This window comes from Kitasatospora purpeofusca (assembly GCF_042691725.1).
GTDB classification, from domain to species: Bacteria; Actinomycetota; Actinomycetes; order Streptomycetales; family Streptomycetaceae; genus Kitasatospora; species Kitasatospora purpeofusca_B.
In genome coordinates, this window is sequence record NZ_CP170483.1 from 1 (window position 1) to 457,119 (window position 457,119).

The following is a 457,119-nucleotide window of genomic DNA, read 5'->3' on the forward strand; positions in this document are numbered from 1 at the left end:
CGCGGAGCGGGTCCCTACGGGCCTTCGGCCCTCCGTTCGCGCCTGACCTTCGGTCAGGCGGCGGACCTGCTCCGCGTGTCCGCACCCGGGCTTCGCCCGGTGGGCCCGGCGCTTCGCGCCTTGCCGGCTCCCACTCCGCTTCGCTCCATGAGGCCCGTGGACTGAGGTGGGATCATATAGTTGAGCTGGGTTTTTGGCTGAGCTTACGGCGGGCTGACTGGGAAGCGGAGTGGCGTGCCGGGGGCGCGTGCGGGTCGGCTTCACTCCCGCCAGAGTGGTCTAGGCCACGGTCTAGTCCACTCTGGCGGTCTCACGACGGGTCGGGATGCGCTACCCTCGGAGGGTCTCCAGTGTATCAGTCCACGGGCGTCAGGTGATCCCGCCGGAAGTGGGGTCCGGGCCCCTGCTTTTCAGGCTTTTGCCGGAATTTGTGACCGGGGACTGATATCCTGCCGGATAGTCGCTTCTGTCGCGCATGTTTTCCGGTCGCATCGATTCTCGGGCCGGTCCGTCGAATGTATCAGTAGGGCACTGTCAGCATTTCCCGCGTGGTCCCTGGTGTGGGTCCGGGAATGGGTGAGGGGAGACACGTCTTCGTGAACGTCGTAAAGCCTGGCCTGAAGGCCGCTCAGTCCGCCGCCGGCATCTCGCTGCGCGGGCACCAGGAGGAGGCGCTGGAGGCCATCGTGCGGGCCTGACGCCCCGTCCGGGGTGCTCGGCGCCGAACGGGCTGCGGGTGACGGTGCAGATGGCCACCGGCTCCGGGAAGTCGTACGTCGGTGCTGCGGCAGGCCAGAAGCTGGTGCCCCGGGGCGTGGTCCTGGTCGTGGTGCCGACGCTGGACCTGCTGGTGCAGATGGTCGGCGCCTGGCGGGCGGCCGGGCGTTCCGGGGACATGCACGCCATCTGCTCGCTGGTGGACCGTGAGCTGCCGTTCGGGGTGATGGCGAGCACCGGTCCGCTGGTGATCGGCAGGTGGCTGGAGCACGCCGCGAGGCACCGCCGTCCGACCACCCTGTTCGCCACCTACACCTCGGTCGGGGCGGTGAGGGACGCCTACGAGTACTGGGCGGAGCGCCAGGGCGAGGTGCTGCCGCCGCTCGGGCTGATGGTCTGCGACGAGGCGCACCGCTCCTCCGGCAGTGTCGAGAAGACCTGGACCGTGGTGCACGACCAGGGCGCGATCCCGGCGGAGCGCCGGCTCTACATGACGGCGACGCCGCGGATCTGGGCGCCGCCCAGGCGCCCGGTGAAGAACCGTGAGGGGGCCTGGCAGCCGCTGCCGGAGGAGCTGGCCGTCTCGATGGACGACCAGCGGGTCTACGGGCCGCACGTGTACTCCCTGGGTCTGGCGGAGGCGATCGACAGGAAGTTGTTGGCGCCGTTCGAGATCGTGGTCCTGGAGCTGCGCGACCCGCTCGGCGACCGGGCCGCGGCCGAGGCGCAGGGCGTGCCGTGGGGTCCGGGGGTCGGTGAGGCGGAGGACGGGAGCGAGGACGAGGTGCCGGCCGCGCGGATCGCGGCGATCCAGGCCGGGTTGGTCAAGACCGTGGTCGAGCGGGGGCTGGAGCGGTGCATCACGTTCCACAGCCGCACGATCGAGGCCCGCTACTTCTCCGAGACGCTGAACCAGACGGTCGAGAAGCTGCACTTCGAGAACCCGCAGAAATACCCGCCGGAGTTCTGGGCGCAGTGGCTCTCCGGCGAGCATGAGATCGACTACCGCAAGGAGCTGATCGGGGACTTCGGGAAGGGTGAGGAGGACGACGGGCTGAAGCATCGGATTTTCAGCAACTGCAAGGTCCTGGGCGAAGGCGTCGACATGCCGAACGCTGATTCGGTTCTTCTGCAGGGCCGGGGCAGCATGGTGGATATCGTCCAGGCCATCGGCCGGTCCCTGCGCATGCAGCCCGGTGAAGGAAAGACCGCGAGCCTGATCGTACCGGTCTTCCTCAAGCCGGGAGAGGAGCCCGGAGACATTCTGGAGTCCGATTCCTACGGACCCCTGGTCAAGATCCTGACCGCGCTGCGCAGCCACGACGCCAAGGTGGTCGAGGCCCTCGCGGTGCCACAGAAGTCCGGCAAGCGGACCAAGGGGCGCAGCGCCGAGGCTGCTTCCGGCCCTGGTGAGAGCATGGTCGGTGCGGGCGGGTCGGGGGCGTTCACGTTGCCGGTGCGGTTCCAGTCGCCGGTGGACGAGAACGTGCTCGCGCTGTTCATCGCCTCGCGGGTGCTGGTCGGGGAGACCCAGTTGTGGCGTGAGGGGATCGGTCACGCGCGGCGGTGGTTCGAGGAGACCGGCGGCCTCGACGTCCCCTATTCGGCACTCGTCGGAGAGAACGGGAATTACCCGCTGGGAAAGTGGCTGTCGGACCGGCGAGGGGAGAATGCGAATGGCGAGCTGGCGCCATACCGGGTGGAGATGCTCGACGCGCTCGGCATGATCTGGTCCGTGAGCGATGCCCGCTTCGAGGCCGGCCTCGACTGGGCGCGGGTCTGGGCGAAGGGCCACGGCGGGAGCCTGGCGGCGCCGGCGCGGGCCTCGGTCGGCGGCTACGCCATCGGAACGTGGCTCTCCGAGCTGCGGGCCGCAGCCCAGGTGCCGGCCGGAGAGCAGGGGGCGCTGGCGCCGGAGCGGCGGCGGGCGCTGGAGGAGATCGACCCCTGGTGGTGCCCGGTGTGGCCGGTCACCTGGCAGCGCGCCTACGCCACCGCCCGCATGTGGTGGCTCGACACCGACGGCCAGGCCGACTGGACCCGGCTGCCCTCGGACACGGTGTTCGAGGGCGAGCAGCTCGGCCGCTGGGTGCAGGCGCAGCGGGCCGGCTGGCCCGGCCTGGAAGAGGACCAGCAGGACCTGCTGACGGCGATCGGCATCGAGGCCGACCTCGAGCTGGTGGCCGCGAAGGCCGCCGCCGAGGCGAAGCCGAAGGTGTCCCGCACGGACCGGTTTGCCCAGGGTCTGGCGGCGCTGGCGCAGTTCGTGGCGCGGGAAGGGCACGCGGCCGTCAGGCGCCCGCACAAGGAACCGTTGGAGACCGTGGAGGCCGGTCCTGGCGGTGAGGAGCAGGTGGTGGTGTCGCACTTCGCCCTGGGCACCTGGCTCAACAACCAGAAAGCCCGCCGAGCGAAGCTCACGCCGGGGCAGCTCGCGCAGCTCGCCGAGCACGGCGTGGAGTGGGCGTGACCGACAGCGTGGTCCTGCCAGCAGCTGCGTCCGCCGCAGCGGTGGTGGCCAGGTGAGGGTCTCGTTGACCGCCATCGCGTGCGGTGCGCCCGAGCGGCCCGCACTCCGAGCCGTGCCGCCCAGCTCTGTACGCGGGGGGTTGGAGAAGCTGCCCGGCCGCATCCAGCCTGGCAGAACGGCGCGGGGTCCCACCATCATGCTGGTGGGACCCCGCGCGGTTCCAGAGTGGAGCACCACTCGCTATGCGGTGAGGGCGAGCCAGTTGTGGGACGACGGCCAGCGCCGGGGCTTCATGATCTGCCGGATTCCCAGTAGGTCCGCGCATCGCCCTTCGATGGCGTTGAGGGCCTCGGGCGGTGTGTCGTCGCGAAGGTGCAGCACCCGGACCTTCGCGAAGACGACTCGCTTGGCCGGGTTGTGGTCGTGGCTGTCCAGTCGGCCGAGCAGACCGTCGGAGCGGCTGGCCTGTCCGAGCCACCGGAGCCGGTCGACGGCGTCGGTGATGAGGTAGATCCCGGTGACGATGTCGAGGTCGGCGTACCTCCAGCGGTCTGCCCAGGAAATTGCAGTCCTCAGGTAGGTCTGTTCGAGGTACCTGCCACAGGCCAGCGGGAGTCCTCCGAGCCGCGGAGTCGTCATGGTGGGGCCGATCGGCAGCGCGGTGGTCACGCGTCCTCCCCAGCGGCCTCGGTGATGAGCCTCTCCGTCTGGGACTCATCCACCGTGGCGTGGCCGTACTGCATGTCGTTCACGGTGGAGATCAGGTTGTTCAGGTCCTGCTTGATGTAGCTCAGCGCCTTGGTGATGGCGCCGAACTCGTCGTCCGTGACGTGGGCCAGGGCGAACTGGTTGGCGTTCAGTGCCGCGTCCGCGAGTTCGCGGGCGGCGTTCACCAGGTCGACGACGGCGGTGGGCAGGTGGTTGGTCGCGTTGGAGTAGAAGTGGTCCCGGGCCTTGAGGAAGAGCTCCTGGGGGTGGGGTCCGGGGTGGTCGGGGTGGTCGGGTCGGTCTCGCTGTCGCGCCCCTTCGTCGGCTTACGGCGCTGGGTCACCTTCGGGAACTCGGTGTCAAACCAGTGCTTGGTCGCGGTCGTGCCGTCGATGGGCTTGTTGTCCGTGCCGATCGTGCGCGGGGCGAGGCCCTCGTTGGCTGCGTCGGCGAGCTCCCGCATCAGCGCGACGGTGCGCTCCGGCTGCAGCAGCATCGCCTTGCGGGCGCTGATGGTGCTGCGCCGGATCTTCCGGTCGGCCGTGGTCTCGCCCTGGTCCTCCGGGTCGTTGTCGTGGCCGCCGGCCTGAGCGCCGATCGAACCGCGGTCGGCATCGATGATCTTGTGTTCGGCGAGCCAGTGAATGCCGCGGGTCGTCAGGAAGTCCTCCAGGACGCCGTTATCCGCGAGGCCGGCCTCTAGGGCGTCGCGCCACTCCGGGAGGTCCAAGTGGTTGTGCGTCTTGATGAAGGTGCTGCTCAGCATGCCGTCGAGCACGCGGGGGTTCCAGCGGTACCGGTAGCCCTCGCCGATGACGGAGGAGACCATCCGAAGCCGGTGGGACACGTGGTCCTTGTTGGTGTAGCTGCGCTTCGGCTCGCCCAGGACTCGCCTGACGGCCATCGCCCGGTCGTAGTCCTCGGGGAAGACCGCGGTGAACAGGGCCCGGTCGCGGCGGTCGCGGGTGGTGACTAGGTCCTCGCCGTCGATGCGGTACGGGTCGATGCCTTCGCCCGCGAGCCAAGCGCGCTCCGTCTCGTCGATCCACCCGTTCGCCTTGGCGTCGCGGAGGACGGCGCGCAGGTCGGAGGCAGCCTTCTCGGTGAGGCTGTAGCCCAGCGGCGGACGGCGGTGGTCGGCCCGGTTGGGGTCGAACACGACGTTGTGGAACTCGTCGGGGTTCGCCGTCCCGACGATGATCTGGAGCTGGATCGTGGCGATCTTCTCGGCGTCGCGCGCGATCTGGTGCTGCGGGTGCCGCTCGTCGCCCCAGGCGGCGCGCATCGTGTCCGCGAAGGCCGGCACCCAGACCGCGGGGTCGGCGATGTGGGCCGGGTACTCCTGGTTGGGCGGCAGGTCGAGCTTGGTGCGCTCGACGCCGAACACGATCTCCTTGGCCGACAGCCCGAACAGGCCCAGGCGGGCCCGCGACCGGTTCGCGCCCTTGATCGCGGGCTGGTCCAGCACCCTACGCACCTTGGAGGTACCGTTGTGGTTCTCCTCGATGGTGCGAAGCAGCGGGACGTGCAGGGTGGTCTCGTTCTGGCCGTAGACACGGATGTCGTCGCGCAGCTTGTAGCCGCGGGCACCATCAGCGTCGCTGAGGGCCTGTTCCATGACCCCGATCAGGGAGCTGAGGGTGTTGGCCGCCACCGGCTCGCTGGTCGCCAGGAAGGGCATCGGCTGGCCGAAAGTGTCGGTGCCGGTGGCCAGCCGGGGGAGCATGCGGGTCGGGTCCGGGTTGGGGCGCACCGGGGAGTGGAAGGCGCCACGGATGCGCTCGTTGTACTCGCCGGGGGTTCCGGCGAACCCGTGGGCCATGACGTTCAGGATGCGCAGCTTGGTGCCGGGGTCCTGGGTGATGGCGCTCGGCTTGAGCTTGTAGCTGCCGCCGACGCGGGTGAGGTAGTCCTTCGGGCGCACGATGTACGGCGCGATGGCGTCGGTGATCTCCAGCGGCAAGCCGGTGGCTTCGGCCAGGGCCTCGGAGAACAGCTGGATCCAGCTCTGCTTATCAGCGCCGGGGAACGGGTTCGCAATCACGGTGTCTCCCAAGAGGGACGCAGGTACCGTCCGGACCGAGGCGGACCGGGCGGAGCTGAAGGCCCGGACACCCTTGGAAGCCCTTGGGAGCCGTTCGGTTTCAGCCGCCGCACGCGAAAGCGCGATGTAGACGTCTGAACCCGTCCGATCCTCGGCTATGTGGCGCGGCCGCCTATGCAGCCATTGCGCACTCCCCGACTCGTATGAGCCACTGGAGGTCAAGCAGAGTCCCGGCATCGAGCCGAAAGCTGCCGACCAGGCTACACCTGGGCCCTGATCCAGTGTCAAGGCCCGCTGGGATGCGACCCGCCCGCACCCGGACGGCAGCTCCGCCACATCGCGCAGGTCGTCGGCCGAGCCGGGCGACCCACGGCCAGGCGGCGCTGCACCGATGCTCCGGCTGGCTGCCATCGCCGGGGTAGGGAAGCGTCGGCCTGGCCCGGCTTACCGAACGGGGGGCACCGGCCCCGCCAAGCCCGCGCCTGCGGGTACCGGGGATGCGGCCAAGCGCTCCCGAGGGATGCCCGCTGTGGCGGTCGCGGTCAGGCCGAACTCTGGGATGTCGACCGCGCTCCACACGCCCTGTCGGGCGGCGGTGGTCGCGGCGAGCTGGATCAGCAGGCCCGGGTCCCCGACCTCGGTGACCGCCCCGCGTGGCAAGCCGCCGTCGGGCAGCAGCGGGGCGAGCTCGGCCGCGGATGGGATGGTCGCGGCTTCCCGCTCGCGGGCCCGGGTCGCGGGGGAGGTCGCCCTCCAGCAGGTTCTCCATCCGCACCTACCGGGCTCCGACCGGCCGGTCCCGCGCGCCCGGGGGCAGGCCGCGTGGGCGGGGGCCGGTTACCTGCGCCAGGCGGGTGGGGGCGGGCAGCCTCGCATGTACTCGGTGACGGCCCAGGGGTAGCGGTAGTGGGCGTTGCTGAAGGGCCAGATCGTGCGCTGGTCCTGCGGTTTGGGGGCGGGGCGGCCCGAACGAGAGCGGGGCTTGGGTGGCTGGGGCGGACGCAGTTTGCAGGTGGCGGCGAGGTCGAACAGGTGGGGCAGGTCGTTGCCGGTGAAGGGGGCGTCGAACAGGGGGGTGTCGCCGGCTTCGGCGATGGCGTGTTGGTAGGCGGCGGCGAGGAGCAGGGGGCGTGCCCAGGGCGGCACGGGGTGGGTGAGGCAGCCGAAGCGCAGGCCGTCCGGGTCGTGGAGGGCGATGGTGGCCGCGCCGTCGGCGAGGTCGGTGGGGCGGGCGGTGTGGAGTTGGGCGTCGGACGCGGCGGTGAAGACCGCGGTGGCGAGCTGGGCCGCGAGATGGGGGTGGGCGGTCGCGGTGTGGAGGCGGCGGGCGACTTCGGTGGCGGTGGTGGGGGGCATCTGGGGTGGGTGGAAGCCGCGGTCGTGGGCGAGCGGCGGGGTGCAGCGGCAGCGGCGCTGGGCACCGTCGCCGGAGCAGTAGGTGGTCAGGGCGGGCAGGTTGAGCCAGCGGTCGTGCATCGGGACGGGGCGGGGCGGGCGGCTCCGCGGGAGGTCGCTGTCCTCGGTGCCGGGTAGGCGGGCGGCCGCGTCGGCGAGGCGGTGGTCCACCTGGCGAAGGGCCTGTTCGAGGGTGGGGGTGGGGCGTCGGCGGTGGCAGACCAGGAGCAGGTGGACGCCGGTGCGCTCGCGCAGGGTGATCAGGTCGTGGATGCGGCGGCGGCCGAGCAGGTGGGCGCGCAGCACGGTGAGGTGGGTGATGGGGGTGGCGAGGGTCCAGGCGGCGGTCATCGCCCAGGGCGGGTTAGGGTCGAGCCTGGGGTAGCCGGTGACGGGGACGGGTTTGCCGAGGGCGGCGAGGATGTCGTAGGCGAGGCAGATCGTGGAGTCGGTGCCGACGGTGGGGTGGACGGTGGCCCGGCCGGTGGTGGGGTTGTGGGCGGCCTGGGCGGTGCGGGTGTGGGGCAGGTCGTCGTGGGGGTCGAGGACGACGGTGACCGGCGGCGGGTCGGGGCAGGTCAGCACGGTGCGCCTGCCTGTCGTCGGCCGAGTTTGCTGTAGGCCCAGCGCACGAGGTCCTCGTCGACCTGGGCGCGCCCGGCTTCTTTCATGCCGGCGGCCAGGTGGTGGGTGATCTTCGCCCAGGCCCGGAAGTTGCCGTGGGCGGCTTCGCGGTCGCACAGGGCGATCAGCTCCGGGTCGGCGTCGGCCCAGATCGGGTGGAAGGCCGGAATCGTGTCCAGGACCTCCTCCAACGTCAGGGGGTCGATCTCCTGCCAGCAGTAGACCCTCGACTCACGCATCGGCTCGCTCTGCAGCATCTCGAAGCAGCCGTTGCCGCCGGTGAAGACGATCGTCAGGTCGGTGCCGGTGTCGTCCCACAGGTAGCGCAGGTACTCGAAGCACAGCTTCGACAGCCACTGGGCCTCGTCGCACACCAGCACCCGGGTCTCCTCGAGCGCGCCGCGCAGCATGCGGTCGAACTCGATCGCGTGGGAGGGCGGACGGCCCGGGAGTTCCAGGGCGTAGAACAGTTCGTGGCGCAGGTCGCGGGTGGAGGGGCGGGCTCGGAACTGGATGCGGTGGATGATCTGCGGGGCGAGGTCGCGCAGCGAGGCGTTGACCGCGAACGACTTTCCGTGCCCGGCTCTGCCGTAGATGCAGATCATCGCCCTGGCCTCGATCGCGGCGCGGATGTTCTCCCGTACCGCCAACAGGGCCTTGGTGCCGACCACGTGGGCGCCGCGCAGCCGCATGTAGTGGTCCTCACGCTCGGCAGGCAACCGGCCCAGTCGGTCCGCAGTCGTCACAGGCGTCCTCCCTCGTCTTCTGCTTCTACTTCGTCGGCCCTGTCCACGGCGCCGCCGCTGTCCGGGGCGTGTGCCGTCCCAGGTGTCGGTGAGCCGGCCTCGGTACCGGTGCCGGGTGCTGCCGGGCGGGATCGGCGCAGCGGGCGGGCCCACGAGGTGGGTGCCTCGCGCGGGGGGATGAGGTCCGGCAGCGCCCGCTTCGCCAGAGTGCTCCTGGCCCCGGCGGCCGCGGCGAGTTGCTCCTCGGCCTCGGCTGCGGTCAGCGCCGCCAGCGGCTCGGGCCGGCCCGGCCCGGTGACGGCGCCGTAGCGGCCCAGCCGGCGGCGCTGGCGGTCCGCGGAGGCCAGCGCCCGCACCATCGTGCGCCGCTGGGCGTCCTTGGCCCGGCGCAGCGCGGCCCGCTGGGCCGCGGTGGCGGCGTCAGCGAGGTGCGCCGGCCCGAGGTGGGCGCCGGTGGCGGCGTCGAACACCTCGATCTCGTGGTCGTGGTGGGGACGAACCGCACCCGTACCCGGGTGCCGTCCTTGCCGTGCATCCACGGGCCGACGTAGTAACGCCCCCGCCAGTAGACGCCCTTCGTGGACAGGACCTTGTCGCTTCCCGCGTCCTCGAGGGTGAAGGAGCGCAGCAGGGCGGGCGAGACGTCCTCGATCGGGGTGGGGTCGTCCTGCCACGCCTGGAGCGGTGTGCGGCCGCCGAGCGGCTTCGGGCGGTGCTCGGTGTTCCACCACCGCACCCAGTCCAGGAGCCGTGCGGTGAACTCCGCGAACGGCAGCAGGCCGTCCAGGTCGCCGCGCCGCGGGCGCGGCCCGGTCGTGGCGGCGGGCGCGTGGAGGTAGCCGGGCAGGGCGGCCAGGAACATGTCGACGACGCAGTGGTTGAGGTTCTCCACCGTGCCCTTCAACTCCGGCCTGCGCGGCGGAAGGTCCTGCACCGGGACCGCGAGCGCGCCCAGCGCCCTCGTCACCGTGGCGCACAGGAACTCCTTGCCGCGGTCCACCCGCACCAGTTCCGGCAGCCCTCCGATCGGCCCGTACGGGCCGATCGGCTCGTCCCTCGACAAGGCGATCCGCAGGGCAGCCAGCACCGCGTCCCGGGACGGCTGGTGCGGAGTGACGGCCGCACCCGTGATCGCGTTTTTCGCGCAGTCGATGAACCATGTCACCCACGGGCGCACCGCACGCCCGTCCAGCTCGACCTCGACGGGCAGATGCTTGTGGTCGCCCTCCCAGCACGCGTTGCGCCACTTCACCGGACGGGCCAGATGCACATCGTGCGCGCGCCGGGCCCTCTCCCCCGCCCTTCAGCGCAGCACGCTGCCCCGCGTTCAGATCCCGGCGCACCGCCCGCTGGAGGGTCGCCAACGACGGCACACCCACTCCCCGCCGTCCCCGGCCGACTCCCCGTCCGCTCCCCCGACGACAGAGCCGTCCGCCGACCCACGGGCCTGCGCGACAAGCTCCCTGTGAACCGCCGCCGCATTCCCGCACCACAACGCCAACCGCGTATGGACCTCGTCGGTGACCGTGAACCGCGGCCGGGGCCTGCACGCCGTCCGGCCCTCCTCACGGGCCTCCCGCAGCCAGCGCTGCACCGTCCGCACCGACCGGCCCACCGAGGAAGCCGCAAGTCGAACATGGCCGGGCGTCAGAACACCGCGCTCCTCAAGAGCCAGAAGCCGGAACACCACCTGCTCCCGCACCATCCCTGCCGGACCGCCAGCCCCCGCCTCATCGCTCCCGCCACCGCCGTCCGCCACCCACGCCTCCCGACCCGTCCGACAGCCCCGGCACGACCGAGCCCGTCCCCTGCCCGTCCAGGAAGACAGCGACCGCACCACGATGACGCACCATCAACCAGTACCGCCATTGACCAGCAAAAACACGCCCACACCCCACGACAGAAAACTGCCACACCTCACGACAAACACATGCAGCTTCACACCCCGACGGCCAGGCCGGAGCGCTCTCCGCGCACCGGCGCCGGCAGCTGGAGGAGATCGACCCCTGGTGGTGCCCCACCTGGCCGATCACCTGGCAACGCACCTACGCCGCCGCCCGCCGCTGGTGGCTGGAGGCCGAAGGCCGAAGGCCGCGTCGACTGGGAGCAACTGCCCGAGGATGTCGTCTTCGAAGGCGAGCCCCTCGGCCGGTGGGTGCGGGCGCAGCGGGCTGGCTGGGCCGAGCTCGACCAGGAGCAGCGGGACCTGCTGACCGCGCTCGGCATCGAGGCCGACCAGGAGCTGGTGGCCGCAAGGCAGGCCGCTGCGGCGAAGCCGAAGGCCTCGCGCGCCGACCGGTTCGCCCAGGGCGTCGCCGCGCTCGCCCAGTTCGTCGATCGGGAGCAGCACCTGCGGGTGCCCCGCCCGCACAAGGAACCGCTGGAGGCCGTGGAGGCCGGCCCCGGTGGCGAGGAGCTGGTGGTGGTGTCGCACTTCGCGCTGGGCACCTGGCTCAACAACCAGAAGGCCCGCCGGGCGAAGCTCACGCCGGGACAGCTCGCGCAGCTCGCCGAGCACGGGGTGGAGTGGGCGTAGCGGGCCGTCCTGGCCGGGCTGGCGTCGTTGACCGGCGGCCGGTGCGCCCCGGAACGGCTGGGTGGCGGCGCGGGTACGCGCGGTCGGGCTGTTGTTCTTGCGGTTCCGGGCCGGGTGCGGCGGGATTGGTACCGGTGGTACCGCCGCCTCAGCGGGTGGGGCCGGAGGAGCGGGGCGGGGGAGCACGCCATCGTGATCGGGCGCGGTGCTGCGGGCTGGGGTGCCACCGCCGCGCCAGCACCCACCGGCCAGTGGACGTAGCCGGTCTGGCTCGGCGGTAGTTGCCGCGGCCCGCCTCAGGAGAGTGCCTGGGACACGTTTTCCGGGTCGGTGGCGGGGTTCTACACCAGCTCTGTCACAGCTTGCGGATCTTCTCCATGTATGGACTGAGCTGCCGTTAGAAAACGTTCATGAACGCCTTATCCAGCATCACCACGCCATCCTGGGATCACTGCGGACAAGGGGTTCACCGCCGCTGACCTAGTGGGCTGCCGGGGCATACGTGTCGGGCCCGGCGGTCAGTGCCTTGCCCATCTTCCGGATGCGGACCGTGTCGCTTACCTCGCCGCGCTCGCGCCCGGTAGCGACCTCGACCTGCGCGGCACCACCATCGACGGAACCCTGCTGGCCAGCATCCGCAGCGCCTGCACCGACCGTGCGACCACAAATCCCCGCTTCGGTTGGACCGACTTCACCGAGACCACCTTCACCGGCGACGCCGCCGTCGTGCTCGCAGACGCGGCGCTGGCGGATGCGGCCGCCGTCGGCGGCGTGCACGAGGTGCAGCGGCACGGTGTGTTGCCCGGTGGCGCGAACGCCCTGGAGGACGTCGTCGAGGCGAAGCTGCGCGGCATCGAGGTCCCGCACCCCGCCGGCGCCCTGCCGCCCGCGCCCGGCACCCCCGTCGACCTGATGGCCGCCCTCGAACGCGCCCTCGCCGACGCCGAGCAGCACCACTCGAAGACCACCCGCGCCGTGAAGAACACCTCGACGAAGAGCCCGACCCGAAGCGGCCCGACCGACAAGACGCCGCCGCCGGCGGCCGCGAGGGCCGACTCCGCTTCCGCCCGCCGGGCACGCAGACCCGGCGACGAGAGCGGTCGGCAGAGCAGACCCAGCCGGTAGCGGGAGCACGACCACCCCATTAGATAGAGCACCAGAACATCTTGCCGGCTGGCGAACCGGGCGCCAGGCCACAGGCGGTTGCCCGATTCCACATCACTCAGACGCAATCTGACGCAAAAGACTTGACCGCACCCCCCGGGGCGTACCAAGTTCCTGGCCCTACTTGTGGATGGTCCCGTACAGTAACTAGTGCGCGCTGGATGTCGCTGGATGACGGTGGATGACGCTGGATGTCCGGCGATACGGGCGCGCAGAAGGCCCCACCTTGATGGGCGGCAACCCTGAGGTGAGGCACATCTGCTTCCCTGCAAGCAGCAAACCTGGGCGTTCAGCAGTCGTCTCTGCTGGGCGCCCGCTGCTTTCGGTGCCGCTGGCTGCTAGCCGCGGAGCACTTCGAGCAGCAACCGAGCCGCGTTGACCACCGCGTTGGTGATCGCCCACTTCTCGGCCAGCTTGCTGCACCCTCCGAGCCGGGTCCGGATGTCGGCCGCCTTGCGCGTCCTCAGCCGTTCCTTGCCCTTGCGGGTGCGCGCCATCAGTACCTCGCAATCCGGGTGCGATCCGCACCCATAAGGCCCCGTCAACTGGTGTGCGGGGACAACAAGGAGCGGACCACGGGGCCGTGGTCCGCTGTTGAACCCGAGCCCCTGATGGCGTACTTAGAGGTTACGTGCACGACACTGTCCGGTTCCAACGATCTGGGGCTGTCTTCCACTAAATGTGACGTCAGCCACACTGGTTGCCCCACGCATAGGGTCAGCGGTGTCCGGCGAGTTCCTCCAGCCGGCTGGCGAGCCGGGGGCCGGGGCGGCGGGCGATGCCGTCGAAGTTGGCGGCGTCGGCGGGGTCGGCGTGCACGACCAGGCGCTCGACCTCGTCGACGAGGCCAGCGGCGGGCTGGGCGTTCTCAGCGGGGTACCAGGGCGGCATGACGGCCGTGACCACCTTGAAGTAGCCGGGCAGCGGCGGCACGGCGGGCGCCATGCCTTGGCCGCCCGCGCCGGCCAGGCAGCCTTCGGTGAACCAGTGACTCGCCTCGTCGAGTTCGCCGTGCTCCAGGTGCTGGAGGTAGATGGCGAACGCGGCGGTCCGGTCGCCGGCCCCGGCGGCGATCCTCCACCAGAAGGCGGCCGAGAGTGGGTGCCCGGCCAGATGGAGCAGACAGCCGAAGATCCTGGCGCCTTCGATCTCCAGGTCGGTGTCGGGGTCGAAGACCGTGATCGGGCCGTCGTCGTTGCGGGCGAAGCGGGCCAGCATGGCCAGCGCCTTGGGGCCGGTGAGCGCGGAGCGGGAGAGCGAGTTGAGGCCGAGGCGGGCCCGGTTGTACTCGCGCCACCAGTCGGGTTCCTGGTAGCGGCCCGCCCGATGGCGTGCGACGTCCTCCGCGATGCGCCGCAGCGCGGCACCCAGGCCCGGCCCGCCGGCCGGGCCTGCGGCGGGCGGCGGGTCGGCCTCGCGTTCGGCGAGGATCAGGTCCACCGCCACCGCCCGGTCGCCGGTCGCCACGTAGCCGGCCGACCAGGCGTGGGTGCCGGTCGCGGTGTCGGTGAGGAGTTCGAGGTCGAGGTCGTGGTCGGCGAGCCGGCGCCCGGGACGCGGGGCGTTCCGGTCCGGGGGCCGACGGGTGGCTGGTTCACCGGCGGTCTCCTCTGCTGGTGCGGGTGTCGGTGGGCTTCAGGAGGTTCAGCGGGCGCAGCTCGACGTCGAGCTGGTTCATGGCGCGCCGCAGGTCGCGGTCCGCCGTGCTCGGGTGCGTGCCCAGGAACCAGGCGATGAAGTGGCTGGAGCGGCCGGCCGCTTTCAGGATGACGATGTCGAACTGGCGCTGCGTAAGGACGCTTAGCCGGGCGAGGAGATGGGTCATCGGGTCCCAGTCCTCGGCCTTCTCGCTGCCCAGTGGCTCCAGTCCGCGTAGAGTTCCCATGCCACCACCGGATCGCTCAGGACCACAGGGGGGCATGTGCGCTGCAGATCAGTAGCACGCCGGTCACCACGATGGCCAGAAAGGCAGGCCGGCCCTGCAGAAGGTGGACCACCGGCATCTGATCGAGCATCAAGAATTCCCCAATCTGGGTGTTCAACAGTCGGGCCGCCTTTCAGCCAGGGTTCGTCGGCCGCCCGATGCCGCTGACGACCAGCGGCGCGGATTCCGACGATGCCTCAGGGCCAGGACCAGTAGCCAGCCCGTCCGCTTGTCCGACGGACAACGACGGACAAGACGAAACGGACTCCATGAACGAGAAGACGCTGGCTACAACGGGGCGGCTGCGGAACGCTAGCGGGAGGAGGCGCGCGCCGCTGCCCGGTCTCGATCCCAACACAGCTGCTTTGGTCGCGCTACTGCAGGCATGGGTGAACGAGTCCGGGCTGACGTTGGACGCGATTGCACAGTCCTTCACGCCCGAGCAGTTCGGCGGTCGGCCTGCGCCACGGCGGAGCGCAATTGGTGAGCGTCTGAGAGGGAAGGCTCTCGATCGGGACTTCGTCGGCGCAATCGTCGAGGTGTGCACACCAGACGAGCAGGTACAGGCCCGACGTCTAAAGCAGGCCCTCGCGGTATTGAAGCAGGTCGAGGACGCCCAGACCCCTACCGGCTCTGCCACGTCCGACAGTTCCCACGCCCTACTCGTGCGCAACCAGCAACACACCATCGACGTACAGAACAAATTGATGCAAGCCCAGGATGCGCTGCTTAGAAGCAATCAGGCACTAGCTCAGAGCAATCAACTGGTCTTGATGTTGTTACACATGGTGAACCATCTGAACGAGAAGTACCGCGAACTGCAGCGGGAGTCGGACCGGCTTCGCTTCAGCGCATCGAGCCTCCCCACTCAGGACGACGTTCATCGCAAGCTCGCCACCACATCCAACCTGCTGGAGAAGGCACGTGAGGAACGAGCACGCGCTGAGATCGAACAGCAGGAAGCCCTCCAGCTCAAGGATGTCGCCCTTCGACGCGCCGACGCCCTGCAGCACGAACTTGACCGACTGCGTGGGGAACCGCAAGACGCGAGCCTGCCCACGCCATCGGAGCTCACCTGGTGGGACCCGATCCCTGCCACCCAGGATCCCGAGCTCGACGACATTGCCAGGGCGCTGGCAACAGCAAGCGCCGTCAACGACGAGAACGAGCAGCTCACACAGGAGGCACGCGAGAATCTTGGACTCGAACCCGCCGATGACATGTTGTCCGCGTTGTCCGTCCCCGCGCCGGACAACGCGGACAATCGGATCAACAACCCGGAAGCGGAATCCGGCGCCGCCGAAACCATCGTCGGCCTGGGTGAGCCCAACCTAACGCTGGCGGAACTGGCCGCTTCGGAGGCGGTCTTCGGCCAGACCCCGACCGGCTTCATCCTCTTCGACGACCGGCTCCGCCTCCAGCGCGTCAACAACGCCTTCGCCTCCGGGATGGCCCTCGCCCCCACCGACCTGGAGGGCCTCACCCCGCACGACATCTTCCCTAACACCGAGGCCGACCGGCTCACCGCCGCCCTGCGCAAGGTCCTCGCCAGCGGCGAACCCGTCTTCGACCTGCGCTTCCACGCCGCCGTCCCCAACCGGCTCTGGGCCGTCTCGCTCTACCGCCTCAACGGCGCGGCCGGCCAGCCGATGGGCGTCGCCGGACAGGTCTCCGACGTCACCAGCCGGCACGTGGCCGAACGCGAGGCCGACGGCGTGCGCCGCAACCTCGCCCTGCTCAACGAGGCCAGCGCCCACATCGGCTCCACCCTCGACCTGGAGACCACCGCCAAGGAACTGCTGGACGTCGTCGTCCCGCCGTTCTGCGACCTCGCCACCGTCGACCTCTACACCGCGCTGCTCTCCGGCGAGACCGTCCCCAGCACCGGCCGGCTCGGCGACACCGTGCTCACCGACGACAGCGGCGAACTGCGCCGGGTCGCCGTCTCCAGCGTGGTCGGCGGCGCCTCCTCGGTACTCGGCTCGGTCACCGGCCTGCCCATCGCCGAGGCCGGCGGCACCCTCTGCTACCCGCGCCGCTCCCCGCACGCCCGGGCGCTGCGCACCGGCCGCAGCGTCGTCCCCGAGCCCGGCCCCGACCCGCTGCTGCGCTCCACCCTGATCGTCCCGCTGGTCGCCCGCGACCAGATCCTCGGCCTGGTCCAGCTCTCCCGGGCGATCGGCAGCGAACCCTTCGACGCCCGCGACGTCGCCATCGCCGAGGAACTCGTCGCCCGCGCCGCCGTCTGCATCGACAACGCCCGCCTCTACCGGCGCGAGCACGAGCGCGCGCTGATCCTGCAGCGCAGCCTGCTGCCCCCGGGCAACCCGGTCGCCAGCGGCCTGGAGATCGCCCGGCGCTACCTGCCCAGCAACAACAACACCGAGGTCGGCGGCGACTGGTTCGACGTCATCCCGCTGCCCGGCAACCGCACCGCCCTGGTCATCGGCGACGTCATGGGCCGCGGCCTGCGCGCCGCGACCGTCATGGGCCAGCTGAGGACGGTGCTGAGAACTCTGGCGATGCTTGATCTCAGCCCCAGCGCCGTGCTGACCGCATTGGACGACACTGTGTGTGCCATGGCTGGTGACAGCCCTCAGGACGAGGTGTACCTGGCGACCTGCCTCTATGCCGTGTACGACGCCGTCACCAAGCACTGCATGTTTGCCAACGCCGGCCACCTCCCGCCCGTGCTACTCAGCCCCGGCGAGCCCGCCCGGATGCTGGACGTACCGCCTAACCCACCGCTGGGTGTCGGTGGCGAGCCCTTCGAGGATGTCGAGCTGACCCTCCCGGGCGGCGCCGTGCTCGGCCTTTTCACCGACGGCCTGGTGGAGTCCCGCAAGCACCACATCGACGAGGGGCTGCGCGCCCTACGCACCGCACTCTCCGCCGAGGGCATGGGCCTGGAGCAGCTCTGCGACCACGTGCTCGGCGAGCTCAACCCGCACCACGGCGAGGACGACATCGCCCTGCTGATGGCCAGGACCCGGCCGCCAACCGAGACACCGGCACCACCTCCGACTCAATCCCGTCTCCGGCTCTCCAGGCTCTCTGCAGAGCAACCCGACGGCAGCCGCAGCACGCTGTAGCGGCGCTGAGAATGCCCGGAGCCTCCCCAACCGGAAGGGTGGCTCCCTACATTGGCTTCGGCAACCGTGCGGCTCTCTCCCTTGGTCATCACCAAACCGGCGCCGTCAACAGGCCGAGCGGCTTGCCGGCGTTGGAGGCCGTGCTGGCGGCGGTCGGGATCGAGGCTGACGCCGTGTTGGTGGCCGCGGAGGCCGCGAATGGCGAAGCCGAAGATGTCGAGGTCGGACCGCTTCCAGCAAGGCCTGGGTACGCTCGCCGCCTTCGTCGAGAGGGAGGGGCATGCGCCGGTGCCGAGGTCTCACCGTGAGGACCGGGAAGGGACAGGCTCACCGGCGAGCGGCCTGGGCAGCTCGCCGCCCCGGGTTCGCGGGGCTCCGGGATCGTCTTCGCTGGCGGTCCCGCCATGCCCGCTGGCCAGCCGCTGCCCTCCGCGGTGTGGCGCAGCGGGGCAGGTTCGGCGGGGGACGGGCCTCGCGGGCCGAGTTCAGGGATCCGGCCAGTATGGGCTGGCCCCCGGACGGCTTGGCCTGGTGGAAGCATCACCGGGGCGCCGTGATGGATTCCGCCCGATCACCCACGGGCACCGGTCACGGGCCAGAACGGGACGACACGAAGCCGCCGTCGCCTGGTCGGGTGACACTCCCTGGATTAGGTCCGCGGGTGTCGGGTACGGCAGGCCGGACAACGCGCACTGCGCCTACCTGCTCCACGAACCGGGGGCAGGGTCATCGCGGACAGCCGGTGGTCAGCGCTGGTCAACGTGATCGGTCTTCGTATTCGTCCTCTGTTCGGCTGGTGTGTCCGGGGCCGGGGTGGAGCACTCCGGGGACCATCGGATGGACGTAGTCGAGTTCGATCTTCCCGAAGGTGTCGCTGGGAATCGGTGCGGAGTCGTTGTCGGCAATGATCAGCTGGATCCGGGGGCCGTAGGTCTCGGCGAGCGCTTGGAGACGGTGGTAGATGCGGCGACCGCGTTCTTGGTCGTCGGTGTTGGTGCCCGAGGCCTTGCGTGGGGAGTCAATGATCAGCAGGGAGGGCACCAGAACGTCGTGGTGGGTGATGCCGAACTCCAGCAGGGTGAGGCTGTAGGCAACGTTGATGCACGTCACGATGCCGCCGCCGTCGGCCTGGAGGGTTTCGAACGAGCCGCCGTTGATCAGTGGCAGGTAGGTCGCGGGGTCAATGGTTGCCGACTCGATCCACGGGGCGGGGCGGAGGTCGGCGACCATGCTGTTGAAGTTCCGGCTGAGGTCGGTGACCAGACCTTCTCGTGCAGCAAGTTCGGCGGTTCGGGCCTTTTTGTCGGTGGTGGCGCGGGCTCGGCGTTCCTTGATGTCGCGAACGGCCTGATCAATCGCGCGGGCGCGGGCCCAGTAGTCGCGCAGCTGGCTCACCGCATCGATGCTCGCCCTGAGGGTGGCCGCGCGGGCGCTGGCATCGGCGATGGCCTCGAAGCGCGGGGCCACCATGTCCCGGGTCTGTGCGTCGAGCTGCCGGCGCAAGGTGCGTGCCAGGAAGTCGGCCTGCTGGACGCGCTCCTGCGCGGTCTGGAGGACTTCGGCGTCGGCAGCCAGGACGGCCCGGGCATCTTGGAGCTGTTGCTCCAAGGCGCTGCGGGTCTGCTGGATGGCGGCGGGGTCCACGTCGTCGTCCGCAGGATCGGGCTGCAGGCACACCAGGCAGTGGTCGTCCGGGACCGGTCGTGCGTTGAGCCGCTGCATGCAGCGGGGACAGACGACGAAGTCGAACGGGGAGAGCTTCTCGATCGCGGTGGCGGAGCGCTCCAGGCGAGAGAGGTCGACCTCGATCTGGGCAACGACCGCTTCCCGGGCTTCGAGGAGTTCCTGAGCGGCCAGGACGTCCTGGGCGGCCTGCCTCGCGCTCTCGACCGCCTCACGCAGTTCCTGGCGGAGGACCGCATCGGCTGCGCTGTTCTCCGCCAGTTCGTGGCGCAGTGCCGCGAGGGCGGAGTCGGCACGCTGCAGCATGTCGCGCAGGTTCGCGAGCTCGGCGCGAAGTTCCTCATCGGTGCGCGGGTCGGCCGCGGCCAGGAAGCGCTGAACGTTCTCGTACTCGGCCGTCTTGGCCCTGAGCTGCTCCTTCAGCAGGCCCAGCAGTCGTGCAAGTTCCAGGACGGTGCTGTCGGTGAGCCCGAACATGAGCTTGAACAGGTGAGCACGCGCGGGCTTGAACCAGGTGTCGAGGTGTCCCACGACCTCGCGGTCGATGCCGCGGGCTTCCCGGTAGACGTAGGTGAAGAGGTCGACGAAGGTGAGGTCGCGTGTGGTGGACTTTCCCTCGCGGCTGGTGGGGATGCTCTCGCGGGGGAAGTTCAGCGCTTCCAGGAGCAGGGCGGACAGCGACTCTCTGGGGGCGCCGGCGCGCAGGGGAGAGTACGGCGCAGCGTCAGGATTTCGGGGTCGAGGACGTCGACGTGGTCGGTCTGGTTGTCGTTGATGGTCCGTTTGAGGACCATGTGCTGTTCGCCGACGACTATCTCGGCGCGGACCGAGTGGACGTGGTTGCGGACGGCGGGGGTCAGCATCGCTTTGCCACCGACGGCGTGTTTGAGCAGCATGAGGAGGCTGGACTTGCCGGTGCCGCTGGCGCCGCTGACGACGGTGGCCGGTCCGTCGAAGCGGTAGGTCTTCTCGGTGTCGGCTGTGGTGACGGTGAGGGCGATGAAGCGGAGGTGGACTGCCATCAGATCTCCGTGCGCCAGGGCCTGTCGACCGCATCCGGCAGACGATCGTAGATGAGGGTTTTCAACGCTGTTCCCGACTTGTTGAAGTTCCTTCTCAGGAGGTCGATCCGCTGGGCCACTACGGCCCACTCGTCCGTTGTGGCCAGTGCGGTGGCGGCGATCGCCCCTTGGGCAGTGACGCGGAACTCGGCGCGGTCCGCGCCGGTGTAGGTAATCAGGCCGCGGGCGGCGAGCGATCCGAGGATGCTGTAGTAGCGCTGGTCCCAGGGGCCGTACTTGTAGCGGGTCATGCGGCTCTCGACGGCGAGGCGCTCGGAGGAGGTGGGCTGTGTCCCGTGCGGCCAGTTGATGCCGTCCTCGGCCAGGAGACGGTCGAGCATGGCGGGGTAGCGCAGTAGGAAGTCGAGCTTGGCGAGCTTCGTGAGGCCGTTCAGACCCTTCTTAGTCGCAGTGAACCTGTCGATCAGCAGGAGGATGCGGGCCTCGTGGTAGTGGGCTTCGCGCATTTCCTGGCGCCGGGCGCGGTCTCTGATCCGCGCGACGGCAGCCGCATGGTCGCTGTGGCTCGTCACGACGCTTCCTCCTCGGAGGTGTCGAACGGCTCGGAGAAGTAGAAGTCACAGCGGTCGCAGAGCTCGTAGGCCAAGCCGCGCAGGTGCTGCCCATTGGCCCTGAACGGCAGGGCCGTCGAGAGGTTGGCGGGCACCAGGTACTGGGTGAGCAGCTGATTCATGCGCCGGCCGTACGGGGCACCGTCAGCGGCCTCGCTTTCCGCCTGGTCGCGGCTGGCGAAGGCAGCGTCCACCACTTCCAGGCTCGCGTTCGCCAGCTCGGTAGTGTCGCCGGCCAGACCCGATCGGTGCTGTTCCCAGAGCACGTACCAGGCGGAGCGGAGCCGCTCGGCGTGAGCGGCTTGGTCAGAGGGGATGCCGCCGCGGGCCATCTTCTTGCGCAGGTTCCCCCCGCCCGGAGCGACTACGGGGAGCTGTCCTCGGGAGAAGGTCGGCACGGCGGCGAGGCTGGAGGCGAACTGTTCCAGGACCGTGCTGCGGTACAGGGTGCGGCGAGCGATGCGCTGCTGGACCTGGACGTTGTAGCGGACCCTGCTCGGGTCAGCGATGTAGACGGCGAGCTGTCCGCGGTCGCCCTCGTCGCGGTTGGCCTTGTCGATGCGCTCGACCAAGGCCCGGTAGGTGGCCTCGGTGTCGACGTTCTCGCGCTGCAACGTCGCAATCGCCGGGCGAAGAAGCCTCTGCAGGTTCACATCCGTGATGTCCCCGCGGGACGGCAGCTCGTCGTCGATGTGCAGCACGGCGAAGAAGTCCTTGACCGTGTCGATGAAGCCGACCGGGACGGTGATGTCGACGAGTTTGGAGACCTCGGGGACCTCAGGGATGGTGGCGTACGGCTGCTTCCATCGGATCCTGAGGAAGTACCGGGCAACGGACTCGGCCATGGCGTCCACCCCGGCAATGATCTCCGGATCGGGTCCACACATGGCAGAGAGCGTGGCGGCTCCGGTCTTCCCCGTTGTGAGGCCGGCGTTCGTGGCGAGGCGCAGCCGGACGTTGCGGGCACCGTCGCAGGCCTGCCAGCGATCGAAGAGGTGGGCCAGGCCGCCGTCCTTGCAGATGTCCGCCACGTTCCACGGGTTCCTGCGCTTGGTGCGGTGCTTGACCGAGACGAGCTCGACCGAGCCGTCCACGTACGCGATCACGAAGTCCTCGTGCCACTCGCAGACGATGTAATCGATGTTCTCCTCGGTGAGCATGGCGAGGCACGTCCGGGCGGCTACCTCCGCCTGGTAGCGGTAGTTGCGCAGAGTGTCGGACCCGCTGTCCTCCTTCGGGGCCATCCGGAAGATCGGGTGAACGAACCCTTCATCGTCGTCCTCGTCAGGCTCCTCGGCAGCCTCGGCCACGGCAAGATCAACCACTGCCACCCCCTGTCCCACCCACCGCACGCTCCCGGCCGCAGGGGGGACGGGAGACGGAAGATCCCCAGAAATACCACAGGGCCCACGCAGTCCGTAACCGGTTGATCGCATGCGTTACCGGAACGATCTGTAGACGAGGGAACTACAAGAGGCGGCCAACCGAGACTGCTTACTGCCCCCGCCCGCGGCTGCTGCGATTGAGCACAGCGCCTGGTGATGGACGGGCGCCCATGTCGAGACACCACTGACCCACAACCACCTCGGTCTTGCCCCGCGCGCCTGAGGCAGGCCGTGCGAGCAGGGGCCGGTTACCTGCGCCGGGCGGGTGGGGGCGGGCAGCGGGCCGGCTGGACGGAGCTGGAGGAGGACCAGCGGGACCTGCTGTCGGCGATCGGCATCGAGGAGGACCAAGAGCTGGTGGCCGCGAAGGCTACGGCCGAGGCAAAGCCGAAGGTGTCGAGGGTGGACCACTTCCAGTAGGGCCTGGCTGCCTCGTGACTTCGTCGAGCACGAGGGCCACGCCCTGGTTCCGCGCACCCACAAGGAGGACGGGGTGTCCTCGGGTCCTGGCTGAACAACCAAAAAAGCCCGCCGCGGCAAGCTCTCGACCAAGCAGCTCGGGCGGCTGAAGGCCCTCGGGGTCGGCTGGTAGGACCCGCCCGGCCGGAGCAGAGGTCCGCGCCGGGCCCTGAGAGGGGGCTGGCCGTGCCACATCCCGCCGATGGCCCGCGACCTCCAGGCGTTCAGTGGCAAACGGCAGCATCCGGCGCCCTGCCCCGGCTGGTGCCCTGAGGTTCCCCCGAGGTGCGGAAGGTTGCCGGAGATAGCCTTATGGGTCGTGAGAAGGGAGCCTTTGTGATGGCTACTCAGATGAAGGACCCGCCCGAGTTGCGACGACGTACGTGCTGCGGCTCAGGTAAGGCCAGCCAGAGCCACGGTCAGGGCAGGGTCTCCCCGTACTGAGCCAGGAGCGCCCGCAGTTGGAGAGCCTTGCCATCTCCGCGCCCCTGTAGGCGGCTCTTGTTGTTGCGCTTCCACCTGGCGAGCGCCTTCTCCCGCTCGTCGCCGAGGGTCAGGCTCGGCTGTATGTGCCCTCGTGCCACCCCGAGGTTCGCAAGTTGCTGGAGCATCGAGGTCCACTGGTCTCCGCGCTGGTCCCAGGTCCATCCCGGCAGCGCCTCGAGCTCGGCCTCCTGCGAGGTCAACAGTACATCGCGGCGGGTGCGCCAGGAGTTCAGCCATATGCCGACGGACTGCCCGTTCCACTCCTCGCGCTGCTTGATCGACGAAACGGGCCGGCCGGTGGCGGCACAGAACTGCTGCATCACCGCGACCTTCGCGTCGTGGGCCTCCTGGTGCGGGTCCCAGGACCAGCCTGTTACCTTCCCCATGGCCTCGAGCTGATCACCCGGCAGATCGTCACCACGGGAGATCAGCTCCGCCCGCCGTCGGCGGAGGCTGTTCGCCCACACGGTCGCGTCGCGGCTCGACAGCAGCTGCTCCCGCTCGCGCGGATCCGTCAGTTCGGCCCGCCGCAGGTACCGGTCGTAGCTGGCCCAGAAACCGGCTTCGTGCGCGGTCTGGGACGACCAGGTGGTGATCGTGGCCAGGCGCTCGGCCCGGTCGGCCCGAAGGCGACCGGTGCGCTGCAGCCCTCGCTGCTTGCGGCACCAACGTCCCAGATTTCGCCCGTCGACGCAGACCTCGTCTGTGGGGTAGCAGTCGCCAGCGTCGGCCTCATAGTCCACCAGGACCTCGAACATGGAGTCCCACGCGTCGTTCTGCGCCGAGTACTCCAGTCTCCGTGCCGCCTGCTCGCCGATTCGCTCGCGGATCCACCTCCGCGCCGTCTCCTCCGCCTGCGGAGCATCCAGGGCCCGGTAACGCTCTGCCGCTGCCGGCTCCAGCAGACGGAGGACCACCAAGTGGTCGAGGATGTCAGCCGCGGCGGCCTCCGGCTCGGCGAGGAAGCCGACCTGCACGTCGTAGGTCGGGTCGAGGAGATCGAGCGGGGCCTCCCTGATACGCACCACGGTCCAACCGGCCTCGCGAAGCCGTCGAGACTTCGCACTATCCGTCCTGCACGACTGCTCCGTCCCGTGGAAGTAGGAACCGTCGAACTCGAGGACCAGGCGCAGACCGTCGGCCTCGACCACCATGTCGACCCGCTCGACCCGGTTGGAGTGAACGGCATCGCGGTCGATGTCGATCGGTAGGACCGTACTGAGCTCGGCCTTCAGCCGCAGTTCCTGCACCGATGTCCGGCGCATGCGGCAGGTCGGACAGCCTGTGCCATAGCGCTTACGGAACCCTCCCGTGCGGTTGTTCACCACGGCTTCCCACGGTTCGTGCATGGGGAAGTCCGGTTCGTCCTCGGGAAAGTCCGGGCAGTTCCACCAGACCTTCCGGTTCGACGCGACCGTCAGCTCGTCCGCAGTGATCTTGGACTTCTCGACGTTCAGTGTCGCGGCCAGCTCCGGTTTCACCATCGACAACCGGTTCGCATCCGTGATCCGTACTGTCCCCACAGCCACCGTTCCTTCCACCCGGGTCGCGCCGAGGCCACCGTACGTGCCACCCCCGACACTTGGAGCTCGCTTCCCCCGCGCTGGGAGTTCCGTCGAAGAGGCCAAGCTGTCGCTGCCCCGGCGCTCAGAAGATCGACAACATCGACGCATCGGTCGGATCGACACGGCAGATCGAGGATGTACATTCATGCGTTTTCGCAACGCCGTAGCTGCAACGGTGCTGGCCTACCACCGCTGTCGCCACCGACCCAGACGAACTGGAGTGACGTCGAAGCCAAACCGAGTACAAAACTGGCCAACTCAACCGCTGACTGGCCAACTGAAACACTCAGTCACAGCTTGACGGCAACGGCGCAGCGTCGGGCAGGATCTACAGCTCGATGTCCATCCAGGCGATGCCGTTGAGCTCGACGTCGAGGCCGCGGGCGCGGCGGCCGCCGTCCTTGAAGTACTCCTCGCGCAGGGCGTCGGCGAGGATCCGCTCCTGCTGGGCCTGGGTGGCTCCGGCGTCGCGGGCCTCGTAGAGCCGCTGGGCGACCGAGCCGGGCATCTTCTGCGTGATCATGCGCTCGCGCGGGTCGTCGGTGGAACCTGCGGCCGCGCTGTAGCCGAAGGTCGCCTGGATGTGGAGCATGAAGCCGCGCTGCTCGGCGTCGCGGCGCACCCGCTGCTTCACCCGCGGCTGCCAGGCCGCCCGCACCGCTTGCTCGATCTTCGCGGCGTTGGCCTTCGTCATGGGGATGTCGCCGGTCAGCTCGCCGGCGGCGAGGGCGGTCAGGGCGTGGGCCCAGCGCTGGGCGGTGCGCACCGAGACGCCGGCGGCCTGGGCCAAGCGCTTGGTGTCGTTCTTGGCGACCTTCTCCCACAGGAAGCGCACGCGGGTGTTGAGGTGCACTGGGATGGGGCGGGTGCGCTCGGCGCGCTCCAGGCCCTCGTCGATCTCCCCCACGGGGCATCGGTCCTTCCCTCCGCCCCGGCCGGGGCGGCTCGTGTTCGTGTTCGTGTGGCGGTGGAGTGGGCGGCCCGCCGGGCGGGTGCCGGCGGGCCGCAGAGGGACTACTCGTCGGCGGAGACGACGCCGCCGGTCTTGATGTGCCGGGCCGGGTTCGCGTCGTCGGCCAGCAGCTCGGCGATCTCGGCCATCGGCCGGGAGCCCTCGAACTTCACCATCCCAGGCGAGACCCCGAGGCGCAGCGCGGTGGTGAGGGTTCCGTCGGGTCGGGTGAGGATGTCGAGGGCGCCGGGTCCGGGGGCGGCGAAGACGGCGCAGTCGGAGAGCACCGCGAAGGTGTGCAGGCCAGTGTCGGCGGCCATCTTGCGGAGTTTGCGGTGGAGGTTGACGGTGGCGGTGTCGATGACGAGGGCGCGCATCAGCGGGTCCCAGGTCGGGCGTTCCAGGGCCGCCCAGCGCTCGCCCATCTTGTAGCCGTGGCCGCGGGGGCGTTCGCGCATCTTGCCGATGGTGCCCTTGGCGGTCTGCTTGATCGCGTGCAGCACCGCGAGTTCGGCCGGGTCGCCGGTCGCCTTGAGGTTGGCCATGGCGTCGAGGAACGCGACCGGGTCGGTGTCGGCGAGGGTGAGCGGGACACCGAGCGCGGCCATCGTCTCCAGGTATGCGGCGCGCAGGTGCTTGTGCCAGGGGTCGAGGTAGGGGCCGTGCTCGTACCGCAGCCAGCCTTCCAGCGGCTGCGGGCGGGCGCCGAGCTCCGACGCGTAGGCGACCTTCACTGTGGAGTACCAGGCGGGGACGGTCGGCCGGGAGCCGTCCGCGGTGAACGGCGACGGGAGCAGCGGGTCGGTCTCGACGTGGGAGAGGTCCACCAGCCAGGACCCGGGGGTCTTCGGGTCGAAGACGGGGTTCATCTCGTGGACCGGGCCGGACAGCGGCAGAGTCAGGCGGCCGGCGGCGGCGAGGAACGCCATGTTGATGTCCAGGCCGACCGCGTACGGCGCCGCCTGCTCCTGGTCGGTGAGCGGTCGGTGCCAGTCCCACGCCTCGGTGACCAGTTCACCGCCCGCCTCTCGGTCATGGGCAAGCGGGTGGATGTCCGGGACCTCCGGCGGCGCCGGGTCGAATGCCTCCCTCGGGCGGGAGCCCTCCACCGGCCCGGACGTCCAGCCGGCCTCCGTGCGCACCGCCTTCGTCGGCGGGCGCAGCGCGGTGACCAGTTCCAGGCCGGAGACGGCGGTGGAGCCGCGCGGGGTGAGCACACGGGTGGCGTAGGTGCCGAGCAGGCGGGCCAGGCCGGAAGCGTCCAGGTCGTCGGGGATCTGCCAGCCACCGGACGCGAGGGCGCCCCAGGCGGGGATGCACAGCTGGACGCACACCCGTCTGCCGTCCTCGGGGGTACGGAAGATGCGCGTCCAGGGGCCCAGACCACGCTGGGTCAGCAGCCAGTCGGCCTTCTCCACCTGCTTGACGGCCTTGTGGGTCTTCGGCAACTGGCCGAGGCGCTGGACGAACTCCTTCTTCTCGTCCCGGCCCATCGGCGGCAGGCCGAGCTCCGCGAGCACGGCGTCGGTCAGGACGACCAGGGCATCGGCGTCCTTGCCATGCCGGTGCAGGCGCGGCGAGCCCAGCTTGGTCTGCAGCGCCCACTCCACGACGTCGGTGAGCGTGCGCCCGGCCGGCGCGGTCGCAGCCGGGGTGCCGTCGGCCAGGTAGGCCACCAGCGCCTTGCCCGACGGTGCCACGTCCACCACCGCCAGCGGCCCGGACGGGAAACGCGCGGCCGCGGCAACCTGCCAATCCGACGGCCCCTCAGCCGCCGTCGCCGGCTTCTTCGCCGGAGCCTTCCGGGCCCGCGAAGGCGCCGCTGGGCGCGACGACGGCGTACGCCGCGACACCGCTGTCCCGCTGTTCGTCGAGGCGGGGGCGGCTTGGCGGGGCGCAGCGACCGGGGCGACCGAGGCAGCGGACTCGGCCGAGGCATGCGGGAGGGGAGCGGGCGGCGCCGCGGCAGCGGGAATGGTGCCGGGGCGGCAGAACCCGCCCAGGTGCATCGGGTGGCCCTGCGCGCGGTAGACGGAGGGCTGGCCGCACTGCACGCACGGTCGCGGTGGCGCCATCGCCAGGGAACCGTCCGGGTTCTGGTCCAGCATCGGGACGGCCGGGGCGGTGGGCTGCTCTGGGGCGGGGGCTGTGAACGGCTCCGAAGCGGCGGGTTCCTCCAGGGCGTGCTCGGGGGCGAGTTGGGCGGCGATGCCGTCCAGCAGCCGCGCGTAGGCTGTGCGGGCTTCGCCCTGGGGTTCGCGCTGCCCCGACTCGTAGGCCGAGAACGTGCTGGGGCTGACTCCCAGGGCTGTGGCGGTCTCGGTCTTGGTGAGCCCGTACTCGGTGCGCAGCCGGCGACGCTGCGCGGGGTCGGGCAGCGGCACGGCGCGGCGCGGCCCTGCGCCCAGCAGGGCGCCGATCGCGTCGGGGGTGTCGGTCATCACGCGCTCCTTCGCTGTGGAGGTGAAACGGGCTGTCAGCGCATGCCCTGGCGGATCTCTTCGAGGCGGGTCATCAGCCGTTGATAGCGTTGGGCGGCGGCCTGCGGGGTCTTGAGGCTCTGCTGGTCCTTGATCTGGTTCCAGTCCATGCCGTGGCGCCGGGCTTCCATGATCACCTGGCATTCCAGGTGGTCGAGCTGCTGGCGGAGGTCTTCGAACAGGGCGAGGGCGGCCGCGAGGTCGTCGGTGGCGATGGCGGGCTCGTCGCCGTCTGGGGAGCGCGTGCTGGCGTCCATGACCTTGCTCAGTACCTCGACTCCGTCCCACAGGCGCCTGGCGGGCGCCCATGCGGGCGGGTCCTCCTGCAGGTCGGGGCGCGCCCGTAGGACTGCCAGCTTCTCCAGCGCGGCCTCGTGCCGCCGGGCGGCAGGGGTCGAATCGAGTGTCATGGAGACAGGATGACGTCAGAACAATGAACAAACAAGTTGTTTGTTCATTGAGTTCCTTTGTAAGGTCGCCCGAAACCCCGCCCGCCGTCCCACGGCTCCCTGTTCCAGCACGCTCCCACGTCCTGCCGTCCGGACGGCATCCGCCCCTCACCTCCGGCGGCGTCGATGACGCACCGCCGGGCAGGGAGCCGGCCACCAGGACCTGACCGTGCACCCGCTCGGGCGGCAGCGGTTCCCCGTCAGTGGGCCGGCGTCTTCTGCCGCGGGATCCAGCGCATGTGCAGGGCTTGCAGGGCGTCGAGTTGCCCGCGGGTGAGCTGGGCAACGTCGCGGCGCTGCCGTGAGATCCACTCCCCCAGACGGAAGCGGCGCCCTGCCTGTTCGGCGACGTAGTCGTAGGGAACGTCCAGGTGCTGGTGCTCGCGGCGGAAGGTCCGTGCCGCCCTGAGGCCCTCGGCGAACGCGCGTTCCCCGGGACTGCGGGGGCGTCGCAGCAGCAGGGCCAGCGGGTGGTCGAAGGTCAGAGCTCCCAGGAGATTCCTCTGGTCGGGGTGGAGATCCGGCATGAGGTCGATCTGCTCGTCGAGCCAGTCGGCCAGCGGATCCGCGCTGTTGACGTGCAGGCCGGGGAAGTCGAGCGCACCGGTGCGGGCGGCGGCCAGTGCCCGGACGTAGGTGTGCTGCCACTGCCTGGGCCAGGGCGCGTTCCACCAGGGGTTGATCTCATCGAGGGCGCGCTCGTAGGGGTAGGGCAGGGTGCCGGCGCGGACCTCCTGGCTGCAGCCGGCCAGCCAGCGGCCGATCCGGGTGCCCTGGAAGGATTCGGCGACGAGGGGCGCCAGGTGTCCGTGCTCGCGGGCGTAGTCGCGGGCGACGCGCAGGCGGAACTCGATGCTGTGGCGGGGGTGCTCCCAGCGCATGCCGAGCTCGTCGAGGGCTTCGATGCGGTCCTGGCTGAGCAGTGCGTTGCCGCGCAGGGACCGCTGATGGCCGAGCCACCAGCCGAGGTAGAAACGATCGATGCCACAGTAGCGGCTGGGAACATCCAGGTGCCCGTGCTGGGCGTGGTAGCGCTCGGCGCTGGCCAGTGCGATCGGCCAGACGCTGTGGTGGGGGTCGAGGGCGCTGAGGGTCAGCAGGGGGATCACCTCCCCCACCCGCTCGGGGCGCGCCGCGGGCGGACGGAAGCGGATTTCCCGGTCGAGGCCGTCGAGTTCGAGGTAGTCGATGCGGTGTACGACGTGCTCGTCGTAGACCTTAAGGGCGATCATGACCTGGTACAGGAGGTAGTAGGGGCTCCCTTTCATTCCCTGGCCGGGGTCCTCTCCCGGGGCCAGGTAGACGGGGACGATGATCGTCGCGACCTTGCCCGTGCCGGGGACCTAGCGCAGGGCCCGTCCGACGGCCTGGACGATGTCGATGGTGCTGGACTTGGGGTCGGCGAACAGGATGCTGTCGATGGCGGGGACGTCGACGCCTTCGAGGCACAGCCGCGAGTTGGTGAGCACCGCCCGCCTCAGCGCGGCAAGAACGCCGGCTGTGCCGCAGGAGGCGTGTTCGGCGAACTGCGCGAACGTGGCCCGCCTGTCGAAGCGGTCCTGGAGGGAGGAGACCGTGCCGGTCCACAACTGGCTGTGGGTGTCCTTCGGCATCAGCGCCGCGGTCTCGGGCAGGGACTCGGCGAAGATCTCCGCTGACCTGATGCGCGTGTGGAAGGACAGGGTGCGTCTGAGGTCGTGCTTGTGCATCGCGTAGAGCAGGGCGACCTGGGCCGCTGCCACGCGCAGCCCCTCGGCGTCGGGGGTGATGTCGCTGTTGCGGGCCAGGATGCGGCGCAGGTCCTCGTCGTGGATCTCCATGACGACCAGGCGGTAATCCGCGAGCAGGCCCTGCTCGATCGATTCCGCGAGGGAGATCCGGTAGACGACGGGGCCGTAGAGGCTCATGTCGTCCATGGAGGCCACTTCGCAGGTCAGTTCGCGGTTGTCCTCGGGGTCCGCGACGTTCTTGGGGGTGGCAGTCATGTAGAGGCGGCAGCGCGCGGGGATGACGTGGTTGTCGTGGATGACGGCCCACGCCTTGCTCAGCTTGCCGGCGGCCCGGTGGGCCTCGTCCCCGATGATCAGGCCCCAGGCCGGGAGACGATGCTCCGCATGTCCACGGGCGATCTTGTGCAGCGACTGGTAGGTGGTGAACACGTTGACGGGCCCGTCTGCGCCGTCGATCTGCTCAGCGAGGACGCCGAGATTGCCGGTCCGCGCCATGACATCGGCCAGGGCGGGGTCCTGCGGGTCTTCCGAGCACAGCGCCAGGTACCTTCCGGGGCGTCCTTCCGCGTGCCAGGCGGCCAGGGTCTGCTCCAGCAGCTGCAGCCGCGGCAGGACGGTGAGTACCCGCCCTGCCGGGGCGACCTCGTGGGCGACGTGCAGAGCCATCAGGGTCTTCCCGGTACCGCACGCGGCCTGGAGCGTGAGGCGGGGCGCGCCGGTGGCGAACGCGTTGACGCACATGTCCACCGCTGTGCGCTGGTGGGCGCGCAAATCCGTGAGCAGGTCGTGGTCGAGCGACGTCGTGGCCACAGCTCTCCCGAAAGCAGGTGCGGGCATGGCAACTCCGAGCCTGCGGGCGGGTGGCGTCGCCGCTGTACGGGACCGTGGACGGTTCACCCGATCGTGTGGCGGCCCGGGCGGACCCTGCCCAGGCACGGTACCGGGGCGGGGATGATGGGCGGCTGCGTCATCCGTGTGGAAGGACCGGGGTGCGATGCTCACGGACATGCCGGCGCTGTGGGGGCCCAGCCACCGGCTTCCCCTGCAGGTGCGGCACGTGGCCGACGAGTCGACGGGGTCGTTCGTGAACCGCCTCGCGCACCGCAACGGCCTGGAGCTGGAGGAGTTCCTGGACCGGGTGGGCCACGGCCGCCAGGCAGTCGACCCGCGTCTCACCGAGATGTACGTGAACCGGCCGGGACTGCAGCACCTGGCCATCCTGACGGGACGTCAACCGCACGAATTGCAGCGCGCCCTGTCCGGGCTGGCGAACCGCTACCTGCTGCCCGAGGGCGACGGCACCGCGCGATGGGAGTGGTCGTGGGAGCCTCCCGCAGGGGAGGCGTACGTGGTCCGCGGCTGCGATCTGTGCGCCGCGCAGCGGCTGGTCGACGAGCCGGTGTGGCTGCTGTGGCCGGACCGGTGGCGGGTGTGCCTGCGCCACCGCCGCTGGACGGACTCCTCCCGCAGCGACGATCCGGCACGAGTACGGCTGGACGGCCTGCCCACCGTCGTACGTGCGCACCGTGAGCGGTTGAGGTTGCAGTGGCGGTTCCCCGAGACGGGCGCAGGGCTGTTCGCGGACGCCTTCCAGATCGCGGTGCACTGGTGGACACGCATGCCGTTGGCCGCGCGATGGGTGCTGCGCTCCGAGCGGGCCGGTCTGGCGCCCCGCGACCTGCGGGCGGCGCCGCTGGTGATCTATCCCGAAGCCGTCGACCTGGCCCAGGCGATGGTCCGCTTCGAACGGACCCTCCCCCGCGAGTCCCCGGCTCGTTCGCTGTTCCTGTACGAGGTGGAGTCGATGGCGGCCGCCTGGGAATTGGACGAGCGGTTCGTGATGACACCGGTCCTCGAGTGGCTGACCCGACATCATCGGCCCCCTGTTCCGCAGTCCCCCACGGTGCGGGACCGTCGCTTCGTGCTGCCACTGGGCCATACCCGGGTCGCGGCATCGTCGGGGTCTCTTGAGCAGCGTTCGTGCCTGCCCTGGCAGTTGGGGGCCGCCCCGGGCGAGCTGTAGAAGCCGACTCCGGGTCGGCCTCGGCGCCGAAGGCGACGCATGGTCAAGGCTGGTTCACCCCTTCGGGGGAACCTCCGGTCGAGGACCCGCGCCGGTGTGTCGGGGGTCTCCAGGCTGGTGGCCCAGGCGAGGAGGAGCTGATGACGGATGTGACGGGCTGGCACCTGGATCAGGCCGGCGGACTGACCTGCTCCACACCCGCCGAGCTGGCCCAGGTGCCGCTCGAGGAGCGGCGTCCGCCCACCGATCCGGTGGCCTACCACGGCCGCCAGGGCATCGTCACGCGCTGGTGGTCTGCCACCAACCGCTCGTCCGTAATCTGCGGGTCGCTGCGCCGCACCCGGGTCGCCGTCGAACTGGACTTCGACCCCAGTGTGGTGCGGTTCAGCGGTGAGCCGCTCGAACTGCACTGGCAGACCGGCACAACCAAGCACCGGTGGCGCCCGGACTTCATGGCGCGCACCGCAGACGGGCACCGTGCCGTCGTGGTAGTGCGCCCGGACAAACCGGGCCCGCAGTGGCGGATGCGGCTGTCGGTGCTGCACGAGGTAGCGAAACACGCCGGCTGGCGAGTCCAGGAGCGGCCAGTGCCCCTGGGAATGCGGCGCGCCAACCTTGAATGGGCATCCGGCTACCGGCATCCGCGCCCGGTCTCACACGAGGAGGAACGCGCCCTACTGGCTGCGTTCGGCCAGCCACGGCCGGTGCTGGAGGGCGTCACGGCCAGCGGCCTGCCGCAGCTGTCGGGGCTGGATCTAGCCTGGCAGCTGGTGTGGCGCCAGCATCTGCTCGTCGACTGGGACGTGCCGTTGCTGCCGACCTCACCCACGTGGGCGGCGGGAACGGGGCAGTGACCCGCGAGCTGACCGGCTGGTTCGAGCCCGACCGCGTCCGGCTCGGGGACCATGTTCGTTGGCAGGATGCCCGCTACGAGGTCGTCGCGTTCGCGGGCCCCCAGGTGACCTTGGCGCCGGCAGCAGGCGAGAGCACGCCGGTGACCTGCCTGTACCGGGCCATGGTCGCAGCCGAGGACTTCGCGGTCCTCGACAGCGAAGGCCAGGCGCAGCAGCCCGCAGGGCTGCCGCCGTTGAACGTCCTGCTGCAGGCGGCGTCCAAGGTGGACCGCAAGCAGGCGCTGTGGTGGCACCGGCACATGAAGGAGATCGACACCGGGCTGCGCCCCGGGCACCGCGTGCCGCGCCCCGGATACGATCCCGGCGCGACCACCTTGGCCCAGCGCTACCAGACGAAGTCCGCAGAACTGGCCGCGGCGGACATCCACATCAAGCCCCGAGCCCTGGAGGACAAGCGGCTGACCTGGAAACGCGCGAACGAGAACCCGCTGGTGCTGTTGCTGGACGGCCGCAAGGGCAAGGCCCCGAAGCCCGGAGGACGCACCGATCAGCGTCTGATCGCGCTCATGCACGAGGCGGTGGCCATCCGGGCCAGGGAATCCGGCGCCACGATCGGCAGCTACTACGACACTGTCCAGGAACTGCTCACCGCCCGCTACGCCAAGGAACTCCAAGACCCCGAAGAGCGCAAGCGCCTGACGCTGCCGGAGTCGATCTTCTACAAGCGCATGGACGAACTGGGCCTGTCCGACCAGGTGCGGGGCACCACACGCCAGCGCGCCAGCAAGGCGAGCAAGCCACCACCCCCGTACACGCCATCCTTCGCCCTGCAGCCGGGCGAACTGATGCAGATGGACACCACCCACCTGCACGTCAAGGCCCTCGGGGACGACGGCGAGGTGATCTCCGCGGAGGCGACCGGGCTGATCGACGTCGCCTCCAGGACGGTGGCGGCCATCATGGTCGTTCCCGCGATCCTGGGCGAGGGAGGCCCGGGCGGCCCCCGGATCGGAGGCCGGGCCACCAAATCCATCGACCTGGTCATGACCCTGGCGCAGTGCTTCTCCCCCATCCCCACCCGGCCCGGCTGGTCACCGCTGACGGCGGCCGCCGTCTCGGCCCTGCCCTTCGCCGACCTGCGGGCAGCCGATGCCCGCTTCACCGAAGCCACCGCCGCCAGGCCGGTCATCCACCCGCGCACCATCATCGTGGACCAGGGCAGCCCCTACGTCAGCGAGCACTTCGAAAGCGTCTGCGACTTCCTCGGCATCTCCCTGCGCTACGCCCGCAAAGGAACACCGACCGACAAGCCGCTCGGCGAACGCTTCTTCCCCACCCTCGCCGACCGTTTCAGCCAGTACATCCCCGGCTGGACCGGACGCAGCCACCAGACACGCGGCCGCAGCATCGAACGCCAGCCCCTGCGCACCATCAACGAGTTGCAGGAGTGCGCCGAGGAATGGGTGGCTCTCGAATACCAGCAGACACCCCACGAAGGGCTGCGCAGCCCCGTCCTGCCCGGACGGGTCCTGTCCCCCAACGAGATGTACGCCCACCTGGTGGCGATGACCGGCTACCGGCCCCGCCCGCTGTCCCCCGAGGACAGCCGCCACCTGCTGATCCCGGCCTGGGTGAAGGTCACCGACAAGGGCATCCAGATCGAGAACCGTACCTACCAGAACCCCAAGGGCCGCCTGCGGGCGCTCGCCGGGCTGCCATCCGGGCTCCCGGAGCGAGGCGACAAGTGGCAGGCCGTCTACAACCCCTACCGGCCGGAGGTGGCCTGGCTGCACGACCACCGCGGCAGGGGCGACTGAATCCGCTGCCAGTTCATCCACACGCACCTGCTCACCAACCCCTGGACGCAGTACCTGTGGGAGGAATGCCGGCTCAGGGAGCAGGAAGCGGGCCGCCCGGCCGACGAAGCCTCGCTCGCGGTGGCGCTGCGGGAACGCCGCACCCGCAGCCGCAAGGGCCCTGCCCGGCGGACGGGCCCGCTCATCCCCTTCCAGGGCGGGCCCCTGGACGTCGAGGACGCCACCGGCGAGGACCCGTACGCGAACCTGCCCCGCGTCGACCTGGACACCATCACCGCCTTCCCGTCCCTGCCCGTCCCCGGCCGCGACGTGCCACCCGCACCCGCCGCCGCCCACCATCCGGACGACGCCCCGGCACCGGCGCCCGACCCCTACGCGGGGCTGGCCGACATCGACCTGAGCACGATCACCGCCTTCCCCGACACCTCCATCACCCGCCGCCTGCCAGGCGGCTTGACCAAGCCCGCACCGGCCGCTCCCACCTCACAGCCTCCCCAGGCGAGGGCGAGGCCGCCGCGGAGCCCAACTGCGCGGCCCCGGATCCGCCCGGGTAAGACTCACCCCCCTCCCCCGCCTGCCGCGTCCGTCCTGAGGAAGGCCACGTGAAAGCGACCACCACACGCCGCACCCCGCGCGACGAACACGTCCTGGACCACGCACAGACCGCCCCACTGCGGCTGCGGAACCTGTTCACCCTCGACGACTGGAACCAGTACGTGCGCGAGGAAGTACAGCGCCCAGACCCGGCCACCTGCTCCCCCGCCGGCTTCCCCATCACCGACAACGACGCCCCTCTGATCTACAACAGCCACCTGCGACTCGTCGTCCACCCCGAGTTCGAACAGGCTCTTCTGCGCGCGTCCCTGACATTGGGTGCCAACGAGCACCGTGCGCAGGGCCTGCTCGACATGGTGATCGACGGCCCCGCGGGAACCGGCAAGTCCTTCCTCCTGAGGGCGATCGGACGCGACTACCAGGCCCGGGTGCAGAAGCAGGACATGAGCCGCATCCCGGTCGTACACATCACCGTCCCCCACGACGCCGACGGCAAGATCAACTGGATCTGGGAGATCGCCTGCTTCCTCGGCCTCAACCCGCCGCCCAAGGACCACCAAGCGCTCCTCGACCTGAAGCGCCTGCCGGACCTGACCCACACGGTCACCCACGTCCTGGCACACGCCCGCACCCGCCTGCTCCTCATCGACGACCTCCAGCGCACCACCCCGGACCAACTCGGGCCCGCGCTTCACTACTTCGACTACCTCCGCAGCCGCTACGGGATCACGGCGATCTTCTGCGGCACCGGAGCAGCCAACATCGTCCAGGCCGCCCGCACCAGGATCGACAACCACAACAACGCCGAGACCAACCTCCACGAACGCGTCAAGCAGCAGCGCGCCAAAGCCGGCCTCCCCAAGCCGAAACCGTTGACAGAGCCGATGGAGCCACACCGCAGCGCGCTGCCGGTGACCTGGCTGGACCCGTTGCGCTGCGACGAAGGCAGCCAGGAGACCTGGCTCAGGGTCGTCAAGGGCTTCGAGGACAACCTGTGCCTGCACAACCTCGGCGAGCACGCCCTGACCCAGCACGCGGCCTACCTGCACAAGCGAACCGGCGGCTACCTCAAGCACCTGTCCCACCTCATCTGCCAGGCCGCCGTCAACGCGATGCGGGAGGGCAACGAGAACATCACCCTCGGACGCCTCACCACCATCCGCGTCGGACGCAACGACGACGCCTGACAGCGACGACCCGCGCTCAGCACTGTGTCCGCAGGCCCGTCCTGCCGAAGGCCTCCCCTGCCGCGCTGACGCTCCGGAACGCGGACCGAAAGAGCCACGTCCATCGGCGTGTTCACCAACAATGCCCGCAACGCCGCGGCGAGAACTCTCAGTCGGCTCCGCGATGACACCGACAAATCCGCAACGACAGTCGCGGGACCCGTAAGTACACGCTCACGCAACGCCCCGCGACAGTCGGCCCGCCCCGACTCCACCCCTGGGACCAACATCGCGCTGCGGCTCACCGGGTCAGCCAACCAGCATCACCGCACTCTCCGAAGTCAAGGCCCTGACCTGCGAGAACACAGGAGAACCCACAAGGATTCTCGTGATAGCTCCGTGATTCTCGCCCCACCTCCGGGACTGCGCGTCATCGGATCGACGGCCACGGACACCCTTCAACCAAGCCTGATACCAGCAGTTCAAAAGCTCTCTCAGCACATCGCCCGGTTCTCTCGTTCAATCAACGGGACAGCATGCCAGAGCACTCAGCACCTACGCCGTCAGACCGGGAACCCACAGCGGGCTGCGGCGGGGTCTGAGCAATGGGGCGCACGAGGCCGGCGGCCTGGGCACGGCGCAGCCACTCGGTGGGCTCGACGGTGCCGTGCTGCAACGCCAGCGTCGCCAGGAAGGCGATGTAGACCTCGCGCTTGGGCGGGCGTGGGTCCGTCGTCCCGGCCTCCCAGCGCACGATCGTCTCCCGCCGCGTCTTCAAGGCCTTCGCCAGGTCCTCCTGGGTGTATTGGGCCGCCTTGCGCAGGCGCTCCCGCTCGGCGGGCACCGGCAGGTCGTCCGCCGGCCTCGGCCGCTCCAGCAGCGCGTCGATCGCCGAGAACAGGTCGTCACTCATGGAACACCTCCCCTTTCATCACCCACCCTAGCGTGAAAGTCACTCTTGAATGTAACTTTTCCTAGCACATTCACTCGGCTGGGTGCGGCGGGGGACTGTGACGGAGCACGCTAGTTTGCGAGCGCGGGCGCTGTTGTCGGTGTTCGCTTGTGACTGCCAGTGACTCGTTGGGGAGTCCAGCCAGACGGTGACCATGGATCGTCGCCCGCATGCCTGACGGTCAGACAGCGCGCAGCCGAGGGGCGTCAGGCTGCTCCGGCTCGACCTCTGCAACGGCCATGAGAGGGACGGGGGCCTCGACGCCGGCAGTCTCCTCCGCCCGGCGGTGTCGACTCGAATCCCGCTGCGGCCAGGTGGGTATGCCGGCGCATCTGGAACGCGGCGAACTCGTGGTCTCGATCGTTCTTCTCATCCTGCCCTACCGTCTGCGCGGCACGAGTCCGGCCTTGAAGGCGGTGATCGCCAGGTGGACGCGGTCCCGAGCTTCGAGCTTGGCGAACAGACGCGCGACATGCGTCTTCGCCGTCGCCGCGCTGATCATCAACCGCTCGGCGATCTCGGCGTTCGACAGTCCCTGTCCGACCAGTGCCAGCACCTCGCGCTCCCGGTCGGTGATCCCCGCGATGAGACTGGAGTCCGGTTCGGGGGCCGCGGGGCCGGACGTTCCGGCGAAGTCCGCGATCAGCCGTCGGGTCACGCTCGGCGCGATCAACGCGTCGCCGGCCGCCACCACGCGGATCGCGTCCAGGATCGCGTCCAGGGCCATGCTCTTGAGCAGGAATCCGCTGGCCCCGGCGCGCAGTGCGCCGTAGACGTACTCGTCGTCGTCGAAGGTCGTCAGCACCAGCACCTTGGGCGGGTCCGGCTCGGCGGTGGCCCGCCGGGTCGCCTCGATCCCGTCCATGCCCGGCATCCGGATGTCCATTACCACGACGTCCGGCCGCAGTTCACGCACCAGGCGCACCGCCTCGCGGCCGTCGCCGGCCTGGCCGACCACCTCCAGGTCGTCGGTGTCGCCGATTAGGATCGCGAGCCCGACCAGCATCAGCGGCTGGTCATCGACCAGTAGCACCCGCACGCTCATGCCGGGAGCCTCGCAGCCACCCGGAATCCGCCCTCCGGTCGCCGGCCCGCGCTGAACTGGCCGGACAGCAACGTGACCCGCTCACGCATGCCGAGCAGGCCGAAGCCGCTGCCGCCGGTCGCCGCCGAGGGCCTCGGACGGCCGGGCCCGCCGTTCCCGTCGTCCCCGTCGTCCATCACCTCGATCGTCACTCCGGTCGGCTCGTAACCGACCGCGACCCGGCAGGTCCGCGCACCGGAATGCCGCACCACGTTCGTCACCGACTCCTGGACGATCCGGAACGCCGACAGCTCGATCTCCGGCGGCAGCGGACGCTGCTCGCCCCGCCAGGTCACGTGGACCCGCACCCCGGCGTCGGCCGTGCGTTCGGCGAGCCGCGGGACGTCCGCCAGGCTGGCGCCCGGTGCGAGCGGAGCGGCCCGCGGCGCGGCGTCGTCCGGCTCGGCGCGGCGTAGTGCTCCGAGCATGCGCTGCAGCCCGAGCAGCGTCTCCCGGCTGGTGGTCTCGATGCCGGTCAGCGCCTGCCGCGTCTGCTCGGGTTTGGTCTCCACGACCCGCGCCGCCGCTCCCGACAGCACCGTGATGATCCCGATGCTGTGCGCGACGCTGTCGTGCAGTTCGCGGGCGATCCGCAGCCGCTCGGCCATGACGATGCGGGCAGCGGTCTGCTCGTGCAGGGCTTCGAGGTACTCGCGGCGTTTGCGGTACACCCCGCCGAAGACCCACGCGACCGCGAACACGAACGCGAGCTGCCCGGCCCGCGGGGCCGCGTAGCCGACGGATTCCCTGTGGTAGCCGAGGGTGCGCTCGGCGAACACGGTCGCGACGGCCGCGACGGAGCCGACGGCGGCAGCCGTCGGCCGCCGGGCGGCGAGGTGTCCGGCCAGGACCAGGAGCAGGAGGAGCACGATCCAGGGGTTCGCGCCGAAGAGGTCACCGAGGGCTGCTTCGCCCAGGACCACCGCGAAGACCGCAGCGGGCAGCCGGCGCACCAGCAGGACCGGAAGGGCGAGCACGACGCAGAGACCGATCATCTGGTCGGGCCCGAGGTCGGGGAACCGGAACAGGCCGCCGGAGCGCCGGAGCTGACCGAGCGGCATCGTCCAGAAGAGCATCAGCGAGTAGAAGCCGGCGGCGGCCAGCAGCACGGCCCGCGACGTCAGCCAGGTCACGGGTTTCGATGTCGAGAAACGCTGGAGCAGCTCTTCCATACGGAGATCGTATGGATCGGCGTCGGCTCCGCGCGTCGTCCCGGGGGTGTACGCGGGGTACGCCGCCGGGCCGATGGCCTGGGGGGAGGTGACATCCGCCAGCCGACGCGGTGGATCATGGTCCGTTCCTAGGTTCGTGGCCATGACGAATGAGCCGATGATCGATCTCCAGGCCGCGACGAAGAAATATGATGACGGCCCGCCCGCGCTGGCCGGGGTGACCTTGTCGGTGGCGGCTGGTGAGTGCGTGGCGATCCTCGGCCATTCGGGCAGTGGCAAGTCGACGCTGCTGAACCTGGTCGCGGGTCTGGACAAGCCTTCCAGCGGCACCGTGACCGTCAACGGAACTCGGGTCGACCAGCTCGGCGAGGCCGGTTCGGCGAAGTACCGGCGGGCTTCCATCGGCATGATCTTCCAGTTCTTCAACCTGCTCGACGACCTGACGGTGCTGGACAACGTGATGGTTCCGGCGCAGTTGGCCGGGATGGGCAAGGGCGAGGTGAAGCGGCGGGCGACCGAGTTGCTCGCCTCGCTGGGTATCGACCGGCACGCCAAGGCCTACCCGCAGCGGCTGTCCGGCGGTCAGCGGCAGCGGGTGGCGGTGGCCAGGGCCCTGATGAACCGGCCGGCTTTGCTGCTGGCCGACGAGCCGACCGGCGCGCTGGACTCGCAATCGGCCGAGGACGTGCGCCGGCTGCTGCTGGAGCTGAACGCCGAGGGCCAGACCATCCTGCTGGTGACGCACGACGTCCAGCTGGCCGCTAACACCGCGCGGCGCACGATTGAGCTGGTGGACGGTGCCGTGGCCCGGGACGTGGTCAACGCGGTCAGCGGCGCCACCTCCACCAGCTCGGCGGGAGCGGTCCGATGACGGGGCTCCCAGCGCTGCCGTCCCAGCGCCTGTGCGAGGTTTCCTTCCGGGCCGTGGCCCGTCTTCTGCCGGCGGGAGCGGGCCGATGAGCGCCCTGGGTAAGGTCGTGCGCTCCGGCGTCGGCCGGCGTCGTGTGCAGTCCCTCGTGATGGCCCTGACGACGTTCGCGGCCGTCACCTCCTGTGTGCTCTCGCTCGGTCTGCTGGCCGTCGTGCAGGCTCCGTTCGAGCACGCCTTCAAGGCCCGGAACGGCGCGCACCTGTCGGTCCAGTTCGACGGCTCGAAGGCCACTGCCGCGCAGGCCGCCGCCACCGCGCACGCCGCCGGCGTCACCGAGGCGTCCGGGCCGTACCCGGTCACCGCCGCCCTGAACACGACCTACGGCACGGACTGCACCGCGGACATCGCCCCGGGCATGCCGCTGGCCGGTCGCGCCAACGAGCCGGTCGTCGCCACCACCCGACCCGACCTGGCCGCCACCTCCGGCCTGGACCAGCTGGCCCTGGTCCAGGGCAGGTGGCCGACCACCGCGAACGAGATCGTCCTGTCCTCATGGATCCATAGCTGCCCAGACGGTTCCGTGGTGTTCGACTCGCTGCCGGGCAAGCCCTCGTTCAAGGTCGTCGGCCTGGCGAACTCGCTGACCAAGACCGCGACCGGCTTCCTCACCGGCGACGGCTTCGCGCGGCTGACCGCCGCCGGCGCCAGGACCGACGAGCAGATGCTCTACCGGTTCGCCAAGTCCGGGACCGACGCCGACCTCACCACGGACAAGCAGGCGATCGCCGCCGTCGCGCCGGCCGGCTCAGTCGAGAGCGGACAGTCCTACCTGGCCGTGGAGAAGCAGGTCGTCGGCAGCGCGAAGTCCTTCGTGCCGTTCCTGGTCGTCTTCGGCGTCCTCGGTCTGTTCCTGTCGGTGCTGATCATCGCGATCGTGGTCAGCGGCGCGGTGGTCTCGGGAATCCGGCGCATCGGGATCCTGAAGTCGCTCGGCTTCACCCCCGGGCAGGTGGCCCGCGCCTACGCCGCACAAGCCCTGATCCCAGCGACGATCGGCGTGGTGGGCGGCACGCTGTTCGGCAACGTGCTGGCCGTTCCGGTCCTGGGCAAAGCCAGCAAGGATCTCGGTGCCGCAGACACCGGCCTGCCGGTGTGGGTCAGCCTCGTCGTGCCGATCGGGACCTTGGTCATCGTCGGTGTCACCGCGCTCGTCCCGGCACTTCGGGCCGGCCGGATGCCGGCGGTGCAGACCCTGGTCGTCGGCCGCGCACCCAAGGCCAAGCGCGGCCAAGGCGCGCAGCGCCTGGCGAGCAGGCTGCCGCTGCCCCGGCCGATGTCGCTGGGGCTGGCCCAGCCGTTCGCCAAGCCGGCCCGGGCCGCGCTGGTCGGCGCCGCGGTGCTGTTCGGCGCGGTCGGCGTCACCTTCGCGGTGGGGTTGGAGACCGCGTTCACCAAGTACACGGCCACGGATACCGCCGGCTTCAACGCCGCGTCGATGATCGTGGTGCCCGCCGGCGTGCCCGCCGGCTTCCACTCCCCCGGCGGCGGCCCTGCCAATCCCCACCTGGACTCCACCAAGGTGGCCGCCGCGATCGCTTCGGTCCCGGGCACGAAGGCCGCGTTCGGCTGGGGCAACAGCGGCGCGACCGTGATCGGCGCGCCGAACGGGGACCCTACGATTGTGGACACCACCACCGGCGACCTGTCCTGGACCAATCCGGCTCTGCTGCACGGCCGTTGGTACCAGAACCCCGGTGAAGCCGTGGTCAACGACCACCTGGCCTCGGCGGCCGGGATGCACGTCGGCGACACCGTCACCGTGACGCAGGACGACAAGCGACTGCCGCTGCGGATCGTCGGCATCGACTTCGATGGCAGCAGCAGCGGGGTCGTGATGACCGACAATGCCACGTTCACCGCCGCCGGTCTGACGCCGTACATCACCCAGTTCAACGTCAAGCTGGCCGACAACACCAGCGGCTCGGACTGGTCCCGCTCGGCTGCCCCCGCGCTGACCCCGCTGAACGCCACGGCCACCCCGAACATCACGTACCCGAACTCCACGGTGCTCATCATGAGCGCCCTGGTGGCCACCCTCACGCTGATGATGATCGCGGTCGCCGCGCTCGGCGTGCTGAACACCGTGGTGCAGGACACCCGGGAACGGATCCACGACCTGGGGATCTTCAAGGCCCTCGGGATGACGCCCAAGCAGACCATTGCGATGGTGCTGACCTCGGTGAGCCTCACCGGCCTGGTCGCCGGGCTGATCGGGGTCCCGATCGGGATGGCGGTGGAGAACGCGACGATGACCCAGATGGTGAGCGCGATCGGCAGGAACCTGCCGTCGAGCGTGACCCACGTCTACACCGCCTGGACACTGCTCCCGCTGCTGGCCGGCGGGATCGCGATCGCCCTGCTCGGGGCACTGCTGCCGGCCGGCTGGGCGGCGCGATCCCGGACCGCCACCGCGCTGCGGACCGAGTAGAACCGGTCGCTCGTAGCACTAATGTTTCTCCGCCTTGATCGGCGGTCGGGGCCCGGGGGACCTAGACACACTTCCAGTCAAGGCCCTTGGGCCCTCCTCCGGTGCTTGGGCCAGAGAGCTGGCGTACGCCGCCAGCGCCTTGATGAGCTGGCGGTACCTCTGCGTGGGCGCGTGGGTGGTCAGGGCTTTGATCACGCGGTGTTCCGGTCCGATGGGGTCGGGGCGGCCGAGAGGGGAGAGCGGGGGCCGCATGGCGGGTGCCAGGCGCCATTCGCTGCCGGTGGCCCGGGCCCAGACGACCGCGGACGCGCAGTCGCGCAGGAGCTCGTCCGGGACAGGGTATTTCCCGCGCCGCCCGGGGGCGAAGCCGGACTCCTCCTTGATGGTCTCCCAGTCGGCGGCTCGGAGGTGCCAGGTCGCGGGGCGCCTTCGGCGTTCGTGGTAGTCGATCGGGTGGGGGTCGTCCTCGACGTGCTCGGCGAGGCGTTCGAGGGCCTGGGTAAGGTCCTGACCGTCGCGGAGCTGAGGGAGGCGGCCGAAGGGCAGGAGCCGCTGGGCCGGGTCGATGAGCCAGGCCGAGGGGATGCCGAGGTAGCGAGCGGCCTCGCGCGTCGTGCTGGTCTCGGCAGCTTGGACGAGCTGGATGGCGGTCAGCCGCCGCAGTGCCCGGAGTGTCTGCGCGTAGGCGGAGCGGTCGCGGCCGAGGAGGACGTCGAGCCAGGCTGCGGGGATCTCCTGGGGGATGTTCTCGGCCCGGTAGTCCCGTCGGCCGAGGGGCAGCAGCGACCTGCTGTTCAGCAGATCGGGCAAGGACGTCTGCGGGAGGCGCCGGTTGAGAGCGCGCGTGGCCTCGGTCCTGACCATCGTCGAGCAGGTCGCCAGCTGGTTCCTCCAGGTCTTGCCCCAGCGGGGGTGTCGGCGGTCCGGGATGTGCGCCAGCAGGTCGGCCAGCCGGGCCCGGAAGGCGTCGGGCTCCAGTTGGAGGCAGCGGTCGGCGAGGTGGAGGAGGGCGGCGGTGGCCGGCGGCGGGGCGGGTGCGGCGGCGAAGGAGAAGGCCGCCCGGTTGCTGTAGCCCCTGGCCCGCTCCTCGGGAGTCATGAGCTGTTCCCGCGTGACGAGGAAGTCGTCCAGGGCCGACTCCAACCCGGGCGGCATGTCCGGCTCGGCGCTGTTCGGCCAGGCGGCGAGCGCGACTGCGGCGACCGCCCGCAGGCCGGAGAACGTGCTGACGGCGTCCGAGGGGGCCGCGGCCGGGTCCAGCAGAGCCAGCAGCCTGTCCTGCAGGCCGGCGGTCTCGGCGGTGAGCACGGGTTGCGCCGGATAGTGGCCGGGGTGGTCCAGGCGGAGACCGCAGAGCTCGCGCCGGTGGCGGCCCAGGTTGTTGCGGCACTGGGCGGGATGCAGCTCGCTGTTGGCGGCGGCGGGGACCAGCTGGCGGGGGCCGTCGGGGAAGCCGCCGTGGATCGGCTGCTGGCAGCCCGGACAGGTCTCGCGCAGGAAGACCTGGTGCCGCGGACAGGCGAAGACGATCGGCAGGTGCCAGAGAAGTCTCCAGGCGCCGCCGTGCCGGCGCTGGATCTCGGAGGAGTCGCCGGTGAGGCAGGAGGGGCAGCAGTTGGTGGGGCCGGCCAGGACCCACTGCGGGAAGACCCAGCGCGTTCGTTCCTGGCCGGCGCGGACGGGAGCACCCGCAAGCGGCAGGTAGCGTTTGAGGAGGGGACGGAGCGTCAGCCGCTCGACCTGGTCGTCGCTGAGCTTGGCGATGAGTGCAAACCGCGACAACGGGCCCGGTTCGAGCGACAGCAGGTGCCTGGCCGAGGTGACGGGATAGCCCTCGCGCGGGCTCAGCCCCGTCCGGAAAAACAAGTCGCCGGGGGCGACGTCCAGCCTGTGGCTCAGCCGCAGAAAGAACCCGGCGATGCTCTCCTGCGGCAGCGGGACCAGACTGCGGGGCAGCGGCCGGACGGCGTCCGCCGGGTCAGCCCGCCGCGGTGGCGGCCTGGGAGCCGTGGTCGTCGAAGACCGTGTTGCGGCCGCGTGCCCGGCCCGCCCGTGGCTTCGCCTGCGCCGGTTCGGCAAACTGGTCCTGGGTGGCCGCCGGCCCCACGGGTTCCTCGCGCCCGATGACGATCCCGTCCAGGAGGGCTTCGTCCAGCGTCTCCTTCCCGCTGTCCATGGCCTCCTGGGCTCCGTCGGCGATCAGCCGGCCGAGGATCCCGACGACGCCGCCCGAGCGGCGCATCAGGTACTCGGGCATGTTCCCCGAGGTGAGCATGCCCGTCTTCGACTTCAGCAGTCGCAGGTGGTTCTCGATGCCCTGCAGGTGGTCGGTGAAGTCCTGGATCGCCTGGGGGGTGTCGTAGCGGAAGTGGTCGAGCTCGACCATCTCGAAGCGGCGTTCGGTCTGGGTGACCTCCAGGCCGTGGACGCGGGCGCTCTCCAGCGGCGGCAGCACCCACTGGCGCGTCCGGGCGTCCCGCTTGGCCTCGCGTAGGTAGCAGGCCCAGGCCCGGGATGTTGACCCCGGTCAGGATCAGGGTGACCTGGAAGCCCATCAGAGCGCGGACCAGGTCCAGCACGTCCTGGTCGTCGGCCCGGTGCATGCGGAGCCGGTTGATGTCATCCAGCACCAGGGCGCGGACGCCGTGGTCCCGCAGCGAGTCGGCGACCTGCCGGATCAGCTGCGGCAGCGTCATCTTCCGCCGCTCGGTGCTGAAGAAGTTCAGGATCGACTCGCAGAGGCTCTTGGGTGTCGCGGTGACCGGGATCTGGACGAACGCGATCGGCGCGTGCAGGTCCAAGGTGCCCTCGACACTGGCCGGGTTGAGGTGTTGGTGCAGGTCCAGCCACACGTCCTCGAACGCCGCGCAGACCGAGCTGACCGTGGCGGTCTTCCCGTGGTTGCCCGGACCGCTGACCATGATCCCGGGCAGCGTCGGGGAGTTCTGGTTGAGGGCGTTGCCGTGCAGGCGCCGGTTGATCACCCGGGCGACCTTCGCCGACATCGGCGTCTGCTGCAGCGGCAGGTTCACGTTCGTCAGCCGCCGGAACAGGTCCATGTCGGCGCGCCTTCCGGGCTCCAGCCGCCCCCACTGGGCGGCGGTGATCCGGGGCGGCGGGACGAGCAGGCCGCGGGTGGCCCGGTAGTGCTGCCAGCCCTCGAAGGTGTCGCGGTGCGGGCGCGGCCGCAGGATCAGCTCTGCGATCTCGGCCCGGGTTGGGACGCCGGCCAGCGGGTCCTCGCTCACATGCTCTCCTTCGAGGGACGGTCCTCCGGCAGGTCCGTCACCGGCGGCAGCAGGAACAGGCCCGGGCGGCGCAGGGAGTCGTGCAGCAGCGGCGGCGCGACCGGTTCGCGCCTCGCGGCGGCCTCGCGGCGCCGGCGCCGCGAGGAGTCGACGGCCCGGGTGACCTCGGAGGCCGGCCCGCCCGGCGGCGGGGACGGCTCGGTGGCCTTGGCGCGGTCGGCCGCGGCCTGGCCGGCGCGTTCGCTCTCGCGCGAGCGGGCCGCCCGGTCGCGCTTGCGCTCCCGTTTGGCCCGCTGGGTCGGCCACTGGTCGACCGGTGTGGTCACGCCGAGGAGTTCGACCAGCACCGGCAGGAGTTCCTCGTCCGAGCGCGGGGCGAGCTTGCGGGCCCGAACTTCGGCCAGCAGTGCCGCCGCGCTCTTGTCGGAGAAGGCCGGGACCTCGCCCTCGGGCGGCAGCCCGGTCCACCGGAGGGTGTGCCAGGTGTCGTGGTCGACGGGGTCCTGGAAGAAAGCCTGGCGCCGGTCGCGCCGGTCGCTGTGGACCACCCACTTGCCGGCGTGCTTGCCGCCGCGCTCGGACGGCAGCAGGTAGCGGGGGTCGTCCAGCACCTCGGAGCGGTAGTAGAGCCCTAGGATCTTGACCCCCCGACGCGGATGGATCTTGACGCGGTGCTTGCGCAGGACCTTGTAGTAGGACTGCGGCTCGGGGATCTGCAGCGACCATCCGCCCTGCTGCATCGCTACCACGAACAGGGAGTTGGGGCTGTGGCCCTCCCCAGGTCCCCAGCAGGGCGCGTACTCGCCCAGGATCCGGTTCTGCCAGATTTTCACGATCCAGCTGGCAATCAGGTTCTCCATCTGGGCCAGCGTCAGCACCGCGTCGCGCTCCGGGTCGGCGCCGCGGTCGGCGACGTCGGTGCCGGTGGACCCCAGCAGGTGCTCGAACAGCAGCGTCTTGATGCCGCCGAAGGCACGCTCGACGGCGAACTTGTCGCTGGCCCGCAGCGTGCGGGCGGGCAGGATGGTGCAGCCCAGCTCCCGTTCCGCTTCCACCAGGGCTGGTTCTTGTAGGGGCTGCCGTGATCGGTGGTCACGGTCTCGGGGGAGAAGAAGGGCAGGGCCGCGACCTTGTGGCCGGCGAACTCGGCGATCAGCTCGGCCGGGACGCCGGGGTAGGGCCACTCCATCTCCGCTCCCCAGCCCTCGCACATCGGCAGGGGCAGCATCACGTCCCGCAGCAGCATCGCGACGTCGACCGAGGTGTCCGACCCCAGCGTGAGGCGAAACGCCGGCAACGAGTGCGTGAACATGTCCAGCCCCAGGGTCAGCGTGGCCCCCACGGCCTCCCCAAAGACCGTCTCGCGCAGCATGACCGGCAGCGGCGTGGAGTCCAGCGCCAGGACCTGACCGGGGCGGTGGACCACCACCCGCGTTCCGACGACCGCCTGGGCCGCGGCCTCGGCCGGTGGCGCGGCCGGCCGGTCGTCCCTTGGATTCGGGGGACCGCGTCAAGGAGCGGCAGGAGCTGGGTCACGTCGTGACGGTTGCCGCCGGTCAGGGTGATAGTCAGCGGTGTGCCGCGGCCGTCGGTGATCACATGGTGCTTCGAGCCCGGTCGAGCGCGGTCGACCGGACTCGGTCCCGTTTTGGGTCGCCGCGACGGGCCTGGCGGTGCGAGCCGTCGATCACCGCCCGCGACCAGTCCAGCTCGCCGGCGCGGTGCAACTCGGTGAGGAGTGCCCGGTGCAGCCGGTCCCACACCCCGGCCTGGTGCCAGTCCCGCAGGCGGCGCCAGCAGGTCATGCCCGAGCCGAAGCCGAGTTCCTGCGGCAGCCACTCCCACTGGATGCCTGTGTGCAGCACGAACAGGATCCCCTGCAAACAGCCTCGGTCGTCCAGCGGCGGGCGGCCGATCCTGCGAAGCCGCTGCTGCCGCACCGGCAGCAGCGGCTCAATCCGGCCCCACAGGTCATCCGACACCAACCACGGCGCTCTCTTCCCCACGACCTACTCAACGAGCCGCTGAGCGAACAGTCATGGTCACAACGCCGTTCTGTTAGCTCCCCTTAAGCCTGCTGGAGGCAAAGGAGTACGTCCTGGCCGTCCGAAACGGAGCCGAACCCCCGGAGGAACTGGCGAACCTCACTCAGGAAGAGGAGAGCTGCGCACCTCTGCCTATCGAAACGCTGGCTGGCCCGGCCCAGTAGCAGTCCGGCCAAGGGGCCAGCCCACCAGCCAACCGGTCAAGATCGCTTGGCAAACAGTCAAGAACATCTGACAAGGGACAGACTCCCTGGCCTCTGCCAGGCGATCTTGACCGAATTGGAGGCGTCAGTTCCTGGAGTGCGGCCGGGTTGGCCGACCGCCGGGAAGCCGGTTCGCGCAGTGTGGATCAGTGCCGCTCGAACGCCCTGTCTCGCGGCCACAGGTGCTCGCGTGGCCCCGCCGCCCGCAGGACCACGTCCAGCACCCGTGCCGGGTCTGCCGCGTAGGCGTGCGAGAACCACGCCATGTTGGCCTCCACCACGGCCCAGCGGTGGCCTGGGCGGTACGGGTCGAGCAGCTGCCCGACGTCCACGACGACAGCACTGGGCAGCGTGTGCCCGGCCGCGGCAACCAGCCGGTCGGCGAACTCCGTGATCTGCGTGACGGTGGCCCGGTCCTCATGGTCCGTGCCAAGCGGACGGGGGTCGAGCCGCCCGAACACCGCGTACCGACTCGCCGCGGCGATCCGGCCGTCCAGTAGGAACAGCCGGTACTCGGCCGCGAAGGTCACAACGTCGGACAGCAGCACCGGTGTCGCCGGGTCCAGGGCGCCGGACAGCCGGGAGCCGTCGGTGTAGACATCGGCCGGGAAGGACTTGTCGCGGGGCGGTTTGACGAACGTCGGCCGGTCCATCGCCCATGCATCTGCGACGGTCCCCGCTCGGACCCGGCGGCCGGTGAACTCCTCCGGCAGCTCAGCAAGCCAGCCGTCTGTCGGCTCCAGCAACGCGAATCCGAGCCGGCCGGCCAGCCGCGCACCCGCGACCGGCCCGCCGTACCAGTACGCAGGGCCTGCCAGGCCGGGCTCTTCCGCCGCCCGGACCGGCATTCCTCGAACCGCCGCTTCTACGGCCAGCAGCTCCATCGTCGACGTCCGCCGCCCCGGCATGACCAGCACCCCGCACCCCTCCCGCACTCCGCAAAACCGCCACGCTAGTCCCACCGCACCCACCACCGCAGCCGAGAATCCCCCGCTGCGGCCCCCCGGCCGAACACCCAGCGCGGCCGGCCGTCCTCGACCAGTTCGACGCTGCATCCGCAGCCATCCGAGTCGTCGGCCTGTTCGCCGGGCTCATGCCGGGCTTTGAGCGCTCCTCCAAGGATCTCGGCGACGGCAGCGAGTGTGTCGTGCGGGCCGGACGGCAGGGCGACGGTGGCCGGCAGCGCGGCCAGCTCACCGACCACGGCGTCAGCGTGGGTGGGGGCGACGGACAGCATGTCGTCGGCGGCGGCCTTGATGAGGGTGTGCGCGCGGTCGGCTGAGCCGCCCTCGCCCCGGGCTTCGACCTGGGCGAGGGCGGAGCGCAGGCGCTGGAGGGCGATGCCAGCGGCGTCGACCTGGGCGAACAGTGCTGCGGTAAGGACGGCGGCGGCGCCTGGTCGGGGGTGTCGTCATGCCGAAGGCTCTGCCCACCCGGCCCGGCCGTCCAACCTGGCGGCCCCCCGAACGGACCAGGACCCGATCCGGTGAGAAACGAGCCCGGTCCCGTTCTCACCGGCCTCTGACCTGTGCAGATTCCCGAAACTCACCGGCCGGACTGCGAAACTCGCCGCCGTAGGTCAGCGGGGATGCCCGAACTCCCCGCCGCAGGTCAGCACCCCTGCGACGGGGAGCAGCGGGTCAGGAGCGCCGCCACCGGGAGCGCTTCTCCTCGGCAGCCGCGGCTCGACTGTGGCCTGCTCGCGCGTGGACGGGGTGCGGCGCGTCATCAGGGCTCCCGGGGGAGTCGTACTGCCTCGATCTCGGGGTCGTTCAGCAGCGCTTCGACGAGGGTAGGCGGCCCGGCGACCTTGGTGCCCCACAGGTCGTAGTCGGTGCACAGGACCCACGAGCGGTCCTGTGCCCAGAGGTTGGACGGGCTGAAGTCTGCCACGGGATTGTCGTAGAGGATCGCGGCGTCGCCGAGGCGGCCGGCCTGCACATGAAGGTTGTTGAAGTCGATGTCCGTGAGCATCAGCGGGTTGTAGTAGGCCAGGCAGGGAGTGTCCGCGCCTGCGGGGCTGTGCTCGGTGAGGACGGCGACCAGCCGGTCCCAGGTCTCACGGTCCAGGCTCCCCTCGGTGGGCGGGACGACACCGAGCGGCCAGCTCCCCTCCTTCGTGGCCGAAGGAAGGCAGTGGTAGGAGGGCCGCCGGCCGTCGGGTACGACGGGATCGCCGGTGCGATGGGCGAGTTCCGTCCAGCGCAGCCGGCGCCAGCCGGGGCCGGGGTGCTCGGCACGGCCCAGCCCGCCCCCGGTGGCGACGCCCACCTCGAGGTCGATGCCCGCCAGGGTGGCGGGCTGGACGCTACCGTCCGCCAGGGCCGCCTGTCGGTACTCGTGGTACGACACCTCGGCCGACCCCTGCTCGTGTTCGTACATGGCGTTGAGCACCCAGACGGCGTCGGGCAACGCGGGAGGCATGAACCCCGCCACGCCATCGCCGCACAGCTCCAGCAACCAGTCGGTCGTATCAGACGGCGCGGACGGCCACAGGCCTGACAGCAGGTTCGGTTCCTTGGACATGCGTTCATGATCCCAGTGCCGACCACGGCCCCCACAGGGCTGGACGGCCGCCCGCTCATGGCCGGTGGCACGCACCGCCCCGGTAGCCAGGTGGCGGTCAGGGGCGGGGCCAGAGATCGGGTCCGTTTCGGGTCCGAGGGGCAGCGCAGCCGGGCCCTGACCCACCGGCGGCCGGAAGAACCACGGACTCACGGCCGCGGCTTGGCCCGCGTGATGTACCGCCCGATCCGCCCCGGTCAGACCCCTTGCCCTCCCGATACATCCGTGGCCGGGATCACCCGTGGGCGTGTGGGAGCCGCCGGGCCCGACCGGCGGCGAGGCCCTGATCGAGCGCCAGGCGCAGCAGGGTGAGGGCGTCGGTGGGGTTGGCGGAGAGCAGGGGGACGTTGTCGGCGGCGTCGGCGACCGGGCGGCCGGCAACCAGCGCGATCCAGCTGCCCGCGTCGTCGTAGACCTCGGTCCACCCCGCCAGGTGCCCGCAGTGTTCGAGAGCCTGGGCGTCGAAGCGGCCGGGCCAGGTCAGGCGGACCAGGCCTGCGCCGAGCACGTAGTCACGGTGCGGGCCGCCCAGGCCGCGCAGGGTCGGCGGCGTCGAGCCGGCGGCGGATGCGAGCGCCAGGTCCGGCACCGGCACCCCGTCGGGCGCGGCCGGTGCCGGAACGGGAGCGGAGGGCGCGGTGACCGAGGCCGCAGCGCGGTGACGTCGAGGGCGAGGTCGGCGCTGCGGTAGGTCGGGGGGCGGCTGAAGCGGTCGGCAACGATACGGCCAGGGCGGCCGTCGCCCTGGTGCTGGACGGCGATCCAGCCGCCCAGGCCCCACGGGCCGTCCGGCAGGCGGCAGGTCCAGCCCTTCGGCATGCCGTCGTGCAGCAGCTGCACCCCGGGCGTGGTCCAGGTCGCCAGCTCCCAGCCCGCGCCGAACGTCACCGCCAGGCCGCTATTTCGCACCGGTTCGTTTTCCATGGTCCTCGCCGCGGCCGCCGAGCTGATCGCCCCACACCTGAAGAGCGAGGACCTGGCGACCCGGGAGGCCGCCGCCGTCCACGCCCTCCTGGTCGCCGCCATCGACGGCGCCGCCCCGGGCCGGTAGCTCCCGCCATGAGAAACGGTGTGGGACGACTTCAAGGGTCGTCCCACACCGTTCCGCCAATGTCCCGGATGGACGCGCAGAGCGGATCCCCGGGTCAGCCGGGCGTCCCCGGTGTTGTGGGAGGCATCAGGCAGGGGGTGCTGACCCTGAAGAGCAGCAGCCCTCCGGTCGTGGTCTCGACGGTGACCAGGTACCGGCTCTCCGTCTGAGAGGCGTCGAGGACCGTGTCGACCTTGCCGTTCGTGGTCTCACGGTAGCCGCCGATCTTGAAGCCCTGCTGCTCAAGCATCGTGCGGACCTTGCGGACGGCCTCGGGGTGCTGCTCGACCGGGGCGGAGCTGTAGACCGCGTACGACATCTTGTACCGGCCGTCTTGGGCGACCTCGTCGTTCTTCCCGACGCAGTCGTTGAAGAACGGCTCGGCGCTGCCGGCGTCGAGGGTGACGCCGGCGCTCTGGGCCATGTACTCGGTCATGTGCTGGGCCCAGTCCTGGGCGTCCTGGCGGGCCTTGACGGGCAGCGGCTCGTTGGGGCCGGGCGTGGACATGCATCCTCCGAGGATCAGGGGCAGGCAGAGCGCCAGCGCGGTGACACCGAGGCGCCGCACTCCGACGGTGCGGGCAGCGGGTCGTGGCAGGGGGAACGGCACGATGGAATTCCTTGCGGCTGGAACAGGGGTGAGGACCGGGCAGCCGGCACGTGGCCGGCCCGGCACGGTGATCACAGGGGACGGGGGCTGACGGTTAGCCTGGGAAGCGTTGTCGGCGGCTTCCCGACGATGATGCGGCCCTGGTTGTCGAGGCTCTTGCTGCCGTCGTCCCAGTAGCCGCTGTGCCCGGAGGTGTCGACCTCGAATCTCTGCCCGCCGAACTCGTCGGCTATCGGGTCGTCGCCGAGGGTGAGTCCTGCGACCTTGTCGATATTGTCGTCCGCCGCTCGGCCGGTCCAGAAGTGGTTCGGGTCGATGTGGAGCTGGTCGGCGCGCTCGACAGTCATTCCAGGACTCGCAACCGCGACGATCTCGTCAGCGCCCAGTCCTTCCCCACCCGCGGCGGCCGCACCGACGAGCGTCGTGCCGTAGCTGTGGCCGAACACCGAGAGGTGACCGGGGTGGTCGCCCTGGGCGACCCGGGTGCCTTGGGTGAACTGGCGCAGGGCCTCGGCCCCGTCCTTGGCCCGGGAATCCCAGCCCACGGAGAGGTTCGGTGCTTGCTGGACCGGGACCTCGGGGGCGTCATAGCCGAGCCAGGAGATCACCGACACCTTCTGGTTCGTCCCCTTCGACGCCTGCTTCGCGGCCTCCTGCAGGTCACTGGCGCGCGTGAGCTGGCCCCGTGTGCTGTCGATCGTCGTTCCCGTACCCGGCACCAGGACGGCCGTGTGGTCGGCGGTGTCCGGATTGCCCATGGCGACGATCACCTTGCCGTCGCCACCGTAGGCCTTGGCATCGAGACCGAGCAGGAACAGCCGTTTGTCCTCGACCGCGGTGTCGTGCTGGTCGAGCTGTTCCTTGAGCTTCATCAGCGTCTGCTCGCGAGCGTTGTACTCCCCGGCCGTCATGTCGCTCCCGCGCGGGCTGCCGGCCTTCAGCCCGTCCAGCTGCTGGTCGAGGACGAGCCGGTTGGCCTCGTCCCGTACCGCGGCGGGCAGGCCGTCCAGCTGTCCGATCCGCTCCGGGTACAGCGCGACGTAGGTGCTCTGCTGCTCGGGGGTCAGGGACTTCCACCAGTCCGCGGACGACTTCGGGTCCTTGTTGTCCGGGACGTACGGGTCGGCCAGGCCGAGGTCCTTCGCCACATCCCTCACATCGGCGGCGGTCTCGGCGGCGGAGCCGAACACCCGCGGGCGGGTCAGGATGCTGGCATCGAGCCGGCCGAGGGCGCGATCGCCCTGGTCGCTCGCCTGCTGCGCGTCGGCCAGCGCCTTGTTGATCCGCTCCTGCACGTCCCCCCGCAGCGTGGTCAGCGCCTTGCGCTCAGGGCTGGATGCGGCATCCGGGTCGTTCCGCTCGCCCTCACCCAGCGGCGGCAGGTCCACCGTCCCGTCTGCACCGACGGCCAGACCCTGTTCCTCGGCGCGGTGCACAGCGTTCTTCAGATTGGTCTGCGCCTGGTACATCCGCTCAGCGACCGTGTCCAGAGTGAGCACCACAGCGGCGGACTCGACCCGCAGGATCTCCAGGATCTGCTCGGTCCGGCCCAGGGTGTAGAACGCCTTCTGCGCGTCCGTCCCCTCCCACTTCGCCTGCCTCAGCGGACCGTTCACCTGGCTACGGTGCCTGTTTTCGGCGGACTGCGCCCCGTTGGACAGATCGCGCCACATCCTGGCGGCGTCATGCAAGCCGGTCGGGTCGAATCGCATCAGCAGCTCGAACAGGTTGCCGCTCACTGGCCCGGCCTCTCCCATGCCTCGCCGATCCCCTGCGTCGTCCAGACATTGGCGACGGCGTTCTCGTTGTTCGTGTAGGCCTGCGCCGTGGCGGTGAGGTTGTCGGCCGTCTGCTTGAGGCGGTCACTGACACCCGTCAGCACGGGCGCCCACTCTCCCGCCACCCGGCCAAGCCGTGCCGCCACCGACCAGCCCGCCAGCTGACCGGCGGCCGTCTGACTGGCCGTAACAGCCGCCTGACAGGGCTTCCGAAGATCCTCACCGATCGCCCGCGCCACCCCCGCGGACATGTGGATCTCCCCTGGATTGACCTTGAGATGCCCCACTGCGTTCCCCTCCCGACAGTTCCTCGGTCAGCGGAAAGCCTATTGCGGTGACCAGCCGATTCCTATCCGTATAAATACTCAGCTGAAATGAGACGAAAACAACCAAAACAGCGATATGCCCTTGTGAGCACGGTCGTCGACCGCAAAGACCGCACCGCGGAACTCACCAACCTGACCGCAAACTCCTCGTCGACGCCCACCAGGAAGCCGACGGTCCGCCCGGGCGAGTAGTCTCCGGCGTCCTCGGGCCGCCGCGAAACCCACCGGCGATCATGTTTCCGTTGTCGTGGCGCGAGCCCGTTCCAGGACTGCCCCCTTCTTGAGCCCGCGAGCGTCCGAGCTCTGGTACAGACGGGGCCCCTGAGACACGCTGGCGTCATGAACGGCTACTGAAATGGCGGACCAAAGAGTCCTGGGATTGGTACTCCAGCAGGACTTCTCCATTCCCGCTGGTCAACGGCTTGGGAGTGGGGAGTGCAGCGGGCGGACGATAGGTCAGGGACGGTCTTCATGGGACCGCCCCTCGATCGTGTGCAGCCGTCGTTGAAAGTGGCAGTGACGGGGCAGCCTCCCGCCGTGATCAACGCTTCAGAACCCGCGCCTTGGGACCGTGAACTCGAACAGCTTCTCCTCCGTGTCGGCGCCCACCTCGGCCGTGTGGAGCCGCGCCTCGGATGCGCGACCACGTCCGCGGCCTGCTCGGCCCAGTTGGCCGCAAGAACGGCTGGCCGCTGGCCGAATTCGCCGGCCACTCCACCCCCGACGGCCTCCAGCACCTGCTCGCCGGTGCCCGTTGGGACGCGGACGAGATCCGCGACGAACTCCAGCACTACGTCGCCGAACACCTCGGCGAGGACGACGGGGTCCTGATCATCGACGACACCGGCTTCGTCAAGAAAGGCATCACCTCCGCAGGCGTGCAACGCCAGTACTCCGGCACCGCCGGCCGTACCGAGAACTGCCAGATCGGCGTCGTCGCCGCCTACGCCTCCATCCGCGGCCGGGCCCTGGTGGACCGCGAGCTCTGCCTTCCCAAATCCTGGACCGAGGACCGGGACCGTTGCCGCGCCGAAGATCCCCGACGAGCGGGACTTCCGCACCAAGGGAAGCCTCGCCAGGGCCCTGGTCCTGCGCGCACTCGCCTCCGACCTGCCCATCGCCTGGGTCACCGCGGACTCGGCCTACGGGCAGGAAGGGCGCTTTCGCCGACTGCTGGAGCAGTCCGGCGTCGGCTACGTCCTGGCGGTGCCCAAGTCCCAGTTCAGCGTGGGTTGTCCACGCATCGAATGGCTGTTTGCCCAGGCCCCGGACCAGGCCTGGGAACGGATCTCGCGTGGGGCGGCGCCAAGGTCCCGCGCGTCTACGACTGGGCGACCATCCGGCTGCCCGCCGTGGCGGAGTTCGACTACCAGGACGAAGCCCCTGTGCGCCAGCGGTGGGCGGTGGCCCGCCGCAGCCTGCACAGGCCCGACGAGATCGCCGACTACCTCGCCTGCTCACAACTCGGCACTTCTGTCGAGCAGTTGGTTCGGATCGCCGGGACGCGCTGGGCGATCGAGGAGTGCTTCCAGGCCGCGAAGGACGAGTGCGGCCTGGACCAGTACGAGGTCCGCCGCTACACCGGCTGGATGCGGCACATCACCCTGGCCATGCTCGCCCACGCCTTCCTGCCCGCCATGGCGGCGACCGCGGCATCAAAGGTGGCTGCAGAAACGGTTCCCGCACCCTGGTTGATCTCACCGTGGCAGAGATCCGGCGACTCCTGGCAGGCGGCGGTCCCCGCGGCCCGGGTGCGCCGCGGTGGCCGCTTCGTGATCACGCCCTGAAATGGTCCACCTGGCGCCGACAACGCCAGGCCGTCGCCCGCCACTGCCACTATCAACGCCGGCTGCACACGATCGAGGGGCGGTCCCATGAAGACCTCCCCTGACCTATCGTCCGCCCGCTGCACTCCCCACTCCCAAGCGCGACATCGGGTAGCACCGTGCGCCCGAACCGCTCGTGCGGGCTCCGCGGGCGGGGAAGCAGCTGGCCGATGTCCCGCAGGCCAAGACCTCCTACGAGGAGCACGTGGCCCTGCTCGGCATCGACCATCAGAGCGACGGCGGGACCCGCTGAGCGACTTGGCCGCGTGTCACGGAGGCCGCCTCGCATGCCGCCGGGTTCGGTGCCGGGGCTGGCGCCGTCGCCCGGCCCGGGCGCGCGGGCGACCGTGAGAACGGTACGAGGGCACGCGTGCCGCCGGAGGACGTGCTCGTCGGTGTCGGCGACCAAGGCGTCCCCGATCGCGTGGCGGGCGCGGTTGGTCGGAGCCAGGGTCCTCTCGCCTGGTCACGCCCAGATCGCGTCCTCCTCGTCGCCCGGTCCGCCGCCGTGGAGGCAGTGCGGTCTGCAGGTCGGATCCGAGGACGTCCTCGCGGCCGACGCCAGCGGGGCGGGCGACGGCCATAGCCGCGCGCAGCTCGACCTCGGCGCGGCGGGCGACGGCGTTGACGTCCTGGCGGCCGGCGAGGTCGGCGGATCCGGCGAGGGCCAGGTCCACGCACTCGCCCATCACGGTGCGGATTGAGCGCGCGGCCCAGCACGACCCGCACAGCCCGCCATCCCACTTCACGCCGCAGTCCTCGCACGGCGCCGCACAGCATCGCGTGCCGGTGAAGGTGGGCGTCGACCACGGCACGGCGCTGGTCGGTGGGGAGCTGGGAGATGGCGGCGCGGACCAGGGCTCGGTGGGTGGAGCGGCGGTCGGCGAGCTGCTGCTCGCAGTCCACGCGGGCGGTTCGGGTGTCCAGGCGGGGATCGGCCACCAGCGCGCCGCCCGCCCTGGGCTTGCAACCGATGCTGCAGCCGATCGACCAGTGCCACGTCGACGCCTTCCGGCTGACCCCCGCCCGCACGGGGTCGGTCTGCGCTCAGGTCGGGGCCGTGTTTCAGGAGCGTTCTTCAGTCGCCGACGAAGACGAGGTAGCGGTGTGGCTTGCGTTCGAGTTGATCGGCAAGGGCGAGCACTTCTGCTGCTGCCTCGGCTTCAGGGGCTGGGGCACTGTCGATCAGCACCCTCAGCTCAGGGGCCAGGAGCCGCATCTGTGACCTGTTGAACCAGGTGTCGTCGTAGGGGTCCACGTAGCCGAGGAGCGGCATGGCGAAGGTCTCGGCCTGTCGGCACAGGTCCCCGAGGGCCGGATGGGTGCAGACGGCCAGGATCTCTCCGATGTAGGTCCGGACGTTCACGCTGATCGGCATGCCGCCACCGTAGTGTCGACGCCACGGCCCGGCGACATCATTTGCTCTGCCCACGAGGCCGGGGCAGCCACCAGGCCGAGGCCGTGCTCCGGCAGAACGGAGCAGCCTGTCGGACCCGGCCAGTAGGTTACCGACCATGACCTCCGTGAACGCCACGACCCCCCGCGCCCGGATCAGCCAGCGGACCACCACCGCCTCCGGGCCCCTCTCCAGGGGTGCTCCCCGCAGGTCCCCCGCCCTCCAGGTGATCCCGCTGTGGGCCGCACCTCACGCCGAGGTCCTCCCGGCGACGCCTGGGCACTGAACCGGTGGAACGGCCGCGGCGAGCCGTCACTCCTGCCAGATACCAGGTGAGCCGCAAGGGACCCGGCACCAGTCCTCCCAGCACACAAGTGACGTCCTCCCCGCGCAGGCGGGGGTCAGCCGCGTTCGCAGACCTCTCGAAGTGACAGCATGGTGGGTCCTCCCCGCAAGCGCGGGGGTAAGCCGATGATCGCCAGCCGTCTGCAGGCGAGCAGGGCGCAGCGGGATGACACCGGCGCGGATGGCTTTGTCGTGGTGGGAACGGCGTTCGGCGAGGGCCTGGGCGAGCTGGTTCTCGGGTTCGCGGCGGCTGGGGATAGTCAGTTTCTGGCGGGCGATGGCGGTGGTGACCGGGTTGGTGGCCGGGAGCTGAGCGGGACCGGCCGTGCCCGGTACGGCAGCAGAGCCCAAGTATGGCAGCAGGGCTCGGCCGCGCCTCGCGGTCCGAGCCCTGCCCCGTGCCTCCCTGCGGCGGCGGTGCGTCAGCTCTGTGCGGTGTCGTCGCCCGCTTGCCCGGCGCTTTCAGCTGTGCCTGCCTTCTCGCGCATCTTGCGTACCAGCTCCGCCTTCTGGTCGGCTGCGCCCTGGCGGTCGAGGTTGCGGTGCGGACCGTTGTTCTGTCGTTCGGCGCGGGACAGCTTCTTGCGCTGGCCGCCGCCCATGCCCACGGGGTTGTTGATGTTCTTGCTCACGGTCACGGGTCTCCGGTTAATGATGTGAAGTGATCTACGGATTCATCGGTGGAGGATGGGCGGCGACGTCGAGGGATGTCAGCGGGGCCCGTCACGCTCTCACTCGTAGATCGGCGTCTGGACGAACATGACAATGACGTTACCTGGTTCCGCCGGCCCCGCGTACCAACCTTTTCGCTACCCCGGCGTCGGCCGGGCCTTCGCCGCCTGCCCGGGGCCAGCCGCTTCCTTCCGGGAATCTCAGCACCACCAGGCCCTGCTGGTCGCCACCCGTCCGGACAGGTTCAGATGGGCGTTACTGGGCCGCTGTGGGCATTGTCAGTGGTCGGAGCACACGGACGACACGGAAGAGATCATCTCACTCGTGCCCCGCCGTTGAGGCACGGACGGCATCGGGCCGGGCCGACTCGTCGTCGGTGGGCGGGTGATAGGCGTCCTCGGGTTCCCGCAGGCGGTAGTGCCGACGCAGGGTCTCAGGTTCACGCCGCAGTCCTCGCACGGCGCCGCGCAGCATCGCGTGCCGGTGCAGGTGGGCGTCGACCATGGCACGGCGCTGGTCGGTGGGGCCCTGGGAGATGGCGGCGCGGACCAGGGCCTGGTGGGTGGAGCGGCGGTCGGCGAGCTGCTGCTCGCAGTCCACGCGGGCGGTTCGGGTGTTCAGGCGGGGATCGGCCACCAGCACGCCGCCCGCCTTGGGCTCGCAGCCGATGCTGCAGCCGGTCGACCAGTGCCACGCCGGCGCCTTCCGGCTGACCCCCGCCTGCGCAGGGAGGACTTCAACGCCGTGAGGAACAACTACCCGAATTCCGTTCTCCCCGCAGACGCGGGGGTCAGCCGGCCAGGGTGTCGGCCTCGGTGAGCCGGATCTTGTCCTCCCCGCGCCCGCAGTGGGTGATCCGGTCTTTACGTCGTAAAGGCGAGGTCGTCTCCGTGTTGTTCTCCCCACGAGCGCGGGGGTCAGCCGCGTAGGCAGCGGGCGGGCGGGGCGGTGTGCGCGTATTCCCCGCGCAGGCGGGGGTCAGCCGAAGCGGCTCTGAGCAACATTTCGGGATGACCAAGCGTAAACGGCCCGTGAGCAGGGAGGACTCGGAGGCTACGCTTCCCGTGCTGGTCGACGGCGTCGTCCTTCTGGGGTGAAGGTGAAGCTGGCGGCGAACGGAGCGTCACCCCGGCGGACTGCCAAGAGCAGTGGCCGCTCGCTGCTGGGTGGCCAAGAGCACTCGGTATCCGGGTCGGTGCCGTTCCAAAGGTGAAAGAACAGCATGGGTGCGGAGGGGTCTGTGGTCACGTAGCCGAGCGTCTTCCCGTAGTAGGGGTTGGTGCTGCCGAAGAGCACCGACGGCGTGCCGAAGGCCGAGGTCACGTCGGCCCATACATGGTCCTGACTGGCCCACGAGTCGATCGCAGCAAGCATTGTGGCGTACTCGACTGCGCTCAGCGCCCGGTCCAACCTGAGCCATCCCTGCCGGTGCGCGAACTCCGCGTAGACGGAGGCCGCGCTTGTGCCGTGATCAGTCGCCAGGAAATCCTCGAACGCCCCTGTCACGCCAGTCGGGGACCATGCCTTGCGCCGCTCCAGGGCGCGCTTCTCGTCGTCCCATGCTCCCGGCCGGCGCTCAACGAACAAGAGGTGGTCCAGCATCAGCCGGATGGCGAGCTCGCCTCCCCACATCCCCGGTCGGCGGAGGGCGTCGTTGAGCTGGGTGACGAGGTGGGCGTGGATCTCTTCCGAGGACGCGAGAGGGGCGGTGGCAGGCATACCGCCAGTCTTTCGCACCGCAGTCGGCGAGCCGGGCTCAGGGTGTGAGGAGAATTCGGCGCCGGAGGAGATCGAAGCTGGCGCGCCCATAGCCTTGGCGTTTGAGGAATTTGACCCGGTTTACGTGGCCCTCGACCATGCCACTGGAGTAGGGCAGGGCCAGGCCGACGGTCACGGCGTCGAAGTCCCTTCCACGGATGGGTGGGGGACACACTGCGGTCCCCCCGCGCAGGCGGGGGTCAGCCGCACTAGTTAGGCCCCATTCTTTCGGATGGGCGGGCGGACCAGGTGAACATGCCCGCGATGTGGGGTCCTGCCTGGAAGACGGTGGCGGTCTTCTCGTAGCGGGTGGCCGGGCCTCGCCCGTTGTTCGCGCGGTTGATGCGGCGTTCGATGGTGTTGCGCCTCTTGCAGGCTTCACGGTCGAAGACGGGCGGGCGGGCGGCCGCCGCGGCGGCCCTTGCGCTTGTGGCTGACGATCTGGTCCGAGGCTGCGGGATCACCGCCCGGATCCCGCGCCTGCGCAGGTGCTCGCGGATGGTCCACGAGGAGTGGGCCCGGTCCGCCGGAACCACGACGGGCCGGGTGAGCGGCCGACCGACCGGGACGTCCGCCCGGATGGGGCCCGCTCCTGCCGTGCCCCGGTCCTGCCGGGCCGTCCCGCTCGTCGGGGGGCGAGGGCCTGCTGTTCCCCGGCCGCCTGCCGGGCCGGATCCGCGCTTGTTCACGGTGGCCGCCGTCCGGGCCCGCAGCGGCACGGGCGGGGGGAGGCGACGGTCGGAACGGACCGCTCACTCCGCATTCCTGCCCGAACCGGCGGCCCAGGGGGGCGACCGCCTCGCGGCCGCCGGGGCAGACAAATCGTTTGTTTTCCAGGGGATCCCCACCAAATCGCGGAACGGTCGCGATGCTTCAACTCCTTTGTCTCCAGGCCTGGTTAAGGTCGGTCCAGCCTCACGGGACCAGACGTCGGACGGCCGTCGTGCGGCGCCCCGTGGACCTGCCCGATTGGACCGGTGTGAAGTGAATCGAACGTATCACCGCTCGTTGGACCGTCCGTCGACCACGACCGTCCGGGGCCGGATGGCCTCTGCGGCGAGCGCCGCTGCGGTATTGGCGTGCGTCCTCACCGGCGTCGCCGTCGGCGTGGCCGGCGGCTCGCCGACCGTTGCCGTGGCCGCGATCCCGGCGCCCGCTGTCGACATGGGCCCCGTCCAGCCCGAGGCGCACGCGGGGTCCGGTGCCACCACCAAGGCTCCCAATCCCACCACCAAGGCTCCCAGTCCCACCATCACCAGGCCCGGCACCCCCACTACCTCCAAGCCCACCGTCCTCCCCACCACCCCACGCCCCGCGGCCCCCGCCGAGGTACCCGCACCCGATGCGGAGGCGCCTCTGCCCGCTCCCGCGGTCCGGCCCCTCGCGGCCGGGTGAGCAGCCGGGTTCCGTCCGGGCGAACATGTGCGGAGCCAGGTGACGAGGGCTGCTGCGGTGACGGTGCCGAACCAGGCGTATCCGCGTTCGTCGTGTCGGTTGACGACGGCTCCGGCGTGGTCGGGTAGCCGGGCCACGTTGCCGTGGCCCGGCCCCCTCAGAACCGGGCGTGCCTGTGTCCTCCCCGCGCCCACGGGGGTCAGCCGCCATCGAGTCGGCGGTGACGCGCAGGCGGCGGGTGGTGGGGTCGTAGCCGGCGAGGTGCCAGTGGGCGGCGGCGTCGGGGCCGACGATCGAAGGCCAGTGGTCGCGCAGGCCTGCGCCGGCGGTGCCCAGGGTCCAGCCGTGGGCGGCGACCAGGGCGAGGAACACGTCAGCGATCGGCTCGGGTTCGCGCGGGCCTCGGCGTGCGGCGGTAGCCGGCGGGGCCGCGCGGGCGGTACGGGGGTGAGGGTGGTGCCGTTGGTGCGGGCGGCCTGGCGGGCGGCGCGCAGCGCGGTGCGGGCGAGATAGGCACCGGTGGTCGGGGTCGGGGTCATCGGGCGTTCACCGCCTCGGCATCGGCCAGCGGCGAGCGGGCCAGCCTCGTGAGGGCGTCGGCGCGGTAGGTGTCGAGGGCGTCCCGGACGGTCTCAAGGTCCGACCCGAGGACGTCCTCGCGGCTGGCTGCGGCGGGGCGGGCAGCGGCCATCGCCGCACGGAGCTCGGCCTCGGTGCGGCGGGCGACGGCGTTGACGTCACGGTGGTCGGCGAGATCGGCGGCCCCGGCGAGGGCCAGGTCCACGCACTCGCCCACCACGGTGCGGATGGAGCGCACGGCCCAGCACGATCCGCACAGCCCGCCCGTGTGCTCGGCGCCGCAGTCCTCGCACGGTGCCACGCGCCGGGCCGCTTCGGCGGCCTCGGCCCGCGCCTTCCGCTCGGCCCGGCGCACCTCGGCCTCGGCACGGCGCTGCTCGGCCCGCTCGCGGTCGATCACCTGCTGCTCGGCGCGCAGCATCGCGTGCCGGTGCAGATGGGCGTCGACCGCGGCACGCCGCTGGGCAGGGTCGGCCCGTAGGAGGCCTGGACGGTCAGCGATCGGAGTTGGTGGCGTCCTTACCGCTGGAGCCAGCGAGGCGAGCACGCGGTCATTGCGGCGCGCCGTTGGGCCTCGGCGCGGCGGCCGACGGCGTTCAGTACCGGCCCCGCCGCCGGGGCCTCCCCGGCCGCCGGGCCGAACAGGCCCGACTCGTCGCCGTTCCTGACCCTGCGCACTGCCGTCGTCCTCCTCGCGGCAGCCGTCATCGGTCTGGTCGGCGGCGGGCTGACCTTCCTCGGCGGCACCCCGGCCGCCGCCGCGGTGCTCGCGGGACTGACCGCTGCTGGGACGAGCGTGCGCGGACTGCACGAGTTGATCGGCTGAGCCCCCGGACCGGCCCCAGAAGAGGGAAGGATAATGATCAATCACTTTCCCTCGAAGAACTGTTGCGCTCGGCGACTGGTGAGGGTGTCGGGGTGGTCGGCGCCGAGCACACGGACGCTGTCCTGGACCACGGCATCAAGAAGGCGGGCCGCCTCGGCCCGCTCCCCCGCCGCCCCGAGATTGACAGCGAGATTGAAGCGAGCAGTCAGGGTGTCGGGGTGGTCGGCGCCGAGCACACCGACGCTGTCCCGGACCACGGCGTCAAGAAGGCGGGCCGCCTCGGCCCGCTCCCCCGCCGCCCCGAGATTGACGGCATGGCCGTGGCGGGCGGCCAGGGTGCCCGGGGAGTCGGCGCCCGACGGGGCCGAAGACGCTTGGGTCCCGGCGGTCGAGTCTTTCCCGGCCGAGGGGGTTGTCCGGACTATCCGGGACAACCTCCGTGTGGTCCGGGGCCGCGGCCGGACTGTCGGGCACGGCCTGGTTGGGGTATACGGCCTGTAGTTCGTCGGTGATGCGCTGAAGGGTCTGCTCGTCGGTGTCGTTGACGGACGCTGCCCGGGCGAGGGCCTGGTCGATGTCGTCGGCGACCGGGTCCGCCCCTGCGCCGGTGCTGCCCGCCGTCGTGTGCGTGCTGCCGTCCGCGGCCGCCGATGGGTCAGTGCTGTGATCTCGGGCGCGGAGCCGCTTGAGTGCGTCGGTCAGCTCGTCGACCTGCTGCTGCACCCGGGCCGCGAGGTCCTCGGCCTGCCGCTGCTTGTCCCGCGCGCGGCCCAGTTCCTCCTTCGCGCGACGCTCCTGGTCCAATGCGCGTGTGAGCCGCTGCTGGGTGTCCTCGAGTTCCCGGCGGTCACCGGCCCGACCGAGGAGCCCATCGCGTTCGGAGGACAGGCCCTGCACCCGGCCGACCAGGGTGTTGATCACGGACAGCAGCACCATGACCAGTTGCGTCGAGTGCTTCGCCGTCTCCTGCAGTTCGGCCTGTCGCTCCAGGGCCCGCGTCAGGCGTTCATACGTCTCCACCTGCTGCGCGCGTACCTGTTCGAGTTGACCGGCCAGGGCCGCGGTGCCGTCCTGGTCCGCGTGCCGGTCCTTCGGGTTCCTGGCCTCCGTCAGCAGGCGGCGGCCCTCGGCCTGCAGCCGCGCACACCGCGGCGGATCGGGGGCGGTCACCTTCACCAGCAGGAGCACGAAGCGCTCCGCGGGTGCCGGATCGCCGGACAGGTACTCCCCGACCCTCGTCTTCGAGTAAGGCACCCGCTCCGCGACGGACGTCATCGTCAGCGGGCTCTCGTCGATCCGCGCCCGTAAGAAGAGCGCCAGCGCCTCGGCCTCCGGCGTCCGTGCCCGGATCGGCCCCCACGGCCTGCCCATGTGAACTCCCGCCCCTGACACCGGTCGTGTCCTGGACGTCCCGGGACAACCCCACCGTTGTCCGGACCTTACCTGGGCAAACAACCCCACCGCTTAGGGACTACCGAGAACGCCCGCACGCTGTTCCTGTCCGTCGGCACTCCGCCGCACCGACCCGATCCGGGAACCGCTCCGCAGACCCCGGCACCCGATGGAGGAGAACGTGAACACGCCCACCCCGAACCCCTCGAACCAGTCCGGCCCCACCCCGTTCCTGACGGTCCGCACCGTCGTCGTCCTCCTCACCGCGGCCGTCATCGGCCTGGTCGTCGGCGGGCTGACCTTCCTCGGCGGCGGTCACAGTGCCGCTGCGGCGGTGGCCGGCCTGGTGGCGTTCGGCCCGAGCGTGACGGGGCTGCACAAGCTGATCAGCTGACCCCGACGAGGCCCCAGGAGAGGGAAGGATAATCCCGGCTATCCTTCCCGGCGCCCCCGCACCTGCGGGGGGCAGTCGTTGCACTCGCCGCCGACCGCCCTGCTCGCCGAGTCTTCCCCGCGCAGGCAGGAGTCAGCCGAGCGCCGTCCGGACGCGCGTCATCTGCGACCGGGTCCTCCTCGCCAGTGCGGAGCCAGTCGGACACCAACCTGGTGAACTCCCCCGGCTCTCCCGGCCACGGGCGGGCGGGCCGGCCGCCGGCGAGCGGCACCAGCTCGCCGGCGGCCGCGCCCGCCGTCCGAGCAGGTCCGTACCTCGTCGCCACTGAGAACCCGCCACCCCTTTCCCCGACGGACGAGGCGTCCTCCCCGCAGGCGCGGGGGTCAGCCGGGCTACGCGGCACCGTGGGCCGGGACCGACTGCGTCTGGCGGGTGGTGCGTAGCGGGGGGCGTGGCTGCGGGCGACGGCGAGGGCGGCGCGGTGGCGTTCGCGTTGCTGGCGGTCGTGGTCGTCGGTGTCGGCGGCCGGGGTGTCTTCGAGCGCGGTTCGGCGGTGGTGTTCGGGTTCCCGCAGCCGGTTGTAGTGGCGGGTCAGGATGGCCTCGCGCTGGGCGGCGGCTTCGTCGAGCGCGGCTTGGCGGGCGAGGGCCTGCTCGCGCATCTGGCAGCGTAGTTCCTGGTAGGCGGTGTGGCCGGCGGTCGGGTTACGGGGCCGACGCGGTCGGTACGGGGCCGGGGCGCGGGCTGCTCGTCGACGTCGTGGTCGTGCTGCGGTTTGGGGGCTGGGCCGACGCGGACGTCGATGGCCGCGACGGTGCCGGGCCGCAACTGGTGAAGGGCGGTAAGGATGCGGCGGGTCTGGTAGCGGTGTTGGGCGGCCCAGGCCGGGGAGTCGGCGGTGACGCGCAGGCGGTGGGTGGTGGGTCGTAGCCGGCGAGGTGCCAGTGGGCGGCGGCGTCCGACCCGACGATCGAGGGCCACTGGCCGCCCCAGACCTCCACCGACAGGTCCGCGACCGCCTCCTGGCGGTTGGCCAGCGCGACCGGCCCGGCGCCGGTGACCACCAGGGCGACCGGCGGATACCCGGGCCGGGTGTGACCGAGCCAGGTACGGCGCCACCAGTGCACCATCCGATCGGCCGGCTCCTGGTCGGCCAGCGTCGGGTCGGTGCTCTTCACCTTGGTGCGGAACAGCTCGCGGTAGACGGTGAACTTCGCGGCCACCCGCTCCGGCGACATGGTGGAGCGGTCGACCTCCACCATCAGCACCGGCACCCCGATCTCCGGCGCCCGCCACACCCTGTCCGCGCGCGGTGCTGCGGCCTACCAGTCGGCAGCAGGAACCCGGTCTCGGTCGCCCAGTCGGCGACGGTGCCGACCCCGCCCGGCGCCGTGCCACCGGAGACGAAGGCCAACACGGTCTCGTTGACCGCCATCACGTGCTGCGCGCCGGAGCGGCCCGCGCCCCGGGCCGTTCCGCCCAGGTCGGAGCGGGGCAGGCCGAGCACCTGCCCGGCCTCCTCCAACCCGGCCGCGCCCTCCAGCCGCCACGTCTTCTGCCAGTCCCTGGTATTTGCCATCGGAGGCGACCAGGCCGTGCAGCGCGAGATCGCCAAGCGCCTGCCGAACCACCTTGTTCGACACCGCCCCCGGGCGCAGCAGACGCTGGAGCTGGTCGGCGGTGGCGACCTTGAGGACACCGAACACATCGGCCCGCAGGACGATGGCCGAGCCGTTCGGGCTGGCGGCGCCACGTCGGTACGCGGTCCGGTCCGGCCGGGACGGCTCGGCCGTGCGGGTGGACGCAGTTGCAGACCTGACCGGCGCCCGTACCTTGATGCCCCGTCCGGGGGCGGGCATCAAGGTATCCGCGCCCGGCCCCACCAATGCTTTGACCTGCGGCATTACCGCCGCGCCTTGCCGAACCACCAAGGTATCGGCGCGGCGGCCGGGGCGGCCGTCAAGGAATCGCCCGCCCGCTCCGGGACGGCCATCAAGGTACCGCTGGGAGCCGGACCCCTCCTGGCCACTGCCGACGCTGCCGCCCGGCGCCGACGAAGCCGCCCCCTCGGCCATGCCGTACCGGCCGTGACGCCCAGCCGTGCGGTGCGGTACCTGGGCGGCCACACGGCCGCGGGCGGCCGTCGGCTCGTCGGTGTGCTGGAGGCGGCTGCGGGCGGCCGACGGGGTGTCGGTGCTCGCTCCTACGATCACAGGGTGCCCGATGCCTTCACCGTCCTGTGGACCCACGACGTATGCCGCGCCCTGCGTCGAGCCGGCCGCACTGGTCAGCGGCCGCCGGTCGCCTTCAGCGGCGTCCACACCTCCCTTCCCGCCTGGTCCGGCGCCCAGGCGGGCGATGAGGTGTATGCGGTGCACGTCAGTCAGCGCGTCGTCCATGTGGTGAGTCGGATGCGGATCATCGACCGGGCGCGGGGCACGTGCTGCGGTTCCGCTCCTGCGGGCCGGGGCGAGCCCGCGTTTCCCGGGCACGGAGACTGGTCGATGCTCGGCGCCGACGGCTGCGGCGCCCAGGTGGTCCATGTCGAGGCCACGCCCGTGCGCTTCGATCTGCCTGTCCCCGGCGGCGTCCTCGCCGAACTCTCCTGGCGCAACCGCCAAGGCCGCACCCGCCAGCTGAAGTACGTGGTCGACGGGCTCCTCGAACGCTCGATCAGCCTCCAGGGCTTCTACCGCCTCACCCCTGAATCCGCCGACGAGCTGGCGGGGATCGTGGACGCCGCCGCCGTGTGAGAGCCGGCAGTGTGAGGTACGGGCAGAAGGACACCGGCCGATACGGCTACGCGCCAGCAGATACACGGGACAGCGTCAGCGCTCCGGCCTGGGCAACGCCGTACTCACCTGCGATTTTCCCCTTCACAACCACTGACACGGAGCCGTAGCCCACCGCCGGCACCGGATCCGGACATCACATCAGGTCTGGCGTTGGTGGTGGACGACGGGGTGGAGGTAGCCGGCCAGGGTGTGGGCGGCTTCGGTGGCCCAGGCGTCCAGGCCGCCGGGCAGCGGGCCTTCGGGCAGGGCGCGGCGGGGTGGGGCTTGGCGGTCGTCGGTGCGGGGTGGGGCGCCGTGGGTGGTGGTGTGGGTGACGGCGTTGATGATGATCTCGTTGACGATCATGGCGTGGGGTGCGCCGGTTTCTCCGGCTCCGCGGGCGTGGCCGCCCATCTCGCGGTCGTCGCCGAGGGCCTCGGCGGCGGCGAGGAGGCCTGCCGGGGTGAGGCCGAAGATCTTCTCTCCGGGGCCGCCGCTCCTGCCGCCGAGGGCGGAGCGGGTGCCGGGCTGCGGCCTGGCGCCGGGGGTGCCGATGCTACTGGTGCGGCCGCGCTCTTCGACGAGCTTGTGCTTGATGAGGTCGCGGACGGCTTCGGCCACGTGCTCGGTGCGGTGGTGGTCGCGGTACTCGTCGTCGGCGATGAGGGCGTGGAGCTGCTTGTAGGTGACGACCTTGAGCCCGCCCAGCACCGCGAGGACGTCGGCGCGCAGCGCGGCCGGGCTGCTGTTGGGGTTGCGGGCGGAGCGGCGGAAGTGCACCCGGGTGGGCCGGGCCGGCTGTTCGCCGTCGTGCCGCTCGCTCTGGCCGTGGTCCTGGTCGTGGTCCATGCCCTGCCCCCGCGCTGTCGGTCGTTCGTGGTGGTGATCTTCTCTGCTGTACCGCACACCACCGACACCGGGCCGCCCCACCCACGCGCCCGCCGCTCGTCGCCGGCTCCCGCTGCGCGCCGACCACCGGGAGGCGCCCGGCCGCCCCGACCGGGAAGGGGGAGGGCCACAGCGGCCCTGGAGCGGGTAGGGCAGCACTGGACCCGGCGGTGAACCCGAGCCCGCCCTACCCAACTGCACCACCAACCACCAACCACCAACCACCAACAGCTCAAAGAAGGGAAGCGAGAGGGTTTGTCGGCAAGCTCGGACGCTCGAAATCTTGGGGCTGAGCTGGGGAAATGTCGAAAGCCCGGTGAACGCTTCCCCCGGGGCAGCACCCGGGGACGGCCCCGGGTGCTGCCCCGGGGATCTACGACCCACTCTTTCGCCTCGCCGGGCCCGCACGCGCGCCGTGGCGGCGGCTCAGGCCCTGGTCGGCACGCTGCCCGACGCGGACCACGAGCACGCCTCTTCGCTCAGCTGGCCGGACCGGTGAGCGTCGGCGCCGGCGGGGCGCAGCCGGATGGGCTGTCGGCGCCAACCAGGCGGTGGCGGGGTGACGGCGGCTTCCAGAGAGCGGGTTGGTGCGGTCTCGTTCAAGGGCGCGGTGGGTCTCCCCGGGGGAGGAAATGCCTTGTCAGGGGGGTTGCCCCGGTGACAGGATCGGTACGGTGAATGACGAACTGGCTCAAAACGCCCTCGCCGTGCGTCCCATAACGGACGCCGATGTCCCCGTCGCGGTCGACACTCTCGGCCGGGCCTTCGCCGACTATCCCTTCACCCGGCATGTGATCGCCGCCGACGACCACGAAGCACGGGTCCGGCGCTTTCAGGAGCTCTGCCTCACCCGCATCGCTGTGCCTTACGGCCGCGTGTGGGTCGCCGAGGACGGCCTGGCCGTGGCCGCCTGGACCGTTCCTGATCAGGACCCCTCGCCCGCCTTCGCCGAGATCGGCCCGCTGCTCGGCGAACTCATCGGCGACCGGCAGAGCGCCTTCGATACCGCTGAACAGGATGTGGAGCCGTACCGGCCGCAGGAGCCGGTGTGGTTCCTCAGCACGGTCGGCGTTGCTCCGGAGGTACAGGGGCGCGGCCTGGGCCGTGCGGTGCTGCTTCCCGGTATCGAGGAGGCCGAACGCGCCGGGTGTCCCGCGTTCCTGGAGACTTCCAGCGAGGCCAACGTGCGGTTCTACGAGCGGCTCGGCTTCCGGGTCACGGCCGACGTCCCGTCCTCCGACGGTGGTCCCCGCACCTGGTGTATGCGCAGGGACCCGAGCTGAGAAGCCGGGACTGCCGGTGGCGGCCGCTTGATCGCGGGCTCTGAGCGCCGGTTCAGGCGGCCGGGGTGACGAATCGGGTGGTGGCGGCGTTGGAGCGGGGGTGAGCAGCACTTCCTCTCCCCGCCCGCGGCGCGGCGGCACCGGGTTGGGGCCGGACGTCGGCGGCCGGGCCTTCGCCGTGGTGGGCCGGGCGCCGCGGTCCCCGCTTCCCTGGTCGCAGGAGTCGGTCGACGACGGGCTGCAGAGCGTGCTGGCCGGCCATCAGCGGCTGGTGGCCGCGCGGTGGGAGGCGGCGTTCGAGGACCTGGACGAGGACGCTCTGGGCGAGGTGGCCCAGGAGGCCTGGCAGGACGGGCGGGCCCCGGGCCGGGGCCGTCGACGTCTTCGTGCGGAGCCTGGTGCGGCAGCTGGAGGACTGGAAGCAGGCCGACGCCGCGTTGGAAGGGGCGCTGGAAGCAGGCCGGCGCTCGGGCGGCCGCTGCCGGTGTGGGCGGCCGACGCCCGGGCCGCCGAGCAGGGCCGGCTGTGGGGCGCGCGGCAGGCGCTGCTGGAGGCTGTTGCCCGGCACCACCACGGCGGCCCCGCGCCCTGGTGAGGTCCGGCCACGGTGACCTCGCACCTTGATGGCCGGTCCTAGAGTGACGGAATGTCGCTACGTGCTGAAGTCCGATACAGGCGGGACCGGATCGAGACCCCCGACCATCTCGACTCCCTCGAGGACGTCGACACCCTGATCGACGAGCTTCTCGCGGGCCCGGTGAACGAGAACCTGGCCCAGATCATCCATCTGGACCGGGAGAGGATCGTCCTCAAGAACCCCGGCCGCCCTGGTACGGAAATTCCGGATCACGAGGCCCGCTGGGCGGCGGCCGGGGTGGTCGGCCGGATCCGCGACCAGCTCCGCGAGCGGGTCCGCCGGCGGACGGGCCGGGCGCCGGGGGCGGTCGCCACCGTCATCGACTCGCAGTCGGTGAAGGCCGCCGACACCGTCGGCAAGGACTCGCGCGGCTACGACGGAGCGAAGAAGATCAACGGCCGCAAGCGACACCTGGTGGTCGACACCCATGGCCTGCCGCTGTTCGTCATGGTCACCCCGGCCGACATGACCGACCGCGAGGCCGCGAAGGAGGTCCTGTTCCGGCTCCGCCTGATGCAACCGGAGATCACGATCGTCTGGGCCGACTCCGGCTACGCGGGCCCCAAACTCAGCGGCTGGGCGAAGAAGTACCTGAACCTGACGCTCAGTACCGTCGGCCGGCCGAAGGGCGCGAAGGGCTTCGTGGTGATCAAGCGGCGCTGGGTGGTGGAGAGGTCGATCGCCTTGATCATGAACGCCCGCCGTCACGCCCGGGACTACGAACGCCTCATCCAGCACTCGGAGTCGCTGATCACCTGGGCGGCGATCACCCTCGTGACCAGGCGCATCACCCAGCGGCAGTCGCGCCGGGCCGGCCAGTCCGAGCCCCGGCCCCCGATCGGCCACTGATCGTTCTCAAGCTGCCCATCGGCAGCGCGGCCCGGAGCCACCGAATCACGACCGGACCCACTCTCCCACCGCCCCGGACCGTCCGTCAGCCCGTTCCACCACCGGCGACCACTCCCGCACCGAGACGACCTCGACGGCAGGCAGGCCGAAGTACGGATCGGCCTGCACCAGCGCATCGACCGCAGTCCGGTCGGACACGTCGAAGACCAGCACCGCACCGGACCCGTCGGCCAGGGGACCGGCCGCCAAGAGTCGGCCGTCCGCGGCCAGGGCGGCAAGTGAGTCCCGATGCGCCTGGCGGGCCTCCAACCGGGCAGCGTGCAGGACCGGGTCGACGGAGCTGAAACGCAGTTCAATGATCCACATGCGCGCGATGCTACGACGCGGCGAGCACGGCGGCCGTCTGGCATCACGATGCGGACACCACCCCCCGCTTCGTCGGCCGGGAGCCTCGTCCGTTCTGCTCCGGCCCAGCTCATCAGCGACCTCTGAGCACAGCCATGTTCGAATCCCGACCAGGGCAAATACCTTCAGGGCCTTCGAAAACAGCCACTTATAGATTCCTGCCCGCTTCGGAGGGCGCCCGCCGGCGATGGCCCGTGGTTGTGCGTCCCGGGTCCGGCGGGCGCCCCGGCGGCATCGTAGGTCATCCGACCCAATGCGGCCGGTCAAACCGACACTACGGCGGTTTGACCGGCCGTTTTGATGTCCGAAGACGTGGATCGCCCCTCACTGTGTCGTGAGGGGCGATGGATGTTTTTGCTGTTCAGGTGGAGTGTGCGGGGTGGGGGTGGGGTTCAGTCGCGGGCGTGGCGTCTGGGGGGCGCGTGGTGAGGATTTTTGGGGGTGTCGTGGTTGGTGGGGCGTCGGCGGGCGGGTCGGGTTTCGGTTCGGAGGATGTCGAGTCAGGCGACGAGTTTGCGGTGGTTGGCGTGGGCGAGCTGGAAGCGAGGAGGAGGGCTTGGGCGGCGTGGCCGCCGATGCCGGAGTCAGCAGACGCAGGTGCGCGGGCAGGTCGCGGGTGGGGGTGGTGTCACCAGCACCTGAGGCTGGCGCGGGCACACGCCCGTGGTCCGCGTTCGGGGCCGCTCCCGCCGCGCCGGATCTCGGTGGCCGCCATGTGGGTCGGCGGCCCGATCAACCTGGTCTGGGACAACCTGAACACGCACCTGACCGCCGACATGAAGCGCTGTGCCGTCGAGCACGACTGGCTCACCGCCTTCCAGCCGCCCCCGTATGCGCCCGACCTCATCCCGGCCGAGCGGGTCACTCCTGCGACGCTACCCGATGGCCAATACCGCCTTCACCGACCCGACCACCCCGCCCGTACCCTCCGCCGAGGCCTACGGCACATCAAACTTCGACCCGCCCCGCTCGACGGCCGCCTAACGGGCACTGGCTTATCGTCTACTCCACTGACCCCGCCCTGAAACCTCAGTAGATCAGTGGGGCAGAAGCCGTCTGGCTGCAGGTTCATGAGTGGCAGGCACGCGCGGCGTCCCGGGTCAGGTATCTGTCCTCCTCATCGGCGCCGAGGTTGCGGGCGACGGCCGCGCAGATCGCGCTGATCGCGGTGTCTGGTACGGGGTAGAACCAGAGCCGAATGGCGGCGTCGTAGCCTGCGGTGGCGAGCGTGCCGTCCGGACTGAATGCCATAGCAGAAACGGGGCTGTGGCTGGGGAGGATGGTGACGCCCTTGCCGGTGACGGTGTCCCACAACCGCACGGCGCCCTCGCCCGCGCCGGCGAGGGTATGCCCATCCGGACTGAACGCCAGCCCAGACACGATGTTGACGGAGTCGGTGAGGATGGTGACCGTCTTGTCGGTGGCGATGTTCCACAGCTTCACGGTGTGGTCGTCGATGTTGGTGGCGAGGGTGCGCCCGTCTGGGCTGAACGCCACCGCCCTCACGTAACCGGTGTGGCCGGTGAGAGCGGTAGGAGTGGTGAGGGCTTTGCCGGTGGCGGTGTCCCACAACCGCACATCAACGCCTTCGCTGGTGGTGGCGAGGGTGCGCCCGTCGGGGCTGAATGCCGCCGACCGCACCGGACCGGCGTGGTCGGTGAGGGTGGTGACCATCCTGCCGCTGGCGGTGTCCCAGAATCGCACGGTGCCATCGTCACCGGCGGTGGTGAGGGTGCGCCCGTCCGGACTGAACACCACCGACCGCACCGGACCCGTATGGCCGCTGAGGGTGGCGGTGGTCGAGCCGCTGGCGACATCCCACAACCGCACGGTGCCATCGTCACCGGCAGTGGCGAGGGTGCGCCCGTCCAGGCTGAACACCACCGACGACACCGGACCCGTATGGCCGCTGAGGGTGGCGGTGGTCGAGCCGCTGGCGACATCCCACAACCGCACGGTGCCATCGTCACCGCCGGTGGTGAGGGTGCGCCCGTCCGGACTGAACACCACCGACCGCACGAAACCGGTGTGGCCGGTCAGCGTGGTGGCGCTCCTGATCCTGGCCTCGTCCCACAACCGTACGATGCCCTGCGTGTCGGCGGTGGCGAGGGTGCGCCCGTCCGGGCTGAATGCCACCGACGACACGGCATCGGTGCGGCCAGGAAGGGGGGTGAGGGGCGTGCCGCTGGCGGTGTCCCACAACCGCACGGTGAGGTCGTCACCGGCAGTGGCGAGGGTGCGCCCGTCCGGACTGAACGCCACCGACCGCACCGGACCGGTGTGGCCGGTGAGGGTGGTGACCATCCTGCCGCTGGCGGTGTCCCAGAATCGCACGGTGCCATCGTCACCGGCAGTGGCGAGGGTGCGCCCGTCCAGGCTGAACACCACCGACCGCACCGGACCCGTATGGCCGCTGAGGGTGGCGGTGGTCGAGCCGCTGGCGACATCCCACAACCGCACGGTGCCATCGTCACCGGCAGTGGCGAGGGTGCGCCCGTCCAGGCTGAACACCACCGACCGCACCGGACCCGTATGGCCGCTGAGGGTGGCGGTGGTCGAGCCGCTGGCGACATCCCACAACCGCACGGTGCCATCGTCACCGGCAGTGGCGAGGGTGCGCCCGTCCAGGCTGAACACCACCGACGACACCGGACCCGTATGGCCGCTGAGGGTGGCGGTGGTCGAGCCGCTGGCGACATCCCACAACCGCACGGTGCCATCGTCACCGCCGGTGGTGAGGGTGCGCCCGTCCGGACTGAACGCCACCGACCGCACGTAACCGGTGTGGCCGATGAGGGTGGCGGTGGTCGAGCCGCTGGCGACGTCCCACAAGGACACAGTGGCACCGGCGCCGGCGAGGGTGCGCCCGTCCGGGCTGAACACCACCGAATGCGTAAAGCCGGTGTGGGAGAAGCGGTGGCGCAAGGGGAGATGTGCACCGTCACGGAGGGCGGCGGCGGCTTCCTTCGTGGGGCTGGCGAGGTAGGCGTTGACCGCGAGGAGGGCGGCGAGATCAGGGTCGGCATCGATCAGAGACGCGGACTGGGCGGCGAACTGCCGGGACTCAGCGACCTGCCGGGCGGCCACCGCTTGCTGCCGTTGCCAGAAGGCCACGCCTGCGGCGATCAGGGCGAGAGCGAGAGCGGCGGCCAGGACGATGTTGAGGCGTCGGCTCCGTCGGGCGGCGGCCTGCTGACGGCGGCGTCCGGTGGTGAGGAAGGCATCCAGGCTGGCGGGCATTCCGTGGCGGTGGCTCGCCAGGTCGATGCCTTCGGCGAGGAGGGTTCCGGTGGGCAGGTCCTGGGGGTCGCGGTGTTCCTTCCAGCGGTCGTACTGGTCGCGGGCGCGGCGGAGCCAGTCGTGGAAGCGCTGGTCCTGCTCGACCCATTCGCGCAGGGTCTCCCAGTCGCGGATCAGCGCGTCGTGGACCAGTTCGGCCACTGCGGTTCCCTCCGCGTCCTCCGGCCGCGCGCCTTCGTGGACACGGTCGGTGGTGACGATGCGGTGCCGGGAGAGAACCGCCAGGACCTCGTCCACGGCTCGCCGCGCGTCGGGGGTTTTGTCCTCGGCGGCCATGTCGCGCAGGTCACTGATTGGGAGCTGCTGGCGCGCTGCCGGGATGTTCAAGGACGGGTCGGCGGGGCGGACCAGGCCGGTGAGGATTTTGCGGGCGATGTCCCGTTGCCGGGGGTCGAGTTCGCGCAGGGCAGCGTTGCACCAGTCGGTGAGGGCGCCGATGACGGCGCCGATGCGCTGGTAGGCGTCGTGAGTGAGGCGGCCGTCGTACTCCAGGCGGCGCTCCCACAGCCGGGTGAGGGCGACTTCGAGCAGAGGCAGAACGGTGACGGGCGCGCCGCCGGCGCCGTCGGTACGGGGGTTCAGTTCCAGGACGTTGGCGATGATCTGCTCAGCCAGGCCAGGCTCAAACGTCGTGTCCAGGTCGCGGGCGGGGCCGGTGACGATCGCGTCCAGGTCCGCGGCGCTCAGGGTGGCCGGGACGTTGAGGACACCGCTTGCCCGCTGGGCGGTGTCCAGCAAGTCGGGGGCGAGCGCGGACAGGCGGGAGTAGAAGTCGTCGCGCATCACGAGGACCACGCTCAGGTCCGCGTCGGAGCGGATCGCGGCGGTGATCCGGGCAAGCGCCTGGAGGGCCTCGGGGCCGGCGGAGGGGGCGAGGAGTTCCTCGAACTGGTCGACGACCAGCACGGTGCGGGCGTCAGGGACCCCGGCTGCGTCCCCGTCCTCGCTCCCGGGCAGGCCCGCCTGGCTGAGGGCGCCCGGCAGGTCCGGTCCCGGCCGCGTGAGCACCTGGCGCCAGCGGTCACTGCCCGGCAGCCGCCCGGCGGCCAGCGCGGGCAGCACCCCTGCCTGGACCAGCGAGGACTTCCCCGACCCGGACGGGCCCAGCAGCAGCACCACCCGCCGCCCGCCGGCCAGGCCCGCGAGGACCCGGTTCACCGCGTCCTCGCGGCCCCGAAACCAGCGGGCGTGCTCGGCGGTGAACGGCTCCAGCGCCCGGTACGGCGACACGTCCAACTCGCCGAGCGCAGGCCACACCTCGCGCAGGACGGCGGCCGGGGTGACGTAGGCGATGCCCAGGCCGCGGTCGTGGGCGTCGGGGGCGGTGATCGCGGTGAGCATCCCCACCACCAGGCCCGTCGCCTCGTCCAGGACCGGCCCGCCGCTGAACCCCTGGGTCAGGTCGTTGGCCCCGGTGAGTTGCAGCAGCTCACCGGCGCTGTCGGCGGCCGGCAGCAGGCCGCCGGCCGTGGCGAACCCGAAGTGCCCGCCCGTCGGCGCCTGCACCGGGAACCCGAACGAGCACACCCGGTGCCCCCGCGCACCCGCCGCCGACCCCAGCGACAACGGCGCCACCCCCACCGCACGCTCCAGCCGCACCAGCGCGACGTCCTGCTCGTGAGGATCGCGCCACGCCTCCTCCAGCACCCGCCCGGTGACCTCCGGGACACCGGGCGCGTGCGGGAAGACCAGCGTCACCACCGAACCGGGCCCGTAACCGCCGTCCTCCAGGACGTGCGCGCACGTCACCACCAGGCCGTCGGCGACCAGAAAACCCGCCCCCACCACCAGCCCAGCCCCGTCACGGACCTGCACGACGGCCGCTGGCAGACCGTCGCCCGCACCGGCCCGTAAGGTCCCTCGTCCCACCATCATCCGGTCAGGCCGCCGACTCGTCGCCGGCCTCGGGAGCTTCGGCCCCGGCCGCAGTGGCGCCAGCGTCCTCCTTGCGCCACACCACGCGCACCGTCAGATGGCACTTGGCTTCGGTCTTCGTGATCACCATCCCGGCGGCAGCGGAGAGATCGACCCCGAACTCCACCTGCACCTCGTCCGGCCCCGCCTCCCGCAGCCGGTGCAGCACCGTGCGCGCCAGGCCGGTCACCGGCTCCAGCGCCGACCCCAGACTCTCCGGCAGCTCCCGGACCGTGTCAGCGACCCGCCCCGCCTTCACCGGTCCCGCCGCGGCCTCCTCCGCCTCGACGAGAATCGAACCCCCGCCGTCCAACCGCACCCGCGCCAACTGCTGCCCCACGTCACCCTCCCAAGCGCCGCCCCACGACGGCCACCGCCACACCGTAGTACGTGCACCGGCACACAGCGAAACCGTGAACTGCCCGACAGACAGGGATGATTGGACCATCCCGACCTTCCGCCTGCACAACCGCGCAACCACCACGCCAGGGCACCCGCAACACAGGTGTGGGAAACGATCTCCATGCCACAGGGAAGGGAGCCACTGAACCCCGCACATAGCCCGACGTCACCGGATTCCGTCGGTTGGCCTCGTAGCCGGGCCCGGCACCGTGTTGGCGGCCGCCCGGCCGACGACACGGCGGCGGGCCGAGCGCCGTACGGCGGCCCGCTCCCTCGGTGGGCCGGGTCGCCGTCGTGACCTGGGGTGGAACGGTTCAGCGGGGCGAAAGACGGCACCTTGGCGAGGCGAAACCCGTCGGCCTGCCCGTGACCTCGGCGGCCCGGGCGAGTTCACCGGCCATGACGAACGTGACCGTCCAGGTGGACGAGGTGGACCTCGGAAACGAGGACCAGGAGCAGCGGCACGTGGCGAACGGGCTGCTCGCCGACGCGGGCGAGGCGGGCCGGCCGGCGGCCGGGTGGGTGCGCGGGCTCGCCGGGCGGCAGACGCAGGAGGCGCACCGCACGGTGCTGGGGCGGGCGGCCGACGCCGTCGAGCGGGCCTGCGGGCGGGAGGTCGTGCCGGGCGGCGAGGGCCAGCTGGACGAGGAGCTGGCCTACGACCTCGGCTCCGGTGTCGTCACCGGAAGTCCGCTCGCCGCCGCGCTGCCCGAGCTGGCGGCCGGTGAGCGGGTCGCGCCGGCGGCGGTGTGCGCGCCCGCGGCGGCGATGCCCGGGGTGGTGCTCGGCGATCTGGAGCGCGAGCTGCCCGTGCTGGCCGCCACGATGGACGCCGCCGTCGAGGCCGGCCGGGCCGTCACGCCCGGCGGCCCGGACGTTCAGAGCCCGACACCCTGAAGGACGCCGGCCTCGACGGGGGCCGGGCCGACGGGACGGGCGGCGGGCAGACGCGGGCCTCCAGCCGCTCCAGCTGCTCCGCTCTCTATCAGCGGTCCGCAGCATCGTCGTCGAACCGGTCGCAGAAAATCCTTAGGAGTGGGGTGTTAGATCCGTCGCTGGCCCGACATAGACAGGGCGGGATCCGACATGGGGAGTGGTCTTGGGGGAAGAGGATGCGTTCCGGACTGTCTACGTCCAGCACCACACGGCCGTCTACCGCTATGTCCGTCGCCGGGTGCCCCCGGACGACGCCGCCGATGTGACGGCCGAGGTCTTCACCACGGTGTGGCGGCGCTTCGGTGACCTTCCCCGCGAGAGGGTGCTGCCCTGGCTGTACGGCGTCGCTCGGAACACCGTCGCCAACCACCTCCGCGCGCGGGAGAGCGCGCCGGCGGCGGTGACGGTCGGCGAGTCGGTGACGACGGCCGTGGCGCGCGACGTGGGAGAGCAGGTCGCGGCCCGTGACGCGGTCCGCCGTGCGTGGTCCGTTCTGTCCACGGCCGACCGGGAGGTGCTCGCCCTGATCGGCTGGGAAGCGCTCCCGGTCAGGGACGCCGCCAGGGCCATGGGCTGCAGTAGTGCGGTGTTCTCGATGCGCCTCCTGCGGGCGCGGCAACGGCTGCGGAAGGCCTTGGACGACCTGGAGAACGGTTCCCTGCAGACGAGAGCGGCAGACACGCGGAAGGTGGGGGTGGTGCAGTGAGTACTGCGAGACGGATCAGGGAAATGATGGCATCCAGCGATCCGGCTGCCAGCGAGCTGTCGCCGCCGGGCGAGGCCGAGGCAGCGCTGGAGAGGATTCTTCGCAGTACCGCCCCGGCACCGGCCGAGGTTCGGCCGAGGCCCAACCGGCGGCGCATGGTTGTTGGCTTGGCCAGTGCCGCGGCCTTCTCGGCGGTGGCGTCGGCGCTGCTCGTGCTGCCGGGGGGAAGCGGCCCCGCCGTCGCTGCCACCCCCGCGCTGCTGGCGTACCACCTGACGCCGGAGCAGGCGTCCACCGACGCGAGCACGCAGATCCTGCGGATCGCCCGCACCGCCCGGTCGGCCGACGAGACACCCACGAACCCGCTCGGGCTGCACTGGCAGGAGTGGTCGCTCAACACCAGGGACGACCACGGGAACATCTCCTCCCGCGTTGTCCCGTACGACTACAAGATCCTCGACAGCGCCACAGGCCCTGTCCGCGAACGACGCAGCCTCGGCGGGTCGGACAAAACCCGCACGGACCCCTTCCGCCCCACCCTCCAGGACATCAGCACACCGCAGGACGGCCAGACGCTCAAGGACTGGCTGCGCAGGCGCACCCCTGGCATCGACGGCCCGCTGGGGGCCTCGCAGGCGGTCCACGACCTGCTCGTCGAACGCGCCCTGAGCGCTGGCCAACGCGCCGCGGTACTGGAGCTGATCGCCTCACTGCCGGGCATCGAGGCCACCGGAACCGTGACCGACCGGGCCGGCCGACCGGGCGTCGCCTACTCCGCAACCTCCCGGGAGAGCGGCCTGCCCACCCGCTACACCTTCATCATCGATCCGGCCACCGGCAGCGTACTGGCCCAGGAAGCAACCCTCACCGAGACCGCAGGCATGCTCAACGTCCCTATCCCCTCGGTGATCAGCTACAACGTCTACTTCAACCCCGCCCGCTGAACACCCGGACGTGCCGGGTGGCGGGCGAGGCCATCGCCCGCCACCCGACGAGTGTCCTACTCGCAGGCATAGAAGAACGCAGCCCTGTCGTTCGTGGAGTCGCCGACGTAGGAGGCCATCGAGCTCGGCAGCTCGCGCCAGAGCCCAGCCGCGCCGCCGTCGTACGCGTCTACCTTAAGAGCACCGGTGTTGACCCAGCCCGAGGTCTGGTTCTCGAATCCGTAGCCGGAGAAGTAGACCGGCGCGCTGCAGTGCTCGTAGTTCCACTGCAGCCTCTTGCCGCCGAAGTCGGCGTGCTCGTAGAAGCAGTACCAGCGGTTGTCCGAGGCGCCGGCGTGGCAGTTGTGGCAGTCGACCGCGAGGGAGTCACCGCTCTGCAGTACCTCCTGGATCTGGGCGGGGGTGGCTCCCCGCTGCTTGAGGGCCGCAGGGCTGCTGGCCGGCGCGATGGCGGCGCCCGGGAGCGGGAGGGCCACGATGGGGTCGCCCCCGTTGTACGACACCTCGTTGGCGCTGATCTGGACTCCGCCGCGGGTCGTGGCCAGTTGCTGGTCGATCTCGCTCTGCAGCTTGGTCTTGGCCGTCGACGACAGGGCCTGCACCGCGGGCCGGCTGTCGGCGGCCGCCCAGTAGGCCGCCGATGCCGAGACGGCCCCGGCCGCGTCTGCGGACGTGGAGGCTGCGGCCACCCCGCCCGCAGCCAGGATCAGCGCGACCAGCGCGCTCGATACCTTCTTCATCGGTCCCCCCAAGGAACGATCATGGAATCGGGAAGCGGCTCCCGCACCGGAAGCCGCGTCGATGACTCTAGAGACGACCAGAGACCACCCCGAAGGCTCGAAGCCCAGTTCGAGGAAAATTCCGACCACTTCGAACCCGACCAACAGAAACCAAGCTCCAGGAACGCGAGAAAACCGAATTACACTTCAGGGGAACATGTCGGCATATTTCAATAACTCAACCCAAGGAGTACGAATCTTCTTGAGGTTTTATTCGATCGGGTAAGATTCCAACCCGATTCCGTGGCGGAATCATCCGTAGCAGAGGTCGCGACTCCCCTATCGAACTGTCCGAAAATCTCCACCCCGGAGACTCCAATGTGAAGGGGGTTCACCAGCGAGGCGAACGGACACGCACTCCCGAAATGCCCGGAATGAGACCGGGAACTGATGATGGGAGTCGAGCGACGCGAACGGAAACGGCCGGCCGCTCGACCACGGGGCCGCACTCGACCACCCGGCGGTCCTCGCCCTGCTGAAGCGGTTCGGCTCACCGGCCGCCCTGCGTAAGGCCGGACGCCGCCGCCTTCTCGCCGTTGCCCGGCCCTTGGCCCCGCGCATGTTCGAGCGCCTGGTCGAGGAGATCCTCACCGCGCTCGACGAGCAGACCGTCGTCCCGGGCAGCGAGGCGGCAGCACTGATCGTGCCGAGCCTGGCCGGCTCACTACGAGCCGTCCTCGACCAGCGCAGGCTCCTGGAGGAGCGGATCCAGGAGCTGCTGGACGGCACCCGCTGTCGAAGGTCCTCACCTCCATGCCCGGCATCGGGACCAGGACCGGCGCCCGGGTCCTGATCGACGTCGGCGACGCGAGCGCGTTCCCGACCGCCGCCCACCTCGCCTCCTACGCCGGGCTCGCCCCGGCGACCCGCAGTTCCGGCTCGTCCATACGCGGCGAGCAACCCTCCCGCCGGGGCAACAAGCAGCTGAAACGGGCGTTCTTCCTGGCCGCGTTCGCCTCGCTCAGCAACCCGGCCTCCCGCGCCTACTACGACAAGAAGATCGGCCAGGGGAAGCGACATACCCAGGCACTCCTCTGCCTGGCCAGGCGCCGGGTCGACGTCCTGTTCGCGATGCTTCGCGACGGGACCTTCTACGAGTCCCGGCCGGCCACGGCAGTCAGCTAACGTGCGGACCCACCAGCAGCACTACGCGGTCGGCCGCAGGATCGAACCCTAGAACTGGGTGGAGCGGGTCAGACTCCGGACTCAACGTCACCGGCTTGCCGAGCCGGCGCCCGATCGCCCGCAGCAGACGGCACAGCAGATTGACGCCGTCCTGGCCCCGCAGTTCCCGCAGATCAACATCGAAGTCGATCGAGCTGGCCTCATATGCTCGAAAGATCACCAGGAATCCCGTGGCGGGCCAGACCCTCAACAGTGCGTCGGCGCCCTCGCTGCGGGCCAGTATGTCCGCGGCTCGCGGCAGCCGAGCCACGACGCCGTCCTCGGAGTACTCGCACGACCACCCCTGCGATCGCACCAGATCGAGTACCGCCTGCCAGTCCTCGACCGAGGTGTCTGCGACCCGCGCATCCGGCAGCGACCCCATCAGGTCAGGGTCGAAGAAGTTCCTGACGTCGTCCCACAGCAGATCCGGCATCCCGCCATGCTGCCTGGCCACCCGCCCGAACGCAGCCCGATTTCCTTGACGAACCCCATAGAGACACCCCCCGCCTCCGGACCCGTCGAGCCGCCCCGGCCTTCCCGCCAGCATCCGGCGTGAGGACGGAACCGACAATGCCAGCCGCCGTCTGGTGGTCCGCAACGGCCACCACCGGCCCCGCACTGTCGTCACTGCCGCCGGACCCGTCGAGGTTCGGGCCCCGCGCGTGAACGACCGCCGCGTCGACGAGGCCACCGGTGAACGGCAGCGGTTCTCCTCGAATCAGGCCCGATGGCGGGCGATCACCGGCGCCCACCTGGTGCCCCTCGTCCGAGCGGGAGCCAAATTCGACAGCGGCGTGCTGGTCGAGCGTGACACGGTGGCGGCATGAACCCGCTGACCGTCCAGCGCACTACCCGTCCAGACGGCCAGGTCACCGTGCTGACGGGGCCTCCAGGAGCCGGAAAGAGCACCGTGGCCGCGCTGCTTGCCGATTGCCTCACGCCCAGCGTCCACCTGCACAGCGACGACTTCTGGCACTACATCAAGCAGGGCCGAATCGCGCCCTACCTGCCCGAAGCCCATCAGCAGAACAAGGTGGTGCTGCAGGTGCTGGTCTCGGCGGCTTTCGGCTACGCCAGCGGTGGCTATCAGGTCGTCTGCGACGGCATCGTCGGTCCCTGGTTCATCGACTTGTTCCGCGCCGCGGCCAGGGAGCAGGCCGTGCCGCTGAGCTACGTCATCCTTCGCCCGGACCGGCCCACCACGCTGGAACGGGCAACCGGCCGCACCGGTGATGCACTGACCGACCCCGCGCCGATCCGGTCACTGCACAACCGGTTCAGCAGCCTGGGCATCTACGAGGACCACGTCCTGGATTCCAGCAATCTGACCGCCGAGGCAACCGCCGACGTCGTCCTGCAAGGAATCGCGCAGGGCGCCTACCTCCTCGGCCCAATGGCAACCTGACCGACTCAGGCGGCCCGATCCACAACTCTTGACAATTGCTCGCGACAACCCCCGCGACAGGCTCCGGCACCGCCGCTCACGGGGTGCGGTCCTTCACCGGGCAGAGCTCGGCGTGCCGTACCCGGTCCTCCCACCACCGGTCAGCCGGGGCCGAGAGGCGGGCGGCCATCAGCTCCCGTCGGGTCGGGGCGGGCAGCACCAGCGGCCCCAGCCCCCCGTCTCCCGGTCGCTGACACACTGCGGCCAGCTCCAACACTGAGCCCGCCTTCCCGCCGATCGAGCCCCACCAGCCCCAGCTGGTCGAGGACGCCATGGGCAAGCAGATGCTCGCCCTCCTGTACCAGCTCGACGCCGCCTGCCAAGCCGCCGACGAGCTCGCCCCGGCCGTCGAGGGCCTCTTCCCTCGGCACCCCAACGCGGAGATCCTGCTGTCCTCCCCGGGTCTGGGCATTCAGCTCGCCGCGCGCGTCCTGGCCGAGGCCGGTGACGACCGTGCCCGCTTCGCCGACGCCCGCGGCCTCAAGGCCTACGCCGGAGCTGCCCCGGTCACCCGCGCCTCCGGGAAGAAGAACCACATCGGCCGACGCATGATCAAGAACAACCGTCTCAACCACGTCGGCCACCTCTGGGCCTTCTCCGCCCTGCGCACCTCACCCGGAGCCGGCGCCCACTACCGCACCCGCCGCGAGCACGGAGACTGGCACGCAGCCGCCCAACGCCACCTCTTCAACCGCTTCCTCGGACAGCTCCACCACTGCCTCCAGCACCACGTGCGGTTCGACGAGAACACCGCCTCCCCCACCCCGGCCGTCACCGCAGCCGCAGCCTGACCAGCTGCTTCACCGCGACCCGGAGGTGGTGCTGCACAGCTTCGCCCGTTGACACACCGGTGAGGCAGACTGCCCGTCATGACAACGGCTGATCACGACGTCACGGCCTCCTGGAGCCGCATCGGCACCTGGCTCGCCACGCACACCCGACGAGGCCCGGTGAGACCTGCACCGGATACCGCCCGGCTGGACGCGTTCGAGGCGAACCTCGGCCTGCCCCTGCCCGCAGACCTACGCGCCTGGTGGCTGCTGCCCGACGTCAGCGCGAGCTACTGGATTCCGCAGGTGTTCGCCCCGGTCTCGCTGGACGAGGCCCTGGAGACCCACGAGATCTGGCTGCTGGTTGCCGAGCAGGAAGGCGAGTCGTTCGACGAGAACGGCCAGCCCGAGAGCCGCTACCAGCGGGAGTTCATGCCGATCGCGTTGAGCCCCGGCGGCGACGGGCTGATCGTCGACCTGCGCCCCGGAGACACCCACGGCGCGGTACTCCTCTGGGACCACGAGACCTGGGCGCAGGATATCCCCCAGTGGGCCTCAGTGGCCTCGATGCTCCAAGACATCACCCATGCCTTGGAGACCGGGACACCGGTGCTTCTGAGCCACGCAGCCCTCGGCGGCTCCCAAGAACCCAACACCGCCACCATCGACAATGCACTCGATCTCACCTGGGAACCCACCACTCCAGGCCACTGATCAGACCCATTCCGCTTGAAGCTGTAACCACGTGCGATGTCTGCGGGTTCTACCCGGCTTCCAAGGCTTCCGGAACCGACGGCGGGACGGCCGTCAAGGTACCGGGGACGCCCTCCAAGGTGACCGCCACGGTGGGACTCAGCCTGCCGCTTCGCGTATGGCCGCGGCCGCGGCTGCCGCGACAGCGGGGTCGGCGAGGATCGCGGCCGCCACCGCCTCCGGGGTCAGGGCCGGCGCCTGTACCGGCACCGGTGGGCGCACGCTCTCCCGCAGCCCGGCGATGATCTCGCGCGCACACCCCGAGCTCGCGGGTGTCCTCGTCCAGGTGCCCGGCCATGGCCGGGCCGAGCAACACGGTCACCGCCTCGTCCAGGTGCCCGAGGACTGCCCGGACCTGCTGCGGACAGCGTGGCCGGGCCAGGGCGGGGTACTTGCGGGTCGGCGCGAAGGCCCGGCGCAGCTGGTCGGCGGCCCTGTGCAGGTCCTCCACCGCGTCGTAGAGCACGGCGTCCTGGCTGCTGAGGGCGGGGAGCGCGTAGTAGCCGGCGCCGGCGACGTCCTGGGGGGCTCGCCGTCGACGGCCAGATCGCGCAGGCCGATGATCCGGGCGAGCTGGTCGACGGCCACCACCAGGTCGTCCGCGGCCTCCCGGATGCCCTCGCGCATCCGGCGCAGGGTGCCCAGCCGCTCCTGGATGTCGGTTTCCTTCTCCTCCTTCGCCAGCGCCTGGTCCTCGGCGCCGAGCAGCCGGTGCGCACCGACCAACGCCCCGGCCGCCCGACGCAGCTCCTGCTCCTGCTCCTGCTCCTCCAGTTCCAGCCCTGTGTCCGGTGCCGATGCCGCCATGGCCCCGCTCCCCTTCTGTTCAGACTTCGTCCGCGCGGCAGGTGATCGCACACCCGCGCGCGGTGGCGCGGCGAAGCGCCGCGCCACCGCGTACGACGAGGCCCTGCCCCCATCGACACGGGGGCCGAGCCATACCCGGCCCCGGGCACCCCGCCAGCCGGAGTGCGCTCGGCGGTGGCGGACCCGCGGCTCGAGGCCGAGAAGAGGCCGGCCATCACCGAGCCGCCTGCCGACCCGTCGGCGCGGCCCGCCTCGAGGACCTGGTCGAGCACGGCCCCGCCGCCCCGATCCGGCACCCGCTCAGCACCGAAGGCCGGTGCCCGTGCGGCTGGACGCAGCCGCAGCCCTGACCGGCGTCCGTACGATTCCCTGCCGTGGGCAGGCTGAAGACCTTCGAGTGCCCCGACCGTCTGATCGAGGCGCAGCGCGCGCTGGAGGCCGCGCGGGCCGAGCGCCGGGCGCACCTGGCCGCGCTGCCGGCCTTCAGCGGCGACCTGGCAGCGGCCCGGGAAGGGCTCGCCGAGGAGCTGCTGGCGGAGTCGGCGCGGCTGGAGGAGGCCGAGCGGCAGGCCGCCCACGCCGTGTGGTCCGACGAGTACTGGGCCGGCCTGTCCGGTGAGGACCGGGTCACCGCCCGCAGCCGCCTCCAGCACACCGACGAGCAGGCGGAGGGCTCGGCCGCACAGTCCGGCGCCGGGGGCCGCGCCGCCGCACGTCACGCCTGGTAGGTGGATGGTGTGGCATCGGGTTCACGGGGTCGGCCGTTCCTCCCGGGTGTGGGGAGGAACGGCCGGTGCTGGGCCGGTGTGCGGCCCTGTTGGTGCTGAGGCTGTCAGGCGCAGTTGATGAGGAGCGAGGTGACGGCGGTGCAGGTGCGCGATGCGCTGTCGTTGGCGGGGTTGGGGTCGGTGGGTGTGCTGGTGGTGCGGGTGGCGGTGACGGTGTAGGGGGTGCCGAGGCTGAGGATGGCGACGGGCACGGTGATCTGACGGCTGGTGGTGGCGCCGGGAGCCAGGCTGGTGGTGGTGCAGGTGGCCTTGCCGGTGGTGAGGGTGCAGTCGGGGCTGGTCGCCCCGGTGGGGGTGGGCAGGTCCACGGTGACGGTGGCGGAGGCGAGGGTGCGGGGTCCGTGGTTGGTGAGGGTCACGGTGTAGTCGATGCGGCCGTTGAGTAGGCCGGGGCGGGGGGTGGCGGTCACTTCCACGCCGAGGTCGGCGAGCGGACGGTCGGCGATCGCGATGTCGACGGGGGTTGTGCCCACGGGGATGCCGCTGGTGGTGTGGGTGGTGGTGTCGATCACGGAGACGGTGGCGGAGTTGCCGTTGGCGGTGTAGACGTGGTCACCGTCCGGGGTGACGGCGACGCCTCGGGGGGTGTTTCCGGAGGCGGTGGTCGCGGTCACGGTGTTCGTCGCGGTGTCGATCGTGGCGATGGTGGCGCCCTGGCCGCGGGAGACGTAGACGTGCGCACCGTCCGGGGACGCGGCGACGTCGTACGGGCCGTCGGTGAGGGGGATGCTGGCGGACACGGTGCCGGTGGCCGTGTTGATCACGGCGACGGAGTTGGAGTAGGGGCGGGTGACGTAGGCGCGGCCGCCGTCGGGGGTGAAGGCGACGCCCTGGGGGAATCCGCCGACGTTGATGGTGGCGGTCACGGTGTTCGTCGCGGTGTCGATCACCGATACTGAGCGGGCGTTGTAGTTGGTGACGTAGGCGCGGCTGCCGTCCGGGGAGACGGCCACCTCCTGCGGGGCGCTGCCGACGGTGACGGTGGCGGTGACCGTGTTGGCCGTGGTGTCGATGACGGTCAGTCGCTGGAGGGCGCTGTTGACGACGTAGGCGCGGGTCCCGTCGGGTGAGACGGCGATGCCGTTGGCGCCGTTGCCGACGGGGATGGTCGCGGTGACGGTTCCCGTCGAGGTGTCGGTCACGGTGACGGAGCCGGCGTCCCCGTTGCTCACGTAGAGGCGGGTTCCGTCCGCGGAGGCGGCCACGCCTTTGGGGCCGTCGCCGACCGGGAAGGTGGCCGTGACGGTCTGGGTGGCGGTGTCGATCACGGAGACCGTGTCGTCGCTGTAGTTCGTCACGTAGGCGAGCGGCGCCTCAGCCGTGGTCCGTGCCGCGGGGGCGGAGTACGCGGCGGGGGCCACGGCGGTCAGCGAGGCCACGGCAAGGCCGCAGGAACCGGCGATCGCGAGGAGTCGGCGGCCGGGTCGGCTCCAGGACCGGACCGATGTGGTGGGCAGGCTCATGAGGGGTTCCTCTCGTCGGGCCCGGCGTGGGAGCACATGGCCCGGTGGCCGGCCGGTAGCCCGGGTGGTGGTGTGGACGGTCGGACGGTGGTGCGGCGGGTCACCTGCCGCGCCGAGCGCGGGCCGGAGTCGCGGCCCGTCCGAGGCGCACCCCGGTCCTGGGGGGTCGGGGCCGTGCCGGGACACGGTGTCGGCGAGAGGCGCCGACCCGTCAGGGCCGGTCATGTGCGGCTCGACGGCGTGAGGCTGTCGCGGTCGACGTCGTCCAGGAAGAGAACCGCTCCGGCTCGGAGCGGGTCGGCTCCTCGGCGAACTTCCCGTGCGCCTCGGCTGGCTCGGCCGGGTGGTCGTCGAGGAACCGCTCCTCGGCGTGGAAACCCAGTCGCCAGAGCTTGCCCTGGTGCCGGAGTTGGAGGAAGCCCTGGTACTCGGGGTGGCCGACGGGTCCTGCCCCTCCTGCGGGCGCGGGGAGGGGGCGGGACCGGCGGGCGGGGTCAGGGGGTGGTGAGGCCGAACCAGTACTCGAAGGTGTCGAGGAGGGTGTTGAGCGTGTTAAAGGGGTCGATGGTGCCGCTGGTGACGGTGAGGGAGCCGTCGGCGAGGAGCTGGTCGGGGGTGGCGGCGGCGATGGTGAGCCGGTTGAGGCCGTCGCGGGTGATGTCGTAGACGGCGTCGGCGGTGGCGGCTTCGAGGGTGCCGGGGTACTGGACGAGGACGCCGTTGCGCACGCGCAGGGTGTAGGTGGTGGGGTCCTCCGGGAGGCCGTCGGTGACGGTGAGGCCGATGGTCAGGGCCTGTTCGGCGGCGTTCGGTCCGTTGAGGCGGATGCCGAGGTAGTCGAAGAGCATGTCCAGCGGCATCGCGGCGAGGACCGGCGGGGTGATGATCTGCGGGGAGGGCAGGGCGACGGGGCTGTCCGCCGGGCGGACGCGCAGTTCGTTGGCGGCGGCGAGGTAGAAGTTGCGCCAGGGGCCGCTCTCGGCCTGGTAGCCGAGCTGTTCGAGGATGTCGGCCTGGAGGCCGCGGGCGTCGCTGTTCGTGGGGTCGGCGAAGACCACGTGGGTGAGGAGCTCGGCGGCGAACCGGTAGTCCTGGGCGGTCTTGGCGTTGTCGAAGATCCCCCGGGCGATGTCCACGACCTTGTCCGCGCCGCCGAAGGCGTCGACGTACCGGGCTCCGGCCTCCTCGGGCGGCAGGGTGTGCAGGTGCGCGGCGTTGCCGTCGTACCAGCCGAGGTAGCGCTGGTAGACGGCCTTGGAGTCGTGGTTGACGGTGCCGTAGTAGCCCCGGTTGAACCACTGCCCGGCCAGCGAGTCCGGTACGGCGCCGTCGAGTTCCTCGCCGATCTCCGTCATGGTCCGGCCGTGGTTGGCCAGGCGCAGCGACTGGTCGTGCAGGTAGCGGTACAGGTCGGCCTGCGAGGTCAGGAACGAGCGGACCGTCTGCGGCTCCTCCGCGCTGTTCCAGCGGGGCCAGAAGTGGGAGGCGAACAGGGAGTCGGAGCGGTCGGCGTACCAGTCGGTGGACTGGATCAGGAACTGCGACCAGGCCTTGGCGTCGCGGACCTGGGCGCCGCGCAGGCTGTAGAGGTTGTGGAGGGTGGGGGTGGCGTTCTCGGCCATGCACAGGGAGCGGATGTCGGGGAGGTAGAAGTTGAGTTCGGCCGGGGCCTCGGTGCCGGGGGTGAGCTGGAACTCGATGTTCACCGGTCCGAAGGTGTGGACGACGCCGGGGGCGGCGAGGTCGGAGGTGACCGTGAAGGTCGGGGCGAGCAGTCCCGAGGTGCCCAGGGAGTTGGCCTTGCCGAGGCCGGCGTCCACCTGGCCACGCGCGGAGCGCTCCAGCAGGGAGCCGTACATGAACTGGGCGCGGCGCTGCATGGCGTTGCCCGCGTAGACGTTCTCGCTGACGGCGTGCTCCAGGAAGCCGTCGGGAGCGATGATGTCGACGTCGGCGGGCTGGGTCCGGTCGTCCCACAGGCCCAGCACGCCGCCGTAGTGGTCGAGGTGGGAGTGGGTGAAGATCACCGCGCGGATCACCCGGTCGTCGCCCCGGTGCTCGCGGTAGAGGGCGAGCGCGGCGGCGGCGGTCTCCTCGCTGATGAGGGGGTCGACGACGACGATCTCCCGGGAGGCGCCGGTGGGGTCCTCCAGGAAGGTGATGTTGGACAGGTCCAGACCCCGGACCTGGTAGACGGCGTTCTCGACGACCTCGAACAGGCCCGCGTTCATGTTCAGCACGGCGTTGCGCCACAGGCTCGGGTTGACGGTGTCCGGAGCCTGGCCGGTCAGGAACTGGAACGGTGCCAGCGACCAGGCGGGCACCGGGCCACCGCCCTCCTTCTCCACGGTGAAGTCGGCGGGCAGCGCGGCGACCAGGCCCCGGGCGGCGAACGCGGCCTCCGCGTCGGCATCCGGGTCGGGCACCACGACGGCGGCGTTCAAGTCCCTCGTCAGGGAGGTGGCGGGCTGGGTCTCGGCACGGTCGTGAAGAGCCACGGGCGTTCCACACCTTTCGTCGGCGGACGGGCAGGCCGGTACGGCACACGGAGGGTGAGGGAGTTCGACGTCGCGGCACAACAGACGAACCGGCCTCACCCCCATTGAACACGCTGCGTAGCGGCATGCACACATACGGTACGGGCGTGGTTGTGGTCATCTGTAGCCCTCTTCCGGACAACCCGCCGACGAAACCGGCCACCCACCCCAAGACCCGTGCACCGTCCACCCCTCGCTGGCCGCCCGATCGGCAGCACGCCGGCGAGCCGGCCTTCAGCGGTGATCTGGAGGCAGCCCGGGAAGGGATCGCCGAGGAACTGGCGGCGGAGTCGGCGCGCCAGGCGGAAGCCGAGCGCCAGACCACCCCCGCGGTGTGGGCGGACTCGTTCCGGGCCGGACTGTCGGGCGGGGACCGGGTCGCCGCCCGCAGCCGGCTCCAGCACGTCGGCAAGCCGGCCGAACCCACGGCTGCGTAGTCCGCCGCCGGGCGCCGCGCCGCTGCCCGTCACGCCCGGTAGGGCATCACCGCGGGGGCGGCTTCGTCGGCGCCGGGCGGCAACGTCGGCAGCGGCCAGGAGGGGTCCGGCTCCCAACCCCCGTGTCGTCGCCGCCTGTCACGATGGACACTGCTCCTTGACACCTCAACAGGCCGGCTTGAATGTCTTCCTCGAAGGCTGGTCAAGAAATGGCAAAGCCGCGAGAACGGCGCAGGTCGCGAAGGGTCCTCCCCGCAGGCGCGGGGGTCAGTCGGTGGCCAGCGAATCCGGAACCTGGTTCGACGTGGCTTCGCGGTGCTGCGTGTCCGTCTACGCTGGGCGGCCATGGGCTACGACCTGCACATCACGCGGCGTGAGTACTGGTGGGACGAAGCAGGCGGGGACATCAGTGCGGCGGAGTGGGGGGCGGCGGTAGCCGCAGAGCCAGGCCTCGTGGTGGTCCCGCTGCCTGTAGGCAGCCCGGAGGGGGTCGCCGAGTTCGTCCTGCGGGAGAGCGGGGAGTCGTCTGGCCACCCCTTGTGGTGGCTGGCTGGGCGGATCAAGGCCAAGAACCCGACGGATGAGATGGTCACGGTCATGTGCCGGCTGGCGAAGACGCTGAATGCCCGGGTCCAGGGTGAGGAGGGTGAGCTTTACGACATGTGATGTGTGGCCACGACAAGAGGTCCTGGCCCATGAGGGCCGCAACGTCGGCATCTACCACGATGAGCGGAGTTCCTTGACACCACAACAGGCCAGGCCCGCCGGAAGGCCTCGACGGGCCAGTCTTGGAACAGCAAAGCCGCCGGAAGGAGCAGGTCGCGAAGGGTCCTCCCCGCGCCCGCGGGGGTCAGCCCTGGGCCCTGAGCTGCACGTTCTTCCAGTGGGGGTCCTCCCCGCGCCTGCGGGGGTCAGCCGGCCTCGATGTAGCCGCGGTACTTCCGGCGCGTGCCCTCCCCGCACCCGCGGTGGTCAGCCGTCGCCGAGCTGGAGCGGCGACATGCGGTCCCAGTTCTCCCCGCGAGCGTGGGGGTAGCCCTTGGCCCTGTTTCACTAGCACGTTGAACCCGCGTTCGCGGGTACAGACCGCCCCGCCCTCCTCGGAGAGCGGGGCGGTTCTCTGCGTTCCGGGCCCGGGCGCGCGCCGTCCCGCGTCATCCTGGTGCCTCACGATTCGAGAGGGGCGCATCATGCAGCTCAGGTTCCTCGGCAGTACGAGCAAACACGGCGACTGCCCGACCCTGTACGAGACGGAGACCGGCGACATCGTCGTCCAGGGCGACGAGCTGACCGATCCTGACGGTCTCGCGCAGCTGCTCCACCTCAAGGAGGGCGAGACCGCAGTGGCCATCCCGCGGGCGTTGCTCACCCGGTTCGCACCGAAGGAGTGACCGTGCCCGAGATCATCCCCTTTGCCGAGGCCGCGCCGCGCCTGTTCGAGGCGTTCGAGCACACCGCGTTCCGGCTGGAGATCCGTCGCGGCTACGCCTCCGATCGTGCTGGCGCACGATACCGGGCGTTCCTCACCGGCGTGATGCCAGCCTACGAGCCGGACGTCCCCTGGAACGTCAGCGTCCGGGCCGCCGTCGCGGCCGGGCGCCGGTACGAGCGGGTCCGCATCGTCGACAACCCGCTTACCAACGGACAGAGGTTCCTCCTCGCCTCCGGCCTCGGCAACGTCGAGGCCGGCGAGGACATCCGCAACCTCCGGCGTGCCGACGCCGACCGGCTCGGCCTGCCCGGGTTCGACTTCTGGCTGTTCGACAGCAGGACGCTCGCCCGGTTCCACTTCGATGATGATGATCGGACGCTCGGCGTCGAGGTGATCACGGACCCGGCCGAAGTCCTGGCTGCCTGCCAGGCGCGCGATGCCTCCTGGCACTACGCCTTCCCCACCGCGTCGTTCGCGGTGGGGATAGCGTCCGGGGCGTGAGTACCGACTATCAGCAGGGCCGGGTGGCCCTCGGCGCGCGGCTGCGCGAGCTGCGCACCAAAGCCAGCCTCTCCGGGCGGGCCCTGGCCGGCCAGCTCGGCTGGGTGCAGTCGAAGGTGTCGAAGCTGGAGACAGGCCGGCAGACACCAAGCCCGGCGGACCTGGAGGCCTGGGCCTCGGCGACCGGCAAGCCCGGGGTCGGGGCCGAGCTCCAGGCCCGTCTCCAGGGCTTGGAGCCGCAGTACCGGTCCTGGAGCCGCCAGCTTGTCGGTGGACACCGCGAGCGCCAGGAAGCCGCGGTACTGGAGACCCGACGGACCGACCGGATCCGGGGATTTGAGTCGGCCCGGATTCCGGGCATGCTCCAGACCGCCGAGTACGCCCGCCACATGCTCGCGGCTGGTGCCAAGTTCATCGGCTCACCCCGGGACACGGAAACCGCCGTCCGCACGCGGATACGCCGCCAGGAGGCGCTCTACGAGCCCGGCCGGCGCTGCGGCAGCGCTCTACGTCACCATCGGCCCGGCCGAGGTGATGGCCGGCCAACTGGACCGCCTCGTCGGCCTCCTCGGCCTGGACACCGTCGAGCTCGGCGTCATCCCGCTCAGCGCCCCCGTGCGCCGAACTCCCGCGCACGGGTTCTGGATCTACGACGAGCGCCTCGTGATCGTCGAGACCATCAACGCCGAGCTGTGGCTGGACAGCGCGGCCGACATCACCCTGTACAGCAGGGCCTGGGAGTGGCTCGCCGAAGGCGCCGTGACCGGCCACCAGGCCCACCGACTGATCAGCCGCGCGCGAGCCGCGCTCACCGCCCGCTGAGGATCACCGAGCACGATCCTCGGCGATCCGAGAACATCCCATGAGCTGGAGAGTCAAGCGGCGAGTGCGTGAGCTCAGGGGGACCGGGCGGTCCCCTTCCCATCGGTGGCCTGTCGTTCAGCTCGAACGAATGCCCTAGTCTCGGCGGATGACGCTCTACTTCGACCCGGTGGCCATCCTCGGCAACGACCGCGATGCCTTTCGGGGCCGTTGGGAAGACCGACTGTGGCTCAATGTCCCCGGGCCCATCTACGGCGGGGAGACCGACACCTGCTGGACGGGACGGCTCTCGGCGCCCGCCCACGTCCTCTATGGAGGCGAGTACCTCAGCGAGTACGTCTACCGCCAGCCCCGAACGCCTGCGGACACGGCCATGCTGGTCGAGGCGGCAGACAACGACCCGTTCCTCGGGTACGGCTGTGACGGCGACTCGCGATGGACACCGGAAACGGTCCGGGAGTGGTGGCGTAACCGCAGCCAGGTCGTGCAATACCTGTCCGATCAGCGGAGCAAGTGGGATGAGGGCGATGCCTGGGCAGGCCAGGGCATAGCCGCCGCCGTTCGCGAATTCAAGCTCTACATCGCCGGTGATCTGGCAACTGACCTGCGGATCTACCTCTACTGGCTGGAAGAGCGCCGGTCCCCCACCCCCGTTGACCGGTTGCCCGAGCTGTAGCGTCCTGCGGCGAGTGCGTGGGATCGCTGGGACCAAGCTGTCGCCTCGTCGTACGGCGTGCCGGTCCTGAGACAGCCGTGCAGGATACCGACGAGGCCGGACCACCGGCTCGCGGTGACCTCCAGGCGCAGGTGGGCGCTGGGCCAGGGGCCGGGGGTGAGCAGGACGGTGCCGGTGCGGCGCAGGTGCGCGGCGAGCCGGTCCAGGGCGCGCGGCAGCACGGCGGTCCAGCCCTGAGAACTCGCTGCGCGGCTACGACGCCGGGGCCGTCGACTTCATCGTCAAACCGCTCGACCCCTGGGTCCTGCGTGCCAAGGTCACCGTCCTGACCGGCATGTACCTCAACTACCGCGGCACACCCCGCACCATGTCGGCGCAGCACTCCGAGAACGCCACGCACTGGCCCCTGCCCACTGCCCGACGGCCCCACCAGCCGTCCTGACCGCCCGCCGCGCCCGGCTCGGGAGCGCAGCGCCCGGCCGTCCCTGGATGCCGGTTCGGCGCCGTCGCCCCGGGCGCCCGCAGGGCCGGACGGCGCGGGGAAGCAGGCCGAGGCCAAGCAGCGCGGGCGAGAGCGGTAGCGCGTGCTGGAGCAGGCGCGTCGGGGGGTGCCCCTGTGTGTTTGGTCAAGGTCCAAGACCAGTAGGTTCGTGCGGGCAAGGGCGAGCCGAGCCGTAGGGGTGTGCATGAGTGATTGCCAGGTCACGATCCAGCTCACGAGTGACGAGGCACTGGTACTGTCGCACTGGCTGGAGAAGCTCCAGATGACGGACCTCAGCCGCGTTGTCGACGATCCGGCGGTCTGGGCTCCGATCCATCGGATCACCGGAACGCTCGACAAGGCGCTTCCTGGGCTGTTCGCGCCTGACTATGACCAGCGGCTTGAGGCCGCTCGTCAGCGGCTTCGGCCTGAGGGTTGATCGAGCAATCTGGATTCCTCACCTGGCTGCAGCCGGTTGGGGCTGGTAGAAGGTTCCGTCGGGGAGAATCGCGAACAGGACGTCGGCCCGGCGTCTGGCGGGGCAGAGCAGGGCCTGGGTGTGGTACTTCTCTCGGGCGATCTTCTTGTCGTAGTAGGCCCGCGATGCCAGGTCGCCGATTGCGGTGAACACGGAGAGGAAGAAGGCCCGTTTGAGCTGCTTGTTTCCCCTCCGAGAGGGCTGTTCGCCGCGGATCGAGGAGCCTGAGCTCCGGGTTACCGGAGCGAGACCTGTGCAGGCGGTCTTCCCCGCGCAGGCGGGGGTCAGCCGCCCCAGCACCTGACCGGCCTCTTCCGCCCGAAGTCCTCCCCGCGAGCGCGAGCGCAGGGTCAGCCGAGCCGGTTCACGGCGGCGACGGCGAACCGCGAGTCCTCCCCGTGCAGGCAGGGGTCAGCCAGGGTGACCGCCGTGGCCGCCTCGTACCTCGAGGTTCTCCCCGCGAGCGCGGGGGTGATTCCTTGGCCCGCACAGTCTCCAGGCGCTCCAGGAGCAGGCACCGGGCAGCGGCGCGGGCCTGCTCGGCGGCCTAGTCGGCGTCGGCCAGTGGCGTAAAGGCGAGCCGGGTGAGGGCGTCGGCCCGGTAGGCGTCGATGGCGTCCCGGACGGTCTCAAGGCCGGATCCGAGGACGTCCTCGCGGACGGTGCCGACGCGGCCCGTGCCACCTGCACGGGGAGGACGTCACTGGTCGCTCCGGTGGGGGGCGAGGCCGAGCAGGCCGCAACCGTAGGCCTTGCCCTTGCCGATGCCGGCGGTCAGGCGGGTGCGTAGGAGGTCGGGGTCGGTGATGCGGGCGGTGCCCTCGAACAGGACGCGGTCGTGTTTGATGCGGTTCTGGTCGCTGCGGCGGGTGCCGCGGACGGCGTCGAAGGGTTCGGAGCGCAGGGCGGTGAGTTGCAGGCCGGCAGTGTCGGCCTGGCGGGTCCACCAGTCGTCGGCGGCGGCTCCGCGCAGCGGCACGACCGGACTCAGGTTGTAGAGCTCGCGGGTGGTGCGGCCGGGCTTGCGGATCGGGTTGGCGGCGATGCGGTAGCGCACGGAGAGGCCGGGCCGCATGGCGGTCAGGAGCGGGGCGAGGGACTTGGTGGCGCCGTGGCCGTGGCCGTAGCCGGGGGGCCGGGTGAGGTCGGGCAGCCCGATGGCGAGCGGGCCGGCCTCGCCCTCGAGGCTCACGTACACCACCGGGCGTTCCTCACCGCCCTCGCCGACGAAGCAGAAGGCGTTTCCTGAGCCCGCCCGCGCGAACTGTTCCAGCCGGGCCCCGGCGGCGAGACGGACTCCGTCCTCCAGCTCGTGGTCGGCCGGACTCGTCGCGTCGAGGTCCGCGACGCCGGCAAAGAACGCGACGACCTCCCCATCGGCGCCCAGAAGGCGCAGCAACGCGTCGGGACGGACCGGGTCACTGATGCCGCCAGCTGTTGGAGTCGATCCGTTCACCCCGCAGCCGTGACCGGGGCCTCGGCGCCGGCCGCGCCCCGGGCCAGGAACCGTGGGTGTGCGGTCCTACTGTCCCGTCTCATTCGACCTTTGCCGGTGTCGTGGGTGCTGAGCTGGGCAGATACAACCGAAGGTGAGACGCTGCCGCCGGGCTCGTCTCACTCCTCGTTGCCGCTCGAACGCGGATCGACGGGGCTGTCTCACCTTCGCTCGCCGGTGACGTCGATTCCGGGACCGGCATCGGCCCGCGTCGAAGCTGCCGCGCGGCGGAGGGTGGCTGTCCGGTCGCGGCGCATCCGGCAGGTAGCGAGCTGCTGACCTGCTGAGGTGCCAGGTCGTCTGAGAAGGCCTTGCTCTCCATGTCTCAAGCTGCCTGGATCCTTCGGACCTGCTGGCGCAGTCCACCGGGATCCTGCCCGCCTGCCTCCACCCGAGGGGCATCCCAGCCGGAGGCTGGTGCAGGCGGGTAGATGTGAGCGGCCGCAGAGCGTGTCGGCTGTGCGCTCGCGCGGACCTGTGGCGACGTTTTCCTGAGAGAGCAGAGGCCGGTGCGTGGCCGAGGATCTCCGTGGGCGCCCGAGGGCGTCGCGGGCAGAGCTGTGGAGGCGGTATGCGGAACGGGCGTGTTGGACATCGTCGCGGGTGGTCGCGGACGGCGGCGGTCGGAGCGGTGGTCGCGTTGGCGGGGCCGGTCCTCGGAGCCGCGCCGGCGGGCGCGTCCGAGCCGGACCCCTTCGGCCGGGAAGACCGTATCCTGATCGCCGATCAGTTCAACAACCGCGTGGTCGAGGTGGACCGCGACCACAACGTGCTGTGGCAGTTCGGCGACGGCTCGCCGGTCGCAGGCCCGAACTCCATCGTCGGGACCAACGACGCCGAGCGGGTTGGCGGTGGCCTCACACTGATCGCCGGCACCGGGACACCGGCCGGTGCCGACGATTCCTGCCCGATCGCCACGTTCCCGAACGGCTGTCCGGACAACCGGGTGATCCTGGTCAACCGGGCCGGGAAGATCATCTGGCAGTACGGCCAGGCCGGCGTCACCGGCAGCGGCTTCAACGAGCTAAACACCCCGGTCCAGAACACCGCGCTGCCGAACGGCAACGTCCTGATCACCGACCAGGGCAACGAGCGGGTGATCGAGGTGAACAAGGACCACCAGATCGTCTGGCAGTACGGGCAGACCGGGACGATCGGCTCGGGGTTCGACCAGCTCAACAACCCCAACAGCGCCGAGCTGCTGGAGAACGGCCATATCCTGATCGCCGACGAGAACAACAACCGGGTCATCGAGGTGGACCGGGACCACAACATCGTCTTCCAGTACGGAAGCCCGAGCGACACCACCACCCTGAACGGTGCCGCCTTCGCCAGCCGTCTGCGCAACGGCAACACGCTGATCACGGACTCCAACAACAACCGGATCGTGGAGATCAACGCGCAGAGCCAGGTGGTCTTCACCTACATCACCAACACCCGGCCAGGCAGCATCGACAACCCGCTGCCGACCCGGGCCGTCAGGCTTCGCAACGGCCACACGCTGATCAGCGACCAGTTCAACGACCAGGTCATCGAGATCGACAAGAAGTCGAAGATCGTCTTCGCCCAGGGCTCGATCCAGCAGGACGGCAACGGGTTCAACCAGCTCAACGCTCCCTATGACGCGAAGGTGATCGGCGACTTCACGGGCCTCACACCGCCTGGCGACTTCGCGGAGCACTTCCAGGACGACGACTGCTGAACGACTCCGGATCCCGGATCGGTGAGACGAGTGAGACGCCACCAGGTCCGGTGAGACGGGACAGCTGCGGTCAAACTTCGATGAGACAAACCCTTGCCGGTCAGACTTCGGTGAGACTCGTCAAAGTTCGATGAGACAGGTCCGCCTGTCAGAGGACAGCTGGTCGGTCTCCGGACTCCTTCGCTGTCAATGTCTCAGGTCCCGCGCGATCCGCTGTGACCAGGAGAAACGGGCTGGGACCGTCTCAGCAAAACGGACATACCGGCCCTGCTGGGGCAGACCTGGGGCAGGAGTGTCCCAGGTCTGCCCCAGCTCCCGGGGCGGTCGGCGCCGGCCTGTTGCTGCCGACGGTATCCGCTCGCACCGCGGCCCGTGGGCCGTTCCGGCCCACAACACCCCGCTGGCGCGGGCAGCGCGCCGCCGGTCGCACGGGCGTGCGACCGGCGATGGCCGGATATCCGAATCCTCCGGTCTTCCCGAAGACCTCCTTGCCCTCCAGCGCCGGTGGTACGCCGCCGAGGCCGCCCGGACCGCCGACCCGACCGAGGAGAACCGGTCCGCGCTCACCGCGGTCGGCGCCGAGCTGCACGCCCACCCGCACTGGGCTCAGGCCGGCAACCGCCACGAGGCCCTCATGCGGTTGCAGCAGGACGCCCGGCCGAACCCCGTGCAGGACCCGGCCGCCTGACCCGCCCGCGCCCGGGTTCCGGCGCCCGCCTCGGGGAAGGGGCGGGTACGGGCGAGCGCGAACGGCACCGGGAGCTCGCCGGCCCGGCCTCGCAGGCCGAGGCCCGGCGGCTGACCGGGGAGCTGCGCGCCGCGATCGAGGAGGTCCGCTCCGCCGTCCTGGCCCTGGCGGCGCGGGTGCGCGCCGCGTACCGGGCGCGGGTGTGGACCGCGCCCGGTACGGCGGGTGGGCAGCGTACGCGGGCGCCGAGTTCGGGGCGAGCCGCTCGACCGCCTACCGGCTGCCCGACCTGGCGACCACGGCCGAGGCGATCGAGGACGTCGTCGGCCGCCGCGCCGGCCCAGGAGCTGTCCCACGCGTGGGACACCGGCCTGGTGCTGCCCGTGCGGGCGGTCGTCGAGCTCAAGGGCCGGATCGCGGAGCTCACCGACCTGATCGCCGAGCGCCTGGCCGACGCCCAGGCCGAGGACGGCCGGCCGCCCGAAGGCGCGGTCATCGCCGAGATCGTCGCACGCTCGGTCTCCGATGTCCGCTCCCGGCCCGACGTGCCGGCCGCCGAGCTCGCCGTCTCCAGCGGCCCCGACGGCTGGAACGCCGAAGCGGCTGGCCGTACGCCGCGAGCTCGGCCTGCTCGCCCTTCAGGTCGCCCCCGGCTACCTCTCCGACCGGCAGGCCGAGGAGGCCCTGGACGTCCTCGGCGACTGGATCGGCGGCACCGCCGAGCAACTGTTCGCCGAGCGCCGCTACGCGCTGACCGGGACCCGCGGGCCGTCGAGGGACCGTAGGGGGTGAACGGGATGGCGACCGGGAACGGAAGAACCGCAGGCGGGCCGGACGGGGCGCACCGGCGGCCGTCGGGGTTGGACGACGCGACCGTCGAAGCGCTAGGGGTACTGCCGAAGGCGCTGGAGTACACGGTGCGGGCACGGGGCATCTGCTGGCCTTCCACCAGATGACCGGCGGCGGGGACCGGATGCTCGCCGAAGCGGCGCGCCTGCTGCGCGCGGCCGGCCACCAGGAGCAGGCCGACCTCGTCGAGCGCCGCCTGGTGGGCCGCGACGTCCTGCCGGGCATGTGGACGTATCAGGTCGTCGAGGCCTACGACGACACCTACTACCGCGTTCTCGAACAGGCCGAGGAGCAGGTCCGCCGCGAGGTCGCCGCCGGACGCCGCCACCTGTGGGAAGCCGGGATGCAACAGGCCGCCCGCAACCGTCGACAGCACTGACCAGCAGCGGTCGACCGGTGGAACACCGGCTCTGCCGCCCGGCTGCGGTCCGACTGCGCTGCCGGGCGCTCCGGGGCCATCCAATTCGCTGGCCCGGCGCGCGCCGGGCCGACGTGCTGGCCACCGAGTTCGCTGCCTCCAGCGGCCCCGACGGCTGGAACGCCGAACAGTGGCGCTCCTACGTCATCCAGGGCCGCCTCCGAGCGTGCCATGCTGGAACACCTTCTGGAAGTCGACTTCGACAGTCTCCTAGGGGTCGTATTCAAAGCTGATCAAGTGATGAGGGATCATGGCATTCATGGTGCGTCGTCATGAGCTTTCGGATACCGAGTGGGCTGTGCTGTCGCGGTTCCTGCCCGCTCAGCACCAGCCGGTCGTCCGTGGTCGGACGACCGGCTGGTGCTGAGCGGGATCGTGTGGACGCCGCGGACCGGCACGTCCTGGCGGGACGTGCGGGAGTGATACGGCTCGTGGCAGACCCTGTACACCCGCTTCCGCCGGTGGGCGCTGGACGGCACGTTCTCGAGCATGCTCCACGCGATCCAGGCCGAGAAGGACGCGGCCCGGGACATCGGCTGGCTGGTGTCGGTCGACTTCCCACAGCGCATGCAGACCTCGCGGTCGAAGGCCGGCAGCCGCCCACATTGATCGACCCTCACTCACCGACGGACCACCGTCCGTAACCCACCCACCACCTCCGCCCACCGATGCGGCAGCTCGTCAGCCAACCTGCTCGCGGTCGCCCGTATCCTCCGGCACACGGGAGACACGGGCGACGTGAGCAGACGACACTCGTGCGGACGACGTGGCCCACCACCGATTCTGTCGCAACGGTTCGCCCCACCACCATCTCAGAGAGAAGCTCCACCGTGCGTCGTCCCACCCTCACGGCCACCGCCGCGACCACCGTCATCGCCTTGGCCGTGCTCACCGGCTGCGACGACGGCAGCGCCCACCGGTCCGCTCCGTCAGCCGAACCCACCGCTCAGACTGCCCTCGACCCAGCCAACTTCGACCCAGCGGCGGCCGTGGAGAAAGCGAGCAAGGAGCCGTACGCCGTATCGATCCGAGCGACAAGCGAGCCCATGAACATCACCGTCACCGCCCGACAGAACTTCAACACGGGAATACCCACCGGCCGCCAGGAACGCAAGTCCGGCGACACCACCCGGGAGGTCGTCATCACCGCCGACGCCCAGTACCACCGCATCGACGGTCCTGGCGGCAGCTGGAGGAAGATACCGATCCCGATGCCCTCCATCGCCACGGAGTTCGACCTCACCGGCTACGCCCCGGTGCTGCTCTCCCTGGGCCCGGCCGCCCGCAAGGGCATGGAAACCCGCGATGGTGTCCCCGTCCACCACCTCTCCGGCCACCTGGACCTGGACCACCTCGCCAAGGTCTCAGCCCTGGCCCGCTACGACGCCGAGTCCGACGGCGTCACGGGCATCGACCTCGACCAGTGGATCGACGCACAGGGCCGCACCCGCTACGCCGAGAAGCGCATGGTGGTGGACGGAACCCCGGTCGTCCTCACGATGGCCTTCAGCGACTACGGCCCGCCCGAGACCATTGACCCCCCGACCGTCACCATCGTCTGATTGCATCCGGCGAACGGGCCGTGACTTGCAGTGGCTCGGGTCAGATGTCGTCGGTCGCCGATGCTCCGCATGAACTCCCTTCTCCGCCTTGCAAAGGCACGCACCGCAACGCCCACCCCAGCCCGCCCTCCGGGCGGGCTGGGGTGGGTCTTCGGGGACGAGGGCGGCGATCCGCACGGTCGGCGGCCAGGGCGGCGCCGGGGCGTAGGCGTGCACGACGTTGACGGCCGATCGGCCGGCTCCGGGGTCGCCCTCGGTCCGGGGGGAGTACAGCTCGACCTCGACCTCCAGCGCCGGTGGTACGCCGCCGAGGCCACCGGGGCCGCCGACCCGGCCGAGGAGAACCGCTTAGCGCTCGCCGAGGTCGGCGCCGAGCTGTACGCCCACTCGGCACCCGGCCGGACGGGCGCGGGGTGCACGCGGCCGGGTCCCGGGGAGGCAGGGGGGTGCTCCGCGGGCCCGGCCGGTGGGAGGCCAGCAGCGCCGGGGAGGACGAGGCGCGGCTGCTCTGCCCGGCGGCCCGGTGGTGCTGTGGTGGGGCCGCCGTGCCGGGAATGCTAGACCTACGAATCAGCGGTGACCAGGGGTTTGACCTGCGATCTTTCGGCCGCGAACATGCCATCCGAAGCTCGCGGTCCCGGGCGTCCGCACGTGTACCGCAGCGTGCCCCGACCGGCCGGAAGGGCGTTGACCCGGTCATGAACGATCACACGCTGCGCCCCGCCCCTCCCGCGGCCGCGCCCTGGTGGAACCCCGTCGCCCCGGCCGGCCTGGCCTCGACCGCACCCGCCAGGAAGACTGCCATCCCGGGGCTGGCCTCCTTGGCGCAGCGGGCGACGGCGGCGGGCATCGAGGTGGGGATCGCGGGCGGGTTGATGACGGCGTACCTGGCCGCGCTGTCGGCGTTGTCGCCGGCGTTCGCGGCGATGCAGGTGGTCGCGCTGCTGGCCGACGCGGACATCCGGCGAGCGCTGGCGGGCGGGTACTGGGTGGTGGGCGGCGGGTGGTTGCTCGTGCGGTGGGCCGAGCGCAGGCGTACCGGTCAGGGGCTGGGTGGGCGGCTGGTTGGGGATCGTGCTGGTGGACGAGGACACCGGCGCACCGGTGGGACCGGCGCGGGCCGTCGTGCGTGGTGTTCTGCATGTGCTGGACGCTCTGCTGGCGTTCGCCGGGTTCGTTCGCCCGGTGACCCAGGGTCAGCGTCAGACCTGGGCCGACAGCATCAGCCGCAGCGTGGTCGTGCGGATGGACCTGATCGACCGGATCACCCTGCCCGGCCAGCGGTAGCCAGCGGCGGCCCGCCCGCACCGGGGAGGCCGCGGACGCCATCAGCGGTGCGGGCCGATGAGCAGCACGCTGAGCGCCCCGTCGTCCTGGTCGTCGTGCTCGGGGCTGCCGGTCGTGTCCGGGCCCCAGGTCCAGTGGATCCGCCAGGAGTCGGCTCCGGTCTCGACGTAGGAATCGAAGACGCGGCGGTGGGTGCGCGGGCCGGGGTGGCGGGGGTCGGCGACGAGCTGGTCGAGCGCGCGCCGCACCCGGCGCTGCAGGCAGCGCAGGGTGCGGGCGGCGGCGGGGGCGTGGTGGAGCGGCGGCAACGCGGGTCTCCTTTGGTGCGGGCGTGGGAAAGGGCCCGCCCTCGGTGTGTGGGGGCGGGCCCATCGCTCGGAGACGGCGAGGCTGACGCGGCCGTTCAACGAGTCCTGTTGACGCGCCGGAGACCTGACCGGCATCGTTCCAGTCTGCTCGAACACATAATCAATAGAACGGCACCACAGAGTGATCTCGATCTCGCGTACCAAACGAGCAGCCGTCGCAGCCGGCCTCGCCCTGCCCCTTTCCCTCACCACCACGAGCGTGCGGACCGAGGTCACGGCCACGGCGAGCCCCCACGAGCGGCTGGAGTCCATGACCGGGGTGCTCCTCCTGGAAACGGCGCGAGCCGAATTCCGCAAGGCCGCCTCGGTCACGATGACGGGCTTCGCCCTGAAGGACGGGCGCCGTGCCACCTTCACCGTGTCAGCCGATCGCAAGGGCCGCTGCACGGGTACCACGACCGAGGAGGGGCAGGGCCCCAGCCGGATCGTACGCGTCCGGGACGAGACCTTCGTCAGGATGGACCCTCAGGCGTTCGCCCGCGAGTGGGGCGCCGCGACCGCGTCCAGGTTCGACGGCCGCTGGGTCCGTCTGCCCCCGGGCCGGACACTCGACGATGTCGGCGGGTTCTGCGACCTGACAACGGTCCCCGTCGTCGGCACCGCCGACCCGGCCGAACAGGCACTCTCCGGCGGCGGACTGTCGGTGGGCGGGACGAGGAGCGTGAGCTTCCTCGTCATGAGCCCGGACAACCCGCCGTTCATGGGCTACATCGCCACGCAGGGCCCGCCACGTCCCGTACGCGTGGAGACACAGGCCTACGACTTCCAGGTCGACTTCAGCGCCTACGACATGCCCGTTCCGGTGACTGCTCCACCCGCCGACCAAGTCGTCGACCTCGCGGCCCTGGCGGAACCGACCCCGTAGCCGCGTCCCCGGCACGGGGGCCCCGCCGAACCACCGGGCGGACTCCCCCGTCCTCCTGCCCCCAGTGGCAGCCGGACGGTGCCGCAGGCCGACAGCGGCGGCCGTGTCAGGCGGGCGGGAGCAGGAACTCGCGCAGGGACCGCCGTACCTTGTCCAGGGACTCCTCGAGTTCCTCGGGGTCGTCGTGGCGTAAGGACCAGGTGACGCCCCGCAGTTCACGTCGGACTCCGGCGAGCCTGGTCTCCTCGTGCAAGACCCGGTAGTCACAGGAGTTCCGGGCCGCGTAGGCACTCATCATCTCCTCGGCGAAGTCGCGGCCCAGGTACCAGACGCCGCACAGGTCGACCGCCCGCGGGCCGACCCTCGCCTCGTCCCAGTCCAGGACGCCGGACAGCCTCCCGGAGGTGTGCAGGAGGTTGCCGGGCCAGACATCGCCGTGGATCGGCACGACCTCGGCATCGGCGAGCCACCGCCGATAGGCTGTGGCCCACCGTTCGAACACCTGCCGCTCGCGACCGGCCAGCCGGTCCGCGGTGGCCGCGGCTGTCTCGGCATCGAGGGCATCCATCGCCCGTCCGGCCCCGTCCGCCCCGAGGATGCCCAGCAGTGGTTCGTCGCCGCAGTTGTGCAGCGCCGAGACGAAAGCGGCCAGGTCACCGGTGAACGCCTCACGATCCGCGCGAGCGACACCGTCGTCCACGACAGCGCCCGGCAGCCTCCTGAGAAGCACGGCGCCGAAGGGCAGCAGCGGCCCGGTCGGCAGCATTCCGAGCACCTCGGGGACGGCCAGCGGCAGGGGCGGCAGTCGCCGCAGGACCTCGGCAGTGTGCTTGCTTCTGTCCTTGGCCTCGGCAGTGCGCGGCACCCTGATGAGGACGTCGGCGCCGACCCGGAGCACGACGTTCGAGAAGCCCCAGCCGACGATTTCGACGGGATCTCCGCGCCACGGGAACGGCAGGTCCCGCAGGCTTGATGCGACGGCTTCGAGCGTCGTGTCAGGATCGAGGAGCATGAGCGGTCCTTTGCTGTTCAACGGTGTCGGCGCAGGCCGACGGGTCCGGGAAGCTTCCGAGGTACCGGGCGGCGCCACCCACCTGACCGAAGACCCGGCCGCATACCTCGGCATCGGCACCGAACCAGGGCACTGCGGCGTGGACCGTCCCCGGCGCGGGCCGCACCTCGGCGATCTTGTGCCGAAGCGGCGGTGCCGCGGAAGAAGGCACGGACGCGGTCCCTGCGGGGAAGTCTGCGGGAATCGCCCGCCGGGTGAGGCCGCCCGCGACCAGGCAGCGCACCGCGTCCCCCAGCCGTCCCGGAACCGGCAGCGCGTCGCTGACGATCACCCATCCCGCGTCGCTCATGTCGGACGGATGCCTCGGCCGCCCGTGCAGCCGAGTTGCCCACCGTGATCGGTACGACAACGGCTTCTCAGCTCATCGGATCACCGGGCGCCGGGTCCGCCCAGTGGCCCCGGAACCAGTCCGGGGGCTTCGCCAACCCGTCTGCCTCCTCGACGAGTTCGAGCAGGTCGGCGGGCACCATCTCGGTGCCGTCGGAGCGCAGGTGGGCGGGGAGCGGGAGGTGCTCGGCGAGCATGTGGCCGCGGACCTCGTCCGGGTCCTGCCCGTGCCGGGCGCAGAGCGCCTCCGGCGGCGTGAAGTACCGGTCGACGTAGGCGTCGTCGGCACCGGTCATCGGGTGCTCGCCGTTGACGGCGAGGTAGCGCCGGGCGAGCCGTTGCCTGGGTGTGACCGTCGCCGCCATGGGAGCCTCTCCTCCGGTGCCGGTGTGCGGTGTCCCTGTACCGTTCAGGCTCAGCCGGCCTCGGCCGCCTCCGCGCCCTGCGGGACGCTCCGGGGACCGGGGTCGATGCGCACCACCGGAGTGAGCGCGGCGCCAAGGAACACTACTGCCTGCACCACGGCGGCGCACAGGAAGGGCGTGCGCGTCGGCAACGTGCCGGAGACCAGCCAGCCGCCGATCACCGCGCCGAGCGGGATGGTCGCGTAGGCGGCGGCCCGGCTGCCCGACACCACGCGGCCGATCACCTCGGACGGCACCACCTTCTGCCGGGCGGTGAACCAGCTGACGATCACCAGCGAGGTGGCAATTGCCCTCGATACGCCAGGCGATCAGCACGGCCCACCAGGTGGGCACCAGGGCCAGCAGGAACGCGCACAGGTAGATGGCGGCCAACGGCGGGTCGTCGAGCAACGCGAGCGCGGTGACGGCCAGGGTCAGCACGCCCGAGGTGAGGTCGCACAGGATCATCACCCGGCGCCGGTCGAAGCGGTCCGCGATGACGCCGGCGACCAGCCCGATCACGATGTAGGGGATGAACTCGATGGCGTAGGCGAGGGCGGTCGAGGTGGCCGATCAGTCACCGATACGGGAGACCAGGTATGCGGTGCGCAGCCGGATGTCCGCCGGACTCCCGGTGGGACGGTCCTTGGTCAGCTGTTCGGTGGGCAACGGTGCTCTCCCCTGCGCCTTTCAGGATGACTCGACGGAAATGATGGACGTGATCGGTGGAAATTATCGGCCGGAATGGTCACCGGAAAGGATCGACGGAAACGGCCACAGGGAAGGACACGGGGGAAAGGTCCTGCGGGATCGCGTGGCGGAGTGAGCGGAATCGGTGGATCCAGCGGAGCCGGCGGAAATGCGGAAAGGCCCGCGGGTGGGCGTGCCGAAAGCCTGGCAGGGGCCGCCGCTGCGATTTCCCCGCCAGGCCCCGGCTGGTCGGGGACGTCGGCTCAGAAGGGGAGCCCCCGGTCGTCCCGGCCAGCCAGGCGCTGCCGGCGGAGGGCCAGGCGTCGCCGCAGACCGCCCAGTCGGGGTCGCATCGCCAGGACTCGGCCTCGCGCGCCCGCGGATCGTGGAACATCTGCTCCAGCAGGCGGCCCACCGAGACCGAATCGCAGACCCGCGAGGCGAGCCGGACCATCTCGGAGATCATGTGCGCGGCGGCGACCGCCACCAGTCCGTTGAAGGCAGCGGTGTCCTCGCGATCGATGTTGTCGAGGACGTCCAGCACCATCCGGGAGGTCGGGTCGTCCCGGCGCACCCTGCCCGTACCAGCACTCCATGCACCCGCTGACGCCTGGCACCATGGTGTAGTGGATGGCCCGCTGGGTGTCGACGCCGCCGTTGATCAGCGTGGTGGCGGCCCGGACGCAGCCCTCGTAGAGCCAGTGCGCGACGTGCACCTTGGGGCGGTCGACCCACGGCGATCACGATGCAGCGGTCGTGCACCACGGCGTAGACGTCGTCGGCGGACATCAGCTTGGCCTCGACCGCGTCGATCCACACCCCGCTGTTGAGCCGCCGGGCACGCTCGGCGGCGACGTGAACCTTGGTACGGCAGGCTTCGTAGGTGAGAAGTAGAAGCAGTTGTTGCCGGGTTCTGGCAGCAGTCGGTGATCTCGGGGCATGGAAATGTTGATGAGAGATAGCAGCGCTCTGGGTGTGTGGGAGTGATCCCTTGGCGTGTCAGATTTCGATCCGGCGCTTCCACCAAGGCAGGTCGGACGGCGCAAAGGGGTTGTTGAGGGTCCGCCGGAGCACCTGGTCGTCGAGGGGCGCGAGGGCTGCGCGCAGTTCTCGCCGGGCCTTGGTCCGGAGCGCGTGGAGAGCGAATTCCAGCAGTGTGCGAACGTGATAGCCGCCGCTCCGAAGGTCGGTTTCGTCAGGGCCGTAGTAGGGCGTGAGCCCTTGGCGGGAACGTCTGATCGTGCGGCCCCAGCGGCGGAACGCGTGCGCGACCTCGCCAGCCGGGAGCCCGTGCACGCGTTCAAAAGATCCGATTTGCCTGTTTGTTGAGGCTGACAGTCCCCGGATGACGGCAGGTCGACTGTGTCGGACGCGGTTGACACGTCGCGGGAGTTGATCCCTTATCTCGCCTGGTGAGCGGCGAGGCATGAACACTTCCGGTCAGCAAAACGGTAGGTCAGCTGACGATAGACCGTCCCGTCGGCCACGATCAAGAGACCTTATGGGTCCGCCAACCGCCGCGATCAGCTGGCAGCCTGCCGTTCGGCGCGGGCACGGGCACGGGTGGTAGCGAGACGGTAGGAGTCGGTGCCGGTTTCGATGATGTTGCCACCGAAGGTGAGGCGGTCGACGATCGCTGCGCAGAGTCGGGGATCAGTGAAGGTCTTCGTCCAGCCGCCGAACGACTCGTTGGAGGCAATCGCAGCACTGTTCTTCTCCTCCCTCTCGGTCAGAAACTGGAAGAACAGTTCGGCGCCCCTGCGGTCGAGTTCCATGTATCCCAGTTCGTCGATCTATGCCGATATCCGCATAGGTCGACCTGTGCCGAGACCGCGGCTATGCCGAAGATTGCCACGCCGCGCCCTCGTTCGTGTGAATCCGGGCCTTCGGATCTCTGCATAGTGCCGGGGGTGGGCAGCACCTGACCGCGAGGCAGGGCGCCTTGCGGGAAGGGGGTTCTGATGGCGGGGACACGCAGGAAGGCCGGTGCTCTCGCACCGCATGTCGAGGGCTACAGGTCCTGGCTGACGGCTCGGGGATACACCACGTTGGCCACGCGAAACATGCTCAAGGATCTGGGCCAGGTCGGGGTGTGGCTGTCCAGGCTGGGACTTGAGATCGGCGAGCTCGGCGAGGAGACCGTGAAGCGGTTCCTGAACGACCAGCGGCATGCAGGCCACCGGCGGCTTCCGGGACCGCGCGGGATGCGGCCCCTGCTCGCATATCTGCGCGAGGCCGGGCTTGTCCCGCCGCCCAGGGCCGAAGTGTCGCCCTTGGATGTCGTGTTGGAGGAGTTCCGCGACTGGATGACCGGCGAGCGTGGGCTGTCGCCGACCACCGTCCTGCGTTACGCGAACACCGCCCACCGCTTCCTGGCCGAGCAGGCCATGCCAGGCGGGGTGTTCTCCCCAGCCGGGTTGAGCGGCGCGGACCTCAACGCGTTCCTACTGCGGGAGGCGCGCGGGTCTCGGCCAGCTCGGCCAAGGGGAAGGTCGCCGAACTGCGTTCGCTGATGCGGTTCCTGCACCTGCGGGGGCTGATCCCGATGAAGCTCGGTGCGTCCGTGCCGCCGGTCGGAGGCTGGCGCCTGGCAGCGGTCCCGCCGACGATGTCCGCGGCCGATGTCCAACGGCTCCTGGACTGTTGTCCGCGCGTGGGCGGTGTCGGCGTGCGTGACTACGCCATCCTGACGCTGCTGGCCCGTCTGGGTCTGCGCTCGGTCGAGGTATCGCGGCTGCGACTGGAGGACGTGGACTGGCGCTCGGGGGCGATCGCGATCCGCAGCAAGGGGCGGCGGGAGGGCCGACTGCCCCTGCCGGTGGACGTCGGCGAGGCCCTGGTCGCCTACCTGTCCGAAGCCCGTCCCCAGGTCAGCACCCGTCGCCTGTTCGTCACGGAGCGGGCACCGCGCGGACCGATCCGCGCCGACCTGGTGGGCGACGTGGTGGAACGGGCCTGCAAGCGGGCCGGGCTGCCGACCGTCGGCCCGCACCGGCTCCGGCACGCCCTGGCCGGGGAGATGCTGCGGCAGGGCTCCGGGCTGACGGCGATCAGCCAGGTCCTGCGCCACCAGGACCTGGCCACGACCGCGCTCTACGCGAAGGTCGACTTCACCGCACTCCGCGCGGTCGCCCGCCCCTGGCCCGGGACGGAGGCGGCATGACCGGACTGCGTCACGCACTTGACGACTACCTGCGGCTCCGCCGGTCGCTGGGGCACAAGCTGGCCGAGGCGGCTTGGCTGCTGCCGGACTTCGTCGCCTTCCTGGATGAACGCGGGCAGTCCACGGTGACCGTCGCCGCCGCGCTGGCCTGGCTCCGGGCGCGGGAAGGCGAGGTGGTGACGACCGTGAGCGCGCGGCGGATCACCGCGGTCCGCGGCTTCGCCCGCTATCTCAGTGGCATCGACCCGGCAACCGAGATCCCGCCGCTGGGCCTGCTGCCGCACCGGCAGCGCTGGCGGCAGCCGTTCATCTACTCCGACGCCGACGTCACCGCAGTGATGGGGCAGGCCGACAGGCTCGGCCCGCCCTTGCGAGCGGCCACGTACCGCACCCTGGTCGGGTTGCTCGCCGCCACCGGTATGAGGGTCGGAGAGGCCATCAAGCTCGACCACGACGACATCGACTGGACCGAAGGCGTGCTGCGGATCCGGGAGACCAAGTTCGGCAAATCCCGACTCGTTCCCCTGGACGCCAGCGGCGTCGACGCGCTCCGCCGCTACGACGCCCTCCGCGACCAGGACGCGCCGCGTCCCGCGGACCCGTCGTTCTTCGTCTCGCGCACCCGGAAGCGTCTGATCTGCGCCGTCGTCGCCCCCACGTTCCGACAGATGGTGACCGGTGCCGGCGTCGGGACCAACGCCCCCAAACCGCCCCGGCTGCACGACCCCCGCCACACCTTCGCCGTCGGCACCCTGCTGGCCTGGTATCGCAACGGCGCCGACGTCCAAGCGAGGATCCCGTCCCTTTCCACCTACCTCGGGCATCGGGAGCCGTCCTCGACCTACTGGTACATGTCAGCGGCCCCGGAACTGCTGGCCCTGGCGGCGAACCGCCGCGAAGGCATCGGAAAGGAGGCACGGCCGTGACCTCGATTGCCCCCACCCTCCAGTCGTTCTTCACCGACCGGCTGGTCCGCCAGCGTCAGGCGAGCCCGCGCACCGTCGCCGCCTACCGCGACGCGCTCCGCCTCCTCCTCGGGTTCGTCCACCAGCGCACGGGCACCGCCCCGGAGAGACTGGACTGGACCGACCTGGACGCCGACGCTGCCTCCGCCTTCCTCAACTACCTGGAGGACAAACGCGGCAACAGCGCCCGCACCCGCAACGTCCGGCTGACCGCGATCCGCTCCCTTTTCTCCTACGCCGCCCTGCAGCACCCCGAATACGCCCTCCTGATCCAGCGCGTCCTGGACATCCCGCCCAAACGCTACGACAAGAGGAACGTGACCTTCCTGACGGCCGCAGAAGTCGACGCCTTGCTCGCAGCACGGAACCTGCGGCGCTGGGAGGGACGACGGGACAAAGCAATGCTGGCCCTGGCCGTCCAGACCGGCTTGCGCGTGTCCGAACTCACCAGCCTGGACTGCGACGACGTCACGCTCGGCGAGGGCGCGTCCGTCCGCTGCGAGGGCAAGGGCCGCAAGCACCGCGCCGTCCCCCTGGACCGCACCGTTCAGGACCTGCTGCGGGCCTGGCTGGGTGAACGCTCGGGCAAGCGGGGCGAACCGCTGTTCTGCACCCGGACCGGACGGCGCCTCACCCGCGACGCCGTCGCCCAGCGCCTGGCCATCCATGTCCAGGCTGCCGCCGAAGCCTGCCTGACCCTCTTCGACAAGCGCGTCCACCCCCACGTCCTACGCCACAGTTGCGCAATGTCCCTGCTCCAGGCCGGTGTCGACACCACAGTGATCGCGCACTGGCTCGGCCACGCCGGCGTCCGCTCCACCGACGCCTACGTCCACGCCGACATGACCATCAAGGAGAAGGCACTCTCCCTGACCGCACCAGTCACCGCCCGCCCCGGCCGCTACCAGCCCACCGACAAGGTCCTCGCGCTCCTCGACCGCCTGTGATCGTGAGCCGAGCTGGCAGTGACAGTCCGCTTCGACAGCCTGCGGCGGTAGCTGATGATTCGTTGAAGTTCCTGATCGATGCCGGTCACGGGCAGTTCTATGTCCAAGATCTTGAGCCCTATGACGCGTGGATGGCTGAACACGCAACGGACCCGAACCTCCCGCCAGTCGGCTGGACCGAGGAATCAGTCCACATTCACCGCATCGGGGTGGAACCGCACTCGATCTCCGTCGGCACCGCGCGGGACGACATGGTCGAATCGCTGATTTCCGTCCACGCGTTCGCGCCCATGGTCGAGCCAACGGCTGAGCACATCGTGGAGGTGGACCTGGCTGCCTCGACTGGCCAACTCACCGTCTCCAGCCCAGGGAGTCCACCCGGAGGACGGGCCAAGCATGACCGTCCCCGCAGGGCTGTTGCGAGCCCGGGTCTCTTACATCCCCTCTGACCCACCGCCTGTCGACACCAACGGCGGCCCCGGCGATCACTTTCTCTACCAGATCGACCTCTGGCCCACCGATCAGCCGCGCGCGCTCGCCGTCCTCAAGCAGGGACCGAACCCCTGGGCCGGATAGCCCCCGCCGTCGGCTATGCCGAGCAGAACAGCCGTCAACGCTGCCCGCGATCATGCTCGCCCACATCCTTCTCGGCATAGTCGCGGTCTCGGCATAGGTCGATCTATGCCGATATCCGCATAGGTCGACGACATCGGCATGCTGCCCTGCGGCCAGACCGCTGCCGAGGCGTTCTACCGGGTGATCGACGCCGCCTACGAACGCCGCTCGGTGATCGTGACCTCGAATCTGCACCCCTCGGGATTCGATTCGATCATGCCCAAGACGCTCGCCACCGCCGCGGTCGACCGGCTCTTGCACCACGCCCACATCATCCTGACCGAGGGCTCCAGCCACCGCCTCACCCAGGCCGCCACCGGCAGGGGCGTCATCCCGCTGGCCTGAGGGCCGCACTGTCATCGGTCAGCGCTATCGTCAGCGGCGCATCAGCACCACATCGCTGGAGACCTCATGAGCTGGGACCTGCTTCTGCTGCCCGTCCCCGCCGGGTTCGATTCGGTCGACGACTTCCCGGACGACCTCGCCACCCCGCCGCTCGGATCCCACGAGCAGGTCACGGCCGCTCTACTGGACCAGCTCCCCGGCATCGACTTCTCCGATCCGACCTGGGGACGCCTCGCCGGCCCGGCCTGGTCCATTGAGCTAAGCCTCGGTTCCGAGACCCCTGTCGACTCGATCATGCTCCATGTCCGTGGCGCTGGCGACGACGTCCTCGGAGCCGTGTTCGCGATCGCTGGAGCAGTCGGCTGCCGAGTCATCGACATCTCCGAAGGCGATTTCCTCGCCCCGGACGACCCGAACGGCTGGCACTCGTTCCAGGACTACCGCGACCGCGTCATACGCGACAGCTGACCACGGCCCCACGCGCTGGCGAGCACTCACCCGAACAAGTGACTACTTGTCACACCGGACAGGGAGATCAGCTGTCCGCCGGCAGGGACCTGGAACGTCCACCCAGAAGGATCTCGGCGAGTCCGTTGACACGGGTCCGCTCACCAGTTATGTCCGCTGTCACCAGAGGCCTGCCTGCGACAGAGCAGCGCGCCCTGCCGACGCGCTCGGCGACCCGGGACGAGACCTGAAGAGGCCCCCGCGACCGGGTCACCCGGCGGCGGGGGCCTCTGCGTGCAGGGCGCCAACGAGGCCCTGCCCCCATCGACACGGACCCGAGCCATACCCGGCCCGGGCACCCCGCCAGCCGGACTGCACCCGGCTGTGGCGGACCCGCGGCTCGAGGCCGAGAAGAGGCCGGCCATCACCGAGCCGCCTGCCGACCCGTCGGCGCGGCCCGCCTCGAGGACCTGGTCGAGCACGGCCCCGCCGCCCCGATCCGGCACCCGCTCAGCACCGAAGGCCGGTGCCCGTGCGGCTGGACGAATCGGCCGACGGGCAGGTGGTGTTCGAGGTTCCGTGCGCCTGGTACCACTCGGTCCTCCGGTTGTTCGTTCCCCCCTATCGCTCGGTGCACAGTGGCTGCTCTTCTAGGCGTGCCGGAAGGCTGGCCCGCTCGTCTTCTGTGAACTGCCGGTAGCCGATGATCTTGCACAGCTCGCGCCGCCATGTCCGCGGGTCCAGTGCAAGGGCGCCACCGGAACCTGACGGGCCGACGTAGAGCACCTTGCTGCCATCCAGTGAGAAGTCAACGAACAAGTACGAACGGTTCGAGCTGCTGCCGGGCGCTTCGCCGAACTCGTACGAGTTCTCAGGGGCACGATCCCCGACGCGATAAGTCCGTACAGCGTTGTTGGCCGCGATCAGGAAGCGGCCGTCCCGGTCGATGAACCGCGCGACGAAAGAGGTGTTCGTGTCCTCGGCGATGGCGCGCAGCGGGCCAAGTGTCTTGCGGAGCGGGTCACGTTGCCAGAGCTCGACGAGCCCTCCGCGGCGAAGTAGTGAGAAGTAGCGGTCACTGCTGTCGAACTGCACGGCGAGGGCGTCCTCGGCGGTCCGTATGGTCTGCGTGACGGCGCCCGTGGTGATGTCAATGATGCGGATTTCAGGGTCACCCCACGTGATCGCATACACTTTATTCGGGGCCGGGTACGAACCTACAGAGAGATGTGTCCGGCCTGCGGTGGCGTCTCTGGGCTGCAAGGCTTTCGCATCGAAGTGTGCGAGTTCTCGGCCGGTGCGCGGGTCCCATTGCTGCACTACGGTCCCTGACACGGTGAGGACATTTCCGGCGAAATCGAAAAAGTATTGGAATTCCCACTTACTGGCGTCCCCGGTCGGTGCGGGCTCCAGGATCGACGGGGCATCCATGGTCCGGGGAGGAGGTACGGCAGCGGTGATGACGGCCACCTCCCGTAGGGTGGACGCCTCGCGGACAGCGATCACGTTCTGCCCCTCCTGGCTGGCGAGCAGGCTCCCCTCGTGGTTGAGCTTCAGCCCGCCGGAGAGTCCTGGTACCCAGTAGGGCTCTCGGCGCTGGGCCTCTGCGAGAAGAGCGGGGCTGCCGGTGGTGGGCCGCAACTGGATGGCGGATCCGTCGGCAAGAACACTGATCGTGCGGCTTCCGTCGTTGGTGAGCCGCCGGTCGCCGGCTGAGGGTGCGGCCTCCCCGGGCTGAAGTTCGGTGTAGGTGATCAGGGAGTCCTCCCAGGTGATCTCGAAGACCTTTCCCCCTGCGGACACCAAGTGACCCGATGCGATGGCGTCCGACGGCGACAGTGTGCGGGAGAGCACTGTGCCATGAAGAAGGTCCACCACAGTCAGCTTGTCGAGGAGCCGGAGCCCCATCAGGCTGCCCGTCGCGTTGACCGAACCGACGTCGCACCCGGCCCACTGGTCCGGCTTGAAGTCCTTGTCCTGCTCGCTGTACGGCTCCCCCAGCTGAGCGCCGTCGGAGATCCGGATGAGGCTCACGGCTGTCCTGTTGGCCGCCAGCCGGCGGCACACCACCGCTGCCGTCCGGTCACCGGAGAGCATGATCTGGGGCACGTCGGTCGCACTGGCCACGACGGAACGTGTGGCACCGGTCGTCGGGTCGTAGACGTACAGGCCTTTCGGGTTTTCGGCGTCCCCCCATCCGGAGCGTCTCAGCAGCAGAGTCCGGTTGTCCGGGCTGATCCACAGTTCGATCTCTTCTTTGTCGTGCTCCTCGGGTGTGGGTGTCGAACGCGCGATGGTGTCGCTGTTCAGGTCCCACCAGATCAGGTGGTCCAGCACCCTGGAGACGATCAGGGTCCCGTCCAGGGACATGGTGGGGCTCATGTCCTTGTTCGCGTCGACGGCCGCTCCGGGTGCTTCGGGCAGCCGGTGCAGTTCGCCCATGGGCTGGTCGCTGTCGGCATTCACTGGGAACCAGGCGGCTCTGCCGTTCTCCTCGACGTAGCCGGCTCGCTTGCCGTCCGCCGAGACCAGCGGGAACTTCACCCCGCTGACGGAGGGCACCTGCGTGATCCGGATGTCCCCGGTGACGGCGTGCACGAAGAGCGTCACTCGGCCGCTCTTCGAGGCGGCCAGTATGACGTTGCCGTCGAGGCTCGTCTGGATGTTCCTGACTGTTCCCAGCATTCCGGAGATCATCCGGTTCTTGTTCGAGTGCATCAGGTAGGTCCGCAGCAGTTGGTTGCGGGCTTCCTGTGTCGGTGAGGTCTGATAGGCCGCCAAGGCGAGCATCACCGAGCGGACAGGGTCGGTGGATGCCTCGTCCTGCGAGGCCTGGGTGAGGGCGCGGGAGGTGGCCAGTGCCTCTCGCTCCTGGCTCTGCTGGCGCACGACCGCGAACAGCGTTGCGAGCGTCACGGCCGCCACCACGACAACGGCAATGCCGGACCGGAGTGTCCGCGCCCTGCGGGCCCGGGAACGGCGGTATGCCCGGCCGCGCTCCAGGTAGCCGTGTTCCGCCGCCGTCAGGTCGACGGCGCGCTCGGTCACCCACGCCTGGGCGCCTTCGAGTGTCACTGTCGTCGGCAGGAGCTCGGGGGAGCGCTGTGCCCGCTCCCAGCGGTCGATGTCGTGACGTAGCGACTCCCGCCATTCCAGGAAGGAACGGTCCTCGCCCACCCACGCCGTCAGCTTGTCCCAGCCTCTGATCAGGGCCTCGTGCGCGAGCTCCACTGTCTCGACGCCCTCGGCGCTGCGTCCGGTCACCAGCAGCCGGGTGACGGCGAGTTGCTGGGCGACGCGCCACTCGTGCTCGCCCAGTTCGGCTCGCATTGCCATCCGGCGCGTCGCGGCCGGTGAGCCCGTCGGGACCCGGACGAGCTGGGTGAACAGCCGTCGCGCCGACAACTCGTCCTTCTCCGGGACGTGCTCGTTCCAGGTCTGGTCGGCATGGGCGCTCAGCGCGCCGGTGACTCCGCCGAGGTTCTGGTAGGCCTCGTGGGTCAGCAGGCCGCCGCTCTGTTCCTGCCACAGCAGGTCGAGGGTGAAGCCCAGCAACGGCAGGGCGCCCGGCTCGGTGCCGGTGTCCTCCAGGATGCGGTCCACGAGGGCGGCCTCGTAGCGTATGCCGGGGACTGCCTCGACGGGTGCGGTCACCACCTCACGCAGCCGCTCGGGGCTCAGTGGCCCGAGGGCGTGGAGGCGCCGGCTGAGGGCGGGCCCGAGGCGGGGATGGGCCAGTGCGGTCTCCAGGAAGTCGGCGCGCAACGTGGTCAGGACCCGGACCGCACAGGGGAGGTCGGCAGCGAACAGGACGGCTGCCAGCTCGTCGACGGCTTCGGGGGCGAGCGCGAGCAGTTCCTCGAACTGGTCGACCACCACCAGCAGCTGGCGGCCGTTCCGCAGTTCCAGCAGTCGGGGAACGATGTCGGCGAGCCCGCCCCGTCTCAGGACCTCGGTCAGCCCGGAGAGCCGCACCAGGCGTTGCGTCTCCGACAGTTCGGGTTCCAGCAAGGGCAGCAGTGCGGCCGCGAGGACAGTCAGCGGACTGCTCCCCGAGGTCGGGCGCACGATGACCGCCAGAGCACCCGCCGCCCGCGTACGGGGCACCACTCCTGCCAAGGCCAGCGACGACTTCCCGGACCCGGAGGCCCCCACAAGGGTGACCCACTGCTCGCCGATCAGCGCCTGAGCAAGTTCGTCACTCTCGGCCTGCCGGCCGAAGAAGAACTGGGCATCGGACTCCTGGAATGCCGACAAGCTGCGGAACGGCGACGGCGCCAGCACCAAGCCACGCAGCCTGGGCACGGAATCCATCAGGCCAACAGTCGGGATCAGATAACTGGCCGACAGCTTCCCGGACTCGGCGACGGCCACCATGCCGACCACCCCGCCCAGGCTCTCGTCCCACACCGGGGTACCGCTGAAGCCCCTGGAGACCGGATAGCCGCTTCCCTTCAGGTCGACCTGCAGCAAGCCCTCGCTCTGCCCCGCTCGCAGGACACCGGAGTGCCACACCCCTCCCGGACGTCCGGCCGGGAAGCCGAACGCCCGCACCGGGTGATCCCACACCTCCCCGGCCTCGATCAGCCGGATGGGGACTGCGCCGGACAGCGGGTCATCCAGCCGCAGCACCGCCACATCCCCGCCACCGGGCTCCTGCGGTGGCAGCCAGTCCTCGACACTCGCGCTCACGCCCGTACTGCCCTGCCCTGTCGCGGACAGCAGCGGCAGGTCGACCTGAAGCCGGGCCGAGGCCAGCGGCTCCTGCTCCTGCGGTGTGCCCAGGGCTGCGGACACCACGTGCGCACACGTCAAGGCCAGCTCAGGGGAGATGAGAAATCCCAGGCCCACGGCCTCTCCCCGCGTGTCGCGGATCCGCAACACCGCCGTGTTCAGGGCCTTCGGGCCAATACCGCCGGATGCGTACGACCCCGACGGGGTCACTGCACCGGCTCCGCAAGGGCGCCAGTCCCGTCGGACGGGGGCCGGTGCCAGGTGAGCGAGATCTTGAAGTTGGCCTGGGCCGCCGTGCTGGAAATGATCACATCGGCCTCAGCGGACAACGACAGCCCGAACTCAAGGTTCAGTTCGTCAGGTCCGCGGACCATGCCACGGAAACCGTCGACGAAACTCTGCGCGACCGGCCGAATCCCTGCCACCATCTCCCCCAGAGACCGCGAGGCACGCACCATCACCTGCCCCGGCCGCGCCACCATGACCAGGCCGTCCTCCCCAATCGGCGCGATCTCGACCCTCACCACATCCTGCGCTCCGCCATCCACATCGAGCGGCAGCTCCACCTGATACGCCATCTCTCCCCCTCAGGATTCCCTGGCCCCACCAACGGATTCCGCGTCAGGGCTCCCGCGAGCTTCGCCGAACGCGGACCAACCAGCCACCAGACGGAGCGAACATACAACACCACGGTCAGTGACGAATACAGAACAGGGAAGACCCTCGGCCACCCAAGGCAGAGCTGCGCCACGCCCGGTCCCGGCCGCCCACCGACCGACCCGGCGGGGGACGCGGCAACGGTCCGTCGGTGGCGGTGTCGGGTCAGGTGGCCCGGGCAAGGGCGTCCGCAACGGCCGGGTAGAGGTGGAGCCCGGCCGGGACCGTCACGCGCCTGCGGGCGACCGCATCGCCGACGGTCAGGTGCTCGGGCAACGCTGTCCTCTCCTGGTCAGAGCGGGTTCGTGCCAGGTGGTGCGCACGACCGCGCCGCCAGGGGTCAGGTGCTCGCTGGACCAGGTCCTGCGGAAGCCGGCGGTCGAACGCGACCTCACCGGGGCCGGCAGCCCCGCAGCGCAGGCAGGAACAGTGAGCGTGGCCGGGCGGCGCCGACGATGGCGCCTGGTGAAGGGTGCCGTCATGCCGAAGGCTCTGCCCACTCCACCCCACCCCGCAGCCGAACCCGGCCACCACCCGAACGGGTATCACTGCGGTGAGCGGCGGTGCGGGCTCGTCAGGCCGGGGGCCAGTAGGCGGCGAGCCGACCCGCGAGGTCTGCGGTGACATCGCCGTCCTCCAGGGCCACGGCGATCGGGGCGGGCAGCGGGCCCTCGGACGGCGCGGTGTCCTCGGCACCTGACGTCGGCAGCAGGGCGCCACCGTTGAACCGCTGCCGGACGGCGGCGGCGACGCGGCTGTGGTTGGCAGCACACAGTCGTCGGCGAAGATCTCCCAAGGGTGGTCGTAGCGGCCGCGCCCGTCGTAGTCACCGGCGACCCAGCCGGTGGTCTGCCGCCAGGCGGGCGCGGCCCTGCCGTCCTCGTCCTCGTGTCTGCCGTCGTCGCCCTGGTCGACAAAATCCTCCAGCCGCATCATTCGGCATCCCCCTGTACCTCGACCACGGCGACGGCCGCGACACCCACCCCGGGCTGGGGTGCCGGGGAGCCGTAGGGCGGTGGTTCCTGGTGTTCGCCCGCGCGGGCGGGTCGGCGGGTGGGACAATTCCGGCCACAGGGGGTCTTTCCTACGGGAGTTGGTGAAGAGCGGGGCGGGCGCGGGTGCGTCGACGAGCGTGGTGGGCTGCGGCAAGGCCGTGCGTGGAAGCCGGGACAGCGGCCCCGGCGCGGGCGCAGGCCGCGCGCCAGCACATGAGAGCGGTTGGGAGCCTGCTCCGCGCTGCGAGCCGGCTCCGGGGCCGGCCATGACCCCGTCTGCCGACCCGTCCCGGCGCAGCAGGCCCACCAGGGACGACAACCGCGCCGACACGGGCGGAAGTGTCACTGGGCCCGGCGAGGCCGGAGCGGGCGCTGCCCGTTCCGGTACCGGCGCGACGGGGTAGGGCGACCACACTGGAATCTCGAACCGGGTCGACCACAGCACCGTCCACGGGGACGTATTCCAGGTCGGCCGGGACCTCACCATCAACAACGTCGCACCCGCCGCCGAGGTCCGGTGGCCCGTGCTCGTCGGCCAGGTCCCCAACCTCGCCGGGCACTTCCAGCACCGCCCCGAGACCGAGCCCTGCGGGCCGCGCTCGAAAGCGGCGGGAGGACCGCGGTCCTCGGACAGGTCGTCACCGGCACCGGCGGTGTCGGCAAGACCCAGCTCGCCGCCCACTACACCCACCAGGTCTGGCAGGCATCCCGCACCGCCGCCGGGACGCTTCCGGGGCTCCCCGCGCCCGGACCCGCGAGGCCGAGCGGGCCGCACCCGGCCACAGGTACGGACGGAGCCGGCCCCGGCAGGGCTACCACAGCACCGCCGACCGAGACAGAGACGATGGCGGTGGACCTGGTGGTGTGGGTGAACGCCACCAATCCGCAGGCCGTCACCGCCGCCTACGCCGCCGCCCGCGCCGCCGCACCCGGTCTCCACACCACCGACGCCGACGAAGCCGCGCGCGGCTTCCTCACGTGGCTGTACTCCTCGGGCCGGCGATGGCTCGTCATCCTCGACAACGCCCCCGACCCCGCCGCCCTCACCGGCCTGTGGCCACCGGAAGTACCCGCGGGACGGACCGTGGTCACCACCCGCAGCCGCCACCGCGCCTGGACCACCGACGCCAGCACCCTCCTGCCCATCGACACCTACACCCCGCACAATCCCTCGCCTACCTCCGGGCGGCCCTCGGCCACCCGACCGCGCCCACCTGCGCGACGGAGACCACAACGAGCAACTCGCCGCCCTCGCCGACGACCTCGGACACCTGCCCATCGCGCTCGCGCAGGCCGCCGCCTACCTCACCGACACTGCCCGCACCATCCCCCGCTACCGCGAACTCCTCACCAATCGGGCACGGCACCTCGAGCAGGACCTTCCCGACCACACCGGCTTGCCCGACCAGCAGCAGCGCACCGTCGCCGCCCTCTGGGACATCTCCCTCGAACAGACCAGCCGAAGCCGGCCCGAAGGCCTCGCCCGCCCCTGCTCGAACTCACCACCGTCCTCAACCCTGACCAGATCCCCGACACCGTCCCACCCTGGCCGCCCGCACCTACCTCGCTTGGACCGGAAGGGCGAGGGCCGCCGGGCCCGAGGCCCGCCGCCGGTGGCTGCCACGGCGAGCACGGACGAAAGCGGGCGAGGCCGCCCCGGTCGACGAGGACGACGCGCGGCAGGCCCTGCGCGTCCTGCACCGCCTCAACCTCCTCGACCACACCCCCATGGCCGACACCTCCTCCGGCCGGGAAGACCTCTCAAGCAGCGGCCGGGACAATGCCGGCCCCGGAGCCGTGCGCGTCCACCGCCTCGTCCAGCGCGCCGTGCGCGACAGCGCCCCAGCCCGCGAACGCCGCACCATGCTCCTGCTCGCCGCCGCCTACGCCCTCTTCCACGCCTGGCCAAAGGAAGACCACCACGACCGGGAACTCGCCGCCATCCTTCGCGCCAACACCGATACCCTCACCGCCCTAGGCAGCGACGTCTTCTGGATCTCCGACCGCGCCCACCCGCTCCTCTTCCGCGCCGGCGCCAGCCTCCTGAAGGCCGGGCTCTATGCCACCGCCGTCACCCGCTGGCAGCACCTCACCGCCACCGCCGAACGCGTCCTCGGGCCCCACCACCCCGACACCCTCACCGCCCGCACCGGCCTCGCCTCCTCCTACCAGGATGCCGGACGCACCGACGAAGCCATCCTGATCCTGGAACAGGTGGTCGCCGAAGCAAACACATCCTCGGACCCCACCACCCCGACACCCGGGCGTCTGCCGTGACGCTCCGCGGGTGGCGCACCCACTGACCGCCGAACTGCGCCGGCACCCGAAACTCGCCGGTGACCGGCCGCCCGGGCGGGCAAACTCACCGGCCCGGGAACGAAGCTCACCGCCCTGCCGACCAAACTCACCACCGCAGGTCAGCGGGGTGGCAAAACTCCCCAGCGCAGGTCAGCAACCTGACGTGGCGCAACGGCGAGGGCGGGTCAGGGCGGCGCCACCAGAAGCGGGTGCGCTTCGCCTCGGCGGCCGCGGCTCGGCTGTGGTCTGCTCGCGCGTGGATGGGGTGCGGCGCGTCATCAGGGCTCCCGGGGGAGTCGTACTGCCTCGATCTCGGGGTCGTTCAGCAGCGCTTCGACGAGGGTAGGCGGCCCGGCGACCTTGGTGCCCCACAGGTCGTAGTCGGTGCACAGGACCCACGAGCGGTCCTGTGCCCAGAGGTTGGACGGGCTGAAGTCTGCCACGGGATTGTCGTAGAGGATCGCGGCGTCGCCGAGGCGGCCGGCCTGCACATGAAGGTTGTTGAAGTCGATGTCCGTGAGCATCAGCGGGTTGTAGTAGGCCAGGCAGGGAGTGTCCGCGCCTGCGGGGCTGTGCTCGGTGAGGACGGCGATCAGCCGGTCCCAGGTCTCACGGTCCAGGCTCCCCTCGGTGGGCGGGACGATACCGAGCGGCCAGCTCCCTTCCTTCGTGGCCGAAGGAAGGGAGTGGTAGGAGGGCCGCTGGCCGTCGGGTACGACGGGATCGGCGGTGCGACGGGCGAGTTCCGCCCAGCGCAGCCGGCGCCAGCCGGGGCCGGGGGGCTCGGCACGGCCCAGCCCGCCCCCGGTGGCGACGCCCACCTCGAGGTCGATGCCCGCCAGGGTGGCGGGCTGGACACTCCCGTCCGCCAGGGCCGCCTGTCGGTACTCGTGGTACGACACCTCGGCCGACCCCTGCTCGTGTTCGTACATGGCGTTGAGCACCCAGACGGCGTCGGGCAACGCGGGAGGCATGAACCCCGTCACGCCATCGCCGCACAGCTCCAGCAACCAGTCGGTTGCATCAGACGGCGCGGACGGCCACAGGCCTGACAGCAGGTTCGGTTCCTTGGACATGCGTTCATGATCCCAGTGCCGACCACGGCCCCCACAGGGCTGGACGGCCACCCGCTCATGGCCTGTGGCACGCACCGGCCCCGGCAACCAGGTGGCGGTCAGGGGCGGGGCCAGAGATCGGGTCCGTTCCGGGTCCGAGGGGCAGCGCAGCCGGGCCCTGACCCACCGGCGGCCGGAAGACACCAGGACTCACGGCCGCGAGTCCGACCGGCTTGACCCGCATGATGTCCCGCCCGATTCGCCCCGGTCAGGCCCCTTGTCCTCCCAGTACATCCGTGGCTGGGATCACCCGTGCACCGGAGGGAGCGGCCGGGCCCGACCGGCGGCGAGGCCCTGATCGAGCGCCAGGCGCAGCAGGGTGAGGGCGTCGGCGGGGTTGGCGGACAGCAGGGGTATGCCGTCGGCGACTGGGCGGCCGGCGACCAGGGCGACCCAGGTGCCCTGGTTGTCGTAGGTCTCGGTCCATGACAGCCGAGCTGAGCCGACGCTTCGCCCGGATCTACACCGCCATCGGCGTCCAAGAGCCGCTCGACCAGCACTTCTGCCGCCTTCGCGGACCACGACTCCGGTGACCCATCCTCCGGCGACCGCTGACGGGCGACTTGAGCGTTCGCCCGGTGGTCTCGACGGCGGACCTCCGACCTGCGGGTCAGGCCAAATGACAGGTTTCACAGCGATGGCTGTCGATGGCCGCCAGCAGACCGCGAGCAGCCGCCCGCACGGCAGGATCGCCGTCTCGGATCAGCTGATCCGCCATCCTCCTGCCGCTCAGCACAGCTTGGTGAGCAGCCCGCTGCACCTCGCTCCGGGAAGGATTGCCGTGTTCGAGAACTGCCTTCAGCACCTCGATCACTCCGGTCCGGCGTGTCACGGCCTCGGTCACGGCGAGCTCCCACAGGAAGGGGACCGCGGCGACCGTCGCATCGAAGACAGCCAGCTCAGCAAGCCACAGGCCGAGATCACTCAATGCGCTCTCGCTCGTCCTGGCATCGCCCCAAGCAACCCGTGACAGAGCGCCGGGAACAGCGTCCGCAGGCCCATACGCATGTCCCAGCTCATGCCACCGCACACGGTTCATGCCCTTCAGGATTGTCCCCACCAAGTCCACCCCACCCGCTCCAGACCCAACTGCCCGCGAGTGCAATTCCACCCCATGGGCAGCCGCCACAGCGAGCCCGGCCCCACACGCATCGGTCTGTCCTCGCCCACCGCGATCAAGATCATTTATTGAGAGGCGCCGAGCTCTCTCGCGCTTCGATTCCGTGAAGGCCAACTGAGTTGAGAACAGGATCCGGCGCAATCTCAAACCATCTGGCAGCCCCGCAGGTCAGCGGAGCATCGGCTGCCAACTCAGATTGAACGGGACAGTTGGCGTACGCAACTGGCATCTCGTCGGCACGCGTCTCGACGTGCAGCGACGTCAGAAGTCGCTGCCCACAGATGGCTATACGAGGTCGAACCGTGTGGCCGAGAGGATCAGGAGCCGTTCCATGTCTGATGAGATCACAGCGCGCCCCGTCGCCTGGCCACCTGCCCCGATCACAACCGCGCGGCTCGTGCTCCGCGAGTCCGAGGCCCGGGACCGTACGGCGCTGATCGACCTGTTCGCCTCACCAGAGGTGGGCATCTACGTCGGTGGCGCTCGGCCGCGTGACGAGATCGAGCGCACAATGCCCGAGGTGCCCGGGGGGCACGGTGCGCGAGATCCTGCAGCTAGCTCAGCATCAGTAACCAATCCGTGCAACGGCCCGGTTCCCTCGTCCTGCCACGGAGTCACCCCTTGATCGTCGGCCCGCATGCCTCTGACACACCGGGCGACTGTCTGCCGTGAGTAGGGCCGCCAGCCGTGCCCGGAAGCGGGCCTTCGTCAAGTAGCACAGATAGTTGACGAGGTCCGGGTCGTTCGGCAGTCGCCGTCCCCAGCCGCGGGGTCACGGACCAGCGTGCTGGACAGGTAGTCGCCCTCGGTGACCTGAGTCCACACCAGGATCGACGCAGGTCCGCAGCCCAGAGAGTCAAGGTGCGGAAGAAGCAGGTATGGCCGCGGATGGAAGCCCGACTGGGAACTCCCTCGCCGTGACGGGTGAACAGGGACGGCGTCGTCGGGTATCGTCCCGTCGGCGCTCGGCCTTGCTACCGTGAACGAGGACGGACAATCGGGGGCCCGATGACTAGGGGCTGTCCGATGGGTCGTGTAAGCGGATCGGGGCCGTGACTTAGAAGACATATCATTTGGGCTTGTAGGCTGCTCCCGTGACGATCGTGGAGCGCCTGGTGCCGGACGAGTTGTGGGAGCTGTTCCAGTTGGTGGTGCCGGCGACGCCGACCCGTCCCCAGGGCGGCGGGCGGCGGCGGTACGGGGATCGCGAGGTGCTGGCGGCGATCGTGTTCGTGGCGACGTCGGGGTGCACGTGGGCTCAGCTTCCGCCCTGCTTTGGCCCGTCCGGGCCTACCGCCCATCGGCGCTTCACCGAGTGGAGCAGGGCCAGGGTGTGGGCCAAGCTCCACCGGGTCGTTCTGGAGGAGCTCGGCGCGCGGGGCGAGCTGGACTGGTCGAGGTGCGCGGTCGACTCGGTGAACATGCGGGCCCTGAAAAAGGGGAGCTGACAGGTCCGAATCCTGTCGATCGGGGCAAGTACGGGTCGAAGATCCACCTGCTCACCGAACGCACCGGTTTACCCCTGTCGCTCCCGATCTCCGGGGCCAACCTCCACGACAGCCAGGCCCTGATCCCGCTCGTCGACGCCATCCCGCCGATCCGCTCGCGACACGGCCCGAGGAGGAGCAGGCCCGGCAAACTGCACGGCGACAAAGCCTACGACCACCGGTTCATCCGCTCCTACCTGCGCCGCAGGCAGATCCCGGCCCGTATCGCCCGCCGAGGAATCGAGTCCTCCCAGCGTCTCGGCCGCCACCGCTGGGTGATCGAGCGCACCGTGGCCTGACTGAGCGGATCCCGCCGACTCCACCGCCGCTACGAGGTCAAGGTCGACCACTTCGCCGCCTTCGCCAGCATCGCCGCAGCCGTCATCTGCTGCCGCCGACTCTCCAAATGAGATGCCTTCTAATACTGCAACGGTGCCTACCGTGACGTTCGTCGGATCTGCTCGTTGGGCTGTTCATGGGTGGGGACATATCCGAGGTCGATGCTCGTCGCTGGTCGGACGGACTGGCTCGGCTGCACGAGCGGTTTGCACACCGGTTCGCGCGGAGTGAGTCGCGGGAGTCCGCGCTGGCGTACATGCGAGGTCTGCTGGCGCCACTGGAACGCAAGAACGGCTGGACGGTGGCCGAGGAGGCCGGTCACGGTGGCCCGGACCGGATCCAGCGGCTGCTGAACCGGATCGACTGGGACACGGACGGGGTGCTCGACGACGTACGCGAGTACGTCGTCGAGCACCTGGCCGATCCGGGTGGCGTGCTGATCGTGGACGACACCGGGTTCCTGAAGAAGGGTGTGCGGTCGGCCGGTGTCCAGCGGCAGTACTCCGGCACCGCCGGCCGCACCGAGAACTGCCAGGTCGGCGTCTTCCTCGCCTACTCCGGACGGCTTGGCCGGACCCTGATCGACCGGGCGCTCTACCTGCCGAAGTCTTGGACCGACGACCGCGAGCGCTGCCGGGCCGCAGGAATCGGCGACGAGGTCGAGTTCGCGACCAAGCACCAGATCGCCCGCCGGATGGTCCGCCGGGCGATCGACGACGGGATCCCGTTCCGCTGGGTGACCGCGGACGCCGGCTACGGCAACAGCAAGGGCTGGCGCACCGAGCTCGAACAGGCCGACGTCTTCCACGTCGTGGCCACCACCCGGCACGACACCGTGGTCACTCGCCGGGCCATGGACCACCGGCTCCACGATCTGGTCGCGGGGCTGTCGCGGCAGAAGTGGAAGCGCCGCTCGTGCGGCGAAGGCGCCCACGGCCCGCGGATCTACGACTGGGCCCGCGTCGAGGTCCGTCCCTGGCACCGCCCCGACCGGCGGCACTGGGTGCTCGCCCGCCGCAGCATCACCGACCCGACGAAGGTCGCCTACTACATCGCCTACGCGCCCGCCGATGCCACTCTGAACGAGCTGATCGCCGTCGCGGGCGCCCGCTGGGCGATCGAGGAGTGCTTCCAGAGCGCCAAGGGCCAGTGCGGCCTGGACGACTACCAGATCCGCCGCCACCAGGGCTGGTACCGGCACATCACCCTCACGATGGCCGCCCACGCCTACCTCACCGTCCTGCGGGCCGAGCACCTCGAAAAGGGGACCGGGCAGCTCGAACGCCAGACCTGATCCCACTCACCGTCCCCGAAATCCGCCGGCTGATCACCGGCCTCGCCCAGCCAGTCCGCCGAAGCATCGCCCACGTCCTGCACTGGTCCCGTTGGCGCCGTCGGCGCCAGCACCAGGCCCGGACCAGCCACTACAAGAGACGAGGCCACAGCCCAAGAGCTGAAGCCACGTCACAGAAGGCACCGTTGCAGTACTAAGGACGAGGGCAAGGCGGTCGCGCCCGCTTCGACTCCGGGATTCCAGTTCGACGCAGATGCATGGACGCAGTGGAAGAGCGCGGTCATCCCTGCCCTGCGCCGGCACGTTGAGCTCCAGGCCGTCGTAGGTGTTCGGGACGTACGGGCCGAGGTGGCCGACACGGCGATTACGGCGCTGGTCGCGCTCGCACGGATGCGCCCGGACGCGGCCGAATACTTCGCCGGTCAGATCGCGGAGAAGTCGAGCCGGTTCCTGCCGCAGCAGCCGGCCTTCGATGACGCGGTCTCGGCGGAGCTGCCGTGAACGGCGTCTGGCTCGCTCGGCTCTGTGGTTGCCTGCCGTCAGGGTGATGACACTCCGGGGCAGATCCTGGGCGGCGCGGTGAGACTCTCGGATTGTCGTACCCGCCAGGTTCAATGGAACCGACGAGACGACCGACGGGAGCAGCACGCATGGAGCCAATCTTCTTCTCAAGTCCTGAGGAGTTCCGGGACTGGCTGGAGGAGAACCACGCGACTGCCTCCGAATGCCGGGTGGGCATGTGGAAGAAGGGAACGGGCAAGCCCACCTTGAGTTGGTCGGAGGCGGTCGACCAGGCCCTGTGCTACGGCTGGATCGACGGCCGGCAGAGCCCGATCGACGACTTCTCCTGGACGATCCGGTTCACCCCGCGCAGGCCGCGCAGCAACTGGAGCCAGGTCAACCTCCGCAAGATCGAGGAGCTGACTGCCCAGGGGCTCATGCGGCCGGCCGGCATCGCGTTGTTCGAAGCCCGTGACCGGGACCGCGAGGAGAAGGTCTGGGAGTTCGAGGCGGCGCAGCTGGCTCGTTTCCAAGCCGAGCCGCGGGCGTGGGAGTGGTTCAGCGGGCAGGCGCCGTCCTACCGCAAGTCGGCCATCCACCATGTGATCAGTGCCAAGCGGGACGAGACTCGGGAGAGGCGGTTGGACCAGCTGATCTCCGACAGCCTGGAGGGGGCGCGGCTCAAACCGTTCCGGCGGCCGGGAACCTGAGGGCCCGCTGGAACAGGCCGAGCGCGATCGCGCAGCCGTCCAGCGCGGGACCTGCCGCTCCAGGAACCCGTCGGGCTTGCCCTTTCGGCGCCCAAGCCCACGGCCGGCGATCGACACCGCCGCCCACGAGACGCCAGCCGCCACCGCTAGCCTGCACCGCCCGTCGCGGCCTCGACCCCGAAAGCGCGCCGAGTGCGTGGCGATGCTGGCCCGGCACGAGACGGTCCACCCGCAGCGAGCCAGCCGGGGGGCCCGCCGACTCGTGACCGGGCGTCTGCCGGAACGGACACCCCCACGCTATTGAGCGGAACTGTTCTCGAAGCCCTGCCTCGTCCGCTTCAAGACGGGTGAAGGTCTCCGCTGGAGCGCGGCCGGCCGTATTGTTCGACGAGGGCGTTGCCGATCGAGGCCAGGTGGTCTCGGACCCCCGGAGGGCCGGTCACCTCGACCCATTCGACCAGCCCGGAGAGCTCGCCGGCGAGGATGTACTCATTGGGGCCGCGGATCACGACCTCGATGCGGCCGTCGGTCGTGGAACCTCCCACGTCGAGCCGGTCGCCGAGCGCCATCCGGAGTATGCCTATCCCGTCGGGTGTGCATACCGCCTGAACCTCCAGCGGCGTTCGTTTGCGATCGACCTCTTTGGCGATCTCGTTCCAGCTCTCGGCAAGGTCGAAGTCCCCGGGTCGCTGCACAGGGTCGCCGGTCGGGTCGGCGGACGACACGCGGTCGATCCGGAAGACCCGTCGGCCGGTCTCGGTGTTGGAGACGAGGTACCACACAGGACCTTTGGCGACGATGCCCAGCGGGTGGACGGTTCTCCGGGTTTCGACGCCTTTGCTGTCGACGTAGCCGAGCGACACCTGGACGCCGCGGATCACCGCGTCCTGGAGTTCGTCGAGGAAGCGAGGCGGCCGGTGCTCGATCCGGCTCGCCCCCCATCGCTGCGGGTCTACGACCAGCGACGACGCTGCTGCCTCGGCCTGCACCTGGAAGGGCTTCGGTAGAGCATGGACGAGCTTGCGCAGAGCTGCTTGCATCGCCGGCGTCGCATCCGAGGCCGGACCGACAGCCAGGAACAGGGCGCGGGCCTCACTGGCGGTCAACCCGGACAGGTCGGTACGAGCACCGCCCACGAGGCGCCAGCCGCCGCCTCGGCCCTGCACGGAGTACACGGGCACCCCGGCCATGGCCAGGGCGTCGAGGTCACGGCGGGCGGTGCGCTCGGAGACGTCCAGCTCTCGGGAGACCTCTGCGGCTGTCACCTGCTCGCGCCGTTGGAGCAAGAGGAGTATGGCCACCAGCCGATCGGATCGCATGCTGACAAAACTCTCATAAAAACCGGTCATGGGGTGACCGGTTTAGGTAGCAAGATGGCGACATGACCTCATCGAGGAGGTCGACCGCCAGCGAACGCCCCCGGAGAGGAAATGCAGTGTTCAATCCAGCAGAATTTCCCGAGCCCACCCTCATGCAGGTCAACGGTGTGGAGCTCGAAGTCTTCGAGGCAGGCCGGGAAAACAAGGGAAAGCCCATCGTGCTCTGCCACGGCTGGCCGGAGCACGCCTTCTCCTGGCGTCACCTGATGCCCGTCCTCGCAGCGGCTGGCTACCACGTCATCGCACCGAACCAGCGGGGTTATGGCGACTCATCCCGCCCGGCCGAGGTGACGGACTACGACATCGAACACCTGACGGGTGACCTCGTCGCGCTCCTGGACCACTATGGCTACGAGGACGCCACCTTCGTCGGCCATGACTGGGGTGCGTTCGTCGTCTGGGGACTGACCCTGTTGCACCCCGACCGGGTGAACAAGCTGATCAACCTGAGCCTGCCTTACCAGGAGCGCGGAGAAACGCCGTGGATCGAGGTCATGGGAACCTTCCTCGGCGGCGACTTCTACTTCGTCCACTTCAACCGGCAGCCGGGCGTCGCGGACGCCGTATTCGATGCCAACACCTCCCAGTTCCTCCGCAACCTCTACCGGAAGAACGTGCCCCCCGCACTCCCTGAGCCGGGCATGGCATTTATCAACCTCGCCAAGGCGGAAACACCACTCGGTGAGCCCGTCATGAGCGACAGCGACCTGGCCGTCTACGTCTCCGCGTTCGAGACGTCGGGATTCACGGGCGGCATCAACTGGTACAGGAACCTCGACCGCAACTGGCACAAGCTGGCGGACGCGGACCCGATCATCAAGCAGCCCGCCCTCATGATCTACGGCGACCAGGACTTCGCGATCCCGAGGTTCGAAAAACTGGCAGAGTTCGTGCCCAACGTGGAAGTGGTCGGCCTGGACTGCGGTCACTGGATCCAGGAGGAAATGCCAGAAGAAACCAACCAGGTGATTTCGGAATGGCTGGAACGGCAGGGCTAGTGTCTCGTGATCCGGTTCGTATCACGTGAAGGCCGAATCTTCGCATCACGTCGGTGACAGCCGGACCTGGGGCCAGGTCGCGAGGCCGCCTCGTCATGAGGTGTCGTAGCGGGTCGCTGCCGCGCGATGGAAACGGGCAGAAGGGGATACGTCCAGTGCCTGAGCGTCCCGGTCGCGCGGCTGGCGGCGCCGGATACGGAAAGACCCCCGAGCATCGGCTGATTGGCGGGGGCGTTTCCGTACACCTCTTGGAAAGTGTGATCCCCAGTCTAACGGCGTGCGGGGGACGCTTCCGGGGCCCACGCCACGTGACTGTCAGAAACGCTCCATTCCCGGAGTAAGATCAAGAACGGTCGACGGGAACGGTACGGATCCCGGATTCACTGTCACAACTCGCTCTCACTCAAAAAGTGGAACCAGGCATGTTCTGGGAATGGTTTGTGGCAGCATCTGGGGTCATGACGGACCCTCAAACCGCACTCGCGTCCGAAGCGGACGACATCGAGTCCACCCCTGCCCGCGCTGTCACGCATCGTCAGGCTCACCCTGCCGCTCGCGTTCCGGCGCGGTCGCCGGGACTTACCACACCGGCCGCTTCACGAAGGTGCCCCGGCTCGCGAGACTCCTGCGGATGCCGACCCCGGCCGACAGGAGTCCGGGGCAGCCGTGGCGTCCCGGCACCCCCGTGCCGGCTCCGGTGGACCCGGACACCCCGAGCGCGGACATCCGCATCGGCTACGCCCGCTGCTCGACGCTCACCCAGGAACTCCAGACCCAGCTGGACGCGCTCGCCGCGAAGAGCATCCCCCGGGACAAGATCTTCGCCGAGAAGATCAGCACCCGCGTAGGGGTCCGCCCGAAGTTCGAAGCCGCACTCGCCGCAGCGAGGGAGATCAAGGCGCACGCCCCGCATTGCCGGGTCATCTTCACCGTGTACGAGATGAAGCGCCTCGGGCGCGACGCAGCCGAGCTGACCGCGCTCGCCGACCACCTCGCCGACCACGGCCTGGTCCTGGAGATGCTCGCCGGGCCGCTCGCCGGGATCTACGACCCCACTGGGCACGGCCGGCTGCTTTTCGCGTTCTTCGCCGCGATGGCCGAGACCGAGCGGGAGAACATCCGCGAGTCGACGCTGGAAGGGCTCGACACTGCGGCGCGCAAGGGCAAGCACGGCGGCCGGCCCCCGGTCATCACGGACGACATGCTCCACACCGTCCTGCGCCGCCGCGCGGGCGGCGAGAGCGTCGAGCATATCCAGCCCGACCTGATCATCCCCACCGGCAAGCGCAAGGGACACAACCCCAGCCTGTCCAGCATCTACCGGGCCCTGGCCGAGTACGAGAAGCGGCAGTCATACCCGGAGGCCGTCACCGCGGCACACGCCGACTTCGCCGCCCTCCAGGCCGTCGGCAGCATCCGGGGCCAGACGGCAGGGAGCATGAGCGCATGATCTACGGTATCCACCGCACGAAAGGCGCTCCGGTACTGGGCGCCCGGCCCGGCCAGGACGGCCCCATCGGCCGCCGGCCCGCGCCCGGCGAGGACGACAACACGGACACCGCCATCGAGGAACCAGCCACCACGGATGGGAACGCTCAGGGCTGATAGAGCAGCCGAGCCCTTCTCGCCGAGGGCCTACCGCGTCAGGGCTTCAAGATCATCTGGTGGCGGCTTTGGGGCTCACCTTGGCTGGACCCCTTGCTGATCGAACCGTACCTGCGGCAGGTGACCTGCCAGCAGTTGTTCTTCGCGAACCTCCAGCGGCCCAAGAACGGTGGGCCCCGGGTCGGCAAGGCCGGGCGGCGCGTGCTGAAGCCGCCGGTTCCCGAACCACACCGCGTGATCACCACGCCGACCTCGCCAACCCCTGGCTGGTCCGGGCCCGGCAGGCCGCTCAGGCGCTGGGAGCGTCCCGCGGCTGGAGCCGCTGGATCGCCGGCGATGTGAACCGAGCCCTGGTCATCGTGCTGTCCGGCTTCCGCGAAGGCGAGTCGATCCGATACTCCGAGCTCTTCTCGGCCCTGCGAGTCCGTGGGCTTCCCGTCGTGCGGACCGCCGAAGTCCTCGACCGTCTCGGCTTGTTCGCCGACGACCGGGCCCCGGCCGTCGACCGGTGGCTGGAACGGAAACTCGACGGGATGCCCCCGGGCATCCATCGCGCCGTCGAAGCCTGGGTCCGTACTCTCCTCGACGGTGGCCCCCGGTCTGAGCCCCGCTCGCGGCACACGGCATGGGCCTACCTGGGGGAAGTTCAGCCGGTGCTGCTGGAGTGGTCCAGCCGCTACGACCACCTACGAGAGGTCACCCGGGAAGACATCATCGCGGTCCGGGACGCTGTCACTGGCAAACACCGCGAGAGCCGGGTCGTCGCCCTGCGGTCACTGTTCCAGCACGCGAAGAAGAACGGTCAGATCTTCCGCAACCCCACGATCCGCATCCGCGTCCTCCGCCAGACCGGCGGCGTCCTCCAGGCCCTCGTCCAGGCGGACATCGACGAGGCCGTCGCCACCGCCACCACCGCCACCACCCCGGACCTCCGGCTCATCGTCGCCCTGGCCGCTGTTCACGCGGCACGGCCGAAGATGATCCGCGCCATGCAGTTGGAGGACGTCGACCTGGGCAACCGGCGCATCACCGTCGGCGGCCACGTCCACCCGCTCGATGACCTCACCCGCCGGGCGGTCCTGGACTGGCTCGACCACCGCCGCCAGCCGCTGGCCGAACACGGCCAACCCCCACCTGCTGATTACCCAGAAGACCGCCGTCGAGCTCCGCCCGGCCGGCAACTCTGGACCACCCGTGCCACCCGCAACCTCACCGCCACCCTGGAGCGGCTCCGCGTCGACCGCCAGCTCGAAGAGGCCCTCACCCACGGCGCAGACCCGCTCCACCTCGCGCTCGTCTTCGGCATCGACGAGAAGACCGCCATCCGCTACGCGGACTCCGCCCGGGCCCTCCTGGAACAAGTCGCCGAGAGCGGACCCGCGTCGGATCGTGCTCCAGCACCCTTCGATGGTGTGAGGTGATCCGTGATGAGCATCCTCTGTCTCGGGAGCACAGGAAGGTTGAGATGAACCATTCCTCCTGGGATTTCGTCCTAGTCGTGGCATTCGGTGTCAACACGATCGGCCCGGCTCTGGACGTCTGGCGGCGCGCGCATGGGGATACGCCCACGAGGTTGCTCGCCGCACACACAACGCTAATCGAACAAGCTGCGCAGACAGCGGGAATGACCCTGCTTGGTACTGGGGCAGCAGCAACGATTTGGCTATGGGCACCCATCAACGAGCCCCCTCTGCAGTGGCTGGCGCTCGGCGGGAGCTTTGGGCTTCTCGCCGGGCTGCATGTGTGGAGCGCGAAAAGGCTCGCGCCGCAAGTGTGGACAGCATCCTTCGAAGAAGGTCTTAAAGGTCCTAACAAAGGCGTTGGACATGCCTGTGAGTGATCAGGCAGGTGGCGAGGCCGAGGAAGCCTTCGTGGATGTCGTCGCGCCGTTCCCAGCGGATCCGCAGGCGACGGAAGCCGTGGAGCCAGGCGATAGTGCGCTCGACGACCCAGCGGTGGACGCCAAGTCCTGATCCGTGGGGCACTCCGCGTCGGGCGATCACCGGCTTGATGCCCTGCTTCCACACCAGGCGCCGGTACTTGTCGTGGTCGTAGCCCCGGTCGGCGAGCAGGAGGTCCGGTCTGCGCCGTGGCCGGCCGACGAGGCCGGCCACGGCGGGGACCTTCGCGAGCAGAGGAAGCAGCTGGGTGACGTCGTTGCGGTTGCCGCCGGTCAGCGACACCGCGAGCGGGATGCCCTGCCCGTCGACGAGGACGTGGTGCTTGCTGCCCGGTCGCGCGCGGTCGACCGGGCTCGGTCCACTTTTGGGCGCCGTCGGGCGGCCCGGACGTGGCTGGAGTCGATCACCGCCCTGGACCAGTCGAGCTGTCCGGCCGCCCTCAGCTTTCGCAGCAGGACCAGGTGGAGCCGGTCCCACACGCCAGCCTCGTTCCAGGCCGCGAGTCGCCGCCAGCAGGTCATGCCAGAGCCGAAGCCGAGCTCCTGCGGCAGGTACTCCCACTGGATGCCCGTGTGCAGCACGAACAGGATCCCGCACAAGGCCTGCCGGTCCGGCACCCGAGGGCGCCCCGGCTTGAGCTTCGGCGGCTCCGATGGAAGCAACGGCTCGATCAGTCCCCACAGTTCGTCCGACACGATCCACGGACGAGAGATCCTCTTCCCCACGCACCGACCAACGAGCAGCACGACCTGCAGTCACGCTCGCAGCGGTTTCTGTTAGGACCTTTAAGACCCGCCGGGCCAAGCTCACCCGCGAGCAGCTGGAACAGCTCCCCGCGCTCGGCCTCGACTGGCATTGACCATCCGGCGGGCCCTCGTGCCCGCAGAAGGCTCTCCAGGGCGCCTGTGCCCGCTCTGCCCGCCGTGTACGGCGTGGCCGAGGAACATGGCGGCCGGGCCCTGGCCGGGGCGGCGGGGCGGTCCGGACGGCCTCTCTGGGGGGCCATCCCCGGTACCGCGTCAGCGTGCCGCAGCACTGCGGCTCGGATGGCAGCCAGGCCCGGCCGGAGGACGCGGTGGCGGTATCAGGCGCAGGGACGGCAGGCGCAGGCGCGGCGGGCGGGATTCTCACCGATCGGAGTGTCCGGGGCCGGCTTGGTGACGGGTTCAGTGGACAGGTCGGCGATCGGCCCCGAGACGGTCGGAGCCGTGGGGAGAGCGGCCGGGTCCGGCCCGGGTGGTACGACACCAGCAGGAGCGGGCGCTGCGGCGGGGTGCGGCGGGCCGGGCGCCGGGGGCCTGGGGACGGCGAGGTCCAGTACTGGGTTTTCGAAGTATGAGCCTCAGCCGGCTCCCCGTGGGTGCAAGTACCTGAGACGGCGGGGCTCGCCGCGCCGGCTATGTCCTGGAGCCCTGGAGCGGCCCCGCCCAGCCCTGCCTGTTCGTGGTCAACCGGCAGGTTCCGGTGATGTTGGGTCCTGTGCCCGGTATGGAGAGTTCCTTCTCCGTGGTGTGGAGATCGTTTCCCCGGCTGGTGTCTGCGGGTGCTCCCGGCGTGGTGCTTGTGCGGCTGTTCGGGCATCCGGTCAAGGTGATCCAATCGTCCCTACCTGTTGGGGAGTTCGCGGTTTCGTGGTGTGCGGGTGCGCGTACTACGGTGTGCGCGTTGCCGTCGTGGGGCGGCGTTGAGGGAGGGGTGTCGTGGGGCAGCAGTTGGCTCGGGTGCCGCTGGAGGGCGGGGGTTCGATTCTCGTCGAGGCGGAGGACGGCGCGGCGGGACCGGTGAAGGCGGGCCGGGTCGGTGACGCGGTGCGGGAGCTTCCGGAGAGTCTGGGGTCGGCGCTGGAGCCGGTGACCGGCCTGGCGCGTACGGTGCTGGCGCGGTTGCGGGAGGCGGGGCCGGACGAGGTGCAGGTGGAGTTCGGGGTCGACCTCTCCGCCGCGGCCGGTGTGGTGGTCACGAAGACCGCCGCCAAGTGCCATCTGACGGTGCGTGTGACGTGGCGCAAGGACGAGGGCGGCGGGGCTGCGGCTGCCGCCGCGGCTCGCAGGGCCGGCGCTCCCGAGGGCGAAGAGGAGCCGGAGGCCGACGGTCGCGCGGACGGCGACGGGCCGGAGGCCTGAGGGGATGGCGGTCGGACGGGGGACGGCGGGGGCCGGGGCCTGGGACGGGCTGGCGGCGGCCGTCGCGCAGGTCCGCGACGGGGACGATCTGGTGGTGGGGGCGGGGTTCCTGGTCGCCGACGACCTGCTGGTGACGTGCGCGCACGTCCTGGAGGACGGCGAGTACGGGCCCGGTTCGGCGGTGACGCTGGTGTTCCCGCGTGCGGATGGCGCGCCGATGGTCACGGGGCGGGTGCTGGAGGAGGCGTGGCGCGACCCGGACGAGCGGGACGTCGCGCTGGTGCGTCTGGACCACCCGGTGGGCATTGGGCCGTTGCCGTTGGGGTCGGCGGCAGGTGCGCGCCTGCACCGGGTGCGCTCGTTCGGGTTCCCGGTGCAGGCGCCGCCGGGCGGGCACTACGGGTTCGCCACCGCCGGCGGAATCCTGCCCCCCGCCGATAGGGTCGGTGAACTGCTGCAGCTGACCGACGCCAACGACCTCACCCAGGGGTTCAGCGGCGGGCCGGTCCTGGACGAGACGACCGGTCTGGTGGTGGGGATGCTCACCTCGATCGCACACCACGACAGCCACAACCGCGGCCAGGAAATCGCCTACGTCACTCCCACCTCCGTCCTGCGCGAGGTGTGGCCCGTGCTCGGCGAGCACGACGTGTCGCCCTACCGGGCGCTGGAGCCGTTCACGGCCGAGCACGCCCGCTGGTTCCGGGGCCGCGAGGACGCCGTGCGCCAGGTCGTGGCGGGCCTCGCGGGCGGACGGCGGGTGGTGCTGCTTCTCGGCCCGTCCGGCTCGGGCAAGTCCTCCCTCGTCCAGGCCGGGGTCCTGCCCGCACTGACCGACGGGCGGCTTCCGGGCAGCGACCGCTGGCGCCAGGTCCTCACACGCCCGGGACCGGACCTGCCGGGCGCCCTGGCGCGGGCAGGCCTGTCCGAGGGCGAGCCCGAGGAGGCGGGAGTGGGCGCCAGCGGCGGTGTGGATTCCGGCAGCGGGGAGGCCGATGCGGCCCCTGAATCCCGTGTGGTGCTGGTCGTTGATCAGTTCGAGGAACTCCTCGCGCCCTCCGAAGGGCCTGCGGCCCCAGAGGCGCTGGCCCGGATCACCGCCGCGATCCGTTCCGACGCGCCGCTGAGCGTGGTCCTGGTGATGCGCGACGACTTCTACTCCCGCCTGTCCGCACTCGCCCCGGACCTGCTGGACACCGCGCAGCAGGCAAGAGGTGTCCTCAACGTCCCCGCCACCCTGAGCGCCGCGGACCTGGACGCGATCGTCACCGGCCCCGCCCACGACCTGGGCACGGCCTTCGAACCGGGCCTGGCGGAGCTGATCATCACCGACGTCCTCAAGCTGAGCCCCCGCACCGACGGCACCGGCGGCGCGCCCGTCACCGTGCTGCCCCTGCTCGAAGTCGCCCTCACCCGGCTGTGGGAACGCCGTCTGAAGGACGACGGCCGCCTCACCCACGACGCCTACCAGCGCATCGGAGAAGTCACCGGCGCCCTCACCGACTGGTGCGAGAGCGCCCTGCGCGAACTCGGCCAGGAGCAGCGGGCCATCGCCCGCAGGATCCTCACCGCCCTGGTACGCCCCGCCGACGAAGTACTGGGCATCCCGGCCGCGCGCCAGCAGCTCCCGATCAGTGAACTGCTCGACCTGGCCGCCGACGACGCCACCCTCGACGCGGGGCGGGCCGTGGATGAGGTCCTGGCGGTCCTCTCCCGGCACCGCATCGTCACCACCCACCGGCTCCACGAAGGCACGCGGCCGGAGGACTCGGAAGGGACCGCAGTGGCCGAACTGGTCCACGACGCGCTCATCCGCGACTGGCACACCCTGCGCCAGTGGGTCGAGGAGGACCTGCGCTTCCTCGACTGGCTCCGCCGCGCCCGCGACCAGTACAACCGCTGGCAGAAGCACCACAACCCCCAGGACCTGCCCACCGGTACCCTCCTCGCGGAAGGCACCGAGTTGGCAGGCCACCACCGGCTACCGGGCGACCTTGACGACTTCCTCACCGCCGGCCGCCAACGCCAGCAGGCCGCCGCCCGCCGCAGCCGACGCCTCAACACGATCCTGGCCACCGTCCTCGCCCTCGCGCTGATCGCCACGGGAGTGGCCGTCTGGCGGCAGCAGGTAGCCGTGGCCGCCCAGAAGGACGCTCTGTCCCGGCAGCTCGCCGCCCTGTACGATTCCCAACTCGACGTCAACCCTGAGCTCGCTGGCCTCCTCGCGGTCGCGGCTTACCACGCCAGCCCCACCGCTGAAGCTGCGGCCAGTCTCAGCTCTGCGGCGAACCGGCCCGTGGCCCACCGCCTCGACGGCCATGACGGTCCCGTGTGGTCGGTGGCGTTCAGCCCCGACAGACTCACCCTCGCCAGCGCCAGCATGGACGGTACCGTCCGCCTGTGGGACGCGAAGACAGGCAAACCCCTCCCCACCACCTTCGGTGGCCACACCGGCGGCGCGTGGTCGGTGGCGTTCAGCCCCGACGGAGGCACCCTCGCCACCGCCGGCGCCGACGACACCGTCCGCCTGTGGGACGCGAAGACAGGCAAACCCCTCACCACCCTCAACGGCCACACCGGCAACGTGTGGTCGGTGGCGTTCAGCCCCGACGGAGGCACCCTCGCCACCGCCGGCGACGACAACACCCCCAGCCTGTGGGATGTGGCCACAGGCAAGCCCCTCACACCCTCCCTCACTTTGCACCCCGGCGGCGTCAGGTCGGTGACGTTCAGCCCCGACGGACACACCCTCGTCACTGTGCACACCGTCGGCGCGGACGAAGCCGTCCACTTGTGGGACGCGAAGACGGGCAAGCTCCGCACACCCCTCGCTGGCTACACCGACCGCACGGCCTCGGTGGCGTTCAGCCCTGACGGGCAGATCCTCGCCACCGTTGGCAAGGACCGCGCCGCCCACCTGTGGGATGTGGCCACGGGAACGTCCCTCTACCTCACCACGTTCGTCGGCCACACCGGCACCGTGACGTCCGTGGCGTTCAGCCCCGACGGACACACCCTCGCCACCGCCGGCGAAGACAACACCGTCCGCCTATGGGACTCGGGCTCGGGCAATCTCCTCACAACCCTCACCGGCCACACCAGCGCCGTGACGTCCGTGGCGTTCAGCCCCGACGGACACACCCTCGCCACCGGAAGCTACGACAACACCGTCCGCCTATGGAGCGTGGCCACAGGCAAGCCCCTCACCGGCCACACCAGCGCCGTGAGGTCGGTGGCGTTCAGCCCCGACAGACTCACCCTCGCCACCGGAAGCTACGACAACACCGTCCGCCTATGGGACGCGAAGACAGGCAAACTCCTCACCACCACCACCATCACCGGCCTCACGAGCCTTGTGAACTCGGTAGCGTTCAGCCCCGACGGACTCACGCTCGCCAGCGCCAGCGACGACAACACCGCCCGCCTGTGGGACGCGGGCTCGGGCAAGCTCCTCACAGCCCCCCTCACCGGCCATGACGGTCCCGTGAGGTCGGTGGCGTTCAGCCCCGACAGACTCACCCTCGCCAGCGCCAGCATGGACGGTACCGTCCGCCTGTGGGACGCGAAGACAGGCAAACCCCTCCCCACCACCTTCGGTGGCCACACCGGCGGCGCGTGGTCGGTGGCGTTCAGCCCCGACGGAGGCACCCTCGCCACCGCCGGCGCCGACGACACCGTCCGCCTGTGGGACGCGAAGACAGGCAAACCCCTCACCACCCTCAACGGCCACACCGGCAACGTGTGGTCGGTGGCGTTCAGCCCCGACGGAGGCACCCTCGCCAGCGCCGCCGACGACCGCACCGTCCGCCTGTGGGACGCGAAGACAGGCAAACCCCTCACCACCCTCAACGGCCACACCGGTCCCGTGAACTCGGTAGCGTTCAGCCCCGACGGAGGCACCCTCGCCAGCGCCGCCGACGACCGCACCGTCCGCCTGTGGGACGCGAAGACAGGCAAACTCCTCACCACCACCAACATCACCGGCCTCACGAGCACTGTGAACTCGGTAGCGTTCAGCCCCGACGGACTCACCCTCGCCAGCGCCAGCGACGACAACACCGCCCGTCTGTGGCCCTATGTCCCGCTGGGCGCCGCGACCAGCACCGTCTGCAAGACCGTTTCACGCGACCTCACCAAGGACGAGAAGGCGCGGTACTTCCCCGGCCAGAAGATCGGGCCCGTCTGCCCCTCATAACCCCGACACCCGCCATTCGCCATACCCCGCTGCGGGACAGCACCGCAGAACCAAGCCCAGCGAGGACAGCGGCCACGAGGACGAGCGGTTCCGGGCCGCGCGGCTCTGCCAGGGCCCCTGCGGGCCTGTGCCAGTCGCGGACCCGGCAGCCCACGGACCGGGGAACAGAGCCTCGCGGGCCGGGTCCGAGACCGTTAGAGACAGGTCCCGGGGGTCCACGGCCGGGGCGGTCCCGTACGGTCGACGCCGGTGCGGCAGCGGGAGCATCATGAGGAGTGCGAGCCGGAGAAGTCCGAGGACGGAAGGCGCACGTGTCGCCTGCTCCAGCGGGGTCCTTCCTCCGGGAGCGAGGACCCGCGGTGGGACGACGAGGACCCGCCGGGGGCGTGGGCCTGGACTGGTAGGCCCGCCCCCGACGGGGCCCGGCCGCGCGTCGGTGGGCGGACGGCCGTCGGCGTCGGCCGGGCACGTGCTGCCGACCCCGGGAACACTAGGGGCGGGCGCGTGGCCGCAGGACGTCCCCGGCCCCGGGCCCGCCCCTCCGGTGTCCGGGGGCAAGGCCTTCGCGGGCCGGGCACCCGAGGCCGCCAGGCGGCGGCCTCGGGTGCTCTTCGGGCACGAGGGCGGCGATGCGCACGGTTGGCGGCCAGGGTGGTGCGGGGGCGTAGGCCTGGACGACATCGACGGCCGGGCGGCCGGTGGCGGGGTCGGCTTCGACACGGGTGGAGTACAGCCCGACCCGCCAGCCCGTTCCCGGTGACGGTACGGACCTGGACGGCCGAGGCGCGGCTGGTGTTCGAGTTCGGCGCGCAGTGCCTCCAGGGCGGTGCCGGCGCCGAGGTCCTTGGCGCGCCGGGCGGCGCGGTCGGTGACCACCGCGACAACACCACCGCCAGCGGGGCCGTGCGGGTCGTTCACCCGGTGCCGGTGCGGGCGAGGAGGTCGGCGACGGTCTCGTCGAACGCGTCCGTGGTCTCCCCGTCTGCGGCCAGCGGGACACGGCCCGGTAGGCGGCAACGATCTCCGCGACCGTCGCGAGACCGACGGCGGGGACCTGGTCCACCTCGCCGGACGGCTCCACCGGCACCCGCTGCGGCAGCAGGGCGGCAAGCTCGGCGTCCAGGCGTTCGGCGTCGTCCGGGAAGCCATGGCCGGTGCGCGGGGCGGCGCGTAGTTCCTGGACGGTGGTCATCGGCGCCAGCCAGAGGTGATGGCCTGCGCTGTGTCCGTGTTCGGTGGGCTGGGCGCTCATCCCCACCACCCCACCGTTCCGCGTTCGGGCATCCCATGTCCGAGGAACGCGGCGGGCAGAGCCGTCTCCGCTTCCTCCAGCGGCCTTCCAGGGCCGCCCGCGCCCCGCGCCGCCCCACCCACACGCGGCCGGCACCAGCCGGACGCCGAAGCCGAACCCGACCGACAACGACAACTGCCAACTACCAAGACCAAAGAAGGAGAAGAGAGGGTTGTCGGGGTGGTGAGTTTCACCTTGACGCCCACTCACCACCACCCCTGACCTGCGACTCTTACCGAATGCGGGGCGTAGCGGGCGGGTGGGTCGGCCTCGGGTTGGCGCACCGGTTGTCACCGCCTGTTGTCGGGCCGGTTGGTGCGCCCGTTGTCGGATCGTGATCGCCGGGGCCCTTCGTGGTGAGAAAACCGGTGAGAAGCGTGGGCTTTCCTGCGAGTGTTCCGCCGCCGCCCGGGCGGCGGGCGCCGACCTTCGAGGAGCCCCGTGATGGCTGTGCCGCCTGAGATCGACCACGCCGTGGTCGCCGCGCTGTTCCAGTTCCGGATGGCCACGGCCGAGCAGCTGCGCGTCCTGCACACCCCCGGCGGCGGGCCGGAGCTGATGCGTCGGCGTCTTCGCTGGCTGAAGGAGGAGGGCCTGGTCGAGGACGTCGTTCTCCCGCAGGCCGGGAAGCTGCGGGCCTGGTACCTGACCGGGCTGGGCGCGCGGATCGCCGCCCGCTTCACGGAGCTGGAGGGCGTGGCCTCGCCGCCGCTGCCGCAGGACAAGACCGAAGCAACGGCTGCGGGTGGGGCACATCCTGGCCGTCACCCGCGCCCAGACCGCCTTCGTCGCCGGCGCCCGCACGGCCGGCGACGAGTGCCGGCCGCTGGACTTCCTGCCGGAGGTCTACCACCGCTACGGCGAGGGCCCGGGCGGCGCCGTCATCGCCGACGGCCTGCTGCACTACACGGCCGGATGGCCGGACCGGGCGCTGCACCGGGCGTTCGTCGAGGTCGACCGCGCCACCATGGCCAGCGAGAAGCTCGCCGCCAAGCTGATCGGCTACGCTCGCTTCCGCGAACACCACCCGGTCCCGGCCCATCTGCGGCGCACCTCGCACGCCCTAAGTGTCCTGCCGGCCTGGCAGCAGCACTACGTGGTCTTCCCGCGGCTGCTGTTCGTCCTCGCCGACACCGGAGAGCGGGCCGCCCGGCAGCGCATCCGTGACCTCCAGGCCATCGCCGGCGGCCACCCGCTCGTCGCCCGGATGCTGACGGGTGTGAAGGCCGGCGCGGCCCGCCTGGTCGACCTCGAGGAACACGGTCCGGGCGCCGCCGTGTGGCATTCGCTCGCCGACCACACCCGGCTCCGGTGCGGGGCCTGGGAGCTGTAGGTCCGCCGCGGTTCTCCGGGGTTCCCGGCCCCGGCATCAAGGTATGCGGCCGCTACATCAAGGTGTCCGAGGCGGTCGTCAAGGAATCCACCAAGGTTGGTGGATTCCTTGACGACCGGCCGTTACGTGATCGTTGCGGCCGAGGCGCTGTTCACCAAGGTATCCGCCAAGGTTCGCGGGGTTCCCTACGGCGACCGCGCGCGGCACCGGGCTGCGCGCCGAGCCGAAAGGGGCACATCGCGATGACGTCGTCCAGGACGAGGGCGAGGGCGAGGAGCGGGGCGGAGCCGGACGGCGAGACGCGGGAGGTGGAGATCACCTGGGCGGTGCTCGCCGCGCTGTTCCAGTTCCGCATCGCCACCGCCGAGCAGCTGCGCCGGCTGACCGCGCCGGACGCGGGTGTCGAGAAGATGCGGGCGCGGCTGCGCCGGCTGCGGGCGGAGGGCCTGGCCGCGGAGCTGGTGCTGGTGCTGGTGCTGGTGCTGGTGCTGCCGCAGTCCGGGAGGACCAGGGGCTGGTTCCTGACCGAGCACGGCGTGCGGATCGCCGGCGCCTTCCCCGAGCTGGCGGACATCCCCGCCCCGCGCACCCCCGGGGACGAGACCGCGTTCAAGTACACGGTGTGGCACCAGCTCGCCGTCGTGCGCACCCACCTCACGTTCCTCACCGACGCCCGCGAGCGCGGGGACGCCTACGGGCCGTTCGACTTCGTACCGGAGGTCACCCACCGCTTCGCCGAGGGCAAGGAGGGCACGGTGCGCCCGGACGGCCTGGTCCACTACACCCGCCACACCGACAACGGGCTGGTCAACAACACGGCGTTCGTCGAGCTCGACCGCGGCACGACGGGCGGGATTCGGCTGGCGGCGAAGCTGCACGCCTACGCCCGCTACTGGTCGACCGCGCCGCTGCCCGCCGGGATGCGGGCCGGCACCATCGAGGCCGTGCAGGGCGGGCGCAGGCCGCTGTGGGAGCGCCGCTACATGCGATTCCCTCGGCTGCTGTTCGTCCTCACCGGCACCGGCGACACCGGCTTCGGCAACCGCTGCCGGCAGCTGGAGCTCACCGCCCGCAGCCACCAGGTCGCCAGGATGCTGCAGACCGTCCCGGCCGGGGTCGCCAGCCTGGAGGACCTGGAGACCGACGGCCCGGGCGCCGACAACTGGTGGCCGATCACCGACCTGGACAGCGGCCCCGTCCCCTGGTGGGAACTCGTCGGCACCAAGCCCGACCAGCGCTGACACCCACGCCTACCTTGATGCCCGCCCCGGAAGCTCCCGGGGCGGGCATCAAGGTAGGCGAACCCGGCCCCACCAATGCTTTGACCTGCGAGTTTTACCCGGGCTCCAAGGCTTCCGGGGCCCACATGGGACGGCTTCCAAGGTATCGGGGAAGCCTTCCAAGGTTGGTCATCAAGGTGCCCGGCCGGACGGCGGGGCGACCATCAAGACACCTCACGGCGCCAAGCCGTCAAGTCGGGACAGCGGGCACGAGCGCAATGTTCGATTTCAAGGGCCCTGCCGGTGGTCAGGGAGCGTCCTTGGTATGGCTTCGGGCGAAGTTCCATGGGGCAGGTGCATTGGCGGCCTCGTACTCGTCCGCGATGCCGAAGACGCTCCCGCATCCCGGGCATTCCGCCAGGCCGAACAGGTGCGTCAGGCCCCAGGCGAGCCGTTGCTGGCCATCCCGTACGGCCGACTCGTGCAGCATCCGCCCGGTGCCGGCCAGCTCGTGCGGGGTGGCCGGCCGGAGCGGGACCTGGTGGACGTCTCCCAGGTTCCAGTCCCGGATCGAGGAGTAGCAGCCGTAGTCGCCGACCGCGATCGTCACCGAGGCGTCGCAGTGTGGGCAGGCGACGGTGACGAAGGAATCGGTGAAGTCGTCCAGGGTCTCGAACCACAGGGGCTGGCCGTCGAACGCGAGCATGGCCCGCAGCCGGCCGAGGTAGGCCTTGCGGTCCAGGCCAGGCCTCAGCCGGGCGGCGGCCGTGGCCCGCAGCTCGGCCAGGGTCGGCGCACGGCGGGCGACTTCTTCGTCGACGCCGTGGGGTTGGAGGAGGCCACCCGCTATGGCTCCGGCCAGTTCGAGCGCCCAGTCCCCGATGCCCTCGGTCTTCGCGATGTCTGCCAGCCGCGGCAGTGCGGCGATGCTCGCGGGGGTGATCGTCCCCTGGTGGCACAAGCGTCCCCAGAGCAGGTCGATCGCCTCCTGGTCACGATCGACAGCCCGGTTCAGTAGCCCGGGTATCGCGTGTGCCGGGCCGTAGGCGTCGTGGAGTGTGGACCAGTCGATCATCCGGTGATTCAAGCACGCTGTCGAGCGGCCTCCGCGGGTCGGTGAGTCGCAAGCGATATCACCTACGCCACCGCCAGTGCTGGGGACTGCGGCGCGGGGAACGCGGTGTGTTCGTCGAACAGGCGGCGGTTCTTGAGGCAGTGGTAGAGCTGGCCGAGCATCCGGTTGAACAGGTTGCGCTGGCCGGCGGCGTGCCAGTCACCGTGGTCGTCGCGGCGGCGCCGGTAGTGGGCCTTCGCGCCGGGTGAGGCGGTGATCGCGGAGAACGCCCAGAGATAGCCAGCGTGGTTGAGCCGGTCGTTCTTCACCCAGCGGCGGGTGATGCTGGACTTCTTGCCGGAGGCCCGGGTGACGGGGGAGGCACCGGCGTATGCCTTGAGGCCGCGGGCATCGGCGAAGCGTTGCCGGCCGTCTCCGATCTCGGCCAGAACCCGGGCGCCGAGCTGGGTGCCCAGGCCGGGGAAGCTGCAGATGATCTCGGCGGCCGGGTGCTGCGGGAACACCTCCTCGACGGCTTGGGCGAGGTCCTCGGCGGCGGTGCAGGCGGCCGTGAGCTGGCCCAGGAGGGCGAGCATCTGCCGACCGAGCGCATCCTCGACCAGCGGGGGCTGGTGGGCCCAGCCGGCGCGGAAGACCTCGCGCAGCCGCTCGACCTCCGCGTCGATGCCGCGCTGACGGCCGGCACTCTTGAGGGCCGCGGCGAGCTGCGTGCGGGTCAGCCGCGCGGCCTTCGCCGGGGTGGGGGCGGTCTTGAGGATCTCGCGGGCCTCTGGTCGGCACAGGCCGTTCTTCCACGGCTCGAAGGCGGCGAGGGCAGCCGGGTAGTACTCGCGGAGCAGGGAGCGGAGCTGGTTGGCCATCTGCTGTTTGTTCCAGACGGCGTCCTGCTGGGCGCGGGCGAGGACGGCGACGGCGCGGGCCAGGTCGCTGTCGTCGGGAAGCGGCCGGTGGGCGTGCATGTCGGTGCGCAGGATGTTCGCCAGGACCAGGGCGTCGCCGGGGTCGGACTTCTTGCGGGAGACGGCGTGCCGGTCGCGGTATCGGGCGGCGGCCATCGGGTTGATCGCGAAGACCTTGCGCCGGCCGGTCCGCAGGACCGCGACCAGAAGGCCGCGGGAGGTTTCGATCGCGACAGGGATCGGGGTGTCCTCGGTGTCGCCGTACTCGGCGAGCAGGTCCAGCAGCAGCTTGTAGCCGGCCGCGTCGTCGGTGATGTGCCGCTTGGCCAGCAGCTGTCCGGTGTCGTCGACCAGGGCGACGTCGTGCGTCCGCTCGGCCCAGTCGATGCCGCAGTAGATCAATTTGTTCCCTCCCTAGGGCACGGTGTTTGCGCTGGTCACGAGCACATGCGGGCCACGCAGCGACCTAATTCCGGGACTCGACCACCCGGCCGGTCCGCCACCTCACTAGCCGTTCGTGGCACCAGCGCGCCGCGCGGGCCTCGGTCTGTTGCGGGAGCTCGGGCGGCTCGGGCAATTCGAGAGGTCACCGTGCGGCGGGCTCGCACCACCAACACCAACGAGTGATCAAGAGCTGGGTGTTGACGGTGGTGACGGTCACGGAGACGCCGGACGTCGCCGCTCTTGATGTAGGCCTCAAGGCCCGGAATCCCGTAGGCATCCGCCCGGCGCCCACGCGGCCGCCACCACCACGAACACTGGGGCCGCGCGCCGATCTATCCGAAGGCCTCAACGGCCCGGGTGGCGCGAGGCGTCACGGCCTCGGCATTCGAACGGACTGGCAGCACCCCCCTGGCTCCCCGATCCGCTATCAACGAATTAGGAGTCCCGCCGGGGCCTGGGGCGGGCATCAAGGTACCTGGGACGACCGTCAAGGAATCCGCCCGCCCGCGCCGGGGCGGCCGTCAAGGTGTGCCGGCGGGGCGCGGCCGGACGCGGATCCGGTCGCGCGTACGATTCCGGCCGTGGGCAAGCAGCAGAAGACCTTCGAGTATCCCGACCGTCTGATCAAGGCGCAGCGTGCGCTGGTGGCCGTGCAGCCCGAGCGCCGGGCGCACCTGGCCTCTCTGCCGGCCTTCAGTGGTGACCTGGAGGCGGCCCGGGAGGGTCTCGCCGAGGAGGTGCTGGCGGAGTCGGCAAGGTTGGAGGAGGCCGAGCGGCAGGCCGCCCACCGGGTGTGGGCCGACGCGTACTGGGCCGGGCTGTCGGGCGGGGACCGGGTCGCCGCCCGCAGCCGCCTCCAGCACACCAGACCAGAACGGGCCGACAGCGGGTGGCGGACCATCAGTGCTCGGCGCCTTGACTCAGGAGGTTCTCTTTCGCATCGCACACAGCGGGTCACAGGCGTGGTCCACCGTTCCCGTGCCGTACCCCCAGGTGAAGCCGATGCGGCACTTGCGCTCGGCCGGCGCGACCGGCGAGCAGCCGACCTGCAACTGCGGTCGCCCGGGTCAGCTTCTTGCCCACGGGCAGTTGAGCGTCGCCGGGCTTGGCGATGATCACCGACTCGGCCCCTCTCACGACGGCCCGCCGCACTTGGTCGACCGTTGACCGACCCACCGTGCGGTGCACGACTTTCACTCCTTGTAGGTCGTTGGTGAGGACGACGAGGCGTCCCGGGCTGATCGGCCACCACAGCTGCGAGTTGGAAGAGGACTGGTCGAACGTCCGCCCCGCGTACGCCGAGAGCTGGACAGGCTGGTCGCTGGTGATGAAGCGCTCGCCCGGGTCGTCCCACAGCTCCAGCTGCCGGGTCGAGTTCTCGTCGGCGGCCCGGAAGGCGGTGTCGAACAGCGCGGTCACGTGGCTGGCGGCCGTCAGCGGCGGGACGGTCTGCGCAGCACGTTCCCTCTGCCACGCGTCCATGGCGTCCAGGTGGCGTCTGGCCTGTGGCGTCCGGTTGCGTTGGAGGGCGACCACGACCGCGAGCGACATGAAGTCGCCGAAATCGAGATCGTCGCCCGGCGACCAGGCACGCAGCAGGCGCAGGAGGCGGGCGGCTTCGTCGTCGATGACGGCCAGCATCGCCTCGGCCTGGTTGTGGGCGTCTACGCCGTTCGCGACCCGGTAGAAGTTCTCCTTCACACAGGTGTCCCGCAGGCCCTGCGGCTGGTCGGTGCCCCTTTGGGTGTCCACCACCCGTACCCGCCGACCGTCGGGACTCCACGCCCGGAGGTAGGACTGCGGCACGTAGTGGTGACGGCGCGACACGCAGTCCCTGCGACCGGTTTCCGCCCTGACACGGGCCATGTAGCTGGCGACCGTCGGGACCACGCTCCGGCCTCCGTCGGAGACCGGCACCTTTCCCCAGGGATTGGGGACCGTCCCCACAAGCTCCCACCCCACGGCTGTTTCCTCTCTGCCGCGCCTGATCGGCGCATTTTTCCTGTCCGCGCAATGCACGTGGTGGCCACATGACCAAGGTCAGGGGCGAGCCGGGTTTCCGCCCTTGGTGCTTCGGCCGCCCTGGTTGAGGTAGCTGCGGACGACGGCGTCCTGGCCGCTGTTGGGGCGGAGGTAGACGCGCCGCTGCGCGGCCTCGATCTGTAGGCGGTTGAGGAAGTCGACCGACTCGGGCGGCGCGGTGCCCATGCCGGTGCGGGGCGTCCTGCCGACCAGGAGGTGCCTGGGGCCGAAGGGCAGCACGATGGCGGTGGAGTCGCCGATCGCGACGTTGAAGACGGTGCCGCTCTCGCTCTGCTGGATCGCCAGAGCCGGGGTGTCACTCAGAAGGAACTCGCCGGTGCCGGGCACCAGGATCTCCAGTCCGGCACTGCTGATCATCTCCTTCGCCTTGGCGAAGGTGTGCTCGATCCGCACTCTGAAGTCCGCACCGTTCGCGAAGTTCGCCAGGTTCGGTCCCAGTATCTGGTCCGCCGCCGGGCGGCCAGGCCCTGCGGTCCGGCGAGGTGGAGCCCGCTGCGCTCCAGTACCGCCAGGCGCAGCAGGTCCGACTGGTCGGTGAGTAGGGCGGTGCGGTGCTCTGTGTAAAGGGCCCTGACGACCGCTTCGACGAGCCGGCGGATGCTCCGGCCCAGCGGGGTGGCGGCGATCAGCGCCCCGAGGGTCACGGCGCTCAGCACGGTCCACAGCTCGTCGTTCCGGGAGCGGGACCGGTTCCGCCGACGCAGGCGGACGATGACGATGCGAGGAACGCGCTCGCGCTGATCGTGTACTCCAACAACCCCACCCCGTGTCACACGTCCGAAACTCCCCGCGAGGATGCCAGAAGTCCACCGCCGGCGGGCCGAATCGGGAATAGCCGGCCGGGCCCGCACAGGCCGTTCGGCCTCCCACCATCCGGATGCGGTCAGTCCCCGCAGATCCCCGGAACAAGGCGGCCCGGGCCCGCGCGGCCGGTCCCCCCGCCGGGGGTGCCGTGGGTACGGGCGAGATCGGCGCCGGCCCGGGATGGGGGCATCAGACGTGCACCACCTCGTGGACCGGGGCGGAGGTGGCCGCCGAGCGGATGCGGTCGGCGCGCTCGCGCAGCGCCCGCACGGTCTCCGGGCGTTCGAGGCACAGGTGGTGCGACGTCTGATCCAGCAATCCGAGGGGCGAGGCAGGCCGACAGCGCGCGGGAGGACTCGCCGCAGCGGCGCCCCGGCGGCGGGAACGGGGCGGGCGCGGGCCGGGCCCGAGGCGGTGGCGCGCCCCGGGTCCGCCCGGCGGAATCCGTCACACCGGGGGCGACGGTTTGGCGGGTTCTCATCAAGGCAGTGTCCGGGGCATTGACCCGGGTCCTGCCCGGCGGTTGGCTCGTAGCCAGCCGACCGCCGAGGGGGGCGGGCCGCGCGGCGGTGCCGGGCCGGGCGCACGGTGAGGCGCGAGCAGGGGAGGGAACCCGTCATGACCACCACACCACCAGTCGCACGCACCGCACGTACCGCCCGGGGCCCACGCGCGGCACGGGCCGCCGCGGTGCTGGCCGCCGTCGTCCTCGCCGGGGCCACGGCGGTCGTCCCCGCCCAGGCCGCCCCGGCCGACGCGGCGCAGGCGGAGCCGGCGCACGCCGGGGGGATCTGGGCGCGCACCGCCCGACTCAGCACCGGTATCGGCGGCGCCGAGCCGGACCACGGGAGCCGGGCCACCGGGCTGAGCGCCGGCGGCCGCTGGGCCGTCTTCGACTCCGACGCCACCAACATCGTGCCGGGCGACACCAACGGCACGACCGACGTCTTCGTCCGCGACCTGTGGACCGGCGGCATCGAGCGGATCAGCCTCACCTCCACCGGCGCACAGGCCGACGACTTCTCCTACGAGGGCGAGATCGACGCCCTCGGCCGCTCCGTGGTGTTCACCTCCCGGGCCGGCCTCGTCCCGGAGGACACCAACGGCACGACCGACGTCTACGTCCGCGACCTGTGGACCGGCGGCATCGAGTGGATCACGGCCGGCGGCCCGGCCCAGCTGGAACCCGACCGGTACGCCAACGAGCCGTCGATCAGCGCCGACGGCCGCTACGTGGCCTTCTCCTCGACCCGTGACGACCTGGCACCCGGCGCCGGCCCCTACGGCACGGTCAACATCTACGTCACCGACCGGTGGCAGCACACCACCCGCCTGCTCACCATCGGCACGGACGGCTCACCGGCCAACCGCCACTCCTTCTGGCCGGTGATCAGCGCGGACGGCGGAAGCGTCGGCTTCATCTCCCGCGCCACCAACCTGGTGCCGCGCACCGAGGGCGGCCCGGCCGTCGAGGACCCGGCCGACGCGCAGGCCGCCGCCGACGACGAGGCCGCGCAGCCCCGGCCCCGCCGCCGCTACCTCCACGGCGACGACACGGCCGCCCGGCCGCCCCGCCAGTACCCGTACTACGTCCACGACCTGGCTTCCGGCCGCACCACGGTCGCCAGCGCCGACGAGTCCGGCGCGCCGCACCCCGCGGCCACCGGAACGATCAGCCCCGACGGCCGCCTCGCCGTCTACTCCTACCTCGTCCCCAACGAACCCGGCAGCAACTTCCGCCACCAGGAGCTCTTCGTCCGCGACCTCAGGACGGGCGCGGTCCGCCGACTGCCGATCGCCCTGACCGGCACCGTCACCACCGGCAGTTCCTCCGAGCCGGTCGTCGCCCCCGGCAACCGCTGGGTGTACTTCAACTCCAACGCCGACAATCTCGTCCCGGGCGACACCAACCACGCCGCCGACGTCTTCCGGCACGACCTGTGGACCGGCCGCACCGAGCGGGTCAGCGTGGCCGCGGACGGCTCCCAGTCCACCGGCAGCTCCTACGACCCGGTCGTCGGCGGCCTCGGCACAGCCGTCCTGTTCACCGCGGACGACGGCACCCTGGTCGACGGCGACGCCAACTTCTGGAACGACGCCTTCCTCCGCCGCGTCCTGCCCTTCTGACGCACCGACCGCCCCCGACAGGTACGTCCCCGACGGCCCCGGCCCCACTGGGGCGCACCCGCGCCGGACCCCGGTCGGCGTCCCCTGACGACACGGCCCCGGACGCCGTCGTGGCGGCCGGGGCCGTGGTCGAGCCGTTCCCGAAGCCTGTTGCGGACGATCGGAGAGGGGCACTTCTCCGGTATGGGTGGGGTGCGCTTCGAGGTCGGGAGGCACTTCGGCCTGCCGGCACTCGGCTTCCCGCTGCAAGCCGCAGGAACGGGGGCCGTCGCAGCGACGGCCGGCCGCGGCGAGGGCGCTTCGCCGGATGATCCCGACGCCCGGGCGGATCAGGGGCCAGTAGGCGGCGAACCGCCGCCTCGCGCGGGCGTCGATCCCCTGGATCCGCGTGCGGGGGTCCGGGACGGAGATGCCGGGCCCGAATTCGAGGGTGCTCGAAGGGCTTTGCGGGGCCGGTACGCCCAGGCGGCCGGCTGGCAGCGGAGCCAGTGCTACCTCCTCGGCTCCGAGGTCAGGTCGACCGGTACCGGCTGGTTCAACGCGGTCGCCCAGGTGTTCTGTCAGCGCTGAACCGCGCTGCCGCACCGGCCGCCGCACCGTCGGCATCACGCCCCGGGCGGCAGGGAGAGTTCGTAGCGGCTGAGCCAGACCGCCGGGCGGCCGTCCTCCGGCCGCTCCCAGGGCGGGCCGTCCACCGGCACGTCCCCCCGGTGCACGAACCCCCGGCCCTCGTAGTACGCCCGCAGCCGGCCGTTGTGCCGGACGCAGTCCAGGCGCAGCGCGTCGACGCCCCGCTCCCGAACCGCCTCGCGGGCCCGGTCCAGGATCACCGCGCCGAGCCCCGGTACCCGGCGCCGAACCGCGAGCCGGTGGACGTACCCGGCGGTGCCGCCGAGCTCCGCCCACATCGGGTCGGCCCAGTCCAGGGTGAACGTGCCCGCGGGCTCGCCGTCGACGTCGACCAGCCAGGTCTCGCCGCGGGCGATCGCACCCTCGACCCAGTCCGCGCCGAAGCGCGCCGGCCACTGCCGGACCCCTTTCGCACCGAGCCAGGCCGCGGCCTCGTCCAGCACGCCCAGCACCTCGTGCGTGTGCTCACCTGCGGCGCGCCGGAAGGCCACGCTCTCCCTGTTCCACTCGACCGTCATGATCCGGATTGTCGCAGCCGATCCGCCGGCACCCCCGACCGGCCCCGACCGGCCTGCCCCGTGCCTGCGCTCAGCTCCGCAAGACCTTGTCCAGCCGGTCGCAGAGCACCCGAACGCCCCCTGGTCGACGGCGGGCACCGGACCCCTGTCCCACCGATCAACGGCTCCGGCGTTCCCGTCACGTGCGGATCATGACGGCTTCCCCGCTGCCCGGCCGGTCCGGTGTCCGGCGGTCAGCCGGTCGGGGTGGCGGCGGCCGGCCGGCGGCCGCAGAAGGCGGTCGCCAGCAGCTTCTGCGAGGTCTTCCAGCCCTGGCCGGTGTTGCGGTAGCCGTTGGTCGAGACCGCCACCAGCCGGCTGCCGTCCAGGGTGCCGTAGAGGGCGCTGTTGTGGCCGCGGCCGGTGCTGCCGTTGTTGCCCCAGACCTCGCCGCAGGGCGTGGTCAACCGGCCGATCCCCAGGCCGTACTGGGCGGCGCCGCTCGCCGGGGCGACCGTCAGCATCTCGGCGAGCAGCGGTGCGGGGAGCAGCCGCCCGGCGAGCAGGGCCTGGAGGAAGGTGCCAAGGTCGGCGGTGGTCGAGATGCCGACGCCCGCCGCGTCCATCTCGCTCGGCTCCATCTCGGTGACGTCCACCGGGCCGCCGGGCAGATCGAGGTAGGTGTGCGCGTGCGGGCCGCGGATCCCCGTCGCGTGGACCGGCATCGAGGTCCCGGTCAGCCCCAGCCGGTCGATGATCCGGCGCTCGACCTCCCGGCGCCAGTCGCGGCCGGTGACCCGCTCGACGATCATGCCGGCCAGCAGGTAGTTGGTGTTCGCGTAGCGCCAGCCCGTGCCGGGCGCGGAGTACGGCGGGTGGCTGTTGGCCACCGCGAGGAGCTGCTGCGGCGTCCAGCTCCGCCAGCGGCCCTCGCGGAGCCAGGTCTCGTGGTCGACACCGATGGCCGGGTCCTCGGTGTAGTCGAACAGCCCGCTGGTGTGGTTGAGCAGTTGGCGCACGGTGATGGAGCCGCCGCCCGGGACGGCACCCGGCAGCAGGCTCTCCACGCTGTCGTCCAGCCCGAACCGTCCCTCGCCGACCAGTTGGAGGACGACCGTCGCCACGAAGGTCTTGGTCACGCTGGCGATCCGGAACCGGCCGTTCGCCGAGGGCTCGGCGCCGGTGGAGAAGTCGCCCACGCCCTGCGCGCCCTTCCACACCGTGCGCCCGTACTCGGTCACCCGGGCGAGGGAGCTGGACGCCCCGCCGATCCCGACCATGCCCTCCAGCGCCTCGTTCAGCGCCGGGGCGTCCACGCCACCCTGGTGCGGGCCACGGCCGGCCGCCTCCGCGCCGTTCCCCGGCTGCTCCTCGCCGACGGCCGCCGCTCCGGCCGGCCCGGTGCCGAGGGCGCCGGCGGTCGGGGCGGTCACGCCCACCAGGCCCGCGCCCGCCAGCGCGAGCGCGACGACCCGCACGGCCGTGCCGCGCCGTCCGGCGCGGACCCGCGCGCCCGGCGCCGTCCGCGCCCCGTTCCGGTGCTCCGCCACCCTCATGAGTCCTCCTGTGTCCGTGTCGACGGCTTTCGCCGTATTCGAAAGATGTGCGGGGCTGACGCTCGGTCCGGTGAATCCCAGCGGGTCCTTGACGCACAGCACCTCGACGGAGGCGCGCGGCCACGCCGGATACGCGGCGCCGGCTAGAACCCGAAGACCTGCAGGCCCGGGTACTCGTCCTCGATGATCGTCGCGATCTCCGTCACGTAGAGGTTCGGCGAGCAACCGGGCCGCGTCCCCCCGAACGGGTTCTTGCACTTCGCCCCGCCCTTGCTGCCGGAGATGATGCCGGTGGCGTACACGTCGTCACTGGGGGTGTACTGGTAGACGGGGCCGCCGCTGTCCCCCATCCCCGCCATGTCGCGGCCGGCCACCTGGTCGACCTCGTACACCTTGCGGGTCTTGCCGCCGAGCTTCACCTCCCAGCCCGTCCTGACGACCTTGCCCTGGCACACCTCCCCCATGAGCGCTCCGTCCGCGCAGAGGAGCTGGTTCTTGAAGGCGCCGGCGTGCCCGTAGACCCTGCGCGTCTCCAGCTTCGCCCTGACAGGACCCCCGCTGTAGACGTTCGACGACGCCCGGGTCACCTCGATGAGTGCGACATCGTGGTAGGCGTTGGCGGAGCTCACCTTGCCGATCACGGCACTCGCACCGGTCCTGACGGTGTCACCCGTCTGCGCGCAGTGCTCGGCGGTGAGCAGGTAGTAGTTGTCGTGCCCCTGAGTCTTCACACCGAAGGCGGACGAGCACAGGTTGCCGCCGGGCACCTTGATCAGCGATCCGCCGTACCAGGGCGAGCTGTCCGACTCCCTGCCCGCCAAGGCCGTGGCCCCCTCCTCGGCGGTGAGGGTCACGGGAATGCCGTGGGTGAGGCTCTCGGGGAGCGTCTCGCCGAGGTCCTGCAGGGCGCCGGACCGGGCCGCGGAATGGGTCGCGTCGACGCCGACGGTCACCGAGTTGCCGTCCTCGCTCGGCCCCGCCCCGGTCACCCGGGCGCCGCCGACGTCCACTCCGGACTCCACGATCGCATGCGCGCGCTCCTGCAGCTCCCGGCCGCTGTACGCGGCGGCCACGACCGTGACGGCGAGGCCCCGGCCCCGCTGCGCGGCGATCAGATCGTTGACGTCCTGGGGCACCTCGCCCTTCCAGCGCAGGGTGTAGCCGTTGTCCTCCGGCGACAGGGCGATACCCGCGTACCCGGTGGCGGGATCCTGACGGGCCTGCCTGTCGACCTCCTGCGCGGCCAGGGTGATCCGCTCCTGAGTGGCCAGGTCCTCCGCAGACACGCCGGCGGCGTTGGCGGACGGCGCTCCCGCCGCCCGAGCGGCCGAGGCGGGCACCGACGTCAGCGGAACGGCGAGCGCCAACGACGCCACGCCGAGCAGAGCCACCAGACCACGTGCGTTCTTCTTCATCATCTTCCCACCCTTGGATATAAGTCGGGGACTTCCATCGCCCGCGCCTGGATGCGGAGCGCCGCCGAACGGATCCGCCGGGCCGTGCCGCCGGCACCCGCCCCGGGCAGTTCCGGGCAGCGCGCGTGCGGAGCCGGCTACCGGAACCAGCCGCTCCAGTTTCCGTTGGCGTCACGGTTGTTGAACATGTGCCGGCCGTTGTAGGTGCTGATCATCTCCAGCTGCAGAACCGTGTCGGTGAACGCGTTCACCCTGACGGAGCCGGCGGACACATGGCCTCCGAGAGAAACCCACGCGGGGTTCGGGTCACGTCCGGGGTACCACCACCGGGTCCACACGCCGAAGTCCGTCCCGATCACGAAGATCTGCGTGATGCCGTTGCTGAACTGGACCTCCGGAATGTAGCGGTTGAAGCCCTGCCCGCAGACCATCCGGCCTCCCAGGGCCCACGCGACCTCCTCGTAGGTGATGTCCGGCTTCGCACACAAGGGCCTGTCCCACGGCGGCCGCACCCAGTTGGCGCTCGCGGTGCCAGACGCCCCGAGAACGGAGCCCGCCAGCGTGACGGTCACCACGGCCGCCGACACGACCGCCCTCCCCAGCCTGTTCATCCCCACCTGTGGCCTCCCGACCAGGAACGGTCGCCCACCGGACAGCGGGCGACACACAGGGCCCGGCATCCGCCGACCGGCGAAAGAGCATCCCAAGGCCTCCTCGGCAAGCCTTGCAAACGACTTGACGGACCGTCACCGGTTGCCCGCCGATGGTGCCCCCGAGGTCGGGTCCGGATGCCCCCGCACCCGCCCCACAACTGCCCGCGTCCTCGACAACCTTCGGGCGGGTCCACGGCGTCGCCGAACCCCCAACGGGCCGCCCTGTCGCAGGCCGACCCGTCGAGCGTCACGCGCAGCCGGGGCGGGGCGGCCCGGGCGCGACCGGCCACCTGCGGCAGCAAGGGCTCCACCCGCTCCCACGCCGCGCCCGTCGACCCACCTCGACCCGCCACAAGATCGACCGTCGGAGAACCCTTAGGATGCTTCCTCTGGATCACTCCAGCCGCGGCGGGCAGAGACGAGTACCGGAGCGTCGTCGACCGTCACACGACGGAGCCACCGGCGCGGGACTGCCGGCTCTCACGACGGTCCGGCACGACAGGAAGGCGGAGTGTCTCGCATGAAGGCCATTGAGCACGCCCACTTCGGACGGGTGGAGACCAACGCGCTCCCTGACACGGATGTCATCTGGCGGAGCACCTTGCAGCTGGGGGACGACGAGGTCGAGGTCCTGCTGTGGGCCGGACCGTCCAGCGAGCCGGACGCCGGAGAGCTGGACGACCTCGCCGCACGCCTCACCGACCTGCCGGCCCTCGACGCAGCGGCGCGCGCCGCTCTGCGACGGCACCTGCGCGCGGACCGCTACTTCATCGACTTCCACGTCGAGGAACTCGAGGGCGGCGAGGCCGTCGGCCGTCTCCTCCGGGCGGCGGCAGGCGGAGAGGTCGGGGCGGACGCCTTTGTCGCGGCCATGCGCCTGGGCGGCGTCGGGCTGTGGCTGAGCGACCTGCCCGACAGGCCTCCGGTCGTCCTGGACTACGTCTTCGAACCCGACCTCAGTGACCAGGTACTCGCCGTCAAGGTGACCCGGCACGGGGCGGTGACATCCGTCGACTGGGAGAGCTGACGTTCATCCCGCCGGTGCGCCGGGCGCGAGCCCGGCTTCCGCGGGGAAGAGGGCGTCGAGCCGGGGTGTCCCGGCCGTCGCGACGGCCTCCGCGGTGTCGGTGTCCTCCTCGGCCTCCTGGATCGCGTCCAAGGCCCCGTAGAACGCCTCCTCGCAGTCCTCCTGGCCCGTCAGCTCGCCGAACACCTCCTGGGCCACGTAGTCGAGCTCCTCCCATTCCGGCCACTCGTCGTCACGCCACTCCCGCAGGTCCCGTCCCACCAGGGCCCGTACCTCGGCGACGTCGGCGAGGGCGTCCGGATCGGCGAGCACCGCCCGGTACGTCCCCTGCCCCTGGGCCACCAGCCACAGCGCGAAGTAGTCGAAACCGTCGTCGGAGCACAGGCCGCCCTCGATCCGGCGCACCGCCCGCCACAGCGCACCCGTGGCCACCGCCGCGCACGCGGCCTCCAGACGCGCCTGGAACTCGACCGCCTCCGCGGCCGACCCGCGCCGCAGCGTCCCGCTCAGCCACTCCAGCCGTTCGTGCCGGCCACCGGCACGACGGCTCAGCCCGTCCATGAGCGCCCAGAAAGTCTTGTCGTCCATGCCGCACAGGATCGCAACCACCACTGACACGCCCGTCGGCGCCCCGCACGCGAACAGCGGCAGCCGGGTGCGGGCGGAGGCGGGCGCCGTGCCGGCGTTCCAGCTGCGGCGGGGGCCCGTCCAGCGCGGCGCCACGCCCCGGACGGGCGGTCCGGGACTGCCGGCGGCGGCTTCGGACCGGCCGCCGGAGGAGGGGATGACGGCGCGGTCAAGGCCTCATCACCGATCGGCATCAGGCCTGCGGCTTCAGGCGTACGGCCCGCCTTCGAGGGGGAGATGCGCCATGCTGGTCCGGGGGCCGCCGACGCGTGTCGCGGCGACGAGCAGCGGGGGTCGGCATGGCACTGTCCGAGCGGGACCACCAGCGGGTACGGGTCGCGCTGGCACGGGTCACGGCGTGGGACGGATCCGGTGAGCAATGGGACCTGGTGCGGGGCCGGTTGGAGGTGCTGGCCGAAGCCGTGGCACTCGGTGACGCGCGGAAGGCGACCGCCGCGACCGCGGCGGTGGAACGGGTACTGGAGGTGCGCGGGGTGCACCCGATCGACCGGGGCGAGCCCCGCCAGGACCCCCAGGCCGTGCCCGAACCGGTCCGCGAGCTGGTGCACGCCATCGGTCTGCGGCTCCCGCAGACGCAGTCCGGGCCGCAGGAGCCGGGCGGGAACTCCGACGAGGGGGGCGCCCGTGGGCGTGGCTGAACCCGCCCTCGTCGTCCACGCGTTCTTCGTCACCGGACCGGCCGGGGCGGACGACGGCCCCGGAGCAGCCCTCCCGCCCCCGCCGCCCGTCCCCGGTGAGCCTGCCGCGCCGGTGCCGTGGCGGGAGGCACTGCGGCCGCTGTGGCGGCGTTGCCGCGAGCTGGGCATCACCGAGGCCGTACCGGGGGCGTCCTGGCCGCAGGATCCGCCGGAAGCACCGCTGCCCCCGTGGCCGGACGGCTCCGGTTTCCAGGTCCTCGCCGCCGGCACCCGGGCCGGCGGCCCTCCGGTGCGCCAGGCCGTGCTCTACCGCTGCCAGGACGTGCTCGGTCTGAGCGTCGCCCTGGACCCGGCCGACCCGGCCCGGGGCTGGGACGACCTCGACGACGCCTGGCCGGCCGACCTGCTGGGCACCCTCGGGACGGTCCGCCTGTACCTCGGCCTGGTGCCGGGACAAATCGGCGCGGCGCGGGCGGAGTCGGCGCTGAGCCCGGTGCGGGCGGAGTCGGCGTGGGTGGTGCTGCCGGGCGGATTCGCGCTGGCCGCGCTGGCCGAAGCACCGCCGCCCGGCGGATCGGCGGCGCCACCCGCCCGCCGCCTCACCGTCCTCGCCGCACCCGAACACGAGTCCGCGCTCTACGACTTGGTGTGGGCCGACGGCGGCCGCCCCGGCGTCCAGCCGCTCACCCGCCACCTCCTGAACGCCGCCAAGCTCCACTACGAGGCCCAGGTCTACCGGCGTGACCAGCACTACCGCGCCGCGCGGATCGCCGTCCAGGACAGCACCCGGCGGCTGAGCGTCCTGCTCGACCGGGCGAGCGGCGCGGGCGAGCCCCTCCCCGTGCGTGAACTCATCGCGGGCCAGACCGCGTTGCTCGCGGCGACCGCCCGCACCAACGGGTTGGTGGGCGCCCTCGGCGACCTGGTGGCGATGCGCCGCACCGTCCAGGGGCTCGCCCAGGCCTTGCGCCGGCCGCCCGTGGTCGACCGGCACGCCCCACCGGGACCCGACACCGTCTCGGGCTCCGATCTCGCCCTCGCCGACTGGCTGGAGGCGTGCATCGACGACGACACCGCCCTGCTGGGCACCGTTCGCGACACCGCCGCCGCGGTCTCCGAGGCGGCCGGGACGGTGATCCGGGATCTGCTCAACGCGCGGGAGCAGCGCGTCATGGTGGCGCAGACCGCGCTCCTGGGGGGCCTGGTCACCGCGCTCGCCGCCATCCAGTCCTTCGGCATCAAGATCGACGTCGCCGGTCCGGCGCGCAAACCGCTGGTGCTGACCCTGGCCGCGCTGAGCGTCGCGGTGCCGGTGGCGGCCCTGCAGTTCTCCCAGCGGCTCCCGGGTGCCCGGTTCGGCCGCCTCGCCGCGTGGGCGGCGGGCGCGGCGGGCTGCTGCCTCGGCTGGCTGGGCATGGGCCTCCTCGCCGCGGCGGGCCACCGTACGGGCCCCGCCTGGACGGTGGCCGCGGCGGCCCTGTGCGGGGCGCTCACGGCGGGCGCCGTCCATCTCGCGGGCCGCCGGGCACGCGCACCGCGAGGACCGTAGAACGGCGGCCGCCTCACCGAGAACGGCTTCCCCCCGGAGAGCGACCTCTTGATTCCATCCCGCGAGGAAGGCGGCGACATGGCTCCGGCTCTCAAGGTCCGGTGGAACTACCAACGGGCCGTGAGCATCCTGCGCAACCCGCGCGCCGCCGCCGATCCGCGGGCGCTGCGGCGGGCGGTCGGCCTGCTGGAGCAGGCCCGCGCGGCCGTACCGGCCGGAGACCCTCTGCTGACGCAGATCCTCCACGCGCTGGCCGGAGCGCACCACGGAATGTTCCGGCTGACGAAGGACTCCGCCGAACTGGACCGGGCGGTCGTCCACGGGGAGGAGGCGGTGGCGCGGGCGCTGGACGCCGACGACGCCGTACCGGCACGTGGCGGACTCGCCGTGATCCTCGCGTCGCGGTTCGAGTGGACCCGCGACGTCGCGGACATCCGGCGTGCGGCAGACGTGCTGGAACCGGCGACCGCACGGGAGACCGCCGACCCGTTCGAGCGGGCGACGCTCCTGGCGACGCTCGGGCAGATCCAGATGCTGCTGTTCCGCGAGACCTCGCAGGGCGCCGACATCGACCGGGCGGTCGGCGCCCTGGAGACGGCGGCGGCGCTGGCTCCCCGTCATCCGGTGGCCGGGCGGTTCCTGACGAGCCTGGCGAACGCGCTCGCCCTCCGGTTCGAGGCCGGGGGGCACCCCGGCGGCCTGGACGAGGCGGTCGACCGGGGCCGCCGGGCGGTCGCCCATCTCGATCGGCCCGAAGCGCGCGACCTGCCGGCCATGGAGGCGTCCGGCTACCGCTCCAACCTCGCGTCGATCCTGGCGCAGCGGTTCGACGCGGCGGGTGACCCGGCCGACCTCCAGGAGTCGGTCGATCTCCTGCGCGCGGCGGCGGACTCGGTCCGCGACCCGCTCGACGCGGCCGGCCTGCACGGCAATCTCGCGCTGGCACTCACCATCCGCCACCAGCATCTGGGCAGCCTCGAAGACCTCGACGAAGCCGTGGAGCGTGCGCGGCGGTCCGTCGCCACCGGGCCAACCGCGGACATCACCTTCCCGCGCCGGGCCAGCACCCTCGCGGGCGCGCTGGCCCTGCGCCACTCGTCCACCGGCAGCCCCGCCGACCTGGACGAGGCGATCACGGCGTTCCGCCTGGCAGCCGCCCCCGCCCAGGAGGCCGGCGCAGCCGCGGACCCCGATCTGCCGCTGTGGCTGTCCAATCTGAGCACGGCGCTGATCGTCCGGTTCGAGGCGGCCGGCGCTCAGCAGGACCTCCTCGAAGCCGTCGCCGCGAGCCGCCGGGCGTCGGCCGCCGAGGTACCCGAGCTGCGCAGGGCCCCGGTGGAGTCCCAACTCGCAGCCACGCTGACCCGGTTGGCGCAGCACGCCGGGTCGGCCGCAGACGCGGACGCGGCCGTCGAGGCGGCACTGCGGGCGGTCGCGAGCGGGCAGCAGGGGGCCCGGCAGTCGCCCCGGCCCGGGTACGCGATCTGGCTGCACCGGCTGGGCGACGCCCACCGGGCACGGCACCGGCTCACCGGCCGGACGCAGGATCTGACGGCGGCGGTCGACGCGTACACCCGGGCCTCGGACGTCCGTACGGCCCCGTTCACCGTGCGGGCGCGCAGCGCGCGGGAGGCGGGGCTGGCGATCGGCGAGCGGGACTGGCGGGCCGCGGCCGACGCCTGGGAGAAGGCGACGGGGCTGCTGGCCGCCGTCGCCGACCGCAGGATCTCGCGGGCCAGCAGACAGCGGCAGCTGGTCCGGTTCGACGGGCTCGCCCTGGACGCGGCAGCGGCGGCGCTGAACGTCGGGGATCCCGCGCGGGCCCTCGCCGCGCTGGAGCAGGGCCGGGGCGTCCTGCTCACCCAGGCGCTGGAGTCCCGCAGCGACCTCGGTGAACTCGACCGTCTCAGCCCCGAACTCGCCTCCGAGTTCCGTCGGCTGGCGATGCTGGTGGAGGCGGACACGGCGGGCGCCCTGCCGCTGGGCCTCGACGCGGAGCCGAGCGGACCGGGCGCGGAGCGGCGCCGCGCGGAGCGGGCCGACGCCTGGGACGCGCTGGTCTCCCGGATCCGCCGGACCGTCCCCGGCATGTCGCGCTTCCTGCTGCCGCCCCCGGTGAGCGAGCTGACCGCGGCGGCCGACCAGGGCCCCCTGGTGGTCGTCAACGTCTCCACGTACCGCTGCGACGCGCTGCTGGTGACGCCGGACGGTGTGCGGGCCGTGCCGCTGCCCGGGCTCGACGCGCAGACCGTGGGCGCCTACGCGCGGGCGCTGGAGGCCCGGACCGCTCCCGGCGCCGATCCCGAGGAGTTCCTCACCGAGCTGCTGGCCTGGCTGTGGACGGCCGTGGCGGCGCCGGTCCTGGAGCACGCCGAACCCCTGCTCGGCGCCGCGCGGCGCCTGTGGTGGATCCCGACCGGGCTGCTGGCGCTGCTGCCGCTGCACGCCGCCGGGCTGCCCCCGGACGACGCGGGGCAGCGGCCCCCGGGCGTCCCGGAACTGGTGACGGCCTCGTACGCCCCCACCGTCCGGATGCTCCGGCCGCCGCCCCCGAACGCGCCGGACCCCGCGCCGGGCACGCTGGTCGTCGCGGTCGGGCCGGACGGGACCCGCCGGGGCGTACGGCTCGCCCTCGACGAGGCGGCCGCGGTCAAGCGGGCCTCGACCGGTGGCACCGCGCTGCTCGCGGACGGACAGGCGACCGTCGCGCGGGTCCGCGAGGCCCTGTCCGGTGCGGGCCGGGCGCACTTCGCCTGCCACGGCGTCACCGACGCCGGCGACCCCAGCAGCAGCCATCTCGTGCTCCACGGAGGGACGCTGGAGGTCCGCGACATCGCCGTCCTGCGCCCACCGGGAGCCGGACTCGCCTTCCTGTCCGCCTGCTCCACCGCCGCCTCGGGCGAGATCCTCAGCAACGAGGCGATCCACCTCTCCTCGGCCTTCCACCTCGCCGGCTACGCCCATGTCATCGGCACGCTCTGGCCGGTGGCCGACTCCGCCTGCCTCGAACTGACGGAGCAGGTCTACGCGGCCCTGGCCGACCACTCCCCCGCCGAGGCCCTGCGGCAGGCGGTCACCGCGCTGCGCGCCGAGTACCTCGACAGCCCCAGCGTGTGGGCGGCCCACCTGCACCTCGGCCGCTGAACCGGGCGACGGCCGCCCCCCGGGGGGCGTGCCCCGTGAACGCCCGGCTCGATCTCGGCGCCCGGATCACCCTGGCCGGGCTGCGTGCGGCCCGGTAGGGAAAGCCGACGTCCCGGCCGAGGGCGCCCTCCGCACCGATGAGGCCGGGGTCCGCATCAAGGGCCGGTCCTGTGCCCCGATCGGGCGCTGTTGGGGGGATCCTCGGGATCCCCCCAACAGCGTGGGAGCGTGGCGCGGTCAGCCGGTCAGAGGCCGATGTCCGTCAGCCACTGACCGGTGGTCCGGGCGGTGACGCCGAGCAGCTTCTGAGCGGAGTTCTCGGGCGCGATCGCGTGGTCCGCGAGCGTGCTCAGCGCACTGTAGACGGCGGCGACGCCGGCGGCGGGGCCTTCGCCGATCAGGGGTGCGACCGCGGTGCGGAACTGCTCGGGGGTGATCGGCTCGAAGACCACGTCCTTGCCGAGGTGGGTGCCGAACGCCGCGGCGAGGTCAGGTCCGGTGATCGCCGGGTACTGGCCCAGGGAGACGGGGCCGGTGACGTCCGGGCGGTCGAACAGGGCGACGACGGCGTCGGCGATGTCCAGGTGCGACGCCCAGGAGACGGGGAAGTCGGCGCGGATCGGGTAGGGCAGCGCGCCGCGCTCGTGCACCGTGCCGATGACGTACGGCAGGAGCAGGTTCTCCAGGTACAGCGTGGGCTGGATCACCGCGTGCGACACCCCGCTGTCCGCCAGGCCGCGGACCAGCTGTGAGGCCGCGCCACCGGTGCCCGGGTCGATCGGGGCACCGCTGGTGGAGAACACCACGCGGGCGGGACGGGCTTCGCGAAGGGCGGCGAGGATGTTGCGCGCATAGGTCCGGCGGTCCTCTTCGGGAGCCATCGGCAGGTGGACGAACACGCCCTCGGCACCGCGGTAGGCACGGGTCAGCTCTGCGACGGAGTCGTATCCGGCGGCCACCACGCGCGCGCCGTCCACGACGGCGTCGGCGTGACGGGTCAAAGCGGTCACGGACTTGCCCGCGGCGGCGAGAGCGGCGACGACGGGGGCACCCTGGGCGCCGGTGGCGCCGTGAATCACGTAGGTCATGGCGCCATTAGTGCATGCGATGCACCAGTTACATCAACTGCACTAATGGGGTACGGTCACCAACATGACCGATTCCCGTCTCCCAGAGTGCGGTGTCGCCCGGTTCCTCACCCTGCTCAACGGCCCGTGGGCCACCCTGATCGTGCGGGAGCTGCTGCACGGCCCCCACCGCTTCAACCAGCTGCGCGAGGCCCTGCCCGGCATCAGCCCGCACACCCTGACCAGCCGGCTGCGCCAGTTCGAGCGGCACGGCATCGTCACCCGCACGACCTACGCGCAGATCCCGCCGCGTGTCGAGTACGAGCTCACCCCGCTCGGCGAGGGGCTTCGCGACGTCCTGGAAGCCATGGGGACCTGGGCCATGGACGTGCCGGATCCCGCGGCCGACGTCGCCGTTTGAGGCAGGCCCTGGCGGCCTTCGAGGACCACGCCGCCGCCCGGCCGTCACCGCCGGTTGAGAACGCGGCCCTGCCCGGTGCCGGGCACGCCGCGCATCGACGGGGCGGGCCGCAGCTGAACGCCCCGTGCGGGACGGCCCTGGCCGCTACTCGATCAGTTCCCCCATGTGGCAGTCCTCGGCGCGCGTCGGCCAGAACTGGTCCTCGGTGGCCCAGGCCTGCGGGTCGAGGGCCCGCAGAACGGGCTCCGCGACGCTGTCGAGGAGGTCACGGGGCCGGAAGACGGCCCACGGTGACGGGGCGGAGAGTCCGGTCGAGCGACGACGTTCGGAGCGCAGCCGCTCGAAGGTCCACAGGACGTGCAGCAGCGTGGCCAGGTCGCGGTGCAGGTACGGGGCGGGCCGGTCCTCGTCGTGCCAGTCCGGCAGCTCGATCCGCCCGGTGGCGCCGTCGAGGGCGGCTTCGAGGTCGTACGTCCAGCCGCCGAGCGCGAGGTACTCGCCCTGGTACGGGCGGGCGGTCGATTCCTCGTCCCCGTCGTCCCCGCCTTGCCCGTCGTCCACGAAGGCGTCGGGGAAGGCCTCCGCCATGGTGACCAGCGGTCCTTCGGCGGCCACCGTCAGGGGGCCGCGGCGGGAGACCGGCAGTCCGACCTCGGTGAGCAGCTGCCGGGTCGGGGCGTGGACGAGCCGGTCGGGCAGTTCATCGGGGAGGAACCGGCGCACAATGCCTCCACCGGCGAGATCCGCGAGGTCCTCGACCAGGTCCGGCCCGACGGTGTACGGCGCCCCGGCCGCCGCCCGTGGCTCGGCGCCCCACGCGAGCGCACGGATCCGCAGGGCGGTCTCCCAGTGGGCGGGCCGCCCATCGGTGTGCTGCCAGAGGTCCGGGTCGGCCTCGCGGAGTTCCCGCAGCCCGAGCCGGACGGCGGCGTCGACGGTCGCGGGCCCGTACGGCGCCACCTCGTCGCCCTCCTCCCGCTCGTAGGCGCCCGTGGCGACCAGGGTGACGGCCTCCACCACCACGGCCAGGGCGATCAGGGCGTGCGGACTGCTGGCCAGCAGGTCCCGCCGGAGCGCGCCGCTCTCGTCGGGGCAGGCCAGGTACACCGCACCGCTCGCACCGTCGAGCAGGACGGCGATGTCCTCGCCGTCCGCCGGGTACAGGGCCTCGCCCAGGACGAAGAGCCCCTCGCCGCCCGCAGGACCGGCCCCGAACCGCTCGGCAGCCGTTTCCGGGGGCCCGGCCGAGGTGGCCCGCAGGTCCAGGTACGCGTAACACCACGACAGCTCCCCGGACGCGAGCAGCGTTCGGCTCGGCCCGTCGGTGAGCCCGGCCGGCCATGTCCAGGAGCCACCGGGCCGCCCGCCCTCGTCGAGTCCCACCGGTGCGCTCCCCGTTTCGCCGTGCATCGTCCCGCGACAGTAGCCCGTGCCAGTGACAGTCCGGCGGGGCGGTGCCGCCCCGACGCCCCGGCTCGGCCGGCCTGGGCTCCGGCAGGCCCTGGGCGGCAGGTCGGTGTCGCTTCCACTCCTGGGGGGAGGACATCGCTCGCTCACCGGCCGACGGGCGGCTCCGTGGCCGAGACAGCGGCGCCCGCAGGGGTGCCCGCGGCCGCGCGGGAACAGCGGTGATGGAGGCGGCCCAGACCGGCGACGGCCGGGCCGGGTGGGGAAGCCCTGGGTGAACCGGCGGGTCGTGGATGCTGCCAGCACTGGGAAGGTTCGGTCGGGGGTACGGGATGGCTTGGGCGTCGGGGGTGACGTTCTGACAAGGGGGGCTGATGGACGTGTTCGTGGGCCGCACTCAGGAGCTGGCGCGGTTCCGGCTGCTCCTGGGCGGGCTGGGGCGGCCCGACGAGGGGCCGGACGAAGGGCACGTTCTGCTGGTGCGGGGCCTGGGAGGTATCGGCAAGAGCACGCTGCTGCGGCGCTACGAGCAGATCGCCCGCGGGCAGGGCGCAGAGGACGCGGCCAACGGCAAGCGTCTGCGGGTGGCCTCGCTGGATTGGGAGCAGGGCCAGTTGCGGTCAGGGGAAACCCCGGGGGTCGAGGGGCTGCCGCTGTGGCGGGTCCTCGGGGCCGTCCAGGTCCGCGTGCAGCAGGCCACCGGGCGCAGGGGCGAGCGGGCGTTCGAGCGGTTCCGTGCGTGTGTGGTGCGGATGCCCGCTCTGGCGGCGCGGGCCCGGGAGCTGGGGCTGATCGGCGGCGGGGCTACGGTGGCGACCGCGAGTGCGGAGGAGCTCCAGCAGGACATGGACGGGGCGACCGGCGCTGCGGGAGTGCTTTCGACGCTGGGGATCCAGGTAGCGGGCAACGTGGTCGCCCAGGGGGTGAACGGGGCGGCCGCGGCCCGGAACACGGGGCGCCGGGCCCTGCACGGGAACGTGGACTCCCGGCTGTTCCAGGAGCTGATCGACGACGTCCAGGCGATGCTGGACGCATTCGCCCAGGGGATGCGGCAGGTCAGCAGCAGGCGCCATCCCGTGGTGGTCCTCCTGGACACCTGCGAGCTCCTGGGGGATGCCCTGCACGGCTTGCGGGAGGTGATGAAGGCCAGCGGCCGGCAGGTGCTCTGGGTCCTGGGGATCCGGTTGGAGGAGGACACCCAGGCCGCTGGGGACAGCCATGCGGTCGCGTTCGCGCGGTACCTCGACCACTGGCGCCTGCGCCACGAGGCGCTCGCCCGGTTCGACGACCGCAGTGTCGCCGCGTACCTGCGGCAGCGCCCGCGCGTACCCGATCTGGACGATGACCAGGTGAAGCGGATCGCGGAGTTCACCCGGGGTGTCCCACTCGCGGTCTCCCTCACCGCCGACGCCCTCGCCGACGGCATGGACCTCGACCGGGCCCTGGTCCCGTTCACCGGCGACGGGACCGTCTCCGGGATCATCAGAGAACTGGCCCGCCGCTACCTGGTCCACACGCGGACCGTCCCCGCCCTGCGGCCGGACCGGCAGCACCTGTGCGCCCTCGCCCTCATGCGCCCCGCCGTGAGCGAGGAGCTCTTCGACGGCACGCTGACGGGGCGGGATCGGGACGATCCCGGCGTCCTGGCCGCGCTGTGCGGGATCCCCGAACACGATGTCACCAGCCACATCGACCGGCTGGCCGCCCGCCACGACTTCCTGCTCAGCCTCCCCCGCATCCTCCACCAGGACGTCCGAGACACCCTGCGCAGCCTGCTGCTCTCCCCCGATGAACGCGCCCGCGTACGCGACGCCAACCAGCGAGCCGCCGACCACCTCCGGGCCCGGGCCGCCGCCCGCGGCCTCACCACCGTCGACGCCCAGCTCGAGGACCACAACTGGCGCCAGGACGTCCTCAGCCTGCTATGGCACACCTACTGGACCGACCAGGCGGCCGGCCAGGACCTGCTCCTGCACCTGCTCCCCGCCGCCGTCCTCCACGACGCCTTCAACCGGCAACTGCAGGACATCGCCGCCTTCTTCAACCCCACCGCCACCCCCACCGAACGAGCGTTCCTGGGCACCCTGCGCAAGCTGCTCTACCTATGGCCCTTCTGCCCGTCGAGCCCCGAACAGCAGGCCGCCCGCCTCGCTGTCGACCGCCTCGCCCGCCACACCGGTTCCGCGCCCCCCGTCCTGGCCGACCAGCCCCCCGCCCACACCTACCACCACCTCCTGCGCGCCAGCGTCCACGAGTACCTCGGAACCACACTCCTCCAGGCCGTCACCGCCCTGCGGCAGGCTGCCGGTCACGCCCCGCCCAACGACGGCCGCACCGCCGTTGCCATCGGTTGCACGGCCGACGACCTGATCGACACCGCCGAGGACCTCACCCTGGAGGACTTCGACGACCTGCTGAAGGCCGACGATGAGGCCTTCGTCGAGGCCCTCCGCCTCCACTGTCGCTACCAGCCCGACGGCGACGGCTACCTCATCCTCGGGAATGTCCTGGCGCATCATTTGGAGCGCTACGGAGAGGCCGAAGCCGTCTTCCATCAAGCCCTCGACCACGACCCCGATAACTCGCAAGCGCACGCCGACCTCGGGTTTGTCCTGCTTTTGCTGGGGAGGGGAGAGGAGGCGGATACGGCCTTCCGACGGGCCCTCCACCATGACCCCGACAACGCGGAGGCCCACCTCGCTCTCGGCGGAATCCTGCACGAGGCGGGGCGGCTTGCGGAAGCCGAGGCCGCCTACCGCAGAGGGCTTCGCCATAGGCACAAGCTCGAGCACGGTGCCCTCGCCTACGCCCTCACCGCTCTCGGAGACCTCCTGTCCACGGTGGGGCGGCCCGAGGAGGCCGAAGCGGCCTACCGTCAAGCCCTCCACTACGCCCCCGATGGTGGCCCGTATCCCCACGACAGCATCGGCGCCGCCCTCGCGGAACGGTGGAAGCGCGAGGAAACCGAGGCCGTCTGCCGTCAACTCCTCCAGGACGACCCCGACAACGCCACGATCCACACCAGCCTCGGAAACGCCCTGGTCGGGTTGGGCCGCAGGGAGGAGGCAGCCGCTGCCTTCCGCCAGGCCCTCGTGCACAACCCCGACAGCGCCAACGCCCACCTCGGATTGGGGCTCATGCTGCTCCTGACACAGGGCTACGGCGCAGCGACGGAGGCGCAGCTCCGGGAAGCGGTGCGGTGCGCACCCCGAAGTGTGGACGCGCACTTGTTGCTGGGGCGGGTGCTGATGGTCGGGGGCCGGGTCGAGGAGGCCCGGGAGGCGTGGGCGATCGTTGCCGATGACGACCGGATCGGGGCTTGGGAGCTTCTGTTGACGGCCGCCACCTGCCAGGACGACGATGTCAGGGACTACCTGTACCGGACCGTGCTGACAATCACGCAGGACGAAGAATCCGCTGGTGATACAGGCAGCGCGTTCCATGTGGCGGAGTGCCGGGCGGTGGCGCTGGCCGGGCGGGGGCAGGGCCGGGAAGGTGCGGAGGTGCTACGCGCGACCGTAGCCGCCCGGACCTCCGCGATGCTGTTCGACAGGCCGGCATACGAGCTGTTCGCCGCCGCCATGGTTCCGGGAGCGTTGGCGGAGATCGTGGCGGTGTGGGAAGCGATCATCGCAGCCGACCCATTGGCCAGCGGCCCGCCGGTTCGACGTGCGGCCAACGAATACTGACGAACTCTCAGTCCAAAGGACGACCACGGGCAAGCAGGCGCCCACAAGCATCAGAACAGTGGCCCCGGGTGACAACCCGACGGCCGAGAACGGCCGCCGGCGACGGCGTGGCACAGCAGGCGGAGCCGGGCGAGCACCTGGTCCTCGAAGCGGGCAGACGAAGCTGCTCGCACACTTGTCCCCGAGATCCGCCCGCCGGGCCCGCCTCGTCGGCGTCTCGGGGGCTACTCCCCCGCGGTCTGGACAAGGAGCCGAAGCTCCCCGCGATCCGTGGGCAGTCCCGCTCTGCGCAGCCAGGTTTCCCGGTTGGCGATCGGCCCCCAGCACGAGTCCTTCTCCACCAGGGCTGCCAGGAAGGCGCGCTGTGCCTGTGTCAGGGTGACCCCCTGCGGGTGGGGCTCGGGGAACGCGAAGACGAGCAGCGGTCCCCAGGCCAGGTCGACGGTGTGCTGGCCGCACAGCGGAACGAGGGCGAATGCGGCGGGCAGGACCTGCTCGAAGCTCTCGGCACGCTCGAGCAGCCCCCGCAGCACGGTGAAACGGAACCAGCCGTCGACCTGGGGCAGCGGCTCCGGCGGGGATTTCGTGTGAGGACATGAGCCGCGTCCTCCACCCCACCTCGGACAACCCCGCATCCGAGCCCAGCACACGCCCCCGAGAACCAACAGGTCACACCCACCGCTCCACCACCGGGCAGGGCTTCGCGTGGAGATTCGCCCGCTGGTACCTCGACTGGCTCGAACACGCCCAACACGCCCAACAGCAGGACCATTGGCGCAGACCGCCGCAGCCGCCAGTTTCCACCTGGTCGGGGCGGGCGGCACCAGCGGGCCCAACTCCGCTCCATCGCCCCCTCCTTGGATCGCCGCTGCCGGTTGCCGGCGGACCGTGCGCACGCGGTGTGCAGCACGCCCCGTACGCGCCTCCGTGCCCTCTACCGGCGCCCGGGCTGAACGGGTCAGGATGGTGGGGTTGTTGTCCCGGACGCGAGAGGGGACTGCTGTGACGCGGCCGCAGCGAGGTGCGCACGAGAAGCCGCCGCCGGATCCGGGCAAGGGCGATCCGCCTCCGGGGAACGCGGACGGGCAGGTGCGGAAGCCGGACCCGGGCAGTGACGGGAAGCACCGCAAGCCGAAGCAGGGCTGAGCGCGTGGATCTGGCGAAGCGGCGGGCCGTTCTCGACGAGGCGATGGACGCGCGCGGGGACTGGCCCGAGCGGTCCCCGTGGCTGCGCGAAGCCGTGGCCGCGCTGCCCCGCGACCTGTTCGCGCCGGAGCGGCTGTGGCGGTGGGACGGGCACGCGTACGTGCCCGTGGACCGGCAGGCCGATCCGGAGGGCTGGGCCGACGAGCTGTACGGCAGCCAGGACGCGGCCGCCGTCACCCAGGTATCGGACGGGCTGCCGTCCTCCAGCCTGTCCGCCCAGGGCGTGGTGGTGGACATGCTGGACTCGCTGCTCCTGGAGCCCGGACACCGGGTCTGGGACATCGGCGGCGGGCAAGGCTGGAACGCCGCGCTCGCCGCCTGGCGGGCCGGTCCGGGGCGGGTGGTGTCCACTGAGATCGACCACAGCCTCGCCGCGTTCGCCCGGGACCGGCTGGCCGCCGCCGGCCTGGAGGCCGAGACGCTCGCCGCCGACGCCACCACCACCCCGCCCGGCAGCGGGCGGTTCGACCGGGTGATCGCCACCTACGCGGTCGAGCACGTCCCGTGGACGTGGATCGAGGCCACCCGGCCGGGCGGGCGGATCGTCTACCCGTGGGGCCGGCTCGGGCATGTCGCCCTCACCGTCGCCGCCGGCGGGCGCTCCGCCTCCGGCTACGTGCAGGGACTCGGGCAGTTCATGGCGGACCGCACCGGCGCGGTGCCGCCGGCGGCCGGCTACTCCGGGTACGCGGTGGTGCGCGGCGAGGGCCCGGCCGAGGCCAAGCGGCTGATCCACGGGGACATCGCCCGGCTCGAATCGGACTGGGATCTGCGGTTCGCGCTGCGGGTCGCCGTGCCCGACGCGGTGATCACCACCGGCCGTGACGAGGACGGCGTCAACGCCTGGATCCACGACGGCGCGGCCTCGTGGGCGACGTTCTCCGCCACCGGCGACGGCAGGACCATGCTCCACCAGGGCGGTGAGCGGCGGATCGGCGACGAGCTGACGCTGGCCTGGGCGCAGTGGGAGGGTCTCGGCCGGCCCGAGCCGTACGACTACGGCGTCACGATCACCCCCGGGCGCCAGTTCGCGTGGCTGCACAACGCGGACGACGGACCCCGGTGGCCCCTCCATGAGGCGGCGGCCGCGGCTTCGTGCTGACGGCCTTGCGGCCCGGCCCCGTTCCTCCCGAAGGAGCGGGTCAGGCCATGGCGGTATCGGCGGGGCGGCGAGGTGCTCGACAGCGGGGGAAGCTGTCGGGCGGTGCCGCCGGGCCCGGCAGGAGGAGGGTGTGAGCGCGGGTACGCGGGCCGGCGCGGCCGCACTGCCCTGATCGAGGCACTCGGACGGGCCGGACGAACCCTGCACGGGCAGATCGAGGACCGCCGAAATCCGGCGTTCTCCAAGGTCCCCCACAGCGTCAGGCGGCCGATCAGGTCCTGCGCGAGATGACCATGATGTATTCGCAGGGAGCGTTCGTCCGGTTGGCGAAGCCATGGTCCGCGTCGGCCTGGAGGAACAGGGAGTCACCCGTGTTCAGGGTCTCGCTGATCCCGCCGATCGCGACGGTGAGGGTGCCTTCGAGCACCACGAGTTGTTTCTCCGTACCCGGCGGATACGCGGGCAGCAGCCCGGTGGAGACCTGCGCGGGGAGGTAGTGGACGACCATCTCGGCGCGTCCCGCGCCCGGGGCCGCTGACACGATGTGCCGCTCGAAGCCGGTCTCCGGGTCACGGAACACGGGCCGCTCGCTCTTGCGCATGACCATGGCCACACCGGACGCGGCGGCAGCCGGCGCGCCGATCAGGTCCGACAGCGACACATCGAGCGCGTGGGCGATCCTGGACGCGACGCCGATCGTCGGGCTCTTCTCGCCGCGTTCGACCTTGGACAGCATCGCCCGGCTGACCGACGACTGTGCGGACAGCCGCTCCAGCGTCAGGCCCGCCTCCTCGCGGCATCGCCGCACGTTGGCGCCGAACGCGCCGGCCAGGTCGTCACCGTGCCGCGGTTCGGCCGCGTTTCCGTCTTGCCCGACCACCGTGCTCCTCGATCGATGGGTACCCCGCTGCCCACAGTGTAGGGTTTCTTCTAAAGAAGATTTGATCTTCTATCGGAGACTCGCGATGTGCGCCCGACACGACGGAGGGGTTCCATGCGTTTGACCTCAAGTGGCCGCCACCACGCCACGTTCGAATTCGGCGATCTGCAGGTGACCTCGTTGCGGGACGGGTACATCGACATGCCGCCGACACGGCTCCGCGACGAGGACGGGTGCGCCCTCGACGAGCTGCCGGCCGCCGTCCCGTTGGCCGGCGACAACCTGCGGCTGTCGGTCAACGCCTTCTTCGTCACCGACGGCACGCGGTCGGTCCTCATCGACACCGGCGCGTCCAACGTCTGGCACGACCCCACCATGGGACTGATCCATGACGCGCTCGACGAAGCGGGAATCGACCGCGCACAGGTCACCGATGTGGCCATCACCCACAAGCACGAGGACCACGTGAGCGGCCTGGTCGCACCGGACGGTTCGGAGGCGTTCACCAACCTTGAGCGCGTATGGATCGGCGCGGGCGACACCTCGGTGTTCACCGGGCGGCTCGAGCCGCTCCGCGACCGGGTCGTCCCCGTGTCGGAGGAGGTCGCGATCAACGACTGGACCACCGCGATCCCGACACCGGGCCACACCCCCGGCCACACCGTCTACCTCGTCAGGAGCGCCACCGGCCACCTCCTCGCCTGGGGCGACACCGTTCACGTTCCCACACTCCAGTTCGACCGGCCGAACGTGTCCTGGGAGCTCGACGGCAACCAGTCCCAGGCCCGCGCCGCGCGAGCGGCCCTCCTCGAACGACTCACCCAGCCACACCACTTCGTCGCCGGCGCCCACCTCGACTCCCCCGGCATCGCCCGCGTAGCCCCCTCCGGCGACGGCTACGCGCTGGAGTACCTCGCACCACCGATCGGCTGACCGAGCCCGCCCGCTCCGGGCCGCGGGCGACCCCCGCCGCGGCAGCGCCGCCGTGACAGTGACGCTCACCGTGCGCCGCGCCGGACGACCCTGACGGCTCCGCACCCGGCCGCAGGCCGACCTGGCCGGGTGGGTACGGAGCATCTCCGTGCCCACCGGTTCCCGGTAGTTCTCCGCGTACGGCAGGACGTACACGGCCAGCGCGGCGTCGAAGGCGCCGTCGTCGATGCGGCGGGCCTGCTCGGTGTACTCGACGCCCAGGGGCTCGGCGCCCTGTCGCCCGACGGTCGACGTCCTATGTCCTATGTCCTGGCAGCGTTCCGCCACCAGGAGAGGTCTCGCTCAAGGTCCTCCAGGGTTTGGAGTCTCTGCTCGATGTGTTCGAGGAACTCGGTCGGCAGCCTCACGCCATGGGCGAGGACGTAGTGGGCCGGCCGGACCCGCGCGAGGTGAGTCTTCGGGGTCTGGGCCACGCCTCGTGCCAGGGTTACGGGGCGTCACCGGAGGCGCAGTCGCCGTCCGGCGGCTACGGGAGTGCGGGTCGGCAGCAGGTGCCGGTGCGGTGGCGGTGGAGTGCTGCGGCGAGCGGGCCGGGGTCGATCGCGAGGGTGCGTCCGAAGTCCGGGTCGCGGCTGGTCGGCAGGGCCGCCAGGGCCTCGCGGACGCCGGCGCACAGGCCGTGGGTGGGCTGGAGGCCGTCGTAGGCGGCCAGGACCGCCGCGCGGACGTCCTGGTGTCCGGCGAGCCGACGGGCCTGGTCCTGCCAGTGCCGCGCGTCCCGTTGGTTTCCGCGGCCTGCGGACAGCAGGGCGAGGGCGTAGGCGCCCTGGAAGCAGCCGGCTCCGGCGGCCAGTTGCCACCACGTCCGCTGGGCGTCCGTCAGCGAGCGGCGCAGCGTCGCGCCGTCCTCCTCGTCCCCTTCGTGGACGGCCAGGTGGCACAGCGCGCCGAGGACGAGTGCCCCGTGCGGTTCGACCGCCGGCGTGTCGGCCAGCTCGGCGATCGACCCGGGTGCCCGGGCGTCCTGCGCGACGAGGTGGCACAGCGCCAGCAGCTCGAACCTGGCGCGGTCCAGGCGCACGGCCACCGACAGCGAGGGCTGCGCCGTGGTCCGCAGCGCGAGGCGTGCCGCGATCCTGGCCGGCGCGCCGTCCAGGCAGGCGGAGGCCCGGCCCCTTCCTGGTTCCGGCAGGCGGACGTCCGCGAGCGGCGCCCAGACCCGGCCGGCTCCGGTGGCCCCGCGGACGGCGTCGGACGGCGTGTCGGTGGCGCTGCGGATGTCGATCACTGCTCTTCCGCCTTCTCGGCGGTCTGTTCGTCCAGGTCCAGCGCGGCGGCCAGCCGGCGGCGGGCGTCGCGGCGCAGGCTGTACACCCCGCCTTTGGTGATGCCCATGATCCGTGCGGCGGTGACGATCGGGTAGTCGAGCACGTAGGTGAGCACGACCGCGTCGTGCTGCCGCTCCGGCAGGTCGCCTATCGCCGCGAACAGGCCGATCCCGCTCTCCAGGGCCCGGAACGCCTCCCGGGCGCCGTTCATGGCGACGGTGAACGCGGCGGAGGTGAAGGCCGAGGGCCGGGCGAGACCCACGAGCGCGTCGTCGACCGTCGCCCGCAGCACGCCCCAGCAGTACTCCCCCGCGTTCTCCTGCCGCAGCACCACGTCCCAGTGGGCGGCGAGGTCCGCGAAGACGTCGTCGACCAGGTCGTCCGCGGCGTCGGCGTCGCCGAGGTGCAGGTGTGCGTACTTCCAGTACGCCTCGCCGTGCATCACCATCAGGGCGACCAGGTCGTTGGGCAGCGTGGTGTCCGCGGCGAGGTTCGCGGCGGTGGCCTCGGGTGTGCGCCCGGGAGGGTCCTGGTGGGTCCGGGGGCCCGGGGCGTCATCGTGCGCATCAGCGCGGCCGCCGCCGTCGATGCCGACCATGTGTCTTCCGTCCTCCCACCCCCGGACCCCGGACCGGCCCTCGGTCCGGATCTCGGGGACTGCTCGGGATCAGGAAATCGACTGCAAGCCTGGGATCTGCGGACCAGACGGAAGTTGACCGGACATGACGGAAAGTCGAGCATCTTGACCGACCGTTCCGTGCGCGGCCCGGGTGTTCGATCACCGGACGCCCGTGTTCGATCAAACCCGGATCCCCCATCGGATCCCGTCGGAACGCGGCGGCGGCACCCGGTCCGGCGATTCACACGGTCGATCACCCGGACCGGCACGGTCTGCGGTCGGGTCGGGTCGTCCCGACCGCAGGCCGGACCCGTCCGCCGGAAAGGGCGGAGGTGTTCCGTTCGCGAACTCCCGGGCGCGGCGCCGGGCAGGGTCGGTTCCGGTTCCGTTTCCGGTCCCGACAACACGGTTCCGGCGCGGAATCGGCCCGTCCTGGCGCCGTTCCGGACAATCGCACGGCCCTCCACCGGTCATTGCCGCGCATTCCTGTTCTCCTGGTTCGGCACGTCAATTGTCGGGAGTACGAATCGCACCGAGGAGTCAGGGATGTTCCGCAGGAACTCCGCTCGCGCAGCCGCCCTCGCCGTGATGGCCGGCTCGATCCTGTTCGCGGTGCCCGCAGCCGCCAACGCGACCACCACCGCCTACACCCCCCAGACGGCCTGCGGATCCAGCTACGCCACGGTCGATTCCTTCGACCTGCCGGGCGGCACCTCGACGGTCTACCTGACCTACAGCAGGTCGACCGGCAAGAACTGTGTCGCCACCATCAAGAACACCAAGGTCGGAACCCCCACGCTGACCGGCGCCTACCTGACCTTCGGCGACGGCAGTGGAAGGCAGGAGGAATGGCAGAACTTCAGCTACTACGCCACGGCCTATCTGTACGCACCCGGGCAGTGTATTTACTACGGCGGCCGGGACTACAACTCCGGCGACTGGTGGGGAAAGGGCCCGGACTGGTGCAGCTGAGCGGCAGTCAGGCCTCGGGGTGGCCGGGCTCGGCTCGGGATCGGGGTCGGGGTCGGGATCGGCACCAGCCGGACGGGCGGTGACCTTCCGCGCCCGCTGAGACCGGTCGCATCACCCACGACGTCCCCACTGATCGGAGACAGGCCCGTGGACCTCAGCGAGATCACCAGGCAGGCCATGCGCGTCCACACCCTCTACGACGAGCTCAACCAGGCCAGGTCCGGCCGCACCTGGTCTCGGCAGGACTTCGTGCTCGGCTTCGTCGGTGACGTCGGCGACCTCGCCAAACTCACCCAGGCCGCCGACGGCGTCCGCCCGGCGCCCCCGGGCCCCGGCCTCGCGCACGAGCTGGCGGACTGCCTGTGGTCCGTCGTCGTGATCGCCGAGCAGTACGGCATCGACCTCGAAGCCGCCTTCACCACGACCATGCGGCAGCTGGAGGCCTCCCTCACCGGCGAGCTGGAACAGGGGGCGGCACGGTGAAGCGGGTCGGGTTCGACGAACGGGCCTACGCACAACGGTCCCGGACCGGGCCGTGCTTCATCTGCCGCATGCTGGCCGGGGACCCGGAGTTCCGACACGAGATCGTCCACCGCGACGAGCACCACGTGGTGTTCCTGGACCGGTACCCGACCCTGCTCGGCAAGCTGCTGGTCGCCCCGGTCGAGCACCGGGAGGACGTGATCGGCGACTTCACCGAGCAGGAGTCCGCGAACCTCTGGCGGCTCGTCCACCGCGCCGGGGCGGCGCTCCGGCAGGTGGTGCCGACCGAACGGATCTACGTGCAGAGCCTCGGCTCGAAGAGCGGCAACAGCCACGTCCACATCCACGTGGCCGCGCTGCCGCCCGGCGTGCCGTACGAGGAGCAGCAGACGGCCGCCCTGGTGTGGGAGAGCGCCGGACTGCTGGAGGTACCGGCCGAGGAGACCGCCCGGATCGCCGGGCGGCTGCGGGCCGGACTTTCGACAGGGCGGGTGCGACCGGCAGGGCTGCGCGATTGAGGGGCCGGCCTCGGTAGCACGGCGGCCCGGCCGCGGTCAGGCTCCGGAGGACTCGCGTACCGTCAGGGTCGGCAGGAGGTCCAGGTGGTGGACCGGCAGGGCGGGGCCGGTGGTGGCGAGGCGTCGGGCCAGGAGGTCCACCGCGGCGGCGCCGACGGCGCGTTTGGGCGGGGCCACGGCGGTCAGTGGCGGGGCGCCGAGGGCGGCGAAGACGTCGTCGTAGGCGACCAGGGCGAGGTCCTCGGGGACCCGTACGCCCCTGGCCCGCAGCAGGGGAAGCAGTTGCAGGGCGTCCTGGTCGTTGTGCACGAGCGCGGCGCCGACGCCGTCGGCGACCGCCTCGGCGAGCCGATGGGCGACGCCGTCGACGCCGGCGGCCGGGGTGCGGACGTCGATGACGGGTTCGGCGGGCAGGTCGAGCGTGCGGCAGGCCTCGGCGTAGCCCAGGCGGACCTGGTGGGCCGTCCAGGTGTCGGTGCGGGCCGCCAGGGCCACCCGGCGATGGCCGAGGGCGGCGAGGTGGCGCAGGGCGAGCAGGACGCCGTGGCGGTGGTCGGAGCCGACCGCGTCGAGGGCGGCGGCGGGGCTGCCGGGGGCCGGGCGGCGTTCCAGCAGGACGGCGGGGACGGGGAGTTCGGCCACCCAGGCGTGGTCCTCGGGGCGGTCGGCGGCGGTCCAGTTCGGGGCGAGCAGCAGGCCCTGGACGCCGGAGGCGAGGAGTTGGTCGACCTGGACGCGGTCGGCGCTGGCCTCGTACGAGGAGATGCCGAGGACCAGGTGGACGCCGGCCTCGGCCGCGGCGGTGCGCGCGCCGGTGATCACCTCGTCGAAGTACTGCACCACGGCGGGGACGAGCAGGCCCAGGGTGGGGGCCTCGGCGGGGCGGGCCGGCGCGGGGGCGGCCGCGGCCGCCGCGTCGCCGGACGAGACGGAGCCGTGGGTGCGGCGGAGCAGGCCGGCGTCGGCGAGGGTCGCGACGTCCCGGCGGACGGTGACGGCCGGCAGGCCCAGCCGCTCGGCGAGGTCCACCACCCGGACGGTGCCCAGGCCGCGCACCGTGTCGAGGATGCGGGCACGGCGATCGTCCGCCGGGATCGGCATGGCACTCCCTGTCGGTGGGCCGGTCTGTCGAAGTGGACAGGAACCTACCACTCGGTCACCGGGCGGAGGGACGGTGCGGGGTCCCCGCGGGCACGGGCCGGTAGGCCGGCGCGCGCCCGCGGGGCGGGAGGGGTCAGGAGCCGTAGCGCTCCTCGGGGACAACGGGGCCGAGGTCGGGGCCCTCGGCCAGTTCGACGTGGTCGCCCGGGCGGTGGAGTTCGAGGATCAGCAGCTCGTTGGCGCCGGCCCGCCAGAGCGGCGCCGGGGCGTAGAGGGTGCGCTGCGGGCCCCGGTCCCAGTAGCGGCCGAGTGCGAAGCCGTTCAGCCAGACCATGCCCTTGGTGAACCCGGGCAGGGCGAGGAAGCCGTCGGCGGGGGTGTCGACGGTCAGTTCGGCGCGGTGGAAGGCGGGGCCGTCGGCGGTGGAGGGCGCGCCGAGGGCGAGGGTCGTCGGGTCCTCGAGGGGCAGCGGGCGCACCTCCCAGCCGAACTGGAACTGCCGGTCGACCCGGACGCCGCCGGTGATGCCCTTGGGATCGTGCAGCAGCGGGCCGTAGTTGATCCGGCCCAGGTTCTCGACGAGCAGGTCGAGCACGGCGCCGCCCTCGGGCACCCGCAGCGGCAGGGCCTGCTCCGGGTGGTTGCGGTCGAGGACGCCGAGGGGTTCGCCGTCGAGGAAGACCTGGGCGCGGTCGGCGAGGCCGTCCACGCGCAGTTCGCCGTGGGCGAGCGGGCCGCGCAGGCGGGTGCGGTAGTGGATGAGGCCGAGGTTCTGGCCGAGTTCCTCCATCGGGCGGGGCTCGCGGAGGTGGTGCGCGGTGGAGAGTTCACCGAGGGCGCCGAGCGCGCCGAGCAGCGGGCGGCTCGCGGTGACGGGGGCGGTGCGGGGGGCGAGGCGGGCGGGCAGGGACGGCAGCGGGTGGGGGTTGGGGCCGAGGTGGCGTTCGATCACCTCGCGGAAGCGGTGGAACTTCTCGGTGAGTTCGCCGGCCTCGCCGACCGGGGCGTCGTAGTCGTAGCTGGTGACGTCCGGCTGGTAGGTGGTGCCGTCGTGGTTGGCGCCGTTCCACCAGCCGAAGTTGGTGCCGCCGTGGCCCATGTACAGGTTGACCGAGGCGCCGGCGCCGAGCTGGGCGTCGAGCACCGCGGCGGCGTCCCCGGCGTCGCGCACGTGGTGCGGCGTGCCCCAGTGGTCGAACCAGCCGCACCAGTACTCCATGGTGACCAGCGGGCCGACCGGCTGGTGGCGGCGCAGGCAGGCGAGGGACTCCTCGGGGCGGGAGCCGAAGGTGCCGGTGGTGAGGAGTCCGGGCACCCGGCCGCCGAGCTGGAAGCCGTCCTCGGCGCCGTCGGCGGTGAACAGCAGGACGTCGACGCCGCGGGCGACCAGGGCGTCCCTCAGGTGTTCGAGGTAGGCGGTGTCGTTGCCGTAGCTGCCGTACTCGTTCTCCACGGCGACGGCGACCACCGGGCCGCCGCGGGAGGAGAGCAGCGGGAGTAGCACGGGCACCAGGTGGTCGAACCAGGCGTCCACGGCGGCGAGGAAGGGCGGGTCCAGACGGCGCAGCCGCATCGCGGGGTCGGCGAGCAGCCAGCCGGGCAGGCCGCCGAACTCCCATTCGGCGCAGATGTAGGGGCCCGGGCGGACGATGACGTCGAGGCCGAGGTCGCCGGCGGCGCGGACGAAGGCGGCGAGGTCGCGGTCGCCGGCGAAGTCGGCGCGATCGGGCGTGGGCTGGTGGAAGTTCCAGGCGACGTAGGTCTCGACGGTGTTGACGCCCATGGCGCGCAGCCGGGTGAGGCGGTCGGTCCACTGTTCGGGGCGGATGCGGAAGTAGTGGACGGCGGCGGAGACGATCCGGTGCGGACGTCCGTCGCGCAGGAAGGTGTCGCCGTCGGCGGTGAGGGCGGGGTGGTGGGGAGCCTGGTCGGCCATCGGGTCCTCCGCGGGAGGGGAGCGGGAGTGAGGGGGTGGGACCTCGGTGGGTCCGGGCGCACGGCTGCGCGGGTGGCTGCGGGCGGATCGGCGGCGGCCACCGTGGTCACCCTAGGAGTTCGGTGATCGCACGGTCAATCGATCGGCGATCATCCGCATTATTGATCAATTTTCGATCGAACGATACCCTTCGATCGGAATATCATCGGCTGACCGCTTCCGGACGACGCGTCGGCGGGCACGACGGATGGAGGCCAGGATGGCCATCTCGGGGGAAGAGCGCCGCAGGCTGATCGTGTCGGCCGTCGGCGAGCTCGGCGGACGGGTCCGCCTCACGGGGCTGGCCGACCGGCTGGGCATCCCGGCCGTGACGGTCCGCCGCGACGTCGCCGCGCTCGCCGACGCCGGCCGGCTCTCCCGCTCGCACGGCTTCGTCTCCCTGGAACGCCCGGACGCCGCCGGACAGCCGATCGCCCCCGGCCCCGGGGAGGGCCGCGCCCTCGGCCTGCTGGTGCCCTCCGTCGGCTCCTACTTCGACGAGGTGATCGCCGGCGCCCGGGCCGCCGCCGCCACCGCCGGGGCCCGGCTGGTCCTGGGCATCGCCCCGTACGGGGCGGGCGGCGACCGGCTGCAGGCCGAGCGCCTGCTGGAGTCCGGCGCCGAGGGCCTGCTGCTGGCCCCGGGCCTGGTCCCCGGCCGGGCGGCCGAGGACTACGCCTGGCTGGACACCCTGCCGGTGCCCGCCGTGCTGGTGGAACGCCGCTCCCCCACCCCGGACGGCCCCGGATCCGGACTGGACACCGTGGCCTCCGACCACCGCCACGGGGTGCTGAGCGCCCTGCGCCACCTGGCCGGGCTCGGCCACGGCAGCGTGCTGCTGGCCGCCCGGGGCGACTCCTGGACGGCCGCCGAGGTGCGGGCCGGGTACCGGGAGGGCACCCGGCTGCTCGGGCTGCCCGCCCTGCCGGCGCTGGACACGCTCGGGCCCGGCAACCTGCCGGCCGATCCCGAGCCGCTGGTGGCGCGGATCGCCGAGGCGGTGCGGTCCGGGACCCGGGCGGTGCTCGTCCACAACGACCAGGACGCGCTGCGGCTGGCGCCGCTGCTGCGCGCGGCCGGTCTCGCGGTACCCGCGGACGTGGCGCTGGTCGCCTACGACGACGTCTTCGCCGCGCTCGCCGCGCCCCCGCTGACCGCCGTCGCCCCGCCCAAGCGCGCGGTGGGCGGGGCGGCGGTCGACCTGCTGCTGCGCCGTCTGGCGGCCGGCGCCGAGCTGCCGGTGCACCGCACGGCGCTGCTCCCGGTCCTGCACGTGCGCGCCTCCTGCGGGGCCGAGCAGGCGGCACCGCGGACGGGCGCCGCGCCCCTGGGGTGAGGGGCGCGGCGCGCGGGTGCCAGGAGGCTTCGGGCTCGACCGGCCACCCGGCGAGCGGGCGCACGCAGCCCGCGCGACGGTGGCACAGCCGCACCGGATGCGGTCGGCCCGGCAGGAGTGCCGACCGATCCCGCGCCGCGGCAGCCGGCTGCGATACGAAAGCGCAGCGCACGGGCGCCAGGGGCCTCGTACGCTCGACCGCGCAGGCACCGGGCGGCCGCGACCGCACGCAGTCGGCCCCTGCGGCACCCCCACGCGGAGCGCCGGCACACCGAAGGGCCCGGCGCCTTCGGCGTGCCGGGACACTGCCAGGGTGCTGTTGACATGGATCGCCGAGGTGGCGGACGAACCGCTGGTGCTGGAGCCGACCGACCGGCGGGTGGAGTGGGAGACCAACACCTGGTGGCTGAGTACGGATGACGAGGACAGGCGGGCCTTGTCCGTGTCGGAGGTGGTCGCCGCATTCGAGCGGACGGCCGAAGGCATCCGGCTCCGCATCCGCGAGACGGGCTTCCCGGGCGTGGCGACGTTCTACGTGTGGCACGACGAGCAGGCCGGGCAGCTCCGCTGCTCCACCGGGTCGGTGGCCGCCGACGACTTGCCCTTCGGCGGCGCCTACGTGCCTTCCGACGATCTCGGCGCCGTGGTCGAGGGCTTCCTGAGCGACCGGGAGCAGACCGCGCCCGAGCCGGAGGCCGCGCCTCTTCCCGTGTGGGTTCGCAGCGTCGGACCGGCCTCACGCTGACCGGTCCCGACCGCCGACGCCGGCGAGGCGGCGGTGGCGGACCAGACGTCGGGAGGAACCGGTTCCCCAACGGGCGTCGATGCACGGGGCGGCACCGCGCGACCGTGAACCGTCGCCGCGGGTGATCGTGACCGTGGCCGATCCGCCCGCAAGCGCCACGAGCACCATCGCGGCCGGCACCTCACGATCACCGGCCCGCCGCCGACCGTGCCCTACCTCGGCAGCAGCGCGGACAGGTGCCGCGCCCCGGGGCCCAGCTGCGGCGTGAGGGGCGCGGCGCGCGGGTGCCAGGGGGCCTCGTACTCCCAGGCCGCCCAGGTGCCGGGCGGCAGCAGGCGCAGGCAGTCGGCGACCGGCAGCACGCCCGTGCCGAGCGGCAGCGGGGTGAGGTCGTCCGCCGAGGCGACGTCCTTGACCTGCACGTAGCCGAGGTGAGGGCCGAGCGCGCGGTGGGTCTGTGCCGGGGTCTCGCCGGCCAGCCAGGTGTGCAGCAGGTCCCAGAGCGCGCCGACCGCGGAGTGATTCACCCGGCTCAGCAGTGGCCCCAGGACGGCCCCGGCGCGGTGGGAGTCGTGGGTCTCGACGAGGATCCGCACGCCGAGGGCCGCCGCCTGCGGGGCCGCCGCGCGCAGGCGGCGGACCGCGCGTTCGTCGGCCTCGGCGGCCGGGCCGGGGCCGCCGTGCGGGAAGACCCGCAGGTGGCGGCAGCCGAGGTCGGCGGCCAGCCGCAGGTGGGCGGTCAGCCCGGCGAGCACCGGCGCGTCCGGCCCGGGCGCGGCGACGCCGACGTAGGAGGCGAGGGTCAGCGGGAGGAGCCCGGCGGTGGACAGCAGGCGGGCGGCGCGCCGGCGTTCGTCCGCGTCCAGCCCGAGGCGGACCGGCTGGTCGTCGGCGCAGCGCAGTTCGAGGCCGTGCCAGCCGTGCTCGGCGGCGAGGGCGGCGGCCCGGTCGAGCGGGAGCCCGGGCAGGCCGAGGGTGGCGAGGGCGAGGGGCATGGCGGTTCAGTCCCCTTCGGCGGGGTGGACGGTGACGGCGGCCGGTGCCAGGCGGATCCGCAGGCTCGGTGCGCCGGCGAGGCGGACGGTCAGCAGGACGGCTTCCGGGTCCTGCTCGTCCGGCCGGACCTTCAGGGTGACGGCGTCGGCGAGGGCGGACGGCTGGTCGGCGGCGGTGAGCCTGGCGGCGCAGGCGAACAGGGCGGGGCCGCCGGTGGGCAGTTCCCCGGTGAGCCGGGGCAGCGCCGCCTCGGGGCCGAACGCGGTGCCGCCGGGGACGCGCTCGCTGCCTGCGGCGGTGAAGCCGTGCAGGGCGTGCAGCTCGGAGGCGAGCCGGCCGTCGGCCCGGACGCCCGTGACGGCGTGCCGCTCGGTGCCCCGGCCCGCGACGGCCCAGCCGGTCTGGGTGACCGGGGTACCGACCGGACCGCCGGTGACCAGGTGGGCCCGGACCTCCTCGGCGCCGTGGGCCAGGGTGAGCGAGGTGACGGTGACGCCGGGCAGGTCGCGGCCGCCGACGCGCGGGTGCCATCGGGAGGCGGCCCAGCCGGGCCCGGTGCCGAGCGGGTGGACGCGGCCGCGTTCGGTGGGTCCGGCGTCGGTCAGCAGGGCGAGGTGGTTGTCGGCGGGGCCCTCGAAGGACGGCCCGGTGGCGGTGGAGTGGGCGAGCCGCGCGTACTGCGGATCGTCGGGCCCGACGGCGTCCGCGGGCTGGTCGTCGCTCCCGTGGTTGTGCAGCCGGACCAGGCCGTCGGCGGCGGTGGACTGCACCAGCCAGCCGGGCCCGGGCAGGGCGAGGACGGTGTCGCGCTCCTCGGCCGGTGCGGGCCCCTCGGGCGCGGTCCACACCGGGTGGCCGGGCGGGAGCAGCAGGCCGAGGAAGGCGCTGCCGGCCCAGTACGGCGAGGCGGGGCCGGAGTAGACCTGGACGAGCCGGAGGTCGGGTCCGTGCCAGCCGAGGGTGAGCAGGCCCCGGTCGTCGACGGCGCCGCGGTCGAGGAAGTGGCGCAGGGCGCCGGAGGCGAGGCGGCGGGTGGTGCCGGGGGCGAGCGGGGTGTGGCCGGTGAGGGCCCCGGCCCAGAGGGGGGCGGTGGCGGCGAAGCGGTAGGTGAGCGAGCGGCCCTGGTGGACGGGCGCGCCGTCGGCCCCGAAGGTGTGGGCGTAGCCGGCCAGGTGGGCGGCGAGGCGTTCGCCGTACTCGGCGCGCAGGGCCCGGTCGTCGGCGAGGTGGGCGTGCAGGACGGGGTAGAGGTGCAGGGCCCAGCCGTTGTAGTGGTCGAAGGCGCGGGGGCGGCCGTCGGTGTACCAGCCGTCGCCGAGGTACCAGCGGTCGATGTGCTCCAGCCCGCGGCGGACCGCGGCGCGGGCCTCGGGTTCGGCGATGCCGGCCTCGGCGAGGAAGCCGCCGACGGACAGCGGGAAGAGCCACCAGTTGTTGTCGTTGGGCGCGCGGTGCAGGGCGTCGGCGAGCCAGCGGCCGACCCGGTCGCGGACGGGTCCGGGCAGCCGGTCCCAGAGCCAGGGGCGGGTGAGGCGCAGCGCGAAGGCGATGGAGGCGGCCTCGACCATGGCCTGGCCCCGGTCGGTGATCAGCGGCCAGGACTCGCGGTCGCCGTCGGCGAGGTCGCGCTCGCCGGTGGGGGTCCGGGTACCGGCGTCGAGTCCGGCGGCGTAGTGCGCCAGCAGGCCGTGCGGATCGGCGCCGCCCGCGCCCGCCACCCGCAGGGCGGCGGGCAGGAAGGTGCGGGCGAAGCCCTCCAGGCCGTCGGAGCGGCGCCCGGATCGGCTCGGGCGGGGGCCGGGCAGGTCGATCAGCGCTCCGCCGGGACTGGCGTACGGGCGGACCGCGGTCAGCAGGGCGTCGGCCACCGCCTCCCAGTGCTCCCTGGTCCAGCCGGTGTGCGGGCTGAGGTCGCGGTCCTCCGGGGGCAGGCGCATGAGGTCCTCCGTGATCGGGTGGTGAGCCGGAATCTAGGCAGCACCTGATCATTCGTCAAGCTGACGCGATCAAATGAGCGGCTTGATCGGATTGTGATGTTGCCGCCATGCGGGCGGATTGCCCCGACTTTTCGGCAATTCCGGAGGTCACAGGGGCATCTTCGAGGGCCGGAGAGGTCGATCAGGTCAGATCATTTGATCCAAATCTCTTGACTCCGATCGCCGACCTGCTCAGGATGACAGCCAATCGCCCCCACCCTCTGCGGGTCCCGGCCGGAGCCGACCGCTCCGGGCCCCGCGCACCCTCGTCCTAAGGAGCCCACCGATGCGCTCGACCCCCCTCTCCCGGCGCAGAGCCCTCCGCGCCGCCGCCGCGGCCACCTCGGCCGCGCTCTGCGTCACCCTGCTGGCCGCCTGCGGCAGCAGCGGCGACGGGGCGGCGACCACCGCCGCGGACGACGGCAAGCCGGTCAGCCTGACCTTCTGGGGCTGGGCGAAGGGCACCAAGGACGTGGTCGCCGCGTTCAACGCGAGCCACCCGGACATCCAGGTCACCTTCGAGGAGATCCCGGCGGGCGCGGCCGGCGGCTACGCCAAGATCTCCAACGCGGTCAAGGCCGGCAACGCCCCCGACGTCTTCAACGTCGAGTACCCGCAGCTGCCGGACTTCGTCAGCCAGGGCGCCGTCCAGGACATCGGCAAGCTGGTCGGCGACGACCTCAAGGCCAAGTACCTGCCGCAGGCCGTCGAGCTCACCTCGCTCGGCGGCCGGACCTGGGCCCTGCCGCTGGACGCCTCCCCCCAGGTCTTCTACTACCGCAAGGACCTCTTCGCCAAGGCCGGCATCACCGTCCCCAGGACCTGGGACGAGTTCCGCACCGCGGCGCAGCAGCTGAAGGCGGCCCAGCCCGACACCCGCATCGCCTCCTTCTTCCCCGACGACCCGACCACGTTCGAGGCGATGGCCTGGCAGAACGGCGCCCACTGGTTCGCCGCCGCCGACGAGGCCTGGAAGGCCGACCTCACCGGGCCGGAGACCCGCAAGGTCTCCGAGTACTGGCAGAAGCTGGCCGACGAGGACCTCGTGCGCGTCATGCCGTCCTTCAGCCAGCAGTGGACCGCGTCCCTCCAGAAGGGCGAGACGGCCGGCTACCTCGGCGCCACCTGGGGCGGCGGCGTCCTCAAGGCCAACGTCGGCACCACCCCCGAGGTCAACGGCACCTGGGCGGCCGCGCCGATGCCCAGCTGGGACGGCAGCCCCGCCAGCGGCATGCTCGGCGGCACCACCTTCGCCGTGTCCAAGGACAGCAAGAAGGCCAAGGCGGCCGTCGAGTTCGCCACCTGGGCGACCACCACCGCGGACGGCTTCAAGGCCCGGATCTCCTCCGGCACCTCCTCCGCCTACCCGGCCGCCACCGAGCTGGTGCCGGTCGCCAAGCAGGCCTTCAACACCGACTTCTACGGCGGCCAGGACCTCTACGCCCTCTACTCGGACGCCGCCAAGTCCGTCAAGCCGGGTTGGACCTGGGGACCGGCGATGGGCGTCACCAACGGCTCGCTGAAGGACTCCTTCGGCAAGGTCGCGGGCCGGACCGGCACCATCGACGAGGCGCTGACCACCGCGCAGCAGGCCACCCTCGCCGAGTTCAAGAACCGCGGACTGAAGGTCGCCCAGTGACCTCCGGCACCCATCCCGGCCGTACCGCCCGCGCTGGCGCCGGCCGGCGCCAGCGCGGGCGGTACGGGGCACCGGCCGTGCTGCTCGCCCCGTTCCTCCTGCTCTTCACCGCGTGCACGCTGATCCCGATCGGCTACGCGATCAAACTCAGCCTGTTCACCGAACGCCGCTCCGGCCTCGGCTTCGGCGACGCCGAGACGGTCTTCACCGGGCTCGGCAACTACACCCGGGCGCTGTCGGACGCGGCGTTCCGCGACGGCTTCCTGACCGCCGCCCAGTACTGCCTGCTCTACATCCCGCTGATGACCGGCCTGGCGCTCGTGCTGGCCCTGCTGCTGGACTCCACGCTGGCCCGCGCCCGGCGCTTCTTCCAGCTGACGCTGTTCATCCCGCACGCCGTGCCCGGCATCATCGCCGCGCTGCTGTGGATGTACCTCTACACCCCCGGCATCAGCCCCGTACTGGACGCGCTGGAGGCCCTGGGCACCCAGCCCGACCCGCTCGGCCACCCGCTGCCCGCCGTGGTCAACATGGCCCTGTGGCAGTGGACCGGCTACAACCTGGTCATCTTCTACGCCGCGCTGCAGGCCATCGACCGCTCGGTGCTGGAGGCCGCCGTCGTCGACGGCGCCGGACCGCTGCGCACCGCCCTGAGCATCAAGGTGCCGCTGATCCGGCCCTCGATCGCCATGGTCGGCCTGTTCACCGTCATCGGCTCGCTCCAGCTGTTCACCGAGCCGATGATCCTCTACGGCACCTCGCCGGGCGTCACCTCCTCCTGGACCCCGAACATGTACGCCTACACGGCCGCCTTCGAGCGCCACGACTACGGGCTCGCCGCCTCCGCCTCGGTGCTGCTGGCCCTCGCCGCGGCGGGGCTCTCCTTCGCCGTCACCCGGCTCACCCGGGGCCGTTCCGAACGCCGGCGGGAGGCCGACGCATGACCACCACCGCCACCCGCCCCAGCAGCGCCCCGCCCGACCGGCCGGGCCGCGCGAACCGCCCGCGCCGCCCCTGGACGCTCTCCAAGGCCGCCGTCAACGGCACCCTGGTGCTGGCCACCGTCTACACCCTGTGGCCGCTCGGCTGGCTGCTGACCGCCTCCGCGAAGAACACCGCCGACCTCCTCGGCGGGAACGCCCTGGGCGCCGACAACTTCCAGCTCGGCCGGAACCTGAGCGACCTGGCCTCCACCGGCGACGGCATCTACTTCCGCTGGTACCTCAACTCTCTGCTGTACGCCGGGATCGGCTCCCTGCTGTGCGCGCTGGTGTGCGTCGCGGCCGGCTACGCCTTCCACGTCTACCGCTTCCCCGGCAAGGAGAAGCTGTTCGGCCTCGTGCTGCTGGGCGTGCTCGTGCCCACCACGGCACTCGCCCTGCCGATGTACCTGCTGGCCTCCGAGCTCGGCATCGTCAACACCTTCTGGGCGGTCTTCATCCCCTCGCTGGTCAACCCCTTCGGCGTCTACCTGGCCCGGGTGTTCTGCGCCGGCTACGTGCCGAACGAGGTCCTGGAGGCCGCCCGGATGGACGGCGCCGGGGAGCTGCGGACCTTCTGGTCGATCGGGCTGCGGATGGTGATGCCCGGCTTCGTCACCGTGCTGCTGTTCCAGTTCACCGCCATCTGGAACAACTTCTTCCTGCCGCTGGTGATGCTCTCCGACAACCGGCTCTTCCCGGTCAGCCTCGGCCTGTTCAGCTGGAACGCCCAGACCAAGGCCTTCCCCGAGTACTACCCGCTGGTCATCACCGGCTCGCTGCTCGCCGTCGTGCCGCTCGTGCTCGCGTTCGTGCTGCTCCAGCGGCACTGGAAGGCCGGTCTGACCGCAGGGAGCGTCAAGTGAACCCGAACCCCGCCACCGCCGTGCCCGGCACCGCCTCCGGGACCGGCGCCCTCTCCGTGACCGCGCCCGCCCCTGCCCCCGCCCCTACGCCCGACCGGGAGACCACCGTGCCCGACGGCCGGCCCGCCTGCCGCCCCCGCGCCGTCCTCGCCATGCACCGCGAGCTCGCCGACCGCCTGATCGACCCGCACACCCTGGCCCGGCTCACCGCGCTGGCCGACCTCGACCCCGCGCTCGTCCTGGACGACTTCACCACCCCCGAGGCCCGCGCGGCGCTCGCCGACGCCGAGGTGATCGTCTCCAGCTGGGGCTGCCCGCCGATCGACGAGGAGGTGCTGGCCGCCGCCCCGCGGCTGAGCGCCGTCATCCACGCCGCTGGCTCGGTCAAGCACCACGTCACCGACGCCTGCTGGCGCCGCGGCCTGCAGGTCACCTCCGCGGCCTGGGCCAACGCCCTGCCGGTCGCCGAGTACACCGTCGCCGTCGTGCTGCTCGCCAACAAGCGGCTGCTGCCGATCCGCGAGGAGTACCGGCGCCGCCGCGCCCCGCACGACTGGCAGCTGGCGTACGCCGCGGCGGGCAACTACCGGCGCACCGTCGGCGTCGTCGGCGCCTCCCGGATCGGCCGGCGGGTGCTGGAACTGCTGCGCCCGCACGACCTCGACCTGCTGCTGCACGACCCCTACGTCGACCCCGCCGAGGCCGCCCGGCTCGGCGCGCGCGCCGTCGGCCTGGACGAGCTCTGCGCCGCCTCCGACGTGGTGAGCGTGCACGCCCCCGAACTCCCGGCCACCCGGCACCTGATCGACGACCGCCGGCTCGCCCTGATGCGCGACGGCACCACCCTGGTCAACACCTCGCGCGGCTCCCTGGTCGACCAGGAGGCGCTGGTGCGCGAGGTCGCCTCCGGGCGCCTCGACGCCGTCATCGACGTCACCGAGCCCGAGGTGCTGCCCGCCGACTCCCCCCTCTACGACCTGCCGAACGTCTTCCTCACGCCCCATGTGGCCGGCTCCCTCGGCGGTGAGCTGCACCGGATGGCGGCCGCCGCCGCGGACGAGCTCGCCCGCTACACCGCCGGGCAGCCGTTCGCCCACCCCGTCCTCCCCGAGGACGTCCACCGCACCGCGTGATCCCGCGCCGCGCGGCCCTGTATCCCGCGCCCCCGCATCGCGCCCCCGCACCAGCAACGAATCGGAGAACCCCCATGTCCCGCAGGGTGATCGGCATCGTCATGAACGGCGTCACCGGCCGGATGGGCTACCGCCAGCACCTGGTCCGCTCCATCCTCGCCATCCGCGACCAGGGCGGCCTGCCGCTCGGCGACGGCGAGACGCTGTGGCCCGAACCGATCCTGGTCGGCCGCAACGCCGCCAAGCTCGAGGACCTCGCCGCCCGGCACGGCCTGACCCACTGGACCACCTCGCTCGACGAGGCCCTCGCCCACCCGCTCGCCGAGATCTACTTCGACGCCCAGGTCACCCCCGCCCGGGAGGCCGCGCTGCGCACGGCGATCGCCGCCGGCAAGCACATCTACACCGAGAAGCCCACCGCCGAGTCGCTGGAGGCCGCGCTCGACCTCGCGCGCCTCGCCCGCGACGCCGGGGTGTGCAACGGCGCCGTGCAGGACAAGCTCTTCCTCCCCGGCCTGCGCAAGCTCAAGCGGCTGGTGGACGGCGGGTTCTTCGGCCGGATCCTCTCCGTGCGCGGCGAGTTCGGGTACTGGGTCTTCGAGGGCGACTGGCAGCAGGCCCAGCGGCCGTCCTGGAACTACCGCGCCGAGGACGGCGGCGGCATGGTCCTCGACATGTTCCCGCACTGGCGCTACGTGCTGGACGGCATCATCGCCCCCGTCCGCTCGGTGTACGCGCACACCGCCACCCACGTCCCCGAGCGGACCGACGAGCACGGGCAGGTCTACCGGGCCACCGCCGACGACGCCGCGTACGGCGTCTTCGAGCTGGAGGGCGGCATCACCGCCCAGATCAACTCCTCCTGGGCGGTGCGGGTGGACCGCGACGAGCTGGTGGAGTTCCAGGTGGACGGCACCGAGGGCAGCGCGGTCGCCGGGCTGCGCGAGTGCCGCTTCCAGCACCGCGCGGCCACCCCCAAGCCGGTCTGGAACCCGGACCTGCCGGTGACCGAGCCGTTCCGCGCGCAGTGGCAGCGGGTTCCGGACAACGAGGAGTTCGACAACGGCTTCAAGGCGCAGTGGGAGCTGTTCCTGCGCCACGTGACCACCGGCTCCGCGTACCACTGGGACCTGCTGGAGGGCGCCAAGGGCGTGCAGCTCGCCGAACTCGGCCTGCGCTCCGCCCGCGAGGGACGCCGGATGGACGTTCCCGAACTGTCCCTGTGACCGCCCGCCGGCCGCACCCGGGCCGGCCACCCGGCACCCGACCGCCCCGCACCCGGCCGCCGGGGACCCGACCGCCCCGCAGCCGCCCGCCGACGAGACGAATGCGCTGACACCATGACCGAGATCGACCTGCCCGGCCACGGCCGGATCCGGCTGCGCGAGCCCGCGGCCCCGCCCGCGCCGCCCGCCGCGCCCGCCCCGGCCCCCTCGCGGGTGGCCTTCGCCGCCGCCCACGTGGTCGCCGACCCGCTCGGCGACAACGCCCCCGGCGCCCCCGCCGCCGTCGACTGGGACGCCACCCTCGCCTTCCGCCGGCACCTGTGGTCGCTGGGCCTCGGCGTGGCCGACGCGATGGACACCGCCCAGCGCGGCATGGGCCTCGACTGGCCGGCCACCCGCGAGCTGATCACCCGCTCCGGGGCCGCGGCCCGCGCCTGCGGCGGCCGGCTGGCCTGCGGCGTCGGCACCGACCAGCTCGCGCCCGGCCCCCACACGCCGGCCGCCGTCCGGGCCGCCTACGAGGAGCAGCTGACCGTGGTCCAGGAGGCCGGCGCGCAGCCGATCCTGATGGCCAGCCGCGCCCTGGCCGCCGCCGCGCGCGGCCCGGAGGACTACCTGGAGGTGTACGGCGCGCTGATCGCCGGCTCCGAGCGGCCCGTGCTGCTGCACTGGCTCGGCGAGATGTTCGACCCCGCGCTGGCCGGCTACTGGGGCTCCACCGACCTCGACGCGGCCGCCGCCACCGTGCTGGAGCTGATCGGCGCGCACGCCGACCGGATCGAGGGCATCAAGGTCTCGCTGCTGGACGCCGACCGGGAGATCGCCCTGCGCCGCGCGCTGCCGGCCGGCGTGCGGATGTACACGGGTGACGACTTCCACTACCCCGAGCTGATCCGCGGCGACGAACTCGGCCACAGCCACGCCCTGCTGGGCGTCTTCGACCCGATCGCGGCCACCGCCGCGGCAGCGCTGCGGGCGCTCGACGAGGGCGACCTCGACCGCTACGAGGAGCTGTTCGCGCCGACCGTGCCGCTGGCCCGGCACCTGTTCGCCGCACCGACCTTCCACTACAAGACCGGCGTGGTCTTCCTCGCCTGGCTGGCGGGCCACCAGGACCACTTCACCATGGTGGGCGGTGCGCAGAGCGGGCGTTCGGTGCCCCACCTGGTGGAGCTGTTCCGGCTCGCCGACGCGGCCGGGGTGCTCCCCGACCCCGACCTCGCCGCCGCGCGGATGCGCCGGCTGCTCGCGGTCGCGGGGGTGACGGCATGAGCGGCGCCGCCGCGGTGACCGGCCTCGAAAGGCTGTCGCTCAACCAGATCACCACCAAGGGCTGGAGCCTGCCGCAGGCTGTACGGGGCTGTGCGGAGGCCGGCATCCCGGCCATCGGGCTGTGGCGCGACAAGGTCGCCGAGACCGGCCTGGCCCGCTCCGCGAAGCTGTGCCGGGACGCCGGACTCGCCGTCAGCAGTCTCTGCCGGGGCGGTTTCCTCACCGCCGAGGGGCCCGAGGGACGCCGGGCCGCGCTCGCCGACAACCTCCAGGCCGTCGAGGAGGCCGCCGAACTCGGCACCGACACCCTGGTGCTGGTCGTCGGCGGCCTGCCGGCCGGCAGCCGCGACCTGGTCGGCGCCCGCGCCGCCGTCGCCGACCTGCTCGCCGAACTCGCCCCGCACGCGGGCGACTTCGGCGTACGGCTGGCGATCGAGCCGCTGCACCCGATGTTCTGCGCCGACCGGGCGGTGGTCTCCACCCTGGGCCAGGCGCTCGACCTCGCCGCCCCGCACCCCGCCCGGCAGGTCGGCGTCGTCGTCGACAGCTACCACGTCTGGTGGGACCCGGCCCTGCGCGAGCAGATCGCCCGCGCCGGGCGGGAGGGCCGGATCGCCTCCTACCAGGTGTGCGACTGGACCCTGCCGCTGCCCGCCGACGCCCTGCTCGGCCGCGGCCACGTCGGCGACGGCCACATCGACTTCCGCGTCCTCACCGACCTGGTCACCGCCGCCGGGTACGAGGGCTGGATCGAGGTCGAGATCTTCAACCAGGAGATCTGGGACACCCCGGGCGAGCTGACGCTGCGCACCCTCGTCGAGCGGCACCTCACCCACGTGGCCTCGCCGTGAGGGTCGTCGTCGCGCCGGACTCCTTCAAGGGCACCGTCACCGCCCGGGACGCCGCCCTGGCGCTGGCCGCCGGCTGGCGCTCGGTACGGCCGCACGACGAGCTGCTGATCCGTCCGATGGCCGACGGCGGGGAGGGCACCCTCGACGCGCTCGCGGCGGCCCTCCCCGGCGCCGTCCCGCACCCGGTCCCCGGCTGCACCGGCCCCGACGGGCGGCCGGTCACCGGACGCTACGCGCTGCTGCCGGACGGCACCGCGCTGGTCGAACTGGCCGACACCGGCGGCCTGCCGCTGCTCGGCGGCGCCCTCGCCCCGCTCACCGCCGGCACCCGCGGCACCGGCGAGACCATCGCCGCCGCGCTGGACGCCGGCGCGCGGCAGGTGACCGTCGCGCTCGGCGGCTCCGCGTCCACCGACGGCGGTGCCGGACTGCTCGCCGCCCTCGGCCTGCGGCTGCTGGACGACACCGGCGCCGACCTCCCCGACGGCGGCGGCGCCCTCGCCCGGGCCGCCCGGCTCGACCGCACCGCCCTGCGCCCCGCCCCGCCCGGCGGCGTCCGGCTGCTGACCGACGTCACCAACCCGCTGCTCGGCCCCACCGGGGCGGCCGCGGTCTACGGACCGCAGAAGGGCGCAGACCCGGCCCGGATCGCCCTGCTGGAGGCGGGGCTGCGCCGCTTCGCCGACCTGCTCGGGGGCGACCCGGACCTGCCCGGCTCGGGCGCGGCCGGCGGCACCGCCTACGGCCTGGTGAACGCCTGGGGCGCCCGGGTGGTCCCCGGTGCGGCGGCGGTGGCCGGGCTGACCGGACTCGACGCGGCCCTCGCCGGGGCCGGCCTGGTGATCACCGGCGAGGGCCGTTTCGACCTCACCAGCCTGCACGGCAAGGCGGTCGGCGAGGTCCTCGCACGCGCCGAGCGGGCCGGCGTCCCCGCCCGGGTCGTCGCCGGCGAGGCCTCCGACCCCGCCGCGCTCACCCTCACGGCCCTGTCCGGCGACCCGGCCGACGCCCGCCACCGCGCGGCCCACTGGCTCACCGCCGCCGGCGCCCGACTCGCCCGCGCCCACGACGCGGGCTGAGCCCCGAGCCGCCCCCGGTTCCCGGCCCCGCCGTGCGCGGGGCCGGAACGCGTTCCCGTCCCCCGTCGAAGGCTCCGCCCCGACGGGGCCTCGCGCCTGAGACCCGGCGAAAAATGAGTTGCCCGCGGGTCCCGGGCTCGATCATGCTCGCCCACATGGACATGTAACGGCTGCCACGAAGCATTGAGCGACCCGTCGCGCGGGCCGCCCTCCCGGCCTGACCACCCGGCCCGGAGGCGACGGCCCGCGCCCTCGTATGCATCCGTCATGTCCAGGAGCCGCAGCCCGGTCTGCGAGAGCTCCTGCCGAGCGCTGAAAGCAACCACCGCCATGAATACCGACCGCAAGGCCCGGTGGGCCGTGCGTCAGTCCGCCCTGCCCACCGTCGTGCGCCCCTGCCCGGACTGCCCCGCCGCCCGCCACCGGCCCTCTGGCCGGATCCGCGTCAACGCGAACGGCAAACTCCTCGACGTCTGGCTGCTGCTGAGCTGCGCCGGGTGCGACCGGACCTCGAAGGTCCCCGTCCACGAGCGCGTCCACGTCTCGTCGCTGGATCCGGCCCGCCTGGTGGCGTACGAGGCCAACGATCCGGTGGTGGTGCGGGAGCTGACGATGAGTGCGCCGCTCGCCACGAGGAACGGATACCGCCTCGACTGGACCGGCACCTGGGCGCTGGAGACCCGCACGCCGCTCCACTCCCTCGACGACCCGGCACCGCTCAGGGTCCTGGTCGGCTTCGAACTCCCCGCGCCGGTCCGCGTCGAACGGCTGCTCGTACTCGGGCTCGGCCTCAGCCGCGGCGCGGTACGCCGGATGGCCGGGGACGGACGCATCCGGCTGCCGCTGGCCCCGGAGGCCAAGGCGCACCGGGACTTCGAGTTCACCGTGCACGGCCCCGGTTCCGTCCGGGCCGAGCGGCTCGCGCAGCCCCTCGACGCGTCGACATCGGCGAGTTGCGCGCGTGCCATGGAGGACGGTCCCTCGGGTCCGGCTCCGCGACGAGGAGGATCCCCCGGCTGGACCACGACGCGACGCGTCTCCTAGGAGGCCGACTTCAGTGCGGCATCAGCGCGACGCAGTGCCTCGGCCCACCTGGCCCTGGTCTCGTCGATCGCCTCCCGGTCGGCGGCGAGGAGCTCGTCCTCCAGGCGGGCTTCGATGTCGCGCCACGTCGCCAAGTACCCCACCGCCTGCTTGCAGTCCACATCGGCGGTCGCCGTGGCCACTTCCCGCTCGCCGGGCTCCTCCAGCCCCGCGAGGTCACCCCATGCCCGGTCGCCCGCGGCGGTGAACGGAGTGTCGTAGTCGTAACCCCTGGCTCGCATGCACGCCGACCAGGCGGTGTTCGCGGCGACTGCGCGCGGGTCCGCCTGCGTACTCTTCCAGGCCGTGGACTTCGCCCGGGTCACCGGGGTGATCGACATGTCCTGGGCTGCCGCGAAACCGAGGCTCCGGACCGCCTCGGTCCGGCAGCCCGGGCGGCCGGGGTCCGGCCTCGGCGCCCGGGAATCCTGCCCGGTGTACGCCGCGATCGCCCCGGCCGACAGGCGGGCCTTGGACTCCTCGGCCTGCTTCCGCGCCTCGGCCTGCTGCGCGCGCGACGCCCCGATGGGCGGCGGCAGGTGGTACCCGTACGCGCGCGCGGTGCCGGCATCGCTGATCCCGTAGCGCCGTTCGTTCGAGGGGCGGGGGGTGCCCGGTTGCTCGACCGGGTCCGGCCAGTCCAGTCCTTTCCGGCGCACGCAGTCCTCGGCGTGGACCTCGAGTGCGCGGTTGATCCGCTGCATCTCGGACGGCAGCGGCTCGTACGCATCCAACGGAAGGGCGGCGACAGACGTCGCCGGGGACGGGGCGGCGAGCGTCGACACGTTGCGGGTCGACGGCTCCGCGTGTCCGCCGGTTGTGTCAGGGGCGCCGGGAGAGCAACTCGCGAGCGCCAGCACGACGATGACGGCCGGCGGAAGGACTGTACGGGACCCGGGCACGGCGAACTCCCTTCAGATCGTCCCGCTTTCGACCGGCACGGCGCGGCACGGCGAAAGCGCTCGGGATACGGTGGGTGCCGGGCCCGGACCGGACCCGGCACCCTGCCGCCCGGAGGCTCGAACCTGTCAGTTCGGGCAGCTGGAGACGTTGGAGAAGCAGTGGGAGGACGCCCTGTTCGCGAAGCCGTAGTCACTCAGGTAGGCGATGTACCCGCCGGGGGCGACTGCCACCTTGGCGCCCGTGTAGCCGGTGTTGTCGTACAGGGTCAGCCAGTTGACGGTGTCGCGGTTCCACACCGAAGCGACCTCGTTGTTGATGTAGGTTTCCGTGCCGTAGAAGGTTCCGGTGTAGCTGTACTTCGAGTGCAGCGTGTCGTAGATCGGCCCGCTGAAGTTGCTCAGGTAGTAGAGGCAGGCCTCACCCCCGTCCGACGCGTCACAGAATCCGTCGTACGAGGCGGCACTGGCCGGCGACGCAAGAACAGCGGATGTCGCGATCCCGATCCCCGCGACGATCAACGAAATGCGCTTCCTCATTTCCCACCTCCGAACTCACGCACCGTCGACGCGGTGCGAAGTGAACTTGGCCTGAGGGTCCTTCGTGCTCACGTGCGCGCGACCCGGAGCCGTGAGCTCGGTGACATGGAGCAGCACGGCATCGGGGCGCCGGGGGTGTGATGGTCGGGTGCTGTCCCCGGCCCCGCCAGTCTGCACAATCACGGCCGGGCCGGTCATTGGCCGTGCGCGCACGCAACCTTGTCATTGCGCGCAGGACCTCACCTGCCCGGCCGCGCCCCGGTGGTCCCCTCGCGGAGCATCCGCCGGTACTCGGCTGGCGGCAGACCGAACGCACGGCGAAAGCCGCGGCTGAACCCCGCCGGATCGCCCAGCCCGTTGCGTGCGGCGACCGCGTGCACCGGCAGATGGCGCAGCCGGGGGTCGGCCAGGTCGGACCGGCACCGTTCCAGCCGGCGGCGGCGGATCATCGCCGACACGGACTCGTGCCGCTGCCGGAAGACCTGGTGCACCGTCCGGACGGAGACGTGATGACGGGCGGCGACGGAGTGCGGGGACAGCTGCGGGTCCGCGAGGTTCTCCTCGATGAACGCCTCGATCCGGGCCAGGAGGACCGTGGCGCGGACCTCGGGCTCCACGTACTCCCGCGCGTCGATCTGCTGGGCCAGCAGGGCGTGGGCCAGGTGCATCGTCGCGGATCCGAGCCGGGCGCCTTCCGGTTCCCCCAGCGCGGGCCCTTCCTGGAACAAGGTCTGCAAATGGTGGGCGAGGATCGCACCGATACCCCCGGAGGCGGGCATCCGGGTGGCCAGCACCTGCTCGACACGGGACTGTGGAAAGGGCAGGAGCCTCCTCGGCAGATGCAGCACGATGCCCCGGGACGGCCCGCTGTCGGCGCTGCTCCTCCCCTGGCCGGTGTAGGGGCGCGAGGAGCTCCACATGACGAAGTCACCCACCGACAGCACGGCCTCCCGACGGGCCTGTGCGACACTCATCGCCCCGCCCGCGATCAGCGTCAGTTCGTAGGTCTCCGGATCGGACCGCTTGATGAGGGCGGGCGTACGCTCCGACGTGAGGGCGGGAAACGAGATCGAGGTCGCTTCCAGGGGGCCCACCGACAACATCTCCACCCTGCCGACGAAGTCCGCGGCATGGTCACTGCTGATCCGGGTCGGCGCCGCCCCGCGGGCGACCGTCTCGCACCACCAGTCGAACCGGTCCTCCGCCGGCAGCGACAACGTGTCCACGACGCTGAACACCCGGAACCTCCCGCCCCCTGGCACCCCTGGTCCGACGACCAGCCACGACCCGGTCGAAGCCCCTGGCCGGCACATGCTGCGTCCACCCACGGTAACTGCGCGAACCGATCGCCGGTATGCCGCGTCCCCGTCCGGCGGCGGTGTCACCGCCGCCGGGCAGCGGTCGTGGAGCAGAGCGGTCAACGGCAGGGGTCGCCGAAACCCGCCGGCCGGCTACAGCCCGGTGAAAGCGTCGTCGCCCCTGGTCCGGACGGTGGCGCCGAACCGCCACGCCTCGATGTCGCGGTAGCGGATCGGGCCCGGGCCGCGGCCGATGTTGCTGCCGACGAGGTGGAGCCGTTCGGTCCGCCACGGCCGGCCCGTGAACCCTGTGAGCCCGGCCGCGGCCCGCGGCACGCTGGTGGCGTCGTCGCGGCGGGAGCGCGCCAGGGTCAGATGGGGGTGGAGCACGCGGTCCCTGAACTCGATCCCGCAGGACCTCACCAGCTCCCGGACGTCGGCGGCGAGCAGGTGGAGTCCGTCCAGGTCCCCGTCGATCCCGCTCCACAGCAGTCGCTGGTCGAAGTGGCCGCCGCCGCGCAGGCCCAGGAGCAGGGCGGGGTGCGACGCGGCCGCGCCGGCCAGCGCCGTCCGCAGCAGCGGCACGGCCGTGGCGGGCAGCTCGCCGAGGAAGGCCAGGGTGATGTGCCAGTCCTCGATCCGGTTCCACCGCAGCTGCGGGTACCCGGCGTAGGCGGGCTGCAGGGCCCGGGCCAGTTCGTCCTTGGCGTCGTCGGGCGGTGCCAGGGCCACGAAGACGCGCAGGGTCGGGGGCTCGGGGTGATCGTCCACGAAGGGGAGGCTAGCCGACGGCGGGGCGGGCGAGAACGACCGCACCCTCGACTTCGGCTTCCGGCGCTGCGGGTGCGGGTGCGGCCACTGACCCACCGACCCACGAGATCTCCCTCGGCCGAGGCCCCCGGGGCACCGCGGCCGACGGTCAGCGGTGCTCGACGATGACGGAGATGCCCCAGCCGATCGAGGCGAGCACCACCGCGAGGAGCAGGCCGGCCAGGGCGTAGCCCACCGGCCCGGCGGTGGGGCGGTCGGTGGCCGGTTCGCCGGCCGGGGCGGGCGGGTTGAGCAGGCGCAGGGCCAGGGCGAACAGCGCGGGCAGCCCGGCGCCGGTGAGCAGGCCCACCACGACGATCCTCCACACCGCGTCCAGGTTGATCCAGGTGTTCACGGGGCCACCCTCTCCGGGGCGGGTTCCGGGATCACCGAGCCGGTCCACGCGGCGTTGACATTGTCCGGTGTCACGGCCGAGTAGCGGGAGGCGACGAAGAAGGCGACCGACGCCAGCACCAGTACGGTGAAGATCACCACCACGCCGGCCGTCCCGCCGATCCCGTTCGCGACCCAGTAGGCCAGCGCGCCGACCAGCGCGGCGGCCGGCAGGGTGAACAGCCAGGCCGTCACCATCCGACGGGCGAGCTGCCAGCGCACCTCGGCGCCCTTGCGCCCGACCCCGGAGCCCAGGATCGATCCGGTGGCCACGTGCGTGGTGGAGAGCGAGTAGCCGAAGTCGGTGGAGCAGAGGATCACGGCGGCCGAGCCCGACTCGGCGGCCATTCCCTGCGGCGGCTCGATCTCCACCAGCCCCTTTCCGAGTGCCCGGATCACCCGCCAGCCGCCGGCGTAGGTGCCCAGGGCGATGGCCAGCGCGCAGGAGAGGATCACCCAGTCCGGGGCCTTCGCCCCGGCCGGCAGGGTACCGTCGGCGATCAGGGCGAGGGTGATGACGCCCATGGTCTTCTGCGCGTCGTTGGTGCCGTGGGCGAGCGACACCATGGAGGCCGAGCCGATCTGGCCCAGCCGGAACCCGCGCTCGCGCGGGCGTTCGGACACCTCCCGGGTGATGCGGTAGACCAGCAGGGTGCCGGCCACGGCCACAAGGCCGGCGATGAACGGCGACAGCGCCGCCGGCACGATCACCTTGGAGACCAGGCCCTGCCACTTGACGGCCGAGGTGCCGGCCGCCGCCACCGTCGCCCCGATCACCCCGCCGATCAGCGCGTGCGACGAACTGGAAGGGATGCCGAGGTACCAGGTGGCCAGGTTCCACAGGATGCTGCCGGTCAGGCCCGCGCAGACCACGGTCAGCGTCACCGCCCCGCTGGAGACCAGGCCGTTGGCGATGGTCGCCGCCACCGCGGTCGACAGGAACGCACCGACCAGGTTCAGCACCGCCGAGACCGCGACCGCCACACGCGGCGGCAGGGCCCCGGTGACGATCGAGGTCGCCATCGCGTTGCCGGTGTCGTGGAAGCCGTTGGTGAAGTCGAAGCCCAACGCCGTGACGACCATCAGCGCCAGGACCGCGTCGTTGCCGGTCACGCGCCCGAACCTAACCCGCGTGCCGGGGCGGGCCCGGTCCGGCGACGATCCGGCACGCCGGACGACGACGGGCCACCATCCGGTCGGACCACCGTCGGGGCCTCCGGGCCGGCACGGCCGCGCCGCTCCGTGGCCGTTCCCGAGACACCGGGCCAGGCCGGGACCAGGCCGGGAATCGAGAGGGACAAAGTAGGATGAACAGCTCGTGCGCTACGCGCGAAGAGTTCCATCAATATCCCATTTGCCTTAATTAATCTCCCGCTTTCCCACGCACGGAGCCACCCTCATGGACAACCCGTCCACCGTCGACGCCGGCGCGATCGAGACCCGCGGAATCGAACCCGTCCCCGACCACGAGCGCCGGGGCACCGTCCGCGAGCTCTTCCCGACCTGGGTCGCGGCGAACATCAGCGTCCTGCTCCTCACCATGGGCGCGTCCCTGGTGGTGTTCAACCAGCTGAACTTCTGGCAGGTCCTGGTCGTCGCCGGGTGCGCCGCGCTCGTCTCCTTCGGCCTGGTCGGCCTGCTGTCGGTCTCCGGGAAGTGGGGCGGCGCGCCGGGGGCCACCCTGTCGCGGGCCGCGTTCGGCGTGCGCGGCAACCTCTTCCCCGGCGCGATCCTGTGGGTCGCCCGGTTCGGCTGGGAGACGATCAACGCCGTCACCGGCGCCTACGCCGTGCTGACCGTGCTCGACCTGCTCTTCGGCGTCAGGAGCAACACCGCGCTGATCGTCACCACGCTCCTCGTCTTCGTGGCCGGCACCTTCCTCGTCTCCGGCATGGGCCGCAAGGCCCTGAACGTCTGCAACACCTGGTCGACCTACCTCTTCGGCGTCTTCAGCGTCCTGGTCCTCGGCTATCTGATCGCCACCACCCACTGGAGCGAGGTCTTCAGCAAGCCCGCCGGCACCACCGCGATGATGATCGCCGGCATCGGGACCATCGCCGCCGGCGGCATCAGCTGGGTCCCCACCGGCCCCGACTTCACCCGCTACCTGCCCCGCGCCGCCTCCGGCAGGAAGATCGTCGGTGTCACGGTCTCCGGCGCCGGCCTGGTGATGGTGCCGATGGTGCTGATGGGCGCCGTGATGGCGGTGGGCTCCCCCGGCCTGGCCCAGGCCGCCGACCCGGTGTCCTTCCTCGGCGACCTGCTGCCGACCTGGCTGGCCGTGCCCTACCTGCTGACCGCGATCGTCGGCATGCTGCTGATCAACAGCCTCTCCATGTACTCGGCCGGCTTCACCGCGCAGACCATGGGCGTCAAGCTGCCGCGCGCCCTGGCCGTCAGCATCAACGCCGTGATCTCGCTGGTCGCCGGCCTGCTGCTGATGCTGGTCGCCAAGAGCTTCCTGGGCTCCTTCATCACCTTCCTCACCCTGCTCGCCGTCTCCTTCTCCGCCTGGATCGGCGTCTACGCGGTGGACATGTTCCGCCGCCGCTCGCGTGCGGTGCGCTACGACGCCGCCTCGCTGACGGACACCGGCAGGAACAGCCGCTACTGGTACACGGGGGGCTTCTGCCTGCAGGCGATGGTGGCCTGGGTGCTCGCACTGCTGACCGGGCTCGCCTTCACCAGGTGCGACTGGTTCACCGGCCCGCTCGCCGACACCCCCGTCGGCCGGAACGGACTCGCCTGGGCGGCCACCATCGTGATCTCGGCCGCGATCATGGCCGCGCTCCCCGCACCCCGGGAGAACGCCCCCGCCACCGCCGACGCCGGGCAGGACGCCGGCCTTCCGGCGCAGCGCGCCGAACGGGCCACCGTCTGACCGCGCGACGCCCAGCACGCCTGGCACGAGGCCCTCGCCCGCTACGACGACCTGCCCGCCCACTACCGCACCGCGGGCACCACCCTGCTCGCCTCCCTCGGCTTCCCCCCGCCCACAGCACCCCGGGGCCCGCGGAGCCGCTCGGGGGACGGGAGCCCACGGCGCGAGGGCGGGCGCGCCCCGGGGCGCGCCCGCTCGGGTGAATGAGCGGACCGGACGCCGCCCCGGGCGCCGGGCCGGGGAACGGTCTGCGGGCGTACGACCGTATCCCGAGGAGCCGTCGTGACCCTTTCCGTCGTGTTCAAGAGCAGGGACCAGATTCCGGGAGTGACCGCCTACCAGGTGTGGTCCTATCAGGTGTCGGGCACCGGCGCGGAGCTGCCGAAGGACCAGTTGGTCGCGCTCGGGCTGCCGATCGACATCGATGTGCGCGACCCGGGCGAGTTCCCGACCATCACCGCGTTAGCCGGCACCTTCGCGCAGGACGATCCGAGCGGCACCCGTCAGTACGTCGGACGGACCGTGACGACCCCGGGCAACGCCGTCATCTCGTTCGTCGCACCGGCCACGGACTCGGCCTGCGAGACGCTCCTGGTGAAGGCGGCCTCGGGCCAGCCCTGGGTCACCGTGCCGTTCACCACGCCCGGCAGCACGCCCAGCCTGGTCCAGACGCTGCCGGCCCCGCGGCGGGGCGCGGCCGTGTTCACCGGCCGTCCGCTGTCCGACTTCCGGGGCACGCTGCCGTACGCCAGCGAGGTGGTCGGCGTCTACCAGCCGCTGACCGGGTGGCTCGGGGCGCTCAGCACGATGCGGGCGATCGAGCGCGCGGGAGGCCACCCGCCGCTCGGCCCGGAGTCGTTCTCCGACGCCAACGCGGCGAAGCTCGAGGACTCCGCGCTGGCCGAGGTGGCCGGACGGTTCGACGCCGTCCCCGGTTCCGTGACGCCGGTGGGGGTCGTCAACCTGTTCCGCCAGTACTTCTTCGAGTTCGACACCTTCCTCGGCACTCCCGCCGGGCACCTGTGGCTCAGTCCCGGGGGGACGGTCGAACTCGTCGAGACCAGCACGCGCCGCACCCTGGTGGAGCGGACGGCCGAACAGTCGCAGGAGACCAGCCGGCAGGTCGAGGAGAGCCTCAGCAGCCAGGACGACGTCGCCGACGCGGTGAAGGAGTCGAACGCCAACGACACCAAGCTCGGCGTCAGCGCGACCGGCGGGGTGAACGCGCCGGTCTACCACGCCGAGGCCAGCGCCAACTTCAGCACGGACAACACGGTCAACAAGTCCTCCGAGGAGACCCACAAGCGCTCCCGGTCGCAGAGCGCGAAGGTCAGCAGCCAGATCAAGCGGAACTTCAAGACCACGTTCAAGACGGTCACCGAGACCACCGACACCTCGAGCCGTCGCTACGTCGTCCAGAACACCACGGCGAACCTGGTCAACTACGAGCTGCGGCGCAAGATGCGCAAGGTGGGGGTCCAGATCCAGCACATCGGCTCGCGCCTGTGCTGGCAGGTCTACCTGGACGATCCCGGCACGCCCCTGGGGCTCGGGGAACTCGTCCACGTCGTGCCCGCCCCCGACGTGACGGACGTCAAGAAGCCGGATCCGCCCGCCGTGCCGCAGAGCAAGGTCGTCGACTTCACGGGACCGTTCCCCATCCTGAAGTACCCCGGCACCAAGGACGGGCCCGACGCGGAGAACGCGGACTTCGTGTTCCTGGAGGGGCCTCCGCACGACCCGCCCATCGGCCCGGACGAGCCCAAGGGCCTGATGAGCTACGACCGGGCCCACCACATCATCGCCGAGGCCCCCTTCACCGCCGGCCCGCCGGCGCCCGGCTACACCCTGGTGGCCGTGGGGGTGAAGTCCGCCCAGTCCGGCGGGAAGCCCTGCAAGTTCGTCGCCCAGGAGTGCGACATCCTCGACCCCGCCCAGGGCCGGTTCAAGGTGATCGCGAAGTACCTCAACGTCGGTGACATGAACTCGATCGACCTGACGTTCACCCTGACCTGGGACCCGCCCCAGTCCGGCCAGGACCCCGCGCAGACCCAGTACCTCGCGGACCTCGCCACGTACGAGCAGGAGGTCGGCCGGGTCCGGCGCGAGGCGTACGCCAACGCGGTGCGGGACCGGCTGAAGCTGGTCAGCAACCTCCGCCCCCGGTCGGCGGACGACCTGCGCAGCGAGGAGCGCCACACGGTCTACCGGCAGCTGATCACCAAGATCACTCCGCTGTTCGCCGACCCGCACTTCAACGCCGAGATGCTCGGCCAGACCTTCGACGTCGACGAGATGCTCTACTTCGTCGCGCCCGACTACTGGAAGCCGCAGGCCTCCGGCGGACTCGACGGCAACGCGCTCAGCCGGTACCCGGTGCCGACGCCCCCGTGGGCCCCGCACCCGCCGGCGGCCGGTGACTGCTGGGTCGACCAGATCCCCGGGGAGACGGTGAGCGGCTGGTACACGCGCACGGCGAAGTCCCCGGATCCGGAACCGCAGCCCACGCCCGCCGCAGCAGCGCAGTCGGCGGCGGCGGCCGCGCCGTGCGACCCGCATCCCGAATGGCGGCTGGACTACCTGATCACCGAGGAGACGCTCCCCGCCCCGATGGGCAGCTCGCTGGGCTGGCGGATCCAGATCGACGGCGACGAGCGGCGCAACGAGTTCCTCAACGCGGCCTGGGTCAAGGCCGTCCTCCCGGTGCGGCCCGGGCACGAGCTGCAGGCGGTCAACTGGCTGGACTCCACCGTCGAGGGCCATGCCGCGCTCGGACTCCCCTACCCCTACAACCCGCTGCTGGACCCGCCGGAGTACCAGAACAAGACGGTCGGCCAGGTGCTCACCCTGGTCGCCACGAAGCTGGCGGCGACCAACTCCGACGTGGCCCAGACCATCGCCTCGGAGAAGGTCTTCCAGACCGGCTTCGACCCGCTGGCCGGCGGCTTCCAGCCCGGTAAGCCGTACCAGATCTTCGACCAGTGGGTGGAGGTCCTGCCGACCGACCAGATCGTGGCGGTCCCGGTGTCCTACGACCCGAAGACCGGTCAGCAGTTGTGAGTCCGGCTCCGAGCGCGCCGCCGGCCGACGGGTGCTGACCGATGGCCGGCACCCGCTACGTGCACGCGACGAAGGGGACGACCAGCGGGTCCTTCGACACACCCGCCAAGCCGGCGCGCTCGGTCGGCGCCGCCCTGAAGGCCGCCGCGGCGGGCGACACCGTCGTCATCCTGGACGCCGCGACCTACTTCGAGGACGAGCTCGTCATCGACAAACCCCTGACGCTGACCAGCGCGTACCTCCAGGCGCACCCGCAGGCCGATCCGAGCGATCCGCGGTTCGACGTCCGGCCGCTGCCCACCCTGGCGCCCAAACCGGATGCGCAGCACCGGGTGCTGCGCGTGTCCGGCGCCCCCGGCAGGCCTCTCGGGCCGGTGGTCGTCAGCGGTCTGCGCATCGCCCGGGGCCGCGCCGTCCACGTCCCGGGGAGTGCGGACCCGGCCCTCGGCGCGGGCGGCGGCATCGCCGTGGTCGACACCGACGACGTCCGGATCGAACGGTGCGTCATCGCGGCCTGCCGGACGCAGAGCGCACCGCTGGCCGCCTGGCCGGAGGCCGACCGGACCGCGCTGCGCCAGGACGTCGTGGACCTGGTCGACACCCTGGTCCCGCCGTTCGCCGAGGTCGTGCTCAACGCCGCGATCAGTGCCGCGAACACCCTGATCCGCAACCTCCCGGGCGGTATCGCGCCGATCCCCTCGTTCGACCGCAACGCCGTCAAGACGATCATCGGCCGGGAGTTCGACACGCACATCCCTCCCGGGAAGCCCGTCAACTGGCTGGCCGGCCAGGCCTTCGGCGGAGGCGTCGCCGCCGTCTGGTCCAGTGCGGTGATCCGCAACTGCCGGATCCAGGGCAACAGCGCACAGGGCCGGGGATCGGGGGTCGCGGTCGTCGGATACGGCTGGCCCACGGTCGAGAACTGCTGGATCGACAAGAACCGCAGCGGTGACCAGGGGCGCCTCGACGGCGGCGGCATCGGCGCGGAGATCTCCCTGCCGGGCAGGCTGACCCGCGACCTGAGCGAGGTCGACCTGGTCAGGTTCCTGCGCGGCAAGGCGGCCGCGGCGCGCTCGGCCCTGGCGTCCGTCGCGATGCCCGGCCCGATCGACCTGATGCACTTCGCCCAGTGGCTCCTCGACCCCGCACAGCCCCCCGTGATCACCGACAACGTCCGTCGGCTGATGGTGTTCCTGCCCACGGGCTACCGCAGGCCGGAGCTGCTCTTCCGGGAGCTCTTCTACGTGTTCGCCGCGACGGCGCTGGCGCTGGGGCGGTGGGACGCGTGGAACGAGGCCGAGATCAAGGCCGCCCGCAGCCGGTCGATCACCGTGAAGAACGCCGTGATCACCGACAACGTGTGCGGTGACGACGGAGGCGGCGTCTACGGCTCCGTCCTGTCGCGCATCGCGGTCACCGGCTGCCGGATCGAGGGCAACAGCGCCCCCGGCGCGGGCGGCGGCGTCCGCCTGACCATGGGATCCGCCGGGGCCTTCACCGGCTGCACGATCACCCGCAACGTCTGCGGCACCCGGCCCGGGGTGCAGATGTCCAAGGCCCGGCCCGCCTGGTCCCTCACGGTCGGCGGCCTGACGATCACCATTCCCGCGGAGCCCTCCCGCCCCGTGGCGACCCCGGGCGGCGGCGGCATCTCGGTGCGCAACGCGGACGTCGCACTGACGACCACCGCCATCGGGACCACGCCCGGCGGGCCGACCGGCAACCTCACCAGCGACCACCCCGGCGGGGGGCTGCTGGTGTACGCGGACACCGAAGGCGACATGGCCGGCTTCCCCGACCTGTGGACCACCATCCAGCACGAGGTGTTCGAGATCCGCGACATCCGGGTGACGGTGGACGCGAGCTGCCGGATCACCGGGAACGGCGCCGGCTTCCGGGCCGGTCCGACGCCGGTGACCACGCCCCTCTTCGCCAAGGGCGGGGGCTTCTTCTTCCTGCGCGGCGCCTTCCCGGACGCGCCCACCCCGCAGGTCTCCGTCACCGACGTCGCCGCGACCGTCCGGGGCAACATCGCGCAGGTCCACCCGTACGAATCGCGGGTCGAACCGCACGTCACCGTCCGGGCCTCCCACGACGTCTGCATCCAGGACCGCAAGGCCCTCAAGGAGTGGACCGAGACGAACGACGCGCCCCTGGTCAAGGGCGGCACGCTGCGCTGGCCCTGACGCGGCGGCGGCCGGGGCAGGGGGCCCGGCATGGGCGCGGCGGCCGAGACAGGGGCGTGGCGGCCGGGTCGGGGCGCGGCGGCCCGGGCTTGCCCCACGGGTCGCACCCGTGGCAAATCCGCTTGCTCGGGGGCCGGGGCGGCCGGGAGGCTTGGGCGGTGATTCATGTCCTGGCCCCCGGCCGGCTCGCGGTGCGCGCCGCCGTGCCCCGGCAGGAGTGCCCCGGCCCCGCCCCCGGCCGACCGGCGGCCCCGTCGCGGGACGGCGCGGCCGGGGACATCCACCCCTACGACGACGGCAACGCCCGCGCCGCCTTCCTCTCCCGGCACATCGGCGGCCAAACCGGAGGCAGCCCGCCGTAACGCCGCCGCGCACCCCGCCCGTGGCTAGGGACGCCACCGGGCCCGGCCGTCGCCGGCGCAGCATGACCATCGCCCCGCTACCCACCCGACCCCACGGGAGACGACCCATGCCTGAACACCCTCCCTCACACCGCGTCACCCTCCGCCTGCCCACCGAGCTTGCCGAATGGCTCAACTGCTTCGCCGAGATCTCCCATCGGTCCGTCGACGACGTGGTCCGGCGACTCGTCGAGGCCGAGCGGGCCCGCGTCGAGGCGAACTGGGAACGGCGGGGACCGGAGGGCACCTGAGCCGCGCCGCCGGTCGGACTTCCCGGGTTCGAGGCGGGGCCCGGCGCGAACGCCTCCGGCGTGGGCGTCGGCACGCTTCCAGCGCCGTCCGGCACGCCCTTCCTCGGCACACGAACACCGCGCAGGATGGGGCCGGGCGTCCGAGGAGGCGCACGGCGACCGGCCGGGCCGCGCGGCAACACCATTCCGGGTCGGCCCCCGGCGGTTCAACAGAAGGAGGACCGGTGCGCCTACGCCGCAAAGCGGGTCGCCTCATGACCACCCGTCAGCGCTTCGGACGGGCGGTGAGGAGCGCCGCCGTGGCAGCGGTCCTGGCCTCCGTGGCGGCCGGCCCGGTCACAGCGGTACACGCCCAGGCGTCGCCGGGGCGGCCGGCGGCCGAACCGTGCGTCACGGCCGGGCCCGGCCGGCAGGCGGCACCGGCCCGGTGGGCGCCGACCGGGAACCCGCAGCCGTCCGTCGTGCCGGGACGGATGCGTTCCGACTGCGGGGCGATCCCGTCGGGCTTCACGAAGGAACAGGCCGACCGCGCCGAGGTGATGGAGGCCGCGCTGCTCGCCGAGCCGGCGGAAGCGAGGACGCGGGCGTCGGCCGCGGCCGGCTGCCGGGTCTACTGGCCGGCGCCGTACGAGGTCTGCGGTGCGATCCGGGAGAAGTACGACGAACTCGGCGGGCCCACCAGCTTCCTGCTGTACCCGGCGTCGGAGGAGCTGACCAACCCCGACGGGCAGGGAAGGCGTTCGGTGTTCCAGAACGGGCCCATCTACTGGTCGGCGGACAGCGGCGCGCACCCGGTGGCCAACCACTTCTTCGCCGCCTGGCAGCGCAACGGCTGGGAGGCCGGCCCGCTCGGGTATCCGACCTCGGACGAGATCGTCAACCCCGACAACGTCGGCCGCCGCCAGTACTTCCAGGGCGGCACGATCTACTGGCACCTGAACGAGGCGTACTACGTCACCGGCGCGATCCGCGACAAGTGGGGCGAGACCGGGTGGGAAGGCGGCCCGCTCGGGTACCCGGCCGGCGACGAGATCCGGCTGCCGGACGGCCGGGGCCGCATGAACAGGTTCGAACACGGCGTCGTCTACTGGTCCCCCGACACGGGGGCGCATCCGGTCACCGGCACCGTCCTGGACCAGTGGTCCGGCGCCGGCCACGAGGCGAGCGCGTACGGCTATCCGACAGCCGACCCGGTCACCCACCCCGGCGGCGTCCAGGAGCAGCAGTTCCAGCACGACCTCGTCTACAGCTCCGGTGTGACGGTACCCGTCGCCCCCGGGGTCTCCTTCTCGCTGGGCGTGCCGTCGGCCGGCCGGCTCCAGCCCGCGACGGTGACCGACGGCGTCGTCCTGCACGGCCCCGGCTTCGACGCCCGGTTCCGACGCGTGGCCGACGACGGCTCGTTCGAGGTGTCGCTGGTCCGTCTGGACGGCAGCGCCCCGACGTCGGTGGACGTCCTGCTCGGCGCGCCCGCCGACCACACGCTGCGCGCCACCGCGCAGCGGGTGGAGCTCGTCGACCCGGCGGGGGCGGTCGTCGCCGGGGTCGGACTGCCCCCGGGCTTCGACTCGACCGGAGCGGCGGTGCCCGTGCGGGCGAGCCTCGACGGCAACAGGCTGCGCCTGCAGCTCGGCGACGCCACCGCGTACCCGATCGCGTTCCCCGCCATCGCCGCGCGCGGGGACGCCCTGGACCAGTGGTGGTCGACCGGCGTCCAGCAGCGCAGCGTGTGCGAGAGCGAGCCCTACGACTGCTACCGGGTGCGCAACGCCCGCGGACCGGCGTTCAACCTGTCGAAGGCGGCGTTCCCCGAGGCGACGGAGACCGACGACAACCGGATCGACGCCGCGCGGCACTGCCTTTGGAACGGGCTGATGACCGAGGGCGCCAACCGGGGCTTCGCGGAACGGATGGCCGCGGCCCACGAACGCGACGGGCAGGCGAATCCGGACTGGACCCGCAACGCCCAGCTGATGGACGAGTACAACAACAGGACCGGCGTCCAGGTCGGGCTCCGGAACGAGGGGTCACCCGCCGCCATCGAGTCCACGTGCCTGCGCTACGGGCAGGAGGCGCGGATCGTCCCCGAACCGGAGTCCATCGACCTCACCAACCCGTACGGGACCGACCTCATCGCCTTGCGCCACCCCTGACCGCAGGGGCCCCGGTTCGGGACAGCCGACCGCGTTGCCCGACCGATCGGGCGTGGCGCGAACCGCGGGCGCGGGGTGCCGCGCGAGGCCGGGCAGGGCGCTACCGGGCGGCGTCGGCGGGTGTGTGCAGCCTCGCCCGGTAGGCGCGCTTCTTGACGAGGGCGCCGCAGGTCTTCATCGAGCACCAGCGGCGGGCGCCCGCGCGGGAGGTGTCGACGAAGGGGACGCCGCAGTCGGGGTTTCCACAGACGCGGACGCGGGTGCGGTGGTCGGAGGCGCAGAGCGCTATCAGGTCCCGGGCGACCATCGAGAGCACCGCCGCGACCCCGTCGCCGTGCCAGCGCACGGTGGCGGTGTCGGGGGCGAGTTCGGGCACCGGGGCGGGCTCGGCGGCCGCGCGGTTGACGAGCGCGATGTCCTCGAGGGAGAGCGGGTCGGCGTCGGCGAGGGAGCGGCCGGTCCGCTGGATCGCCTCGCGCAGGCGCCGGGCCCGGTCCAGGTCGGCCTCGGTGCAGGTCGGCGGCGTCACCGTGCAGCCGCTCTCCACCGCCCAGCGGCTCAAGTCCTCGGGCCGGGCCAGCCGTTCGAAGGGCGTGTCGGTGCCGCGGTCGGCCAGGGTGCCGGCGAAGGCGAAGCACAACCGCGCGTCCTCGAAGCGGAAGTCGGCCTTGCCGCGCTGGCGGCCCTCGCGGGGGCCTTCCTTGTCGTCCATGTCCACCACTTTAAGCGGTTGACACGGCTCCGGACAAGCGGCTAGTTTCCAAGTCCACCACCTGAACCGGTGGACTTTGAGCGAACACCCACAGCACGAGGAGGCCGCACCATGCGCGCCGCAGTCATCGAGGAACTCCGCAAGCCGCTCGTCGTCCGCGAGGTGCCCGACCCCGTCTGTCCGCCGGACGGCGCGATCGTGCGCGTCGGGGCGAACGGGATCTGCCGGACCGACTGGGCCCTGTGGGCCGGGGAGTTCTGGACCGGCGGGCCGCGGGTCGAGGCCCCGTTCGTCCTCGGCCACGAGTTCGCCGGCACCGTCGTCGAGGTCGGCCGCGAGGTGCGGGGGTGGAAGGAGGGCGACCGGGTCATCTTCCCGATGAACCCCGGCGAGGGCTCGTGCGAGATGTGCCGCAGCGGCAACCAGCACGTCTGCGACCACGTGGACTCGCTCGTGCCCGGGGTGTCCTACTGGGGCGCCTTCGCCGAGTACGTCGTGGTCCGCTTCGCCGACGTCAACCTGGTCGAGGTGCCGGAGGGCGTCGGCTTCGTGGACGTCGCAGCCCTGGCCTGCCGCTACATGACGGCCTTCCACGGGGTCGTCGACCAGGCGCGGGTCCGCGGCGGCGAATGGGTCGCGGTGTACGGGGCCGGGGGCGGCATGGGGCTGTCCACGGTGGAGATCGCCGCGGCGACGGGCGCCAACGTCATCGCGATCGACATCACGGAGGACAAGCTGGACGCCGCCCGCGCGCTCGGCGCCGTCCACACCGTCAACGCCTCGGTGGACGACCCCGCCGAGGCGGTCAGGACCCTCACCGGCGGCGGCGCGCACGTATCGGTCGACGCCGTGGGCATCGCCGCCGCCTGCCGCAACTCCGTGCTGTCCCTGCGCACCCGCGGCCGCCACCTCCAGCTCGGGCACACCACCGCCGCCGAGCAGGGGCACGTCGCGCTGCCGATCGACGTCATGATGGTCAAGGAGCTGGAGTTCCTGAGTGCCTTCGGCATGCAGGGCCAGCGCTTCGGCACCATGTTGAACATGATCGCCGCCGGCCGCCTCAGCCCCGGCCGCGTCGTCTCGCGCACCGTCGGCCTCGACGAGGCGAGCGCGGTCCTGGAATCCCTGGAGACGTACGGGCCCACCGGCGTCGTCGTCATCGACGAGTTCCGCCCCTGAGATCTCCCTTCCCGAGGCTCCCCTTCCCAAGGCCCCCCTTCCCGAAAGCAGGCACCACCATGACCGTTTCCCGTCAGCTGATGGACCAGGAGCTGAGCCTGGCCCTCGACGGCGTCCCCATGACCCCCAACGGCGCGTTCGACCTGACGGACCTCGCCGCGACGCGCGCGGCGTTCCGCGCCCAGGCCGAGGCGGCGGCCGACGGCCTGCCCGACGACCCGCCGGTCACCGTCGAGGTCCACCTCGCGCGCCGGACGGACGGCCCGGACGTGCCGGTCCGCCTGCTGCGGCCCACGGCCGCGCCGGGACCGCTGCCGGTGCTGCTCTGGTTCCACGGCGGCGGACAGGTGCTCGGCTTCGCCGCCCAGGACGACCCCTGGCTCAAGCGGCTGGGCGCGAGCCTCGGCTGCGCCGTCGCCGTGGTCGACTACCGGCTCGCCCCCGAGACGCCCGCCCCCGGCGCCGCCGAGGACGGCTTCACCGCCTACCAGTGGCTCGGCCGCGAGGCGGACGCCCTGGGCCTGGACGGCGCCCGCATCGGCATCGCGGGCCAGAGCGGCGGTGGCGGCATCGCGGCGGCCACCGCCCTCCTGGTCCGCGACCGCGGCGGCGCGGCGCCGCTGTTCCAGTCCCTGACGTATCCCATGCTCGACGACCGCAACCGGACCGCGTCGAGCCACGAGATCACCGACATCGGCATCTGGGACCGCTCGACCAACCTCCTCGCCTGGCAGGCGATCCTGGGCGACCGGGCCGGAACCGACGAGGTCTGCCCGTACGCGGCCCCCTCCCGCGCCACCGACCTCACCGCCCTGCCGCCCACCTTCATCGCCGTCGGCGACCTCGACTGCTTCCGCGACGAGGACCTCGACTACGCCACCCGCCTGCGCGCCCACGGCGTCCCGGTCGAGCTCCACCTCTACCCCGGCGCCTACCACGCCTTCGACCTCTTCGCCCCCGACTCCCGACTGGCCACCGGCTTCCACCAGACCTGGTTCAACTACCTCGCACGCCAGTTCCGCACCACCGCCACCACCACCGGCTGACCCCGGGCCGCCGCCCGGGTCCGGCGGCGGGCCGGGCCCGCGAGGCCCGGGCCGTCACGGCTTCCGGGTCCACTGGGTGCGGCGTTCGACCGACTCCAGCACCCGGACGGGCACCTGCCCGGCGAACCGGGCCAGGGCCTGGTCGAGCTCGCCGAGCGACAGCGGACGGTCGCGGATGATCTGGAACTCGTACCGCAGCTCGCCGCGGGTCACCCAGAAGACCCGGCGCTGCTGGTAGCCGGAGTTCCGGGGCTGCCCGTAGTCCTGCCGGTGGACCTCGACGGTGCCGACCTCGATCAGCCGGATCTCCGACCAGGGCGCGTGGAAGCGGGCGCCCGGCGCGTGGAAACCGGCCGCGTCCAGCCGGAAGTCGGGCACCAGCGTGCTCCGCAGGACGGCGGCCAGGCCCAGCAGGCCACCCACCACGCACAGCAGGCAGAACGCCCAGAAGAACAGCAGCACCACGAGGGGCGTGTCGTCCCAGGAGAGGACCATGTTGAACACCAGCAGCCCCAGCACGACGGCGAAGGCGCTGCCGAACGCGGCGGATCCCTTTCCGTCCCCGCGGATCTCGTACGGCTCGTGGTGCACCGGCACGGCCATCCCCCCGTTCCTCCCGTGCGGTCCATGATGCCCCGGGACCAAGCCGGGCACACCGGCGCGGAGCGGCACCCACGTCGCGGTGAACGTCGGACCGGACGGGACTACCCGGCAGGATGCGATCCCACCCCGACGGCCACCGGGGCGTCTCATGCCCTGCGTCGTCGCATCGCGCGGCGTTCCGTTTCCGTCGTCCCGCCCCAGACCCCTTCCACGGGCTCGGCGTTCAGCGCCCAGTCCAGGCACTGCCGGGCCACGGGGCAGCGGCCGCAGACGGCCTTCGCCTCGTCACTCTGTACGCGTGTCGGGAGGCTGGTGCTGCTCCCGACGGGAAAGAAGAGTTCGGGGTCCGTGCCTCGGCACCCGGCCGACTCGCGCCAGTTCATGAGGTTCCCTCCGCGCCACGCGGGGCCGGAGGGCGCGGGCGGCGCGAGGGGCTCCCCCGGTCCGCCCGCGTGGCCGCCGTCCACGGTCAGGATCTCCCGCACGGTGTCCTCCGTTCTCCCGGTCTCCTCCGCTATGACTGCGCGCGGGCGGTGGTTGTGACATCGCCCGCCGGGCCGGCCGCGTGGTCGCACCTCGACGCCGGGCACCACCCGTTCCTGTCCCGCCCCGCGGAGGTCCGCGACGTGCTGCTGGGCCTGTGACCGCGACACGATGGCCCGGATGCCGCGACTCCCTTGCTATATAAGCCCGTTGACGTATCTTTCGCCGCAGATCGCCGACGGGCGTTGACCATCGGCCCGCCCGGGGATTGGCTTGCCCGGAAAGCCCGCCACCGGGAGGGAGCCCGGCCGGGCGACCAGAGGGGAAGACCTGATGACACGTACCAGCCGGACGACCCGCACCCGGTGGCTCGCGGGCGGCGGTGTGCTGGCCGCGGCCGCGTTGATCGCCGCCACCGCCGCCCCCGCCCAGGCCGGACCGGTGCCGCGCGGCACCGTCCAGATCAGCACCGGGGTGAACGGCGCCGTGCCCGACGGCCAGTCGTCCAGCCAGGGCATCAGCGCCGACGGCCGCTACGCCCTGTTCACCTCCTGGGCCACGAACCTGGTGGAGCAGCCCGGGAAGAGCTGGCGCGACGCCTATGTGACGGACCTGCGCACCGGGCGCACCGAGCGGGTCAACCTCTCCGACTCGGGCGAGCCGCTGGCCGGCTTCACCGACTACACCGCGATCAACGCGAACGGCCGCTACGTCGCCTTCGACAGCGAAGCCGAGGACGTGGCGCCCGGCGCTCGGGTGAAGGGGCGCGACGAGGTGTACGTGCGCGACCGCCGGACGGGGCGCACCGAGCTGATCAGCGGCAGCGCCGCCGGGACCGACACCGACCAGTACCACTCCTCGTACGCGCCCTCGATCAGCGCGGACGGTCGGTACGTGGCCTTCGTGTCCTCCCGGACCGACCTGGACCCGACGGTCGTGGACACCGACCCCTCGCTGGCCAGGCCGTACACCTGGAAGTACAACGTCTACCTCACCGACCGGCGGACCCACACCACCCGGCTGGTCTCCCGTGACGTGAACGGCAAGCCGGGCGAGAGCCTCTCGGTGCACCCGACGATCAGCGCGGACGGCCGCACCATCGGCTTCTCCTCGCTCTCCGCGCTGCTGCCGGAGGAGCAGCCCCCCGCCGTCGCGTCCACCGACGTGGAGCTGACCCCGAGCGCCGCCGAGGCCGCGCGCCGCAGCGTCCCGAAGGGCCCGGCGGAGCCGCTCCTCTCGCACCCGACGTCCGCCGTCTACTACACCTACGAGGTGCCGACCGGGAAGCTGACGCCCGTGAGCGTGGGCCTCGACGGCGTGCTGGGCCACTCCAGCTTCGAGGCGACGATCAGCCCCGACGGGCGGCGCGCGATCTACACCCTGCCCGAGCCCGGCGGCTCGACCAACGGTCACCGCTACCACACGGTGCTCCACGTCCGGGACCTGCGGACGGGCAAGGTGACGAAGGTCAGCGGCGGCCTGCCGGGCACCAGTTCGGTCGGCTCCTCGGACCACGGCTCGATCACCGCCGACAACCGCTGGCTCTACTTCGAGTCCGCCGCCGACAACCTGGTGGCCGGCCCGCAGCACCCCGGCTGGGACGTCTACCGCCAGGACCTGCGCACCGGCCGCACCGAGCGGGTCTCCACCGCGCCGGACGGCTCGTTCGGCAACGGCTCGTCGAGGGCGCCCTTCGTGGACGCCGCGGGCCGCACGGTGGTGTTCGGATCGACCAGCGGCAACCTGGTGGCCGGCACCGACGCCCCGCCGACCGAGGACTCCCAGGCCTTCGTCGCGTTCGCCGGGCGCCACCGGGGCCACGGCGACGACCTGGGCGAGAACCAGGGCGAGAACCAGGACGGCTGACCGGGCCCGCCGCGCCGCCCCGGGGAGCACGAGGTCCGGGGCGGGCGGTGGCGCGGCGGCCGGTCCGGTGCGCGGTCTACCGCGCCCGGAGTTCCGCCTCGCGCGCCGCCAGCGCGAGCGCGAGCACCCGTTCCCGGTAGGGGTTGCCGACGTCCAGCGCCCGGGCCGTCGCGACCGCCTCCTCCAGCAGCGCCAGGCGGGCCCGCGGCAGTCCGCTCACCTCCGGAAAGCGGGTCGCCTCGACCAGCACCCGGGCCGGCTTCGATCCGTACACCTCGGGCGAGAGCGGCGTCAGCACCCGGTAGGCCCACAGCCCCCGCGGCCCCCGCAGCACCCGCCGGTCCGTACTGAGCAGCAGCATCCTCGCCCGCAGCACCGCATCCTGATTCACCGTGTCCCCCTTCGTCGTCGCCCCCTCCCCCGCGGCCGCGCAGGGCAGCACGACGTGCGCGCCGGCGCCCGGGAGCGGGCGCCGGCACGGAGCCGGGGAGCGTGGATGACGTCGAGTCTGCGGGCCGCCGAGGCTCCCGACAAGGGCGATCGGCTGTGCTCCCGGTCCTACCGGACAGGCCCCCTGACAGGCCATGATGGGGTCGACACGCTTCCGGACCCCGCGGGCGGGTGCCCGGGCGGAGGCGGTACGGGGCCGTGACTACGACGGGGCCGCGGTGTGCCAGGTGGCGATCCAGCAGGCGGTCGCCAGGGTGGCGGCGCCGGCCGCGGCCATCGCGGCGCCGGTGCCCGCCGCGGTCGCGAGCACACCGAAGCAGGCCGGGCCGACGCCCTGGAGGGTCATCGTGCCGGAGTGCAGCAGCCCGAACGCCTGCCCCTGGGCGGCGGCGGGCACGGCGTCCAGGAAGGCCCGCTGCAGCCCCAGGGAGTAGGCGAAGCCGGTCCCGGCGCAGAGCAGCAGGACCGCGCTCAACCCGGCGCCGGGACCGGCCGCGAAGGCCAGCAGCGGAACTCCCATCACCGCGGCGAGCGGGGCCACCAGGCGCTCCCGCACGGGCGGCCGCAGCAGACGGCCGACGACCAGGGCGCCCGTCAGCATGCCGGCCGGCACGCAGGCCATCAGCAGGGCGTAGGTGCCGGGGGCGAAGTGCCGCTGCCCCGCGTAGGCGACGATCAGCGCCTCGGCGCCGGCCGTGGCGGCGCCCGGGAGCCACTGCGCGAGCAGCAGCCGGCGCGGGAGCCGGGCGCTCATCAGGGCGGCGGTCCCGCGCAGTCCGGCCTTCGCCACGGAGCCGGACGGACCGCTGTCGGGGTCGATGCGCGGCAGGCCCAGGCGGACCGCCACCGCGGCCGTGAGGTGGAGCGCGGCGCCGACGGCGAGCGCCTGGCGGGTGCCGAGGGCCGCGACGGCGGCCCCGCCGAGGGCCAGGCCCGCCAGTTGGGCGACCGAGGAGGACATGCTGTTCAGTGACCGCCCCAGCACATAGGCGTCGCCGGTCAGCCAGCGGGCCACCAGCCGCCCCGAGGCGCCGTGGAACACCGGCGTCACCAGCGCGACGAGCGCCACCAGCGCCAGATCCGCCGCGACGGACAGCGGCAGCGTCGCCAGGGCCAGTGCCGCCGCGGCCTCCAGCAGGTAGCCTCCGGCGATCAGGGCCCGCGGTGGCAGCCGGTCGGCGAGCGGGCCGAGCAGCACGGAGCCGAACAGCTGGGGCAGGAAGCCCGCCCCGAAGGACACCGCGCTCAGCAGGGGTGAGCCGGTGGTGGCGAAGACCAGGACCGAGAACGCCGAGATGCGCAGCGAATCGGCGGTGATCGCCACGGACCGGGCGAGGAAGAGCACCCTGAACCGGGGTTCGGCGAGGACCTCACGGTAGGTGGTGCGGTGTGTGGGCACGTGCGTGGTCATGCGCGGCAGCCTCCCGGGGATCGTCCCGGCCGGGCGAATGATTCGTCCCCCGGCGTAAGGTCGCGGGTCCGTGGGGTCGGAGGTCGTCGTCGTAGGGTCTGGGCATGATCCGCTTCGAAGTCGCCGCCGAGGCCCTGCTGCGCAGCCGCTTCGCCCTCTCCCCCGCCTTCGAACTGGCCTGCCTGTTGCGGTCCCTGGACGGCCGGGGCCGCGGGCGGCTGCCCGCCGCGTGGGCGGCACGGCTGCGGCCCGCCTTCGAGCGGCTGCGCCGCGAGAGCGACCTGGACGCGGCGCTCGCCCTGCACACGCCCCGCGGCGGCGCCGACTTCATCACCGTTCCGCCCAGGCGCCTGGCCCAGACCTGGGAGGAGGACCTGGCCGCCGTCCGCGCGACGCCGCCGGGGCAGGCCCGCGCCGAGATCGCCCGCGTGCTGGCCGTGCAGCCGGTCCGGGATCCCGGGGTCCGGCGGATCCTGGCCGCACCGGACGCCGTCGAGCGGATCGCCGTCGCGCTGGACCGGGCCTGGCACGAACTCCTGGCCGCCGACTGGCCGTTGCTGCGCGCGGTCTGCGAGCGGGACGTGGTGCACCGGGTGGGCCTGATCGGCGAACAGGGGTGGGAGGCCGTGATCGCCGGCCTGCACGACGGGGTGTCGTGGCGGGACGGGGGGATCGAGGTCCGCGTCGCCAGTGGCGCTACCGTGGCGCTGGCCGGGGAGGGACTGCTGCTGATCCCCTCGGTCTTCATCGTCCCGACCGTCGCCGCGCACACGGCGCCGCCCTGGCCGAAGACCCTGATCTACCCCGCCCGCGGCACCGCCGCCCTCCTGGAGACACCGCCCGCCGGCCCGCCCCAGGCCCTCGGCGCGCTGATCGGGCGCTCGCGGGCCCGGGTCCTCGCCGCGCTGGACACCCCCGCCAGCACCAGCCAGCTCGCGCGTCAGCTCCGGCTGGCGACCGGCGCGGTCGGTGACCACCTCGCGGTCCTGCTCGACGCCGGCCTGCTCAGCCGCGCCCGCTCGGGGCGCTCCGTGCTCTACCAGCGCACGGCGCTGGGGGACGCCCTGGCCTCAGGTGCGGACGCCACCCTCGCCGGGGCCGGCTGACGCGCCGGCCGCGATCGCGGCCGGGACCGGCGGAGCCCGAGCCGCCCCGTCAGCCGGCGGACAGGTCCAGCTTGAAGGGCGAGCCGTTGGAGCTCGGCGTCCAGCCCCTCGAACGCGCCGCCCGGATACCGGCGGCGACCTCCCCCGGCAGGACGACCTGGTCCGGCACCAGGTCCGGGTCGAGGAAGGCCCGCCGTCCGGTCTCCACGACGAGCGTCGTCCCCGGGCGGGCCGCCGCCTCGGCCACGTAGCCCAAGGTGCCGCCTTCGTAGTCACAGCACAGGTGCCGCCTGCTCACACGCCAGCGGTACTCCACACCGTCGACGACGATGCGGCGGGAACCCTTCTTGGCCAGTGCCACCGTGTTGCCCCTCAGCCTTCGGTTGTCCGTGTCTCCGCGGACAGTCTCCTGGCGGAACCCACGCGTGTCACCGGGTTTGCTCCGGCCCGGCCCGTTGCGGTGCCGGTCGCACGGCCCGGTCGAGCACAGCACCGTGTTCGGGGGCGGCCCGCGCCCGAGTCCGGCCGGTACGACACCGTGGACGTCGACGAGGCCGCCCGCGGCTTCCTCGGCAGACCGATCGCTGAATGATCGTTTTCAGTCAGATATGCCGAACGGTCAATCTTGATCTGTTCGGAGCTGATCACCATCGCTAGGGTGCGGCGCGTCCCCGCAGTTACGCCCGCCCCCGCCGCCCCCGCGGCCGGGCAGACAACCGATCGGAACGGTGTCGCCGTGACCAGGATCCTCCGTCAGCTGATGACCCGCGCGGGAAGGGCGGCCGCGACGGTCGCCGTGCTCGCGGCCGCCCTCACCGGGACCACCGCGGCCGGGACCGCCTCCGCGGCCGGCGGGTGGAGCTGCTCCGGGGCGCCCGTCCCGGCCGGCTACGTCATCACCATGTACAACGCCAGTGGCTGCAACAACCACGGCTCGTGGTACCAGCAGCCCGCCCAGAACCGCCTCTGGACCTGCTCCGGCTCGCCGATCGTCTCCGGCTACGTGCTGACGAACTACGACTCGCGCGGCTGCAGCGGCGTCGGCGCCTGGTACCACGAGCTGGTCCGCAACGGCGTCTGGACCTGTCCCTACTCGCCGATCCCCGCCGGCTACCGCAGCACCACCTACGACGCCCGCGGCTGCAGCGGCCTCGGCGCCTGGCTCACCGTCAAGGCCTGAGTCCGTGCCCGCCGTCCCGTGCCCGGCCGCTCACCCGGTCGGGGCCGGGACGGTCCGGCGCCCGGCGATTGGTAGCGTGGCCGTCGTGACCGAGCTGGAAGAGCTGGAAGAACTGATACTGACCCCCGACGAGCGGGCCCGGGGGGTCCGGATCGACCGTGCGATGTTCACCCTGGACTGGGCCGGTGAGGACGAACCGGGCCGGCTCGCGGCGTTCGTGGCCGGCCGGGTGCGGGCCTTCGGGGCGGAACCGACGGGCGTCGACACCGACGCCGTGCGCCGGGAGGCCGAGGCCGACCCGGCGCTGCGCCGCGGTGATCTCCCGGTCCGCCAGCTCGACCACCTCGCCGGTGTGCTGGCGGATCTCGGCTGCACGCTCATGGTGTGGGACAGCGGCACCGACGCCTACGAGGTGCTGGTCGCGCCGACCGGTGACCGTGAGCCGACCGGCCTGACGCACCAGGGTCTCCCGGTGCGGCCCTGGGGCACGGAACCCGACGGGACGCTGGTCAGCCTGAACTGCCCGAGCTGCTCGCAGATGCTGGTCTGGGAACTGCCACCGACCGAGACCCTGGCCGACGAGCACTGCGATTGCGGAGCCCCGCTGTTCGACGCCGCCGGCCTCCCCCGGCCCGGGGTCACCCTCCACGACTGAGCCGCCCGCGCGGGACGTACCGTGGCGGCATGATCATTGACGAGGCGGGACGCGAGGCGGTGCGAGCCGGCCTCGCCGGTGTGCGGAACTTCCGGGACGCCGGCGGGGTCGGCTCGCTGCGCGAGGGCCTGCTCTACCGCTCCGGTGCGCTGTGCGACCTGGCGGCCGGCGGCGCGCGGTCGCTGGAGCGGCTGGGTGTGCGCACGGTCGTGGACCTCCGGAGCGTCCCCGAGGTCGCGGCCGGGCCGGACGTGCTGCACGGTCTCGGCCTCGACCACGTGCACGTTCCGGTGTTCGCCGAGCAGCGGTGGCCGGACGACCAGGCGGAGCTCTATCCGGCCATGGCCGAGCACGCCGGGCGATCCGTGGTCGCGGTCGTCCGCGGGCTCGTCGCGGCCGGCGGTTCTCCCGTCCTGGTGCACTGCGCCTCGGGGAAGGACCGGACCGGCGTGGTGGTCGCCGTCGTCCAGACGCTGCTGGGGGCGTCCGAAGCCGAGGTCACCGGGGACTTCCTGCGGTCGAACGCCGAGTTGGGCCTGACCGGTCCGGTGCCCTCGTCCACGGCGGGGCACGGCGCCCGACCGGTCGCCGCCGGCCATCTGCGGCGGGCGCTGGTCCGGATCCGCAGCCACCACGGCTCGATCCCGGCCTATCTCACCGCACACGGTGCCAGGAGCTCGGAACTGGAGGCGCTGACCCGGTTGGCCCCGGCGGCGGCGCGGTCCTAGGCGAGCCCGGCCGGGCCGTCCTCGGCGGGGAGGCGGATGGCGAGGACCGCCATGTCGTCGTGGCCGTCGCTGGGGTGCCGGTCGGCGAGGACGTGGACGAGGTCGTCGAGCGGCAGGGTGGCGTGGGCGGCGGCGAGGGCGGCCAGGGCGTCCAGGCCCTCGTCGATGGGGCGCGCGGGGTCTTCGACGAGGCCGTCGGTGAACAGGACGACGGTGGCGCCGGCGGGCAGCGGGCGGGTGTGGTCGGGGCGGTGGAGGTCGGGGTCGACGCCCAGCGGGATGCCGGGTTCGGCGTCCAGGTACCGGGCGCGCCCGTCGGGGGTGACGAGGAGGGGCGGCAGGTGGCCGGCGGTGCTCCAGTGGAGGCTCCAGCCGTCGGCGGAGGGTTCGATCCGGGCCAGGCACGCGGTGGTCACGGGCAGGTCGGTGATGGCGCCCACGGTGCGGTCGAGCTGGGTCAGCACCGAGCTGGGCGGGGTCCTGCGGTCGAAGAGCAGCGCGCGGAGCATGTTGCGGGCCTGGGCCATCGCCGCGGCCGCCTGCAGGTCGTGGCCGACCACGTCGCCGATGACGGCCACGCAGGCCCGGTCGGGCAGGACGGCGGCGTCGTACCAGTCACCGCCGACGCCGGCCGGCTCGGCGGCGGTGCGGTAGACCGCCGCCCCGGAGAACGGGGCCAGGTCCGGCAGCGTGGGCAGCAGCAGCCGCTGGAACTGCTCCGCGCTGTCCCGCATGTAGCCGAACAGGCGGGCGTTCTCGATGGCGATGCCGGCCGCACCGGCGAGGGCCCGGACGATCTCCTCGTCGTCCTCGTCGAACGGCCGGCCGTCCGCGCGCTCGGAGAGGTACAGGTCGCCGTAGATCTCGCCGCGGACGGTGATCGCGACGCCCAGCAGCGTCCGCATCGGCGGATGGCCCGGTGGGAAGCCCACCGAGGCCGGGTGGGAGGGGATGTCGTCCACCCGCAGCGGCTCCGGGTGGCGGATCAGGTGGCCGAGCACCCCGCGCCCGTGCGGGAAGTCGATCCCGGCGAGGGCCGCGCGCTCCTCCCCCGTCAGACCGGCGGTGACGAACTGCTCCAGGCGGTCGCCCGTGGGACCGAGCACCCCGAGCGCGCCGTAACGGGCCCCGGCCAGATCCATCGCCGTCGTGACGATCCGGTGCAGCACCACCGGCAGCTCCAGGTCACCGCCGATGGCCAGCACCGCCGACAGCAGCCCCTGCAACCGGTCCCTCGCCCGGGCCAGCGCACGCAACTGCAGGGCGACGCCCTCCAGCCGCCCGTCCGGGTCCACCGGGTCCACCGGATCCACCGGATCCACCGGAGCGTCCGGCGGACCCCCCGCACCCGGTGGCCCGGCCGGCTCCGCGCCGGAAGTCACGACACCGCCTCGTTCATCTCCCCCACGCTACGCAGGACACCGCCGTCCGGCCGGCACCCCGCGCCCGCGCTAACGGATGGTGTCGCCGGGCTCCCGCACCACCGTCCAGCCGTCGCCGTCCAGCGCGTGCACGGGCGGCCGGGGCCGCACCCACACATGGGCGAACGGCAGGTCGTAGCCGCCGCACCCGCCGATCACCACCACGTCCCCCGGCCCCGCCGCCGCCGGCCCCGCGATGTCGTCCGCGAAGACGTCGCCCTCGTAGCAGTTGGCGCCCAGCAGCCGGTACCGCCCCCGGTGGTCGCCCGGCGCGGCGGGGAACTCGATCGGATGCGCCCGGCTCTTCACCGTACGGGCCAGGTTGGTCCCCCCGTCCAGCACCAGCAGCTCCCGCCCGTCGCGGGACTTGCGGACCGCCACCCGGCAGACCAGCGCGCCGTGCGCCTCCACCAGGGAGCGCCCCGGCTCGATCACCAGGTCCACCGCGTCCGGCTCCAGCCCCGCCTGTCGGCACCCGGTCGCGACCGCGCCGGCGTACATCTCCCACCCGCGCCCGGGCACCCCCTGCGGCGGGAACCCACCGCCGACATCCACCGTCAACCGGCCCTCGGCCGCCCCCGCCAGTTCCCGCAGCACCCCCGCCCAGGACACCAGCGCCTCGCGGTAGGCCTCCGGCCCGGACAGCGTCGAGACGCCGACGTGCACCCCCCACACCGCCCGGCCGGCCCGGCGCAGCAGTTCCCGCGCCCGCACCACCTCGGCCGGCAGCAGCCCGAAGCGGGACCGCTCGCCGTTTCCGCCCCGGGTCGCGAGCCGCAACCCCACCGGCGGCGGCCCGTCGGGCAGCGCGAGCAGGTCGCCCAGCTCGGTCAGCGAGTCGACCTGGACCGGTACGCCGAGCCCCGCCGCCCGGGCCAGCTCGGCCGGGCTCTTCACCGGTCCGTCGTAGACGATCCGCCCCGGCGCGAAGCCGTCCTCCAGGGCCAGGGACAACTCCGCCCCCGACACCACCTCCGCCGCCCCGCCCAGCGCCGCCAGCCGCCGGGTCGCGGCCGCCAGCGGATTGCTCTTGTACGAGTACGCCACCGTCAGCCGGGCGAACTCCCGCCGCCAGACCCGCTCCATCTCCCGGTAGCCCGCCTCGAACGCCTCCAGGTCGAACAGGTAGAACGGCGTCGCGCCGCGCCCCGCCACCTCCAGCGCCCCAGCCCGCAAACGATCGCTCAGCACGGTGTGCACCACCTCCCGGAACGGTTCGGACGGCCGGGCAGCACGATAGGCGAAACCCCACGGGTTGTCAGTGGCACCTCAACGCCTCGGCGGGGGCGGGGGTCCATCGGTGCCCCGCCGGCCGCTCACGCTGCTCGTGCTCACATGATCACGAACCGAACATCGGGCAACTCTGCCGAAGCCCTGCGGCGCGCGATCTCCAGGGCCGCTTCGGATCGTCGAGGCGCCCTCGCACGCCTGTCCTTGGAAGAGGCATCCGTAGAGGATTCGGCAATACCTCCGGCGCCGATCGGCGCGCACCACCGCCCGGCCTCCGCCGAGGACGCTCCCGGAACCGACGTGTTCCCTGCACCTGCGTCTGCCAACGAAGTCTCAACGGAAGCGAAGCTCCGATGGGCGGTGTTGTCCTCCGAATAGGCGGTGCTGTTTTCGGCGGCTCAGGCCCCGGAAAGCCTGGCGCGGTTGGCGTCGACAGCTCCGAACAACGCGTGCATCAGCGCTCCGAACTGGATCGATGACTGTGACGCTTCGGGCACGGTGACAGTCCGGCCCCGCCGCGACACGCGGCTGAACGTGCTCGACTTCGGAGCGGCAGGGGATGGAAAGGCAGACGACACGGACGCGCTCCAAGATGCCCTGGACTGCGCAATGCGGCTCGGAACGATGACGGACAACCCGTTGTCCGACGGCAAAGTCGTCTACCTTCCTCCGGGCGACTAGCTGATCGAGAAGCCTCTTGTCGTCTCGAACGGCTGCCTTCTGGAGGGAGCCGGACTCGCCTTCAGAGGAACGTCGCGCATCATCGCCGATGTTGCCGGCAGCGCCGCGGATTTCAACCTCTCCACCAGGACCAATCCCCGCAATCCCCCTCCGCACGTCCCTCCGATCCCTCCGGGTGTCGAAGGCGGTATCGGCCGAGTCGGAAAATGAGACCGTTTATTGCGCAATGCCCTGACGGGTGCTTTCACCGGACCGCCCGAGCGGGGCGGTCGCGCGCAGCGTTCCTACCGGCGCCCCGGGGGGCAGCTGGGCGGGCCTGACCGGCCGACGTTCTCGCGCTGCGTGCCGGAGCCGTGGAGGGACTCGACGGAGAACTCGACGGAGAACGAGTCGGTCGCGGCATCGGGCACGGCGTACGCGGTCGGGCTGGTGGCCTCCCTGCCGGGAGCGAGGGGCTGCGACGCCTCGTTCGGCGGCGGGTGCGGAGGGGAGGGATGCACCCGTCCACGTCGTCGCGCCCTGCCGGGAACCGTCGAGCAGCGACCGGCCGATCGGACGCGTCCGGCCCCGGGGCGCCGTCCGCGGCAGCGCCGAGGGAGATTCCACCTTTTCTGTCAAAGCGTCAAACAACATGCTCTTCATGCGATATGACTTGCAGTGCCACGGATCGACCGTGTGCGGAGCAAGTATGAATACGATGAAGGGGATGTCGTGGGGAAACTGTCCACCAGGGCTTCGACAGTGGCATTGGCGGCGTTGGTCGCGGCCTCCGTGCTGCCCGGTCAGGCCGGGGCCGCCGCCCCGCCCTCGGTCTGGGTCGCCAGCGGCGCCGACCATGTCTTCTCGTCCTCGCCGGCCCCCCAGCGGCCGACCGGGCCGGTGACCCTGTTCGCCGCGCGGAACGAGGTCCAGGCCGCCCAGATCGCCGTCCGCTCCGGGGGGAGCCTGACCGGTCTGTCGGTGCAGGCGAGCGACCTGACCGGACCGGGCGGAGCGGTGATCCCGGCCTCCAGGATCAGCGTCAACCGGGAGTACAACCACCCGAACATCGCGAAGAACAACAGCCCGCACCGCCAGGACCCGCCGAACGGCGGCAGCGACTACTACGACGCGCTCGTCGGCAACGACGCCTACAACCTGGCGGCCAACACCACCCAGCCGTACCACTACAGCGTGGCGGTGCCTCCCGGGCAGGCGCCCGGCACCTACACCGGCAAAGCCACCGTGAAGAGTTCGGCGGGCCCGGTGGACGTCCCGGTCTCGGTGACGGTGTACGCGGCCGAACTGCCCCCGACGAACCGCTCCACCTTCCGGCTGAACAACTGGTTCACCTCGGTCGGCTGGGACTACACGCAGACGGCCAGTTCGATACCCACCCAGTACGGAGTGGAGGCGTACTCCAAGGACTGGTGGACCCTGATGGGGAACATCGCCAAGAACCACGCCAAGCACCGCAACAACACCGTCTTCGCGGACTTCCAGGCGCTCGCCATCCCCGGCACCACGCTGGTGAACGGCACCTACACCTTCGACTGGACGACCTTCGACCGCTTCGTCCAGCTCTTCCAGGACGCCGGAGCGCTCCAGTACATCTACACGCCCCACCTCCTGGAGGACAACGGCGCGAGCGTCGAGGTACTCGTCCCGGACGGCAGCGGCGGGGTGCGGATGGCCCGCGTGGCACCCGGCTCGGACCAGGCCGAGAAGTACCTCGCCGCCGCCCTGCCCGCGCTCAAGGCCCATCTCGACACCAAGTGCCTGGACGCGGGAGCGGTCTGCGCACCGGGCCGCCGGTGGAGCGACGTCTTCTACCTCTCCGCGTCCGACGAGACCACCCCCGCCGACACCGCCTGGGTGGCCAACTCCAACTGGCTCTACCAGCGCTTCCACCAGTACTTCCCGCAGGGCATGACCAACGAGGCCCACCTGTGGACCGTGCCCGACGTCGACAACACGCTCTCCACCCTCACCCCGCACGTCGACGACGACTACGACGCCAACGCCGCCTACTACCAGGACAAGCGTCTGGCCGGCAAGGACCTCTGGCTCTACTTCAGCGGCAGCCCCGCGGACGGCCACCCCAACCGCCTCATCAGCTACCCGCTCTCCGACTCCCGGCTGACGCCGTGGATGGTGTCGGCGATCGGCGGCAACGGCTTCCTCCACTGGGGCTGGAACATCTGGTCGCAGTGGGACGCCGCCGCCGGCGCGTACAAGGGCGTCGACACCTTCAACGGCTCGACCAGCGGTGACCCGTTCCTGGTGCGCCCGAACCCGAAGCCCGGCGCGCCCGACGTCTTCGACAGCATGCGCAGCGAGGCCCTGCTCGCCGGCGTCCAGGACTACGAGCTGCTCAAGCAGCTCGCCGCCACCAAGCCGGTCCTGGCCCACGCCCTGACCTCGTCGCTGATCACCAGCTCCACCGAGTTCACCACCTCGGGCACCGAGATCGACCACAGGCACAAGCAGATCCTCGACGCCCTCACCTCCCCGGGGCCCGACGCCTCCTACCCGTTCACCGACGACTTCTCCTCCGGCGCCGACACCCAGTGGCGCCACACCCACGGCTCCTGGTCCGTCACCGGCGACCAGGCCTACGCGCAGACCAGCACCGGTGACGAGTGGAACAACGTCGCCGCGGTGGCCGGCCGCGCCTACGGGGACGTCGCCGCCTCCGTCGACGTCCGGATCACCGGTACCAGCGCCAACGGCGGCAACACGAACTGGGCCGGCCTGACCGTCCACAGCCAGAACCCGGTCGACCGCCAGACCGGCTACCTGGTGGCGCTGCGCAACAACGGCGAGGTCTTCGTCAACCGCGGCAACACCACGCTGCGCACCGCCGACGTGCCCGGCTTCGCCCCCGGTCAGACGGTCACCCTGCGGGTCGTCACCCGCGGCTCGACGCTCGACGTGTACGCGGGGGCGACGAAGCTGATGTCCGTCGACGACCCGGGCTACCCGGTCGGCAACATCGGCCTCGTCACCGGCGGCGCCGCCGCCCGCTTCGACAACGTGCGGCTCAACCCCGGCACCGACCCCGCCGAGGCCGCCGTCGTCTCCGCCACCAGCAGCTACGAGTCCGACGGCTGGAGCAGCGCCGCCCTCACCGACGGCCGCCGGTCGCTGCCGACCGGCACCCTCGGCTGGAGCAGCATCGCCAACCTGTCCACCGACCACAACGAGTCCGTCACCCTCGACCTCGGCTCGAACCGCCGGATCAGCCGGCTGGACCTCTTCGCCCGCGCCGACGGCGCCAACACCGGCCTGGGCTTCCCGGTCGACTACACCGTCCAGGTCTCGACCGACAAGAGCACCTGGACCACCGTCGCCGACCGGCACGACCAGCCGCGGCCCGACGCCTCGGCGCAGGCCGTCGCGTTCGCGCCCACCGACGTGCGCTACGTCAAGGTCACCGGGACCAGGCTGCGGACCGACCCGCGCGGCAACTACCACATGCAGCTCGCCGAGATCGAGGCCGCCGGCGACAACCTGGCCGCCAACCGGCCGGTGACCACGTCGAGTTCGATCGAGGGCTCCGGCTGGGGCCGCGCCGCGGCCACGGACGGCGTGCTGAACTCCGCCGCGGGCTACTCGATGGGCTGGAGCAGCCTCAAGTCGCCGACGGCGGCGGCCAACGAGTCGATCGTCGTGGACCTCCAGGGCGCGAGCCGGATCGAGCAGGTCCGGCTGACCCCGCGCACCGACGGCGCCAACACCGGCCTCGGGTTCCCGGTCGACTTCACCGTCCAGGTGTCGGCCGACGGCACCACCTGGACGCCCGTCGCGGACCGCCACGACCAGCCCCGCCCGGGTGGCACCCTGACCTTCCCGTTCGCACCGGCCACGGCCCGGTACGTGAAGGTCACCGGCACCCGGCTGAGCGCCGACCAGTTCGGCGACCACTACCTGCAGCTCGGCGAGATCGCCGTCTCCTGACGCGATCGGCACGCGGTGCGGTAGGCCGCCGGACGCCCGGCCACCCCCTTCGGGTGGCCGGGCGTCCGGCACGGGCCTCGGGCGGTCGTCCGGGTCAGGGCCGGGGGGCGGCCTGGTCCTGGACCCGGCCCTGGAGCGCCTTGGAGAGCTCCGCGACGCAGGCCGCGAGCTGTCCGGTCGTCAACTTCCCCGGATCGTCCCCGCATCCGCCCGCCGGCGGGGCCGCGGGCGGGGAGGGCGAGGCCGGGTTCGGCGGCGAGGACGGGGCCGAGGACGGCGGCGAGGACGGGGACGGCGCCGGGGCCTGGGGAGGCTGGCCGCCCGGCGCAGTGATGCTGCCGTTCAGCGAGACCAGGTTGGGCGTCACCCGGGCATCGCCGGACAGGTCGATGTAGTCCTGGGTCTGCCCGTTGAAGTCCACGAAGCCGCGCCACCTGTCCCGGCCGAACGGGATGATCTCCTGCAGCGCACCGTCCTTCCCGGCGCTGATGGTGATCGACGTCTGCTGCGCCATGTACGACACCATCCGGCTGGCCAGCACGTCCAGGTTCACCGACGGGTCGTCGTCGCCGCGCACGTACACGTGCAGGTCGTTGAGGCCGCCGCCGGCGCGGTCGGCCTGCACGACGGCGAAGGCCACCACCAGTTGCGAGGAGCTGTCCCTCGGCACCAGCGGCGTCACGTAGTAGAGGTGGCCGTCCGCCTTCGAGCGCAGCAGGAACTCCCCCGGGTTGGTGGCGTTGGCCGCCGCCGAGGTGTGCGCGTAGCCGAAGCCGCGGTCGTCCTTCGCGCCGCGCCCGCCGAGCCACTGCACCTCGTGGATCTGCGAGCGGACCACCGAGGCCGGGTAGACCGCCCCCGGGAGTTCGCCCGGGGCCACGGTCGCCCGGTAGGAGACGTCCGGACGGCCGTCCGACGAGCCGCGCAGCACCAGCACACCGGCCGGCTCCAGCACCGTGCGCTGGCGGAAGCCGGTCTGGCGCGCCACCGAGATGACCACCACCGGCCGGGCGGTGCGCGGGTCGGTGCCGTCGCAGTAGCCCCAGATGTCCTGGTCGCTGTAGACCAGGCCCGGGAAGCGCTCGGCGAGCAGGTTGCGCAGGCTGACGGCCCCCGTCCCGCCGAAGGCCCGGCGGAAGGCGTGGTCGCCGCGGAAGGCGCAGGTGACCACGGAGTTCGAGCGGCCGTCCCAGACGGCGACGCCCTCCATCGGCTGCTCGCCGGAGCCGTCCAGGACGGCCGTCCACACCCCGCCGCCCGCCGAGTCGTCGGGCAGGTAGTGCAGGCTGTGCCCCAGCAGGTGGATCCCGGAGGTCAGGCCGGCGCTGTCGGTGAGCGCCTTGGTCGCGGCGGCGTAGGAGGCGGTGCGCGCCTCGAAGTCGAAGTCCGGCATCGGCGCGGTCTTCACACAGGCCGGCACGTCCGCGGTGCCGACCAGGTCGCAGCGGCCGCCGTCGCCGGGGCGGGTGTGCTCGGTCACCGGCAGCACCGAACGCGGTGTGCCCGCGCCGCCGGCCGGGATGTCGAGCACGGTCGCCGCCGCGTAGAAGCGGCCGGCGTCCTTGTCGGCGTCCCACAGTCCGGTGCCGGCGCGCGCCAGCGAGCCGACCACCGCGAGCACGACCACCGCCGCGGTCAGGCGCACCCGCCACCCGCCGAGGTCCGCCCCGGCCTCCTCCGCGATGTGGACGACCCCCCACACCGTGCCGCACAGCCCCACCGCGACCCAGAACCAGAACAGCGGCGCCGCGTCCAGTGGACCGCCGTTCGGGAAGAACTCCCGCTCGATCAGCAGCAGATAGCTCTGGTCCTGCTGGCCGAAGCCGCCGAACGCGAGGTGCTTGACCAGCCGGACGACGAGCGCGAGCAGCGGCATCCACAGCCACCACACGGCCAGCCCCACCGCCCCGCTCCGCACCGCATGCCTGACACGACTCGTCACACGCCCCCCACTCCGCGCCCCGCCGCCGCTCGCTCCCCCGCATCCGGGCCTTTGTCCCGTCCTTCCCGGCCCGCCCGTCCGGCAAGCCCGGCGGGGGCGGCCGATCGGCGGGCGGGCGGCTCCGTTCGCGGGTCCCGGACCTCACTCGTGGGAGGGGACGGCGCGCGGGCGCGGTCGGTTCCGGGAACACCGGAGCCGGGTGGCGCGGCGGGCACGGCGCAACGGCGCGGGCCGGCCCACCGTGGTGCGGTGGGCCGGCCCGCGCGGGTGCGGGTCGGGCTAGCGGTTCGTCCGCCGGTGCCGGCGGCGGGCCACGAGGGTGGTCGCGGCGCGCAGGGCCAGGCCGATCACCGGTGCGAGGAGCAGGGTGCACCAGGTGCGGGCGGTGGCGCCGGCGGTCAGGCGGTCGGCGAGCAGGTACGCGGCCAGGAAGGACGGGGCGAGCCAGCCCCCGCCCGCCGCGGCCAGGCGCAGCGGGCTCCCGCCGCGCGCCGGCGGTTCCTGCTCCGGTGTCACACGAACCTCCTCACCACGCCGATCACCTTGTCGACGATCCTCTGCGAGACGCCCCGGTCGAAGACGAAGCCGGCGAGGCAGCCGGCCACGGCCCAGACGATGCGCTGCTTCCAGTTGCCGCTGCCGAACAGCACTCCGGCGCAGGCGCCGCCGGCGCAGTTGCCGATGTGCAGGGCCCACGGCGCCAGGAAGGGCACCCAGGCCGCCACGGCGGCGGTGACGGCCAGCTGGACCGCCCGGGAGACGGCGGCCTTCAGCGCCGCCTTCAGCCAGCCGGGCATCCGGCCGTTGAGGTCGGTGCAGTTGACCGGGTCGGCGTTGCAGTAGTCGTAGGCGTTGGCGCTGGCGCCCTGGACCGGGTCCGGGGACAGGAAGCGGCCGGTGGCCGGGTTGTAGAGGCGCACGCCCATCAGGGTGAGCGCGCCAGGGGTCTCGTCGGAGCGCTGCTTGTCGCCGAGCCAGGCGTAGCGGGCGCCGGGCTGGCCGGCCCGCGGCTGGCCGTACTCGTCGTAGTCGAGGACGGTGGGCGCGACGGCGGTGTCCAGCGGCAGGCGCAGGGTGATGTCGCCGTGCAGGTTGGCGAGTTGCAGGACGGCGCCGCCGGTCCTGGTGGTGGTGGCGGCGAGGGTGCCCGAGGGGCCGGTGACGTTGCGGGTCAGGTTGCCCGCGGTGTCCTCGGTGATCCAGCGGGGGGTGTCGGTGTCGGAGCCGTAGTGGTTGGTCCTGGCGCCGGTCTGGGTCCAGGTGCCGGCGTTGTTGGTCTCGGTGGTCCAGGCGCGGAAGCGCTGGGCCGAGTCGAGGGTCCAGTTCTGCCGGTTGGAGCCGCTGGTCTGCTGCTGCACCAGGTCGGTGTTGTAGTACGCGACGGTGCTGCCGGGCAGCGCAGTGGTGCGGCCGAACGCGTCGTAGCCGTACCCGGCGTTCACCAGGCGGTCGGCGGTGTCGTAGGCGCTGGTCTGGCTGCCGCCTCCGGTGGTGGTGCAGGCCAGCCCGCGGGCGGCGTCGGCGGTGGCGAGGCCGGTGCGGTTGGTGTTGCGGTCGAAGGTGTAGGTGCGGGTGGTGCAGACGGCGTCGGTCGAGGTGTCCTGGACCTGCACGAGCCGGCCGGCCCGGTCGTAGGTGTAGGTCTGGGCCGCGGTGACGCCGGGGGTGCCGGTGTGGGTGGCCCGCTGTCCGTGGATCGTCTCGGTGATGCCGTCGGAGACCAGCACGACGCCGTCGCTGTCGCGGGTGTGGACGCGGCCGACGGTGGTGCCGGCCGGGTCCTTGGTGTCGGTCTGGGTGTAGCCGCCGGGCAGGCCCTGGGTGAGCGGCGAGCCGTCCGCGTCGTAGCGGGCGGTGAAGCTCCCGGCGACGGAGTCCGTCACCGTGGTCGCGAGGCCGCGCGGGTCGACGGCGGTGTCGTAGGTGTAGGTGGTGGTGGACGGGGCGGTGTCGGTGACCTTGGTGGGGCGGTTGAGGGCGTCGTACTCCGTGGTGGTGACGGCGCCGTCGGCGTCGGTGTAGGAGATCAGGCGGCCCAGCTCGTCATAGCCCTTGGTGATCGTGCCGCCGGCGGCGGACGTCTGCTGGGTGACCGCTCCGGTGCCCGGATGGTACGCGGTGGTGGTGGCCGGGGCCGGGGTGCCGAGGCCGTCGGTGACGGTGACGGTGGTGGGGCGCCCGGCGGCGTCGGTGCCGGTCACGGTGGTGCGGGTGGCGCCGTTGGCGGTCTCGGTGGTGCGGGTGACCTGCCCGAACTGCCCGTACTCGGTGGTCCGGGTGGGCAGCTGGGCGGGGTTCGCGCCGCCGCCGGTGACGGCCGCGGCGGGAGTGCTCCGGCAGACCAGGTCGGCCCACTCCGGGCGGTTGCCGCAGACGCCGGTGCCGTCGGCGGTGTAGTAGCTCGTGAGGGCGGTCCCCGCGTCGGAGCCGGTGGAGGCCGGCTGCCGGGTGGAGGTCATCCGGCCCTGGGCGTCGTAGCCGGTGGTGGTGGTCAGGGCGAGGCCGCCGCTGTCCCTGGTCTGCGCGGTGGGCACGCCGAGCGCCCAGTCGTACGCGGTGCGGTCCTGGCGGGTCTCGACCAGCTGGTCGGGCCAGGCGCGGAGGCGGGCGCCGGTGGTGGTGAGGGTGACCTGGTTCTTGATCTTGGCGGTGCCGTCGGTCGGCCGACCCTCGTCGTAGGTCTTCACGGTGTGCTGACGGGCGGGCAGCTGGGTGCCGGCCCTGGCCAGGACGGTGGTGCCGGACACCGCGTCGGCGGCGAGGGTGATGCGGTGCAGCGGGTTGTAGACGTCCGTCTCCTGCTGGCCGTCCGCGCCGTAGACGCTGGCGCTGGAGAGCAGCTGGGCGCGCTCGGCGGACGGCAGGGTGTCGATGCCGAGGTCGGCGAGCTGGGCCTTGGCGGCCGTGGTGGTCCCGAGGGCGAGCTCGCGGTTGGCCGCGGTCAGGCTGCGGACCTGGTGGCCCTGCTTGTCGTGCTCGGTGGTGGTGACGTGGTGGCCCGGGGTGAGCTGGTTGACCTGGCGGCCGGAGGCGTTCAGGTAGCCCACGGTCGCCCGGGTGTAGTCACCGGCGCCCAGGTCGGCGCCGTTGTTCGAGGCGGGGAGCTGGTCCGGCGGGAACACCGCGGTGGCGTCGGTCGGCAGGTCCGTCTGGCCCCACCCGGAGGCGGCGGACGCCCCGAGATCCTCGGGCGCCTTCGCGCCGGAGAGCGGGACGCCGTAGACGACGGTGGTCGTGGCGGTGCCGTTGACGGTGCCCGTGGTGCCGGGGGCGAGGGTGTCGTGCCAGGTCTTCGTCAGCATGCCCGGCCCCGCGGCCGGGTGGCCGGCGACGGTGCCGTACGCCAGCGAGGTGGCGCGGGTGCCGCCCAGCTGGACGGAGGCGAGCAGGCCGTCGTCGGCGCCCTGGGTGTAGTAGGTGTACTGGTCCTGGCCGCTCTGGCCGGTCCGCGGGTCCCAGCTCTGGCGCAGCCGGCCGGCGGAGTCGTAGCGGTAGGCGGCGACGTCGACGGCGGTGGCGGCGGCCGCTCCGGGCGCCGTGCTCCACAGCTTGATCGCGCTGACCTGCCCGGCGACGTCGCCGAACTCGCCGGCGGTGGTGACGCCGGTGGCGGTGGTCGCGTCGGCGTAGACGAACTGCAGGACGCGGCAGCCCTTGGCGGCCGGGTTCGCCGCGCAGGCCGCCGGGGTGAGCGCGGAGGTGGGCGCGACGACCAGCTTCGGACGGGTCAGCGTCCTGCCGCCGACGACGGTCGCCTCCGACACGACGGTGGTGGTGGTGTTGGCGCGCCCGTCCAGCAGGGTGGAGGTCACCGTCCAGGTGGCGGCGGCCGGGTCGGCCTTGGCGAACGAGGTGACCGTGCCCTCGGCTCCGGAGAGCGTGAAGCCGCCGCCGAACGAGCCGCTGAGGGTGAGGTCCTCACTGCCCGGCTCGGGCGCCCAGCCGGTGCCCGTCGCGTTCGACGTGAAGGAGACGGCCGAGCCGTCGGCCGCCATCACGCTGAGCGAGGTGCCGGAGGTCCTGCGGACCTCGGTGTACTCCGAGGAGGAGAGGCTCGACGACACGCTGGACACCCAGTTGGGGCCGAAGATCGCCGCCTGGCCCTCCTGGCCGGCGGCGGCCCGCGGGTCGCGCGAGGAGTGCGTGCGGCCGACCGTCATGCCGAACACCGACACGTCGGTGGCCGGGACCCGGAGGTCGCCGGTGAGCAGGTTGAGCGCACCCGGTCCGACGTTCTCCGTCGCCGCGTCGTCGGCCTTGCGGTCGACGACGACCCGGACCGGCTCCGAGGAGACGGCCGCGGCGCCCGGTCCGGTGAAGTCCGCGCGGAGCTGGACGGTGCCGTCCGGGGTCACCGTGGAGGTGGCGTTCCAGGTGAGCGCCGGGCTCCGGCCCGCGGTGAGGGCCACCGGCCAGCCGGTCAGTGCGGCGCCGTTGCCGGTGACGTCGCCGGCCGGGACCTGCGTCCAGGCGTCGGCGTCCGAGCGCCGCCAGGAGAAGGACACCTTGTCGTAGCGGGCGGCGTCGGCCTCAGCGGCGAGCGGGAGGCGGGCCGCCGTGCGGGTGCCGTCGTTCGGCGAGGTGACGCCGCCGGCGCCGACCTGGAAGGTGTAGGAGAGGGCCTCGGACTTGTTCTCCGCCCGGTCCACCGCCCGCACCTGGAGGGTGTTGGTGCCGCCCTTGGGCGGGGTCGCGGTGAAGGACACCGGCGCGGTGGAGCCGTTGGTCGCGACCTTCGTCCAGGTCGCGCCGTCGAGCGTCCACTCCAGGGCGCTCTGGTCACCCGCGGGCGGGGTCACCGTGAAGGTTCCGGCCTGGCCGGGGCCCTTGACCCACTGGCCCGCCGGGTAGTCCGCCGAGGAGAGCGCGGCGGGCGCCGAGGGGGCGGAGGTGTCGACCGTGAAGGTGGCCCACGGCGACCAGTTGTTGTTGTAGTGCAGCCCGTCGTACGGCGAGGTGCGGAACCTGTACGTCCTGCCGTTGGTCAGCACGCCGGCCGGGACCTTGACGGAGGCCGGGGCGCCGCTCGGCACGTACGGGGAGACCAGGACGTTGCCCACCTGGGTGTCGGTGGCGGCGTCGAAGATCTGGAAGGTGCCGTCGACCTTGTCGTTGTTCGGGTCGACGAAGGTGTCGCGCAGGGTCGGGGTGGTCGAGTTGACCCACCAGGTGCCGGCGGTGTCCTTGTAGAACGGGGAGCCGGCCTGCTGGTCGGTGCCGGTGCGCGGGCGGTAGTTGTACGTCACCGTCAGCTTCGGCACGTTGCTCGCGGCGTTGGCGGAGTTCACCTCCTTCCAGTACTTGGTGTTGGTCTCGTCCGGGGCGCGCAGGCCCATGCCCGAGGTGGTGTTCTTGGCCGACGTCCAGGTCTGCACCAGGTTGGTGACGTCGGCGGTGATCCAGCCGTCGCCGCCGCAGGCGTCCCGGCCCTTGGTCTCGGTACCGGTGGCCTTCTTGGAGTTCCAGGAGGGCTGCGCCGTCCACCGCGAGGCCGTCGAGGCGAGGCCGGTGTCCCAGATGTCCCACGCGTAGGGCAGGCAGTCGCTGTTGCCGGAGTGGAAGTTGTACAGCGACAGGGTGGCGTTGGTGATCAGCGCGTCCGCGATCGGCGCGGTGTTCCAGTTGATGAAGGACCGGGCCTGGCGGGAGGAGCCGTCCGCGTTCTTGGTCCCGGAGTTGCCCCAGTAGATCTCGGTGTCGGCCGACCAGTCGACCGTCTCGCCCTGCTGGACCCGGGTGTCGAAGACGTTGCCGAGGGCCGTGGTGGACGGGTCGACGGTCACCGGGTACCGGGTCTGCGGGTCCGCGAGGAACGCGGCGTCCGGGGTGAAGACGAGGTCGATGCCGCCCTCGTGCTGCACGACCTCGAGGCCGACCTTCGCCTGGCGCGGGTGCTCGCCGGATCCCGGGACGGTGGTCGCGTCCCACATCACCGGGGCCGGCAGCACCGCCTTCGTCTCGCCGGACGCCTGGTCGGTGAACAGCACGCTGCCGTCCGGCTGGGCCTCGGCCTTCAGCCCGTCGGCGCGCAGGGGCATCGTGTACGAGAACCCGGCGGCGCTGGGGCGCTGCTTCAGCACCGTGTACTGCTCGAAGCCGGTGCGGGTGGCCTCCACCACCAGGTCGGCCGCGCCGTCGGCGATCGCGTCCCGGTAGGTGGCCTTCGTGCCGTCCAGGACGGGCTTGGGCAGGCCGCCGTTCCACTGGAGCTCGACCTGCTGGTCGCCCTGACCGAGGGTCACCAGGGTGCGGGCGGCCTGCGCCGCGCCCTGCGCCTGGAACAGGGACTTCGCGCGGGTTCCGCCGGCGCCGGCGAGCCGCAGCGCGTGCGGGTGGGCCTTGGGCGCCACCGATCCGTCGGCGGCCGCCTGAAGGCCGAGGTCGACGTCCACCCACTGGCCGTCGCGCTGGAAGCGGACCGGGCCCGCGAACAGCTCGGTGGTGAGCGAACCGTCCTTGTTCACCCAGGTCGTCGACGTCTCGGTGCGCTCGGAGAGCGCCTCGACCCGCTGCCCGGACAGCCGGGCCGCGATCCGCGCCGCCGGGACGTCGGCGGCGGAGGTGGCCCACCGGTCCGTCCCCTTGCCCGCCGCGGCGGCACCGCCCGGCGACGCGGCGAGCGCCGCCTCGGACCCGGCCAGCAGCGACACGGCCACGGCGAGCGCCAGCGTCCCGCTCAAGGCCCGCAGGCCCACGGGCGCCGTGCGCCCGCGTCGTGCGGATATGTCCCTCTTCATGTCCACTCCTTGACTCACCGTCACTCGACGGCGCGCTCGGAGCTTAGGAGGGGCCGGGAAGATCAAAATTGACCAAACAGCGTCAAATGATCGTCGTGGCATGCGTTTGTTCGACCAAGATTCACCCGGTCGTGATCACGACAGCGGGAACCCCGACCCGGCACGGAGTCGGGCCGGCCGCTCTTGACGGAACTTGCCAACCCCGTTCATCGCACGCACCGGTTATTGACCGGGGCATGACGTCATGTGAGGGTTCGAGCACCCGAACGCGGACGGCCCGCACGGCCGTCCCCGAACACGGCCCTGCGGTGCGCCATCAGCCATGCCTTCCGCGGTCGAGGACCCCCACATGCTAGGAGCCTCGATGAAACGCAGTGCTACCGCCGGACGGTTGCTGACCGCCGCAACCACCCTGACCCTGCTGGCCGGCACCATCGCCGCCACCGCGGGCCCGGCCGCCGCGGCGGCCACCCCGGCGCCGCCCAGCGGCCTGGCCGCCGCCGTCAACGCCGCCGACGCCGCGGCCGCCGCCGGCCTGGACGCCCTGGCCAAGGGCCCGGACGAGACCTACGAGCGCGCGAACGTCACCCCCTGGGTCGGCGGCCTCTACTCGGTCGCCTACGAGCGCACCTACAAGGGGCTGCCGGTGGTCGGCGGCGACGCCGTCGTGCTCGCCGACGCCCAGGGCAAGGTCCGCGGCCTGCAGTCCGCCACCAGCGGGCGCATAGGCGGCGCGACCACCGCCCGGATCAGCGCCCAGAAGGCCGAGAAGACCGCGCGCACCAAGCTCGCCGTCGTCGACTCCGTCGAGTCCCGGCGCCTGGTCGTGCGCGTCAAGGACGGCGACAGCGGCCGCCTCGCCTGGGAGACCGTGCTCAACGGCCGCAACGGCAACGCCCCCAGCCGTCTGCACGTCTTCGTCGACGCCACCACCGGCGAGGTCATCGACAGCTACGACGACGCACGGGCGGGCACGCTCAACAGCAAGTGGAACGGCCCCTCGCCGACCATCAACACCACCGGCTCCGGCAGCTCCTACTCGCTGCGCGACCCGGGCCGCCCCGGCCTCAGCTGCGCCGACAACGCCACCGGCCAGGTCTTCACCAAGTCCTCCGACTCCTGGGGCAACGGCAGCCCCACCAGCAAGGAGACCGGCTGCGGCGACGCCATGTTCGCCGCCCAGAAGGAATGGGACATGCTCCGCGACTGGCTCGGTCGCAACGGCCACAACGGCAACGGCGGCAGCTGGCCCGTCAAGGTCGGCCTCAACGACGTCAACGCCTACTGGGACGGCTCCTCCATCTCCATCGGCCACAGCAACGCCAACGAGTGGATCTCCTCCATCGACGTCGTCGGCCACGAATTCGGCCACGGCATCGACCAGTTCACCCCCGGCGGCGCCAACAACGAGAACGGCCTGGGCGAGGGCACCGGCGACATCTTCGGCGCCCTCACCGAGGCCTACGCCAACCAGCCCGCGCCGTACGACAGCCCCGACTACCTCGTCGGCGAGATGATCAACCTCGTCGGCAGCGGCCCCATCCGCAACATGTACAACCCCTCGCTCGTCAGCAACAACCCCAACTGCTACTCCGCCTCCATCCCGAGCACCGAGGTCCACGCCGCGGCCGGCCCCCTGAACCACTGGTTCTACCTGCTCGCCGAGGGCTCCAACCCCGGCGGCGGCAAGCCCACCAGCCCCACCTGCAACAGCTCCTCCGTCACCGGCGTCGGCATCAAGGACGCCGGCCGCATCTTCTACGGCGGCATGCTCCTCAAGACCAGCGGCATGACCTACAAGCGCTACCGCACCACCACCCTGACCGCCGCCAAGAACCTCGACACCAGCTGCAACCTCTTCAACCGCACCAAGGCCGCCTGGGACGCCGTCAGCGTCCCCGCCCAGAGCGGCGACCCCACCTGCACGAACAACGGCGGCGACGACTTCTCGCTCGCGCTGAACCCGTCGTCCGGCTCGGTCAAGCCCGGCGCCTCGACCACGGCGACCGTCAACACCGCCGTCACCTCGGGCAGCGCGCAGACCGTCGCCCTGACCGCCTCGGGCCTCCCGTCCGGCGTCACCGCGACGTTCAGCCCGTCGTCCGTCCAGGCCGGCGCCTCCGCCACCCTGACCCTGTCGGCCTCCTCGGCCGCCGCGACCGGCACCTACCAGGTCACCGTCACCGGCACCGCCGGCGCCACCGTCCACACCGGCCAGTTCAGCCTGACGGTCGGCAACGGCACGCCCGACCCCGGTGGCACCTGGGCGGCCGGCACCACCTACAAGGCCGGCGACGTCGTGACCTACAACGGGGTCAGCTACCGCTGCCTCCAGGGCCACACCGCCTACGTCGGCTGGGAGCCGCCGAACGTCCCGGCGCTCTGGCAGGCCGTGTGACCGGCAGGCTCTGACGCCCGCTGAAACCGCCGCGCCGCGGTCCGTCGAGGGGACGGACCGCGGCGCAGCTCTGTTCGGGGCCGGGGTGGATCAGTTGTACCACCACTCCTGGTTGCTCTGGCTCCCGCAGTCCCACAGCTGGACCGTGGTGCCGCGGCCCCAGTCGTAGATGTCCAGGCACTGGCCGGTGACGCCGGGGAGGGGGTAGGAGCCGGGGAACTGGGCGTTGACGAAGTGCCAGGGACCGCCGCTCGCGGACAGGATCCAGGTCTGCGAGGCGCTGTTGTCGCACGGGAGCTGGACGACCTGCTGCCCCCGGCCCCGCCAGCCGTCGATGCACTTGCCGCTGGCGTTGCTCTGGATCTGGTAGCCGTGAGCGACGCTGTTGAACGAGACGTTCCAGGACTGGTTGCTGCCGCCGTGACAGCCCCACATCTGGACCCACGGCCCGTTGCCCCAGTCCCAGACGTCGAGACACTTGCCGTTGGCCTCGGGGCTGTTGCTGGTGAGCGTGTAGCTCCGGGCGTACGTGGTGGCCGCCCCGCTCGCCGCCGGGCCCGCCGCGAGGGTGCTGCCGGACACCGGGTCGGACGCCGGGGGTGCCGCGGGCTGCCCGACCGCGGCCGCGGGTCCTGCGCACAGGGTCAGTGCCGCCGCGGCGGCGCCGAGGATCGAGCCAACTCGCCTGAGTCCGTCCATGATTGGGATCCTTCCGTCGGACTGGTTCAGACCAATGAAGCTAGGGCCACGGCGGCGCCCGCGCACAGTCGAGTACCGGCCGTTCCGATCATGGCCGAGCCTCGACACCGGCGGGCGGCGCGCGGGGCGGCGTCAGCGGCGGAAGGTGGTCCGGTAGTCCGTCGGGGAGGTGCCGACATGGCGGTGGAAGGCCGCCCGGAAGGCGGCGGGGCTGCCCAGACCGCTGAGCCGGGCGATCTGTTCGACGGGGGCCGCGGTCGTCTCCAGGAGTTCGCGGGCCCAGTCGACGCGGGCGGCGGTCAGCCAGGCCATCGGCGAGGTGTCCGTCTCCTGCTGGAAGCGCCGGATGAAGGTCCGGCGGGACATGTGCGCGCGGCGGGCCAGTTCGTCCACGCCGTGGCGGTGCGCGAGGTTGTCGAGCATCCAGGCGCGGACCGGGGCGAGCTCCTCCCCGCGGTCGGCGGGCCGGAAGCGTTCGATGAACTGCGCCTGGTCACCGGGCCGTTGGGGCGGGGCGACGAGTGCCCGGGCGCGGTTGTTGGCGGCGGCGGCGCCGTGGTCGCGCCGGATGATGTGCAGGCACAGGTCGATGCCGGCGGTGACTCCCGCCGAGGTGAGGATGTCGCCGTCGTCGACGAAGAGCCGGTTCGGACGCACGTCGATCCGGGGGTAGCGGCGCTGCAGGGCGGCGGCGTCCCGCCAGTGGGTCGTCGCGGGGCGCCCGTCCAAGAGTCCGGCGGCGGCCAGCGCGAACGCCCCGGTGCAGATCGACACCAGCCGTGCGCCTCGGCCGTGCGCGGAGCGGATCGCCGACAGCACGGCGGCGGGCGGCGCGGCCTGCGGGTCCTCGTAGCCGGGGACGACGACGGTGTCCGCGTCCCGCAGCGCTTCCAGCCCGGCCGGTGCGGTGACGGTGAACCCGCCGCTGCGGACCGGCCCGGCCGCCGGGTCGGCGCAGACGGTGACCCGGTAGTGCGGGTCCGTGCCGAAGGCCTGCACCGGTATGCCCAGATCGAGCGGGAGCACTCCCGGAAGCGCCAGCACCGCGACCCGGTGCTCCTCCACAGCCGACATGGCACGATCCTAGCGGTACCCGCCACGCGTGCCACTGTCCGGGGCCGGCGGAGGATTCGTAGGCTGCGCCCATGGACTTCTCACTCGACCTGCCGACCGGCCCCCTGGCCGAAGCCGTCCTCTCCACCGCGCGGTCCTCCGAGACCCCCTCGGTGGCCAATCACAGCGTGCGCAGCTTCCTCTTCGCCGAGCTCGTCGCCGCCCACGAGGGTTGTCTGGAGGACGCCGCGTACGACCGCGACCTGCTGTTCGCCGCGACCGTGCTGCACGATCTGGGCGTGGGCGAGCAGGCGCCGGGCGCGGCCCGCTTCGAGGTGGAGGGCGCGGACCTGGCGGCGGATCTGCTGCGGCGGCACGACGTTCCCAAGGCCGACGTCGACCGGGTGTGGGAGGCGATCGCCCTGCACACCTCGCCCGGCATCGCCGAGCGCCGCGGCCGGCTGTGCTACCTCACCCGCGAGGGCGTGGGCAGCGACTTCGGGCGCAACGCCGAGGTCGTCTCCCCGTGGGAGAAGCGGATCCACGCCGCCCATCCGCGCCTGTCGATGGTCCGCTCCCTCGTCGACGCGATCGTGGAACGCGCCGCCCGGTCGGACGCCGCGTCCCCCCGCTACTCCCTCGGCGGCGAACTGCTGCGGGAGCGCCGGGCCGACGGCGTGACCGAGTTGGAGCGCGCCGCGGCCTCCTGCCCGTGGGGGGAATGACCCGGGGCGCGGTGCGCGGCCGGGCGTAGGCTGTCGAGGTGGAACCACCGACGCCGGCCCCGCTCCTGCCCGAACTGCCGCTGCAGGAGCTGGAGTGTTTCTCCGTCCTCGTCCACCAGCTGCACTTCGGCCGGACGGCGCAGCGTCTCGGCGTCTCACAGGGGCGGGTCTCCCAGCTGATCAAGCGCCTGGAGCACCGGGTCGGCGCCCCGGTGTTCCGACGGACCAGCCGGCGGGTCGAGTTGACCGAGCTCGGACGCGTCCTGGCCGAGCAGGTGGTTCCCGCCTTCGAGCGGCTCAGGGAGGGCTACGACGCCGCCCGCGCCCGGGCGGCGACGGACCGGCCGCTGCGGCTGGGCTTCCAGTGCGCGGTGTACGAGCCGGTCGCCCGGGTGATCGCGGGCCTGCCGGAGGGCACCACGCGGCTGGTCGAACTGCCGTGGGCGGATCCGTTCTCGCAGCTCGCCCGGGGCGAGGTGGACCTGGCCATCGTGCTCGCCCCGTGCCGGGAGCCGGGGTTGGAGGTGCTGCTGACGTTCTCCCGGCAGCCGGTGTTCGTCGCGGTCAACGCCGCGCGGCGCCTCGCCGGCGGAGTGGGCGGCGTGGACGGGACGGGCGGCATGGACGGCGTGGGCGGCGACGAGCTGGCCGGGCTGCCGCTGATCGAGCCGCGCGGCCCGGCTCCCGAGTACTGGCGGCAGGCGAACGCCCCCCGGCGGACTCCGAGCGGGCGGACGCTGTCCTACCCGACGGGAGCGGTCACCCTCCAGGAGGGCCTGTCGATGGTGGCCAGCACCGGTCATGGGCTGCTGCTGTGCGAGCGCAGCACGCGCTACGTCCAGCGCCCGGACATCCGCTACCTGCCGGTGCCCGAACTGGAGCCGACCGCCCTGGAGGTGGTCCAGCGGGAAGGACGGCCGCACCCGTTGGCGGCCGGGTTCACCGGCCTGCTGGCCGGTCAGCTCGACTGAGCCCCTCGACCGGGCCCGGGGGCCGGCGCCGGGCTACCGGTCCGGCCGCCGCCCGAGCGGCCGCGACAGCACGGTCAGCAGCAGCCCGGCGGCGGCCAGCCCCGCCGCGGTGAGCAGGACGGCGCGGTTCCCGGCCCGGTCCACCACCAGGCCGCCGGCCAGGGACCCGAGCGCGATGCTCGCGTTGAACACGCCCGCCCAGAGGGCCGCCGAGGCCTCGATCACCGCCGGGGCGGCCGTGCGCACCCAGGCCTGGGTGGAGACCGACACCCCGCCGTACGAAACGCCCCAGAGGACCAGCACGAGCAGCACCGTGCCGACGCCGCCCACGGCATGCGGGAGCAGCACGGCGGCCAGGGTGACACCGGTGAGGGCGACGGCGACGGCCGTCCTCGGGTGGCGCCCGGACAGCGGGCCGAGGGTGAAGTTCCCGGCGACGCCCGCCAGCCCGTAGGCCAGCAGACAGGCGGCGATCACGCCGCTGCTCAGGCCCGCGTCGGCTTCGAGGACGGGGCGGACGTAGGTGTAGCCGGCGAAGTGGCCGAGCACGACGAAGGCGGTGACGGCGATTCCCACGGCCACGCCGCGGTGGCGCAGCGCGGCGGCCGGCCCGCCCGGCCGTCCGCCTTCGGGCACCGGCGGTGCGGGCAGCACCGGCAGGACGGCGGCGAGGACGGCGGCGCAGACGGCGCCGAGGGCGGCGAGCGTCCAGAACGCGAAGCGCCAGTCGAGCAGCGCGGCCAGGAAGGTGCCCAGCGGGACGCCGAGCACGGAGGCGATGGAGACGCCGGAGAAGATCAGCGTCATGGCGAGGGCGGTCCGCGGGCCTTCGGCGAGGCGCGGGCCGAGGCTCGTGACCAGGCCCCAGACGATGCCCATCGCCGCACCGAGCAGGACCCGGGCGACGGCGAGGACGGCGAAGTTCGGCGCCAGGGCGGACAGCGCGTTCGCCAGGCCGAGCAGCACCATGAAGGTCACCAGGACGGCCCTGCGCTCGCGCCGGGCGACCAGCCCCGGGGTGAACGGGGCGAGGGCGGCGGCGATCAGGCCGGTGATGGTGAGGGAGAGCCCGGCGACCCCGTCGCTGACCCCGAGGCCGTGCGCCAGCTCGGTGAGCAGACCGACCGGCATCATCTCGGAGGACACCACGGTGAAGGTGGCGAGCGCGACGGCGAGGACCGGCGACCAGCGCTGCGCGGTGGCGGGCGGAGCGGCCGGTGGTGCGAGGGTTGGCGGGTTCGTCATGCGCTCAGCCCATCAGCCGGGGGAAGGGCCGAACAAGATCGATGGGCTCATCGATCGATGAGCCCGGCTCATCGATCGTGAGGCGCGCCGCCCCGCCCGTCGCGTGTCACCCGTCGCCGGGAGCCGGGTACCGTGACCTCCGAGGCCGGCTGCGGCAGCGGCACCGATCGACGGAGAGGCGGAGAACGGATGACCTTGGAGGAGGGCCGCCGCGTCAGGCTGGCCGAGGACCTCGCGATCGGTGAGGCACTCGCCGGGGAGCCCGGGGCCGCCGTCGGGTTCCTCGCGCTCGGAGCCGGGATGGAGGGCACCGTCGAGCGGGTGAACGGGGAACTCCCCCAGAGCCAGGAGGTCCGCGAGTACCAGCGGCTCAAGGCGCTGCTCGAGGACTACGGGCACACCATGCCGGAGGCGAGTCGCGAACGGCTGGCGGCGGAGATCGCCGGACTGGAGCCGCAGTGGGCCGCGTACCGGGGGCGGGGCCGGCGGGTGACGGTCCGGGTCCGGTGGGACAACGGCTTCGTCCTCGACGAACTGCACGAGGACGTCCTCACCCTGCTGTGACGGGGCGCGGTCGGCCATCGTGCGGAAGGGGCGGCCGTGGTCGTCGACGCGCAGCCGGCCCTCCCGGCGCCGACCGGGTGGGCGGACACCCGCACCGTCAGGTCACGCTGGAACAATTTCCTCCCCTCTGACCCGCGGATTCGCGCGCGCCTGGAACGGCGCCGCAGGACGGTCCAGGGGACGGAATTCGGTGGCGGCCCGAATCCGGGGTCGGGCATGGTGGTGCCGTGGCCGATCGTGCGAACTTCGTCGTGGTCCGCGAGAGCGGCGGATACGAGCTCCACCTCTCCCGGTTCGGTGCCCTGGGGATCGACCTCGACCTGCTGGCGGGGCCGACGGAGGCACTCGCGATGGTCCGGGGGCTGGGCGTGGACGACTGGTGGCTGGACGACGTGCTCTGCCAGGGCGCGGCACTCATCGATCTCGGCCGGAGGATCCTGCTGCTGTTCGCCTGGGAGGGGCCGAGCGCCGGGCTGCGGCACCGCCCCGCGACCCTGGAGCTGTTGCGGCAGGCCTGGGCGGGGTGGGACGTTCGGTGGGCGTACGACGGCAACGCGGACCTGCGGACACACCTGGGGCTGGATCCGGAACTCGTCCGGGTCCGCGGACGCGAGACCTGGGCCGGGAAGGTGCTCGGGCCGGACGACGAGGAGCTCGCGCTCCCGGAGCCGTTGGCCGCGGTGGTGACGGTCGGATCGGAGGGCTGCTTCGTGGTGGCGAACGACGCCGACCCCCCGATCCGGGAAGGCCTCGGCCTGCTCGACCGGCTGGCGGGCGCCCCGGAGCACGGGGTGTGCCGGGTGGCGGTCGACGCCGGGGTCCATGTCGATCCGCTGCGGCGCCGGGTGGGCTGGTGGACGCTCGGGGCGACGGCGGAGGCCTACGACATGCCGAAGCGCTGGCCCGGGTGGACGGTCGACTTCTGGCAGGACCGTTGGGAGGAGCACGTCCGGGTGGCGGCCGGCCGGTTCCGGCCGCCTCCGGTCGACCGCGAACAGGCGCTGGCGGAGGTCAGGGCGGCCGCCGAGCGCGGGTGGTGGGAGGCGATCAGCAGCTCGGCGTAGCCGGTGAGGGTTCCGGTGCCCCGGAGGGGGATTCGGTCATAGCGGCCCGGTCCGAGATCGGGCGTCAGGGGCCGTGCCGGTGGCGTTCCTCGACGACCGCTTCCTCGACCGTGCCGCTCGCCGGGGCGGGCGGCGGACGGCGGTTTTCCCGGATGTCCGGCGGGCGCAGTACGCTGGACGACCGGCGCGTTCCGGACGGGAGGCGACAGTGGCGACGACTCGGCCCAATCGTGAACTGCAGACGATGGGCGACCTGTTCGCACCGCCGGGCGATGCAGGGTCGCCCGAGGTCCGGGCGCGGGCACGGAGGACGGTGGCGGCGCGGGCCCGGGACGCCGCGGACTGCCGACTGCTGCTGGAGGCCCTGGGGCTGCTCGAACACGCCGAGCCGGCCGGGGAGTCCGGGCCGTAGGAATGCCCCGGGAGGCGTCGTGCGAGTGCGGCGGGCCGTGCACGACACGGCCGACCGGCGGCGCACCTCGCCGGCGTGTTCGAGGACCGCGCGCCGGGGCGGGCTGGGCGGCGGCTGAGCGGTCCGGGTCGCGTCAGCCGGTGCGCAGCACCTCCGCGAGCGGGGCGGCGGCCGGGGCCTGGCCGAGGTACTTGACGGCCGCGTGGGCGTCCAGGCCCCGGTTGGCGACCTTGACGGTCGGCTCCAGGACGCCGGTGGCGTCGCCGAAGACCTTGTCCAGGTGGAGCAGCGCGACCACGAAGTCGTCGCGGTCGGCGAGGTTGACCCAGCGCTTCACGGTGGGCGGCACGCGCGGCGGCTGGGGCCGCAGGCGTTCGCGGACGATGGTGCGCAGGCCGAGCGGGGAGCCGAAGGTGACCAGCAGGGGCAGCGGGTGCTCCAGCCGGTGGAGGGCCTCGTAGGCGACGACGCTGCCCAGGGAGTGGGCGTAGACGGCGCGGGTGTCGGCGTCGACGTGGTCGAGGACGGCGGCGACGGCGCGTTCGCGGACGTCCTCGTCGTCGAGGTAGGCGGCGACCTGGGAGAGGTTGCGCAGCAGGACGGTCTTGGCGGCGGCGAACCCGGCGCGGGCGACCGCTCCGCAGCGGGCGAGGCCGCCGACGGCCAGGCGCAGCAGTTCCGGCGGGCCCTGGGCGGGGCCGAGGTCGGCGCGGAAGGCGGCGAGTTCGCGGGCGGCCTCGGCGCGGTCGCGGTCGCGGGTGGCGTGCTCCTCGATGCCGCCGAGCAGGCCGACGCCGATGTCGGTGGCGGTCCTGGCCTGGTCTCCGGACAGGCGCACGTCCCACTGGTCGGCGGGGTCGTGCGGGCGGAACAGGTGGCGGTAGTAGGCCATCGCGAGGTCGGTGGCACCGCCCTCCAGGCGTTCGGCGAGCGCGGGTTCGCCCTCCCGGCGCAGGGTGGCGGCCAGGGCGGTGCGCCAGTCGGCGAGCAACTCGTCGGCGCTCTGGTCGATCGGCCCCATGCCGTGGACGAAGACCACCTCTGCCACCGCGTACTCCTGTTCCCGCCACCGGGCGGACGTCTCCCGGCGTTCTGTGATGTTCCGTCAACTGGTGTGATCGGGGAGCTTATTGTAGAAGTGGTGCGGTGACGACCCGGTACGCCTTGGTGATCGCTTCGCAGTGGCCGGCCGGCGGCGCGGAGCTGGAGCAGCTGGCCGCGCAGGCCGGCGCGCTGCGCGACGTCCTGCTGGACCCCGACCTGGGCGGCTGCCGGCCGGCCCACGGGGACGGGCTGCTGCTCGATCCCGGGACGGCCGGGCAGGTGGCCGCCGCGGTGGGCGCCGCGTTCGCCCGGGCGGGCGGGGACGGGGAGCCGGAGGAGAACGGCCCGGAGGACGGCGAGGAGGACGGCGAGGACGGGCCCGGCACGCTGGTGCTGGCGTTCGTGGGCCACGGCCTGCCGGTGCGGGCGGACGACTTCCTGTTCCCGGTGCTCGGCAGCCCCGCGCGGCCGGATCCCGCCACCGCGTACGCGGTGCCGGCCGGGCTGCGGGAGGGACTGGAGCGGTACGCCGACGTGCTGGGCCTGGTGGCGGTCATCGACGCCTGCGACTCGGGGACGGCGGCGGTGGCCGGGCTGCACGCGTGGCTGCCGGCGTCCGTGGAGCGGGGGCGGGAGGTCGCCGTGCTGACGTCGGCGGGCATCGACCAGCGGGCGTACGGTCTGGCGTTCGTCCGCGGCCTGAACCGGGTGCTGACGGGCGGTCACGCAAGGCTGGGGCGGCTGCTGGACGCGGACGGGCTGCGCTGGGTGCTGGGCCTGGAGCTGTCCGGGCAGCAGCCGCAGAGCGCCGGGCACGGCGGGGCGGCGAGCCGGCCGGTGGGTCCGCGCGCGGCCACCTGGGTGGCGCGCAACGCCGCGCACCTGCGCCCGTTCAGCCTACTGGCGGCCTCCCCCGACGGCCGGGCACAGCTGGCCCACCTGCGGCTGTTCCAGTCCTCGGCGGCGCTGGAGCACACCGTCGGGGCGCTGGCCGACCGGCGCGCGGCGGTGCTGGTGGGGCACAGCGGGCAGGGCAAGAGCGTCCTGGCGGCGGCCCTGTGCCGGCCCGAACTGCTGGCGGCGGGCGGGCGGTTCGCGGTGGCCGGCCTGGTGCAGCTGTCGGAGACCTCGCTGGAGCAGCGGGTCACGGCGGAGCTGCACCGGCAGCTGGGCGCCTACCTGCCGGGCTTCGCCGCCGCGGTGGAGGCCTTCGAGCGGGAGGTGCCGGAGCTGGAGCGCAACGCCTTGCCGGGCGTGCGGCGGCTGGTGACCGAGCCGCTGGCGCGGATGGCCCCGCGCGGGCCGGTGCGGGTGGTGGTGGACGCCCTGGACCAGCTCGGGCCGGGCGCGGCGCCGCGTCTGCTGGAGAGCCTGGGGGTGCTGGTCGCCGAGTCGCCGCCGTGGTTCGGGGTGGTCACCACCGCGCGCACCGGTCTGCCGCTGCCCGGGGTGTGGCATCCGGTGGAGATGCCGGCCGCCTCGGACGCGCAGGTCGAGGCCTTCGTCCAGGCGCACTCGCAGTGGCAGCCGGCGGAGCGCCGCCGGATCCGTCACCAGGCGGGCGGGAACTGGCAGTTGGCGGCGCTGCTGGCCGAGTCCGGGCCGAGCGCGCAGCAGGCGCCGACCACGCACGCCCTGTACGACGCCGACCTCGACCGGGCCCGGCGGCACGGTCCGGGCGGGGATCCCGCCGTCGTGGACGGGCTGCTGGAGGTGCTGTGCGCCGCCGGGCAGGGGCCCCGGCTGCCGCGTCCGCTGCTGGAGGAAGCGACGGAGGGCGGGGACGGGCTGGACACGCTGCTGGTGCTGCTGCCGGGGCTGCTGGACCGGGTCGCCGACCCGCAGGTGGGCGAGTACGTGGGCATCCACCACCAGTCGCTGCTCGACCACCTGGCACGGCACGAGCCGGACCTGCGCCCGGTGCGCGGCCACCGCGCCCTGGTGCGCGCGATCGCCACCATGGCTCCCATGGAACACCACGACGCCACCGACCCGCTGCACGGCTACGCGGAGGACGCCGAGCCCCGGCACTACTGGGAACTCGGCGAGTACGAGCGGGTCCTGGACAGCCTCACCCTGCGCCGCTCCCCCGACGCGACCGTCAACTCCGAACGCTGGCTGGCCTGGTGCGACCGCCTGTCCGAACCCGGCCGGCCGGGACCGCACTCCCCCGTCACCCTGCGGGCCCGCGGGGCCGCCGCCTACTGGGCCGGGCGGGCCGGCCTGTACGCCCGCTCCCGCGAGCTGTACGAGGACCTGCTGCCGCTGCAGGTCCAGGTCCTGGGCCCCGACCACGAGGAGGTCCTGGAGAGCCGCCACCGGATCGCCTACGCCACGGGGAGGGCCGCGCGCTTCCCGCAGGCCGTCGCCCTGCACCGTGCCCTGCTCGCCGACCAGACCAGGGTGTTCGGCCCGGACGACCGCCGCACCCTGGAGACCCGCCACCACCTCGCCTACTGGACCGGGCGCGGCGGCGCGATGGCCGAGAGCCTGCGGATGCACGAGGACCTCCTCGCCGACCAGCTGCGCGGCCTGGACCCGCACCACCAGGACGTCCTGGAGACCCGCCACTACATCGCCTACTGGTACGGCCGGCTGGGCCGCCCGCACGAGGCCCTGGAGCGTCACCGGGTGCTGCTGCGCGACCGGATCGAGGTCTTCGGCGAGGACCACGAGCAGGTGGTGTACAGCCGGATGAACATCTGCAAGTTCACCTTCGAGGCCGGCCGGTACGAGGACGCCCTGGAGGCCTACCGGCGGCTGCTGCCGCAGGTCGTGCGGCACAAGGGGCCCGAGCATCCCGACACACTGCTGGTGCGCCAGTACATCGCCCGGCTGACCGGCGAGGTCGGGCGGCGGACCGAGGCGCTGGCGCTGCTCGACGAACTGGCGCGCGTCCAGCTGCGGGTGGTCGGCCCCGACCACCCGGCGGTGCTCACCTCGCGGCAGTGCCTGGCCTGGCTGCACGGCGAACTGGGCGACGCCGCGCGCGCCCGGACGGAGCTGGCGGGCGTCCACGACGCCCAGCTGGAGCGCCACGGCGAGCGCGACCACCCCGATCTGCTCACCGCCCGGCTCGCGCTGGGCTGGTGGAGCGCCCTGGACGGGGCGGCCGGGGAAGGCGCGCGGCTGCTCCGCTCGGTGGTGGCCGGCCGCGGCCGGGCGCTCGGCGACGACCACCCCGACACCCTGGACGCCGCCTCCCGGCTCGCACACGTCCTCACCTCGCTCGGCGGCCCGTTCCTGCGGGAGGCGGCCGAGCTGCTGCGCGCGACGGTGCCGGCGCAGGAGCGGCGCAGCGGTGCCGAGCACCCGCAGACCCGGGCGTCGCGCGAACGCCTGACGGCGGTGGCGGCGCGGCTGGACGCCTGAGCGGCGGATCCGACCGAAGGGGCGGGATCGCGGTGCGGCGGGCTTCGGGGCGGGCGCCGATGGGCAGTGTCCCGGGCGGACGTGACGGCCGCGAGGAGGAGGACGGGATGCACCAGGACGAGAGCGCGCGGACAGCGGGGACCGGGGCGGGCACCGGGGAGGACGCGCTGCGGCGCTCCGCGGCCTTCCTCGTCGACGAGGCCCTCGGCTTCCTCTTCCCCGCCGCCCTGCGGGCCGCCGCCGACGTCGGCGTGGCCGACCGGCTGGCGAACGGCCCGGCCACGCCCGCCGAACTCGCCGCCGCGACCGGTACCGACGCCCGCAACCTGTACCGGGTGCTGCGGCTGCTCGCCACCCGGGGTGTGGTGGCGGAGGACGAGCAGGGCCGCTTCACGCTCACCGAGGCCGGGCAGGCGCTGCGCGGCGACGTCCCGTACTCGGTGCGCACGGCCGTCCAGATGCTCACCGACCGCACCATGTGGCGGCCGGCCGGGGAGCTGACGCACTGTCTGACCGAGGGCGGCACGGCGTTCGAGAAGATCTTCGGGATGCCGTTCTTCGACCACTTCGCCAAGGACGAGCGGACCGCCGCCGTGTTCCACGTGGGCATGGCGGCGATGTCCGACCAGGAGAACGCGCCCGTCGCGGCCGCCTACGACTTCCCGCCGGGCGGCACGGTGGTGGACATCGGCGGCGGCCACGGCGGTCTGCTGCTGGAGGTGCTGCGCCGCAACCCGGGCCTGGAGGGCGTCCTGTACGACCGGTCCCACGTCCTCGCCGGGAACCGGCTGGGCACGCACCCGGAGATCGCGGGGCGCTGGACGGCGCGGGAGGGCGACTTCTTCACCGCCGTCCCCGCCGGCGACGTCCTGATGCTCAAGCGGATCACGCACGACTGGGACGACGAGGCGTGCGTGACCCTGCTCGGCCACTGTGCCCGGGCGCTGCGCCCGGGCGGCCGGGTGCTGGTGCTGGACGCCCTGGTCCCCCCGGGCAACGCGCCCCACCAGTCCAAGGACCTGGACCTGATGATGATGGCGTCGCTGACCGGCCGCGAGCGCACCGAGGCCGACTTCGCGGAGCTCCTCGCGCGGGCCGGCCTGCGGCTGTCCCGGGTGATCCCGGCGCCGGCCGTCCTGTCGGTGGTCGAGGCGGTCGCGGCCTGAGCGGGGCGGCGCCGGGGCTCAGCCCCGCGGGTGCCGGACCGCTTCGAGGAAGCCCGCCGTGGAGGGGCCCGGCAGCGTGCGGCCGTACCGCTGTGCGAGCGCGTCCAGAAGGACGCGGTCGGTGGTCCAGCCGTGCCGGTCGAGCCACTCGCCGGTGCCGGGGCCGAGGCCGCCGCGCCACAGGCCGGTGACGTGGGCGAGCGCCGGGTCGTGCGGCGTGGCGCTGACGTCCCGGCCCTGCTCCAGCAGCAGGCGGCTGCCGGGCGCGGCCAGGGCGGCGACCGCGGTGAGCAGGGCGGCGGCCTCCTCGGGCCCGAGATAGACCAGCAGCCCCTCGGCCAGCCAGGCCGAGGGGCGCGCCGGGTCGAACCCGGCCTCGACCAGGCGGTCGGGCCAGTGCGGCTCCAGCAGGTCGGCGGGCAGGACGGTGCGTCGGCTCCTCGGCTCGGCGCCCAGGCCGTCCAGGACCTGCTCCTTGAAGGCCAGCACCGGGCCCAGGTCCAGTTCGAACACCCGGGTGCCGGCCGGCCAGTCCAGCCGGTGGGCCCGGGTGTCCAGGCCCGCCGCGAGCAGCACGACCTGGTCGGCGCCGGCGGCGAGCAGGCGGTCGTCGTAGAAGCGGGTGCGCAGGATGCCCTGCGCGACCAGGGCCATGGCCAGGCCGCTGTCCGGGCCGGCCGAGGGCAGCGGCACGCCGGCGGCGGCGGCGAACGCGGCGGCGTAGGGGTCGACGAAGAGCGGGTCGGGGCGGGAGCTCTCGTAGGCCCGCACCAGGGCGACGGACAGGGCGGTGCGGGACACCGGGCTGAGCGGTTCGGCGGTCGTCATGGCCGGGAATCTACATCGCCACCGATGCATCTGTGAAGATGTATTATTTCGGCATGGACGGTGTGCGACTCCTCAGACTCGGCAAGCGGTTGACCGAACTCGGCCGCGAGATGATCATCGACCCGGCCTCGGCGCACCTCACCCCCGGCGAGATCGCCGTGATCGCCGACGTGTACCGCCATCCCGCGACCTCCGCCCGGGAGATCCAGGTCCGGACCGGCTTCGCGCAGAGCCACGTCTCCGTCTCCATCGCCCGGTTGCGCGAACGCGGCCTGCTCGACGCCGCCGCCGACCCGCAGGACGGCCGGCGCACCCTGCTGAGCGCCTCCGAGGTCGCCCGGCGCGCCATCCGCGAGCACGTCGCCCGGCCCGCCGGGCCGGTCATCGCCAAGGCCGTCCCGGACCCGGAACGGGCCCGCCGCGTCACCGAGCTGCTCGACGAACTCGCCGTCCTCCTGCTGCCCTGACGGGCGGCGCGCGGGCCGCCGCCGGCGGGCCGGTTCAGCCGATCTCCTCCGCCAGTCCGACGATGACGCCCTCGGGGCCGCGGACGTAGCAGAGCCGGTAGCTGTTCTCGAACCGCACTACCTCGCCGACGAGTTCGGCCCCGTGGGGGCGCAGCCGGGCGACGACCCCGTCGAGGTCGTCGACCGCGAACATGATCCGGCGGATGCCCAGCGTGTTCGTCGGCGCCGGCCTCGGCTCGGGGCTGACCGCCTTCGGCGTGTGGAACATCGCCAGCTCGATCCGGCCGTGGCCGTCCGGGGTGCGCAGCATGGCGATCTCCTGCCGGACGTCCTCGAGTCCGGTGATCCGCTCCACCCAGCGCCCTTCGATCGGCGAGCGGCCCTCCAGCTCCAGGCCGAGTTCGGTGAAGAACGCGACGGCGGCGTCCAGGTCCTCGACGACGACGAGCACGTTGTCCAGCCGGCGGATCGTCATGACGGGTCTCCTCGGTGCGGTCGGTCACGGGGGCGGGTCCGCACCCCGGGGACGGAGCCGCCGGACCGTTCCCGACATCCTCCGCCGTCCCGTCCGGGAGCACCGACGCCCGGCGGGGTCCCGCGCACACGTGTCACCCGGCTGCCGGGAGGCAACCGGGTGACGGGCGTGCGCGGGTGTGCGGGTGCGTCAGCCCTCGGTGGGGCGACGGCGGCGGGAGACCACCACGAGACCCGCGCCGGCGGCGACGGCCGCGGCGGCGGCGACGGCCTCCCAGCCGAGGCCCTCGGCGCCGGTGGCGGCGAGCTGGCCGGAGCGGGCGCCGGTGTCGGCGTGCGTCGTGCCGGTGCCGGTGCCGGTCGTGGTGCGGGCCTCGGCCTGGACGACCTGGACGGCCCGGACGGCCGGGGTGGTCGCGGTGGCCTGGGGCGCCGGGGTGCCCGACGGCTGCGCGGTGGGCTGAGTGGTGGGCTGAGTGGTGGGCTTCGGGGCGGCCTCGTCCTCGGCGCGGGCCGCGGCCCAGCCGTGGTCGAGGAAGGCCAGGACGGCCTGGTCGGTGCCCTCCAGGGCGGCGAGCGCGGCCTTCCGGACGGCCGGTCCGCCGCTCTCGGCGATCTGCGACACCTTCACCCGGCTGTCGCTCATCCGCACCGCCGCCAGCTCGGACTCCAGGAAGCGGCGCAGGCCGGCGGCGTCGCCCTCGAGCGCCTTCTGGGCGGCCTTGCGGGTGTGCGGACCGGTCTGCGGGTCGGCGACGATCCGCCCGATCTCGGCGCGGTCGTCCTCGGCGCGGGCCGTGTACTGGCCCTCCTTCAGGAACTTCACGATGTCCGCGTAGGTGCCGGAGAGCGCGGCGGACGCGGCCTTCTCCAGGGCCGGACCGCCCGTGCCGAGCATCCGGGTGACCTCGACGCGGTCGTCGTCGGCCTGCTGCTTGGGGAGCTCGACCTCGAAGAAGTGCCGCAGCGCGGCGGGCGTGTTGACCCTCAAGGCCTTCTCGCCGGCCTCCCGCACACCCCGGCCGGTCGACGGCCGGTCGAGGAGCTGGGTGAGCTCGAGGCGGTCGTCCGCCGCCTGGGCCTCGTACCGGCCCTCCTTGAGGAACGCGACGAGGTCCGCGTAGGTGCCGCGCAGGGCGGCCTTGGCGGCCTTCTTCACGGCCGGACCGCCGACGGCGAGGATCTGGCTGGCCCTGACGCGGTCGTCGATCACCCGGGCGTCCTGGAGACCGGTCTCCAGGAACCGCCGCAGGTCGGCGGCCGTTCCGGCGAGGGCCTGCTCGGCGGCCTCCCGCACGGACACGCCGCTCTCCTTGTCCGCGAGGATCTTCTCGATCTCGGCGCGGTCGAGCTCCTCCTGGGTCGGGTCGCCCTTGGAGGCGGTGTCGGGCCCGGAGAGATTGGTGGGCTGGGGAGCGTCCGCGGCGGCGGCCACCGACGGGAAGAGAACAGCGGGGGCGAGGACCGCGGCCGCGACGACGGCGGACACCCGGGGGAGCTTCATCCGGCAGAACCTGCTCTGTACGAAGAGTCTGTGAACGCACGAATCATAGAGCCTCCTTACTGCTCGTCATACCGGTTTGATGATCAGTCCGGTAGTGCCCGCCGTGGCGCTTTTACCCCTGTTCGGACCGGTAGCAGCCGCCATGCCGTCGATGTCCGAACGAGGCGGGCAGACTGGACCCGTGAGCGACGGTGGCAAGGGGCGGCGGCCGGTTCCCGCCGAGCTGCGCGGGTACCTGGAGGAGCTCGTCCGCCGGGTGCGGGCGGTGTGCGGGGCGCGGGCGGTGAGCGTGGTGGCCGTCGGGTCGGTGGCGCTCGGGGACTACCGGCACGGCCGCAGCGACGTGGACGTGGTGGTGGTCGTCGAGCCGGACCTGCCGGGGCCGGCGCTGACGGAGCTGGCCCGGGAGCTCGCCCACCCCCGGCTGCCGTGTCCGGCGGCCGGGCTGGAGCTGGTGGTGTACGGCGCGGACGCCGCCGGGCGGCCCTCGGACCGGCCGGGGTTCCTGTTGAACCTCAACACCGGCCCGCTGCTGGCGGAGCGGGCGGACCGGGACGCCACCGGGGCGGCGGCCTTCTGGTTCGTCATCGACCGCTCGATCGCCCACCGGGCCGGGATCACCCTGTGGGGCGCACCGGCGCGGCAGGTGATCGCGGAGCCCGCGCCCGCCGGGCTGTTCGCCGCGCTGCGCGCCGCCGTGCGCGAGCACGCCGACGGGGCGGGCCACCTGGCGGACAACCGGGTGCTCAACGGCTGCCGGGCGGTGGTCTTCTGCCGTACCGGCCGGTGGCGGCCCAAGCGGGCGGCGGCCGGTGAGACCGCCGCCGCCGAGCCCGGCTTCCGGCCGCTGCTGGAAGCCGCGGTGCGCAGCTTCGAGCGGCCGCGCCCGGCGGCGGAGGCGCTGCCCGCCGCCGAGGTACGCGCGTTCCTGGCCTGGGCGGGCGAGCGGGTCGAGGAGGCCGCCGCGGCGGCCGGCGGCTGAGGCGGTCGGCTCAGACTTGCCGCGTACAGCCGCTGCGGGTGCAGAACTCCTGGGCCCGCAGGACGTCGCCCTCGTCGTACACCCGGCGACGCTCAGGTGACGGCCAGGAGGGCGTCGAGGCCCACGATCCGGTAGCCGCGGGCGCGCAGGCCGGTGATGACGGCGGGCAGGGCGGCCACGGTCTGGGAGCGGTCGCCGCCGGCATCGTGCATGAGGATCACCGAGCCGGGGCGGACCTGGCCCAGGACGCGCTCGGCGATGACGTCGGGGCCGGGCCGCGACCAGTCCTTGGCGTCGACGTCCCAGAGCGCCGTGGTGAGCCCCAAGGCGTCGACGGCGCGGAGGAGTTCGGGGCTGCGCCCGCCGTACGGGGGCCGCAGCCAGCGGATCGGGCGGTCGTCGCCGCAGGCGTCGGCGAGCACGTCGCGGGTGCGGTCGAGCTGGCGGGCGAGTCCGACCGGGCCCAGGTCCGGCAGGTAGGCGTGGGACCAGGTGTGGTTGCCGAGGGTCTGGCCCGCGTCGGCGATCCGGCGCACCACGCCCGGGTGGGCCAGGGCGTTCAGGCCGATGCAGAAGAACGCCGCCGGGGCGTCGTGGCGGTGCAGCACGTCCAGCACCCGCGGCGTGAACTCCGGGTCCGGGCCGTCGTCGAAGGTCAGCGCCACCAGCGGCCCGGCGCCGGCGCCGCCCGCCAGCATCCTTCCCTCGCGCACGAGTCGACGCTCCACCGGGGCACTCGCCCGGTCCGCCGCCGCGATCTCCTCCTCGCGCCCGCTCATCGTCCACCCCCCGGCGGGCAGCGCCGTCAGGGCGCCGGGGCGGGAGCGGCCGAGCTCCGCGAGGACCTCCGCCGGGGCGCCGCCGTCCACCGGGACCGGCGGGTCGGCGCGGAGCACCGGGATCCCGGCGGCCCCGAGGGGCCCGTCCAGGACGCCGTTGGCGCTGTCGACGACCACGGTGAGGCCGTCGGGCGTCCGGGCCGCCAGTTCGACCAGCCGCGCCACCGGCCGTTCCACGCCGCAGTGTTCGAGCACCTCGACCGCGTCCGGCCCGACGATCCGGTAGCCCTCACGCGTCACACCCACACCCGCGAACCGCACCGTGCTGCCCCTCCCTCGGAACGCTCCCCCACGGCCCGCCCCCACAGGCGTCCCCGACGCCGGGCAGCCCAGATCATACGGACGACCGGCCCCCAGGACGATAGGGCGGAGCGGAATGGTCGGAACAACAAGAACGGTTCGGGGAACCGGGATTGACGGGGCGACGGGACGCGGCACGCGCGGGCGGCGGCGCCCGGGCGGAACCGGGCGGCGTCCCTATAGTGGGCGCCATGACCGATCCGCGCCCGACCTCGGCCTTCCACGCCGCCAACGCCGATCCCGCGGTCACCGGCCGGCTGGTCGCCGCACTGGACGCGCAGGCCGCCAACCCGGGCGTACAGCGGCTGCGCGCGTGGGCGCACGGGCGGCTGGCCGCGGCCGTCGGCGAGCGGGCGCTGGACGTCGGCTGCGGCACCGGCTCGGAGACCCAGGTGCTCGCCGCGGCGGTCGGGCCGGGCGGCACCGCGATCGGCCTCGAACCCCACCCGGGCCTGCGCGCCCTCGCCGAGCGGCGCGCCGCCGAGGCCGGCAGCCGGGCCCGGTTCCTGGACGGCGACGCCCTCGCGCTGCCGCTGCCGGACGCGGACCTGGACGCCGTGCGCTGCGAGCGCGTCCTGCAGCACCTGACCGACCCCGCGCGGGCCGTCGCGGAGCTGGCCCGGGTCCTGCGGCCCGGTGGCCGGGCCGTCCTGCTGGACACCGACTGGGCCACCTTCATCCTCCACCCGGCCTCCCCCGGGATCCGGTCCGCGCTGGCGACGGTCGTCCAGGAGGCCGCCGCCACCCCGGACGCCGGGCGCGGCCTCGCCGGCTGGCTGGTCGGCGCCGGGCTGACCGTCGACGCCGTCGCCTCGGAGGTCCTGCTGCACGACCCGCGCTCCGTCACCTGGCCCCTGGTGCGCGGGATCGGCGTGGAGGCCGTCGCGCGGGGCCTGATCACCGAGGCGCAGCGCGACGACCTCCACGACGGGCTGACGGCCGCCGCCGAGCGGGGCGCCTTCCACCTGTCGGTGACGATGTTCGCCGTCGCCGCCCACCGGCCGGGCTGACGGCACTCCACCGCCCCGCCCCCGGGCGGGCTTCGGGATACTGCCCGGATGACGGATGAACTGACGGTCGGACCGCGGACGGCTCCGGCCGGGGGCGGGGAACGCCGGACGCTGCGGCGTGATGTGTCGGCCCCGGCCCTGCTGGCGGGGCTGGTCTGCGTCGCGGTGTCGTTCTCGGGCCCGCTGGTGGTGGTGCTCGCGGCGGCCGCGGCGGGGCGGCTGGACCCGGCGCACACGGCGTCCTGGATCTGGGCGGTGGCGATCGGCAGCGGGGTCAGCGGCTTCGCGCTGAGCTGGTGGACGCGGACCCCGGTGGTCACCGCCTGGTCGACCCCGGGGGCCGCGCTGCTGGTGGCCAGCCTCGGCGACTACCCCTACCGGGAGGCGGTCGGGGCGTTCCTGGTGAGCGCGGCGGCGGTGACGCTGTTCGGGGTGACCGGCTGGTTCGGCCGGCTGATCGCCGCCGTGCCGGCCGGCATCGTGAACGCGATGCTCGCGGGCATCCTGTTCTCCTTCGGCGCCGGGATCTTCGGCGCCGTGCACAGCGCGCCGCTGCTGGTGGTGGGCAGCTTCGCGGCCTTCCTGCTGGCCAAGCGGTTCGCCGCCCGGTACGCCGTCCTGGTGGCGCTGCTGGCCGGCGGCGTGCTGGCGGCCCTCTCGGTCGGGCTGCCGCTGCGCCTCGGAACGGGCGGGCCGACCGTGCCCGTGCTGACGGCGCCCTCGTTCTCCTGGGCGGCCCTGGTGGGGCTGGCGCTGCCGCTCGCGATCGTCACGCTGGCCTCGCAGAACGCGCCCGGCCTCGGGGTGCTGCGGGCCTTCGGCTATCCGGCGGACGACCGGCTGCTGATCGGCACCACCGGCGCGGTGTCGGTGCTGGTGGCGCCGTTCGGCTCGCCCGGGGTGAACCTGGCGGCGATCACGGCGGCCATCTGCTCGGGCCCGGAGGCCCACCCGGACCCGCGCCGCCGGTACGTGGCGGGGATGTCCTCGGGCCTGCTGTACGTGCTGGTGGGCGGCTTCGGCGGGGTCCTGGTGAGCCTGTTCACCGGGCTGCCGAAGGAACTCGTCTCGGTGGTCGCCGGGGTCGCCCTGCTGGCCTCGCTGCAGGGCAGCCTGGCGGCGGCGGTCGCCGAGGAGCGCGGGCGGGACGCGGCTGTGGTGACCTTCCTGGCGAGCGCCTCGGGGATGACCCTGTTCGGCATCGGCTCGGCGTTCTGGGGCCTGCTGTTCGGGCTCGGCACGCATCTGGCGCTGGACGCCCGGCGGGGCTGAGCGGGCGCGGGGCGGTCCGGCGGCCGGCTACTCCTCGGCCCCGGAGCCGCCCTCCTGGTCGGTGGCCGGGTGCTGGGAGGGGAGCCGGCGGGTGAACAGGAGGGCGCCGGCCGTGATGCCCGTGCAGGCGAGGACCGCGGCCTTGAGCCCGTTGATCTGCGCGTCCTGATAGTTCTCCACCACGGCCGCGGCCTCCTGCGGCGGCACCCCGGGCTGCGCCGCCAGCGCGGCCGCCACCTGGTCGGCGGGCACGAAGGACAGGCCCGCCTCCACGTGGACGCCGGCCTGCTCGGCGACGGCCGCGGAGACGCGCGGGTCGCTCTCGATCTGGCTGGTCACGGACGTCGCGAGGGCGCCGATCAGGATCGCGCCGATCAGCGCCGTCCCGAGCGAGGAGCCGAGGTTCTGCGCCGTGTACTGCAGTCCGCCGGCCTCGCTGCGCTCCTCCTGGCGCACGCTGGACTGCACCGTGTTGCCCAGCTGGGAGGCGAGCATCCCCATGCCGATGCCGAGCAGGGCCATCGCCCCGGCGAACGAGGCGCCGCGCAGCTCCGGCCCGATGGCGGCGATCAGCCACAGGGTCGCGGCGACCAGGACCAGCAGCCCGGTCCGGACGATCAGGCGGGGCGAGGCGATGCGCAGCAGCAGGGAGCCGGACATCGACGCCGCGAGCATGGTGACGGACACCGGCAGCAGCCGCAGGCCCGTCTCGAAGGCGTCCAGGCCGTGCACGACCTGCAGGTAGAGCGGGATGACGAAGAACAGGCCCAGCAGGACGGTGTTCTGGTTGAAGAGGGCCACCAGCCCCGCGCGCAGCGTCCGGTTGTCGAACAGGTCGAGCGAGACCAGGGGGTCCAGGCCCTTTCGCTCCCGCCGGCGCTCGTGGACGCAGAACGCGTAGGTCAGCGCGCCACCGAGGGCGACGGCGAACAGCGTCGGGGCGAACCCGAGGACGGTGAACGGCGGGTTGCGCGGGTGGACCCAGCCCCAGGTACCGCTCTGCAGCACGGCCAGGACCATCAGGGCGAGGCCCGAGGCCGACAGCACGGCCCCCGCCACGTCGAGCCGGGGCCGCCGGGCCGGTGGCGGCTGCGGCGGCACCCAGCGCATCAGGAGCAGCATCACGACGACCAGGACCACCTCGCCGGCGAACACCAGCCGCCAGGTCAGGTAGGTGGTGACCCAGCCGCCGAGCAGCGGCCCCACCGCGATGCCCGCGCCCGCGAGTCCGCCGATGACGCCGTAGGCCACGGCCCGGTCGCGCCCGCGGTAGGAGCCGGCCACCAGCGCGGCCAGCGCGGGCAGGACCAGGGCCGCGCCCAGGCCCTCGACGACCGACCAGCCCACCGCGAGCACGGCCACGGTGGGCGCCACCGCGGTCAGCCCCGATCCGACCCCGTACACGACCAGGCCGATCACGAAGACCCGGCGGCGCCCGAACATGTCGCCGATCCGGCCGCCGGTCAGCATGAACGCGGCCATGACCAGGGTGTAGAGGGTGATGACGGCCTGGATCGCGGTGACCTCGGTGTCGAAGTCCTCGACCAACTGGCTGATCGACACGTTCATCACCGAGGCGTCGAGCACCATGAGGAACTGCGCCGTCCCCAGCACGACCAGGGTCTTCCAGCGATTCATCACGTCACCACCACGCCTCCACCCCGCGTCACCACCACGCGTCACCGGCCGGTCCGCCGCGCACCGCGGACGCGGTCAGCCGCCGAGGATCCGGGCCTTCTGGGCGGCGAACTCCTCCTCGGTGAGGACGCCCTGGTCCTTGAGCGTCGCCAGCTCCTTGAGCTGGTCCAGCTTCTCCTCCATGGTCGCTGCGGCGGGCGCGGGCGGCGCAGGCGGGGGCGGGGGCGCGGCGGGCTCGGCATAGTAGCCGGCCTGCTGGGTGTCCTGCTGGGCCCAGCGGCCGGCCTGGCGGCGCGAGACGCGGTTGGAGACGGCGGTGGCCGTACCGGCGACCACCGCGGTGCGGGCGACTCCGCGGAGCAGTCCGGGCATGGCTTCCTCCTGGGTGGGGGTGGGATCGGGACGGGGTCAGCCGGCGGCGTCGAGCCGGTCGAGCGAGTCCAGCACCGCCAGCAGGTCCTCGACCGGGACGCGCCCGCCGGCGAGGACGCGGGCGTCCTCCCGGCGCAGCGCGGTGGCCAGCGGCGCCGCCCAGCGATTCTCGTAGAGCAGGACGGCGGCGGAGTCGCCCGGCTCCAGGAGTGCGCCGGCCTCGGCGATGTCGGACTCGCCGAGCACGCCCGAGGCGACGCCCTCGAAGACGGTCAGGTCGAGGCGGCCGTCACCAGTCACGTCGGCCAGCTCGGCGCCCCGCACCGTGCCGTCGGTGTCCTTGCGGACGAAGGTCAGGTCGAGGATGCGGATGATGTCGCGGTCGACCAGGTCGACGAGCAGGGGCAGCCCCTCGCCGGTGAGGTGGCTTCCGGGGAACGCGATGACCAGGTAGTCGATGGGGCCCAGTTCGTCGAGTTCACCGCGGGTGTCGGGTTCGCTGCTCACGTCGGCTCCTGAGGGAGGAGGGCCGGCCGACGGCGTCGGCCGGAAGCCGGCCCCGGACGCTGGCGTGAAGCCGACCCTCGGCGAAGCTAACCCGCCGCCCCCGCTCTCCGGCTCACCTGTTCGGGGTGAGGTGCCCCGCCCGGGCGGGGCGGCTCACCCCAGTGGGGCAACCCTGCTCGCCGTCCGCCCGGCCGGGCCCTTGGCTGGTGACCACGGTGGCCCGTCCGCTCGGTGCCGCCGTACCGCCCGGACCGCCCAGAGCGAGGCCCGGACCGCCCAGAGCGAGGAGCCGCCCGCATGCCACCGGCCGAGTCCAGCCCGCCGCAGCCCGACCCCGAGCAGCCCGGCCCCGAGCAGCCCGGCCGGCCTCGGCCCGAGGGTCCTCGGCCCGACCACGCGCAGGCCGGCGAACTGGAGGCGCTCCACCACCGGGTCGCCCAGCTGGAGGCCGAGGCCCGGCGCCGGCCGCAGCACCACCGGCTGCGCACCACCGGCGCGACCGCCCTGGTGATCGTGGCCTCCGTGCTGTCGCTGCTGGCCGTCGTCGCCGTCTGGGCCCACGACGAGATCACCGACACCGACCGGTTCGTCGCCACGATGGCACCGCTGGCCCACAACCCCGATGTGCAGAACGCCCTCGCCAACCGGATCACCGACGCCGCGACGGAGCAGATCGACGTCAAGGCCCTGGTCAACGACCTCTCCCAGGCCGCCGCCGAGCAGGGCGTGCCGCCCCGGCTCGCCCAGCTGCTGGGCGGGCTGACCGGTCCCCTGGAGGGGGCGCTGACGAACCTCGTGCACGGCGCCGCCGAGCGGGTGGTCACCAGCGACGCCTTCGCCACCGTGTGGGAGGAGGCCGTCCGGGCCGCGCACGCCACCATGGTCAAGGCCCTGACCGGCCAGGGCGGCGGCGCGGTCGTGCTGAAGAACGACGAGGTCGTGATCGACATCGGGCCGATGGTGGAACGGGTCAAGACCGAGCTGGTCAACGCCGGTTTCGCGCCCGCCGCCAAGATCCCCGAGGTGCACACCTCGTTCGTGGTGTTCTCCTCGCCCGACCTCGCCAAGATCAAGGGCGGGTTCCGGCTGCTGCAGATCCTCGGCTGGTGGCTGCCGGTCATCACGGTCCTGATCGCCGCGGCCGGTGTGCTGACCGCCTTCAACCGCCGCCGCGCGCTGGTCGGCGCCGCCCTCGGCGTCGGGGTGGCCATGCTGGTGCTGGGCGTCGCGCTGGCCGTCTTCCGGTCCTACTTCCTCGACCACCTGCCCGCCGACGCCTCGCAGGCCGCCGCCGGCGCCGTCTACGACGCCGTCGTGGACTACCTGCGCACCGCGGTGCGGATGGTGGGCTTCCTGGCCGTGGTCGTCGCGCTCGGGGCGTTCTTCATCGGCCCCTCGCGCGCCGCCGTGACCGTCCGCTCGGTGACCGGGCACGGGGTCGCGGCGCTGCGCTCCTCCGCCGACTCGGCAGGCTTCCGGGCCGGGCCGGTGGAGCACTTCGTCCGGCGCTGGAAGCGCTGGCTGGGCGTCCTGATCCTGGTCGTCGCCGCCGTGGTCTTCGTCCTCTGGGACCACCCCACCGGGATGGTGGTGTTCTGGTTCGCCGTGGTCGTCCTGGCCGCCTTCGCCCTCCGCGAGTTCCTCGCCCCCGCCCACCCCGTCACCCCCGCGTCCACGAGCGGGGCCGCGGTGGACGCGGGGGTGACGGAGCGCTGAACACCCGTTCCGTCACTGCAGGACGAGCGCCTTGGCGCGCTGGTACTCCTCCTCCGTGATGGCGTCGTCGCGGCGCAGCTCCGCGAGCCGGGCCAGCTGCTCGGCGGCGCCGGCCGGCTTCGCCTCGGCCCCGGCCGCGTCCCGCACATAGGTGCGGAACTCCGCCTCGGCATCCTTCGCCCGCGCCAGCTCGCGCATCCCCATGCCCTTGCCGCGCGCGATCAGGTAGACGAACACGCCCAGGAACGGCAGCAGGATCAGGAGCACGCACCAGCCGGCCTTGCCCCAGCCGCTCACGGCGTCGTCGCGGAACAGGTCGCCGAAGACCCGGAACAGGAGCATGAACCAGAGGATCCAGAGGAAGATCCACATGGTGGTGAGGAAGATGTTCAGCAGCGGATAGTCGTCCATCGCCCGCCTCCGGAGGAGAAGTCGAACCGCGCCGGGCGGCGCCGCCGCCCGTCCCCCCTCGCGACCCACGGTCACCGGCCACGGCCGCGCGCGCACCACCCCGGACGGGTGATCCCGTCGGCAGGGACCGCGGGGTGGACCGGCCCGCCCCGCCGGGCGCCGACCGCACGGTGCGCACACAATGCAGTCAGCAGCCGGTCGACCACGAGGAGTAGCAGTGCGAAGTCATCCGACCGCCGCGACAGGCGGCTTCCCCCGCACCGGACGGCGGCTTCCGGCCCTGCTGGCCTCGGCGGTCGTGGTGGCGGGCGGGCTGGTGGCGGGGACCCCGGCCGCCGCCCCGGCGGCGAGCGGCCTCGGCGGCTACGTCGCGCTGGGGGACTCCTACGCGGCGTACGGAAGCGTCTCGAAGAACTACGGCACGCCCGCCGGATGCGGCCGCGCCCGCGACGACTATCCGAACGGCCTCGCCGCGGCGCTGGGCCCGGCGAGCTTCGTCGACGTCACCTGCGGCGATGCCACGACGATGAGCATGACCGTCCCGGAGGCGGTGCCGGGTGGGGTGAACCCGCCCCAGTTCGACGCGCTCAGGCCCGAGACCGCTCTGGTCACGGTCACCATCGGCGCCAGGGACGCGCTCAGCGACCTCCTGCGGAGCTGCGCGGCGATCGCCGGCACCGACCCGCAGGGCAACCCGTGCCAGCGGGCCTACACCGCGAGCGGGACCGACCCGGCGGTAGCCGCGATCGACGCGATGCGCCCGAGCATCGAGGCCGTCCTCGACGGGATCCACGCGCGCTCCCCGCACGCGACCGTCGTCCTCGTCGGCTACCTGTCCGTGCTGCCGCCCACCACCGGCTGCTGGCCGGAGGTGCCGATCGCCCGAGGGGACGTCCCCTACGCGTACGGCCTCCAGCAGCGGATGAACACGGTGCTCGGCGAGGCCGCGGCCGGCCATCGGGCGATCTTCGCCAACCCCGGCGAGGCCCTCGGACACGATGCCTGCCGGCCGCAGGGAGTCCGCTGGGTCGAGGGCCTCGATCCGGCCCCGGACACCAACGCGCTGCACCCCAACGCCGCCGGGCAGGCCTACGTCGCCGCGCTCGTCGGGGCGCTGTTGCGCTGAGCAGCGGCCGGGCTTCAGGCCTCGGGCCCGCGCACCGCCCGGGCGAGCGCCGCCGCCGTCCGGCGGACGTCGGCGTCGGTGGTGCGCCAGTTGCTGAACGCGGCCCGCAGGGCGGGGAGGCCGGCGTAGTGGGTCGGTGTCAGGAAGGCCTCGTCGGCCACGGCCTCGGCGAGGGCGGCGAGCCGGTCGGCGGTGGGGTCCTCGGCCAGGGTGAAGCAGACGACGTTCAGCCGCACCGGCGCCAGCAGCCGCAGCCCCGGCGTCCCCGCCACGGCCTCCCCCAGCGCCCGGGCCCCGGCCACGCAGCGCTCGACGATCTCCCGGTGGCCGGCCCGGCCGTAGGCGCGCAGGGTGAACCAGGCGGCGAGGGCGCGCAGCCGGTGGGAGTTCTCCGGCGTCAGGTGCACCAGGTCGGGGTGCTCGCCGAGCGGGCCGAGGTAGGCGGCCGCGTTGCGGAAGACCTCGGCCTGGAGGTCGGGGCGCCGGGTGAACTGCACGGCGCTGTCGTAGGGCACGTTGAGCCACTTGTGCAGGTCGACGCAGATCGAGTCGGCCCGGTCCAGGCCGGCCACCAGGGCGGCGTGCTCGGGGACCAGGGCGGCGAAGGCGCCGAAGGCCGCGTCCACGTGCAGCCAGCAGCCGTGGCGGTCGCGCAGGTCGGCCAGTGCCCGCAGGTCGTCGAAGTCGACCGTGTTGACCGTGCCGGCGTTGGCGACCAGCACGCAGGGGCCGTCGTGTTCGGCCAGCATCCGTTCGAGGGCCGCCACGTCGACCGCCTCCCGGCCGGGCAGCACGGGCACCCGGGTCAGCGCGCCGCGGCCCAGGCCGAGCACCGAGAGGGCCTTGGCCACGCTGGAGTGCGCGCTGCCCGACAGCACCCGCACCCGGCCGAGCGCGGCGGCGCCGTCCTCGGCCACGTCGACGCCGAGGCGTTCGCCGAGCCACTGCCGGGCGATCGCGAGGCCGACCGTGTTGGACATGGTCGCGCCGCTGACGAAGGTCCCGGCGTGCGCGGCGGAGAGCCCGAACAGCTCGCGCAGCCAGCCGACCGTCTCCCGCTCCAGCTGCTGGCCGGCGCCGTCCAGCGAGGAGTTGGAGTTCTGGTCGGCGGCGGCGGTCAGCCAGTCGCCGGCCAGCGCCGCCGGGGTCGCGCCCCCGGTGACGAACCCGAAGTAGCGCGGCCCCGCGCCGGCCGAGAGCCCCGGCTCCCAGCGCTCGCCGAACTCGGCCAGCGCCGCCCGCAGGCCGCCGCCCCGTTCGGCCAGCGGCGTCCGGGCGGGCGGGTCGGCCCTCGGGACCACCGGCCGCTCGTCGAGGGAGGCGAGGAAGGCGGCCGCGGCCCGGCGGGTCTCCTCCAGCAGCGCGGGCAACTGGTCCAGGTCGGCAGCGAGTTCGGGGTGCATGGCGCGTTCTCCGGTCGGTCGGCTGTGTCGTCGACGGTAGCCGCCGCGGCCTGCGGCGTCCCGGTCCAATCCACTGGTGGTGGCCTGCCCGGCGGAGTGCGTCGACGCCCTGCCGACCCCGGCCGAGGGCTACGTCCCCGTGCCGCACACCGGCGGGCCGGGCCTCGTCCAGCCGGCTTCCGACTGGGACTGACCCGGCACGGAGACGGCCGGACGGGCTTTCAGGTGCGCGGGGACGGGCCCGTCTGGCTGGTCACCAGGCGCCGGTAGGGGGCGCAGCGGGCGAGCAGGGTGGGGTGGTCGGCGGCATCGACGACGGTGCCGTGGTCGAGCATGATCACGTGGTCGGCGTGCTGGACCGTGGTGAGGCGGTGGGCGACGACCACGACGGCGCTGCGGCGGGCCAGCCTGTCGACGATCTCGCGGAAGCGCAGTTCGTTGAGGCCGTCCAGTTGGCTGGTGGGCTCGTCCAGCAGGACGATGTCGGCGTCGGCGAGCAGGGCGCGGGCCAGGGCCATCCGCTGGCGCTGGCCGCCGGAGAGGTCGAACTCGCGGCCCAGGACGGTGTCCAGGCCGTGCGGGAGGCGTTCGACGTCCTCGGTCAGGCCGACGGTGGCGAGCGCGCGGGCCAGTTCGTTCTCGTCGGCGGCGCCGGCCCGGCCGAGCTGGAGGTTGTCGCGGGCGCTGGCCTCCAGGAGGGTGAACGCCTGGTCCACGTAGGCCATCCGGGCGCGCAGCGCGCCCAGCGGCCAGGCGCGGAGGTCGTGGCCGAGGACGCTGACCGATCCGGCGCCGGGCCGGACGAAGCGGCCGACGAGCGCGAGGGCCGTGCTCTTGCCGGCGCCCGAGGGGCCGACCACGGCGGTCAGCCCGGTGCGCGGGATGCTGAAGGAGGCGGCGCGCAGGGCGGCCCGCTGCGCGCCGGTGTGGGTGTAGGAGACGGCGCGGAAGACCACCGCCGGGGCGTCGGGCGCGGGGGTGGGCACGACCCGGTCGGCGTCGTCCGGGTCGGCCTCCGGGGGCAGCGCGAGGAGGTCGTTGCAGCGGTCGCGGGCGGCCAGGCCCGCCTGGAGGCGGCCGAACCCGGTGGCGAGGGTGTTCACCGAGGGGACGGTCTGGAGCAGGTAGAGCAGGAACGCGGCGAAGGCCGCCACCTTCAGCCCGCCCGCCGCGAGCCGCGCCCCGCCGGTGAGGATGACCGCGATCATCGCGAACTGGTTGCCGAGGGTGAGCACGGCCGGCACCAGGGCGCCGAGCCGGGCGCCGGTCAGCGAGACGGCGCGCAGGTGCTCGGCGTCCTCGGCCAGGACGCGGTCGGCCAGCGGTTCGGCCCGGTAGGCCTTGATGGTGGTGAGGGCCTCCAGGTCGGCGGTGAAGCGCTGGGCGATCCGCCCGACCGCGTCCTGCTGCCCGGTGACGTTGGCCCGCATCCGGCGGGTGATCACCAGCACCAGCGCGGTCAGCAGGGCGAGCGCGGCCACGGTGACCGCGGTGAGCACCCAGTCGATCCACACCATGACCGCGAGGGTGGCCAGGACGCTGAGCGCGGCGAGCGGCAGCTGCATCGCCACTTCCACCACCTGGCCCAGCAGTTGGGCGTCGGAGGTGACCCGGGCGGCGAGTTCGCCGGTGCCCCGGGCCCGGACGACGGGCAGCGGCAGGCGCAGCGCGTGGACCATCAGGGCGGTCCGCAGCCGGTAGGTCATCCCCTCCCCGACCTGCGCCAGCTGGAAGCCGGAGAGGGCCTGGGCCGCCGCGCCGACGAGGGCGGCCGCGGCCATCATCAGCAGCCCGGGGGCGAGCGAGCGGTGGCCGGAGAAGTCGCCGACGATCCTGCGGACCAGCAGCGGGAGCGCGAGGGCGGCGGCGGTGGCCACCACGGCGAGGGCCAGGGCGGCGGCGAGGCGGACCGGCTGGGCGGCGAGTTCGCGGCGCAGCCGGACCTGCGGCGGCGCCGGGGCCACGGTGGCGGCGGGCTCGGCGGTGCCGGCGGGTGCGGCGGTGCCGGCGGGCTCGGCCGACGCGGCGGTGCGGGCGGGCGCGGTCCGGTCGGCCACGGGGACACCTCTCTCTGGGCGGGGCGCCCTGGTGGGGCCGTCGGGCGGCGTCGCCGGGCGGGGAACGGGCCGCGGCGGCGGCCGGGACCCGGCCGGGTGGTCCGTGGACCGTCCGGCCGGGTCGACCGTCACGGGCCGCCCGTGCGGGCGGCCGGTCGGGTCAGAGGCAGAGCAGCGTGCTGACGGTGCTGGTGCCGCAGTTGAGGACGCTCAGCGAGCTGGTGCTCGCGAGGGTGTCGTCGATCGGGGCCGCCTCGGTCTCGGGCAGCTCCAGGGTCTGGAGGTCGAGGATCGCCATGACGTTCTCCTTCGGTTGCGGTGTACCACCCGGCCGGTCGGCCGGGAGTCCGTGGGGGCGCGGCTGTCGCGCCCGGGGCGGTCACCGGGGCGCGGGGGCCGCGTCGGTGAACGGGAGGAAGGGGGTGCCCGCCAGGGCCGTGCCCAGGGCCAGCAGCACCCCGGCCGAGCCCGTCGCCAGGTCCGTCGACAGGCGCAGCAACTGGTCGCCCGGGAAGGCGAGGTGGCCGTGGTACGGGACCTGGTGGAGCGCCAGCAGGGCACGGTGGCGGTCGAGCAGGGGCTGTCCTGCGGCCGGGCCGCCGGTCAGCGCGAGGTAGCCGAGGAGTCCGGCCCGTCCGTTGAACAGGCCCGGCTGGATCACGAACTCCGGTTCCGCCGCCTTCCGGATCGGCGCCTGCCGCCCGGCGAGGGCGCTGTCCGGCCGGTGGGCGAGGAGGGCGGCCAGGGCGAGGCCGATGCCCGCGCTGCCGGTCTCGACGTAGGGCAGCACCCGGCGCCGGTCGACCACCTGCAGCGTGCCGTCGGCGACGGTGACGCAGCGGTCGAGGTCGAGTTCCAGGAGGGCCTCGGCCTGGTCCAGCAGGGCGCGGTCCCCGGTGTGCTCGTGGAGGCGGACGAGGGCGAGCGCGGCGCCCGACGCCCCGGCCAGCAGCCCGGCCCGCCGCCCGGCGTCGCCGCGCCCGGTCTTCTCCCAGGTCATGGCGGCGCTCCTGGCGGCGGCCAGCGCCTCCTCCAGCAGCCGTTCGTCCCCGGTGGCGCGGGCGAAGTGCAGCAGGGTGAGCGCGATGCCCGGGCCGCCGGAGGCCAGCGCCGGGGAAGCGGCCGGTTCGCCCTCGGCGGCAGCGGCCCGGCCGAGGCGGCGCAGGAGGGCGGACGCCTGCTCGTGCTCGCCCAGCAGGTCCAGTACGTAGGCGACGCCGTGGCCGCCGTGGTACAGCCCGGGCACCGGGGCGCGGTCGCGGGCGGCGGCGGCCAGCCACCGCACGTGCGCGGGGTCGACGGCGGCCCCGGTGGCGTGCAGGGCGTAGAGCACCCCGGCCGCGCCGTGCGCCAGTCCGAGGCCGCCCTGGGTGAACTGAGCGATGTCGCCCGGGAAGAGCCGGTCGGCGCGCTCGGGGGTGGCCGCCGCGGCGATGCCGGCGGCCAGTGAGTCCCTGATCGCCGGCCAGTCGGCGGCCGGGGCCTCCAGCAGCGCGCGGGTCTCGGCGCGGCCCGCGTCCAGTTCGGGGCGGGGCGTGCGGCCGTCCTGCGGCGAGCGGGCGAGGTGGCGGTGGATGTCGTCGGTGTAGCCGGGCGGCACCGGGAAGCGCCGCTCGATCGCGTCGGCGAGCCGGCCGGCCTTGTCCGGGTCCAGCGCGGTGAGCTGGACCAGCGGGTAGAAGAGCCACAGCCGCAGCGCCGCCAGCGCGTACCGGTCGATGTCCGTCCCGGTGCGGCCGAGCGGTGCGGTGAACCCGGCGGCCCCCAGCGCGGGGCGCAGGAAGTCCTCGGTGGTGCTGGCGAGTTCGAAGTCGATGAAGCACAGCTCGCCGTCCGGCCTGACGATCAGGTTGCGGGGGTGGAGGTCGCCGAAGACGACGCCGCGGGCGTGGATCTGCGCCAGGGCCCGCTCCACCTGGTCGACGATCGCCAGGGCGTCCCGGGTGTACTGCGCGACGGCGTCCTCGTCGGGGTCGGGGTGGATCAGCGGGTAGCGGGCCGTCAGCCACTCGCTGAGGGACTGCCCGGCCACGTACTCCTGGACCAGGAACTCGTGTTCCCAGGCCGTCAGCAGTCCGTGCTCGGCGGGGACCCCGGGCACTCCGGCCAGCCGGGCCAGCACGGCGTGCTCGTTGCGCAGCCGGGTCACCGCGTCCACGCCGCGCTGGTCCAGCCCCGCGAACGGGCGGGCCTCCTTCAGGACCACCGGCGGCCCGTCCTGTCCGTCGCGGGCCAGGTAGACGCCGCCCGCGTTGGAGAAGTGCAGGACCCGCTCGACGGTGTACGGCAGTCCGGTGTCGCGCTGGACGGCGCGCTCGGCGACGGCCGGGGCGATGCAGGCCGGCACCGGCGCCCAGGAGGGGACGGCGAAGGCGGTTGCGCGCACGTCCGGGACGAGCCGTCCGTCGGGCCCGGCCAGGGCCAGCACCCGCTCGCCCGCCTCGTTGCGGCAGTAGCGCTCGGCGAAGCCGCCGTACCTCAGGTACAGCGGGCCGTCCTGCCAGCGCAGGTCGCTGAGGATGTAGGGGCCCTTGCGGCCGGCGAGCAGCGCGCCGAGGCCGTCGAGACATCGCTCCAGCTCGGCGTCGTCCACCGGGTAGAGGGTGCAGAACTTCCCGCTGGAGCCGCGCGGCGCGTACTTGGAGTTCTGCACCTGGAGGATCGGCAGGCCGCGCAGGAACTTGAAGGTCACGCCTTCGCGCAGGCAGTAGGCGAAGACGGTCTCCAGCACCTCCTCCGCGGTGTCGACGCACGCGGAGACGTGGATCTTCCAGCCCTGGTCCGGGATCCGCACGCCGACGGGCCGCACCACCGCCCACATCTCCAGGTCGCCGTGCTCCCAGCCCGCGGGCAGCGGGCGGGTCACGGCGGCGAACTCCTCGTGCGCTCCCCAGCGCCGGGGCGAGTCGTAGAAGAGCGGGTCGGCGTAGGCGTAGGCCTCGTACCGGTTGTCCAACGGAAGCCTCCTCGTGGCAGGGATCGGCGGCGGGGCGGTGTGGTGGAACGGCGTCGGGCGGGAAGCGCGGAGCGGCACGGCGCGGAACGGAACGGAGCAGCGCGGAACGGAACGGAATGGCGCGGAACGGAACGGCGCGGAACGGCGCCGGGCACGGCGGAGCGGGGGGCGTACGGCGGAGGGCGGGACCCGGAGGTGAGATTCCGGTATGGCGATACGGCCATCCGAATAGTGGGTTCGCCGCGACGACTCCGCAACGGCGCGCAATTCGCCCGGCCGGCCGGCAACGCGCACCCCGGTCACTCCTGGCGCCGCTGTGCGAGCGGGGCGCGGCGTCGCACGCCGTTTCGCGGTGGGAAGCCGGCCGGAAAGCCGCCGAGGGCGCGCGGAACCCACGGGCGGAAGGTGCGCCGGACCGACTCGACGGCCGGGCGGCGGGGCAGTGACCTGCGACGGAGCGACCGGGCGGGGGCCGGCACAGGGGGCGTGCGCGCGGTGTGCACCGAGCGGTGCGGATCCGGCGCACGCCCGGCGCACCGTCAGGGGCCGCCCGTCCGGGACCGCCGGGAACCGGTTCCTCCCCGTCCGGAAGAACCGAACAGACGCCCGTTTCCCGATATTGCCGTTCTATTTCGGCAGTATTTCAGGCGCCGGGAAATTTGTTTTCCCTTGACCAATCGGGCGTCCCATCGGAATGATTCGTTCGCACGGGTCCGATCCCGGACGCCACTTCCGCCCCAGCAGGCAGGGTCAGGGACCGAGTTGCGCGTAGGCCGCCGTGCCGTGCAGAACGGCCCCGGCGGCGCGGGCCGCCTCCAGGCTCCGGCCGAGGACCTCCGCGCCCTGCTCCGGGGCGAGGTCCATGAGGTCCGGCGGCCACGTCCCCGGCGGTACGACCAGGACGACCACTGCGGCCCGCCCCTCGGCGGCGGCCACCCAGCCGGGCGAGGCGCGGACCTCGGAGGACGGCTCCCAGAGCTGCCGGCCGCCCACCAGGACGAGCCGGCTGAGCACGTCGCCGTGCAGCCCCACCACGGCGGTGCTGGCGGGCGGCTCCCCCGCCGCCAGCACGAAGCCGCTGTCCACCGCGCTCTCGACGAACTCCGTGTACAGCCGCGGACCGATCTCCACGATCAGCTCCGCGAACGGCGGCCCCGCCGCCGTCGCCCGCACCGCCAGCGCCCAGACCATCGGCGCCGCTCCGCCGTCACCCGCTTCGTCCGCCATACCCCTTCAACGAGCCGGCCGCCCGATCGGAGCGGCCCGGCCCCCGACCGCGGCGATGTGCGGTCGGGGGCCGGGCCGGGGACGGACCGGTGGACCAGCAGGCCTCGGCGGGCCGGTGGCGGACCACGAGGCCGGTGCGGCCGACGGTGCGGGGGTGCCGCCGGTGACGGCAGCCGGTGCGGCTTCGGCAGCGCCGCGTTCGACCAGCCGCCGGTCGGCCCGATGCCGCCGGAGCCGTAGGGGGCAGCGCCCGGCCGCAAGCCGTGCGCACCGGCGCACCCGGACCGTGTCCGTTGAGGCAGCAACCTTTCCCGGTGCCGCGGCACCCCCTGCCCGACCCCCGCCCCGCATCCGAGACCACCCGGCGTCAGGGGCCCGTGCTGCCGAACCGCCGGCGGTAGTCGGTGGGCGTCGTGCCCAGGTGGCGGGCGAAGGCGCGGCGCATCGTCTCGTCGCTGCCCAGGCCGCTGTGCCGGGCCGCGGCCGTGACGCCATGGCCGTCCAGGAGCAGCTGCCGGGCGCGGTCCAGGCGTACCCGTTCCACCCAGCGGGCGGGGGTGGTGTCCAGCTCGGTGCGGAACAGCCGGGTCAGGTGGCGGGTGCTGACGGCCGCGGTGGCGGCCATCGCCGGCAGGCTGTGGTCGGCGGCCGGGTCGGCGAGCACCGCCTCGGTGAGCGTGCGCAGCAGCCCACCGCGGACCGGCGGGGTGGCCAGGGCCGTGGAGAACTGGGACTGGCCGCCGGGGCGCTGCACGAAGACGACGAGTTCGCGGGCGATCCCGCGGGCCGCGTCGGCGCCGTGGTCGTGCTCGACCAGGGCGAGCGCGAGGTCGATGCCCGCGCTGATGCCCGCGCTGGTGTGGAAGCGCCCGTCCCGGACGTGCAGGGCGTCGGGCTCCACCCGCACCCGGGGGTGGCGGCGGGCGAGGGCGGCGGCGTGCCGCCAGTGGGTGGTGGCGCGGCGGCCGTCGAGCAGGCCCAGCGCGGCCAGCACGAAGGCGCCGGTGCACACCGACGCCACCCGGCGCTCCTCCCCCACCAGGGCCTTCGCCGCGGCGAGCAGGCCCTCGTCGGGCCCCTCGGCGGCGAGGTGGTCGGCTCCGGCGATCACCAGGGTGTCCAGCGGCCCGGCGTCCTGCGGGGCGACGGTGGCGGCCAGGGCCGCGCCGTTGGAGGCGGTGACGGTGCCGCCGCGCGGCGAGACCAGCACGCTCCGGTACGGGTGGCCGAGCCTCCCGGCCTGGTGGAAGACCTCCAGGGGGCCGCTGACGTCGAGCAGGGTCACGGCGTCGAACACGAGGAAGCCGACCCGTCGCGTCATGTCCGGATCCGTGGTGCGAACGGCTGAATGGACATGGCGCCAGCCTACGCGCCCGGGCGAGTCTGGAGGAGTCGGACCGCGCGGTGCCCGGGCGGTCCCCGGAGGAAGGAAGACGAGATGAGCGAGACGATCGCGGGCGTGCGGATCCCGGACAGCGCCCTGGCCGCGGAGGCCACCGAACTGGTGCGGGAGGCGGCCTCCCCGCTGCTGTTCGACCACTCCCGCCGGGTCTTCCTGTTCGGGGCGCTGCGCGGCGCCGAACAGGGGCTGGACTTCGACCCGGAGCTGCTCTACGTCGGGGCGATGTTCCACGACCTCGGGCTCACCGGGCGCTTCGCCCGCACCGACCAGCGCTTCGAGATCGACGGCGCCGACGAGGCCCGCCGCTTCCTGCACGCCCACGGCATCACGGGTGAGCCGGCCGACCGGGTGTGGACGGCGATCGCCCTGCACACCACCCCGGAGATCCCGCTGCACATGGCGCCCGAGATCGCGTTGGTGACCCGCGGCGTCGAGCTGGACGTCCTGGGCCTCGGCTACCACGCCGTCACCGACGGGCAGCGCGCCGCCGTCACCGCCGCCCACCCCCGGCCCGACTTCAAGAACCGGATCCTCGCCGCGTTCACCGAGGGCATCAAGGACCGGCCCGCCACCACCTTCGGCAACGTCAAGGCCGACGTCCTGGCCCACTACCTGCCCGGCTTCGAGCGCGGCGACTTCGTCGAGGTCATCAAGGGCTCCCCCTGGGCCGAGTGACGGCCGGTCGGCCGCCCGGCCCGAGGCGGCGGGGCGGGCCACCACCGACAGCGTCTCGGCGGCCCGGCCGGACACCTCCCCGGCCATGGCGTTCGGCGACGGCGCCCGGCACCAGGCGGCGCTGCGCCGCTCCGGCGGCGCGCTCCAACCAGCGCCCCGCGACGCCGCGCGCGTCGCGGGGCGCCGTCGGTTCCGGTGCACCTGGCGCAACCGCGCCCGATCGGGTGATCATGAGGTGACGTCATGTCATACCTCTTTACCGAGAAGGTGTTCACCATGCTGGTCGACTGGCCCGCCGAGACGTTCGTGCTCCGTCTGCACCGCATTCCCGGCCTGGTGGCGGGTGCCGCGCCGGGGAGCCCGGAGGGCACCCCCGTGGTGCTCGGGCCCGAGACCGGAGGCGACGGCGAGCAGTGGGTGGCGGAGCGGTTCCGGGTGATCAACCACCGGATCCGGCACGCGGCCACCGGCCTCTACCTGACCGCCGAGGAATCGAGCCGGGGCGCCACGGTCACCCTGCGGCCCAAGTTCCCCGACACCGGCAGCGACTCCTCGTACTGGCGGCAGGCGTGGCGGGCCTTCGTCCAGCGCGACACCGGTCGGCTGATGGCCCTCCACGACTCCTCCAACTGCCTCCTCGGCCTGGCCGACCCGGCCGCCGAGCGGCCGGGCGGACCGCTGGTCCTGGAGAAGGGCGCCGGGGCCGAGGACCGGTCCTGCACCGCCTGGGCGCCCGCGCCCGTCGCACCGCCGGCGCCCGCACCCGCTCCGGCGCCGAAGGCCACCGACCTGCCGGTGGGGACGGGACGGGTCCGGGTGCCGGCCCGCCGCTACGAGAAGGACGTGCGGACCATCGAGCAGATCTTCGATGCGACCACCTTCCGGGAGGTCCCCGGCGAGCTCCTCACCCCGGGCACCCGCATCGAGACCTTCGACTTCGACCAGCACTCCCAGGGCGACTGGTACAAGGAGGGGCGGGAGGGAAGTCTCGTGACCTTCACGGACAGCTACGAGACGGCGGGCGCCGTGCGCAGGGCCTTCCACCGGCTGCCGGGGGAACCCGCCCGCTACGTGGACTCCGCGGAGGTCGACGTCCACTACGTCCCGCCGAAGCTCGTCGCCCGCACCAACTTCCCCGCCGCGCTCTTCGACCGCATCGGCGGCCACGACGCCATCTTCCGGACGCCGTACCGGCTGCCCAACGGGCACGCCTTCTACAACCAGCCCGAACGCCGCGAGGGCCTCTACTTCCCCAAGCGCGACGGCGCCGGCACCGTCGTGCAGTGGAACAAGACCTGGATCGCGGACAACGACACCACGTCCAAGGTCTTCCTCTGCTTCGACGGCCGCTACTTCATCGACCAGATGGACATCACCTGGGCCGACGACGAGAAGAGCTGAGGCAGGACCTCCCCACGTCGGACCGAGCGCCGGTCTTCCTCCCCTGAGCGGGCCGGGGTCAGACTGGTTTCCGGGGAACCGGCGGAAGGGCAGCCATGAGCATCAGCAGGGTCGCCGTGGTGACCAGTGAGGCCGGCCTCGCGCTCGACGGCGACCTCGCGCCAGTCGTGGCGGCGCTGGCCGCGCGCGGGCTGGCGGCGGAGCCGGTGGTGTGGGGGGCCGAGCGGGCCGCCTGGGAGCGGTTCGACCTGGCGGTCGTCCGCTCGACCTGGGACTACGTGGAGCGGCTCGACGCCTTCCTGGGCTGGGCCGACCGCACGGCCCGCGCCACCCGGCTGTGGAACCCCGCACCGCTGATCCGCTGGAACAGCGACAAGCACTACCTCACGGAGCTGGCCCACCGCGGCGTCGCCGTCGTCCCCACCCGTTTCCTCGAACCGGGGTCCCCGATCGACCTGGAGGAGCTGGACGGCCCGGACGGCGTCGTGGTCAAGCCGGCGATCTCGGCGGGCGCGCTGGACACCGCCCGCTACGCTCCCGGCCGCCCCGACCAGGCCGCCCGGCACGCCCGGACGCTGTTGGAGCGGGGCCGCAGCGTGATGGTCCAGCCGTACCTGCCCCGGGTGGCGGAGGGGGAACGCGCCCTGGTCCTGCTCGACGGTGTCTTCAGCCACGCGGTCCGCAAGGACCCCGTGCTCACGGAGGCGGGGGTGATCGACAACGACCGCCACCCGCATCCCGGCCTCGTCCCGTACCGGCCGACCGGGGCGGAGGTGCGGACGGCGCTGGCGGCCCTCGCCGCGGTGCCCTCCTCCCGCCCGCCGCTGTTCGCCCGGGTGGACCTGGTGCTGGACGGCGACGGCGCGCCGGTGGTCCTGGAGCTGGAGCTCGTCGAGCCGAACCTCTTCCTCGACACCGTTCCCCACGGCCCGGCACGCTTCGCCGACGCCGTGGCGGCGCTGGTGGGACCGCGGCGCTGATCCCTTCGCACTGGTCCCGGCGGGCCGGGAATGCCCGGGGCGGGGCACGCGTTGGAGCCGGGTGAAAACGACTTCCATTTCGATGGAGGGCTGCGGCCCGCCATCGCGCGACCCCGGGAGGACACCCCCATGGCCCGCAGCGAACTGCGCCCCGTGATCAAGCTCCGCTCCACCGCGGGCAGCGGCTACACGTACGTGACCCGCAAGAACCGCCGCACCGACGCGGACCGGATGGTGCTGCGCAAGTACGACCCGGTCGTGGGCCGGCACGTCGACTTCCGCGAGGAGCGCTGACCCGCCGGCCCCCTGCCCCCACCTCCCCGACCAGGCCCGACCAGGCCCGACCCGAAGGACATCCCGTGAAGACTGCCATCCACCCCGCGTACCGGCCCGTCGTCTTCCGCGACAAGGGCGGCGACCTCTCCTTCCTGGCCCGTTCGACGGTCACCAGTGACCGCACGGTCGAGTGGGAGGACGGCCGCACCTACCCGGTGATCGACGTCGAGATCTCCTCGGCGAGCCACCCCTTCTACACCGGCCGCTCCCGCGTCCTCGACACCGCCGGCCGCGTCGAGCGGTTCCACCGGCGCTTCGGCGACCGGTACTGACCGACGCGGCGCGGGGCCGCACCCGAGCCGGGTGCGGCCCCGCGGCGTTCCGGCCTGGCGGTGCGTAGGCGATGCGGGCCATCATGACGTCCATGGGGCGACCGAGAGAGATCATCGACTGTGGGGACTTCACGCTGCGACGGTGGCGGGAGCAGGAGGACTTCGCCGCGGCCATGGCGCTGATCGAGGAGTCGCTGGAGCACCTGCGGCCCTGGGAGACCTGGGTCGCCGAGCACAGCGCGGAGCACACCCGCGGGTTCCTCGCGCGGTCCGGCGCGCGGTGGGACGAGGGCGAGGTGTTCAACTACGCCGTCGCCGCCGGGGACGGCAGGCTGCTCGGGATGTGCCAGGCCTACCGCGGGGCCGATCCCGGGGGGCGGCGGCTGGGGTACTGGCTGCACCCGGGCGCCACCGGCCGGGGCATCGCGACCCGCGCGGCGGCGGCGCTGACCGGCGAGATGTTCGCGCTGCCGGGCGTGGAGTTCGTGGAGATCGCGCACGACCTGGCCAACAGCGCCAGCGCCGCCGTGCCGCGCCGGCTGGGGTTCGCGGTGGCCGGGCGCGGGCCGGCCGCGCCGCCGGTGCCTCCGGCGGGCAGCGGGATCGAGGTGGTCTGGCGGCTGGAGCGGCCCGCGGCGGACGCGGCGCAGCCGGGGTGAGCGGCCGGGCGCGGTGAGCGGCCGGACGGGTCGGACGTGGGCGACGGGCGGGTTCGAGGGGACGGGCCGGGTCGTCGGGTTCCTCCTCGGCGGTGGCGCCGGGTCGCTCAGGTGGTGCCGCCCGGACCCGGGGGCTGCCCGGAGGAGGCCGGTCCCCACCGGCCGGGGGTGGCGTAGGCGGTCAGGGCGTAGATGGCGACGACGTCGATCGCGATGATCGTCAGCGACCACACCGGGTAGGACGGGACGAAGGACATCTGCGCGAAGGCGTTGAGCACCAGGACGACGACGCCCGCCCACCGGGCCCACTGGGCGCGCAGGGCCAGGACGCCGTAGGCGGCGCCGAGTTGGGCGACGGCCAGGGCCAGCATCACCCAGCCCCAGGCCAGCAGGTCCCCGAAGACGAAGTGGGCGTTCCCGACGAAGACGTGCGAGCCGGCGATGGCGGAGATGCCGTCCAGGGCGTTCAGGGAGCCCACCAGCACCAGCAGCACACCGGCGAAGGTCAGCAGCCCGGAGCCGACGTGGTCGGCCGTCGCGGGCGGCCCGGCGGGCCGGGCGGCGCCGTGCGGAACGGCGGCGGTCATGGTTGCCTCCAGATGGCTGGTCCAGGGGCCGCTACGGGCCGGGCGGCCGGTGCGGCCCTGCCCACCACTGCGCCACGCGGGGGTGGCGCCCGGACCACCCGGTCCGGGTGATTCAGTGCCCGACGGCGACCTTGGCCGCCACGATGACCAGGCCCAGCAGCAGGTTGACCGCGCCCTCGGCGAGGACCTGGCGCGGCGCCGCACCCGCCCGGCGGGCGCCCAGGCTCGCCCAGCCGACCTGCTGGGCCACCGCGACGCCGAGGGCGAGCCAGGCGTTCTCCCCCGTCCCGAACCAGGGACTGACCAGCACCGCCAGGGCCGGCAGCGCGGCGGCCTCGACGATGGGCCACTCGTGCCTCCCCACCTCGCGCACCTGGTGCCGGGTCACCTGGCGACCCGCCTCGCGCTGCCCGGCGACGTGCGCGTAGACGTGGGCCGCCCAGAACACCAGTCCGGTGATCACCAGCAGCAGGATGAGCGAGAGCCGTGGATGCGGTCCGGCCAGGCTGGAGGCCGCGATCACGGAGGCCGCCAGCATCGAGCCGTAGACGGCGCCGGCGTAGTCGGTCCGACGCCCCGCCCCATTCGGGTCAGGCCCGTTCGGGTCAGGTCCGTCCGGGCCCGGGACGTGCCTGCGGGATGCCGGTCCGGGGACGGTCACGGCGGCCTCCTGCGGGATCGGTGCCGGGCCGGCCCGGCGGGCCGGTCCTCGCGACGATGGTCGCCGCTGCGGCGGGCCCCGGCCTCACCCCCGGGAGGTGAGGCGGGCCGCCCGCTCGAATGGCACGCGGCGGCCGGGCCGTACTACCGTCGAAGTGGCGTCTCCCGGAGGCGTCCGCAACGGCGCGCCCGCGGCCCGCCGCTCCGCACCCGGCCGTGCCCTCCCGCACGGCGGAACCCCCAGGCGGTGGCCCCATGCCGCACACCCGCACAGCGTCCGCGATCCTCCCCAACGGGGACCCGATGCTCGTCACCCGGGTCCGCCCGCCCGGCCCGCCCGCCGCCACCTTCCTGCGGCGCGAGAGGCTGCTGCGGCAACTGGACGCGGCCGCGGCCCGGCCGGTGACCCTGGTCGACGGGCCGGCGGGGGCGGGCAAGACCCTGCTGGTGGCCGACTGGCTGGCGCGCGGCGGCCTCCCCGGGCCGGCGGGGTGGCTCACCCTGGAGGAGAGCGACAACCAGCCCGGCACCTTCTGGGCGTACGTCCGCGAGGCCCTGCAGGGCGGCGTCCCCGGGCTGCCCGACGAGGTCGGCGCCCCCGCCCGGGCCGAGCACGTCGAACCGTCGCTGCTGGTCCGCCTGGCCGCGTGGATCAACGACCGGCCCCGGCCGCTGGTCCTGGTGCTGGACGAGTTCGAGCACATCGACAACCCCCGGCTGACCGGGCAGCTGCACGACCTGGTCCGCCACACCGCGGGCCGGCTGCGGCTGGTCCTCGTCGGCCGCCGCGAGCCGCTGCTGCCCCTGCACCGCTACCGGGCCGCGGGCGAGCTCGGCGAACTCCACGCCGCCGACCTCGCGCTCAGCCGCGCCGAGGCGGCCACGCTGCTGGAGCGGCACGGGCTGCACCTGGAGGCGTCCACCGTCGACGCGGTGCACCGGGCGGTGTCCGGCTGGGCGGCCGGACTGCGCCTGCTGGCGCTCGCCGCGAAGGACGCCGAGGACCCCGAGGCCTACCTCGGGCGGATCGACGCCGGGCAGGCCGCGCTCTCCGACTACCTCCTCGCCGAGGTGCTGCGCACCCAGCCCGCGCCCACCCAGGACCTGCTGCTGCGCTGCAGCATCCTGGGCCGGGTCCACCCGGACCTCGCCGACGCGCTCACCGGGCGCCGCGACGGCCGGCGGATCCTGGACCGGCTGCACCAGGACAACGCCTTCACCGAGGCCCTGCCCGACGGCTGGTACCGGCTGCACCCGATGTTCGCGGGCATCCTGCGCCTGCACCTGCGCGCCGCCGCCCCGGAGCGGGTGGACGAGCTGCGGGTGCGGGCCGCGCGCTGGCTCGCCGGCCACGGCCAGTACCGGGCCGCGCTGGAGCACGCCGCCGAAGGAGGTGCCTGGGGGCTGGCCGCGCAGCTCCTGGTCGACGAGCTGGCCCTCGGCGAGCTGGTCGCCGGACGCGACGCCGCCCGGCTGCGCGCCCTGTTCTCCCGGATGCCCCCGGCCGAGCACGCCCCGGCCGCCGAACTCGTCCGGGCGGCCGTCCGGCTGGACCGCGAGGAGGCGGAGGGCACCCTGCGGACCCTGGAGCGCCTCGACCCCCTGCTGCCGGAGCAGCAGCCCGAACTCCGGCTGGCGGCCGCCTTCGTGCGCGCGCAGGCCGCCCGGCTGCTCGGCTCGGCCGCGCTCGCCGACCACGCCGCCCGGCGCGCCCACGAGCTGGCGCGCCGGGTACCGGCGGGCGCGCTGGAACGGCACCCCGAGCTGCTCGCCCTGGTGGACGCCGGCCTCGGCTCGGCGCTGCTGTGGCACGGCCGCCTCGACGAGGCGCAGGCGGCCCTGGAGCGCGCGGCGCAGGCTCCCCCCTCGCCCACCACCGCCCCGCTGCGCCACGACGCGCTGTGCCGGCTGGCGCTCATCGACCACCTGCGCGGCCGCTCCGGGCGCGCCGAGCAGCGGGTGCGCGAGGCCGACGAGGAAGCCGACCGCTCCAGCCTGCCGCCCGACAGCCGCACCGACGTGCGTGACCTGGTGCTGGCCGCCACGGCGCTGGAGCGCGACGAGGCGGCCGACGCCCGCCGGGCACTGCACCGCACGACGGCGCGCCCCGCGCCCGAGCGCGATCCGGTGGTCACCCTGGGGACCGCGGTGATCGGGGCCAAGCTGGAGCTGGCCCGGGGCCGGCCCGACGCCGCGCTGCGGCTGCTGGCGCGGACCCGGGAGCGCGAACTCGCCGACCGGCCGTCGGACTGGAGCCGCGAGCGCCTCGCCGTCACCGCCTGCGCCGCGCACCTGGCGGCCGGCCGCCCGCAGGCGGCGGTGGCGGCCCTGGACGGCGTGCCGACCCGCGCGCCGGACTCGCTCGTGGTGGTGGCACGGGCCCAGCTGGCCGCCGGGACGGACCAGGCGGGCGCCCTCGCCCGGCTGCGCGCGCTGCGCGACGACCCCGCCGTGGGCAGCGCGACCCGCACCCGGGCACTGCTCCTGCTGGCCGAGGCCGACGCCGGGCAGGGCGGCCCGGACAGCGGCCGGCTGCTGGCGCAGGCGCTCGCGACGGCCGAGCCGGAGCGCCTGCTCCGGCCCTTCCGCGAGTCCGCCCCTGGGTGCGGCACCAGTTGCGCCGCCGGCCCGAGCTGGCCCGCGCCCACGCCTGGCTGCCCGGCGACCTGCGCCCGCCCTCCCCGGCGCGGCCCCGGCCGGCCCGCCGGCGGACGGACGGCGCGCGGACGAACGGCGCGCCGACGGCCGGCACGCGGACGCCCTGCCGCCGCCGACCGAGCCGCTGACGGAGCGGGAGCGCGACATCCTGCTGCACGCGGCGCGGATGCTGTCGACCCAGGAGATCGCCGACGAGCTGTTCCTGTCGCCGAACACCGTGAAGACGCACCTCAAGAGCATCAACCGGAAGCTGCTGACGGCCAACCGCCGCGAGGCGGTGCGCGCCGCCGCCCGGCTGCACCTGCTCGACGAGCGGTGAGCCGGCGGCGGCGCGTCACTCCGGCAGCCTCACTCCGGCAGCCGGTGCAGCTCCGTCACCCGCAGGCCCAGCGCCTGGCAGCGGTTCAGCAGCCCGAACAGGTGGGCCTCGTCGACGACGTCGCCGTACAGAACGGTGTGATCGGGCACGACCCTGCTCTCCAGCTCGGGGAAGCCCTCCCGGCGGGTCGTCTCCTGCAGCACGCCGGACACCCGGATCTCGTAGCGCATGGGGCCGGCTCCCTTCGCTTCGACGGTGGCCTCCAGCCTCGCCGTCCCTGCGGCGCGGCGCATCACCCCCATGAGGTGACCCGCCGGGCCGGGCGGCGGGTCGCGGCGCCCGCCGCCGTGGCGCTCACCCGCCGGGGGTGATCCTCGGCCCGCGGCGCCGCCCGTACGGTGGCGGCGCAGGCAGTTCCCGCCGTCCGCCGAGGGAGCACCCACGATGAGCCCCTACCCCCCGATCGCCGAGCACGGCGTCATCGGCGACCTGCAGACCGCCGCCCTGGTCTCCACCGAGGGCGACATCGACTGGTGGTGCACCCCCCGCTTCGACTCCCCCAGCCTCTTCGCCTCCCTGCTGGACGACGCCAAGGGCGGCCGGTGCCGGCTCGCGGCCGACCGGGACGCGGTGCCCGACGTCCGGGTGAAGCAGCTCTACCTCGCCGGCACGGCCATCCTGGTCACCCGTTTCCTCGCCCCGCAGGGGGTCGGGGAGGTGATCGACTTCATGCTTCCGGACACCTCGCCGCACCCGAGCGACCAGCACCGGATCCTGCGGACCGCCCGGGTGGTCCGCGGCCGGGTGCCCTTCGTGCTGGAGTGCCGGCCCCGCTTCGACTACGGCCGCGCCGCCCACCGGCTCGACCGTCCGGACGAGCACACCGCGCTGCTGCGGGGTCCCGACCAGGAGCTGTGCGTGCAGTCCTCCGGCCCGGTCGCGCTGCGGGCGGACGGCACCGACGTCACGGCGCGGTTCACCCTCGGCGAGGGCGAGATGGCCACCGTCGTGCTGACCACCCGGCCGCCGGGCGCCGTCCTGCCCGCCCCGCCGCGCGACCAGGACAACCTCGCCGCCTTCGACGCCTGCCGCGCGTTCTGGTACGACTGGCTCAAGTCGTCCACCTACCGGGGCCGTTGGCGGCAGATCGTGGACCGCTCGGCGGTCACGCTCAAGCTGCTCAGCTACCGGCCGACCGGCGCGCTGATCGCCGCCGCGACCATGGGGCTGCCGGAGCAGGTCGGCGGGGAGCGGAACTGGGACTACCGCTACACCTGGATCCGGGACGCCTCGCTCTCCGCGCACACACTGATCGGCCTCGGCTTCCGCGAGGAGGCGCGGGCCTTCCGGCGCTGGGTGCGCGACCGGGTCGAGGACGCCGCGGACGCCCCGGGCGAACGGCTGCAGATCATGTACCGCATCGACGGCGACCCGCACCTGAGCGAGGAGACCCTCGATCACTGGGAGGGCTACCTCGGCTCGGCCCCGGTGCGCGCCGGAAACGCCGCCGCCGACCAGCTCCAGCTGGACATCTACGGCGAGGCCGCCTACGCCTTCGCCGCCGACGAGGGCGACATGGGCGCGCTGCGCGGCTGGGAGGCCTTCCGCCGGCTCGTCAACTGGCTGACCGAGCACTGGGACCGCGCCGACGAAGGGGTGTGGGAGACCCGCGGCGGGCGCCAGGACTTCACCTACAGCCGGGTGATGTGCTGGGTGGCCTTCGACCGCGCCGTCCGCCTGGCCCGCCTGCACGCCCGCCCCGCGGACCTGGAGCGCTGGAGCTCGGTCCGCGACGACATCCTGCGCCAGATCGCGCAGCGCGGCTGGAACACCGAGCGCGGGGCCTTCGTCCAGCACTACGACACGGACGTCCTGGACGCCTCGCTGCTGCTGATGCCCAAGGTCGGCTTCCTCTCCCCCACCGACCCGGACTGGCTGTCCACCCTGGACGCGATGGACCGGGAGCTGGTCTGCGACAGCCTGGTCTACCGCTACGACCCGGCCGCCTCCCCCGACGGGCTGCGCGGCACCGAGGGCACCTTCAACCTCTGCTCCTTCCTCTACGTGGAGGCCCTCGCCCGGGCCGGCCGGGTCGACCAGGCCCGCTACGCCTTCGACAAGATGCTCACCTACGCCAACCACGTGGGCCTGTTCGCCGAGGAGATCGGGCCCTCCGGCGAGCAGTTGGGCAACTTCCCCCAGGCGTTCACCCACCTCGCCCTGATCGACGCGGCCCTCGCCCTCGACGAGGAGCTCGACCGCCGGGGCTCCGCCTGACGCCGCGCTCCGCCCCGGCCCAGGACCACGGACGCACGGACCACGGACGCACGGAAGGAGCCCGGTCATGGCCTCACCCGCCCACCCGGCGCGGCCACGCCGGAACCTGCTGCCGTTCGCGGGCGTCGCGATGATCCTGCTCGCCCTGTTCAACGGGTGGGACGCGATGGCGGCGCTGATCGACTCGCCTGTCGTCACCGGCACCGACCGCTACGTCTTCGGCGACCTGCACAGCCTGGGCTGGGCGGTGCTCGTGCTGGCCGTCGCCCAGGGCCTGGCCGGCATCACGCTGCTCACCGGCGACCTCCCCAGCCGCTGGTTCCCGGTGACGGTGCTGTGCGCCAACGTCTTCGTGCAGTTCGTCTTCGTGGCGAGCTACCCCGCGTGGTCAATGATGATCATCGCGATCGACGTCGCCGCGCTCTACGCGGTGCTGACCGCGCCCGACGAACAGCCCGGCGGACGACCGGACGGGCGACCCGACGAACAGCCCGACGAACGGAGCCGGGGATGACCACCACAGCCGCCCACTCCGCCGCGGCCGGGCGGCGGGTCCTGGTCCCGCTGGCCCTCGCCCAGTTCATCTGCAGCTTCGCCGGCTCCAGCATGAACGTGATGATCAACGACATCAGCGCGGACCTCGACACCAGCGTCCAGGGCGTCCAGGTGGCGATCACCGTCTTCCTGCTGGTGATGGCCGCCCTGATGATCCCCGGCGGCAAGCTCACCGACCGCTGGGGCCGCAAGCGCTGCCTGATGCTGGGCCTCGCCGTCTACGGCGTCGGCGCCCTGCTCAGCGCCGCCGCCCCCGGGCTCGGCGTGCTGATCCTCGGCAACTCGGTGCTGGAGGGCGTCGGCACCGCCCTGCTGATCCCCCCGGTCTACATCCTCACCACCCTGCTGTTCACCGGGACCGCCGCCCGGGCCCGCGCCTTCGGCGCCATCATGGCGCTGGGCGGCATCGGGGCGGCCGCCGGCCCGCTGATCGGCGGTCTGCTCACCACCGCGATCGACTGGCGCGCCAACTTCGGCTTCCAGGCCGTGGTGGTGGCGGTGATCCTCCTCCTCACCCGCACCCTGGAGGACCCGCTGCCCGCAGACCCCGAGCGGTCGTTCGACACCGTCGGCGCGGTGCTGTCCGCCGCCGGCCTGGTCCTGCTGGTCACCGGCATCCTCGCCGCCGACAACAACACCTGGCTGATGATCGCCCTGCTGGCGGCGGGCGCGGCCGTGCTGGTCGGCTTCTTCGCCTGGATCCGCCGGCTGGAGCGCGCGGGCCGCGAACCCCTGCTGGCCACCAGCCTGTTCCACAACCGCACCTCCAACCTGGGCCTGGTCACCCAGAACGCCCAGTGGCTCGTCCTGATGGGCGTCTCGTTCACCGTCGGCGCCTACCTCCAGGTGGTCCGCGGCTACAGCGCGATCGCCACCGGCGGCGTCTTCACCGCCGCCACCCTGGGCCTGCTCACCTCCTCGCTCGCCGCCGAACGGCTGGCGAAGCGGCGCGCCCAGCGCACCCTGATCGTCACCGGCTTCGCCACCACCATCGCCGGAGTCGTCGTCCTGCTCCTGCTGGTGCGCTCCTTCGGCGGCGCCTGGCCCTTCACCCCCGGACTACTGCTGATCGGCCTCGGCCTCGGCCTGATGCTCACCCCGTCGGTCAACGTGGTGCAGTCCGCGTTCCCCGACAGCCGCCAGGGCGAGATCTCCGGCCTGTCCCGGAGCATCTCCAACCTCGGCTCCTCGCTGGGCACCGCCGTCGCCGGCACCATCCTGGTCGCCGAACTCTCCCGCAACGGCTACGCGGCCGCGCTGACCGCCCTCGCCGCGCTCGGCCTGGTCGGCCTCGGCGCGGCGCTCCTCCTCCCGCACGACCGGCCGCCGGCCGCGCCGGGCGCCGACGCGGGAGCCCGGCGGTGAGCGGGTCCGCTCCCCGCCGGTCCGCGTCCCGGTGATCGCTGAAGTACCGGTTCCGTCGCGGCTATTGACGGAATGTCCAACACTGGCGATTCTCGTCAGACCGAGTACGCGGGACCTGGCGGCCGGACCGGGTACGGGGCCGTGCCGCGGACGGGCGTCGGCCGCGTCGTCCGTCCGTCCCAAAACCCGGGGTACCCATGAGCCGAGTCCGCCACGTACGCCTTCGATTCGTCACCCTGCTCGCCGCGTTACTCGCCCTGGTCGGGACCGCGCTCGCCGCCCCGGCCCAGGGGGCGGGCGGGTCGAACTGGTGGGAACCGGTCGCCCGGCCGGCGCCCGACGCCGCGATCGGCGTCACGGGCGAGCCGTTCACCGGCACCGACGCCCAGGGCCGGGTCCGCGGCTTCGTCGACGCGCACGACCACATCATGGCCAACGAGGCCTTCGGCGGCCGCCTGATCTGCGGCAAGGCCTTCTCCGCGGCGGGCGTCGAGGACGCCCTCAAGGACTGTCCGGAGCACTACCCCGACGGCTCGCTCGCCCTCTTCGACATGATCACCAAGGGCGGTGACGGCAAGCACGACCCGGTCGGCTGGCCGACCTTCGCCGACTGGCCGGCCCACGACTCGCTCACCCACCAGCAGAACTACTACGCCTGGGTGGAGCGCGCCTGGCGCGGCGGCCAGCGGGTGCTCGTCAACGACCTGGTGACCAACGGGGTGATCTGCTCGGTCTACTTCTTCAAGGACCGCAGCTGCGACGAGATGACCTCCATCCGCCTGCAGGCGCAGAAGAGCTACGAGATGCAGGCCTACGTCGACTCGATGTTCGGCGGGCCGGGCAAGGGCTGGTTCCGGATCGTCACCAGCAGCGCACAGGCCCGCGAGGTCGTCCGCCAGGGCAAGCTGGCCGTCGTGCTCGGGGTGGAGACCTCGGAGCCGTTCGGCTGCAAGCAGGTGCTGGACGTCGCCCAGTGCGGCCAGGCCGACATCGACCGCGGCCTCGACGAGCTGTACGGGCTCGGCGTGCGCAGCATGTTCCTGTGCCACAAGTTCGACAACGCGCTGTGCGGGGTGCGGTTCGACGAGGGTTCGCTGGGCGCGGCGATCAACGCCGGCCAGTTCCTGTCGACCGGCACCTTCTGGCAGACGGAGCAGTGCACCGGCCCGCAGCACGACAATCCGATCGGCCTGGCGCCCGCCCCGGCCTCGGTCCAGAGCCAGCTGCCCCCGGGGGTGGCGCTTCCCTCGTACGCGGCCGGCGCGCAGTGCAACACCCGCGGGCTGACCGAGCTGGGCGAGTACGCCCTGCGCGGGATGATGCGGCGCGGCATGATGCTGGAACTCGACCACATGAGCGTCAAGGCGGCCGGGCGGGCGCTGGACGTGATGGAGTCCGTGTCCTACCCGGGCGCCCTCTCCTCGCACAGCTGGATGGACCTCGGCTGGACGGAGCGCGTCTACAAGCTCGGCGGCTTCGTCGCCCAGTACATGAACGGCGCCGAGGCGTTCAGCGCGGAGGCCAAGCGCACCGACGCGCTGCGCGAGCAGTACCACGTCGGTTACGGCTACGGGACCGACATGAACGGCGTGGGCGGCTGGCCCGGTCCGCGCGGGGCCGGTACCGCGAACCCGGTGCGCTACCCGTTCCGCACCGCCGACGGCGGCTCCGTGGTCGAGCGCGCCACCGCCGGCAGCCGCACCTGGGACGTCAACACGGACGGCGCCGCGCACTACGGCCTCGTACCGGACTGGCTGGAGGACATCCGGCAGGTCGGCGGGCAGGACGTGGTCGACGACCTGTTCCGCGGCGCGGAGTCCTACCTCACCACCTGGGGCGCCTCCGAGCGGCACCGGTCCGAGGTCAACCTCGCCGCGGGCGCCACCGCCGTGGCGAGCTCGGCCGAGTGGAACCCGTTCACCGACTTCGGCGCCGCCCGGGCCGTGGACGGCAACGGCTCCAGCCGCTGGGCCAGCGACTGGAGCGACGACCAGTGGCTGCGGATCGACCTGCCCGCCACCACCCTGGTCGGCCGGGTCACCCTGGACTGGGAACGCGCCTTCGCCCGCGCCTACCGGATCGAGGTGTCCACCGACGGGACGAGCTGGCGGACGGTGTGGTCCACCGCCTCCGGCGACGGCGGCCTGGACACCGCGCGGTTCCCCGCCGTACCGGCCCGTTACGTGCGGATCCACGGCGAGCAGCGCGCCACCGCGTGGGGCTACTCGCTGTTCGAGGCGGGCGTCCACCGGAGCTGACGGCGGGGGACGGAAATCCGCCGGAAAAAATCCGCGCGGTGGTGTCGAGAAGCCGTGGGCGGCTCCGTCCCAGGGGCGAAGGCGGCCACAATGGGCCGCACGAACCGCGAGGAGAGGGTCACCATGGCCAAGTACCTGCTGCTGAAGCACTACCGGGGCGCCCCGGAGGCGGTCAACTGCGTGCCCATGGACCAGTGGACGCCGGAGGAGATCGAGGCGCACATGCAGTACATGCGGGACTTCGCGAACCGGCTGGAGAAGAGCGGCGAGTACGTCGACGGCCAGGCGCTCGCCCCCGAGGGGGCGTGGGTCCGCTACGACGGCGAGGGCCGGCCGCCGGTCACCGACGGCCCGTTCGCGGAGACCAAGGACCTCATCGCCGGCTGGATGGTGATCGACGTCGACAGCTACGAGCGCGCCGTCGAGCTGGCCGGCGAGCTGTCCGCCGCGCCCGGGGCGGGCGGCCGCCCGATCCACGAGTGGCTGGAGCTGCGTCCGTTCCTCGCCTTCTCGCCGACCATCACGGAGTGACCGCTCCCGTGGACGAGGCCCTGCTGCGCAGCCTCACCCCGGGTGTGATCGCCGTCCTCGTCCGCCGCGGAGCCGACTTCGCGGCGGCCGAGGACGCCGTCCAGGACGCCCTGGTGGAGGCCCTGCGGGTGTGGCCCGCGAGGCCTTTGGCCGACCCGAAGGGCTGGCTGGTCACCGTGGCCTGGCGCAAGTTCCTCGACGCGGCCCGGGCGGACTCCGCCCGGCGCCGCCGCGAGGACCGCGTCGAGGAGGAGCCGGCCCCCGGGCCGGCCGCCGCGGTCGACGACACGCTCCGGCTGTACTTCCTGTGCGCCCACCCCTCGCTGACGCCCGCCTCGGCGGTCGCGCTCACGCTGCGGGCCGTCGGCGGGCTCACCACCCGTCAGATCGCCCGGGCCTACCTGGTACCCGAGGCGACCATGGCGCAGAGGATCAGCCGGGCCAAGCGCACGGTCTCCGGCGTGCGCTTCGACCGGCCCGGCGACGTGGCGACCGTGCTGCGGGTGCTGTACCTGGTGTTCAACGAGGGCTACTCGGGCGATGTCGACCTCGCCGCCGAGGCGATCCGGCTGACCCGGCAGCTCGCGGCCCGGGTCGACCACCCCGAGGTGGCGGGGCTGCTCGCGCTGATGCTGCTGCACCACGCCCGGCGGGCCGCCCGGACCACGCCGGACGGCGGCCTGGTGCCGCTCGCCGAGCAGGACCGCTCCCGCTGGGACACGGCGGCGATCGCCGAGGGCGTGGCGGTCCTCCAGGCGGCGCTCGCCCGCGACCGGCTGGGCGAGTTCCAGGCCCAGGCGGCGATCGCGGCCCTGCACGCGGACGCGCGCGGCGCGGAGGAGACGGACTGGGTGCAGATCGTCGAGTGGTACGACGAGTTGCTGCGGCTGACCGGCAGCCCCGTGGTGCGGCTCAACCGCGCGGTGGCGCTGGGCGAGGCGGACGGGCCGCGCGCCGGGCTGGCGGCGCTGGCGGAGGTGGAGCCCGGGCTGCCGCGCCGGACGGCGGCGGAGGCCTACCTCCGCGAGCGGGACGGCGATGCGGCGACGGCGGCGCGGCTGTACGCCGAGGCGGCCCGCGAGGCGCCCAACCTCGCCGAGCGGGACCATCTGACGCGCCGGGCCGCCCGGCTGAACACCGCGCTCGCGGCGGACCGGGAGGAGGGGCGACCGTCCTGAGCACTGGGGGCCGGGTTTCGGCAAATACTTGCACTAGCCTCTTATGGGCCCTGGCCGGTATTTACCTTCATGGCTTACCCTTGGGTACCGCCACCCTCGGTAAGGAGACCGGCCCCATGACCGCCACGGACCCCGCGCTCACCGCCCTGGCCAGTGGCTGGGGTGCGCTCTCCCTCCTGCACGGCAGGATCGAGTCCCACATCGAGCGCACCCTGCAGTCCAAGCACGGCCTGAGCGTGCGGGAGTACTCACTGCTGGACGTGCTCAGCCGGCAGCACGACGGCGAGGGCGGCCACCTCCAGATGAAGCAGGTCGCCGACGCGGTCGTGCTCAGCCAGAGCGCGACGACGCGGCTGGTCACCCGACTGGAGGACCGCGGCCTGCTGGCCCGCTACCTGTGCCCCACCGACCGCCGCGGCATCTACACCAATGTCAGCGAGGACGGGCTGAAGCTGCTGGAGGAGGCCCGGCCGACCAATGACGCCGCGCTCCGCGAGGCGCTCGACGAGGCCGCGCGCAATCCCGAGCTGGCCTCGCTGGTCGCGGCCGTCGAAGCCGTCGAGACCCCGGCGCGGCTCGGCTAGCCACCCCGCCCGCCCCGACCGGCCCCAGCACCTCGCTGGGGCCGGTTTTTGCATGCCCGGACCCGTTCGCCGCACCCCGGCCACACCATGCGACCGCCGACATCCAGAGAACGAGCACAGTCCGCGCTTGCACTTATAGCGCGCCTGCAATTATTGTGAAGACACGCAAGGAGCTCACTCAAGCAATCACAGAAGGGTCGAGCCCAATGCCTCTCGCACTGCTCGCTCTGGCCGTCGGCGCCTTCGGCATCGGCACCACCGAATTCGTGATCATGGGCCTGCTGCCCGAGATCGCCGCCGACTACGGCGTCTCCATCCCCACCGCGGGCCTGCTGGTCACCGGCTACGCGCTCGGCGTGGTCCTCGGCGCACCGCTGCTGACCGTGCTCGGCACCAAGGTCAGCCGCAAGCGGATGCTCATGCTGCTGATGGGCCTGTTCGTGCTCGGCAACCTGGTCTCGGCCCTCGCCCCCTCGTTCGGCATGATGCTCGCCGGCCGCGTGGTCGCCTCGCTCGCCCACGGCGCGTTCTTCGGCATCGGCTCCGTCGTCGCCGCCGACCTGGTCGCCCCGGACCGGAAGGCCGGCGCCATCGCCACCATGTTCACCGGCCTCACCGTCGCCAACATCGTCGGCGTGCCGCTCGGCACCTACATCGGGCAGGCCGTCGGCTGGCGCACCCCCTTCGCCGGCGTGGCCGTGCTCGGCGTCGTCGGCCTGCTCGGCATCGCCAAGCTGGTACCCGCCGCGCCCCGGGCCGAGGGCGCCCACCTGCGCCGCGAGCTGACCGCCTTCCGCAACCCGCAGGTCCTGCTCGCCATGGCGATGACCGTGCTCGGTTTCGGTGGCGTCTTCGCCGCGATCACCTACATCGCCCCGATGATGACCCACGTGGCGGGCTACTCGGACGGCGCGGTCACCTGGCTGCTGGTCCTCTTCGGCATCGGGATGTTCCTCGGCAACCTGCTCGGCGGCAGGTACGCCGACCGCAAGCTGATGCCGATGCTCTACACCGCCCTGGGCGGCCTCGCCGCCGTGCTCGCGCTGTTCACCCTGACCGCGCACAACAAGGTCCTCGCCGCGATCACCATCATGCTCGTCGGGGCGCTCGGCTTCGCGACCGTGCCGCCGCTGCAGAAGCGGGTGCTGGACCAGGCCCACGGGGCGCCCACCCTGGCCTCCGCCGTGAACATCGGCGCCTTCAACCTCGGCAACGCGCTCTCCGCCTGGCTCGGCGGCATGGTCATCACCGCCGGCCTCGGCTACACCGCGCCGAACTGGGTCGGCGCCGGGCTCGCCGCCGCCGCCCTCGTCCTCGCCCTCTGGTCCGCCGCCCTGGAGCGCCGCACCTCCGCGGCCCCGGCCCCGGCCGGCCCCGTCGCCACCGCCGTCGCCGCCCACCACTGACCCCCCGTCCGGCTCCCCCACCCCCGGAGAACCACCACCATGAGCACCACCACCATCACCCCGCTGACCACCGCCGACGCCGAGACCCTGATCACGGCCGCCCGCGCCGCCGCCGAGGCGGCCGGGGTCCCGGTCAGCGTCACCGTCCTCGACGCCGGGGGCCACCTGCTCGCCTTCCGCCGCGACGACCGGGCCGTCCTCATCTCCGGCGAGACCAGCACCCGCAAGGCCTACACCGCGCTGCAGCTGAACGCCCCGACCGCCGACCTGGTCGACCTGGTCAAGCCCGACGGGCCGTTCCACTCGCTGCCGACCGCGCTCGACCGGCCGCTGCTGTTCATCGCCGGCGGCATCCCCGTCCACCGCGACGGCCGCCTCGTCGGCGCCATCGGCCTCGGCGGCGGCGCCCCGGAGCAGGACCACTCCTTCGCCACCGCCGCCCTGCGGGAACTCTCCCACTGAGCCGCGCCGCTCGTGCGGTCCTCGCCGACCACGGCGAACGGACCGCCCGCCGCACCCCCGGCAACCGCACCGACCGAAAGACCGGTACCACCATGAACGCCCCCACCGTCCCCACCGTCCCCACCGTGAAGCTCAACAACGGCGTCGAGATCCCCCGGCTCGGCTTCGGCGTCTTCCAGGTCCCCGACGACCGGACCACCGCCGCCGTCGCCGCCGCCCTGGAGGCGGGCTACCGCAGCATCGACACCGCCGCGATCTACGGCAACGAGACCGGCGTCGGCCGGGCCCTGGCCGCGGCGGGCCTGCCGCGCGAGGACCTGTTCGTCACCACCAAGCTGTGGAACGCCGACCAGGGCTACGACGAGACCCTGCGCGCCTTCGACGCCGGCCTCGCCAAGCTGGGCCTGGAGACCGTCGACCTCTACCTGATCCACTGGCCCACCCCGGCCCGGGACCGCTACCTCGACTCCTGGCGCGCCATCGAGCGCCTCGCCGCCGAGGGCCGGATCCGCGCCGCCGGCGTCTCCAACTTCCAGCCCGCCCACCTCCAGCGCCTGCTGGACACCAGCGAGCTCGTCCCGGCCGTCAACCAGGTCGAGCTGCACCCCGGTCTGCAGCAGGCCGAGCTGCGCGCCTTCCACGCCCGCCACGGCATCGCCACCGAGGCCTGGAGCCCGCTCGCCCAGGGCGCCGTCCTGGACGACCCGGCGATCACCGCGATCGCCGGGCGCACCGGCAAGTCGCCCGCACAGGTGGTGCTGCGCTGGCACCTGCAGCTGGGCACCATCGTGATCCCCAAGTCGGTCACCCCGGCCCGCATCCGAGAGAACCTCGACGTCTTCGACTTCGAGTTGACCGGCGAGGACCTGGCCGCGATCGCCGCGACCGACCGCGGCCTGCGCACCGGCCCGCACCCGGACGAGTTCAACTGATCCTCCCGCGCTCCATCGAGGACAGCCTCCGGCGGCTCGGCACCGACCGCCTCGACATCGTCTGGGTCCACGACATCGCCCAGGAGCAGAACGTCGACATGGTCGTCGGCGGCCCCTACAGCTCCGGCATCCTCGCCGGCGGCGCCCACTTCGAGTACCGGGCCGCCCCGCCGCAGATCATCGAGCGCGTCGGCAGGCTCAAGGACCTCACCGCCGAGCACGGCGTGTCCGTCAAGGCCGCCGCCCTCCAGTTCTCCCTCGCCCACCCCGCCATCGCCGCCGTCGTCCCCGGCGCCACCAAGCCCGGCCGCATCGCACCGCCACCAGGAGAGATCACCATGGCCTCCACCACCGTCAGCCGCATCGTCCCCGCCACCCCCGAGAAGGTCTGGACCCTCGTCGGCGGCTTCGACGCCCTGCCCGACTGGCTCCCCTTCGTCCCCGAGAGCGTCGCCGTCGAGGGCGGCCGGGTACGCCGCCTCGCCACCCCCGACGGCGACGTCATCGTCGAACGGCTCGTCGACTTCAACGAGACCGAGCGCCGGTACAGCTACACCATCCTCCAGGCCCCGTTCCCGGTCGACGGCTACGTCGCCACCATCCGCGTCCACGCCGTCCCCGGCCGCGACGACCTCGCCGAGGTCCAGTGGTCCGGCCGCTTCAACCCGGTCGACGCCACCGAGCAGGAGGTCGTGGACCTCTTCACCGGCATCTACGCCGACGGCCTCGACGCCCTCCACCGGACCTTCGCCGGCTGAACGGCACCGCACAGCCCGTGGCCCCGGCCCGCCCGACAGCGGAACGGGGCCACGGGCGTGCCGACGGCCGGTCAGTAGTCCGGCAGGTCGAAGACCGTGGCGGCGCGCAGGGCCTCCTCCGCCTCGGGGCCGAAGTCGAAGTCGAAGTCGTCGAAGGCTCCGGGGCCGTCCCCGGGGCCGGCGGTCAGGCGGTTGCCGGTCAGCTCCAGGATCGCCTGGTTGGCGGCCACGTGGTCGCGCAGGCGGCGCTCGTAGGCGGGGTAGGCCGCCCGGTGGTCGCCGTCGGCCGCGTGCAGTTCCCCGGCCAGGACGTAGGCGGCGGTCAGCGCCACGCTGGTGCCCTGGCCGGTGAGCGGCGAGCAGCAGTAGCCGGCGTCGCCGAGCAGCGCGACCCGGCCGTGCGACCAGCGGTCCATCCTGATCTGGGCGACCACGTCGTAGTGGAAGACGTCCGTCTCCCCCAGCGCCTCCAGGAAGCGCGGCACCTCCCAGCCGATCCCGGCGGCGCGCCCGGCCACCAGGCGGCGCTGCTCGGCCGGGTCGCGCGGCAGCATGCGATCGACGGGCTCGTCGGAGCCGAAGCCGAGGAAGAAGCGCAGTTCGGTGTTGTCGCGGACGGTCATCGCCATGCACATCCGGTCGCCCGGGCCGGCGGGCCGGTGGACCACCTGCCAGCGGTCGAGTCCGAGGTGGTTGGGCGCGCTCCAGCCGGCGAGGTAGGTGTCGATCGGGTGCAGGTAGTCGCGCTCGGGGCCGAAGACCAGGCGGCGGGTGTTGGAGTGCAGGCCGTCGGCGCCCACCAGGAGGTCGTAGGACTGCTCGACGCCGCTGCGGAAGCGGACCTGGACGCCCTCCTCGTGCTGGACGAGGGTCTCGATCGAGTCGTCGAAGCGGTACTCGACGCCGGGGCAGGCCGCCTCGACGAGCAGGGCCGCGAGTTCGTCGCGCAGGATCTCCACGTCGGGGCCGTCGACGGGGCCTGCGCCGGCCGTCCACCCGGTGCTACGGCTCAGCTCGCGGCCGTCCGCGTCGACCAGGGACATCCCGCGCACCCCGGTGCGCCGCGCCCGGACCTCCGCCAACAGGCCCATGCGGTCGACGACGTCCAGCGCGTTGCCGCGGATGTCCACCGGCTGGCCGCCCCCGCGCAGCGACGGGGCGCGCTCGACGACGGTGACGCGGAAGCCGTAGCGGTCCAGCCAGTGGGCGAGGGCGGTGCCGGCGATCCCGGCGCCGGAGACCAGGACCGAGGTCGTGCGCGAGTGGTGCGGCCGGGTGCTGTTGGACATGGCGTGCCTCCCTTGGATCGTTCACTGCCACGCACCAGCCTCCCGCCGGCCGCTGTCGGCGCACCGGCACCGCTGTCGTCCCGCCCACAGCGCACTGACAGGCCGTCAGCGAGCCTGTCCTGCCGAGTGGAGGACAGGATCTGACCTATACGGCTCCTACTGTGGATCACGTCGGACGGCAGGGGCCGCCGACACCGGAGCACCCACGGAGGTACCGACATGAGCGACACCGCGACCACCACCGCCCCCGCAGTCACCGGCGAGCGGGCCGACCTGCTCGCGCAGCTCGCCACGCAGCGCCACTTCCTGCGCTACACCACCCGCGACCTGACCGACGAGCAGGCCGCCCTGCGCACCACGGCGGGCGAACTGTGCCTGGGCGGCCTGATCAAGCACGTCGCGAGCGTCGAGCGGGCCTGGGCCGGCTTCATCCTCGAAGGCCCGTCCGCGATGCCCGACTTCACCAACCCGACGCAGGCCGACCTGGACCGGCGGGCCGAGGTGTTCCGACTGCTGCCGGGCGAGACCCTGGCCGGTGTGCTCGCCGCCTACGAGGAGGTGGCCCGCCGCACCGACGCGGTGATCGCCGCCCTGCCGGACCTCGATGTCTCGCACCCGCTGCCCGAGGCGCCGTGGTTCGAGCCCGGCGCCCGCTGGTCCGCCCGCCGGGTGGTGCTGCAGATCATCGGCGAGACGGCGCAGCACTCCGGCCACGCCGACATCCTGCGGGAGTCCCTGGACGGCGCCAAGTCGATGGGCTGACGCCCACCCGGCCCCCGGCGCGCCTCGGGATGCGCACCGGGGCGGGTGCGGTGCGGTCAGCCGAGGTGCCGGCCGAAGAACCGCAGCGTGCCGTCGAGTTCGAAGGCCGGGAGGTCGCCGTGCCGCCCGGGGTTGGCGTGCAGGGTCTTCTCGGCGGAGCCGAGGGCCTCGAACAGGGCCAGGGCCGCCGCGCGCGGGACGCGCTCGTCGTCCCACTGGAGCAGGAACTCCACCGGGACGGTGATCCGCGCGGCTTCGGCGGCCGAGGCGATGGCCCCGCCGAGGCCGAGGACGGCAGCGCGCACGCGGGGTTCGGCGGCGACGAACGGGACGCCGAGTCCGCAGCCGAGCGAGATCCCCCGGTAGCCGACCGGCCCGGCGCCGACGTGGTCGAGCCGCTGGACCGCATCGAGGACCGCCCGCCACTCGGGCACCGTGCGGCGCGCCACCAGGGCGTGGAACTCCGCGAGGAGCGGCGCCGGTTCGGCCCCGGCCTCGATGCGCGCCCGGTTGGCGGTGGCGATCCGGTCGTACTCCTCCTGCACCGGCCGGTCGCCGTGGCCGGGCACGTCCGGCGCGACGACGGCGAAGCCGCACTCGGCGACCAGCCGGCGGGCGAGGGTCAGGACGGCGGGGGCCTTCTTGTGCTCGCCGCCGCCGTGTCCGAGCAGGATCAGGGGGCGGGGGCGGGCGGGGCCGTCCGGGGTCCAGAGCGCGCCGGGGATCTCCCCCAGGACGAAGAGCTGCTCGCGGATGCCGTCGGACGACGTGTCAGTGGTGAAGCGCATTGCGGTACGGGCCTTTCGGGGTGCCTACTGCGGGCACTCCCGGGCCATGCGAGGGAGGGGTGCCCGACGTGTCACAGCGTTGATCGGTCCCACCTCCTCGGTTCGCAGCGGCGCACGGCGACGTGGAACGTACCACGGGGCGCTGCGGTCGCACAGCGGAGTTAGAGGGTCTCACTGAAGTTGTTGACACTCACGACGACAAGGAGTTACAACTTATAACGAACGCGAAATCCTCTAGGGAAAGGGAGGGCCCAGCCATGAGTGAGCAGCGCCTGCTCGAAGTCGTCCTGCCGGGCGTGGTGGCTCCGGAGGGACTGGAGCTCCGCTACGGGACCGTGCCCGGGGCAGGCCCGGGCCAGGTCGTGATCGGCGTGGAGGCGACCGGCGTCTCGTTCGCCGAGCAGCAGATGCGCCGCGGGCGCTACTACGACCAGCCGCCGTTCCCCTTCGTCCCCGGCTACGACCTGGTGGGCCGGGTGCTGGCCACCGGCGAGGGCGTCGACCCGGCCCTGACCGGCCGGCGGGTGGCCGCGCTGGTCAAGGTCGGCGGGTGGGCCAGCCATGTGGCGCTGGACGCCGCGGACGTGGTGCCCGTTCCGGACGGCCTCACCCCGGCCGAGGCGGAGACCGTGGTGGTCAACGGCATCACCGCCTGGCAGATGCTGCACCGGCTGGCGCGGGTACGGGCCGGACAGACCGTGCTGGTGCACGGCGCGAGCGGCGGAGTCGGCTCGGTACTGGTCCAACTCGCCCGCGCGGCAGGCGTGTCGGTGATCGGCACGGCCTCCGCCCGGCACCACGGCGCACTGCGGGAGCTGGGCGCCGCCCCGCTCGACTACCGGGGCGGCGATATCCCCGCCCGGGTCCGGGAGCTGGCGCCCGGCGGGGTGGACGCCGTGTTCGACCACCTCGGCGGGCGCAGCGTGGTCGACTCCTGGGGGCTGCTCGCCCCCGGCGGCACCCTGGTCGCCTACGGCAGCGCCTCCACCCGGGACGACACCGGCTCCAAGCAGTGGCCCGTGCTGAAGATCCTCGCCCGCACCTGGCTCTGGAACGCCCTGCCCAACGGGCGCCGCGCCCGCTTCTACAACATCTGGGCCGGCCGGGCGCTCGGCAGGGAGGGCTTCCGCGCACGGCTGCGGGCCGACCTCACCGAGGTCTTCGGCGCCGTCCGCCGCGGCGAGGTCTCGGCCCCCGTCGCCGCCGAACTCCCGCTCACCAGCGCCGCCGAGGCGCTACGCCTGGCCGAGTCCGGCACGGTCAGCGGCAAGGTGGTGCTGCTCCCCTGACGCCCGCGCGGGGCTCCCGGACCGCGCGTCCGGGCCGCACCGGCATGGGCGCCATGCCGGACGCCCCGCAGGACGTCGGATGGTCGCTCGGCACGGACGTCGGCCTCCCGCGCGAGCTGAGCTGCGCACGTTCTTCCGCCCCTGCCGGGCGGCGGTGGTCTAGGACATGCCGCGACCGGTCGGCGGCGAGGGTTCCACGGGCGGCGGCTCGGTCGAGTAGCGGGCTCCGTGGGCGTTGAAGTGGGCCAGGTAGTGGGTGACGCCGTCGAGCCGCAGCTCCAGGGGCGGCGGATCGGTGACCAGGTGGCTCCGGCCGCGGTCGCCGTCCACCCGCGCCGTCATCTTCGGAGTGTTCCAGGACCGCGCCCAGCTCTCCGCCTGTTCCCGGGGCCACAGGACGTGGGCGCCGACCTCCTTCTCCGCACCGGGCTCCGCCTCCGTCAGCGCACGCACCAGCGCCGGGCTGTAGACGTCATGGACCCGGAAGTTCACCAGGAAGCGGCTCGCCATCACGATCCGGATGTAGCGGCGGTGGTTGCCCCGATGGCGTCCGGCCACGATGACGTTCTCGCCGCCGTCGCCCCAGGCCGGCGGTGCGATCCACACCTTCGCCCCGGGCGCGAAGTGCCGCAGCCCCGCGCGGATCTCCAGCCCGCCCTCGCCGTGGCTGGTCTCCTGGGCGACATTGGCCACGAGGCATGTGCCCAGCGGCTCCGGTCCGGTTGCGTCCGTCATGGCTGCCATGATCGCCCAATCCGGGCGTGCCTGCGCGGTCCTTTTCGGGGGCGGCACGGCGGCGCCCGCCGGCGGCCTCAGCTCGGAGTGCCCGACGCGAGGTGTTCGCGGGCCGCCGCCAGGTGGCGGGCGGCGGTGCCGAAGTGGTGGGAGACCAGCGGAAGGACCTGCGGGCCGAGCCGTCGGGTGAAGGCCTCGGCCGCCTCCAGCGGGGTGGTGGCGCGGAGCAGCAGCGCGGCCGTCTCCGCTCCCTGCGGGCCGGGCCCGGCGGCCTGGAGGCCGGCCGCGGTCCGGCGCAGGAGGATGAGCGCGTCCTCGGCGTCCGGCGGGCCGTCCGAGAAGTCGTGGCCCCACCAGGACAGTTCGACGGTGACCGCCTGCAGGTGCGTCTCGCAGCGCCGGAACCACCAGGCGGTCCAGGAGGCGGGCAGGGTCGCGCTGTTCGGACTCATGTTGTCAATCGGCACGGGCCGATCATGTCCCACAAAGTCCTTCCGCGCCCGGGTAATCCGGAAAAATCGGTCGTCCGGGTATCGGCGGCCCCCGGTGTCGGCGGGCAGCGCCGGACCGCCCCCGGCGGGCCGGGGGCGGTGGGCGGGCGGAGCGGTCACAGGGTGCCGTGCACCACCTGGCCGTCGAAGAGGGTGAGGTCGATCGGGAGGTCGGGCAGGTCGTGCGGGGAGGTGTCGGCGAGGCGGCCGCCGAGGACGCACAGGTCGGCGACCTTCCCGGGTTCGAGGCTGCCCTTCCAGTGTTCGGCGAAGTCCTGGACGGCGGGGGCGGAGGTGTAGGCGCGCACGGCCTCGGGGAGGCCGACGCGCTCCTGCGGTCCGCTGGTGCGGCCGGTCGCCTTGGACTCGCGCAGCAGCATCGAGGCGACGCCCCGCCGCCAGTCCGGTTCGGTGATCGGCGCGTCCGAGCTGGCGCACAGCCGTACGCCGGCCGTGAGGGCGGAGCGCACCGGCCACATCCTGCCGGAGCGCTCCGCCCCGACCACCTCGTCCATGAGGTCGGAGATCGTCCACTTGATCGCCGGGTTCATGTTGACGCCGTAGCCGTGCTCGGCCAGCAGGGCCAGGCTGCGCGGTGTCGCGAAGTCACCGTGGATGAGGTAGTGCCGGGCGTCGGCGCGCGGGTGGGCACGCTGGGCGGCGGCGAAGGCCTCGGTGACGGTGTCGATCGCCCGGTCACCGGTGACGTGCACCCCCAGCTGGTGGCCGGCCACGTGCACGGCCCGGATCATCGCGGCGAGTTCGACGGCCTGGACCGCGGGCCCGCTGCCGTGCACGCACAGCGCGCCGTGGCCGCCGCCCTCGTAGGCGTCGTGCATCCAGGCGGTGCGGTGGGGCGGCACGCCGTCGGCGAACAGCTTGACGCCGAGGAGGTTGAACCGGCGCGGGTCGACGCCCTCCAGGGAGATCCCGGCCAGCTCGGCGAGCCCGGACCGCACGTCGGCCAGGCCGCCGCCCATCGGGGCGGGGAGCAGCAGGAGGCTGACCCGCGCCCGCAGGTCGCCGCTGCGGGCGAGCTCCAGGTAGGTGTGCAGCGCGCCGCTGCCCATCGCGCCGGCCATGATGCTCTCGCCGCCCGGGCCGAGTCCGGGTTCGGTGTAGCTGGTGGTGCCCAGGGCGTGCAGGGCCGCGATCGCCCCGGTGATCGCGGCGCGGCGCCGGTGCTCGTCGGGGCGGGGGATGTGCGCCTGGACGGCGCCCTGGGCGGCCTCGCGCAGGATGCCGGTGGGGTGGCCGGCCGGGTCGGCGTCGATGGTGCCGCCGGGCGGGGGTTCGGTGCCGGGGCCGATGCCGGCCGCTTGCAGGGCGGCCGAGTTGACCCAGGCGATGTGGTCGGAGAAGTCGGTCAGGCAGACGGGGTTGTCGGGGGCCGCGGCGTCGAGGTCGGCGCGGTCGGGCATCGCCCGGCTGCCGTCCAGGCACTCGGCCAGGTAGCCGGTGTCCCAGCCGCGGCCGACGATCCACTCCCCCGGCGCGGCGGCGCGGGCGGCCGCGGCGACGGCCGCCACGACGTCCGCGATCGAGCGGACGACGGGGAAGTTGAGGTCGAGGGCGAGCGGCGGGCGGTTGAGGCCCCAGGCGTGGCCGTGCAGGTGCGAGTCGTTGATGCCGGGCAGGACGGTGCGGCCGCGCAGGTTCACCACCTCGGTCGCGGGCCCGGCGTGGGCGAGGACGGCGGCGGTGCTGCCGACGGCGGTGATGACGCCGTCGCGGACGGCCAGCGCCTGGGCGGTGCGGAACCCGGCGTCGACGGTGAGCACGTCGCCGTCGACGAGGACGAGGTCGGCGGGGAGGTCCACGGTCTCAGGGCCCCTCGGGGGAGACGACGCCGCGGTCCGCCCAGTAGGGCTCGACCAGCTCGCGCACGCGCTCGGCGCCGACCCGCTCCAGCAGGGCCAGGGCGCCGACGTTGTCGGTCAGCTGCCGCATCCGGCTGGCGCCGAACAGCACGGTGGCGGTGGCGGGGTGGGTGAGCGCGAAGGCGACGCAGAGCTGCGCGGGGGTCGCGCCGAGGTCGGCGGCGACGGCGGCCAGTGAGCCGGCCGCCTCGGTGATCCGGTCGCGGATCCCGCCCGGGTCGCGGCCGATCTCGCGCGCGGGGCTGGTGCGGCCGGCCAGGATGCCGCCCTCCAGGATGTCCGAGGCCTGGAGGGAGAGGCCCTCGGCGAACAGCTCGGCGAAGGGCTCGCCGTCGGGGATGGCGCGGCGGCAGGGGCTGTACTTGAGCTGGGCGAGCTGCGGGCCGGGCGAGCCGGCGGCGCGGGCGTGCTCGCGGATGGTGCGGATCGCGGTGGCGGACCAGTTGTTGACGCCCCAGCAGCCGATCAGGCCCTCCTTCTCCAGCTCGGCCAGCTCCTCGGCGACGGCGCGCAGGTCGAGGTCGTCGCGGCGGATGTCGCCGAGCACGGCGAGGTCGGCGTGCTCGACGCCGGCCCGGAGGAGGGCGTTGGCCAGCTGGTCGCGCAGCGACAGCTGGGGGTAGGGCTCCAGCCAGAGCTTGGCGGAGAGCAGGTAGTCCGCGCGGGCGAGGCCGCCGGCCCGCACAATGGCGGAGAACAGCACGTCGGTGAAGACCGGCGGCTGGCCGGGGATGCCGTAGACGGCGACGTCGAAGAGGTTGATGCCGAGGTCCACGGCGTGGCGGACCATGGCGACGGCGTCGCCGAAGTCCATCCGGTCGTAGGTGTGCCAGGAGCCGAGGGACAGGGCGGACACCTCGGGTCCGGCGGTGCCGAGCCGGCGGCGGGGGACGACGGTCATGGTGGTCCTCACGGGGTCGGGGGTGACGGAGGGATCGGGCGGGCGGGTGCTCGGGAGGGGCACCCGGCGCCCCGGGGACGGGACACCGGGACGTGAGGGACGCCGCGGGGCGCCGGGCGGATCGGGGGCGCCGGCGGAAGGCCGCCGGCGCGGGGCGGAACGGGGCCGGACACGCCTCAGGGCAGCCAGGGGTGCACGACGGCCTTGGTCTGCTCCAGGCGGGCCATCGCCTCGATGGCGCCGGTCGCCCCGCCGAGGCCGACCGGGGCGCTGAACAGCGCGTCCCAGTCGAAGTGCGAGCGGAAGGCGGCCAGGAACTCCACCGCCCGGTGGTAGTCGCCGACGTCGCCGTTGAGCGAGCCGAGCACGGTCAGCTCCTTGCCCATGACGGTGCCCAGCGGCAGCTCCTGGAGGGCCGGTCCGGTGGTGCCGACGACCACGAACCGCCCGCCCCAGGCGGCGAGGTCCACCGCCTCGGCGCCGACGCCGGGCGCGCCGGCGAGGTCGATCACCAGGTCGGCGCCGCGCCCGCCGGTGGCGGCGAGCACCGCCTCGCGGCGGGCCTCGGGGCCGTCGGCCAGACCGAGCGTCAGGTCGGCGCCGAACTCGGTGGCGAGTTCCAGGCGGCTGTCCGGCGCGCCGATGGTGATCACCGGTCCGGCGCCGCCCGCCTTGGCCACGGCGGTGGCGACGATGCCGAGCGCGCCGGCGCCCTGGATCACCACCGAGGAGCCGGGGCGGGTGCCGCCGGCCCGGTCGAAGGCGTGCAGCACCGTCTTGACGGCGCAGCCGGCCGCGGCCGCCCAGGTGGGCCCGACCTCCTCGGGCAGCAGGTACTTCTGCGCGTTCGGGACGACGTAGTTGTACTCGGCGAGCCCGGCGGTGGCGTACGGGTAGCGGTCGGCCCGCTGGCGGAATCCGTAGCCGCGGTCCTCGCAGGCCACCGGGTTGCGCAGCACGGTGCAGCCGTGGCAGAACCCGCAGGTGGACTCGGACCAGCCGATCCGGCGGCCCACCGCGACCGGGCGGCCGAGCGCGTCCACGGTGCCCTCCCCCACCGCGACGACGGTGCCGACCGTCTCGTGGCCGAGGACCAGCGGCAGCATCCCGGGCAGCGACATCGCCCCGCTCCACAGGTGGACGTCGGTCGCGCACAGCGTGGCGCAGTCGACGCGCACCAGGGCGGCGCCCGGTTCGATCCGCCGGGGCAGCGGCAGCTCCTCGATCACCAGCGGCTCGCCGTGGGCGTGCAGCACGGCGGCCCTGGTGCCGGTCGGAAGCGTCATGGTCCTTCGTCTCCTTCGTTCCCCTGGTCGACGGTCCGGGCGGGTGCCCGGACCGGTCATCGGCTGTGGGCGGTGTCCCAGACCTCGTTGCGGCTGCGCCACCAGAGCAGCACCACGATGACCAGGAAGGGCACCACGCCCTGGTACTTCTGGATCGCCTCGACGGAGGCGGACAGGCCCTCCAGGCAGCCGAGGACGAGGCCGCCGAGCAGGGTCAGCGGCAGGCTGCGGAAGGCGCCGAGCATGGCGACGGCCAGCGCGGTGTTGATGAGCTTGCCGAGGGTGGAGAAGTCCCCGCCCAGGCGCGGCGCGGCGAGCACCACGACCAGCGTGGTGACGGCGCCGATGGCGGCCCACACGGCGACGGCCAGCCGGGCCACCGGGATCCCGACCACCTCGGCGGTGGCGGGCTGCTCGGACAGCGCCTGGAGGCGCAGGCCGAGCCGGGTGCGGCCGAGCAGCAGGCCGACGCCGACGGTGATCACCGCCGCGAAGGCGATGGTGACCAGCACGGACTGCGGGATCACCACGCCGCCGAGGGTGAGCACCGGCTTCTCGAAGGGGCTCGGGAAGGTGTGGGCGCCGGTGGTGGTGGAGCCGAACAGCCGCAGTCCGGCGGCCATCACGGCGACGTAGACGGCGACGGTGACGGCCGCCTTGGTGTTCTGCGAGTGGCCGGCGAACCAGCGCACCAGCACGGTGCCGAGCAGGGCGGACAGCGCCGCCCCGGCGAGCACCCCGGCGGGCAGGGCGAGCCAGAGGCTCACGCCGTCGTCGGTGAGGCCGACCATGACGAAGGCGCCGATCGCGCCGACGGCGGCCATCGCGAAGTTGACGGTGGCGACGAGCCGGTAGGTCAGGACGACGCACAGGCCGAGCAGGGCGTAGACGCCGCCGCCGGTCAGGCCCGCGAGCGTGGAGTTGAGCATGGGACACCTCCTGGGGTCCGGCGGGGGTCCTGCGGGGTGGGGGTCACTTCTTGCCGGGGACGACGAAGCCCTCGGGGAGGACCTTCCAGGCGCCGTCGACGGCCTGGACGAAGCGGCTGCCCTGGACGGAGTTGTGGGCGTCGCCCTCGCCGAACACCCAGGGGGTGCCGACCATCGGGTACTCGAGCGGCTGCATGGTCTTGAACGCCTTGGTGACGGACTCCCGGGTGATCGGCCCGGAGATGCCCTTGAGGACCTGCACGAAGAGGTCGGCGGCCATCACGCCGCCCTGGCTGAAGGCGGTCTTCTGGATCTTGTTCTTGTCGACCAGCTGGGACCAGCGCTCGTTGCCGGGCAGGGCGGTGTCGGTGTAGGGCTGCCACTCGGTGCCGGCGTAGACCTTGAGGCCGGCCGGGATCGCCTGGGCGTTGGCGTCGGTGTAGCTGTTGGCGCCGACGATGAAGTCGACGTCGTCCATGCCCTGGGTCCTGGCCTGCGCGAAGTACGGGCCGACGATGCCGTTGTAGAGGACGGCCTGGCAGCCGGCGCCCTTGTCGGCGACCAGGTACTTGGTCGGGTCGCCCTCGGCGATGGCCAGCTCCTTGTGGGCGAGCTGCTTGCCGGTCAGCTCGGTCCACTTCTTGATCGCGTCCTCGATGCCGCCGCCGCTGCCGGGCAGCACGGTGTAGTCCAGGCAGACCTTGTCCCGCTTGAGCACCTCGGAGGCGTAGTAGAGGTTGGCGGTGAGCAGGTTGAACGGGCCGGGGTTGACCGGGGCGATGTTGGGGCTGCTGAAGCAGGCGGGGTCGACGCCGACGGCCGGGATCGAGACGATCTTCTCCTTGCTGTAGGAGGCGCGGTTGAGGCCGCAGTCGACGGCGCTGGAGGAGCCGACCAGGGCGACGACCTTCTTGGACTTCACCAGGTCGACGGCGGCCTCGGTGGAGCGCTGCGGGTTCATCGCGTCGTCCATGCTGACGAGTTCCAGCTTGCGGCCGTTGATGCCGCCGGCGGCGTTGACCTCGTCGAAGACGGCCTTGACCGCCTGGGGGACCTCGGGGGTCTGGAACAGGCCGGTGATGCCGTTGATCGAGCCGACCTTGATCGGGCCGGACTCCGAACCGGAGCCGGACCCGGAGCTGGTGCAGGCGGTGGCGCCGAGGACCAGTGCGGTGGCGGCGGCGAGGGCGGCGATCGGCCGGGCGTGCGTCATGGGTGCACTCATTCCGTTCAGTGGGGGCGCGCTTGAACAGGGGGAGCTGCGCGGTCCCGCGCGAGGGTGGGTGTGGGGGTGCGGGAAGCGGGGCGGCGCGGGGCGCCGGTCAGGCGACCGGCATGTCCGCGGTGCCGAGGTAGGCGGCCATCACGGTCGGGTCGGCGAGCACCTCGCCGGTCGGTCCGCTCGCGATGACGTGGCCGAAGTCCAGGACGGTGACCTCGGAGCAGGCGGCCTGGACGAGGTCCATGTCGTGCTCGACGAGCAGGACGGAGACGCCGTACCGGGCGGGCACCTGGGCGAGCCGGCGGCCGAGGGCGAGCGACTCGGCGGCGGACTGGCCGGCGGCGGGCTCGTCGAGCAGCGCGACGGCGGGCCGGGCGGCGACGGCCGCGGCGACGTCCAGCAGGCGGCGGGCCCCGGCGTCGACCAGGGAGACGGGCAGGCGGCCGGGCGGGCAGCCGAAGAAGTCGAGCAGTTCGTCGGCCTCCTCGGTGGACAGGCTGCGGCCGGCGCCGATGGTGAGGTACTCGTACTGGGTGAGCTCCGGGGCGATGGTGGTGGTCTGGAAGGTGCGGCGCAGGCCGCGGGTGGCGCGGGCGCTGGGGCTGAGCCGGTCGAGCGGGGTGCCGGCGAGCGCCACGCCGCCCCGGTAGCCGCCGACGAAGCCGGTGACGGCGGCGATGAAGGTGGACTTGCCGGCGCCGTTGGGTCCGATGAGGCCGACCACGGCGCCCCGGGGGACGGTCAGGTCGACGCCGTCGAGGGCGGTGACCCGGCCGTAGCGGACGGTCAGCCCGCTGACGGTGAGGGCCGGCTCGCCGGTGGCCACGGTGGCGGGGGCGACGGGCGCCTCGGGCTCGGCCGGGCGGTCGGCGGCGGTGGCCTGGTGCTCCTTCAGGAAGGCGCGGGCGGCGCGCTCGCGCTTGCGGGAGCGGGTGAAGTCGGTCTGGCTGACGCCGCTGCGCAGCGCGAAGACGGCGCCGACGCCGAACAGCATGCCGCCGAGGTCCTGCGGCAGGTCCAGCTTCTCCAGGATCGTCGCCATCACGGCGCCGAAGATGCCGCCCATCACGGCGCCCTCGGGGTTGTGCGGGCCGATCATGATGGCGACCGCGAACAGCGCGAGCGACTGCATCATGGCGAAGTTGCCGGGGACGACCAGGCCCAGCTGGCCGGCCATCAGGCCGCCGCCGACACCGGCGACGAAGGCGCTGATCGCGAACGCGGCGAGCTTGCTGCGGGCGACCGAGACGCCGTGCGCGGCGGCGGCCCGCTCGGAGTGGCGCAGTTCGGTCCAGGACATCCCGAGCCGGGTGCGGTTCAGCAGCGCGAGGCCGAGGGCGATCACGGTGAAGACGACGACGACCAGGACGAAGTAGGCGCCGTCCTCCTCGAACAGCGCGGGCCGCTCCAGGGTCTTGAGCTCGGCCATGCCGGGCATCTGGTTGGCGTTCAGCACGATGTCGGCGGAGACCGCGAAGCCGAAGGTCACCACGGCCAGGTTGACGCCGCGGATGCGCAGCGCGGGCAGGCCGATCGCGACGCCGACCGGGACGGCGGCCAGGCCGCCGAGCACCAGCCAGACCAGGAAGCCGCCGGGGGCGTCGGCGACGTTGAGCCGCAGCACCACCCAGGCGCCGATCGAGGCGAAGGACATCTGGCAGAGCGACATCACCCCGACCCGGCCGACGATCACGCCGTAGCTCTGCATGATCACGGCGCTGACCACGGCGGTGATCGCCAGGTACACCCAGTAGGCCGGCAGCAGGGCGGGAACCAGGACGCACGCGGCGACGGCGGCGCCGAGGCCGGTGAGCAATGCCCGTCGGTCGCCGGCCAGTCTTTCGGTGAGGCTCATGCTCCCCCGCTCTCCACCGGGCCGCTGCCCGGGCCGTGGTCCGCCACCGCCGCGCCGGCGGGCTGCGGGGTCGCGCCGAAGTAGAAGTCGTGCAGCCGGTCGGCGTCGCCGCGCAGTTCGGCGCAGGGGCCGTCGTAGGCGATCCGGCCCTTGCTGAGCACGTAGGCCCGCTCGCCGATCTCCAGCGCGAGGTGGGCGAACTGCTCGATGAGGAGCACGGCGATGCCGAGGTCGACGAGGTCGGCGACGGCCCTCATCAGGCGGTGGACGACCACCGGCGCGAGGCCGGAGGACATCTCGTCGATGAGGATCGTCCTCGGCCGGGAGACCAGGGCGCGGCCGAGGACGAGCATCTGCTGCTCGCCGCCGGAGAGGTGGCCGGCCTGCAGGCCGCGGCGCTTGTCCAGTTCGGGGAAGAGCCGGTAGGCGGTGTCGAGGTCGGCGCCGTCCCGCTGGGCGACCAGCAGGTTCTGTTCGACCGTCAGGGTGCGGAAGACGCTGCGGGCCTGCTCGACGTAGGCGAGTCCGGCGGTGGCGCGGCGGTAGGTGGACAGCTTGTCGATGGGCCTGCCGTCGAGGCTGACGGTGCCGGAGGTGCAGCGCACCAGGCCGGCGATGCCGTCCATCAGGGTGGTCTTGCCGGCGCCGTTGGCCCCGAGCAGGACGGTGACCGAGGCGGGGGCGACGTCCAGGCTCACGCCGTGGACGACGGGGGCCTCGGCCCGGCTGATGCGGACGTCGCGCAGGGCGAGCGCGGGTGTCATCGCTCGGCCCCGCAGGCGGCGCGGATGGCGTCGGCGACCAGGGCGTGGGCCCGGGCGGCGTCGGTGAGGTCGGTGGCGAGCAGGCCGAAGAAGCCGTGGATGAGGCCGTCGAACTGCACCAGGGAGGTCTCGACGCCGGCGGCGGCGAGCGCCCGGGCGTACTCCTCGCCCTCGTCGCGCAGCACGTCGTACTCGGCCTCCAGGACGAGCGCCCGGGGCAGCCCGGACAGGTCGCGGGCGCGCAGCGGGAGCAGGTAGGGGTCGGCGAGGTCGTTCGCGTCGCGCGGGTACTGGGTGAAGAACCAGTCCATGCTGTCCTTGGACAGGAAGTAGCCCTCGGAGTAGTCGGCGTAGGAGACCCGGCCCTCGTCGGGGTGGGCGACCACCGGGGAGACCAGGACCTGAAGGGATATCCGGGGACCGGCGTGGTCGCGGGCCCGCAGGCTGGTGACGGCGGCGAGGTTGCCGCCGGCGCTCTCGCCGCCGATGGCGAGGCGCCCGGGGTCGGCGCCGAGGGTGGCGGCGTGCTCGTGGAGCCAGGTGAGGACGGCGTAGCAGTCGTCGGCGGCGGCCGGGTAGCGGTGCTCCGGGGCGAGCCGGTAGTCCACCGAGACGACCACGGCGCCGGCGGCGGCGCACACGGCGCGGCAGGAGTACTCGTTCTCGTCGAGACAGCCGATGGTCCAGCCGCCGCCGTGCAGCCAGATGAAGGCGGGGAAGGGGCCCTCGCCCTCGGGGGTGTAGATCCGCACGGGGATGTCGCCGGCCGGGCCCGGCACGGTGGTGTCCACCACCGAGCCGACGGACGGCAGGGTCTGCGGCATGATCCAGGTGGTGCGGAACTGCTCACGCATGGTCGCGGCATCGAGCTCGACGGGCTGGGCGGGCTGCTCCGCCGCACCGGCCCGGTCGATGATCAGCTGTGCCTCGGGGTGCAGGGGCATCGTTTACCTCCGATTGCCCGGGTGCCGCTGGGGGGTTCGGCACTCGAAAATCGTATCTGATTCCATGTACGTTAAGCAGTCACAATCCACGGTGTCCAGAGCTGGGAGCAAGATGATGCGCAACGGATTCCAGGCCGGAATCGCCGCAGCTGACCTGGTCATGCGGGGTGGCCGCGTGCACACGATGGACGGCGCCCGCACGGTCGCCGAGGCGCTGGCCGTGCACGGGGGCACCGTCGTGCGGGTCGGCACCGATGCCGAGGTGGCGCCGCTGATCGGGCCCGGGACCAGGGTGGTGGAGCTGCGCGGGCGCTCCCTGCTGCCCGGCATCAACGACTCGCACCTGCACGGCGCCTGGCTCGGCACGATGTGGCCGGACACGCTGATGGCGCGACTGGCGGCCGCGCCGGACGGCGGCGGCTTCGGCGACGGCGGGCACGGCCACGACGGCCACGACCACGCGGGCGAGGGGCCGGCGCTGGCCGCGCTCACCACCTCCGCCGAGCGGCGCCGGGCGATCCTGCGCACCGGCGAACTGCTCGCCTCCCTCGGCATCACCAGCTACACCGAGCCCGGCCTCGGCCCCGGCGAGGACGGCGGGCCGACCGGCTGCTTCTCCTCCGCCGTCCTCGCCGAGTACGCCGAGCTGGCCGCCGAGGGCCTGTTGCGCGCGCGGGTCACCGCCCTGCTGCTGTTCGGCCTGCTGGACGGCGCGAGCAGCGCCGGCGACCTTTTGCACGGGCTCAAGGGGTTCGAGGCGCCCGCCGAGGTGCCCGGCTGGTTCCGGGTGGCCGGGGTGAAGATCTTCGCCGACGGCATCCCGCCGATGGGCAGCGCCTGGAGCGAGGAGCCGTACGCCGACGGCGGCCACGGCGCCCTGCTGGTGGACGGCGCCGACCCGGGCGAGCGGGAGGCGAACCTGCGCGCGATGATCCGGGCCGCCCACGCGGCCGGCCACCAGATCGGGGTGCACGCCACCGGCAGCCGCACCACCCGGGTGGTCACCGAGGCCTTCGCCGAGGCCCGGGCGGCGGACGGCCGGGACGGGCGGCACTACCTGATCCACGGCGACGTGCTGCACCCGGCGACGCTCGCCGCGATGGCCGCCGCCGGGGTGGGCCTGAACACCCAGCCGGGCATCGCCGCCGCGACCGCCCCGATGCTCGCCGGGGCGCTCGGCGCCGACGCGCTGGCGCACGCCTGGCCGGTGCGCGACGCGCTGGCGGCGGGCGTGCCGCTCTGCCTCAGCTCGGACGCCCCGGTGCTCGCCCCCAACTGGCGGGCCGGCGCGGCCGCGGCGGCCACCCGGGCGGTGGAGGCCACCGGCCGCGACCAGCGGCTCGCCCTGGTGGAGGCGCTGTACGCCTACACCGCGGCCCCGGCGCGGCAGGACGGCGCCGAGGGCTGGAAGGGCACGCTGGAGGCCGGCAGGGCGGCCGACCTGTGCCTGCTGGACGCGGACCTGCGGGAGGTCGCCCCGGCCGCGCTGCCCGAGGTGCCGGTGGCGATGACCGTGCTGGACGGCCGGGTGGTGCACGAGGCCTGACCACGACGCGGCCGCCCCGGACCTCCGACGCGGAAGGTCCGGGGCGGCCGGTCTTTCAGTTCGCCGGGGCGTCGGTGCCCCAGGAGGCGCCGGGGTGGACGACGTCGCGGTCCAGCCAGAGCCCGGCAACCGCCTCGCGCAGCTCGGTCCCGTGGCGCTCCAGCAGCTCCAGCGCGCCGAGGTTGGCCTCGAACTGCTCCAGGCCGCTGGCGCCGAACAGCACGCTCGCGGCGGCCCGGTGGGTGAGCGTGAAGGCCAGCGCGAGCTGGGCCGGGGTGGCGCCGAACCCCTCCGCGATCCGCAGCACCTGCGGGTACGACTCCCGGATCCGCTCGCGGATGCCGCCCGGGTCGGCCCCGATCTTGCGCTGCGGGTGCAGTTTGCCGGCCAGGATGCCGCCCTCGAAGGCGTCCGAGGCCTGGAGGCCGAGGCCGGCCTCGTCGAAGAGCCGCCCGTAGGGCTCGCCCTCGGGCACCGAGCGGCGGGCCAGGCTGTACTTGAGCTGGGCGAAGGACGGCGGCTCCATCCCCTCCGCGACGGCGAAGCGGTGGGCGGCCCCCAGGTCGTCCGCCGACCAGTTGTTGACGCCCCAGGCGGTGAACCGCCCGGCCCGCACCTGCTCGGCGACGTCCGTGACCACCGCCGGGACGTCCAGTGCGCCCAGGTGGTCGCCGACCACCACGAAGTCGGCGCGGTCGGTGCCGACCCGGGCCAGCGAGACGTCCAGTTGCTCGGCGAAGGAGGCCTTCGGGTAGTCCCAGAGCCACAGCTTGCCGCAGAGCAGGTAGTCGGCGCGGGACAGGCCGGCGCCCCGCACGGCCTCGCCGAAGAGGATGTCGGTGACCGCGTTCTCCGCGTGCGGGCCGAAGTTGTAGTGGGCGACGTCGAACAGGTTCACCCCGCGCGCGACGGCGCGGGCGACGAGCTCGGCCGCCTCGTCGGTGGTCATCCGGTCCCAGGTGTTCCACGAGCCGAGGCCGAACACCGGCACCTCGGGCCCGTGCGCGCCGAGCCCGCGCCGGGGCACCGCCTGGGTGCCGCTGCTGCGGGACACGGTTTCCGAGAACTCCACGCCAACCTCCTGAGGATCCGAGTGGTCCGGCTCTGGCCGCCGGGAAGGCGATCGTATAGCATCCGGCATATTCTTTTCGTCAAGGAGGACGCGATATGTCCCTTCGCCCGGAATCCCCCCGTTCCGCGGACCCGGCCCCGATCGTCGAGGTGGCCGTCGGCTACATGGCCGCCAAGCAGCTCTTCGCCGCCGCGGACGCGAACCTGTTCGCCGCGCTCGCCGACGGCCCGCTGGACGTGCCGCAGATCGCCGAGCGCACCGGCCTGCCCGCGCGCACCAGCCGCATCCTGGCCGACGCGATGGCCGGCCTCGGCCTGCTGGAGCGCACCGACGGGCGGTACGCGAACTCGCCCAGCACCGCCGCGTACCTCACCGGCGCCGACGGCCAGATCGACCTGCGGCCCTTCCTCACCTTCCTCGACGAGATCAGCTACGGCCACTGGCTGGGCTTCGGCGACACCAGCCGCACCGCCGAGCCCCAGCGGCTGGACCTCGGCGGCGACCGGATGACCACCTTCCTCGGCGGCGTGATGACGTACAACGCGCTGCACGCCCGCCAGCTCGCCGAGCACTACGACTTCACCGCGCACGAGCGGGTGCTCGACCTCGGCGGCCTGTCCGGCTCCTTCCTGGCCGAGGCGCTCACCGCCGCCCCCGGCCTCAAGGGCACTTTCTTCTCGGCCGGCGAGCTGGTCGGCCACGCCCGCGACGTGCTGGCCGCGGCCGGGGTGGCCGACCGGGTGGACATCGTCGAGGGCGACGCGGTGGCCGGCGACGTCCCGGGCGGCTTCGACCTGGTGCTGCTGGAGCACGTGGCGCACCGCTTCGACGCGGAGCAGAACCGCGCCATCGCCCGCCGGGCACGCGCGGCGGCGGCCGAGGGCGCCAAGCTGGTCCTGCTGGACTTCTTCCTCGACTCGGACGAGCGGCAGCGTGCCATCGACGCCCTGCACGCCGGCGAGTACCTGGTGATCGACGGCACGACCGTCTACCCGCAGGACGAAGTCCGCGGCTGGCTGCGCGAGGCCGGCTGGGAGCCCGTCGAGACCCGCGCGCTGCCCGGCAGCCCGCGCATCATCATCGCGGAGGCACGATGAACACCGAGGACACGACGAGCGGCGCGGGCCGCGTCGTCCTGGTCACCGGGGCGGCCAGCGGCATCGGCCGGGCGGTCGCCGAGGCCTTCGCGGCCGCCGGGGACCGGGTGGTGGTCGCCGACCTGAACCGCGCGGCCGCCGACGCGGTGGCCGGGGAGATCGGCGCCCGCGCGCTGGCGGTCACCCTGGACGTCACCGACCGCGCGAGCGTGGCCGCGGCGCTGGCCGAGGCCACCGAGCGGTTCGGGCCGGTCGAGGTGCTGGTCAACAACGCGGGCCTGGCCGGCGGCGGCGGTCCGCTGATCGACCTGCCCGCCGAGGTCTTCGACCTGGTGGTCTCGGTGAACCTGCGCGGCACCTTCACGGTCACCCAGGTGGTCGGCCGGCAGATGGTCGACAGCGGCCGGGGCGGGGCGATCGTCAACATCAGCTCGATCGGTGCCCGCCAGCCCACCCCGGGGCTCGGCCACTACGAGGCCACCAAGGCCGCGGTGGACGCGCTCACCCGCACCGCCGCCCTGGAGCTCGCCGGACACGGCATCCGGGTCAACGGCGTCGCCCCCGGGCCGGTGCACACCCCGATGACGGCGCCGCTGATGGACGACGCGGCGGCGCGCGGCGCCTGGGAGGCGCGGATCCCGCTCGGCCGGATCGCCGAGACCGGCGACCTGACGCCGCTGGTGCTGTTCCTCGCCTCGGCGCAGGCCCGCCACATCACCGGCGCGGTGGTCCAGGTGGACGGCGGCCAGCTGCTGGTCTGACCCGGGAACGCCCGAAGGGGCGGGAGTCCTCCGCGGAGGACTCCCGCCCCTTCCCGTGCGCCGTGCGCCGTGCGGGCTGTGCGGGCCGGCTCAGCCGGACGGTTTGGCCTGGTGCAGCGCGTCGGCGGTGGCCGCCTTGTGGGCGCAGGCCACCCGCTCGATCTCGGCCGTGTCGGCGCCCTGCTCGATCAGGTCGAGGATGTGCTCGTGCTCCACCACCGAGCGCCGGGCCCGGCCCGGCACGTAGGTGAAGGTGGAGCGGCGCATGTGGTCCAGCCGGGCCCACTCCTCCTCCAGCAGGGCGCGCAGGTGCGCGTCCGGGCAGTGCTGGTAGATCGAGAAGTGGAAGGTGCGGTTGAGCGCGGTGAACGCGGCCGGGTCGAACTCGTCCAGCGCGGCCACCATCCGGGCGTTGATCTCGCGCGAGGCGGCGATCTGGTCCGGCGTCAGCAGCGGTGCGCAGACGGCCGTCGCGTACCCCTCCAGCCGGGCCAGGATCTGCAGCGAGTGCTCGACCTGGACGGCCTCGAAGACCGCCACCCGGGCGCCGATGTTGCGCACCACCTCGACCAGGCCGTCCGACTGCAGCCGGCGCAGCGCCTCCCGCAGCGGGATGGTGCTGACCCCGGTCTCCTGCGCGAGCTGGTTCATCACCAGGCGGTAGCCCGGTCCGTACGTGCCGTCGAGGATGCGTGAGCGGAGCAACTCGTAGCTCTGCTCGGCCTTCGACCCGCCGCCGGTGCGGTCCTTCGCGGAACCCAATGCCGTTCCCTCGTCCTTCCTCAGCACGGCACTCGCCCCCGTGGCGGACCGCTGGGCGGTCCGCGCGCCCCGGGCGGTCACCGGGCGAGGGCCTTCAGCACGACGCCGCGGAACTCCGCACCGGCCACGGCCCCCTGGTGATCGCCGGGAACGGTCAGCAGTACCGCCCCGTCAAGAGCAGCAACGATACTCTCGATGCCCCGCGTCATCACATCGTCCGCGCCGACGACCACCACCGGGGCCGTCCGCCCGGCCCAACGCCCGGGCGCGAAGGGCGTGTTGCGCAGACCCTCGACACAGCGGGCGAGCGCGGCGGCGCGCTCGCCGCGGGAGCGGACCAGCCCGGCGACCATCCCGGTGAACGGGTCGGCGGGCTCGCCGCCGCCGGCGACCGCGCGGTGCAGCGCCTCGACGTCGACGCCGGCGAACGGCTCGAACGGGCTGAGCCCGCCGAGCACCACCCGGCCCACCCGCGCGGGCGCGGCCACCGGGAACTCCCAGGCCAGCCGGGCGCCGAGGGAGTAGCCGACGAGGTCGAACTCCCCCACCCCGGCGGCGTCCAGGGCCGCCAGCAGCCGGGCGGTCAGGGCGCCGGCGCCCGCCGCGGCGGCGTCCGCCGGGTCCGGCGAGGCGCCGTGCCCGGGCAGGTCCGGCACCAGCACGGTGCGGCCGGTGGCGGCGATCGCGGCGGCGGTGCCCGGCGCGATCCAGTCGCTCTCGCCGTCGGAGGCGAAGCCGTGCAGCAGGACGACGGGCGGCCGGCCTCCGACGCCGCCTGCGTCGCCATCCTCCGGCGTGATGATCCGCACCGCCAGGTCGTCGCTGTGGGTCATGACCACTGCACCTCTCCCCTGCTTTCGCATACGATTTTTGATAGTACTGCACGCCCACCCGCCCCGTCATGATCTCGACAGGGCCGGTCCGCGTCGGCGGATCATGTACGAAGTCACATCCGATCAACCATGGCCAGCGTCGATCACGTCCGCTATCGTGCATGATGCCGTATACGATTCTAGGAGGGCAATGTGGCACACCCCCTCGGACTGGCGCCGGGAAAGATCATCGCGGTGCACCTCAACTACCGCAGCCGCGCGGCCGAGCGCGGGCGGACCCCCGACTCCCCCTCCTACTTCCTGAAGCCCCCCTCCTCGCTCTCCTGGAGCGGGCAGCCCGTCGTCCGCCCGGCCGGGTGCGAACTGCTCGCCTTCGAGGGCGAGATCGCGGTGGTCATCGGCAAGCGGGCGCACCGGGTCGGCCGCGAGCGGGCCCTGGAGCACGTGGCCGGCTACGCGGCCGCCAACGACTTCGGCGTCTACGACCTCAAGCACGCCGACCTCGGCGCCAATCTGCGGGCCAAGGGCCGCGACGGCTACACCCCCGTCGGCCCGGCGCTGCTGACCGGCGTCGACCCCGCCCGGCTGCGGCTGCGCACCTGGGTCAACGGCCTGCTCGTCCAGGACGCCTCCACCGAGGAACTCCTCTTCCCCGTCGACCTGTTGATCGCCGACCTGTCCCGCTCGACCACCCTGGAGCCGGGCGACGTCCTGCTCGTCGGCACCCCGGCCGGCTCCACCGTCGTCCACCCCGGCGACGTCGTCGAGGTCGAGCTGGAGGGGAGCGGCCGGCTGCGCAACCAGGTGGTCGCCGAGGAGCCCAGCGTCACCGAGTACGGCGCGCTGCCCCGGGTGACCGAGGACGCCCGGCAGGCCGCCTACGGCTCCGTGCGGCCGCCCCGGCCCGCCGCCGAGCGGGCCGAGGGCGCCCCCGCCGGGCTGGACGAGGAGACCGCCGCCCTGCTGCACGCCGTCTCCACCGCCACCCTCTCCGCCCAGCTGCGCAAGCGCGGCATCGACCACCACTTCATCGAGGGCGTCCGCCCGGCCCGCCCCGACCTGCGGATGGTCGGCACCGCCCGCACCCTGCGCTACCTGCCGCTGCGCGAGGACGTGTTCGCCGAGATCGGCGGCGGCATGAACGCCCAGAAGCGCACCGTCGAGGACCTGCTGCCCGGCGAGGTGCTGGTGATCTCGGCGCGCGGCGAGCACGGCGCCGGCACCCTCGGCGACATCCTGGCGCTGCGCGCGCTGCGCCGCGGCGCGGCCGGCGTGGTCACCGACGGCGGGCTGCGCGACAGCCCCGCCTTCGCCGGACTCGACCTGCCCTCCTACTACGCCGTCCCGCACGCCGCCGTGCTCGGCCGCCGGCACGTCCCGATGGACTCCCAGGTGCCGGTCGACTGCGGCGGGGTGCTGGTGATGCCCGGCGACGTGCTGGTCGGCGACGCCGAGGGCGTCGTGGTGATCCCGCCCGCGCTGGCCGCCGAGGTCGCCCGGGACGCCGCCGCCCAGGAGGACGAGGAGCGCTTCGTCCTGCGGCAGGTGGACGGCGGCGCCGGCGTCGACGGCCTCTACCCGATGAACGAGCACTGGCGCGCGCTGTACGAGCGCGAGCGCCGGGGCGACTGACCCGTTCCCCTTCCCCTCCCGACTCCTCCCGACTTCCCCCGCTCCCCCACTCCCCCCACGGAGACCCGATGAAGTTCCGAAGCGACCCGTCCGTGATCCGCGGCTCCCTCGCCCCCGTGGTCACCCCCTTCACCGCCGACGGCGCCGTCGACCACGACTCGCTGCGCGCCCTCGTCCGCTGGCAGCTGGACTCCGGCTCGCACGGCATCTCGCTGGGCGGCTCCACCGGCGAGCCGAGCGCGCAGAGCGTCGCCGAGCGGATCGCCGCGATGCGCACCGCCGCCGACGAGATCGCCGACCGGGTGCCGTTCCTGCCCGGCACCGGCTCCGCCAAGCTCGACGAGACCCTCGAACTCACCGCCGCCGCGGCCGAACTCGGCGCCGACGCCGCCCTGGTGATCACCCCCTACTACGCCCGGCCCACCCAGGAGGCGCTGTACCGGTGGTACGCCACGGTGGCCCGGGAGTTCCCGGACCTGCCGCTGGTCGTCTACAACGTGCCCTCGCGCACCGCCGTGGACATCGAGCCGGAGACGGTGCGCCGGCTGTTCACCGACTTCGACAACGTCGTCGGCGTCAAGGAGACCACCAAGGACTTCGAGCACTTCTCCCGGGTGATCCACGCCTGCGGCCCCGAACTGCTCGTCTGGTCCGGCATCGAGCTGCTCTGCCTGCCGCTGATGGCCCTCGGCGGGGCGGGCTTCATCAGCGCCGTCGCCAACCTGGCACCCGCCGCCGTGGCCCGGATGTACGAGCTGTGGGAGCAGGGCGACCACGCCGGCGCCCGCGAGCTGCACTACCGGCTCCACCCGCTGGTCGACCTGCTGTTCGTGGAGACCAACCCGGCCCCGGCGAAGTGGGTGCTGGCCCGGCAGGGCCGGATCGCCTCCGAGCACGTCCGCCCGCCGCTCACCGCGCCGACCGAGGTCGGCCTGGAGCGGATCCGCGCGCTGCTCGCGGCCGGCGGCGACCTCACCCAGCAGCTGTGACCCCGGGCCCGACCGCCCCGGCCACCCCGGACGCCCCGACAATCCCGACCACCCCGAGCGCAGGAGACGAGATGACCACCACCACCGAGGCGGCCCCGCAGGCCGCCACCGACCCGGCCGGCGTCCCGGCCCGCCCCGCCGGGCTGCCCGGCGAGATCCTGCACTGGATCGGCGGCGAAGCCGTGCCGTCCGCCGACGGCCGGGTGCTCGATGTCGCCGACCCGGTCTCCAACACCGCCTACGCCACCCTCGCGGCGGGCGGCGCGGCGGACGTCGACCGGGCCGTGGCCGCCGCCAGGGCCGCGTTCCCGGCCTGGTCGGCGCTCGGCAACCGCGAGCGCGCGACCCTGCTCAACCGGATCGCCGACGCCGTCGAGGCCCGCGAGGAGGAGCTGGCCGCGTTCGAATCCTTCGACACCGGCCTGCCGATCACCCAGGCGCGCGGCCAGGCCCGGCGCGCCGCCGAGAACTTCCGCTACTTCGCCGACGTCGTCGTCGCCCTCGGCGAGGAGGCGTTCCGGGTCGGCGCCCAGCAGCTCAACTACGTGGTGCGCACCCCCGTCGGCGTGGCCGGGCTGATCACCCCGTGGAACACCCCGTTCATGCTGGAGAGCTGGAAGCTGGCGCCGGCCATCGCCTCCGGCTGCACCCTGGTGCTCAAGCCGGCCGAGTGGACACCGCTGTCGGCCAGCCTGTGGCCGAGCATCCTCGCCGACGCGGGCCTGCCGGCCGGCGTGGTCAACATCGTGCACGGCCTCGGCCCGGAGGCCGGCCAGGCGCTGGTGGACCACCCGGAGGTGCCGATCCTCTCCTTCACCGGCTCCACCGCCACCGGGCGGCACATCGTGCGCTGCTCGGCGGACCGGCTGAAGACCGTCTCCATGGAGCTGGGCGGCAAGTCCCCGGTCGTGGTCTTCGCGGACGCCGACGTCGAGGCGGCCCTGGACTCGGTGGTGTTCGGCGTCTTCTCGCTCAACGGCGAGCGCTGCACGGCCGGCTCCCGGGTGCTGGTGGAGCGGCCGCTGTACGAGGAGTTCACCCGCCGGCTGGCCGAGCGGGCCGAGCGGGTGCGGGTCGGGCTGCCGGGCGACCCGGCCACCGAGGTCGGCGCGCTGGTGCACCCGGTGCACTACCGGAGGGTGCTGGACTACGTCGAGGCCGGGAAGTCCGAGGCCCGCCTGGTGGCCGGCGGCGGGCGCCCGGCGCACCTGCCGGAGGGCAACTACCTCCAGCCGACCGTCTTCGCGGACGTGCCGCGCGAGGCCCGGATCTTCCAGGAGGAGATCTTCGGCCCCGTGGTGGCGGTCGCGCCGTTCGACGACGAGCAGGAGGCCATTGACCTGGCCAATGCCACCGCATACGGTCTGGCCGCATACGTGTGGACGTCCGACCTCAAGCGGGGTCACCGGGTCGCCCACGCGGTGGAGTCCGGCATGGTCTGGATCAACTCGCACAACGTCCGCGACCTGCGCACGCCGTTCGGCGGGGTGAAGGCCAGCGGCCTCGGCCGCGAGGGCGGTGCGCACAGCATCGACTTCTACACCGAGTCCAAGATCGTCCACGTGATGCTCGGGGACGTCCACACGCCGCGCTTCGGCGCCGACGAGCAGCACTGAACCCGCAGAAGGGAGTCACGCAGATGGAGGTCACGCAGCTGCCCGCCCCGCCGGACGTCGTCCGCTCCGCCTACGCGCAGCTCGTCGTCACGGACGTGCCCCGGGCCCGCTGGTTCTGGGTCGACATGCTGGGCTTCCACGTCCAGTACGAGGACGACCGCGCGCTGTACCTGCGCGGCACCGACGAGCTGACCCACCACAGCCTGGTGCTGCGGGCCGGCGACGCGCCCGCGCTCGACCACCTCGCCTACCGGGTGCGCACGCCCGAGGACGTGGACCGCGCCGAGGAGTACTTCACCGCGCTCGGCTGCCCGGTGCGCCGGGTGCCGGCCGGCGCCGGCACCCGCGGCATCGGCGAGGCGGTGCGCGTGGTGGACCCACTGGGCTTCCCGGTCGAGTTCTTCCACGCGATCGACCGGGCCGAGCGGCTCATCCAGCGCTACGACCTGCGCCGCGGCGCGGAGGTCGCCCGGATGGACCACTTCAACATCGTGGTGCCGGACATCCCGGCCGCCTACGAGCACTACCGCGCGCTCGGCTTCGGCTGCTCGGAGACCATCGAGGGCGACGAGCACGAGCTGTACGCGGCCTGGATGTTCCGCAAGCAGACGGTGCACGACGTGGCGTTCACCAGCGGCGCCGGGCCGCGGATGCACCACGTCGGGGTGTTCGCCCCCGAGGCGCACCAGGTGCTGCGCACGGCCGACATCTTCGGCTCGCTGCGGGCCGAGCACCACATCGAGCGCGGTCCGGGCCGGCACGGCGTGTCCAACGCCTTCTACCTGTACCTGCGCGACCCCGACGGGCACCGGGTGGAGATCTACACCTCCGACTACTACACCGGGGACCCGGACCACGAGACCTACCGCTGGAACGTGCACGACGACCGGCGGCGGGACTTCTGGGGCAACGCGGTGATCGAGTCCTGGTACAAGGAGGCCACTCCGGTCCTGGACCTCGACGGCAGGCCGCAGCCGGTGGTCTCGGCGGCGCTGGACGAGTCGGCCGTGCAGGTGGGCGCGGACGGGCTGGGCATCATCCCGGCGCCCGCCGCCGAACGCTGACGGCCACCCCCTCGTGCCACCCCTCGCGCCGCCCCGGGCCCGCCGGCCCGGGGCGGCGCTGTCGTTCCCGGCCCCGGGCGACGGCGAGGCCCCGCCGCCCGGGGCCGGGGCGGCGGGGCCGATGGGGCCGGTGCTCAGAGGTGGTAGCCGTACTCGCGGAACTCCCAGTCGGTGACGTGGCGGGAGAAGCGCTCCAGTTCGGCCCGCTTGAAGGCGAGGAAGGCCGAGGTGAAGCCCTTGCCGAGCGCCTCGCAGAGCGCCGTGTCGGCCTCCAGGGCGTCCAGCGCGGCGCCGAGCGAGCCGGGAAGCACGGGGGCCTTGGTCGCGTCGTAGCCGTAGCCCTCCAGCGGCGCGGGCGGCTCCACGGCCTCCTCGACGCCGAGCGCGAGGGCGGCGACCAGCCCGGCGACGGCGAGGTAGGGGTTGGCACCGGCGTCGCCGAGGCGCACCTCCAGGCGGGTCGAGCCGGCGCGCTCCGGGGGGATGCGCACCATCGCGCTGCGGTTGTCCAGGCCCCAGTCGATCAGCCAGGGCGCCAGGGTGTCCGGCCCGAACCGCTTGTAGGAGTTCACCGTGGGGTTGAGCAGCGCGGCGAGCGCCTGGGCGTGCCGCAGGACGCCACCGACGGCGTGCCGGGCGGTGGCGGAAAGCCCGTCGGGCGCGCCGGGGTCGGCGAGGACGTTGTGCCCGTCCCCGTCGAGGCAGGAGACGTGCAGGTGGAAGCCGGAGCCGCCCTCGCTGTTGAAGGGCTTGGCCATGAAGGTGGCCAGCCGGCCCTCGGCGCGGGCGAGTTCCTTGACCGCGGCCTTGAAGCGGAAGGCCCGGTCGGCGGCGTCGACGGCCTCGGAGTGGGTGAGGTTGATCTCGAACTGGCCGCCGGAGAACTCGTGGTTGCCCATGGTGGCGCCGATGCCGAGCCCGGCGAGCAGGCGCAGGGTGCGCAGCAGGTGGCCGTCCGGGTCGCCGCGCCGGCCGGCCACGTAGACGTTGCCCGGTGCGGCCGCGTACGGGCGCCAGCCGCTCGGGGCGGCCGGGTCGGGCTCGCAGAGGAAGTACTCCAGCTCCGGTCCGACGACGGCGGTCAGGCCGAGTCCGGCGAGGCGCTCGGTGACGCCGTGCAGGACCTCGCGGGGGGACTCCGGGCACGGGCGGCCGGTGCTCGGGTCGGTGGTGCGGCCGAGGCACCAGGCGACGCCGGGCTCCCAGGGCAGCGGGGCCAGGGTGGCGAGGTCGGGGTGGACGGTGATGTCGGGCAGGCCGGCGTCGAGGCCGCCCTCGACCGGGACGACCTCGCCGAGCGGTCCGGTGTGGTAGATCGCGCGGCAGAAGGTGAGGCCGTGGCGGACGGCGGCGGGCAGGGCGTCGACCAGGACGTCGCGGCCGCGGTCGGTGCCCATGAGGTCCGGGTAGGTGACCCGGACGACATCGATGCCGCGGGCCTTGAGGGCGGCGGCGGCCGCCTCGGGGTCGGACGCGGCGGCGGGGGCCGGGTCGGGGGCGGCGCTGGGGGTGGCGACCGGGTCGGTCACTGCGGGCCTCCTCGTGAGGCGGGCGTGGGGGGAGGGAGTGAACCTCGGTCCGGGCGGGCGCGTGGTCAGCTCCGACTCGAACTCTCGTTTGGGATCAAACAGTAGGCCCGACCGGCACCGTCGGACAAGCCCCCCGGGCGGATCCGCGCGATCGGACCCGAAAGGGTGACAGCCGCGCCGCGGGCGCATATCGTATGGCCCCAAACGAGAGACCGCGGCGCCGCCGCGCCGCCGCTCTCCCCGGCCCCCGCGATCCAGGAGGTGCCGTGGCCACCGTGCACGGCTTCTTTCACCCCAGGACGGCCACCGGCCGCTCCTCGCTCGTCCCGTCCCCGCCCTGGCACTACTCGGGCGACCTGCTGACGGTCGAGTACCGCACCGACCCCGCCCGGGTCGCCGAACTGCTGCCCGCCCCGCTGGAGCCCGCCGAGGAGGACCCCGGCGCCGTCGCGCTGATCTGGGCCGACTGGCAGTCCTGCGCCGCCGACGGCGCCGAACTGCTCGACCCGGTCCGCTCCCAGTACAAGGAGTGCTTCGCCGTGGTGCGCTGCTCCTACCGGGGCCGCACCTACTCGCGCTGCGTCTACATCTGGGTGGACAAGGACTTCGCCATCGCGCGCGGCCTGCACCAGGGCTACCCGAAGAAGCTCGGCTCGATCCACCAGACCCGCCCGCACCCCTACGGCCCGGCGCCCCGGCTCGCCCCCGGCGCCCGGTTCGGCGCCACCCTCGCGGCGGCCGACCGGCGGCTCGCCCAGGCGGTGGTGACGCTGGAGGAGGAGTCCGCGACGAACGGCTTCGTCAACGGCCACCCGATGGCCCACCACCGCCGACTGCCCGCCATCGACCGGCCGGGCACGCTCGCCCTGGACGAGCTGGTCGAGAGCGGGGCCGCCGCGTTCGAAGCGGGGCCGGCCTGGCGCGGCACCGCCGAGCTGGAGCTGTTCGAGGCGCCGACCGAGGAGCTGGCCGCGCTGCGGATCGAGGAGCCGATCGGCGCCTACTACCGGCAGGTCGGGGTGGTCTGGAACGGCGGCCGGTTGCTGGAGTCCGCCACCGGCGGCTGAGCCCCCGTGCGGGCCCGCACCCGGGCCCGCACCCGGCCGCCGACAGTCGTACGGGTGCAAATGGAGTACCGGGCGCGCTAGATTCGGCCCCACGACACGACCGCGGCCCGCCCGCGGGGAGGGGACCACCGGTGACCAACCGCACCATCGAGGAGACCGAGCACGCCGTCCGGGCCAAGCTGGGCGGGGTACCGCTGCTGCGCGCGCAGATGGCCGCCGTCGGCAACATCCACCGCGCGGCGGCCGCCGTCCGCCAGCACCTGGAGAACTCCGTCCTGCGCGGCGCCCAGCTGACCTGGACCTCCTTCGTGGTCCTGTGGGTGGTCTGGATCTGGGGCGAGACGGAGACCCGCTACGTCGCCGAGGAGGCGGGCATCTCCAAGGGCACGCTCACCGGGGTCGCCCGCACCCTGGAGTCGCGCGGCCTGGTCGAGCGGGTCGGCCACCCGTCGGACGGGCGGATGGTGCTGCTGCGGCTCACCCCGGCCGGCGAGGAGCTGATGGCCGAGCTGTTCCCGCGCTTCAACCAGGAGGAGGCCTTCGTGTCCGGCGCGCTCTCCGACGAGGAGTGCGAGCAGCTGGCCGGCCTGCTGCGCCGGGTCGTCGGCACCCTGGAGCAGGACGGCGAGGCCCGCCGCGCCGAGCTGACCGCCGACGCTCCCCCGCCGCCGCGCCCCGGCGGGCGCCGCCGGCGCGAGGCCTGACGCACCGTTCACCGGAAGGGTCCGGTCCTCCGAGGAGGAGGACCGGACCCTTCCGCCGTGCGCTCAGCCCCGGCGGCCCTCGGCGGCCGCCGCCTCGACCAGGGCGTCGAACACCGCCTGCTGGGCCGGGTCGGTGGCCGCCGTGTCCTCCGGGTGCCACTGCACACCGAGGAACCACCCGGCCGGCTCGGCGAGTTCGACCGCCTCCACGGTGCCGTCGGCGGCCCGCGCCGTCACCAGCAGCCCCCGTCCGAGCCGGGCCACCCGCTGGTGGTGGTAGCAGGAGACCTCCCGCTCCCCCGGGCCGACCAGCCGGGCCAGCAGGCTCCCGGCCCGCGGCGCCAGCGGGTGCACCACGTGCCGGTGGTCGCGGCCGGGGCCGCCCATGTCCTGCTCCAGGGTGCCGCCGAGCACCGTGTTGACGACCTGAAGGCCGCGGCAGACGGCGAGCGTCGGCAGTCCGGTGGGCAGGGCGTACCCGGCGAGTGCCAGGTCGAAGGCGTCCTGCCCGGTGTGCAGGTCGTAGACGTCGGGGTGCCGGGCGTCCGCGCCGTAGTGCGCCGGATCGAGGTCCCCGCCGCCGGGCAGCAGCAGGCCGGAGCAGCGCGCGAGCCGCTCGGCGACCTCCTCGGCCCCGGCGGCCCCGGGCGCGCGGGGCCCGGCGGGCAGCATCACGAACGGCTCGCCGCCGGCCCGGTAGACGGCCTCGGCGAGCGCCTCGGCGGCCACCACGGCGGCGTACCGCAGCGCCGAGGCGGAGGCCGAGTGCCGGGCGGGCAGCGCGATCAGCGGCCGGGGCGCGCTCACAGCCGGATCCAGGTGGTCTTGAGGTCGGTGTACTTGTCCAGCGCGTGCGCGGACTTGTCGCGCCCGTGCCCGGACTGCCGCACGCCGCCGAAGGGCACTTCGAGACCGCCCTCCTCGTAGCAGTTGACCCAGACGGTACCCGCCCGCAGCGCCCTGGACATCCGGTGCGCGGTGGAGAGGTCGGCCGTCCACAGGCCCGCGGCCAGCCCGTAGACGCTGTCGTTGGCGATCCGGACGGCCTCCTCGGGGGTGTCGAAGACCTGCACGGCGAGCACCGGGCCGAACACCTCCTCGCGGGCGAGCCGCATCGTCGGGCCGACCCGGTCGAAGACGGTCGGCCGCAGGTAGGAGCCGCCGCTGTCGGGCAGCGCCGCCTCGCCGCCGGCCCGCAGCCGGGCGCCGTCCCGGTGGGCGGCCGCGATGTGCCCGAGGACGCGCTCGCGGTGGGCGGCGGTGACCAGCGGGCCCATCTCGGTGGCCGGGTCGAGCGGGTCGCCGACCCGCAGCGTGCGGGCGCGCTCGACGACGGCGTCCACCACCCGGTCGGCGACCGCGCGGTGGACCAGCAGCCGGGACGGCGCGGTGCACATCTCGCCCTGGTTGAAGAAGATCCCCCAGGCCGCGGTGGCCGCCGCCCGCTCCAGGTCGGGGGCGTCGGGCAGCACGATGTTCGGGGACTTGCCGCCCAGTTCGAGCCAGACCCGCTTGAGGTTGGAGTCGGCGGCGTAGCGCAGGAAGTGCCGCCCGACCTCGGTGGAGCCGGTGAAGGCGAGCGCGTCGACGTCCGGGTGGCGGCCGAGCGCGCGGCCGGCCGCGGGGCCCTGGCCGGCCAGGACGTTGAGGACGCCGTCGGGCAGTCCGGCCTCGACGGCCAGCGCGCCCAGGCGCAGCGCCGACAGCGGCGACTGCTCGGCGGGCTTGAGGACGACGGTGCAGCCGGCGGCGAGGGCGGGCGCGGCCTTCCAGGCGGCCATGGTGAGCGGGAAGTTCCAGGGCACGACGGCCGCCACGACGCCGACCGGTTCCCGGGTGACCAGCGCGAGCGCGTCGCCCGGGGTCTGCGGGGCCTCGTCGGCGAGCTTGCCGGCGAGTTCGCCGTACCAGCGGAAGGTGGCGGCGACGGCGCGCAGTTCGATGTCGCGCGCCTCGGTGACCGGCTTGCCCATCTCCAGGCTGATCAGCAGGGCGAGTTCGTCGCGGTGCCGCTCGACCAGCTCGGCGAGCCGCTGGAGCACGCGGCCGCGCTCGGCCGGGGCGAGCCGGGGCCAGGGGCCGCGGTCGAAGGCCCGGCGGGCGGCGGCGACGGCGGCGTCCGCCTCCGCCTCCCCGCCGGCGGCGACCTCGGCCAGGAGGCGGCCGTCGCGCGGGGAGACCACCGCGAAGGTGGCGCCGCCGCCCGGTTCCGGGGCGCCGTCGACGAGGTGGGCGGTCGGGAGGGCGAGCGCACGGGCGCGCCGCTGCCAGCCCTCGTGGGTGTCGTCATCGTCGTGGGGTGCGCCCGTCACGGTGCCTCCGGTCGAACTCGCGGCGGTTCGAGGGCCGCCGGGGTGTCATTTGGAGGCAAACGATAGCCAAGGGCGCGACCGCTTCCAAGGGTTGACCCCGACGGATCCCGGGGCCTACGTTGTTTGGAGCCAAACGAGAACCAGGAGGGCGCATGTCCGTCCACCCTGCGGCCGCCGCCGAGGCGCCGCCCCACCTCGCGACGGTGGCCGGGGTCCCCGTGGACACCCGGCACTGGATCGGCGGACGCCGCGTCGCCTCCGCCGACACCTTCGCCGACCACTCCCCGATCGACGGCGCCGAGCTGGCCCGGATCGCCCGGGGCACCGCCGCCGAGGCCGACGCGGCCGTCGCCGCCGCCACCGCCGCCTTCCCCGGCTGGGCCGCCACCTCCCCCGCCGAACGCGCCCGGCTGCTGCACGCGATCGCGGACGGCGTCGAGGCCCGGCTGGAGGAGCTGGCCGCCGTCGAGACCGCCGACAACGGCGCCCTGCTCCGCTCCCACCGGCGCGGCGTCATGCCCCGGGTCGCCCACAACTTCCGGTTCTTCGCCGACCGGCTGCTCGCCCTCGGCCACCCCGCGCTGGACACCCGCGGCCACACCAACCGGGTCAGCTGGGACCCGGCGGGCCCGAGCGTCCTGATCACCCCCTGGAACGCCCCGCTGATGCTGGCCACCTGGAAGGTCGCCCCCGCCCTCGCGGCCGGCAACACCGTGGTGCTCAAGCCCGCCGAGTGGTCGCCGCTCACCGCCTCGCTGCTCGCCGACATCGCGGCCGCGGCCGGCCTGCCCGACGGCGTCCTGGGCGTCGTCCAGGGCCTGGGCGCCGAGGTCGGCGCGCCGCTCACCGCCCACCCCGGCGTGCGGCGGATCAGCTTCACCGGCTCCGTCCCCACCGCCCGGCGGATCGCCGAGGCCGCCGGGCGCAACCTCACCCCGGTCAGCCTGGAGCTGGGCGGCAAGTCCCCGCTGCTGGTCTTCGCCGACGCCGACCTCGACCTCGCCGCGGACCTCGCCGTCGAGCAGTACGACAACGCCGGGCAGGTCTGCCTGGCCGCCACCCGGCTGCTCGTGGAGTCCTCGGTGGCCGAGGAGTTCACCGCCCGGCTCGCCGCCCGCGCCGCCGCGCTGCGCCAGGGCGACCCGCGCGCGGAGACCACCGACGTCGGCCCCATCATCCACCCGCGCCAACTGGAGCGGATCGACGGCTTCGTGCGGCGCGCCCTGGCCGCCGGCGCCCGCGCGGTGTTCGGCGGCGGACCCAACGAGGAACTGGGCGGCCTCCACTACCGGCCGACCCTGCTGACCGACGTCCGCCAGGACTCCGAGATCGTCCAGGAGGAGGTGTTCGGCCCGGTGCTCACCCTGCAGACCTTCGACACCGAGGAGGAGGCGGTCGCCCTCGCCAACGGCACCCGCTTCGGCCTCGCCGCCACCGTCGCCACCGGCGACCGGGCGCGCGCCGACCGGGTCGCCGACCGGCTGGTGGCCGGCACCGTCTGGGTCAACTGCTTCTTCGTCCGCGACCTGCGCGCCCCGTTCGGCGGCTCGCGCGAGTCCGGGATCGGCCGCGAGGGCGGCGACTGGAGCTTCGACTTCTACGGCGACCTGCGCAACACCGTCACCGCCCCGAGGGGATGGGTCGACCATGGGTGAGATCGTCGGCGCCGGGCTGCTCGCCCACGTGCCCACCATCGTGCTGCCCGAGGCCACCCGGCGCGAGCTCAACGAGGGCCGGGAGGTCACCCTGGTCACCGGCCTGCGCGAGCTGCGCCGGGACGTCTTCGAGACCCTCGACTACGACACCGTCGTCGTCCTCGACTCGCACTGGGCCACCACCGTCGAGTTCGTGATCGCCGCCCAGCAGCGCCGGGCCGGCCTGTTCACCTCGGAGGAGCTGCCGCGCGGCATGCGCCGGATGGTCTACGACTACCCCGGCGACCGGGAACTCGCCCACGCGGTGGCCCGGTTCGCCGACCGCCACGGCACCTGGATCACCCCGATCGACGACCCCTGCCTGCCCGTCCACTACGCCACCGTCAACCTCTGGAAGTACCTCGGCGAGGGCCTGCCCGACAAGCGCTGGATGAGCATCGGCGTCTGCCAGACCGGCGACGCCGAGGACCACCTGCGGCTCGGCCGGGCGCTCGCCGACGGCATCGCCGCCGTCGACCGCAAGGTCCTGGTGATCGCCTCGGGCGCGCTGTCGCACACCTTCTGGCCGCTGCGCCAACTGCGCGACCACGAGTCCAGCGACCCCGCGCACATCTTCACCCCCGAGGCGCGGGCCGCCGACGAGGAGCGGATCGCCTGGTTCCGCGACGGCCGGCACGACCGGGTGCTCGACACCATGGACGCGTTCCAGCGGTTCAAGCCCGAGGCCCGCTTCGCCCACTACCTGATGCTGGCCGGCGCCCTCGGCGAGCAGCGCTGCACCGCGCCCGCGCGGCAGTACGGGGAGTACGAGAACTCGGTCGGCACCGGGCAGGCGCTGCTCTGGTTCGACCGCCCGGCGGCGGGCTGGAGCGCGCCGCGCCCCGGCGCCGTCCGGCACGACCCGCACCACCACGTCGACCCGCACCAAGCCTTCCCCGGCGAGGAGAACGCCCATGCCTGAGTACCGCCGCATCCTGCTGGACGGCGCCGTCGTCGAGGTCCGCCGCGAGGGCGCCGAACTGGTGGCCGGCGACGGCCGCCGGGTCGCCGCCGGCACCGCCCACCACCTGCCGCCGGTCGTCCCGGGCAAGATCGTCGCCGTCCACCTCAACCACCGCAGCCGGGTCGAGGAGTTCGGGATCCGGCTGACCCCGGCCCCGACGTACTTCCACAAGCCGCTCTCCGCCCTCAACGCGCACGGCGGCGCCGTCGTCCGCCCCGAGGGCTGCCACTACCTCAACTACGAGGGCGAGGTGGCGATCGTGATCGGCCGCACCTGCCGCAACATCGCCCCCGCGGACGCCGGGGCGTACATCGCCGGCTACACCGTCGCCAACGACTTCGGCCTGCACGACTTCCGGGACACCGACGCCGGCTCGATGCTCCGGGTCAAGGGCTCCGACACCCTGGGCCCGCTGGGACCGGGGCTGGTCACCGACTGGGACTTCCGCGGCAAGTACCTGCGCACCTACGTCAACGGGGAACTCGTCCAGGACGGCTCCACCGACGAGATGGAGTGGGACATGCACTACCTCGTCGCCGACATCGCCCGCACCATCACCCTCCACCCCGGCGACGTCCTGCTCTCCGGCACCCCCGCCAACTCCCGCCCGGTGCGGCCCGGCGACGTCGTCGAGGTCGAGGCGGAGGGCCTCGGCCGTCTGCGCAACCACGTGGTCACCGGCCCGACGCCGATCCGCACGGACGTCGGCGCCCAGGTGACGGCCTCCGAGGAGGTGCTGTCCACGGCCCTCGGCGGCGACTGGGAGTTCCGCGGCATCCGGCCCCCGGTCCGCACCACCTTCTGACCGCGGAACGGCGCGGGGCGGGGCGGCGGCCCACCGGTTCACGGAGTCCGGACGAGGTCGCGCGGGAGGGCGGCGGCCCGCACCGCATCGTGCGGGCCGGACCGCCGCCCCGGCCGTCGGTCAGCGACGCATGAGCACGAAGACGCCCCAGCCGACGTACTCGCGTTCGTAGCGCGCGTAGCGCGCCGGAGCCGTGGTGAGCTCCGCGCGCAGGCCGGCGGCGAGTTCGTCGTCGGGGTGGGTGGCGAGCCAGCGGCGGACGTTCAGCCACTGTGCGGCCCGGTAGCGGTCCCAGCTGTCCTGGTCGGCGAGGACCATCTCCACGACGTCGTAGCCGAGTGAACCGAACTGCTCGACGAGCCCGGGCAGGACGAGGAGGTCGTCGACGCTGTCGACGTGGCAGCCGGTCACAACGTCCTGGTCCACCGGCCGACGCCGCCAGAACGGCTCGCCGATGAGCATGATCCCGTCCTGCTTGAGGCTCTCCTGGAGGAGCCGGACCGTGCCCGGAACGCCACCACCGATCCAGCTGGCGCCGACGCAGGCGGCGACGTCGACGGGCTCATCGGCCACGTGGCCGGCGGCATCCCCGTGGACGAAGCCCACCCGATCGGCGACGCCGAGTTCGGCGGCGCGGGCCCGTGCACGGTCGATGAACGCGGTACTGATGTCCACTCCGGTGCCGGTGACCCGGTGGTCCCGGGCCCAGGTGCACAACAGCTCCCCCGACCCGCAGGCCAGGTCGAGCACGCTCGCGTCGGGCGGCAGCCGGAGCGCGTGCCCGAGCGTGGCCAGCTTCTCGCTGGTGAACGGGTTGTGATTGCGGTGGCTGCTCTCGCGGATGACGAAACTACGTGGAAGATCCACTTCGGAGTGTCCTTCGGTCGGATGAGGTCAGGGCAGCTGTTCGCGGCTTCCGCCAGTCGGCCGCGCCGATCCGAACGCTCATCCGCTCCACCCCCGCAGTCGTGTTCCCTCACCGATGATCGCCAAGGTAGGCCGACCGCCTGCGGCTGTCCACCGGTTTTCGAGGAGACGCCGCGCCGGCGGCAGCGGAGCGGACGCGGCTTGCATATAGGGCGCGCATGCAATTATTGTTCCAGCAGAGATTGCGGCTGCAATCACTTGCGGGTCCGCCTCCTCTCCGCCTGCCGACCAGACCAGGAGTCCGACATGAGCACCAGCCTCTTCAGCCCCTACACCCTGCGGTCGCTCACCATCCCCAACCGGATCTGGATGCCGCCGATGTGCCAGTACAGCGCCGCGCCGGACGGCGAGCTGGCGGGCGTTCCGCACGACTGGCACTTCACCCACCAGGCCGCACGCGCCGCCGGCGGCACCGGGCTGATCATCACCGAGGCCACCGCCGTCAGCCCCGAGGGCCGGATCTCGCCCTACGACCTCGGCCTGTGGAACGACACCCAGACCGACGCCTTCCGGCGGATCACCGCCTTCCTCAAGGCGCAGGGCACCGTGCCCGCGATCCAGCTCGGTCACGCCGGGCGCAAGGCGTCCACCGAGCGGACCTGGGTCGACCGCGGCCGCGCGATCCACCCGGACGAGGCGCACGGCTGGACGCCGCTCGCCCCCAGCGCCGTCCCGTTCGACGACGCCCGGGTCACGCCGCAGGAGCTGACCGTCGAGCAGATCGAGCAGATCGTCGGCCAGTTCGCCGACGCCGCCCGGCGCGCGCTCGACGCCGGGTTCCAGGTCGTCGAGGTCCACGGCGCGCACGGCTACCTCGTCCACGAGTTCCTCTCCCCGCACAGCAACCGCCGCACCGACGCGTACGGCGGCTCGTTCGAGGGCAGGACCCGCTTCGCCCTGGAGGTCGTGGACGCCGTCCGCGCGGTGTGGCCCGAGGACCTGCCGGTGTTCTTCCGCATCTCCGCGACCGACTGGCTCACCGAGAACCCCGAGGACGGACGCCAGGGCTGGACCTCGGCGGAGACCGTCCGCCTCGCCAAGGAACTGCTCGCCCACGGCGTCGACCTGCTCGACGTCTCCACCGGCGGCCTGGTGCCCGACGCCCGGATCGAGGCCGCCCCCGGCTTCCAGGTGCCGTTCGCCGAGGCGGTCCGCAAGGAGACCGACCTGCCGGTGGCGGCCGTCGGTCTGATCACCGACCCGGCCCAGGCCCAGCAGATCCTCACCGACGGCCGGGCCGACGCCGTCCTGCTCGGCCGCGAGCTGCTGCGCAACCCGTTCTGGGCCCGCCACGCCGCCGCCGTCCTCGGCGGCGAGGTCGCGACCCCGTCGCCGTACCACCGGGCGTAGCGAACGGCCCGCCGGCCCCGGGCCCGCCGGCCGTCGCCCGCCGCCGGGAGGGGGCGCCGGCCGGCGGGCCCGGTGGGGGAAGTGTCGGTCGCGGGCGGTACGTTGCGTCTGCCCACGCGACGTGACATGAAGGAGTGCTCATGACGACGCCCGAGACGGCTCCGGCGGCCGGCTCCAGCGAATGGGACACCGCGCTGGCCGGTGCCTTCGGGATCCTGCTCGGCGGTGAGCCGCCGGCCGTCGACCCCGCCGCCCGGTACGGGGTGTTCTACGCCTCGGACTCCCTCGACGAGTTCCTGTTCCCCAATCCCTGGACCACCCCTGACGCACTGTCCGGCCGGGCGCCGAGGCACCTCCCGGACCCGGACGGCGAGCACCCCTTCTCCCCCTGGGCGTGGCGGTTCGACCTGGGCGGGTCGCTGTTCCGCTTCGACGCCGACCTCCTGGCGGGAACGGGAGCGTGGGGCGACGACGGGCACAAGGGCCCTCGGCCGTTCGACGACGCCTTCGTCGCCGATCTGCGGACCGTCTCCACCGTCGACGAGTACGGTGAACTGCTGGTGCGGGGCGCGGAGTTGGGGGCGCTCCTGGGCCGCCACGGCGTCGACCTGACCGGCGAGCACGCGAAGAAGCTGAACACCTGGCTGACCGTGCTGCTGCGCGTCGCCACCGACGGCACGCTCACCGATGCGATGCGGGCCGCCACCTTCACCGGACGCGGCCCCGAGCACCTGGTGTCCGTCCAGGACATGAGCCGCGCCCGCTCCGCCGCCGAGCCCTGGGAGGAGAGGCTGGGCGCGGTCACGCCTCCCGCGCTGCGCGACCACCTCCGCCTGCTCTGCCTCGCCGAGGCCGACGCGCGCAGCGAGGGCGGCTTCTACTCGGGCACCGGCAACTGGCCGTGGGACGACGTCCTGGAGGCGGTCGGCTGCTCCCTCGTCGCGGGCTGGCGGTTCGGCGAGTCCCAGGCCGGTGCCGCCGTCGTGCGGCTGCCGCAGGCCCCGGGGGCGCACTGAGCATCCCCCCGCCCGCGCCGGACTCGACCTCGCTCCAGAACACCGACCACCCCCGGCGCGCGCCGGGGCGGTCGGGCGCTCAGCGGGTCTTGAACTCCTCCAGGGCCTCGCGGACGGTGAGGCCCATGAGTTCGCTGCCCGCGTGGCCGGAGTCCTCGATGATGTGCAGGCGGGCGCCCGGCCAGGCCTTGGCCAGCTCCCAGGCCGTCTGCACCGGGCAGCCCAGGTCGTGCCGGCCGTGCACCAGCACGCCCGGGATTCCGGCCAGCTTGTGGGCGTCGCGGATGAGTTGGCCCTCCTCCAGCCAGGCACCGTGGCCGAAGACATGGGCGCAGATCCGCACGAAGGCGACCCGGGCGTCGGTCTCCTGACGGCTGTACATGCCGGGCACGCCGTTCGGCTCGCCGGAGACGACGGCGTCCTCCCAGGCCAGCCAGTCGGCGGCGGCGCGCTCGCGGACGGCGCGGTCCGGGTGCTCCATCAGCCGGGCGTAGGCGGCGAGCAGGTCGCCGTCGCGCTCGCCCTCGGGGACGGCGTCACGGAACCGGTCCCAGGCCTCCGGGTGGAACTGCCCGGCGCCCCGGTAGAGCCAGTCGATCTCCGAGCGGCGGGCGGTGAACACGGCGGCGACGACCACCTCGGTGACCCGCTCGGGGTGCTGCTGCGCGTAGGCGACGGAGAGCGCCGAGCCCCAGGATGCGCCATTGACCAACCACCGCTCGATGCCCAGGTGTTCGCGCAGCCGCTCGATGTCCTCGATGAGGTGCCGGGTGGTGTTCAGCCGCATGTCCGCCGCCGGGTCGCCGGCGTGCGGCGTGCTGCGCCCGCAGTTGCGCTGGTCGAAGCGGACCACCCGGTAGGCCTGCGGGTCCCACGCCCGCGTCGGACGGTCGGGGGTGCCCGCCCCGGGGCCGCCGTGGAGGTGCACGGCGGGCTTGCCGTCCGGGTTGCCGAGCTGTTCGTAGTAGAGGCGGTTGCCGTCTCCGGTGTCGAGGAACCCGCGGTCGTAGGGGCCGGTCGGAGGATAGAGGTCAACCATGACGGCCGATCGTACGCGAGTTCCCCGATCGGCGGGTCCGGAATCTCGTGAGCGGCTACCGGGGCTCACGGGCCGCCGCCACCGACGGCAGCGCCGACCCGGTGTGGAGGCCCGGTGCCGCGCCCGCCCGGCCGGCCGAGGTCCGGCGGGGCTGACGGGAGCGCAAGCGCGGGCCGGGCTTCGTCCGGGGCCGGGCCGCCGGGTCCTGCGGCTCTCCCGGAGCCGGGCCCGCCGGGAGCGGCGCGCCGCAGGACGCGGCCGGCCCGGGCCCGCGCTCCGTCCCGGGCTCCGTCCCGGGTTCGGCCCCGCTCCCGCGCCCCGGCACGTGCCGCTCCCGGGTGGCGACGGTCAGACAGGCCGCGATCAGCACGATGTTCTTGAGGATGTACTGCCCCTCCAGCGTGGGCACCGGCGGGACACCGTGGGCCCACACGTCGTTCGGCAGCAGCACCAGCGTCGCGAACACGCCGGTCATGTGGACGAAGAACACGGCGAGCGTCACCCGGAGCAGCACCCCGGTGACCAGGCCGATCCCGATGGAGACCTCCATCAGCGCCAGCAGGAACCGGGAGACGCCGGGCGGCACCGCGTCGAAGGTCATCAGGCTCATGCAGCGGGTGGCGAGGTCCTCGGCGGGGCTGGCTCCGGAGAAGAACTTCGGCAACCCGAACCAGAGGTACAGCGCTCCCACGCTGACCCGCAGGACGCCAGGGGCCACGCGCCGGTAGGCGCGGGCGAACAGGTCGGCACGGCGTCTGGACGACCGCACCATCCGTGCGGGAAACGACTCCATCTGCCCCTCCTTCATTACCGGTCGATCAGAGTCCCCAGCACCGAACGGCGACGGGTCGTGACGCGGCCGATGGGATCCGGGTGAGGGGCGGCCCGGGGCACCGGCCGTGGCACGGCCTGTCAGGTACTGGCTCAGAAGTCCGCAGCTTAGCGCCCTGTTGCTGCGCCGCATAGGCTTCCCGGGGGTGCGCGACCACGCGGGGAACCCCGCGCTCCGTCTTCTAGCATCACCGTCATGACCGCACCCCCACCGGACCCTCCGCCGGTCGGCCACGCACCGCCCGCGCCCGCGCTGCGGGCACTCGTCGAGCGCTACTGGTGGTGCGAGGGCGGGGCGGGTGCGCTGCCCCGGCTGCTGCCGGGGACCGGCGCCGAGCTGTGGGTGCACCGGGCGGGCGGGGTGGAGCTGCGGCCGGCCGACGGCGGCGGGGTGCCGACGCGGCTGCCGGCCGCCCACCTCGTCTGCCTTCGCCGCACCGCCTGGCAGTTGGACCGGCTCCCCGGAGCGACCGGCTTCCTGGCGGTGCGGCTGCGGGCGGGCGCGCTGCGCCACCTCGTACCGCTCGGCGTCGACGAGGTGGCCGACCGGGTCGTGGACGCCGAGGAGCTCTGGGGCGCGGCCGGCCGGCGGCTCGTCGACCGGGTCCGGACGGCCCCCGGCACGAGGCAACGGGTCGCCGCGCTGGACGGGTTCCTCACCGGGCTGCTCGCCGAGCACCACCGCCCGGAACCCTGGCTGGACGCCGCCGTCGGGCGCGTCTACCGCCGGCCGGCCGGGCTGCGGATCGACCGGCTCGCCGAGACGGCCGGGGTCGGCGCGCGCCGGCTCCAGCGGGCGTTCCCGGCGGCGGTGGGGGCCGGGCCGAAGGAGTTCCAGCGCCTGGCGCGGTTCCAGCGGCTCGCCCGGCACCTCCTGCGGGAGGACGAACGCGACTACCTGCCGGCGGCGTTGGCGGCCGGCTACTACGACCAGGCGCACTTCATCCGTGAGTTCCGCCGGCTCACCGGGCAGCGCCCGACCGCCCTGCTCGGACGCGGGCTGTCGCATTTCTACTATCCGCCGCTGGGCTCCCCCGGCGAGGCTGGCCTCCTACCGACACGGAAGGAAACCCCATGACCATGGTGCTGGCGATCCTGCGGGCGAAGCCGGAGCAGGCGGACGCCCTGGAAGCCGCCCTGCGCGAGGTGGCCGAGTCCACCCCGCGCGAACCGGGCGCACTGGCGTACACCGTCGCCCGTCAGGACGGCGACCGGTTCCTGGTGGCGGAGCGGTACGCCGACGGCGCCGCCCGCGACGCCCACTTCGCCGCCCCCTACGTGACCGGTCTGCTCGCCCGGTTCCCCGAGCTTCTCGCCGAGGAGCCGCAGGTCGAACTCGCCGAGGTGCTCTCGTCGTTCACCCGCTGAACCGGCGGCCGGGCCCGCCGAACCGGGGGCCCGGCCGGGCCGCCGTCACTCCCCGGGCCCGCCGCCGGGGGCCCGCAGGACGAGGAAGGTGACCTGGCGGCGCTGCCGGAAGCCCAGCGCCTCGTAGAGCCGGATCGCGCCGGTGTTCACCGCCGCGGTGTGCAGGAAGGGCGTGTCGCCGCGCTCGCGCACCCCCGCCGCGACCGCCCGCACCAGCCGGGAGGCGAGGCCCTGCCCCCGGTGCGACTCGGCGGTGCAGACGGCGCTCAGCTCCGTCCAGCCCGGCGGTCGCAGGCGCTCGCCGGCCATCGCGACCAGCACGCCGCCTCGCCGGATGCCCAGGTAGCGGCCGAGTTCGACGGTCCGGGGCAGGAACGGGCCCGGCTGGGTCCGTTCCACCAGGGCCAGCATCTCCGGCACATCGGCCGGTCCCAGCCGGACGGCCTCCTCGTCGGGCCCGGTCCGCACGGCGTCCCCCACCAGCTGGACGCCGGGCAGCTCCTGGACCAGCTCCCAGTCCGCGGGCACCTCCTCCGGGGAGCCGACGGCGCCGACGACGCTGCCGGGTGCGACCAGCGCCGCCAGGTCCCGCCAGGCCCGGGCGTCGGGCCGGTCCGGCAGGGCGACGAACGGCGACACGTCGGCCGGGTAGCGCAGGGCGACGCCGTTCCGCGCGGCGAGGCCCGCGTGCGGGCCGAGCAGGGCGGAGCGCACCGGGTTGTCCAGGGGGTGACCGGGCGCGGTGGCGCCGGGGGCCTGCGCGGGGTGCGGGACGGCGGCGACGGCGCCGGGACGGGCGCCGTCGGGGGCGAGCGCGGGCTGCTGGGGCATCGGGAACCGTTTCTTGGTCGCGGACTTCGACGGTACCTCGCCCGGGGGGCGCACCGGGAGGGCCGCCCGGGGCTCGGACCCGCGCGGCCTGGCCGAAGTGCGACCCCGGTCCACCGCGGACCCGCGACGGTGCGTGGCCCGGCCGCTACATTGGGGCGCAGTGCCGGGGAGGGGGCGGGCACCGGGTTCGTTCCCGTGCCGCGGCCGTTGGGAGGACCTGTGTCTTCACCCCGCGCAGCGGACCGGCCCCGCAGGCGCCGCGCCGCCCGGCTCGCCGTCGGAGCCCTGGTGGCGGCCGCCACCGCCGTCGTCGCCCTGCCCGCCGCCCCGGCGCAGGCCGCCGCGGCCAAGGTCGTCTACCTCACCTTCGACGACGGCCCGAGCCCGCGCTACACCCCGCAGGTGCTCACGCTGCTGTCCCAGTACGGCGTGCGTGCCACCTTCTTCGAGATCGGCCAGAACGTCGCCGCCAACCCCGAGGTCACCCGGCAGGTGGGCGCCCAGGGGCACAGCGTGCAGAACCACAGCTGGTCCCACCCGGACCTGCGGAAGGTCTCCAAAGCCGCGTTCCAGGACCAGGTGACGGCCACCGACGCGCGCATCCGGGCGCAGACCGGCACCACCCCGACGTGCCTGCGTCCGCCCTACGGCGGGGTGAACGGCACCGTCCGCTCGGCCGCGGCGGGCCTCGGCAAGAGCATCCAGCTGTGGAGCGTCGACCCCCAGGACTGGGCCCGCCCCGGCCGCGCCGCCATCGAGCGCCGCGTCCTCGACGCGGTCAAGCCGGGCTCCGTCGTCCTCCTCCACGACGGCGGCGGCGACCGCAGCCAGACGGTCGCCGCCCTGCCCGCCGTCCTGCGCACCCTGAAGTCCCGCGGCTACACCTTCGCCCTCCTCCCCTGCCGCTGAGCGCCGACCGGCGTCAGCGGAGGCGGCGGAAGAAGGCGCGGACGTCGGCCGTGAACAGACCGGGCTGCTCCATGGCGGCGAAGTGGCCGCCACGGGGCAGCCCGGACCAGTGGAGGATGTGGTGCTCCCGCTCGGCGAGCCGCCGCACCGGCCGGGCGACGTCGGCGGCGAACACCGCGACGCCGGTGGGGACGGCGGACCGCCGGCCGCCGGTCACGCGCCACCTTGACGTCAAAGTGGCCTGACGGACCGTCATGTCCCCGGCGACGGCGGCCCATTGCCAACCGTCAGTACTCGTCGGCCTCCAGGAGGTCGTCCTCGGTGATCTCGTGGGCGGCCATCAGGGCGGCGGCCGCGTCGGTGGCGCCGCGCAGGCGCAGCACGCGGGCCAGCAGGAGGGCCGTGTCCCAGGTGCTCCCCGGGTTGTCCGCGAGGGCCAGGGCGGCGCGGGCCGCCTCCTCGGCGGCCGGCGGGTCGTTGAGGCGCAGGTACGCCTCGCCCAGCTCGGTCAGCACGTCGCAGAGCTCCTCGGTGAGGTCTCCGGCCTCGGGCGGGCCGGCGGCGAGGCGGTGCTCCAGCAGGGCGCGGGCGGTGAGCAGGTGGTCGGCGGCCTCGCGGTGGCGGCCCGTCGCGCGGATCTGGTCGACGTAGCCGCGCAGGACGGCGACGACCTCGGCGGTGTGCGGGGCGGCGCCCGACGGCGTCCCGGCGAGGACGGCGTCGAGCGTGCTCCGGGCCTCGGTCAGGATGTCCCGCAGGGTGCCGGTCTCCGCCTCCGTGTCGCTGTAGGGGTGGCGCCACATCGCCTGGACGAGTGCGCCGAGGCGCTCGGTGGTGCGGCCCTCGGCGGCGAAGCCGCGGGCGGCGGCGAGGTACCGGGCGGCCGAATCCCCGCCGTGGCCCAGCAGGTCCGCCAGCCAGGTCTCCAGCTCGGGCCGGGGCGGCAGCGAGGCGGGCCGGACGGCGTCGTCCGTGTCGTCCAGGAGTTCGCGCAGCCGCTCGGCGGCGGCCCCGCGCTCGCCGTTCTCCTCGCCGATGCGGGCGAGCAGCCAGCGGCAGGCGGCCGCCTCCCCGGGAGCGCCGTGCCGGTCCAGTTCGCGGACGGCCTCCTCGGCGGCCTCCGCCGCCTCGGTCGCGCGGTCGGCGGCCAGCAGGGTCTCGGCGAGTTCGAACCGGGCACGGGCGGCGGCGGCCACGTCACCGGCCGTGACGAGGGCCGCGACCCGGTCGGCCAGGCGGTGGACGCGTTCGCCGCCGCGCGAGCGCGGGTCCGTGCCGCAGCCGGCGAGCGGGACCGGCTCGCCGATCGGTCCGGCGGCCGTCCACTCCCCCATCCGGGTGCTCTGGTAGTCGTTGCCGTTGCGCTCGTCGAACCGGGCCGCCAGGCCGAGGACGTGCGCGCGCAGCTCGGCGGCGAGGTCGGTGACCGGGGTGTCCGGGCGGCGCCGGCCCTCGACGGTCGGGAAGCGCAGCAGCAGCGCCCCGTCACCGCCCGCCTCCAGGGCCGACAGCACCGCGACGGCCGCCGCGGCGAACTCCATCGCGGCCAGCGGGGTCCGGGCCCGCTCCAGCCAGCCGAGGTGGCGCTCGATCAGGTCGAGCCCGCGCCCCGGGTTGCCGCTGTGGGCGCAGAACAGCAGGTTGGAGGCGAGTTCGCCGAGGTGGGCCGGGCTGTCGCGGATCCGCCGGTAGGCGACGCGGTGCGCCTCGGCCGCCTGCTCGCCGCGGCCGGTCCGCAGGTAGGGCAGCAGCAGCTCGGAGTTGATCCACTGCGGCTGCTCGGTGCAGCCCGAGCGGCGGGCCGGCTCGCCGAGCCGGATCGCCTCCTCGTCCCGGCCGAGCGCGACCAGGGTCCGCACCTGGCTGCTCGGCACGCAGCCGGAGCAGTCCGACAGGCTGTCGCGGCGGGTGAGCGCCATCTGCTCGTAGTGCTCCTGGGCGCGGGCGAGGTCACCGGTGGCCTCGGCCAGCAGCCCGCGGTGTTGGAGGACGGCGTGCAGGCTGTGGCCGCCGCGCCGGTAGCGGCGCTCCATGTCGTCGAGCAGGTCGGCGGCCCGGCCCAGCGGGATCTCCGGGAACTGGTGGACGCTGGAGATCATCCACTTGAGCTGCCAGAGCAGGGTGTGCTCGTGGCCGCCGTCGAAGCGCTCCGGCTCGCGGTCGTAGGCCGCCAGGCACCAGGAGAAGGTGAGGAAGGCCCTGGCCGGCGCCCAGCTGTGCTGGAACACCGAGGTGGCCGCCATCCGCACGTCGAAGGCGAACTCGACCAGTCCGAGGGCGTCGGCGTGGCGGATCACCTCCTCCAGGGCGGCGAACCTCGCCGCCCCGTCGGGCATGCCGTGGGTGCTGCGGAAGAGCTCGCGCAGTTCCTGTTCGGTCCGGCTCACGCTGCGCCTCCGGCGACGGCCCGGCCGATCAGGCCGAGGAAGGACTGGTTGAGGGCCGCGGTGTCGGCCGGACGCAGCGGGTGGTGGCCGAGCAACAGCGCCTGGACGTACAGGCCCTCCAGGCACATCGCCCGCAGCTCCGGCTCGGCCAGCCCGAGCACCTGGCGGGCCAGCGGGTTGCGGTGGTTGAGGACCAGGCGGGGCCGGGGCTCGCTCTCGCTCCGGAAGCTGTCGAGGATCGCCGCCCAGGTCTCGTCCACCTGCTCGCGGGCGCCGCGCACGTCCAGCTGGAAGGCGGTGTCGTCGTCGAGCAGGTAGAGGGCGGGCAGGCCGGACGGCTCGAAGGAGCGGACCAGCAGGTCGCAGCCGAGGCGCGCGAGCACCGGGTCGGCGGCCGCGAGGAAGGGGGCGAGCGCCCGCTCGTCCGCCGCGTCCAGCCGGGCCAGGTGGGTGGTGAGGTCGGCCGCGCGCAGCTGCTCGGTCTCCAACGAGCGGTCGACGGTGGCGAACCGGTCGATCAGCTCGGCGTCGTAGACGTAGCCGGCGTTGACGACGGCGAGCCCCTGGGCGGCGGCGACCGGTGCCAGCTGGCGGAACTCGTCCAGCAGCGGGGTGTAGCGGAGCAGTCCGTAGCGGGCGGTGAACTCGGCGAGGGTCAGCGGGCCGACGTTGGTCTCCATCGGCCAGAACTCGGCGACCAGCTCGAGCATTTCGTCGTCGTGCAGCGCCAGCGCCTTCACGCCCAGGTGGTGCACCCGCAGGAAGGAGCGCAGCCGGGCCGGTTCCTGGACGCTCAGGCGCACCAGCCAGCCCCGCAGCCGCTCTCCCAGCGCCTCCCGGGTGGCCTCCAGCAGCGAGTCCTCGTAGAGCGCCTCGCGGCTCGCGGTGGGCCGCAGCTCGGTGGTGTCGACGACGCAGCGCACGAAGAACGCCCATTCGGGCAGCAGCCGTTCGGCGCCCTCGGAGAGCAGCATCTGCTTGAGGTGGACGCGGTGCGCCGCCGGCACGGCCGGGTTGGCCGGCATCGGCAGGACGAAGGCGACGCCGCGCAGGCCGGCCTCGGCCGCGGCGAGGTCGACGACGTCGAACGGCGCGAAGCCGAACACCTCCTCGCAGTACGCCTCCAGGCGGGCCCGGCGCTCGGCGGCGCCCTCGCCCTCGGGGCGGTCCCACGGGGCCGGTCCGCCGGTGACCGGCTCGCCGTCGACGGTGACCGGGTGCGGGAGCCGCGCGCCGTAGTGGGCGGCCAGCCCGGTGACGGCGCGGCGGGTCAGCAGGTGCTCGCAGCCGGGGCGCGGGCGCAGGGTGACCGTGGTGCCGGTCTCGGGGCGCTGCCGGTCGGCGGGGGCCGGAGCCAGGGTGTAGCTGCCGTCGGAGCGGCCGTGCCACAGCACGGTGGGCTCGCCCTCCCGGCGGGTGGCCACCTCGATGGCGTCGGAGACCATGAAGCAGGAGAGCAGTCCGATGCCGAACTGGCCCATGAACTCGTGCCGGGCGAAGCCCAGGTCGTCGCGCTTGGAGCTGCGGCCGATGGTCGCGAGCAGTTCGTGCACCTGGGCCTCGCTCAGCCCGATGCCGTTGTCGCTGATCGTCAGCGAACCGTCGCCGGTCGCCTCGCCGGAGGAGATCGCGATCCTGGGCGCGCGCCGGGCCGCTCCGGCGTCCTGGTGCACGGCGGTGATGGCGTCGACCGCGTTCTGCAGCAGTTCGCGGACGTACACCTGCGGGCTGGTGTAGAGGTGGTGGCTCAGCAGATCGACCATTCCGCGCAGGTCGACGCGAAACGTTTGGCTCACGGATTCTTCTCCCCGGTCGTGTTGGGAGCACCCTAGGGCTCGGCACCGACACAGGGGAGCGAATTTCGCGCGGGGGTTCGACGGGCGGCGGTCCAGGCGCCGGGGGGCGACACCGGCGGACCCCCGAGGACGCCCCGGTCCGCCGTGCAGGCGGTCCGGGGCGGCGGGGCGAGGGGCGAGGACGGACGGCGGATCAGGGACGCGCGGTGACCAGGGCCTCGATGGCGGGGACCAGCGCCGCCGGGGTCGGCAGGGCGTCGTTCTCGGCCCGCAACCGGGTGGCACCCTCACGCAGCCCGGGGTCGGAGACGAGGCGGGTGAGCAGCGCGACGTCGACGTCCGCGCTGGTGGAGCGCAGCGCGGCCCCGGTGGCGACCAGCGCGTCGGCGACCGTGAAGTTGTCGGCGCCCTGGGGCAGCAGGAGCTGGGGCAGGCCGGCCTGCATCCCGGTGAGGGTGCTCCCGGAGCCGCCGTGGTGGACGACCGCGTCGCACACCCGCAGCAGTTCGGCGAGCGGCACCCACGGCAGCGCGTGGACGTTGGCCGGCAGACTGCCCAGGTCGGCGAGGTCGGCGTCCCCGACGGCGAGCAGGAACTCGGCGTCGACCGCGGCGGCAGCCTCGGTCAGCGGGGCGATGGCCTCCAGACCGTCTATCCCGGCGATCACCGTGCCGAGGGTGACGGCGACCCGCGGCCGCACGCCCCGGTGCAGCAGCGCGGCGGGGACGACGCCGCCGCCGTTGTACGGGACGTAGCGCATCCGCAGGCCGCTGTCGTCGCCGCCGAGCGAGGCGGGCACGATGTTCAACGGGGTGGTGTCGGCGGGCGCGGCCACGCCGTGCTTCTCGTAGACGTCGGTGAACCGGGCGGCCAGCCGGGAGGCCATGTCGAGGCCCGAGCTGATGCCGAAGTTCTGCAGCGCCGCCGGGATGCCGAGCTTGGCCGCGACCAACTGGGCGGAGGCCAGACAGGAGTCGTGGACGATCAGCTGGGCCTCCCAGCCGGCGGCCACCGCCAGCAGGTCGTCCACGGTGGAGCGCGAGGCGAGGGCGAAGGCGGCGGCGCCGATGTCCATGATCTGGTCCTGCGTCAGGTCCGGCTGGGCGTAGTGCGCCTCGGTGCCGACGACCTCCTCGAAGGCGTCCCGCACGGGCCGCCCGTCGCCGATCTCGACGATCGCGAACCCGGTCTGGCGCAGCTCCTCCAGCGGCCGCGGACTGGCGAACAGGACCTCGTGGCCGGCGGCCCGCAGGGCCTGGGCGGTCGGCACCATCGGGAAGAGGTGGCTGGGTGCGGCCGGGCCGGTGAAGAGAATGCGCACAACTGTCTCCTGGTCGTTCGCGGGTCGGTCGTCGGCGGATCGCACGGGAGCGGTCCACTCGCCGCCCTCAACTGACGGACGGTCAGCCGCTCTTCCCCGTGGGATCGATAATCGGACGTTCTGGCCCTGGACTGTGGGAGGCTGGGGGGCTCGTGTTTCCCGGTGGTGGCGCCCGGCCCGCGAAGTGCGCCGGGCGCCCGCCCGTCCCGTCGGAGCGGCGGAACGGGCGGAGCAGCGAACGGGCGAGGCCGCGGAACGGGCGGGTCGGCGGTCCGGGCGGGACTACCGGCCGCGGTGCCGGGCCCGGGCGCGCGACCTGGCCTGTTCCCGCCGTTCGCGGGCGTCCTCGGCGGCGCGGCGCTTGGCGGCGGCGCGATTGAGGTGTCCGGCCTGCTCGTGGGCGCGGGCCAGCGCCTCCTCGGCGGCGGTGCTCAACGGCCGGGCCGCGAGGTCCCGGACCGCCTGCCGGGCGAGCCGCTTGGGGCTCACCGCCCGCCGGTCCGCCCGCCGGTCGCCGGCCACGGCGGGGGCGGCGAGCGCGCGTTCCAACAGCCGGTCGAAGCCGCGGCGGACGAACTCCAGCAGCTCCGCGTTGCCCGGTTCGGCCCCGAAGACATGGCGGGCCGCCCGGACCCCGTCGGGGTCCGAGACCTCCAGTACACCGACCCAGAACGGGTCGTCGAAGAACACGGTGAACGTGCTCGGCATGGTGCGTCCTCCCATGGTGGTACCGCGTCCCCGCGCGCGGCCGCGCGTCGGGAGGAACGCGCCGGACACCCTGGGAGGGAGGTTACTGACCGCCGGCCGGGGCCGACGGCGCCCGGACTACCGACCGGGCCGTGTTTTCGCGCGCTCCGGCACCGATGGTACGGGGCCGGGGCGGCGGAGCTCCGGGGTTTCCGGTCGGGGGCCGGGCGCAGCACGCGGTGGCGGTCGCCGGGAACTCCGCCACCGGGACCGCCCCGCCGCCCTCCGCCTCGCCCGGCCACGGTGCCCCGCGCCGAACTCGCCGGGGTGCTGGAGAGGTTGAGGGCCGCGATCGGGTCCGTCGCCCCCCTGAGCGGGTGCGCCGCGGCGGCCGGGGGCGTGCGCCGGGTCTCCGGTCCTCTATTCTCTACGTCAGGTGTCGGGCAGGGGGCCCGGGTTGTTGTCCTTGGGGGTGTGTGTGGTCACCGGTCGAGTGGTGCGGTACGACAGTGTGCGCGGGTACGGGTTCATTGCTCCGGACCACGGCGGGGAGGACGTCTTCCTGCACGTCAACGACATGCTGATGCCCGAGTCGCTGGTGCACTCGGGTCTGGTGGTCGAGTTCGAGATGGAGGAGGGCGACCGGGGGCTGAAGGCCTCCTCGGTGCGCCTGCCCAAGGGGGCGCCGGCCCGGGCGGCCGGTCCGGCGGTCTCCGCCGCGCGGGTGGCGGCGGCCGAGGGCGACGAGGCGGAGTGCGACGTCCTCACCTCCGCGGAGCTGCTGGTGGAGGTGACCGAGCTGCTGCTGGAGCACGTTCCGTCGCTCACCGGCGAGCAGGTCCTCAAGGTGCGCAACGCCGTGCTGCGGTGCGCGAAGGGCCACGGCTGGACCGAGGGCTGATCCCCGGGCCCGATCCCAGCGCCGTCGGCCGGCCCCCGCTGCGGGGGCCGGCCGACGGTCGTACGGGGTGAGCGCGGATCAGAAGAGCACGTCGGTGCAGGAGTAGAACGCGTTCGCCGTGTCCGCGACGTCCCAGACCGCGACGACCACGTGGTGCCCGGTGCGGCCCGTGGGGAGGGTCGCGGTGTGCTTGGTGATGGCGTCGGGCTGGCGGCGGTTGTAGGGGACGGTCAGGAACGGCGTCAGGTCCAGGCTGGCCCGGGTGATCTTCTGGGCCGGGTCGTAGCCCTGCTTGGTCAGGAAGTAGCGGAAGTTGGTGGTCGAGTGCCGGGCCTCGATCTCCCAGGTGAAGGTCTGCTGGCCGCCGGCCGTCACCTTGGTGGTCGGCCAGGCCCCGTTGCGCGGGTTGTCCAGCGGCGCCCAGCGGGCGTCGGCGCCCGCGCAGATGGTGCCGTCGGCGGGACCGCCGGCCGGGAAGCCCTTCGGGCCCTCGACGCTCTGCGGCTCCCACTGGATGTCGCCGCAGTTCTTGACGACGCCCGAGCCGCACAGGGCCGAGCGGCTCGGCGGGAGGTTGATGAACCCGTGCGAGTCGGCCGGGACGGCCATCGCGAGCGGGACGGCGACCGCGGCCAGGGCCGCGCCGACGATGTGGCGTTTGCGCATGATGCTCCTCCGTGGGGGGATGGAGAGTGCGCCCGACGCAGGCCGCGCGCGTGGGGGTGCGCCAGCCGTGGGGATCTTGGCATGCCTGCGCCAGGTGGATTGCCCATACCGTAGGGAGCACGGCGCCCACCGTCAATGGTCTGGACCAGCTTGACGTTCGGTCAACCGGCGGTCACCGCACCGGCGTTGCGCCCGCCGAGCCCGGCCGCCGAACCGCCGGCCGGGTGTCAGGACGGCCGGCCCGGATCGTTCGGGTGGGGTTCGAGCGGCGTCACGGTGACCGTCATCCACGGGCGCAGCGGCAGGGTTCCGAGCACCTTCTCGTGGAGCTCGGCCTCGTCGGCGGCCCGCCACAGACCGATGCTGCGCTGTTCCCCGACCGGCCGCCACAGGCGCGCCAGGTGTCCGGCGGCGGCCAGCTCGCGGGCGCGCGCCGCCTCGGCGGCGCGGCGGCGGGCGACCTCCTCGGGGGCGGTGCCGTCGGGGACGGCGGTGGTGATCTCGACCAGGTACTCGTTCACGGTTCTCTGCTCCTCGGCGGGTGGCCCGGACGGCGCCCCGGCCTGCGAGCCCGCCCTGCCCTCATGGTGCGCCCACCCCGGGCCGGCCGCCACGGACGGGCCGCGTCGGACGGGCCGCGTCGGACGGCGGCGAGGGCCCGTTCGGGCGAGGACCGGTTCGAGCGGGGACCGGTTCAGCAGTGGCGGCGCGCCCGGTCGCGGCGGCACCGGGGAGGAATCGGGCTCACCGGCCCTCCCGCATCCACCGGGCGAACGCGGCCAGCCCCTCCTCGGGGTCGCGGCGCCCGACGCCGATGCGGAACCGGTCGGCGGGGGTGGGGGTGAGCTCGGAGCGGTAGATGCCGGCGGGCAGCAGCAGGACCCCGGCCTCCTCCACCAGCCGGGTGCAGAACGCCTCCACACCCTCGGGGCCGAGGTAGCGGGGGTAGGCGACGCAGCCGCCGTCCGGGGCCCGCCACTCGAAGTCGTGGGGGAATTCGGCGAAGAACGCGTCGAAGAGCGGCAGGTTGGCCGCGATGAGCGCCCGGTTGCGCTCCAGGATCACGGTCCGGGCCTTGAGCGCGATCCGGGCCAGGACCTCGCTGGGGGCGGAGTTGCAGATGGTGGTGTAGTGCTTGGCCCGCTCCAGGCGGGACAGCAGCTCGCGGTCGCGGCAGGTGATCCAGCCGATCCGCAGGCCCGGCAGGCCGAGCGACTTGGAGGTGACGTTCAGCGACAGGGCGCGCTCGGACAGGTCGGCGGCCTGCGGCAGGGTGCGGGCCGGGTCGCGCTCCAGCCCGCGGTAGACCTCGTCGCTGAACAGGTGGATGCCGCGCTCGTCGCACAGCCGCACCAGTTCGGTGAAGTCGGCGGCGCCGATCACCTTGCCGGTGGGGTTGTTGGGGAAGTTCACGGACACGACCCGGGTGTTCGGGCGGATCGCGGCCCGCACCTCGTCGAGGTCCAGGGCCCAGTCCCGGTCGGGATCGAGGGCGACGCCGGTGACCTCGCACAGCGCCAGCGGCACGGTCTCGGCCGCCTGGTAGTTCGGCGTCACCACGACCGCGTGGTCGCCCGCGTCGAGCAGGACGTTCATCGCCAGGTAGAGGGCTTCCTCGGCGCCCGCGAAGCAGATGACGTCGGCCGCGTCCGCCCGCTCGTAGGTCCCGGCGATCACCTCGCGCAGGGCCGGGTCGCCGAAGGTCTCGGTGTAGCCCAGGGGCAGGTTCTCGAACGCGGCCCGGTCCCGGTCGTCGGCCAGGGCCAGCAGCTCGGCGAGCGTCATGGTCTGGACGTCGGAGGCGGTCAGGTGGTGCCGCGCGGTGAACTCCCACCGGGAGAAGTAGGTTTCCAGGCGGAAGTCGGGCAGTCGGGTCATGCTGGGCGGTCCTTTGCGCTGGATGCTCTCAGTTCGGCCAGCAGGCCGTAGAGGGTGGATCGGGAGACCCGGAGGACGCCGGCGACGACCGGCGCGGCCCGGCGCACGGCGAAGACCTTGGCCTCGTCCAGCCGGGCGAGGACGGCCAGCCGGTCGGCGCGGGTCAGCCGCTCCACCGGGCGGCCGCACTCGCGCACGTACCCGCCGACGATGTGCTGGACGCTCTCGTTCCAGTCCTGCTCGAACAACGGCTCCGGCCGGGGCACGGTCGGGGCACCGAACGCGGACAGGACGGCCGCGGCCTGCTCCAGCGGCGTACGGTCGAGGTTGACGCACAGGACCGCGGCCGCGGCGCCGTCCGGGCCGCGCAGGACCGCGCTGACCGACGACAGGCGCCGGCCGTCGGCGAGCAGCTTCTCGTACGGACCGAACACGTCCCGGGCCGACGGATCGAGCCCGTCCAGCTCGCCCAGCAGCGACGGGTCCCCCGGGCCGCGGGAGCCCATCGGATTCCAGATCGCCAGGATCCGGTCGGTACCCGGGTCGTGCAGGACCACCTCGGCGTACGGGCCGAGCAGCAGTGCGACGGCCTGGCCCACGGGCGCCCACATGCGCACCCGCGGATCCGCGGCCTCTTCGACAGTCCCCATGCACTGGACTGTACGTCCAGACTGGACGAAGAGTCCAGAACGAACGCGGGCGCGCCGAGCGGCCGCCGCGAAACCCTCGTGCGGCGGCGGGTGCGGATCCGGTAGCCTGCCGGGCATGTCGAGCCCCGAGTCGGACGAGGTGGGGGCTTTCGGTCACACGCCGTCAGCCCCCTGAACCCCCGATGGACCACTGAGTCCGCCGTCCCGGCCGCGCCGCCACCCGCGCGCGGCCGGACGCGCACCCCTGGGTGCTGACCGCGGTGACGAGTCGCCCTCCCGTGCCTCTCCTCACCTCGGAGCCACTCGATGCCTCTTCCGCTGTACCTGCTCGCCGTGGCGGTCTTCGCCATGGGCACCTCGGAGTTCATGCTCGCCGGCCTCCTGCCGGCCATCGCCTCGGATCTCGGCGTCACGGTCGGCGCCGCCGGCGCGCTCACCTCGGCCTTCGCGGTCGGGATGGTCGTCGGCGCCCCGCTGACGGCGGTGCTCGCCCGCACCCTGCCCGGCCGGTGGGGCCTGCTCGGGTCCCTCCTCCTCTTCACGGCGGCGCACGCCGCGGGGGCCGCCGCCCCGAACCTCCCAGTCCTCCTCGTGACCCGGGTGGTCGCGGCGGTCGCCGACGCCGGGTTCCTCACCGTCGCGCTGACGACCGCCGCCGCGCTCGTCCCCGCCGACCGGAAGGGGCGCGCGCTCGCCGTCCTGCTCTCGGGCACCACCGTGGCCACCGTCGCCGGCGTCCCCGCCGGGGCGGCGCTGGGCTCGGCGCTCGGCTGGCGGGCCGTCTTCTGGGCCGTCGCCGTGATCTGCCTGCCCGCCGCCCTCGGAGTCCTCACCGGGGTCCCGGCGGGAGCCGCGACCCCGGAGGCCGGCGAACGCCCCACCGTGCGCGCGGAGTTCGCACGACTCGGGAACCCCCGGCCGGTGGCGGTGATGCTGCTCGCCGCGCTGGTCAACGCGGCGACCTTCGGCGCCTTCACCTACCTCGCCCCCGTGGTGACCGGCACCGCCGGGCTGGACCCGTCGTGGGTCCCCGCCGTCCTGGCGCTGTTCGGCGCCGGCTCCTTCGCCGGGGTCACCGCGGCCGGGCGGCTGTCCGACCGCCACCCCGGCCCGGTGCTGGCCGGCGGCGGCGCGCTGCTGCTCATCGGGTGGCCCGCCCTGGCCCTGCTGGCCGACCGGCCCGCCGCGCTGGCCGCCCTGGTGTTCGCCCAGGGCGCGCTGTCGTTCGCGGTGGGCAGCACCCTGATCACCCGGGTCCTGTACGAGGCCGCCGGAGCCCCGACCCTGGCCGGCGCCTGCGCGACCGTCGCGCTCAACGTCGGCGCCGCCGCCGGCCCGCTCGCCGGCGCGGCCGCCCTGGACACCGCGGCCGGGGAGCTGGGGCCGTTCTGGCTCGGCGGACTGCTGGTCGCGACCGCCCTGCTGCTCGCCGTCCCGCTCCGCCCGGCGCTCCGAGGCGACCGGGACGACCGGGGCTCCGAGGCATCCGCCGCCGGGGGGTCGTGACGGCCCGGCGGGGGCGCGCCGTCCCATCACCTCGATGCGCGCCGACGCCGATGAGCCGCTTCCGCCCCCCGCCCGGCGACCGACCCACTGCCGCCGGCCGGTCCGGCGCGTGTCGCCGGGAGGGCGGGTTTCGGCCACCTGTCGACGCGCGTAGCGGGGAGCCGACCGGCGGCCCGGGGGCCGGCCGCGCCGCCCCGGGGCCCGGTTCCGGCTGCGCCCCGGGCGGCGGATTTCAGTCGGACCTGCTTCCCGATCCGGCCATTCCCCCCCTTGAGCATTGCCAGCCCCACCCCCCTGCCGAATAATCGGCGATTTCATTCCGGATACAGTGGATTTGCGGGAATGCCGTACACAAAGGGTCGAATGTCCAGTTTCTCCCTCCGATTGCCGCACGCGGTTCCGCCAGGAGCATCTGGCCGGTTTTCAAAGACGGTCCGATTCGATTCGTGGGCTACCGTCTGTCGAGGCGCATCAGCGTGTACATGATCGCGCCTCCCGGAAATTCCCACCCCCTAAGGAGGTTGCTGTGGAGCAATCCGTGGAGCTGTCCCAGGAAGTCGAAGGGACCGTGGACGAGGCGGACGAGCTCGAATTCGACCGCGAGACCCTGAGCGACTACCTCGCGATGGTTCACCGCTGCTAGTCCAGTGAAAGCCCTGGGCGGATCTCCTTTCCGCCCAGGGCGCCCCCTGCATCAATAACGAGGTACTCGTGAGTTCCCGACTGAACATCGCCCTCGACTCCATGCCGCTGTCCGACGACTACCACTGGCCGATCGACTACGACTCCCGGGTCGTCGGCGAGGCGCTCGTGCGCCCCCTCTTCTCGGCACACGGGGAATCGGCGGAGCCGGCCCCCGACGCGGCCGAGACGGCGTGGACCGTCGACGACGGCAGGACCTGGCGGCTCCGTCTGGACGAACGGAGGCGCTGGTCGGACGGCGCGCGACTGCGGGCCGAACACGCGCAGGCGGCGGTGGAACGCATCCTCTCGCGGCCCGGGTCCGCGGTGGCCCGCCTGCTCGACCGCGCCACCGGCCCGGTCCGGGTCGTCGACGGGAACACCCTCGAGTACCGGTTCGCGCAGCCCACCGCCTTCGCCCGGGAGGTGCTCACCCTTCCCCAGTTCGCGCCCTTCCGGGCCGCGGTCGACGGAAGGCGGGCGACGCTCGGAAGCTACGCGCAGGCCGGCGCCGGGGCGCGTGGGATCCGCCTCGCCCGCCATGACTTCGCCGACGAAGGGCCCGCTCCCGCAGCGGAACACCTCGCCTTCACCTCGCGGGAGAACCACCAGGACGCCCTGGACGCCTACGGTGACGGGGCGCTGGACATCACGCCCACGATCGGTTTCACCCAGGACCAGCTGGACCGGTTCGCCGACCACCCGCGCCTGCTGAGCCGTGACGTGTCGATGTTCGGGAGTCTGGAGTTCGGAACGCGCGCGACCCGGTTCACGGCCTCCCCCGACGCCCGGCGCGCCCTGAGCGGCCTGCTGGACCGCGGCCGTCTGGTCGGCCGGGTTCCCGGGCTGCTCAAGCCGTGGTCGCAACGGTCCGACCTCTGGAAGCGCGCTCCGTCCGCACCGGGCGCGAACGCCGCGCAGGCCACGACGGGGGCCCGCCCGACCGGCCGGGACCTCGCGCTCCTGCGCGAGGCCGTGCGGGGTGAGCGGACGATCACCTACGCGGACTTCCCGCCCAACGGCGAGGTGGTGGCCGGAATCCGGGAGCAACTGCGGGAGGAGCTCGGGGTCGTGGTCTCCGGCCGGCCCGTCACGTTCCCCGCCTACGTGCGGACCGTGGTCAGCGGTGATTACGACATGCTCTACACCTTGACGACCGCGGACTACCCGCACCTGGCCGCCCTCCTCACGCCCTGGCATTCACACGACGTGGCCGGGGCCCGCGCCGGCCTGCGGGACCCGGTCCTCGACCGGTTTCTCGACCGGGCACGCGCCTGCCTGAACCGGGATTCCGCCGAGACGGCATGGGGACTGGCGGGCGAGAGATGGCTCACCCTGATGCCGAGAATTCCACTGGTCCAGGTACGGGCCAACTGCGTGTACTCACAGAGAATCACCGGACTGAAGATTTCGGGGGCGGGTTTCCTCGCCTTCGACCGCATATCGATGAACTGCGCGGAATGACGGCAAGGGCTCGGAGCGAGAGGAACAGCCATGCAATGGGATGGGCCGCCCGCCGGCGGAACGCGAAGCCCCGACCGGCTTCCCGCCCAAGCGATCACGTCAATCAACCCGGAACACCTCACGCCGCACGCGTTGACCGACCTGGGTGACTGGTTCCGGGCCCGACCGACGGAGCCGAAGGTGTACCACGACTTCCTGCGGGCCGATCTGGCCCGTGCCATGGGTGAGGTGATGCGCGAGCTGCCGGTCTGGGAACGGTACAGCGCGGTGCAACGCCACGAGGACGACCCGCCCACGGCCGGGCACTTCGTCGCCCGGTCCCTGCCCGCCTGTCTGGACGAGGGGCTCCTCCCGCCGGGGCACCGGAAGGCGCTCGGTACGTTCCTCTCGTTCGCCGTCATGTCCGGGGCCCTCCAGGCATGGATCCAGGAGGGGATCGGCGTGCGGCTGGACCCCGGCCGGTCCAGCCTGGAACTGGCGTCGTACCGGGCCGGGGACCACATCGAGGAGCACCAGGACCTGCTGCCCGGCCGGATCCTGGCGGTGAACTTCTACCTCGACGAGACGTACCGGCCCGGGACGGGAGCGCGCCTCGGCTACCGCAACGAGGACGGCCGGGAGTTCTTCGTCGACCCCCTGTTCAACACCTTCGCGCTCATCCCGATCCTTCCGAAGTCCTTCCACTGGGTCGAGCCGTACGAGGAACCGGCCATGGGGCGGTTCACCGTGAGCATCGGCCAGCACCGGGTCGTCTGAGATGGAGCCTGCAGCGAACCCCTCCCCCCGTGCCGATGTGACGCTGCTCTTCCCACCGTTGGTGGAGACCAGTTTCGGCAGCCTCTACCCGGCCCCCGCCGTACTCGCCGGATACCTCGCCGACAAGGGGATCACGGCCCACCAGCTGGATCTGAACGAGCGCTTCGCCGAGTTCCTGCTCAGCCCGCCCGTGCTCGCGGCCATGGGCGCGGGCGAGGTGCCGGGCGTGCCGGCCGATTCGCTCGGCGCGGCCGCGGCGCGTTTGTGCACGCGCTACCGCGACAGGCTCATCAGCGCCGAGGGCCGGCACCACTTCGGTGCCGGGTCGGAGTTCGGCTACCTGCTGGAGATCCTCGCGCAGCCGTACTCACTGGATCCCGACGAGACCGTCCTCGGCCCGCTCCCGCCCGGCAGCGGCCTCGGTCGCGCCTACCTGGACTTCTACGCGTGGGCGGATGTGGTCGGGGGGATCGACGACGACGTCCTGATGGTGGGCATCTCCGTCCCCATGGGCCCGCAGCTGTTTCCGGCGCTCGTGCTCGCGGCGCACCTGAAGTCCGCGCGGCCGCACCTGCGCTGCGTCCTGGGCGGGCCGGCCCTCAGCCTCATGGACGACGGGGACCTGGAGCGGCTGCTCCGCTCCCACCCCGCCGTCGACTGCGTCGTGCGCTTCGACGGCGAGCAGCCGCTGCTGGCCCTCGTCGAAGGGCTGCGGGCCGGCGCGTGGAGTCCCGAGACCGTGCCGGGCGTCACCTGTCTGAGCGGCGGCGAGCTGTGCCAGGTGCGCCCCGGCGCGGGACCGAACCTCAACACCCTGCCGCCCCCGAAGTACTCGAGGAGCGCGCTCGGCCGGCTGGCGAACCCCACCATGAGCATCACGCAGGCGCGTGGCTGCTACTGGGGCAAGTGCGACTACTGCGACTTCGTGGAGCTGTACGACGGGAGTCCGCCGTTCCGAGGGCGTCACCCGGGCAACTTCGTCGACGAAGTCGAGTTCCTCGTCGGTGAGTTCGGCATCGAGCGGTTCAACTTCGTGACGGAGTCGATCCCGCCGGCCTTCGCGCGGCGCATGAGCTCGCTGCTGATCGAACGCGGCATCAAGATCACCTGGAACTCCTTCGCGATGGTGGACCGGCGGTTCGACCGCGAGCTCCTCTTCCTCATGAAGGAGGCGGGCTGCGAGTTCCTGGTGATCGGGATGGAGACCATGGTCACCCGGGTGCTGAAGCTCGTGCACAAGTCCGCCGACCGGGAGGAGAACATCCGTTTCCTGCGGGACGCCCGGGACGCGGGCATGAGGCTCCAGGTGAACCTCATTCCCGACCTGCCGTCCACCACCTACGAGGAGGCCATGTCCGCGCTCGCGGACGTGGAGAAGCTGTCCGACTGCATCGACGGCATCTCGGTCTTCCCCTTCGAGGCGACCCGCTCGTCCAACGTGGGGCGCAACCCCGCGGACTTCGGCCTGCTGCCCGCCGGAGGCGGCCAGGCCTCCGGCCAGTCCCAGTACGCGCTCAACCACTTCGACAACACCGACCCGGCGATGACCCCGGAACAGCGCGCAGAGGTCCACCGCCGCTACCGCGACTACGCCCACCGCGTCAACGCCCGCAGCACCGCGGACCCCGGCGAGCCGCGGGACATCGGGCGCGACACGCCCGTCCGGCTCGTCCAGGAGAAGCTCGACGTGCTCGACACGGGCGACCGGCTGGTGTGCACGCACCTGGGTACGCGTGAGCGGGTCACCGTGCCGGCGGCGTTCTCGCGCGCCCTGGAGCCGTATCTCGACGGGGCCTGGTTCACCCGGGCCGTCCTGTCGGACCGCCTCGGCGAGGAGCGGTCCGCCGCCCTGATCCGCAACCTGACGGCGTCCCGGATGCTGGCCCTCTCCGGCCCCACCGCGGAGGGAGGGGGCTGCCATGAGTAGTCCGCAGGGGGACGGCACGCGCTCCGCTCCCGCCGGCCCGCGACGCCTGCGGCTGGTGGAGAGTGTCGTCACGGTTCCTTCCGCCGACGGTCTCCGGTTCGTCCAGGGGACACGGGCCCTGCACGTCAAGGGGCCCGCGGCCGTCCTGCGGAGCCTGGCCGAACGCCTCGGGGAAGGACTCGACGCCCACGACCTCGACGGCGCGTCCCGAAGCGCGCGACTGGCGCGGGAGCTGGAGTCACTGGGCTGGCTGACCGACCGGCCCCCACGCGTCGCGGAGGAGCCCTGCGCGACCGAGCGCCAGTGGGGGTACCTGACGGCCTTCGGCCCCGACGCCCCGCTCATGCAGTCCCGCATCGAGGCCGCCAGGGTGGCCGTTCTCGGCGTCGGCGGAGTCGGTACCGTGGTCGCGCAGCACCTCGTCGGGGCGGGTGCCCGGCGCCTGTGGCTGGTCGACTTCGACACCGTGGCCCTGCACAACCTGAACAGGCAGTTCCTGTTCGGCCGACAGGACGTGGGAGTGCCCAAGGTCGAGGCCGCCGCTTCGGCCCTGCGGCGGCTGGCCCCGCAGACCGACGTCCGGGGGATCCAGCGCAGGATCGGGGACGTCACGGACCTGGCGGTCCTGCCGACGGACCTCGACCTGCTCGTGATCGCGGCCGACACCCCGCGGACCATCGTCGACATCGCCTGGCTCTGGGCGGCGGAGTACGGTGTGCCCGTCCACATGGCGGCCGTCGGTCTGGAGACCGGGTACTGGGGACCGCTGCTGATACCGGACCGGGGCCATTGCTGGCCCTGCTTCGAACGGGGTCGACGCGCCCTCCTGCCGACCGGGCACGCCGCGCTGGAGGACGCCGAACTGGAGCCCATGCCGTACTCCTTCGGCCCCTCGAACACCGTCATCTCCGCGCTCCTGGCGCACGACGTGCTCGAGTACCTGGCGAGGGGTCACTGCCCGTCGGAGAATCGGCGGGGCCGGCTGGCGCTGGACGGAACCCCGATGGGCTTCCTGGAGGGACGCCCCTGTGCATGCGCCGACGGACCGGTCGGCAGCCGAACCTGACGGCGGGACATGCCGCCGCAGGACGAAGAAGACGAAGGGTACGAGTACGTGACAGAGAACGTCCCGCTGAGGGAGACCGGGTTCTTCCGCCTGTGGACGGCGGAGTCCGTCTCCCTCGCGGGAGCCCAGGTGACCGCGTTCGCGCTGCCTCTGGTGGCGGTGATCACGCTGGACGCCGACGCTTGGGAGATGGGGCTGCTCAGCGCGGTCGGCTCCGCCGCCGCGCTGGTCTTCGGCCTGTCCGCCGGCGCGTGGTCCGACCGGTACGAGCGGCGGGCGGTCATGCTGGTCGCCAACGCGGCGCGGGCCCTCGTGCTGTTGCTCATCCCCGGCCTCTACCTCCTGGACCTGCTGACCCTCTACGCGATGGCGGCGGTCGCCTTCGTCGTGGCCGTGCTGACGCTCGTCTTCGACAGCGCGATGGCCAGCTACACGCCCCGGCTGGTCGGGAAGCACAACCTCGCCCGGGCCAACTCGTGGATGCAGGGCACCGTCTCGGTCGGTCATGTCGCGGGACCCGGTCTCGCCGGCGTCCTGGTGCAGGTCCTCGGGGCACCGGCGACCCTGTTGCTGGACAGCGTCAGCTACGTCGTCAGCTCCCTCAACCTGGTCAGGATGCCCAAGGCGGCTCCCGACCGGGCGGCGGACGAGAAGCCGGAACCGCATCTCCAGGCCGTCCTCGCCGGTCTCCGCCTGCTGGCACGTGACCGGATCCAGCGACCGCTGGTGATCGGCGCGGCCCACTTCAACTTCTTCACGGCGATGTTCTTCACGCTGTACACGCTCTACACGATCAAGGTGCTCGGGTTCAGCTCGCTGCTCTTCGGCGCGCTGACCATGGTCGGCGGGGCCGCCGGCCTGCTCGGAGCGGCCCTCGCCCCGCGCGCCGCAAGGACGTTCGGCATGGGCCCGACGCTCGTCGTGGTCTTCGCCCTGCCGGGTGTCACCGGACTGCTCATCCCGGCCGCGGTCACCGTGGACAAGCCCCTGGCAGCGCTCTTCGTCGGGGCGTCCTCCTTCGTCTGGTCCTTCGCCGTGGTGATCAACCTGATCCTGTGCGAGACCATCAAGCAGGCCCTCGTACCGGACCGGTTCCTCGGCCGGGTCACCTCGGCGTTCCGCTTCGTGGCCTCGGGCGTGGAGCCCTTCGGGGCGCTCGTGGGAGGCGCCCTGGCGGCGGGTTGGCTCGGCATTCCGCGCACCCTCGTGCTCGCCTCGTTCGGGCTGGTGACCTCGGCCCTGTGGCCGTTCTTCAGCGACGTGCGCCGGTTGAGGGACATCGCGGCCCAGGTGCCGGAGGACCTTCCGGGCGACGGCGACGTGCCCGCGCTGGCGGGGGAAAGCGGTGGAAACCGATGAGTTCCGAGGGAGCGACATGCTGACGAGTGGGTACGACGGGCCGGCCGCGCGCCTCTACGACCTGGTGTACTCGGGCCGGTCACGCGACTGGGCCCCACGCATCATGGCCTTCCACGAGGCCACCAGGGCCCGGGACGCCCCCCGGAGCGTCATCGACCTGTGTTGCGGCAACGGGCACCTGCTGCGCCACTTCGTGGCCGGAGGCTACACGGGGACCGGCGTCGACCTCTCGGCCGACATGCTCGAGATGGCGCGCCGGAACCTCCGGGACGTGGACCGGGACCGCTACGAGCTCATCGAGGCCGACGTCTCCCGGGTGGAGCTTCCGACCGGGTCGGCAGGGCTGGTCGTCTCCACGGTCGACGCGCTCAACCACCTGGCGGGACCGGCGGAGTTCAGGGACTGCGCCCGGACGGTCGCCGCGGCCCTCGTGCCCGGCGGGCACTTCGTCTTCGACCTGCTGACACCCGCCGGCCTCGCGGACGCCAACCAGGTGGGAGCCACGGTCCTGGAGGACCACGTGGTGGTGAGCCGCGGCGTCTTCCTCCCGGAGCAGTCACGGTCCCACTCCCGGGCCACGGGCTTCCTCCGTCGCAAGGACGGCCTGTACGAGCGGTTCGACCTCAACGCGACGCGCTACGCGTTCACGCCCGAGGAGGTCGAGGGAATTCTGCGCGAGGAAGGCTTCTCGGACGTCCACCGCGCCCGAATAGAGGATCTGGAGACGCCGCTGTCGGACTTCGGCCAGGACGAGCGGGCCTTCTTCGTCGCCCGCCACTGACCCCGCGACCCGCCACTGACCCAGCGACCCGTCAGCGACACGCCTAAGGAGAGACGGATGAAGGTCGGCGCAATGAGCGAGCCATCGCTGCGCATCGTACGTCGCTTTGTCAATCCGGTGTACCTGGAGCCGGAGGTCCGCACCGAGCTGCACGCCTGGCACCGGGAGGGCACCGGCGGCCCCCGCACGCTCCCCGGCTTCCTGCGCGCCGACTTCGCCACGGCGCTCGGGGAGGCGCTGCGCGCGCTGCCCTACTGGGTGCGCTACGCGTCGGTGTACGAGGGGGACGTGCGCACCAGGGAGGTGGCGGAGGAGGGTTGGGAGCGCCACCCCGACAAGGCGGCACGCCACTATCTCATCCGGCCCATGCTGGCCGCCGTCGAGTCGCCGGACGTGGCGGAGGAGCACCGCGAGGTCCTGCGGCAGTTCCTCGCGTTCGCGGTCACCGGGACCCACTTCCTCTCGTGGGTGGCGGACGTCGTCGGGGCACCGCTCGAGCCGCGCACCTCGTTCGAGTTCACCCGGTACGGCGCCGGCGACCACATCACACCGCACCACGACCTGATTCCGGGGCGGGTCCTCGCGGCCAACTTCTACCTGGACAGTCGCTACACGCCCGCCGCCGGAGGCCGTCTCCGGTTCCGCGACGCCGAAGGCCGGGAGCACGCCACCGTGCCGGAGTTCAACAGCTTCACCATGATCCCGATCCGTGACGGCTGCCGGCACTGGGTGGAGCCGTACACCGGTGCCGAGCCGGGCCGGTACACCGCGAACCTGCAGATCCACCAGGAGTACTGATGGAAGCGACGGACACCGTGACCGGTGGGACAGCGGCCATCCCGAGGACCGGGCTCCGGGTGCTGTTCGTGTGCATGCCGTGGGCGTCGCTCGACATGCCGTCCCTGGCGCTGAGCACCCTGGCCCCGCTCGCCGGGAGCGCGGACGACGTGGAGTCGGTGCGCGTCCACTACGCGAACCTCCCCTGGGCCGACTACGTCCGCGCCGAGAGCAACGGCCGCATCGGCGCCCAGGAGTACGACGACATCGCCCGCGGGGACAACCTCGCCCTGGGCGAGTGGATCTTCTCCTCGGCGCTCTACGGCCCCGAGGCCGCCGAGGAGACGGCCTTCCACCGGACCATGACCGCTCAGGGAGTCGACCTCGCCCCGGCCTGCGAGATGTACCGCCTGGCACCGCGGTTCGTGCGCGACCTGGCCCGCACGGTCGTCGCCGAGGGCTACGACGTCGTCGGCCTGACCTCCACCTTCGACCAGAACATCCCGTCGCTCGCGCTGGCCCGTGAGATCAAGCGTCTGGACGCCCGTGTCGCCACCGTCCTGGGGGGCGCCAACTGCGACGGGGTACAGGGCGCGGCCCTGCACCGGAACTTCCCCTTCCTCGACTACGTCGTGCGCGGGGAGGCCGAGCTGGTGCTGCCCCGGCTGCTCCGGTCCCTCGCGGAGGACCGGACGGCGCAGCGCGACGAGGCCGGTCGCCGTAGCGCACTGTCCGCGATCAAGGGGCTCTGCTGGCGGACGGCCGAGGGGGAATCGGTGGCGACTCCGCTCGGCCACGCGATGGTCCCGATGGCCAAGGTCCCCTCCCCGGACTTCAGCGCGTACTTCGACGCCCTGGCGGCCGCCGAGGTCTCCGACGCGCTCCACCCGAAGGTCCAGGTGGAAGGCGGGCGCGGCTGTTGGTGGGGCGAGAAGCACCACTGCACGTTCTGCGGCCTCAACGGCTCCCTCATGACCCACAGGTCGAAGCCGGCCGACCGGGTGCTGGCGGAGATCAAGGACGCGGTGGAACGGCACCGGGTGCTGGACATCGTCTTCGCCGACAACATCCTCGACATGGCCTACCTCAAGACGCTCATGCCGCCCCTGGGCGAGCTCGGCTGGGACCTGCGGATGTTCTTCGAGGTCAAGTCGAACCTCACGTACGCCCAACTGCGTGACCTGGCCGACGCCGGTGTGACCCAGATCCAGCCCGGGATCGAGAACCTCAGCTCCCGGGTCCTGCGGTTGATGCGCAAGGGCGTCACGGCCTGGCAGAACATCCGGCTGCTGCGGGACTGCCGGACGCTGGCCATCTGGCCGGGATGGAACCTGCTCTACGGCTTTCCCGGCGAGACCGCGGAGGACTACGAGCCGCTCGTCGCGCAACTCGACCACCTGGTGCACCTGTTCCCGCCGGAACGCATCATGCCGATCATGCTCACCCGCTTCAGCCCCTACTTCGACGACCCCGAACTGGGCATGGTCAACCGGGGGCCCTCCCAGCTCCTCGGCGACGTGTACCGGCTGCCGGAGAAGGAGCTGGACGAGCTGGTGTACGTCTTCGACAGCGCACCGGCCGGCATCCCCCCCGAACTGGCCGCGAGGATGGTCAAGGGCATCGAGGCGTGGAAGCAGGCCCATGTCGGAGCCCGGCTCGTGGCCATGGAGGAGGGCGCGACCATCCGCATCGTGGACGAGCGCCGCCGCGAGCGCCCGCGCGAGTTCACCCTGCGGGAGACCTGGCACGTGGTCGCCTACAAGGCGCTCCTGAAAGGCAGGTCGTTCAAGGCGCTCGGCAACCGCCTCAGGGACGCCGGCGTGCACCCCGGTGACGAGGCGGTGAGCGAGCTGCTCGGCCTCTGGTCCGAAGTCGGCCTGGTCTTCCGGGACGAGGACAACCACGTCGCACTCGCGACGGGTCTGGAGTACACATGACCTCCCCCGCCATGACGAACGCCGCGACGGACCCGGTCCCCACCGCGCGGAACGCGACCGAAGTCCGCGCCCGCAGAGGTCTGTTCGTCCCCAGGAACCCCGCCACGCGGTACGCGCGCGAGGAACTGGTCGCCCTGGCGCGGTCCGGGATCCGGGGCTTCCGCCTCACCGAACCGGTGGTCCTCACCGCCGACGCCCCGGAGGCCGCCGCCCGGCACCTGTGCGCTCTGCGGGACGCCGCCGCGGTGGGCCTGCGCACCATCTGGCAGGGCACCCTGCAGGGCATCCCGACGACACCGCTCCACCACCTCGATCCGCCGCGCGGAAAGGACCGGGCCCTGCTCTGGCCGGTGCCGCGCGGCCCGCGGTTGACGCTGCGGCACGGTCCCGGCTACCTCCAGATCGAGGACCGCCGGGCAGACACGGGCGTCCGCCGCCTCCTGATCGACTCCCCGGACGAGGTCAGGGTCCTGCGCGACCCGGCCCTGTCCTGTGCCGCCGAGCCGGAACTGAGCGGCGACGACCTCGCCGCCGTGCGCTCCCTGGCCGAGCGCGGCCTCTTCATGCGCATCGGGACCGTCTGGTTCGCGCTCCCCGTGCGGTTCCGATACGCCCGTGGCTGATCCCCTGGAGGAGACCCTCACATGAATCCGACGCCCGACACGTCCCTCGCGCCCGACACGTCCCTCGCGCCCGGCGCGTACCTGCGCCGTTTCGCGTCCTTCGTGAATCCCGAGCACCTCCGGTCGCAGGACAGGCTGTCGGCCTGGATCAGGAGCCGGCCCGCCGAGCCGCTGGTGTTCCGGGACTTCCTCGTCGAGGACCGGGCCCGCGCCGTGGCGCAGGCCATGCGCGCCATGGACGTCTGGTCGCGCTGTGCCACCACGTACCACGGCACCCAGGGTGCCACCGAGATCACCGAGGCGCAGTGGACGGACCATCCCGACCGGGCGGCGCGGCACTTCGTGGCCCGGCCGCTGGGCCGGGTGCTGGAACCGGGCGCGCTGGCCGATGCCTCCCGCAGGGCCGTCGAGCAGTTCCTGGCCTTCGCGGTGCTCCAGGGCCCCCTGCGCGCCTGGCTCTGCGCCGGCACCGGGATCGAGCTGGACGGCCGTTCCACGGTCGAGTTCGCCTGTTACGGCGCCGGTGACGAGATCCGCCCGCACCAGGACCTGCTGCCCGGCCGGGTCATGGCCGTGAACTTCTACCTGGACGAGAACTACCGGCGGGGCACCGGCGGGCGGCTCGGGTACCGGAACGAGGACGGGGAGGAGTTCTTCGTCGACCCGCTCTTCAACACGCTCTCGCTGATCCCCGTCCGCGAGGAGTGCTGGCACTGGGTCGAGCCCTTCCGGGGCGAGGGGGTCGGCCGCTACACGGTGAGCATCGGTCAGAACCGTTCTGTCTGAGACGGATATCGTCCCGTGCCAAGTCGGTGGAAGGGAATGCGGTGAAGGAGTCCACTGAACTCCTGGGTGCTGTACGGCGGTTCTACCGCGGACGAAAGGTCGTCCTGGTCGGGCAGCCGTTGTCCCAGTACACCAGGCAGATCGAGACCCTGCGCGAGGTCGGCGCCCACAGCCCGTTCGTGGTCGCGAGCGGTCCGGGACCGGGGCCGGCCCCCGAGCCGCACGTGGACCACTTCATGGTGCGGCTGAGCACCGGCAGCCATACGGACGTCTCGCGCTCCACCGAGGAACTCCTGGGTGATCCGCCCGCCGCCCTGCGCGCGGCACTGGACGCCTACGACCCCGACGGGACCGCGATCGTCCTGTGCGAGGCGAACATCATGACGCGCACGTTCTGCGGCCGGCCGATCGCCGATGCCCAGCCGGACGTCCTGGCCAGGATCGCCGACTGGGACGAGGAGGACCGGCTCTGGACATCCGTGGGAGTGCGGCGGCCTCCGGCCTCCGTGGTCCGCGCCGAGGCCGGCGAACTGACCGGGGCCCACGAGCGGCACGATCTCGGCCACGGCACGCTCTGGCGCGCCGACCCGCGGGCGGGGATGCACGTGGCCATGGAGCAGACCCGGCTGGTCAGGGACGGGACGGACGTGGCCCGCGCGGTGCGGTGGGCCCGGGACCACGCCGAGCGCATCCAGGTGTCCTCCTTCGTCACGGGCATCCCCGTCGCCGTCAACGGCTTCGTCCTGGCGGACGGGACCGCGGTGCTGCGCCCGTACGAGGAACTGCTGTTCCGCCAGGGTGAGCACCTCCGTTTCGCGGGCTGCTCCACCCACTTCGACCCTTCCCTGGCCGATCGTGACCGGCTGCGGCGGCTGACCGCCGAGGTGGGCGCCCACCTCTCCCGGACGTTCGGCTTCCGCGGCGCGTTCCACGTCAGCGGCCTGCTGGGGAGCGCGGGCTTCGTCCCGCACGCCCTGGTGCCCCGCGCGGGAGCGGCCATGGGGTTGATGACCCGGTTCTACCCCTGGCTGCCGCTGATCCAGGCGGTCCTCGTCCACGGAGCGGACGACGCGTTGCTCGCGGGCGACGTGGAAGGGGAGTTGCTCCCTCCGCTCGAAACCCAGCGATGCGCGGCCATCGCCATCCACACTCCGGTGAAACCGGATCAGGATGTGCGTACGCTATGGCTGATCCGAGGCGAGAGGACGGTCAGGGTCGTCAGGGGCGGGGAGCACAGTGACGCCTGCCTGGTGCATTCGGGGGCCGGGAAGGACGGCGCGCTGGTGGCGCTGATCGCCGGCCCGGCGTTCGCGGGAGTGGGCGAGAGCGTGGCCCCCCTGGTGTCGAAGGCGTTCGCGCTCGCCGACGAGCGGTGGGGAACCGGAATCGGCGTACTGACCCCGGCCGGCCTGTCGAGATGACGGAACAGCCGTATCCGAAACCGAGAGGGCGTGCGCGTACACATGGGATTCCTGGAGTTCAACGGCGTCGGGTGGGACCTTCCCGACGGACGGCCACTCCTTCAGGACGTCAACTTCACCGTCGGCGCCGGGGAAGTGGCGGTCCTGGTCGGGGCCAACGGGGTGGGCAAGAGCACCCTGGTCGGCATCGCGGGGGGAACCGTCGCACCGCGCCGGGGTGCCGTGAACGCCCAGGGAGGCATGGCGCTGATGCCGCAGTTCATCGGCTCCGTGCGGGACGACACCACGGTGCGCGACCTCCTGCTCGCCGCCGCCCCGGTCCGGATCAGGGAGGCCGCCGCCGCGATGGACGTCCTCGAACGCCAGATGGCGGTGCGGGACGACGAGCGGACCCAGATGCGCTACGCCGAGGCCCTCACGGCCTGGGGCGAGGCCGGCGGCTACGACGTCGAGGTGCTGTGGGACGTCGTCACCACCGCCGCGCTGGGAGCCCCCTTCGACCGGGTGCGGTCCCGCGAGGTGAACACCCTCTCCGGCGGGGAGCAGAAGCGGATCGTCCTGGAGTCGCTGTTCCGGGGCCGGGAACAGGTGCTCATCCTCGACGAGCCCGACAACTACCTGGACGTGCCGGGCAAGCGTTGGCTCGAGGAGCAGTTGGCCGCGACGGACAAGGCCGTCCTGATGGTCAGTCACGACCGGGAGCTGCTGGGGAACGTGTCGACGAAGGTCGTCACGCTGGAGGGCCGGAGCGCCTGGGTCCACGGCGCCTCCTTCACCACCTGGCGGGCCGCCCGCCAGGCCAGGCAGGACCGCCTGGCCGAGCTCCACCGCCGGTGGGACGAGGAACACGAGCGGCTGAAGGAGCTGGTGATCCGCCTGCGGGAGCAGGCCAAGCTCAGCGCCGCGATGGCGCCCCGCTACCGGGCCGCGATGACCAGGCTGCACCGGTACGAGAGCGAGGGGCGTCCTCCCGAGATCCCCCGCGAGCAGCACGTCCGGCCCCGGCTGGAGGGCGGGCGGACGGGCATCCGGGTCCTCACCTGTGAGGGACTGGGACTCACCGGCCTCATGGACCCCTTCGATCTGCAGGTCTACTACGGGGACCGGGTGGCCGTCCTCGGGTCGAACGGCTCGGGCAAGAGCCATCTGCTGCGGCTCCTCGCCGGCGACGAGGTGGCGCACTGCGGCCGCTGGAAGCTCGGTGCCCGCGTCGTCGTCGGCTTCTTCGCGCAGACGCACCAGCATCCGGAGTGGATCGGCCGGACGCTGGTCGAGATCATGGGGCGCGGCGAGGGCACCCGAAACGGCCTGGACCGCGGCGCCGCGGTCGGCGTGCTCTCCCGCTACGAACTGGCCGGCGCGGCCGACCAGCGCTTCGAGACCTTGTCCGGGGGGCAGCAGGCCCGGTTCCAGGTGCTGCTCCTGGAGCTCGGCGGCGCCACCCTCCTGCTCCTGGACGAGCCGACCGACAACCTCGACCTGGTGTCGGCGGAGGCGCTCCAGAACGCCGTGGAGCAGTTCAACGGGACCGTGCTGAGCGTGACGCACGACCGCTGGTTCGCGGGGTCCTTCGACCGTTTTCTCCTTTTCCGGTCGGACGGCACGGTCGTGGAGACCGACGGCGCGGTCTGGGACGAAGGAAGGGTCGCCAGGAAGCGTTGAAAAAGTTCGCCGGGAAAGGGCTGGGGCGCACCGAACTCTTGACGCACACGACCTTCCGGGGGACGATTTCAAGGGCAATTTCAGAAATCGGACCGAGGGGAATCGAACCATGGAAAACGATGCATCCGTTCTCGCCGAACCGGTGACGGCGCCCGGCGAGGACCGGATTCCCACGCCCGCCGAGCTGGAGTTCAGGCGGGAGCCGCTGGAGGAGACGCTCTCCCTCGTACACCTCCACAGGGGCTGAGGAAGCCGCCCACCAGAAGGCACCGAAAGCGGGCCGGCGCATATCGGCGAAAGGCTGAGCGGCGGCCCGCTCCCGCGGTTGAATTCCTGTCCTACCGGGCGAAATGGAGGGGCTGTGTCGATTCGCAGGACCGAGGACGAGCCGGAGGTCATGCTCTTCTTCCCACCGCTGGTCGAATCGAGCTTCGGCAGCCTCTATCCGTCCACCGCGGTGCTGGCGGCCTGGTTGCGGCAGCACGGCTTCGCGTCGGTCCAGCGGGACCTGAACTCGGAGTTCGCCGAGTACCTGCTGACCGAGGAGAACCTTGCCCGGCTGGCGGCCGGAGGCGTGCCCGGTGTCGCCCGCGAGTCCCTCATCGCCGGCTGTGCGCGCTGGGCGGCGCGGGAGCGCGATCGGTTGACCGACGCCAACGGCGCCCGCCTGCTGGGCCGCACCACCGAGGTCGGATACGTGGTGGAGGAGCTCGCCCACCCCTTCCTCATGGATCCCGACGCCGCGGCCCTCGCCGCCCTCACCACACGGCGCCGCGCCACGCACCCGCTCGACTTCCACCGCGCGTTCCTGGAGTGGGCCGACTGCGAGCGCGCCGTACCCGACTCCGTCCAACTGGTCGGCATCTCGGTGCCGATGGGACCGCAACTCGTTCCCGCGCTGCTGTTGGCCCAGACACTCAAGACCGCGCGTCCCGATGTCAGGATCGTCCTCGGCGGCCCGGCCCTCAGTCTGATGGACCTGCCGGCCCTCGACGGACTCCTCGCCACCCACCGGGCCGTCGACGCCGCGGTGCGGTTCGACGGCGAGTTCCCGTTGCTGGAACTGGCGCGACAGGTCCGGGCGGGAGAGTGGCTGCCGGGCCGCGTACCCGGCGTGTCGGCCCTCGTGGACGGTGCCGTCCAGCACGTCCGGCCCGGCGCCGGGCCCGCGCTCGGATCCCTGCCGACACCTGACTATCCGGCCGCCGACGTCGCGAAGCTCGCCGTCCGCAAGCTCAGTGTCACCCAGGCGCGCGGCTGCTACTGGGGAAAATGCGACTACTGCGACTTCGTCGAGCTCTACGACGGCAGCCCGCCCTTTCGCGGCCGCCGGCCCGAGGCGGTGGTCGCCGACATCGAGGAGCTGACCGCCCGCTACGGGATCCGTGAGTTCAGCTTCATCACGGAGTCGATCCCGCCGGCCTTCGCCCGCCGGGTCAGCCGGCTGATCATCGACCGGGGCCTCGACATCACCTGGGACTCCTTCGCCATGGTCGACCGGCGATTCGATCGCGAACTGCTGGAGCTGATGGTGCAGGCGGGCTGCCGCTACCTGGTGATCGGGATGGAGACGATGACCACGCGCGTGCTCGAGCTGGTCCACAAGTCCGCGAACCGGGCCGAGAACCGGCGGTTCCTGCGGGAGGCGCGCGCCGCCGGGATGAGGCTCAGTGTCAACCTCATCCCGGATCTGCCCAGTACGACCTATCAGGAGGCTCTCGACTCCCTGGCGGACGTGGAGGCGCTGGCGGACTGTCTCCACACCGTCTCGGTGTTCCCGTTCGAGCCGACGAGGTCCTCCAACATCGGGCGCGCCCCGGACCGGTTCGGTCTGATCCCCGTGACCGACATCTCGGCGCAGAGCCAGGCGCAGTACTCCCTCAATCACATGTCGAGCGTCGACCCGGCGATGACCGTGGAGGAACGGGCGGACGTGTACGCCCGGTTCCGGGCCTTCGCCCGCCGCGTGAACCGGCGCGACGGGAGGGGCTCCGCGGCGCCCGTCGCGTCCACCCTCCCGGAGCTGAGTCCCGACGCGTCCTTCCGGCTGATCACAGAGGACCTCGACCTGGTCGACCGGGACGGCGAGATGGTCTGCACCCACATCATCGGCAAGGAGCGCATCGTCATCCCCCGGGCGGCGGCGGTCCTGCTGCACCCCTACCTCGACGGCCGGGGGTTCTCGGTCGGCAGTCTCGTGGAACGGATCGGGGACACCGCGACCCGCGCCCTGCTGGGCAACCTGCTGGACGCCGGGATGGTCAGGGCCGTGTGACGACCGGCCCCGGCGGGCGGTCAGCGGCGGGCGGCCGGGGCGGACGGTCAGCGGCGGGCGGCCGGGGCGGACTCGCCGTAGGCGCGGAGGCGCTGGTGGGCGTGCAGCCAGCGCAGCTCGGTGCCGCAGGCCCGCAGGGCGGTGCCGAGGGCGTGGCGCAGCGCGCCGTCGACCGCCGCGCGGGCGGCGGCGGCCCGGGCCGCCTCGGGCAGGTCGCTGTCGGCCAGGTCGGCGAGCCGGCGGGACGGGTTCCAGCCCAGGTCCGCCGCCCCGTCCCGGTCGTCCGCGCCGCCGGTCGGGGCAGCGGGGGCGAGGGTGATGCCGGTGGCGCCGAGGTGGGCGGCCAGCGGCAGGCCCGCGAGGGCGGCGCCGCGCCGGACGGTGCGCACGAGGCCCTCCGGGAGCCCGAGTTCGGCCGGCGTCCGCCCGGCCGGCCGGGCGACCAGGACGCCGGGCGGGATCCGCAGCTCGCCGCCGGCCGCGGCCTCGCCGGCGACCCGCAGCTCCCGGCCGGTGCGGTCCCGGTAGGTCTCCAGTCCGAGGGCCGGCAGGAACTCGGCGAGCGCGTTCACCATCGCCGTCTCCACCACCTCCCGCGCCGACCCGGCCGCCCGGCCCGGCTCCGCCACGGCGGCGCCGGTCAGGCGCGGGGACGGCAGCCAGTCGAGGGCGGCCGTGCCCGCGCACCGGTCGCCGTCGTCGGCGGGCCGCGCCGGCCGGATGCGCACGCCGGGCCCGTGGTCGCCGAAGGCGATCGGAAGGCCGGCGAGCAGCACCGCGTCGGTGAGGCGGTCGGCCAGGGCGGGATCGACCCGGCCCGCGGGCGGTGCGGCGTCGGCCGGGGAGGGCGGCTGCCGGTGCGGCGGGAAGCTCAACGGTGCGGGCCCTTCTGAGCGGTCGCCCGCCGGTGGGCGGCGAGGGACGAGGGGAGTGTCCCGACGCGGCGAGCGCGCGCCGGTCCGCCCCCGACGGAGTTGTCGAACTCCCGTTCCCCGGCCCTCCCGCCCTCAAACACCGGGCGCCACCGGCGGGACCGGGGCCCCGGCAGGGCGGGCCCCGCCCGCGGCCGTCAACAGGCACAATCAGCCACTCCGGGCGGCGGACGCCCGCGTTCCGGCCGATCGCACCGGTACGGGGTTGACCGCCAAATTGGTCTATGCCACTTTCTGATCGCGCGGCCCGCCACCTCCTCCCCCACGCCGAACCCGAGGTGGAACCGGGCTCCCCTCCGCCGGTGCCGCGCGTCGACCCCCACGCCAGGAGAGGAACCCCCATGACCGTCAGAACCAGCCGCCGGCTCCCCCGCCTCCGCGCGGCGCTCGCCGCCACCGTCGCCGCCGGGCTCGGCGCCGCGGTCCTCGGCGCCCTGCCGGCGGCGGCCGCCGGCGAACCGCTCGCTGTGCAGTACCGCAACGGCGGCAGCGGCACGGCGCAGGCCTCGCCGTGGCTCAAGGTCGTCAACACCGGCTCCGCGCCGATCGCCCTGGACCAGGTCAAGCTGCGCTACTACTTCAGGTCCGACGCGCCCCTCGCCGCGTACCGCTTCGCCTGCGACTGGGCCGTCCGGGGCTGCGCCAATATCACCGGCACCATCGGCACCATCAGCGAGTCGGGCGCGGCCGCCGACCGCTACCTGGAGATCGGCTTCACCGCGGGCGCCGGCACCCTGGCCCCCGGGGCGGACAGCGGCGACCTGCAACTGCGCCTCCACCGCACCGACTGGCAGTCCATGGAGCAGGGCGACGACTACTCCTTCGGCGCCGCGCAGACCGGGTACGCGAACTGGGCCAAGGTCACCGCCAGTGTCGCCGGCCTCCAGGTCTGGGGCACCGCCCCCACCCGGCCGACCGTCCCGACCGGCGCGGTGCTCTTCGACGACCTCGACTACACCGGCCACGACGACCCGGCGCTCGCGGCCCACGGCTGGAACGCGCGCTCCGGCGGCGGCGGCCCGGGCGTGGCCGGGGCCACCTGGGCGGCCGAGAACGTCACCTTCGCCAAGGAGGCCGGGAACTCGGTGATGACCCTGCGGACCTCGACCGCCGGGACCCCCGAATCCACCCGGCACAGCGAGTTCCACAGCCAGGCCATGAAGTTCCGCAACGGCACGTACGCCGCCCGGGTCCACTTCTCCGACGCCCCGGTGACCGGCCCCGACGGCGACCACCTGGTCCAGAGCTTCTTCGCGATCAACGACCTCAAGGCCCCGAACGCCGACGACTACTCCGAGTACGACTTCGAGTACCTCCCCAACGGCGGCTGGGGCGAGACCTCGAACATCTTCTTCGCCACCTCGTGGGAGACCTACGGCCCCGAGGGGTCCGTCAACCAGTACACGACCTCCCGCACCTCCTTCGCCGGCTGGCACGACCTCGTCCTGACCATCGACGACAGCGGCATCGTGTACTACGTCGACGGGGTCGAGTTCGCCCGCCACGACACCCGCTACCTCCCCGAGCGGCCGATGGTGATCGCGTTCAACCAGTGGCTGACCGACCTCGCCGGCCTGACCGGCACCGAGGCGCGCAGCTACGAGGAGCAGGTGGACTACGTGCTGCACGTCAAGGACCAGGTGCTGACCCCCGCCCAGGTCGGCGCCGCCGTCGCCGCCTACCGCGCCGCCGGGACGTCCTTCACGGACACCGTCCCCGCCTCCTGAGCCGCCCCGCCCGCCTCCCCGTCCCGCCCGGGTCCGGCCGCCCCACCGAGCGGCCGGACCCGGCGGGGGCACCCGGGGCGTGTGCGAAGTGCACCGGGGCGCGCGGCGCTTCGTGCACGACGGCCGGACGGCACGCGCTACGGCGGACAGGTGGGGCCGCGGGCGGCCAGGACCACGGCGGAACGGGCGAAGGGGAGGGAGAACCGCAGGTGGGCGCGGTGGGACCCGGGGAGCACGCCCGCAAACCCGCGCACGGGAGCCCGGCGGTCACCACCCGCACCACGGGGCGCCCCTGCCCCACCCTTGGCCCCGGCCCCGGGGATCCGCACGATCTCAGGTGTCCGGCGCTCACCGCCCACCGCGCGGCGCAGCAATGGGTAGCGGCCCCCATTGATCCCCGTACCGTTCCGGAGGTCCGCTGGAACACCACCCCCGCAGCCGCACTCCCCCACCCGTCACAGTGAGCAAAGCCAGGTGAACGGCATGCACGACCCCCACGAACCGGTGCACCGGTCGGCCCGGCGGTCCGCGATGTACCTGCGGTGCCGCCCGTACGACCCGCAGGAGGCCGACCACATGCGCACCGCCATGGCGCACCTGGCGCACCGCCTCGCTCTGCCCTACCCCGACGTCTACGCCGACCACGGCCTGAGCACCCGCGGCCCGCTGCCGGCCCTGGCGAGCCTGCTGACGGCGGCCGAGCGCGGCTGGCTGGACGTGGTGCTGGTGCCCGGGCCGTTCGTGTTCTCGCTCGACGACGGCGCGGCGGCGACCATCGTCCGGCGCCTCGCCCGGGCGGGCTGCCAGGTCGTCGAGGCGCCGGGCCGGGTCGTCCGGCCGACCGGGCCGCTGCGGGAGGCCGCCGTTCCCCGGCAGCTGGTCGCCCCCGCGGCGCCGACGCCGCACCCCGACAGCGGTCCGGTGGCGTACCGGGCCGGATAGACCCTCGCGGCCCGCCCGGCTCCGGCCCCCGCGCCGGCCCCTCACCGGCCCCTCACCGGACCAGCGCCCGCCCCCGCCCGACGCGGACGGGGCGGGCGCGGGCATCATGGGGGTCATGCCCGCTCAGACTTCCTCCGCCCCCGGCCGCGCGTGGCCCCGATGAACCGGCCGACGAACCGGCCGCCGCACCCGACGCGGGAACCGGACGCGCCCGGGGAGCGCGGCTTCGTGGGGCGGGTCCGGGAACTCGCCCGGCTGGCCGAGGCGCTGGCCCGGCCGCCGGCCGTGCTGCTCGTCGAGGGCGAGGCCGGCGTCGGCAAGTCGCGGCTGGTCGCCGAGGCGGTGCGGGCGCCGGGCGGGACGGATTCCGCCGCGCCCCATCCCGCCGCACCCCATCCCGCCGCGCCCGGGCGCGCCGTGCTCGTCGGCCGCTGCCATCCGCTGAGCGAGCCGGAGCCGTTCGGGCCCGTGCTGGACGCCCTGCGGGACGCCGCCGCGCTGCTGCCCCCGCCCGACGCGCTGCCGCCCAGCACGGGCGCGCTGCGCCGGGTCCTGCCGGACCTCGCCGACCGGCTGCCCGCCGCGCCGCCGGACGGCGGGGAACTGCTGTCCGCCCGGCGGCTGCTGGCCCAGGGGGTACGGGCGCTGCTGGCGGCGCTCGACGACCCGGTGCTGGTGGTCGAGGACGTGCAGTGGGCCGACGACGCGACCCTCGACCTGCTGCTCCGGCTGGCCCGCGACCTGCCGCCCCGGCTGGCCCTGGTGGTCACCTACCGCCCCGAGGACCTGCCGCCCGGTGCCCCGGTGCCCGCGGCCGCCTACCGGAGCGCACCCGCCGGGCCCGGTGCGGGCGTCGTCCAGCTGCGGCTGGGTCCGCTGGACGCGGCGGAGGTGGCGGAGCTGGCCCGGACCGTGCTCGGTGCGGTGGCCACCCCCGAGGTCACCCGGGTGCTGCACGAGCGCACCCGGGGTCTGCCGCTGGCCGTCGAGGAGGACCTGCGGGCCCTGGCGGAGCGCCCGCAGCCCCGGCGGGCGGCCGACCTGGCGGCCGGGCTGGCGGACGCCGAGGTCCCGCGCGCCGTGGCCGACGCCGCGACCTGGCGGCTCGCCCGGCTGGGCGCGCACGGCGCGGCCGTCGTCGCCGCGGCGGCCGTGCTCGGGGTGCCCGCCGACGAGGACCTGCTCACCGCCGTCGCCGGGCTGGGCGCCGGGGCGGGCGCGGACGGCCTGGCCGAGGCGCTGCACGCGGCCGTCCTGGAGGAGAGCTCGCCCGACCGCTACGCCTTCCGGTACCCGGCGCTCCGGCAGGTCGCCCACGGGCGGATCCCCGGGCCCGGCCGCCGGGTGCTGCACCGGCGGGCGGTCGCCGCGCTGGAGACCCGTGAGCCCCGGCCGCTCGCCCGGATCGCCGAGCACACCCTGGCCATGGGCGACCGCGCGGCCTGGCAGGACCTCGCCCAGGACGCCGCCGACCAGGCGGTCGCGCTCGGCGACCCGGGCGGCGCCCGCCGGATGCTGCGCAGCCTGCTGGACGAGCCCGACCTCGACCCGACCCGGCGCGGCCGGGCCGCCCTGGCGCTGGCCCGGCTCGCGGCCGACGACGTCGATCCGGCGGCCAGCGTGCAGGTGCTCAGCGGCATGGTCGCCGATCCCCGGCTGCCCGTCGCCGACCGCGGCGAGATCCGGCTCGCGCTCGGCTTCCTGACGGCGGTGCACAGCGGCAACCGGGCCGGGTTCGGCCGGATCCGGGAGTCCCTGGAGGAGTTGGAGGAGCGTCCGGTCCGGGCGGCCCGGGCCATGGTGGCGATCTCGATGGACGAGCGCGACGGCGCGGGCCGCCACGCCTGGGAGTGGCTCGCCCGGGCGGACCGGCTACTGGCGGCCCATCCGGACGAGGACGTGGCCGCCGCGGTGCGGGCCACCTCGCTGACCTTCCAGGCCCGGGCCGGCGACCCTGAGGTCTGGGCCCGGCTGGACGAGCTGCCGCGCGCCTCCGAGCGTCCCGAGGTGATGCGCCAGACCACCCGCGCGCTGTACAACACGGGCGAGATCGCCATCGAACTGGGCTACGACACCCGGGCCGCGCATCTGCTGACGGAGAGCCGGCGGCTGGCCAAACTGACGGCCATCCCGTACCTGGAGTGCTACAGCCGGCTGGCGCTGATCCGGCTGGACATGCTGGCCGGGCGCTGGGACGGGGTGGAGCAGCGGTTCGCCGCGCTGGGCGCGGAGTTCGACGACCTGGCGATGGCCGGGGCCGAGCGCTCGCTGCTGTTCGGGCGGCTCGCGGCGGGGCGCGGGCGGCTGGCCCTGGCCCGGGAGGAGTTCGAGATCGCGGCCCGGTACGGGCAGCGCGAGTCGCAGGTGACCGTCGCGCTGCGGGCGGCCGCCGGGCTCGGGGGCCTGCAGCTGCTGGAGGGCGACACCGCCGGGGCCGCCGCGACGGCCGGCCCCGCGCTGGCCACCGCGCGGCAGGCCGGTGCCTGGGCGCGCACGGCCGAGCTGCTGCCGGTCGCGGTGGAGGCGCTGCTGGCGACGGACGGGCGGGCCGAGGCCGGTGCCGTCACCGAGGAGGCGGCCGGGGCGCTCGCCGACCGGGGCGCGCCCGCGGTGTCGGCGGCGCTCGACCAGGCGCGGGGGCTGCTGCTGGCGGCGGACGGCGCGCCGGGCGCGGTGGAGGCGTTCGCCCGGGCGCGGGACGGCTGGCAGGACATCGGGCGCCCGTACGAGGCGGCGCGGGCCGACGAGCGGATCGCCGCCGCGCTGGCCGCCGTCGACCGGACCCGGGCGGCGGAGCGGATGGCGGCCGCCGAGCGGGTCTACCTCGGCCTGGGGGCGACCACCGACACCGCCCGGTGCCGCAAGCTGCGCCGGGACCTCGACCTCGGCGGGATCGGCTCGCCGGGGCGCCGGGGCTACGGCAAGCAGCTGTCGCCGCGCGAGCGGCAGGTGGCGGAGCTGCTCGCGCAGGGCACCGCCAACCAGGACATCGCCCAGGCGCTCTTCCTCTCGCCGCGCACGGTGGAGCACCATGTGGCGAACGTGCTGCAGAAGCTGGGCACCAGCCGGGCCGGGACGGCGCAGGCGCTGGCCCGGGCCGACGCCGAGGAGGCGGCGGACGGCGGCGCGTCCGGCTGATCCGGCGGCGCCTTCGACCGATCGGCGCCTCCGACCGATCAGCGGATCCGCCGACCCGCTGATCGGGGCCGGTACGCACCGGGCCCGCAGGGTTCCCGGGGAGCGATGGGTAGTCACCCGCATTGTTCCGGCCGGGCCGGACCGGTTCCCTGGTGGTCATTGGCGAGCGAGCGGGGCAGCCGCTCACCGACCAGGAGGGATCCCCGGAGATGAGAGCACGTCACCACGCGCCGAGCGCGACCGCCGACCCGGCGACGGACGGCACGGCCCCGGCCGGGGCCATGGTCCGGATCTCCCCGTCCCCCCGCAAGGCCGGGCACCATCCGCTCGCCCTGGTCCGGCTGGCCCGGCTGAGCCGCTCCGGTCCCGCGCACTGGGCGCACTGAGCGCGCCGGTCCCCGGCCCGGCCGCGTGCGGGCGGCAGCGGCCGGGGACCGGCTGACCACGGAAGGAAGAACGGCCCTGCCCGGGCGAACGGGCAGGGCCTTCGCCGTGCCGGGGAGCGCCGGGGTCAGCAGCCGACCGGCACGGTGATGCTGGCGGTGGCGGGCGGCCAGCCCCACTCGGTGGTCTCCAGCGACCCGGTGACGGTCGAACCGCACGGAGCGGTGACGGTGATCCGGCCCACGCCCGTGCCGGAGTGGCTGATCAGGACGGAGGGCGTGATGGTGCCGAGCGTGGCGCCGCCGACCACCGAGGCGGTCAGCCGGTAGGGGACCGTCCGGGCGGTCCAGCCGAGGCTGCCGGGCGAGGACTGCCCGTAGAAGGTGACCTGGTCGCCGCTGACGGTGGCGCAGATGTCGTTGACCACCACACCGTGGTAGCCGGTGACGCAGAGGCCCGGGCCGGCCGGGCCACTGGCCCCGTCGGCGGCGAAGGCGGTGCCCTGGGCGGCGGCGCCGCCGGCGGTCAGAACGGCGCTGGTGGCGAGGATGGCAAGGAGCCGGTTCATCGGGTCATTCCCGTTCATGGGTAGGGACGGCAGTGTGAAGCCATGTGACATTTCACGCTTCACACCTCACATGCTGGCATCGATTCAGGCGGAATTCCTAATTCCATCCACACTTTTGAAGGCCACTGTCGATTTCAGCCTTTTGATGGCCGAATCGCATCGATGGCTTGCTTTCATGACGCTCGGTTTCCGTTCGTGAACACTTCGTTGCGACCGTTGCCCGGGCGGAGCGCCGCCACGCAGGATGAGCGGGCCCGGCCGTGCGGACCGACGCACGGCGGACGGGCGGCCCACTGGAGGCGATCGTCGTCGTGTCCGCACAGCAGCTCCACCTAGCCGTACACCCGCCCGGGACCGTCGACTTCGACACGCTCCCCCTGCTCGCCCGGACCGCCGAGCGGGGCGGGTTCGACTTCCTGCTCCTCCCCGAGGCCCCGCCGCCCGGGCCCGAGGTGCTGACCGCCCTCGGCGCCCTGGCCGCCGCCACCACCCGGCTGGGACTGGCCGCCGCCCTCGGCCCGGCCGTCCACCAGCCCTACGAGCTGGCCCGGCGGCTGGCCTCGCTGGACCACCTCAGCGCCGGCCGCGCGGCCTGGAGCGTGACGGTCGACCCGGACGCCGCCGCCGACGGCACGCTCCGCCACGGCGGCCTCCCGCCGGACGCCGACCGGCACGTCCACGCCGCCGAATTCCTGCGCGCCGCCCGGACGTTGTGGGACAGCTGGGCGGAGGACGACGTCCCGGCCGACCAGGCCGACGGCCTCTTCGTCCGGCCCGGCGCGGGCGCGTTCGCCCACCGCGGAGCCCACTTCGACCTCGGCGGCCGGTTCACCACACCGCGCGCTCCGCAGGGCCACCCGGTCGTCGTGCGGACCGTCGCCTCCCCGCAGGACCTGGCCTCGGCGGCCGCCGACGCCGACGTCGCGATCGTCCCCCACACCGGGCTCGCCGAGGCCCGGGCGCTGCGTCAGGACCTCGCCGACCGGCTCGCCGGCCACGGCCGGGCCCCCGGCGACCTGAGGGTCCTCGCCGCCGTCGCCCCCGTGCTCGGCGACACCCCCGGGGAGGCGCGCGACCGCGCCGCCGCGAGCGAGCCCGCCGCCCAGCTCGTCGGCACACCGCGCGAGGTCGCCGACGCGCTGACCGCGTACGTGCGGGACGGCGGCTCGGACGGCTTCCTGCTCACCCCGCACCCGGCCGGCCCGCTGGACGCGTTCGTCGACCGGGTGGTGCCGCTGCTCCGGGCGGACGGCGTGCACCGCACCGCGTACACCGGCACCACCCTCCGCGACCACCTCGGGCTCGCCCGGACCCGTCGACCGAGCCGGGAGGCCTCCGCATGACCAACCCCACCACGCCCCGCCCCGTCCGCGGGCTGCCCCCGCTGCACCTCGCCGTCGCCCTGGACGGCGCCGGCTGGCACCCGGCCGCCTGGCGCGCCGAGGGTGCCCGCCCCGGCGAGCTGTTCACCGCCGGCTACTGGGCCGACCTGGTGACGGAGGCCGAGCGCGGCCTGCTCGACCTGGTCACCTTCGAGGACGCCCTCGCCCTCCAGTCCGTGAGCCTGAGCGGGCCCGACGACCGCACCGACCAGGTGCGCGGGCGGCTCGACGCCGTCCTGATCGCGAGCCGGGTCGCGCCGCTGACCTCCCGGATCGGGCTGGTGCCCACCACCAACGTCACCCACACCGAACCGCTCCACCTGGCCGCCACCCTCGCCACCCTCGACCGCGCCGCCCTCGGCCGGGCCGGCTGGCGGCCGCAGGTCTCCGCCCGCGCCGACGACGCCGCCCACTTCGGACGCCCCGCCCCGGCGACGCTCGGCGAGGGCGACCTCGCCTCCCCCGAGACGATCTCCGGCCGCCTCGCCCCGCTCTTCGACGACGCGGCCGAGGTGGTGGCCGCCGTCGCCCGGCTCTGGGACGGCCACCGGACCGCCCTCCCGGTCACCGTCCTCGCCCACGCCCGCATCCCCTACGAACTCGCGGCCAAGGGCGGTGACGTCGCCTACGTCACCCCGTACTCCCCCGACGGCGTGGCGGCCGTCCTCACCGAGGTCGCGGCCGCCGCCACCGCCGTCGACCGCCCCGCCGAACGCCCCCTCAAGGTCTTCGCCGACCTGCTGGTCCTGCTCGACGAGCGCCCCGGCGAGGCCGCCCGCCACAAGGACCGCCTGGACGAACTGGCCGGCGCCCCGCTCCGCTCCGACGCCGAGATCTTCGCCGGCACCCCCGCCGAACTCGCCGACCTCCTGCTCGACTGGCGCGCCGTGGACGCCGACGGCCAACGCCTGGACGGCTTCCGCCTCCGCCCCGCCCGCCTCCCGCACGACCTCCTGGCGATCACCCGCTCCCTCGTCCCCGAACTCCAGCGCCGCGGCGCCTTCCGCACCACCTACGAGGCGACCACCCTCCACGGCCACCTCGGCCTTCCCGCCCCGGCCGGCCCACGGACCTGAGCGCCGCCTGCGCCGACATCGCCGTCCCCCAAAGTCGGGATTCGGCTGAGGCCGGCACCCGCCGGCGGGCACACTACGGATCGGACGGGGCATCCGACGGAGGGTCGGACCCGCCGGAACGTCAGGGGGACGGATGTCGGAGATCGGGATCGCCGCGGCGATCGAGGAGCTGCGCCAGGAGCTCTACCGGGCGCAGGACGCGGGCGCGCACGAGCAGTTCGCCTTCGAGGTGGAGGAGGCGCAGCTCGAACTCGCCCTCGAACTGCGTTCCGACGTCCGGCCGGAGGGGAAGCTGTCGTTCGGAGTGGCCACCGTCGGCGTGGGCGCGACCTCCGCCACCGCGCGGACCCACAAGCTGGTGCTGAAGCTGAAGGTCAGGGACCGGGCGCTCGGACCCGAGCCGCGGAACGTCACGGTCAACGCCGACGGTGGCTCCGACGGTGGCTCCGGTTCCGTCGGATGGTGACGGGCTCCTGACGCATGGACACGCGCAGGCTGGCCGACGTCCGCGCCGGCCACGCCGCGGAGCAGCAGCCCTCCTCGCTGGGGTCGGGCTACCTGGTCGCCCCCGCGCTGGTGCTGACCTGCCGGCACGTGGTCGTGGACCGGGCCGGTGGCGGGCCCCTCGCGAGGATCGTCGTCCGCGTCGGCCACCCGCGGGAGTCCGTCGAGCAGCGGGCCGCCACCGTGCTCTGGGCGCCGAGCGAGGTTGACGACGTCGCCCTGCTGCGGCTGGCGGCGCCGGTCGACGTACCCGGGAGCGTGCGCTGGGGCGAGCCCTCCGGCGGGGAGCCGCTGGACTACGAGGGCCTCGGGTTTCCCGCGCACGTCACGCAGCCGGCGACCGGCCAACGCGGCGTCGAGCACCTGAGGGGCGTCCTTCCGCCGCTGGGCACCGGTCCGGGGTGGAGCGAGGTGCTGGACCAGGACGTCGCGGTCCGCCGCCGGCCCGGGCAGCCGCGGGAGTGGGGCGGGGTGTCGGGGGCCGCGGTGTTCTGCCGGGGGCTGCTGGTGGGCGTGGTGTTCTGCGACGACCACGAGCACGAGAACCGCCGGCTGTACGCGCTGCCCGCCCGGACGTTCACCGCGCGCGAGGGCTTCGCGGATCTGCTGAAGCGGCACACCGGCCACGCCCCCGTGCTGGAACCCGTCGACGGCGGGCCCGCCGTCCCGGAGTCCGGCCACCTCCTCGTCGTGCGGGAGTTCGCGGCGGCCCGCTTCCACGGCCGGGAGCGGGAACTGGCCCGGATGCGGGCGTTCGGCTCGGCCCCCGAGGGGGATGCGCCCGGGTACTGGCGCTGGCAGGCGCCGGCCTGGACGGGCAAGACGGCCCTCGTGGCACAGTTCGTCCTCCACCCCCCTCCGGACGCGGACGTACTGTCGTTCTTCGTGACCACGACCGACCCGGAGCGCTCCGACCGCGCCGGCTTCCTGCGGAGCATGGGCGACCAGCTGCGTCAGTACCTGGGTGACGCCGGCCTCGAATGCGACGACCGGGCCCGTTTCCTCAAGGCCCTGGAGCGCGCGGCGGAGCGCGCCGTGCGCCGCGGGCGCCGGCTCCTGCTGATCGTGGACGGTCTGGACGAGGACGCCGGGGTCACCAGCGGTACGAGCGGCCACAGCATCTCCGGGCTCCTGCCGGCCCACCCCTACACCGGTCTGCGGATCCTGGTGACCGCGCGCCCCGACCCCCCGGTGCCCAGCGACGTGCCCGACGCGCACCCGCTGCGCGACGCCGCGATCAGTCACCGCCTGGAGCCCTCACCGGCCGCCCAGGTCGTGCGGCAGGAGATGGAGCGCGGCCTGTCGGCGCTGCTGGACGGCAGGAAGGACGGCGACGGCGAGCAGCTGGGACAGGAGGTCACCAGGCTGCTCGCCGCCGCGGGCGGCGGCTTGACCGCCCGCGACCTCGCCACCCTGACGGGGACGGAGGCGCACGACGTGCGCCGGGTGCTCGGGGGCTCGGCCGGCCGTTCCTTCCGCAGGCGCCCACCCCGGCACGGCGCCGACGCCTCCCCGGCGGACACCCCGTACGTCTTCGCCCACGGCCAGCTCCAGGAGGGCGCCCTCGCGCGCCTGTCCCCCGCCGTCCTCGCGGAGTGCCGCCGGCGGGTGCACGACTTCGTCGAGGACTGGCGGACGAAGGGCTGGCCCGCCGGGACGCCCGAGTACGCGCTGTCCGGCTATCCGCACCTGCTGCGCTCGCTCGGCGACCCGCAGCGCCTCGGCGAACTGGCCGCCGACCGGGCGCGCCACGAGAGACTGTGGCATGCGACGGGCTCGGACACGGCGGCGCTCGCGGAGATCGACGACGCCTTCCAGCTGCTGCTCGACACCCCGTGCCCCGATCTCGAACCGGCGGTGCGGCTGGCGTACCGCCGCGACCTGATCCGGCGCCGATCGGTCGACGTCCCCGACCGCCTGGTCACCCTCTGGGCCTCGCTGGGGCAGCCCGGCCGGGCCGTCGCCCTCGCCGAGGCGCATCCCGACCCGAAGCAGCGGGTCCACCAGCTGCTGGCGGTCGGTGAAGCGCTCCTGGAGGAGGACGACACCACGGCGGCCCGCGAGGTGGCGCTCGACGCCGCCGCACGCGCGGCGACCATCACCATGCGCAGCGCGAGCGACCAGGTGGGCCTCCTGGTCCGCACGGCCAGGGTGCTGGCCCGGGTGGGCGAGGGGGACCCCGTCGGCCTGCTGCGCCGGGCTGTCGGCATCGCGGAGACCATCACCCGGCCCAGCCGGCAGTCCCGGGACTTCGCCGTCCTGCACGACTCCCCGCTGCCCCAGTTCGACGCACTGGTCCGGGCGGCCACGGTCCTGGTGGAGGCCCGGGACGCGTGCGGCGCCGATCCCTTCTCGACGGAACTGGCGGCCCGGGCGCAGGCGCTGGCGGAGACGGCGGCGCACATCACCCGTACCCTGCACCGCTCCTTCCGGCCCGGCCATCTGGTCCGTGCGGCGTCCGTCCTGGCGCGGGCCGGGCGGCCGGAACGGGCCGTCGAACTGGCCGAGGCCGCGCTCGCCCGCGTCCCGCAGGATCCGGGACAGCGCGCCGATCACGTGGCGGCGGTCGCCGAGGCCCTGGCCCTCGCGAGGGAGCCGGAGCGGGCGGCGGAGCTGTGCCGGACGGCCTGCGACCTCGCCCTCGGCGTCACCGACGCCACTCGGCGGCCGGAGCACCTGCTGGTGGTGGCGGAGGCGTGGCTGGCACTCGCCGGGGCTTGCGCACCGTCACGTGGGCGCGCCGCCCGGGAGCACCGGCGGCAGGCCTCGCTTCTCGCGCTGGAGGCCGCCGCCGTTCTTCTCCTGGAACAGCAAGGACGGCAGCAGACGGACGCCCTGGCGCGCGCCTGCGAGGTCCTGGCCCGGTCGGGCCGGGCCTGGGCGGCGGCACAGGTCGCCCGGGCCCTGGCGGATCCCGCGACGAAGGCCCGGGCGCTGCTGGCCGCAGGCGGTTCGCCGGCCGGCTCCCGGGACCCCCGGTTCGCCGCTGCCCTGGCCGGGGAGGCCGCCGGGATCATCCGCTCGCTCACCCCCGCCAAGGGCACGATCGCGTCACTGGCCGAGGTCGGCCGGCTGTTCGCCCGCGCCGGAGAGCCGCGCCGCGCCGTCGAGGTCGCGGAGGAGACCGGCGCTCTGGCCCGGGACCTCACGGACACCCGTCCCTCGGGCCTCACCCTGTACCACCTCGTCACGGGCCTGTGCCGGGCGGGCCTGCTGCGGCATGCCGTCCCCATGGCCCGCTCGCTCGAGGATCCCGGTTCGCGGGCCGCCGCCCTGGCGCTCGCGGCCGACGGCCACGCCCGGGCCGGGGATCCGGCCACCGCGGTCGCTCTGGTGGCCGAGGCCGCCCTGGCAACGGAGGGGCCCGCCACCGGCCGGGCGTCCCTCGCCTTCTTCGACCCGCGGCTCGACGCCCTGGCCAACGTCGCCCGGGCACTCGCGCGGTCGGGAGACCTGGAGCACGCCGTCGGAATCGCCTGGGACGTGCTCCGGTCCGTCGACGCCGACTTCGGACATCCGCCCGAGGCGCTGACCGGCATCGTCCGGGCTCTCGCCGAAGCGGGGAGGACGGACGAGGCGTTGGACCTCGCGGCCGCACTGCCCCGACCGGAGGCCAGGGCGGACGCCCTGGCGCACGTGGCCGTGGCAGTGGCCCGGCTGGACTTCCCTCGTGCCCACCACATGGCCACCGAGGCCGCGCTCGTCGTCTTCGGCGACATCGACCCGCTGGGCCAGGCCCTCGCCCTCGCCCGGGTCGTCCGGTCGCTGACCGGCCCGCGGGAGCAGCACGACGGTTCCTGCGAACTGGCGCACGCCGCCATCGACGTCGCGCTGTCCGTCACCGGGCCCTGGACGGACCCCCGGCTGATCGCCGAGGTCACCGGGGCGCTGGTCCGGGCGGGCGACGCCGGGCACGCCGTGGAACTCGCCCTCGACTACGCCGACTCGGTGGAGGGGGACGAGACCGATCCCGGGCGCCACGCCGCCGCACTGGCGCACGCGGCCCACATCCTCGCCCTCGCCGGGGAGACCGGGCCCGCCGTGGAGTGGGCGAAGGCGGCGACCGGGGAGGCTCGCGCCCTCCGCCACGTGAGCGAGAAGGCCGACGTCCTCTTCACCGTCGTCGCGGCCCTGACCGAGTCGGACGAGGTGATCGCGGCCGCCGCGGTCGCCGCGGGCATTCCGGACCTGGAGCTGAGGTCCACCGCCCTGGCCCGCGTGAGCCACGCCCTGCTCGGCAAGGGTGACCTGCCCCGGGCCGTCGAGGTGGCCCGGGACATCCGGGATCCCGCCGCCCGGGCCACGGCCCTGGTCCGCCTCTGCGGCACGCTGCGCGACACCGGCCGGCAGGAGCTGTGCCGCAGCCACCTCTCCGAGGCCGCCGAGCACGCCAGGACCGTCACCGACCACTACCAGCGCGACAGCCTGTTGGCCGACCTCGCGTGCGCCTGCCCGGACGAGCACACCGCACGCGCCCTGCTGGCCGAGGTGCTCAGTTCCGGCGCCTGGGAGGCGGCCCTGCCGGCGATGGCACAGGTCGCTCCCGAGGGCCTGACGGCCATGGCCTCCCTGCTGACCGAATCCCGGGGACCCACCGACCGCCACGCCACCCGCTCGCGCTGAGCGCGGACCTCCTTCACCGCAGCACCGACTCCAGGAAGTCGCTGCCGAGCCGGGCCACGACCGCGAGGTCGAGCTGGTGGAGGACGTAGCGGCCCCGGCGCCGGGTGTCGAGCAGCCCGGCCTTCCGCAGGACGGCGAGGTGGCGGGAGACCTCCGGGGCGGTGATGCCGTACGCGTCGGCCAGCTCGCTCGTCGAGTACACGCCGCGGGCGAGGTTGCGGCACAGCCTCATCCGCATCGGATGGGTCAGCGCCTCCAGGCGCAGCGTGACCGTTTCCACCGACTCGGTGCCGCCGACCTCGGGGGTGGCGACCGGGTACTGGATGACGGGCTGCCAGCCCGGCGCGTAGATGGCGAACAGGTGCGGCCAGCCGAAGACGCTCGGCAGCAGGGTGACGGCGGTGCCGCGGGCCTCGGTGCGGCCGTGCACCAGCTTGTCGGCGACGATGCGGCTGCCGTGCTCGTCCTCCTCCAGGCTCAGCGCCCGTGACGCCGCCGTGAGCGCCTGCGCCAGGCCCTTGCGGCGCAGCAGCTCGGTCTTGTGCTGGGCGTCGGCGGTGAGCTGGACGCGGACCCGGCGCCAGGTGTCGGCGAAGAACGCCCGGTCGCAGTCCTCCAGGAGGCGTCGGATCCACGCGCGCGTGGCGGTGGGTTCGGCGAGCATCCGCTCGACGAACGCCGCCTGGCGCGGGCCGCGGGCCGCCGCCAGGTCGAGCGCGCGGCGCCGCGACCAGGCGTCGACCAGCGGTGAGGGCAGGCCCTTGGGGTAGTGGCTGGTGCTGCAGGAGATCTCCAGGGCCGCGCCGACGAACGTCTCGTCGTCCAGGCGGTCGAGGTCGTCCAGCTCCTCGGCGAGGGTGTCCCGGGGCCGGGCCGGCATGAGGAAGTCGGAGCGCGTCGACCGCCACATGAAGTCGGCTTCGAGCAGCCGGTCGGCCAGCTCCGGCCCGAGCGCGGCGGAGGTCGCCGTCGTCCACACATGCAGCCGGGCGTGGTGCGCGGGCTCGGCCAGCGCGTGCAGCGCGTTGCCGAGCTCGGCCAGCGGCGAGGGGCAGAAGGTGATCCGCTCGTGCGGCAGTCCGGTGATGTCGATGGTCACGCTCACTCCCCCATGGTGCCGGACCGGCCGGGGGCGCTGTCGTGCCACTTGACCAGGGCTGTCAATCGACGGGACCCGCGGGGCGGCCCGAGGGCAGGGTGGGCCCATGGACGCACTGCAGCAGCACCTCCTCGACAGCTACCGGGCCGCCCGGCGCGCCGAACCGGCCCCGCCCGTGCCCGGCGCCCACGACGTCGCGGCGCTGCGCGCGGCCCGCGACCACCGCCGCTTCGCAGCCGTCCTCGCCGGCCGCCCCGCCATCGGCCGCCTGCGCCTGGCCCTCCGCCACCGCCTGCGGCCCGGCTCCGGGGCGCCCGCCGGCCGCGGCCGACCGGCCGGCGGGTGAAGCACGACGCCGGCGCATTCTGTCGCTCAACTGAGGCGCGGGCCCGGCGGATCCTTCCGGGCGCACGCAACCGGCAGCCCGTCGCGGCGCGCCCCCGTGGTTCGGCGTGCGGCCCCCGGGAGTGCGAACGCGCCGGACGTCCCGAAGTCCTCTGCGTTAGGGTCGAATCGGCCATGGCCGTGTACGCAACGGGGGGCTTCCGGAGGGTCGACGGACCGGTGGCCGAGCCCGGGGAGGAGTGTCCACAGTTGTCGGATCCCATACCGGGGTTGCCGCCGGGGTACCGGACGCGCCCGACCACCGCCGACGACCTCGGCGACATCCATCACCTGGTCTCGGCCTGCGAGCGGGAGCTCTACGGACAGGTGCACACCGACCTCGGCCGCATCGCCGCCGACCTGGCCAGACCGGGTCTGGCCCCGGAGCTCGACACCCGGCTGATCCACGACCGGGCCGGGCGGCTGGCCGCTCGGGCCTGGGTGGACCGGCGCTCGGAGGTGGACGTCCACCCCGAGCACCGCGGCCGCGGCCTGGGTGGCGCCCTCCTGGACTGGGCCGAGGCCCGCGGCCGGCAGACGGGCAGCGCGCGAATCGTCCAGACCGTCCCGGACCACGACACCGCTGCCGTCGCGCTGCTGCGCTCGCGCGGGTACGAGCCGATGGTGACCGAGTGGCTGCTGGAGTTCCTCATGCCGGAGGAGCCGTCCGTGCCCGAGCCTCCCGCGGGCATCACCGTCCGGCCGTTCGGACCGGGCGACGAGCACGACGCACACCGGGTCGTCGAGGACGCCTTCGACGAATGGCAGCAGCGGCGCCAGTCCTACCAGGAGTGGGCCCGGCACACCGTCGAACGCCCCACCTTCGCCCCCGCGATGTCGGCGCTGGCGTTCGCCGACGGCCAACTGGTCGGCGTCGCGCTCTCGCTGGACCTCCCGGACACCGGCGAGGGCTACATCGAGCAGGTCGCGGTCCGCCGCGACCACCGCAACCGGGGCATCGCCCGTCTCCTGCTCCGCACCGCGTTCCGCGGCTTCCATCAGCGGGGCCGGCGGGCGTGCACCCTCGGGACGCACTCGGAAACCGGCGCACTCACCCTGTACCTGAGCGTGGGCATGGGAGTGCGGCACAGCTCCACGGTCTTCCGCAAGGACCTGGTGGCAGAGCAGTGATCCGCCAGTAGGACCGCGGGCCGTGTGGCGACGGCGGCCGGACCGCCACCGCCGCCCCGGGCCGACGGGGGTCAGCGGGCGGCCGGGCCGCTCTCGACGCGGAGGTCCGGGCCGGGGAGGGGGAGCGTCCTCGGGATCGGGGCCGCGAAGGCGCCGGCGCCCGGCGCCGGGTCGCACAGGGCCTTGACCACGAGCGAGCCGATCGCCTCTCCGCTCGCCGAGTCGTCCCTGCCCACGAAGGGGTTGTGCGACAGGGCCAACTGGCGCCGTCCGTCGCGACTGCCGAGCAGCAGGGTGCTCCAGCCGGGAAGGCCGCCGTCGTGGCCCCAGGCCGTCTCGCAGCCCGGGCCGAGGTCGATCCGGACCACGCCGAGCCCGTAGCGCCCGCCCTCGGGCGTGGTCGGCACCGTGTCCGTCAGCGCGGCCATCTCGGCGGGCCGCAGCAGCCTCCCGCCGAACAGGGCGGCGTGGAAGCGGTTGAGGTCGGAGGTGGTGGAGATGCCGTTGCCGGCCGCGTCCACGAGGCTCGGGTTGAACCGGGTGATGTCGGCCGGCCCCGCCGGCAGGTCGAGGTACGCGTGGGCGTGCGGGCCGCCGAGGCCGGTCCCGGAGCCCGGGAACACCGTGCCGTCCAGGTGCAGGGGCCGGACGATCCGGCGGTCGACCTCGCTCTGCCAGGTGTGCCCGGTGACCTTCCGGACGATCATCCCGGCGAGGACGTAGTTGGTGTTGGAGTAGTGCCAGCCCTTGCCGGGCGCGAAGTACGGCGGGTGCTCGGCGGAGACCGCGGCCAACTGCTGCGGCCGGTAGTCCCGGTACCGCCGGCTCCCGTACGCGTAGTCCAGGAGGTCGGCCTCGCTATGGACCCGGAACCGCTCGTCCTCCGTGAAGTTGAACAGGCCGCTGGTGTGGTTCAGCAGCTGCCGCACGGTGATCGCCGCGCCGTTCGGGACGACCCCCGGCAGGTGCCGCTCGACCGGGTCGTCCAGACCGAGCCGGCCCTCCCCGACCAGTTGGAGGACGACCGTCGACACGAAGGTCTTGGTCACGCTGCCGATCCGGAACCGGCCGTCCGGCCCGGCCGATTGCCCGGTCGCCAGGTCGGCGATGCCCGCGGCGCCCCGCCACGGGGAGCGGCCGGCCGTGCGGATCTCCGCGAGCGCGGCCGTCATCCCTCCCCGCTCCACGAGGTCCCGCAGCTCCTGCTGCCCGTCGACGCGGGGCCGGCGCTCCGCCGCGGACCCGGCCCCGGCCCCGGCCCCGGACGCCGAGGCGTCCGCCCCTCCCGCCGCCACCGCCGCCGCCGGGGCGAGCGTGACGATCGTGGCACCGGCCAGGGCGACGGCCGCCAGCCGCGTTCCCAGCCGGCCACGCCGGTGTGATGGTCGAACCTGAACAATGGTCATGGTGTCCGCCCCTTCCGGCCCGGTCCCGGGCCGCCGGTACCACGATCGCATCCGCCCCGCCCCCTGCGCGTCGCCCTCCGGTAGGTCACCGACCATGACCCCCGAGGACCGGACCGGGCAGCCGATCGACAGACATGACGCACCATCAGCTCATCCCCAGGAGGCTTGACTTGACCCTGGCCCCGGAGTCCCGTCCGCCCCTTGACGCCGACGGGCCGCATCCACCATGGTGTGGCCCACTCCCTCGCACCGCTGCCCCATCGGCACTCCCCCACCCGGAGACGGCATGCGTGCACCCGCCCACCCCCGCCCCACCCGCCGGCGCGGACCCAACGGTCTGTCCGTCGGCCTCGCGGTCGCCGCGCTCACCGCGGCCGCCGCCTCCACCGTCGGCCTGGCCGCCTCGGCGGCGGAACCGCTCCCGAACGTCAACCTGATCCTCAACGGGGCCTTCGACTCGTACCCGTGGATCTGGACGTGCGACTCGAACGTCCGGTCCAGCAGCATCCCGCACGACCACTACGTGTCGGGCCGTCCGACCGCCGAGAGCAACGCGAGATGCTCCCAGCGGGTGCGGGTCCTGCCGAACTCCAGCTACCTGCTCTACGCCACGGTGCGCGGGCCGTTCGCCTTCGTCGGCGTCAGCGGCCCGGCCGGCGAGAGCGCCTCCACCTGGTCGAGCGAGAGCAGTTGGAACACCCTGACGACGCGGGTCACCACCGGGCCGGACACCACCGAGCTGACCGTGTACTTCCACGGCTGGTACGAGCAGGCCTCCTACGACGTGCGGTGGGTGTCCTTCACCGGGCCCGGGTACGAACCCCACCCGTGCGGCGAACCGACCAGCCCGTCGCCGACGGCGACCGACGGCCCCGCGTCCCCCACGCCGTCCGCCACCTGCTGGCGCACGTACATCCCCTGACGGTCGACCGCCCCCCGCGCCGTCCGGACACTCCCCCACATCGGAGATCGCCATGCGCCCATCCCGCTCCCGCTCCCGCCCCCGCCACGCCTACGGCGGCGGCCCGCTCGGCGCCGCCCTCGGCGCCCTCGCCCTGGCCGGCACGGCCGCCCTCGCCGCCCACGGCTCCGCCACCGCCCAGCCCGCGCCGCTGGAATGGATCAAGAACAGCGACTTCCGCGACCCGCTCGCCCGAGGCTGGTCCTGCGAAGGCGAGTTCGTCCAGACCGGCCGGACGGTCGAGGGCCGTCCCAGCGGGCAGGACTACGCCGGCTGCACGCAAACGGTCCCGGTCGTGGCCGACACCACCTACTCCTTCTCCGCCTACATGTCCGGCGCCTACACCTTCGTCACCGTCTCCGGCACCGGAACGGGCACCGGCGAGGTCACGCTCTGGGCGGACGGGCCGAGCTGGAAGTCCCTCGCCACGACCCTCGCCATCGGCAACTCCAACGCGGTGACCGTCACCTTCCACGGCTGGTACGGGCAGGGCCCCTACCAGGTGAGCCACGTCTCGATGATCGGGCCGATCTACCCCAGCGGGTGCGAGTTCCCCACCCCCACCCCGGGCGTGCCCGCCCCGACCTCGACCAAGCCCTGCATGCCCCGGCCGACCACGCCCCCGAGCGGCCCCGGAGTCCCCACTCCCACGCCCACTCCCACCGGGGGCTGAGAGCCGCGCCCGGCCCCGACATCCGCTGTGTACGGGCGATGCGGCGGGTGTCGGTGGCGGGCCGTAGATTCGGCGCGACCGAGCAGCAGTCGAGCGATTCCCGGACAGGACACCGAGCCCGATGAACCCCGCGCACCCGATCCCCCCGAGCGAGGCGCACGGCGTCGCGCTCACCGAACGCGCCATCGCCTCCGTCGCGGCCGACCCGCACCGGCCGATCCTGGACCACGGCCCGTGGGCCGGGCCGTGGCTGACCGGTGAGCCCGAGCCGCTGCCGGACGGCCTGCCGGCCGGGGAGGTCTTCCCGAGCGGGCGGCCGCTCCCGCCGAGCCTGCGGCGCTGGCTGGCGTTCGACGCCGGCCTGCTGCGCCGGTTCGGCTGGCTGGACGCGGAGGGCCGCTTCACGCCCCGGTCGCTGGGGGACCTCGCGCGGGAGGAACTCGGCGACATCTGGGGTTCCTGCTTCGACACCGTGTCGGACCGCTTCGACGAGTGCTTCCTCCTCCCGGGCGGCTCGGACTCGCGCCGGGTGCTGGCGACCGGGGTGGGCGACGAGCACGGCGAGTACCCGGTGTTCGCCCTGGACATCGACGACATCCCCTGCGTCGAGCTGATGTACCCGGGCCTGGACGTCTACCTGGCGGACACCTCCGGCGCCATCACCGTCGAACTCGACGGCTACTCCTGCCTGGCCCGCGACGCGGTGTACGCCCGACGGATGCTCACCCACGCCCAGCACGTGTTCGGCGGCGAGTTCGCCGAGCAGTGCCTGCCGGAGTTCTGACACGGAGGATGGGCGGAGCTGTGCTCCGGCTCACCCGGCCCCCGTGTATACGCCACCGAATATGACGCCTAGTCTGGCGTATATACGCTGGCGTACAGACGGGGCCCGCAGGCGGCGCCCCGCGCAGGAAAGGCGGCACCGGCCATGCGACTTCCGCTCACTGCCCACACCCGTCGGCCGTGGCGCATCCACGAACTCGCGCCCGACTTCCGCACCGAGGACGTCTGGGCCTTCCGGACCCCTGGCGCCGGGCCGGGCGAACTCGGGGTGATGCTCGCCGCCATGCGGGCGGGCGGCGGCTTCGCCCGGCAGTCGCCGGCCAACCGGTTCCTGTTCGCGGTGCGCTGGAAGCTCGGCGCCCTGCTCGGCTGGGACCGGCCCGAGGCGGGCCTCGGCACCCGGGTCCGCTCGCTGCGCGACCGGCTGCCGCGCGAGCTGTCCGACACCGTCGACGCCACCACGCCGGACGGTCTGCCGCTCACCCCGGTCTACCGGCTGGAGGACGAGTACGTCGGCGAGCTGGCGAACCGGACCGTCCACACCCTCATGCACCTCGGCTGGGTACCGACCGACAAGGGCGAGTACGAGTTGCGGATGGCCGTCCTGGTCAAGCCCAACGGTCCGCTCGGACGGTGCTACCTGACGCTCATCGCACCGTTCCGCTATCTGATCGTCTACCCGGCGCTGACCCGCCAGTGGGAGCAGGCATGGCGGGACCGCCGGCTGCTGCTCGCCGACGGCACCGGACCGCTCGGGTAGCGCGGGCGGGTCTGGCAGAGGGGTCGCGCGGGCGGGTCGCGCAGGGGGTTCGTGGCAGACTTTCCCGCCATGGGCGAGAGCGGAACGGACGAGGCCGCACCGGGCGTGCCGCTGCTGGTGGTGGACGGGGCCAACGTCGTGGGCTCGGTGCCCGACGGCTGGTGGCGCGACCGGCGGGGCGCGGCGGAACGGCTGCGCGATGCGCTCGCGCCCCTCGCCGGCCGCGGACCGGCCGGAGCGACGGACGACGACCGGCCCGGCCTGCCCGCGTGGGCGCGGACCGGGCCGCTGGAGGTCGTCCTCGTCGTCGAGGGCGCCGCCCGGGGTGTCACGGCAACCCCGGAGGTCCGGGTCGAGGCCGCGAGCGGCAGCGGTGACGACCTGATCGTCGACCTGGTCGCGGCGGCGCTGGCCGACCGGCCCGGACGGGCCTGCCTGGTCGTCACGGCCGACCGCGGGCTGCGAGCCCGGGTCTGCGCCCTCGGCGCCGCCGTGGTGGGCCCCCGCGCCGTCCGCCCCGCCTGAACGCCAGCCGACGCCGGTAAAGGCCGGTGCCGGTGAACGTCGGCGTCACAATCCGGGCGGCAGCCGCCCGTACAGCTCGGCCATCGCGCCCGGCAGGAACGGCCCACCGGGCTCCGCCGCGCGCCGCCCGGCCACCGACGTGGGCAGCATCGCCACCGCGACGATCGGCGCCGCGGCCGCGAAGCCGCCGAACCCGGCGATGCTCAGTGGCAGTTCCATCCAGGTGCTGAGCCAGGTCACCAGCCACAGCTTCAGCAGGTTGCCCGCCGTGGCGACCGCCAGCCCGGCCGCCGAGCGCAGCCGCACACCGCGCCCCGGCAGCGCCAGCCGGCTGAACTTGGGGCCGAGCACGGCCCCCAGCGCGACCAGGGTGAGCAGCTGCCGCCAGCCCGGGCCGTTCGCCAGGGTCGCCCCGTCGAGCACGGCGACCACCACCGCGAGACCGGCGACGGCGAGCAGGTGCCGGGCGACGCCGCGCAGCGCCGAGCCGTCCCCGTCGCGATCGGCCAGGACGGACCAGAGGTGGCGCACCGTCACCCCGACCAGCATGACCACCACGGCGGCGACCACCGTCGCGCCCGGTCCCGACAGCCCGGCGGACAGGCCGAGCCCGCCGGCCAGGCGCACCGCCAGCCAGAGCGCCACCGGCTCCGCCGCGAGCAGCAGCGGGAGCAGCGGGAGCAGCAGCAGCGCGCCGAGGCAGGACACGTGCGAGCGGTCCGCCGGGAGGCGGCGGACCAGCGCGCCTCCGGCGGCGTGCACGGCCACCAGGAGCACCGCCGCGCCGAGGACGGCGGCGCACCGGTTCGCGGGCGGACCGCCCAGGTCGAAGCCCGCCACCACGGCGGCGGCCACGGCGAGGCCCACCGCGGTGGCCACCAGGTCGACCAGTTGGGCGGCCGGACCGGTCGCCGGCCGGGATCCGTTCGGCATCCGTCCCCCCGGAGTCGGGCGTGTTCGGCCATGGTTCCCCTGCCGCCCGCCCGTGACCCGTCCGGCGGATCGTCATTTCGGCTGATGGGAGCTGCCCCGGGGCGCCGGACACGGCGGCGCGCCGGTGCGCGCGACGGCGTGCCCTAGCACAGAACGGCGCGTGCTCGCGGCAAGTTCACCGGGAGTCCGCTCGCATTGGCGAACTGGGCGTGGGCGCCCGTTCACGACGGGCGGCGCACGGTAAACCTGAGGCCGACACCGGCCCGGTCGCGGGTCCGGGAGTCCGGCCCCGCTCCCGCCGGCGCGCGCAGCGCACGGCCTGGGCGGGTCCCGGTGCCATCCGCCCCGCCCCGACCACGCAAGCCCCGGGCCCACCGCCCGTCCCGTCCCCCACTCTTCGACCGTTTTGAGGATGCCGAATGCTTGGTGCTGGTTCGTCACCCGGACGCCGGCGCTCCGCCCCCGTGCTCGTCTGGCTCCTGCCCACCCTCGCGACGGCCGCCGTCGCCGCCGTGACGGTGGCCGCGGCCTCCCCCGGCGCCCGTACCGGGATCGCCCTGTGCGCGGGTGTGGGCACCCTGGCGGTGGTCCTGGTCGCCGCCGAGGCCGCCCGCCGGGGCCGGGCGGCGGAGGAGTTGCGCGCCCGGGCGGGCCTGCGCGAGGGCGAGTTGATCCGTCGGCTGACCCGGCAGGAGACCGAGTACATCCGGCTGGCCAAGTCCGTCCTGCCCGCCGCGCTGACCCGGCTCTCGATGGGCGAGGGCCTGGAGAACGTCGTCGCCACGTACACCCTCCAGGACGTCTCGGTCGGCGCCGAGTTCCGGGCGGCGCAGCAGACCCTGCTGCGCGCCGTGCTGGAGACGGTCGAGAACTCGGAGACGCACCGCGAGACCGCCCAGCGGTCCTTCGTCAACATCGCCCGCCGCGTCCAGGCGATCGTCCACCGGCAGGCCGCCGAGCTGCGCAGCATGGAGCACGCGCACGGCAACGACCCCGCCGTCTTCGACGACCTGCTGCTGCTCGACCACGGCAACGCCCTCATCGGCCGCCTCGCCGACAGCATCGCGGTGCTCGGCGGCGCCCGGCCGGGCCGTCAGTGGAACAAGGCAGTGCCGCTGTACAGCGTGCTGCGCGGTGCCATGTCCCGGATCCTGGACTTCGAGCGGATCGAGCTGCACCCGGTCTCGGACGTGGCCGTCGTCGGCCCGGCCGTCGAACCGCTCATCCACGCGGTGGCCGAACTCCTGGACAACGCCACCCGCTACTCCCCGCCGCACACCCTGGTGCACCTGACCGCGGTCGAGGTGCAGACCGGCATCGCGATCGAGATCGAGGACGGCGGGCTGAGCCTCAGCGAGGAGGGCCGGGCCCGGGCCGAGCGGATGCTGGCGGAGGCGCAGGCCGGCAGCGACCTCAACGACCTCGGCGAGACGCCGCGGCTCGGCCTCGCGGTCGTCGGCCGGCTCTGCCGGGCGTACGGCTTCCAGGTCTCGCTGCGGCCCTCGGCCTACGGCGGGGTGCGGGCGGTGCTGGTCTTCCCGCAGGAGCTGATCACCACGGCCGTCGCGACCGGGCGCGCCCACGGCATCGGCGTCACCGGCTCGTCCGGGCCGGATCCGGTGGACGACCGCCGGCCGCACACCTCGCCGCCACCGCGCCGCCCGCTCACGGGGCCGCCGCCCGGGCCGCTCAGCGGCTCGCGCGGGGGGACGCTCGGCGGCTCGCGCGGGACGTTCGGCGGCTCTAGCGGAGGTTCGCCCATGGGCGGGGAGGAGGTCCCGCTGGTGACCGAGCGCACCGCGAACGGCCTGCCCCGGCGCCGTCGGCACGCCACTGCGGCCGTCCGGTTCGGCGCGCGCACCGGCAGCACACCCCCCAACGGCACGCCCACCGGCGGCAGGCCGGCCGGCGGCGCCGGTGGCGGCAGCGGTAGCGGTACCAATGCCGGTACCAATGCCGGTGCCGGTGCGCCCGGGGCGGCGGCGGAGCCGGTGCAGCCCGGCCTCTGGCTGGCCGCCTTCACCGAGGGCATCAACGGCACCGGACCGGCCGACCACGGCAACGGAGACTCGACGGGTACGCGGAGGGACGAGCGGTGATCAAGCCACGGACCAACCTGGACTGGCTGCTCAAGCAGCTGGCGGACGAAGTCCCGCTCGTCCGCAACGTCATCGTGCTCTCCGCCGACGGCCTGCGGATCGCCCAGCACGGCACCGAGGCCGACACCGCCGACCGGCTCGCCGCCGCCTGCGCCGGACTGCAGAGCCTCGCCGCCGCCGTCGGCCACGAGTTCCCGTACGGGGACGGCCGGATGCGGCTGGTGGTGATCGAGATGGGCGGCGGGTTCTTCTACCTCATGGCGGCCGGCGCCCGCGCCTACCTCGCGGTGCTCGCCGACGAGGGCGTGGACGCCGGGCTGATGGGCCAGCGGATGCGCGACCTGGTCGCCCGGATCGGCGAGCACCTCACCACGCCGCCGCGAAGGAGCGAACCTGTCGTATGAGCACCACCGGCCGGGACTGGGGCGACGAGGCCCCGGAACGCTTCTACGTGATCACGCGCGGCCACACCCAGCCGGACGGACGGGCCGCGCTGGACCTGGTCACGCTGGTCGTCTCCCGTGCGGACCCCCTCCCCTCGATGCCGCCGGAGCACGCGGCGATCCTGCGCCTGTGCGGATCGCCGCTCTCCGTGGCCGAGGTCTCCGCCTACCTGCAGCTCCCCGTCAGCGCGGTCACCCTGCTGCTGGCGGAGCTCGTGGCCGAGGAACGGGTCGAGGCGCGCGCCTCCGTCCCGGCCGCCCTTCTCCCCGACCGTGCCCTCCTGGAGGCGGTGATGCATGGACTTCAGCGGCTCTGACACGGTGCCCGGGCCGGCGGACGAGGATCTGCTGCCGGACTCGGCCGCCGCGGCCGTCAAGGTGGTGATCGTCGGCGGCTTCGGCGTCGGCAAGACGACCCTGGTCGGCGCGGTGAGCGAGATCCGCCCGCTGACCACCGAGGAGACGATGACCCAGGCCGGGGCGGAGGTCGACGACCTGGCCGGGATCGAGCGGAAGTCCGAGACGACCGTCGCGATGGACTTCGGCCGGATCAGCATCAGCGACGAGCTGGTGCTCTACCTGTTCGGTACGCCCGGCCAGGAGCGGTTCTGGTTCCTCTGGAACGGCCTGTTCGAGGGGGCGCTGGGCGCGGTCGTCCTGGTCGACACCCGCCGGCTGGAGATCAGCTTCGACGTGATCGGCCGGCTGGAGGACCGGGGTGTGCCGTTCGTCGTCGCCGCCAACGCCTTCCCCGACTCCCCCGACTGCCCGGACGAGGAACTGCGGCTCGCCCTCGACCTGCCGCCCGAGGTCCCGATCGTGGCGTGCGACGCCCGGGTCCGCGCATCCGGACGGGAGGTGCTGCTCGCGCTCATGCACTACCTCTACGACCTCGCGGGGCCGCCGCCCGCGCGCTGAGCGCCCCCACTCGTCCCCCACTCGTCCCCCGCCCTTCCCCCCACCGACGACCTCCGGAGACACCGTGACCTCCCCGTTCCGTGACGACGCCGCCCTCGCGCCGCCCGCCGGCTGCCCCGCCCACCGGACCGGCGACCCGGGCCACCGGGACCAGGCCGTACTCGACGCGTTCGACGACCTCGGCCCCGACGAGCCCGCCCTCGAGGACCTGCCCGTCGCGGAGCTCCGGCGGCTCTACGGGCCCGCGGCCGAGGCGGACCCGGCGGGCCTGTACGAGCAGCTGCGCGCCGACTACGGCGAGGTCGCGCCCGTCCTGCTGCACGGCGACCTCCCGGCCTGGCTGGTCCTCGGCCACACCTCGAACCTCACCGTGATGCGCACGCCCTCGCGCTTCTCCCGGGACTCCCGCCGCTGGACGGCGTTCCGGGAGGGCCGGGTCGCGGCGGACTCCCCGCTGATGCCGGTCATCGCCTGGCAGCCGCTCTGCGTCTTCGCCGACGGCGCCGAGCACCGCCGGCTGCGCGGCGCCGTCACCGACGGCCTGAACGGCACCGACCGGCGCGGGGTGCGCCGCTTCGTCACGCGCTACACCGCCGAGCTGGTCGAGGAGTTCGGCGCGCTGGGCCGCGCCGAACTGGTGAGCCGGTTCGCCGAGCACCTGCCGATGCTGGTGATGACCCAGCTGGTCGGCATGCCCGAGGAGTACGGGCCGCGTCTGGTCGAGGCCGCGCGCGACCTCATGAAGGGCACCGAGACGGCCATCGCCAGCAACGACCACGTGGTGGCCTCGCTGCGCCGCACCGTCGAACGCAAGCGCGACGACCCCGGCCCCGACCTGTGCACCCGGCTGTTGCGGCACCCGGCCGGGCTCACCGACGAGGAGGTGCTGGAGCACCTGCGGGTCGTCCTGCTGGCGGCGAACGAGACCACCGTCAACCTGATCGCCGACACGCTGAAGATGATCCTCACCGACGAGCGATTCCGCGCCCACCTGTCGGGCGGTCACATGACCGTGCCGGACGCGCTGGACCAGGTGCTGTGGGACGCCCCGCCGATGTCGCTGGTGGCCGGGCGCTGGGCGACCGGCGACACCGTGCTCGGCGGCCGGCGGATCCGGGCCGGGGACATGCTGCTGCTGGGCCTCGCCGCCGGGAACGTCGACCCGGTGGTCCGGCCCGACCTGGCGAGGCCGCTGCACGGCAACCGCTCCCACCTGTCGTTCGGCAGCGGCCCGCACGAGTGCCCCGGCCAGGACATCGGCCGGGCCATCGCGGAGACCGGGATCGACTGCCTGCTCACCCTGCTGCCGGACCTCCGCCTCGCCGTCCCGGAGTCGGAGCTGACCTGGACCTCGGCCTGGCTCTCGCGCCATCTGGTCGAGCTGCCGGTGGAGTTCACGCCGCGCGAGCACCTGCCGAAGGCGGTGGCGGCCGCGCCGTCCGTGCCGTCGATCCCGGCCACCCCGGCCACCCCGACCGTCCCGACCACTCCGGCGGCCGTGCCCCCGCCGGCCGAACCGCTCGAAGCGGCCGAGCCGGTCCGACCTGTCGAACCGGTCGAGCCGGTCGAAGCGGACCGGGGACCGGCGGTGCCCGGACCGCGGCCCGGATGGTGGGACACGCTCACGGGGTGGCTGCGTCGCTGACCACCGGGCCGGGCGGCCGCGGATAGAGTCGGCCCGACGCCGCGTCGACCGCCACCGCACCGACCATCGGAGAGTGCCCCCGTGTCCCTGGTACGCGTCCACAACTTCTCCGTCTCGCTCGACGGCTACGGCACGGGCGAGGGCCAGAGCCTGGAAGCCCCGTTCGGCCACGCGGGCGACCGGCTGCACCGCTGGTTCTTCCACACCCGGACCTTCCGCGCCATGCTCGGCCAGCAGGGCGGCGACACCGGCGTCGACGACGCCGTCGCGCGCACCTGGGCCGACGGCATCGGCGCGGAGATCATGGGGCGCAACAAGTTCGGCCCGCAGCGCGGCCCGTGGCAGGACCACGAATGGAACGGCTGGTGGGGGCCGAACCCCCCGTTCCACACCCCGGTGTTCATCATGACCCACCACCCCAGGCCCAGCGTCGAGATGGCGGGCGGCACCACCTTCCACTTCGTCGACGGCTCCCCCCAGGAGGTGCTCGCCCGGGCCCGGGAGGCCGCCGGCGGCCTGGACGTCCGCATCGGCGGCGGGCCGACCACCGTCCGCGCCTTCCTCACCGCCGACCTGATCGACCACCTCCACGTCGCCGTGGTCCCGATCCTGCTCGGCCGCGGCGAGCGCCTCTGGGACGGTCAGGAGGGCCTGGACGAACGCTTCCACGCCGAGTCCGTCACCACCCCGAGCGGCGTCACCCACCTGACCTTCACCCGCCCCCAGCCTCAGCAGGACTGAGGGTTCGCCCGGGCCCGGGCTCTGCCCGCGTTCGGGGCGCAACCCCGGATCCGGACGAACCGTTCCTTCGTGCAGGGGAGTTGCGGGTTGTTGGTGTGCGTCGGGGATGACCTGGGCATGATCTGGCAAATCCATGCCAGGTGTCGGTAGCGTGACGGCCCGACACCTGCCCTCCCTGAGGAGTCCTCGTGGCGAACACCTTCCTGCGGCGGTTGTCCTTACCCGCCGCGCTCGCCGTCCTGACCGCGGCGGCCTCGGCCTTCGGCGCGGGCACGGCGCACGCGGCCGATCCGGGCGGCCCGTGCGACCCCCGCGTGAGCAAGTACGGGCTGTACGAGGTCTCGACCGCCGTCGTGGAACCGGTGCTCACCCACTGGAAGGGCATCACCATAGCCCCCGGCACCACCGGCTCCATCGAGACCACCGTGACCGAGGTCCAGAACGTCAGCACCACGTTCAACGCCTCGACCGAGATCAACTCGGAGGTGGGCGCGTTCTTCGCGAAGGTCTCCGTCAAGGTCGGGTTCTCGGTCCAGACGAGCAAGTCCAGCAGCAGCACGTGGTCCCAGAAGGTCACGCTGAACTTCTCCCGACCCGGCGACTACGCGGTGTTCAAGGGCACCAACCGCGTCCAGGGCAAGGCCGACGAGTACGTCTGTCTCCCCCGCGACTTCCGGTACCCCAATTCCGGTGACGGGTACTGGGCCTACCTCTTCGGCTCGCACCCCGTCTACAGCACCTTCGACGCCCAGATCGAGGGCACCGTCTCCTGCGACACCCCGGTCTCCCCCGGTACCGTCCAGGAACTCGCCCGCAACAAGCTCGTCTGCCACTGAGCACCGCCCCGCCCGGGACCGGCCGCCTCCCGGCCGGCCCCGGGCGGGAGGCGGCCGCACCCTGGGGCGTGTCCGACCATTCGCGTCGGATCGGCGTGCGGCTCCCCCAGCCTCCGGCCGGCGGGAATGGTCAAACACGCCTCAGTACGAGCCCGATTCGATTTCGGCCACCACGCCCGGGCGGCCGGGTCGCCAGCCGAGACCGGTGCGGGCGGCGGCGCCGCTGACGCTCTGGTCGAGGGCGAGGGCGTCCGCGAAGAGCGGGCCGAAGACCTCGGCGGCCTCTTCCACGGGCACCGCGTGCGGGGCGGCGGACACTCCGGCCGCGCGGCCGGCGGCGCGGGCGAGGTCGCGCACCGGGGTGGCCGGCTCGCCGACGCCGTGCCAGAGGGTGCCGGCCTCGGCCCGTTCGACGGCGGCCACGAACAGCTCGGCCAGGTCGTCCACGTGGACGGTCGGCCAGCGCACGCCCTCCTCGCCGTAGTACTCGGGCACACCCTGCTTGCGGGCCCGCTCGACCAGGATGGCGGGGATGCCGCCGCCGCGGCCGTACACGATGCCGGGCCGGACGACGACCGCGCGCACGCCTTCGGTGGCCTCGGCCAGCACCCGCTGCTCGATCCGCGGGCGGTAGCCGACGATGTCGATCGGGTCGGTCGGGGCCTCCTCGCCGACCTCCTGGGCCTCGCCGGTGGCGCCGAGCACCCAGACGCCGCTGGTGTAGACGAAGGGGCGGCCGGTGCCGCGCAGCGCAGTGGCGAGCGCCTCGATGACGGCGGTGTCGACGTCGGCGTCGCCGCTCGGGGGAGCCAGGTGGATCACGCCGTCGATGTCCGGGGTCACCGCACCGGCCAGCGAGGCCGGGTCGGCGGTGTCGCCGACCAGCTGGGCGTGCCAGCCCCGGTCGGGCTGCGGCTCGGCGCTACGGGTGAGCGCGACGACCTGGTGGCCGGCCGCGGCGAGGTGCTCGGCGAGGGCCGAGCCGATGTAGCCGGTGGCACCGGTGAGCAGAATCTTCATGACATTCCACCTCTGTCGAAAATTTCGATATCGAAACTATAGGCAGGATGGGTCCGCGATGTCAAACATTTCCACGTCGAACTGTTAGACTCGGCGCATGACGGAACAGCAGCCGCAGCACGACGGCGTCGACCGCATCACCGCACAGTGGCGCGCGGTCCGCCCCGACCTGGACACCTCCCCCATGGCCGTGATCGGCCGCGTCTCCCGCGCCTCGCGCCTGCTGGAGCGCGGGGTCAAGGAGAACCTGGCCGTCCACGGCATCGAACCCTGGGAGTTCGACGTCCTGGCCACCCTGCTGCGCTCCGGCCCGCCCCACGTCCTCACCGCCGGCGAGCTGAGCTCGGCCGCGATGGTCAGCTCCGCGGCACTCACCAACCGCATCGACCACCTCGTGGAGAAGGGGCTGGTCGACCGCGCCGTCGACCCCGCCCACCGCCGCCGGGTGCTGATCTCCCTCACCGACAGCGGCCGGGAGCTGACCAACCGGCTCGTCGAGCACCACCTCGCCGGCGAGGAACGCCAGCTCGCCGGACTCACCACCGCCGAACGCGACCAGCTCACCGGACTCCTGCGCCGCCTCCTCGTCACCCTCGGCGACCACGCCGAGGACCCCGGCCCCCGGCGGTAGCCGCCCGCCCGGGGCCGGGGAGCCGTGATGCCCGGCCGAGGGGCCCGCTTCAGAAGTGGATCAACGGCGGGGACGGGGAGGGATCACTCCTGGAACGGGCCCTGGCCGGCGAGGAACGGGGCCAGGACGTCGAGGAGTTCCGCGGGGGCGTCGACGGCGATGAGGTGGCCGGCGGTGGGGAGCTCGACCAGGTCGGCGGTGGGGATGGCCGTGGCGTAGCGGCGGCCGATGGCCCGGAAGTCGGCGACGTCGAGACCGCCGGTCGCGACCAGGGTCGGGACGGTGACGGTGGCGAGGTCGCCGGTCGTGACGCCCTGGGAGTGCTCGCCGACGGCGGCCTGGTTCACCAGGGAGGTTCGCAGGGGGGCGCGCAGTCGGTCGGCCGCGTCCGGGGGCACCTCGTCCCAGGTGCGGGCCGGCCCGCGGACCCACATGTCGAGGTTGACGCGGACGGCGGTGTCGAGGTCGCCCGCGGCCAGGGCCGCCGTCTCGGCCTCGTCGTAGGCGATCATCTCGGCGGACCAGTCGTAGCCCGGCCACGGCGGGGCGAGCAGTGCCAGCGCGTGCACCCGGTCCGGGTGGGTGAGGGTGAAGTCCACGGCGACCCGGCCGCCCCAGGAGGCGCCCACCAGCCGGACGCGCTCGTGGCCGAGGTGGTCCAGGAGGCGGCGCAGGTCGTCGGTCTCGCGGAAGGGTCCGGCCGGGGGCGCGGACTCGCCGAAGCCGCGCAGGTCGTAGCGGATCACGGTGTGCCGCTGCGCGAGCGCGGGGACGACCGCGTCCCACATGCGGTGGTCGGCGATGCCCGCGTGCACGAGGACCACGGGCGGACCGTCACCGGAGACGACGTAGGAGAGGTGGCCGAGATCGTCGGCGAGCCTGAGCATTCGCAGATGTTCGCAGGTGGCAGGCGCATGCGCCACCCCTTGACGATCACCGTCGCCGCAACCGGTGCGCCCCCGCCCGCCCGGGTGCGCCCCGGGCGGAGGAGCCGGGTGAGGTTTGCGACTCCCTCCGGGGTGCCATATCCGAGGCTCAGGCCGGATCCGGCAGTCGGCCGGATCGGGCCGACCGAGGGAGGGGACACCCGGATGACAGACACCCACCGGTCCGCGCTGCGGTACACCGCCGACATCACCGCGGAGGACATCGAGGGCCTGGCCCGGTTCATCGGCCGGCGGATCGTCCAGTTGCGGAAGGGGGCCGGAGCGTCGGGGAGCGAGGAGGAGCGGGTCGGGGACGCGCTGGCCCAGACCGTCGCGGCCCTCACCGGGAGCGCGCGGGAGGTCCTCGGCGCGCTCGCCGACCGGGCCGCGGAGGCCGGATCGGAGCCCGGATCGCCGGCCGCGCCGCAGGAGGGCGCGGACGGCCACGCGGTGGAGGAGCTGATGGTCCGGCTCAGCACGCTGTGGCGGTACCTGTTGACGGCCGCCGAGGCGTGGAGCCACCTGCCGGACTACGACGTGGCGCGCTGGCGGCTCGACGGCCACCTGGACGCCGAGCACGAGGCGCGGGACCGCTGGCTGGCGGCGGGCGGGGCCTGGTAGCGGCCCGGACCGGCCCCGGCCCGGGTGGGCGGGGCCGGCCGCGCGGGACGTCAGTTCCAGGGGTTGGCGGCCTGGTCGTTGATGTTCACCCAGAAGCGGACGTTCTTCGGCAGGTTGCCGTTGGCCCAGAACGTCCAGCCGCCGGGCGACGAGTAGTTGTCGCCGTAGTGGCCGTCGTGGAACTCGGCCTGCCTCCAGTTGCGGCCGAACTGCCCGCGGCAGATGGCGTTGGCCGCCTCCGGGCTGGTCAGCTCCGTCCCCTTCACGGGGCGGCTGATCTCCACCTCGCCCAGGGCCCAGCCGTTGTAGAAGCCGATGACGATCCCGGGCGGGGCGGGCCGGAAGTCCTGGTTGAGGCAGAGCACCGGCAGCGAGTTCCAGGCGGGGGTGTCGCCGTTGTACGGGTCACTGGCGGTGCCGCCGGGGCCGCCGACCTGGATGGCGTAGCCCGCACCGTAGTTGAGGAGTTCCCAGGTCATGCCGGGGTGGTTGGCGGTCGTGGTGGCCTGCGCGGTCGGGGCGGCGGCCAGCGGGGCGAGGGCGGCCACGGCGGTGGCGGCCGCGACGGCGGCGAAGCGCTTGATGCGGATCATGGGTCGTTCCTCCAGGGAACTGCGGGGCGGGGGTGAGCACGGCGCCGTACCCCTGCGGGCCGGCGCACACCGACCCTCTCAATCACGCGCACGTATCTGGCATGATCTGGTCATCGGATCGTCACCAAACGCGACGACCCGACAGCGGTGTGCAAGACCCTGGGGAGGGGCAGCGCATGGAGTTCGCGATTCTGGGACCGCTGGAAGTCCGGACCGACGGGGGCGACCGGGTCCGGTTGGGGGGCGTGCGCCAGGAGCGGCTGCTCGCCGCACTGTTGCTCAACACGGGCGGCGCCGTACCGGTGGCCCGGCTGGTGGACGCCGTCTGGGACGACCGGCCGCCGGCCACCGCCGACCGCCAGGTCCGCAACCTGGCGGGGCTGCTGCGCCGGGGCTTCCACCGCGCCGAGCCGGCCGGACCGCCCGCACTGCAGACCGACGGGCGCGGCTACCGCATCCTGCTCGACGGCCACCGGCTGGACGCCCGGACCTTCGCCGACACGGTCGCCCGCTCCCGCCGCACGGCCGCCGCCGGACAGCCGTCCGCCGCGGCGGCGCACCTGCGCGAGGCCCTCGCGCTCTGGCGCGGGCCCGTGCTCGACGGGCTGGCGGGACAGGCGATCAGGGCGGGCGCAGTGCCGCTGGACGAACTCCGGCTCACCGCCTGGGAGGACTGCCTCGACCTGGAGGCCGCCCTCGGCCGGCACCGGGCCGGCATTCCCGAGCTCACCGCACTGGTCGCCGACCATCCGCTGCGGGAGCGGCTCGTCGGACAGCTGATGCGGGCGCTGCACGCCTCCGGCCGGACGGCCGACGCCCTGGCGGCGCACCGGCGGTTCACCACCCGGCTCGCCGAGGAGCTGGGCCTCGACCCGAGCCCGGAACTGCGGCGGCTGCACCTGGAGTTGCTCACCACCGGGACGGGCCGGGAGGACGGGCCGCGCCCGGTCCGGGGAGGCGGTCCGGGCGAGCGAGGAGATCGAAGAGCGCGCGAGGCCGCTCCCCCGACCGCCGCCCCGGCTCCCCCGACCACCCGGGCCGCACCGCCCCGGCCCGCCCAACTGCCGCCCCCGCTCGCCACGTTCACCGGGCGCGCCGCGGAACTCGCCGCCCTCGACGGCTTCGCCGACGCCGCGACGCCCCCGGCCGACGCCACCTTCCCGGCCGACGCCACCGCCTTCGCCGGCGGCCCCGCCGCCCGGATCTGCGCCGTCTCCGGCAGCGCCGGGATCGGCAAGAGCACCCTGGTCGTCCGCTGGGCGCACCGGCGGCGCGACCACTTCCCCGGCGGCCAGCTCTACGCCGACCTGCACGGCTTCTCCGCCGAACCGCCGCTGCCGCCGCACGCCGTGCTGGCCCGCTTCCTGCGCGCCCTCGGAGTGCCCGGCGAGCAGGTGCCGAGCGTCCCGGAGGAGGCCGCCGCGCTCTACCGCTCCCTGCTGGCCGGCCAGCGGGTGCTGGTCGTCCTGGACAACGCGCGCAGCGCCGAGCAGGTCCGGCCGCTGCTCCCGGGCGCGCCCGAGTGCCTGACGGTGGTCACCAGCCGCTCCGGCCTGGCGGGGCTCACCGCCCGGGACGGCGCCCGCCCGCTGGCCCTCGACCTGATGCCGGCGCGGGACGCCGTCGCGCTGCTCGACCGCGTCATCGGCGGCCGGCGGGCCCGGTCCGAGCCGACCGCCGTCACCGAACTGGCCGCCGTCTGCGGCCGGTTGCCGCTCGCCCTGGCCATCGCGGCCAGCCGCCTCGCCGAGCGCCCCGGCCGGACGGTCGCCGACCACGTCGCCGAACTGCGCGACACCGGGGACCGACTCACCGCGCTGGCAATCGACGGTGACGCCACCTCGGCCGTCCGCGCCGCCCTCGACCTCTCCTACCGCGCCCTGCCCGCCACCGCCCGCGCCCTGTTCCGGCTGCTCGCGCTCGCCCCCGGCCCCGGCCTCTCCGCGGCGGCGGCCGCCGCGCTCCGCGGCGAACGCACCGCCGCCGTGCGCCCCGTCCTGGAGCAGTTGACCACCGCCCACCTGCTCACCCACGAGGGCGGGGACCGCTACCGGCTGCACGACCTGCTGCGCCTGTACGCGGCCGAGCGCGCCGACGCCGAGACCGGCCGGGCGGTGCGCACCGCCGCCCGCGAACGGCTGGGCACCTGGTACCTGCACCACGCCGACGCCGCCGCCCGGCTGCTCACCCCGCACCGCCGGCGGATCCCGCTCCCCCCGCCCGGCCCCTGGTACGAACCGCCCGCCTTCACCACCGCCGCCGGGGCCCAACGGTGGTGCGAGAGCGAGCACACCCATGTGCTGCGCGTGGTGCGCGCGGCCGCCGCGGACGGCCCGGACGACCTCGCCTGGCGGCTGCCGGTGGTCCTGTGGAGCTACTACTTCACCAGTCCGCACCTGGACGACCGCGAGGAGGCCGCCCGGCTCGCGGTGGCGGCGGCCGGACGGGCCGGTGACCGGTACGGCGAGGGCCACGCCCGCAACGACCTCGCCACCGCGCTCGGCGCGCTCGGCCGGCACGACGAGACGCTTGCCGAACTCCGGCTCGCCCGGGCCCTGTTCGCGTCGATCGGGGACCGGGACGGCGAGGCCAACGTGATCGGCAACCTCGGCGACCACTGGCTCAGCACCGGCGCCTTCGGCCAGGCGCGGCTGTACTTCCAGGGCGCGCTCGCGCTGCTCCGGGCGCAGCCGGAGGACCGCCGGGACGACTGGGCGATCCGGGTGTGCGAGACCAACATCGGCGTCACCGCGATGCTGGCGGGCCGCGGCCGGGAGGCGGGCGAGTACCTGCACCGGGCCCTGGACCGCCACCGCTCCACCGGGGATCCGGTGCTGGAGGGCATCACGCTCTACTACCTGGCGGACCACCACCGCCGGCTGGACCACCCCGAGCAGGCCGCCGAGCGGCTGCGCCAGGCCCTGGCGCTGATCGACGGCACGACCGGCAACCCGCGGCTGCGCGCCGACGTCCTGGCGGCCCTCGCCGAACTGGGCGAGGACCGCCCCGCCTGACCGCCCCGCCTCACCGCCCGACCGCCCGCCCGCCCGCCGCGACCCGGTCCGTCCCCCGGGCGGGTGATGGCGGCGGCGCGACCGCACGGCGGGCGGTGGAACGGGGACCGGTCGTGGTCGGATGGGCGGTCGGCGTGGGAAGGGCGGGACGGTGCGGCGGCTCAGGGTGGTGGCGGCGGTGGCGTCGGCGGCGGTGCTCGCCACGGCGGCGGTGGGGCCCACCGAGCCGCCGGACGGAGGTGGGGCGGCGGCGGAACGGCCGGCCGGCGAGGCGGGTGCGACGGGCAGGTCCGGCGGGCTCGGCGGGTTCGGCGGGCTCGGGGCGATCGGTGCGGTGAGCGGGTTCGGGGGGCTCGGCGGTCCCGGTGCGGGCCGGCTGCGGCTGCTCGCCGGGGTGCTGCGCCAGGACCGGCCCGGCAGCGGCTGGTACCTGGTCGGCGGGGCGCACCTGGTGCTCAACCTGGCGGTGGCGTCCGCCGACCACCAGCAGATCGTGCTGCGCTTCCCGCCCGCCCGGCGCGTGGTGTCCGTGCTCTGCGGGCCCGACGAGACGTACTCGCCGCTCGGCTACACCTGCGGCGCGTCCGTCTCGCTGGACGCGGTGACCGTCCGGCTGGGGCGGGGCGGGCGGCTCGCCGACCCGATGTCCACGGCGGCCGGGCCGTACGCGAACTTCTGGCTGCTGGGGCTCGTCGAGCAGCGCTGAGCAACTCCGGTCCGGCCCGGCGGTCCTGACCACCGGACCGGGTCGGCGGTCTTGACGGAACGGTCCACGAAAAGGTGTTCTGTACCACGGAGCCGGCAAGGTCGCCGGCCGCGCGTCCCGGTGGGGCATAGCCCGGGGCCGTACCTCCGGGTGACATCTCCCCCGCCGCCGGACGGGGCTCCTACGGTTTCCCGCAACCCCCACACCCCGATCGCGGGAGACCCCCATGCTCCGACGACCCGCCAGGGCCGCGTGCGCCGTCCTGGCCACCGCCGCCCTCGCTCTGACGGCTCTCCAGGGCACCGCCGGTGCCGCCGCCCCGGACCCCGGGTCCGCCGCGACCGCGCGGGCCGCCGCCTCGGCCGCCGCGGGCGCGCCGGACACCCTCGGCACGGCCGCCGCCACGCCCGAGGTGCTCGACGCCTTGCAGCGCGACCTCGGTCTGACGGCCGGCCAGGCGCGGGCCCGGACCGCCAACGAGGCCCGGGCCGGTGCCCGGGCGGGGGCTCTCGCCCAGGGCCTGGGCGGCAGTTGGGCCGGCTCCTGGGTGGAGGGCGCCGACGCGGCCGGGCTGGCCGTCGCCACCACCCGGGCCGCCGACGCCGCGACCATCCGCGCGGCGGGCGCCCGGCCGGTGGTCGTCGCGCACCCGCTGGCCGCGTTGGACGGAACGCTGGCCGCGCTCGACCGGGCCGCCGGGCGCGGCGCGGCGGGCCGGGCGGACGCGCTCGCGGCGCCGGTGCGCTTCGTCGACGTGCGCACCAACTCCGTGGTGGTGCAGGCCACCGACCCGGCCGCGGCCGAGCGGCTGGTCACCGCCGCCGGGGTGGACCGGGCGGCGGTCCGGGTGGAGCGGGTGGCCGAGGCCCCGCGTCCGCTCTACGACCTGCGCGGCGGCGACGCGTACTACATCGACGGCAGCAGCCGCTGCTCGATCGGCTTCCCGATCACCCGGGGGACCACCCAGGGCTTCGTCAGCGCGGGCCACTGCGGCCGGGCGGGCTCCAGCACGACCGGGTCCAACCGGGTCTCCCAGGGCAGCTTCCAGGCCTCGGTCTTCCCGGGCAACGACATGTCCTGGGTCGCCACCACCAGCGGCTGGACGGCGACCCCGTACGTGAACAGCGCGGCCGGCGCGGTGAGCGGCTCGGTGCTCCAGCAGGTCGGCGCCTCGGTCTGCCGCTCCGGCTCCACCACCGGCTGGCACTGCGGGACCATCCAGCAGCACGGCACCAGCGTCACCTACCAGGAGGGCACCGTCTCCGGCGTGACCCGCACCAATGTGTGCGCCGAGCCCGGTGACTCGGGCGGCTCCTTCATCTCCGGGACCCAGGCGCAGGGGGTGACCTCCGGCGGCACCGGCAACTGCTCGCAGGGCGGCACCACCTACTTCCAGCCGGTCAACCCGATCCTGCAGGGCTACGGGCTGACCCTGAAGACGGACTCCCAGGGCCCCGGCCCGGGCCCCGGCAACCCCGGCGGCACCTGGGCGGTCGGCACCGTCTACCAGGCCGGTGACACGGTGACCTACGGCAGCACCTCCTACCGCTGCCTCCAGGGCCACCAGGCGCAGGTCGGTTGGGAGCCGCCGAACGCGCCGGCGCTGTGGCAGGCGGTCTGACCGTCGGCGTCCGGGTACCTCCGCCCGCAGGACGAGAACGCGACGGCGGGCCGCCGGTGTGAGACCTTGGACGGGGGCGAACCACCCAAGGAGGCCCGATGTCCTCGAAGCGTCGCCGCAAGAAGAGGGCCCGCCGCAAAGGCGCCAACCACGGCAAGCGGCCCCAGTGCTGAACCGGCGCTGACCGTCGCCGAGCCGTCACCGTGGCCGCCGCGCCGGTCCGGACACCCGTCCGGGCCGGCGCGGCGGCGTTCACGCCCCGGCGTTCACGCCCCGGCGGGCTCGGTCGGCTCGGGCGCGTAGTACAGGCTCGCCATGGACGCGCGGACGCTCCAGCCGAGGGCTGAGTACAGCGCCCGCCCCTCGGGCGTGGCGACCAGCATGCCGGTGGCGGCCCCGTCGCGGTGCCCGGCGTCCCGCAGGGCCCCCACCACCAGCGAGCCGAGCCCCCGCCGGCGGTGCCCGGGGTCGGTCTCGATCTGGTCGGCGACGGCCGTCGCCCCGGTGACGGCGAGCTGGCCGCGCGCGGCGAACCGGCCGTCCTCGGTGCGGACCAGCACCCTGACTACGCCCCCGCGCCGCCAGCTGGTGAGCGTGTACCCGGCGGGCACCACCGGGCGCTCGGCGGCCAGCGGGACGGTCATCAGGTAGCCGGGGAGGTCGTAGTGCCAGCCGGGCCCGAGCCAGGGCCGGACGGTCTCGTCGTCGGCGAAGAGCTTCAGCCAGGTGCCCGGCGCGGTGGTGGCCGCCACCAGCTTGCGGACGTCGGCCTCGGTGGGTTCCGGCAGGACGTGCCGGGCCACCTGCTCCGGCCGGCCGACGTCGACGCTCCAGCCCCAGGGCTCGTCCACCGGGTCGGCCGCACCCCGCGACACGATCCAGCCCTCGACCCACGCCCGCACCAGCTCATTGACGGTGGGCTCGTCCACCCGCCACCCCCTGTAAGAGTCACTACTTGAGTTGACATCTTACCCAGGTCCGGTGGCGGGCGGGCTCGGGGGCCGGCGCAGGCAGGAGCAGGTGCGCGGCCCCCGGCGGGGGATCGTCAGAAGCACGTCCCCGGGGACTCGGCCCAGCCCGAGGTGTAGCTGCCGTTCGTGTACCACATCCGGGTGTAGTAGCAGTACCCCGCCGTCCCGCCCGCGAAGACGTCTCCGCGGTAGTAGCCGTTACCGGGGCCGACCACCCCGGCGTTGAGCACCGAGCCGAAACTCGTCGGCTCACCCGCCTGCCAGGCCGGCTTCCAGCCGATCTGCAGGTAGATCCGGATGTCGGTCTGCGGACTGTTCACGTAGCCGTAGCCGTCCGACCCGCTGGAGGTGTAGGCGATGTTGCACGGGTTGAGCTGAACCCCGCTCGGGTAGGCGCCGGGCGCTGTGTAGCCCCGACAGCCGCCGCTGGTGGCAGCGCCGGCGGTACCGGACACGGCCAACGGCAGCAGCGCGCCGGCCGCGATGGCGACGGCGACTCCTGCCTTGGCCCTGCGGCTGATCTTCCCCATGACTTCCCTCCCTGGGCCGGCGCTCGTCCGCGCCGGCCGCTCTGTCGACTGCCGGTCCCCGCCTTCCGAGGCCCGGCCGAGGCGATGCTGCCACCGCGCCCGGCCTGCTCCCAGGGGCTCCGGCCCACCCCGGACGGATCCGGACGGACCTGGACGACCGTGGACGGGCCGAGCCGGGACGGGGCGGCGGACGGGTTGACGGTCGCACTGTCACGCCGTCAACCCGTCACACCCCCACGCTCGAGTGAGCACCCGTCAGGCCGACCCGCCGCACGCACCGGGGTGAATGCGGCCACGTTCGGGCGCATCAAGACGATTTGTCAGATTTTCAGACGACATACTGCACCTATATGGTCACCGTGGGTAGCGATATGCCTTCCGCACGTACTCGGTCCACGGTTTCCTCCCCCACCTCGTCACACCGGACCGTTCGACCGAAGGGAATCGTCATGAGGCGCTGTCCACCCACCAGCGGGCGCGAGCGAAGACACCACGGACCCGCCGGGCTCCGCGACCGCCTCACCCGGGCCGCGCTCCCCCTCCTCCTCGCGCTCGCCACGGCGTCCGGCTCCTTCGCCGCTCCCGCGGTGGCACACGCCCCGTCCACTCCCGCCGCCGGCGGCCGGGCCGTTCCCGCCGACCACGGCACCGCCCGTCACACCGGCCGCCAGCAACCCGTGACCCTGGCGAAGACCGGCACCGACGTCACCACCGGCAGCACGACCCAGACCGCCCACGGCGACACCGTCCGCTGGGTCGTCTCCGCGACCAACCCGGACGGCGCCCCCGTCAGCACCACGATCACCGACGCGATCCAGGGCGGACCGGGCAGCACACCGCAGGCCCAGTCCTACGTCCCCGGGTCGCTCAAGGCGCCCCCCGGCTTCACCAGGCAGTGGTCCACCGACGGCGGTGCGACCTTCTCCGGCACCGACCAGGGCACCGCCACCAACGTCGTCCAGGCGACCGACCCGCTGCTCGCGTCACCCGCGACCGGCCAGGTGGTCCAGATCCCGCCGCCGTTCACCCCGGTCAACACCGCCACCGGCGGCGACGGCTTCACCCCCATCCTCTACACCGCCACCATCAACGGCGTCCCCACGCCCGAGATCTGGAACATCTACCACCACGGGTTCTCCAACACGGCCAGCGTGGTCTGCACCGACCTGCTCACCAACGGCCCCTGCCCGACTCCGACCGGAGCCCCCGCCAGTTGGCCCCAGCCGCTCAACTCCTCGGTGGCCGGAGCGACCACCGGCGACCTCGGCAGCACCCGCACACCGACCTATGTGCAGTCCGGCTCCAAGCTGTACTACGCCGCGGTCAGCCGGGTCACGTACGCGGTGATCGGCGTCGGCTGCATCGACCTCCAGGCCCAGGCCAGCTGCGGCTTCACGCCCCTGCAGACCGGCACCGGCTCGGTCGTGGGCGGCGTGGTCGAGGCACCGAACAAGCTCATCTACGCGGTGTCCGGCACCGGTGAGATCCTCTGCTACGACCCCGTCGCCAACGCCTCCTGCGGGACCTTCTTCATCGACCTGCCGCCCAACGAGGGCCAGGGCGGCTTCGGCGGTGACTTCGTCGGGACCATGAGGGTCATCAACGGCAAGATCTACCTCACCAACAACCAGCTGGCCCCGCTGCCCACGCTGATGTCCTGCTTCGATCCGTCGACGAACGCCGCGTGCACCGGCTGGTCCGTCCCCAAGATCGTGGTCACCCCGCTCGGCACCGCCCCCGCCCGGGCCGACAACGTCTTCGAGATGTACAACTCGGCCGGCACCGTCACCGGCGTCTGCACGGTGGTCGGCGGTGTCGACCTCGCGGTCAACCCGCCCGTCGGCACCGTCGTCTGCTTCGACCTGACGGGCAACCCGATCGCCGCGCCCCCCGGGCTCCAGGCCCTGGTCAGCACCAACGTCGCCTCCGGCGAGGCCAACTACCAGGTGCCACTGACCATCACCGCCCCCAACGGGCACCTGGAGACCGAGTTCCCGTTCTGGATCTACACCGGCAACACGCCGACCCTCAACAGCTCCGAGTTCTGCTACGACTGGAACACCCAGGCCCCCTGCGCCCAGTACGGCACCAACGGCGTCGTCAACGGCCCGCCCAACGTCAACGGCGGCAACACCAGCCCCTACGGCTTCGCCTACGACGGCCAGTGCAAGTACAGCCTCGGCGACACCGGCGTCCTGTTCTCGATCGACCCGGTCACCGGTGCCTCCCCCTGCCTGAAGACCAAGGCCCAGAGCACCCTCAACCCCTCCGCGTACTACTGCGACGGGGCCACCGGACACGTGCGGTCGTACGGCACGGTCAGCCTCTTCGACATCGACCCGACGACCGTCGACTTCACCCAATCCTCGGTGACCGTGCTGGCCTCCGACGGCACCACGATCGGCACCTTCCCGTTCAACCCCGGTACGGGAACGGCGGACATCTCGTCCGTCCCGACCAGCGACTCACCGATCCAGGTGATCGCCAACCTCACCCTGATCAACGAGTCGTCGTTCACCCCCGACAACCACCCGAAGATGCAGGTGACCTTCGTCGGCGACGCGCCGCAGATCTGCTTCGAGACCACGGTGTCGGCCGACTGCTCGGTCACCTCCATCTCCAACCAGGCGTCCGCCGTCACCAACGGCCTGCCGCCGGTCACCTCCAACACGGTCACCCTCCAGGTGACGCCGGGGGCCTCGTGCACCCCGATGCTGACCATCAACAAGGAGGTCTGCACCTCCACCAACGCCGCCGACTGCACCGATGGCGGCCCCGGACCCTGGGCGAAGACCACCACCATCCCCAGCGGCACCACCGCCTACTGGCGCATCACCGTCACCAACACCGGCACCGTCCCCGTCACCGGCATCACCCTCACCGACGCCGTCTCACCGTCCTGCGTCACCGCAGCCGGGACGTTCGACCTCGCGGTCGGCGCCTCCCACCAGGTCTTCTGCGACCTCACCAACGTCACCCAGCACACCGTCAACACCGTCACCGCCTCCTTCCCCGGACCCGGCGGCACGCCGATCACGACACCGCCGTCCGAGGCGACGGTCGACGTGACCCCGCCGGTCGTACCGTCCATCAGCATCAACAAGGAGGTCTGCACCTCCACCAACCCGGCCGATTGCGCTGACGGCGGCCCAGGCCCGTGGGCCAAGAGCACCACCATCCCCAGCGGCACCACCGCCTACTGGCGCATCACGGTGACGAACACCGGCACGGTCCCGGTCACCGGCATCACGCTCACGGACAGCGTCTCACCGTCCTGCGTGACCGCAGCAGGAACCTTCGACCTCGCGGTCGGCGCCTCACACCAGGTCTTCTGCGACCTCACCAACGTCACCCAGCACACCGTCAACACCGTCACCGCCTCCTTCCCCGGACCCGGCGGCACACCCATCACCACACCACCGTCCGAGGCGACCGTCGACATCACCCCGCCGGTCGTACCGTCCATCAGCATCAACAAAGAGGTCTGCACCTCCACCAACCCGGCCGATTGCGCTGACGGCGGCCCAGGACCCTGGGCGAAGACCACCACCGTGCCCAGCGGCACCACCGCCTACTGGCGCATCACCGTCACCAACACCGGCACCGTCCCCGTCACCGGCATCACCCTCACCGACGCCGTCTCACCGTCCTGCGTCACCGCAGCCGGGACGTTCGACCTCGCGGTCGGCGCCTCCCACCAGGTCTTCTGCGACCTCACCAACATCACCCAACACACCGTCAACACCGTCACCGCCAGCTTCCCCGGCCCCGGCGGCACGCCGATCACCACACCGCCGTCCGAGGCGACCGTCGACGTCACCCCGCCGGTCGTACCGTCCATCAGCATCAACAAGGAGGTCTGCACCTCCACCAACCCGGCCGATTGCGCTGACGGCGGCCCAGGCCCGTGGGCCAAGAGCACCACCATCCCCAGCGGCACCACCGCCTACTGGCGCATCACGGTGACGAACACCGGCACCGTCCCCGTCACCGGCATCACCCTCACCGACGCCGTCTCACCGTCCTGCGTCACCGCAGCCGGAACGTTCGACCTCGCCGTCGGCGCCTCCCACCAGGTCTTCTGCGACCTCACCAACATCACCCAACACACCGTCAACACCGTCACCGCCAGCTTCCCCGGCCCCGGCGGCACACCCATCACCACACCACCGTCCTCCGCCGAGGTCCAGATCACCGGCGCCACCCCGTCGCTGAACGTCAACAAGGAGGTCTGCCAGTCCGACAACGCCGGCAACTGCGGCCAGGGCGGGACCGGGCCGTGGGGCAAGGACGCGACCCTGCACAAGGGCAACGCGCCCGAGGAACTGTGCGCCCCGGACAAGTGCCAGGCGTTCTGGCGGATCACGGTCACCAACACCGGCACGGTGGACCTGACCGGGATCACGCTGAACGACGCCCAGGAGGTGGCGTGCGAGGTGGCGGCCGGGACGTTCGACCTGGCGGCGGGCCAGACGAGGACGTTCTACTGCTCCAGCCTGATCGGCGAGGACACCATCAACACCGTCACCGCCACCTACCTGCCGCCGAACTCCCCGCCCGGGACCCAGCCGGTGACCACGCCGCCGTCCTCCGCGCTCGCCCGGTGCAAGCCGCCGTGCGAGAAGGAGTGCCACGGACACGGACACGACTACGGCCATGACCACGGCCAGTGGCCGAACGAGGGCGGCAACGCTCCCGGCAGCCACCCGCTGGGAAGCCACCCGTCCCTGCCGGACGGCTTCGGGAGGCCCTCGGCGTTCGACCCGTCCGTCCTGCCCTATCTCACCGCTGATCCGTCGCTGACCGACCTCGACTGGCTGCTGCCCATCCTGGTCCCGCCCAGCGGCCTGCTCACCTGGCCGTGATCCGGCCGCACCGGCCCTGACGGGCCGAAGGGCGGTGGCCCGGGAAGAACGTCTTCCCGGGCCACCGCCGTGTGCGATCCGGCAGGGCGGTCAGCAGCCACCGGTCGGGCGGTTGCGGGCCACGAGGTCGGTGCGGCCGCGGGTGGCGTCCAGCCAGACCACCCGCTTGCCCTCGTCGGCGGCGGCGGAGAACTGGCTGCCCCGGTTGCACGAGAACCGCTCGGGGGCACCTCCGGTGACCGGGAGCTGGTACAGCTTCGGCAGCGCCGCGTTCGACCAGCCGCCGCTCGGCCGGTCGGTGCCGTGGGCGAAGGTGACGACCTGGTCGGTCGCGGTCAGCTCACTGTCCGTCGGAGTGACCGGCGCGCTGTCCGACAGCAGCTCGGTGACACCGGAGCCGTCGGCGGCACCGGAGCGCAGCGCGACGCCGCCGGAGCGGTTCGGCGGGGCCTGCCGCCAGAGCAGTCGGCCGCCCGCGAGGACCGGCGACGCGAGGTAGGGCTGCTCGGCACCGTTAGGGGTGCGCACCGGGTACTGCGCGGTGACCCGGCCGGCGGCGAGGGAGTAGACCGTCGGCGCCTGGACGGTCGTGTCGCCGTCCGTCCAGGTCTCGATCCAGCCGAGCAGGCCGCCCCGGAAGGCGAGGCTCTCGACGTCGTGGCCCTCGGGCAGCGGGAGGTCAACCGGCGCGGCGCCGGAGCGCACGAGGTGGATCCTGGTCCGCCCGGTCGCGTGGTCGATCACCAGGAAGGCGATGTCCCCGCCGGAGATCCGCACACTGGCGGGCGACTCGGTCGAGGAGCTGAACAGGGTGCGGATCGGCCCGCCGGTCAGTGAGCGGGTCAGCACGTCGGTCGACCCGGTCCCGGTGTCGTTGAGACCGATGGCCAGCCAGGCGGCGGAGGTGCCGTCGGTCGCCGCCCAGCCGTGGATCCGGCCGTCCTCCTCGCTGAGTCGGGTCGGGGTGCCGGGGGTGGCGACGGAGCCGGTGTAGAGGACCGTCCCGTCGCCGGACGGGTCGGTGTTGCCCATCACCCAGTGCCCGCCGCCGGCGGCGGGCCCGGTCGGGGCGGCGATGTCGCTCAGGAGCAGGCGGCTGTCCGCGCCGATCCGGCTCTGCCAGCCGGCCCGGATGCCGTGGTCGTCGAACGCGGCGGCCACGGTGCGCAGTTCGGCGCGGCCGAGGCCGAGCGAGCGGCCTGCGGCGAGAACGGCGTTGCGCCCGTCCACGAAGTCGTCCAGTGGCGTGAGGTAGGCGGTGATCGCGCGGTAGACCAGCCGGTCGGCCGTCAGCGGGTCGAGGGTGCGCCGGATGTCCCACAGCGCGCCGCTGAAGATGGTGGAGTTGAGGTGCACACCGGCGTTGTCGAGGCCGGGCGCGGCGCCGATGTAGTCGTCCACCGTGGTGCGGCGGTCGTCCATGCGACGGTTCGCGCAGGCCTCCGGGGTGCCGGTGCGGCACAGGGTGTCGCCGAGCAGCGCGGCCCGCGGGTCGCTCATCGCGATGCCACGGGTGGTCACGTCGACGGCACTGCCGAAGTAGTCGGCCACCGCCTCGTCCAGCGCGCCGGACTGGCCGGTGTAGACGAGACGGGCCGAGCTCTGGACGACGCCGTGGGTCATCTCGTGGCCCGCGACGTCGAGCGAGGCGGAGAAGGGGAAGTGCGTGGCGTCGCCGTTGCCGTAGATCATCTTCCGGCCGTCCCAGCCGGCGCCGGGGTAGGGCTTGCCGTCCATGCTCACGTTGGTCACTGAGACGATCGGACCGCCCTTGCCGTCGATCCCGTCGCGGCCGAGCCGGTCGCGGTAGAAGTCGTACACGGCGGCGGCGTTGCGGTGGGCGTCGGTCGCGCCGCTGGTGCCGGTCGCGGCCGGGAACGCCGGAGACGGGGAGCCGACCGGGAGGGTGCCCTCGGGCAGCTGGCCGCTGACCGACCAGAAGTCCCGCCCCTCTCCGTCGTAGGTGGCGATGCCGCCGCCGCGGGTGAGGTCGACGAGCCGGTAGCCGCCGTCCGGCTGGCGGGCGATGTCCACCGGCACCGTGCTGCCGTGCAGGTCGGGAGCGGTGCCGGTGGCGGGCTCGCCACCCGGCGCGGCGGCGCGGGCGCCGGTGGCGGTGGCGGTGGCGGTGGAGGCCCCGTCGTCGGCCTGGTACGGGAACCGGGCTCCGTGGGCGAGGGCGACGACGCCGAGCGTGGCGTCCACGTAGACCTCGCGGGCCTGCGGGTCGCCGGTCACCGGATCGGTGGAGCGCACGGTGAAGTGCCGGGTGAGCCGGCCCTTCCCGCCCGGCAGGACGACCGGGCCGCGGTCCTCGGCGGTGGCCGCCGCCCGGGCGACCGGGTCGGCGACCGTGCCGAGCGCCAGGCGGTGCAGCGTCGCCGTCGGCACGGTGGGGGCGGTCGGCGCGGTCAGGCCGGTGAAGTACTTGCCGCCGACCGATTCCACCCGCCGGTCGGCGTCCCCGCCGACCAGGCGCACCAGGTACTGCCCGCCGAGCACCGGCACACCGCCGTGCAGCTGTTGGAACCTGACGGTACTCAGGCCGTCGGCCGTCTGCTCGACCTCGGGTTCGGCCAGCTGGGCCGGGTCGACGCGGTACCGGTCGGCATGGGCCGCGAGGTGGGCCCGGGCCGCCTCGGCCGGGCTGCCGGGCGCCGCCTCAAAGAGTCCGGTCACCAGCTGCGGGGCGGCGGTGCCCTCCCCCGCCACCAGGCCGGGGACGGGGTCGGCGTCGGCGGCCGGGGCCGACGGGCCCGGTGGCGCGGCCAGGGCGGGTGACCCGGTGAACGTGAGCGCCAGCGCCAGGCCGAGGGCGGCGCCCGTGCCGAGCGCCTTGGCGGTGGGACGGGAACGTTGGTGCACTGCGGTCCTCCAGGGGAATCGGCAGTGTCGACAAGGCCGCAGGAGCAGCGATGTGACGGAACGTCACACGATGCTCGGCGGGCGGGGCCCGGCCCGTCCAGGCCATCGGGTCGAAAGTGCAGCGGGAAACCCAACCCCTGCGCGTCGGCGCAACCGCCCCGGGCCCGAACGGGCACGGACCGCCGCCGGCCTCCGAAAGACGCCCCCACGGCTGAACCTCCCCGGGCCCTGGAGCGTTGCGCCACCGAGAACACCGCGCCGTGCACAGGCAGGCGGCGCAGTTGTTCGGTGGCGGCCTCGACGAGGGGGGCGTCCTGTGGGGCGCGGAGGGTCTCCAGGAGGAGGGTGACGCGGGCGCCCGCGGGTTCGAGGCCTCCCTGGGCTGCTGCGGCTCGGCCGGACTGTTCGCCGAGGAGTACGACATCGCCCGGCGCCGACTGCGGGGCAACCTGCCGCAGGCCTTCGTGCGCGCGATGATGCTGGAGTGCGCGGCCCGGCCGGCCGCGCCGCCGTCCACACCACCACGGAGGCCCCGCATGACCGCTTCGCTCGCCGAGCTCACCGGCGACTACGTCCTCGACCCCGCCCACACCCGGATCGGCTTCGTCGCGCGCCATGCCATGGTGACCAAGGTCCGGGGCTCGTTCACGTCCTTCGAGGGCACCGCCCATCTGGACGGCGGCGACCCGGCCCGTTCGGCCGGTCAGGTGACGATCAAGGCCGAGAGCATCGAGACCGGTGTCCAGCAGCGCGACCAGCACCTGCGCACCAACGACTTCCTCGACGCGCCCACCTACCCCGACATCACCTTCCGCACCACCGCGGTCGAGCCGCGCTCCGACAGCGACTACCGGGTGACCGGCGACCTCACCATCAAGGACACCACCCGCCCGGTCACCATCGACTTCGAGTACACCGGCAACGCCGTCGACCCGTACGGCAACCTGCGGGTGGGCTTCGAGGGCTCGGTGACGATCAGCCGCAAGGACTACGGCATCACCTGGAACGCGGCACTGGAGGGCGGGGGCGTGCTGGTCGGCGACAAGGTGGTCCTGGAGTTCGACATCTCCGCGATCAAGCAGGCCTAGCGCGGCCGGCCATGTCCAGCACCGCCCGATATATCTAGCACCGCCCAACAGGTCTAGCACCACCTGCCAGGTCTAGCGCAGCCGAACATTCCTCCGTTCGCCAGAACGCCCGGTGGCGCCCCGGCCGCCGGGCGTCGGGCGTCGGGCGCGGGAGTCAGCGGCCGAGGAGGTGGCGGAGTCGCCGGCCGCCGCCGGCGCCCGCCCCACCGGCGACCGGCGCGTCAGGCGCCCGCTCGTCGGTCAGACGTTCGTCGGCCGTCCGTTCCTCGGTGCCCGGGGCCCGCGTTCCGGCGGCGGTCCGGCGGTCGTGCCGGGGCGTCCGGCGGAACAGCCGGGCCCTGCGGGCGGCCCTCATCAGTGCGAGGCCGAGGCAGAACAGCAGCGCGAGCGCCAGCCCGGCGAGGAAGATGCCAAGGCTGTTGAGCGTCACCAGGTCGGTGCCCAGGATGGTCACCTGGTACTCCGGCCCGCCGGCCAGGTTGTCGGCGATCAGCAGCCCGGTGAAGGCGCCGGTCACGGCGACCAGGAGCAGTCCGAACAGCAGCATCACGGTGTCCCTTCGGTCGGCGCCCCCTCGGTGTCCGATCCCCTCCGCAGCGTCGCGCCTACCCGGGCGGGCCCCGGCCTAACGCGGGGCGTCCGGGCGGTCGCCCGCCTGCCCGTCCCGCTCGACGCGGACGGCGACCAGGCAGGTGTCGTCGTCGGTGTCGGCCGGGCTCAGCTCCAGCAGCAGGTCCAGGTACCGCTCCAGGTCGGGGCCGGGCCGGCCGGCCGCCCGGATGAGGTGGTCGACGGACTCCTCGACGGGGCAGTCCCGGCGCTCGACCAGGCCGTCGGTGTAGAGCAGCAGGACGTCCCCCGGCTCCAGCCGGGCCGTGTACTCCTCGTACTCGGCGTCCGCCAGGGCACCGAGCAGCACCCCGTGCGGCAGCGGGAACACCTCGGCGCCGTCCGGGGCGAGCCTGATCGGCGGGAGGTGGCCGGCCCGGGCCCAGCGCAGTGTGCCGTCGTCCGGGCCGAGCAGCACGCACACGGCGGTCGCGGTCAGCTGCCCGGGCTCGCGCAGGGCCACGGTGTTGGCCCATTCCAGCAGCCGGCCCGGCCCCGCGCCGGTGACGGCCAGCCCGCGCAGCGCGTGCCGGAGCGCCACCATGCCGGTGGCCGCGCCCACGCCGTGGCCGGCCACGTCCCCGACGGCGAGCAGCACCTGCCGGTCGGGCAGCACCAGCACGTCGTACCAGTCGCCGCCGACCCGCTCGCGCTTGGCCGCGGGGCGGTAACGGACGGCGGCGCGCAGCCCGGTGGCGCCGAGCGACGGCGGCGCGGCGGGCAGGATCGCCTGCTGGAGCCGCAGCGCCAGCTGTTCGCGCTCGGCCGACTCCTGCTCGCTGTCGGCCAGCCGCGCCCGGGTGGCGCCGAGCGCGACCTCCGTCCAGTGCTGCGCCGACACGTCGTGGTAGGCGCCGCGCACGGCGCTCAGCGCTCCGTCGGCGTCCAGGACCGGTTCGGCCACCACGCGGGTGTAGCGCTGCGTGCCGTCCGGGCGGACCAGCCGGAACACCGCCGAGGCCGTGCGCAGCCGGTGCTGGACGGTGTCCTGCAGCCGCCGGACGGCGGGCTCGTCGTCCGGGTGCACATGCCGGTCGAGCCGGGCCAGCGGGACCGCCGGGGCGCCGGGCGGCCGACCGAACAGCTCGGACAGGCCCGCGCTCCAGAGGATCCGGCCGGTGGCGGTCTGCTCCTCGAACCCGGCCACCTGGGCGAGGCGCTGGGCCTGGCGCAGCAGCGCGGTCTGTTCGGACTCCCCGGGCTGGTCGGCTTCCCGCTGCCAGGTGACCAGCAGCCGCCCGTCGAGCGGGGCGACGGCGATCCGCAGGGTGGTGGGCTGGGCGATGCCGCCGCCCTGGAAGACCAGGTCAAGGTGGTCGTCGGTGCGGGTCTCACCGGTCTCGTGGGCCCGCAGCAGCGGTTCGAGCAGGCCGGTGGCGCAGGCCACCGGGTAGGCCTCCAAGAGCGAGGTGCCGTCCAGGCCGCTGCGGGGGCGGCCGAGCGGGTCGCGGAACACCCGGTTGGTGCGCAGGATGGTGAAGTCGACGGCCCGGCCGTCCCGCAGGACGGGTGCGAGCAGCAGGGCGGGGGTGAGCAGGCCGTCCAGCAGGTCGGCCTGCCGCTCCGGCGGGACGGCGGGTTCGGGGTCGCCGAGGACGGTGGCGCAGAGGTCGGCGAGGGCCCGGAGCTGGCGGCGCTGCGCGTGGCCGAGGGCGGGTGCGGGGCCGGGCCAGAGCACTTCCAGCGCGCCGCGCCGGCGGCCGGCGTCGAGCAGCGGGAGGACGACCCGGGGCGTGTCGGCGCCGCCGACGTACGGGCCGGGGGGCGCCGCGTCGCCGGGCCAGTGCTCGGCACCGGTGGCGAGGGCCTGCCGGGCGGGGCTCGGGACGCCGGGCGGCACCCGGCTCCAGGCCTCGGCCTCGTCGGCCGGCAGCCCGGCCTGCGCGGCGAGCGCGAGGGCTCCGGCGGGCAGCCGCTGCCAGACCAGAACGGCGTGGGCGCCGAGCGGCGCGGCGCCCTGGCGCAGGACGGCCTCGACGGCGGCGGCCAGGTCGGGCACGGCGGCGAGGGCCCGGACGGGTGTCGACGGGACGTCGGGCTGCCCGGTCGACGCGGACGGCTCGTGCGGCCCGGGCGTCCCCGGTGGTTCGGGGTCCTCGGGCGGCGGCCCGGCGGACCGGCCGACGACGTCGGCGGCCAGGGTGACGACCGGGACCCCGGCCTCCCCGGCGAGCCCGGCCAGCCGGGCGGCGGCCTCGGCGGGCGGTACGGTCAGCCGTTCGGCGAGCATCCCGGTGGCGAGGTCGACGAGCGCCCGGGTGCCCTCCTCGGCGCGCATCCGCTCGGCGGCGTGCTGGAGCCGCCGGACGGCGCCCGCGAGCTGCCGCGCGACAGCGTCGCCGTCGCCGTCGCCGTCAAGCGGCCCGGAGCCGGACGGGGCGGGGCCGCTCCGGGTGCCCTCCTGCGGGGTGCCGTCCTGCGGATCGGCACTCATGAGGCGTCCGGCGAGGCGTCCGGTGTGGCATCCGGTGTGGCATCCGGCGAGGCGTCCAGCCAGTGCCGCATCCGTTCCAGCAGCAGGGCGGTGTCCACGGGCTTGGTGACGTGGTCGTCGGCACCGGCCGCGAGGCTCTTGGCCCGGTCGCCCGCCATGGCCTTGGCGGTGACGGCGACGACCGGGAGGCGCGCGAAGCGCTCGTCCGCCCGGATGGCGGCGATGGTGGCGTAGCCGTCGAGGCCGGGCATCATCACGTCCATCAGCACCAGGTCGGTCTCGGGGTGCCGGCGCAGCAGGTCGAGCCCGGCGCGGCCGTCGCCGGCGTGCAGGACGGTCAGGCCGTGCTGTTCGAGGGCGGCGGCGAGGGCGAAGACGTTGCGGATGTCGTCGTCGACGATCAGCACGGTGCGCCCGGCGAGCGGGTCGTCGGCGTCGACCGCGCTGTCGTCGAGGTCCGCCGCGGTCGGGTGGCGGCCGCCGAGCAGGGTGATCAGGCGCTCGCGCAGTCCGTCGAGTCCGGAGAAGAGTTCGAGGCGGTCGACGGTGGTCGCGGCGCGCGCGGCGGGGCCGCCGTCGCCGTGGTAGCCGAGGACGGCCGTGCTCTCGGGGAGGGTGGTGAGCAGGACCGGGGCGAGTTCGCCGGTGTGGGCGAGGTCGACGACGGCGCACCGGTAGGGGCCGTCGGCGATGGCGGCGCGCAGGCCGGGTTCGTCCCCGGCGCTGCGCAGGCCGGCCGGGTGCTCGTCGCCGTGGGCCTCGACGGCGGTGCGGGCGAGGAGGGTGAGCAGGCCCGACGGCTCGGCCTCGACGACCAGGACGCGGGCCTCGGCGGCCGGGGCGGCGGCGGGCCGGTCGCGGCGGGCGAGCGGGAGGTAGAAGCTGAACCGGCTGCCCCGCCCCGCGGTGGAGCGGACGGTGAGGGCGCCGCCGAGCAGGCGGGCGAGTTCGCGGCTGATGGACAGGCCCAGTCCGGTGCCGCCGTAGCGGCGGCCGGTGGTGCCGTCGGCCTGTTGGAAGGCGCCGAAGATGGTGTCGAGGTGGGCGGGGTCGATGCCGATGCCGGTGTCGTCGATGTGGAAGGCCACTGCGGCTTCCGCCTGGCCGAGCTCGGCGGGCAGGGCGCCGGCGTCGACGTGTTCGATGCGCAGGTCGACCCGGCCCGTGTCGGTGAACTTGAGGGCGTTGGAGAGCAGGTTGCGCAGCACCTGGCGCAACCGGGCCTGGTCGGTGACGAGTTCGGGCGGGACGCCGTCCTCGACGGTGATCCGGAAGGTGAGGTCCTTCTGGTCGGCGAGCGGTTTGAAGGCGGACTCGACGTAGGCCAGCAGCTCCTGCACGGCGAAGGGTTCGGGGTTGAACTCCATCTTGCCGGCCTCGACCTTGGAGAGGTCGAGGATGTCGTTGATGAGCTGGAGCAGGTCGGAGCCGGCCGAGTGGATGACGCCCGCGTACTCGACCTGCTTGGGCGTGAGGTTGCCGGCCGCGTTCTGGGCGAGCAGTTGGGCGAGGATCAGCAGGCTGTTGAGCGGGGTGCGCAGTTCGTGGCTCATGTTGGCCAGGAACTCCGACTTGTACATCGAGGTGAGGCTCAACTGCCGTGCGCGTTCCTCCAGTTCCTGGCGGGCCTGTTCGATCTCCAGGTTCTTGGCCTCGATGTCGCGGTTGCGGTCGGCGAGCTGTCCGGCCTTCTCGGCGAGTTCGGCGTTGGAGCGCCGAAGCTCCTCCTGGCCGTTCTGCAACTCCTCGGACCGGGCCTGGAGTTCGGCGGTCAGACGCTGGGACTCGCCGAGCAGTTCGTCGGTGCGGGCGTTGGCGAGCAGGGTGCCGATGTTGACGCCGCAGGCCTCGGCGAACTGCTCCAGGAAATCGAGGTGGACGGCGCTGAACGGGTGGACGGAGGCGAACTCCATGACGCCGAGCAGCCATTCCTCCAGGGCGATCGGCAGGATCACCACCGAGCGGGCGTGGGTGGCGCCGGCGCCGGAGGCGATGGTGGCGTAGTCGGGCGGCAGGTCGTCCACGGTGAGGGTGCGCCGGGTGCGGGCGGCCTGGCCGACCAGTGACTCGCCGAGCCGCACCCGGGCGGGGGCGGTCCCGTCGGCCGGGAGGCCGTAGGCGCTGATCCGGGCCAGCAGGGTGGATTCGCCGTCCTCCTCGGCCAGGTAGAAGGCGCCGTACTGGGCGCCGACCAGCGGGGTCAGCCGGTCGGTGATCAGCTCGGCGACGGCCCGGATGTCGCGCTTGCCCTGCATGGTGCCGGTGAAGCGGGCGAGGTTGGTCTTCAGCCAGTCCTGTTGCTGGTTGGCGCGGGTGGTCTCGCGCAGCGACTCCACCATGAAGTTGACGTTGTCCTTGAGGTCGGCGACCTCGCCGGAGGCGTCCACGGTGATCGAGCGGGTCAGGTCGCCCTCGGCGACGGCGCTGGTGACCTCGGCGATCGCGCGGACCTGCCGGGTGAGGTTCCCGGCGAGTTCGTTGACGTTCTCGGTGAGCCGCTTCCAGGTGCCGGAGACGCCCTCGACCTCCGCCTGGCCGCCGAGCCGGCCCTCGGTGCCGACCTCGCGGGCGACCCGGGTCACCTCGTCGGCGAAGGAGCCGAGCTGGTCGACCATGGTGTTGACGGTGGTCTTGAGCTCCAGGATCTCGCCGCGCGCGTCCACGTCGATCTTGCGGGTGAGGTCGCCCTCGGCGACCGCCGTGGTCACCTGGGCGATGTTGCGCACCTGGCTGGTGAGGTTGTGCGCCATGAAGTTGACGTTGTCGGTGAGGTCCTTCCACGTCCCGGCGACGTTGGGGACGCGGGCCTGGCCGCCGAGGGTGCCCTCGGTGCCGACCTCCCGGGCCACCCGGGTCACCTCGTCGGCGAACACCGAGAGGGTGTCCACCATGGTGTTGATCGCCCCGGCGAGCGCCGCCATCTCGCCCTTGGCCTCCACGGTGATCTTCCGGGAGAGGTCGCCCCGGGCGACGGCGGTGGCCACCTCGGACATCGAGCGGACCTGGCCGGTGAGGTTGGAGGCCATCACGTTGACCTTGTCGGTCAGGCCCTTCCAGGTGCCGGAGACGCCCCGGACGGTGGCCTGGCCGCCGAGGTTTCCCTCGGTGCCGACCTCCCGGGCCACCCGGGTGACCTCGTCGGCGAACGCCGAGAGCTGGTCGACCATCGTGTTGATGGTCTCCTTGAGCAGCAGGATCTCGCCCCGGGCGTCGACCCGGATCTTCTGGGTGAGGTCGCCCTCGGCGACCGCCGTGGTGACCTCGGCGATGGCGCGGACCTGGGCGGTGAGGTTGTCCGCCATCACGTTCACCGACTCGGTGAGGTCCCGCCAGGTGCCCGAGACGTCGCGGACGTCGGCCTGGCCGCCGAGCCGCCCCTCGCTGCCGACCTCCCGCGCCACCCGGGTCACCTCGTCCGCGAACGCCGAGAGCTGGCCGACCATCGTGTTGACGGTGTTCTTGAGCTCCAGCAGCTCGCCCCGCGCGTCGACCTCGATCTTCTGGGTGAGGTCGCCGCGCGCCACCGCCGTGGTCACCTGGGCGATGTTGCGCAGCTGCCGGGTGAGGTCGCCGGCCATCGCGTTGACGGCCTCGGTGAGGCCCAGCCACGTCCCGGCCGCGCCGGGGACGTGGGCCTGGCCGCCGAGCCGCCCCTCGCTGCCGACCTCCCGGGCCACCCGGGTCACCTCGGAGGTCACCCGGGCGAGCTGTTCCACCATGCCGTTGAACACGGCGGCGATCTCGCCCGGCACGCCCGGCAGGTCGGGGCCCAGCCGGGTGCGGAAGTCGCCGTCGCGCACCGCCGTCAGCCCGGCGAGCAGCTGCCGCAGGACCTGCTCGGGCTGGTCCGCGCGGCCCGCCGCGGCCAGTGGCGTGCTGTGCGGAGCCTGGTGCTCGTCCATCCGTCCACCGCCCGGATCGACCGCACGGCCGGATCGCCCGACGGGCGGCACCGGCCGTTGGGGGCGGCGGCGCCGCCCCGCCTCCCACTGTGCCACCCTCGCGCGGCGGGGACACGCGGGGCGTGCGGTCCGCCGACGGCCGCCGGGTGGTTGGCCGCCCGCCGGCCGGGTAGGCGCGAGCGGCAAGAACAGGGGAACCCGGAAGGAGCACGGCCATGCCCCGAGGATCGAGCCCCCGGCGGGAGCGCCGGTACGGACACATCAAGGACAGCGCGCTGGAGCGCGGCGGGAGCGGGAAGCGGGCCGAGGAGATCGCCGGCCGCGGCTCCACCCACGACCAGCTGGACGACGAGGCCAGGCAGCGCGGCGTCGAGGGACGCTCGAAGATGAGCAAGCGCGAGCTGTCCCCCCGCGCTCGGCCGGTGAGGCCGGTGAGAAGCACCGTGCGCACCGTGAACACCAGGAGCACCAGAAGCACCAGGAGCAGCGCCATGACCGTTCCGACCGTCCCACCACCGGGCCACCCGGACACCGAGCCGTTCCCCCACCCGCACCCGCACCCGCACCCGAACCCGGTGCCCTGGCCGGAGCCCGATCCGGCTCCGCCGCCGGTGCCGCCGTTCCCGCCGCCGGAGCCCGATCCGGGCCCGCCGACCGAACCGCGGCCGGCGGGCTGAGCGCGGCCGGCGGGCTGAGCACACCCGGAGCCGAGCGCGCCCGACCGCCCGGATGCCCGGGGCTCAGCGGCCCCGGGCACCGATCGGCCGGCGGTGGTCCAGCGGCGACGGCACCTCCAGCCAGACCGACTTGCCCGCGCCCTCGGGCCGCGAGCCCCAGGCGCCGGCGAGCCGGTCCACCACGCGCAGCCCGTGCCCGCCCGGCTTCCCCGGATAGGCGGACGGGCGCAGCCGCGGCGGTTCCGGGCTGGCGTCGCTGACCTCGACCCGCAGCCGGAGGGTGTTCCAGCACAGCCGCAGTTCGCGCGGACCGCCGGGCGCGTACAGGCAGGCGTTGGTGACGAGTTCGGAGACCATCAGCAGGACGTCCTCGAAGACGGCCACCTGCTCGTCGTCGGGCCAGTGCTCGCCGTCCATCGCCAGCCAGTGCCAGTCGAGCAGCGCCTGGCGACTGAACTCCCGCGACCGCCGCACCGCCCCCCGGGGCCCGTTCAGCGCCAGCCGCCGGGTCTCGTCCAAGTCCGGGTCCGGCGCCGAAGTGGGTTCAGGACTGGTCATCACGGCCCCTCACGGGCCGACCGGGCCGCTGTCCGGTCCCAGCGCGAGGGCGAGGTCGGGGTGGATCCGCAGCACGGTGTCCGCCCCGGTGATGGCGAACAGGCGCACCACGGCGGGGCGCGGCCCGGCGACCTCCAGCCGCACGCCGGCCAGCTCGGCCTCCTGCCGGGCCCGCAACAGGACGTTCAGTCCGGTGGAGTCGCAAAAACGCAGCTCGGCGAGGTCGACCAGGATCCGGGCGAGGCCGTCCTCCCCCGGCCCCGCCAGCGCGGTGCGCAGCTCGTCGGCCGAGTCGTGGTCCAGTTCGCCCCCGACGGCGACGATCCGCACCGGCCCCGCGCGGCGCACCGCGACCCGCAGCTCCCCCGGCCGGTACTCGTCGCGGGGCGTGCGCTCCGGCTCCCCCGCCCCGTGCCCGGTGTCCCCCGTGCCCCTGGCGCAGTGGTGCATGGCTGGCTCCCGGTCCGGTCGGAACGGCCTCGTGCCGTCCAGCCCATGATGCCGCGCGGCCGATCGGGCCGCGCGGACGCCGGGGACCGGCGGGTCCGCGGCCTCGTGCGGCGGATCCGGTGCCGTGCGCGTCGTCTCGTCCACGGCTCGCGTCTGCCCGTCCGCGGCCCGGCTACACGCGGGGCGGGCGCGCCCGGAGAATGATCCGGAGGAGCGCGGAACGGACGCGCGGGGAGGGACGCGGCAGAACAGGACGGAGGTGGGCCGGATGGCGCCGGGAGCGACCGGGCGGAACGGCCCCGACCCGTCCCGGTCCGGGCGGCAGGAGTCCCCGGAGGAGCGCGCGGACCGCCGCTGGAACGATCTGCTCCAGGAGGTCCGGGTCGCGCAGACCGGCTCCCAGGTGCTGTTCGGCTTCCTGCTGAGCGTCGTCTTCATGCCGCGCTTCGCCCAGTTGGAGCAATTCGACCGGAATCTCTACGTGGTCACCGTGGTCCTGGGCGCGCTCGCCACCGGTTCGCTCGCCGCGCCGGTCTCCTACCACCGGCTCTTCGCCGGCCGCCGGCTCAAGCCGGAGCTGGTCGAAGCCGCCGCGCGGCTGGTCGCGATCGGGCTGGTGCTGCTGGCCCTCACCATCGGCTCGGCGCTGCTCCTGCTGCTGCGGGAGGCCATCGGCGGCGCCACGGCCGCCTGGATCGCGGGCGCGGTGATGGCCTACTTCGCCTGCTGCTGGCTGCTGCTGCCGTTGGTCCAGCTGCGCCGGCACGACGGCCGGGGACGGCGCCCGCCGACGGACTGAGCCGCCGCGGCGCCGGGGCGTTTCGCCCCCGCGCGGGCGGCGATGTGCCCGCCATGAGGGCCGATCGGCGTCCGGGCCGACGACGCCTTCGCGGGGGTGTACGCACCGTTCGCGGACACCGCCGCCGCCGAGTTTCGCCGGGTCACCGAGGTCACCTACCTTGGGTACGTGAACGGCACCCGTTCCGCACCGCACCGGATGGTGCCCCGCGACCGCGGCACCGTCGTCCAGGTCGGCCCGGCCATCGCCTACCGGGGCATCCCGCCGCAGAGCGCCTGCAGCAGCGCCGAGCGCGCCGTCCAGGGCCCGCACCAGGCGCTGAACCGCGAACTGCTCGCCGCCGGCTCGGGCGTGCGGGTCACCATGGCGAGGCTGCCGGCCGTCAGCACCCCGCGGTTCGGCCGGGTGCCCGACCGGCTGCCCGGCCTTCGCGAGTACCGGGTCGGCGCGAGCACCGCCGCCACCCTGCCGGCCAACGCCGTCGCGCCCGGTCTGCTGGACCGCCACCTGGCCCGCACCGGCCGTTCGGCACAGCAGCAGGACGGTCCGCAGCCCGTGGCGGCCCCGGCGAACCTGTGGACGCCGGTCGACGATCTTGCTGACCGCGGCGCGCGCGGCCGCTTCGACGACGAGGCGTGCACGCGCGGCCCCCAGCCGTGGGCCTCCCGGCACCACGGCCGGCTCGCGGCGACGGCCGCCGCGCCGGCCCGGAGCTCGTGGCGGAGCGGGCCGTGACCGCGCACCCGCGCCTCAGAACGGTGCCCACCGTCGGGGTGGAGGAGGAGTTCCTGCTGGTCGACCGCCGCACCCGGCTGCCGGCCGCGTGCGGGCCGCGGGTGCTGGCGGCGGCGGCCACGGTGCTGGACGACCAGGTGCAGCCGGAGATCTTCCAGGTGCAGGTGGAGACCTCCTCCCGCCCGGCGCTGCGGCTCAAGGAGCTGGCCGACGACCTGGCCCGGCTGCGCGCCGTCCTGGTGGCCGCGGCCGCCGACGCGGACTGCCTGCTGGTCGCCGGCGGGACGCCGGTGCTGGCCGGGCCGGAACCGGCCCTGCTCACCGACAACCCGCGCTACCACGTGATGGCGGCCCGGTATCCGGCCGCGGCCGCCGACAACGCCGGGGCGCTGTGCGGCTGCCACGTCCACCTGGGCACCTTCGAACGCGCCCTGGCGCTGGCCCTCGGCAACCGGCTGCGGCCCTGGCTGCCGGTGCTGCAGGCGCTGACGGTCAACTCGCCGTTCGACCGGGGCCGTGACAGCGGGTTCGCCAGCTGGCGGGACGTGCGCTGGTCGCGCTGGCCCACCGTCGGCCCGGCGCCGCTGGTGGACGAGCGGGGCTACGAGCGGCGCGCCGACGCCCTGGTCGCGCGCGGGACCATCCTCGACCGGCGGTCGATCTACTGGTACGCCCGGCCGTCCGAGCACCTGCCGACGCTGGAGGTGCGGGTCGCCGACGCCAACGCCGACCTGGGGACCGTGGTGCTGCTGGCCGGGCTGCTGCGCGGCCTGGGCGCCGTCCTGCTCGACGAGGCGCGGGCCGGGATGCCGCCGCCCGCCGTGCCGCACGGCCGGCTGGCGGCCGCCCACCGCCGGGCCGCCCAGACCGGCCCGGTGGGCGAGGGCATCGACCCGTTCACCGGGTGGCCGGTGCCGATGCCCGCCCTGGTGGACCGGCTGCTGGAGCGGGCCGCGCCGGGGCTGTCCGCCGCCGGCGACCTGGCCGCCGTCGAGGCCGGGCTGGACCGGCTGCGCCGGCTGGGCAGCGGCGCCGAGCGCCAGCGCCGGTGCCTGCGGCGGCGCGGGCGACTTCAGGACGTGGTCGACGACCTGGCCCGGCTGACGGCCTCCGTTCAGCCGTCCGGATGACGCATGGACCGGCCCGTCCGGGGCAGACGGGCCTGCGGGCGGGCACCGGCCCGCCGTCGAACGGAGGCGAACACCATGGCGACCGACGACAAGATGCGCAACATGGCCGAGAAGGCCCGCGGCAAGGCCAAGGAGGCCGCCGGCCGCGCCACCGGCGACCGGACGATGGAGGCCAAGGGGCGCGGCACCCAGCTGAAGAGCGACCTCAAGCAGGCCGCGGAGAAGCTCAAGGACGCGGGCAAGGACTGACGCGGCGGGCGACGAACCGCCGGGCCCCGGCTCCGGTCGAGAACGGCGTGGGCATTCCCCCGACCGGGCACGGACGTCCCCCGGACCGCGGGGAGGGCCCGGTCGGGGTGTCGGCGGGCGGCCGGACGATCATGGCGCAGCGCGACGCGGAGTGTTCTCCTCCTGGCCGGCCGGTTCCCGGTGCGGGCGGGCACGCGGGACGGCGCTCGGCATGCACGCCGGACGGAGGACCGCGGCGGGCTGTGGGTCTGGGCCGCTCGGGCGCCGGGTGGCGGCCGGCCACCGGCGGGCGCCGGGGCCCGCCCCGGACAGCCCCCCGGGGCGTCGAAGAACCGTCCCAGTGGGTGCCACCCGGTGGCCGACCGGCGTCGCCCAGGATTGCATGGGAAGCCCGATCCCCTGCTCCGGGAGGCAGTCGTGTACGAGATGTGGGCCGAGTCCGATCCGGCGGTGGAGCCGTCGGGCCTGGTGTGGCACGTGGTGTCGAAGGACGACGCGTCGACGGCGCTCTGCGGGCAGCTGCTGGAGCTGTCCCGCCGGGTGGTCCCGAACGGCCTGGACGGGCCGGCCGGGGTGCCCGACCGCTACTGCGATCCGTGCCTCGTCACGGTGCGCGAGACCATGGCGGCCGCCCGCTGACGTGAGGCGGGGGCGTGCACCGGGCGGTGCACGCCCCCGCCATGGTGCGCACGCGCGCTCAGGGCAGCGGCACGGCGTCCAGACAGGGGTGCCGGGCGCTCCCGGCGGGTGCGGTCAGGACGGTGGCCACCCGGCCGGCGATCTCCACCCGGAGACCGCCGTCGGCGCTCGCCCACACCGGCCTTCCTCCCGGGCCCCGGGTGTCGGTGGGGTGGACGACGACCACGGATGGTGGCGCGTGTCCCCCGGTCGTGACCGGCAGGGTCACCGCGTAGCGACGGTACGGGTCGATCATGGCCCGCCTCCTCGGGTTCGGCCCCCGCCTGTCGATTGTCCGCGCGACGGGCGGGACCGCACCTCGGGACCGCCGCCCCGGGCCGCGGCGCGGCGGTCAGGAGGACGTGCGGCCACCCGGCCGGTCGCGGTCGGTCAGCCGGCGGGCCACCGTGCCGAGGTCGGTGTCCAGCCGCTGGGCCACTTGGGCGAGCAGCATGAGCGCGGTGTGCGGGGCCACCCCGTAGCGCTCCATCACCACGCCCATGGCCAGCCCCGTGGTGTGCCGCCGGTCCAGCAGGTCGGCCACCGTCCGGGCCAGCGCCGAGCGGTCCAGGGCGATCGACGCCTGGAGCGCGAGCGCCGCGATCAGCCGCAGGACCGGCGCTGCGGGCTCCCCCGGGGAGAGCAGGTAGGCGCTGAAGGCCGTGCACCCGTGCGGGTGGGTTCTCAGGTGGGCCGCGACCACGGTGCGGATGCCGCAGCGGCGGGCCCGGTCGGTGAACCGCCCCGGCCGTCCCGGCTCGATCCGCACCACCACGTGGCCCTCCCCCTGGGCCCTGGTCCGCGACAGCGGCCCGGCCCCGGCCTCGCCCTGCGCCCGTTCCAGCGCCAGGAGCTGCGGCGATCCCGCCGCCAGGGTGCGCACCGACCCCTCGTCGTGCCAGGTGCTCACCGCCGCCCCCGCGCAGTCGGGCAGCGCCACCCTGGCGAGGTGGAGCACGTCGCCGAGGGTCGAGAAGGACCGGGACCGGCCCTGCTCGCGGGCGGCCAGCTCGCCGAGTTCCGCCAGCAGGGCGTCCGGGAGCGCCTCGGCCGGGGTCGCCTGCCGATCCGGGTCGGTGGGGACGCCGGTCCCGCCGGCGGGGCCGTCGCGGCCCGCGTCGAGCAGTTCCCGGGCCCGCGTCACCGCGCGGGCGGCGTCCGCCTCCCCGGTGTAGACGCCGATGGTGTACCCGATGTCCCGCAGCCGCTGCCGCGCGTCGGGCGAGCCGTCCCCCGCCAGGGCGTCGTGCTCGGCGACCAGCCGTCGCAGCTCCGCGACATCCACCATGGACATGGCCACCTCCCGCTTATGTCGCACAGTACGCCCGCACGACCACGGACCGTCACAGCGACGCGACGCAGAGTCGTCGAACGGGTGTCGCGGGCGAACCGGCGCTCTTCCGGCCGCCGGACGTACTCATCGCCCGCCCGGACCCCGGCCGCCCGGGGCCTCGCCTCCGAGCCGCCGAGCCGCCGAGCCGCTGCGGATCAGGTCGGCTCGACGCTGAGCTGGAAACCGAGTTCGACGAAGCCGAGCCCGGCCGCCACCCGCCGGGACGCCGGGACCCGGGCCCGCCACTGCGGCAGCAGGTCCCGCGCGAGCGCGTGCCGCACCGCGGCGGAACCGGCCGCGCGGGCGAGCCCCAAGCCCCGCCGGTCGGGTGCGGTCAGCACGGCGAGGTGAGCCGTGCGGGCCGGCCACCGGCGGTAGCCGGACGCGGCGGCGATCCGGCCGTCGACCCGGACGGCGAACGCGGGCGAGGTGATCTCGTCGAGGCCGGCCTCACCGGCGTCCTCCGCCCCGGCGGCCCGTTCCAGGTCGGTCAGCTCCGGGTGCCCGCCCGGCAATTGCTCCACGGACAGCCCGTCGGCGGCGACCGGCCGGAAGCCGGCGCCGGAGACGTAGGCGAGCGCGGCGGGCCCGAGCACCCGGCCGACCGGGAGCGCCTTCGCGATCGGCCCCGGGTCGCTCAGCCCGGCGGCGGGCAGCCCGGCCACAGCCGCGCGGATCCGGTCGGCGACGTCCTGGGTCGGCGCCGTCACGACCGCCGCCCCGCCCAGGACCACGACGCCCACCCAGCCGGGCGGGCCGAGCCTCGACCCTGGAGAGGCCACCACGCGGACGTCGCCCTCCGTGCCGAACGCGACCGGCGCGGACGCCAGTTCCTGCCACACTCCCCGGGCCCTGGCCAGGAGGGGGTCCTTCGTCATGGCCCGATCCTGCCAGGCCGCCGGTTCGTGCGGCAACGGCCGTCCCCGGTGCGGGGCGGGCCCGGTGGGCCGGCCGCTCGGGGTCTGCCGGCCCCCTCGCCCCCTTCCTGCCTGCGCCGCGAGCGGTTGGACGATGCCGGCCGGGTGCTGGGCCTCGGGACGGGAACGGGCGTGGCAGCGCCGGCCGCCGTCCGCCGAGGAGCCCGGACGGCCGACCGGGCCCGCGCTCGCCCGGGACGCCGGGTGGGACGGGGCGGGCGAGCGGGCCGGTGCCTCACCCCGGGTACACGCCGCGCACGTTGTCCTGGGCCGGACGGGCGGCGGCGGCCGGGCCGGCGGCGAAGGCGCGCAGGACGTTCTCGGTCACCTGCCGGGTCATCGCGCCGGTGCGCCCGTCCAGACCGTGGTTGACGCCGGGGGTCGCCGGGCCTTCGGCGTCCAGCGACTCGACCCAGCGCATGGTGCCGCAGGCGAACACGGCGGCGCCGGAGGGATGGGTGTAGTAGGCGGTGTCGGCGTGGGCGCGGCGGCCCTCGCAGACCACGGGCGAGTGGGAGACGATCTCCAACGGGCGGGGGAAGGAACGGGCGGCGTCGACGGTGTCGTACTCGACGCCCACCAGGTGCTCGAAGGAGTCGCCCGCCGCCACGCCGGTGCCGGCGAACACCCAGTGCCCGGGCGCGGTGACGACGTACGGCGCGTCGACGGGGTAGCCGTCGTACAGCACGCCGAGCAGGGAGCTCTCGGGGTCGGCGCCGGGCCCGAGGCGGTAGTCGGTGGTGGCGGGCCCGCCGTCCAGGTAGCCGGGATCGCGGGCCCAGTCGCCCTTCCAGCAGGCCATGATCCGGTCCTCGCCCAGCGGGGAGGGCTGGTAGCGAACGCGCCGGTAGCAGCAGTTGGCACCCAGGACGGCCAGGTTCGTCCCGGCGTCGCGGGCCGCGGTGACCGCCACGCGCTGCTCGGGCGACCAGTACTCGTCGTGGCCGGGCGACAGGACGGCGTGCGCGCCGTCGAGGAGCCCGGGGCGGCGGTGCACGTCCACGCCGGTGACGTAGGACAGCGGCAGCGCGAGCCGTTCGGCCAGCGCGACCAGCGGCGCCTCGTAGACGAGGAACAGGCCGGCGCCGTCGTAGTCCAGGTAGGGGCGGTCGAAGCCGACCTCCAGCGACCGGGTGGCCAGTCCTCCCGACGGACCGTCGTAGAGGTCGTGGCCGCCCCACTGGTTGTACGCCTGCCAGGTGCCGACGGCGTTGACGACCACGGTCGTGCCGGCGGTGGTCGCCGAGCGGATCGTCAGCGGCACGTAGCGCTGGCCCGCCCCGCCGTCGGCGTCCAGGCGCAGCAGGTAGCTGCCGGGCGGCCAGCCGGCGGTGTCCAGCTCGGTGGACGGCTGCCAGGAGGTGGTCACCCTGCGGGTGACGGGATCGACAGCGGCGCGCGGTTGGACCGTGCCGGGCACCGGCTCGGAGCGCCAGACCAGGCGGGCGCGCGCGCCGCCGTACCAGCCCATGCGGTAGGCGCTGACGCGGAAGGCGGGGGCGGTGGTGGACACGTGCAGGCGCACGCGTTCGCCGGGCAGGGCGCTGACCTGTGCGGCGTAGCCCTCGACGGCCTCCGGCGGGCCGGCGGCGGTGATCCGCCAGTCGGCGTCGCCGGGCAGGGCGTTCTCGGCGGCCGCGGGCGAGGGTGAGGGTGAGGTCGGGGGCGTGGACGGGACCGGTGGGGAGGGATCGCGGGCCGCGCCCGGGGGCGCGGCGGTGGGTGAGCGGGTGCAGGCCCCGGCCGCCGCGGCGGCGAGCGTCAGCCCGAGGAACCGCCGCCGATCCGCCATGCCGCGCCGCTCGTCCATGCACCCTCCGCGCCCTCGCCGCACCCTGACCGGTCGTCAGGAGAAGGATGCGCGAGCAGGCGCCGACCGGGCGGCAGCGACACCGCCGCGGACCGGGTGCCGCTCCGCCGGGGCCGTCGGGCAGGGGTGAGCGCGGCGAGCTGCGCCCGGCCCGCCGTGGTCCAGCAGGTGGGCGGCGAACCGGGCACGGTCACTCCGGTCGGCGCAGCACGGCGCCGAGGCCGCCGACCGGGCCGGGGGCGGCCGCGGGGACGGCGAGGGCGTCGGCCCCGGTGGCGGCGGCGCAGCGCAGCAGGGCGTCGGCGGCGGGCGCCTGCCCCGGGTGGGCGACGCCCATCCTGCGGACGTCGTTGCGGTGGACGCCGAGCTGTCCGGGGGCGGGGCCGACCCAGACCTGCCGGTCCTGGTCGTGGCCGCCCTCCTGGAGCAGCAGGGTGGCGAGCCGGTGCTGCCGGGCGGCGTCGACGACGGCCGGCACGCCCTGTGCGGCGGCGCCGGGGGCCGTGTCGACGCCCTCGGCGGTCACGGTGTGCTCGCCCGGCCGGCCGATGCCGGTGCGGAAGGCGTCCAGCGCGTCGTCCAGGCGGCGGCTGCGGTGGGCGGCCCAGGCCTCGGCGAGCCGGCGCTCGAAGGCCTCGCGGGAGGTGCCGCCGGCCCGGCCGCCACCGTCGATCTCCACGGTGTCGGGCCGCAGTTGCTGCGGCAGCCGCTGGCGGACGGCGTGGCGTTCGCGGGCGTCGCCGGTGAGGACGAGCAGCCGGGCGCCGCTCTGCGGCCAGGTCCGGGCGAGGTGGTCGGCGATGATGCCGGCGGTCCGGTCCCAGGCGTCCTCGCGGCGGTGCCGGTAGTGCCACTCGTAGCGGTCGGCGGGCGGGGCGCGGTGGCCGCGGCCCTGCCACTGGGGGGCCTCGACGGTGCCGACGGGCGTGGTGCGGCCGAGGTCGCGCAGTTCGAGGTCGGCCCCGGTCCGGTCGACGGCGGCGATCAGGCAGGGGGCCGCGGTGTCGCCGCGCAGGGCGAGCAGCGGCGCGGTGTGCGGCAGGGGCGCCCAGGCCGCGTCGACGTCTGGCGGTGCGGCGGCCAGCGGGACGTCCAGGGCGACCTCTCCGCCGGCCGCGAAAACGGCGCGGCCGGGGGGCGAGCCGGAGACCGCCTCGGCGGCCAGGTACTCGCGGACGGCGGCGCGGGTGGCCTCGTCGGCGCCGAGCCCGGCCAGTCGCCGGACGGCGGCGCGGTCGATCAGGGCGCGGCGCCGGGCGGCGTCCTCGGTGCCGCGGTCGGTGTCGAGGTAGACGGAGGCCCAGGGGCCGGGCCGGTCCAGGAGCGGGGCGAGGAAAGCGAGCTGCATGACGGTCTCCCCGGTTTCGACGGGTTCCGCCACGCGCCTACCCGGTGCCGTCGGCCGACACCCCGGCGCGCACGCGGGACCTCCGGGCGGGCGGACCCGCCCGGACCTCCAGTATCGCGGGCCGGGCCCAGCCGGGTCGACCGGAAGGCAACGGCCGACGGCCTCAGCCGGCTCGCCGGTGTCGGCGTGGACCTCGGCGGCGCCGGCGCCGAGGAGGTCCTGGGCAAAGTGGCCGCCGCTCTCGACGTCGGCGCGCAGCGCGGCCGGTTCACGCTCGGACCCGCCGGCCCCGGCGGGCGCAGGGGCGCAGGGGCGCAGCAGTTCGACGGCGTCCGGCAGCGGCAGCGGCCGCACGACGGGCCCGTACTGCGCGCAGAGGGCGTCGTGGGCGGCCGTGACGCTCGTCGTCGTCGCGGTCGCGGTGCTCGCCGAGCAGGTGGTCGAGCAGCCGGTCGGCGCCCATGGCGACGGCGCGGTGGACCCGGGCGGCGGGGACGGTGCGGCCGTACTGGCGCAGCGCCTCCCACCGGGCGAGGGTGTGCGGGTAGGTGGCGTCCAGCAGCGTTCCTTCGACGTCGAAGAGCGCCGCCGGGCCGGTGCTGGTCATGGGTCCTCCGCGAAGGCGGGTGCTACGGCGGCACGGTGTCGTGGACGGGGAACGCGTCGGTGGCGCCGGTGAGTTCGAGCACCCGGCGGACCAGGGGCCGGGGGCGGGCGAGTTCGATCCGGCTGCCGGAGCCCGCCGCGCGGACGGCGGCCTCCAGCAGCGTGCTGACGCCGGTGGAGTCGCAGAACGCCAGGTCGCCGCAGTCGATCACGACGACCGTACCGGGGAGGGCGAGCGCGCGGTCGAGGGCCCGGCGCAGGACGGCGACGGAGTCCAGGTCGAGTTCGCCGCGCAGGGCGAGGACGCTGCCGCGGGCCCACGGCCGGGCCCGGACGGTGAGTCCGGCGGGTTCGTCCGGCACGGTCGCGGTGCCGTCGGGGGGTCGGGGCTGGCGGCTGGTCATGGCGGGTGCTCCTCCGGGTGGGTACGCGGTGCCGGCGGGCGTCGCCGATCCGGGCGGCCTGCTCGCGTCGGTAGCCGCCGCCGGCGTCGGTGTACGGCCCGGTGCGGTCGCCGACGGCCGCCTTCGTGCCGACGGCCCCCCGCAGGGCGGCTAACCGCTGCGGGGGGCCGGAAACGCCCGAAGGGGCGCCGGTTGTGGAAACCGGTGGTCAGCCCGGCTCGGGCGGGCCGTCCGACCGGGTGTCCGCCGCGCGGTCCTCCAGCTGTTCGCGCAGGTGCGCGAGGGTGGCGGAGAGCAAACGCGAGACGTGCATCTGCGAGACGCCGATCCGCTCGGCGATCTCGGACTGCGTCCGGTCCTCCCAGAAGCGCAGCTTGAGCACCACCTGCTCGCGGCGCGGCAACTGCCCGAGCAGGGGCCGGACGGCGGTGCGGAACTCGGCCAGCTCGATGCCGGGGTCCCGGGCGCCGAGCCGGTCCAGCAGCGCGCTGCCGGACTCGTCGGTGTCCTGCTCGCGCAGCGCGTCCAGCGAGTCGGGCCGGTAGACCCGGCCGGCGACCAGCCCCTCGACCACCTCGTCCACGGTGAGGTGCAGCGCGTCGGCGATCTCCTCGGGGTGCGGCAGGCGGCCGAGTTGCTGCTCCAGCCGGTCGGAGCCGCGGGCGACGCTCAGGTAGCACTCCTGCATCCGGCGCGGGACGCGGACCGGCCAGGAGGTGTCCCGGAAGAACCGCTTGATCTCGCCGGCGATGGTGGGGATGGCGTAGGTGAGGAACTCGACGCCGCGTTTCGGGTCGTAGCCGTCGACCGCCTTGATCAGCCCCACGGTGCCGACCTGGAGGATGTCGTCCATGTCCTCCGGGCGGTGGCGGAAGCGGCCGGCGATGAACCGCACCAGCGGCATGTTGAGTTCGATGACGGTCCCGCGGACGTAGCTGTAGGCGTGCGTCTCGCGGGGCAGCCCGGCGAGCCGCTCGAAGAGCGCGTCGCTGAGTCCGCGGGCCTCGGTCTTGCCCATGACCCGCAGCTGCGCCTCGGTGGGGCGCGGGGGCAGATCGGGTGGCAGCCCGTCCGCCGGCGCGCGGGGCGCGGAGGTCGACGGGGCGCGGGAGGGGTGGCCGGTTCTGAGTGTCGGAGTGGACACGGCTGTTCTCCAGGGCAGCGGGAACGCCACGGGCCGCGGGGGACGTCGGGCGGGATCGCCCGCTCACCGCGGCTCCTCGTCCCGAAGACCTCTGCCCGGCTTCTTCGAGCGACGGTCCAGGTGGCGCCCGAAAGGCGCGGGAACGATCGGCGGTGCTCGACGACCGCTCCGATGCTGTTCGTACCCAGGATGGGGCGATTGATGCCGTTTCCGCACCGGTTCACTGTCCGCGACGCCCGGGAAGGCGGCCGGCGAGGACGGCCAGGACGGCCAGGACGGCAGAAAGCCCGCCCGGGCGCCGCGGGTGCAGCGGCCGGGCGGGCGACCGGAGGGCGGACGGGGTCCTGGCGCCGGGGTCGGACGCCGTGGATCGGATCCCGGGGCAGCCGCCCTCCGGTCAGCAGGTGCCGGCCGCGCGCTCGCGCACGACCAGGTCGGTGCGGCCGGCCGTGGCGTCCAGCCAGAGCACCCGGGTGCCCCGGTCGGCCACCGGCGCGTACTGGCCGCCGCGGTTGCAGGAGACCCGCTCGGGGGTGCCGCCGGTGAGCGGGAGCTGCCAGAGCTTCGGCAGTTCGGCGTTCTTCACGACGCCGCCCTGCCAGTGGAACACGTGGCTGAAGGTCACGGCCCGGTCGGAGACGGTGAGGCCGGCGATCCCGCGCCGGTCGTCGGTGCCGCCGGTCAGCAGCTCGGTCACGCCGGACCCGTCCACGGCGCCGGAGCGGATCGAGCTGCCCCTGCCCTCCGGCGTCTCCACCCAGAGGAGCCGGTCGCCGGCCAGCCGGGTCTGGCCGGCCCTGACGGCGGTGGCGCCGTCCAGCACGTACTGGGCGACGACCTTGCCCGTGGCGATCGAGTAGACGGTCGGCGCGTACACCGTCCGCTCACCGGCGGACCAGGTCTCGGTCCAGCCGAGCAGGCCGCCCCGCAGGGTGAGGTCGGTCGCGTCGTGGCCGTCGGGCAGCGGGATCTCGACCGCCGGAGCGCCGTTCAGCGAGAGCGCGGGCCGGGCCTGGCGGGTGGCGAAGTCGTTCACCCGGAACGCGACGTTCCCGCCGGAGACCCGGACGTCCGAGAGCATCTGGTTCTGGGCACCGCGCAGGCTCCGCACCGGGCCGCCGTCGATCGGGCGGGCCAGCACCTCCCAGCCCCAGGCGCCTGGGGCGACCTCTCCCTGGGCCACCCACGCGGCGGTCCTGCCGTCGGTGGCGGGCCAGCCGTGCGAGCGGCCGTCCTCCGGGCTGAGCCGGACCGGTTCGGCGGAGCCGGCCACGGTGCCGGCGAGGACGCCGAGGTTGCCCTTGAAGCCGTGCCCGGTGGTGGCCGCCACCCAGCGGCCGTCGGCGGCGTCCGGGGTGATGAGCCCGCTGGGGATGTCGCCCAGCAGCACGCGGCTGTCCACACCGATCCGCCGCTGCCAGCCCTCCTTGATCCCGTGGGCGTCGAACGCGCCGGCCACGGCGCGCAGCTGGGCGCGGGTGAGACCCGTCGCCCGGCCGGCGGCGAGCAGCGCGTTGCGGGCGTCGACGAAGCCGTCGAGCGGCGTGAGGTACTCGCTGAGCGCGCGGTAGACCAGGCGGTCGGCGGTGAGCGGGTCGAGGGCGCGCCGGATGTCCCACAGCGCCCCGCCCATGATGGTCGAGTTGAGGTGCACGCCGCCGCTGTCGATCTCCGACGGCAGGCCGGCGTAGTCTCCGACGGTGGTGCGGCGGTCGTCCAGCCGGCGCTCCACGCAGGCCTCCGGGGTGCCGGTGCGGCACAGGCCCTCGCCGAGCAGGGCGGCGCGCGGGTCGTCCATCGACACGCCGCGGGCGGTCACCTCGATCGCGTTGCCGAAGTAGTCGGAGATCGCCTCGTCCAGCGCGCCGGACTGGCCCTGCATGACGAGCCCGGCCGTGTTCTCGACGACGCCGTGGGTCATCTCGTGGCCGGCCACGTCGAGCGCCACGGCGTACGGGTACTCCTTGTCGTTCCCGTTGCCGTAGTTCATCTTCCGGCCGTCCCAGGCGGCGTTGCGCAGCGGCCCGCCGAAGCTGGTGAGGTTGACCACCGCGGTGATCGGGCCGTTCTTGCCGTCGATGCCCTGACGCCCGAGCCGGTCGCGGTAGAAGTCGTAGACGGCGGCGGCGTTGAGCTGGGCGTTGGCGGCGCCGGTGGCACCGGCGGAGGCGGGGAAGTCGGGGGTCGCCGAGGCCGCGGGCCGGGCGTCGGCGGGCATCCTGCCCCGGAAGTCCAGTTCCTCCCGCCCCTCCCCGTCGTAGACGGTGATGGTGGCGGGGCGGGTGAGGTCGGTGAGCTGGTACGTGCCGTCCGGGAGGCGGCCGAGGTTCACCCGCACGCGGTGGCCGAAGACGTCCGGAGCGGTGCCCGTGGCGGGTTCCAGGGCACCGGCGGCCTGGGCGGACGAGGCTGCCGGGGCGGCCTGGGCGGTCGGAGCGCCGACCTCGTAGCTGAGCGCGACCTCGCCGACGGTGGCGTCGACGAAGACCTCGCGGGCCTTCCCCGCCCTGACGGCCGGGTCGGGGCCGGCCACGGTGAACCGGCGGGCGAGCCGGCCGGCGCCGCCGGGCAGCACCACGAGGCCGTGGTCCTCGGCCGTGGCGCCCTCCCGGGTCGCCGGGTCCTCGACCGCGCCGAGCGCGAGCCGGCGCAGCACCTCGTCGGGGACGCTCTGCGCGGTCGGGGCGGTGAGCCCGGTGAAGTACTTGCCGCCCACCGACTCGACCCGCTGCCCGTCGCCCTCGCCGACCAGGTGGACGAGGTAGGTGCCCCCGAAGACCGGGATGCCGCCGTGCCGCTGCGCGAACCTGACGGTGCGGCGGCCGTCGGCGGCCCGCTCGGTCCCGGTCTCCACGAGCTGCGCGGGGTCGACCCGGTAGCGGTCCTGGTGGGCGGCGAGGTGGGCACGGGCCGCCTCGCCCGGGGTGGCGCCGGGGGCCCGGTCGGTCAGGCCGGTGACCAGCTGCGGGGCGTCGGTGTCCGTTCCGGCGACCAGTCCCGGAACGGGGTCGCTGTCGGCGGCCGGAGCGGCGAACGCCGGCGGCGCGCCCAGCCCGAGGACGGCGGCGATCGCGGCACCGAGCAGCTTGGGCGAACGGGAACGGTGGTGCACTGCGGTCCTCCCACGGGATACGGGGCCCGGCCGTCTGCCGGACCACGCGTGTGCGGCGGGCGCCCACACCCCCCACGGCTCGTCCGTTCTCCGGAGCCGGCCGCCCGCCTCGCCCACACCATAGGACACCTTTCGTCATATGTCGATCACCTGCATATGCAGACCGGAGGGGGCGCCGCCGCCCGACCGGCGGAGCGCACGAGGTCGAATGAATAGGTCATGACAATTCCACGCGGTGCGAATCCCGCAGGTCCGCAGCCCTCTCGGGGTCAAACAGACATGCGATTGTTACCATTGCTCAACACAAAGTTTCCATAGTCGCATACCATCACGTCCGAACCGGAAGCCCGTTGACCCGCGCCCCAGCCGGGCGCCTTTTGGAGTTCCCTTTGCCCATCCGCCCGGCCACCTTCGCGGCCAAGATGCGCCCGCTGACCGCTCTGGCCCGCCGCAACCGGCCCTCCGACGGCACGCCCGCCGAACCCTTCGCCGGCGCCCCGGCCGAGCCGACCGCCGAGCCGCAGGAGGCCGTGCCGCAGGGGGTCGTGCCCGAGGCCCGGCACGAGGAGGCGGCGCCCGAGGCGGCGCCCGAGGCGGCGCCCGAGCACGGGGACGACGGGGCCGGGCACGAGGACGCCGTGCAGGAGGAGCCGCGACCGCCGTACGAGCGGCTCGGCGAGGAGCGCTCCGCACGGGAGGACGAGCTGCTCGGCACGCTCCCGGGCGTCGTGCGCCACCGCGACCACCTGGCCGAGGCCCGCCGGACGCTGCTGCCCGCCGACCGACGGGACGGCAACCTGGCCGAGGTGAGCACGGCACTGCAGGCGACCGGCATCGCGCACGGCATCGTGCCCGACCGGCACCCGCGCCACCGGCTGGCGATCCGCCCGGGCGACCGCTCGGCGGTGCTGGAGGCGCTGGCCGCCGCGTTCGCCGGCCAGGCCGTCTACGCCGACCTGCTGGAGCACGGGCGGACCCTCACCACCGTGCTCGCGGAGCAGCTGCCCGGCGCGGTCGACCTGCTGGACCCCGCGCCGAAGGCGCCCGAGGACGGGACCGACGGCGACCGGGAGCAGGACCAGGACCAGGACGGGGACCGCGGGCCGGCGGACCGGGTCAAGGGCGTGCGCATCTACCGCCCGGCCGTGATCGACACCCTGCTGTACGGCCCCGACACCGGCTGCGACCTGGAGTTCTGGGACTCCGCCGCACCCTCCCAGGGCGCCATCGCGTCGATCGACGAGACGCCGTTCGGCTGGTGGGTGCCCTCGTTGGAGGCCAACGCCACCACGACCATAGGCGGCCGGACCTTCCCGCTGCTCGACGTCTTCGCCGTCTCGCTCCCCGAGCAGGTCGAGTTCCCGATCGAGGCCGTGATCACCTGGGTCGACGACTCCGACCCCGCCTGGCAGGAGCGCCGGGCCGCCGCCCGCGCCCGCCTCGCGCACACCGCCGCCCCGATCGCGGAGGAGGACGGGGTCGCCGAGAGCGGCATCGCGGGCGACGCCGACCAGCGCTTCCGCAACCGCGACGAACTGCGCTACTGCCTGCGCGCCCTCGCCGCGCACGCGCCGTGGATCCGCCGGGTCCACCTGGTCACCGACGACCAGACGCCGCACTGGCTGGACACCGAGCACCCGGGCCTGACCGTCGTGCCGCACCGCGAGCTGTTCGCCGGCACCGAGGCGGGCCCGGTCTTCAACTCCCACGCCATCGAGACCCGGCTGCACCTCGTCCCGGAGCTTGCCGAGCACTTCCTCTACCTCAACGACGACGTCTTCCTCGGCCGCCCGCTCATCCCGGAGGACTTCTTCCTCGGCAACGGCATGCCCCGGTACTTCCCCGACGACCGGATCATCCCGCCGGGCGCGGGCGAGCCCGGCGACTCGGTGTACGTCGCCGCGCAGAAGAACACCCGCGCCGCCCTGGCCTCCGCCGTCGGGAAGACCTACCCGCGCACCCTCAAGCACTCCCCGCACCCGCTGCGCCGCAGCGTGCTGGCCGAGAGCGCGGAGCGGTTCGAGGGCGAGCTGCACGACACCGTCCGCTCGCCGTTCCGGTCGGCCGACGACCTCGCGCCGGTCACCCTGGCCATCCACTACGGCCACGCCACCGCCCGCACCGTCGAGGGTCACCTCTACGACGGCTACTTCGTCACCGACAGCACCGAGGACATGGGCCGGCTCGCGCAGCTCCACGAGGAGCGCTGGGCGGACTACTTCTGCCTCGCGGACGGCACCCGTGACCTGATGTCGCCCGAGGAGCAGGAGGAGGCCGTCACGGGCTTCCTGCGGGCCTACTTCCCGGCGCCGTCGCCCTTCGAGCTCCGCGACGAGCCCGCGCAGACCTCCGAGGAGCCCGCGCAGACCTCCGACGGGCCCGCCGACCAGGGCTGACGCCCCCGGCCGGGCCTCGCCCCCGCGCGTGGCGTGCGTCTCATCGGTGCCGTGATCAAGTTCCTCCATGCCGCTCTGTGATGGGATGGGCCGGAACGAGTGACGGCCACTGACCGGGGGGTACGCAGTGAGGACCAAACTGATCGGGCTGGGAGCCGACGCGGGCGCGCCGGACCTCATCGGCGTGGGGCTGATCCGCCTCGCCGTCGAGGAGCGGCTGGCGCCCGCGGCCGGGCCCGCACCGTGGCTGGGGCAGCTGCGGGCGGCCTCGTTCGCCGACACGTGGCTGACCTTCGCCGATCCGGCGGCGCCCGGCCTGCGGGTGCCGGCGGAGGCCGTCCTGCGGGCGGTGGTGCGACGGGCGGCGGAGCTGGTGCTGCGCCGCCACCGGGGCGACGGCCCGGCCGCCCTGGCGCGGCTGGGCCGCGACTCGGCCGAGGCCCGCGAGCTGGCCCGGCTGACCGGGGCGTCCCACCCCGCCGAGCCCGACGCGCTCGTCCTGCTCTGGCACGGGGTCCGCTCGGCCGGCGCCGGGACCGGCCCCGCCGCCGAGGCCGAGCGCGAGGCCCACGCCGGGCACGTCGCCGAGCGGTGCGAGGCCTACGTCCGGGACCACTGCCGCCGCCAGGACCTGCTGGCCCTCGTCCTGGCCTGCGCCCGCGCCGCCGCCGCCGCGCTGGCGGAGCTCGCCGACGGCGACCGGGACCGCGCGCTGGCCGTCCTCGACGCCCGGGCGGCCCGTCACATGGCGCCCACCGTCCCGGTGCCGCTCTGGGTCCCGGGCCACCCCGGCCGGCTCACCGCCTGAGAGCCGCCTGAGCCGCCTGAGCCGTCCGGGCCCGGCCGGCCACGCTGCTACGCCGCCGCGCCGCCGCCGATCGAGACGACGAACGCGGTCGTCCGCCCGGCGGGCGCCTCGTACTCCACCGTCTCCCCGGCCCGGCACCCGAGCAGCACCCGGCCGAGCGGACTGTCCGCGGTGACCAGGTCCGGGTCCAGCTCCTCGGCGAGTTCGCCGATCCTGACGGTCATCTCGTCGGCGTCCGCGAAACGCAGCGTCACGGTACTGCCGACGCCGACGCTCTCGGTGCTGGGCGCCCCGGCCACGGCCGCCTCGCGCAGCCGTCCCTCGATCCCGGCGATCCGGCCGTCCAGCAGGTCCAGCCGGTCGGCCCGCTGCAACTCGTCGGCCTGGTCGGCCGGGTCACCGACCCCGTCGCCGCCGCGCAGGGTCGCGACGACGGCGTCGCGTTCCGTGCGCAGCTCGGCGAGTTCCCGCTCCAGCGCGGTCCGGCCGGCGTCGCTGATGGGTTCGGGTGCACCGGTCATGGCCGTCTCCCTGGTCGGGCCGCCGCGACGGGCGGCGCGGGCTGATTCCGGCATTTTCGAACATAACGGACTCCCGGCCGCACGGCTCGGCGACAACGGTGCCCCCGATCGGTAACGACTTGCCGATCGGCCTTCCCCAGATCGACGAATGATCGATAGAACAGCCGTACCACCGTCGCCGAGGCAGGGAACCAGCCAGCATGAGCACCAACGGCCCCACGGGGTACGGACAGAACCCGTACGAGGGGAACAATCCCCACGGCCAGCAGAACCAGAACCCCTACGGCGGGGACCAGCAGCCGTACAAGCAGGAGGCCCCGTACGGCCAGCCCTACGGGGAGCAGCAGCCCTACGGAGGCCAGCAGCCGTACGGGCAGCCCGGCTACGGCACTCCCCCGCAGCAGCCCTACGGCCAGCCCGAGGGCTCCTGGCCGCACGGGCACCCCCAAGCCGGCGCGTACGGCGGCTCCCCGGTGCCCGGCGGCCGCCCGCTCGCCCCGATCGGCGAGCGCCTGGTCGCCCGGCTGATCGATGTCGGCGTGCTGCTGGTGCCCACCGTGCTGCTCTTCGCCGTCCTCGGCGCCTCGATCCTGTACTACGTCGTGGCGGCCCTGGTCTCCTTCGGCTACGAGGCCGCGATGCTGGTCACCCAGGGCGGCCAGACGGTCGGCAAGAAGGTCATGAAGCTGCGGGTCGTCGACCAGGGCGGCGGCGGGAAGCCCGACCAGAACTCGCTGCTGATCCGCGCGGCCCTCTACACGCTGCCCAACGCGGTCTACTGCATCGGCTCGCTGTTCGCCCTGCTGAACGTCCTGTGGCCGCTGTGGGACAAGCCGCTCCAGCAGGCGCTGCACGACAAGCCCGCCAAGACCGTGGTGATCAAGGAGTCCTGAGCACCGCGCTCCCGCGTACCACCTGCCGACCGGACACCGGGCCGCCATCGCGCGGCCGGGTGTCCGGTCGGTCGCTTTCCCGCGAAGCGGCGGGGCGAGGACACGCTCCGGGGCGTCAGGTCAACGTTTACATTCCCCGCGCCACCACGCATAGTGACAGGCCGAAACCGAGAGGGGAGCGCTTCCTGTGCCGCAGGCCGAGGAGAACGTGGTACGCCAGGTGCGACTGGAGCGGGCGGAGGTGGCCGCCGTCGTCGCGCTGTTCGACGACCGGCTCGCCGACACCCGGGCGCAGCTCGCCGTGACGCTGGCGACCCGGGCGGACGGCGCCCGCGAGGCCTACGAGCGGCAGTCGGCGGCCGAACGGCTGGCCCGGGAGGTGCGCCGCCTCGAAGGCGCCGAGGGCGGCCTGGTCTTCGGGCGGATCGACCTGGCGGACGGGACGGCGCTGCGGATCGGGCGGCTGGGCCTGCAGCGCGACGAGGAGGAGCTGCCCGCTCTGGTCGACTGGCGGGCGGACGCGGCGCGCGCGTTCTACGAGGCGACGCCGGTGCACCCGATGGGCCTGCGGCGGCGCCGGCACCTGCGCCTGGCGCAGCGCGCCGTCGTCGGGGTCAGCGACGAGCTGCTCGACGGCTCCGAGCCCACCGCCGAGGACGTGGTCGGCGACGGCCCGCTCTCCGCCGCGCTCCAGGAGCGGCGCACCGGGCGGATGGGCACCGCGGTCGCCACCCTGCAGACCGAGCAGGACGCGATCGTCCGCTCGCCGCACCGGGGCGTCACCGTCGTCCAGGGCGGTCCCGGCACGGGCAAGACGGTGGTCGCGCTGCACCGCGCGGCCTATGTGCTGTACGCCTTCCCGAAAGCCGCCGAGCAGGGCGTCCTGGTGCTGGGGCCGAACGCCCGGTTCCTGGACTACATCTCGCAGGTACTGCCCTCGCTCGGCGAGAACGACGTCGTCCTCGCGACCTGCGCCGAACTGGCCGTCGGCGCGGCCACCGCTGGGCCGGAGGCCGTCGAGGGGCCGCGGGCGGCCCGGCTCAAGGGCGACGCCGCGATGGCCGGGGCCCTGGCCGCGGTGGTGCGCGCGCGGCAGGCGCCGGACGGCGGGCTGGAGGTCCGGGTCGGGCAGGAGGACGTCCGGCTCGACGCTGCCGAGGTCTCCCGGGTGCGGGACGCCGCCCGGGGCGGCGGTCTCGCCCACCACCGGGCCCGCCGGCTGTTCAAGGAGCTGCTGGTGGACGTCGTGACCGCGGCGCTGGCCCGGGGCGCCGCCGAGACGCTGGAGCGGATCGACGCCGAGGTCGCCTCGCTGACCGGCATCGACCTCGACCGGGTCGCGGCGGCGGACCTGCGCCGCCTGGGCCACGACCCCGGTCCGGCCGACGAGGGCCCCGGGTTCGACGTCGACGCGATGCGGGCCGAGCTGCTCGACGACGACCACGTCGAGCGCGCCGTCGAGCGGCTGTGGCCGCACCTGACGCCCGGTGCGGTGGTGGACGCCCTGCTGGGCGACCCCGGGGCGCTGGCCGCGCACCTGCCGGAGTTCACCGCCGAAGAGCGCGCGCTGCTGCTGCGCGCCCCGGGCGCGCCGTGGACCGACGCCGACCTGCCGCTGCTCGACGAGGCGGCGGCCCTGCTCGACGGCCCGCCGCGGCGGTCGTTCGGCCATGTCGTGGTGGACGAGGCGCAGGAGTTCACCGCGCTCCAGTGGCGGATGGTGCTGCGGCGCTGCCCCGGCCGGTCGATGACGCTCGTCGGCGACTTCGCCCAGGCCGGTCCGGCGACCACCGCCCGCGGCTGGCAGGAGGCGCTGGCCCCGCACCTCGGCGCCCGCTTCGACCTGCGCACGCTGACCGTCAGCTACCGCACCACCGAGGAGATCCTGGCCGCCACCCGTGAGCTGCTGGCCAGGATCGCCCCGGACCAGCCGCCGGTGGGCTCGATCCGGCACGGCGAGCGGCCGCGCACCCTCGGCGCGTCGCCCGCCGCGCTCGCCGACGTCCTGCGCGCGGAGCTGCGCGCGCAGGCGGCCGCCCATCCCGGCGAGCTGATCGGCGTGGTCTGCCCGGACGCGTCGGCCGCCGCGCTGACGGCGGTCCTGACGGCGGCCGGGGTCGCGCAGTGGGCCCGGCTGGTGCCCGCCTCCGAGGCCCGGGGCCTGGAGTTCGACACGGCCGTCGTCGTCGACCCGGACGGGATCACCACCGCCCGCCCCGGCGGTGAGCGCGACCTCTACGTCGCGCTCACCCGGGCCACCAAGCGGCTGTGCACGGTCGTCGTGCGGGAGGACTGAAGCCGTCCCCACCCGGGCGGCGGGCCGGTGCGGCCCGCCGCCCGGGCCGGGCTCAGGCCCGGTAGGCGAGCAGGCCCATCATCCCGGCCTCGCCGTGGTAGGCGTTGTGGCAGTGCGTCATCCACCGGCCGGGGTTGTCGGCGTCGAAGTCGCAGGTCACCGTCCGGCCGGGCAGCACGATCACGGTGTCCTTGCGCGGCCCCTGGTCGCCGACCTGGAAGGTGTGGCCGTGCAGGTGCATGGGGTGCCACATCTCCGTCCGGTTGACGAACTCCAGGCGGACCCGCTCGCCGCTGCCGACGAGGAACGGGTGGGCGGTCGGGTCCGCCATGTCGAAGGGCCGCCCGTCGAGCGCCCAGTCGTACCGGGCCATGCCGCCGGTCAGCTCGATCCGGTGGGTGCGGTCGGGCGTGCGCGCCGGCAGCCGGACCTCGTCCGCGGCCCGCAGCCCGTCGGCGGCCAGGATCCGGCCGTTCAGCTCGGCGGGGCGGACGCTCACGGCCGGCGCCTCGCCCGCACCGGTGCGGACCAGGGCCCGGCCGGCGGCGTCCTTGCCCTCGGCGAGCGCGGTCAGCGGGAAGACGCCGTCCTGGAGGGTGGCCAGGGCGTCGTAGCGCTCGCCCATGCCGACCAGCAGGGCGTCCACCTCCTCGTGCCGCACCGGGTAGCCGTCGGTGTGGGTGACGGTCAGCCGGTGGCCGCCCAGGGCGAGGCGGTAGGCGGTGTCGCCGCCCGCGTTGACGATCCGCAGCCGCACCCGCCGGCCCGGCGTGGACCGGTACACCTCGGGGTCGGCGGCGATCCGGCCGTTCACCAGGTGGTGCGGGTGGCGGACGTCGCCGGCGTCGCCGCCGAGCAGGTCGCTGGTGGCGCCCATGAGCATGAACGACGGCTGCTGCCCGGCGGGCGCGCCCGTGCCTCCCATGTCGTGGCCGGACATGTCGTGGCCGCCCATCCCTCCCATGCCGCCCGTGCCGCCCGTGCCGCTCATGCCGCTCATGTCGTGACCGCCGCCGCTGCCGCCGCCCATGCCCTTGCGGAGTTCGGCGAACGCCTGGTCGGGGGTGCCGGTGACACCGTCCAGCCAGTCGTCCAGGACGACCACCCACTCCTCGTCGTACCCGAGCGGCTCCTGCGGGTCCTCGACGATCAGCGGCGCGTACAGGCCCCGGTCGAGCTGGACGCCGACGTGCGGGTGGAACCAGTAGGTGCCCGGCCGGTCGGTGACGAAGCGGTAGGTGAAGCTGCCACCGGGGGCGACCTGCCGCATGGTGACCGGCGGCACGCCGTCCATGTCGTTGCGCAGCGCCAGGCCGTGCCAGTGCAGGGAGGTCGGCGCGGGCAGGTGGTTGTTCAGGGTGGCGACCAGGGTGTCGCCGGCCGTGGTGCGGACGGCGGCGCCCGGCAGGGCGCCGAAGGTCCAGGTCGCGGCGGTGGTCCCGCCGCCCAGGTCGACGGTGCCGGCCGTCGCGGTGACGGTGACCGGGCGCTCGCGGCCGGTGCCGCGCCGCTTGGTCTCCGCCTCGGCGACGGGGCTGCCGGACGGGTCGACGAGCGGCGGCGTGCCGGCCGCGTCCGAACAGGCGGCGAGCAGGCCGGCGCCGGCGGCGCCCAGGCCCGCGAGCAGCAGGGAACGGCGGTTGACGGTGAATTCGGGCATCGAGGTCTCTCGGATGAGTGCGCGTCGGCAGCGGCCCGGTCGGCCGTGCCGGTGGACAGGGCTGACCGGCGGCGGGGGGCGTGCGGTGCCGCTCCCGGCCGCCGTGGGGCGCCTATCTGCGCGAGATCGAGAGGAGGTCGAGGTCGGGCGGGGGCGCGCCCGGCCACGGGATGCCGGGCGCGGTCGCCGGGCGGCGCGGCGCCGGTCCGGCGGAGCCCGCGGCGAGGAGGCCCGCCGGCGGCGGGGCGTCGAGCAGGACGCCGCGCGCGGGCACCGTCGAGGAGCAGACCCGGTGCTCGGCGCAGGCCTGGGCCGGACGGTCGGCGACGGTCGAGGCCCGGTGGCCGGCCGCGGCCGCGCCGGGGTGCTGGTGGACGCTCGCGGCCATCGCCGCGGCGGCGTGCGGGGCCGGGGTGACGCCGGCCGGCAGGGTGTGATGGCCGATCAGCCCGAGGGCGGTCAGCAGGAGGAGGACGAGCGCCGCCCCGGCCCCGCGGCGACGGGGGTCGCGGGAGAGGGGGGCGGCGTCCGGGCACATGGCGGTCACTGTACCCAGGCCCGGTATGTGGGCCGGGTAAGCGACCGGCCGACCGCCCGGCGTGGTGGGATGTCAGACCAAGGGGCTACCTTCGGCCCTTGATGAACGAGACACGGTCACGCGAAGCACAGAACGTCCGGCAGGCATGGGGCCGGGTCACCAGGTGGCTCGAACGCAACGCCCCCGCGAGCGCGGCCGCCCTGGGCGGCCCGGCGACACCGAAGATGCTCCTCGACGCCGAGACGAGGCTCGGTGTGGGCTTCCCGCAGGAACTGTGGACCTGGCTGCTGACCAACAACGGCGTGCGCACGGTCGACGACCCGTCGAGCGGCAACCTCGCCGCCCCCGGCGGCAGCTTCCTCCCCTGCGGCTGGCACCTGCTCTCCGTGGAGCAGATCGTGAAGGTGTACGAATGGCGCACCGGGATCGAGGCCATGGAGCCGTCACCCGATCCGGACCCCTCCTGCCTGGGCTGGCACCGCGACTGGATCCCCTTCGCCGTCGAGACGGACTGGCTCTACGGCCGGTTCATCGACACCGGCACCGGCCTGCTGGGGCGATGGAGCGACGGTGACGTGAACGAGTTCGAGACCCATGACTCGCTGGCCGAGTACTTCCACTCCCTCGCGGACGACCTGCCCGCGCACGGCACGGTCGAGGACGGCCGCCTGGACTGGTGAGCCGATCCCCGGGGCCGTGTCCCCGGCCGGAGCCCGGCCGGAGCCCGGTCAGAGCTCCCAGAGCCCCTTGCCGAGGGTGGTCAGGCCGCCGGCCAGCGCCAGGCCCAGCACCACCGCCCGGGCGCGGCGCTCCGCCACCCGTTCCGCCAGCGCCTTGCCGACGCCCGCGCCGAGCACGATCCCGGCCGCCGTCGTCGACCACGCGGGCGCCGCCAGGTGCGGGACCCCCTTGGCCGCGAGCGAGAAGAGGTTGACGGCCACCCCGTAGAACTGCGCGTTGGGCACGAACTCCCGCGCGCTCCAGCCCGTGTTCACGGCGTAGAGGGAGACGGCCGGACCGCCGACCCCGGCGGCGGCGTTCATGAAGCCGCTGGCCGCACCCGCCGCCAGCGCGCCCCGGACGCCGCGCAGCCCGGAGGCCCGCACGCCCCGGATCAGCAGCAGTGCCGCGGCGCTGACCAGCAGTCCGATGCCGATCAGCAGGGCCGGCGTGGGCACCCGGCCGGCGATCCGGGCGCCCATCGGGACGGTGCAGGCGGCCGCGCCGATCAGCGGCAGCATCCGGGCGAGCCGCACCCGCCGCCAGGTGTCGGCCAACCCGATGGCGCTGATCACCCCGGCCGCGCAGTTGGACAGCGTCACGCCCTCGCCCGGCCCCAGCAGCAGGACCAGGGCCGGTCCCGCGACGAGCGCGAAGCCGACACCCGCCAGCCGCTGCACGGACGAGCCCACCAGGACCACCAGGCCCAGCAACAACGCGGCACCCCAGCCAGCGGCCACGACGCGTCCCCCTGCCTCCGGCCTCGCTCGCGTCCGGGCGCGGCGCCGGACCCCGGACTCCCGCGCGGCACCAGACCGTACGCGCCCGGCACCCGCCCGCTCGACCGAATTTCACCCACCGGACCCCCACGAACTACTACACGCCTGTAGAGTTGGCCCGACGGCCCGCCCAGGAGGGGGAGACATGGCAGAGAATCCCCGGCAGCACACTGCCGCGACCCGCCCGGCCGACGTGCCCGGCTGGCAGCCGCCGGAGCACGAGGTCGAACCGGCCTACCAGCCGGTCCAGATCAACCGGGCGGACGGCAGCTGGGCGGTGGGCCGGATCAACGCCTGGTGGCGCCCGGCCGGCGCCCAGGCGTGGTGCCGCGTCCGGGCGGTGGGACGGGGCGAGGCCCCCGCCTGGATGCCCTTCGACCCCGAGCACCTGCTGCTGCTCCCGGCCACCGGCATCTGACCCGCTCGGCGGCTCAGCCCGCTCGGCGGCTCCCAACCCACTCGGCGGCTCAGCCCGGGCGGCGCGCCGCCGGATGCTCGCGCAGCAGGACCGCCACCTCGCGGTCGGTGACGTCCCGGAAGTCGCCGTACCAGGGGCCCGCCGCGTGCAGGTAGGTGGCCTCGCGCAGACAGAGCAGGACGTCCACCACCCGGCGCAGCCCCGCCGCCGACCGGGCGTCGCACACCGGCGCGGCCAGCACCAGCCGGCCCGGCCCGCGCCCGCGCAGCGCGTGCACCACGGCCGGGACGACCGGCCCGAACACCACCCCGTCGGTGACCAGCACCACCGTCCGGCCGTCCACGGGAACGGGCGGCCTGCAGTCCCGGTACAGCTTCTCCAGCCGGTGCAGCTCCACGCGCTGGTGGGTCACCTCGGCCTCCAGGTCCTCCTCCCCCAGCCCGAGGCCGCGCATCGCCCGCCGGTTCAGCACCGGCGGGCCCTCGTCGGCCAGTGCGCCGAGCGGGGTGCCGTTGCCGGGCGCGTTGAGCGGCCGGGCCACCACCACGTCCAGCGGGGCCGCCAGCTCGCGCGCGACCTCGGCCGCGACCGCGACGCCGCCCGGGGCCAGCCCGACGACCACCGGCTCCTCCCCCGCCCGGGCGCGCAGGTACTCGCCCGTCCGCCGGGCCAGCCTGCGTCCGGCGTCCCTGCGGTTGGTGAACAGCGCGGTCACGTCCTCCTCCTCGTCGGTCCGGGGCCTCGGTCCCCCCGGCGGCGCGGGCGCCGCAGGACCACCGGCGGGCCGGACAGGGCGATCACGGCGCACCCGGCGCAGACGGCGGCCAGGACGGCGCAGGTGGCCCGGTCCGGCGCCGGGCCGGCACCGCCGCGCGGGGCGAGGACGGCGAAGGCCGCGGCGGCGCAGCCGAACAGCACCAGGATGACCGCCGCGATCGGCCGCCGCAGTTCCAACGGGGCGAGCGGGAGGTCGCGGCGTTCGCCGGGTCGGCGCGTGCCGCCCGGTGCCTGCCCGGCGTCCAGTCCGTGTCGCTCGTCCATAGCGGTCCCCAGGGGATCGGTCACCGCCTCTGCCGCCGCGCGCCTACCCCGGGGCGCCGTCGGCACACACCGTTACGGAGATCCTTCGTCGGAGGCGCTCGGAGTGGTCCTTCGCGCCCAGCGCTCCGCGGACGTCGTGCTCGGCCGGCCGGTGTCCGCCGGACCGGCGAGCGTCGGGGCGCAGGTGGCCGTCAGGTGGGCAGGCCGGTGGCGGGGTCGAGGAAGGTGTCCAGGGTGGTGACGCGGTAGCCGCGGGTCTCGGCGGCGTCCAGGATCAGGGGCAGGGCGGCCGGGTCGAGGCCGGGGCCGTTGGAGGGGCTGCTGCCGAGGTGGAGTTGCAGGATCGCGCCCGGGGTGAGGGCGGTGACGGCGCGCTCGACGGCCTGCTCGACGGTCATGCCGCCGGCGGTGCCGAGGTAGCCGTTGGTGTCCTGGGTGAACTCGATGTCGGCGTGGCCGAGGGCGTTGACCACCGCGATGGCCTCGGGTGTGGTCTCGCCGTAGGGGAAGCGGTAGCAGGGCAGGGGTACGGCACCGGAGGCGTCGCGGATCGCCCGGTCGGCCCGGCGGACCTGGGCGCGCAGGCCGTCCGCCGTGAGGTCGGCGAGCGGCGGGTGGTCGTAGGAGTGGTTGGCCAGTCCGTGACCGGCGGCGGCGATCGCCCGGGCAGCGGCCGGCTGCTGTTCGGCGAAGCGGCCGGTGAGGAAGAAGGTGGCTCCGACGCCGCGGCGGTCGAGTTCGGCGAGCACCTCGGGAAGGCCGTCCTCGTTCCAGGCGGCGTTGAAGGTCAGCGCCAGGACCCGCTCCCCGGTCGGCAGGCGGCGGACCTCCCGGCCCAGCAGGGAACGGCCGGACGCGGCGGCGGCCGGGCCGCCGAGGACGGCGAGCGTGGCCGCGGCCGCCGCCGCGAGGAAGGATCGGCGGTCGGGGCCCGCCCGGTGTACGGTCACGGCCGCAGTATCGGGGGCCCCGGCCCACCCGGTGCGGCGCCGCGCGGTGACGCCCGGCAACGTCGGCCCGGCGTCGACCCGGCGTCGGAGCGGCGTCGGAG

The 457,119-nt window shown here is 73.3% G+C and carries 389 protein-coding genes and 19 pseudogenes; 216 read left to right on the forward strand and 192 right to left on the reverse strand.

Annotated features, from left to right (window positions below):
- The first annotated feature begins 736 nt into the window (after positions 1-736).
- On the forward strand, positions 737-3,187 hold the full coding sequence (locus tag ACFCLZ_RS00005) for a Helicase associated domain protein (protein ID WP_380282479.1): 2,451 nt from the start codon (positions 737-739) through the stop codon (positions 3,185-3,187).
- 240 nt (positions 3,188-3,427) lie between these two features.
- On the opposite strand, the gene ACFCLZ_RS00010 is transcribed toward ACFCLZ_RS00005, so the two are convergent.
- The 6 genes and pseudogenes from ACFCLZ_RS00010 to ACFCLZ_RS00035 all read right to left on the reverse strand — a co-directional run bounded on the left by ACFCLZ_RS00010 (position 3,428) and on the right by ACFCLZ_RS00035 (position 10,409).
- Positions 3,428-3,856: a hypothetical protein gene (locus ACFCLZ_RS00010; RefSeq protein ID WP_380282476.1), complete on the reverse strand. Its 429-nt coding sequence runs from the start codon at positions 3,854-3,856 to the stop codon at positions 3,428-3,430.
- Entirely contained in the window at positions 3,853-4,080 is a 228-nt protein-coding gene (locus ACFCLZ_RS00015; RefSeq protein ID WP_380282475.1) for a hypothetical protein, read from the reverse strand. The genes ACFCLZ_RS00010 and ACFCLZ_RS00015 overlap by 4 nt, the downstream gene beginning before the upstream one ends.
- Complete coding sequence (locus ACFCLZ_RS00020; RefSeq protein ID WP_380282480.1) at positions 4,077-5,939, reverse strand: hypothetical protein; 1,863 nt, start codon at positions 5,937-5,939, stop codon at positions 4,077-4,079. Before ACFCLZ_RS00020 ends, ACFCLZ_RS00015 begins: the two co-directional genes overlap by 4 nt.
- Positions 5,940-6,776: 837 nt before the next feature.
- Positions 6,777-7,919 (reverse strand): hypothetical protein, encoded by a 1,143-nt coding sequence (locus tag ACFCLZ_RS00025; protein WP_380282481.1) that lies wholly within the window; start codon positions 7,917-7,919, stop codon positions 6,777-6,779.
- Positions 7,913-8,704, reverse strand: a complete 792-nt coding sequence (locus ACFCLZ_RS00030; protein ID WP_380282482.1) for an AAA family ATPase — start codon at positions 8,702-8,704, stop codon at positions 7,913-7,915. The genes ACFCLZ_RS00025 and ACFCLZ_RS00030 overlap by 7 nt, the downstream gene beginning before the upstream one ends.
- Positions 8,701-10,409 (reverse strand): annotated as a pseudogene (locus ACFCLZ_RS00035) (Mu transposase C-terminal domain-containing protein). Before ACFCLZ_RS00035 ends, ACFCLZ_RS00030 begins: the two are co-directional and overlap by 4 nt.
- Before the next feature lie 450 nt (positions 10,410-10,859).
- On the opposite strand from ACFCLZ_RS00035, the gene ACFCLZ_RS00040 reads away from it, so the two are divergent.
- Both ACFCLZ_RS00040 and ACFCLZ_RS00045 read left to right on the forward strand, forming a co-directional pair.
- Positions 10,860-11,240: a helicase associated domain-containing protein gene (locus ACFCLZ_RS00040; protein WP_380282470.1), complete on the forward strand. Its 381-nt coding sequence runs from the start codon at positions 10,860-10,862 to the stop codon at positions 11,238-11,240.
- 483 nt (positions 11,241-11,723) lie between these two features.
- Positions 11,724-12,365 carry a hypothetical protein gene (locus ACFCLZ_RS00045; RefSeq protein ID WP_380282469.1) on the forward strand — a complete coding sequence of 214 codons (642 nt, stop codon included), beginning with the start codon at positions 11,724-11,726 and terminating at the stop codon, positions 12,363-12,365.
- A gap of 377 nt (positions 12,366-12,742) precedes the next feature.
- Here the strand turns inward: ACFCLZ_RS00045 and ACFCLZ_RS00050 are convergent, their stop codons facing one another.
- The 3 genes from ACFCLZ_RS00050 to ACFCLZ_RS00060 all read right to left on the reverse strand — a co-directional run bounded on the left by ACFCLZ_RS00050 (position 12,743) and on the right by ACFCLZ_RS00060 (position 14,289).
- A complete protein-coding gene (locus ACFCLZ_RS00050) occupies positions 12,743-12,901 on the reverse strand; it encodes a hypothetical protein (RefSeq protein WP_380282468.1) in 159 nt (52 codons plus the stop codon).
- A 220-nt stretch (positions 12,902-13,121) separates the two neighbouring features.
- Complete coding sequence (locus ACFCLZ_RS00055; protein ID WP_380282483.1) at positions 13,122-13,871, reverse strand: hypothetical protein; 750 nt, start codon at positions 13,869-13,871, stop codon at positions 13,122-13,124.
- Positions 13,872-13,998: 127 nt separating this feature from the next.
- Entirely contained in the window at positions 13,999-14,289 is a 291-nt protein-coding gene (locus tag ACFCLZ_RS00060; RefSeq protein ID WP_380282466.1) for a hypothetical protein, read from the reverse strand.
- An 824-nt stretch (positions 14,290-15,113) separates the two neighbouring features.
- Between ACFCLZ_RS00060 and ACFCLZ_RS00065 the strand changes: the two genes are divergently transcribed.
- Positions 15,114-17,420 (forward strand): SpoIIE family protein phosphatase, encoded by a 2,307-nt coding sequence (locus tag ACFCLZ_RS00065; RefSeq protein WP_380282465.1) that lies wholly within the window; start codon positions 15,114-15,116, stop codon positions 17,418-17,420.
- A gap of 756 nt (positions 17,421-18,176) precedes the next feature.
- Here ACFCLZ_RS00065 and ACFCLZ_RS00070 read toward each other — a convergent pair.
- From ACFCLZ_RS00070 to ACFCLZ_RS00085, 4 genes are all read right to left on the reverse strand, one after another.
- Positions 18,177-19,634, reverse strand: a complete 1,458-nt coding sequence (locus ACFCLZ_RS00070; protein WP_380282484.1) for a hypothetical protein — start codon at positions 19,632-19,634, stop codon at positions 18,177-18,179.
- 119 nt (positions 19,635-19,753) lie between these two features.
- A complete protein-coding gene (locus tag ACFCLZ_RS00075; RefSeq protein ID WP_380282485.1) occupies positions 19,754-20,125 on the reverse strand; it encodes a hypothetical protein in 372 nt (123 codons plus the stop codon).
- Positions 20,125-20,697: a hypothetical protein gene (locus ACFCLZ_RS00080; RefSeq protein ID WP_380282463.1), complete on the reverse strand. Its 573-nt coding sequence runs from the start codon at positions 20,695-20,697 to the stop codon at positions 20,125-20,127. Before ACFCLZ_RS00080 ends, ACFCLZ_RS00075 begins: the two co-directional genes overlap by 1 nt.
- Entirely contained in the window at positions 20,694-22,061 is a 1,368-nt protein-coding gene (locus tag ACFCLZ_RS00085; RefSeq protein WP_380282486.1) for a dsDNA nuclease domain-containing protein, read from the reverse strand. The genes ACFCLZ_RS00080 and ACFCLZ_RS00085 overlap by 4 nt, the downstream gene beginning before the upstream one ends.
- Positions 22,062-22,352: 291 nt before the next feature.
- On the opposite strand from ACFCLZ_RS00085, the gene ACFCLZ_RS00090 reads away from it, so the two are divergent.
- Complete coding sequence (locus tag ACFCLZ_RS00090; protein WP_380282460.1) at positions 22,353-22,541, forward strand: hypothetical protein; 189 nt, start codon at positions 22,353-22,355, stop codon at positions 22,539-22,541.
- A 458-nt stretch (positions 22,542-22,999) separates the two neighbouring features.
- On the opposite strand, the gene ACFCLZ_RS00095 is transcribed toward ACFCLZ_RS00090, so the two are convergent.
- The 6 genes from ACFCLZ_RS00095 to ACFCLZ_RS00120 all read right to left on the reverse strand — a co-directional run bounded on the left by ACFCLZ_RS00095 (position 23,000) and on the right by ACFCLZ_RS00120 (position 31,052).
- Positions 23,000-24,589 carry a Helicase associated domain protein gene (locus ACFCLZ_RS00095; protein ID WP_380282487.1) on the reverse strand — a complete coding sequence of 530 codons (1,590 nt, stop codon included), beginning with the start codon at positions 24,587-24,589 and terminating at the stop codon, positions 23,000-23,002.
- Between the two features lie 370 nt (positions 24,590-24,959).
- Positions 24,960-25,538: a telomere-protecting terminal protein Tpg gene (tpg, locus tag ACFCLZ_RS00100; RefSeq protein WP_380282458.1), complete on the reverse strand. Its 579-nt coding sequence runs from the start codon at positions 25,536-25,538 to the stop codon at positions 24,960-24,962.
- Between the two features lie 107 nt (positions 25,539-25,645).
- Positions 25,646-28,024 carry a telomere-associated protein Tap gene (tap, locus tag ACFCLZ_RS00105; protein ID WP_380282457.1) on the reverse strand — a complete coding sequence of 793 codons (2,379 nt, stop codon included), beginning with the start codon at positions 28,022-28,024 and terminating at the stop codon, positions 25,646-25,648.
- A 35-nt stretch (positions 28,025-28,059) separates the two neighbouring features.
- A complete protein-coding gene (locus tag ACFCLZ_RS00110) occupies positions 28,060-28,473 on the reverse strand; it encodes a hypothetical protein (protein WP_380282456.1) in 414 nt (137 codons plus the stop codon).
- Between the two features lie 239 nt (positions 28,474-28,712).
- Complete coding sequence (locus tag ACFCLZ_RS00115; RefSeq protein WP_380282488.1) at positions 28,713-29,780, reverse strand: helicase associated domain-containing protein; 1,068 nt, start codon at positions 29,778-29,780, stop codon at positions 28,713-28,715.
- Positions 29,781-29,855: 75 nt separating this feature from the next.
- A complete protein-coding gene (locus tag ACFCLZ_RS00120) occupies positions 29,856-31,052 on the reverse strand; it encodes a DEAD/DEAH box helicase family protein (protein ID WP_380282489.1) in 1,197 nt (398 codons plus the stop codon).
- A 184-nt stretch (positions 31,053-31,236) separates the two neighbouring features.
- Between ACFCLZ_RS00120 and ACFCLZ_RS00125 the strand changes: the two genes are divergently transcribed.
- The 5 genes from ACFCLZ_RS00125 to ACFCLZ_RS00145 all read left to right on the forward strand — a co-directional run bounded on the left by ACFCLZ_RS00125 (position 31,237) and on the right by ACFCLZ_RS00145 (position 36,678).
- Positions 31,237-32,265: a TniQ family protein gene (locus ACFCLZ_RS00125; RefSeq protein WP_380282490.1), complete on the forward strand. Its 1,029-nt coding sequence runs from the start codon at positions 31,237-31,239 to the stop codon at positions 32,263-32,265.
- A 140-nt stretch (positions 32,266-32,405) separates the two neighbouring features.
- Positions 32,406-33,119, forward strand: a complete 714-nt coding sequence (locus ACFCLZ_RS00130) for a TnsA-like heteromeric transposase endonuclease subunit (protein WP_380282491.1) — start codon at positions 32,406-32,408, stop codon at positions 33,117-33,119.
- Positions 33,116-34,936, forward strand: coding sequence for a transposase (locus ACFCLZ_RS00135; RefSeq protein ID WP_380282492.1), 1,821 nt, complete (start codon positions 33,116-33,118; stop codon positions 34,934-34,936). Before ACFCLZ_RS00130 ends, ACFCLZ_RS00135 begins: the two co-directional genes overlap by 4 nt.
- A 120-nt stretch (positions 34,937-35,056) precedes the next feature.
- On the forward strand, positions 35,057-35,542 hold the full coding sequence (locus ACFCLZ_RS00140; RefSeq protein WP_380282493.1) for a hypothetical protein: 486 nt from the start codon (positions 35,057-35,059) through the stop codon (positions 35,540-35,542).
- Positions 35,539-36,678 carry an ATP-binding protein gene (locus ACFCLZ_RS00145; protein ID WP_380282494.1) on the forward strand — a complete coding sequence of 380 codons (1,140 nt, stop codon included), beginning with the start codon at positions 35,539-35,541 and terminating at the stop codon, positions 36,676-36,678. Before ACFCLZ_RS00140 ends, ACFCLZ_RS00145 begins: the two co-directional genes overlap by 4 nt.
- A 502-nt stretch (positions 36,679-37,180) precedes the next feature.
- Here the strand turns inward: ACFCLZ_RS00145 and ACFCLZ_RS00150 are convergent.
- The 3 genes from ACFCLZ_RS00150 to ACFCLZ_RS00160 form a co-directional block, all read right to left on the reverse strand.
- A complete protein-coding gene (locus ACFCLZ_RS00150; RefSeq protein WP_380282495.1) occupies positions 37,181-37,570 on the reverse strand; it encodes a helix-turn-helix transcriptional regulator in 390 nt (129 codons plus the stop codon).
- Positions 37,571-37,988: 418 nt separating this feature from the next.
- Positions 37,989-38,654, reverse strand: a complete 666-nt coding sequence (locus tag ACFCLZ_RS00155) for a response regulator (protein WP_380282496.1) — start codon at positions 38,652-38,654, stop codon at positions 37,989-37,991.
- Positions 38,651-39,826 carry a sensor histidine kinase gene (locus ACFCLZ_RS00160; RefSeq protein ID WP_380282497.1) on the reverse strand — a complete coding sequence of 392 codons (1,176 nt, stop codon included), beginning with the start codon at positions 39,824-39,826 and terminating at the stop codon, positions 38,651-38,653. The genes ACFCLZ_RS00155 and ACFCLZ_RS00160 overlap by 4 nt, the downstream gene beginning before the upstream one ends.
- 181 nt (positions 39,827-40,007) lie before the next feature.
- Between ACFCLZ_RS00160 and ACFCLZ_RS00165 the strand changes: the two genes are divergently transcribed.
- Both ACFCLZ_RS00165 and ACFCLZ_RS00170 read left to right on the forward strand, forming a co-directional pair.
- A complete protein-coding gene (locus tag ACFCLZ_RS00165; protein ID WP_380282498.1) occupies positions 40,008-40,736 on the forward strand; it encodes an ABC transporter ATP-binding protein in 729 nt (242 codons plus the stop codon).
- 85 nt (positions 40,737-40,821) lie between these two features.
- Entirely contained in the window at positions 40,822-43,224 is a 2,403-nt protein-coding gene (locus ACFCLZ_RS00170) for an ABC transporter permease (protein ID WP_380282499.1), read from the forward strand.
- 18 nt (positions 43,225-43,242) lie between these two features.
- Here the strand turns inward: ACFCLZ_RS00170 and ACFCLZ_RS00175 are convergent, their stop codons facing one another.
- The 9 genes and pseudogenes from ACFCLZ_RS00175 to ACFCLZ_RS00215 all read right to left on the reverse strand — a co-directional run bounded on the left by ACFCLZ_RS00175 (position 43,243) and on the right by ACFCLZ_RS00215 (position 51,874).
- Positions 43,243-45,303, reverse strand: coding sequence for a TniQ family protein (locus ACFCLZ_RS00175; protein ID WP_380282500.1), 2,061 nt, complete (start codon positions 45,301-45,303; stop codon positions 43,243-43,245).
- Entirely contained in the window at positions 45,203-45,679 is a 477-nt protein-coding gene (locus ACFCLZ_RS00180) for a hypothetical protein (protein ID WP_380286432.1), read from the reverse strand. Before ACFCLZ_RS00180 ends, ACFCLZ_RS00175 begins: the two co-directional genes overlap by 101 nt.
- 124 nt (positions 45,680-45,803) lie before the next feature.
- Positions 45,804-46,283, reverse strand: a pseudogene (locus ACFCLZ_RS00185) (AAA family ATPase); the annotation flags it as partial.
- A gap of 185 nt (positions 46,284-46,468) precedes the next feature.
- Positions 46,469-47,527 (reverse strand): hypothetical protein, encoded by a 1,059-nt coding sequence (locus tag ACFCLZ_RS00190; protein WP_380282501.1) that lies wholly within the window; start codon positions 47,525-47,527, stop codon positions 46,469-46,471.
- A 403-nt stretch (positions 47,528-47,930) separates the two neighbouring features.
- Positions 47,931-48,478: pseudogene (locus tag ACFCLZ_RS00195) on the reverse strand (IS5 family transposase); the annotation flags it as partial.
- Positions 48,479-48,866: 388 nt separating this feature from the next.
- A complete protein-coding gene (locus ACFCLZ_RS00200; RefSeq protein ID WP_380282502.1) occupies positions 48,867-49,604 on the reverse strand; it encodes an ATP-grasp domain-containing protein in 738 nt (245 codons plus the stop codon).
- A 68-nt stretch (positions 49,605-49,672) separates the two neighbouring features.
- Positions 49,673-49,957 carry a hypothetical protein gene (locus tag ACFCLZ_RS00205; RefSeq protein WP_380282503.1) on the reverse strand — a complete coding sequence of 95 codons (285 nt, stop codon included), beginning with the start codon at positions 49,955-49,957 and terminating at the stop codon, positions 49,673-49,675.
- A 491-nt stretch (positions 49,958-50,448) separates the two neighbouring features.
- Positions 50,449-51,246 carry a hypothetical protein gene (locus tag ACFCLZ_RS00210; protein WP_380282504.1) on the reverse strand — a complete coding sequence of 266 codons (798 nt, stop codon included), beginning with the start codon at positions 51,244-51,246 and terminating at the stop codon, positions 50,449-50,451.
- 274 nt (positions 51,247-51,520) lie between these two features.
- Positions 51,521-51,874: a hypothetical protein gene (locus ACFCLZ_RS00215; protein ID WP_380282505.1), complete on the reverse strand. Its 354-nt coding sequence runs from the start codon at positions 51,872-51,874 to the stop codon at positions 51,521-51,523.
- Between the two features lie 228 nt (positions 51,875-52,102).
- Between ACFCLZ_RS00215 and ACFCLZ_RS00220 the strand changes: the two genes are divergently transcribed.
- The gene (locus ACFCLZ_RS00220) at positions 52,103-52,336 is read left to right on the forward strand and encodes a hypothetical protein (RefSeq protein ID WP_380282506.1); all 234 of its coding nucleotides are present in this window, start codon (positions 52,103-52,105) and stop codon (positions 52,334-52,336) included.
- Between the two features lie 94 nt (positions 52,337-52,430).
- Here the strand turns inward: ACFCLZ_RS00220 and ACFCLZ_RS00225 are convergent, their stop codons facing one another.
- The 3 genes from ACFCLZ_RS00225 to ACFCLZ_RS00235 form a co-directional block, all read right to left on the reverse strand.
- Positions 52,431-52,985, reverse strand: coding sequence for a hypothetical protein (locus ACFCLZ_RS00225; protein ID WP_380282507.1), 555 nt, complete (start codon positions 52,983-52,985; stop codon positions 52,431-52,433).
- A gap of 71 nt (positions 52,986-53,056) precedes the next feature.
- Entirely contained in the window at positions 53,057-54,724 is a 1,668-nt protein-coding gene (locus tag ACFCLZ_RS00230) for an alpha/beta hydrolase (protein WP_380282508.1), read from the reverse strand.
- Entirely contained in the window at positions 54,721-55,050 is a 330-nt protein-coding gene (locus ACFCLZ_RS00235; protein ID WP_380282509.1) for a hypothetical protein, read from the reverse strand. Before ACFCLZ_RS00235 ends, ACFCLZ_RS00230 begins: the two co-directional genes overlap by 4 nt.
- 674 nt (positions 55,051-55,724) lie before the next feature.
- Here ACFCLZ_RS00235 and ACFCLZ_RS00240 point away from each other — a divergent pair.
- Positions 55,725-56,784: pseudogene (locus tag ACFCLZ_RS00240) on the forward strand (IS701 family transposase).
- Between the two features lie 526 nt (positions 56,785-57,310).
- A complete protein-coding gene (locus tag ACFCLZ_RS00245; protein WP_380282510.1) occupies positions 57,311-57,619 on the forward strand; it encodes a hypothetical protein in 309 nt (102 codons plus the stop codon).
- Positions 57,620-57,993: 374 nt separating this feature from the next.
- On the opposite strand, the gene ACFCLZ_RS00250 is transcribed toward ACFCLZ_RS00245, so the two are convergent.
- Positions 57,994-58,293 carry a hypothetical protein gene (locus ACFCLZ_RS00250; RefSeq protein ID WP_380282511.1) on the reverse strand — a complete coding sequence of 100 codons (300 nt, stop codon included), beginning with the start codon at positions 58,291-58,293 and terminating at the stop codon, positions 57,994-57,996.
- Positions 58,294-58,429: 136 nt separating this feature from the next.
- On the opposite strand from ACFCLZ_RS00250, the gene ACFCLZ_RS00255 reads away from it, so the two are divergent.
- Positions 58,430-58,597 carry a hypothetical protein gene (locus ACFCLZ_RS00255; RefSeq protein ID WP_380282512.1) on the forward strand — a complete coding sequence of 56 codons (168 nt, stop codon included), beginning with the start codon at positions 58,430-58,432 and terminating at the stop codon, positions 58,595-58,597.
- Positions 58,598-59,078: 481 nt separating this feature from the next.
- On the opposite strand, the gene ACFCLZ_RS00260 is transcribed toward ACFCLZ_RS00255, so the two are convergent.
- The 3 genes from ACFCLZ_RS00260 to ACFCLZ_RS00270 form a co-directional block, all read right to left on the reverse strand.
- Positions 59,079-59,294, reverse strand: a complete 216-nt coding sequence (locus ACFCLZ_RS00260) for a DUF6243 family protein (RefSeq protein ID WP_380282513.1) — start codon at positions 59,292-59,294, stop codon at positions 59,079-59,081.
- Between the two features lie 352 nt (positions 59,295-59,646).
- On the reverse strand, positions 59,647-59,964 hold the full coding sequence (locus ACFCLZ_RS00265) for a hypothetical protein (RefSeq protein ID WP_380282514.1): 318 nt from the start codon (positions 59,962-59,964) through the stop codon (positions 59,647-59,649).
- A gap of 417 nt (positions 59,965-60,381) precedes the next feature.
- A complete protein-coding gene (locus tag ACFCLZ_RS00270) occupies positions 60,382-61,047 on the reverse strand; it encodes a hypothetical protein (RefSeq protein ID WP_380282515.1) in 666 nt (221 codons plus the stop codon).
- A 1,047-nt stretch (positions 61,048-62,094) separates the two neighbouring features.
- Between ACFCLZ_RS00270 and ACFCLZ_RS00275 the strand changes: the two genes are divergently transcribed.
- Positions 62,095-62,481, forward strand: a complete 387-nt coding sequence (locus ACFCLZ_RS00275) for a hypothetical protein (RefSeq protein ID WP_380282516.1) — start codon at positions 62,095-62,097, stop codon at positions 62,479-62,481.
- Between the two features lie 535 nt (positions 62,482-63,016).
- On the opposite strand, the gene ACFCLZ_RS00280 is transcribed toward ACFCLZ_RS00275, so the two are convergent.
- The 3 genes from ACFCLZ_RS00280 to ACFCLZ_RS00290 form a co-directional block, all read right to left on the reverse strand.
- On the reverse strand, positions 63,017-63,481 hold the full coding sequence (locus ACFCLZ_RS00280; protein WP_380282517.1) for a hypothetical protein: 465 nt from the start codon (positions 63,479-63,481) through the stop codon (positions 63,017-63,019).
- A 446-nt stretch (positions 63,482-63,927) separates the two neighbouring features.
- Complete coding sequence (locus tag ACFCLZ_RS00285; RefSeq protein WP_380286396.1) at positions 63,928-64,221, reverse strand: tetratricopeptide repeat protein; 294 nt, start codon at positions 64,219-64,221, stop codon at positions 63,928-63,930.
- Positions 64,148-65,257, reverse strand: coding sequence for a hypothetical protein (locus ACFCLZ_RS00290; RefSeq protein WP_380286433.1), 1,110 nt, complete (start codon positions 65,255-65,257; stop codon positions 64,148-64,150). Before ACFCLZ_RS00290 ends, ACFCLZ_RS00285 begins: the two co-directional genes overlap by 74 nt.
- A 202-nt stretch (positions 65,258-65,459) precedes the next feature.
- Between ACFCLZ_RS00290 and ACFCLZ_RS00295 the strand changes: the two genes are divergently transcribed.
- Both ACFCLZ_RS00295 and ACFCLZ_RS00300 read left to right on the forward strand, forming a co-directional pair.
- Entirely contained in the window at positions 65,460-65,672 is a 213-nt protein-coding gene (locus tag ACFCLZ_RS00295; protein WP_380282518.1) for a hypothetical protein, read from the forward strand.
- A gap of 451 nt (positions 65,673-66,123) precedes the next feature.
- Entirely contained in the window at positions 66,124-66,345 is a 222-nt protein-coding gene (locus ACFCLZ_RS00300) for a hypothetical protein (RefSeq protein ID WP_380282519.1), read from the forward strand.
- 31 nt (positions 66,346-66,376) lie between these two features.
- Here the strand turns inward: ACFCLZ_RS00300 and ACFCLZ_RS00305 are convergent, their stop codons facing one another.
- Together ACFCLZ_RS00305 and ACFCLZ_RS00310 are read right to left on the reverse strand one after the other, a co-directional pair.
- The gene (locus ACFCLZ_RS00305) at positions 66,377-66,946 is read right to left on the reverse strand and encodes a hypothetical protein (protein WP_380282520.1); all 570 of its coding nucleotides are present in this window, start codon (positions 66,944-66,946) and stop codon (positions 66,377-66,379) included.
- Positions 66,934-67,251 carry a hypothetical protein gene (locus ACFCLZ_RS00310; protein ID WP_380282521.1) on the reverse strand — a complete coding sequence of 106 codons (318 nt, stop codon included), beginning with the start codon at positions 67,249-67,251 and terminating at the stop codon, positions 66,934-66,936. The genes ACFCLZ_RS00305 and ACFCLZ_RS00310 overlap by 13 nt, the downstream gene beginning before the upstream one ends.
- A gap of 16 nt (positions 67,252-67,267) precedes the next feature.
- Here ACFCLZ_RS00310 and ACFCLZ_RS00315 point away from each other — a divergent pair, with 16 nt between their 5' ends.
- A complete protein-coding gene (locus ACFCLZ_RS00315) occupies positions 67,268-68,425 on the forward strand; it encodes a hypothetical protein (protein ID WP_380282522.1) in 1,158 nt (385 codons plus the stop codon).
- 180 nt (positions 68,426-68,605) lie between these two features.
- Here ACFCLZ_RS00315 and ACFCLZ_RS00320 read toward each other — a convergent pair whose 3' ends face one another.
- A complete protein-coding gene (locus ACFCLZ_RS00320) occupies positions 68,606-69,295 on the reverse strand; it encodes a hypothetical protein (RefSeq protein WP_380282523.1) in 690 nt (229 codons plus the stop codon).
- 713 nt (positions 69,296-70,008) lie between these two features.
- Between ACFCLZ_RS00320 and ACFCLZ_RS00325 the strand changes: the two genes are divergently transcribed.
- From ACFCLZ_RS00325 to ACFCLZ_RS00335, 3 genes and pseudogenes are all read left to right on the forward strand, one after another.
- Complete coding sequence (locus ACFCLZ_RS00325) at positions 70,009-70,617, forward strand: GNAT family N-acetyltransferase (protein ID WP_380282524.1); 609 nt, start codon at positions 70,009-70,011, stop codon at positions 70,615-70,617.
- 100 nt (positions 70,618-70,717) lie between these two features.
- A complete protein-coding gene (locus ACFCLZ_RS00330) occupies positions 70,718-71,212 on the forward strand; it encodes a hypothetical protein (RefSeq protein ID WP_380282525.1) in 495 nt (164 codons plus the stop codon).
- 258 nt (positions 71,213-71,470) lie between these two features.
- Positions 71,471-72,197 (forward strand): annotated as a pseudogene (locus ACFCLZ_RS00335) (IS5 family transposase); the annotation flags it as partial.
- Here ACFCLZ_RS00335 and ACFCLZ_RS00340 read toward each other — a convergent pair.
- From ACFCLZ_RS00340 to ACFCLZ_RS00350, 3 genes are all read right to left on the reverse strand, one after another.
- Complete coding sequence (locus ACFCLZ_RS00340; RefSeq protein WP_380286397.1) at positions 72,149-72,469, reverse strand: YciI family protein; 321 nt, start codon at positions 72,467-72,469, stop codon at positions 72,149-72,151. The pseudogene ACFCLZ_RS00335 and the gene ACFCLZ_RS00340 sit on opposite strands and share 49 nt — an antisense overlap.
- 1,107 nt (positions 72,470-73,576) lie before the next feature.
- Positions 73,577-77,680, reverse strand: coding sequence for a trypsin-like peptidase domain-containing protein (locus ACFCLZ_RS00345; RefSeq protein ID WP_380286398.1), 4,104 nt, complete (start codon positions 77,678-77,680; stop codon positions 73,577-73,579).
- Between the two features lie 7 nt (positions 77,681-77,687).
- On the reverse strand, positions 77,688-78,062 hold the full coding sequence (locus tag ACFCLZ_RS00350) for a CU044_2847 family protein (RefSeq protein ID WP_380282526.1): 375 nt from the start codon (positions 78,060-78,062) through the stop codon (positions 77,688-77,690).
- Positions 78,063-78,523: 461 nt separating this feature from the next.
- Here ACFCLZ_RS00350 and ACFCLZ_RS00355 point away from each other — a divergent pair, with 461 nt between their 5' ends.
- From ACFCLZ_RS00355 to ACFCLZ_RS00365, 3 genes are all read left to right on the forward strand, one after another.
- Positions 78,524-79,021: a hypothetical protein gene (locus tag ACFCLZ_RS00355; protein WP_380282527.1), complete on the forward strand. Its 498-nt coding sequence runs from the start codon at positions 78,524-78,526 to the stop codon at positions 79,019-79,021.
- 202 nt (positions 79,022-79,223) lie between these two features.
- The gene (locus tag ACFCLZ_RS00360; protein WP_380282528.1) at positions 79,224-79,766 is read left to right on the forward strand and encodes an RNA polymerase sigma factor; all 543 of its coding nucleotides are present in this window, start codon (positions 79,224-79,226) and stop codon (positions 79,764-79,766) included.
- A 167-nt stretch (positions 79,767-79,933) separates the two neighbouring features.
- The gene (locus tag ACFCLZ_RS00365) at positions 79,934-80,710 is read left to right on the forward strand and encodes a hypothetical protein (protein ID WP_380282529.1); all 777 of its coding nucleotides are present in this window, start codon (positions 79,934-79,936) and stop codon (positions 80,708-80,710) included.
- Between the two features lie 56 nt (positions 80,711-80,766).
- On the opposite strand, the gene ACFCLZ_RS00370 is transcribed toward ACFCLZ_RS00365, so the two are convergent.
- Positions 80,767-81,450 (reverse strand): hypothetical protein, encoded by a 684-nt coding sequence (locus tag ACFCLZ_RS00370; RefSeq protein ID WP_380282530.1) that lies wholly within the window; start codon positions 81,448-81,450, stop codon positions 80,767-80,769.
- A 478-nt stretch (positions 81,451-81,928) separates the two neighbouring features.
- Here ACFCLZ_RS00370 and ACFCLZ_RS00375 point away from each other — a divergent pair.
- A pseudogene (locus ACFCLZ_RS00375) lies at positions 81,929-82,614 on the forward strand (transposase); the annotation flags it as partial.
- Here ACFCLZ_RS00375 and ACFCLZ_RS00380 read toward each other — a convergent pair.
- A complete protein-coding gene (locus ACFCLZ_RS00380) occupies positions 82,607-83,089 on the reverse strand; it encodes a hypothetical protein (protein ID WP_380282531.1) in 483 nt (160 codons plus the stop codon). The pseudogene ACFCLZ_RS00375 and the gene ACFCLZ_RS00380 overlap by 8 nt on opposite strands.
- A gap of 139 nt (positions 83,090-83,228) precedes the next feature.
- Here ACFCLZ_RS00380 and ACFCLZ_RS00385 point away from each other — a divergent pair.
- A pseudogene (locus ACFCLZ_RS00385) lies at positions 83,229-83,372 on the forward strand (IS256 family transposase); the annotation flags it as partial.
- Between the two features lie 107 nt (positions 83,373-83,479).
- Positions 83,480-84,061 (forward strand): AAA family ATPase, encoded by a 582-nt coding sequence (locus tag ACFCLZ_RS00390; protein ID WP_380282532.1) that lies wholly within the window; start codon positions 83,480-83,482, stop codon positions 84,059-84,061.
- Positions 84,062-84,137: 76 nt separating this feature from the next.
- On the opposite strand, the gene ACFCLZ_RS00395 is transcribed toward ACFCLZ_RS00390, so the two are convergent.
- The gene (locus ACFCLZ_RS00395; RefSeq protein ID WP_380282533.1) at positions 84,138-84,374 is read right to left on the reverse strand and encodes a hypothetical protein; all 237 of its coding nucleotides are present in this window, start codon (positions 84,372-84,374) and stop codon (positions 84,138-84,140) included.
- Here ACFCLZ_RS00395 and ACFCLZ_RS00400 point away from each other — a divergent pair.
- Both ACFCLZ_RS00400 and ACFCLZ_RS00405 read left to right on the forward strand, forming a co-directional pair.
- A pseudogene (locus ACFCLZ_RS00400) lies at positions 84,361-84,891 on the forward strand (IS110 family transposase); the annotation flags it as partial. The gene ACFCLZ_RS00395 and the pseudogene ACFCLZ_RS00400 overlap by 14 nt on opposite strands.
- A 78-nt stretch (positions 84,892-84,969) precedes the next feature.
- Positions 84,970-85,584 (forward strand): SMI1/KNR4 family protein, encoded by a 615-nt coding sequence (locus ACFCLZ_RS00405; RefSeq protein ID WP_380282534.1) that lies wholly within the window; start codon positions 84,970-84,972, stop codon positions 85,582-85,584.
- Between the two features lie 357 nt (positions 85,585-85,941).
- Here the strand turns inward: ACFCLZ_RS00405 and ACFCLZ_RS00410 are convergent, their stop codons facing one another.
- Positions 85,942-86,430 carry a hypothetical protein gene (locus tag ACFCLZ_RS00410; protein WP_380282535.1) on the reverse strand — a complete coding sequence of 163 codons (489 nt, stop codon included), beginning with the start codon at positions 86,428-86,430 and terminating at the stop codon, positions 85,942-85,944.
- Positions 86,431-86,804: 374 nt separating this feature from the next.
- Between ACFCLZ_RS00410 and ACFCLZ_RS00415 the strand changes: the two genes are divergently transcribed.
- On the forward strand, positions 86,805-87,158 hold the full coding sequence (locus ACFCLZ_RS00415) for a hypothetical protein (RefSeq protein WP_380282536.1): 354 nt from the start codon (positions 86,805-86,807) through the stop codon (positions 87,156-87,158).
- Between the two features lie 104 nt (positions 87,159-87,262).
- Here ACFCLZ_RS00415 and ACFCLZ_RS00420 read toward each other — a convergent pair whose 3' ends face one another.
- Both ACFCLZ_RS00420 and ACFCLZ_RS00425 read right to left on the reverse strand, forming a co-directional pair.
- Entirely contained in the window at positions 87,263-88,681 is a 1,419-nt protein-coding gene (locus ACFCLZ_RS00420) for a beta-propeller fold lactonase family protein (protein ID WP_380282537.1), read from the reverse strand.
- Positions 88,682-89,175: 494 nt separating this feature from the next.
- Complete coding sequence (locus ACFCLZ_RS00425) at positions 89,176-91,179, reverse strand: alkyl/aryl-sulfatase (RefSeq protein ID WP_380282538.1); 2,004 nt, start codon at positions 91,177-91,179, stop codon at positions 89,176-89,178.
- Between the two features lie 146 nt (positions 91,180-91,325).
- On the opposite strand from ACFCLZ_RS00425, the gene ACFCLZ_RS00430 reads away from it, so the two are divergent.
- From ACFCLZ_RS00430 to ACFCLZ_RS00465, 8 genes and pseudogenes are all read left to right on the forward strand, one after another.
- Positions 91,326-91,655: a hypothetical protein gene (locus tag ACFCLZ_RS00430; RefSeq protein ID WP_380282539.1), complete on the forward strand. Its 330-nt coding sequence runs from the start codon at positions 91,326-91,328 to the stop codon at positions 91,653-91,655.
- A gap of 345 nt (positions 91,656-92,000) precedes the next feature.
- The gene (locus ACFCLZ_RS00435) at positions 92,001-92,321 is read left to right on the forward strand and encodes a hypothetical protein (protein WP_380282540.1); all 321 of its coding nucleotides are present in this window, start codon (positions 92,001-92,003) and stop codon (positions 92,319-92,321) included.
- Between the two features lie 524 nt (positions 92,322-92,845).
- Entirely contained in the window at positions 92,846-93,046 is a 201-nt protein-coding gene (locus ACFCLZ_RS00440) for a hypothetical protein (protein WP_380282541.1), read from the forward strand.
- Between the two features lie 2 nt (positions 93,047-93,048).
- Positions 93,049-93,588: a DUF6879 family protein gene (locus tag ACFCLZ_RS00445; protein ID WP_380282542.1), complete on the forward strand. Its 540-nt coding sequence runs from the start codon at positions 93,049-93,051 to the stop codon at positions 93,586-93,588.
- Positions 93,589-93,611: 23 nt separating this feature from the next.
- Positions 93,612-94,019, forward strand: a pseudogene (locus ACFCLZ_RS00450) (Scr1 family TA system antitoxin-like transcriptional regulator); the annotation flags it as partial.
- A gap of 103 nt (positions 94,020-94,122) precedes the next feature.
- Complete coding sequence (locus ACFCLZ_RS00455; RefSeq protein WP_380282543.1) at positions 94,123-94,410, forward strand: Scr1 family TA system antitoxin-like transcriptional regulator; 288 nt, start codon at positions 94,123-94,125, stop codon at positions 94,408-94,410.
- A 148-nt stretch (positions 94,411-94,558) separates the two neighbouring features.
- Positions 94,559-95,086 carry a ferredoxin gene (locus ACFCLZ_RS00460; RefSeq protein WP_380282544.1) on the forward strand — a complete coding sequence of 176 codons (528 nt, stop codon included), beginning with the start codon at positions 94,559-94,561 and terminating at the stop codon, positions 95,084-95,086.
- 686 nt (positions 95,087-95,772) lie between these two features.
- Positions 95,773-96,006 (forward strand): hypothetical protein, encoded by a 234-nt coding sequence (locus ACFCLZ_RS00465; protein ID WP_380282545.1) that lies wholly within the window; start codon positions 95,773-95,775, stop codon positions 96,004-96,006.
- Positions 96,007-96,024: 18 nt separating this feature from the next.
- On the opposite strand, the pseudogene ACFCLZ_RS00470 reads toward ACFCLZ_RS00465, so the two are convergent.
- Positions 96,025-96,300: pseudogene (locus tag ACFCLZ_RS00470) on the reverse strand (transposase); the annotation flags it as partial.
- A 445-nt stretch (positions 96,301-96,745) separates the two neighbouring features.
- Positions 96,746-97,501 (reverse strand): type I-E CRISPR-associated protein Cas6/Cse3/CasE, encoded by a 756-nt coding sequence (cas6e, locus tag ACFCLZ_RS00475; protein WP_380282546.1) that lies wholly within the window; start codon positions 97,499-97,501, stop codon positions 96,746-96,748.
- Between the two features lie 781 nt (positions 97,502-98,282).
- Here cas6e and ACFCLZ_RS00480 point away from each other — a divergent pair.
- The 5 genes from ACFCLZ_RS00480 to ACFCLZ_RS00500 all read left to right on the forward strand — a co-directional run bounded on the left by ACFCLZ_RS00480 (position 98,283) and on the right by ACFCLZ_RS00500 (position 102,759).
- Positions 98,283-99,242: a hypothetical protein gene (locus tag ACFCLZ_RS00480; protein WP_380282547.1), complete on the forward strand. Its 960-nt coding sequence runs from the start codon at positions 98,283-98,285 to the stop codon at positions 99,240-99,242.
- Between the two features lie 292 nt (positions 99,243-99,534).
- Positions 99,535-99,930, forward strand: coding sequence for a hypothetical protein (locus ACFCLZ_RS00485; RefSeq protein ID WP_380282548.1), 396 nt, complete (start codon positions 99,535-99,537; stop codon positions 99,928-99,930).
- Positions 99,931-100,455: 525 nt separating this feature from the next.
- Positions 100,456-100,722, forward strand: a complete 267-nt coding sequence (locus ACFCLZ_RS00490; protein WP_380282549.1) for a hypothetical protein — start codon at positions 100,456-100,458, stop codon at positions 100,720-100,722.
- 160 nt (positions 100,723-100,882) lie between these two features.
- Positions 100,883-101,158 (forward strand): hypothetical protein, encoded by a 276-nt coding sequence (locus ACFCLZ_RS00495; RefSeq protein WP_380282550.1) that lies wholly within the window; start codon positions 100,883-100,885, stop codon positions 101,156-101,158.
- 1,085 nt (positions 101,159-102,243) lie between these two features.
- Positions 102,244-102,759, forward strand: coding sequence for a hypothetical protein (locus ACFCLZ_RS00500; RefSeq protein ID WP_380282551.1), 516 nt, complete (start codon positions 102,244-102,246; stop codon positions 102,757-102,759).
- Positions 102,760-103,465: 706 nt separating this feature from the next.
- Here the strand turns inward: ACFCLZ_RS00500 and ACFCLZ_RS00505 are convergent.
- Entirely contained in the window at positions 103,466-103,720 is a 255-nt protein-coding gene (locus ACFCLZ_RS00505) for a hypothetical protein (protein ID WP_380282552.1), read from the reverse strand.
- A gap of 119 nt (positions 103,721-103,839) precedes the next feature.
- Here ACFCLZ_RS00505 and ACFCLZ_RS00510 point away from each other — a divergent pair, with 119 nt between their 5' ends.
- Positions 103,840-104,046 carry a hypothetical protein gene (locus ACFCLZ_RS00510; RefSeq protein WP_380282553.1) on the forward strand — a complete coding sequence of 69 codons (207 nt, stop codon included), beginning with the start codon at positions 103,840-103,842 and terminating at the stop codon, positions 104,044-104,046.
- A 41-nt stretch (positions 104,047-104,087) separates the two neighbouring features.
- On the opposite strand, the gene ACFCLZ_RS00515 is transcribed toward ACFCLZ_RS00510, so the two are convergent.
- Complete coding sequence (locus ACFCLZ_RS00515; protein ID WP_380282554.1) at positions 104,088-104,354, reverse strand: hypothetical protein; 267 nt, start codon at positions 104,352-104,354, stop codon at positions 104,088-104,090.
- Between the two features lie 181 nt (positions 104,355-104,535).
- Here ACFCLZ_RS00515 and ACFCLZ_RS00520 point away from each other — a divergent pair, with 181 nt between their 5' ends.
- Positions 104,536-105,279: a hypothetical protein gene (locus ACFCLZ_RS00520; RefSeq protein WP_380282555.1), complete on the forward strand. Its 744-nt coding sequence runs from the start codon at positions 104,536-104,538 to the stop codon at positions 105,277-105,279.
- A gap of 106 nt (positions 105,280-105,385) precedes the next feature.
- Here the strand turns inward: ACFCLZ_RS00520 and ACFCLZ_RS00525 are convergent, their stop codons facing one another.
- From ACFCLZ_RS00525 to ACFCLZ_RS00555, 7 genes and pseudogenes are all read right to left on the reverse strand, one after another.
- Positions 105,386-106,291 carry a phosphotransferase family protein gene (locus tag ACFCLZ_RS00525; RefSeq protein ID WP_380282556.1) on the reverse strand — a complete coding sequence of 302 codons (906 nt, stop codon included), beginning with the start codon at positions 106,289-106,291 and terminating at the stop codon, positions 105,386-105,388.
- A complete protein-coding gene (locus ACFCLZ_RS00530) occupies positions 106,275-106,640 on the reverse strand; it encodes a hypothetical protein (RefSeq protein ID WP_380282557.1) in 366 nt (121 codons plus the stop codon). The genes ACFCLZ_RS00525 and ACFCLZ_RS00530 overlap by 17 nt, the downstream gene beginning before the upstream one ends.
- A gap of 67 nt (positions 106,641-106,707) precedes the next feature.
- The gene (locus tag ACFCLZ_RS00535) at positions 106,708-107,043 is read right to left on the reverse strand and encodes a hypothetical protein (protein ID WP_380282558.1); all 336 of its coding nucleotides are present in this window, start codon (positions 107,041-107,043) and stop codon (positions 106,708-106,710) included.
- Positions 107,044-107,093: 50 nt separating this feature from the next.
- The gene (locus tag ACFCLZ_RS00540; protein ID WP_380282559.1) at positions 107,094-107,375 is read right to left on the reverse strand and encodes a hypothetical protein; all 282 of its coding nucleotides are present in this window, start codon (positions 107,373-107,375) and stop codon (positions 107,094-107,096) included.
- 455 nt (positions 107,376-107,830) lie between these two features.
- Positions 107,831-108,319, reverse strand: coding sequence for a hypothetical protein (locus ACFCLZ_RS00545; protein WP_380282560.1), 489 nt, complete (start codon positions 108,317-108,319; stop codon positions 107,831-107,833).
- Positions 108,320-108,771: 452 nt separating this feature from the next.
- Positions 108,772-109,068 (reverse strand): hypothetical protein, encoded by a 297-nt coding sequence (locus tag ACFCLZ_RS00550; RefSeq protein ID WP_380282561.1) that lies wholly within the window; start codon positions 109,066-109,068, stop codon positions 108,772-108,774.
- Positions 109,069-109,295: 227 nt separating this feature from the next.
- Positions 109,296-109,565, reverse strand: a pseudogene (locus tag ACFCLZ_RS00555) (ATP-binding protein); the annotation flags it as partial.
- A gap of 270 nt (positions 109,566-109,835) precedes the next feature.
- On the opposite strand from ACFCLZ_RS00555, the gene ACFCLZ_RS00560 reads away from it, so the two are divergent.
- The 7 genes and pseudogenes from ACFCLZ_RS00560 (at position 109,836) to ACFCLZ_RS00590 (ending at position 114,275) form a co-directional block, all read left to right on the forward strand.
- A complete protein-coding gene (locus tag ACFCLZ_RS00560; RefSeq protein WP_380282562.1) occupies positions 109,836-110,285 on the forward strand; it encodes a hypothetical protein in 450 nt (149 codons plus the stop codon).
- Between the two features lie 95 nt (positions 110,286-110,380).
- Complete coding sequence (locus ACFCLZ_RS00565) at positions 110,381-110,935, forward strand: tyrosine-type recombinase/integrase (RefSeq protein ID WP_380286399.1); 555 nt, start codon at positions 110,381-110,383, stop codon at positions 110,933-110,935.
- Entirely contained in the window at positions 110,932-111,861 is a 930-nt protein-coding gene (locus tag ACFCLZ_RS00570) for a tyrosine-type recombinase/integrase (RefSeq protein WP_380282563.1), read from the forward strand. Before ACFCLZ_RS00565 ends, ACFCLZ_RS00570 begins: the two co-directional genes overlap by 4 nt.
- Positions 111,858-112,847, forward strand: coding sequence for a tyrosine-type recombinase/integrase (locus ACFCLZ_RS00575; RefSeq protein ID WP_380282564.1), 990 nt, complete (start codon positions 111,858-111,860; stop codon positions 112,845-112,847). Before ACFCLZ_RS00570 ends, ACFCLZ_RS00575 begins: the two co-directional genes overlap by 4 nt.
- A gap of 62 nt (positions 112,848-112,909) precedes the next feature.
- Entirely contained in the window at positions 112,910-113,296 is a 387-nt protein-coding gene (locus tag ACFCLZ_RS00580) for a hypothetical protein (RefSeq protein ID WP_380282565.1), read from the forward strand.
- 250 nt (positions 113,297-113,546) lie between these two features.
- Positions 113,547-113,807: pseudogene (locus ACFCLZ_RS00585) on the forward strand (ATP-binding protein); the annotation flags it as partial.
- A gap of 66 nt (positions 113,808-113,873) precedes the next feature.
- On the forward strand, positions 113,874-114,275 hold the full coding sequence (locus ACFCLZ_RS00590; RefSeq protein ID WP_380282566.1) for a hypothetical protein: 402 nt from the start codon (positions 113,874-113,876) through the stop codon (positions 114,273-114,275).
- A 600-nt stretch (positions 114,276-114,875) separates the two neighbouring features.
- Here ACFCLZ_RS00590 and ACFCLZ_RS00595 read toward each other — a convergent pair.
- From ACFCLZ_RS00595 to ACFCLZ_RS00605, 3 genes are all read right to left on the reverse strand, one after another.
- The gene (locus tag ACFCLZ_RS00595) at positions 114,876-119,198 is read right to left on the reverse strand and encodes a trypsin-like peptidase domain-containing protein (RefSeq protein WP_380282567.1); all 4,323 of its coding nucleotides are present in this window, start codon (positions 119,196-119,198) and stop codon (positions 114,876-114,878) included.
- Positions 119,195-119,566 carry a CU044_2847 family protein gene (locus ACFCLZ_RS00600; protein WP_380282568.1) on the reverse strand — a complete coding sequence of 124 codons (372 nt, stop codon included), beginning with the start codon at positions 119,564-119,566 and terminating at the stop codon, positions 119,195-119,197. The genes ACFCLZ_RS00595 and ACFCLZ_RS00600 overlap by 4 nt, the downstream gene beginning before the upstream one ends.
- A 653-nt stretch (positions 119,567-120,219) precedes the next feature.
- Positions 120,220-120,441, reverse strand: a complete 222-nt coding sequence (locus ACFCLZ_RS00605; protein WP_380282569.1) for a hypothetical protein — start codon at positions 120,439-120,441, stop codon at positions 120,220-120,222.
- Positions 120,442-122,368: 1,927 nt separating this feature from the next.
- Between ACFCLZ_RS00605 and ACFCLZ_RS00610 the strand changes: the two genes are divergently transcribed.
- A complete protein-coding gene (locus ACFCLZ_RS00610; RefSeq protein WP_380282570.1) occupies positions 122,369-122,917 on the forward strand; it encodes a tetratricopeptide repeat protein in 549 nt (182 codons plus the stop codon).
- Positions 122,918-123,216: 299 nt separating this feature from the next.
- Here the strand turns inward: ACFCLZ_RS00610 and ACFCLZ_RS00615 are convergent, their stop codons facing one another.
- Positions 123,217-124,014 (reverse strand): hypothetical protein, encoded by a 798-nt coding sequence (locus tag ACFCLZ_RS00615; RefSeq protein WP_380282571.1) that lies wholly within the window; start codon positions 124,012-124,014, stop codon positions 123,217-123,219.
- 649 nt (positions 124,015-124,663) lie between these two features.
- Positions 124,664-124,981 carry a hypothetical protein gene (locus ACFCLZ_RS00620; RefSeq protein ID WP_380282572.1) on the reverse strand — a complete coding sequence of 106 codons (318 nt, stop codon included), beginning with the start codon at positions 124,979-124,981 and terminating at the stop codon, positions 124,664-124,666.
- 523 nt (positions 124,982-125,504) lie between these two features.
- On the opposite strand from ACFCLZ_RS00620, the pseudogene ACFCLZ_RS00625 reads away from it, so the two are divergent.
- The 5 genes and pseudogenes from ACFCLZ_RS00625 to ACFCLZ_RS00645 all read left to right on the forward strand — a co-directional run.
- Positions 125,505-125,702: pseudogene (locus ACFCLZ_RS00625) on the forward strand (GNAT family N-acetyltransferase); the annotation flags it as partial.
- Positions 125,703-126,273: 571 nt separating this feature from the next.
- Positions 126,274-127,070 (forward strand): annotated as a pseudogene (locus ACFCLZ_RS00630) (IS5 family transposase).
- 65 nt (positions 127,071-127,135) lie between these two features.
- Positions 127,136-128,293: an IS701 family transposase gene (locus ACFCLZ_RS00635; protein ID WP_380282573.1), complete on the forward strand. Its 1,158-nt coding sequence runs from the start codon at positions 127,136-127,138 to the stop codon at positions 128,291-128,293.
- A gap of 348 nt (positions 128,294-128,641) precedes the next feature.
- Positions 128,642-128,794 (forward strand): hypothetical protein, encoded by a 153-nt coding sequence (locus ACFCLZ_RS00640; RefSeq protein WP_380282574.1) that lies wholly within the window; start codon positions 128,642-128,644, stop codon positions 128,792-128,794.
- Positions 128,795-128,943: 149 nt separating this feature from the next.
- Positions 128,944-129,504, forward strand: coding sequence for a YdeI family protein (locus ACFCLZ_RS00645; protein WP_380282575.1), 561 nt, complete (start codon positions 128,944-128,946; stop codon positions 129,502-129,504).
- Between the two features lie 338 nt (positions 129,505-129,842).
- Here ACFCLZ_RS00645 and ACFCLZ_RS00650 read toward each other — a convergent pair whose 3' ends face one another.
- A complete protein-coding gene (locus ACFCLZ_RS00650; RefSeq protein ID WP_380286400.1) occupies positions 129,843-130,823 on the reverse strand; it encodes a helix-turn-helix transcriptional regulator in 981 nt (326 codons plus the stop codon).
- A gap of 116 nt (positions 130,824-130,939) precedes the next feature.
- Between ACFCLZ_RS00650 and ACFCLZ_RS00655 the strand changes: the two genes are divergently transcribed.
- The 4 genes from ACFCLZ_RS00655 to ACFCLZ_RS00670 all read left to right on the forward strand — a co-directional run bounded on the left by ACFCLZ_RS00655 (position 130,940) and on the right by ACFCLZ_RS00670 (position 134,907).
- Positions 130,940-131,881 (forward strand): alpha/beta fold hydrolase, encoded by a 942-nt coding sequence (locus ACFCLZ_RS00655; RefSeq protein WP_380282576.1) that lies wholly within the window; start codon positions 130,940-130,942, stop codon positions 131,879-131,881.
- Between the two features lie 631 nt (positions 131,882-132,512).
- Entirely contained in the window at positions 132,513-133,331 is an 819-nt protein-coding gene (locus ACFCLZ_RS00660; protein WP_380282577.1) for a recombinase family protein, read from the forward strand.
- On the forward strand, positions 133,328-133,486 hold the full coding sequence (locus tag ACFCLZ_RS00665; RefSeq protein WP_380282578.1) for a hypothetical protein: 159 nt from the start codon (positions 133,328-133,330) through the stop codon (positions 133,484-133,486). The genes ACFCLZ_RS00660 and ACFCLZ_RS00665 overlap by 4 nt, the downstream gene beginning before the upstream one ends.
- Before the next feature lie 359 nt (positions 133,487-133,845).
- Positions 133,846-134,907 carry a hypothetical protein gene (locus ACFCLZ_RS00670; protein WP_380282579.1) on the forward strand — a complete coding sequence of 354 codons (1,062 nt, stop codon included), beginning with the start codon at positions 133,846-133,848 and terminating at the stop codon, positions 134,905-134,907.
- A 387-nt stretch (positions 134,908-135,294) separates the two neighbouring features.
- Here the strand turns inward: ACFCLZ_RS00670 and ACFCLZ_RS00675 are convergent.
- Positions 135,295-136,133: pseudogene (locus ACFCLZ_RS00675) on the reverse strand (IS5 family transposase).
- Positions 136,134-137,087: 954 nt separating this feature from the next.
- Between ACFCLZ_RS00675 and ACFCLZ_RS00680 the strand changes: the two are divergent.
- The 4 genes and pseudogenes from ACFCLZ_RS00680 (at position 137,088) to ACFCLZ_RS00695 (ending at position 145,570) form a co-directional block, all read left to right on the forward strand.
- Positions 137,088-137,510 carry a CU044_2847 family protein gene (locus tag ACFCLZ_RS00680; RefSeq protein ID WP_380282580.1) on the forward strand — a complete coding sequence of 141 codons (423 nt, stop codon included), beginning with the start codon at positions 137,088-137,090 and terminating at the stop codon, positions 137,508-137,510.
- Positions 137,511-137,514: 4 nt separating this feature from the next.
- A complete protein-coding gene (locus ACFCLZ_RS00685) occupies positions 137,515-141,705 on the forward strand; it encodes a trypsin-like peptidase domain-containing protein (protein WP_380282581.1) in 4,191 nt (1,396 codons plus the stop codon).
- Positions 141,706-143,497: 1,792 nt separating this feature from the next.
- A pseudogene (locus ACFCLZ_RS00690) lies at positions 143,498-144,329 on the forward strand (replication-relaxation family protein).
- Positions 144,330-144,571: 242 nt separating this feature from the next.
- On the forward strand, positions 144,572-145,570 hold the full coding sequence (locus ACFCLZ_RS00695) for a replication-relaxation family protein (protein WP_380282582.1): 999 nt from the start codon (positions 144,572-144,574) through the stop codon (positions 145,568-145,570).
- Between the two features lie 286 nt (positions 145,571-145,856).
- Here the strand turns inward: ACFCLZ_RS00695 and ACFCLZ_RS00700 are convergent, their stop codons facing one another.
- The 5 genes from ACFCLZ_RS00700 to ACFCLZ_RS00720 all read right to left on the reverse strand — a co-directional run bounded on the left by ACFCLZ_RS00700 (position 145,857) and on the right by ACFCLZ_RS00720 (position 151,132).
- Positions 145,857-146,624, reverse strand: a complete 768-nt coding sequence (locus ACFCLZ_RS00700; protein WP_380282583.1) for a hypothetical protein — start codon at positions 146,622-146,624, stop codon at positions 145,857-145,859.
- A gap of 62 nt (positions 146,625-146,686) precedes the next feature.
- Entirely contained in the window at positions 146,687-147,925 is a 1,239-nt protein-coding gene (locus tag ACFCLZ_RS00705) for an IS110 family transposase (protein ID WP_380282584.1), read from the reverse strand.
- Positions 147,926-148,921: 996 nt separating this feature from the next.
- The gene (locus tag ACFCLZ_RS00710) at positions 148,922-149,857 is read right to left on the reverse strand and encodes a DUF4238 domain-containing protein (protein ID WP_380282585.1); all 936 of its coding nucleotides are present in this window, start codon (positions 149,855-149,857) and stop codon (positions 148,922-148,924) included.
- A gap of 150 nt (positions 149,858-150,007) precedes the next feature.
- Positions 150,008-150,403, reverse strand: a complete 396-nt coding sequence (locus tag ACFCLZ_RS00715) for a DUF4238 domain-containing protein (RefSeq protein WP_380282586.1) — start codon at positions 150,401-150,403, stop codon at positions 150,008-150,010.
- 600 nt (positions 150,404-151,003) lie between these two features.
- Entirely contained in the window at positions 151,004-151,132 is a 129-nt protein-coding gene (locus ACFCLZ_RS00720; protein ID WP_380282587.1) for a hypothetical protein, read from the reverse strand.
- 300 nt (positions 151,133-151,432) lie between these two features.
- Here ACFCLZ_RS00720 and ACFCLZ_RS00725 point away from each other — a divergent pair, with 300 nt between their 5' ends.
- Positions 151,433-152,941 carry a TolB family protein gene (locus tag ACFCLZ_RS00725; RefSeq protein WP_380282588.1) on the forward strand — a complete coding sequence of 503 codons (1,509 nt, stop codon included), beginning with the start codon at positions 151,433-151,435 and terminating at the stop codon, positions 152,939-152,941.
- A gap of 605 nt (positions 152,942-153,546) precedes the next feature.
- Here the strand turns inward: ACFCLZ_RS00725 and ACFCLZ_RS00730 are convergent.
- The 4 genes from ACFCLZ_RS00730 to ACFCLZ_RS00745 form a co-directional block, all read right to left on the reverse strand.
- Complete coding sequence (locus ACFCLZ_RS00730; protein WP_380282589.1) at positions 153,547-154,089, reverse strand: GNAT family N-acetyltransferase; 543 nt, start codon at positions 154,087-154,089, stop codon at positions 153,547-153,549.
- A gap of 233 nt (positions 154,090-154,322) precedes the next feature.
- The gene (locus ACFCLZ_RS00735) at positions 154,323-155,618 is read right to left on the reverse strand and encodes a serine hydrolase domain-containing protein (RefSeq protein WP_380282590.1); all 1,296 of its coding nucleotides are present in this window, start codon (positions 155,616-155,618) and stop codon (positions 154,323-154,325) included.
- A gap of 149 nt (positions 155,619-155,767) precedes the next feature.
- Complete coding sequence (locus ACFCLZ_RS00740) at positions 155,768-157,039, reverse strand: hypothetical protein (protein WP_380282591.1); 1,272 nt, start codon at positions 157,037-157,039, stop codon at positions 155,768-155,770.
- A gap of 137 nt (positions 157,040-157,176) precedes the next feature.
- Positions 157,177-157,656: a hypothetical protein gene (locus ACFCLZ_RS00745; protein ID WP_380282592.1), complete on the reverse strand. Its 480-nt coding sequence runs from the start codon at positions 157,654-157,656 to the stop codon at positions 157,177-157,179.
- A gap of 556 nt (positions 157,657-158,212) precedes the next feature.
- On the opposite strand from ACFCLZ_RS00745, the gene ACFCLZ_RS00750 reads away from it, so the two are divergent.
- Complete coding sequence (locus ACFCLZ_RS00750) at positions 158,213-158,719, forward strand: DUF2004 domain-containing protein (protein WP_380282593.1); 507 nt, start codon at positions 158,213-158,215, stop codon at positions 158,717-158,719.
- A 3-nt stretch (positions 158,720-158,722) separates the two neighbouring features.
- Here ACFCLZ_RS00750 and ACFCLZ_RS00755 read toward each other — a convergent pair whose 3' ends face one another.
- A complete protein-coding gene (locus tag ACFCLZ_RS00755) occupies positions 158,723-159,307 on the reverse strand; it encodes a DUF4240 domain-containing protein (protein ID WP_380282594.1) in 585 nt (194 codons plus the stop codon).
- Between the two features lie 338 nt (positions 159,308-159,645).
- On the opposite strand from ACFCLZ_RS00755, the gene ACFCLZ_RS00760 reads away from it, so the two are divergent.
- The 3 genes from ACFCLZ_RS00760 to ACFCLZ_RS00770 all read left to right on the forward strand — a co-directional run bounded on the left by ACFCLZ_RS00760 (position 159,646) and on the right by ACFCLZ_RS00770 (position 164,698).
- On the forward strand, positions 159,646-160,005 hold the full coding sequence (locus ACFCLZ_RS00760; RefSeq protein WP_380282595.1) for a CATRA system-associated protein: 360 nt from the start codon (positions 159,646-159,648) through the stop codon (positions 160,003-160,005).
- Positions 159,998-161,554: a CATRA conflict system CASPASE/TPR repeat-associated protein gene (locus tag ACFCLZ_RS00765; RefSeq protein ID WP_380282596.1), complete on the forward strand. Its 1,557-nt coding sequence runs from the start codon at positions 159,998-160,000 to the stop codon at positions 161,552-161,554. Before ACFCLZ_RS00760 ends, ACFCLZ_RS00765 begins: the two co-directional genes overlap by 8 nt.
- A 78-nt stretch (positions 161,555-161,632) precedes the next feature.
- Positions 161,633-164,698, forward strand: coding sequence for a CHAT domain-containing protein (locus ACFCLZ_RS00770; RefSeq protein ID WP_380282597.1), 3,066 nt, complete (start codon positions 161,633-161,635; stop codon positions 164,696-164,698).
- 245 nt (positions 164,699-164,943) lie between these two features.
- Here ACFCLZ_RS00770 and ACFCLZ_RS00775 read toward each other — a convergent pair whose 3' ends face one another.
- Positions 164,944-165,786 (reverse strand): NmrA family NAD(P)-binding protein, encoded by an 843-nt coding sequence (locus ACFCLZ_RS00775; RefSeq protein WP_380282598.1) that lies wholly within the window; start codon positions 165,784-165,786, stop codon positions 164,944-164,946.
- Between the two features lie 64 nt (positions 165,787-165,850).
- Here ACFCLZ_RS00775 and ACFCLZ_RS00780 point away from each other — a divergent pair, with 64 nt between their 5' ends.
- The gene (locus tag ACFCLZ_RS00780; RefSeq protein WP_380282599.1) at positions 165,851-166,186 is read left to right on the forward strand and encodes a winged helix-turn-helix transcriptional regulator; all 336 of its coding nucleotides are present in this window, start codon (positions 165,851-165,853) and stop codon (positions 166,184-166,186) included.
- Positions 166,187-166,330: 144 nt separating this feature from the next.
- Here ACFCLZ_RS00780 and ACFCLZ_RS00785 read toward each other — a convergent pair whose 3' ends face one another.
- A complete protein-coding gene (locus ACFCLZ_RS00785) occupies positions 166,331-167,569 on the reverse strand; it encodes an SUKH-4 family immunity protein (RefSeq protein ID WP_380282600.1) in 1,239 nt (412 codons plus the stop codon).
- 398 nt (positions 167,570-167,967) lie between these two features.
- Between ACFCLZ_RS00785 and ACFCLZ_RS00790 the strand changes: the two genes are divergently transcribed.
- On the forward strand, positions 167,968-171,282 hold the full coding sequence (locus tag ACFCLZ_RS00790) for a tetratricopeptide repeat protein (RefSeq protein ID WP_380282601.1): 3,315 nt from the start codon (positions 167,968-167,970) through the stop codon (positions 171,280-171,282).
- A 224-nt stretch (positions 171,283-171,506) separates the two neighbouring features.
- On the opposite strand, the gene ACFCLZ_RS00795 is transcribed toward ACFCLZ_RS00790, so the two are convergent.
- Complete coding sequence (locus tag ACFCLZ_RS00795) at positions 171,507-171,815, reverse strand: hypothetical protein (RefSeq protein WP_380282602.1); 309 nt, start codon at positions 171,813-171,815, stop codon at positions 171,507-171,509.
- 617 nt (positions 171,816-172,432) lie between these two features.
- On the opposite strand from ACFCLZ_RS00795, the gene ACFCLZ_RS00800 reads away from it, so the two are divergent.
- Positions 172,433-173,590: a methyltransferase domain-containing protein gene (locus tag ACFCLZ_RS00800; RefSeq protein WP_380282603.1), complete on the forward strand. Its 1,158-nt coding sequence runs from the start codon at positions 172,433-172,435 to the stop codon at positions 173,588-173,590.
- A gap of 271 nt (positions 173,591-173,861) precedes the next feature.
- On the opposite strand, the gene ACFCLZ_RS00805 is transcribed toward ACFCLZ_RS00800, so the two are convergent.
- A complete protein-coding gene (locus tag ACFCLZ_RS00805; RefSeq protein ID WP_380282604.1) occupies positions 173,862-174,470 on the reverse strand; it encodes a helix-turn-helix domain-containing protein in 609 nt (202 codons plus the stop codon).
- Between the two features lie 114 nt (positions 174,471-174,584).
- Between ACFCLZ_RS00805 and ACFCLZ_RS00810 the strand changes: the two genes are divergently transcribed.
- Entirely contained in the window at positions 174,585-175,403 is an 819-nt protein-coding gene (locus ACFCLZ_RS00810) for an MBL fold metallo-hydrolase (protein WP_380282605.1), read from the forward strand.
- A gap of 526 nt (positions 175,404-175,929) precedes the next feature.
- On the opposite strand, the gene ACFCLZ_RS00815 is transcribed toward ACFCLZ_RS00810, so the two are convergent.
- Together ACFCLZ_RS00815 and ACFCLZ_RS00820 are read right to left on the reverse strand one after the other, a co-directional pair.
- A complete protein-coding gene (locus ACFCLZ_RS00815; RefSeq protein ID WP_380282606.1) occupies positions 175,930-176,691 on the reverse strand; it encodes a hypothetical protein in 762 nt (253 codons plus the stop codon).
- Positions 176,688-177,329, reverse strand: coding sequence for a sigma factor-like helix-turn-helix DNA-binding protein (locus ACFCLZ_RS00820; protein ID WP_380282607.1), 642 nt, complete (start codon positions 177,327-177,329; stop codon positions 176,688-176,690). The genes ACFCLZ_RS00815 and ACFCLZ_RS00820 overlap by 4 nt, the downstream gene beginning before the upstream one ends.
- 567 nt (positions 177,330-177,896) lie before the next feature.
- Here ACFCLZ_RS00820 and ACFCLZ_RS00825 point away from each other — a divergent pair.
- The 3 genes from ACFCLZ_RS00825 (at position 177,897) to ACFCLZ_RS00835 (ending at position 179,323) form a co-directional block, all read left to right on the forward strand.
- Positions 177,897-178,322, forward strand: a complete 426-nt coding sequence (locus ACFCLZ_RS00825; RefSeq protein WP_380282608.1) for a spore-associated protein — start codon at positions 177,897-177,899, stop codon at positions 178,320-178,322.
- A gap of 147 nt (positions 178,323-178,469) precedes the next feature.
- A complete protein-coding gene (locus ACFCLZ_RS00830) occupies positions 178,470-178,805 on the forward strand; it encodes a MazG nucleotide pyrophosphohydrolase domain-containing protein (protein WP_380282609.1) in 336 nt (111 codons plus the stop codon).
- Between the two features lie 68 nt (positions 178,806-178,873).
- The gene (locus ACFCLZ_RS00835; RefSeq protein WP_380282610.1) at positions 178,874-179,323 is read left to right on the forward strand and encodes an HIT family protein; all 450 of its coding nucleotides are present in this window, start codon (positions 178,874-178,876) and stop codon (positions 179,321-179,323) included.
- A 36-nt stretch (positions 179,324-179,359) separates the two neighbouring features.
- Here ACFCLZ_RS00835 and ACFCLZ_RS00840 read toward each other — a convergent pair whose 3' ends face one another.
- Together ACFCLZ_RS00840 and ACFCLZ_RS00845 are read right to left on the reverse strand one after the other, a co-directional pair.
- Positions 179,360-180,424: a substrate-binding domain-containing protein gene (locus ACFCLZ_RS00840; RefSeq protein WP_380282611.1), complete on the reverse strand. Its 1,065-nt coding sequence runs from the start codon at positions 180,422-180,424 to the stop codon at positions 179,360-179,362.
- 133 nt (positions 180,425-180,557) lie between these two features.
- On the reverse strand, positions 180,558-182,360 hold the full coding sequence (locus tag ACFCLZ_RS00845; RefSeq protein WP_380282612.1) for a beta-galactosidase family protein: 1,803 nt from the start codon (positions 182,358-182,360) through the stop codon (positions 180,558-180,560).
- A 259-nt stretch (positions 182,361-182,619) separates the two neighbouring features.
- Here ACFCLZ_RS00845 and ACFCLZ_RS00850 point away from each other — a divergent pair, with 259 nt between their 5' ends.
- A complete protein-coding gene (locus ACFCLZ_RS00850; RefSeq protein ID WP_380282613.1) occupies positions 182,620-183,735 on the forward strand; it encodes a substrate-binding domain-containing protein in 1,116 nt (371 codons plus the stop codon).
- 337 nt (positions 183,736-184,072) lie between these two features.
- Entirely contained in the window at positions 184,073-184,480 is a 408-nt protein-coding gene (locus ACFCLZ_RS00855) for a hypothetical protein (RefSeq protein ID WP_380282614.1), read from the forward strand.
- Positions 184,481-184,692: 212 nt separating this feature from the next.
- Here the strand turns inward: ACFCLZ_RS00855 and ACFCLZ_RS00860 are convergent, their stop codons facing one another.
- Together ACFCLZ_RS00860 and ACFCLZ_RS00865 are read right to left on the reverse strand one after the other, a co-directional pair.
- On the reverse strand, positions 184,693-185,475 hold the full coding sequence (locus ACFCLZ_RS00860) for a sugar phosphate isomerase/epimerase family protein (protein ID WP_380282615.1): 783 nt from the start codon (positions 185,473-185,475) through the stop codon (positions 184,693-184,695).
- Between the two features lie 6 nt (positions 185,476-185,481).
- The gene (locus tag ACFCLZ_RS00865; protein ID WP_380282616.1) at positions 185,482-187,413 is read right to left on the reverse strand and encodes a DUF2264 domain-containing protein; all 1,932 of its coding nucleotides are present in this window, start codon (positions 187,411-187,413) and stop codon (positions 185,482-185,484) included.
- 325 nt (positions 187,414-187,738) lie between these two features.
- On the opposite strand from ACFCLZ_RS00865, the gene ACFCLZ_RS00870 reads away from it, so the two are divergent.
- From ACFCLZ_RS00870 to ACFCLZ_RS00910, 9 genes are all read left to right on the forward strand, one after another.
- On the forward strand, positions 187,739-189,091 hold the full coding sequence (locus ACFCLZ_RS00870) for an ABC transporter substrate-binding protein (protein WP_380282617.1): 1,353 nt from the start codon (positions 187,739-187,741) through the stop codon (positions 189,089-189,091).
- Positions 189,088-190,035 (forward strand): carbohydrate ABC transporter permease, encoded by a 948-nt coding sequence (locus tag ACFCLZ_RS00875; RefSeq protein ID WP_380282618.1) that lies wholly within the window; start codon positions 189,088-189,090, stop codon positions 190,033-190,035. The genes ACFCLZ_RS00870 and ACFCLZ_RS00875 overlap by 4 nt, the downstream gene beginning before the upstream one ends.
- On the forward strand, positions 190,032-190,937 hold the full coding sequence (locus tag ACFCLZ_RS00880; RefSeq protein WP_380282619.1) for a carbohydrate ABC transporter permease: 906 nt from the start codon (positions 190,032-190,034) through the stop codon (positions 190,935-190,937). The genes ACFCLZ_RS00875 and ACFCLZ_RS00880 overlap by 4 nt, the downstream gene beginning before the upstream one ends.
- A gap of 152 nt (positions 190,938-191,089) precedes the next feature.
- The gene (locus ACFCLZ_RS00885; RefSeq protein WP_380286401.1) at positions 191,090-192,070 is read left to right on the forward strand and encodes a hydroxyacid dehydrogenase; all 981 of its coding nucleotides are present in this window, start codon (positions 191,090-191,092) and stop codon (positions 192,068-192,070) included.
- 74 nt (positions 192,071-192,144) lie between these two features.
- On the forward strand, positions 192,145-193,296 hold the full coding sequence (locus ACFCLZ_RS00890; protein WP_380282620.1) for a Gfo/Idh/MocA family protein: 1,152 nt from the start codon (positions 192,145-192,147) through the stop codon (positions 193,294-193,296).
- 114 nt (positions 193,297-193,410) lie between these two features.
- On the forward strand, positions 193,411-194,568 hold the full coding sequence (locus tag ACFCLZ_RS00895) for a dihydrodipicolinate synthase family protein (protein ID WP_380282621.1): 1,158 nt from the start codon (positions 193,411-193,413) through the stop codon (positions 194,566-194,568).
- A complete protein-coding gene (locus ACFCLZ_RS00900; RefSeq protein ID WP_380282622.1) occupies positions 194,565-195,419 on the forward strand; it encodes a sugar phosphate isomerase/epimerase family protein in 855 nt (284 codons plus the stop codon). Before ACFCLZ_RS00895 ends, ACFCLZ_RS00900 begins: the two co-directional genes overlap by 4 nt.
- Complete coding sequence (locus ACFCLZ_RS00905) at positions 195,416-196,498, forward strand: glycerate kinase (protein WP_380282623.1); 1,083 nt, start codon at positions 195,416-195,418, stop codon at positions 196,496-196,498. Before ACFCLZ_RS00900 ends, ACFCLZ_RS00905 begins: the two co-directional genes overlap by 4 nt.
- Positions 196,499-196,828: 330 nt before the next feature.
- Entirely contained in the window at positions 196,829-197,542 is a 714-nt protein-coding gene (locus tag ACFCLZ_RS00910; protein WP_380282624.1) for a DUF1062 domain-containing protein, read from the forward strand.
- Here the strand turns inward: ACFCLZ_RS00910 and ACFCLZ_RS00915 are convergent.
- The 6 genes from ACFCLZ_RS00915 to ACFCLZ_RS00940 form a co-directional block, all read right to left on the reverse strand.
- On the reverse strand, positions 197,539-198,366 hold the full coding sequence (locus ACFCLZ_RS00915; RefSeq protein ID WP_380282625.1) for a hypothetical protein: 828 nt from the start codon (positions 198,364-198,366) through the stop codon (positions 197,539-197,541). The genes ACFCLZ_RS00910 and ACFCLZ_RS00915 overlap by 4 nt on opposite strands.
- Before the next feature lie 243 nt (positions 198,367-198,609).
- Entirely contained in the window at positions 198,610-199,020 is a 411-nt protein-coding gene (locus ACFCLZ_RS00920) for a peptidase inhibitor family I36 protein (protein WP_380282626.1), read from the reverse strand.
- 239 nt (positions 199,021-199,259) lie between these two features.
- A complete protein-coding gene (locus ACFCLZ_RS00925; RefSeq protein ID WP_380282627.1) occupies positions 199,260-200,258 on the reverse strand; it encodes a helix-turn-helix domain-containing protein in 999 nt (332 codons plus the stop codon).
- A 213-nt stretch (positions 200,259-200,471) separates the two neighbouring features.
- Entirely contained in the window at positions 200,472-201,089 is a 618-nt protein-coding gene (gene thpR, locus ACFCLZ_RS00930) for an RNA 2',3'-cyclic phosphodiesterase (RefSeq protein ID WP_380282628.1), read from the reverse strand.
- A 148-nt stretch (positions 201,090-201,237) separates the two neighbouring features.
- Positions 201,238-201,483, reverse strand: a complete 246-nt coding sequence (locus ACFCLZ_RS00935; protein WP_380282629.1) for a hypothetical protein — start codon at positions 201,481-201,483, stop codon at positions 201,238-201,240.
- Positions 201,480-202,634 (reverse strand): anion permease, encoded by a 1,155-nt coding sequence (locus ACFCLZ_RS00940; RefSeq protein ID WP_380282630.1) that lies wholly within the window; start codon positions 202,632-202,634, stop codon positions 201,480-201,482. The genes ACFCLZ_RS00935 and ACFCLZ_RS00940 overlap by 4 nt, the downstream gene beginning before the upstream one ends.
- A gap of 286 nt (positions 202,635-202,920) precedes the next feature.
- On the opposite strand from ACFCLZ_RS00940, the gene ACFCLZ_RS00945 reads away from it, so the two are divergent.
- From ACFCLZ_RS00945 to ACFCLZ_RS00970, 6 genes are all read left to right on the forward strand, one after another.
- Positions 202,921-204,402, forward strand: a complete 1,482-nt coding sequence (locus ACFCLZ_RS00945) for a purine-cytosine permease family protein (protein ID WP_380282631.1) — start codon at positions 202,921-202,923, stop codon at positions 204,400-204,402.
- A 282-nt stretch (positions 204,403-204,684) separates the two neighbouring features.
- Positions 204,685-207,462 carry a hypothetical protein gene (locus tag ACFCLZ_RS00950; RefSeq protein ID WP_380282632.1) on the forward strand — a complete coding sequence of 926 codons (2,778 nt, stop codon included), beginning with the start codon at positions 204,685-204,687 and terminating at the stop codon, positions 207,460-207,462.
- Between the two features lie 41 nt (positions 207,463-207,503).
- Positions 207,504-209,648 (forward strand): hypothetical protein, encoded by a 2,145-nt coding sequence (locus tag ACFCLZ_RS00955; RefSeq protein ID WP_380282633.1) that lies wholly within the window; start codon positions 207,504-207,506, stop codon positions 209,646-209,648.
- A 158-nt stretch (positions 209,649-209,806) separates the two neighbouring features.
- Positions 209,807-210,010: a hypothetical protein gene (locus ACFCLZ_RS00960; RefSeq protein WP_380282634.1), complete on the forward strand. Its 204-nt coding sequence runs from the start codon at positions 209,807-209,809 to the stop codon at positions 210,008-210,010.
- A 107-nt stretch (positions 210,011-210,117) separates the two neighbouring features.
- On the forward strand, positions 210,118-210,300 hold the full coding sequence (locus ACFCLZ_RS00965) for a hypothetical protein (RefSeq protein ID WP_380282635.1): 183 nt from the start codon (positions 210,118-210,120) through the stop codon (positions 210,298-210,300).
- Positions 210,301-210,773: 473 nt separating this feature from the next.
- Positions 210,774-212,453 carry an LGFP repeat-containing protein gene (locus ACFCLZ_RS00970; RefSeq protein ID WP_380282636.1) on the forward strand — a complete coding sequence of 560 codons (1,680 nt, stop codon included), beginning with the start codon at positions 210,774-210,776 and terminating at the stop codon, positions 212,451-212,453.
- Between the two features lie 100 nt (positions 212,454-212,553).
- On the opposite strand, the gene ACFCLZ_RS00975 is transcribed toward ACFCLZ_RS00970, so the two are convergent.
- Entirely contained in the window at positions 212,554-213,165 is a 612-nt protein-coding gene (locus tag ACFCLZ_RS00975) for a CGNR zinc finger domain-containing protein (RefSeq protein WP_380282637.1), read from the reverse strand.
- A 111-nt stretch (positions 213,166-213,276) separates the two neighbouring features.
- Here ACFCLZ_RS00975 and ACFCLZ_RS00980 point away from each other — a divergent pair, with 111 nt between their 5' ends.
- Positions 213,277-214,344 (forward strand): alcohol dehydrogenase catalytic domain-containing protein, encoded by a 1,068-nt coding sequence (locus tag ACFCLZ_RS00980; RefSeq protein WP_380282638.1) that lies wholly within the window; start codon positions 213,277-213,279, stop codon positions 214,342-214,344.
- 59 nt (positions 214,345-214,403) lie between these two features.
- On the forward strand, positions 214,404-215,390 hold the full coding sequence (locus ACFCLZ_RS00985) for an alpha/beta hydrolase (RefSeq protein ID WP_380282639.1): 987 nt from the start codon (positions 214,404-214,406) through the stop codon (positions 215,388-215,390).
- Positions 215,391-215,444: 54 nt separating this feature from the next.
- On the opposite strand, the gene ACFCLZ_RS00990 is transcribed toward ACFCLZ_RS00985, so the two are convergent.
- Together ACFCLZ_RS00990 and ACFCLZ_RS00995 are read right to left on the reverse strand one after the other, a co-directional pair.
- Positions 215,445-215,993, reverse strand: coding sequence for a hypothetical protein (locus ACFCLZ_RS00990; RefSeq protein ID WP_380282640.1), 549 nt, complete (start codon positions 215,991-215,993; stop codon positions 215,445-215,447).
- Between the two features lie 146 nt (positions 215,994-216,139).
- Complete coding sequence (locus ACFCLZ_RS00995) at positions 216,140-216,376, reverse strand: WhiB family transcriptional regulator (RefSeq protein ID WP_380286402.1); 237 nt, start codon at positions 216,374-216,376, stop codon at positions 216,140-216,142.
- A 433-nt stretch (positions 216,377-216,809) separates the two neighbouring features.
- Here ACFCLZ_RS00995 and ACFCLZ_RS01000 point away from each other — a divergent pair, with 433 nt between their 5' ends.
- Positions 216,810-218,342 carry a TolB family protein gene (locus tag ACFCLZ_RS01000; RefSeq protein ID WP_380282641.1) on the forward strand — a complete coding sequence of 511 codons (1,533 nt, stop codon included), beginning with the start codon at positions 216,810-216,812 and terminating at the stop codon, positions 218,340-218,342.
- A gap of 76 nt (positions 218,343-218,418) precedes the next feature.
- On the opposite strand, the gene ACFCLZ_RS01005 is transcribed toward ACFCLZ_RS01000, so the two are convergent.
- The gene (locus tag ACFCLZ_RS01005; RefSeq protein WP_380282642.1) at positions 218,419-218,733 is read right to left on the reverse strand and encodes a hypothetical protein; all 315 of its coding nucleotides are present in this window, start codon (positions 218,731-218,733) and stop codon (positions 218,419-218,421) included.
- A gap of 261 nt (positions 218,734-218,994) precedes the next feature.
- Positions 218,995-220,203, reverse strand: coding sequence for an MFS transporter (locus ACFCLZ_RS01010; RefSeq protein ID WP_380282643.1), 1,209 nt, complete (start codon positions 220,201-220,203; stop codon positions 218,995-218,997).
- Positions 220,204-220,307: 104 nt separating this feature from the next.
- On the opposite strand from ACFCLZ_RS01010, the gene ACFCLZ_RS01015 reads away from it, so the two are divergent.
- The gene (locus ACFCLZ_RS01015) at positions 220,308-221,309 is read left to right on the forward strand and encodes a helix-turn-helix domain-containing protein (RefSeq protein WP_380282644.1); all 1,002 of its coding nucleotides are present in this window, start codon (positions 220,308-220,310) and stop codon (positions 221,307-221,309) included.
- Positions 221,310-221,358: 49 nt separating this feature from the next.
- Here ACFCLZ_RS01015 and ACFCLZ_RS01020 read toward each other — a convergent pair whose 3' ends face one another.
- On the reverse strand, positions 221,359-221,670 hold the full coding sequence (locus ACFCLZ_RS01020) for a hypothetical protein (RefSeq protein ID WP_380282645.1): 312 nt from the start codon (positions 221,668-221,670) through the stop codon (positions 221,359-221,361).
- A gap of 375 nt (positions 221,671-222,045) precedes the next feature.
- Here ACFCLZ_RS01020 and ACFCLZ_RS01025 point away from each other — a divergent pair, with 375 nt between their 5' ends.
- The 3 genes from ACFCLZ_RS01025 to ACFCLZ_RS01035 all read left to right on the forward strand — a co-directional run bounded on the left by ACFCLZ_RS01025 (position 222,046) and on the right by ACFCLZ_RS01035 (position 223,872).
- A complete protein-coding gene (locus ACFCLZ_RS01025) occupies positions 222,046-222,489 on the forward strand; it encodes a hypothetical protein (RefSeq protein WP_380282646.1) in 444 nt (147 codons plus the stop codon).
- 85 nt (positions 222,490-222,574) lie between these two features.
- A complete protein-coding gene (locus tag ACFCLZ_RS01030; RefSeq protein ID WP_380282647.1) occupies positions 222,575-223,144 on the forward strand; it encodes a hypothetical protein in 570 nt (189 codons plus the stop codon).
- Between the two features lie 29 nt (positions 223,145-223,173).
- Complete coding sequence (locus ACFCLZ_RS01035; RefSeq protein ID WP_380282648.1) at positions 223,174-223,872, forward strand: tyrosine-protein phosphatase; 699 nt, start codon at positions 223,174-223,176, stop codon at positions 223,870-223,872.
- Here ACFCLZ_RS01035 and ACFCLZ_RS01040 read toward each other — a convergent pair.
- Positions 223,869-225,185, reverse strand: a complete 1,317-nt coding sequence (locus tag ACFCLZ_RS01040; protein WP_380282649.1) for a PP2C family protein-serine/threonine phosphatase — start codon at positions 225,183-225,185, stop codon at positions 223,869-223,871. The two genes, ACFCLZ_RS01035 and ACFCLZ_RS01040, sit on opposite strands and share 4 nt — an antisense overlap.
- 138 nt (positions 225,186-225,323) lie before the next feature.
- On the reverse strand, positions 225,324-226,484 hold the full coding sequence (locus tag ACFCLZ_RS01045) for a hypothetical protein (RefSeq protein ID WP_380282650.1): 1,161 nt from the start codon (positions 226,482-226,484) through the stop codon (positions 225,324-225,326).
- Positions 226,485-227,057: 573 nt separating this feature from the next.
- Here ACFCLZ_RS01045 and ACFCLZ_RS01050 point away from each other — a divergent pair.
- Together ACFCLZ_RS01050 and ACFCLZ_RS01055 are read left to right on the forward strand one after the other, a co-directional pair.
- The gene (locus tag ACFCLZ_RS01050; protein WP_380286403.1) at positions 227,058-227,204 is read left to right on the forward strand and encodes a glycosyl hydrolase family 28-related protein; all 147 of its coding nucleotides are present in this window, start codon (positions 227,058-227,060) and stop codon (positions 227,202-227,204) included.
- 711 nt (positions 227,205-227,915) lie between these two features.
- A complete protein-coding gene (locus tag ACFCLZ_RS01055) occupies positions 227,916-231,143 on the forward strand; it encodes a discoidin domain-containing protein (protein ID WP_380282651.1) in 3,228 nt (1,075 codons plus the stop codon).
- Between the two features lie 94 nt (positions 231,144-231,237).
- Here ACFCLZ_RS01055 and ACFCLZ_RS01060 read toward each other — a convergent pair whose 3' ends face one another.
- The 3 genes from ACFCLZ_RS01060 to ACFCLZ_RS01070 all read right to left on the reverse strand — a co-directional run bounded on the left by ACFCLZ_RS01060 (position 231,238) and on the right by ACFCLZ_RS01070 (position 239,822).
- The gene (locus ACFCLZ_RS01060; protein ID WP_380282652.1) at positions 231,238-233,046 is read right to left on the reverse strand and encodes a hypothetical protein; all 1,809 of its coding nucleotides are present in this window, start codon (positions 233,044-233,046) and stop codon (positions 231,238-231,240) included.
- Positions 233,047-233,364: 318 nt separating this feature from the next.
- Complete coding sequence (locus tag ACFCLZ_RS01065; protein ID WP_380282653.1) at positions 233,365-233,601, reverse strand: hypothetical protein; 237 nt, start codon at positions 233,599-233,601, stop codon at positions 233,365-233,367.
- Positions 233,598-239,822, reverse strand: coding sequence for a DNRLRE domain-containing protein (locus tag ACFCLZ_RS01070; protein WP_380282654.1), 6,225 nt, complete (start codon positions 239,820-239,822; stop codon positions 233,598-233,600). The genes ACFCLZ_RS01065 and ACFCLZ_RS01070 overlap by 4 nt, the downstream gene beginning before the upstream one ends.
- Before the next feature lie 364 nt (positions 239,823-240,186).
- Between ACFCLZ_RS01070 and ACFCLZ_RS01075 the strand changes: the two genes are divergently transcribed.
- On the forward strand, positions 240,187-242,220 hold the full coding sequence (locus tag ACFCLZ_RS01075) for a M4 family metallopeptidase (protein WP_380282655.1): 2,034 nt from the start codon (positions 240,187-240,189) through the stop codon (positions 242,218-242,220).
- A 90-nt stretch (positions 242,221-242,310) separates the two neighbouring features.
- On the opposite strand, the gene ACFCLZ_RS01080 is transcribed toward ACFCLZ_RS01075, so the two are convergent.
- Together ACFCLZ_RS01080 and ACFCLZ_RS01085 are read right to left on the reverse strand one after the other, a co-directional pair.
- Entirely contained in the window at positions 242,311-242,919 is a 609-nt protein-coding gene (locus tag ACFCLZ_RS01080; RefSeq protein ID WP_380282656.1) for an RICIN domain-containing protein, read from the reverse strand.
- A gap of 132 nt (positions 242,920-243,051) precedes the next feature.
- The gene (locus ACFCLZ_RS01085) at positions 243,052-243,993 is read right to left on the reverse strand and encodes a GlxA family transcriptional regulator (RefSeq protein ID WP_380282657.1); all 942 of its coding nucleotides are present in this window, start codon (positions 243,991-243,993) and stop codon (positions 243,052-243,054) included.
- Positions 243,994-244,064: 71 nt separating this feature from the next.
- Between ACFCLZ_RS01085 and ACFCLZ_RS01090 the strand changes: the two genes are divergently transcribed.
- Positions 244,065-244,697, forward strand: coding sequence for an HD domain-containing protein (locus tag ACFCLZ_RS01090; protein WP_380282658.1), 633 nt, complete (start codon positions 244,065-244,067; stop codon positions 244,695-244,697).
- A gap of 38 nt (positions 244,698-244,735) precedes the next feature.
- Positions 244,736-245,668: a LysR family transcriptional regulator gene (locus tag ACFCLZ_RS01095; protein WP_380282659.1), complete on the forward strand. Its 933-nt coding sequence runs from the start codon at positions 244,736-244,738 to the stop codon at positions 245,666-245,668.
- Positions 245,669-245,701: 33 nt separating this feature from the next.
- Here the strand turns inward: ACFCLZ_RS01095 and ACFCLZ_RS01100 are convergent, their stop codons facing one another.
- Complete coding sequence (locus ACFCLZ_RS01100) at positions 245,702-246,913, reverse strand: MFS transporter (RefSeq protein ID WP_380282660.1); 1,212 nt, start codon at positions 246,911-246,913, stop codon at positions 245,702-245,704.
- Positions 246,914-247,102: 189 nt separating this feature from the next.
- Here ACFCLZ_RS01100 and ACFCLZ_RS01105 point away from each other — a divergent pair, with 189 nt between their 5' ends.
- From ACFCLZ_RS01105 to ACFCLZ_RS01115, 3 genes are all read left to right on the forward strand, one after another.
- A complete protein-coding gene (locus tag ACFCLZ_RS01105) occupies positions 247,103-247,477 on the forward strand; it encodes a hypothetical protein (RefSeq protein ID WP_380282661.1) in 375 nt (124 codons plus the stop codon).
- 227 nt (positions 247,478-247,704) lie between these two features.
- A complete protein-coding gene (locus tag ACFCLZ_RS01110; protein WP_380282662.1) occupies positions 247,705-248,541 on the forward strand; it encodes a hypothetical protein in 837 nt (278 codons plus the stop codon).
- Positions 248,542-248,785: 244 nt separating this feature from the next.
- Positions 248,786-248,953 carry a hypothetical protein gene (locus ACFCLZ_RS01115; RefSeq protein ID WP_380282663.1) on the forward strand — a complete coding sequence of 56 codons (168 nt, stop codon included), beginning with the start codon at positions 248,786-248,788 and terminating at the stop codon, positions 248,951-248,953.
- Positions 248,954-249,086: 133 nt separating this feature from the next.
- Here the strand turns inward: ACFCLZ_RS01115 and ACFCLZ_RS01120 are convergent, their stop codons facing one another.
- Positions 249,087-250,001, reverse strand: coding sequence for a hypothetical protein (locus ACFCLZ_RS01120; RefSeq protein WP_380282664.1), 915 nt, complete (start codon positions 249,999-250,001; stop codon positions 249,087-249,089).
- Between the two features lie 98 nt (positions 250,002-250,099).
- Between ACFCLZ_RS01120 and ACFCLZ_RS01125 the strand changes: the two genes are divergently transcribed.
- Positions 250,100-253,369 carry a tetratricopeptide repeat protein gene (locus tag ACFCLZ_RS01125; protein ID WP_380282665.1) on the forward strand — a complete coding sequence of 1,090 codons (3,270 nt, stop codon included), beginning with the start codon at positions 250,100-250,102 and terminating at the stop codon, positions 253,367-253,369.
- Positions 253,370-253,428: 59 nt separating this feature from the next.
- Positions 253,429-254,535, forward strand: coding sequence for a methyltransferase (locus ACFCLZ_RS01130; RefSeq protein ID WP_380282666.1), 1,107 nt, complete (start codon positions 253,429-253,431; stop codon positions 254,533-254,535).
- Positions 254,536-254,553: 18 nt separating this feature from the next.
- Here the strand turns inward: ACFCLZ_RS01130 and ACFCLZ_RS01135 are convergent, their stop codons facing one another.
- Complete coding sequence (locus ACFCLZ_RS01135) at positions 254,554-255,363, reverse strand: SAM-dependent methyltransferase (RefSeq protein ID WP_380282667.1); 810 nt, start codon at positions 255,361-255,363, stop codon at positions 254,554-254,556.
- Positions 255,364-255,416: 53 nt separating this feature from the next.
- Here ACFCLZ_RS01135 and ACFCLZ_RS01140 point away from each other — a divergent pair, with 53 nt between their 5' ends.
- A complete protein-coding gene (locus ACFCLZ_RS01140) occupies positions 255,417-255,830 on the forward strand; it encodes a MarR family winged helix-turn-helix transcriptional regulator (RefSeq protein WP_380282668.1) in 414 nt (137 codons plus the stop codon).
- A 34-nt stretch (positions 255,831-255,864) separates the two neighbouring features.
- On the opposite strand, the gene ACFCLZ_RS01145 is transcribed toward ACFCLZ_RS01140, so the two are convergent.
- A complete protein-coding gene (locus tag ACFCLZ_RS01145) occupies positions 255,865-256,305 on the reverse strand; it encodes a VOC family protein (RefSeq protein ID WP_380282669.1) in 441 nt (146 codons plus the stop codon).
- A gap of 189 nt (positions 256,306-256,494) precedes the next feature.
- Positions 256,495-257,808 carry an ALF repeat-containing protein gene (locus ACFCLZ_RS01150; RefSeq protein WP_380282670.1) on the reverse strand — a complete coding sequence of 438 codons (1,314 nt, stop codon included), beginning with the start codon at positions 257,806-257,808 and terminating at the stop codon, positions 256,495-256,497.
- A gap of 181 nt (positions 257,809-257,989) precedes the next feature.
- On the opposite strand from ACFCLZ_RS01150, the gene ACFCLZ_RS01155 reads away from it, so the two are divergent.
- Positions 257,990-258,790, forward strand: coding sequence for a nucleotidyltransferase domain-containing protein (locus ACFCLZ_RS01155; RefSeq protein WP_380282671.1), 801 nt, complete (start codon positions 257,990-257,992; stop codon positions 258,788-258,790).
- 92 nt (positions 258,791-258,882) lie between these two features.
- Here ACFCLZ_RS01155 and ACFCLZ_RS01160 read toward each other — a convergent pair whose 3' ends face one another.
- Positions 258,883-259,875, reverse strand: coding sequence for a polysaccharide deacetylase family protein (locus ACFCLZ_RS01160; protein ID WP_380282672.1), 993 nt, complete (start codon positions 259,873-259,875; stop codon positions 258,883-258,885).
- 245 nt (positions 259,876-260,120) lie between these two features.
- Between ACFCLZ_RS01160 and ACFCLZ_RS01165 the strand changes: the two genes are divergently transcribed.
- Complete coding sequence (locus tag ACFCLZ_RS01165) at positions 260,121-260,939, forward strand: methyltransferase domain-containing protein (RefSeq protein WP_380282673.1); 819 nt, start codon at positions 260,121-260,123, stop codon at positions 260,937-260,939.
- Between the two features lie 48 nt (positions 260,940-260,987).
- Complete coding sequence (locus ACFCLZ_RS01170; protein WP_380282674.1) at positions 260,988-262,211, forward strand: benzoate/H(+) symporter BenE family transporter; 1,224 nt, start codon at positions 260,988-260,990, stop codon at positions 262,209-262,211.
- A 27-nt stretch (positions 262,212-262,238) separates the two neighbouring features.
- Here the strand turns inward: ACFCLZ_RS01170 and ACFCLZ_RS01175 are convergent, their stop codons facing one another.
- From ACFCLZ_RS01175 to ACFCLZ_RS01185, 3 genes are all read right to left on the reverse strand, one after another.
- Positions 262,239-263,849 (reverse strand): MFS transporter, encoded by a 1,611-nt coding sequence (locus tag ACFCLZ_RS01175; protein WP_380282675.1) that lies wholly within the window; start codon positions 263,847-263,849, stop codon positions 262,239-262,241.
- A 75-nt stretch (positions 263,850-263,924) separates the two neighbouring features.
- A complete protein-coding gene (locus tag ACFCLZ_RS01180) occupies positions 263,925-264,221 on the reverse strand; it encodes an SHOCT domain-containing protein (RefSeq protein WP_380282676.1) in 297 nt (98 codons plus the stop codon).
- A gap of 36 nt (positions 264,222-264,257) precedes the next feature.
- The gene (locus tag ACFCLZ_RS01185) at positions 264,258-264,728 is read right to left on the reverse strand and encodes a DUF6325 family protein (protein ID WP_380282677.1); all 471 of its coding nucleotides are present in this window, start codon (positions 264,726-264,728) and stop codon (positions 264,258-264,260) included.
- 297 nt (positions 264,729-265,025) lie between these two features.
- On the opposite strand from ACFCLZ_RS01185, the gene ACFCLZ_RS01190 reads away from it, so the two are divergent.
- Entirely contained in the window at positions 265,026-266,444 is a 1,419-nt protein-coding gene (locus ACFCLZ_RS01190; protein ID WP_380282678.1) for a hypothetical protein, read from the forward strand.
- A gap of 12 nt (positions 266,445-266,456) precedes the next feature.
- On the opposite strand, the gene ACFCLZ_RS01195 is transcribed toward ACFCLZ_RS01190, so the two are convergent.
- A complete protein-coding gene (locus ACFCLZ_RS01195; protein WP_380282679.1) occupies positions 266,457-266,855 on the reverse strand; it encodes a PLDc N-terminal domain-containing protein in 399 nt (132 codons plus the stop codon).
- Between the two features lie 217 nt (positions 266,856-267,072).
- Here ACFCLZ_RS01195 and ACFCLZ_RS01200 point away from each other — a divergent pair, with 217 nt between their 5' ends.
- Positions 267,073-267,981, forward strand: coding sequence for an SGNH/GDSL hydrolase family protein (locus ACFCLZ_RS01200; RefSeq protein ID WP_380282680.1), 909 nt, complete (start codon positions 267,073-267,075; stop codon positions 267,979-267,981).
- A 14-nt stretch (positions 267,982-267,995) separates the two neighbouring features.
- Here the strand turns inward: ACFCLZ_RS01200 and ACFCLZ_RS01205 are convergent, their stop codons facing one another.
- The 6 genes from ACFCLZ_RS01205 to ACFCLZ_RS01230 form a co-directional block, all read right to left on the reverse strand.
- Positions 267,996-269,384 (reverse strand): pyridoxal phosphate-dependent decarboxylase family protein, encoded by a 1,389-nt coding sequence (locus ACFCLZ_RS01205; RefSeq protein ID WP_380282681.1) that lies wholly within the window; start codon positions 269,382-269,384, stop codon positions 267,996-267,998.
- A 221-nt stretch (positions 269,385-269,605) separates the two neighbouring features.
- A complete protein-coding gene (locus ACFCLZ_RS01210; RefSeq protein WP_380282682.1) occupies positions 269,606-271,441 on the reverse strand; it encodes an ABC transporter ATP-binding protein in 1,836 nt (611 codons plus the stop codon).
- A 160-nt stretch (positions 271,442-271,601) separates the two neighbouring features.
- Positions 271,602-271,739, reverse strand: a complete 138-nt coding sequence (locus ACFCLZ_RS01215) for a SapB/AmfS family lanthipeptide (RefSeq protein WP_350571418.1) — start codon at positions 271,737-271,739, stop codon at positions 271,602-271,604.
- Positions 271,740-271,820: 81 nt separating this feature from the next.
- Positions 271,821-274,397, reverse strand: coding sequence for a class III lanthionine synthetase LanKC (lanKC, locus tag ACFCLZ_RS01220; RefSeq protein WP_380282683.1), 2,577 nt, complete (start codon positions 274,395-274,397; stop codon positions 271,821-271,823).
- Between the two features lie 750 nt (positions 274,398-275,147).
- Complete coding sequence (locus ACFCLZ_RS01225) at positions 275,148-275,624, reverse strand: hypothetical protein (protein WP_380282684.1); 477 nt, start codon at positions 275,622-275,624, stop codon at positions 275,148-275,150.
- A 367-nt stretch (positions 275,625-275,991) separates the two neighbouring features.
- Positions 275,992-276,945: a GlxA family transcriptional regulator gene (locus ACFCLZ_RS01230; protein WP_380282685.1), complete on the reverse strand. Its 954-nt coding sequence runs from the start codon at positions 276,943-276,945 to the stop codon at positions 275,992-275,994.
- Positions 276,946-277,062: 117 nt separating this feature from the next.
- Here ACFCLZ_RS01230 and ACFCLZ_RS01235 point away from each other — a divergent pair, with 117 nt between their 5' ends.
- The 6 genes from ACFCLZ_RS01235 (at position 277,063) to ACFCLZ_RS01260 (ending at position 281,349) form a co-directional block, all read left to right on the forward strand.
- On the forward strand, positions 277,063-277,701 hold the full coding sequence (locus ACFCLZ_RS01235; protein WP_380282686.1) for an HD domain-containing protein: 639 nt from the start codon (positions 277,063-277,065) through the stop codon (positions 277,699-277,701).
- A gap of 243 nt (positions 277,702-277,944) precedes the next feature.
- Positions 277,945-279,102: an RICIN domain-containing protein gene (locus ACFCLZ_RS01240; protein ID WP_380282687.1), complete on the forward strand. Its 1,158-nt coding sequence runs from the start codon at positions 277,945-277,947 to the stop codon at positions 279,100-279,102.
- A 95-nt stretch (positions 279,103-279,197) separates the two neighbouring features.
- A complete protein-coding gene (locus ACFCLZ_RS01245) occupies positions 279,198-280,082 on the forward strand; it encodes a RimK family alpha-L-glutamate ligase (RefSeq protein WP_380282688.1) in 885 nt (294 codons plus the stop codon).
- Positions 280,083-280,211: 129 nt separating this feature from the next.
- On the forward strand, positions 280,212-280,376 hold the full coding sequence (rpmG, locus tag ACFCLZ_RS01250) for a 50S ribosomal protein L33 (RefSeq protein WP_380282689.1): 165 nt from the start codon (positions 280,212-280,214) through the stop codon (positions 280,374-280,376).
- A 65-nt stretch (positions 280,377-280,441) separates the two neighbouring features.
- The gene (locus tag ACFCLZ_RS01255) at positions 280,442-280,690 is read left to right on the forward strand and encodes a type B 50S ribosomal protein L31 (protein WP_380282690.1); all 249 of its coding nucleotides are present in this window, start codon (positions 280,442-280,444) and stop codon (positions 280,688-280,690) included.
- A 92-nt stretch (positions 280,691-280,782) separates the two neighbouring features.
- Positions 280,783-281,349 carry a GNAT family N-acetyltransferase gene (locus ACFCLZ_RS01260; RefSeq protein ID WP_380282691.1) on the forward strand — a complete coding sequence of 189 codons (567 nt, stop codon included), beginning with the start codon at positions 280,783-280,785 and terminating at the stop codon, positions 281,347-281,349.
- 107 nt (positions 281,350-281,456) lie between these two features.
- Here the strand turns inward: ACFCLZ_RS01260 and ACFCLZ_RS01265 are convergent, their stop codons facing one another.
- Positions 281,457-281,936 carry a hypothetical protein gene (locus tag ACFCLZ_RS01265; RefSeq protein WP_380282692.1) on the reverse strand — a complete coding sequence of 160 codons (480 nt, stop codon included), beginning with the start codon at positions 281,934-281,936 and terminating at the stop codon, positions 281,457-281,459.
- 112 nt (positions 281,937-282,048) lie between these two features.
- Positions 282,049-282,597, reverse strand: a complete 549-nt coding sequence (locus ACFCLZ_RS01270; RefSeq protein ID WP_380282693.1) for a hypothetical protein — start codon at positions 282,595-282,597, stop codon at positions 282,049-282,051.
- A 302-nt stretch (positions 282,598-282,899) separates the two neighbouring features.
- On the opposite strand from ACFCLZ_RS01270, the pseudogene ACFCLZ_RS01275 reads away from it, so the two are divergent.
- Together ACFCLZ_RS01275 and ACFCLZ_RS01280 are read left to right on the forward strand one after the other, a co-directional pair.
- Positions 282,900-283,376, forward strand: a pseudogene (locus ACFCLZ_RS01275) (AAA family ATPase); the annotation flags it as partial.
- 2,044 nt (positions 283,377-285,420) lie between these two features.
- A complete protein-coding gene (locus tag ACFCLZ_RS01280; RefSeq protein WP_380286404.1) occupies positions 285,421-285,573 on the forward strand; it encodes a helix-turn-helix transcriptional regulator in 153 nt (50 codons plus the stop codon).
- 29 nt (positions 285,574-285,602) lie between these two features.
- Here ACFCLZ_RS01280 and ACFCLZ_RS01285 read toward each other — a convergent pair whose 3' ends face one another.
- Complete coding sequence (locus ACFCLZ_RS01285; RefSeq protein WP_355363385.1) at positions 285,603-285,803, reverse strand: hypothetical protein; 201 nt, start codon at positions 285,801-285,803, stop codon at positions 285,603-285,605.
- 214 nt (positions 285,804-286,017) lie between these two features.
- Between ACFCLZ_RS01285 and ACFCLZ_RS01290 the strand changes: the two genes are divergently transcribed.
- From ACFCLZ_RS01290 to ACFCLZ_RS01345, 12 genes and pseudogenes are all read left to right on the forward strand, one after another.
- Positions 286,018-287,850 carry a glycoside hydrolase family 15 protein gene (locus ACFCLZ_RS01290; RefSeq protein ID WP_380282694.1) on the forward strand — a complete coding sequence of 611 codons (1,833 nt, stop codon included), beginning with the start codon at positions 286,018-286,020 and terminating at the stop codon, positions 287,848-287,850.
- A 67-nt stretch (positions 287,851-287,917) separates the two neighbouring features.
- On the forward strand, positions 287,918-288,364 hold the full coding sequence (locus ACFCLZ_RS01295) for a hypothetical protein (RefSeq protein WP_380282695.1): 447 nt from the start codon (positions 287,918-287,920) through the stop codon (positions 288,362-288,364).
- Positions 288,361-289,770, forward strand: coding sequence for an MFS transporter (locus ACFCLZ_RS01300; RefSeq protein ID WP_380282696.1), 1,410 nt, complete (start codon positions 288,361-288,363; stop codon positions 289,768-289,770). Before ACFCLZ_RS01295 ends, ACFCLZ_RS01300 begins: the two co-directional genes overlap by 4 nt.
- 197 nt (positions 289,771-289,967) lie before the next feature.
- Positions 289,968-292,028: a discoidin domain-containing protein gene (locus ACFCLZ_RS01305; protein WP_380282697.1), complete on the forward strand. Its 2,061-nt coding sequence runs from the start codon at positions 289,968-289,970 to the stop codon at positions 292,026-292,028.
- A 123-nt stretch (positions 292,029-292,151) separates the two neighbouring features.
- Positions 292,152-292,559: a YciI family protein gene (locus ACFCLZ_RS01310; protein ID WP_380286405.1), complete on the forward strand. Its 408-nt coding sequence runs from the start codon at positions 292,152-292,154 to the stop codon at positions 292,557-292,559.
- Positions 292,560-292,567: 8 nt separating this feature from the next.
- Positions 292,568-293,737, forward strand: coding sequence for an RNA polymerase sigma factor (locus ACFCLZ_RS01315; RefSeq protein WP_380286406.1), 1,170 nt, complete (start codon positions 292,568-292,570; stop codon positions 293,735-293,737).
- A 116-nt stretch (positions 293,738-293,853) separates the two neighbouring features.
- A complete protein-coding gene (locus ACFCLZ_RS01320; RefSeq protein WP_380282698.1) occupies positions 293,854-294,321 on the forward strand; it encodes a MarR family winged helix-turn-helix transcriptional regulator in 468 nt (155 codons plus the stop codon).
- Positions 294,322-294,527: 206 nt separating this feature from the next.
- The gene (locus ACFCLZ_RS01325) at positions 294,528-295,727 is read left to right on the forward strand and encodes an MFS transporter (RefSeq protein WP_380282699.1); all 1,200 of its coding nucleotides are present in this window, start codon (positions 294,528-294,530) and stop codon (positions 295,725-295,727) included.
- 39 nt (positions 295,728-295,766) lie between these two features.
- The gene (locus ACFCLZ_RS01330) at positions 295,767-296,189 is read left to right on the forward strand and encodes a heme-binding protein (RefSeq protein ID WP_380282700.1); all 423 of its coding nucleotides are present in this window, start codon (positions 295,767-295,769) and stop codon (positions 296,187-296,189) included.
- A gap of 92 nt (positions 296,190-296,281) precedes the next feature.
- The gene (locus ACFCLZ_RS01335; protein ID WP_380282701.1) at positions 296,282-297,121 is read left to right on the forward strand and encodes an aldo/keto reductase; all 840 of its coding nucleotides are present in this window, start codon (positions 296,282-296,284) and stop codon (positions 297,119-297,121) included.
- Between the two features lie 8 nt (positions 297,122-297,129).
- Positions 297,130-297,438: pseudogene (locus ACFCLZ_RS01340) on the forward strand (aldo/keto reductase); the annotation flags it as partial.
- A gap of 21 nt (positions 297,439-297,459) precedes the next feature.
- The gene (locus ACFCLZ_RS01345) at positions 297,460-297,879 is read left to right on the forward strand and encodes an SRPBCC family protein (RefSeq protein WP_380286408.1); all 420 of its coding nucleotides are present in this window, start codon (positions 297,460-297,462) and stop codon (positions 297,877-297,879) included.
- 71 nt (positions 297,880-297,950) lie between these two features.
- Here ACFCLZ_RS01345 and ACFCLZ_RS01350 read toward each other — a convergent pair whose 3' ends face one another.
- A complete protein-coding gene (locus ACFCLZ_RS01350; protein WP_380282702.1) occupies positions 297,951-299,168 on the reverse strand; it encodes an FAD-dependent monooxygenase in 1,218 nt (405 codons plus the stop codon).
- A gap of 219 nt (positions 299,169-299,387) precedes the next feature.
- On the opposite strand from ACFCLZ_RS01350, the gene ACFCLZ_RS01355 reads away from it, so the two are divergent.
- Positions 299,388-299,930, forward strand: a complete 543-nt coding sequence (locus ACFCLZ_RS01355; RefSeq protein ID WP_380282703.1) for a DinB family protein — start codon at positions 299,388-299,390, stop codon at positions 299,928-299,930.
- 56 nt (positions 299,931-299,986) lie between these two features.
- Here ACFCLZ_RS01355 and ACFCLZ_RS01360 read toward each other — a convergent pair whose 3' ends face one another.
- Positions 299,987-300,718: an alpha/beta fold hydrolase gene (locus ACFCLZ_RS01360; protein ID WP_380282704.1), complete on the reverse strand. Its 732-nt coding sequence runs from the start codon at positions 300,716-300,718 to the stop codon at positions 299,987-299,989.
- Positions 300,719-300,975: 257 nt separating this feature from the next.
- On the opposite strand from ACFCLZ_RS01360, the gene ACFCLZ_RS01365 reads away from it, so the two are divergent.
- A complete protein-coding gene (locus tag ACFCLZ_RS01365; protein ID WP_380282705.1) occupies positions 300,976-302,007 on the forward strand; it encodes a medium chain dehydrogenase/reductase family protein in 1,032 nt (343 codons plus the stop codon).
- A 159-nt stretch (positions 302,008-302,166) separates the two neighbouring features.
- Here the strand turns inward: ACFCLZ_RS01365 and ACFCLZ_RS01370 are convergent, their stop codons facing one another.
- From ACFCLZ_RS01370 to ACFCLZ_RS01415, 10 genes are all read right to left on the reverse strand, one after another.
- Positions 302,167-302,742, reverse strand: a complete 576-nt coding sequence (locus tag ACFCLZ_RS01370; RefSeq protein ID WP_380282706.1) for a hypothetical protein — start codon at positions 302,740-302,742, stop codon at positions 302,167-302,169.
- A 77-nt stretch (positions 302,743-302,819) separates the two neighbouring features.
- Positions 302,820-303,209: a hypothetical protein gene (locus ACFCLZ_RS01375; RefSeq protein WP_380282707.1), complete on the reverse strand. Its 390-nt coding sequence runs from the start codon at positions 303,207-303,209 to the stop codon at positions 302,820-302,822.
- A gap of 140 nt (positions 303,210-303,349) precedes the next feature.
- Positions 303,350-305,053 (reverse strand): amidohydrolase, encoded by a 1,704-nt coding sequence (locus ACFCLZ_RS01380; protein ID WP_380282708.1) that lies wholly within the window; start codon positions 305,051-305,053, stop codon positions 303,350-303,352.
- A 4-nt stretch (positions 305,054-305,057) separates the two neighbouring features.
- On the reverse strand, positions 305,058-306,014 hold the full coding sequence (locus ACFCLZ_RS01385) for an aldo/keto reductase (protein WP_380282709.1): 957 nt from the start codon (positions 306,012-306,014) through the stop codon (positions 305,058-305,060).
- A 176-nt stretch (positions 306,015-306,190) separates the two neighbouring features.
- A complete protein-coding gene (locus ACFCLZ_RS01390) occupies positions 306,191-307,300 on the reverse strand; it encodes a zinc-binding dehydrogenase (protein ID WP_380282710.1) in 1,110 nt (369 codons plus the stop codon).
- Positions 307,301-307,356: 56 nt separating this feature from the next.
- Positions 307,357-308,229, reverse strand: coding sequence for a branched-chain amino acid ABC transporter permease (locus tag ACFCLZ_RS01395; RefSeq protein WP_380282711.1), 873 nt, complete (start codon positions 308,227-308,229; stop codon positions 307,357-307,359).
- A gap of 43 nt (positions 308,230-308,272) precedes the next feature.
- Positions 308,273-309,442: an ABC transporter substrate-binding protein gene (locus ACFCLZ_RS01400; protein ID WP_380282712.1), complete on the reverse strand. Its 1,170-nt coding sequence runs from the start codon at positions 309,440-309,442 to the stop codon at positions 308,273-308,275.
- A 109-nt stretch (positions 309,443-309,551) separates the two neighbouring features.
- A complete protein-coding gene (locus tag ACFCLZ_RS01405; RefSeq protein ID WP_380282713.1) occupies positions 309,552-311,306 on the reverse strand; it encodes an ATP-binding cassette domain-containing protein in 1,755 nt (584 codons plus the stop codon).
- Positions 311,303-312,070, reverse strand: coding sequence for an ABC transporter ATP-binding protein (locus tag ACFCLZ_RS01410; protein ID WP_380282714.1), 768 nt, complete (start codon positions 312,068-312,070; stop codon positions 311,303-311,305). Before ACFCLZ_RS01410 ends, ACFCLZ_RS01405 begins: the two co-directional genes overlap by 4 nt.
- Positions 312,067-313,014, reverse strand: a complete 948-nt coding sequence (locus tag ACFCLZ_RS01415) for an alpha/beta hydrolase (RefSeq protein WP_380282715.1) — start codon at positions 313,012-313,014, stop codon at positions 312,067-312,069. The genes ACFCLZ_RS01410 and ACFCLZ_RS01415 overlap by 4 nt, the downstream gene beginning before the upstream one ends.
- Before the next feature lie 184 nt (positions 313,015-313,198).
- Between ACFCLZ_RS01415 and ACFCLZ_RS01420 the strand changes: the two genes are divergently transcribed.
- Entirely contained in the window at positions 313,199-314,560 is a 1,362-nt protein-coding gene (locus ACFCLZ_RS01420) for an amidohydrolase (protein ID WP_380286409.1), read from the forward strand.
- 55 nt (positions 314,561-314,615) lie between these two features.
- Here ACFCLZ_RS01420 and ACFCLZ_RS01425 read toward each other — a convergent pair whose 3' ends face one another.
- Positions 314,616-315,632 (reverse strand): aldo/keto reductase, encoded by a 1,017-nt coding sequence (locus ACFCLZ_RS01425; RefSeq protein ID WP_380282716.1) that lies wholly within the window; start codon positions 315,630-315,632, stop codon positions 314,616-314,618.
- Positions 315,633-315,727: 95 nt separating this feature from the next.
- Here ACFCLZ_RS01425 and ACFCLZ_RS01430 point away from each other — a divergent pair, with 95 nt between their 5' ends.
- Together ACFCLZ_RS01430 and ACFCLZ_RS01435 are read left to right on the forward strand one after the other, a co-directional pair.
- Positions 315,728-316,729, forward strand: a complete 1,002-nt coding sequence (locus ACFCLZ_RS01430; RefSeq protein WP_380282717.1) for a methyltransferase — start codon at positions 315,728-315,730, stop codon at positions 316,727-316,729.
- Positions 316,726-317,490, forward strand: coding sequence for an SDR family NAD(P)-dependent oxidoreductase (locus tag ACFCLZ_RS01435; RefSeq protein WP_380282718.1), 765 nt, complete (start codon positions 316,726-316,728; stop codon positions 317,488-317,490). The genes ACFCLZ_RS01430 and ACFCLZ_RS01435 overlap by 4 nt, the downstream gene beginning before the upstream one ends.
- A gap of 90 nt (positions 317,491-317,580) precedes the next feature.
- On the opposite strand, the gene ACFCLZ_RS01440 is transcribed toward ACFCLZ_RS01435, so the two are convergent.
- On the reverse strand, positions 317,581-318,252 hold the full coding sequence (locus ACFCLZ_RS01440; protein ID WP_380282719.1) for a GntR family transcriptional regulator: 672 nt from the start codon (positions 318,250-318,252) through the stop codon (positions 317,581-317,583).
- Between the two features lie 77 nt (positions 318,253-318,329).
- Positions 318,330-319,085 carry an alpha/beta fold hydrolase gene (locus ACFCLZ_RS01445; protein WP_380282720.1) on the reverse strand — a complete coding sequence of 252 codons (756 nt, stop codon included), beginning with the start codon at positions 319,083-319,085 and terminating at the stop codon, positions 318,330-318,332.
- Positions 319,086-319,277: 192 nt separating this feature from the next.
- Here ACFCLZ_RS01445 and ACFCLZ_RS01450 point away from each other — a divergent pair, with 192 nt between their 5' ends.
- The 4 genes from ACFCLZ_RS01450 to hpaD all read left to right on the forward strand — a co-directional run bounded on the left by ACFCLZ_RS01450 (position 319,278) and on the right by hpaD (position 324,386).
- The gene (locus ACFCLZ_RS01450; protein ID WP_380282721.1) at positions 319,278-320,717 is read left to right on the forward strand and encodes a fumarylacetoacetate hydrolase family protein; all 1,440 of its coding nucleotides are present in this window, start codon (positions 319,278-319,280) and stop codon (positions 320,715-320,717) included.
- Between the two features lie 68 nt (positions 320,718-320,785).
- Positions 320,786-321,706, forward strand: coding sequence for a 4-hydroxy-tetrahydrodipicolinate synthase (gene dapA, locus ACFCLZ_RS01455; RefSeq protein WP_380282722.1), 921 nt, complete (start codon positions 320,786-320,788; stop codon positions 321,704-321,706).
- A 71-nt stretch (positions 321,707-321,777) separates the two neighbouring features.
- A complete protein-coding gene (gene hpaE / locus ACFCLZ_RS01460; RefSeq protein ID WP_380282723.1) occupies positions 321,778-323,322 on the forward strand; it encodes a 5-carboxymethyl-2-hydroxymuconate semialdehyde dehydrogenase in 1,545 nt (514 codons plus the stop codon).
- 23 nt (positions 323,323-323,345) lie between these two features.
- A complete protein-coding gene (gene hpaD / locus ACFCLZ_RS01465; protein ID WP_380282724.1) occupies positions 323,346-324,386 on the forward strand; it encodes a 3,4-dihydroxyphenylacetate 2,3-dioxygenase in 1,041 nt (346 codons plus the stop codon).
- 134 nt (positions 324,387-324,520) lie between these two features.
- Here the strand turns inward: hpaD and ACFCLZ_RS01470 are convergent, their stop codons facing one another.
- Positions 324,521-325,783, reverse strand: coding sequence for a glutamine synthetase family protein (locus ACFCLZ_RS01470; RefSeq protein ID WP_380286410.1), 1,263 nt, complete (start codon positions 325,781-325,783; stop codon positions 324,521-324,523).
- 398 nt (positions 325,784-326,181) lie between these two features.
- Between ACFCLZ_RS01470 and ACFCLZ_RS01475 the strand changes: the two genes are divergently transcribed.
- A complete protein-coding gene (locus ACFCLZ_RS01475) occupies positions 326,182-326,982 on the forward strand; it encodes an acetoacetate decarboxylase family protein (RefSeq protein WP_380282725.1) in 801 nt (266 codons plus the stop codon).
- A gap of 131 nt (positions 326,983-327,113) precedes the next feature.
- On the forward strand, positions 327,114-327,686 hold the full coding sequence (locus ACFCLZ_RS01480; RefSeq protein WP_380282726.1) for a MarR family winged helix-turn-helix transcriptional regulator: 573 nt from the start codon (positions 327,114-327,116) through the stop codon (positions 327,684-327,686).
- 63 nt (positions 327,687-327,749) lie between these two features.
- Here ACFCLZ_RS01480 and ACFCLZ_RS01485 read toward each other — a convergent pair whose 3' ends face one another.
- The gene (locus ACFCLZ_RS01485) at positions 327,750-328,493 is read right to left on the reverse strand and encodes a gamma-glutamyl-gamma-aminobutyrate hydrolase family protein (RefSeq protein WP_380282727.1); all 744 of its coding nucleotides are present in this window, start codon (positions 328,491-328,493) and stop codon (positions 327,750-327,752) included.
- The gene (locus ACFCLZ_RS01490; RefSeq protein WP_380282728.1) at positions 328,490-329,998 is read right to left on the reverse strand and encodes an aldehyde dehydrogenase family protein; all 1,509 of its coding nucleotides are present in this window, start codon (positions 329,996-329,998) and stop codon (positions 328,490-328,492) included. Before ACFCLZ_RS01490 ends, ACFCLZ_RS01485 begins: the two co-directional genes overlap by 4 nt.
- A 152-nt stretch (positions 329,999-330,150) precedes the next feature.
- Between ACFCLZ_RS01490 and ACFCLZ_RS01495 the strand changes: the two genes are divergently transcribed.
- From ACFCLZ_RS01495 to ACFCLZ_RS01505, 3 genes are read left to right on the forward strand one after another with little or no spacing between them, the layout of a single operon-like run.
- Positions 330,151-331,653, forward strand: coding sequence for an aldehyde dehydrogenase family protein (locus tag ACFCLZ_RS01495; protein ID WP_380282729.1), 1,503 nt, complete (start codon positions 330,151-330,153; stop codon positions 331,651-331,653).
- Complete coding sequence (locus ACFCLZ_RS01500; protein WP_380282730.1) at positions 331,646-332,614, forward strand: 3,4-dihydroxyphenylacetate 2,3-dioxygenase; 969 nt, start codon at positions 331,646-331,648, stop codon at positions 332,612-332,614. The genes ACFCLZ_RS01495 and ACFCLZ_RS01500 overlap by 8 nt, the downstream gene beginning before the upstream one ends.
- Positions 332,607-333,461 (forward strand): fumarylacetoacetate hydrolase family protein, encoded by an 855-nt coding sequence (locus ACFCLZ_RS01505; RefSeq protein ID WP_380282731.1) that lies wholly within the window; start codon positions 332,607-332,609, stop codon positions 333,459-333,461. Before ACFCLZ_RS01500 ends, ACFCLZ_RS01505 begins: the two co-directional genes overlap by 8 nt.
- A gap of 120 nt (positions 333,462-333,581) precedes the next feature.
- On the opposite strand, the gene ACFCLZ_RS01510 is transcribed toward ACFCLZ_RS01505, so the two are convergent.
- The gene (locus ACFCLZ_RS01510) at positions 333,582-334,328 is read right to left on the reverse strand and encodes an SAM-dependent methyltransferase (RefSeq protein ID WP_380282732.1); all 747 of its coding nucleotides are present in this window, start codon (positions 334,326-334,328) and stop codon (positions 333,582-333,584) included.
- A 306-nt stretch (positions 334,329-334,634) separates the two neighbouring features.
- Here ACFCLZ_RS01510 and ACFCLZ_RS01515 point away from each other — a divergent pair, with 306 nt between their 5' ends.
- Together ACFCLZ_RS01515 and ACFCLZ_RS01520 are read left to right on the forward strand one after the other, a co-directional pair.
- Positions 334,635-335,738 carry an NADH:flavin oxidoreductase/NADH oxidase gene (locus tag ACFCLZ_RS01515; protein WP_380282733.1) on the forward strand — a complete coding sequence of 368 codons (1,104 nt, stop codon included), beginning with the start codon at positions 334,635-334,637 and terminating at the stop codon, positions 335,736-335,738.
- A gap of 140 nt (positions 335,739-335,878) precedes the next feature.
- On the forward strand, positions 335,879-336,754 hold the full coding sequence (locus ACFCLZ_RS01520; protein ID WP_380282734.1) for a hypothetical protein: 876 nt from the start codon (positions 335,879-335,881) through the stop codon (positions 336,752-336,754).
- 79 nt (positions 336,755-336,833) lie between these two features.
- Here ACFCLZ_RS01520 and pip read toward each other — a convergent pair whose 3' ends face one another.
- Both pip and ACFCLZ_RS01530 read right to left on the reverse strand, forming a co-directional pair.
- Positions 336,834-337,793, reverse strand: coding sequence for a prolyl aminopeptidase (pip, locus tag ACFCLZ_RS01525; RefSeq protein WP_380282735.1), 960 nt, complete (start codon positions 337,791-337,793; stop codon positions 336,834-336,836).
- 55 nt (positions 337,794-337,848) lie between these two features.
- Entirely contained in the window at positions 337,849-338,586 is a 738-nt protein-coding gene (locus tag ACFCLZ_RS01530) for a hypothetical protein (RefSeq protein ID WP_380282736.1), read from the reverse strand.
- A gap of 234 nt (positions 338,587-338,820) precedes the next feature.
- Between ACFCLZ_RS01530 and ACFCLZ_RS01535 the strand changes: the two genes are divergently transcribed.
- The gene (locus ACFCLZ_RS01535) at positions 338,821-339,702 is read left to right on the forward strand and encodes a helix-turn-helix domain-containing protein (protein ID WP_380282738.1); all 882 of its coding nucleotides are present in this window, start codon (positions 338,821-338,823) and stop codon (positions 339,700-339,702) included.
- Positions 339,699-339,992, forward strand: a complete 294-nt coding sequence (locus ACFCLZ_RS01540) for a putative quinol monooxygenase (RefSeq protein WP_380282739.1) — start codon at positions 339,699-339,701, stop codon at positions 339,990-339,992. Before ACFCLZ_RS01535 ends, ACFCLZ_RS01540 begins: the two co-directional genes overlap by 4 nt.
- Positions 339,993-340,037: 45 nt before the next feature.
- Here the strand turns inward: ACFCLZ_RS01540 and ACFCLZ_RS01545 are convergent, their stop codons facing one another.
- Positions 340,038-340,823, reverse strand: coding sequence for a GNAT family N-acetyltransferase (locus ACFCLZ_RS01545; protein WP_380282740.1), 786 nt, complete (start codon positions 340,821-340,823; stop codon positions 340,038-340,040).
- 219 nt (positions 340,824-341,042) lie between these two features.
- On the opposite strand from ACFCLZ_RS01545, the gene ACFCLZ_RS01550 reads away from it, so the two are divergent.
- Positions 341,043-341,732, forward strand: coding sequence for a polysaccharide deacetylase family protein (locus ACFCLZ_RS01550; protein WP_380282741.1), 690 nt, complete (start codon positions 341,043-341,045; stop codon positions 341,730-341,732).
- A gap of 13 nt (positions 341,733-341,745) precedes the next feature.
- Here ACFCLZ_RS01550 and ACFCLZ_RS01555 read toward each other — a convergent pair whose 3' ends face one another.
- The 5 genes from ACFCLZ_RS01555 to ACFCLZ_RS01575 all read right to left on the reverse strand — a co-directional run bounded on the left by ACFCLZ_RS01555 (position 341,746) and on the right by ACFCLZ_RS01575 (position 347,944).
- A complete protein-coding gene (locus ACFCLZ_RS01555) occupies positions 341,746-341,949 on the reverse strand; it encodes an alpha/beta fold hydrolase (RefSeq protein WP_380282742.1) in 204 nt (67 codons plus the stop codon).
- A gap of 70 nt (positions 341,950-342,019) precedes the next feature.
- Complete coding sequence (locus tag ACFCLZ_RS01560) at positions 342,020-344,119, reverse strand: hypothetical protein (protein ID WP_380282743.1); 2,100 nt, start codon at positions 344,117-344,119, stop codon at positions 342,020-342,022.
- Complete coding sequence (locus tag ACFCLZ_RS01565) at positions 344,116-345,915, reverse strand: HSP90 family protein (protein ID WP_380282744.1); 1,800 nt, start codon at positions 345,913-345,915, stop codon at positions 344,116-344,118. The genes ACFCLZ_RS01560 and ACFCLZ_RS01565 overlap by 4 nt, the downstream gene beginning before the upstream one ends.
- 193 nt (positions 345,916-346,108) lie before the next feature.
- Entirely contained in the window at positions 346,109-347,236 is a 1,128-nt protein-coding gene (locus tag ACFCLZ_RS01570; protein WP_380282745.1) for a nucleotide disphospho-sugar-binding domain-containing protein, read from the reverse strand.
- Positions 347,237-347,518: 282 nt separating this feature from the next.
- Positions 347,519-347,944: a YjdF family protein gene (locus ACFCLZ_RS01575; protein WP_380282746.1), complete on the reverse strand. Its 426-nt coding sequence runs from the start codon at positions 347,942-347,944 to the stop codon at positions 347,519-347,521.
- 457 nt (positions 347,945-348,401) lie between these two features.
- Between ACFCLZ_RS01575 and ACFCLZ_RS01580 the strand changes: the two genes are divergently transcribed.
- Positions 348,402-348,824, forward strand: coding sequence for a cold-shock protein (locus ACFCLZ_RS01580; protein ID WP_380282747.1), 423 nt, complete (start codon positions 348,402-348,404; stop codon positions 348,822-348,824).
- A 78-nt stretch (positions 348,825-348,902) separates the two neighbouring features.
- Here the strand turns inward: ACFCLZ_RS01580 and ACFCLZ_RS01585 are convergent, their stop codons facing one another.
- The 4 genes from ACFCLZ_RS01585 to ACFCLZ_RS01600 form a co-directional block, all read right to left on the reverse strand.
- Positions 348,903-349,490, reverse strand: coding sequence for a lytic polysaccharide monooxygenase (locus ACFCLZ_RS01585; protein WP_380282748.1), 588 nt, complete (start codon positions 349,488-349,490; stop codon positions 348,903-348,905).
- Between the two features lie 227 nt (positions 349,491-349,717).
- Positions 349,718-350,011: a muconolactone Delta-isomerase family protein gene (locus tag ACFCLZ_RS01590; RefSeq protein WP_380282749.1), complete on the reverse strand. Its 294-nt coding sequence runs from the start codon at positions 350,009-350,011 to the stop codon at positions 349,718-349,720.
- A gap of 223 nt (positions 350,012-350,234) precedes the next feature.
- Positions 350,235-351,368 (reverse strand): aminotransferase class I/II-fold pyridoxal phosphate-dependent enzyme, encoded by a 1,134-nt coding sequence (locus ACFCLZ_RS01595; protein WP_380282750.1) that lies wholly within the window; start codon positions 351,366-351,368, stop codon positions 350,235-350,237.
- Positions 351,365-352,018 (reverse strand): transcriptional regulator, encoded by a 654-nt coding sequence (locus ACFCLZ_RS01600; RefSeq protein WP_380282751.1) that lies wholly within the window; start codon positions 352,016-352,018, stop codon positions 351,365-351,367. The genes ACFCLZ_RS01595 and ACFCLZ_RS01600 overlap by 4 nt, the downstream gene beginning before the upstream one ends.
- Before the next feature lie 306 nt (positions 352,019-352,324).
- On the opposite strand from ACFCLZ_RS01600, the gene ACFCLZ_RS01605 reads away from it, so the two are divergent.
- The 15 genes from ACFCLZ_RS01605 to ACFCLZ_RS01675 all read left to right on the forward strand — a co-directional run bounded on the left by ACFCLZ_RS01605 (position 352,325) and on the right by ACFCLZ_RS01675 (position 371,039).
- Entirely contained in the window at positions 352,325-353,524 is a 1,200-nt protein-coding gene (locus ACFCLZ_RS01605; RefSeq protein ID WP_380282752.1) for a Cmx/CmrA family chloramphenicol efflux MFS transporter, read from the forward strand.
- A gap of 711 nt (positions 353,525-354,235) precedes the next feature.
- Positions 354,236-355,669 carry an ABC transporter substrate-binding protein gene (locus ACFCLZ_RS01610; protein WP_380282753.1) on the forward strand — a complete coding sequence of 478 codons (1,434 nt, stop codon included), beginning with the start codon at positions 354,236-354,238 and terminating at the stop codon, positions 355,667-355,669.
- A gap of 132 nt (positions 355,670-355,801) precedes the next feature.
- Positions 355,802-356,425: a 2OG-Fe(II) oxygenase family protein gene (locus ACFCLZ_RS01615; RefSeq protein WP_380282754.1), complete on the forward strand. Its 624-nt coding sequence runs from the start codon at positions 355,802-355,804 to the stop codon at positions 356,423-356,425.
- A 61-nt stretch (positions 356,426-356,486) separates the two neighbouring features.
- The gene (locus ACFCLZ_RS01620; RefSeq protein ID WP_380282755.1) at positions 356,487-358,352 is read left to right on the forward strand and encodes a B12-binding domain-containing radical SAM protein; all 1,866 of its coding nucleotides are present in this window, start codon (positions 356,487-356,489) and stop codon (positions 358,350-358,352) included.
- On the forward strand, positions 358,345-359,418 hold the full coding sequence (locus ACFCLZ_RS01625) for a ThiF family adenylyltransferase (protein ID WP_380282756.1): 1,074 nt from the start codon (positions 358,345-358,347) through the stop codon (positions 359,416-359,418). Before ACFCLZ_RS01620 ends, ACFCLZ_RS01625 begins: the two co-directional genes overlap by 8 nt.
- 48 nt (positions 359,419-359,466) lie before the next feature.
- Complete coding sequence (locus ACFCLZ_RS01630; RefSeq protein WP_380282757.1) at positions 359,467-360,777, forward strand: MFS transporter; 1,311 nt, start codon at positions 359,467-359,469, stop codon at positions 360,775-360,777.
- 16 nt (positions 360,778-360,793) lie between these two features.
- Positions 360,794-361,558, forward strand: a complete 765-nt coding sequence (locus tag ACFCLZ_RS01635; protein WP_380282758.1) for a class I SAM-dependent methyltransferase — start codon at positions 360,794-360,796, stop codon at positions 361,556-361,558.
- Between the two features lie 57 nt (positions 361,559-361,615).
- The gene (locus ACFCLZ_RS01640) at positions 361,616-362,356 is read left to right on the forward strand and encodes a 2OG-Fe(II) oxygenase (RefSeq protein WP_380282759.1); all 741 of its coding nucleotides are present in this window, start codon (positions 361,616-361,618) and stop codon (positions 362,354-362,356) included.
- Positions 362,356-364,272, forward strand: coding sequence for a RiPP maturation radical SAM C-methyltransferase (locus ACFCLZ_RS01645; protein ID WP_380282760.1), 1,917 nt, complete (start codon positions 362,356-362,358; stop codon positions 364,270-364,272). Before ACFCLZ_RS01640 ends, ACFCLZ_RS01645 begins: the two co-directional genes overlap by 1 nt.
- Entirely contained in the window at positions 364,269-364,895 is a 627-nt protein-coding gene (locus ACFCLZ_RS01650) for a DUF5825 family protein (RefSeq protein ID WP_380282761.1), read from the forward strand. Before ACFCLZ_RS01645 ends, ACFCLZ_RS01650 begins: the two co-directional genes overlap by 4 nt.
- 21 nt (positions 364,896-364,916) lie before the next feature.
- On the forward strand, positions 364,917-365,681 hold the full coding sequence (locus ACFCLZ_RS01655) for a 2OG-Fe(II) oxygenase (protein WP_380282762.1): 765 nt from the start codon (positions 364,917-364,919) through the stop codon (positions 365,679-365,681).
- A gap of 41 nt (positions 365,682-365,722) precedes the next feature.
- Positions 365,723-367,102 carry a hypothetical protein gene (locus tag ACFCLZ_RS01660; RefSeq protein ID WP_380282764.1) on the forward strand — a complete coding sequence of 460 codons (1,380 nt, stop codon included), beginning with the start codon at positions 365,723-365,725 and terminating at the stop codon, positions 367,100-367,102.
- Between the two features lie 42 nt (positions 367,103-367,144).
- Entirely contained in the window at positions 367,145-368,764 is a 1,620-nt protein-coding gene (locus ACFCLZ_RS01665) for an ABC-F family ATP-binding cassette domain-containing protein (RefSeq protein WP_380286411.1), read from the forward strand.
- Positions 368,765-368,873: 109 nt separating this feature from the next.
- On the forward strand, positions 368,874-369,011 hold the full coding sequence (locus ACFCLZ_RS01670; RefSeq protein ID WP_380282765.1) for a hypothetical protein: 138 nt from the start codon (positions 368,874-368,876) through the stop codon (positions 369,009-369,011).
- Positions 369,012-369,125: 114 nt separating this feature from the next.
- A complete protein-coding gene (locus ACFCLZ_RS01675) occupies positions 369,126-371,039 on the forward strand; it encodes a B12-binding domain-containing radical SAM protein (protein ID WP_380282767.1) in 1,914 nt (637 codons plus the stop codon).
- Between the two features lie 47 nt (positions 371,040-371,086).
- On the opposite strand, the gene ACFCLZ_RS01680 is transcribed toward ACFCLZ_RS01675, so the two are convergent.
- Positions 371,087-371,914: a hypothetical protein gene (locus ACFCLZ_RS01680; RefSeq protein ID WP_380282768.1), complete on the reverse strand. Its 828-nt coding sequence runs from the start codon at positions 371,912-371,914 to the stop codon at positions 371,087-371,089.
- Between the two features lie 398 nt (positions 371,915-372,312).
- On the opposite strand from ACFCLZ_RS01680, the gene ACFCLZ_RS01685 reads away from it, so the two are divergent.
- From ACFCLZ_RS01685 to ACFCLZ_RS01700, 4 genes are all read left to right on the forward strand, one after another.
- Positions 372,313-373,698 (forward strand): cellulose binding domain-containing protein, encoded by a 1,386-nt coding sequence (locus ACFCLZ_RS01685; protein WP_380282769.1) that lies wholly within the window; start codon positions 372,313-372,315, stop codon positions 373,696-373,698.
- A gap of 483 nt (positions 373,699-374,181) precedes the next feature.
- Entirely contained in the window at positions 374,182-374,640 is a 459-nt protein-coding gene (locus tag ACFCLZ_RS01690; protein WP_380282770.1) for a hypothetical protein, read from the forward strand.
- A gap of 159 nt (positions 374,641-374,799) precedes the next feature.
- Positions 374,800-377,778 carry an AAA family ATPase gene (locus tag ACFCLZ_RS01695; RefSeq protein WP_380282771.1) on the forward strand — a complete coding sequence of 993 codons (2,979 nt, stop codon included), beginning with the start codon at positions 374,800-374,802 and terminating at the stop codon, positions 377,776-377,778.
- A 209-nt stretch (positions 377,779-377,987) separates the two neighbouring features.
- Entirely contained in the window at positions 377,988-378,164 is a 177-nt protein-coding gene (locus tag ACFCLZ_RS01700) for a hypothetical protein (protein WP_380282772.1), read from the forward strand.
- Between the two features lie 125 nt (positions 378,165-378,289).
- On the opposite strand, the gene ACFCLZ_RS01705 is transcribed toward ACFCLZ_RS01700, so the two are convergent.
- Complete coding sequence (locus ACFCLZ_RS01705) at positions 378,290-378,730, reverse strand: hypothetical protein (protein ID WP_380282773.1); 441 nt, start codon at positions 378,728-378,730, stop codon at positions 378,290-378,292.
- A 260-nt stretch (positions 378,731-378,990) separates the two neighbouring features.
- On the opposite strand from ACFCLZ_RS01705, the gene ACFCLZ_RS01710 reads away from it, so the two are divergent.
- From ACFCLZ_RS01710 to ACFCLZ_RS01725, 4 genes are all read left to right on the forward strand, one after another.
- Entirely contained in the window at positions 378,991-380,073 is a 1,083-nt protein-coding gene (locus ACFCLZ_RS01710; protein ID WP_380282774.1) for an LLM class flavin-dependent oxidoreductase, read from the forward strand.
- The gene (locus ACFCLZ_RS01715; RefSeq protein ID WP_380282775.1) at positions 380,070-381,188 is read left to right on the forward strand and encodes an LLM class flavin-dependent oxidoreductase; all 1,119 of its coding nucleotides are present in this window, start codon (positions 380,070-380,072) and stop codon (positions 381,186-381,188) included. Before ACFCLZ_RS01710 ends, ACFCLZ_RS01715 begins: the two co-directional genes overlap by 4 nt.
- A 133-nt stretch (positions 381,189-381,321) precedes the next feature.
- A complete protein-coding gene (locus ACFCLZ_RS01720; RefSeq protein ID WP_380282776.1) occupies positions 381,322-381,654 on the forward strand; it encodes a trypco2 family protein in 333 nt (110 codons plus the stop codon).
- A gap of 14 nt (positions 381,655-381,668) precedes the next feature.
- Positions 381,669-386,315 carry a hypothetical protein gene (locus ACFCLZ_RS01725; protein WP_380282777.1) on the forward strand — a complete coding sequence of 1,549 codons (4,647 nt, stop codon included), beginning with the start codon at positions 381,669-381,671 and terminating at the stop codon, positions 386,313-386,315.
- 13 nt (positions 386,316-386,328) lie between these two features.
- Here the strand turns inward: ACFCLZ_RS01725 and ACFCLZ_RS01730 are convergent, their stop codons facing one another.
- The gene (locus ACFCLZ_RS01730) at positions 386,329-387,420 is read right to left on the reverse strand and encodes a DUF5937 family protein (RefSeq protein ID WP_380282778.1); all 1,092 of its coding nucleotides are present in this window, start codon (positions 387,418-387,420) and stop codon (positions 386,329-386,331) included.
- A gap of 100 nt (positions 387,421-387,520) precedes the next feature.
- On the opposite strand from ACFCLZ_RS01730, the gene ACFCLZ_RS01735 reads away from it, so the two are divergent.
- Both ACFCLZ_RS01735 and ACFCLZ_RS01740 read left to right on the forward strand, forming a co-directional pair.
- Positions 387,521-387,760: a hypothetical protein gene (locus tag ACFCLZ_RS01735; RefSeq protein ID WP_380282779.1), complete on the forward strand. Its 240-nt coding sequence runs from the start codon at positions 387,521-387,523 to the stop codon at positions 387,758-387,760.
- A gap of 248 nt (positions 387,761-388,008) precedes the next feature.
- Positions 388,009-388,929: a GNAT family N-acetyltransferase gene (locus ACFCLZ_RS01740; RefSeq protein WP_380282780.1), complete on the forward strand. Its 921-nt coding sequence runs from the start codon at positions 388,009-388,011 to the stop codon at positions 388,927-388,929.
- Positions 388,930-389,000: 71 nt separating this feature from the next.
- Here ACFCLZ_RS01740 and ACFCLZ_RS01745 read toward each other — a convergent pair whose 3' ends face one another.
- Positions 389,001-390,335 (reverse strand): serine hydrolase domain-containing protein, encoded by a 1,335-nt coding sequence (locus tag ACFCLZ_RS01745; RefSeq protein WP_380282781.1) that lies wholly within the window; start codon positions 390,333-390,335, stop codon positions 389,001-389,003.
- Positions 390,336-390,621: 286 nt separating this feature from the next.
- On the opposite strand from ACFCLZ_RS01745, the gene ACFCLZ_RS01750 reads away from it, so the two are divergent.
- The 5 genes from ACFCLZ_RS01750 to ACFCLZ_RS01770 all read left to right on the forward strand — a co-directional run bounded on the left by ACFCLZ_RS01750 (position 390,622) and on the right by ACFCLZ_RS01770 (position 394,037).
- Positions 390,622-391,257, forward strand: coding sequence for a hypothetical protein (locus ACFCLZ_RS01750; RefSeq protein ID WP_380282782.1), 636 nt, complete (start codon positions 390,622-390,624; stop codon positions 391,255-391,257).
- 52 nt (positions 391,258-391,309) lie between these two features.
- Positions 391,310-391,969 carry a hypothetical protein gene (locus tag ACFCLZ_RS01755; protein ID WP_380282783.1) on the forward strand — a complete coding sequence of 220 codons (660 nt, stop codon included), beginning with the start codon at positions 391,310-391,312 and terminating at the stop codon, positions 391,967-391,969.
- A gap of 121 nt (positions 391,970-392,090) precedes the next feature.
- The gene (locus tag ACFCLZ_RS01760; RefSeq protein ID WP_380282784.1) at positions 392,091-392,753 is read left to right on the forward strand and encodes a hypothetical protein; all 663 of its coding nucleotides are present in this window, start codon (positions 392,091-392,093) and stop codon (positions 392,751-392,753) included.
- A 144-nt stretch (positions 392,754-392,897) separates the two neighbouring features.
- The gene (locus tag ACFCLZ_RS01765; RefSeq protein ID WP_380282785.1) at positions 392,898-393,512 is read left to right on the forward strand and encodes a DUF2867 domain-containing protein; all 615 of its coding nucleotides are present in this window, start codon (positions 392,898-392,900) and stop codon (positions 393,510-393,512) included.
- Between the two features lie 69 nt (positions 393,513-393,581).
- Positions 393,582-394,037: an NTP pyrophosphohydrolase gene (locus ACFCLZ_RS01770; RefSeq protein WP_380282786.1), complete on the forward strand. Its 456-nt coding sequence runs from the start codon at positions 393,582-393,584 to the stop codon at positions 394,035-394,037.
- A 45-nt stretch (positions 394,038-394,082) separates the two neighbouring features.
- On the opposite strand, the gene ACFCLZ_RS01775 is transcribed toward ACFCLZ_RS01770, so the two are convergent.
- Complete coding sequence (locus tag ACFCLZ_RS01775; protein ID WP_380282787.1) at positions 394,083-394,970, reverse strand: hypothetical protein; 888 nt, start codon at positions 394,968-394,970, stop codon at positions 394,083-394,085.
- A gap of 419 nt (positions 394,971-395,389) precedes the next feature.
- On the opposite strand from ACFCLZ_RS01775, the gene ACFCLZ_RS01780 reads away from it, so the two are divergent.
- The 7 genes from ACFCLZ_RS01780 (at position 395,390) to ACFCLZ_RS01810 (ending at position 401,652) form a co-directional block, all read left to right on the forward strand.
- A complete protein-coding gene (locus ACFCLZ_RS01780) occupies positions 395,390-397,069 on the forward strand; it encodes an ATP-binding protein (RefSeq protein ID WP_380282788.1) in 1,680 nt (559 codons plus the stop codon).
- The gene (locus tag ACFCLZ_RS01785; protein WP_380282789.1) at positions 397,066-397,473 is read left to right on the forward strand and encodes a roadblock/LC7 domain-containing protein; all 408 of its coding nucleotides are present in this window, start codon (positions 397,066-397,068) and stop codon (positions 397,471-397,473) included. The genes ACFCLZ_RS01780 and ACFCLZ_RS01785 overlap by 4 nt, the downstream gene beginning before the upstream one ends.
- A complete protein-coding gene (locus tag ACFCLZ_RS01790; protein WP_380282790.1) occupies positions 397,470-397,829 on the forward strand; it encodes a DUF742 domain-containing protein in 360 nt (119 codons plus the stop codon). The genes ACFCLZ_RS01785 and ACFCLZ_RS01790 overlap by 4 nt, the downstream gene beginning before the upstream one ends.
- Positions 397,810-398,430 (forward strand): ATP/GTP-binding protein, encoded by a 621-nt coding sequence (locus ACFCLZ_RS01795; RefSeq protein ID WP_380282791.1) that lies wholly within the window; start codon positions 397,810-397,812, stop codon positions 398,428-398,430. The genes ACFCLZ_RS01790 and ACFCLZ_RS01795 overlap by 20 nt, the downstream gene beginning before the upstream one ends.
- 64 nt (positions 398,431-398,494) lie before the next feature.
- Complete coding sequence (locus ACFCLZ_RS01800; protein WP_380282792.1) at positions 398,495-400,075, forward strand: cytochrome P450; 1,581 nt, start codon at positions 398,495-398,497, stop codon at positions 400,073-400,075.
- Between the two features lie 81 nt (positions 400,076-400,156).
- Positions 400,157-400,816, forward strand: coding sequence for a dihydrofolate reductase family protein (locus ACFCLZ_RS01805; RefSeq protein ID WP_380282793.1), 660 nt, complete (start codon positions 400,157-400,159; stop codon positions 400,814-400,816).
- Between the two features lie 188 nt (positions 400,817-401,004).
- A complete protein-coding gene (locus ACFCLZ_RS01810) occupies positions 401,005-401,652 on the forward strand; it encodes a hypothetical protein (RefSeq protein WP_380282794.1) in 648 nt (215 codons plus the stop codon).
- Positions 401,653-401,793: 141 nt separating this feature from the next.
- On the opposite strand, the gene ACFCLZ_RS01815 is transcribed toward ACFCLZ_RS01810, so the two are convergent.
- Positions 401,794-402,672: an NAD-dependent epimerase/dehydratase family protein gene (locus ACFCLZ_RS01815; RefSeq protein ID WP_380282795.1), complete on the reverse strand. Its 879-nt coding sequence runs from the start codon at positions 402,670-402,672 to the stop codon at positions 401,794-401,796.
- Positions 402,673-402,769: 97 nt separating this feature from the next.
- Between ACFCLZ_RS01815 and ACFCLZ_RS01820 the strand changes: the two genes are divergently transcribed.
- On the forward strand, positions 402,770-403,303 hold the full coding sequence (locus tag ACFCLZ_RS01820; RefSeq protein WP_380282796.1) for a MarR family winged helix-turn-helix transcriptional regulator: 534 nt from the start codon (positions 402,770-402,772) through the stop codon (positions 403,301-403,303).
- Between the two features lie 83 nt (positions 403,304-403,386).
- Here ACFCLZ_RS01820 and ACFCLZ_RS01825 read toward each other — a convergent pair whose 3' ends face one another.
- Positions 403,387-404,190, reverse strand: coding sequence for an alpha/beta fold hydrolase (locus ACFCLZ_RS01825; protein ID WP_380282797.1), 804 nt, complete (start codon positions 404,188-404,190; stop codon positions 403,387-403,389).
- A gap of 204 nt (positions 404,191-404,394) precedes the next feature.
- Between ACFCLZ_RS01825 and ACFCLZ_RS01830 the strand changes: the two genes are divergently transcribed.
- Complete coding sequence (locus tag ACFCLZ_RS01830) at positions 404,395-404,850, forward strand: hypothetical protein (RefSeq protein ID WP_380282798.1); 456 nt, start codon at positions 404,395-404,397, stop codon at positions 404,848-404,850.
- Positions 404,851-404,900: 50 nt separating this feature from the next.
- On the opposite strand, the gene ACFCLZ_RS01835 is transcribed toward ACFCLZ_RS01830, so the two are convergent.
- The gene (locus ACFCLZ_RS01835) at positions 404,901-405,443 is read right to left on the reverse strand and encodes a hypothetical protein (protein ID WP_380282799.1); all 543 of its coding nucleotides are present in this window, start codon (positions 405,441-405,443) and stop codon (positions 404,901-404,903) included.
- 176 nt (positions 405,444-405,619) lie between these two features.
- Here ACFCLZ_RS01835 and ACFCLZ_RS01840 point away from each other — a divergent pair, with 176 nt between their 5' ends.
- The 3 genes from ACFCLZ_RS01840 (at position 405,620) to ACFCLZ_RS01850 (ending at position 410,784) form a co-directional block, all read left to right on the forward strand.
- On the forward strand, positions 405,620-408,457 hold the full coding sequence (locus ACFCLZ_RS01840) for a BTAD domain-containing putative transcriptional regulator (RefSeq protein WP_380282800.1): 2,838 nt from the start codon (positions 405,620-405,622) through the stop codon (positions 408,455-408,457).
- 151 nt (positions 408,458-408,608) lie between these two features.
- Positions 408,609-409,163, forward strand: a complete 555-nt coding sequence (locus ACFCLZ_RS01845) for a hypothetical protein (protein WP_380282801.1) — start codon at positions 408,609-408,611, stop codon at positions 409,161-409,163.
- A gap of 226 nt (positions 409,164-409,389) precedes the next feature.
- Positions 409,390-410,784, forward strand: coding sequence for a carbohydrate-binding protein (locus ACFCLZ_RS01850; RefSeq protein ID WP_380282802.1), 1,395 nt, complete (start codon positions 409,390-409,392; stop codon positions 410,782-410,784).
- A gap of 266 nt (positions 410,785-411,050) precedes the next feature.
- Here ACFCLZ_RS01850 and ACFCLZ_RS01855 read toward each other — a convergent pair whose 3' ends face one another.
- On the reverse strand, positions 411,051-411,713 hold the full coding sequence (locus tag ACFCLZ_RS01855) for a GNAT family N-acetyltransferase (protein WP_380282803.1): 663 nt from the start codon (positions 411,711-411,713) through the stop codon (positions 411,051-411,053).
- 116 nt (positions 411,714-411,829) lie between these two features.
- Positions 411,830-412,285 carry a hypothetical protein gene (locus tag ACFCLZ_RS01860; RefSeq protein WP_380282804.1) on the reverse strand — a complete coding sequence of 152 codons (456 nt, stop codon included), beginning with the start codon at positions 412,283-412,285 and terminating at the stop codon, positions 411,830-411,832.
- A 449-nt stretch (positions 412,286-412,734) separates the two neighbouring features.
- On the opposite strand from ACFCLZ_RS01860, the gene ACFCLZ_RS01865 reads away from it, so the two are divergent.
- Positions 412,735-417,150, forward strand: a complete 4,416-nt coding sequence (locus ACFCLZ_RS01865; RefSeq protein ID WP_380282805.1) for a hypothetical protein — start codon at positions 412,735-412,737, stop codon at positions 417,148-417,150.
- A 90-nt stretch (positions 417,151-417,240) separates the two neighbouring features.
- Here ACFCLZ_RS01865 and ACFCLZ_RS01870 read toward each other — a convergent pair whose 3' ends face one another.
- Positions 417,241-420,015 carry a M4 family metallopeptidase gene (locus ACFCLZ_RS01870; protein WP_380282806.1) on the reverse strand — a complete coding sequence of 925 codons (2,775 nt, stop codon included), beginning with the start codon at positions 420,013-420,015 and terminating at the stop codon, positions 417,241-417,243.
- Between the two features lie 536 nt (positions 420,016-420,551).
- Between ACFCLZ_RS01870 and ACFCLZ_RS01875 the strand changes: the two genes are divergently transcribed.
- Positions 420,552-421,103, forward strand: coding sequence for a YceI family protein (locus ACFCLZ_RS01875; protein WP_380286412.1), 552 nt, complete (start codon positions 420,552-420,554; stop codon positions 421,101-421,103).
- A 154-nt stretch (positions 421,104-421,257) separates the two neighbouring features.
- Here ACFCLZ_RS01875 and ACFCLZ_RS01880 read toward each other — a convergent pair whose 3' ends face one another.
- From ACFCLZ_RS01880 to ACFCLZ_RS01890, 3 genes are all read right to left on the reverse strand, one after another.
- Positions 421,258-421,650 carry a hypothetical protein gene (locus tag ACFCLZ_RS01880; protein WP_380282807.1) on the reverse strand — a complete coding sequence of 131 codons (393 nt, stop codon included), beginning with the start codon at positions 421,648-421,650 and terminating at the stop codon, positions 421,258-421,260.
- 78 nt (positions 421,651-421,728) lie between these two features.
- A complete protein-coding gene (locus ACFCLZ_RS01885) occupies positions 421,729-424,146 on the reverse strand; it encodes a SpoIIE family protein phosphatase (protein WP_380282808.1) in 2,418 nt (805 codons plus the stop codon).
- Positions 424,143-428,048 carry a HAMP domain-containing protein gene (locus ACFCLZ_RS01890; protein WP_380282809.1) on the reverse strand — a complete coding sequence of 1,302 codons (3,906 nt, stop codon included), beginning with the start codon at positions 428,046-428,048 and terminating at the stop codon, positions 424,143-424,145. Before ACFCLZ_RS01890 ends, ACFCLZ_RS01885 begins: the two co-directional genes overlap by 4 nt.
- A 215-nt stretch (positions 428,049-428,263) precedes the next feature.
- On the opposite strand from ACFCLZ_RS01890, the pseudogene ACFCLZ_RS01895 reads away from it, so the two are divergent.
- Positions 428,264-428,452: pseudogene (locus ACFCLZ_RS01895) on the forward strand (plasmid stabilization protein); the annotation flags it as partial.
- 336 nt (positions 428,453-428,788) lie between these two features.
- Here ACFCLZ_RS01895 and ACFCLZ_RS01900 read toward each other — a convergent pair.
- Positions 428,789-429,283, reverse strand: coding sequence for an ATP-binding protein (locus ACFCLZ_RS01900; protein WP_380282810.1), 495 nt, complete (start codon positions 429,281-429,283; stop codon positions 428,789-428,791).
- A 9-nt stretch (positions 429,284-429,292) separates the two neighbouring features.
- The gene (locus ACFCLZ_RS01905; protein ID WP_380282811.1) at positions 429,293-429,733 is read right to left on the reverse strand and encodes an STAS domain-containing protein; all 441 of its coding nucleotides are present in this window, start codon (positions 429,731-429,733) and stop codon (positions 429,293-429,295) included.
- Between the two features lie 268 nt (positions 429,734-430,001).
- On the opposite strand from ACFCLZ_RS01905, the gene ACFCLZ_RS01910 reads away from it, so the two are divergent.
- The 5 genes from ACFCLZ_RS01910 (at position 430,002) to ACFCLZ_RS01930 (ending at position 433,285) form a co-directional block, all read left to right on the forward strand.
- On the forward strand, positions 430,002-430,532 hold the full coding sequence (locus tag ACFCLZ_RS01910) for a DUF6328 family protein (RefSeq protein ID WP_380282812.1): 531 nt from the start codon (positions 430,002-430,004) through the stop codon (positions 430,530-430,532).
- A gap of 96 nt (positions 430,533-430,628) precedes the next feature.
- The gene (locus tag ACFCLZ_RS01915) at positions 430,629-431,267 is read left to right on the forward strand and encodes an SDR family NAD(P)-dependent oxidoreductase (RefSeq protein ID WP_380282814.1); all 639 of its coding nucleotides are present in this window, start codon (positions 430,629-430,631) and stop codon (positions 431,265-431,267) included.
- A complete protein-coding gene (locus ACFCLZ_RS01920; RefSeq protein WP_380282815.1) occupies positions 431,264-432,397 on the forward strand; it encodes a glutamate--cysteine ligase in 1,134 nt (377 codons plus the stop codon). Before ACFCLZ_RS01915 ends, ACFCLZ_RS01920 begins: the two co-directional genes overlap by 4 nt.
- A 75-nt stretch (positions 432,398-432,472) precedes the next feature.
- Entirely contained in the window at positions 432,473-432,646 is a 174-nt protein-coding gene (locus ACFCLZ_RS01925) for a CsbD family protein (protein WP_380282816.1), read from the forward strand.
- Between the two features lie 417 nt (positions 432,647-433,063).
- Positions 433,064-433,285 carry a hypothetical protein gene (locus ACFCLZ_RS01930; RefSeq protein WP_380282817.1) on the forward strand — a complete coding sequence of 74 codons (222 nt, stop codon included), beginning with the start codon at positions 433,064-433,066 and terminating at the stop codon, positions 433,283-433,285.
- Positions 433,286-433,343: 58 nt separating this feature from the next.
- On the opposite strand, the gene ACFCLZ_RS01935 is transcribed toward ACFCLZ_RS01930, so the two are convergent.
- The 9 genes from ACFCLZ_RS01935 to ACFCLZ_RS01975 form a co-directional block, all read right to left on the reverse strand.
- Positions 433,344-433,580, reverse strand: coding sequence for a DUF6296 family protein (locus tag ACFCLZ_RS01935; RefSeq protein WP_380282818.1), 237 nt, complete (start codon positions 433,578-433,580; stop codon positions 433,344-433,346).
- A 96-nt stretch (positions 433,581-433,676) separates the two neighbouring features.
- Positions 433,677-434,618, reverse strand: a complete 942-nt coding sequence (locus tag ACFCLZ_RS01940; RefSeq protein WP_380282820.1) for a DUF5133 domain-containing protein — start codon at positions 434,616-434,618, stop codon at positions 433,677-433,679.
- A 194-nt stretch (positions 434,619-434,812) separates the two neighbouring features.
- On the reverse strand, positions 434,813-435,535 hold the full coding sequence (locus ACFCLZ_RS01945) for a GNAT family N-acetyltransferase (protein ID WP_380282821.1): 723 nt from the start codon (positions 435,533-435,535) through the stop codon (positions 434,813-434,815).
- 274 nt (positions 435,536-435,809) lie between these two features.
- Complete coding sequence (locus ACFCLZ_RS01950; RefSeq protein WP_380282822.1) at positions 435,810-437,384, reverse strand: N,N-dimethylformamidase beta subunit family domain-containing protein; 1,575 nt, start codon at positions 437,382-437,384, stop codon at positions 435,810-435,812.
- Between the two features lie 190 nt (positions 437,385-437,574).
- Positions 437,575-438,732 carry a hypothetical protein gene (locus tag ACFCLZ_RS01955; protein WP_380282823.1) on the reverse strand — a complete coding sequence of 386 codons (1,158 nt, stop codon included), beginning with the start codon at positions 438,730-438,732 and terminating at the stop codon, positions 437,575-437,577.
- A gap of 268 nt (positions 438,733-439,000) precedes the next feature.
- The gene (locus ACFCLZ_RS01960) at positions 439,001-439,339 is read right to left on the reverse strand and encodes a hypothetical protein (RefSeq protein ID WP_380282824.1); all 339 of its coding nucleotides are present in this window, start codon (positions 439,337-439,339) and stop codon (positions 439,001-439,003) included.
- Positions 439,340-439,361: 22 nt separating this feature from the next.
- Positions 439,362-439,742, reverse strand: coding sequence for an STAS domain-containing protein (locus tag ACFCLZ_RS01965; protein WP_380282825.1), 381 nt, complete (start codon positions 439,740-439,742; stop codon positions 439,362-439,364).
- A gap of 208 nt (positions 439,743-439,950) precedes the next feature.
- Positions 439,951-440,886, reverse strand: coding sequence for a SigB/SigF/SigG family RNA polymerase sigma factor (locus ACFCLZ_RS01970; protein ID WP_380282826.1), 936 nt, complete (start codon positions 440,884-440,886; stop codon positions 439,951-439,953).
- Between the two features lie 397 nt (positions 440,887-441,283).
- Complete coding sequence (locus tag ACFCLZ_RS01975; protein WP_380282827.1) at positions 441,284-443,998, reverse strand: M4 family metallopeptidase; 2,715 nt, start codon at positions 443,996-443,998, stop codon at positions 441,284-441,286.
- 389 nt (positions 443,999-444,387) lie between these two features.
- On the opposite strand from ACFCLZ_RS01975, the gene ACFCLZ_RS01980 reads away from it, so the two are divergent.
- Positions 444,388-446,394 (forward strand): stealth family protein, encoded by a 2,007-nt coding sequence (locus ACFCLZ_RS01980; protein WP_380282828.1) that lies wholly within the window; start codon positions 444,388-444,390, stop codon positions 446,392-446,394.
- 127 nt (positions 446,395-446,521) lie between these two features.
- Positions 446,522-447,202, forward strand: coding sequence for a hypothetical protein (locus ACFCLZ_RS01985; RefSeq protein WP_380282829.1), 681 nt, complete (start codon positions 446,522-446,524; stop codon positions 447,200-447,202).
- A 47-nt stretch (positions 447,203-447,249) separates the two neighbouring features.
- On the opposite strand, the gene ACFCLZ_RS01990 is transcribed toward ACFCLZ_RS01985, so the two are convergent.
- Complete coding sequence (locus ACFCLZ_RS01990) at positions 447,250-447,723, reverse strand: GreA/GreB family elongation factor (RefSeq protein ID WP_380282830.1); 474 nt, start codon at positions 447,721-447,723, stop codon at positions 447,250-447,252.
- A gap of 200 nt (positions 447,724-447,923) precedes the next feature.
- Between ACFCLZ_RS01990 and ACFCLZ_RS01995 the strand changes: the two genes are divergently transcribed.
- Positions 447,924-448,616 carry an RDD family protein gene (locus tag ACFCLZ_RS01995; RefSeq protein ID WP_380282831.1) on the forward strand — a complete coding sequence of 231 codons (693 nt, stop codon included), beginning with the start codon at positions 447,924-447,926 and terminating at the stop codon, positions 448,614-448,616.
- Between the two features lie 187 nt (positions 448,617-448,803).
- Positions 448,804-450,912 carry a HelD family protein gene (locus tag ACFCLZ_RS02000; RefSeq protein ID WP_380282832.1) on the forward strand — a complete coding sequence of 703 codons (2,109 nt, stop codon included), beginning with the start codon at positions 448,804-448,806 and terminating at the stop codon, positions 450,910-450,912.
- Positions 450,913-450,964: 52 nt separating this feature from the next.
- Here ACFCLZ_RS02000 and ACFCLZ_RS02005 read toward each other — a convergent pair whose 3' ends face one another.
- Together ACFCLZ_RS02005 and ACFCLZ_RS02010 are read right to left on the reverse strand one after the other, a co-directional pair.
- Positions 450,965-452,572 carry a multicopper oxidase family protein gene (locus tag ACFCLZ_RS02005; RefSeq protein WP_380282833.1) on the reverse strand — a complete coding sequence of 536 codons (1,608 nt, stop codon included), beginning with the start codon at positions 452,570-452,572 and terminating at the stop codon, positions 450,965-450,967.
- A 112-nt stretch (positions 452,573-452,684) separates the two neighbouring features.
- Positions 452,685-453,110, reverse strand: a complete 426-nt coding sequence (locus ACFCLZ_RS02010; RefSeq protein ID WP_380282834.1) for a DUF6153 family protein — start codon at positions 453,108-453,110, stop codon at positions 452,685-452,687.
- A 101-nt stretch (positions 453,111-453,211) separates the two neighbouring features.
- Between ACFCLZ_RS02010 and ACFCLZ_RS02015 the strand changes: the two genes are divergently transcribed.
- Positions 453,212-453,790 (forward strand): SMI1/KNR4 family protein, encoded by a 579-nt coding sequence (locus ACFCLZ_RS02015; RefSeq protein ID WP_380282835.1) that lies wholly within the window; start codon positions 453,212-453,214, stop codon positions 453,788-453,790.
- A gap of 48 nt (positions 453,791-453,838) precedes the next feature.
- On the opposite strand, the gene ACFCLZ_RS02020 is transcribed toward ACFCLZ_RS02015, so the two are convergent.
- Positions 453,839-454,570 carry a TSUP family transporter gene (locus ACFCLZ_RS02020; RefSeq protein WP_380282836.1) on the reverse strand — a complete coding sequence of 244 codons (732 nt, stop codon included), beginning with the start codon at positions 454,568-454,570 and terminating at the stop codon, positions 453,839-453,841.
- A 184-nt stretch (positions 454,571-454,754) separates the two neighbouring features.
- Between ACFCLZ_RS02020 and ACFCLZ_RS02025 the strand changes: the two genes are divergently transcribed.
- On the forward strand, positions 454,755-455,027 hold the full coding sequence (locus tag ACFCLZ_RS02025; protein ID WP_380282837.1) for a hypothetical protein: 273 nt from the start codon (positions 454,755-454,757) through the stop codon (positions 455,025-455,027).
- Positions 455,028-455,076: 49 nt separating this feature from the next.
- Here ACFCLZ_RS02025 and ACFCLZ_RS02030 read toward each other — a convergent pair whose 3' ends face one another.
- The 3 genes from ACFCLZ_RS02030 to ACFCLZ_RS02040 all read right to left on the reverse strand — a co-directional run bounded on the left by ACFCLZ_RS02030 (position 455,077) and on the right by ACFCLZ_RS02040 (position 457,018).
- Positions 455,077-455,742 (reverse strand): phosphoribosyltransferase, encoded by a 666-nt coding sequence (locus ACFCLZ_RS02030; protein WP_380282838.1) that lies wholly within the window; start codon positions 455,740-455,742, stop codon positions 455,077-455,079.
- Positions 455,739-456,068 (reverse strand): hypothetical protein, encoded by a 330-nt coding sequence (locus tag ACFCLZ_RS02035; protein WP_380282839.1) that lies wholly within the window; start codon positions 456,066-456,068, stop codon positions 455,739-455,741. Before ACFCLZ_RS02035 ends, ACFCLZ_RS02030 begins: the two co-directional genes overlap by 4 nt.
- A 191-nt stretch (positions 456,069-456,259) precedes the next feature.
- Positions 456,260-457,018: a polysaccharide deacetylase family protein gene (locus tag ACFCLZ_RS02040; protein ID WP_380282840.1), complete on the reverse strand. Its 759-nt coding sequence runs from the start codon at positions 457,016-457,018 to the stop codon at positions 456,260-456,262.
- Between the last annotated feature and the right edge of the window lie 101 nt (positions 457,019-457,119).

Bases quoted from the DNA above. Each gene is read 5' to 3' on its own strand.
- ACFCLZ_RS01900 (WP_380282810.1), bottom strand. From the start codon at position 429,283: ATGACCAGTCCTGAACCCACTTCGGCGCCGGACCCGGACTTGGACGAG.
- ACFCLZ_RS01685 (WP_380282769.1), top strand. From the start codon at position 372,313: ATGACCGTCAGAACCAGCCGCCGGCTCCCCCGCCTCCGCGCGGCGCTC.
- ACFCLZ_RS00065 (WP_380282465.1), top strand. From the start codon at position 15,114: ATGGTGAACCATCTGAACGAGAAGTACCGCGAACTGCAGCGGGAGTCG.
- hpaE (WP_380282723.1), top strand. From the start codon at position 321,778: ATGACCACCACCACCGAGGCGGCCCCGCAGGCCGCCACCGACCCGGCC.
- ACFCLZ_RS01770 (WP_380282786.1), top strand. From the start codon at position 393,582: ATGGGCGAGAGCGGAACGGACGAGGCCGCACCGGGCGTGCCGCTGCTG.
- ACFCLZ_RS00535 (WP_380282558.1), bottom strand. From the start codon at position 107,043: ATGGCGGCGACGGTCACACCCAGGCAACGGCTCGCCCGGCGCTACCTC.
- ACFCLZ_RS00885 (WP_380286401.1), top strand. From the start codon at position 191,090: ATGCACCGCGAGCTCGCCGACCGCCTGATCGACCCGCACACCCTGGCC.
- ACFCLZ_RS01750 (WP_380282782.1), top strand. From the start codon at position 390,622: ATGCGTGCACCCGCCCACCCCCGCCCCACCCGCCGGCGCGGACCCAAC.
- ACFCLZ_RS00970 (WP_380282636.1), top strand. From the start codon at position 210,774: ATGCGTTCCGACTGCGGGGCGATCCCGTCGGGCTTCACGAAGGAACAG.
- ACFCLZ_RS01780 (WP_380282788.1), top strand. From the start codon at position 395,390: ATGCTTGGTGCTGGTTCGTCACCCGGACGCCGGCGCTCCGCCCCCGTG.
- ACFCLZ_RS00750 (WP_380282593.1), top strand. From the start codon at position 158,213: ATGAAGGCCATTGAGCACGCCCACTTCGGACGGGTGGAGACCAACGCG.
- ACFCLZ_RS00200 (WP_380282502.1), bottom strand. From the start codon at position 49,604: ATGGAGCTGCTGGCCGTAGAAGCGGCGGTTCGAGGAATGCCGGTCCGG.
- ACFCLZ_RS01960 (WP_380282824.1), bottom strand. From the start codon at position 439,339: ATGACCAGCACCGGCCCGGCGGCGCTCTTCGACGTCGAAGGAACGCTG.
- ACFCLZ_RS01140 (WP_380282668.1), top strand. From the start codon at position 255,417: ATGGACGGTGTGCGACTCCTCAGACTCGGCAAGCGGTTGACCGAACTC.
- ACFCLZ_RS00405 (WP_380282534.1), top strand. From the start codon at position 84,970: ATGACAACGGCTGATCACGACGTCACGGCCTCCTGGAGCCGCATCGGC.
- ACFCLZ_RS00660 (WP_380282577.1), top strand. From the start codon at position 132,513: ATGCCGACCCCGGCCGACAGGAGTCCGGGGCAGCCGTGGCGTCCCGGC.
- ACFCLZ_RS00280 (WP_380282517.1), bottom strand. From the start codon at position 63,481: ATGCTGCGCGCCGAGCAGCAGGTGATCGACCGCGAGCGGGCCGAGCAG.
- ACFCLZ_RS01745 (WP_380282781.1), bottom strand. From the start codon at position 390,335: ATGACCATTGTTCAGGTTCGACCATCACACCGGCGTGGCCGGCTGGGA.
- ACFCLZ_RS01355 (WP_380282703.1), top strand. From the start codon at position 299,388: ATGAGCGACACCGCGACCACCACCGCCCCCGCAGTCACCGGCGAGCGG.
- ACFCLZ_RS01720 (WP_380282776.1), top strand. From the start codon at position 381,322: ATGTCGGAGATCGGGATCGCCGCGGCGATCGAGGAGCTGCGCCAGGAG.
- ACFCLZ_RS01285 (WP_355363385.1), bottom strand. From the start codon at position 285,803: ATGCGCTACGAGATCCGGGTGTCCGGCGTGCTGCAGGAGACGACCCGC.
- ACFCLZ_RS01280 (WP_380286404.1), top strand. From the start codon at position 285,421: ATGCTGTCGACCCAGGAGATCGCCGACGAGCTGTTCCTGTCGCCGAAC.
- ACFCLZ_RS00440 (WP_380282541.1), top strand. From the start codon at position 92,846: ATGCAGCTCAGGTTCCTCGGCAGTACGAGCAAACACGGCGACTGCCCG.
- ACFCLZ_RS01090 (WP_380282658.1), top strand. From the start codon at position 244,065: ATGGACTTCTCACTCGACCTGCCGACCGGCCCCCTGGCCGAAGCCGTC.
- hpaD (WP_380282724.1), top strand. From the start codon at position 323,346: ATGGAGGTCACGCAGCTGCCCGCCCCGCCGGACGTCGTCCGCTCCGCC.
- ACFCLZ_RS00790 (WP_380282601.1), top strand. From the start codon at position 167,968: ATGGACGTGTTCGTGGGCCGCACTCAGGAGCTGGCGCGGTTCCGGCTG.
- ACFCLZ_RS00170 (WP_380282499.1), top strand. From the start codon at position 40,822: ATGAGCGCCCTGGGTAAGGTCGTGCGCTCCGGCGTCGGCCGGCGTCGT.
- ACFCLZ_RS01445 (WP_380282720.1), bottom strand. From the start codon at position 319,085: ATGACCCACAGCGACGACCTGGCGGTGCGGATCATCACGCCGGAGGAT.
- ACFCLZ_RS01535 (WP_380282738.1), top strand. From the start codon at position 338,821: ATGACCGCACCCCCACCGGACCCTCCGCCGGTCGGCCACGCACCGCCC.
- ACFCLZ_RS01665 (WP_380286411.1), top strand. From the start codon at position 367,145: ATGGGATTCCTGGAGTTCAACGGCGTCGGGTGGGACCTTCCCGACGGA.
- ACFCLZ_RS00995 (WP_380286402.1), bottom strand. From the start codon at position 216,376: ATGAACTGGCGCGAGTCGGCCGGGTGCCGAGGCACGGACCCCGAACTC.
- ACFCLZ_RS00645 (WP_380282575.1), top strand. From the start codon at position 128,944: ATGGAGCCAATCTTCTTCTCAAGTCCTGAGGAGTTCCGGGACTGGCTG.
- ACFCLZ_RS01390 (WP_380282710.1), bottom strand. From the start codon at position 307,300: ATGACGCTTCCGACCGGCACCAGGGCCGCCGTGCTGCACGCCCACGGC.
- ACFCLZ_RS01135 (WP_380282667.1), bottom strand. From the start codon at position 255,363: ATGACGACCGCCGAACCGCTCAGCCCGGTGTCCCGCACCGCCCTGTCC.
- ACFCLZ_RS01950 (WP_380282822.1), bottom strand. From the start codon at position 437,384: ATGGACGAGCGGCGCGGCATGGCGGATCGGCGGCGGTTCCTCGGGCTG.
- ACFCLZ_RS01940 (WP_380282820.1), bottom strand. From the start codon at position 434,618: ATGTCCATGGTGGATGTCGCGGAGCTGCGACGGCTGGTCGCCGAGCAC.
- ACFCLZ_RS01305 (WP_380282697.1), top strand. From the start codon at position 289,968: ATGAGCCGAGTCCGCCACGTACGCCTTCGATTCGTCACCCTGCTCGCC.
- ACFCLZ_RS00825 (WP_380282608.1), top strand. From the start codon at position 177,897: ATGTTCCGCAGGAACTCCGCTCGCGCAGCCGCCCTCGCCGTGATGGCC.
- ACFCLZ_RS00755 (WP_380282594.1), bottom strand. From the start codon at position 159,307: ATGGACGACAAGACTTTCTGGGCGCTCATGGACGGGCTGAGCCGTCGT.
- ACFCLZ_RS01345 (WP_380286408.1), top strand. From the start codon at position 297,460: ATGGCCTCCACCACCGTCAGCCGCATCGTCCCCGCCACCCCCGAGAAG.
- ACFCLZ_RS01715 (WP_380282775.1), top strand. From the start codon at position 380,070: ATGACCAACCCCACCACGCCCCGCCCCGTCCGCGGGCTGCCCCCGCTG.
- ACFCLZ_RS00685 (WP_380282581.1), top strand. From the start codon at position 137,515: ATGGCGGTCGGACGGGGGACGGCGGGGGCCGGGGCCTGGGACGGGCTG.
- ACFCLZ_RS01880 (WP_380282807.1), bottom strand. From the start codon at position 421,650: ATGCTGCTGTTCGGACTGCTCCTGGTCGCCGTGACCGGCGCCTTCACC.
- ACFCLZ_RS01495 (WP_380282729.1), top strand. From the start codon at position 330,151: ATGTCCGTCCACCCTGCGGCCGCCGCCGAGGCGCCGCCCCACCTCGCG.
- ACFCLZ_RS01650 (WP_380282761.1), top strand. From the start codon at position 364,269: ATGACCTCCCCCGCCATGACGAACGCCGCGACGGACCCGGTCCCCACC.
- ACFCLZ_RS00895 (WP_380282621.1), top strand. From the start codon at position 193,411: ATGACCGAGATCGACCTGCCCGGCCACGGCCGGATCCGGCTGCGCGAG.
- ACFCLZ_RS01520 (WP_380282734.1), top strand. From the start codon at position 335,879: ATGACGACGCCCGAGACGGCTCCGGCGGCCGGCTCCAGCGAATGGGAC.
- ACFCLZ_RS00880 (WP_380282619.1), top strand. From the start codon at position 190,032: ATGACCACCACCGCCACCCGCCCCAGCAGCGCCCCGCCCGACCGGCCG.
- ACFCLZ_RS00435 (WP_380282540.1), top strand. From the start codon at position 92,001: ATGGGCTACGACCTGCACATCACGCGGCGTGAGTACTGGTGGGACGAA.
- ACFCLZ_RS01965 (WP_380282825.1), bottom strand. From the start codon at position 439,742: ATGACCAGCCGCCAGCCCCGACCCCCCGACGGCACCGCGACCGTGCCG.
- ACFCLZ_RS00965 (WP_380282635.1), top strand. From the start codon at position 210,118: ATGCCTGAACACCCTCCCTCACACCGCGTCACCCTCCGCCTGCCCACC.
- ACFCLZ_RS01195 (WP_380282679.1), bottom strand. From the start codon at position 266,855: ATGGACGACTATCCGCTGCTGAACATCTTCCTCACCACCATGTGGATC.
- ACFCLZ_RS00050 (WP_380282468.1), bottom strand. From the start codon at position 12,901: ATGGCGCGCACCCGCAAGGGCAAGGAACGGCTGAGGACGCGCAAGGCG.
- ACFCLZ_RS01405 (WP_380282713.1), bottom strand. From the start codon at position 311,306: ATGAGCCTCACCGAAAGACTGGCCGGCGACCGACGGGCATTGCTCACC.
- ACFCLZ_RS00410 (WP_380282535.1), bottom strand. From the start codon at position 86,430: ATGGCGGCATCGGCACCGGACACAGGGCTGGAACTGGAGGAGCAGGAG.
- ACFCLZ_RS00610 (WP_380282570.1), top strand. From the start codon at position 122,369: ATGGCCGACACCTCCTCCGGCCGGGAAGACCTCTCAAGCAGCGGCCGG.
- ACFCLZ_RS00990 (WP_380282640.1), bottom strand. From the start codon at position 215,993: ATGGCCGTGCCGGTGCACCACGAGCCGTACGAGATCCGCGGGGACGGA.
- ACFCLZ_RS01905 (WP_380282811.1), bottom strand. From the start codon at position 429,733: ATGCACCACTGCGCCAGGGGCACGGGGGACACCGGGCACGGGGCGGGG.
- ACFCLZ_RS01265 (WP_380282692.1), bottom strand. From the start codon at position 281,936: ATGACCGCCGCCGTTCCGCACGGCGCCGCCCGGCCCGCCGGGCCGCCC.
- ACFCLZ_RS01655 (WP_380282762.1), top strand. From the start codon at position 364,917: ATGAATCCGACGCCCGACACGTCCCTCGCGCCCGACACGTCCCTCGCG.
- ACFCLZ_RS01035 (WP_380282648.1), top strand. From the start codon at position 223,174: ATGATCATTGACGAGGCGGGACGCGAGGCGGTGCGAGCCGGCCTCGCC.
- ACFCLZ_RS01840 (WP_380282800.1), top strand. From the start codon at position 405,620: ATGGAGTTCGCGATTCTGGGACCGCTGGAAGTCCGGACCGACGGGGGC.
- ACFCLZ_RS01645 (WP_380282760.1), top strand. From the start codon at position 362,356: ATGGAAGCGACGGACACCGTGACCGGTGGGACAGCGGCCATCCCGAGG.
- ACFCLZ_RS01830 (WP_380282798.1), top strand. From the start codon at position 404,395: ATGACAGACACCCACCGGTCCGCGCTGCGGTACACCGCCGACATCACC.
- ACFCLZ_RS01955 (WP_380282823.1), bottom strand. From the start codon at position 438,732: ATGCAGCTCGCTTTCCTCGCCCCGCTCCTGGACCGGCCCGGCCCCTGG.
- ACFCLZ_RS00590 (WP_380282566.1), top strand. From the start codon at position 113,874: ATGAGCTGGGACCTGCTTCTGCTGCCCGTCCCCGCCGGGTTCGATTCG.
- ACFCLZ_RS01420 (WP_380286409.1), top strand. From the start codon at position 313,199: ATGGACGGCGCCCGCACGGTCGCCGAGGCGCTGGCCGTGCACGGGGGC.
- rpmG (WP_380282689.1), top strand. From the start codon at position 280,212: ATGGCCCGCAGCGAACTGCGCCCCGTGATCAAGCTCCGCTCCACCGCG.
- ACFCLZ_RS01075 (WP_380282655.1), top strand. From the start codon at position 240,187: ATGAAACGCAGTGCTACCGCCGGACGGTTGCTGACCGCCGCAACCACC.
- ACFCLZ_RS01530 (WP_380282736.1), bottom strand. From the start codon at position 338,586: ATGGAGTCGTTTCCCGCACGGATGGTGCGGTCGTCCAGACGCCGTGCC.
- ACFCLZ_RS00220 (WP_380282506.1), top strand. From the start codon at position 52,103: ATGCCGTCGTGCAGCAGCTGCACCCCGGGCGTGGTCCAGGTCGCCAGC.
- ACFCLZ_RS01290 (WP_380282694.1), top strand. From the start codon at position 286,018: ATGAGCCCCTACCCCCCGATCGCCGAGCACGGCGTCATCGGCGACCTG.
- ACFCLZ_RS00075 (WP_380282485.1), bottom strand. From the start codon at position 20,125: ATGGCAGTCCACCTCCGCTTCATCGCCCTCACCGTCACCACAGCCGAC.
- ACFCLZ_RS00110 (WP_380282456.1), bottom strand. From the start codon at position 28,473: ATGACACTCGATTCGACCCCTGCCGCCCGGCGGCACGAGGCCGCGCTG.
- ACFCLZ_RS01100 (WP_380282660.1), bottom strand. From the start codon at position 246,913: ATGACGAACCCGCCAACCCTCGCACCACCGGCCGCTCCGCCCGCCACC.
- tap (WP_380282457.1), bottom strand. From the start codon at position 28,024: ATGACCGACACCCCCGACGCGATCGGCGCCCTGCTGGGCGCAGGGCCG.
- ACFCLZ_RS00835 (WP_380282610.1), top strand. From the start codon at position 178,874: ATGCTGGCCGGGGACCCGGAGTTCCGACACGAGATCGTCCACCGCGAC.
- ACFCLZ_RS01325 (WP_380282699.1), top strand. From the start codon at position 294,528: ATGCCTCTCGCACTGCTCGCTCTGGCCGTCGGCGCCTTCGGCATCGGC.
- ACFCLZ_RS01795 (WP_380282791.1), top strand. From the start codon at position 397,810: ATGGACTTCAGCGGCTCTGACACGGTGCCCGGGCCGGCGGACGAGGAT.
- ACFCLZ_RS01415 (WP_380282715.1), bottom strand. From the start codon at position 313,014: ATGCCCCTGCACCCCGAGGCACAGCTGATCATCGACCGGGCCGGTGCG.
- ACFCLZ_RS00865 (WP_380282616.1), bottom strand. From the start codon at position 187,413: ATGCGCCTGCCCCCGGAGGACCGCGACCTCAGCCCGCACACCGGCTGG.
- ACFCLZ_RS01540 (WP_380282739.1), top strand. From the start codon at position 339,699: ATGACCATGGTGCTGGCGATCCTGCGGGCGAAGCCGGAGCAGGCGGAC.
- ACFCLZ_RS01165 (WP_380282673.1), top strand. From the start codon at position 260,121: ATGACCGATCCGCGCCCGACCTCGGCCTTCCACGCCGCCAACGCCGAT.
- ACFCLZ_RS01820 (WP_380282796.1), top strand. From the start codon at position 402,770: ATGACGGAACAGCAGCCGCAGCACGACGGCGTCGACCGCATCACCGCA.
- ACFCLZ_RS01890 (WP_380282809.1), bottom strand. From the start codon at position 428,048: ATGGACGAGCACCAGGCTCCGCACAGCACGCCACTGGCCGCGGCGGGC.
- ACFCLZ_RS01875 (WP_380286412.1), top strand. From the start codon at position 420,552: ATGACCGCTTCGCTCGCCGAGCTCACCGGCGACTACGTCCTCGACCCC.
- ACFCLZ_RS02010 (WP_380282834.1), bottom strand. From the start codon at position 453,110: ATGTGCCCGGACGCCGCCCCCCTCTCCCGCGACCCCCGTCGCCGCGGG.
- ACFCLZ_RS01945 (WP_380282821.1), bottom strand. From the start codon at position 435,535: ATGACGAAGGACCCCCTCCTGGCCAGGGCCCGGGGAGTGTGGCAGGAA.
- ACFCLZ_RS00700 (WP_380282583.1), bottom strand. From the start codon at position 146,624: ATGATCGACTGGTCCACACTCCACGACGCCTACGGCCCGGCACACGCG.
- ACFCLZ_RS00945 (WP_380282631.1), top strand. From the start codon at position 202,921: ATGGACAACCCGTCCACCGTCGACGCCGGCGCGATCGAGACCCGCGGA.
- pip (WP_380282735.1), bottom strand. From the start codon at position 337,793: ATGGTTGACCTCTATCCTCCGACCGGCCCCTACGACCGCGGGTTCCTC.
- ACFCLZ_RS01225 (WP_380282684.1), bottom strand. From the start codon at position 275,624: ATGGCGGACGAAGCGGGTGACGGCGGAGCGGCGCCGATGGTCTGGGCG.
- ACFCLZ_RS01910 (WP_380282812.1), top strand. From the start codon at position 430,002: ATGGCGCCGGGAGCGACCGGGCGGAACGGCCCCGACCCGTCCCGGTCC.
- ACFCLZ_RS01635 (WP_380282758.1), top strand. From the start codon at position 360,794: ATGCTGACGAGTGGGTACGACGGGCCGGCCGCGCGCCTCTACGACCTG.
- ACFCLZ_RS01245 (WP_380282688.1), top strand. From the start codon at position 279,198: ATGAGCATCAGCAGGGTCGCCGTGGTGACCAGTGAGGCCGGCCTCGCG.
- ACFCLZ_RS00505 (WP_380282552.1), bottom strand. From the start codon at position 103,720: ATGTCCGCGTCGGCCAGCAGCGCGACCACCTGCATCGCCGCGAACGCC.
- ACFCLZ_RS01605 (WP_380282752.1), top strand. From the start codon at position 352,325: ATGCCTCTTCCGCTGTACCTGCTCGCCGTGGCGGTCTTCGCCATGGGC.
- ACFCLZ_RS00980 (WP_380282638.1), top strand. From the start codon at position 213,277: ATGCGCGCCGCAGTCATCGAGGAACTCCGCAAGCCGCTCGTCGTCCGC.
- ACFCLZ_RS00545 (WP_380282560.1), bottom strand. From the start codon at position 108,319: ATGGTGCTGGACGTCCTCGACAACATCGATCGCGAGGACACCGCTGCC.
- ACFCLZ_RS01015 (WP_380282644.1), top strand. From the start codon at position 220,308: ATGATCCGCTTCGAAGTCGCCGCCGAGGCCCTGCTGCGCAGCCGCTTC.
- ACFCLZ_RS01430 (WP_380282717.1), top strand. From the start codon at position 315,728: ATGTCCCTTCGCCCGGAATCCCCCCGTTCCGCGGACCCGGCCCCGATC.
- ACFCLZ_RS01995 (WP_380282831.1), top strand. From the start codon at position 447,924: ATGAGCACCAACGGCCCCACGGGGTACGGACAGAACCCGTACGAGGGG.
- ACFCLZ_RS01735 (WP_380282779.1), top strand. From the start codon at position 387,521: ATGGACGCACTGCAGCAGCACCTCCTCGACAGCTACCGGGCCGCCCGG.
- ACFCLZ_RS01700 (WP_380282772.1), top strand. From the start codon at position 377,988: ATGAGAGCACGTCACCACGCGCCGAGCGCGACCGCCGACCCGGCGACG.
- ACFCLZ_RS01190 (WP_380282678.1), top strand. From the start codon at position 265,026: ATGCCACCGGCCGAGTCCAGCCCGCCGCAGCCCGACCCCGAGCAGCCC.
- ACFCLZ_RS00870 (WP_380282617.1), top strand. From the start codon at position 187,739: ATGCGCTCGACCCCCCTCTCCCGGCGCAGAGCCCTCCGCGCCGCCGCC.
- ACFCLZ_RS00355 (WP_380282527.1), top strand. From the start codon at position 78,524: ATGACGAACGTGACCGTCCAGGTGGACGAGGTGGACCTCGGAAACGAG.
- ACFCLZ_RS00910 (WP_380282624.1), top strand. From the start codon at position 196,829: ATGAATACCGACCGCAAGGCCCGGTGGGCCGTGCGTCAGTCCGCCCTG.
- ACFCLZ_RS01990 (WP_380282830.1), bottom strand. From the start codon at position 447,723: ATGACCGGTGCACCCGAACCCATCAGCGACGCCGGCCGGACCGCGCTG.
- ACFCLZ_RS00150 (WP_380282495.1), bottom strand. From the start codon at position 37,570: ATGAGTGACGACCTGTTCTCGGCGATCGACGCGCTGCTGGAGCGGCCG.
- ACFCLZ_RS02025 (WP_380282837.1), top strand. From the start codon at position 454,755: ATGGCAGAGAATCCCCGGCAGCACACTGCCGCGACCCGCCCGGCCGAC.
- ACFCLZ_RS01395 (WP_380282711.1), bottom strand. From the start codon at position 308,229: ATGCTCAACTCCACGCTCGCGGGCCTGACCGGCGGCGGCGTCTACGCC.
- ACFCLZ_RS00770 (WP_380282597.1), top strand. From the start codon at position 161,633: ATGGCTCCGGCTCTCAAGGTCCGGTGGAACTACCAACGGGCCGTGAGC.
- ACFCLZ_RS00955 (WP_380282633.1), top strand. From the start codon at position 207,504: ATGGCCGGCACCCGCTACGTGCACGCGACGAAGGGGACGACCAGCGGG.
- ACFCLZ_RS00495 (WP_380282550.1), top strand. From the start codon at position 100,883: ATGACCGGCGGCGGGGACCGGATGCTCGCCGAAGCGGCGCGCCTGCTG.
- ACFCLZ_RS00845 (WP_380282612.1), bottom strand. From the start codon at position 182,360: ATGGCCGACCAGGCTCCCCACCACCCCGCCCTCACCGCCGACGGCGAC.
- ACFCLZ_RS01410 (WP_380282714.1), bottom strand. From the start codon at position 312,070: ATGACACCCGCGCTCGCCCTGCGCGACGTCCGCATCAGCCGGGCCGAG.
- ACFCLZ_RS00860 (WP_380282615.1), bottom strand. From the start codon at position 185,475: ATGCCCCTCGCCCTCGCCACCCTCGGCCTGCCCGGGCTCCCGCTCGAC.
- ACFCLZ_RS00570 (WP_380282563.1), top strand. From the start codon at position 110,932: ATGACCGGACTGCGTCACGCACTTGACGACTACCTGCGGCTCCGCCGG.
- ACFCLZ_RS00420 (WP_380282537.1), bottom strand. From the start codon at position 88,681: ATGAGCCTGCCCACCACATCGGTCCGGTCCTGGAGCCGACCCGGCCGC.
- ACFCLZ_RS00320 (WP_380282523.1), bottom strand. From the start codon at position 69,295: ATGGACCACGACCAGGACCACGGCCAGAGCGAGCGGCACGACGGCGAA.
- ACFCLZ_RS01385 (WP_380282709.1), bottom strand. From the start codon at position 306,014: ATGACCGTCGTCCCCCGCCGCCGGCTCGGCACCGCCGGACCCGAGGTG.
- ACFCLZ_RS01145 (WP_380282669.1), bottom strand. From the start codon at position 256,305: ATGACGATCCGCCGGCTGGACAACGTGCTCGTCGTCGTCGAGGACCTG.
- ACFCLZ_RS01230 (WP_380282685.1), bottom strand. From the start codon at position 276,945: ATGACGCGACGGGTCGGCTTCCTCGTGTTCGACGCCGTGACCCTGCTC.
- ACFCLZ_RS01765 (WP_380282785.1), top strand. From the start codon at position 392,898: ATGCGACTTCCGCTCACTGCCCACACCCGTCGGCCGTGGCGCATCCAC.
- ACFCLZ_RS00665 (WP_380282578.1), top strand. From the start codon at position 133,328: ATGATCTACGGTATCCACCGCACGAAAGGCGCTCCGGTACTGGGCGCC.
- ACFCLZ_RS01500 (WP_380282730.1), top strand. From the start codon at position 331,646: ATGGGTGAGATCGTCGGCGCCGGGCTGCTCGCCCACGTGCCCACCATC.
- ACFCLZ_RS01320 (WP_380282698.1), top strand. From the start codon at position 293,854: ATGACCGCCACGGACCCCGCGCTCACCGCCCTGGCCAGTGGCTGGGGT.
- ACFCLZ_RS00635 (WP_380282573.1), top strand. From the start codon at position 127,136: ATGGGTGGGGACATATCCGAGGTCGATGCTCGTCGCTGGTCGGACGGA.
- ACFCLZ_RS01175 (WP_380282675.1), bottom strand. From the start codon at position 263,849: ATGAATCGCTGGAAGACCCTGGTCGTGCTGGGGACGGCGCAGTTCCTC.
- ACFCLZ_RS00345 (WP_380286398.1), bottom strand. From the start codon at position 77,680: ATGGTGGGACGAGGGACCTTACGGGCCGGTGCGGGCGACGGTCTGCCA.
- ACFCLZ_RS01010 (WP_380282643.1), bottom strand. From the start codon at position 220,203: ATGACCACGCACGTGCCCACACACCGCACCACCTACCGTGAGGTCCTC.
- ACFCLZ_RS00900 (WP_380282622.1), top strand. From the start codon at position 194,565: ATGAGCGGCGCCGCCGCGGTGACCGGCCTCGAAAGGCTGTCGCTCAAC.
- ACFCLZ_RS00270 (WP_380282515.1), bottom strand. From the start codon at position 61,047: ATGCCTGCCACCGCCCCTCTCGCGTCCTCGGAAGAGATCCACGCCCAC.
- ACFCLZ_RS01350 (WP_380282702.1), bottom strand. From the start codon at position 299,168: ATGTCCAACAGCACCCGGCCGCACCACTCGCGCACGACCTCGGTCCTG.
- ACFCLZ_RS00890 (WP_380282620.1), top strand. From the start codon at position 192,145: ATGTCCCGCAGGGTGATCGGCATCGTCATGAACGGCGTCACCGGCCGG.
- ACFCLZ_RS00525 (WP_380282556.1), bottom strand. From the start codon at position 106,291: ATGCTCCTCGATCCTGACACGACGCTCGAAGCCGTCGCATCAAGCCTG.
- ACFCLZ_RS01300 (WP_380282696.1), top strand. From the start codon at position 288,361: ATGACCACCACAGCCGCCCACTCCGCCGCGGCCGGGCGGCGGGTCCTG.
- ACFCLZ_RS01295 (WP_380282695.1), top strand. From the start codon at position 287,918: ATGGCCTCACCCGCCCACCCGGCGCGGCCACGCCGGAACCTGCTGCCG.
- ACFCLZ_RS01760 (WP_380282784.1), top strand. From the start codon at position 392,091: ATGAACCCCGCGCACCCGATCCCCCCGAGCGAGGCGCACGGCGTCGCG.
- ACFCLZ_RS01935 (WP_380282818.1), bottom strand. From the start codon at position 433,580: ATGATCGACCCGTACCGTCGCTACGCGGTGACCCTGCCGGTCACGACC.
- ACFCLZ_RS01000 (WP_380282641.1), top strand. From the start codon at position 216,810: ATGACACGTACCAGCCGGACGACCCGCACCCGGTGGCTCGCGGGCGGC.
- ACFCLZ_RS00740 (WP_380282591.1), bottom strand. From the start codon at position 157,039: ATGAAGAAGAACGCACGTGGTCTGGTGGCTCTGCTCGGCGTGGCGTCG.
- ACFCLZ_RS02035 (WP_380282839.1), bottom strand. From the start codon at position 456,068: ATGGACGAGCGACACGGACTGGACGCCGGGCAGGCACCGGGCGGCACG.
- ACFCLZ_RS01115 (WP_380282663.1), top strand. From the start codon at position 248,786: ATGGGCGACCTGTTCGCACCGCCGGGCGATGCAGGGTCGCCCGAGGTC.
- ACFCLZ_RS00205 (WP_380282503.1), bottom strand. From the start codon at position 49,957: ATGCTGTCCGTCGCCCCCACCCACGCTGACGCCGTGGTCGGTGAGCTG.
- ACFCLZ_RS00290 (WP_380286433.1), bottom strand. From the start codon at position 65,257: ATGGGCAGGCCGTGGGGGCCGATCCGGGCACGGACGCCGGAGGCCGAG.
- ACFCLZ_RS01775 (WP_380282787.1), bottom strand. From the start codon at position 394,970: ATGCCGAACGGATCCCGGCCGGCGACCGGTCCGGCCGCCCAACTGGTC.
- ACFCLZ_RS00370 (WP_380282530.1), bottom strand. From the start codon at position 81,450: ATGAAGAAGGTATCGAGCGCGCTGGTCGCGCTGATCCTGGCTGCGGGC.
- ACFCLZ_RS01235 (WP_380282686.1), top strand. From the start codon at position 277,063: ATGAGCGAGACGATCGCGGGCGTGCGGATCCCGGACAGCGCCCTGGCC.
- ACFCLZ_RS00615 (WP_380282571.1), bottom strand. From the start codon at position 124,014: ATGTCCAAGGAACCGAACCTGCTGTCAGGCCTGTGGCCGTCCGCGCCG.
- ACFCLZ_RS00560 (WP_380282562.1), top strand. From the start codon at position 109,836: ATGCTCAAGGATCTGGGCCAGGTCGGGGTGTGGCTGTCCAGGCTGGGA.
- ACFCLZ_RS01815 (WP_380282795.1), bottom strand. From the start codon at position 402,672: ATGAAGATTCTGCTCACCGGTGCCACCGGCTACATCGGCTCGGCCCTC.
- ACFCLZ_RS00760 (WP_380282595.1), top strand. From the start codon at position 159,646: ATGGCACTGTCCGAGCGGGACCACCAGCGGGTACGGGTCGCGCTGGCA.
- ACFCLZ_RS00975 (WP_380282637.1), bottom strand. From the start codon at position 213,165: ATGGACGACAAGGAAGGCCCCCGCGAGGGCCGCCAGCGCGGCAAGGCC.
- ACFCLZ_RS01335 (WP_380282701.1), top strand. From the start codon at position 296,282: ATGAACGCCCCCACCGTCCCCACCGTCCCCACCGTGAAGCTCAACAAC.
- ACFCLZ_RS00730 (WP_380282589.1), bottom strand. From the start codon at position 154,089: ATGACGGTCGAGTGGAACAGGGAGAGCGTGGCCTTCCGGCGCGCCGCA.
- ACFCLZ_RS01215 (WP_350571418.1), bottom strand. From the start codon at position 271,739: ATGGCGATCCTCGACCTCCAGACCCTGGAGCTGCCCGAGACCGAGGCG.
- ACFCLZ_RS00650 (WP_380286400.1), bottom strand. From the start codon at position 130,823: ATGCGATCCGATCGGCTGGTGGCCATACTCCTCTTGCTCCAACGGCGC.
- ACFCLZ_RS01600 (WP_380282751.1), bottom strand. From the start codon at position 352,018: ATGGGGACTGTCGAAGAGGCCGCGGATCCGCGGGTGCGCATGTGGGCG.
- ACFCLZ_RS01625 (WP_380282756.1), top strand. From the start codon at position 358,345: ATGAGTAGTCCGCAGGGGGACGGCACGCGCTCCGCTCCCGCCGGCCCG.
- ACFCLZ_RS00920 (WP_380282626.1), bottom strand. From the start codon at position 199,020: ATGAGGAAGCGCATTTCGTTGATCGTCGCGGGGATCGGGATCGCGACA.
- ACFCLZ_RS00380 (WP_380282531.1), bottom strand. From the start codon at position 83,089: ATGCCGGATCTGCTGTGGGACGACGTCAGGAACTTCTTCGACCCTGAC.
- ACFCLZ_RS01370 (WP_380282706.1), bottom strand. From the start codon at position 302,742: ATGACGGACGCAACCGGACCGGAGCCGCTGGGCACATGCCTCGTGGCC.
- ACFCLZ_RS01330 (WP_380282700.1), top strand. From the start codon at position 295,767: ATGAGCACCACCACCATCACCCCGCTGACCACCGCCGACGCCGAGACC.
- ACFCLZ_RS01835 (WP_380282799.1), bottom strand. From the start codon at position 405,443: ATGATCCGCATCAAGCGCTTCGCCGCCGTCGCGGCCGCCACCGCCGTG.
- ACFCLZ_RS01595 (WP_380282750.1), bottom strand. From the start codon at position 351,368: ATGACCCGACTGCCCGACTTCCGCCTGGAAACCTACTTCTCCCGGTGG.
- ACFCLZ_RS00155 (WP_380282496.1), bottom strand. From the start codon at position 38,654: ATGAGCGTGCGGGTGCTACTGGTCGATGACCAGCCGCTGATGCTGGTC.
- ACFCLZ_RS02015 (WP_380282835.1), top strand. From the start codon at position 453,212: ATGAACGAGACACGGTCACGCGAAGCACAGAACGTCCGGCAGGCATGG.
- ACFCLZ_RS00455 (WP_380282543.1), top strand. From the start codon at position 94,123: ATGGCCGGCCAACTGGACCGCCTCGTCGGCCTCCTCGGCCTGGACACC.
- ACFCLZ_RS01365 (WP_380282705.1), top strand. From the start codon at position 300,976: ATGAGTGAGCAGCGCCTGCTCGAAGTCGTCCTGCCGGGCGTGGTGGCT.
- ACFCLZ_RS00500 (WP_380282551.1), top strand. From the start codon at position 102,244: ATGAACATCACCGTCACCGCCCGACAGAACTTCAACACGGGAATACCC.
- ACFCLZ_RS01180 (WP_380282676.1), bottom strand. From the start codon at position 264,221: ATGCCCGGACTGCTCCGCGGAGTCGCCCGCACCGCGGTGGTCGCCGGT.
- ACFCLZ_RS01240 (WP_380282687.1), top strand. From the start codon at position 277,945: ATGTCATACCTCTTTACCGAGAAGGTGTTCACCATGCTGGTCGACTGG.
- ACFCLZ_RS01080 (WP_380282656.1), bottom strand. From the start codon at position 242,919: ATGGACGGACTCAGGCGAGTTGGCTCGATCCTCGGCGCCGCCGCGGCG.
- ACFCLZ_RS00490 (WP_380282549.1), top strand. From the start codon at position 100,456: ATGTCCGCTCCCGGCCCGACGTGCCGGCCGCCGAGCTCGCCGTCTCCA.
- ACFCLZ_RS01515 (WP_380282733.1), top strand. From the start codon at position 334,635: ATGAGCACCAGCCTCTTCAGCCCCTACACCCTGCGGTCGCTCACCATC.
- ACFCLZ_RS00340 (WP_380286397.1), bottom strand. From the start codon at position 72,469: ATGTGGATCATTGAACTGCGTTTCAGCTCCGTCGACCCGGTCCTGCAC.
- ACFCLZ_RS01260 (WP_380282691.1), top strand. From the start codon at position 280,783: ATGGGGCGACCGAGAGAGATCATCGACTGTGGGGACTTCACGCTGCGA.
- ACFCLZ_RS01545 (WP_380282740.1), bottom strand. From the start codon at position 340,823: ATGCCCCAGCAGCCCGCGCTCGCCCCCGACGGCGCCCGTCCCGGCGCC.
- ACFCLZ_RS01205 (WP_380282681.1), bottom strand. From the start codon at position 269,384: ATGCACCCCGAACTCGCTGCCGACCTGGACCAGTTGCCCGCGCTGCTG.
- ACFCLZ_RS01400 (WP_380282712.1), bottom strand. From the start codon at position 309,442: ATGACGCACGCCCGGCCGATCGCCGCCCTCGCCGCCGCCACCGCACTG.
- ACFCLZ_RS01695 (WP_380282771.1), top strand. From the start codon at position 374,800: ATGAACCGGCCGACGAACCGGCCGCCGCACCCGACGCGGGAACCGGAC.
- ACFCLZ_RS01925 (WP_380282816.1), top strand. From the start codon at position 432,473: ATGGCGACCGACGACAAGATGCGCAACATGGCCGAGAAGGCCCGCGGC.
- ACFCLZ_RS00060 (WP_380282466.1), bottom strand. From the start codon at position 14,289: ATGGGAACTCTACGCGGACTGGAGCCACTGGGCAGCGAGAAGGCCGAG.
- dapA (WP_380282722.1), top strand. From the start codon at position 320,786: ATGAAGTTCCGAAGCGACCCGTCCGTGATCCGCGGCTCCCTCGCCCCC.
- ACFCLZ_RS01755 (WP_380282783.1), top strand. From the start codon at position 391,310: ATGCGCCCATCCCGCTCCCGCTCCCGCCCCCGCCACGCCTACGGCGGC.
- ACFCLZ_RS00210 (WP_380282504.1), bottom strand. From the start codon at position 51,246: ATGTCCAAGGAACCGAACCTGCTGTCAGGCCTGTGGCCGTCCGCGCCG.
- ACFCLZ_RS01105 (WP_380282661.1), top strand. From the start codon at position 247,103: ATGACCTTGGAGGAGGGCCGCCGCGTCAGGCTGGCCGAGGACCTCGCG.
- ACFCLZ_RS01150 (WP_380282670.1), bottom strand. From the start codon at position 257,808: ATGAAGCTCCCCCGGGTGTCCGCCGTCGTCGCGGCCGCGGTCCTCGCC.
- ACFCLZ_RS00600 (WP_380282568.1), bottom strand. From the start codon at position 119,566: ATGGCGTATCAGGTGGAGCTGCCGCTCGATGTGGATGGCGGAGCGCAG.
- ACFCLZ_RS00390 (WP_380282532.1), top strand. From the start codon at position 83,480: ATGAACCCGCTGACCGTCCAGCGCACTACCCGTCCAGACGGCCAGGTC.
- ACFCLZ_RS00985 (WP_380282639.1), top strand. From the start codon at position 214,404: ATGACCGTTTCCCGTCAGCTGATGGACCAGGAGCTGAGCCTGGCCCTC.
- ACFCLZ_RS01705 (WP_380282773.1), bottom strand. From the start codon at position 378,730: ATGAACCGGCTCCTTGCCATCCTCGCCACCAGCGCCGTTCTGACCGCC.
- ACFCLZ_RS00250 (WP_380282511.1), bottom strand. From the start codon at position 58,293: ATGCCGATCAGCGTGAACGTCCGGACCTACATCGGAGAGATCCTGGCC.
- ACFCLZ_RS00820 (WP_380282607.1), bottom strand. From the start codon at position 177,329: ATGGTCGGCATCGACGGCGGCGGCCGCGCTGATGCGCACGATGACGCC.
- ACFCLZ_RS00165 (WP_380282498.1), top strand. From the start codon at position 40,008: ATGACGAATGAGCCGATGATCGATCTCCAGGCCGCGACGAAGAAATAT.
- ACFCLZ_RS00310 (WP_380282521.1), bottom strand. From the start codon at position 67,251: ATGGCAAATACCAGGGACTGGCAGAAGACGTGGCGGCTGGAGGGCGCG.
- ACFCLZ_RS00725 (WP_380282588.1), top strand. From the start codon at position 151,433: ATGACCACCACACCACCAGTCGCACGCACCGCACGTACCGCCCGGGGC.
- ACFCLZ_RS00775 (WP_380282598.1), bottom strand. From the start codon at position 165,786: ATGACCTACGTGATTCACGGCGCCACCGGCGCCCAGGGTGCCCCCGTC.
- ACFCLZ_RS01470 (WP_380286410.1), bottom strand. From the start codon at position 325,783: ATGGGCACCGACCGCGGCCGCGACGTCCTGGTCGACGCCCTGCCCGCC.
- ACFCLZ_RS01640 (WP_380282759.1), top strand. From the start codon at position 361,616: ATGAAGGTCGGCGCAATGAGCGAGCCATCGCTGCGCATCGTACGTCGC.
- ACFCLZ_RS01130 (WP_380282666.1), top strand. From the start codon at position 253,429: ATGGGCAGTGTCCCGGGCGGACGTGACGGCCGCGAGGAGGAGGACGGG.
- ACFCLZ_RS00125 (WP_380282490.1), top strand. From the start codon at position 31,237: ATGCTCACGGACATGCCGGCGCTGTGGGGGCCCAGCCACCGGCTTCCC.
- ACFCLZ_RS00810 (WP_380282605.1), top strand. From the start codon at position 174,585: ATGCGTTTGACCTCAAGTGGCCGCCACCACGCCACGTTCGAATTCGGC.
- ACFCLZ_RS01585 (WP_380282748.1), bottom strand. From the start codon at position 349,490: ATGCGCAAACGCCACATCGTCGGCGCGGCCCTGGCCGCGGTCGCCGTC.
- ACFCLZ_RS01690 (WP_380282770.1), top strand. From the start codon at position 374,182: ATGCACGACCCCCACGAACCGGTGCACCGGTCGGCCCGGCGGTCCGCG.
- ACFCLZ_RS00695 (WP_380282582.1), top strand. From the start codon at position 144,572: ATGACGTCGTCCAGGACGAGGGCGAGGGCGAGGAGCGGGGCGGAGCCG.
- ACFCLZ_RS01850 (WP_380282802.1), top strand. From the start codon at position 409,390: ATGCTCCGACGACCCGCCAGGGCCGCGTGCGCCGTCCTGGCCACCGCC.
- ACFCLZ_RS01670 (WP_380282765.1), top strand. From the start codon at position 368,874: ATGGAAAACGATGCATCCGTTCTCGCCGAACCGGTGACGGCGCCCGGC.
- ACFCLZ_RS00530 (WP_380282557.1), bottom strand. From the start codon at position 106,640: ATGAGCGACGCGGGATGGGTGATCGTCAGCGACGCGCTGCCGGTTCCG.
- ACFCLZ_RS01885 (WP_380282808.1), bottom strand. From the start codon at position 424,146: ATGAGTGCCGATCCGCAGGACGGCACCCCGCAGGAGGGCACCCGGAGC.
- ACFCLZ_RS00850 (WP_380282613.1), top strand. From the start codon at position 182,620: ATGGCCATCTCGGGGGAAGAGCGCCGCAGGCTGATCGTGTCGGCCGTC.
- ACFCLZ_RS01860 (WP_380282804.1), bottom strand. From the start codon at position 412,285: ATGGGGAAGATCAGCCGCAGGGCCAAGGCAGGAGTCGCCGTCGCCATC.
- ACFCLZ_RS01725 (WP_380282777.1), top strand. From the start codon at position 381,669: ATGGACACGCGCAGGCTGGCCGACGTCCGCGCCGGCCACGCCGCGGAG.
- ACFCLZ_RS00565 (WP_380286399.1), top strand. From the start codon at position 110,381: ATGTCCGCGGCCGATGTCCAACGGCTCCTGGACTGTTGTCCGCGCGTG.
- ACFCLZ_RS01435 (WP_380282718.1), top strand. From the start codon at position 316,726: ATGAACACCGAGGACACGACGAGCGGCGCGGGCCGCGTCGTCCTGGTC.
- ACFCLZ_RS00115 (WP_380282488.1), bottom strand. From the start codon at position 29,780: ATGAAAGGGAGCCCCTACTACCTCCTGTACCAGGTCATGATCGCCCTT.
- ACFCLZ_RS01170 (WP_380282674.1), top strand. From the start codon at position 260,988: ATGACGGATGAACTGACGGTCGGACCGCGGACGGCTCCGGCCGGGGGC.
- ACFCLZ_RS00395 (WP_380282533.1), bottom strand. From the start codon at position 84,374: ATGGCGTCCTCGACCAGCTGGGGCTGGTGGGGCTCGATCGGCGGGAAG.
- ACFCLZ_RS00255 (WP_380282512.1), top strand. From the start codon at position 58,430: ATGACCTCCGTGAACGCCACGACCCCCCGCGCCCGGATCAGCCAGCGG.
- ACFCLZ_RS00780 (WP_380282599.1), top strand. From the start codon at position 165,851: ATGACCGATTCCCGTCTCCCAGAGTGCGGTGTCGCCCGGTTCCTCACC.
- ACFCLZ_RS00130 (WP_380282491.1), top strand. From the start codon at position 32,406: ATGACGGATGTGACGGGCTGGCACCTGGATCAGGCCGGCGGACTGACC.
- ACFCLZ_RS02005 (WP_380282833.1), bottom strand. From the start codon at position 452,572: ATGCCCGAATTCACCGTCAACCGCCGTTCCCTGCTGCTCGCGGGCCTG.
- ACFCLZ_RS01360 (WP_380282704.1), bottom strand. From the start codon at position 300,718: ATGCGCTTCACCACTGACACGTCGTCCGACGGCATCCGCGAGCAGCTC.
- ACFCLZ_RS01865 (WP_380282805.1), top strand. From the start codon at position 412,735: ATGAGGCGCTGTCCACCCACCAGCGGGCGCGAGCGAAGACACCACGGA.
- ACFCLZ_RS00465 (WP_380282545.1), top strand. From the start codon at position 95,773: ATGAGTGATTGCCAGGTCACGATCCAGCTCACGAGTGACGAGGCACTG.
- ACFCLZ_RS01575 (WP_380282746.1), bottom strand. From the start codon at position 347,944: ATGCCGAGCACGTTCACCGTGTTCTTCGACGACCCGTTCTGGGTCGGT.
- ACFCLZ_RS00460 (WP_380282544.1), top strand. From the start codon at position 94,559: ATGACGCTCTACTTCGACCCGGTGGCCATCCTCGGCAACGACCGCGAT.
- ACFCLZ_RS01085 (WP_380282657.1), bottom strand. From the start codon at position 243,993: ATGTCGGCTGTGGAGGAGCACCGGGTCGCGGTGCTGGCGCTTCCGGGA.
- ACFCLZ_RS01310 (WP_380286405.1), top strand. From the start codon at position 292,152: ATGGCCAAGTACCTGCTGCTGAAGCACTACCGGGGCGCCCCGGAGGCG.
- ACFCLZ_RS01070 (WP_380282654.1), bottom strand. From the start codon at position 239,822: ATGAAGAGGGACATATCCGCACGACGCGGGCGCACGGCGCCCGTGGGC.
- ACFCLZ_RS01790 (WP_380282790.1), top strand. From the start codon at position 397,470: ATGAGCACCACCGGCCGGGACTGGGGCGACGAGGCCCCGGAACGCTTC.
- ACFCLZ_RS01505 (WP_380282731.1), top strand. From the start codon at position 332,607: ATGCCTGAGTACCGCCGCATCCTGCTGGACGGCGCCGTCGTCGAGGTC.
- ACFCLZ_RS00840 (WP_380282611.1), bottom strand. From the start codon at position 180,424: ATGCCGATCCCGGCGGACGATCGCCGTGCCCGCATCCTCGACACGGTG.
- ACFCLZ_RS01825 (WP_380282797.1), bottom strand. From the start codon at position 404,190: ATGCTCAGGCTCGCCGACGATCTCGGCCACCTCTCCTACGTCGTCTCC.